437 protein-coding genes, 9 tRNA genes, 5 pseudogenes and 3 riboswitches (1 of these 454 running past the window's edge) are annotated in these 454214 nt (G+C 60.1%); of the genes and pseudogenes, 270 read left to right on the top strand and 181 right to left on the bottom strand.

Features of this window, described 5'->3' with window-relative positions; all coding sequences use genetic code 11:
- Nucleotides 1–155 precede the first annotated feature (155 nt).
- The 4 genes from KQ933_RS06215 (at nucleotide 156) to tig (ending at nucleotide 3768) form a co-directional block, all read left to right on the top strand.
- Nucleotides 156–1259 carry a DUF2157 domain-containing protein gene (locus KQ933_RS06215; protein ID WP_216757840.1) on the top strand — a complete coding sequence of 368 codons (1104 nt, stop codon included), beginning with the start codon at nucleotides 156–158 and terminating at the stop codon, nucleotides 1257–1259.
- Complete coding sequence (locus KQ933_RS06220; protein ID WP_216757841.1) at nucleotides 1256–1846, top strand: GDYXXLXY domain-containing protein; 591 nt, start codon at nucleotides 1256–1258, stop codon at nucleotides 1844–1846. Before KQ933_RS06215 ends, KQ933_RS06220 begins: the two co-directional genes overlap by 4 nt.
- Nucleotides 1847–1999: 153 nt before the next feature.
- A tRNA-Leu gene (locus KQ933_RS06225) sits at nucleotides 2000–2084 on the top strand.
- Between the two features lie 187 nt (nucleotides 2085–2271).
- Nucleotides 2272–3768, top strand: coding sequence for a trigger factor (tig, locus tag KQ933_RS06230; RefSeq protein WP_216757842.1), 1497 nt, complete (start codon nucleotides 2272–2274; stop codon nucleotides 3766–3768).
- Nucleotides 3769–3870: 102 nt separating this feature from the next.
- Here tig and KQ933_RS06235 read toward each other — a convergent pair whose 3' ends face one another.
- From KQ933_RS06235 to map, 5 genes are all read right to left on the bottom strand, one after another.
- Complete coding sequence (locus KQ933_RS06235; RefSeq protein ID WP_216757843.1) at nucleotides 3871–5652, bottom strand: radical SAM protein; 1782 nt, start codon at nucleotides 5650–5652, stop codon at nucleotides 3871–3873.
- Nucleotides 5653–5965: 313 nt separating this feature from the next.
- Nucleotides 5966–7372: a Si-specific NAD(P)(+) transhydrogenase gene (gene sthA / locus KQ933_RS06240; RefSeq protein ID WP_216757844.1), complete on the bottom strand. Its 1407-nt coding sequence runs from the start codon at nucleotides 7370–7372 to the stop codon at nucleotides 5966–5968.
- A gap of 96 nt (nucleotides 7373–7468) precedes the next feature.
- Nucleotides 7469–8059, bottom strand: a complete 591-nt coding sequence (locus KQ933_RS06245) for a dual specificity protein phosphatase family protein (protein WP_216757845.1) — start codon at nucleotides 8057–8059, stop codon at nucleotides 7469–7471.
- A 72-nt stretch (nucleotides 8060–8131) separates the two neighbouring features.
- Nucleotides 8132–8947 carry a DNA repair protein RadC gene (gene radC / locus KQ933_RS06250; protein WP_216757846.1) on the bottom strand — a complete coding sequence of 272 codons (816 nt, stop codon included), beginning with the start codon at nucleotides 8945–8947 and terminating at the stop codon, nucleotides 8132–8134.
- An 8-nt stretch (nucleotides 8948–8955) separates the two neighbouring features.
- The gene (gene map / locus KQ933_RS06255; protein WP_216757847.1) at nucleotides 8956–9792 is read right to left on the bottom strand and encodes a type I methionyl aminopeptidase; all 837 of its coding nucleotides are present in this window, start codon (nucleotides 9790–9792) and stop codon (nucleotides 8956–8958) included.
- Nucleotides 9793–10040: 248 nt separating this feature from the next.
- On the opposite strand from map, the gene KQ933_RS06260 reads away from it, so the two are divergent.
- The 3 genes from KQ933_RS06260 (at nucleotide 10041) to KQ933_RS06270 (ending at nucleotide 11320) form a co-directional block, all read left to right on the top strand.
- Nucleotides 10041–10700 (top strand): TetR/AcrR family transcriptional regulator, encoded by a 660-nt coding sequence (locus KQ933_RS06260; RefSeq protein ID WP_216757848.1) that lies wholly within the window; start codon nucleotides 10041–10043, stop codon nucleotides 10698–10700.
- 120 nt (nucleotides 10701–10820) lie between these two features.
- Entirely contained in the window at nucleotides 10821–10994 is a 174-nt protein-coding gene (locus KQ933_RS06265) for a hypothetical protein (RefSeq protein WP_216757849.1), read from the top strand.
- Nucleotides 10991–11320, top strand: a complete 330-nt coding sequence (locus KQ933_RS06270) for a DUF6105 family protein (RefSeq protein ID WP_216757850.1) — start codon at nucleotides 10991–10993, stop codon at nucleotides 11318–11320. The genes KQ933_RS06265 and KQ933_RS06270 overlap by 4 nt, the downstream gene beginning before the upstream one ends.
- Here KQ933_RS06270 and ruvX read toward each other — a convergent pair.
- A complete protein-coding gene (ruvX, locus tag KQ933_RS06275; protein WP_216757851.1) occupies nucleotides 11260–11751 on the bottom strand; it encodes a Holliday junction resolvase RuvX in 492 nt (163 codons plus the stop codon). The genes KQ933_RS06270 and ruvX overlap by 61 nt on opposite strands.
- Nucleotides 11752–11918: 167 nt before the next feature.
- Here ruvX and KQ933_RS06280 point away from each other — a divergent pair, with 167 nt between their 5' ends.
- From KQ933_RS06280 to KQ933_RS06295, 4 genes are all read left to right on the top strand, one after another.
- Nucleotides 11919–12623 (top strand): metal-dependent hydrolase, encoded by a 705-nt coding sequence (locus tag KQ933_RS06280; RefSeq protein WP_216757852.1) that lies wholly within the window; start codon nucleotides 11919–11921, stop codon nucleotides 12621–12623.
- Between the two features lie 125 nt (nucleotides 12624–12748).
- The gene (gene gatC, locus KQ933_RS06285) at nucleotides 12749–13036 is read left to right on the top strand and encodes an Asp-tRNA(Asn)/Glu-tRNA(Gln) amidotransferase subunit GatC (protein ID WP_216757853.1); all 288 of its coding nucleotides are present in this window, start codon (nucleotides 12749–12751) and stop codon (nucleotides 13034–13036) included.
- A 58-nt stretch (nucleotides 13037–13094) separates the two neighbouring features.
- Nucleotides 13095–14576 carry an Asp-tRNA(Asn)/Glu-tRNA(Gln) amidotransferase subunit GatA gene (gatA, locus tag KQ933_RS06290; protein ID WP_216757854.1) on the top strand — a complete coding sequence of 494 codons (1482 nt, stop codon included), beginning with the start codon at nucleotides 13095–13097 and terminating at the stop codon, nucleotides 14574–14576.
- A 157-nt stretch (nucleotides 14577–14733) separates the two neighbouring features.
- The gene (locus KQ933_RS06295) at nucleotides 14734–15009 is read left to right on the top strand and encodes a hypothetical protein (protein ID WP_216757855.1); all 276 of its coding nucleotides are present in this window, start codon (nucleotides 14734–14736) and stop codon (nucleotides 15007–15009) included.
- 51 nt (nucleotides 15010–15060) lie between these two features.
- Here KQ933_RS06295 and KQ933_RS06300 read toward each other — a convergent pair whose 3' ends face one another.
- Entirely contained in the window at nucleotides 15061–15318 is a 258-nt protein-coding gene (locus KQ933_RS06300; RefSeq protein ID WP_216757856.1) for a YjhX family toxin, read from the bottom strand.
- Between the two features lie 320 nt (nucleotides 15319–15638).
- On the opposite strand from KQ933_RS06300, the gene KQ933_RS06305 reads away from it, so the two are divergent.
- From KQ933_RS06305 to KQ933_RS06330, 6 genes are all read left to right on the top strand, one after another.
- Complete coding sequence (locus KQ933_RS06305) at nucleotides 15639–16148, top strand: GNAT family N-acetyltransferase (protein ID WP_216757857.1); 510 nt, start codon at nucleotides 15639–15641, stop codon at nucleotides 16146–16148.
- 76 nt (nucleotides 16149–16224) lie between these two features.
- Nucleotides 16225–17727, top strand: coding sequence for an Asp-tRNA(Asn)/Glu-tRNA(Gln) amidotransferase subunit GatB (gene gatB / locus KQ933_RS06310; protein ID WP_216757858.1), 1503 nt, complete (start codon nucleotides 16225–16227; stop codon nucleotides 17725–17727).
- A 65-nt stretch (nucleotides 17728–17792) separates the two neighbouring features.
- On the top strand, nucleotides 17793–18299 hold the full coding sequence (locus tag KQ933_RS06315) for a GNAT family N-acetyltransferase (RefSeq protein WP_216757859.1): 507 nt from the start codon (nucleotides 17793–17795) through the stop codon (nucleotides 18297–18299).
- Nucleotide 18300: 1 nt separating this feature from the next.
- Nucleotides 18301–18768 carry a GNAT family N-acetyltransferase gene (locus tag KQ933_RS06320; RefSeq protein ID WP_216757860.1) on the top strand — a complete coding sequence of 156 codons (468 nt, stop codon included), beginning with the start codon at nucleotides 18301–18303 and terminating at the stop codon, nucleotides 18766–18768.
- A 102-nt stretch (nucleotides 18769–18870) separates the two neighbouring features.
- Nucleotides 18871–19266, top strand: a complete 396-nt coding sequence (locus KQ933_RS06325) for an NADH:ubiquinone oxidoreductase subunit NDUFA12 (protein ID WP_183804871.1) — start codon at nucleotides 18871–18873, stop codon at nucleotides 19264–19266.
- Nucleotides 19267–19382: 116 nt separating this feature from the next.
- Nucleotides 19383–19823: a DUF2155 domain-containing protein gene (locus KQ933_RS06330; RefSeq protein WP_216757861.1), complete on the top strand. Its 441-nt coding sequence runs from the start codon at nucleotides 19383–19385 to the stop codon at nucleotides 19821–19823.
- A gap of 28 nt (nucleotides 19824–19851) precedes the next feature.
- On the opposite strand, the gene aat is transcribed toward KQ933_RS06330, so the two are convergent.
- The 5 genes from aat to KQ933_RS06355 form a co-directional block, all read right to left on the bottom strand.
- Nucleotides 19852–20469, bottom strand: a complete 618-nt coding sequence (gene aat, locus KQ933_RS06335) for a leucyl/phenylalanyl-tRNA--protein transferase (protein ID WP_216757862.1) — start codon at nucleotides 20467–20469, stop codon at nucleotides 19852–19854.
- 7 nt (nucleotides 20470–20476) lie between these two features.
- The gene (gene accC / locus KQ933_RS06340) at nucleotides 20477–21829 is read right to left on the bottom strand and encodes an acetyl-CoA carboxylase biotin carboxylase subunit (protein WP_216757863.1); all 1353 of its coding nucleotides are present in this window, start codon (nucleotides 21827–21829) and stop codon (nucleotides 20477–20479) included.
- 10 nt (nucleotides 21830–21839) lie between these two features.
- Nucleotides 21840–22316, bottom strand: a complete 477-nt coding sequence (gene accB / locus KQ933_RS06345) for an acetyl-CoA carboxylase biotin carboxyl carrier protein (protein WP_216757864.1) — start codon at nucleotides 22314–22316, stop codon at nucleotides 21840–21842.
- A gap of 21 nt (nucleotides 22317–22337) precedes the next feature.
- Complete coding sequence (gene aroQ / locus KQ933_RS06350) at nucleotides 22338–22775, bottom strand: type II 3-dehydroquinate dehydratase (RefSeq protein WP_216757865.1); 438 nt, start codon at nucleotides 22773–22775, stop codon at nucleotides 22338–22340.
- Between the two features lie 244 nt (nucleotides 22776–23019).
- On the bottom strand, nucleotides 23020–23778 hold the full coding sequence (locus KQ933_RS06355; protein WP_216757866.1) for a DsbA family protein: 759 nt from the start codon (nucleotides 23776–23778) through the stop codon (nucleotides 23020–23022).
- Nucleotides 23779–23984: 206 nt separating this feature from the next.
- Here KQ933_RS06355 and KQ933_RS06360 point away from each other — a divergent pair, with 206 nt between their 5' ends.
- Complete coding sequence (locus KQ933_RS06360; RefSeq protein ID WP_216757867.1) at nucleotides 23985–25142, top strand: pyridoxal phosphate-dependent aminotransferase; 1158 nt, start codon at nucleotides 23985–23987, stop codon at nucleotides 25140–25142.
- A 7-nt stretch (nucleotides 25143–25149) separates the two neighbouring features.
- On the opposite strand, the gene KQ933_RS06365 is transcribed toward KQ933_RS06360, so the two are convergent.
- Entirely contained in the window at nucleotides 25150–25941 is a 792-nt protein-coding gene (locus tag KQ933_RS06365) for an aldolase (protein WP_216757868.1), read from the bottom strand.
- A 23-nt stretch (nucleotides 25942–25964) separates the two neighbouring features.
- Nucleotides 25965–26666: a haloacid dehalogenase type II gene (locus KQ933_RS06370; protein ID WP_216757869.1), complete on the bottom strand. Its 702-nt coding sequence runs from the start codon at nucleotides 26664–26666 to the stop codon at nucleotides 25965–25967.
- A gap of 87 nt (nucleotides 26667–26753) precedes the next feature.
- Between KQ933_RS06370 and KQ933_RS06375 the strand changes: the two genes are divergently transcribed.
- On the top strand, nucleotides 26754–27608 hold the full coding sequence (locus KQ933_RS06375; protein WP_216757870.1) for a LysR family transcriptional regulator: 855 nt from the start codon (nucleotides 26754–26756) through the stop codon (nucleotides 27606–27608).
- Here the strand turns inward: KQ933_RS06375 and KQ933_RS06380 are convergent.
- Nucleotides 27605–28945, bottom strand: a complete 1341-nt coding sequence (locus KQ933_RS06380) for a tlde1 domain-containing protein (protein WP_216757871.1) — start codon at nucleotides 28943–28945, stop codon at nucleotides 27605–27607. The genes KQ933_RS06375 and KQ933_RS06380 overlap by 4 nt on opposite strands.
- 279 nt (nucleotides 28946–29224) lie before the next feature.
- On the bottom strand, nucleotides 29225–31054 hold the full coding sequence (phaC, locus tag KQ933_RS06385; RefSeq protein WP_216757872.1) for a class I poly(R)-hydroxyalkanoic acid synthase: 1830 nt from the start codon (nucleotides 31052–31054) through the stop codon (nucleotides 29225–29227).
- Between the two features lie 148 nt (nucleotides 31055–31202).
- Here phaC and KQ933_RS06390 point away from each other — a divergent pair, with 148 nt between their 5' ends.
- The 4 genes from KQ933_RS06390 (at nucleotide 31203) to recJ (ending at nucleotide 36702) form a co-directional block, all read left to right on the top strand.
- The gene (locus tag KQ933_RS06390; protein ID WP_216757873.1) at nucleotides 31203–31625 is read left to right on the top strand and encodes a hypothetical protein; all 423 of its coding nucleotides are present in this window, start codon (nucleotides 31203–31205) and stop codon (nucleotides 31623–31625) included.
- 224 nt (nucleotides 31626–31849) lie between these two features.
- Nucleotides 31850–33067, top strand: a complete 1218-nt coding sequence (locus tag KQ933_RS06395; protein WP_216757874.1) for an LL-diaminopimelate aminotransferase — start codon at nucleotides 31850–31852, stop codon at nucleotides 33065–33067.
- A gap of 66 nt (nucleotides 33068–33133) precedes the next feature.
- Entirely contained in the window at nucleotides 33134–34459 is a 1326-nt protein-coding gene (locus KQ933_RS06400) for a homoserine dehydrogenase (protein WP_216757875.1), read from the top strand.
- 440 nt (nucleotides 34460–34899) lie between these two features.
- Nucleotides 34900–36702 carry a single-stranded-DNA-specific exonuclease RecJ gene (gene recJ, locus KQ933_RS06405; protein ID WP_216757876.1) on the top strand — a complete coding sequence of 601 codons (1803 nt, stop codon included), beginning with the start codon at nucleotides 34900–34902 and terminating at the stop codon, nucleotides 36700–36702.
- A 181-nt stretch (nucleotides 36703–36883) separates the two neighbouring features.
- Here recJ and KQ933_RS06410 read toward each other — a convergent pair.
- From KQ933_RS06410 to gloA, 5 genes are all read right to left on the bottom strand, one after another.
- Nucleotides 36884–36958: transfer RNA gene (locus KQ933_RS06410), tRNA-Glu, on the bottom strand.
- Nucleotides 36959–37115: 157 nt separating this feature from the next.
- Nucleotides 37116–37190, bottom strand: a tRNA-Glu gene (locus KQ933_RS06415).
- Between the two features lie 74 nt (nucleotides 37191–37264).
- A tRNA-Glu gene (locus tag KQ933_RS06420) sits at nucleotides 37265–37339 on the bottom strand.
- Nucleotides 37340–37533: 194 nt separating this feature from the next.
- Entirely contained in the window at nucleotides 37534–38637 is a 1104-nt protein-coding gene (locus KQ933_RS06425) for a D-Ala-D-Ala carboxypeptidase family metallohydrolase (protein WP_216757877.1), read from the bottom strand.
- Nucleotides 38638–38733: 96 nt separating this feature from the next.
- Complete coding sequence (gloA, locus tag KQ933_RS06430; RefSeq protein WP_216757878.1) at nucleotides 38734–39174, bottom strand: lactoylglutathione lyase; 441 nt, start codon at nucleotides 39172–39174, stop codon at nucleotides 38734–38736.
- 193 nt (nucleotides 39175–39367) lie between these two features.
- On the opposite strand from gloA, the gene KQ933_RS06435 reads away from it, so the two are divergent.
- From KQ933_RS06435 to KQ933_RS06565, 27 genes are all read left to right on the top strand, one after another.
- Nucleotides 39368–39946 carry a cold-shock protein gene (locus KQ933_RS06435; protein WP_183729593.1) on the top strand — a complete coding sequence of 193 codons (579 nt, stop codon included), beginning with the start codon at nucleotides 39368–39370 and terminating at the stop codon, nucleotides 39944–39946.
- Entirely contained in the window at nucleotides 39946–40434 is a 489-nt protein-coding gene (locus KQ933_RS06440) for a DUF192 domain-containing protein (protein ID WP_216757879.1), read from the top strand. The genes KQ933_RS06435 and KQ933_RS06440 overlap by 1 nt, the downstream gene beginning before the upstream one ends.
- Nucleotides 40435–40517: 83 nt before the next feature.
- Nucleotides 40518–40594, top strand: a tRNA-Pro gene (locus tag KQ933_RS06445).
- A gap of 89 nt (nucleotides 40595–40683) precedes the next feature.
- Complete coding sequence (locus KQ933_RS06450; RefSeq protein ID WP_216757880.1) at nucleotides 40684–42258, top strand: DUF6538 domain-containing protein; 1575 nt, start codon at nucleotides 40684–40686, stop codon at nucleotides 42256–42258.
- A gap of 2 nt (nucleotides 42259–42260) precedes the next feature.
- The gene (locus KQ933_RS06455) at nucleotides 42261–42857 is read left to right on the top strand and encodes a hypothetical protein (protein ID WP_216757881.1); all 597 of its coding nucleotides are present in this window, start codon (nucleotides 42261–42263) and stop codon (nucleotides 42855–42857) included.
- Between the two features lie 91 nt (nucleotides 42858–42948).
- The gene (locus tag KQ933_RS06460; RefSeq protein ID WP_216757882.1) at nucleotides 42949–44166 is read left to right on the top strand and encodes a phage portal protein; all 1218 of its coding nucleotides are present in this window, start codon (nucleotides 42949–42951) and stop codon (nucleotides 44164–44166) included.
- Complete coding sequence (locus KQ933_RS06465) at nucleotides 44163–44501, top strand: gene transfer agent family protein (RefSeq protein ID WP_216757883.1); 339 nt, start codon at nucleotides 44163–44165, stop codon at nucleotides 44499–44501. The genes KQ933_RS06460 and KQ933_RS06465 overlap by 4 nt, the downstream gene beginning before the upstream one ends.
- Entirely contained in the window at nucleotides 44498–46081 is a 1584-nt protein-coding gene (locus KQ933_RS06470; RefSeq protein WP_216757884.1) for a phage major capsid protein, read from the top strand. The genes KQ933_RS06465 and KQ933_RS06470 overlap by 4 nt, the downstream gene beginning before the upstream one ends.
- 12 nt (nucleotides 46082–46093) lie before the next feature.
- Nucleotides 46094–46489, top strand: coding sequence for a hypothetical protein (locus KQ933_RS06475; RefSeq protein ID WP_216757885.1), 396 nt, complete (start codon nucleotides 46094–46096; stop codon nucleotides 46487–46489).
- 3 nt (nucleotides 46490–46492) lie between these two features.
- Nucleotides 46493–47086, top strand: coding sequence for a hypothetical protein (locus KQ933_RS06480; RefSeq protein ID WP_216757886.1), 594 nt, complete (start codon nucleotides 46493–46495; stop codon nucleotides 47084–47086).
- Between the two features lie 173 nt (nucleotides 47087–47259).
- Nucleotides 47260–47439 (top strand): HNH endonuclease, encoded by a 180-nt coding sequence (locus KQ933_RS33800; RefSeq protein ID WP_367882519.1) that lies wholly within the window; start codon nucleotides 47260–47262, stop codon nucleotides 47437–47439.
- The gene (locus tag KQ933_RS06490; RefSeq protein WP_216757888.1) at nucleotides 47436–48056 is read left to right on the top strand and encodes a hypothetical protein; all 621 of its coding nucleotides are present in this window, start codon (nucleotides 47436–47438) and stop codon (nucleotides 48054–48056) included. Before KQ933_RS33800 ends, KQ933_RS06490 begins: the two co-directional genes overlap by 4 nt.
- A gap of 357 nt (nucleotides 48057–48413) precedes the next feature.
- Nucleotides 48414–48716 (top strand): head-tail connector protein, encoded by a 303-nt coding sequence (locus KQ933_RS06495; RefSeq protein ID WP_216757889.1) that lies wholly within the window; start codon nucleotides 48414–48416, stop codon nucleotides 48714–48716.
- A complete protein-coding gene (locus KQ933_RS06500) occupies nucleotides 48706–49131 on the top strand; it encodes an HK97-gp10 family putative phage morphogenesis protein (RefSeq protein ID WP_216757890.1) in 426 nt (141 codons plus the stop codon). Before KQ933_RS06495 ends, KQ933_RS06500 begins: the two co-directional genes overlap by 11 nt.
- Nucleotides 49124–49540 (top strand): DUF3168 domain-containing protein, encoded by a 417-nt coding sequence (locus KQ933_RS06505; protein ID WP_216757891.1) that lies wholly within the window; start codon nucleotides 49124–49126, stop codon nucleotides 49538–49540. Before KQ933_RS06500 ends, KQ933_RS06505 begins: the two co-directional genes overlap by 8 nt.
- A complete protein-coding gene (locus KQ933_RS06510) occupies nucleotides 49540–49857 on the top strand; it encodes a phage head closure protein (RefSeq protein WP_216757892.1) in 318 nt (105 codons plus the stop codon). The genes KQ933_RS06505 and KQ933_RS06510 overlap by 1 nt, the downstream gene beginning before the upstream one ends.
- Nucleotides 49854–50243, top strand: a complete 390-nt coding sequence (locus KQ933_RS06515; RefSeq protein WP_216757893.1) for a phage terminase small subunit P27 family — start codon at nucleotides 49854–49856, stop codon at nucleotides 50241–50243. The genes KQ933_RS06510 and KQ933_RS06515 overlap by 4 nt, the downstream gene beginning before the upstream one ends.
- Nucleotides 50243–51883, top strand: a complete 1641-nt coding sequence (locus KQ933_RS06520; RefSeq protein ID WP_216757894.1) for a terminase large subunit — start codon at nucleotides 50243–50245, stop codon at nucleotides 51881–51883. Before KQ933_RS06515 ends, KQ933_RS06520 begins: the two co-directional genes overlap by 1 nt.
- A gap of 11 nt (nucleotides 51884–51894) precedes the next feature.
- Nucleotides 51895–54636: a D-alanyl-D-alanine carboxypeptidase family protein gene (locus KQ933_RS06525; RefSeq protein WP_216757895.1), complete on the top strand. Its 2742-nt coding sequence runs from the start codon at nucleotides 51895–51897 to the stop codon at nucleotides 54634–54636.
- A 359-nt stretch (nucleotides 54637–54995) separates the two neighbouring features.
- A complete protein-coding gene (locus KQ933_RS06530; RefSeq protein WP_216757896.1) occupies nucleotides 54996–55796 on the top strand; it encodes a hypothetical protein in 801 nt (266 codons plus the stop codon).
- A gap of 118 nt (nucleotides 55797–55914) precedes the next feature.
- The gene (locus KQ933_RS06535) at nucleotides 55915–56103 is read left to right on the top strand and encodes a hypothetical protein (RefSeq protein ID WP_216757897.1); all 189 of its coding nucleotides are present in this window, start codon (nucleotides 55915–55917) and stop codon (nucleotides 56101–56103) included.
- Nucleotides 56072–56638: a hypothetical protein gene (locus KQ933_RS06540; RefSeq protein ID WP_216757898.1), complete on the top strand. Its 567-nt coding sequence runs from the start codon at nucleotides 56072–56074 to the stop codon at nucleotides 56636–56638. The genes KQ933_RS06535 and KQ933_RS06540 overlap by 32 nt, the downstream gene beginning before the upstream one ends.
- Nucleotides 56639–56730: 92 nt before the next feature.
- The gene (locus tag KQ933_RS06545) at nucleotides 56731–57051 is read left to right on the top strand and encodes a hypothetical protein (RefSeq protein WP_216757899.1); all 321 of its coding nucleotides are present in this window, start codon (nucleotides 56731–56733) and stop codon (nucleotides 57049–57051) included.
- A 49-nt stretch (nucleotides 57052–57100) separates the two neighbouring features.
- Nucleotides 57101–57382, top strand: a complete 282-nt coding sequence (locus tag KQ933_RS06550; RefSeq protein WP_216757900.1) for a DUF2293 domain-containing protein — start codon at nucleotides 57101–57103, stop codon at nucleotides 57380–57382.
- 90 nt (nucleotides 57383–57472) lie between these two features.
- Nucleotides 57473–60091, top strand: coding sequence for an N-6 DNA methylase (locus KQ933_RS06555; protein ID WP_216757901.1), 2619 nt, complete (start codon nucleotides 57473–57475; stop codon nucleotides 60089–60091).
- A 757-nt stretch (nucleotides 60092–60848) separates the two neighbouring features.
- Entirely contained in the window at nucleotides 60849–61154 is a 306-nt protein-coding gene (locus KQ933_RS06560) for an ETC complex I subunit (RefSeq protein ID WP_112568114.1), read from the top strand.
- 54 nt (nucleotides 61155–61208) lie between these two features.
- A tRNA-Arg gene (locus KQ933_RS06565) sits at nucleotides 61209–61285 on the top strand.
- A 109-nt stretch (nucleotides 61286–61394) separates the two neighbouring features.
- Here the strand turns inward: KQ933_RS06565 and KQ933_RS06570 are convergent.
- Together KQ933_RS06570 and KQ933_RS06575 are read right to left on the bottom strand one after the other, a co-directional pair.
- Complete coding sequence (locus KQ933_RS06570) at nucleotides 61395–62699, bottom strand: DUF5623 domain-containing protein (protein ID WP_216757902.1); 1305 nt, start codon at nucleotides 62697–62699, stop codon at nucleotides 61395–61397.
- 709 nt (nucleotides 62700–63408) lie between these two features.
- Nucleotides 63409–63933: a DUF992 domain-containing protein gene (locus KQ933_RS06575; protein WP_216757903.1), complete on the bottom strand. Its 525-nt coding sequence runs from the start codon at nucleotides 63931–63933 to the stop codon at nucleotides 63409–63411.
- 186 nt (nucleotides 63934–64119) lie between these two features.
- On the opposite strand from KQ933_RS06575, the gene KQ933_RS06580 reads away from it, so the two are divergent.
- Nucleotides 64120–64293 (top strand): hypothetical protein, encoded by a 174-nt coding sequence (locus tag KQ933_RS06580; protein WP_216757904.1) that lies wholly within the window; start codon nucleotides 64120–64122, stop codon nucleotides 64291–64293.
- 151 nt (nucleotides 64294–64444) lie between these two features.
- Here the strand turns inward: KQ933_RS06580 and KQ933_RS06585 are convergent, their stop codons facing one another.
- The 4 genes from KQ933_RS06585 to KQ933_RS06600 form a co-directional block, all read right to left on the bottom strand.
- On the bottom strand, nucleotides 64445–65221 hold the full coding sequence (locus tag KQ933_RS06585) for an amino acid ABC transporter ATP-binding protein (protein ID WP_216757905.1): 777 nt from the start codon (nucleotides 65219–65221) through the stop codon (nucleotides 64445–64447).
- A gap of 15 nt (nucleotides 65222–65236) precedes the next feature.
- The gene (locus KQ933_RS06590) at nucleotides 65237–66382 is read right to left on the bottom strand and encodes an amino acid ABC transporter permease (protein ID WP_216757906.1); all 1146 of its coding nucleotides are present in this window, start codon (nucleotides 66380–66382) and stop codon (nucleotides 65237–65239) included.
- A 1-nt stretch (nucleotide 66383) separates the two neighbouring features.
- Nucleotides 66384–67586 (bottom strand): amino acid ABC transporter permease, encoded by a 1203-nt coding sequence (locus KQ933_RS06595; protein ID WP_216757907.1) that lies wholly within the window; start codon nucleotides 67584–67586, stop codon nucleotides 66384–66386.
- 91 nt (nucleotides 67587–67677) lie between these two features.
- The gene (locus KQ933_RS06600) at nucleotides 67678–68703 is read right to left on the bottom strand and encodes an amino acid ABC transporter substrate-binding protein (RefSeq protein WP_216757908.1); all 1026 of its coding nucleotides are present in this window, start codon (nucleotides 68701–68703) and stop codon (nucleotides 67678–67680) included.
- Between the two features lie 380 nt (nucleotides 68704–69083).
- Between KQ933_RS06600 and KQ933_RS06605 the strand changes: the two genes are divergently transcribed.
- Nucleotides 69084–70274, top strand: a complete 1191-nt coding sequence (locus tag KQ933_RS06605) for a cystathionine beta-lyase (protein ID WP_216757909.1) — start codon at nucleotides 69084–69086, stop codon at nucleotides 70272–70274.
- Here the strand turns inward: KQ933_RS06605 and KQ933_RS06610 are convergent, their stop codons facing one another.
- Nucleotides 70275–71423 carry an FAD-dependent monooxygenase gene (locus KQ933_RS06610; RefSeq protein WP_216757910.1) on the bottom strand — a complete coding sequence of 383 codons (1149 nt, stop codon included), beginning with the start codon at nucleotides 71421–71423 and terminating at the stop codon, nucleotides 70275–70277.
- A gap of 28 nt (nucleotides 71424–71451) precedes the next feature.
- Nucleotides 71452–71697: a zinc-finger domain-containing protein gene (locus tag KQ933_RS06615; RefSeq protein ID WP_007827409.1), complete on the bottom strand. Its 246-nt coding sequence runs from the start codon at nucleotides 71695–71697 to the stop codon at nucleotides 71452–71454.
- Nucleotides 71698–71844: 147 nt separating this feature from the next.
- Here KQ933_RS06615 and KQ933_RS06620 point away from each other — a divergent pair, with 147 nt between their 5' ends.
- From KQ933_RS06620 to clpA, 6 genes are all read left to right on the top strand, one after another.
- Complete coding sequence (locus KQ933_RS06620) at nucleotides 71845–72630, top strand: alpha/beta fold hydrolase (protein ID WP_216757911.1); 786 nt, start codon at nucleotides 71845–71847, stop codon at nucleotides 72628–72630.
- 131 nt (nucleotides 72631–72761) lie between these two features.
- Nucleotides 72762–73595 (top strand): serine O-acetyltransferase, encoded by an 834-nt coding sequence (gene cysE, locus KQ933_RS06625; RefSeq protein ID WP_216757912.1) that lies wholly within the window; start codon nucleotides 72762–72764, stop codon nucleotides 73593–73595.
- A 136-nt stretch (nucleotides 73596–73731) separates the two neighbouring features.
- The gene (locus KQ933_RS06630; protein ID WP_216757913.1) at nucleotides 73732–73935 is read left to right on the top strand and encodes a DUF3126 family protein; all 204 of its coding nucleotides are present in this window, start codon (nucleotides 73732–73734) and stop codon (nucleotides 73933–73935) included.
- A gap of 286 nt (nucleotides 73936–74221) precedes the next feature.
- Nucleotides 74222–74590: a phasin family protein gene (locus tag KQ933_RS06635; RefSeq protein ID WP_216757914.1), complete on the top strand. Its 369-nt coding sequence runs from the start codon at nucleotides 74222–74224 to the stop codon at nucleotides 74588–74590.
- Between the two features lie 264 nt (nucleotides 74591–74854).
- The gene (gene clpS, locus KQ933_RS06640; protein WP_216758832.1) at nucleotides 74855–75205 is read left to right on the top strand and encodes an ATP-dependent Clp protease adapter ClpS; all 351 of its coding nucleotides are present in this window, start codon (nucleotides 74855–74857) and stop codon (nucleotides 75203–75205) included.
- 10 nt (nucleotides 75206–75215) lie between these two features.
- On the top strand, nucleotides 75216–77705 hold the full coding sequence (gene clpA, locus KQ933_RS06645; RefSeq protein WP_216757915.1) for an ATP-dependent Clp protease ATP-binding subunit ClpA: 2490 nt from the start codon (nucleotides 75216–75218) through the stop codon (nucleotides 77703–77705).
- 76 nt (nucleotides 77706–77781) lie between these two features.
- Here clpA and KQ933_RS06650 read toward each other — a convergent pair whose 3' ends face one another.
- The 4 genes from KQ933_RS06650 to KQ933_RS06665 all read right to left on the bottom strand — a co-directional run bounded on the left by KQ933_RS06650 (nucleotide 77782) and on the right by KQ933_RS06665 (nucleotide 80730).
- Nucleotides 77782–78210 (bottom strand): HIT family protein, encoded by a 429-nt coding sequence (locus KQ933_RS06650; protein ID WP_216757916.1) that lies wholly within the window; start codon nucleotides 78208–78210, stop codon nucleotides 77782–77784.
- 54 nt (nucleotides 78211–78264) lie between these two features.
- The gene (locus KQ933_RS06655; RefSeq protein WP_216757917.1) at nucleotides 78265–79467 is read right to left on the bottom strand and encodes a GNAT family N-acetyltransferase; all 1203 of its coding nucleotides are present in this window, start codon (nucleotides 79465–79467) and stop codon (nucleotides 78265–78267) included.
- Between the two features lie 76 nt (nucleotides 79468–79543).
- On the bottom strand, nucleotides 79544–80263 hold the full coding sequence (locus KQ933_RS06660) for a glycerophosphodiester phosphodiesterase (RefSeq protein WP_216757918.1): 720 nt from the start codon (nucleotides 80261–80263) through the stop codon (nucleotides 79544–79546).
- Nucleotides 80263–80730, bottom strand: a complete 468-nt coding sequence (locus KQ933_RS06665) for a RidA family protein (RefSeq protein ID WP_216757919.1) — start codon at nucleotides 80728–80730, stop codon at nucleotides 80263–80265. Before KQ933_RS06665 ends, KQ933_RS06660 begins: the two co-directional genes overlap by 1 nt.
- A gap of 150 nt (nucleotides 80731–80880) precedes the next feature.
- On the opposite strand from KQ933_RS06665, the gene KQ933_RS06670 reads away from it, so the two are divergent.
- The 14 genes from KQ933_RS06670 to lpxB all read left to right on the top strand — a co-directional run bounded on the left by KQ933_RS06670 (nucleotide 80881) and on the right by lpxB (nucleotide 95081).
- Entirely contained in the window at nucleotides 80881–81720 is an 840-nt protein-coding gene (locus KQ933_RS06670; RefSeq protein WP_216757920.1) for a cell envelope integrity EipB family protein, read from the top strand.
- Between the two features lie 245 nt (nucleotides 81721–81965).
- Entirely contained in the window at nucleotides 81966–82733 is a 768-nt protein-coding gene (gene rpsB, locus KQ933_RS06675; protein ID WP_183729538.1) for a 30S ribosomal protein S2, read from the top strand.
- A gap of 238 nt (nucleotides 82734–82971) precedes the next feature.
- A complete protein-coding gene (gene tsf, locus KQ933_RS06680) occupies nucleotides 82972–83898 on the top strand; it encodes a translation elongation factor Ts (protein WP_183729535.1) in 927 nt (308 codons plus the stop codon).
- Between the two features lie 95 nt (nucleotides 83899–83993).
- Entirely contained in the window at nucleotides 83994–84716 is a 723-nt protein-coding gene (gene pyrH / locus KQ933_RS06685; RefSeq protein ID WP_183729532.1) for a UMP kinase, read from the top strand.
- Between the two features lie 51 nt (nucleotides 84717–84767).
- Nucleotides 84768–85328, top strand: a complete 561-nt coding sequence (gene frr / locus KQ933_RS06690; RefSeq protein ID WP_216757921.1) for a ribosome recycling factor — start codon at nucleotides 84768–84770, stop codon at nucleotides 85326–85328.
- A gap of 37 nt (nucleotides 85329–85365) precedes the next feature.
- Nucleotides 85366–86109, top strand: a complete 744-nt coding sequence (locus KQ933_RS06695) for an isoprenyl transferase (protein ID WP_183729527.1) — start codon at nucleotides 85366–85368, stop codon at nucleotides 86107–86109.
- Nucleotides 86109–86939: a phosphatidate cytidylyltransferase gene (locus tag KQ933_RS06700; protein WP_216757922.1), complete on the top strand. Its 831-nt coding sequence runs from the start codon at nucleotides 86109–86111 to the stop codon at nucleotides 86937–86939. Before KQ933_RS06695 ends, KQ933_RS06700 begins: the two co-directional genes overlap by 1 nt.
- 29 nt (nucleotides 86940–86968) lie before the next feature.
- Nucleotides 86969–88102, top strand: a complete 1134-nt coding sequence (rseP, locus tag KQ933_RS06705; RefSeq protein ID WP_216757923.1) for an RIP metalloprotease RseP — start codon at nucleotides 86969–86971, stop codon at nucleotides 88100–88102.
- Between the two features lie 201 nt (nucleotides 88103–88303).
- Complete coding sequence (bamA, locus tag KQ933_RS06710) at nucleotides 88304–90643, top strand: outer membrane protein assembly factor BamA (protein ID WP_216758833.1); 2340 nt, start codon at nucleotides 88304–88306, stop codon at nucleotides 90641–90643.
- A gap of 50 nt (nucleotides 90644–90693) precedes the next feature.
- Nucleotides 90694–91755, top strand: a complete 1062-nt coding sequence (lpxD, locus tag KQ933_RS06715) for a UDP-3-O-(3-hydroxymyristoyl)glucosamine N-acyltransferase (protein ID WP_216757924.1) — start codon at nucleotides 90694–90696, stop codon at nucleotides 91753–91755.
- Complete coding sequence (gene fabZ, locus KQ933_RS06720; RefSeq protein WP_183729515.1) at nucleotides 91748–92215, top strand: 3-hydroxyacyl-ACP dehydratase FabZ; 468 nt, start codon at nucleotides 91748–91750, stop codon at nucleotides 92213–92215. The genes lpxD and fabZ overlap by 8 nt, the downstream gene beginning before the upstream one ends.
- Nucleotides 92212–93030 (top strand): acyl-ACP--UDP-N-acetylglucosamine O-acyltransferase, encoded by an 819-nt coding sequence (gene lpxA, locus KQ933_RS06725; protein WP_216757925.1) that lies wholly within the window; start codon nucleotides 92212–92214, stop codon nucleotides 93028–93030. The genes fabZ and lpxA overlap by 4 nt, the downstream gene beginning before the upstream one ends.
- Nucleotides 93031–93033: 3 nt before the next feature.
- Nucleotides 93034–93915, top strand: a complete 882-nt coding sequence (locus KQ933_RS06730) for an LpxI family protein (protein ID WP_216757926.1) — start codon at nucleotides 93034–93036, stop codon at nucleotides 93913–93915.
- Nucleotides 93912–95081, top strand: a complete 1170-nt coding sequence (gene lpxB, locus KQ933_RS06735) for a lipid-A-disaccharide synthase (RefSeq protein ID WP_216757927.1) — start codon at nucleotides 93912–93914, stop codon at nucleotides 95079–95081. The genes KQ933_RS06730 and lpxB overlap by 4 nt, the downstream gene beginning before the upstream one ends.
- Before the next feature lie 33 nt (nucleotides 95082–95114).
- On the opposite strand, the gene gltA is transcribed toward lpxB, so the two are convergent.
- The gene (gene gltA / locus KQ933_RS06740) at nucleotides 95115–96404 is read right to left on the bottom strand and encodes a citrate synthase (protein WP_183729503.1); all 1290 of its coding nucleotides are present in this window, start codon (nucleotides 96402–96404) and stop codon (nucleotides 95115–95117) included.
- A 341-nt stretch (nucleotides 96405–96745) separates the two neighbouring features.
- Between gltA and KQ933_RS06745 the strand changes: the two genes are divergently transcribed.
- The gene (locus tag KQ933_RS06745) at nucleotides 96746–99118 is read left to right on the top strand and encodes a ComEC/Rec2 family competence protein (RefSeq protein WP_253958341.1); all 2373 of its coding nucleotides are present in this window, start codon (nucleotides 96746–96748) and stop codon (nucleotides 99116–99118) included.
- Here the strand turns inward: KQ933_RS06745 and lexA are convergent.
- On the bottom strand, nucleotides 99099–99821 hold the full coding sequence (lexA, locus tag KQ933_RS06750; protein ID WP_216757929.1) for a transcriptional repressor LexA: 723 nt from the start codon (nucleotides 99819–99821) through the stop codon (nucleotides 99099–99101). The two genes, KQ933_RS06745 and lexA, sit on opposite strands and share 20 nt — an antisense overlap.
- Nucleotides 99822–100016: 195 nt before the next feature.
- Here lexA and KQ933_RS06755 point away from each other — a divergent pair, with 195 nt between their 5' ends.
- The 16 genes from KQ933_RS06755 to KQ933_RS06830 all read left to right on the top strand — a co-directional run bounded on the left by KQ933_RS06755 (nucleotide 100017) and on the right by KQ933_RS06830 (nucleotide 113494).
- On the top strand, nucleotides 100017–100904 hold the full coding sequence (locus tag KQ933_RS06755) for a VOC family protein (protein ID WP_216757930.1): 888 nt from the start codon (nucleotides 100017–100019) through the stop codon (nucleotides 100902–100904).
- Nucleotides 100901–101746, top strand: a complete 846-nt coding sequence (kdsA, locus tag KQ933_RS06760; RefSeq protein ID WP_216757931.1) for a 3-deoxy-8-phosphooctulonate synthase — start codon at nucleotides 100901–100903, stop codon at nucleotides 101744–101746. Before KQ933_RS06755 ends, kdsA begins: the two co-directional genes overlap by 4 nt.
- A gap of 140 nt (nucleotides 101747–101886) precedes the next feature.
- Nucleotides 101887–103161: a phosphopyruvate hydratase gene (gene eno, locus KQ933_RS06765; RefSeq protein WP_216757932.1), complete on the top strand. Its 1275-nt coding sequence runs from the start codon at nucleotides 101887–101889 to the stop codon at nucleotides 103159–103161.
- Nucleotides 103162–103305: 144 nt separating this feature from the next.
- Nucleotides 103306–103626 carry a septum formation initiator family protein gene (locus KQ933_RS06770; protein ID WP_216757933.1) on the top strand — a complete coding sequence of 107 codons (321 nt, stop codon included), beginning with the start codon at nucleotides 103306–103308 and terminating at the stop codon, nucleotides 103624–103626.
- 146 nt (nucleotides 103627–103772) lie between these two features.
- On the top strand, nucleotides 103773–104819 hold the full coding sequence (pdhA, locus tag KQ933_RS06775; RefSeq protein WP_216757934.1) for a pyruvate dehydrogenase (acetyl-transferring) E1 component subunit alpha: 1047 nt from the start codon (nucleotides 103773–103775) through the stop codon (nucleotides 104817–104819).
- Between the two features lie 15 nt (nucleotides 104820–104834).
- On the top strand, nucleotides 104835–106232 hold the full coding sequence (locus KQ933_RS06780) for a pyruvate dehydrogenase complex E1 component subunit beta (protein WP_216757935.1): 1398 nt from the start codon (nucleotides 104835–104837) through the stop codon (nucleotides 106230–106232).
- A gap of 19 nt (nucleotides 106233–106251) precedes the next feature.
- Entirely contained in the window at nucleotides 106252–106545 is a 294-nt protein-coding gene (locus tag KQ933_RS06785; protein WP_253958342.1) for a hypothetical protein, read from the top strand.
- Entirely contained in the window at nucleotides 106545–107894 is a 1350-nt protein-coding gene (locus KQ933_RS06790; protein ID WP_216757937.1) for a pyruvate dehydrogenase complex dihydrolipoamide acetyltransferase, read from the top strand. Before KQ933_RS06785 ends, KQ933_RS06790 begins: the two co-directional genes overlap by 1 nt.
- Nucleotides 107895–107913: 19 nt before the next feature.
- Nucleotides 107914–108555 (top strand): SGNH/GDSL hydrolase family protein, encoded by a 642-nt coding sequence (locus KQ933_RS06795; RefSeq protein ID WP_216757938.1) that lies wholly within the window; start codon nucleotides 107914–107916, stop codon nucleotides 108553–108555.
- A 2-nt stretch (nucleotides 108556–108557) separates the two neighbouring features.
- Nucleotides 108558–109136, top strand: a complete 579-nt coding sequence (locus KQ933_RS06800; RefSeq protein WP_216757939.1) for an N-acetyltransferase — start codon at nucleotides 108558–108560, stop codon at nucleotides 109134–109136.
- Between the two features lie 16 nt (nucleotides 109137–109152).
- Nucleotides 109153–110598 carry a dihydrolipoyl dehydrogenase gene (gene lpdA / locus KQ933_RS06805; protein WP_216757940.1) on the top strand — a complete coding sequence of 482 codons (1446 nt, stop codon included), beginning with the start codon at nucleotides 109153–109155 and terminating at the stop codon, nucleotides 110596–110598.
- A gap of 100 nt (nucleotides 110599–110698) precedes the next feature.
- Nucleotides 110699–110953, top strand: coding sequence for a GlsB/YeaQ/YmgE family stress response membrane protein (locus KQ933_RS06810; RefSeq protein WP_007822459.1), 255 nt, complete (start codon nucleotides 110699–110701; stop codon nucleotides 110951–110953).
- A 13-nt stretch (nucleotides 110954–110966) separates the two neighbouring features.
- Nucleotides 110967–111215, top strand: a complete 249-nt coding sequence (locus tag KQ933_RS06815; protein WP_183729462.1) for a GlsB/YeaQ/YmgE family stress response membrane protein — start codon at nucleotides 110967–110969, stop codon at nucleotides 111213–111215.
- 94 nt (nucleotides 111216–111309) lie between these two features.
- Entirely contained in the window at nucleotides 111310–112281 is a 972-nt protein-coding gene (lipA, locus tag KQ933_RS06820) for a lipoyl synthase (protein ID WP_216757941.1), read from the top strand.
- A gap of 160 nt (nucleotides 112282–112441) precedes the next feature.
- Nucleotides 112442–113035, top strand: coding sequence for an AAA family ATPase (locus KQ933_RS06825; RefSeq protein WP_216757942.1), 594 nt, complete (start codon nucleotides 112442–112444; stop codon nucleotides 113033–113035).
- 9 nt (nucleotides 113036–113044) lie between these two features.
- Nucleotides 113045–113494, top strand: a complete 450-nt coding sequence (locus KQ933_RS06830; protein ID WP_216757943.1) for a type II toxin-antitoxin system RatA family toxin — start codon at nucleotides 113045–113047, stop codon at nucleotides 113492–113494.
- An 8-nt stretch (nucleotides 113495–113502) separates the two neighbouring features.
- Here KQ933_RS06830 and KQ933_RS06835 read toward each other — a convergent pair whose 3' ends face one another.
- The 3 genes from KQ933_RS06835 to KQ933_RS06845 all read right to left on the bottom strand — a co-directional run bounded on the left by KQ933_RS06835 (nucleotide 113503) and on the right by KQ933_RS06845 (nucleotide 115599).
- On the bottom strand, nucleotides 113503–113808 hold the full coding sequence (locus KQ933_RS06835; RefSeq protein WP_216757944.1) for a hypothetical protein: 306 nt from the start codon (nucleotides 113806–113808) through the stop codon (nucleotides 113503–113505).
- A gap of 79 nt (nucleotides 113809–113887) precedes the next feature.
- Nucleotides 113888–114382, bottom strand: a complete 495-nt coding sequence (locus KQ933_RS06840; protein ID WP_216757945.1) for a CinA family protein — start codon at nucleotides 114380–114382, stop codon at nucleotides 113888–113890.
- A complete protein-coding gene (locus KQ933_RS06845; RefSeq protein WP_216757946.1) occupies nucleotides 114379–115599 on the bottom strand; it encodes a bifunctional 2-C-methyl-D-erythritol 4-phosphate cytidylyltransferase/2-C-methyl-D-erythritol 2,4-cyclodiphosphate synthase in 1221 nt (406 codons plus the stop codon). The genes KQ933_RS06840 and KQ933_RS06845 overlap by 4 nt, the downstream gene beginning before the upstream one ends.
- A 141-nt stretch (nucleotides 115600–115740) precedes the next feature.
- On the opposite strand from KQ933_RS06845, the gene dusB reads away from it, so the two are divergent.
- From dusB to hflX, 8 genes are all read left to right on the top strand, one after another.
- Entirely contained in the window at nucleotides 115741–116760 is a 1020-nt protein-coding gene (gene dusB / locus KQ933_RS06850; protein ID WP_216757947.1) for a tRNA dihydrouridine synthase DusB, read from the top strand.
- Nucleotides 116757–117911: a nitrogen regulation protein NR(II) gene (locus KQ933_RS06855; protein ID WP_216757948.1), complete on the top strand. Its 1155-nt coding sequence runs from the start codon at nucleotides 116757–116759 to the stop codon at nucleotides 117909–117911. Before dusB ends, KQ933_RS06855 begins: the two co-directional genes overlap by 4 nt.
- A complete protein-coding gene (gene ntrC / locus KQ933_RS06860) occupies nucleotides 117908–119359 on the top strand; it encodes a nitrogen regulation protein NR(I) (RefSeq protein ID WP_183729437.1) in 1452 nt (483 codons plus the stop codon). Before KQ933_RS06855 ends, ntrC begins: the two co-directional genes overlap by 4 nt.
- Nucleotides 119360–119540: 181 nt before the next feature.
- Nucleotides 119541–121811: a PAS domain-containing sensor histidine kinase gene (locus KQ933_RS06865; protein WP_216757949.1), complete on the top strand. Its 2271-nt coding sequence runs from the start codon at nucleotides 119541–119543 to the stop codon at nucleotides 121809–121811.
- Nucleotides 121801–123165, top strand: coding sequence for a sigma-54 dependent transcriptional regulator (locus tag KQ933_RS06870; RefSeq protein ID WP_216757950.1), 1365 nt, complete (start codon nucleotides 121801–121803; stop codon nucleotides 123163–123165). Before KQ933_RS06865 ends, KQ933_RS06870 begins: the two co-directional genes overlap by 11 nt.
- Before the next feature lie 61 nt (nucleotides 123166–123226).
- Nucleotides 123227–124090: a D-amino-acid transaminase gene (locus KQ933_RS06875; RefSeq protein ID WP_216757951.1), complete on the top strand. Its 864-nt coding sequence runs from the start codon at nucleotides 123227–123229 to the stop codon at nucleotides 124088–124090.
- Between the two features lie 110 nt (nucleotides 124091–124200).
- Entirely contained in the window at nucleotides 124201–124443 is a 243-nt protein-coding gene (gene hfq / locus KQ933_RS06880; RefSeq protein ID WP_003539403.1) for an RNA chaperone Hfq, read from the top strand.
- A gap of 79 nt (nucleotides 124444–124522) precedes the next feature.
- Nucleotides 124523–125848 (top strand): GTPase HflX, encoded by a 1326-nt coding sequence (gene hflX, locus KQ933_RS06885; protein WP_216757952.1) that lies wholly within the window; start codon nucleotides 124523–124525, stop codon nucleotides 125846–125848.
- 19 nt (nucleotides 125849–125867) lie between these two features.
- Here hflX and mazG read toward each other — a convergent pair whose 3' ends face one another.
- Together mazG and KQ933_RS06895 are read right to left on the bottom strand one after the other, a co-directional pair.
- The gene (gene mazG, locus KQ933_RS06890; RefSeq protein ID WP_216757953.1) at nucleotides 125868–126713 is read right to left on the bottom strand and encodes a nucleoside triphosphate pyrophosphohydrolase; all 846 of its coding nucleotides are present in this window, start codon (nucleotides 126711–126713) and stop codon (nucleotides 125868–125870) included.
- Nucleotides 126714–126718: 5 nt separating this feature from the next.
- Nucleotides 126719–127306: a nucleoside deaminase gene (locus KQ933_RS06895; protein WP_216757954.1), complete on the bottom strand. Its 588-nt coding sequence runs from the start codon at nucleotides 127304–127306 to the stop codon at nucleotides 126719–126721.
- A 48-nt stretch (nucleotides 127307–127354) separates the two neighbouring features.
- Between KQ933_RS06895 and KQ933_RS06900 the strand changes: the two genes are divergently transcribed.
- Genes KQ933_RS06900 through KQ933_RS06925 form a run of 6 tightly spaced genes read left to right on the top strand, consistent with a single transcriptional unit; the run spans nucleotide 127355 to nucleotide 132799 of the window.
- Nucleotides 127355–127609 carry a hypothetical protein gene (locus KQ933_RS06900; RefSeq protein WP_216757955.1) on the top strand — a complete coding sequence of 85 codons (255 nt, stop codon included), beginning with the start codon at nucleotides 127355–127357 and terminating at the stop codon, nucleotides 127607–127609.
- The gene (cysG, locus tag KQ933_RS06905) at nucleotides 127593–129029 is read left to right on the top strand and encodes a siroheme synthase CysG (RefSeq protein ID WP_216757956.1); all 1437 of its coding nucleotides are present in this window, start codon (nucleotides 127593–127595) and stop codon (nucleotides 129027–129029) included. The genes KQ933_RS06900 and cysG overlap by 17 nt, the downstream gene beginning before the upstream one ends.
- Nucleotide 129030: 1 nt before the next feature.
- A complete protein-coding gene (locus tag KQ933_RS06910) occupies nucleotides 129031–129345 on the top strand; it encodes a DUF2849 domain-containing protein (RefSeq protein WP_183729415.1) in 315 nt (104 codons plus the stop codon).
- A gap of 8 nt (nucleotides 129346–129353) precedes the next feature.
- The gene (locus tag KQ933_RS06915) at nucleotides 129354–131024 is read left to right on the top strand and encodes a nitrite/sulfite reductase (RefSeq protein WP_183729413.1); all 1671 of its coding nucleotides are present in this window, start codon (nucleotides 129354–129356) and stop codon (nucleotides 131022–131024) included.
- Nucleotides 131025–131034: 10 nt separating this feature from the next.
- Nucleotides 131035–131547 (top strand): DUF934 domain-containing protein, encoded by a 513-nt coding sequence (locus KQ933_RS06920; RefSeq protein ID WP_112704833.1) that lies wholly within the window; start codon nucleotides 131035–131037, stop codon nucleotides 131545–131547.
- Nucleotides 131548–131587: 40 nt separating this feature from the next.
- Complete coding sequence (locus tag KQ933_RS06925) at nucleotides 131588–132799, top strand: UbiH/UbiF family hydroxylase (RefSeq protein ID WP_216757957.1); 1212 nt, start codon at nucleotides 131588–131590, stop codon at nucleotides 132797–132799.
- Here the strand turns inward: KQ933_RS06925 and KQ933_RS33345 are convergent.
- The 3 genes and pseudogenes from KQ933_RS33345 to KQ933_RS06935 form a co-directional block, all read right to left on the bottom strand.
- Nucleotides 132779–132880: pseudogene (locus KQ933_RS33345) on the bottom strand (AEC family transporter); the annotation flags it as partial. The gene KQ933_RS06925 and the pseudogene KQ933_RS33345 overlap by 21 nt on opposite strands.
- 89 nt (nucleotides 132881–132969) lie before the next feature.
- Nucleotides 132970–133719 (bottom strand): cytochrome c biogenesis CcdA family protein, encoded by a 750-nt coding sequence (locus KQ933_RS06930; RefSeq protein WP_183804827.1) that lies wholly within the window; start codon nucleotides 133717–133719, stop codon nucleotides 132970–132972.
- Between the two features lie 239 nt (nucleotides 133720–133958).
- Nucleotides 133959–134162, bottom strand: a complete 204-nt coding sequence (locus tag KQ933_RS06935; protein WP_216757958.1) for a hypothetical protein — start codon at nucleotides 134160–134162, stop codon at nucleotides 133959–133961.
- A gap of 141 nt (nucleotides 134163–134303) precedes the next feature.
- Here KQ933_RS06935 and KQ933_RS33350 point away from each other — a divergent pair, with 141 nt between their 5' ends.
- Nucleotides 134304–134483: a hypothetical protein gene (locus KQ933_RS33350; protein ID WP_253958279.1), complete on the top strand. Its 180-nt coding sequence runs from the start codon at nucleotides 134304–134306 to the stop codon at nucleotides 134481–134483.
- 87 nt (nucleotides 134484–134570) lie between these two features.
- Here KQ933_RS33350 and KQ933_RS06940 read toward each other — a convergent pair whose 3' ends face one another.
- From KQ933_RS06940 to KQ933_RS06960, 5 genes are all read right to left on the bottom strand, one after another.
- Nucleotides 134571–134846 (bottom strand): hypothetical protein, encoded by a 276-nt coding sequence (locus KQ933_RS06940; RefSeq protein ID WP_183729405.1) that lies wholly within the window; start codon nucleotides 134844–134846, stop codon nucleotides 134571–134573.
- 180 nt (nucleotides 134847–135026) lie between these two features.
- Nucleotides 135027–135102, bottom strand: a tRNA-Lys gene (locus tag KQ933_RS06945).
- Nucleotides 135103–135308: 206 nt separating this feature from the next.
- On the bottom strand, nucleotides 135309–136175 hold the full coding sequence (locus tag KQ933_RS06950; RefSeq protein WP_216757959.1) for a DMT family transporter: 867 nt from the start codon (nucleotides 136173–136175) through the stop codon (nucleotides 135309–135311).
- 10 nt (nucleotides 136176–136185) lie between these two features.
- Entirely contained in the window at nucleotides 136186–138582 is a 2397-nt protein-coding gene (locus tag KQ933_RS06955; protein WP_216757960.1) for a PIG-L family deacetylase, read from the bottom strand.
- A gap of 34 nt (nucleotides 138583–138616) precedes the next feature.
- A complete protein-coding gene (locus tag KQ933_RS06960; protein ID WP_216757961.1) occupies nucleotides 138617–139837 on the bottom strand; it encodes an ROK family protein in 1221 nt (406 codons plus the stop codon).
- 260 nt (nucleotides 139838–140097) lie between these two features.
- Between KQ933_RS06960 and KQ933_RS06965 the strand changes: the two genes are divergently transcribed.
- The 10 genes from KQ933_RS06965 (at nucleotide 140098) to KQ933_RS07010 (ending at nucleotide 150836) form a co-directional block, all read left to right on the top strand.
- Nucleotides 140098–141354, top strand: coding sequence for an extracellular solute-binding protein (locus KQ933_RS06965; protein WP_216757962.1), 1257 nt, complete (start codon nucleotides 140098–140100; stop codon nucleotides 141352–141354).
- Nucleotides 141355–141438: 84 nt separating this feature from the next.
- Nucleotides 141439–142311, top strand: a complete 873-nt coding sequence (locus tag KQ933_RS06970; protein WP_367882520.1) for a carbohydrate ABC transporter permease — start codon at nucleotides 141439–141441, stop codon at nucleotides 142309–142311.
- Nucleotides 142308–143165 carry a carbohydrate ABC transporter permease gene (locus KQ933_RS06975; protein ID WP_216757964.1) on the top strand — a complete coding sequence of 286 codons (858 nt, stop codon included), beginning with the start codon at nucleotides 142308–142310 and terminating at the stop codon, nucleotides 143163–143165. The genes KQ933_RS06970 and KQ933_RS06975 overlap by 4 nt, the downstream gene beginning before the upstream one ends.
- Nucleotides 143166–143168: 3 nt before the next feature.
- A complete protein-coding gene (gene argH, locus KQ933_RS06980; protein ID WP_216757965.1) occupies nucleotides 143169–144683 on the top strand; it encodes an argininosuccinate lyase in 1515 nt (504 codons plus the stop codon).
- Complete coding sequence (locus KQ933_RS06985) at nucleotides 144683–145714, top strand: ABC transporter ATP-binding protein (RefSeq protein ID WP_216757966.1); 1032 nt, start codon at nucleotides 144683–144685, stop codon at nucleotides 145712–145714. The genes argH and KQ933_RS06985 overlap by 1 nt, the downstream gene beginning before the upstream one ends.
- Nucleotides 145711–146607 carry a carbohydrate kinase family protein gene (locus KQ933_RS06990; RefSeq protein WP_216757967.1) on the top strand — a complete coding sequence of 299 codons (897 nt, stop codon included), beginning with the start codon at nucleotides 145711–145713 and terminating at the stop codon, nucleotides 146605–146607. The genes KQ933_RS06985 and KQ933_RS06990 overlap by 4 nt, the downstream gene beginning before the upstream one ends.
- 294 nt (nucleotides 146608–146901) lie before the next feature.
- On the top strand, nucleotides 146902–148200 hold the full coding sequence (locus tag KQ933_RS06995) for an efflux RND transporter periplasmic adaptor subunit (RefSeq protein WP_216757968.1): 1299 nt from the start codon (nucleotides 146902–146904) through the stop codon (nucleotides 148198–148200).
- Between the two features lie 12 nt (nucleotides 148201–148212).
- Entirely contained in the window at nucleotides 148213–148929 is a 717-nt protein-coding gene (locus KQ933_RS07000) for an ABC transporter ATP-binding protein (protein ID WP_216757969.1), read from the top strand.
- Nucleotides 148919–150121 (top strand): ABC transporter permease, encoded by a 1203-nt coding sequence (locus KQ933_RS07005; protein ID WP_216757970.1) that lies wholly within the window; start codon nucleotides 148919–148921, stop codon nucleotides 150119–150121. Before KQ933_RS07000 ends, KQ933_RS07005 begins: the two co-directional genes overlap by 11 nt.
- Before the next feature lie 100 nt (nucleotides 150122–150221).
- Nucleotides 150222–150836 carry a GntR family transcriptional regulator gene (locus tag KQ933_RS07010; RefSeq protein WP_216757971.1) on the top strand — a complete coding sequence of 205 codons (615 nt, stop codon included), beginning with the start codon at nucleotides 150222–150224 and terminating at the stop codon, nucleotides 150834–150836.
- Between the two features lie 49 nt (nucleotides 150837–150885).
- Here KQ933_RS07010 and KQ933_RS07015 read toward each other — a convergent pair whose 3' ends face one another.
- Nucleotides 150886–151698 (bottom strand): ferredoxin--NADP reductase, encoded by an 813-nt coding sequence (locus KQ933_RS07015; protein ID WP_216757972.1) that lies wholly within the window; start codon nucleotides 151696–151698, stop codon nucleotides 150886–150888.
- A gap of 351 nt (nucleotides 151699–152049) precedes the next feature.
- Between KQ933_RS07015 and pcsA the strand changes: the two genes are divergently transcribed.
- The 14 genes from pcsA (at nucleotide 152050) to KQ933_RS07085 (ending at nucleotide 168282) form a co-directional block, all read left to right on the top strand.
- Nucleotides 152050–152775 (top strand): phosphatidylcholine synthase, encoded by a 726-nt coding sequence (gene pcsA, locus KQ933_RS07020; RefSeq protein ID WP_216757973.1) that lies wholly within the window; start codon nucleotides 152050–152052, stop codon nucleotides 152773–152775.
- A gap of 11 nt (nucleotides 152776–152786) precedes the next feature.
- Nucleotides 152787–153767 (top strand): quinone oxidoreductase, encoded by a 981-nt coding sequence (locus KQ933_RS07025; RefSeq protein ID WP_216757974.1) that lies wholly within the window; start codon nucleotides 152787–152789, stop codon nucleotides 153765–153767.
- A gap of 39 nt (nucleotides 153768–153806) precedes the next feature.
- Nucleotides 153807–155375: an ABC transporter ATP-binding protein gene (locus tag KQ933_RS07030; RefSeq protein ID WP_216757975.1), complete on the top strand. Its 1569-nt coding sequence runs from the start codon at nucleotides 153807–153809 to the stop codon at nucleotides 155373–155375.
- A complete protein-coding gene (locus tag KQ933_RS07035; RefSeq protein ID WP_216757976.1) occupies nucleotides 155365–156450 on the top strand; it encodes an ABC transporter permease in 1086 nt (361 codons plus the stop codon). Before KQ933_RS07030 ends, KQ933_RS07035 begins: the two co-directional genes overlap by 11 nt.
- Complete coding sequence (locus KQ933_RS07040) at nucleotides 156447–157367, top strand: ABC transporter permease (protein ID WP_216757977.1); 921 nt, start codon at nucleotides 156447–156449, stop codon at nucleotides 157365–157367. The genes KQ933_RS07035 and KQ933_RS07040 overlap by 4 nt, the downstream gene beginning before the upstream one ends.
- A gap of 54 nt (nucleotides 157368–157421) precedes the next feature.
- Nucleotides 157422–158498, top strand: a complete 1077-nt coding sequence (locus KQ933_RS07045; RefSeq protein ID WP_216757978.1) for a BMP family ABC transporter substrate-binding protein — start codon at nucleotides 157422–157424, stop codon at nucleotides 158496–158498.
- Nucleotides 158499–158646: 148 nt separating this feature from the next.
- Nucleotides 158647–159609, top strand: a complete 963-nt coding sequence (gene ytfQ / locus KQ933_RS07050) for a galactofuranose ABC transporter, galactofuranose-binding protein YtfQ (RefSeq protein WP_216757979.1) — start codon at nucleotides 158647–158649, stop codon at nucleotides 159607–159609.
- 119 nt (nucleotides 159610–159728) lie between these two features.
- On the top strand, nucleotides 159729–161252 hold the full coding sequence (gene ytfR, locus KQ933_RS07055; RefSeq protein ID WP_216757980.1) for a galactofuranose ABC transporter, ATP-binding protein YtfR: 1524 nt from the start codon (nucleotides 159729–159731) through the stop codon (nucleotides 161250–161252).
- Complete coding sequence (locus tag KQ933_RS07060; protein WP_216757981.1) at nucleotides 161249–162259, top strand: ABC transporter permease; 1011 nt, start codon at nucleotides 161249–161251, stop codon at nucleotides 162257–162259. The genes ytfR and KQ933_RS07060 overlap by 4 nt, the downstream gene beginning before the upstream one ends.
- Nucleotides 162256–163224, top strand: a complete 969-nt coding sequence (gene yjfF / locus KQ933_RS07065; protein WP_216757982.1) for a galactofuranose ABC transporter, permease protein YjfF — start codon at nucleotides 162256–162258, stop codon at nucleotides 163222–163224. Before KQ933_RS07060 ends, yjfF begins: the two co-directional genes overlap by 4 nt.
- A 13-nt stretch (nucleotides 163225–163237) precedes the next feature.
- Complete coding sequence (locus tag KQ933_RS07070; RefSeq protein WP_216757983.1) at nucleotides 163238–164011, top strand: FadR/GntR family transcriptional regulator; 774 nt, start codon at nucleotides 163238–163240, stop codon at nucleotides 164009–164011.
- A 166-nt stretch (nucleotides 164012–164177) separates the two neighbouring features.
- A complete protein-coding gene (glmU, locus tag KQ933_RS07075; protein ID WP_216757984.1) occupies nucleotides 164178–165539 on the top strand; it encodes a bifunctional UDP-N-acetylglucosamine diphosphorylase/glucosamine-1-phosphate N-acetyltransferase GlmU in 1362 nt (453 codons plus the stop codon).
- 107 nt (nucleotides 165540–165646) lie between these two features.
- On the top strand, nucleotides 165647–167473 hold the full coding sequence (glmS, locus tag KQ933_RS07080) for a glutamine--fructose-6-phosphate transaminase (isomerizing) (RefSeq protein WP_216757985.1): 1827 nt from the start codon (nucleotides 165647–165649) through the stop codon (nucleotides 167471–167473).
- Nucleotides 167474–167595: 122 nt separating this feature from the next.
- Entirely contained in the window at nucleotides 167596–168282 is a 687-nt protein-coding gene (locus tag KQ933_RS07085; protein WP_216757986.1) for a DUF502 domain-containing protein, read from the top strand.
- Here KQ933_RS07085 and recG read toward each other — a convergent pair.
- The gene (recG, locus tag KQ933_RS07090; RefSeq protein WP_216757987.1) at nucleotides 168279–170384 is read right to left on the bottom strand and encodes an ATP-dependent DNA helicase RecG; all 2106 of its coding nucleotides are present in this window, start codon (nucleotides 170382–170384) and stop codon (nucleotides 168279–168281) included. The two genes, KQ933_RS07085 and recG, sit on opposite strands and share 4 nt — an antisense overlap.
- A 94-nt stretch (nucleotides 170385–170478) precedes the next feature.
- Here recG and KQ933_RS07095 point away from each other — a divergent pair, with 94 nt between their 5' ends.
- Both KQ933_RS07095 and mfd read left to right on the top strand, forming a co-directional pair.
- The gene (locus KQ933_RS07095; RefSeq protein WP_216757988.1) at nucleotides 170479–170781 is read left to right on the top strand and encodes a succinate dehydrogenase assembly factor 2; all 303 of its coding nucleotides are present in this window, start codon (nucleotides 170479–170481) and stop codon (nucleotides 170779–170781) included.
- Nucleotides 170778–174284: a transcription-repair coupling factor gene (mfd, locus tag KQ933_RS07100; protein ID WP_216757989.1), complete on the top strand. Its 3507-nt coding sequence runs from the start codon at nucleotides 170778–170780 to the stop codon at nucleotides 174282–174284. Before KQ933_RS07095 ends, mfd begins: the two co-directional genes overlap by 4 nt.
- A 63-nt stretch (nucleotides 174285–174347) precedes the next feature.
- Here the strand turns inward: mfd and KQ933_RS07105 are convergent, their stop codons facing one another.
- Together KQ933_RS07105 and KQ933_RS07110 are read right to left on the bottom strand one after the other, a co-directional pair.
- Nucleotides 174348–175019, bottom strand: a complete 672-nt coding sequence (locus tag KQ933_RS07105) for a DsbA family oxidoreductase (RefSeq protein WP_216757990.1) — start codon at nucleotides 175017–175019, stop codon at nucleotides 174348–174350.
- Nucleotides 175020–175145: 126 nt separating this feature from the next.
- Nucleotides 175146–176948, bottom strand: a complete 1803-nt coding sequence (locus KQ933_RS07110; RefSeq protein WP_216757991.1) for an extracellular solute-binding protein — start codon at nucleotides 176946–176948, stop codon at nucleotides 175146–175148.
- A 285-nt stretch (nucleotides 176949–177233) separates the two neighbouring features.
- Here KQ933_RS07110 and KQ933_RS07115 point away from each other — a divergent pair, with 285 nt between their 5' ends.
- The gene (locus KQ933_RS07115) at nucleotides 177234–177905 is read left to right on the top strand and encodes an invasion associated locus B family protein (RefSeq protein WP_183804797.1); all 672 of its coding nucleotides are present in this window, start codon (nucleotides 177234–177236) and stop codon (nucleotides 177903–177905) included.
- A 159-nt stretch (nucleotides 177906–178064) separates the two neighbouring features.
- Here KQ933_RS07115 and hspQ read toward each other — a convergent pair whose 3' ends face one another.
- From hspQ to KQ933_RS07130, 3 genes are all read right to left on the bottom strand, one after another.
- Nucleotides 178065–178394, bottom strand: a complete 330-nt coding sequence (gene hspQ, locus KQ933_RS07120) for a heat shock protein HspQ (RefSeq protein WP_216757992.1) — start codon at nucleotides 178392–178394, stop codon at nucleotides 178065–178067.
- A gap of 155 nt (nucleotides 178395–178549) precedes the next feature.
- Complete coding sequence (glnA, locus tag KQ933_RS07125) at nucleotides 178550–179959, bottom strand: type I glutamate--ammonia ligase (RefSeq protein ID WP_183729318.1); 1410 nt, start codon at nucleotides 179957–179959, stop codon at nucleotides 178550–178552.
- An 80-nt stretch (nucleotides 179960–180039) separates the two neighbouring features.
- Entirely contained in the window at nucleotides 180040–180378 is a 339-nt protein-coding gene (locus KQ933_RS07130) for a P-II family nitrogen regulator (RefSeq protein WP_003539626.1), read from the bottom strand.
- 345 nt (nucleotides 180379–180723) lie between these two features.
- On the opposite strand from KQ933_RS07130, the gene KQ933_RS07135 reads away from it, so the two are divergent.
- Nucleotides 180724–182196: an NAD(P)H-hydrate dehydratase gene (locus KQ933_RS07135; RefSeq protein WP_216757993.1), complete on the top strand. Its 1473-nt coding sequence runs from the start codon at nucleotides 180724–180726 to the stop codon at nucleotides 182194–182196.
- Nucleotides 182197–182200: 4 nt separating this feature from the next.
- On the opposite strand, the gene KQ933_RS07140 is transcribed toward KQ933_RS07135, so the two are convergent.
- Genes KQ933_RS07140 through uvrA form a run of 3 tightly spaced genes read right to left on the bottom strand, consistent with a single transcriptional unit; the run spans nucleotide 182201 to nucleotide 186414 of the window.
- The gene (locus tag KQ933_RS07140; protein WP_216757994.1) at nucleotides 182201–183007 is read right to left on the bottom strand and encodes a DUF72 domain-containing protein; all 807 of its coding nucleotides are present in this window, start codon (nucleotides 183005–183007) and stop codon (nucleotides 182201–182203) included.
- A gap of 24 nt (nucleotides 183008–183031) precedes the next feature.
- A complete protein-coding gene (locus KQ933_RS07145) occupies nucleotides 183032–183493 on the bottom strand; it encodes a GNAT family N-acetyltransferase (protein ID WP_216757995.1) in 462 nt (153 codons plus the stop codon).
- Nucleotides 183490–186414, bottom strand: a complete 2925-nt coding sequence (uvrA, locus tag KQ933_RS07150) for an excinuclease ABC subunit UvrA (RefSeq protein WP_216757996.1) — start codon at nucleotides 186412–186414, stop codon at nucleotides 183490–183492. The genes KQ933_RS07145 and uvrA overlap by 4 nt, the downstream gene beginning before the upstream one ends.
- 256 nt (nucleotides 186415–186670) lie before the next feature.
- Between uvrA and KQ933_RS07155 the strand changes: the two genes are divergently transcribed.
- Nucleotides 186671–187213: a single-stranded DNA-binding protein gene (locus KQ933_RS07155; protein WP_216757997.1), complete on the top strand. Its 543-nt coding sequence runs from the start codon at nucleotides 186671–186673 to the stop codon at nucleotides 187211–187213.
- A gap of 47 nt (nucleotides 187214–187260) precedes the next feature.
- Here KQ933_RS07155 and KQ933_RS07160 read toward each other — a convergent pair whose 3' ends face one another.
- Nucleotides 187261–187908: a MarC family protein gene (locus KQ933_RS07160; RefSeq protein ID WP_183729299.1), complete on the bottom strand. Its 648-nt coding sequence runs from the start codon at nucleotides 187906–187908 to the stop codon at nucleotides 187261–187263.
- Between the two features lie 225 nt (nucleotides 187909–188133).
- Here KQ933_RS07160 and gyrA point away from each other — a divergent pair, with 225 nt between their 5' ends.
- The 5 genes from gyrA (at nucleotide 188134) to KQ933_RS07185 (ending at nucleotide 194338) form a co-directional block, all read left to right on the top strand.
- Nucleotides 188134–190935, top strand: coding sequence for a DNA gyrase subunit A (gyrA, locus tag KQ933_RS07165; RefSeq protein ID WP_216757998.1), 2802 nt, complete (start codon nucleotides 188134–188136; stop codon nucleotides 190933–190935).
- 92 nt (nucleotides 190936–191027) lie between these two features.
- Nucleotides 191028–192521 (top strand): FAD-binding oxidoreductase, encoded by a 1494-nt coding sequence (locus tag KQ933_RS07170; RefSeq protein ID WP_216757999.1) that lies wholly within the window; start codon nucleotides 191028–191030, stop codon nucleotides 192519–192521.
- A gap of 10 nt (nucleotides 192522–192531) precedes the next feature.
- Nucleotides 192532–192939 carry a hypothetical protein gene (locus tag KQ933_RS07175; RefSeq protein ID WP_216758000.1) on the top strand — a complete coding sequence of 136 codons (408 nt, stop codon included), beginning with the start codon at nucleotides 192532–192534 and terminating at the stop codon, nucleotides 192937–192939.
- Nucleotides 192939–194012, top strand: a complete 1074-nt coding sequence (locus tag KQ933_RS07180) for a hypothetical protein (protein WP_216758834.1) — start codon at nucleotides 192939–192941, stop codon at nucleotides 194010–194012. The genes KQ933_RS07175 and KQ933_RS07180 overlap by 1 nt, the downstream gene beginning before the upstream one ends.
- A 32-nt stretch (nucleotides 194013–194044) precedes the next feature.
- Nucleotides 194045–194338: a hypothetical protein gene (locus KQ933_RS07185; RefSeq protein WP_253958280.1), complete on the top strand. Its 294-nt coding sequence runs from the start codon at nucleotides 194045–194047 to the stop codon at nucleotides 194336–194338.
- Between the two features lie 59 nt (nucleotides 194339–194397).
- Here the strand turns inward: KQ933_RS07185 and KQ933_RS33735 are convergent, their stop codons facing one another.
- The 3 genes from KQ933_RS33735 to KQ933_RS07195 form a co-directional block, all read right to left on the bottom strand.
- On the bottom strand, nucleotides 194398–194532 hold the full coding sequence (locus tag KQ933_RS33735; protein WP_301925031.1) for a hypothetical protein: 135 nt from the start codon (nucleotides 194530–194532) through the stop codon (nucleotides 194398–194400).
- Between the two features lie 39 nt (nucleotides 194533–194571).
- Nucleotides 194572–194733, bottom strand: a complete 162-nt coding sequence (locus KQ933_RS07190) for a hypothetical protein (protein WP_216758002.1) — start codon at nucleotides 194731–194733, stop codon at nucleotides 194572–194574.
- A 146-nt stretch (nucleotides 194734–194879) separates the two neighbouring features.
- A complete protein-coding gene (locus KQ933_RS07195) occupies nucleotides 194880–195152 on the bottom strand; it encodes a hypothetical protein (RefSeq protein WP_216758003.1) in 273 nt (90 codons plus the stop codon).
- Nucleotides 195153–195243: 91 nt separating this feature from the next.
- On the opposite strand from KQ933_RS07195, the gene coaD reads away from it, so the two are divergent.
- From coaD to tgt, 5 genes are all read left to right on the top strand, one after another.
- Nucleotides 195244–195738, top strand: a complete 495-nt coding sequence (gene coaD / locus KQ933_RS07200) for a pantetheine-phosphate adenylyltransferase (RefSeq protein WP_183729286.1) — start codon at nucleotides 195244–195246, stop codon at nucleotides 195736–195738.
- 25 nt (nucleotides 195739–195763) lie between these two features.
- Entirely contained in the window at nucleotides 195764–196336 is a 573-nt protein-coding gene (locus KQ933_RS07205) for a peptidylprolyl isomerase (RefSeq protein ID WP_216758004.1), read from the top strand.
- 25 nt (nucleotides 196337–196361) lie between these two features.
- Nucleotides 196362–196871 carry a peptidylprolyl isomerase gene (locus KQ933_RS07210; RefSeq protein ID WP_216758005.1) on the top strand — a complete coding sequence of 170 codons (510 nt, stop codon included), beginning with the start codon at nucleotides 196362–196364 and terminating at the stop codon, nucleotides 196869–196871.
- Between the two features lie 72 nt (nucleotides 196872–196943).
- Nucleotides 196944–198029 carry a tRNA preQ1(34) S-adenosylmethionine ribosyltransferase-isomerase QueA gene (queA, locus tag KQ933_RS07215; RefSeq protein ID WP_216758006.1) on the top strand — a complete coding sequence of 362 codons (1086 nt, stop codon included), beginning with the start codon at nucleotides 196944–196946 and terminating at the stop codon, nucleotides 198027–198029.
- Nucleotides 198026–199156, top strand: coding sequence for a tRNA guanosine(34) transglycosylase Tgt (gene tgt, locus KQ933_RS07220; RefSeq protein ID WP_216758007.1), 1131 nt, complete (start codon nucleotides 198026–198028; stop codon nucleotides 199154–199156). The genes queA and tgt overlap by 4 nt, the downstream gene beginning before the upstream one ends.
- Here tgt and KQ933_RS07225 read toward each other — a convergent pair whose 3' ends face one another.
- The 5 genes and pseudogenes from KQ933_RS07225 to KQ933_RS07245 form a co-directional block, all read right to left on the bottom strand.
- Complete coding sequence (locus KQ933_RS07225; RefSeq protein WP_216758008.1) at nucleotides 199157–199585, bottom strand: DUF4864 domain-containing protein; 429 nt, start codon at nucleotides 199583–199585, stop codon at nucleotides 199157–199159.
- Between the two features lie 63 nt (nucleotides 199586–199648).
- Nucleotides 199649–200914 (bottom strand): beta-ketoacyl-ACP synthase II, encoded by a 1266-nt coding sequence (gene fabF, locus KQ933_RS07230; protein ID WP_216758009.1) that lies wholly within the window; start codon nucleotides 200912–200914, stop codon nucleotides 199649–199651.
- A 13-nt stretch (nucleotides 200915–200927) separates the two neighbouring features.
- Complete coding sequence (locus KQ933_RS07235; RefSeq protein WP_216758010.1) at nucleotides 200928–201434, bottom strand: helix-turn-helix domain-containing protein; 507 nt, start codon at nucleotides 201432–201434, stop codon at nucleotides 200928–200930.
- A gap of 40 nt (nucleotides 201435–201474) precedes the next feature.
- Nucleotides 201475–201784, bottom strand: a pseudogene (locus KQ933_RS33355) (hypothetical protein).
- Between the two features lie 123 nt (nucleotides 201785–201907).
- Complete coding sequence (locus KQ933_RS07245; RefSeq protein ID WP_216758012.1) at nucleotides 201908–204256, bottom strand: calcium-binding protein; 2349 nt, start codon at nucleotides 204254–204256, stop codon at nucleotides 201908–201910.
- 257 nt (nucleotides 204257–204513) lie between these two features.
- Here KQ933_RS07245 and KQ933_RS07250 point away from each other — a divergent pair, with 257 nt between their 5' ends.
- The gene (locus tag KQ933_RS07250; protein ID WP_216758835.1) at nucleotides 204514–206229 is read left to right on the top strand and encodes a type I secretion system permease/ATPase; all 1716 of its coding nucleotides are present in this window, start codon (nucleotides 204514–204516) and stop codon (nucleotides 206227–206229) included.
- Nucleotides 206226–207524: an HlyD family type I secretion periplasmic adaptor subunit gene (locus KQ933_RS07255; protein ID WP_216758013.1), complete on the top strand. Its 1299-nt coding sequence runs from the start codon at nucleotides 206226–206228 to the stop codon at nucleotides 207522–207524. The genes KQ933_RS07250 and KQ933_RS07255 overlap by 4 nt, the downstream gene beginning before the upstream one ends.
- A 79-nt stretch (nucleotides 207525–207603) precedes the next feature.
- Here KQ933_RS07255 and fdhA read toward each other — a convergent pair whose 3' ends face one another.
- From fdhA to KQ933_RS07270, 3 genes are all read right to left on the bottom strand, one after another.
- Nucleotides 207604–208794 (bottom strand): formaldehyde dehydrogenase, glutathione-independent, encoded by a 1191-nt coding sequence (fdhA, locus tag KQ933_RS07260; protein ID WP_183804768.1) that lies wholly within the window; start codon nucleotides 208792–208794, stop codon nucleotides 207604–207606.
- A gap of 269 nt (nucleotides 208795–209063) precedes the next feature.
- Nucleotides 209064–211901, bottom strand: coding sequence for a pitrilysin family protein (locus tag KQ933_RS07265; RefSeq protein ID WP_216758014.1), 2838 nt, complete (start codon nucleotides 211899–211901; stop codon nucleotides 209064–209066).
- Between the two features lie 331 nt (nucleotides 211902–212232).
- Nucleotides 212233–212901 (bottom strand): DUF2161 domain-containing phosphodiesterase, encoded by a 669-nt coding sequence (locus KQ933_RS07270; RefSeq protein ID WP_216758015.1) that lies wholly within the window; start codon nucleotides 212899–212901, stop codon nucleotides 212233–212235.
- Nucleotides 212902–213108: 207 nt separating this feature from the next.
- Between KQ933_RS07270 and KQ933_RS07275 the strand changes: the two genes are divergently transcribed.
- On the top strand, nucleotides 213109–213720 hold the full coding sequence (locus tag KQ933_RS07275) for a TerC family protein (RefSeq protein ID WP_216758016.1): 612 nt from the start codon (nucleotides 213109–213111) through the stop codon (nucleotides 213718–213720).
- Here the strand turns inward: KQ933_RS07275 and KQ933_RS07280 are convergent.
- The 3 genes from KQ933_RS07280 to metG are packed head-to-tail and all read right to left on the bottom strand — an operon-like array spanning nucleotide 213717 to nucleotide 216871.
- Nucleotides 213717–214529, bottom strand: a complete 813-nt coding sequence (locus KQ933_RS07280) for an MBL fold metallo-hydrolase (RefSeq protein ID WP_216758017.1) — start codon at nucleotides 214527–214529, stop codon at nucleotides 213717–213719. The genes KQ933_RS07275 and KQ933_RS07280 overlap by 4 nt on opposite strands.
- Nucleotides 214530–214533: 4 nt before the next feature.
- Entirely contained in the window at nucleotides 214534–215316 is a 783-nt protein-coding gene (locus tag KQ933_RS07285; RefSeq protein ID WP_216758018.1) for a TatD family hydrolase, read from the bottom strand.
- A 4-nt stretch (nucleotides 215317–215320) separates the two neighbouring features.
- Nucleotides 215321–216871 (bottom strand): methionine--tRNA ligase, encoded by a 1551-nt coding sequence (metG, locus tag KQ933_RS07290; protein ID WP_216758019.1) that lies wholly within the window; start codon nucleotides 216869–216871, stop codon nucleotides 215321–215323.
- Nucleotides 216872–217105: 234 nt separating this feature from the next.
- Between metG and KQ933_RS07295 the strand changes: the two genes are divergently transcribed.
- Nucleotides 217106–217894, top strand: a complete 789-nt coding sequence (locus KQ933_RS07295; RefSeq protein WP_216758020.1) for a sulfite exporter TauE/SafE family protein — start codon at nucleotides 217106–217108, stop codon at nucleotides 217892–217894.
- A gap of 103 nt (nucleotides 217895–217997) precedes the next feature.
- On the opposite strand, the gene KQ933_RS07300 is transcribed toward KQ933_RS07295, so the two are convergent.
- The 4 genes from KQ933_RS07300 to KQ933_RS07315 form a co-directional block, all read right to left on the bottom strand.
- Entirely contained in the window at nucleotides 217998–219035 is a 1038-nt protein-coding gene (locus KQ933_RS07300) for a DNA polymerase III subunit delta' (protein ID WP_216758021.1), read from the bottom strand.
- Nucleotides 219028–219708 (bottom strand): dTMP kinase, encoded by a 681-nt coding sequence (gene tmk / locus KQ933_RS07305; protein WP_216758022.1) that lies wholly within the window; start codon nucleotides 219706–219708, stop codon nucleotides 219028–219030. The genes KQ933_RS07300 and tmk overlap by 8 nt, the downstream gene beginning before the upstream one ends.
- A 135-nt stretch (nucleotides 219709–219843) precedes the next feature.
- Nucleotides 219844–221037, bottom strand: a complete 1194-nt coding sequence (locus KQ933_RS07310; RefSeq protein ID WP_216758023.1) for a D-alanyl-D-alanine carboxypeptidase family protein — start codon at nucleotides 221035–221037, stop codon at nucleotides 219844–219846.
- An 83-nt stretch (nucleotides 221038–221120) separates the two neighbouring features.
- Nucleotides 221121–222296 carry a septal ring lytic transglycosylase RlpA family protein gene (locus KQ933_RS07315; protein WP_216758024.1) on the bottom strand — a complete coding sequence of 392 codons (1176 nt, stop codon included), beginning with the start codon at nucleotides 222294–222296 and terminating at the stop codon, nucleotides 221121–221123.
- Between the two features lie 441 nt (nucleotides 222297–222737).
- Here KQ933_RS07315 and KQ933_RS07320 point away from each other — a divergent pair.
- The 5 genes from KQ933_RS07320 to KQ933_RS07340 all read left to right on the top strand — a co-directional run bounded on the left by KQ933_RS07320 (nucleotide 222738) and on the right by KQ933_RS07340 (nucleotide 227240).
- A tRNA-Ser gene (locus tag KQ933_RS07320) sits at nucleotides 222738–222827 on the top strand.
- 306 nt (nucleotides 222828–223133) lie between these two features.
- On the top strand, nucleotides 223134–223562 hold the full coding sequence (locus KQ933_RS07325) for a VOC family protein (RefSeq protein WP_216758025.1): 429 nt from the start codon (nucleotides 223134–223136) through the stop codon (nucleotides 223560–223562).
- 63 nt (nucleotides 223563–223625) lie between these two features.
- Nucleotides 223626–224081 carry a DUF3788 domain-containing protein gene (locus tag KQ933_RS07330; RefSeq protein WP_216758026.1) on the top strand — a complete coding sequence of 152 codons (456 nt, stop codon included), beginning with the start codon at nucleotides 223626–223628 and terminating at the stop codon, nucleotides 224079–224081.
- A gap of 143 nt (nucleotides 224082–224224) precedes the next feature.
- Entirely contained in the window at nucleotides 224225–225316 is a 1092-nt protein-coding gene (locus KQ933_RS07335) for a nitroreductase family protein (protein WP_216758027.1), read from the top strand.
- Nucleotides 225317–226127: 811 nt separating this feature from the next.
- Nucleotides 226128–227240 (top strand): NAD(P)/FAD-dependent oxidoreductase, encoded by a 1113-nt coding sequence (locus KQ933_RS07340; protein WP_216758028.1) that lies wholly within the window; start codon nucleotides 226128–226130, stop codon nucleotides 227238–227240.
- Nucleotides 227241–227593: 353 nt separating this feature from the next.
- Here KQ933_RS07340 and KQ933_RS07345 read toward each other — a convergent pair whose 3' ends face one another.
- Entirely contained in the window at nucleotides 227594–229279 is a 1686-nt protein-coding gene (locus tag KQ933_RS07345) for a flagellin (RefSeq protein ID WP_216758029.1), read from the bottom strand.
- 502 nt (nucleotides 229280–229781) lie between these two features.
- Here KQ933_RS07345 and KQ933_RS07350 point away from each other — a divergent pair.
- The gene (locus KQ933_RS07350) at nucleotides 229782–230036 is read left to right on the top strand and encodes a GlsB/YeaQ/YmgE family stress response membrane protein (RefSeq protein ID WP_216758030.1); all 255 of its coding nucleotides are present in this window, start codon (nucleotides 229782–229784) and stop codon (nucleotides 230034–230036) included.
- Nucleotides 230037–230104: 68 nt separating this feature from the next.
- On the opposite strand, the gene KQ933_RS07355 is transcribed toward KQ933_RS07350, so the two are convergent.
- Nucleotides 230105–230386, bottom strand: a complete 282-nt coding sequence (locus tag KQ933_RS07355; RefSeq protein ID WP_216758031.1) for a hypothetical protein — start codon at nucleotides 230384–230386, stop codon at nucleotides 230105–230107.
- 217 nt (nucleotides 230387–230603) lie between these two features.
- On the opposite strand from KQ933_RS07355, the gene KQ933_RS07360 reads away from it, so the two are divergent.
- From KQ933_RS07360 to glp, 5 genes are read left to right on the top strand one after another with little or no spacing between them, the layout of a single operon-like run.
- A complete protein-coding gene (locus tag KQ933_RS07360; RefSeq protein WP_216758032.1) occupies nucleotides 230604–232496 on the top strand; it encodes a SurA N-terminal domain-containing protein in 1893 nt (630 codons plus the stop codon).
- A gap of 13 nt (nucleotides 232497–232509) precedes the next feature.
- The gene (gene trpD, locus KQ933_RS07365) at nucleotides 232510–233526 is read left to right on the top strand and encodes an anthranilate phosphoribosyltransferase (RefSeq protein WP_216758033.1); all 1017 of its coding nucleotides are present in this window, start codon (nucleotides 232510–232512) and stop codon (nucleotides 233524–233526) included.
- 9 nt (nucleotides 233527–233535) lie between these two features.
- Nucleotides 233536–234348 carry an indole-3-glycerol phosphate synthase TrpC gene (gene trpC, locus KQ933_RS07370; RefSeq protein WP_216758034.1) on the top strand — a complete coding sequence of 271 codons (813 nt, stop codon included), beginning with the start codon at nucleotides 233536–233538 and terminating at the stop codon, nucleotides 234346–234348.
- A 1-nt stretch (nucleotide 234349) separates the two neighbouring features.
- Complete coding sequence (moaC, locus tag KQ933_RS07375) at nucleotides 234350–234847, top strand: cyclic pyranopterin monophosphate synthase MoaC (RefSeq protein ID WP_216758035.1); 498 nt, start codon at nucleotides 234350–234352, stop codon at nucleotides 234845–234847.
- Entirely contained in the window at nucleotides 234844–236067 is a 1224-nt protein-coding gene (gene glp, locus KQ933_RS07380) for a gephyrin-like molybdotransferase Glp (RefSeq protein ID WP_216758036.1), read from the top strand. The genes moaC and glp overlap by 4 nt, the downstream gene beginning before the upstream one ends.
- Nucleotides 236068–236191: 124 nt before the next feature.
- Here glp and KQ933_RS07385 read toward each other — a convergent pair whose 3' ends face one another.
- Nucleotides 236192–236854, bottom strand: coding sequence for a methyltransferase (locus KQ933_RS07385; protein WP_216758037.1), 663 nt, complete (start codon nucleotides 236852–236854; stop codon nucleotides 236192–236194).
- A gap of 167 nt (nucleotides 236855–237021) precedes the next feature.
- Between KQ933_RS07385 and KQ933_RS07390 the strand changes: the two genes are divergently transcribed.
- On the top strand, nucleotides 237022–237804 hold the full coding sequence (locus KQ933_RS07390) for an alpha/beta fold hydrolase (RefSeq protein ID WP_216758038.1): 783 nt from the start codon (nucleotides 237022–237024) through the stop codon (nucleotides 237802–237804).
- Nucleotides 237805–237857: 53 nt separating this feature from the next.
- Here the strand turns inward: KQ933_RS07390 and KQ933_RS07395 are convergent, their stop codons facing one another.
- Nucleotides 237858–239768, bottom strand: a complete 1911-nt coding sequence (locus KQ933_RS07395; RefSeq protein ID WP_216758039.1) for a DEAD/DEAH box helicase — start codon at nucleotides 239766–239768, stop codon at nucleotides 237858–237860.
- Nucleotides 239769–239867: 99 nt separating this feature from the next.
- A complete protein-coding gene (locus KQ933_RS33360; protein ID WP_253958281.1) occupies nucleotides 239868–240929 on the bottom strand; it encodes an adenylate/guanylate cyclase domain-containing protein in 1062 nt (353 codons plus the stop codon).
- Nucleotides 240930–240932: 3 nt separating this feature from the next.
- A riboswitch (Fluoride riboswitch) is annotated at nucleotides 240933–241016 on the top strand.
- Nucleotides 241017–241331: 315 nt separating this feature from the next.
- Between KQ933_RS33360 and KQ933_RS33365 the strand changes: the two genes are divergently transcribed.
- Complete coding sequence (locus KQ933_RS33365; protein WP_253958282.1) at nucleotides 241332–241739, top strand: hypothetical protein; 408 nt, start codon at nucleotides 241332–241334, stop codon at nucleotides 241737–241739.
- Here the strand turns inward: KQ933_RS33365 and KQ933_RS07405 are convergent.
- Nucleotides 241733–242251: a FecR domain-containing protein gene (locus KQ933_RS07405; RefSeq protein WP_216758836.1), complete on the bottom strand. Its 519-nt coding sequence runs from the start codon at nucleotides 242249–242251 to the stop codon at nucleotides 241733–241735. The genes KQ933_RS33365 and KQ933_RS07405 overlap by 7 nt on opposite strands.
- Nucleotides 242252–242377: 126 nt before the next feature.
- Nucleotides 242378–243517: a citrate synthase family protein gene (locus KQ933_RS07410; protein WP_216758041.1), complete on the bottom strand. Its 1140-nt coding sequence runs from the start codon at nucleotides 243515–243517 to the stop codon at nucleotides 242378–242380.
- A gap of 84 nt (nucleotides 243518–243601) precedes the next feature.
- On the opposite strand from KQ933_RS07410, the gene KQ933_RS07415 reads away from it, so the two are divergent.
- Nucleotides 243602–244690 carry a citrate synthase/methylcitrate synthase gene (locus tag KQ933_RS07415; protein WP_216758042.1) on the top strand — a complete coding sequence of 363 codons (1089 nt, stop codon included), beginning with the start codon at nucleotides 243602–243604 and terminating at the stop codon, nucleotides 244688–244690.
- A gap of 46 nt (nucleotides 244691–244736) precedes the next feature.
- Here the strand turns inward: KQ933_RS07415 and KQ933_RS07420 are convergent, their stop codons facing one another.
- The 4 genes from KQ933_RS07420 to KQ933_RS07435 all read right to left on the bottom strand — a co-directional run bounded on the left by KQ933_RS07420 (nucleotide 244737) and on the right by KQ933_RS07435 (nucleotide 248922).
- Complete coding sequence (locus KQ933_RS07420; RefSeq protein ID WP_007816571.1) at nucleotides 244737–246365, bottom strand: CTP synthase; 1629 nt, start codon at nucleotides 246363–246365, stop codon at nucleotides 244737–244739.
- Nucleotides 246366–246508: 143 nt separating this feature from the next.
- Complete coding sequence (gene secG, locus KQ933_RS07425; RefSeq protein ID WP_216758043.1) at nucleotides 246509–247042, bottom strand: preprotein translocase subunit SecG; 534 nt, start codon at nucleotides 247040–247042, stop codon at nucleotides 246509–246511.
- A 108-nt stretch (nucleotides 247043–247150) separates the two neighbouring features.
- Nucleotides 247151–247921: a triose-phosphate isomerase gene (gene tpiA, locus KQ933_RS07430; protein ID WP_216758045.1), complete on the bottom strand. Its 771-nt coding sequence runs from the start codon at nucleotides 247919–247921 to the stop codon at nucleotides 247151–247153.
- A gap of 116 nt (nucleotides 247922–248037) precedes the next feature.
- Nucleotides 248038–248922: an alpha/beta hydrolase gene (locus tag KQ933_RS07435; RefSeq protein WP_216758047.1), complete on the bottom strand. Its 885-nt coding sequence runs from the start codon at nucleotides 248920–248922 to the stop codon at nucleotides 248038–248040.
- 205 nt (nucleotides 248923–249127) lie between these two features.
- Here KQ933_RS07435 and parE point away from each other — a divergent pair, with 205 nt between their 5' ends.
- From parE to KQ933_RS07450, 3 genes are all read left to right on the top strand, one after another.
- Nucleotides 249128–251215: a DNA topoisomerase IV subunit B gene (parE, locus tag KQ933_RS07440; protein ID WP_216758049.1), complete on the top strand. Its 2088-nt coding sequence runs from the start codon at nucleotides 249128–249130 to the stop codon at nucleotides 251213–251215.
- 142 nt (nucleotides 251216–251357) lie between these two features.
- A complete protein-coding gene (locus KQ933_RS07445) occupies nucleotides 251358–252494 on the top strand; it encodes an esterase-like activity of phytase family protein (protein ID WP_216758050.1) in 1137 nt (378 codons plus the stop codon).
- A 116-nt stretch (nucleotides 252495–252610) separates the two neighbouring features.
- On the top strand, nucleotides 252611–253795 hold the full coding sequence (locus KQ933_RS07450) for an AI-2E family transporter (protein ID WP_216758051.1): 1185 nt from the start codon (nucleotides 252611–252613) through the stop codon (nucleotides 253793–253795).
- A gap of 24 nt (nucleotides 253796–253819) precedes the next feature.
- On the opposite strand, the gene KQ933_RS07455 is transcribed toward KQ933_RS07450, so the two are convergent.
- Nucleotides 253820–254278 (bottom strand): GNAT family N-acetyltransferase, encoded by a 459-nt coding sequence (locus tag KQ933_RS07455; protein ID WP_216758053.1) that lies wholly within the window; start codon nucleotides 254276–254278, stop codon nucleotides 253820–253822.
- Between the two features lie 127 nt (nucleotides 254279–254405).
- On the opposite strand from KQ933_RS07455, the gene KQ933_RS07460 reads away from it, so the two are divergent.
- Nucleotides 254406–254813 (top strand): hypothetical protein, encoded by a 408-nt coding sequence (locus tag KQ933_RS07460; protein WP_216758055.1) that lies wholly within the window; start codon nucleotides 254406–254408, stop codon nucleotides 254811–254813.
- Here KQ933_RS07460 and KQ933_RS07465 read toward each other — a convergent pair.
- The 3 genes from KQ933_RS07465 to KQ933_RS07475 form a co-directional block, all read right to left on the bottom strand.
- Complete coding sequence (locus KQ933_RS07465; protein ID WP_216758056.1) at nucleotides 254810–255940, bottom strand: DUF2336 domain-containing protein; 1131 nt, start codon at nucleotides 255938–255940, stop codon at nucleotides 254810–254812. The two genes, KQ933_RS07460 and KQ933_RS07465, sit on opposite strands and share 4 nt — an antisense overlap.
- Nucleotides 255941–256064: 124 nt before the next feature.
- On the bottom strand, nucleotides 256065–256667 hold the full coding sequence (locus tag KQ933_RS07470) for a flavin reductase family protein (protein ID WP_216758058.1): 603 nt from the start codon (nucleotides 256665–256667) through the stop codon (nucleotides 256065–256067).
- Complete coding sequence (locus KQ933_RS07475; RefSeq protein ID WP_216758060.1) at nucleotides 256667–257251, bottom strand: nitroreductase; 585 nt, start codon at nucleotides 257249–257251, stop codon at nucleotides 256667–256669. The genes KQ933_RS07470 and KQ933_RS07475 overlap by 1 nt, the downstream gene beginning before the upstream one ends.
- A gap of 113 nt (nucleotides 257252–257364) precedes the next feature.
- On the opposite strand from KQ933_RS07475, the gene KQ933_RS07480 reads away from it, so the two are divergent.
- On the top strand, nucleotides 257365–258474 hold the full coding sequence (locus tag KQ933_RS07480; RefSeq protein ID WP_216758061.1) for a hypothetical protein: 1110 nt from the start codon (nucleotides 257365–257367) through the stop codon (nucleotides 258472–258474).
- Between the two features lie 28 nt (nucleotides 258475–258502).
- Here KQ933_RS07480 and KQ933_RS07485 read toward each other — a convergent pair whose 3' ends face one another.
- The 3 genes from KQ933_RS07485 to KQ933_RS07495 form a co-directional block, all read right to left on the bottom strand.
- Complete coding sequence (locus tag KQ933_RS07485; protein ID WP_216758068.1) at nucleotides 258503–259342, bottom strand: lysophospholipid acyltransferase family protein; 840 nt, start codon at nucleotides 259340–259342, stop codon at nucleotides 258503–258505.
- A gap of 126 nt (nucleotides 259343–259468) precedes the next feature.
- Complete coding sequence (gene thrS, locus KQ933_RS07490; protein ID WP_216758070.1) at nucleotides 259469–261475, bottom strand: threonine--tRNA ligase; 2007 nt, start codon at nucleotides 261473–261475, stop codon at nucleotides 259469–259471.
- A 150-nt stretch (nucleotides 261476–261625) separates the two neighbouring features.
- Nucleotides 261626–263998: a hypothetical protein gene (locus KQ933_RS07495; RefSeq protein ID WP_253958283.1), complete on the bottom strand. Its 2373-nt coding sequence runs from the start codon at nucleotides 263996–263998 to the stop codon at nucleotides 261626–261628.
- Nucleotides 263999–264409: 411 nt separating this feature from the next.
- Between KQ933_RS07495 and KQ933_RS07500 the strand changes: the two genes are divergently transcribed.
- On the top strand, nucleotides 264410–265597 hold the full coding sequence (locus KQ933_RS07500) for an IS701 family transposase (protein WP_216755009.1): 1188 nt from the start codon (nucleotides 264410–264412) through the stop codon (nucleotides 265595–265597).
- A 178-nt stretch (nucleotides 265598–265775) separates the two neighbouring features.
- Here KQ933_RS07500 and KQ933_RS07505 read toward each other — a convergent pair whose 3' ends face one another.
- Genes KQ933_RS07505 through KQ933_RS07515 form a run of 3 tightly spaced genes read right to left on the bottom strand, consistent with a single transcriptional unit; the run spans nucleotide 265776 to nucleotide 267156 of the window.
- Nucleotides 265776–266303, bottom strand: coding sequence for a DUF1697 domain-containing protein (locus tag KQ933_RS07505; protein WP_216758073.1), 528 nt, complete (start codon nucleotides 266301–266303; stop codon nucleotides 265776–265778).
- A 1-nt stretch (nucleotide 266304) separates the two neighbouring features.
- Entirely contained in the window at nucleotides 266305–266706 is a 402-nt protein-coding gene (gene yidD, locus KQ933_RS07510) for a membrane protein insertion efficiency factor YidD (protein WP_216758075.1), read from the bottom strand.
- Nucleotides 266707–266709: 3 nt separating this feature from the next.
- Nucleotides 266710–267156 carry an iron-sulfur cluster assembly scaffold protein gene (locus tag KQ933_RS07515; protein ID WP_216758076.1) on the bottom strand — a complete coding sequence of 149 codons (447 nt, stop codon included), beginning with the start codon at nucleotides 267154–267156 and terminating at the stop codon, nucleotides 266710–266712.
- 307 nt (nucleotides 267157–267463) lie between these two features.
- Between KQ933_RS07515 and folE the strand changes: the two genes are divergently transcribed.
- The 3 genes from folE to KQ933_RS07530 all read left to right on the top strand — a co-directional run bounded on the left by folE (nucleotide 267464) and on the right by KQ933_RS07530 (nucleotide 269641).
- Nucleotides 267464–268078 carry a GTP cyclohydrolase I FolE gene (gene folE, locus KQ933_RS07520; protein WP_216758078.1) on the top strand — a complete coding sequence of 205 codons (615 nt, stop codon included), beginning with the start codon at nucleotides 267464–267466 and terminating at the stop codon, nucleotides 268076–268078.
- Between the two features lie 25 nt (nucleotides 268079–268103).
- Complete coding sequence (gene hisI, locus KQ933_RS07525) at nucleotides 268104–268556, top strand: phosphoribosyl-AMP cyclohydrolase (protein WP_216758079.1); 453 nt, start codon at nucleotides 268104–268106, stop codon at nucleotides 268554–268556.
- Between the two features lie 116 nt (nucleotides 268557–268672).
- The gene (locus KQ933_RS07530; protein ID WP_216758081.1) at nucleotides 268673–269641 is read left to right on the top strand and encodes a patatin-like phospholipase family protein; all 969 of its coding nucleotides are present in this window, start codon (nucleotides 268673–268675) and stop codon (nucleotides 269639–269641) included.
- A 15-nt stretch (nucleotides 269642–269656) separates the two neighbouring features.
- Here the strand turns inward: KQ933_RS07530 and KQ933_RS07535 are convergent, their stop codons facing one another.
- Together KQ933_RS07535 and KQ933_RS07540 are read right to left on the bottom strand one after the other, a co-directional pair.
- Nucleotides 269657–270091 (bottom strand): CBS domain-containing protein, encoded by a 435-nt coding sequence (locus tag KQ933_RS07535; RefSeq protein WP_216758082.1) that lies wholly within the window; start codon nucleotides 270089–270091, stop codon nucleotides 269657–269659.
- Between the two features lie 99 nt (nucleotides 270092–270190).
- On the bottom strand, nucleotides 270191–270970 hold the full coding sequence (locus tag KQ933_RS07540; RefSeq protein ID WP_216758083.1) for a rhomboid family intramembrane serine protease: 780 nt from the start codon (nucleotides 270968–270970) through the stop codon (nucleotides 270191–270193).
- A gap of 138 nt (nucleotides 270971–271108) precedes the next feature.
- Between KQ933_RS07540 and KQ933_RS07545 the strand changes: the two genes are divergently transcribed.
- The 8 genes from KQ933_RS07545 to KQ933_RS07580 all read left to right on the top strand — a co-directional run bounded on the left by KQ933_RS07545 (nucleotide 271109) and on the right by KQ933_RS07580 (nucleotide 277944).
- A complete protein-coding gene (locus tag KQ933_RS07545) occupies nucleotides 271109–271342 on the top strand; it encodes a hypothetical protein (RefSeq protein WP_216758084.1) in 234 nt (77 codons plus the stop codon).
- A 19-nt stretch (nucleotides 271343–271361) separates the two neighbouring features.
- The gene (locus KQ933_RS07550; RefSeq protein ID WP_216758085.1) at nucleotides 271362–271979 is read left to right on the top strand and encodes a PAS domain-containing protein; all 618 of its coding nucleotides are present in this window, start codon (nucleotides 271362–271364) and stop codon (nucleotides 271977–271979) included.
- Nucleotides 271980–272101: 122 nt separating this feature from the next.
- The gene (locus KQ933_RS07555) at nucleotides 272102–272713 is read left to right on the top strand and encodes a PilZ domain-containing protein (RefSeq protein ID WP_216758086.1); all 612 of its coding nucleotides are present in this window, start codon (nucleotides 272102–272104) and stop codon (nucleotides 272711–272713) included.
- A gap of 138 nt (nucleotides 272714–272851) precedes the next feature.
- Nucleotides 272852–273811: a prolyl aminopeptidase gene (gene pip, locus KQ933_RS07560; RefSeq protein ID WP_216758087.1), complete on the top strand. Its 960-nt coding sequence runs from the start codon at nucleotides 272852–272854 to the stop codon at nucleotides 273809–273811.
- A gap of 381 nt (nucleotides 273812–274192) precedes the next feature.
- Nucleotides 274193–274798, top strand: a complete 606-nt coding sequence (locus KQ933_RS07565) for a transglutaminase-like cysteine peptidase (protein ID WP_216758088.1) — start codon at nucleotides 274193–274195, stop codon at nucleotides 274796–274798.
- Nucleotides 274799–275016: 218 nt separating this feature from the next.
- Nucleotides 275017–275763 (top strand): hypothetical protein, encoded by a 747-nt coding sequence (locus KQ933_RS07570; RefSeq protein ID WP_216758090.1) that lies wholly within the window; start codon nucleotides 275017–275019, stop codon nucleotides 275761–275763.
- A gap of 119 nt (nucleotides 275764–275882) precedes the next feature.
- On the top strand, nucleotides 275883–277454 hold the full coding sequence (locus tag KQ933_RS07575; protein WP_216758091.1) for a serine hydrolase: 1572 nt from the start codon (nucleotides 275883–275885) through the stop codon (nucleotides 277452–277454).
- A gap of 214 nt (nucleotides 277455–277668) precedes the next feature.
- A complete protein-coding gene (locus tag KQ933_RS07580; protein ID WP_216758093.1) occupies nucleotides 277669–277944 on the top strand; it encodes a hypothetical protein in 276 nt (91 codons plus the stop codon).
- A 6-nt stretch (nucleotides 277945–277950) separates the two neighbouring features.
- Here KQ933_RS07580 and KQ933_RS07585 read toward each other — a convergent pair whose 3' ends face one another.
- Together KQ933_RS07585 and KQ933_RS07590 are read right to left on the bottom strand one after the other, a co-directional pair.
- Nucleotides 277951–278388, bottom strand: a complete 438-nt coding sequence (locus KQ933_RS07585) for a DUF1489 family protein (protein WP_216758095.1) — start codon at nucleotides 278386–278388, stop codon at nucleotides 277951–277953.
- A 61-nt stretch (nucleotides 278389–278449) separates the two neighbouring features.
- Complete coding sequence (locus KQ933_RS07590) at nucleotides 278450–279856, bottom strand: L-serine ammonia-lyase (RefSeq protein ID WP_216758096.1); 1407 nt, start codon at nucleotides 279854–279856, stop codon at nucleotides 278450–278452.
- Between the two features lie 212 nt (nucleotides 279857–280068).
- Between KQ933_RS07590 and KQ933_RS07595 the strand changes: the two genes are divergently transcribed.
- Together KQ933_RS07595 and KQ933_RS07600 are read left to right on the top strand one after the other, a co-directional pair.
- A complete protein-coding gene (locus KQ933_RS07595; RefSeq protein ID WP_183735108.1) occupies nucleotides 280069–280836 on the top strand; it encodes a DUF599 domain-containing protein in 768 nt (255 codons plus the stop codon).
- On the top strand, nucleotides 280837–281838 hold the full coding sequence (locus tag KQ933_RS07600) for a heparan-alpha-glucosaminide N-acetyltransferase (protein WP_216758098.1): 1002 nt from the start codon (nucleotides 280837–280839) through the stop codon (nucleotides 281836–281838).
- Between the two features lie 22 nt (nucleotides 281839–281860).
- Here the strand turns inward: KQ933_RS07600 and KQ933_RS07605 are convergent, their stop codons facing one another.
- Nucleotides 281861–282253 (bottom strand): MerR family DNA-binding transcriptional regulator, encoded by a 393-nt coding sequence (locus KQ933_RS07605; RefSeq protein WP_183735014.1) that lies wholly within the window; start codon nucleotides 282251–282253, stop codon nucleotides 281861–281863.
- A gap of 61 nt (nucleotides 282254–282314) precedes the next feature.
- Nucleotides 282315–283730, bottom strand: a complete 1416-nt coding sequence (mgtE, locus tag KQ933_RS07610; RefSeq protein WP_216758099.1) for a magnesium transporter — start codon at nucleotides 283728–283730, stop codon at nucleotides 282315–282317.
- A gap of 341 nt (nucleotides 283731–284071) precedes the next feature.
- Here mgtE and KQ933_RS07615 point away from each other — a divergent pair, with 341 nt between their 5' ends.
- From KQ933_RS07615 to sugE, 14 genes are all read left to right on the top strand, one after another.
- The gene (locus KQ933_RS07615; RefSeq protein ID WP_216758101.1) at nucleotides 284072–284566 is read left to right on the top strand and encodes a peptide deformylase; all 495 of its coding nucleotides are present in this window, start codon (nucleotides 284072–284074) and stop codon (nucleotides 284564–284566) included.
- Nucleotides 284567–284644: 78 nt separating this feature from the next.
- Nucleotides 284645–285142, top strand: coding sequence for a BON domain-containing protein (locus KQ933_RS07620; RefSeq protein ID WP_216758103.1), 498 nt, complete (start codon nucleotides 284645–284647; stop codon nucleotides 285140–285142).
- A gap of 330 nt (nucleotides 285143–285472) precedes the next feature.
- Nucleotides 285473–285844: a hypothetical protein gene (locus tag KQ933_RS07625; protein ID WP_216758105.1), complete on the top strand. Its 372-nt coding sequence runs from the start codon at nucleotides 285473–285475 to the stop codon at nucleotides 285842–285844.
- 173 nt (nucleotides 285845–286017) lie between these two features.
- Nucleotides 286018–286102 (top strand) — tRNA-Leu (locus KQ933_RS07630).
- 433 nt (nucleotides 286103–286535) lie between these two features.
- Nucleotides 286536–287108: a DUF1190 domain-containing protein gene (locus KQ933_RS07635; RefSeq protein WP_216758106.1), complete on the top strand. Its 573-nt coding sequence runs from the start codon at nucleotides 286536–286538 to the stop codon at nucleotides 287106–287108.
- Nucleotides 287109–287118: 10 nt separating this feature from the next.
- Entirely contained in the window at nucleotides 287119–288282 is a 1164-nt protein-coding gene (locus KQ933_RS07640) for a glutathionylspermidine synthase family protein (protein WP_216758111.1), read from the top strand.
- Between the two features lie 125 nt (nucleotides 288283–288407).
- Nucleotides 288408–289133 carry a lipoyl(octanoyl) transferase LipB gene (gene lipB / locus KQ933_RS07645; RefSeq protein ID WP_216758113.1) on the top strand — a complete coding sequence of 242 codons (726 nt, stop codon included), beginning with the start codon at nucleotides 288408–288410 and terminating at the stop codon, nucleotides 289131–289133.
- Nucleotides 289134–289196: 63 nt separating this feature from the next.
- Nucleotides 289197–290123, top strand: coding sequence for a DMT family transporter (locus KQ933_RS07650; RefSeq protein WP_216758114.1), 927 nt, complete (start codon nucleotides 289197–289199; stop codon nucleotides 290121–290123).
- 97 nt (nucleotides 290124–290220) lie between these two features.
- On the top strand, nucleotides 290221–290925 hold the full coding sequence (locus KQ933_RS07655) for a hypothetical protein (protein WP_216758115.1): 705 nt from the start codon (nucleotides 290221–290223) through the stop codon (nucleotides 290923–290925).
- An 83-nt stretch (nucleotides 290926–291008) separates the two neighbouring features.
- Nucleotides 291009–293018, top strand: coding sequence for an acetyl/propionyl/methylcrotonyl-CoA carboxylase subunit alpha (locus KQ933_RS07660; protein ID WP_216758116.1), 2010 nt, complete (start codon nucleotides 291009–291011; stop codon nucleotides 293016–293018).
- Nucleotides 293019–293119: 101 nt separating this feature from the next.
- A complete protein-coding gene (locus KQ933_RS07665) occupies nucleotides 293120–294247 on the top strand; it encodes an S-(hydroxymethyl)glutathione dehydrogenase/class III alcohol dehydrogenase (protein ID WP_216758118.1) in 1128 nt (375 codons plus the stop codon).
- Nucleotides 294247–294720, top strand: coding sequence for a GNAT family N-acetyltransferase (locus KQ933_RS07670; RefSeq protein ID WP_216758120.1), 474 nt, complete (start codon nucleotides 294247–294249; stop codon nucleotides 294718–294720). The genes KQ933_RS07665 and KQ933_RS07670 overlap by 1 nt, the downstream gene beginning before the upstream one ends.
- Nucleotides 294721–294730: 10 nt before the next feature.
- The gene (locus KQ933_RS07675; RefSeq protein ID WP_183804710.1) at nucleotides 294731–295174 is read left to right on the top strand and encodes a YaiI/YqxD family protein; all 444 of its coding nucleotides are present in this window, start codon (nucleotides 294731–294733) and stop codon (nucleotides 295172–295174) included.
- A 163-nt stretch (nucleotides 295175–295337) separates the two neighbouring features.
- Nucleotides 295338–295652 carry a quaternary ammonium compound efflux SMR transporter SugE gene (sugE, locus tag KQ933_RS07680; protein ID WP_216758121.1) on the top strand — a complete coding sequence of 105 codons (315 nt, stop codon included), beginning with the start codon at nucleotides 295338–295340 and terminating at the stop codon, nucleotides 295650–295652.
- A 111-nt stretch (nucleotides 295653–295763) separates the two neighbouring features.
- Here sugE and KQ933_RS07685 read toward each other — a convergent pair whose 3' ends face one another.
- From KQ933_RS07685 to KQ933_RS07710, 6 genes are all read right to left on the bottom strand, one after another.
- On the bottom strand, nucleotides 295764–296159 hold the full coding sequence (locus KQ933_RS07685) for a DoxX family protein (protein WP_216758123.1): 396 nt from the start codon (nucleotides 296157–296159) through the stop codon (nucleotides 295764–295766).
- Nucleotides 296160–296286: 127 nt separating this feature from the next.
- Nucleotides 296287–297819 carry an acyl-CoA carboxylase subunit beta gene (locus tag KQ933_RS07690; protein ID WP_216758124.1) on the bottom strand — a complete coding sequence of 511 codons (1533 nt, stop codon included), beginning with the start codon at nucleotides 297817–297819 and terminating at the stop codon, nucleotides 296287–296289.
- A gap of 38 nt (nucleotides 297820–297857) precedes the next feature.
- On the bottom strand, nucleotides 297858–298310 hold the full coding sequence (locus tag KQ933_RS07695) for a hypothetical protein (RefSeq protein ID WP_216758126.1): 453 nt from the start codon (nucleotides 298308–298310) through the stop codon (nucleotides 297858–297860).
- 69 nt (nucleotides 298311–298379) lie between these two features.
- A complete protein-coding gene (locus tag KQ933_RS07700) occupies nucleotides 298380–299165 on the bottom strand; it encodes an ATP12 family chaperone protein (protein ID WP_216758127.1) in 786 nt (261 codons plus the stop codon).
- A gap of 9 nt (nucleotides 299166–299174) precedes the next feature.
- A complete protein-coding gene (locus KQ933_RS07705; RefSeq protein WP_216758128.1) occupies nucleotides 299175–299828 on the bottom strand; it encodes an HAD-IA family hydrolase in 654 nt (217 codons plus the stop codon).
- A complete protein-coding gene (locus KQ933_RS07710) occupies nucleotides 299825–300817 on the bottom strand; it encodes an RluA family pseudouridine synthase (RefSeq protein ID WP_216758129.1) in 993 nt (330 codons plus the stop codon). The genes KQ933_RS07705 and KQ933_RS07710 overlap by 4 nt, the downstream gene beginning before the upstream one ends.
- 279 nt (nucleotides 300818–301096) lie before the next feature.
- Here KQ933_RS07710 and KQ933_RS07715 point away from each other — a divergent pair, with 279 nt between their 5' ends.
- The gene (locus KQ933_RS07715) at nucleotides 301097–301360 is read left to right on the top strand and encodes a hypothetical protein (RefSeq protein WP_216758130.1); all 264 of its coding nucleotides are present in this window, start codon (nucleotides 301097–301099) and stop codon (nucleotides 301358–301360) included.
- A 112-nt stretch (nucleotides 301361–301472) separates the two neighbouring features.
- Here the strand turns inward: KQ933_RS07715 and KQ933_RS07720 are convergent.
- Nucleotides 301473–301928: pseudogene (locus KQ933_RS07720) on the bottom strand (copper chaperone PCu(A)C); the annotation flags it as partial.
- A 231-nt stretch (nucleotides 301929–302159) separates the two neighbouring features.
- Nucleotides 302160–302251: riboswitch (glycine riboswitch) on the top strand.
- A 155-nt stretch (nucleotides 302252–302406) separates the two neighbouring features.
- On the opposite strand from KQ933_RS07720, the gene gcvT reads away from it, so the two are divergent.
- From gcvT to KQ933_RS07750, 6 genes and pseudogenes are all read left to right on the top strand, one after another.
- Nucleotides 302407–303543 (top strand): glycine cleavage system aminomethyltransferase GcvT, encoded by a 1137-nt coding sequence (gene gcvT / locus KQ933_RS07725; protein ID WP_216758134.1) that lies wholly within the window; start codon nucleotides 302407–302409, stop codon nucleotides 303541–303543.
- Between the two features lie 24 nt (nucleotides 303544–303567).
- Nucleotides 303568–303930: a glycine cleavage system protein GcvH gene (gene gcvH, locus KQ933_RS07730; RefSeq protein WP_216758135.1), complete on the top strand. Its 363-nt coding sequence runs from the start codon at nucleotides 303568–303570 to the stop codon at nucleotides 303928–303930.
- Complete coding sequence (gene gcvP, locus KQ933_RS07735) at nucleotides 303930–306794, top strand: aminomethyl-transferring glycine dehydrogenase (protein ID WP_216758137.1); 2865 nt, start codon at nucleotides 303930–303932, stop codon at nucleotides 306792–306794. The genes gcvH and gcvP overlap by 1 nt, the downstream gene beginning before the upstream one ends.
- Before the next feature lie 128 nt (nucleotides 306795–306922).
- Nucleotides 306923–307168, top strand: coding sequence for a DUF982 domain-containing protein (locus tag KQ933_RS07740; protein WP_216758837.1), 246 nt, complete (start codon nucleotides 306923–306925; stop codon nucleotides 307166–307168).
- A gap of 221 nt (nucleotides 307169–307389) precedes the next feature.
- A pseudogene (locus KQ933_RS33805) lies at nucleotides 307390–307533 on the top strand (TetR family transcriptional regulator); the annotation flags it as partial.
- A gap of 124 nt (nucleotides 307534–307657) precedes the next feature.
- Nucleotides 307658–307963 (top strand): flagellar basal body protein, encoded by a 306-nt coding sequence (locus KQ933_RS07750; RefSeq protein WP_216758139.1) that lies wholly within the window; start codon nucleotides 307658–307660, stop codon nucleotides 307961–307963.
- 33 nt (nucleotides 307964–307996) lie between these two features.
- Here KQ933_RS07750 and KQ933_RS07755 read toward each other — a convergent pair whose 3' ends face one another.
- From KQ933_RS07755 to KQ933_RS07795, 9 genes are all read right to left on the bottom strand, one after another.
- Nucleotides 307997–308617, bottom strand: a complete 621-nt coding sequence (locus KQ933_RS07755; protein WP_183804703.1) for a LysE family translocator — start codon at nucleotides 308615–308617, stop codon at nucleotides 307997–307999.
- 103 nt (nucleotides 308618–308720) lie between these two features.
- Nucleotides 308721–309116, bottom strand: a complete 396-nt coding sequence (gene sufA, locus KQ933_RS07760; RefSeq protein WP_183804701.1) for a Fe-S cluster assembly scaffold SufA — start codon at nucleotides 309114–309116, stop codon at nucleotides 308721–308723.
- A 77-nt stretch (nucleotides 309117–309193) separates the two neighbouring features.
- Nucleotides 309194–309568: an SUF system Fe-S cluster assembly protein gene (locus KQ933_RS07765; protein ID WP_216758140.1), complete on the bottom strand. Its 375-nt coding sequence runs from the start codon at nucleotides 309566–309568 to the stop codon at nucleotides 309194–309196.
- Between the two features lie 10 nt (nucleotides 309569–309578).
- On the bottom strand, nucleotides 309579–310820 hold the full coding sequence (locus KQ933_RS07770) for a cysteine desulfurase (protein ID WP_216758142.1): 1242 nt from the start codon (nucleotides 310818–310820) through the stop codon (nucleotides 309579–309581).
- Nucleotides 310821–310832: 12 nt separating this feature from the next.
- On the bottom strand, nucleotides 310833–312107 hold the full coding sequence (gene sufD / locus KQ933_RS07775; RefSeq protein ID WP_216758144.1) for a Fe-S cluster assembly protein SufD: 1275 nt from the start codon (nucleotides 312105–312107) through the stop codon (nucleotides 310833–310835).
- Between the two features lie 23 nt (nucleotides 312108–312130).
- Nucleotides 312131–312886 (bottom strand): Fe-S cluster assembly ATPase SufC, encoded by a 756-nt coding sequence (sufC, locus tag KQ933_RS07780; RefSeq protein ID WP_216758146.1) that lies wholly within the window; start codon nucleotides 312884–312886, stop codon nucleotides 312131–312133.
- A 117-nt stretch (nucleotides 312887–313003) separates the two neighbouring features.
- A complete protein-coding gene (locus KQ933_RS07785; protein WP_216758147.1) occupies nucleotides 313004–313207 on the bottom strand; it encodes a hypothetical protein in 204 nt (67 codons plus the stop codon).
- Nucleotide 313208: 1 nt separating this feature from the next.
- The gene (gene sufB, locus KQ933_RS07790) at nucleotides 313209–314678 is read right to left on the bottom strand and encodes a Fe-S cluster assembly protein SufB (protein ID WP_216758148.1); all 1470 of its coding nucleotides are present in this window, start codon (nucleotides 314676–314678) and stop codon (nucleotides 313209–313211) included.
- A 144-nt stretch (nucleotides 314679–314822) separates the two neighbouring features.
- Nucleotides 314823–315989: a cysteine desulfurase family protein gene (locus KQ933_RS07795; protein ID WP_216758149.1), complete on the bottom strand. Its 1167-nt coding sequence runs from the start codon at nucleotides 315987–315989 to the stop codon at nucleotides 314823–314825.
- 216 nt (nucleotides 315990–316205) lie between these two features.
- Here KQ933_RS07795 and KQ933_RS07800 point away from each other — a divergent pair, with 216 nt between their 5' ends.
- From KQ933_RS07800 to KQ933_RS07810, 3 genes are read left to right on the top strand one after another with little or no spacing between them, the layout of a single operon-like run.
- Nucleotides 316206–316883, top strand: coding sequence for an alpha/beta hydrolase (locus KQ933_RS07800; RefSeq protein ID WP_025668882.1), 678 nt, complete (start codon nucleotides 316206–316208; stop codon nucleotides 316881–316883).
- A 16-nt stretch (nucleotides 316884–316899) separates the two neighbouring features.
- Complete coding sequence (locus tag KQ933_RS07805; RefSeq protein WP_253958285.1) at nucleotides 316900–317313, top strand: putative toxin-antitoxin system toxin component, PIN family; 414 nt, start codon at nucleotides 316900–316902, stop codon at nucleotides 317311–317313.
- On the top strand, nucleotides 317310–317516 hold the full coding sequence (locus KQ933_RS07810) for a hypothetical protein (RefSeq protein WP_216758153.1): 207 nt from the start codon (nucleotides 317310–317312) through the stop codon (nucleotides 317514–317516). Before KQ933_RS07805 ends, KQ933_RS07810 begins: the two co-directional genes overlap by 4 nt.
- A 19-nt stretch (nucleotides 317517–317535) precedes the next feature.
- Here the strand turns inward: KQ933_RS07810 and KQ933_RS07815 are convergent, their stop codons facing one another.
- Complete coding sequence (locus tag KQ933_RS07815) at nucleotides 317536–318654, bottom strand: anhydro-N-acetylmuramic acid kinase (RefSeq protein ID WP_216758154.1); 1119 nt, start codon at nucleotides 318652–318654, stop codon at nucleotides 317536–317538.
- 121 nt (nucleotides 318655–318775) lie between these two features.
- On the opposite strand from KQ933_RS07815, the gene tyrS (KQ933_RS07820) reads away from it, so the two are divergent.
- Complete coding sequence (tyrS, locus tag KQ933_RS07820; RefSeq protein ID WP_216758156.1) at nucleotides 318776–320032, top strand: tyrosine--tRNA ligase; 1257 nt, start codon at nucleotides 318776–318778, stop codon at nucleotides 320030–320032.
- A 106-nt stretch (nucleotides 320033–320138) separates the two neighbouring features.
- Here tyrS (KQ933_RS07820) and KQ933_RS07825 read toward each other — a convergent pair whose 3' ends face one another.
- Nucleotides 320139–323531: an AsmA-like C-terminal region-containing protein gene (locus KQ933_RS07825; protein WP_216758157.1), complete on the bottom strand. Its 3393-nt coding sequence runs from the start codon at nucleotides 323529–323531 to the stop codon at nucleotides 320139–320141.
- A gap of 119 nt (nucleotides 323532–323650) precedes the next feature.
- Here KQ933_RS07825 and KQ933_RS07830 point away from each other — a divergent pair, with 119 nt between their 5' ends.
- The 5 genes from KQ933_RS07830 to KQ933_RS07850 all read left to right on the top strand — a co-directional run bounded on the left by KQ933_RS07830 (nucleotide 323651) and on the right by KQ933_RS07850 (nucleotide 328448).
- Nucleotides 323651–324124 (top strand): peroxiredoxin, encoded by a 474-nt coding sequence (locus tag KQ933_RS07830; RefSeq protein ID WP_216758158.1) that lies wholly within the window; start codon nucleotides 323651–323653, stop codon nucleotides 324122–324124.
- Nucleotides 324124–324939 (top strand): ferritin-like domain-containing protein, encoded by an 816-nt coding sequence (locus KQ933_RS07835; RefSeq protein ID WP_216758160.1) that lies wholly within the window; start codon nucleotides 324124–324126, stop codon nucleotides 324937–324939. Before KQ933_RS07830 ends, KQ933_RS07835 begins: the two co-directional genes overlap by 1 nt.
- Before the next feature lie 106 nt (nucleotides 324940–325045).
- Nucleotides 325046–326368, top strand: coding sequence for a M23 family metallopeptidase (locus KQ933_RS07840; protein ID WP_216758162.1), 1323 nt, complete (start codon nucleotides 325046–325048; stop codon nucleotides 326366–326368).
- A 98-nt stretch (nucleotides 326369–326466) separates the two neighbouring features.
- The gene (locus KQ933_RS07845) at nucleotides 326467–328017 is read left to right on the top strand and encodes a DEAD/DEAH box helicase (protein WP_216758838.1); all 1551 of its coding nucleotides are present in this window, start codon (nucleotides 326467–326469) and stop codon (nucleotides 328015–328017) included.
- 8 nt (nucleotides 328018–328025) lie between these two features.
- Nucleotides 328026–328448: an NUDIX domain-containing protein gene (locus KQ933_RS07850; protein ID WP_216758163.1), complete on the top strand. Its 423-nt coding sequence runs from the start codon at nucleotides 328026–328028 to the stop codon at nucleotides 328446–328448.
- On the opposite strand, the gene KQ933_RS07855 is transcribed toward KQ933_RS07850, so the two are convergent.
- Nucleotides 328449–328766: a TfoX/Sxy family protein gene (locus KQ933_RS07855; protein ID WP_132651605.1), complete on the bottom strand. Its 318-nt coding sequence runs from the start codon at nucleotides 328764–328766 to the stop codon at nucleotides 328449–328451.
- 10 nt (nucleotides 328767–328776) lie between these two features.
- Nucleotides 328777–329271 carry a flavin reductase gene (locus tag KQ933_RS07860; RefSeq protein ID WP_216758165.1) on the bottom strand — a complete coding sequence of 165 codons (495 nt, stop codon included), beginning with the start codon at nucleotides 329269–329271 and terminating at the stop codon, nucleotides 328777–328779.
- Nucleotides 329272–329443: 172 nt separating this feature from the next.
- Between KQ933_RS07860 and KQ933_RS07865 the strand changes: the two genes are divergently transcribed.
- The 5 genes from KQ933_RS07865 (at nucleotide 329444) to purB (ending at nucleotide 333850) form a co-directional block, all read left to right on the top strand.
- Nucleotides 329444–330526: a branched-chain amino acid ABC transporter substrate-binding protein gene (locus KQ933_RS07865; RefSeq protein WP_216758166.1), complete on the top strand. Its 1083-nt coding sequence runs from the start codon at nucleotides 329444–329446 to the stop codon at nucleotides 330524–330526.
- A gap of 60 nt (nucleotides 330527–330586) precedes the next feature.
- Nucleotides 330587–331264 carry a ribulose-phosphate 3-epimerase gene (rpe, locus tag KQ933_RS07870; RefSeq protein ID WP_216758167.1) on the top strand — a complete coding sequence of 226 codons (678 nt, stop codon included), beginning with the start codon at nucleotides 330587–330589 and terminating at the stop codon, nucleotides 331262–331264.
- Nucleotides 331264–331992: a DUF2259 domain-containing protein gene (locus KQ933_RS07875; RefSeq protein ID WP_216758168.1), complete on the top strand. Its 729-nt coding sequence runs from the start codon at nucleotides 331264–331266 to the stop codon at nucleotides 331990–331992. Before rpe ends, KQ933_RS07875 begins: the two co-directional genes overlap by 1 nt.
- Before the next feature lie 2 nt (nucleotides 331993–331994).
- Nucleotides 331995–332480, top strand: coding sequence for a hypothetical protein (locus KQ933_RS07880; protein WP_216758169.1), 486 nt, complete (start codon nucleotides 331995–331997; stop codon nucleotides 332478–332480).
- 62 nt (nucleotides 332481–332542) lie between these two features.
- Complete coding sequence (gene purB / locus KQ933_RS07885; protein ID WP_216758175.1) at nucleotides 332543–333850, top strand: adenylosuccinate lyase; 1308 nt, start codon at nucleotides 332543–332545, stop codon at nucleotides 333848–333850.
- A 45-nt stretch (nucleotides 333851–333895) separates the two neighbouring features.
- Here purB and KQ933_RS07890 read toward each other — a convergent pair whose 3' ends face one another.
- Nucleotides 333896–334366, bottom strand: coding sequence for a low affinity iron permease family protein (locus KQ933_RS07890; RefSeq protein ID WP_216758177.1), 471 nt, complete (start codon nucleotides 334364–334366; stop codon nucleotides 333896–333898).
- A gap of 119 nt (nucleotides 334367–334485) precedes the next feature.
- On the bottom strand, nucleotides 334486–335289 hold the full coding sequence (locus KQ933_RS07895; protein WP_216758179.1) for a DUF2189 domain-containing protein: 804 nt from the start codon (nucleotides 335287–335289) through the stop codon (nucleotides 334486–334488).
- 161 nt (nucleotides 335290–335450) lie between these two features.
- Here KQ933_RS07895 and KQ933_RS07900 point away from each other — a divergent pair, with 161 nt between their 5' ends.
- The 7 genes from KQ933_RS07900 to KQ933_RS07930 all read left to right on the top strand — a co-directional run bounded on the left by KQ933_RS07900 (nucleotide 335451) and on the right by KQ933_RS07930 (nucleotide 341071).
- Nucleotides 335451–336005: an alpha/beta hydrolase gene (locus tag KQ933_RS07900; protein WP_216758180.1), complete on the top strand. Its 555-nt coding sequence runs from the start codon at nucleotides 335451–335453 to the stop codon at nucleotides 336003–336005.
- Between the two features lie 108 nt (nucleotides 336006–336113).
- On the top strand, nucleotides 336114–338402 hold the full coding sequence (locus KQ933_RS07905) for a bifunctional diguanylate cyclase/phosphodiesterase (RefSeq protein ID WP_216758182.1): 2289 nt from the start codon (nucleotides 336114–336116) through the stop codon (nucleotides 338400–338402).
- A 230-nt stretch (nucleotides 338403–338632) separates the two neighbouring features.
- On the top strand, nucleotides 338633–339397 hold the full coding sequence (gene purC, locus KQ933_RS07910) for a phosphoribosylaminoimidazolesuccinocarboxamide synthase (protein ID WP_183734953.1): 765 nt from the start codon (nucleotides 338633–338635) through the stop codon (nucleotides 339395–339397).
- 35 nt (nucleotides 339398–339432) lie between these two features.
- A complete protein-coding gene (gene purS / locus KQ933_RS07915) occupies nucleotides 339433–339675 on the top strand; it encodes a phosphoribosylformylglycinamidine synthase subunit PurS (RefSeq protein WP_183734952.1) in 243 nt (80 codons plus the stop codon).
- An 18-nt stretch (nucleotides 339676–339693) separates the two neighbouring features.
- Nucleotides 339694–339951 carry a hypothetical protein gene (locus KQ933_RS07920; protein ID WP_216758183.1) on the top strand — a complete coding sequence of 86 codons (258 nt, stop codon included), beginning with the start codon at nucleotides 339694–339696 and terminating at the stop codon, nucleotides 339949–339951.
- Nucleotides 339948–340619 carry a phosphoribosylformylglycinamidine synthase subunit PurQ gene (purQ, locus tag KQ933_RS07925; protein ID WP_216758185.1) on the top strand — a complete coding sequence of 224 codons (672 nt, stop codon included), beginning with the start codon at nucleotides 339948–339950 and terminating at the stop codon, nucleotides 340617–340619. Before KQ933_RS07920 ends, purQ begins: the two co-directional genes overlap by 4 nt.
- 47 nt (nucleotides 340620–340666) lie before the next feature.
- Nucleotides 340667–341071 (top strand): hypothetical protein, encoded by a 405-nt coding sequence (locus KQ933_RS07930; protein ID WP_216758186.1) that lies wholly within the window; start codon nucleotides 340667–340669, stop codon nucleotides 341069–341071.
- A 9-nt stretch (nucleotides 341072–341080) separates the two neighbouring features.
- Here KQ933_RS07930 and KQ933_RS07935 read toward each other — a convergent pair whose 3' ends face one another.
- Complete coding sequence (locus tag KQ933_RS07935) at nucleotides 341081–341335, bottom strand: DUF1127 domain-containing protein (RefSeq protein WP_216758188.1); 255 nt, start codon at nucleotides 341333–341335, stop codon at nucleotides 341081–341083.
- Nucleotides 341336–341415: 80 nt separating this feature from the next.
- On the opposite strand from KQ933_RS07935, the gene KQ933_RS07940 reads away from it, so the two are divergent.
- Together KQ933_RS07940 and KQ933_RS07945 are read left to right on the top strand one after the other, a co-directional pair.
- Nucleotides 341416–342834, top strand: a complete 1419-nt coding sequence (locus KQ933_RS07940) for a PLP-dependent aminotransferase family protein (protein ID WP_216758190.1) — start codon at nucleotides 341416–341418, stop codon at nucleotides 342832–342834.
- Nucleotides 342835–342959: 125 nt separating this feature from the next.
- Nucleotides 342960–343541 carry an acyloxyacyl hydrolase gene (locus KQ933_RS07945; protein ID WP_216758192.1) on the top strand — a complete coding sequence of 194 codons (582 nt, stop codon included), beginning with the start codon at nucleotides 342960–342962 and terminating at the stop codon, nucleotides 343539–343541.
- 174 nt (nucleotides 343542–343715) lie between these two features.
- On the opposite strand, the gene KQ933_RS07950 is transcribed toward KQ933_RS07945, so the two are convergent.
- Nucleotides 343716–344795, bottom strand: a complete 1080-nt coding sequence (locus KQ933_RS07950) for a D-TA family PLP-dependent enzyme (protein WP_216758194.1) — start codon at nucleotides 344793–344795, stop codon at nucleotides 343716–343718.
- 186 nt (nucleotides 344796–344981) lie between these two features.
- Between KQ933_RS07950 and KQ933_RS07955 the strand changes: the two genes are divergently transcribed.
- The 8 genes from KQ933_RS07955 (at nucleotide 344982) to KQ933_RS07990 (ending at nucleotide 351959) form a co-directional block, all read left to right on the top strand.
- Nucleotides 344982–345821, top strand: a complete 840-nt coding sequence (locus tag KQ933_RS07955; RefSeq protein ID WP_183804676.1) for a transporter substrate-binding domain-containing protein — start codon at nucleotides 344982–344984, stop codon at nucleotides 345819–345821.
- 54 nt (nucleotides 345822–345875) lie between these two features.
- Nucleotides 345876–346538: an amino acid ABC transporter permease gene (locus tag KQ933_RS07960; RefSeq protein ID WP_216758195.1), complete on the top strand. Its 663-nt coding sequence runs from the start codon at nucleotides 345876–345878 to the stop codon at nucleotides 346536–346538.
- A gap of 4 nt (nucleotides 346539–346542) precedes the next feature.
- Complete coding sequence (locus KQ933_RS07965; RefSeq protein ID WP_183746898.1) at nucleotides 346543–347202, top strand: amino acid ABC transporter permease; 660 nt, start codon at nucleotides 346543–346545, stop codon at nucleotides 347200–347202.
- An 11-nt stretch (nucleotides 347203–347213) separates the two neighbouring features.
- Nucleotides 347214–347984 (top strand): amino acid ABC transporter ATP-binding protein, encoded by a 771-nt coding sequence (locus KQ933_RS07970; protein WP_301925035.1) that lies wholly within the window; start codon nucleotides 347214–347216, stop codon nucleotides 347982–347984.
- Nucleotides 347985–347998: 14 nt separating this feature from the next.
- On the top strand, nucleotides 347999–348388 hold the full coding sequence (locus KQ933_RS07975; protein ID WP_183734941.1) for a RidA family protein: 390 nt from the start codon (nucleotides 347999–348001) through the stop codon (nucleotides 348386–348388).
- A 13-nt stretch (nucleotides 348389–348401) separates the two neighbouring features.
- Nucleotides 348402–349238: an IclR family transcriptional regulator gene (locus tag KQ933_RS07980; protein ID WP_216758199.1), complete on the top strand. Its 837-nt coding sequence runs from the start codon at nucleotides 348402–348404 to the stop codon at nucleotides 349236–349238.
- Between the two features lie 236 nt (nucleotides 349239–349474).
- Complete coding sequence (purL, locus tag KQ933_RS07985) at nucleotides 349475–351706, top strand: phosphoribosylformylglycinamidine synthase subunit PurL (RefSeq protein WP_216758201.1); 2232 nt, start codon at nucleotides 349475–349477, stop codon at nucleotides 351704–351706.
- A gap of 19 nt (nucleotides 351707–351725) precedes the next feature.
- Complete coding sequence (locus tag KQ933_RS07990; protein WP_007826248.1) at nucleotides 351726–351959, top strand: BolA/IbaG family iron-sulfur metabolism protein; 234 nt, start codon at nucleotides 351726–351728, stop codon at nucleotides 351957–351959.
- Between the two features lie 138 nt (nucleotides 351960–352097).
- Here KQ933_RS07990 and KQ933_RS07995 read toward each other — a convergent pair whose 3' ends face one another.
- Nucleotides 352098–353243, bottom strand: coding sequence for a hypothetical protein (locus KQ933_RS07995; RefSeq protein ID WP_216758202.1), 1146 nt, complete (start codon nucleotides 353241–353243; stop codon nucleotides 352098–352100).
- 165 nt (nucleotides 353244–353408) lie between these two features.
- On the opposite strand from KQ933_RS07995, the gene KQ933_RS08000 reads away from it, so the two are divergent.
- The 5 genes from KQ933_RS08000 (at nucleotide 353409) to hisC (ending at nucleotide 358080) form a co-directional block, all read left to right on the top strand.
- Nucleotides 353409–353639: a hypothetical protein gene (locus KQ933_RS08000; protein WP_216758204.1), complete on the top strand. Its 231-nt coding sequence runs from the start codon at nucleotides 353409–353411 to the stop codon at nucleotides 353637–353639.
- Nucleotides 353640–353867: 228 nt separating this feature from the next.
- Nucleotides 353868–354206 (top strand): Grx4 family monothiol glutaredoxin, encoded by a 339-nt coding sequence (gene grxD / locus KQ933_RS08005; RefSeq protein WP_216758206.1) that lies wholly within the window; start codon nucleotides 353868–353870, stop codon nucleotides 354204–354206.
- A 137-nt stretch (nucleotides 354207–354343) separates the two neighbouring features.
- Nucleotides 354344–355591 carry a multidrug effflux MFS transporter gene (locus KQ933_RS08010; RefSeq protein ID WP_216758207.1) on the top strand — a complete coding sequence of 416 codons (1248 nt, stop codon included), beginning with the start codon at nucleotides 354344–354346 and terminating at the stop codon, nucleotides 355589–355591.
- 118 nt (nucleotides 355592–355709) lie between these two features.
- Complete coding sequence (locus tag KQ933_RS08015; protein ID WP_216758209.1) at nucleotides 355710–356990, top strand: multidrug effflux MFS transporter; 1281 nt, start codon at nucleotides 355710–355712, stop codon at nucleotides 356988–356990.
- 31 nt (nucleotides 356991–357021) lie between these two features.
- Complete coding sequence (gene hisC, locus KQ933_RS08020; protein ID WP_216758211.1) at nucleotides 357022–358080, top strand: histidinol-phosphate transaminase; 1059 nt, start codon at nucleotides 357022–357024, stop codon at nucleotides 358078–358080.
- A gap of 4 nt (nucleotides 358081–358084) precedes the next feature.
- Here the strand turns inward: hisC and KQ933_RS08025 are convergent, their stop codons facing one another.
- The 11 genes from KQ933_RS08025 to KQ933_RS08075 all read right to left on the bottom strand — a co-directional run bounded on the left by KQ933_RS08025 (nucleotide 358085) and on the right by KQ933_RS08075 (nucleotide 369800).
- Nucleotides 358085–358909 carry an inositol monophosphatase family protein gene (locus tag KQ933_RS08025; protein ID WP_216758212.1) on the bottom strand — a complete coding sequence of 275 codons (825 nt, stop codon included), beginning with the start codon at nucleotides 358907–358909 and terminating at the stop codon, nucleotides 358085–358087.
- A gap of 17 nt (nucleotides 358910–358926) precedes the next feature.
- A complete protein-coding gene (locus KQ933_RS08030; protein WP_216758214.1) occupies nucleotides 358927–359757 on the bottom strand; it encodes an inositol monophosphatase family protein in 831 nt (276 codons plus the stop codon).
- Nucleotides 359758–359801: 44 nt separating this feature from the next.
- A complete protein-coding gene (gene ttcA, locus KQ933_RS08035) occupies nucleotides 359802–360668 on the bottom strand; it encodes a tRNA 2-thiocytidine(32) synthetase TtcA (RefSeq protein ID WP_216758216.1) in 867 nt (288 codons plus the stop codon).
- A 60-nt stretch (nucleotides 360669–360728) separates the two neighbouring features.
- Nucleotides 360729–361658, bottom strand: coding sequence for a glutaminase (locus tag KQ933_RS08040; RefSeq protein ID WP_183735102.1), 930 nt, complete (start codon nucleotides 361656–361658; stop codon nucleotides 360729–360731).
- A 70-nt stretch (nucleotides 361659–361728) separates the two neighbouring features.
- Entirely contained in the window at nucleotides 361729–362346 is a 618-nt protein-coding gene (gene rpsD / locus KQ933_RS08045) for a 30S ribosomal protein S4 (RefSeq protein WP_216758224.1), read from the bottom strand.
- Nucleotides 362347–362571: 225 nt separating this feature from the next.
- Nucleotides 362572–364086, bottom strand: a complete 1515-nt coding sequence (locus KQ933_RS08050) for an ATP-binding protein (protein ID WP_216758226.1) — start codon at nucleotides 364084–364086, stop codon at nucleotides 362572–362574.
- Between the two features lie 109 nt (nucleotides 364087–364195).
- Nucleotides 364196–365371: an MFS transporter gene (locus KQ933_RS08055; RefSeq protein WP_216758228.1), complete on the bottom strand. Its 1176-nt coding sequence runs from the start codon at nucleotides 365369–365371 to the stop codon at nucleotides 364196–364198.
- A gap of 100 nt (nucleotides 365372–365471) precedes the next feature.
- Nucleotides 365472–366272, bottom strand: a complete 801-nt coding sequence (gene murI / locus KQ933_RS08060; protein WP_216758236.1) for a glutamate racemase — start codon at nucleotides 366270–366272, stop codon at nucleotides 365472–365474.
- Complete coding sequence (locus tag KQ933_RS08065) at nucleotides 366253–367083, bottom strand: RNA methyltransferase (RefSeq protein WP_216758238.1); 831 nt, start codon at nucleotides 367081–367083, stop codon at nucleotides 366253–366255. Before KQ933_RS08065 ends, murI begins: the two co-directional genes overlap by 20 nt.
- A gap of 7 nt (nucleotides 367084–367090) precedes the next feature.
- Nucleotides 367091–369127, bottom strand: coding sequence for an FUSC family protein (locus tag KQ933_RS08070; RefSeq protein WP_216758240.1), 2037 nt, complete (start codon nucleotides 369125–369127; stop codon nucleotides 367091–367093).
- Between the two features lie 130 nt (nucleotides 369128–369257).
- On the bottom strand, nucleotides 369258–369800 hold the full coding sequence (locus KQ933_RS08075) for a hypothetical protein (protein WP_216758242.1): 543 nt from the start codon (nucleotides 369798–369800) through the stop codon (nucleotides 369258–369260).
- A gap of 192 nt (nucleotides 369801–369992) precedes the next feature.
- Between KQ933_RS08075 and KQ933_RS08080 the strand changes: the two genes are divergently transcribed.
- On the top strand, nucleotides 369993–371204 hold the full coding sequence (locus tag KQ933_RS08080) for an NADP-dependent isocitrate dehydrogenase (protein WP_183734921.1): 1212 nt from the start codon (nucleotides 369993–369995) through the stop codon (nucleotides 371202–371204).
- Between the two features lie 442 nt (nucleotides 371205–371646).
- Nucleotides 371647–372276, top strand: a complete 630-nt coding sequence (locus KQ933_RS08085; RefSeq protein WP_216758244.1) for a glutathione S-transferase family protein — start codon at nucleotides 371647–371649, stop codon at nucleotides 372274–372276.
- Nucleotides 372277–372285: 9 nt separating this feature from the next.
- Here the strand turns inward: KQ933_RS08085 and KQ933_RS08090 are convergent, their stop codons facing one another.
- Nucleotides 372286–373137 (bottom strand): GyrI-like domain-containing protein, encoded by an 852-nt coding sequence (locus tag KQ933_RS08090; protein WP_216758246.1) that lies wholly within the window; start codon nucleotides 373135–373137, stop codon nucleotides 372286–372288.
- Nucleotides 373138–373264: 127 nt separating this feature from the next.
- On the opposite strand from KQ933_RS08090, the gene KQ933_RS08095 reads away from it, so the two are divergent.
- On the top strand, nucleotides 373265–373897 hold the full coding sequence (locus KQ933_RS08095; RefSeq protein WP_216758247.1) for a LysE family translocator: 633 nt from the start codon (nucleotides 373265–373267) through the stop codon (nucleotides 373895–373897).
- Nucleotides 373898–373986: 89 nt separating this feature from the next.
- Here the strand turns inward: KQ933_RS08095 and alaS are convergent, their stop codons facing one another.
- Both alaS and recA read right to left on the bottom strand, forming a co-directional pair.
- Nucleotides 373987–376641 (bottom strand): alanine--tRNA ligase, encoded by a 2655-nt coding sequence (gene alaS / locus KQ933_RS08100; RefSeq protein ID WP_216758248.1) that lies wholly within the window; start codon nucleotides 376639–376641, stop codon nucleotides 373987–373989.
- Between the two features lie 156 nt (nucleotides 376642–376797).
- Nucleotides 376798–377886: a recombinase RecA gene (gene recA, locus KQ933_RS08105; protein WP_216758250.1), complete on the bottom strand. Its 1089-nt coding sequence runs from the start codon at nucleotides 377884–377886 to the stop codon at nucleotides 376798–376800.
- A 229-nt stretch (nucleotides 377887–378115) separates the two neighbouring features.
- Here recA and KQ933_RS08110 point away from each other — a divergent pair, with 229 nt between their 5' ends.
- The gene (locus KQ933_RS08110; RefSeq protein ID WP_216758251.1) at nucleotides 378116–379060 is read left to right on the top strand and encodes a carbohydrate kinase family protein; all 945 of its coding nucleotides are present in this window, start codon (nucleotides 378116–378118) and stop codon (nucleotides 379058–379060) included.
- Nucleotides 379061–379090: 30 nt separating this feature from the next.
- Entirely contained in the window at nucleotides 379091–380017 is a 927-nt protein-coding gene (locus KQ933_RS08115; RefSeq protein ID WP_216758253.1) for a pseudouridine-5'-phosphate glycosidase, read from the top strand.
- 115 nt (nucleotides 380018–380132) lie between these two features.
- On the opposite strand, the gene cckA is transcribed toward KQ933_RS08115, so the two are convergent.
- Nucleotides 380133–382736, bottom strand: coding sequence for a cell cycle histidine kinase CckA (gene cckA, locus KQ933_RS08120; RefSeq protein ID WP_216758255.1), 2604 nt, complete (start codon nucleotides 382734–382736; stop codon nucleotides 380133–380135).
- A 304-nt stretch (nucleotides 382737–383040) separates the two neighbouring features.
- Here cckA and KQ933_RS08125 point away from each other — a divergent pair, with 304 nt between their 5' ends.
- Nucleotides 383041–384165, top strand: coding sequence for a flagellar biosynthetic protein FliO (locus KQ933_RS08125; RefSeq protein ID WP_216758257.1), 1125 nt, complete (start codon nucleotides 383041–383043; stop codon nucleotides 384163–384165).
- A gap of 116 nt (nucleotides 384166–384281) precedes the next feature.
- Here KQ933_RS08125 and dksA read toward each other — a convergent pair whose 3' ends face one another.
- Nucleotides 384282–384701: an RNA polymerase-binding protein DksA gene (gene dksA / locus KQ933_RS08130; RefSeq protein WP_007826301.1), complete on the bottom strand. Its 420-nt coding sequence runs from the start codon at nucleotides 384699–384701 to the stop codon at nucleotides 384282–384284.
- A 277-nt stretch (nucleotides 384702–384978) separates the two neighbouring features.
- On the opposite strand from dksA, the gene KQ933_RS08135 reads away from it, so the two are divergent.
- The 4 genes from KQ933_RS08135 (at nucleotide 384979) to KQ933_RS08150 (ending at nucleotide 388859) form a co-directional block, all read left to right on the top strand.
- The gene (locus KQ933_RS08135) at nucleotides 384979–385473 is read left to right on the top strand and encodes a histidine phosphatase family protein (RefSeq protein ID WP_183734913.1); all 495 of its coding nucleotides are present in this window, start codon (nucleotides 384979–384981) and stop codon (nucleotides 385471–385473) included.
- 73 nt (nucleotides 385474–385546) lie between these two features.
- On the top strand, nucleotides 385547–387022 hold the full coding sequence (locus KQ933_RS08140) for a YcjX family protein (protein WP_216758259.1): 1476 nt from the start codon (nucleotides 385547–385549) through the stop codon (nucleotides 387020–387022).
- Nucleotides 387019–388098, top strand: coding sequence for a YcjF family protein (locus tag KQ933_RS08145; RefSeq protein ID WP_216758261.1), 1080 nt, complete (start codon nucleotides 387019–387021; stop codon nucleotides 388096–388098). Before KQ933_RS08140 ends, KQ933_RS08145 begins: the two co-directional genes overlap by 4 nt.
- Nucleotides 388099–388307: 209 nt before the next feature.
- Nucleotides 388308–388859: a hypothetical protein gene (locus tag KQ933_RS08150; RefSeq protein WP_183734910.1), complete on the top strand. Its 552-nt coding sequence runs from the start codon at nucleotides 388308–388310 to the stop codon at nucleotides 388857–388859.
- A 218-nt stretch (nucleotides 388860–389077) separates the two neighbouring features.
- Here KQ933_RS08150 and KQ933_RS08155 read toward each other — a convergent pair whose 3' ends face one another.
- Entirely contained in the window at nucleotides 389078–389254 is a 177-nt protein-coding gene (locus KQ933_RS08155) for a hypothetical protein (RefSeq protein ID WP_216758263.1), read from the bottom strand.
- Between the two features lie 197 nt (nucleotides 389255–389451).
- On the opposite strand from KQ933_RS08155, the pseudogene KQ933_RS08160 reads away from it, so the two are divergent.
- Together KQ933_RS08160 and KQ933_RS08165 are read left to right on the top strand one after the other, a co-directional pair.
- Nucleotides 389452–389667 (top strand): annotated as a pseudogene (locus KQ933_RS08160) (hypothetical protein); the annotation flags it as partial.
- Nucleotides 389668–389688: 21 nt separating this feature from the next.
- Nucleotides 389689–390264, top strand: a complete 576-nt coding sequence (locus KQ933_RS08165; protein ID WP_216758267.1) for a cysteine hydrolase family protein — start codon at nucleotides 389689–389691, stop codon at nucleotides 390262–390264.
- A gap of 18 nt (nucleotides 390265–390282) precedes the next feature.
- On the opposite strand, the gene KQ933_RS08170 is transcribed toward KQ933_RS08165, so the two are convergent.
- From KQ933_RS08170 to folP, 6 genes are all read right to left on the bottom strand, one after another.
- Nucleotides 390283–390726, bottom strand: a complete 444-nt coding sequence (locus KQ933_RS08170; RefSeq protein WP_216758269.1) for a DUF421 domain-containing protein — start codon at nucleotides 390724–390726, stop codon at nucleotides 390283–390285.
- A 7-nt stretch (nucleotides 390727–390733) separates the two neighbouring features.
- Entirely contained in the window at nucleotides 390734–391228 is a 495-nt protein-coding gene (locus KQ933_RS08175) for a hypothetical protein (protein WP_216758271.1), read from the bottom strand.
- A gap of 175 nt (nucleotides 391229–391403) precedes the next feature.
- On the bottom strand, nucleotides 391404–391748 hold the full coding sequence (locus KQ933_RS08180) for an oxidoreductase (RefSeq protein WP_216758273.1): 345 nt from the start codon (nucleotides 391746–391748) through the stop codon (nucleotides 391404–391406).
- An 85-nt stretch (nucleotides 391749–391833) separates the two neighbouring features.
- On the bottom strand, nucleotides 391834–392283 hold the full coding sequence (gene folK / locus KQ933_RS08185; RefSeq protein WP_253958320.1) for a 2-amino-4-hydroxy-6-hydroxymethyldihydropteridine diphosphokinase: 450 nt from the start codon (nucleotides 392281–392283) through the stop codon (nucleotides 391834–391836).
- A 61-nt stretch (nucleotides 392284–392344) separates the two neighbouring features.
- Nucleotides 392345–392710: a dihydroneopterin aldolase gene (gene folB / locus KQ933_RS08190; RefSeq protein WP_216758276.1), complete on the bottom strand. Its 366-nt coding sequence runs from the start codon at nucleotides 392708–392710 to the stop codon at nucleotides 392345–392347.
- Nucleotides 392711–392785: 75 nt separating this feature from the next.
- On the bottom strand, nucleotides 392786–393679 hold the full coding sequence (gene folP / locus KQ933_RS08195) for a dihydropteroate synthase (RefSeq protein WP_216758278.1): 894 nt from the start codon (nucleotides 393677–393679) through the stop codon (nucleotides 392786–392788).
- A 102-nt stretch (nucleotides 393680–393781) separates the two neighbouring features.
- Between folP and KQ933_RS08200 the strand changes: the two genes are divergently transcribed.
- The gene (locus KQ933_RS08200; protein WP_216758280.1) at nucleotides 393782–394411 is read left to right on the top strand and encodes a DUF922 domain-containing Zn-dependent protease; all 630 of its coding nucleotides are present in this window, start codon (nucleotides 393782–393784) and stop codon (nucleotides 394409–394411) included.
- A 324-nt stretch (nucleotides 394412–394735) separates the two neighbouring features.
- Here the strand turns inward: KQ933_RS08200 and KQ933_RS08205 are convergent, their stop codons facing one another.
- Together KQ933_RS08205 and KQ933_RS08210 are read right to left on the bottom strand one after the other, a co-directional pair.
- Nucleotides 394736–395056, bottom strand: a complete 321-nt coding sequence (locus tag KQ933_RS08205; protein ID WP_112547779.1) for a 2Fe-2S iron-sulfur cluster-binding protein — start codon at nucleotides 395054–395056, stop codon at nucleotides 394736–394738.
- A gap of 201 nt (nucleotides 395057–395257) precedes the next feature.
- Nucleotides 395258–395629, bottom strand: coding sequence for an Hpt domain-containing protein (locus tag KQ933_RS08210; RefSeq protein ID WP_216758282.1), 372 nt, complete (start codon nucleotides 395627–395629; stop codon nucleotides 395258–395260).
- A gap of 464 nt (nucleotides 395630–396093) precedes the next feature.
- Between KQ933_RS08210 and KQ933_RS08215 the strand changes: the two genes are divergently transcribed.
- Together KQ933_RS08215 and KQ933_RS08220 are read left to right on the top strand one after the other, a co-directional pair.
- Nucleotides 396094–403023, top strand: coding sequence for a hypothetical protein (locus KQ933_RS08215; protein ID WP_216758284.1), 6930 nt, complete (start codon nucleotides 396094–396096; stop codon nucleotides 403021–403023).
- A 207-nt stretch (nucleotides 403024–403230) separates the two neighbouring features.
- The gene (locus tag KQ933_RS08220; RefSeq protein ID WP_216758286.1) at nucleotides 403231–404097 is read left to right on the top strand and encodes a D-alanyl-D-alanine carboxypeptidase family protein; all 867 of its coding nucleotides are present in this window, start codon (nucleotides 403231–403233) and stop codon (nucleotides 404095–404097) included.
- 63 nt (nucleotides 404098–404160) lie between these two features.
- Here the strand turns inward: KQ933_RS08220 and KQ933_RS08225 are convergent, their stop codons facing one another.
- The 5 genes from KQ933_RS08225 to KQ933_RS08245 are packed head-to-tail and all read right to left on the bottom strand — an operon-like array spanning nucleotide 404161 to nucleotide 408707.
- On the bottom strand, nucleotides 404161–404601 hold the full coding sequence (locus KQ933_RS08225) for a hypothetical protein (RefSeq protein WP_216758288.1): 441 nt from the start codon (nucleotides 404599–404601) through the stop codon (nucleotides 404161–404163).
- 34 nt (nucleotides 404602–404635) lie between these two features.
- The gene (locus KQ933_RS08230; protein WP_216758290.1) at nucleotides 404636–405250 is read right to left on the bottom strand and encodes an ABC-type transport auxiliary lipoprotein family protein; all 615 of its coding nucleotides are present in this window, start codon (nucleotides 405248–405250) and stop codon (nucleotides 404636–404638) included.
- A gap of 54 nt (nucleotides 405251–405304) precedes the next feature.
- Nucleotides 405305–406675, bottom strand: a complete 1371-nt coding sequence (locus tag KQ933_RS08235) for an MlaD family protein (RefSeq protein ID WP_216758294.1) — start codon at nucleotides 406673–406675, stop codon at nucleotides 405305–405307.
- Nucleotides 406676–406684: 9 nt separating this feature from the next.
- Entirely contained in the window at nucleotides 406685–407536 is an 852-nt protein-coding gene (locus tag KQ933_RS08240; RefSeq protein WP_216758297.1) for an ABC transporter ATP-binding protein, read from the bottom strand.
- 1 nt (nucleotide 407537) lies between these two features.
- Entirely contained in the window at nucleotides 407538–408707 is a 1170-nt protein-coding gene (locus KQ933_RS08245; RefSeq protein WP_216758839.1) for an ABC transporter permease, read from the bottom strand.
- 101 nt (nucleotides 408708–408808) lie between these two features.
- On the opposite strand from KQ933_RS08245, the gene dgcA reads away from it, so the two are divergent.
- The gene (gene dgcA / locus KQ933_RS08250) at nucleotides 408809–409792 is read left to right on the top strand and encodes an N-acetyl-D-Glu racemase DgcA (protein WP_216758298.1); all 984 of its coding nucleotides are present in this window, start codon (nucleotides 408809–408811) and stop codon (nucleotides 409790–409792) included.
- Here the strand turns inward: dgcA and KQ933_RS08255 are convergent.
- The 3 genes from KQ933_RS08255 to KQ933_RS08265 form a co-directional block, all read right to left on the bottom strand.
- On the bottom strand, nucleotides 409744–410964 hold the full coding sequence (locus KQ933_RS08255; protein WP_216758300.1) for an MFS transporter: 1221 nt from the start codon (nucleotides 410962–410964) through the stop codon (nucleotides 409744–409746). The genes dgcA and KQ933_RS08255 overlap by 49 nt on opposite strands.
- A 189-nt stretch (nucleotides 410965–411153) precedes the next feature.
- Complete coding sequence (locus KQ933_RS08260) at nucleotides 411154–411966, bottom strand: UDP-2,3-diacylglucosamine diphosphatase (RefSeq protein ID WP_216758840.1); 813 nt, start codon at nucleotides 411964–411966, stop codon at nucleotides 411154–411156.
- A 208-nt stretch (nucleotides 411967–412174) separates the two neighbouring features.
- The gene (locus tag KQ933_RS08265; protein ID WP_216758302.1) at nucleotides 412175–413614 is read right to left on the bottom strand and encodes an FAD-binding oxidoreductase; all 1440 of its coding nucleotides are present in this window, start codon (nucleotides 413612–413614) and stop codon (nucleotides 412175–412177) included.
- 237 nt (nucleotides 413615–413851) lie between these two features.
- Here KQ933_RS08265 and KQ933_RS08270 point away from each other — a divergent pair, with 237 nt between their 5' ends.
- On the top strand, nucleotides 413852–416164 hold the full coding sequence (locus tag KQ933_RS08270) for an NADP-dependent malic enzyme (protein ID WP_216758304.1): 2313 nt from the start codon (nucleotides 413852–413854) through the stop codon (nucleotides 416162–416164).
- Nucleotides 416165–416293: 129 nt separating this feature from the next.
- Here KQ933_RS08270 and KQ933_RS08275 read toward each other — a convergent pair whose 3' ends face one another.
- The gene (locus KQ933_RS08275) at nucleotides 416294–416827 is read right to left on the bottom strand and encodes a ribonuclease H (protein ID WP_216758305.1); all 534 of its coding nucleotides are present in this window, start codon (nucleotides 416825–416827) and stop codon (nucleotides 416294–416296) included.
- A 198-nt stretch (nucleotides 416828–417025) separates the two neighbouring features.
- Here KQ933_RS08275 and KQ933_RS08280 point away from each other — a divergent pair, with 198 nt between their 5' ends.
- Complete coding sequence (locus KQ933_RS08280) at nucleotides 417026–418105, top strand: DUF2865 domain-containing protein (RefSeq protein ID WP_216758307.1); 1080 nt, start codon at nucleotides 417026–417028, stop codon at nucleotides 418103–418105.
- Here the strand turns inward: KQ933_RS08280 and bluB are convergent.
- On the bottom strand, nucleotides 418065–418799 hold the full coding sequence (gene bluB, locus KQ933_RS08285; protein WP_216758309.1) for a 5,6-dimethylbenzimidazole synthase: 735 nt from the start codon (nucleotides 418797–418799) through the stop codon (nucleotides 418065–418067). The two genes, KQ933_RS08280 and bluB, sit on opposite strands and share 41 nt — an antisense overlap.
- Nucleotides 418800–418840: 41 nt before the next feature.
- A riboswitch (cobalamin riboswitch) is annotated at nucleotides 418841–419032 on the bottom strand.
- Nucleotides 419033–419335: 303 nt separating this feature from the next.
- On the opposite strand from bluB, the gene KQ933_RS08290 reads away from it, so the two are divergent.
- Nucleotides 419336–420403 carry a 3-deoxy-7-phosphoheptulonate synthase gene (locus tag KQ933_RS08290; RefSeq protein ID WP_216758310.1) on the top strand — a complete coding sequence of 356 codons (1068 nt, stop codon included), beginning with the start codon at nucleotides 419336–419338 and terminating at the stop codon, nucleotides 420401–420403.
- A gap of 537 nt (nucleotides 420404–420940) precedes the next feature.
- Here KQ933_RS08290 and KQ933_RS08295 read toward each other — a convergent pair.
- From KQ933_RS08295 to KQ933_RS08310, 4 genes are all read right to left on the bottom strand, one after another.
- On the bottom strand, nucleotides 420941–421240 hold the full coding sequence (locus KQ933_RS08295; RefSeq protein WP_216758312.1) for a hypothetical protein: 300 nt from the start codon (nucleotides 421238–421240) through the stop codon (nucleotides 420941–420943).
- Between the two features lie 95 nt (nucleotides 421241–421335).
- On the bottom strand, nucleotides 421336–422169 hold the full coding sequence (locus KQ933_RS08300; protein WP_216758314.1) for a hypothetical protein: 834 nt from the start codon (nucleotides 422167–422169) through the stop codon (nucleotides 421336–421338).
- 27 nt (nucleotides 422170–422196) lie between these two features.
- Nucleotides 422197–423876 (bottom strand): NAD+ synthase, encoded by a 1680-nt coding sequence (locus KQ933_RS08305; protein ID WP_216758841.1) that lies wholly within the window; start codon nucleotides 423874–423876, stop codon nucleotides 422197–422199.
- Nucleotide 423877: 1 nt separating this feature from the next.
- The gene (locus KQ933_RS08310) at nucleotides 423878–424066 is read right to left on the bottom strand and encodes a hypothetical protein (protein WP_216758315.1); all 189 of its coding nucleotides are present in this window, start codon (nucleotides 424064–424066) and stop codon (nucleotides 423878–423880) included.
- Between KQ933_RS08310 and KQ933_RS08315 the strand changes: the two genes are divergently transcribed.
- From KQ933_RS08315 to KQ933_RS08330, 4 genes are all read left to right on the top strand, one after another.
- Nucleotides 424065–424601 (top strand): DUF1003 domain-containing protein, encoded by a 537-nt coding sequence (locus KQ933_RS08315; protein WP_216758317.1) that lies wholly within the window; start codon nucleotides 424065–424067, stop codon nucleotides 424599–424601. The two genes, KQ933_RS08310 and KQ933_RS08315, sit on opposite strands and share 2 nt — an antisense overlap.
- Nucleotides 424602–424709: 108 nt before the next feature.
- On the top strand, nucleotides 424710–425348 hold the full coding sequence (locus tag KQ933_RS08320) for a helix-turn-helix transcriptional regulator (RefSeq protein ID WP_216758319.1): 639 nt from the start codon (nucleotides 424710–424712) through the stop codon (nucleotides 425346–425348).
- Complete coding sequence (locus tag KQ933_RS08325) at nucleotides 425345–426583, top strand: MFS transporter (RefSeq protein ID WP_216758321.1); 1239 nt, start codon at nucleotides 425345–425347, stop codon at nucleotides 426581–426583. The genes KQ933_RS08320 and KQ933_RS08325 overlap by 4 nt, the downstream gene beginning before the upstream one ends.
- A gap of 232 nt (nucleotides 426584–426815) precedes the next feature.
- Nucleotides 426816–427646 (top strand): alpha/beta fold hydrolase, encoded by an 831-nt coding sequence (locus KQ933_RS08330; RefSeq protein ID WP_216758322.1) that lies wholly within the window; start codon nucleotides 426816–426818, stop codon nucleotides 427644–427646.
- Between the two features lie 107 nt (nucleotides 427647–427753).
- Here KQ933_RS08330 and KQ933_RS08335 read toward each other — a convergent pair whose 3' ends face one another.
- Together KQ933_RS08335 and KQ933_RS08340 are read right to left on the bottom strand one after the other, a co-directional pair.
- The gene (locus tag KQ933_RS08335) at nucleotides 427754–428149 is read right to left on the bottom strand and encodes a GFA family protein (RefSeq protein ID WP_216758324.1); all 396 of its coding nucleotides are present in this window, start codon (nucleotides 428147–428149) and stop codon (nucleotides 427754–427756) included.
- 229 nt (nucleotides 428150–428378) lie between these two features.
- Complete coding sequence (locus KQ933_RS08340; protein ID WP_253958286.1) at nucleotides 428379–428738, bottom strand: DUF4440 domain-containing protein; 360 nt, start codon at nucleotides 428736–428738, stop codon at nucleotides 428379–428381.
- 282 nt (nucleotides 428739–429020) lie between these two features.
- Between KQ933_RS08340 and KQ933_RS08345 the strand changes: the two genes are divergently transcribed.
- Nucleotides 429021–429770: an aminoacyl--tRNA ligase-related protein gene (locus KQ933_RS08345; protein ID WP_216758328.1), complete on the top strand. Its 750-nt coding sequence runs from the start codon at nucleotides 429021–429023 to the stop codon at nucleotides 429768–429770.
- A gap of 114 nt (nucleotides 429771–429884) precedes the next feature.
- Here KQ933_RS08345 and KQ933_RS08350 read toward each other — a convergent pair whose 3' ends face one another.
- Nucleotides 429885–430268, bottom strand: a complete 384-nt coding sequence (locus KQ933_RS08350; protein ID WP_216758330.1) for an NUDIX hydrolase — start codon at nucleotides 430266–430268, stop codon at nucleotides 429885–429887.
- A 140-nt stretch (nucleotides 430269–430408) separates the two neighbouring features.
- Between KQ933_RS08350 and KQ933_RS08355 the strand changes: the two genes are divergently transcribed.
- A complete protein-coding gene (locus KQ933_RS08355; protein WP_216758332.1) occupies nucleotides 430409–430888 on the top strand; it encodes an HIT family protein in 480 nt (159 codons plus the stop codon).
- Nucleotides 430888–431646, top strand: a complete 759-nt coding sequence (locus KQ933_RS08360) for an NUDIX domain-containing protein (RefSeq protein WP_216758334.1) — start codon at nucleotides 430888–430890, stop codon at nucleotides 431644–431646. The genes KQ933_RS08355 and KQ933_RS08360 overlap by 1 nt, the downstream gene beginning before the upstream one ends.
- 66 nt (nucleotides 431647–431712) lie before the next feature.
- Here the strand turns inward: KQ933_RS08360 and tyrS (KQ933_RS08365) are convergent, their stop codons facing one another.
- Together tyrS (KQ933_RS08365) and KQ933_RS08370 are read right to left on the bottom strand one after the other, a co-directional pair.
- On the bottom strand, nucleotides 431713–432987 hold the full coding sequence (tyrS, locus tag KQ933_RS08365) for a tyrosine--tRNA ligase (RefSeq protein ID WP_253958287.1): 1275 nt from the start codon (nucleotides 432985–432987) through the stop codon (nucleotides 431713–431715).
- 292 nt (nucleotides 432988–433279) lie between these two features.
- On the bottom strand, nucleotides 433280–434653 hold the full coding sequence (locus tag KQ933_RS08370) for a class II 3-deoxy-7-phosphoheptulonate synthase (RefSeq protein ID WP_216758842.1): 1374 nt from the start codon (nucleotides 434651–434653) through the stop codon (nucleotides 433280–433282).
- Between the two features lie 193 nt (nucleotides 434654–434846).
- Between KQ933_RS08370 and KQ933_RS08375 the strand changes: the two genes are divergently transcribed.
- Nucleotides 434847–436190 carry a pilus assembly protein TadG-related protein gene (locus KQ933_RS08375; protein WP_216758337.1) on the top strand — a complete coding sequence of 448 codons (1344 nt, stop codon included), beginning with the start codon at nucleotides 434847–434849 and terminating at the stop codon, nucleotides 436188–436190.
- 30 nt (nucleotides 436191–436220) lie between these two features.
- On the opposite strand, the gene gor is transcribed toward KQ933_RS08375, so the two are convergent.
- The 3 genes from gor to rpiA form a co-directional block, all read right to left on the bottom strand.
- Nucleotides 436221–437606 carry a glutathione-disulfide reductase gene (gor, locus tag KQ933_RS08380; RefSeq protein ID WP_216758339.1) on the bottom strand — a complete coding sequence of 462 codons (1386 nt, stop codon included), beginning with the start codon at nucleotides 437604–437606 and terminating at the stop codon, nucleotides 436221–436223.
- 170 nt (nucleotides 437607–437776) lie between these two features.
- Nucleotides 437777–438358, bottom strand: a complete 582-nt coding sequence (locus KQ933_RS08385) for a DUF2059 domain-containing protein (protein ID WP_216758341.1) — start codon at nucleotides 438356–438358, stop codon at nucleotides 437777–437779.
- Between the two features lie 17 nt (nucleotides 438359–438375).
- Complete coding sequence (rpiA, locus tag KQ933_RS08390) at nucleotides 438376–439074, bottom strand: ribose-5-phosphate isomerase RpiA (protein WP_216758343.1); 699 nt, start codon at nucleotides 439072–439074, stop codon at nucleotides 438376–438378.
- A 194-nt stretch (nucleotides 439075–439268) separates the two neighbouring features.
- On the opposite strand from rpiA, the gene KQ933_RS08395 reads away from it, so the two are divergent.
- Nucleotides 439269–440003: an HAD family hydrolase gene (locus tag KQ933_RS08395; RefSeq protein ID WP_253958288.1), complete on the top strand. Its 735-nt coding sequence runs from the start codon at nucleotides 439269–439271 to the stop codon at nucleotides 440001–440003.
- A 112-nt stretch (nucleotides 440004–440115) separates the two neighbouring features.
- Here the strand turns inward: KQ933_RS08395 and KQ933_RS08400 are convergent, their stop codons facing one another.
- Nucleotides 440116–442008, bottom strand: a complete 1893-nt coding sequence (locus KQ933_RS08400) for a murein L,D-transpeptidase (protein ID WP_216758345.1) — start codon at nucleotides 442006–442008, stop codon at nucleotides 440116–440118.
- A gap of 417 nt (nucleotides 442009–442425) precedes the next feature.
- On the opposite strand from KQ933_RS08400, the gene fumC reads away from it, so the two are divergent.
- The gene (gene fumC / locus KQ933_RS08405) at nucleotides 442426–443817 is read left to right on the top strand and encodes a class II fumarate hydratase (protein ID WP_216758346.1); all 1392 of its coding nucleotides are present in this window, start codon (nucleotides 442426–442428) and stop codon (nucleotides 443815–443817) included.
- Between the two features lie 190 nt (nucleotides 443818–444007).
- The gene (locus KQ933_RS08410) at nucleotides 444008–445639 is read left to right on the top strand and encodes a fumarate hydratase (RefSeq protein WP_367882516.1); all 1632 of its coding nucleotides are present in this window, start codon (nucleotides 444008–444010) and stop codon (nucleotides 445637–445639) included.
- 58 nt (nucleotides 445640–445697) lie between these two features.
- Here the strand turns inward: KQ933_RS08410 and KQ933_RS08415 are convergent, their stop codons facing one another.
- On the bottom strand, nucleotides 445698–445919 hold the full coding sequence (locus KQ933_RS08415; protein ID WP_183734861.1) for a hypothetical protein: 222 nt from the start codon (nucleotides 445917–445919) through the stop codon (nucleotides 445698–445700).
- A gap of 364 nt (nucleotides 445920–446283) precedes the next feature.
- Here KQ933_RS08415 and KQ933_RS08420 point away from each other — a divergent pair, with 364 nt between their 5' ends.
- Nucleotides 446284–447354, top strand: a complete 1071-nt coding sequence (locus KQ933_RS08420; RefSeq protein ID WP_216758348.1) for a GGDEF domain-containing protein — start codon at nucleotides 446284–446286, stop codon at nucleotides 447352–447354.
- A 109-nt stretch (nucleotides 447355–447463) separates the two neighbouring features.
- Here the strand turns inward: KQ933_RS08420 and KQ933_RS08425 are convergent, their stop codons facing one another.
- The gene (locus tag KQ933_RS08425) at nucleotides 447464–449887 is read right to left on the bottom strand and encodes a glucan 1,4-alpha-glucosidase (RefSeq protein WP_216758349.1); all 2424 of its coding nucleotides are present in this window, start codon (nucleotides 449885–449887) and stop codon (nucleotides 447464–447466) included.
- 162 nt (nucleotides 449888–450049) lie between these two features.
- Between KQ933_RS08425 and KQ933_RS08430 the strand changes: the two genes are divergently transcribed.
- On the top strand, nucleotides 450050–450790 hold the full coding sequence (locus KQ933_RS08430; protein ID WP_216758350.1) for an ROK family protein: 741 nt from the start codon (nucleotides 450050–450052) through the stop codon (nucleotides 450788–450790).
- Between the two features lie 55 nt (nucleotides 450791–450845).
- Nucleotides 450846–451658, top strand: coding sequence for a class I SAM-dependent methyltransferase (locus tag KQ933_RS08435; protein ID WP_216758351.1), 813 nt, complete (start codon nucleotides 450846–450848; stop codon nucleotides 451656–451658).
- 119 nt (nucleotides 451659–451777) lie between these two features.
- On the opposite strand, the gene chrA is transcribed toward KQ933_RS08435, so the two are convergent.
- Both chrA and KQ933_RS08445 read right to left on the bottom strand, forming a co-directional pair.
- Nucleotides 451778–453004, bottom strand: a complete 1227-nt coding sequence (gene chrA / locus KQ933_RS08440) for a chromate efflux transporter (protein ID WP_216758352.1) — start codon at nucleotides 453002–453004, stop codon at nucleotides 451778–451780.
- Nucleotides 453005–453268: 264 nt separating this feature from the next.
- Nucleotides 453269–454214: the 3' portion of a DUF1254 domain-containing protein gene (locus tag KQ933_RS08445; RefSeq protein WP_216758353.1), read on the bottom strand. It continues 539 nt past the right edge of the window; 946 of the gene's 1485 nt are visible here — the last part of the coding sequence; its start codon lies beyond the right edge, outside the window; its stop codon occupies nucleotides 453269–453271.

Consider the following 454214-nt stretch of genomic DNA (forward strand, 5'->3'; position numbering starts at 1 on the left):
CATATATTAGCAATGCCGCGGTTAGTGTTTCGTTAACGGCCGCCCCAATTTAGACCAGTGAGGAATTTGCATATTTCAAATGTCGACGTTTCCGTGCGCCGATCCTGCGCTATAAATGCGTCAGCCGAATATGGCGGATCATTGCGGGGTAGGGCATGTATCGCGGCAGATTGGAGCGGGATCTCTCGCTCTGGGTGGAGAAGGGACTGCTCGAGGAAAAGACGGCGGAGACGCTGCTGGGCGAATATGACGCGCGCCCGGCGAGTTTCAGCCTCGGCCGCGTGCTGATGGGGCTGGCGGCGATATTGCTTGGCGCGGCCCTGCTGCTGCTCGTCGCCTCGAACTGGGAGTATATTCCGCGCCTCGTGCGCGTAGGTCTCATGCTGGCGCTCATCTGGGCGGTTCATATCGGTGCCGCACTTCTTTTTGTACGTGGTGCGCTGGCGACCGCTAACGCTTTGCTTATCATCGGTGCCCTCAGCTTCGGCGGCGCCATCTCCCTTATCGGCCAGATGTATCATCTCTCAGGCGACGAGCAGACGGTCATGTATCTCTGGTTTGCGGTTGCAGCTGTTTCGGCGATCCTTTTCCGCTCGGCTGCGGTGACAGTTGTCGCCGGCTTCCTCTCCTGGGCCTCCTTTGTCGTATACCTTGAAAATTACGATACGCGTTGGGTCGGCTTCGGCCCCTACGCGCCGCTGGTGATGGCGGCTGTTATTCTCGGGCTGGTGCGCTTTACGGGCGCCGATCGCGCCCGCCATCTCGCCTATCTGTTGGTAATCGGCTGGCTCGCATGGCTTTATGTACTTTTTGACGAGATTTCCGTGGCGATCGCCTTCGCAGTTCTCGGCATGGCGACGTTCCTGCTGACAGCCTTGCCCCTCCGCCCGATTTCCACACTCGTGAGAACGGCGGGTGCCGCTCCGGCATTCTATAGCTTCCTCGTCGCTATTATGGGGCTGTTCTTGCTGCATATGGAAATGGACGAAGGCGGGCGCATGGTTCTGCTTGGCCTGCTGACGCTGGGTGCTGCGGTTGTGGCGATTGTGCTGCATGGCCGCAACAATGGCGCTGTACGCTACCTGGCCTACGGCGCTTTCGCCGCAGAGATGCTCTATCTGGCCTCGGTGACGGTTGGCACGATCCTCGGCACATCGAGCCTCTTCCTGTTTTCCGGCCTGGTGGTGGCAGCCGTTGCTTGGGTCGTCATCCGCCTTGAAAAACGCTTCTCGGCAGGTCGAGTGGAGGAACGCGCATGAGCTCTGCCTTTGCAAGACCGCAATCCACCCGCTTCTACATTATCGCTGCGATTCTGGCCGCTGGCCTGCAGACGCTAATCCTTGGCTATATCATCCAGAGCCGCGCTTCGATTCTGGCCGGAGGCACCGAGGTATTGCTCAAGACGGCTCCGGTCGACCCGCGTGACTTCCTGCGTGGCGACTATGTGGTGCTGAATTACGACATATCTTCCGTCCCGGTCTCGACAGTGACAGGCGGCATTCCGGCAGGAGCAGGCGAGCAGACGCTCTGGGTGCGTCTCAGGCGCCAGCCGGACGGCTTCTGGGGTATTGTCGAATCGTCGTTTAAGCAATTGCCGGCAGCGTCAGACACAGTCGTGATGCGCAGCCTGCCTTTCTACAGCTATGGTCCCGATAGCGGCGAAACCATCCGGGTCGAATATGGGATCGAGCGCTATTACGTGCCGGAAGGCAAAGGCAAGCCGCTCGAGGAGGCCCGCAACGAGGGTGTCGTTTCGATTGCCGCCAGCGTTTCGTCCTCGGGTGCCGCGCAGATCCGCAGCCTCGTCGTCGACGGTAAGCCGGCCTACGAGGAGCCGCTCTACTGAGAGGCGAGACGAGTGATGGTAGGGGCGCGCTTTTACCCGAAAATCCCTGTCATTTGCCGTTCATTTTTCCTTTGCCTGTTCTAAATCGGGTGATATAGAGACGCGCGCTCCGGAAGGCCTCATGCGCAGGCATATGCATGCGGTTTTGCGAACGCGGGTATGGTGAAATTGGTAGACACGCCAGATTTAGGTTCTGGTGCCGCAAGGCGTGGGAGTTCAAGTCTCTCTACCCGCACCAAGCTGCCTTGCAGGGCGGGAGGACTGGAACTTGGTTGTCCCGGATACCCGGAAAGCGAGTGCTGTTCCGCTTCGAACGGAACGAACAGGAATTGAGAAAAAGCCACGCGCGGCAGTTGGCCGGCGTCGTGCTCACCGAAACGAACGGCGTCTGGGCACGGCCGCCACTGAAATGAAGGTAGGAAGACATGCAGGTTATCGAAACGCTCGCTGAAGGGCTGAAGCGCGAAATCAAGGTCGTTATCCCGGCCAAGGACATGGAAAACAAGCTGAACGAGCGCCTTGCCGACGTGAAGGACAAGGTTCGCATCAACGGCTTCCGTCCGGGCAAGGTTCCGGCCGGTCATCTCAAGAAGCTTTACGGCAAGTCCGTCATGGTCGACCTCGTCAACGAGATCGTCCGCGACCAGCCGACCCAGATCCTGTCCAGCCGCGGTGAAAAGTCGGCCACCCAGCCGGAAATCGACATGACGGAAGACCAGGCCGAAGTGGAAAAGATCCTCGCCGCCCAGCAGGATTTCGAATTCACATTGTCTTACGAAGTTCTTCCGCCGATCGAACTGAAGTCCAACACGGGCATCAAGGTCACGCGCGAAGTCGTCGACATCTCCGACGACGAAGTCAACGAGCAGGTTCTGAAGGTCGCTGAAAGCGCCCGCGACTACGCTGAAAAGAAGGGCAAGGCTGCCAACGGCGACCGCGTCAAGATGGACTATGTCGGCAAGGTCGACGGCGTTGCCTTCGATGGCGGCACCGATCAGGACGCTGAACTGGTTCTCGGCTCCGGCCGCTTCATCCCGGGCTTCGAAGACCAGCTCGTCGGCCTCAAGGCTGGCGACGAGAAGACCATCACCGTAACCTTCCCGGCCGATTATCCGGCGAAGAACCTCGCTGGTGCGGAAGCCACCTTCGACGTCACCGTCAAGGAAGTTGCCGCTCCGGCCGATGTCGAGATCAACGACGAACTCGCCAAGAAGCTCGGCCTCGAATCTGCCGATCGTCTGAAGGAAATCGTCCGTGGCCAGATCGAATCCCAGTACGGTTCGCTGACGCGCCAGAAGCTGAAGCGCCAGATTCTCGATCAGCTCGACGAACTGTACAAGTTCGAAACCCCGTCCAAGCTCGTCGAAGCCGAATATAACGGCATCTGGAACCAGGTCAGCAATGACCTCGCCCAGTCCGGCAAGACCTTTGAAGACGAAGACACGACCGAAGAGAAGGCCCGCGAAGAATATCAGAAGCTCGCCGAGCGCCGCGTCCGCCTCGGTCTCGTTCTCTCCGAGATCGGCGAAAAGGCCGGCGTCGAAGTCAGCGAAGACGAAATGCAGCGCGCGATCTATGAACAGCTGCGTCAGTATCCGGGCCAGGAAAAGCAGATCCTCGAGTTCTTCCGCAGCCAGCCGGGTGCCGCCGCTTCGATCCGCGCTCCGATCTTCGAAGAGAAGGTCATCGACCACCTGCTGACCGAAATCGACGTCACCGACAAGAAGGTGACCAAGGAAGAGCTGCTCGCCGACGAAGAAAGCGAAGCTTCCGACAAGGCCGACGCCAAGAAGGCCGCACCGAAGAAGAAGGCTGCTGCCAAGGCCGAGGCTTCTGCCGAAGCCGCTGAAGGCGAAGAAGCCGCTGCTCCGAAGAAGAAGGCAGCTCCGAAGAAGAAGGCTTCTGAAGACAGCGCCGAGTAATCGGCCCTTTCCTGCCGAAATTCAAAAGCCCTGCCGCATGCGGCAGGGCTTTTTTATTGGGCTCTGAAACCAGGCAGGCTGTGCGCAGGCCCGACGGCCCTGTCAGACGGCTTTGCGTGTGTGGGTCAGCTCGGCAACCTTCTTGATGTGGCTGACGGCAGCCGTGCCGCCCGCCGTCTTGGTGAAGAGATCGAGAACGTCTTCGTCATCGTCACCGACGGGAGTCAGAGCCTTGTCCATGTAGGTCTTGGCGTCGGCGCCACGCGCAATCAGGAAAGCCGAAACGCTGAGGCCGATGATTGTGCCGGCAAGCGAGAGATGCTTGCGGGCGGTATCGAAGGCAAAACGCGGCCAGAACAGCAGCGGATGTTCGCGCTTCAGGCCAGGGCGCCGCTCCGAGGGATGTTTCAGGCGCAGAAGGCCGCTCTGCAACGGATGGACATTCTCCAGCGGTACGGTGGTCGCAAACGAGACCAGGACCTTGACGAGACTGCTCAGCTTGATGTCGGTCGCCACAGCGCGGCGCAGCAAGGTCTTCATATGGTCAGGCGAGTAGTAGAGCGACCAGGCCTCCTGGTAGATATCTTCCCACTCCTGCTTGCTCATCTTCGGATGCGCTGTGCAGACATGCTCGACATCATAGATATTGAGATCGGCATCCATCTCGACGCCCTTCTTCCAGAGAACCTGATGGTCCTCGGAGCCGGGGAGCGGCGTCAGAACGAAGAATTCGATGACGTCGAGCGGAAGCTCTTCCTGAATGATCTTGATGTCGCGGCGGATCGAATCCGGCGTGTCTGCCGGAAAGCCCAGAATATAGCCGGCGAGCGTCATGATGCCCTGCGCCTTCCAGGCAAGCAGCATCTTGCGATATTCCGTGATCTTGTTCTGGTTCTTCTTGGCGGCGGTCAGATTGTCCGGATTGACATTTTCCAGACCGATGAAGACGCGGGTGACGCCGGCGCGCTTCGATTTTTCGATGAAGTTCGGGATCTTGTGGCAGAGCGTGTCCACCTGGATCATCAGGCCGAGCGGAATGCCGTCTTTTTCTCTCAGCTCGATCAGCCGGTCGAAGATCGCTTCCCAATCCTTGTTACGGGCAAAATTGTCGTCGGTAATGAAGAATTTATGGATACCCTGCGCCCAGTTCATGCGCACTAGCTTCTCGACATCGTCGGCGGAGCGGAAACGGGACTTGCGGCCCTGCACGTTGATGATCGTGCAGAAAGAACATTGATAGGGGCAGCCGCGGCCTGCATCGAAACTGGTGCTGAGGCCAAGCGTGCGCTGGATATTGTCTTTCGGCAGGAAAGGCACCGGAGTGCCGCCGATGCCGGGAAGGTCATTCATGAAATTGTAGAGCGGCTTCAGTTCACCGGCGGCCGCATCACGCAGCACCAGCTCCAGCCGTCCTTCGGCTTCGCCGGCAAACATCGAAACGCCCATCTTGCGGCATTCCTCAAGGCCGATCGCATCGCCGTCGAGCATCGACAGGCATCCCGATATATGGAAGCCACCCATCGAAACCGGCAGTCCGGCATCGCGGAACGGACGGGCGATATCAAGCGCGCGGGGATACTGGTTGGATTGCACGCCGATAAGCGCGATCATCCCGAAGTTGTCGTTGCGCTTGAACTGCGACAGCAGCGCCGCAAAATCGATCCGTGTATTGGTCTCGTCTATGACTGTAATGTCGATTGCGGTATCGGCGCCAAGAATTTGCCGCTCGGCACAATCCGCGGCAATCCCGTAGATGGCTGCCAGCGAATTGGAGGGGATCATTGCCCGCCACCAACGGATCACATAGCCGTCGTCGTCATAGTGCGACGGCTTTATCAGGATGAGCTGAAACCGTCTGCGAGCAGCCTCTGAAGTATCGGACAAAATATCTATCTTTCGTTGTGGTCTGCATTGCTGGACTTACTGGTACCGCAGGCCGGTCTAAGACATGGATTTCAGGCTGTCGAAAGGCGCACCCCATACTTGGGAAGGCGATAAGCAAAACGCAACAGAACAATGTAAGGTGCGAACACGCTGACTTTACCAATATCTTTTGACGTAGGATATAGGTAGTTGGCGCGGGGCACAGGCAATCACCAGTAGCGTGCAACGAGACGCCCCGCGGAAAAATGAAAATTAAATATCAGCGGCTTACGTTCTGCCGCCTGGAAAGGCGAGGGTCCTTCCCCGCGTTTCTTTAAAGTTCGGACTTTATATCGCCCATGCGGTTCCACGCATCGAGGCCGGCGATTTTGTAAGCTTCGGCAAGCGTCGGATAGTTGAAGGTATTTTCGACGAAATATTCGACTGTACCCTTCAGGTTCAGCACGGCCTGGCCGATATGCACCAGTTCGGTCGCACCTTCGCCGACGATGTGCACGCCGAGCAGCCGGCGCGTCTTCAACGAGAAGATCAGCTTCAGCAAGCCGGTATCGAGGCCCATGATGTGGCCGCGCGAGGTCTCGCGGAAGCGGGCGATGCCGCATTCATAGGGAATGCCGCGCTCCTTCATTTCCTCTTCCGTCAGGCCGCAGGTGGAGATTTCCGGCACGGCATAAATGCCGTAGGGGAAGTATTTCTGCGGCTCCTTGGCGACGGCGCCGATCGCCACGCGCGCTGCAATACGGCCCTGTTCCATCGAAGTCGAGGCAAGGCTCGGGAAACCGACGACGTCGCCGGCGGCGTAGATGTTCGGTACCGAGGTCTGGAAAGTCTCGGGATTGACCTTCAGACGGCCGCGGCTGTCGGCTTCGATACCAACGGCCTGTAGGTTCAGCGTATCGGTGGCGCCCATGCGCCCGGCGGCAAACAGCGCCATGTCGGTCACGAGATGCCGGCCGCTGTCGAGCGTCAACTGCACCTTGCCGGTATCAAGCCGCTCGACCTTCTCTGCCTTCGTGCCGAGCAGCAGCTTCATGTTGCGGTCGCGCAGTTGATAGGTGAAGTCCTCGACGATTTCCTTGTCGATGAAGTCGAGCATGGTCGACTTCGGATCGATGACGGTTACGGCCGTATCCAGCGCCGAAAAGATTGTCGCATATTCGATGCCGATAACACCGGCGCCGATGACGACCATCGTGCGCGGCAATTCTTCGATATCGAGCAGTTCGTCGCTGTCGAGCACGGTCTTGTTGTCGAACGGTATGTAGTCAGGCCGGAAGGGCTTGGTGCCGACGGCGAGCAGAATGCTGGCGCCGGTCACCGTCATCGTGTCGCCGTCGTCCTTGATGACCTGCAGGGTATTGGTATCGACGAAGCTTGCCTTGCCGCGGATGTGCTGGACGCGATTGCGGGCGAACTGGTGTTCGAGCACTTCGACTTCATGATCGAGCGTAATCAGCAGGCGGCGGCGCAGATCTTCGGCACTGATCTCCTGCTTCACGCGGTAACTGCGGCCGTAGAACCCGCGCTCACGCCAGCCGGAAAGATTGAGTGCGGTCTCGCGCAGCGTCTTGGAAGGGATCGTGCCGGTGTGGACGGAGACACCGCCGACACGCTTTCCTTGCTCGATGACCAGCACTTTCTTGCCGAGTTTTGCAGCCTGTATCGCGCCACGGCGCCCTGCCGGACCGCTGCCGACTACCACGAGATCGTACTGGAACATCTTTAGCCCCGAACTGGAATTGGAATCATATTGCGACGCGAAATGTCGCGCGTTCATCGGTAGCCGGTCAATGTTACAGTTTGTATTCTGGTGCAGTTAGGAGTTCAAAAAGCCGAACATTGGCTCAAGCCGCTCGAATGTGCGGTCCATAGCATAGGCGCCGATGAAGAAAAGCGACAGATGGCCGTATGTCAGCGAGATCTGCGACTCCGCCGCCATCTCTCCTTCCTTGGCGACGCCTGCGACGTAGATGGCCGAAGCCAGCCCCGTACGGTCGGCGCCGGCCTTGCAGTGGATGAGCATCGGCTTGGGCGCGGCTGCCATGATCGCCATCAGCTGGCGCCCTTCCTCGACGGAGAGTTCCTTCGTTGCTGACATGCGGAAATCGATATGCTGGACATTGAGGCCCTTTGCCGCGGCAATCTCATTGTCGTACCAGCCCTCGCCGCTGCTGTCGCCGCGCAGGTTAAGCACCGATTTGATGCCGTACTCCTTGACGAGTTCGCCAAGCTTTGCAGGGGAGGGCTGAGCGGAGCGGTAGACCTGGCCATCGATGACCGCATGAACATTGGTCGAAAGCTGCAGGTAGCCGAGGTAGAGACCGGTTACGATCAGCAGCAGAAGCGTTAGTCGTATCAGCGATCGAAGGCTCGGCGGCGCGTACAAGCGACCAGGAAAAATGCTCATAATTCCCATCCTGTTGTCAGTCATTCAGCTTGGAGAACGCCAAGATGGCTTTTTCATGCCTTAGCCGCAGTCTTATATCAAGCGCAGGCCTTTGAGGCTTGCTTGTCCGTCTTTGCCGATGATGATGTGATCGTGGATGGCAATACCGAGCGGCTTTGCAGCATCGATGATCATCTTCGTCATGTCGATATCGGCGCGCGATGGAGTGGGGTCGCCCGAAGGGTGATTGTGCACCAGAATCAGCGCCGTTGCCGAAAGCTCGAGCGCTCGCCTCACTACCTCACGCGGATAGACAGGCGTGTGGTCCACCGTGCCATGCCCCTGCACCTCGTCGGCGATCAGCGCATTGCGCTTGTCGAGGAAGAGAATGCGGAACTGTTCGCGCGTCTCATGCGCCATGGCCGCATGACAATATTGGATGACCGACGACCACGAGGAAAGCACCTGCTTGCCCCTGAGTTCGCTCTTCAGTGCGCGATGGCCAATGGCGGATATCAGCTTCAGATCCAGCGCCACCGTCTCTCCGACGCCTTTGATTTCCTGCAGCAGTGCTGCCGGTGCACCGAAGACGCCGGCAAGTGATCCGAAGCGATCGATCAGCGCCTTGGCGATCGGTTTCGTGTCGCGGCGCGGGATCAGCCGGAAGAGCAGGAGTTCGAGGATCTCATAGTCGGCGAGCGCCGTATCGCCATTCTCACGGAAGCGGTTGCGCAGCCTCTCGCGATGGCCGTGATAATGCTCTTCCCTGACGGGCAGGGCGGCTTTTTTTGCAGGAACCACCGCCTTTGCCGGCTGTCCGAAAAACGCCCGTTCGTCCACGGCGATATCCTCGTCCATGTCGAAAGGCAATTCGTCATCGCCAGCCTGCGGAACGGGGTCTTTCGCCATGGAGACCGTCATCCGTTCAGCGGCGGCAGGCCCGGCCGGTCGAGACCGGCGGGCGAAAGCGTAAAGATCTCGCAGCCATTCGCGGTCACGCCGATCGTATGTTCGTACTGCGCTGACAGCGAGCGGTCACGCGTCACGGCGGTCCAGCCGTCCGCCAGCACCTTCACATGCGGGCGTCCGAGATTGATCATCGGTTCGATGGTGAAGATCATGCCCTCACGCAATTCCGGTCCTTCATTGGCGCGACCATAATGCAGGATGTTCGGCGAATCGTGGAAGAGACGGCCGACACCGTGGCCGCAAAAATCGCGCACGACGGAGCAGCGCTCCGCTTCGGCATAGATCTGGATCGCTTCACCGATCGCGCCGGTGCGCGCGCCGGGATGAACAGCGGCGATGCCGCGCATCAGCGACTCATAGGTCACTTCGAGCAGCCGCTCGGCAGCGCGTTTGATTTGGCCGACCGGATACATGCGGCTCGAATCCCCATGCCAGCCGTCGACGACAAAGGTCACGTCGATATTGACGATATCGCCTTCGCGAAGCGCTTTGTCATCGGGAATGCCGTGGCACACCACATGATTGATCGAAGTGCAGGTGGATTTCGTATAGCCGCGGTAGTTCAGCGTCGCTGGATAAGCGCCGTGATCCATGCCGAATTCAAAAACGAAGCGGTCGATTTCATTGGTTGCGAGACCCGGCTTGACGATATCGGCAAGCGCATCGAGACAGCGCGCGGTCAGCTGGCACGCATTGCGCATTCCCTCGAATGCTTCCGGACCATAAAGCCTGATGGCGCCGGTATTTTTCGGCGGCGCGGAGGAGGCTTCGATATAATTCACCATTGCAAGGCCTTAGCAGAAATTGTCGTCTCTTTTCATAATGCAGCTATGCCGGGTTCGTCCATCGCGATCAACCGCATGGGCAAGATTTATCGAGCGCGTCATACCGGGTGAAAAGATGTCGCCGGGCCGCCCACCAGCGTCAGCAGAGCTGCAGACCATCAATATCCACAGTCTTGTCAATTAGATAGGATTGTAGGCGTAAAATTCCACTGTTACTCACCGATTGGTGACAGACCGGGGTTGACCGAATGCTGAATGAAACTGCCGTGGCCGCGCTCGAACAGACGGGTGCCACTGAGCCTGAAAAGCGTATCCGCGACAGAGGCGCCACCGAGCGCGCTATTCTGAAGGCGGCCAAGAGCCTGCTGGCGGAAGAGGGTTTCCAGAATTTCGGCATCAATGCCGTCGCCCGCCGCGCCGGCTGCGACAAGCAGCTCATCTACCGCTATTATGGTGGCCTCGAAGGCCTCATCGAGGCGATCGGCGCCGATCTCGGCAACTGGGTCAAGGACCGCATCCCCGAAGATACCGGCGGCATGTTCCTGCTGACCTATGGCGACCTGATGGAGCGGTTGTCGCTGCTTTTCCTGGAAGCGTTGCGCGACGATCCGCTGATGCGCCGCATCGTCGCCTGGGAGGTGTCCGAAAATACCGAACAGGTGAGGCGCCTTTCCGAAGCGCGCTCCAAGGCGCTTGGCCAGTGGCTCGATCGCATGCGCGGTTCGCTGACGCCGCCGAAGGGTGTTGACGTCGCTTCCGTCAATGCCCTGATCTTCGCCTCCATCCAGCATCTTGTGCTTGCCGCCGCCGCCGGCGGGCAATGCGCGGGTCTGGTTTTGAAGAACGGCAAGGACTGGGAGAAGGCGGCAGGTGCGTTGAAGCGGCTGGTGCGCGGCGTCTACGGCTGAATAATCCACAGCCGGCGCCCAGACATTAACCTTAACAATTGGTTTACGTTGCGTGATGCTGGTTAACCCGCCAGTGTGGTGTCAGGTAGAAATGCAACGAGTGTGGACCCGAGTTCAGCCATGGAAACCAGTATCGCCAGAACCGCGTTGCTTGTCGCGGCGATGATGTTTTTTGCCGTGCTGGCGCTGGATATCGCCGTGCCCACGCTCGTACTCTGCATCATGGCATCGTCGGTCTGGCTCGTTTCTCTTGATATGCCGGTCCTGCGCAATCACGAAGGAGAGGCCGCATGAAGTGGTTTCTGATCTTCTGGGCCGGTCCGATCGTCTTCCTGGCGGGATGGTACTGGCTTTCCTATTACGATCTGAACTTCGGCATCTTCATGCTGACGCGGCAGGTCCATGACCTGACATTCCAGGTTTACGGCAAGGTGCTCGGCCTGCCGCCGGAGGAAATTCCGCCGCTGGTCGCTCGCGCCATCGCCATCGACAGCCTCGTCGTCTTTGCCATCATGGGCTTCCGTAAGCGCCGTCAGATTGCGGCATGGTGGAGGGCGCGTCACGCCTCCATATCGTCTGCCGATCTCGCCAGCAAGGAAAGCCTGTCAAGGGCTCCCTGAAGGATGAAGCTTGCCGCAGCCGAATCGATCCGTTCGGCGCGTTTTGCCCGCGAAACATCCATTTCCAGCAAGGCCCGTTCTGCCGCCACCGTCGATAGCCGCTCATCCCAATAGACAAAGGGAAGGGCGGTTTTCTGCTCCATGTTGCGCACGAAGGCCCGCGTCGCCTGAACGCGCGGCCCTGCCGATCCATCCATATTCATCGGCAGGCCGATGACGAAGGCTGAGACCTTTTCTTTCGTTGCGAAGGCCAGCAGGGTCTCGGCATCGATGGTGAATTTCTCGCGCTTGATGACCGGACGCGGCGTCGCAAAGCGGCGTCCGAGATCGGACATGGCAAGACCGATCGTCTTCGTGCCGAGATCGAGGCCGGCGATTGCCTGTCCGGGACCGAGCGCTTCGGCCAGTTCCTCGATCGTCAGCACCGTCATTGTCGTGTCATCCTGTCAAAAGAAATTGAAGCGCCCACCGCTTTTCTTTGCGGCCATATCGGCTATGTCCTTAGAGCAATTCCAGAAAAAGTGCGAAACGGTTTTCCGGCCGGAATTGCTTTGGCTCCAAAATCGTCTTTTGCATCACGTAATAAAGGAGACTTTTCATGAAGATCACCTGGCTTGGCCATGCTGCTTTCCGCATCGAGACGAAAGCCGCCAAAATCCTGATCGATCCCTTCCTGACTTATAACCCATCCTTCACTGGCCAGGATATCAAGGACGTAACCAAAGGCATCACCCACATCCTGCTGACCCACGGCCATGCCGACCATGTCGGTGATACGATCCAGATTGCCAAGGACACCGGCGCCGTCGTTCTTGCCAATGCCGACCTTGCTTCTTGGCTCGGCTCCAGGGGTGTCGAGAAGCTCGAAATGGGCAATACCGGAGGCACCGTCTCGCTCGGCAGTTTCAGTGCGACCTTCACCAATGCACTGCACTCCTCCGCCCAGATCACCGAAGATGGCGTTTCCCATTCGCTCGGCAACCCGAACGGCCTCGTGCTGCATTTCGAGGACGAGCCCAGCCTCTTCCATATGGGCGACACCGATATCTTCTCCGACATGGGGCTGATCAACGAATTGCATCAGCCGGATATCGGCATCGTCCCGATCGGCGACCGCTTCACCATGGGCGGTGCTGTCGCAGCGCTTGCCTGCCAGCGCTACTTCAACTTCAAGACGGCCATTCCCGGCCACTACGGAACCTTCCCGATCATCGACCAGACGCCGGAGAAATTCATTGCCGGCATGGAGGCCTCCAAAACCGAAGTGAAGGCGCCGAAGCCCGGCGAGAGCTTCTCGCTCTGATGCATAACTCCTCGAATCCAGGTGGATTTGGGGAGAGGAATTCTGCCTTGCCGAAAAGGCAAACCCGTTGCACAGGACGGACATGGTCTTTATAGCGATAGGAAAATTCCTATCCGGAGAATGCCATGTCCGTCGATCTCGCCACCGTTAAGCGCGTTGCGCGCCTTGCCCGTATTGCTGTCTCGGAAGAAGAGGCAAATCGCATGGTCGGTGAGCTGAATGGCATCCTCGGCTTCGTCGAGCAGCTTTCCGAAGTCGACGTCGAAGGTGTCGAGGCTATGACCTCGGTAACGCCGATGGACATGAAGAAGCGGCCCGATGTCGTCAATGACGGCAACAAGGCCGCCGATGTCGTTGCTAATGCGCCTATCACCGACCACAATTTCTTCCTGGTGCCTAAAGTCGTCGAATAGGGCTCTCAACGCCTCTTTCCGACCCTGTTGCCATTTTCAGATCTGAAGCGAAAACACGATGAGCGAACTCACCAGCCTGACCATTGCCGAAGCCCGCCAGAAGCTGCGCGCCAGAGAGATCACCGCAACCGAACTGACCGAAGCCTATATTTCGGCGATCGATGCGGCCAATGGCCAGCTCAACGCCTATATCAAGGTCACGCCGGATCTCGCACGCGTCATGGCGAAGAATTCTGACGAGCGAATTGCCGCCGGCAAGGCAGGTGATCTTGAAGGCATCCCGCTCGGCATCAAGGACCTGTTCGCCACCGTTGGCGTGCACACCCAGGCCTGCAGCCACATTCTCGATGGTTTCGAGCCCCGTTATGAATCGACGGTGACCCAGAACCTCTGGGATGACGGCGCTGTCATGCTCGGCAAGCTGAATATGGACGAGTTCGCGATGGGCTCTTCCAACGAGACCTCGTATTATGGCGCTGTCATCAACCCTTGGCGTGCCGCAGGCTCCAACCAGCAGCTCGTTCCTGGCGGCTCGTCCGGCGGTTCGGCCGCAGCCGTTGCCGCCCATCTCTGCGCCGGTGCGACCGCCACTGATACCGGCGGCTCTATTCGCCAGCCGGCAGCCTTCACCGGCACCGTCGGCATCAAGCCGACCTATGGCCGCTGCTCGCGCTGGGGTACGGTTGCCTTCGCCTCTTCGCTCGATCAGGCCGGCCCGATCGCCCGCGACGTTCGCGATGCCGCAATCCTCTTGAAGTCGATGGCAAGCGTCGATGCCAAGGATACGACCTCGGTCGATCTGCCGGTTCCGGATTATGAGGCCGCCATCGGTAAATCGCTCAAGGGCATGAAGATCGGCATTCCGAACGAATATCGCGTCGACGGAATGCCGGACGAGATCGAAGCTATCTGGCAGCAGGGTATCGCTTGGCTGAAGGATGCCGGTGCCGAGATCGTCAACATCTCTCTGCCCCACACGAAATACGCCCTGCCGGCCTATTACATCGTGGCCCCTGCCGAAGCCTCTTCGAACCTCGCCCGTTACGACGGTGTGCGCTACGGTCTGCGTGTCGACGGCAAGGATATCGTCGACATGTACGAAAAGACGCGCGCCGCCGGCTTCGGCCAGGAAGTCAAGCGCCGCATCATGATCGGCACCTATGTTCTGTCGGCCGGTTACTACGACGCCTATTACCTGCGCGCCCAGAAGGTCCGCACGCTCATCAAGCGCGATTTCGAACTCGCCTTCGATGCCGGAGTCGATGCCATTCTGACGCCCGCAACCCCGTCATCGGCCTTCGGCGTTGCCGACGAGGACCTCGCATCCGATCCGGTGAAGATGTACCTGAACGACATCTTTACGGTGACGGTCAACATGGCCGGTCTGCCGGGCATTGCCGTTCCCGCCGGTCTGGACCATAGGGGCCTGCCCCTCGGCCTGCAGCTCATCGGCAAGGCCTTCGACGAGGAAACCCTCTTCAAGACCGCCCATGTCATCGAACAGGCCGCCGGCAAGTTCACGCCGGCCAAATGGTGGTAACCGGCTTAACGATCCGAAAGCTTACCTGACCATCCACAACGGTACGGGCGGGTTGATGAACGACATCATCAATCTCCGCGATTGAAGAAAAGCAGGTGCCGTCTCGGATTTCGAGGCGGCGCCTGTTATAGAGGGAGGACTTTGCGGGGAGGGCCTCATGCCGAAACGGGATCTTGCACGGTTGATCGAGGCCTTTGATCGCCTCGCTGCCAGCGGCTTTAAGATGGGCGCGGAATGGGAGGCGGTTCACGAAATCTGCCAGAACCATGAAGGCGAACAGCCCTTCGACTGGGGCCACGCGTTTTGTCATCGCGTCGAAGGCGACGACTGGAACGCCGGCTACTGGTATCGCCGCGCCGGCAAGACCGTCGGCGCGGGCACGATTGCCGAGGAGTGGGCGGCGATGCGTCCGGAGCTTTCCGAAAAGCTCTGAAACTCTGCCGGCCGCACAGCAACTTTGCTGCGCGGCCAGGCTCTTGTCAGCCTATCTGTTATCGAGCTGCGATCTGACCAGTTGCAGCCCTCTGTTCGTGATCCGATAAGGCTGTCCGGACGAAGACTTGATCGCCTTCAGCCGTTTCAGCTTACGGAAAAGCTCCAGACCGAAGCCAGGATAGACCCAGCCGTCGCGGGTGAAGCAGTTCACCGTTTCGATCTTCTTATTGTCGTCGCGGGTAATTTCGATACGGCCGCCCTGGGCCATAAGGTGCAGGATGCGCTGTTCTGCGCGCGAGATGTCCATTGCTGTCGATCCGGAAACACGCCTTCATGAAGGCGCACGAAAACGATTTGGCGTTCGGGTTTGGCCGATACGCCGCGGCTTCGTTTTTCGGGTCCATGCGCGCGAGCCTGTGCTTGCGGGCAGGGACCTTTACCGGGTCTCAGACAGGTTAGACATAAAACACCTCTGGCGCGTCTTTTATCAGCAACTACAATCCGGTCAAGCCGGACGAGGGTTGCGGACAAAAGTCGATCGAAATGCTTTCCCCTTTTATCTCATTGGAGGCACTGGAAAATTGCCCGACTCAATGGTCTACTCTCTATTGTAGAGCGGAGGTGCCATTGATCCACATTCGCAATGCCCGCGAAGGCGAAACGGAACTCTTGAGCGAGATCGGCTTACGAGCCTGGCAAAGAGCAATGGCATTGATCGGCGAATCGGACGCCATGACGGATGGAGCCCGCAGCGCCTTCCGGACTTTTGTGGATAATAGCTGGCTGACCATCACTGTCGTCGAGCAGAACGGACAGGTTGCCGGTTGGGCGGCGCGCGAGGGGCTGGACGAGACGATTTCCGACTTCTGGATCGACCCGAGCTTCAACCGGCAGGGGCTGGGTACCGCTCTGCTGGAGCGTATCGAGGCCGATATCTTTGAGCGAGGCTTCGAGGAGGCGGCAATGCAGACCCACTCGGGAAATTCCGAGGCAATCGCCTTCTTTCAGAAGCACGGCTACTCGATCCACTGGCTCTCGGTCGCCTATAATCCGAAGCTTGATCGTGACGTACCGTCCGTCGGGCTCACCAAGCATCTCGGCCCGCAGGAGCCGGAAGGTTACGGCCCCGGTTTCTAACCGCTGAAAGCCTTGCACCGGCAGGCCATTTCCTTTACCTCACCAGTTGAAAAGAACAGCCTTCGAAGAGCATCTCATGACCATTGTCGACGTTCGCACGCCTGATCCGAAACGCTATATCCCCGGCGCCACCGGCGATTGGGAAGTCATCATCGGCATGGAAGTCCATGCCCAGGTGCTCTCCAATTCCAAGCTTTTCTCCGGCGCCTCGACGGAATTCGGCAAGCCGCAGAATTCGAACGTGTCGCTCGTCGATGCCGCCATGCCCGGCATGCTGCCCGTCATCAACGAGGAATGCGTCAAGCAGGCCGTTCGCACCGGCCTCGGCCTGAAGGCTCTGATCAACAAGCGCTCGGTCTTCGACCGCAAGAACTATTTCTACCCGGACCTGCCGCAGGGCTACCAGATCTCCCAGTACAAGGACCCGATCGTCGGCGAGGGCAAGATCGTCATCTCGCTCGGCCCGGATCGTCAAGGTCAGTTCGAGGATATCGAGATCGGTATCGAGCGCCTGCACCTGGAGCAGGATGCTGGCAAGTCGATGCACGACCAGCATCCGACCATGTCCTATGTGGACCTCAACCGTTCCGGCGTGGCGCTGATGGAAATCGTCTCCAAGCCGGATATGCGCACCTCCGATGAGGCCAAGGCCTACATGACGAAGCTGCGCTCGATCGTGCGCTACCTCGGCACTTGCGACGGCAACATGGATGAAGGCTCCATGCGCGCCGACGTCAACGTCTCCGTGCGTCGTCCGGGCGAGCCTTTCGGCACGCGCTGCGAAATCAAGAACGTCAACTCCATCCGCTTCATCGGCCAGGCGATCGAATTCGAAGCCCGCCGGCAGATCGGTATTCTCGAGGATGGCGGCACGATCGATCAGGAAACCCGCCTGTTCGACGCGAACAAGGGTGAGACGCGGTCCATGCGCACTAAGGAAGATGCGCATGACTATCGCTATTTCCCCGATCCGGACCTGCTGCCGCTTCAATTCGACGACGCCTTCATCAGCGATCTGGCCCAGCATCTGCCGGAACTGCCCGACGACAAGAAGGAGCGTTTCGTTCGCGAGCTCGGTCTCTCGATCTACGACGCTTCCGTGCTCGTCTCGGAAAAGGCGATTGCCGACTATTTCGAAGCCGTTGCCGAGGGCCGCGACGGCAAGACGGCCGCCAACTGGGTCATCAACGATTTGCTCGGCGCACTGAACCGTACCGGCAAGAGCATAGAGGAAACCTCGGTTTCTCCGGCTCAGCTCGGTGCCATCATCGACCTCATCAAGGCTGAGACCATCTCCGGCAAGATCGCCAAGGACGTCTTCGAAATCATCCTCAACGAGGGTGGCGATCCCAACGAGATCGTTGAAAGCCGCGGCCTGAAGCAGGTGACGGATACAGGCGCGATCGAAAAGGCCGTCGATGAAATCATCGCCGCCAACCCGGATCAGGTTGCCAAGGTCAAGGCAAAGCCGACGCTTGCAGGCTGGTTCGTCGGTCAGGTGATGAAGGCGACCGGCGGCAAGGCCAACCCGCAGGCCGTGCAGGCTCTCGTCAAGGCAAAGCTCGGCATCGAGGAATAAGCCAACGGCATCCGCCGAAACGTGCGAAGCGGTTTTCGGTAGGCCGATACCGCAAGGAGAAAGTTTTGGTTTATTTCGTCCGAACGGCCAGCGAACGTGATCTGGAAAAGGTCCGCACTCTGCTCGACGAGAGCTTCCATGCGGCCTACGATGCGAGCCACGGCGTCGCAAAGGTCAACGAACTCGTTGCCCATCTCTTTTCGCCGACTGCGCTGAAGGCGCGCCTGGCGAAGAAAAATGCCGAATTCCTGGTCGCCGATGACGGCCGGGATATCGGTGGAGTCGGTTATGCGGCGATGTCATCCGAGATGACAAAGACCGTCATGCTGCATCTTCTCTACGTGAAACCGGATCTGCAACGCCAGGGCATCGGCCGCGATATATTCGCCGAACTCGAAACCTGCTTCCCGGATGCAGAAATCATGCGGCTGGAAGTCGAGGTGCAGAACCACGAGGCTGCCCATTTCTATGAGCGGCTTGGTTTCGTCGAGGCCGGCCGTAACGAGAACAGCGGTCCCGACCAGTCCGGCATTCCAACGCTGGTCTTCGAAAAGGCGCTCGAGCTCCACTGATATGCAATCTGGCGACATCATCATTCGTGAAGCGCGTAAAAGTGATCTGCCGGCCTTGATTGCGATGTTTGCCGCCGATCCTCTCGGCGGTCATGGTGATACGACCGATCCCGAGGCCTATCCGGATTATGCCGGCGCTTTCGCGACGATCACGGCGTCTTCCAACCAGACGCTTCACGTTGCAGAGCGGGACGGTGACGTCGTCGGCACCTTCCAGACGGTGATCACCACCTCACTCAATGGACGCGGCTCGTCCGCCATGATCATCGAGGCGGTGCACACGCGTGCCGATCTGCGCGGGCAGGGCATCGGTGCTCGGATGATCGAATTCGCCATTGCCGAGGCGAAAAGTCGCGGCGTGCGGCGCGTCCAGCTGACATCGAATGCAGTGCGCAAGGATGCCCATCGTTTCTATGAAAGGCTGGGTTTCAAGCCCTCGCATATCGGTTTCAAGATGGCTCTGAAATGACCGTCGTTTCGGCGGGAATCACTGGACAATTCGGCTTGGCGGCGGCATAAGCGAAAAAGCCTATCTGCTTTCGTCCGCGTCCTGCGGCCACGAGGAAAAGACATGATCAAGTTCCTGCTGCACACCTTCACCTGGTGGAACAACTATACGTTCGGCACGCTATTTGCCCTTCGCGGCTTCAAGCGCGTTGGTGAGGACGAGTTGGGCAATGTCTATTACGAGGGCGGGCTTTCCTCATACGGCCTGCCGAAGCGCTGGGTGATCTACAAGGGTTACGCCGAAGCTTCCGCCATTCCTCCAGGCTGGCATGGCTGGATGCATCACCGCACCGACGTTCCCCCGTCCAAGGAAAACTACGTTGCCAAGGAATGGCAGAAGCCGCACCGCGCCAATCCCACGGGCTCGCCGCAGGCCTATCGCCCGCCGGGCTCGCTCTCGGTTGCCGGCGAACGTCCGCGCGTGACCGGCGACTACGACGCATGGACGCCGGGCAACTGAGCGTCAAGCATCTGAGGACGGGTTCTGCCCCGCGCTTTGGCCACAATTGACCTTTACCCGCAGGTTGGCCGCAATCGCGCGGCCATGAACCTGATATGTGCTGGAGACGGGTAGATATGGAGCTTTCCCTGCGAAACATGGTCCTGCCGGCTGCGGGAGCTGTATCGCTGTTGGCGCTTTCCGCTGCGCTTCTTTCCACTCCCGCGCAGGCTGCCCGTATCGATAATCCGGTCGCCGTCTTCTCCGGCCTCGACAAGATCACCGGCCGCATCACCACGTTCGACGTTTATGTCAACGAAACGGTCCAGTTCGGCGCTCTGCAGGTCACGCCGAAGGCGTGCTATTCGCGCGACCAGTCGGAAGCCCAGAAGATCGACGGTTTCGTCGAAGTCGACGAGATCACGCTGGACCGCAAGATCCGCCGTATCTTCACCGGCTGGATGTTTGCCGACAGCCCCGGCCTCAACGCCGTCGAGCATCCGATCTATGACGTCTGGCTGAAGGACTGCAAGCAGAACTCCGACGTCCCGCCGCCGGATAGCGCCGGCGCGAAGTAAACGTCTTCTCTGGCAAAAAGAGAGTTCCCTAGAACTCCAGATGTGGCGATTCCATTGCTGCGGCGAGCAACAGCGCATAATCCGCCTTCGGTACGTCGATCGCCCCGAATGTCTTTAGATGTTCCGTCGTGAATTGTGTATCGAGAAGCGTGAAGTGCTTCTGCTTCAAACGTTCCACCAGATGCACGAGACAGATTTTCGAAGCGTCGGCCCGCCGAGAGAACATGCTTTCCCCGAAGAAGGCCGATCCGAGCGACACGCCGTAGAGCCCGCCGACGAGTTCATCGCCATCCCAGGCTTCGACGGAATGCGCGTGACCCATGCGGTGCAGGGCGGAATAGAGAGTCTTGATGGTTTCGTTGATCCAGGTGCTCGGGCGATCGGATGTCTCGCTGGCACAGGCAGTAATCACGGCATCGAAGTCACTGTTGAAGCGAATGTCGAAGGGCTTCTGGCGGATTGTCTTTCGAAGGCTTTTGGAGATGTGGAAACGATTGTCCAGCGGCAGGACGCCGCGGATATCCGGCTCGACCCAGAAGATTTCGGGATCGTCGGCTGATTCGGCCATGGGAAACAGGCCGATAGAATAGGCACGCAGGAGAATCTCCGGGGTAATACCTGGTGACTTCCTGCGCGCTCCTGCCATTCTTGTCCTATGCTGCCGGCTTGCTGTTGGCGAGATACTTTTCCAGCCAATGAATATCGTAGTCGCCGTTGGCGATATCCTGGTTGGAAACGAGATCCTGGAACAGTGGCAGCGTCGTCTTGATTCCGTCAACGACAAATTCATCGAGCGCGCGACGCAGGCGCATCATGCATTCGACGCGTGTCCGACCGTGCACGATCAGCTTGCCGATGAGGCTGTCGTAATAGGGCGGGATCTTGTAGCCCTGATAGGCACCGGAATCGATGCGCACGCCAAGTCCACCCGGTGCATGGAAATGCGTGATCGTGCCGGGCGAGGGCACGAAAGTGCGTGCGTCTTCGGCATTGATGCGGCATTCGATGGCGTGGCCGTGGAAGTGCACTTCGTCCTGCGTGACCGAGAGACCGCCGCCGGAGGCAACGCGGATCTGCTCATGCACGAGGTCGATGCCGGTAATGGCTTCGGTGACCGGATGCTCCACCTGCAGGCGGGTGTTCATTTCGATGAAATAGAACTCGCCATTTTCATAGAGGAACTCGATCGTGCCGGCGCCGCGGTATTTCAGCTTCTTCATGGCGTCGGCGCAGATCTGGCCGATCTTCTTGCGCTGCTCGACATTGAGGGCAGGCGAGTTTGCCTCTTCCCAGACCTTCTGGTGACGGCGCTGCAGCGAGCAGTCGCGTTCGCCGAGATGGATGGCATTGCCTTCGCCGTCGCCGAACACCTGGATTTCGATGTGGCGTGGCTTTTCGAGGTATTTTTCCATGTAGACGGCGTCATTGCCGAAAGCGGCGGACGCTTCGGTGCGGGCCGTCGACCAGGCTTCAATCAGGTCGGCTTCGGTCTTGGCGACCTTCATGCCGCGTCCGCCGCCGCCGGCCGTTGCCTTGATCAGCACCGGATAGCCTATATAGGCTGCCGTCCTCAGCGCATCCTCTTCGGTCTTCACTTCGCCATCGGAGCCGGGAACGACGGGGATGCCGAGTTCCTGCGCCGTCGTCTTGGCGGTGATCTTGTCGCCCATGATGCGGATGTGTTCCGCCGTCGGGCCGATGAAGGTAATGCCGTGGGCTTCGAGAATATCGGCGAACTTGGCATTTTCCGACAGGAAGCCGTAACCCGGATGTACGGCATCAGCGCCGGTGATTTCGCAGGCTGCGACGATCTGGTGGATGTTGAGATAGCTTTCGCGCGAAGGCGGCGGCCCGATGCACACACTTTCGTCGGCAAGGCGCACATGCATGGCGTCGGCATCAGCCGTCGAATGCACGGCAACGCTCGCAATTCCGAGTTCCTTGCAGGCGCGCAGCACGCGAAGGGCGATCTCGCCGCGGTTGGCTATGAGGATCTTCGAGATCATTGGCAAAGCCTTATTCGATGACGACGAGCGCCTGGCCGTATTCGACGGGCGAGCCGTCTTCGACGAGGATTTCCGTAACCTTGCCCGACTTCGGCGAGGGGATCTGGTTCATCGTCTTCATCGCTTCGATGATGAGGAGCGTCTGGCCTTCCTTGACCGTAGCGCCGAGTTCGATAAACGCGCGCGCGCCCGGGGCCGGGGCCATATAGGCGGTGCCGACCATCGGCGCGTTCACCGTGTTCGCCGGGTTGCGGCCTGCCGCTGCGGGAGCAGCGGCAGCAGCTACCGGGGCTGCTGCAGCTGCAGCCGGTGCTGCATAGGCGGGGGCCGCAATCGGCGCCTGGATGTACTGGGTCGTGCCTGCGCGGGAAACGCGGATACGCAGATCTTCCTGTTCGACTTCGATCTCGGTCAGATCCGTGTCCTTGAGGATATTGGCGAGATCGCGGATCAGTGCCTGATCGATACCGGATTTCTTTTCAGCCATGAGTGTTGCCCTGTCTTCTTCTTATGCCGTGATGTTCTTCAGCGCGTGGAGCGCCAGGATGTAGCTGTGAGGCCCGAAGCCGCAGATCACGCCTTTGCATGCCGGCGCGATCATCGACTTGTGACGGAATTCTTCCCGTGCATGCACATTGGATATGTGGAGTTCGATGACGGGAATGGAAATAGCACGGATCGCATCATGCAGCGCGACGGATGTGTGCGTATAGGCGCCTGCATTGATGGCAACGCCGACAGCCTTTTCATCCGCTTCGTGGAGCCAGTCCACCAGCGTGCCTTCGTGATTGCTTTGGCGGAAATCGATGTCGAATCCGAGCTCGCGGCCCGCAGCCTTGCAGTCCGCCTCTATGTCCTTGAGCGTCTTGCCGCCATAAATGCCAGGTTCTCGCTTGCCCAGCATATTCAGGTTGGGGCCGTTCAGGACGAAAATCGTTTGCGTCATCGAATGTTCCGTTTGGCGCACCGGCTCTTGATCCTCTCTGGATCAGGCGACCGTTACGCGGTTCATTGTATTCATCGCGTCCTGTGTCAGCCTTTCGGCGGCAAAGGCACGGGAATGCGCGAGCGCCACCTATAGACTCCGCGCGGGCTTATTGAAAGCCCTTACAGAATCGGCAGAGGAGGTCGCGCCATGTTTGTCCACATGGCTGAAACGCTTCGATTTAGGCGATTTGATGGGCGCGGGTTCAGCAGCTTGTCTTGCCGCAGGCCCGCATGTTCTTCACCTTGGCTTCGAGGTCGTCGATGCCGACGGCACCGGGCACCATTTCGTTGCCGATCACATAGGACGGTGTACCGCTGATACCGAGATTGGCTGCAAGCTGATAAGTCGCCTGCACGATGCCATCGTTCGGGCTCTTTTTCATCTCCGCGCGGATCTTGTCTTCGCTGACGCCGAGAGAAGAGGCGACCTGGATTGCGGTGTCCTCGGAGGCACGGCCATCGCTGCCGAGCAACGCGACGTGGAAATCGCCGTATTTTTCCGGCGCAAGGCGGCGGAAGGCATCCGCCACGCGGTGCGCCGCGACCGAATCCGGCCCGAGGATCGGGAATTCCTTCAGCACGAAGCGGACATTCTTGTCCTTCTTCAACAAGGCCTGCATGTCGGGCAGGGCGTGACGGCAATAGGTGCAATTATAATCGAAGAACTCGACGACGGTGACATCGCCTTTGGGGTTGCCGAGCGTCACGTCGTTCTTGGAATCGAAGATGCCGTCGGTGTTGTTCTCGATCGCCATCGTGGCCTTCACCTGCTGGGCCATCTGCTGCTTTTTCTGCAGCGCGTCCTGCACCTCGAGCATGATCTCCGGATTTTCGATCAGGTACTGCTTGATGAATTCACCGAGCTCCTTCTTCTGCTGATCGTCGAATGCAAACGCCTGAGCCGGAAGGGCGATGGAGGCTGCAAGCGCCAGCGCGGTGAGCGTTTTGGAGAAGAAGGCCATGGTATCCTCGTCGTCGGCTGATGGTTTTCGAAGCGGAAAATACCATTGCCGGGTTAATGGGCTTGGATGCGTCCGCATCAAATTACGGCGCGTCGGGCCGCCATCAAACAGGAATTTTCCTCCGATCCAAGCCCTCGCGGGATTGTGATGAGCCGATTATTGCGGCAATTGTCTGGCCTCTATCTGAAGCCAGGCAGGAAGTGATCGTGTTTTCCATCTCGAAACGCAGCGAAGTCGAACCATTCCACGCCATGGATGTTCTGGCCGAAGCCACGAAGAGACGCGCGAGCGGCCACCCCGTCATTTCCATGGCCGTCGGCCAGCCCTCGCATCCCGCACCCCAGGCAGCCCTTGAAGCCGCCCGCACAGCGCTCACCGAAGGGCGCATCGGCTATACGGACGCGCTTGGCACGGCGCGGCTGAAACATGCGCTTGCCTGGCACTATCGCGACCGCCATGGCCTGGAGATCGATCCTGCGCGCATCGCGGTAACCACGGGCTCGTCAGCCGCCTTCAATCTTGCCTTCCTGTCGCTTTTTGATGCCGGCGATGCCGTTGCCATTGCCCGGCCGGGTTATCCCGCCTATCGCAACATCCTCGGCGCCCTCGGCCTCAATGTGGTCGAAGTGCCCGTCACAGCAGAAACGCATTTCACGCTAATGCCCGAAAGCCTTGAAGCGATCCAGCTGGAAAAGGGCGTGAAACTGAAGGGCGTGCTGCTGGCAAGTCCTGCTAATCCAACCGGCACAGTGACTGGCCGCGAAGGCCTGAAGGCGCTTGCCGCCTATTGCGATGCCAATAACATCGCCTTCATCTCCGACGAGATCTATCACGGCCTGACCTTTGCCGGCGAAGAGACGAGCGCGCTGGAACTGACTGCCGAGGCAATCGTCATCAACTCGTTCTCTAAATATTACTGCATGACCGGATGGCGTATCGGCTGGATGGTGCTGCCCGAACAGCTGGTGCGCCCGATCGAACGCGTCGCCCAAAGTCTCTATATTTCGCCGCCGGAGCTTTCGCAGATCGCCGCCACCGCAGCGCTCGGCGCCAGCGAGGAACTGGATCGCGTCAAGGCAAGTTATGCCGCCAATCGCGAACTGCTGCTCGATCGCCTGCCGAAGATCGGTCTTGCGCCGGCGTCACCGATGGACGGCGCCTTTTACGCTTATGTGGATGTTTCGCGCTTCACCAATGACAGCATGGATTTCGCGCGGCGCATGCTGGCCGAGATCAATGTCGCCACCACTCCCGGCCTCGATTTCGACCCGGTCGAAGGACCGCGCACCCTGCGCATGTCCTATGCCGGTTCGGAGGCCGAGATCGCCGAGGCTCTGGAGCGCATCGGCGCCTGGCTGAAATGAGCGGGATTTAGCTCCGGTATTCCGGCGCTTGCCGGTCGAGAACACGCCTGACGCTTTCAAGATGCAGGCGCGCACTTTCCGGATCGCTTTCCCGCATCTGCTTTGCGGCCTGTTCGGCGATATCGGTCGGCACAGCAATCAATTGCCGCCCGGTGCTCATCGCCTTGAGCTGAACCTCTGCAGCGCGCTCAAGATAATAGAGATCGTCCCAGGCTTCGGCGATGTTTGGCGCGCAGACCATGACGCCATGGTTTTTCATGAACAGGATGTCCTTGTTGCCAAGCACGGTTGCGATCCTGTCGCCCTCGCGCTCATCGAGCGCGAGCCCGTTATAGTTTTCATCGACCGCGACGCGGCCATAGAATTTTAGTGCCGTCTGACCGGCCCAGACGAAGGGATCGCCCTCGACCATGCTGAGCGCGGTCGCGTTCGGCATATGCGTATGGAAGGCGGCACCCACGCGCGGCGACATCTTGTGCAGGCGGGCATGGATGAAGAAGGCGGTCGCTTCGGGCACACCGTCGCCGGCGATGACATTGCCATCGAAATCGCAGATCAGCAGAGACGAGGCGGTGGCCTCCTGAAAGGCCCAGCCAAGCCTGTTGACGAGAAAGAGATCGGGATGGCCGGGCACGACGGCGGAGAAATGGTTGCAGATGCCTTCCTCAAGCCCGAGGCGCGCCGCCATTCGAAGGCAGGCCGCCAAATCGACGCGCGACTGCCAGATCTCGTCCGTATCGAGCGGCAGGTTGCGCAGTATCGCCGGCTGTCCTTTCGCAAGGTTCAGTTCATGAGCCATGTCTTGTCTCCAATCGCGTCAAATTACATCCAGCCGTTTGCGGCAAATAGGCCGGGCACCTTGTCGAGCGTCGGCACGATCTCGTTGGGACGGTAATCGCTGAGCGGCTTCCGTCCCGTGCCGCGATCCACCCAGATCGCACGAAAACCGAGTTCGCGCGCGGCGGCAAGGTCAAGATGCGGGCTGGCGCAGATATGCACGAGATCATCCATGCCGATGCCGAGCGTTTTCCAGGCATGCCGGAAGATCTGTGGCGACGGCTTATAGGCTTCCGCCTGTTCAGCGGTGATCACTCGGTCAATGAGGCCGCCGAGCTGCGCGACATTGCCGGCAATGATCGCGTCGTCGGTATTCGAGATAATGGCGAGCCGGAACCCGGCAGTCTTCAGCTTGTCGAGCGTTTCGACGACTTCGGGGAAGGGCGGCATCCGGCCGATCGATGACGTCAGCAGATCGGCATCGGCGGTGTTGAACGGCAGGCCAAACTCGTTCATCGCCAGTTCCAATGCAAGGGCGGTGACTTGGCCGAAGGATCGGTGCGGCTTCTGCTGTTCCAGTTCATGCTCGTATCGGTCGTAGACAGCAATGAAGGCCGATTGGTTGATATCGCCGCCCTTTGCCGACAGGATCGCATCCATCGCGGCAAGCAGCCCTTCATCCCATTGGATCAGCGTGCCGTAACAATCGAATGTCAGCCAGGTCGGCCGGTTTCCGGGAAGTGTCATCTGTCGTCTCCTTGATTTTCGCCATGTTGACAAAGAACGGAGTCATTGAGAAATTAAATGTTGTAATTACGCATAGTGAAAAATCGAATGAGCTTCGCTTTCGACCTTGATCTTCTTCGCACCTTTGCAGCCGTGGTCGATACCGGCGGCTTCACGCGTGCGGCAGAGCGCGTTCACCTCACCCAGTCCACTGTCAGCCAACAGATCAAAAAGCTTGAGGCCAATATCGGTCGCACCCTGCTGCTGCGCGACAAGTCGACGGGTGGCATCCAGACGACGGAAGAGGGCGAAGTGCTCCTGAGCTATGCGCGACGTCTGCTGGCGACGGCAGAAGAGGCAATGGACGTCATGCGCAAGCCCACTGCGCCCAAGACCGTCAGGCTCGGTGTTCCCGAGGATTTTGCCGGCCGCAGGCTCATCGATCTTCTCTCGGGTTTTTCTGCTGCCTCGTCGCATATAAGGCTCGACACCGTCAGCGGATGGAGCGTCGAGCTTCGCCGCCTTCTCGACGCCGGCGAAATCGATCTGGCGCTGATCAAACGCGAGCCCGGCGACGGCGCCTGTCTGGCCAGTTGGGAGGAAGAGCTGGTCTGGGTCGAGAGCATGAACCGGCCGGTGAAGGACGATGAGACGGTGCCGCTCGCGGTTTTTCCTGTTGGATGCATCTATCGCGAACGGGCGATCCGCTTCATCGAGCGCAGCGGGCGGCGTTGGCGCATTGCCTATACGAGCCAGGGTTTGATGGGAGTTCAGGCCGCAGTCGCTTCCGGCCTCGGCATCAGCTTGCTGCCATCGGATGCCGTCCTGCCTGAACATCGCCGGCTTGCAGCGGCAGATGGGTTCGATCCGCAGCCGGCATCCGAACTTGCGCTCGTCAGGGGAAAGCTGCGCCTCTCGGTAGAGAGCCGGTCGCTCGCCGATTTCCTCGCGGCCAATCTTTAGGTCCGCGAGGAGAAGAGCGAAGCAAGCGTCGAAGCAGGCTTGTTGTTCATCCGCGGCACGACGACGATCTGCCTGATATCACCGCGCTTGTAAGCGGCGAGGAAGCGCTTGTAATCCTTGAAGGAAATGCAGCCGTTGGAATCGCCGTTCTTGCCAAGCATGTAGGTGTGTGCCAGCAGACCGACGCGGTTGAAGATCGCGTCCGAACCCTGCACCGGTGTCAGGCGAATGGCCGCTACGCCATGGAACAGAGCTTCACGCATCGTCAGATTATAGGTGTGCGGCGGCGTCGGTCCGCGCATCTTCTGATCAATGTAGCGTGGGTTGTCGCGCATCTTTCCGAGGCCGGAATGGGCCTCCAGCCGCTCGCCGTTCGGCAGGTAGACCGTAGCGTTTTCGATGTCGTAGATCGCCACACCGGCGCGCAGGCGCGGCGAGAAGACCGGCTTATCGTAGCGCGGCACTGCATCGTCTTGGTCATCCTCGATCGGCGAGCTCGGCTTGGCATAAGCAAGCACAGGCTCGGCAGCACGTGGCGAACCCTTGGAGGCCGGAGCCGGCTTGCCGACGAGGCCATCGGGCCGCGCCATCGGCAGCGGTATGGAATCCTCACCGGGCGCAAGAACCAGATCGAAAGGCCGCGGGCCGCCGTCTGTCTCGGCGACTTCCACCTCTGCCGGCTTGCCGGCAGCAGGAGCGGCAGCGCGATTGACCGGCGCCGGCTCGACCGGAACAGGCATCACGCGAGGCCCCGCTTCGGTAAGCGCGAGCATGGCCGGCATTTCGGCAGCAGCAACGGCTTCCTTCGACGGAATGATGATCCTGTCATCGTCGTCAGACGCAGCGGAAGCGGTTTCGACGACGGTTGCCGACGCCTTGAGCGTGTCGTCCTTGTTGAAGCGCGGATTGTCGGAGACGGCAACCGGCTGAAGTTGCGCGACGGCAACGGGAAGGCGGTTGGTCTTCGCAAGCGCTAGGACCGCATTCGAGGCAGCCGATGTCTTCTCAGCATGAGACCGGATCAATTGTGCCGTCAAAGGCACAACCGGCTTGGCGTCGAATGCCGCAAGCCGCGAAGCCTTGTTCACATGAATGAGCCGCTCATGCGCAACGGCAACAGGTGTTGCCTTCGGCGCAACCGTGACCCGAGCAATCTCCTTTTTGGAGGAGAACGGCATCGGCACGGATTGCATTGTTGCAACAGCGCCGATGAGCCATGTGGAGGTCAAAAATCCGGCCATTGCGATGCCGGTGAGAAAACCGCGAGATCTGCCCGAACGAACAGGGGATCCGCCAAAAGGGGCGACGTTATTGAACGTCCCTACTGCAAACGCCATACTCTACTCGTCTTCCAAAACTCGCTACGCAGGCCGGCAACACTGACTACTGATCTATGCCGGAGCCGCTAACTGCCCAAAAAGGCCGAATTTTGGCCCGTCCGCGGCATGCGACCGTTTCTTAAGGATGACGAACTATGGTTTCCAATTGGTTTACAGACACGGCACTCTGCTTCGATTGTCGCGAAAAGAGACGCAATATTTTAGGGAAAGCTATTTTTCAAAAGTTTGCAGTCACCGCCCGGTGAGGGCGATTCGATGGCGGAAGATTTTCCGACGTCAGCTTCGCGCCATCACATAGCTGCCGGGTGCTTCCTCGATGGCGTTGAGTGCCGCGCCGCCCGGCTTGCGGGCCGCAACGCGCTCGCCGTCTTGCGCCTCGATCCACTCATGCCAGTGCGGCCACCAGGAGCCCGCCGTTTCCTTTGCCTTGGTCAGCCAGGCGTCATAGTCACCCTTGGCCGGGCCACCGGTCCAGAACTGGTATTTGTGCTTGTCGGGCGGGTTGACGACGCCGGCAATATGGCCGGAGCCGGTCACGACGAACTGCACTTTGCCGCCGAAGAACCGGCTGCCAAGGAAGACGGACTTCGCCGGCGCGATATGATCCTCGCGCGTCGCGAGATTGTAGATCGGAATCTTGACGTCTTTCAGCGAGACGGTTTTGCCGTCGAGGACCATCTCACCCTTTGTCAGCGCATTCCTCAGGTAGCAGTTGCGCAGGTAGAAGGCATGGTTGGCCGCCGCCATGCGGGTCGAATCGGCATTCCAGAACAACAGGTCGAAGGGGAGTGGCTCCTGGCCCTTGAGGTAGTTGCTGACGAAATAGGGCCAGATGAGCTCGCTTGCTCTCAGCATATTGAACGCCGTCGACATGCGCGAACCGTCGAGATAGCCGAGTTCCTGCATATGCGCTTCCAATGCCTGAAGCTGCTCCTCGTCGACGAAGACCTTGAGGTCGCCGGCATGGGTGAAATCGACCTGCGTGGTAAAGAGCGTCGCAGTCTTGATGCGCTTGTTCTTCTCCTTGGCATGCAAGGCAAGGGTTGCGGCAAGCAGTGTGCCGCCGACGCAATAGCCGATGGCGTTGACCTCTTTCTCGCCGGTCGCCTTCTCCACCGTCTCCAGCGCGAAGTCGATGCCTTCCCTTGCGTAAGCCGTCCAGTCCTTCAGCGCATGGCGGCTATCCGGATTGACCCAGGAGATGACGAAGACCGTATGCCCCTGGTCCACGCACCATTTGATGAATGATTTCTGCGGGTTGAGATCGAGAATGTAGAACTTGTTGATCCATGGCGGGCAGATCAGCAGGGGCCGCTTCAATACGGTTTCCGTCGAAGGCTCGTACTGGATGATCTGGCAGATTTCATTCTGGGCGATCACCTTGCCCGGCGTCAGCGCCATATCGCGGCCGACGGCGAATTTGGTCATATCGGTCTGGCGCAGGCGTAGTTCGCCGCGGCCGGCGATGATATCCTCGGTCAGCATCTTCATGCCGCGCACGAGGTTCTCGCCGCTGGTCGCGATCGTTTCCCGATAGACCTGCGGGTTGGTGACGACGAAATTGGTGGGCGATAGTGCCGCCGTGATCTGCTTCACATAGAAGCCGGCCTTGTGCTTCGTATGCTCATCCAACCCTTCGGTCTCGGCCACGAGCTTTTCAGCCCAGTCGGCGGTCACGAAATAGACCTGCTTCAAAAATTCGAAGAAGGGGTTCTTCTGCCAGTCCTCGTCTGCGAAGCGCTTGTCCTTGCGCTCGATCTCCTGTTCGACCGTCTCGCCCTGCATGCGCTGCATCGACCGCATCCAGATGCCGAAGAACGAGGTCATGAGCTGCGTCTGGGCTTCGAAGGTGCGGCGCGGATCGGAAATCCAGTATTCCGTAACCTTGGAGAGCGTCTTCACCATATCGGTGACGGGTTCGACGACCGTGTCGGAGATTTCGCCACGCTCACGCGGGGCTAGCCACGCTGAGGCTGCCTTGCCGAGGTTTTCGAGCGCACGGGCAAAGTTCATCGCCATGGCCTCGGGATCCTTCAGGAGATAGGGATCGAGATTCTTGGCGTCGAAATCCCGCTTGGCACCATTCTCCCGCTTGCTGTCGGTCACGCACTTCCTCCGGCGGCAGCATCCACTATCCGTTCGTTGTACATCTGCGACGATGAAGAAAACAAGTTCCGCACACTCGCTCTCGTGCTATTGCTTTGTCGCTGCGACGAATTTAACAGTCGAAGCAGGCAGGATTGGATCATCAGGCATGACGACGACAGGCATTGGGCATTTCGCGACCTTCACCCGCACCGCAGCAATCTGCGCGGCGGCCGCGGCGATTGCCTTCGCGCTTGTCGGATGCAACAAGACCGCCGAGGAGAAGAAGGCCTTCGCCCAGCGTATGGCAGCGCCGACCGCAGTCGTGATGCCGGCGTCCAAGGGAGAGCCTGTCGAAGGCGGCCTGACCAAAAGCAGTGATGGTTATCCCTCATTCGGTGCGCCACTGACCGCCGCCAACGTGCAAATGAGCGACGAGCAGGCAGCCGAGCTGCAGCACCAGCTGACAGCGCTGACAGGCAAGCGCAATTCAGGCGCGATTTCGGAGGCGGAGTATCAGCGTCGCGTCGCCGAGATGCGCGCGCTTGCCGCCGACCACGGGGCCTCGACGCTCTCCGAAATCACCAAATAAGCCTTGCCTTTAAGGCGATTTGGACGCAAAGCCTTCCGGATGGATCGGAAGATGCAATTTTCCCGATAATGCGCTTCATGCGCGGCCTCTCCGTCAAAGATTTGCCGCGCAGTTTGAGTTGAAGAGGAATACGGCGCTGCGAGTCTGAAGCTCGTATCGCAGATGCCGGGAGACGGAACGAGCTTCGACAGCGGTCAGTTGGCCGCATTTCCATGGGGAAAGAGATGGAAGAGTTTCACAAAGTCCGGCGTTTGCCGCCCTACGTTTTCGAACAGGTCAACCGTTTGAAAGCGAGCGCGCGAGCGGGCGGAGCCGATATCATCGATCTCGGCATGGGAAATCCTGATCTTCCGACCCCTCAGGCAATCGTCGATAAGCTCTGCGAAGTCGTCCAGGACCCGCGCACACACCGTTATTCGTCCTCCAAGGGCATTCCCGGTCTGCGCCGCGCCCAGGCTGCTTATTACGCGCGCCGATTCGGCGTGAAGCTGAACCCTGACACGCAGGTGGTCGCCACCCTCGGCTCGAAGGAAGGCTTCGCCAACATGGCGCAGGCGATCACGGCGCCGGGTGATGTCATCCTTTGCCCGAACCCGACCTATCCGATCCATGCTTTCGGCTTCCTGATGGCCGGCGGCGTGATCCGCTCGATGTCGGTCGAGCCGGATGAAAGCTTCTTCCCGCCGCTGGAACGCGCCGTGCGTCACTCGATCCCGAAGCCGCTGGCGCTGGTCCTGAACTATCCGTCGAACCCGACGGCCTTCGTTGCCAGCCTCGACTTCTACAAGGACGTCATTGCCTTCGCGAAGAAGCACGACATCATCGTACTGTCGGACCTCGCTTACTCGGAAATCTATTTCGATGGCGAGCCGCCACCGTCGGTTCTGCAGGTTCCGGGCGCAATGGACGTGACGGTCGAATTCACCTCCATGTCCAAGACCTTCTCCATGCCTGGCTGGCGCATGGGCTTTGCCGTCGGTAATGAGCGGCTGATCGCGGCTCTGACGCGTGTGAAGTCCTATCTCGATTACGGCGCCTTTACGCCGATCCAGGTTGCGGCCAGCCATGCCCTGAACGGCGACGGCTCCGACATTGCGGAAGTCCGCAACGTCTACAAGCGTCGCCGCGACGTCATGGTCGAAAGCTTCGGCAAGGCCGGCTTTGAAGTGCCGCCGCCGGCGGCCACCATGTTCGCCTGGGCAAAGATCCCGGAAAAGTTCCGTCATCTCGGCTCGCTGGAATTCTCCAAGCTGCTGGTCGAGAAGGCCGACGTCGCCGTTGCCCCGGGCATCGGCTTTGGCGAACAGGGCGACGACTACGTCCGTTTGGCGCTCGTAGAGAACGAACACCGCATCCGCCAGGCTGCGCGCAACATCAAGAAGTTCATGTCGACGGCCGACGAGACGATGCACAACGTCATCTCGCTCAACGCCCACCGTTAATTCCAACCTTGAAGACAGCCGCGAAACTGCGGCTGTCTTTCATCAGAGACATTTCAGGATCGATCCATGGCAGATGCCCTCAAAATCGGCATTGCGGGCTTGGGTACCGTTGGTGCCGCGCTTGTTCGCATCATCAAGCAGAAAAGCAACGAACTTGCAGTCACCTGCGGTCGCCCGATCACGATTACGGCAGTTTCGGCCCGTGACCAAACGAAGGACCGCGGCATCGATCTGACCGGCATCACCTGGTATGAGCGCCCGGAAGAGCTGGCCGAAAGGGCCGACATCGATGTTTTCGTCGAACTGATCGGTGGCGCAGAAGGCGCGGCAAACACAGCCGTTCGTGCCGCCCTCGCTCGAGGTCTCCATGTGGTGACAGCCAACAAGGCGCTGCTTGCCTATCGTGGCGTCGAGCTTGCGACGATTGCCGAAGAAAAGGGCTCGCTCCTGAACTTCGAAGCTGCGGTCGCCGGCGGCATTCCGGTTATCAAGGCGCTGCGTGAGTCGCTGACGGGAAATACGATCTCGCGCGTCTATGGCATCATGAACGGCACCTGCAACTACATCCTCACGAAGATGGAGAAGGAAGGTCTGTCCTTTGCCGCTTGCCTGAAGGAGGCTCAGCGTCTCGGCTATGCCGAGGCCGATCCGGCTTTCGACATCGAAGGCAATGACACTGCTCACAAGCTGTCGATCCTTACGACGCTTGCCTTCGGCAACAGGATTGCCGCTGATGATATCTATCTTGAAGGCATCACCAATATCTCGATCGAGGATATCCGCGCTGCCGCCGATCTTGGCTACCGTATCAAGCTGCTCGGAGTTGCCCAGCGCACGGATACCGGCATCGAGCAGCGCGTGCATCCGACCATGGTGCCGGTTGATTCCGTCATCGCCCAGGTCGATGGCGTTACCAACGCGGTCGCAATCGAATCCGATATCCTCGGCGAATTGCTGATGGTCGGCCCCGGTGCCGGTGGCAACGCCACAGCATCTTCTGTGCTTGGCGATATCGCCGACATCGCCAAAAGCCAGCCGGGCGCCCAGCGCGTTCCCGTTCTCGGTCATCCGGCAAAGTCACTGGAGCCTTACCGCAAGGCGCAGATCCAGAGCCACGAAGGCGGTTATTTCATTCGCCTGACCGTTCTCGACCGCACCGGCGTCTTCGCCAGCGTCGCCACCCGCATGGCCGAGAACCAGATTTCGCTGGAATCGATCGTCCAACGCTCCAAGCAGCATCTGGCGCCCTCGCATCATCAGACGATCGTCCTCGTCACTCATGCGACGATGGAGGATTCCGTGCGCAAGGCAGTCGCGGCGATCAAGGAGGAGGGCTACCTCGTAGGAGAGCCGCAGGTGATCCGCATCGAACGTCCGAAGGAAGAATCCTGACGCTTTGTTCCAGTTTGGAACGGTTCAACCCGTCCGAGGTCACTCGGACGGGTTTTCTGTTATTAATCAAAGCACTTCGCCAAAATTTATATTAACAGATATTGAGATATAGATATAATCAATCCGCGAGATGTTGGAGTCGTGGGTTGAGGAATATCGAGCAGCATACGGATGATCATGCTCCCACGGAGCTTGAGAGTCCTCGGGCGGATTTACAGAGATATGATCAGGCGACCCTTGGAGTGGCCCTCGAATGCGAGGGGCGGCAAGGGCGAAATTGGGCTACGCTCCTGATCCTGCTTTCGATCGTGTTCGTCCAGGCTCTGGGTATCGGCTTGGTTATCTGGACACTTTTCTGGTAATCCACAGCCTTCAAATCACCGCTTTGCTATCCGTTCCGCATCTGTAAAAAGAGGCAGATGATGAAAGCGGAGTTTGGCATGGCAGATATGGTCGATCCGGTGCCGCGCGCCTTCCTGGGCGTCGAAAGGTCCGTTCTCGACAATCGCTGGGTTTCACGTCTCGACCAGGCGGGGCAAAACCGCGCGCTCGCCATGTCGCAGATGCATGGCCTGCCTGACCTGATCGCCCGCGTGCTTGCCGGGCGCGGCGTTGCGGTGGATGAGGCGGTCGAATTCCTCGATCCGACGATCCGCAGCCTCATGCCTGATCCCTACAAGCTGACCGACTGCGAGAAGGCCGCCAAACGCCTTGCCGCGGCGATCCGTAATAGTGAGCCCGTTGCGATCTTCGGCGATTACGATGTCGACGGTGCGGCCTCTTCCGCGCTCATGTATCGCTTCCTCACCCATTTCGGCGTCAAGGCGCATATCTACATTCCCGACCGCATCTTCGAAGGCTACGGTCCCAACCCGACCGCGATCAACCAGTTGATCGACAACGGTGCGAGCCTGATCGTCACGGTCGATTGCGGCTCCACCAGTCATGAGGCGTTGGCGGCTGCCGCGAGCCGTAACATCGATGTCGTTGTCATCGATCACCATCAGGTGACACACGAGCTGCCGCCGTGCCATTCCCTCGTCAATCCAAACCGCGAAGACGATCTTTCCGGGCTCGGGCATCTTTGTGCGGCCGGCGTCGTCTTCATGGTGCTTGTAGCAACGCTGCGCCTGCTGCGCGAGGCAGGAGATAAGCGCATTCTCGCGATCGATCTCCTGCAGTGGCTTGATATCGTGGCACTCGCCACCGTCTGCGATGTCGTGCCTCTCAAGGGGCTCAACCGCGCCTATGTGGTCAAGGGGCTGGTCGCCGCGCGCCACCAGAGCAATGCCGGTCTTGCAGCACTTTTCCGCAAGGCGGGGCTGGCCGGACCGGTGACGCCCTACCATTTTGGCTTCCTAATCGGCCCGCGCATCAATGCCGGCGGACGAATCGGCGATGCCGCACTTGGCAGTCGTTTGCTGACGCTGGACGATGCCGTAGAGGCCGAAATCATCGCTCAACGTCTGGACGAGCTCAACCGCGAGCGGCAGGCCATGGAAGCGATCATGCTGCAGGAGGCCGAGGCCGAAGCGCTTGCCGAATATGGAGACGGCGAGGGGGCTTCCGTCATCGTTACGGCGCATGAGAAATGGCACCCGGGCATTGTCGGCCTCATTGCCGCGCGCCTGAAGGAGAAGTTCAAGCGTCCCGCCTTCGCCATTGCCTTCGATCCCTCAGGCAGGGGCACTGGCTCAGGCCGCTCGATCAATGGCTTCGACATGGGCAGGATGGTGCGTGCCGCGGTCGATGAAGGATTACTCGTGAAAGGCGGCGGCCACGCCATGGCGGCCGGTTTGACCGTGGAGCGCGGCAAGCTCGGTCTGCTGCGTGCCTTCTTCACCGAGAAGGCGCAGAAGACGGTGGCGGCCCTTGTCGCCAACGAGACGCTGAAGATCGATGGCGCCATCGCTGCAAGCGGCGCGACGATCGAGCTCATCGATCGCCTGGAAACAGCCGGCCCCTATGGCTCGGGACATTCCCAACCGGTCTTTGCCGTGCCGGCGCATCGTGTGCGTGATTCGCGTCTCGTCGGCGAGCGGCATGTGAAGGTGACGCTGGAAGCCATGGATGGCGCACGCCTCGACGGCATCGCCTTCAGGGCTGCCGAGACCCCGCTCGGCAATCTGCTTCTTAACTCTCGCGGCGCCAACGTGCATGTCGCTGGCTCGCTCGGTGCCGAACACTATCAGGGCTCGCGCAGAATCCAGCTGCGGATCAGCGACGGCGCGCCGGCCAAGTGACCGGCTGAAGGGCAAGAGGTCAGGAGGAGAGCAGGTCGGCTGCGGCCGGAAAAAAGGTTGCTTTTCCGCGAGGACGAGTGACGGGCATAACAAGCGGCACGCCACCGTCAATTCGCACATCGCGACTGAGCGAGCGTACCGAGGTAACTCTATAAAAATAAAAGGAAACAATGGAGGAGAGTGGCACGCCCTAGGGGAGTCGAACCCCTCTTTACAGAATGAAAATCTGTCGTCCTAACCGATAGACGAAGGGCGCGTGCTCTGTGGTGGCGCCCTTATAGTCAGCACCTTTGTGCGCCGCAAGCGGCAAAACGAGAAATTTTTATAGGATTATGCAGTTTTTTTCCGAGCTTGTGGAAAAGCTGAAGAGAGCCGCCTTATTGCCCTTACACGGTGCCGTCATCTGCTGACGTTGGTACGCCCTAGGGGAATCGAACCCCTCTTTACAGAATGAGAATCTGTCGTCCTAACCGATAGACGAAGGGCGCAGGCTTTCAGCTCAAATAGGAAGGCGTAGAGCGTTCCGCAAGCGGTAGATATGGCACCGGATGGAAAGAAAAGGTGGCACGCCCTAGGGGAGTCGAACCCCTCTTTACAGAATGAAAATCTGTCGTCCTAACCGATAGACGAAGGGCGCGTGCTGTGGTGGCGCCCTTATAGTCAGGCACTTCCGATCCCGCAAGCCGCAAATTCGAAATTTTTCAAAAAAATGACAGGCAATTTCCGACTGGGTAAATTGGAGATTATTGCAACCGAATCAAAGGGCTGCAGCGGCCACCGGAAACCAGCTGCCGGCCGCCTCCCTAACGTCAGGCTGCTGAGGGGTGAAGGTCAGATGGCCCTTGCCGAAGCAATCGGCGCGCTCTTGCGGCCGCAGCCCCAGTTCCAGTCGCGGGCGTTGCCGGTGTCCAGATGGACCGAATCCGTATGGCAATAGGTGCCGACGCCACCACGGTTCGGCAGCGAGCGAATATATGCGGCGATATCCCATTTGCTGATGCCGTCGATCTGGATATCGGCCGCTTCGCAGCTCTTATGCATCGATTCCTCGGCACCGCCGACTTCACGGTTATGCTGCGGATCGCGGTAGCCCGATGTTACGACGACTGGCTTGCCGAAATGGGTCTCGACCGTCTTGATGACCCGCATGAGATCGGGTTTGAAGCAGCCGACCTGTACGCTGTCGTTCTGCACATGCAGGCCATTCGGCGCGACGCGCGTCATGCCAGGCAGCGATGCCTTCTGCAGAAGCCCGGAAAGGCTGCTGAGCAGGTTCTGTTTCGGCGCACTGTAGAGCGCATTCGTCGTCGATCCCGGAATGCTGCCGCCGGCAAGCGAGGCGGTCTGTACGGGCGCAATCCTGGTGCTGGTATTCTGCGACGATTGCTGCGGCAGCATCTCGCCTTGCTGTGGCTCTGGCGGCGCGCTGAACACGCTCGATCTTGGGCCGGCATTCTCAGGTGCGTAAGCGTTCACGCCCTGCGGCTGGATGACCGTGGAGGTCGAGTTGTTCTGTGGCAGCGGCTGATGATCGGAAAAGATGCTCATCGCCTGCGCATTGATTCGCGTCGACTGCATGACGAGACCGCCGATATTGGCAGGCTGCTGCGGCTGAATGGCCGGATCGACGGGTGGAGCGGACGGTGCCGCATTCGGATCCTGCACCGCAACCTGCGGATCGACGCCGGAAACATTCGTCAGCATCGGATCGCGATAGAGCTGCTTTGGTGCCGTGGACGTCGATGCTGCCGGCATTGCCGCCGCCAGTCGCGGCACAGGCTGTCCCGCTGCTGCAGCCGGCGCGGCGACGGCGGCCGAATCAAGTGCCTTCTTGTCGGAAACGCAGCCGGAAAGCGCCAGGACGGAACTGGCGATCAGCAAAGCACCGACAGCCTGCCGGCTCGGAGGGGCAATCCGCTTGTTATTTCTGGTCAACCGAGAAATCTCCGGTGAATGCGGAAGGCGCAAGAATGCGCGCTTCCGTTACGATAGAGCCGGAGAGTGCCCTGCGAAGCTTGCCCGCAGCTTGGCTTACCAGGTGCCGGTATTGCCCATGGACAGCCAGGGTTCGGCCGGAGCCAGTTTTTCGCCCTTCTGCAGGATCTCGATAGAGATGCCGTCGGGCGAACGCACGAAGGCCATGTTGCCGTCGCGCGGCGGGCGGTTGATGATTATGCCGTTGTCCATCAACTTCTGGCAGAGCGCGTAGATATCATCCACCTCATAGGCGAGGTGACCGAAATTGCGTCCTCCAGTATAATCTTCCGTGTCCCAGTTGTAGGTGAGTTCGAGGCAGGGAGTCTTTTCGCTACGGGCACGGTCGATATCGTCCCTAGCAGCCAGGAAAACGAGCGTAAAGCGGCCCTTTTCGTTATCATGGCGGCGGATTTCCTCGAGACCGAACAGGGTGGAGTAAAAATGGAGGGAGGCGTCGAGATCTTTGACGCGAACCATGGTGTGGAGATAACGCATTTTGTTTCCTCTCTCTTTTTGGGCTAGCCCGTCTGGGTAACAGACACCAGTTTCGGGCAAGTCATCGCTATAAAATGTACAGTTGGGAATAACCGAAAACTAGGACTTGCGCTTATCCGTTACCAAGATGTTAATCTTGATTTCAAGAATCAGTTAACCGTAACAGTGTGACGCGTATTGAGGGGCTGGCGACATGGCTGACAGGATTTCATCGAATGGCTTTACCGACCTTGAAGAATTGTCGGCGGAACCGGTCGATCTCGTTGAAATCACCGGCGTGGTGAAATGGTTCGACGTGGCCAAGGGCTTTGGCTTCATCGTTCCTGACAACGGCATGCAGGACGTCTTGCTGCACGTAACGTGCCTTCGCCGCGATGGCTACCAGACCATTCTCGAAGGCACCCGCATCGTCGCTCTCGTCCAGCGCCGCGAGCGTGGCTACCAGGCCTTCAAGATTCTCTCCATGGACCAGTCGACTGCGGTTCATCCGTCGCAGATGCCGCCGGTTCGCACCCATGTTCAGGTCACGGCAACCAGCGGCCTCGAGCGCGCCCTCGTAAAGTGGTTCAACCGCACCAAGGGCTTCGGCTTCTTGACGCGCGGCGAGGGCACGGAAGATATCTTCGTGCACATGGAGACGCTCCGCCGTTTCGGCCTTACCGAATTGCGCCCCGGACAGGTGGTGCTGGTGCGCTTCGGCGACGGCGAGAAGGGCCTGATGGCCGCCGAGATCCATCCGGATGTTCCGAGCCCGGTGGGCCGGTCTCACTGATGCGCGGCCTGTTCCCGGTCGAAATGATAAGAAGCGCCTTCATGGCGCTTTTTTTCATGGTCGCCCTGCCGGCATTTGCGCAGCAGGACATGCGATTCGAAAAAGAGCCGCTGATCATCCAGACGGCTGCCGGCAAGATGCTGCACTTCACAGTGGAGATCGCGGCCACCGGCGATCAGCGCGCCTACGGCCTGATGTTTCGCAAGGCGATGGCCGAAGACGCCGGCATGATCTTCGATTTCGGCATATCGCGGCGTGTCACCATGTGGATGGAAAACACCGTCCTGCCGCTCGATATGCTCTTTGCCGACGATCGCGGCGTTATCACCCATATCAAGGAAGACGCCACGCCCTATTCCCGCGACATCATCGATTCGATGGGTGCCGTTCGCTATGTGGTCGAGGTGAATGCCGGCACAGCCCGCAAGCTCGATATTCGCCCCGGCGATCGCATCGTCAGCGCCACGACAACGAAAAAGGTGAAGTAAGCCTGTGAAAACTGCCTAGAAAGGCAGATTTATGGGGTTGCTAGGGCAGGGGGAAGCGTGTATTCCCGCTGCCATCAAAGGCTCGGAGTGTAGCGCAGTCTGGTAGCGCATCTGGTTTGGGACCAGAGGGTCGGGAGTTCGAATCTCTCCACTCCGACCATTTCTTTTGCCTGAAAACGCTGAAGATACTGGTTTTTATGGGCTTCCGGTCGTTCTTCTGTTACAAAAACCGTAACAAAAGAGACCGACATGGCAGGCAAAACAAAATATCTTCTCAATCGCGACGGTCGATATTTCGCCCGTATCGTCATTCCCAAAGACCTACGCTCCTTTCTCGATAACAAGACTGAACTTCGCACTCCGCTTGGACCTGACAAGCGCACGGCGCACGCTCGCCTTGCCACGGAAGTTGCGGCGCTTCAGCAGCAAATCGCAATCGCCGAACGCAAGGCCCAGGTATCGAAGGGCGAGGCGATCAAGCCAGGGCGCTACCCGCTCCCGGTCGATCAGATCGCGCTCCGCAATTACAACGAACGCCTAGCCTTTGATGATGAGTTACGAAATTCCGGGCCAAGATGGGCGAGCGTTGGAATCGATGATTTGCATGTTGCATTGCTGCGCGACGGCATTGCCGGAAAACTCAATGATGCCGCCCTTGAGAGGCTTGTTGGCGACAGGATTGAACGATATCGCCGTCTCGGCAACACGACCGTAGTCGCCGAGAGTGGCGAATGGCGCACATTGGCGAGAGCACTATGCATGTCGGAATTGGAAGCGCTCGCCCGTGTGGCCGAACGTGACGAAGGGGATTTCACTGGCAAGCCTGAAAGCCCAATGCTCGCAAAGGCTGTTGAGATTGACGAAGTCGCAGCTGACGTTTCCGCTTCTGACTTCAATAGCTTGACATTTGAGCAGGTCATTCAGGAGAAAGAGCGGCTTACGGCTTTGGGCTTAGGCGGGCGAAAGAAATCCGCTTCAACGCTCGACAAGTATCGGAACACTGTCCACGATTTCGAGCACCATCGCCGCAGCAAGAAAGTTGCAACTGTCACGCTCGAGGAAGGCGAGGCATGGCGCAATGCCATGCTCGAGGAAGCTAGGCTTTCCCGTAAGACCATCAGCGACAAGCTCGCAACGATCCGGGCAATTCTCGGGTGGGGCCAGGATCAATGCAGGGGCAAGCTTTATCCTGCGACACCCAAAGGAACACCATTCGACTTCCTCGAAATGCCGACTGTCATTAAAGGTGACAGCGCAGACCGCACTTATACACTCAAAGACGCTCGGCACCTACTAACCTCTGCCCGGACAGCCACCCGCGCAAGCAACCGCTGGATACCTTGGATTATCGCCCATACCGGCGCGCGGGTGAATGAAATCACTGTTCTTGAGAAAACCGACATATTTGAACTTGAGGAACATTGGTTCATCAATATTCGTGCCGATGGCGAACGCACGACAAAGACGCATACAGGCCGCAAGGTTCCCGTTCACCGTGCTCTTGTCAAAGAAGGCTTCGTTGATTGGGTAAATGCCCAGCCGGACGGCAAGCTTTTTCCGGGTGGTAAGAACGAAGACCAGCGCATTCGCGAGTGGATCAAAGAGAAGGTCTTCCCGGATAGGGAGGATATGCCACCGCCAAATCACGGATTCCGGCATCTGTTTGAGGATGCGCTCTTTGCGGGCGTAAGTGAAAAAGCGGCTCTTTACATCACCGGTCGTTCGTCCGGCTCATCCGCCGATGACTACGGTGGTAGCGATTTGCGTCTTCTCGAAATCGCAGCACAAATGGACAAAGTTCGCAGCATCATTGATGGGAGGTAAGCTTGAAAAACCCCTACTGGCATCAATACTACAAACCTCACGCTATCGACTTTGATGAAGTGCGCGACCTTTGCTTTGACGCCTATTCGATAATTTCAGCAAGCCACGCGATGGCAGGCCTACCCGGCGATGAGGTAGGGGGCACGCTCCACCAATATTTTTGGCGCACCGCCGAAGCTCGACTATCGCACTGCTTTTTGACGATCGCGGTTCGAATGCGAACTTTTGAAGATATGTTGTCGGGAGAGGAAAAGGATAAATACGACGCAATTGTCGCGGAGCACACTGGGGACGGCGAACTAGGGTCTCTCGGATGGAGCGACAGATCCGAGCGTGTCGATCTAACGTTTAGAGAAGCCTGCAATAAGATAATCCACGCAGAAGACTTTCGACCGACATATGACAATGATTCAAATGATCGGGACGAAGACTTTGCATGGGGTATGAACTGGATCGTTGAGTTGATGGGGAGGCTAGGCAAGCGCGAATGGGATGTTTGGCTTACTGCCGACGAATTCCTGTCATCTTGCCTCGAAGTTGCAAATTCGGTCGACCCTCTGCCGAATGACGAGGACGAAAGCGCCCCCGTAAAGGAATAAAAGCCTATTCTAGGATTTTTGTCATTTAAGGGATTCACATAGGATTCCGAGCATGAGACAATAGTTCCCAGATTGAATTTGGGAACAAAGAATGAAAATCGCCTCTGCTATTTCGAAGGCTCTTGGCTTCCGCCAAGAACAGAAGGCGTATTCGCTCAATAGTTCTGAGTTTGCAGACCTGATCGGTTTCCGTCCGACATATTCAGGCGTCAATATCGGTGGGCAGTCGGCGCTTTATGTTCCCGCTGTTCTTCAGGCCGTCCGATTAATCACCGAAACCATCGGTTCTCTTCCTTGCAAGGTCTATCGAGAGACATCGACCGGTAAGCTTCCGGCCAAGGATCATTCCACCTATCGCATCGTCCATAAGCGGGCGAATGAATGGACCGGTGCGGGCGAGCTTCGCACGGTCCTAACGGCGGACGCCCTTATTCATGGCAATGGCTACGCTCGCGTAGTGCGCTTCGAAGATGGCCGTCCATTCGAGCTGCATCGCCTGAAGCCGGGTAAAACTACGATCCTTGAGGCACCACTTACTGGCGCGCCGGTCTATCGCGTGTCAGAGGACGGCGGAACCCGCGACTATTCCCACACCGAAATCCTGCACGTTCCTTCCTTTCTTGGCGTCTCGCCGATTTCTTTCGGTAAGGAAGGCATTGGCCTTTCATCGATCCTTGAGCGCCACGGCGCTCAGTTCTTTGGCTCCGGCGCTCGCCCCACAGCCGTGCTTAAGGCGGACAACCTGCCGGACAACGACAACGGAGCGAATAAGCTCAAGAACGTCCGCAACGACTACCGGCGTTGGAAAGACGACCCCAATGCCCCGTTGATCTTGCCGCCCGGCTGGAACCTTGAGCAGCCGGCGATGACCTCGACCGATGCGCAGTTCCTTGAGAACCGTGTTTTTCAGCTTGATGAAATCGCCCGCATCTTCGGTGTCCCGCCGCATCTGATTTTCAATCTCGCCCGCGCGACGTGGGGCAATGCTGAAACGATGGGCGCAAGCTTTCTTCAGCTTTGCCTTCGGCCTTGGCTGGACCGCTGGACCGACGCCCTGACGACCGTCCTTCTCAGCGACGACGAACAGGACGACCATTATTTTGAGTTTGTCGTGGATGACCTGTTGCGGGCCGATGCAGCCGCCCGCACCGCGAATATGACCGCTCTCGTGACAAACCGCATCATGACGCCGAACGAGGTTCGGGCGATCCTCAACATGCCACCACTTCCCGGTGGCGACGATCTCACCAATCCTCACACTACCAGTAACGCCCTGCCGACCACGGCACCGGCCAAGGATGCCGCATGATCGAACACCGCGCCTTTTTCGGAGATGGCGAAAAATCCTTCGCCTTCCCAACCCGCGAACTCATCGAAGAGCTTGAGCGTAAGACCGACGTCGGCATAGGCGCCTTGTTCCGGCGCTTCCGCGCTTCTGACTATTCCCTGTCCGATGTTCTTCAGACTATCCGGCTTGGCCTCATCGGCGGGGGTGTTTCGCCGGTCGAAGCTGACCAGCTTGTAACCGTCTACGGTGTCGGGCGTCCGCTCGCCGAAATCTTCGCCGTCGCCGATGGCGTCATTACCGCGCTGTTCTTCGGCAACAAAGATGACCAGGGCGAAAACGGACAGGTGGTCGAATGACCGATCGCCTCGAAATCAAAGCAGAAGTCTCGATTGACGACACTGGCACCGTGACGGGCATCGCATGGCCGTTTGGCAAGCCCGACAGCTATGGCGACTTAATCGAACCGACTGCGTTCAAGTTCGCTCCTGAAGTGCCGATGATCGTTGAACACGAACAGCGGCAGGTTGTCGGTATCTGGAATCAACATACCGTCACCGACAAGGGCCTTGAGGTAAAGGGCCGCTTGTTTGTGGAAGGCATTGGCCCCGCCCGTGAGGCACGCCGTCACGTCGTCGCCGGTAGCATGTCCGGATTGTCCATTGGCTACGAGCTTCACGAACACAAGGCCCGCCCGGAAGGTGGGCGTGTCCTGACTGATCTCACCATCACCGAAATTAGCCTTTGCCGTCGCCCGGTCCACCCGGACGCCCGCACCACGGAAATCAAGTCCATCACCCAAGGAATTAATATGGAAAACGAACTGAAGAATGAACCGGAAGCGAAGTCCGATCCGGTTGTGAGTGCCGAAGAAATGAAGGCTCTGAAGGCCGATATCGCGACGATCAAGGCGAAGCTGAACCGCCCGAGCGCGTCGAACAATAATCATCCGAATGGTAACAACGACAACACCGAGAAGAAGGCGCTGGAATCTCTTATGCGCACCGGCTCGGTTGCCGAAGTGAAGGCTATCGCGTCCGACAACAATCTGGACGGCGGCTATTTCGTCCTGCCGACCACAGACCTCACCATTCGCAACCTGCTCACCGATCTTTCGCCGATGCGCGGCCTTGCCGAAGTCGTCAGCATTGCCGGCAGCACCTATGAGCGTTTCTATTCGCTCGGCAAGCGTGGCGCACGGAAGGTTTCGGAGCGTTCCGACCGCCCGCAGGACACAGCTACGCCGGAACTCATCAAGCATTCCTATGGCGTCTGCGAATACTACGCCGCACCGACCACCACGCGCACCATTCTTGAAGATGCAGCAATCGACCTGTCCAGTTGGCTCATTAACAACGCTATTCAGGACTTCGCTGAAAGCGAAGGTGAAGACTTCCTGTCCGGAGACGGTAGCGACAACTCGCCCAAGGGCTTGCTGACCTATCCAACGGCCCCTGAAAAGGACTTTGCCCGCAAGTGGGGAAACTATCAGTATGTTGCGGTTGGTGTGACCACGCCGAACGATACGCAGATTTCCGACGCGCTTATTAAGCTCGTTGCTTCGTTGCGACGCCCCTACAAGGGCAACGCCGCATTCCTCATGAATAGTAGCACGGCTCTTCGCCTTCGCCAGATCAAGGACGCTAACGGACGCTACCTTTGGGCGCCGACCGGCAATCTAATTGAAGGTATCGAGCATCCGCTGTTCGGCTTCCGCGTCGAGATTGACGAAGGAATGTCGGACATTGGCGCCGGCAATTCCCCTATCGCCTTTGGCGACTTTAAGCAGGGTTACGTGATCGTTGACCGCCAGGGCATCCGCGTCGAGCAGGATAGCACGACCCGGAAGGGTTGGATCACCTTTGATTGCTACAAGCGCCTCGGTGGTGGCGCAGGCGATTTCAACGCCGTCAAGTTCCTGAAGATCAGCGCCAACTAGGGAGAACCGGCCATGAAAGACACCTATCACGATAATAAGGCCGTTCAGGCGCTGGCGCCTGCCGTTGTCTCAACAGCGGTTGTCGGTTCTGCCATTGATCTCGCTGGTTTCGACAGCGCACTATTCGTCGTCAATACCGGCGCAGTTTCCGGTTCCGGTGACTTCGGCCTGAAGCTTCAAGAAAGCGACACGGCGACGGAAGCCGACTTCGCCGACGTGGTCCCAGCTGATCAGCTTGGCACCGTCCCGGCCACCCTCATCGCGAACAGCGTTTACCGCCTTGGTTATATCGGTTCGAAGCGCAAGCGCTATGTCCGCGTTGTGGTCACGAAGGCAGGTGGCACGTCCATCGCACTCGGCATCATCACAGTGCTCGGCCATCCGAACATCGCGCCGGTCGCGGCTTAACCCATGACCTATCAGAGGCCCGCATACGAACAGGTGACGATTGCGCATGGTGGCAATACCTTGACGCTTCGCCCATCATTGCGGGCGGCTGTTACCCTTGAAGCCCGCTATGGCTTCCCGGCGCTCATTCAAGCGCTGGACGATCTCAACCTCACAATTATTTCCGAAATCATCCTTACCGCTTGTTCCCGGCGCGAGGATGCAGCGGCCTTCCTTCTGCCAATCGTGGGAAGGCCGCTATTCCCGTTCCTCATTGCCGTGCGCCAGCCGCTCACCGCGCTTGTTACGATGCTCACACCGGCGCCCGATCCAAAGGCGAAAGCATCGTCGGGGAAATCGGTCACATGGGCCGAAGCCTATGCTGCCCTTTACGGCTATGCGACCGGCTGGCTTGGTTGGACGCCTGAAGCAGCTTGGAGTGCAACGCCGACCGAGATCGATCGGGCTTATGCCGCGCACTTCGACATGCTCAAGGCCATCCACGGCAGCGCCGAAAAAGAGCAGTCGACCTTTGATCCGCGTGAACAAATCACCGAAGAGGGTGCCCGCAACGGCCTCGCCAAGCTGAAGGCTAACGCCAAGCGAGGCAAACAATGAGCAAGCCGCCCCGCATCTGCTCGTGTGGCCGCGTCGTGCCACAAAGTGAAATCTGCGAATGTAGCCGTTCGGTAACGCGCGAGCGCAACCGTCGTCACGATGCTCGCCGACCTTCAGCCCGTGCCCGTGGCTATGACCACGAATGGCGCAAAGCCCGCCTCGATTACCTTGCCATGCACCCGCATTGCCGTGAGTGCAGCAAACACCGCGTTACGCGCCTCGCTTCGGTCGTGGACCACATCATCCCGCACCGTGGCGACAAGAATCTGTTTTGGCATCGGGCCAATTGGCAACCGCTTTGCGCACCTTGCCACAACTCCATTAAGCAACGCGAAGAAAGGACCACGAAGTGAGCGCTGCACCGCTTTATGAGGCCGCAAACCTCACCGAAACTGTAGCTATCGATTGCCCAGCCGACATTTGGACACTGATCGCTGAAGATCACCAGAATGTGTTTATTCAAAATCAGCAAGGCAAAGCTCTGAAGATCCATATTAGCTCTCTTGCGGAGCCCGCTTTGGACACCGAAGCTTTCATCGTCTCGCAGGACTACAATCCCCTCGAAAAGGTCTTTCGCTTTCACGAGCAAACCCAAGCGAAAATCTGGGTGATGCCTGCGAAGCGCGAGGCCGTCACAACGATTGTCGTCCGGCAGCTCTCCCCGGTTATGGGCGAACCACTGCGAATGGTGACATACGATGTCCCTGCCTACACCGTCCGGCCAATCGACCGGGCGCAGATGCTCAACTTTCCGCAGGGATGCATCATCACCGTTCCTGAGGACTTGCCGCTCGATTTCTATTGCACTCTGCGTCAAGGCGGTGACGACCAGATAACTATCACCCAGGGTGCCGGCGCGACTGTCGAAGAGATCGATGGGAAATTTCGCTCGGAGAAACGCCTCGCGATCCTCACATTGTTGCGATTCCCAAATGGTAGCTTTCAGCTCGTCGGGAGGACCGCAGTTTGAGGGAAAATATCGTCCTGCAGCCCGGCATTACGATCTAGTTGTTATGACGCCGGCCACAATCTTAAGCCACGACGACACCGAGCAACCCATTGTTGAGTGGGCATTGGACTTCGGGCTTACGCCATCCATCATCATCGCTCGTCTAGAGCGCGGCGCAACGATCCGTGAGGCCATCACAACGCCAATGGCTGTCATGCATCAACGCCAGAGGCTGCCAGTCTTTCACGCAAAACAGAAGCCTCGGAAAAGGCCGGGGCGAAGGCCGGGGGTGGCTCGAAACATTCCACCTTCGAAGGGGACCGGCGCGGGGAGCACCGCGCAAGAGACGCCGAATATAACTTTTTCAGGGGAAGATGCATGAGCGCGGTGACGATCGACCTCGCCAAGGCTCATATGAAGGTGGATGGAACCGCCGAAGATGAGCTTATTTCGCTGTATCTTGAGGCCGCGGAGACATGGTGCGGCAACTACATCGGCAAGCCTATCGCCGATCTCAACCCAGTTCCGGCAGACGTGAAAATCGCGATTTTGCGCCTCGTTTCCTTCTATTTCGAGTGCAGGAACATCGCGGCTTTTGGGCTTTCGATGCAGCTTGCGCCGCACGGCGTCACCTCGATTCTCGATAGCTACCGCGAAAAGTGGTTCACCGATGGCGAGTAGCGACGGCCTCGACGGTCTTATGAGCGCGTTTGATCGCGTCAAGAAGGCACCGCGCCAGCAAATCACGAAAGCTCTTGAGGCGTCGGCGAACGAACTTGCGGATGCACAACAGCACCTCGCGCCAAAGGACACGCACGCGCTCGCGGACAGCATAACCGTGACCGGCCCCGGCGAGACGACGCCGGCATATAGTCAACCGGGTGGCTCCCGTGTAGCTGGCGAGACGGAAGTTATCGTGACAGCCGGCGACGCCGATGTTCGCTACGCGCACCTTGTCGAATACGGCACGAGCACGACAGAAGCCCAACCGTTCTTTTGGCCGGCTCTTCGGCTTCTCCGCAAAAGCCTCCAGCAACGAATTGACCGCGCCGGCAGGAAGGCCGTGCGTGACGCATGGAATGGAAAGAATGTTTGAACCGACGCTTGCCCTTCAGACCGCAATCCGTGCGGCACTCTTGGCTTCGCCAGAGGTGACGGCGTTCGTGCCGGCTGATCATATCCGAGCCGGCAGCACGCGCCCTGACAAGGCGCCTTGCATTATCATGAGCGATGGCAATACCTCATTGCACGGCCATGACTATACCAGCCAGCGCGTCGCGTGGGTTTATCTCGACCTTCATGTTTGGACGCTAGACGCAGGGCAGGACGCGGCAAAGGAGATTGCCGGTGCGGCTATGGCCGCACTCGACAAGCGTAATGTTGTGGTTGAAGGCGGCTTTTGTGACCATTTCCGTGTCACCGCATCCCGGTTCCCGCGCGACCCTGACCCCGCCTATGGTCACGGCGTTCTGTCCGTCGAAGCTCTTATCCGGTGGTTCGTCTGATGCTGAATTTCGGCAGCATGGATCGCCGTATCACCATCGAGCGCGAGACGGAAACTGTGAAGCCGTCCGGCAGCGTCGTGAAGGCGTGGACACCTATCGCCACGGTATGGGCTGAAGTCCTTCAACAAACGGCGAGCGAATTCTTCACCGGCTACGGCGAGGCAGAGACCGGCACCGTGATCTTCCGTGTCCGTTTTCAGGCTGGCATTACCACAGCCGACCGCGTGACCTATGACGGCACGGCCTACGGCCTGAAGGAAATCAAGGAATTGGGCCGGCGCGATGCGTTGGAACTTCGCGGCGAGGCCTCGAAGTGACGCATACCCGTGGGGTGAAGCCGGCCATTTCCCGCGACAGCAACGCACTGACGAAAGCACCGGCAGCGCCAAAGCAGCTTTCCGCCTATGCGCGCGCCGAATGGAAGCGGATCATGCCCGGCCTTATCGAACGGGGCATCATCACCCGTGCCGATCTCGGTGGCGTCGAAGACTATTGCCGCGCCCGTGGTCTTGTCCGCGAGATTGAAGACACCCTTCGCGCGTCCGGCGAAATCGATTTGAAGCTTTGCCGCCTTCAGGACAAGGCCATGCAGACGGCGCGGCAGCTTGCCGCCGAATATGGCTTGTCGCCGGTATCGCGCGCCCGTGTCGGCAGTGCAGCCGCAGACGATGACGACAGCGACAACCCGCTTATGGTGCGCTGATGAGCAAGAGTGCCTTTCCGGCATGGGTTTTCGACAACAGCCCGATTGATGATCCGCTTGGCTACGGCGACCGCGCCGTGCGCTTTCTCCGCGCCTTGCGCCACCCGGCCAGCACCGCACCAAAGCACGCTTTCCAGCTTTACACGCCGTTCGAGCGGATGACGAAGCGCATCTATGGGCCGCGCAACGCGGATGGCACCCGCGTCGTGAAGAAGGCATTCGTCATGCTCGGCCGTGGCAATCGCAAGACTAGCCACGCCGCCGCGTGGTCGCTCTTGCATCTGCTTGGTCCCGAAGCCGTGCCGGCCGGACAGGTGATCTTTGCTGCTTGCGACCGCGAGCAGGCCGGCATCGGTTTCCGTGAGGCGGCGAACATTGTCCGCATGGATCGCCGGCTTGTTGGCGCGACGAAGATCAACGACGCTTTCAATTCTGCCAAGCAGATCCTGAACCGGCGTAATGGTGCGACGCTGAAGGCGATTTCCAGCGACGGCAGGGCGCAACATGGCACCACTCCGAATTTCATCCTTATGGACGAGATTCACCAGTGGCCGAACCGCGACTTGTTCGAGGCGTTGGACTCCGGCACGACGAAGGTGGCCGACCCGCTCACCATCATCTGCACCACGGCAGGACGCGGGCAAGATAATCTCGGCTTTGAACAATACGATTACGCCTACAAGGTAGCTACCGGCGAGATTGATGACCCGACCGTATTGCCGATCCTTTTCCAGCTTGAACCCGGCGATGACTGGCGAGACGAAGCGACTTGGACGAAGGCGAACCCTGGCCTGCCTTATGGATTCCCTAACATCGTCGGCTTGCGCAACAAGTCGAAGGAAGCGGAGAATAGCCCGCCGGCCCGCTACCAGTTCCAGCAGTTAAACCTGAATATCTGGCAGGCCGCTTCCCGCGATCCGCTCTTCGATATGGGCGTGTATGATGCGGGCCGTGATCCGAACTTCGACCTTGGCGAGCTTGAGGGCTTGCCGTGCTGGCTAGGCGTGGACCTGTCCCGTTCCGGCGACCTTACGGCTATTGTCGCCGCGTTCCGACACGAGGATGGGCGCATTTCGGTTCACCCGTGGTTCTTCCTGCCGTCCGAAGGCTTGGAGGATAAGGCCAAGCTTGAGCAGGTTCCTTATCCCAGATGGCGCGACGACGGCCTGTTGACCGTGATCGACGGCCCGGTGATCGAGCCCGATGCGATCGCCGACAAGATCGTTGATCTCTGCGGCACCTTTGACGTGCAGGAAGTCGTCTTCGATCCGTCGCTTGCCGGCCCGCTCATGGCGAAGCTCATGGATCACGGCATCACCGTGCTTCAGCTTCCCCAGACGGCGAAGCACATGCACGGCCCGATCTGTGACCTTGAGCGCATCGTGAACGGTCGCCGCATCCGGCACGGTGCTCACCCGATCCTTCGCAATCACTTTGAGAGCGTCGTCGTGAAGCGCGCGACCAGCGCCAGCGAATTGACCACGATGCACAAGGGCACTCGCCACAGCAACCATATCGATGGCGCGATTGCTTCCGCCTTGTCCGTTTTCCGGGCAGCGGCAAACGACAATCAGCGCTCAATTTTCGACCGTGATCCCGATGAATTCGACCAGCTTCACGATGAAGCCGCAGCCGCATAAGGAATAGTAGAATGAGCGATGAGCAGCGCCTTTTGGTGACATTCGAAGCCCGCTTGAACAAGTATGAGCGCGATCTTGAGCGCTCAAAGGGAAAGAGCCGCACCAATTTCCGCGCGATCCAGAAGGAAGCCGAAACAGCCGGTTCCGGTATCGAGAAGGCTATGGACGGCGCGCTTGGAACGCTCGGCAGCTTCGGCAAGGGCTTGCTAGGCGGTATCGCGGGCGGGCTTGCCGTGGGTGGCCTGGACGAAATCATTGGACGCGTCGGCGAGCTTGCGAAGGGAGTTGCGGAAATCGGTGACAGCGCCAAGATGGCCGGCTTGTCGTCCAAGTCCTTTCAGGAACTCGGTTTCGTTGCCGATCAAAACCGCATCCCGATCGATGCGCTAACCGACGCCATGAAGGAGCTTTCCCTTCGCGCTGATGAGTGGGTCCAGACCGGCAGCGGCAGCGGCGCGGAGTCCTTCCGGCGCATGGGTTATAGCGCCGAAGAGCTTGCCCGGAAGCTCCAAGATCCGAAGGAACTCTTGCTGGATATAATCGACCGTATGCAGCAATTCGATAGCGCGGCCCGCATCCGCGTTTCCGATGAGGTGTTCGGCGGACAGGGCGGCGAAAAGTTCGTGCAGCTTATCGACCGTGGCGCTGACAGCATCCGCGCGACGATTAAGGAAGCCAATGATCTCGGCATCGTTATTGATGACCAGCTTATTCAGCGCGCCGATGAATTTGATCGAAAGTGGTCAAAAGCTGCAAGCTCATTCGGCACCTATTGGAAGGAAGCCTTTCTAAGCGCGGCGTATCTCGCCGACGACTTCCTGGACCGTTTCAACAAGATCGATGAGCAGACGACCCGCAACGTGCAGACCGCGCTTGTGTCAGCTTACCAGAAGCTTGAGACGGCCAAGACACGCCTCGCCGAACTCAACGAAGAGAAAGCAGCGTTTCCCGACGATCCGACCATTGATCTGAATATTGAACGTCAAAAGCAGCTTGTAGAAGAACTCACCGGCGAAGCCATGAAGCTTCGCGATGTTCTCGACCGACGCAACGGCTATAGCGACAATTTCGTTTATAAGACCGGCGAGGATGCCAAAGGCGCGACCCCTCTCGTGAACAACCTCAACAACGCCCTGTCCGGCAGCGGCAGCGCGGCAGCGAAGGCCGTCGCCGGCATCAAAAGCTATTCCGACGCTATCCGCGCCCTGAAAGAAGAAGTGCCGGATTTGGCGAAGTCGCTCGCCGATCTGGATGCCAAGAGCAAGATTGACGCAATCTATCAGAAGGCTATTGCCGGCGCTTCCGGTCAGCGCGAAATCGCCCTGGCTAATGAGATGCGCGGCAAGGCGCTTTCCTCGCTCAACCTCAAGAGCGCGACGGACGACCCGACGACCTACCTTTCCGCGATCCTCGCAAACGGCAAGGGCAAGGATAGCCTCACCGGAATGCAGACAGCGTTTCGTGAGAAGCTAGCGAAAATGATCGCATCTATGCCGGATGATCTGAAGGGCACCGTCACCATTAATTCCGGCTTCCGCGATATCGCACGGCAGCGACAGCTTTGGTTTGATGCCCTCAAAAAGTATGGTTCCCCGGAAGAGGCGCGCAAGTGGGTGGCACCTCCCGGCAATAGCCAGCACAACAAGGGTAATGCTGCTGATCTTGGCTATTCGAACGACCGCGCCCGTGATTGGGTTCATTCGAACGCCGGCAACTTCGGCCTGTCTTTCCCACTCTCGAATGAGAACTGGCATATCGAAGACGCCGATGCGCGCGGGAAGCAAACTGCCGACGAGATCGAACGGCTGACGCAGGCAGCACAGAAGCAGGCCGATGCGTATAGCCAGATCACCGGTGGCGCGCGTGAATACACGGCACAGCAGGGTATTGAACAGCAGGCGCTGAGTATGACCGCACGGCAAGCGGCAGCGCTGCGTTACGAGCAGGAAATGCTCAATGAAGCGCAGCGGGCCGGTATCGCGCTCACGCCACAGCAGCGGCAGGAAATCGCCAGCCTCGCGCAGGGGATGGCAGCGGCAGAAACCAGCGTGGACGACTTCCGCCAGAAGCAAGAGCAAGCGCAGGAGACAGCCCACTTCTTCGGGCAGTCCATGACCGATGCTCTCACCGGCATCATTGACGGCACGATGACGGCACAAGAGGCATTGCAGCAGTTCCTGAAAACCCTTCTTCAAGCGAGCCTTCAGGCCCTGCTTATGGGCGAGGGTCCGTTGGCAAATCTGTTTGGCACAGCGCCCAAAACCGACAAGCAGAAGGAGGGCGGTGGCGTTGGCTTCGGTGGCCTGTTCGGTTCGCTGCTTGGTGGCTTGTTTGGATTTTCCGAAGGTGGCTTTACCGGACATGGTGGAAAGTATGAGCCGGCAGGCGTCGTGCATCGTGGCGAGTTTGTCATGAGCAAGGAGGCAACGCGCCGGATTGGTGTTGCGAACCTTGAAGCTATGCACCGTGGCGCACTTCGCGGCGGGTTCGCCGAAGGCGGCTACGTTGGTGATGCCCCGGCACTCCGCAAGCCGAATCTTCAGGCCGCGAATAGCAACAGCGCGCCGGTGCAGCAGATTAGCATTTCGGCACCGGTTACAGTGACAGGTAGCTCTGGAACGCCCGAGCAAAACGCCGAACTTGCCAAGCAGATTAGCGCCGAATTGGAAACGACAATGCGCGGCGTTGTTATTCGAGAATTGCAGCAGCAGATGAGGCCGGGCAACATGCTTTCAGCAGGCCGGGGCCGATAACGCAAAACGCCGGAAGGGAGTTAGGCTTCCGGCGCTCGCAATCAATCTTGATCAACATATACGGCGGCCCAGCGCCCCGCGTTTGATCGCTATGATTCTCCCATTTGCTCCGCATGCCGTCAATACGACAAAGTATAAAATCGCTGTCTAACGACCATCTTTAAATGATTTTTAGACAAAACTGCCGTATTGAGCAGTAATTCCAACCTTGCTAGAATGTTCTTTGATCACAAAAGAAAAGGGCCGGTCAGCTTTTCGACTGATGACCGGACCCTCGAAGGTTTGGAATGGATTTATATTACCATCGCACGCGCGAAGGTCAAGATTCTCATGCGTTTTTTCTTCGAGAGGCTCGTTAAATGGCCTCGTTCGAAAACGTGGATTTTGCAACATTTGCGACGTCTCAAAATCAGGCTGAAATCCCTACGCCGCAAGGCCTTCGCGCCGCGCTTGGGGATGCAGATCTAGTATATGCAAACAACACCCTAACCACCTCCCAACCTCTCTATCTCACCCTCGTAGCCAATGAGCTTCGGAAGTATGAGGCCTATCAGGAAGTCCACAAGCCTAGAGGCAGGAACGCCAAGCTTTCCATCAAGGCAACCCGTGCCGCTCACAAGAAGACGAAGGGATGGGAACGCCTGTCACCTGACGATCGCCAGCGCCGTGTTCTCGACTTCGCGTTCCGCAGCGAGTCCGTTGCCTGGACATTGAACCTCACGGCGAAGCAGGCAACTAGGCTTAGGCAATCTGATCGTCCGCCGGCTAAGATGCTGGCCGACGCGATCAACCGCGCTTCCAAGCGCCTTCTGGGTCGTGCCGTGCCAATCTCTCTTGCTTTAGAGGTGTCACCGACCGGGAGGCTTCACGCTCACGGTATCGCCACCCTAGAGCGCGGCGAGTGGAAAGCCTTCCGCGAAGCTCTCAAAAGCGCGGGCGGCAAGGTCGAAGGTTCCGGTGCGGGCCGGCAGACGGACACACGCAAGCTGTGGAATGCAATCGGATGGGCAAGCTACATCGCCAAGGATTTCGCCCTGACGGCTGAATCGCTCGGCAACGACAAGATTTTCTACCAGTGCAACGCGACCCGCGCCGGTGCGCGTGATGAGTATGAGGCGAGCTTGGCGCGGCAGAAGATCGCCCGGAGAGGCAGGCGGTAAGTCAATATTTACTGACTAAGTATTTGATATTATTCGTTATTATCACTTTTAACGCTTTACATCTGATGTTAGATCGGGGATATCGGTAGGCGTTAAATCGAACCGAAGGGCTTTTGAAATGCAGACTGTAGCCAATGAAATCTATCTCCCCGACGATCTCTATGAAGAGGTCGTGAACCGGCTCGTTGAAGTCATTCCGCTGCTCGGTGGCCGTGATGAGCTTGTCGCCCGCCTTGGCGAAGTGACCGGGATTTGGCCGGAACACACGCGCGCCGATGCAGAGTTCTTATACGCTCTTGCATCTTAACGCTAACGTGTTAAAAGTTAGATCATCAATGAAGGGGTTAGTGATGGTCAAGACGGCGGCAGAGTATCAGCGCGCGTATCGTGAACGGTTGAAGGAGCAGCAAAAGCGATCGGTCGGCGTGGCCGATGAAGCTTTCAAAGAGCCTTTTCATGAGTTCATGGCCGACCATTGGGAGGACGTAAACGCCTATCTCGAATGGGCCGGCGTCAAAGACTCGCCAGACTACGAGGCTGACGGCGACACTGATCCGGAATGGATCCCCGATTTTGATGGTCCTAACCGCGGGGCGCTCGGCAGGGCGGAAAGGATCGTCGGGCTTTATCTCGACGCCGCAAACACGCTTGCCGGCTACATCAACCGCTACAAGGTGCGGGAGATCAGCAACCGGATCGCCGAACTTGAGGCCGCAGACCTCAGCGACCCGGAAGCACGGAAACAGGCTTTGGCGGATATCGTCAGGCTTACGAAATACCGCGACCAACTTGCAAAGCAGGTCCGGTGGACCCTTCCGCAATGGAAGGTCAAAGGCGAGTGATCGCCGTCGAAAATGGGAACGGCGAAGCTCCATCGCCAAACTTCGCTTTGCCGTCCCTCAGTTTGAACATCGCAATAACAGAGGAAATCACGATGACAGATTTGAATAGCACGGGGGGTAAATCGCCCGCAACGCCCCCCATGCCTCTCAGCAAGATCGCAGAGCACTTGCGGACCCGCTCCGGCCTGTCGCCAATCCTGCAACAGCTTATTGAGAAGAGCCATCAGCATCCGGAGCCTGCGGATGATGATTTCAATATTCAGCAGGTGGCAATCATTCTGAAAGCTACCGAGATCGCAAAAGCGAATTCGGATAATTCGGCCAACTTCGATTTCGCTGCTGGCTACGTCGCCGGTCTTCTCCTTACGGATTCCGAATACGTGAAGGCCAAGACCATGGCAGCCACGCTCTAGAATCTAATCGGCCCGCTTCTCAGCGGGCCTTTTTAATCTGGAAAACCTAATGGCAAAATTCTCACCCGAAACAATCGAAAAGCACTTGCGGCGCAAGCACCCCGGTTGCCCGGATTTCGCGGTCGCGTTCTTTGTCGCCGAGATCACTGCAAAGGATTGGAAAGGCGCATCAATCGGCAAAGCAGTCGGCATCACGATGCAGAACGTGCTTCGCCATACTATGACTGACTATGATCAAATGCTTCTAGCCGGCGTGGAGCGCGATGAGGCGCGACGGCGTGTGCAGCCAAAAGTAAACGCAATAATATCCGCGTGGAACAAACGTCTCTGATCGCGCGACTGATCGAGCGGCCCTTGTGTTTCGACTTTGCCGGATCGCAGTTAGCCGCTATACCGCCCTCCGCATGAGAGGGGAATCGGCATGGCATCAGATCAAATACATTTCGATGTTGAATACAACGTTGACGGGAAAATTGTCGATTTTCTTACTGAAATGCCACTTGATGTAACTCCCGAAGAGCGAGTTCGGCAACGTTACCTCAGGATATTGCACTATGAATACGGTTATCCCAAAAATCTTATGAAGCGAGAGGTCGCGGTGCAGCATGGTAGCACTCAACTGACCGATGTTCATGGCAAGATTGTTCGAGCAGACATTGTAATTTACCGAGATGCATCTGCATGCGCTGCGAACAACCAGGGCCGCATCTTCCTTGTTGTCGAATGCAAAGCGCCGTCGATCAAAGACGGCTACAACCAACTTGTTTCCTATGTTTTCAATACCAGCGCCGAGGGTGGGGTTTGGTTCAACGGCTCTGGCGAGGATGATGAGGTTGCTTATTTTCGCCGATTCTCGTCGCCCTCTAGTGAGTTTCGCGAGTGGATCGGCATTCCTTGCTATCAAGAAGCGTGGGATGCTTTAGGTAGACGGAAAAAGGTTGATTTAAAGAAGCCGAAAGATATTAAGGGCCTGCTGAGAAGATGCCACAATCGCTTACACGGTCGAGGCAATGATAGCGAGGAAGAAGACCTAACCATGGATATGGTGAGGCTCATGCTCGCCAAGGCAATGGATGAAGAGGGCACTGATCCACTCCCAAAATTCTATTGCACGCCTGAAGAATACGCGAGCGAGACAGGCATTGCCGCGGTTAAGGCCCGAATAGGTGAACTGTTCGAGGACGTCAAACGCTCCAATCGAGATGTATTTAGTGAGCATGAGCGCGTAACGGTAGGCGCCCGCGCCATCGCAGACGTGGTTGTGGAATTGCAGGACTACAGCCTTCTTTCTGGATCCGGTGCTGCTCATGAGTGGGACCTAATGGGCCACGCTTACGAGCAATACGCATCTGTCTATCTAAAAAGAGAAAAAGGTCAGTTCTTCACCAACCGATTGGTCGTTGATCTAATGGTTTCGATGATCAACCCGGATTACATGGATGTTATACTCGATCCGGCAGGCGGATCGGGAGGGTTTCTCACCGGTGCGATGAGATATGTTCGTAATAAGATTGTCGAAAGCGAGGGAAGCGAAATCGCTAAACAACGACAATTGGAACGACATCGAAAGAATCTCTTTCTTGTCGAGGCGAGCCGGAGATTGGTCAAGGTCGCCAAAACCGCGATGATTCTCAATGGCGATGGCCATGCTGGCATGACCGCCGGCGATAGCCTTGGTGCTTATGAGGGCTTTGACAAGACGATTGTAAGTCAAGCAGGCGAAGGTCTTCCTACAGTAATCTTAACCAATCCTCCGTTTGCGGGCGTAGGTGAGGGCCGCATCACACATGAGGATGTTCTTCGGCGATTCGAAGCTGGTAAACGATGGACCGATATTGATGGAGCTTATCAGCGGACAGACGAACTTGCGCCTGAGGGCGTGCCCCCTGAGCTGCTTTTCTTTGAAAGGTGTGTCGATTGGCTTAAACCGGGCGGAAGGCTCGGAATCGTCCTGCCGAAAAGCTTTCTTGACACTCAGACCTACCGGCCAGGGCGGACGATACTCTTCGATCGTTGCCGTCTGTTAGCGGTTATCAACTGCCACAAGAACACTTTCCAGCCTTTCACGGGCGTCAGGACCTGCATCATCATTCTTCAAAAACTGAAGCCATCCGAAAAATCGAACGCGAATTATCCAATTTTCATGGCAATCTCTCGGAAGGTTGGCCAGGACAGTGAAGGTATCCCAATTTACAAGAAGGATGCTCAAAACAATGTGACCGAAGAGGTAGATCACGACCTTGCCGAAATCGGAAGGGCATTTGAAGAGTTCCAGCACGGAAAGCTCAAGAGCTCCGGCTATACGTTTTCTGTAGATCGCAGCAAAATAGACAAAAATCTTAACATCAATCCACAAATGTTTCTCCCGCATCTCAATGAGACGTTGGAATCCGTTCAAGCAATTGATGGAAAAGAGGGGTGGTCGGTTTCGACGATAGGCGACATCGCCGCCGGCGTGAAGATATTTAAGGGGCCGCGGTTTAAGAGCGAATCGATCATTGTTGACGAACCCGGCCCAACCGTTGAGCCTTACCTTACGCCCACAGCGGTTCTTCAGGAAAAAAGTGATAGCGCTAAGCTGCTCGATGTCGGCAGGGCGTCAGCTGCTCAGCTTCGCGCCATTAATGCAATACGCGTTCGGCGCGGCGACATCGTTATAACCCGTTCCGGGACTATTGGACGGGTCGCCTATATCACCCAGCGAAACCACAACGCGATTGTGAGCGATGACCTCATCCGAGTTCGCGTTGAGGATGAAAGTCTTCGATTTTATATTTTTGCATATTTGCAATCTAAATTCGCCCAGGATCAAATGCTAAGGAACGAATATGGGGCCGTTCAACAGCACCTTGAGCCTGAGCATGTGCGAAACATTCTAATCCCTGTCGCAGAAGACCGGTCGCGCTTAAACGAGACAATTGACAGCGTGAGGCGCGCGATTCAAGTCCGCGAGCAGCTGGAAGCGCGTAATGCAGGAGTTTCTCAGGCGATTGAAGGCTTGATGAATGACGCCATCGCGAAAAAAGAAGACGAAAGCTAGTGGCGAAATTAGCCACTTGATGTTAGGTTTGGAACAAAGGAACGACCGTTACGCCGTTACAAAAATTCAAAATCGTGCTTGTTTTTCAATGGCGGATGCGATTTCGAATCTCTCCACTCCGACCATTATTCTCCCAATATCTTCCGCAATTTGAGATGGCTTCGCAGCGTGTCGTCGCCTGTGGCTGTAGAGATATTTTTGTCCGGGACGTGTTTCGCACAGAAAAATGGCGACGATACTATTCACGTCGCAAGACACACCTGCTCAAGCGTGCTGTGACTCAGCCTTGAGCAAGCAAGCCGACATATTGAGCATAGCTGATCGCTGCGTAGAAAAACGCAGTGATGCTTGCTCCAATCATGATGGCATGGAATTCTGCAGAAGTTCTCATAGCTCTCACCCGTATCACAACGGTTGGTAGACATCGTAGTCCCCTATGCCGGCCATAACAATTAGAAAGCGATCAAAACATGCAACAATCCGAAACATTTCGGATTGTGTGACAGGATTGCCCGCTTATCCACACCCGGCTACGAGGGCTACGCCTTAAGCGCTCCGTATAAGAAACGCGCTATGCGGCAATCGGTTTCATCGATCCACCGGTGCTGTGGCAGCAGCGCTTTTCCCTTGAAAAAACGGGGATTCGCGGCTAAGCAAAATTCACTTCTTCCTGCGATGTTCGGTATGGAAGCAAAGCCTGATCCCAGGCTGAATTATGAAAGGCGGGCGTTGCCCGCATATCGGAGGCGCCGCAGTCATGTCTGCTAAGATCTATCGTCCGGCCAAGACCGCAATGCAGTCCGGCAAGGCCAAGACGCATCTCTGGGTGCTGGAGTTCGATCAGGAGCAGCCACGCAAGATCGACCCGATCATGGGCTACACGTCTTCGGGCGATATGCGCCAGCAGCTGAAGCTGACCTTCGAAACGCAGGAACTTGCCGAAGCCTATGCCAAGCGCAACGGCATCGAATACCGCGTGATCGCGCCCAAGGATCCCGCACGCCAGGTCGTCGCTTACCCGGATAATTTCCGCTATACCCGTACCCAGCCCTGGACGCATTGATCCGTCCGCTGCTTGAGACAGAATTCTGGTGTCGCGGGCTCGCGACATGCAGACGGCCCCTTAGCTCAACTGGATAGAGCAGCTGCCTTCTAAGCAGCAGGTCGCAGGTTCGAGTCCTGCAGGGGTCGCCATCTTTATCTTTGTCCGACCCGGAGACATAGGTAACAGTCCGTACCTAAGACATGAGTGACAATCTGGTGCGAGCGCGCCTCGAGGTCATGCCCTGAGGCGTGCTGAAGTTCACTTCCAACTCGTTAGAGACTGAAGCGCAAGATCAAGCTTTCGAAGCAGACCGCGAACTGGCTTGCAATCGGGATAGCAGGAGGCGATCAGCGCCTTCGCTTCCTGCAAGCGTTCGATGTGAAGACTGCGGCCGGCGATGCCATACTCATCATCAGGCACAATGTTGCGCTCGTGATAGTAGAGTTCGAAGAATACATCGTCAGGCAGAGTGTTGCTGTCATACTCAAGCTGGACCCAATCATCCAGTTCCGAACGAACGGAAGCGAGCCTGTTGACGATCCCCGCTCGTTGCCGGGTCGCACTTATAACATCCTTCAACAGTTGGCCGACACGCTGATGCGTCGCGATAGCCATTTTTACATTCGGCCGCCGGCCAGAGGCCATCACCATTCGGTACGGCACGCTATTGCCCGTCGTACGGGGACCGCGCTTCTGTTTCGCCTTCTGAGCTTTTTCTTCTGCGTCCCGTACCTCTCCAGGGGACCGGAAAAACTCACCGTCACTCGTGGTCACCCGTTTGCAATTTTCGGGTACAACAGGGGCGGGCATGCGTGACAGCACCAAAAGAACTGGTCCAAGTGGCAAGCCTTTCTGCCCGTCAGAAATCAGATAAAGCTCACTCCCGCCTTCCGGATAGTACATGCCAGCCCAAAGCGGCTTGGCAATTTCCCAGCGATTGCGAAGAGACCATGCACTGCGCTCCTGCTGCCGATCCTTTACCGCTGCCGCGTAGGGTTCATCGACGAAGAGATAACGCTTTTCGATTGGATCGTACCAGCTGCTGCCATGATCTTTTCCAGGGAGGTCGCGTCCAAAATCACCCCTGATGGGCATGCTTTTTGAGGAGGGCCTAAGTCCGGTAGAAGCCATGAACTGCAACGTACGCGCCGCTTTACAGGCGAGGGCAAGAGCTGAATCCGCGCCCTCTATGTTCATCTGGCAGTGGATCAGGTCGGACGCCCAGCGCGTGAAGTATCCCAGTCCGCGAGCCTGCTTGTATTGGCGAGCTGCGATGATCTCGTCGAGGGGCTTCGACAGCGAAACCTCGATGATCTCGTTGCCACTCGCTTTTGTCTTCGGATTCCGCCAATGAACGCTGATAAACGTGGAGAAAATGGGCGACGACGGAACGAACGTTGAGGTTTGTAGTATCCGCAGAGCGTTGGTGTAGTTTGAAAAACCGGCTCGAACCGAAGCGCGATCAAGACCCACGGAATGGGCGACGTCGTCCTGCTTGGAGATGCTTTTCGCGAGGCGCTTGATGCCCTCGATTGTGGTAGGCCTAATGTCGTTGACGGACATGTTCTTTTCTCCCGGACTCTTTTTGAAGCGTCACCCGTCAACCGCTTCTCGAGCCCGATCAAAAAAACATGAACGGGTTCGACTTTCCACCAAGGCAGTGCTGTCAACAGCTTCGCAACTGACGGGCGGCATGCTCCTGCCGGGAGCGGGAAAAATATAGGAGCGATTCGGTTAGGCACGCAAGGTGCTAGCCGCAACGGTGGTCCGTCGACATGATCCGCCCATCTCGGTGCACGGTCGGTGATCGGGAATAGAGCATCCCTCCGCATCAACGAGGAAGCTAAGCTTACTGTCATCTTCGACAATCCGACGTGCGATACGACCAGGTTTTGGGTCCGCTGGAAACACCCTAAAATTCGAGAGGCAGTCGTTGGCTATCGAAGTGCCATGCAGCTCCGCATAAGGCTTTCGAACTACCTTTCAGCGCACTTCCGTAGTGAGGGCAAAATGACTCTCAATAGTTGTGTCTAGAAGTCCGACGAATCTCACAGGAAACGTCGGCCATTCTCAATCGTGGCTATGGAGTTGGCAGAAATTGCGTGATTTCACAGCGGCTTTGAATTCGACAAAACGTACCAGAATATAAGTTTTTCCGAGAATTTGCAGATATCGCGGCTTGGCCGCGAACCTGTGTTCGCGGCCAAGTACTGCATTGCAATCGGTAGTAAAAACGAAGCGGCTGGCCCCTGTTTTCTGGGTTCTCGCCGCCTTAGCCCTCGGGCGACAGCGTCATGGACGTGCCGGTGGCGGCAACGTTGAGGCCGAGCTGGCCGGTGACACTGATCGTCTGCAGATGGATCGAGCCGGAAGTGCCGCCGAAGAGAACGTTGGTGCCGAGGCCGCCGACGAGTGTGGCTTCCGCGGTGGCGCCCTGGTAGAGGCCAGCCAGCGAGCCGCGGTGATAGCCGGCTGTCGGCGCGAAGACGGCCCAAAGCAGGCGACCACGCGTGGTGAACCCGAGATCCACGCCGAACTTGCGCAAAGCACCGCTGTAGTGCTCAGGCGATTCGCTACGGCTCGTCGGCTGGAAGACGCAATCGATCTGTTTGGAGGAACCGAGCACATAGCCGACGCCGCCGCCGATATTGCAATCGAGGTAGCCGATCTTCACGCCCCCACTTGCATCGGGAGCTACCGGCGGCTCCGTCCGTACCAGGTCCGCCGCGGTCGCGCTCATGGCCAAAGCCTGGAACAACGAGGCTGCGGCGATAGTGGTCGCGAGTATCTTTTTCATTTCCGTCTCCTGTGGATATCGCAAGAAGGATATAGCGTCGGCTTTGTCAGAACCAAGGCAGGAAAGTCTTCGCCGTCATTTTGGTTCCGAGATCCGCTGTGCCAATCTGCCGCGGCCATCTTTTATGGAACCCTATCGTCCTGCATCGGTTGTCCAAATGTCCATTTTCAGACAATGGAGATCAGAATGAGCAAGACCAATGCAGATGACATCCGCAAGCGAACGGAACGGCAGGTAGAAAACACCAGTGCCGGAGGACATCTTGGCGGGACTTATTTCGGCCAGCAACCGGATGGAAAAACAGCCTCTTCCAGCAATGCCGAGGCGCGGAAGTCCCGTTCGAACGATGGAAGCAACTGATGCAGTGGATGGTTTAGACCATCCTCGCCGGCCGGGGAAGCCTATCGCGCTCATCCTAAGGGACTCTACTGCCGCGCTCTGCGGCTTCCCGCCAAATGCGCAAAACCCGCCTGCTGTCAGCCGACGGGTTTTTCATTCCATACGTGTCCGATCAGTGCAGGATCTGGCTGAGGAAGAGTTTGGTGCGTTCGTGCTGAGGATTGTCGAAGAATTCGGCCGGTGAATTCTGCTCGACGATCTGGCCTTGGTCCATGAAGATCACGCGGTTTGCAACCTGACGGGCAAAGCCCATTTCGTGGGTGACGCAGAGCATGGTCATGCCTTCTTCGGCAAGGCCTACCATCGTATCCAGCACCTCCTTGATCATTTCCGGATCGAGCGCCGAGGTCGGCTCATCGAACAGCATGATCTTCGGGTTCATGCAGAGTGAGCGGGCAATCGCCACGCGCTGCTGCTGGCCACCCGAAAGCTGGCCCGGATATTTGTTGGCCTGTTCGGGGATCTTGACGCGCTTCAGGAAGTGCATGGCGATGTCTTCCGCCTGCTTCTTCGGCATCTTACGCACCCAGATCGGCGCCAGCGTGCAGTTTTCCAGGATCGTCAGATGCGGGAAGAGGTTGAAGTGCTGGAACACCATGCCGACTTCGCGGCGCACTTCATCGATCTTCTTCAGGTCGTTGGTCAGCTCCGTGCCGTCAACGATGATCTTGCCCTTCTGATGCTCTTCCAGACGGTTGATGCAGCGGATCATCGTCGACTTGCCGGAACCCGAAGGGCCGGCAATGACGATACGCTCGCCGCGCATGACCTTCAGGTTGATGTCGCGAAGAACGTGGAAGTCACCGTACCACTTGTTCATGTTGATGATCTCGACGGCAACGTCGGTCGTCGACACGGTCAATTTCTTAGTTAGGGCTTCTGCTGCCATTGCTTGTTCCTCTTTTTATCGTTTGTGGCCGGTGTCGAGATGACGTTCCATGAATGCTGAATAGCGCGACATGCCGAAGCAGAAAAGCCAGAAGGCGAAGCCGGCGAATATCAGCCCTGTCAGCGGCGTTACCGCGGTTGCCCAGTTCGGATCGACGAAGTTGAGGCGAACGATGCCGAGCAGATCGAACATGCTGATGATTGACACCAGCGAGGTATCCTTGAACATGCCGATGAAAGTGTTGACGATACCCGGGATCACCAGCTTGATCGCCTGCGGCATGATGATCAGCCGCATCTTCTGCCAGTAGCCGAGGCCGAGTGAATCGGCCCCCTCGAACTGGCCCTTCGGAATTGCCTGCAGGCCGCCGCGGATGACCTCGGCCATATAGGCGGAGGCAAAGATCGATACACCCACGATCGCGCGCAAGAGCTTGTCCACCGTCCAGCCGGCCGGCAGGAAAAGCGGCAGCATGACGCTCGCCATGAAGAGAACCGTGATCAGCGGCACGCCGCGCACGACCTCGATGAAGATGATGCAGACCGTGCGGATGACCGGCATCTGCGAGCGTCTTCCGAGTGCCAGAATAATACCGACCGGGAAGGAGACGGCGATGCCAACGAAGGAAAGCACCAGCGTCACCAGCAGCCCGCCCCAGAGCGGCGTCTCGACGATTTCCAGTCCAAAGCCGCCGTAAAGCAGAATGAAGGAGACGATCGGCAGCGCGATGAAGAGCAGGATGGCGTTCAGGCCCTTGCGAGGCGCCGAGGGGATGAGCATCGGGACCAGCAGGAGGACGAAGAGAATGCCGACCAATGTTGGCCGCCAGCGCTCGTCGAGCGGATAACGTCCAAAAATGAACTGGTCGAATTTGGCATTGACGAAGGCCCAGCACGCGCCACTCCAGCCGTCCGGCTGGATGCCGCCCTGGACAGCAGTGGCGCAGAAGGTGCGGTCCGGGCCAGTCCAGACCGCCTGTACGAACAGCCAGTTGATGGCATGCGGCAAGGCCCAGGCGAGGAAGGTCACTGCCAGAAGGGTGAGGACGATATCCTTGGGTGTTGCAAGCAGGTTGCGGCGTATCCAGGCGCCAGCGCCCTTCTCCCCAGATGGCGGCGGCTCCTGCGCCAGCATGGTGGTTCTGACAAAACTATTGCTCATCTTACCTCTCCACCAGGGCCATCTTGGCATTGAACCAGTTCATCAGCAGCGAGGTCACGATGCTGATGGCGAGATAGATGACCATCCAGATGAGAATAACCTCTACCGACTGACCGGTCTGATTCAGCGTCGTGCTGCCGACGGCGACGAGATCGGCAAAACCGATAGCGATTGCCAGTGACGAGTTCTTGGTGAGGTTCAGATACTGACTGCTTAGCGGCGGAATGATGATGCGAAACGCCTGCGGAATGACGACCAGTCGGGTAATTGCCGAAGGATGCAGGCCGAGTGCAGCTGCCGCCTCCGTCTGTCCTTTGGGCACGCCGCGGATACCTGAGCGCACGATCTCGGCTATGAAGGCGGCCGTATAGAAGGAAAGCGCCAGGAAAAGCGACATGAATTCCGGGCCGACCACGGAACCGCCGGTCAGATTAAACTTGCCGGCGACCGGGAAATCAAAAGACAGCGGTGCGCCTGCGAGCAGGAAGGCAACGAGCGGCAGCCCTACGATGAGGCCGATCGAAACCCAGATCGTGTGGAACGGCTGACCTGTCGCTGCCTGACGGCAATGCGCCCACCGTGCGGTGATAACAGTGGCAATGATCGCGACAGCGAAGGCAACGCCGACCAGCCAGAAACCGTCGCCGAAGATCGGCTTGGGGAAGGCGAGGCCGCGATTGTTCAGATATGATCCGAGGGGGAGATGCAAAGAATCACGGGCATTGGGCAGAATGGCCAGAACGCCAGAATACCAGAAGAAGATCACGAGCAACGGCGGAATGTTACGGAAGACTTCCACATAGACCGTGCAGAGCTTGGCAATCAGCCAGTTCCGCGACAGGCGGCCGATGCCGATGACGAAGCCGATTATTGTTGAAGTGATGATGCCGGTGACGGCGATCAGCAGCGTGTTCAGAAGGCCGACGAGAAGTGCACGGCCGTAGGTCGAATCACTCGAATATTGGATCAGCGACTGGCCGACTTCGAAACCAGCGCGGCCGTTCAGAAAGCCGAAACCCGATGCGATGTTGGCGCGTGCAAGGTTGACTGCTGTATTGTGAGCAATCGACCAGACCAACGCGACCAGCAATATAATGGTAAGAGCTTGGAAGAAGATGCCCCGAATTGTCGGGTCATAGAGGGCAGACTGGAAGCTCCAGCCGCTCCTGGTCAAAGAGGATGAATCCGCAACCTGATGCGTCATGCCTGGCCAATTCCCCACGTTATGCGCCCCTTTTCGGAGCTTTTTATAGGAGGATGAGGAAAGGCGGTTTCCCGCCTTTCCGGCTTTTCGGTTAGCGAACCGGCGGAGCGTACTGAATGCCGCCCTTGTTCCAGAGAGCGTTAAGGCCGCGTGCGATCTTCAGCTGGCTGCCTTGGCCGATGTTCTTTTCGAAGACTTCACCGTAGTTGCCGACGGTCTTGACGATGTTGTAGGCCCAGTCGTTGGTCAGGCCGAGGTCGGTACCGATCTTGGTGTCGGCTTCCACGCCGAGGAAGCGCTTGATATCCGGGTTCGGCGAGTTCTTCATCTCGTCGACATTGGCCTGCGTGATGCCGAATTCTTCGGCATTGACCATCGCATAGCCGACCCAGCTGACGATATCGAGCCACTGGTCGTCACCCTGGCGGACGGCTGGACCGAGCGGCTCCTTGGATATGATTTCCGGCAGGATCATGTGTTCGTCGGGATTCTTCAGCGTCAGACGCAGCGAGTAGAGGCCGGACTGGTCGGTCGTGTAGACGTCGCAACGGCCGGAGTCATAGGCGGCGTTGACTTCGTCGAGCTTCTCGAAGACCACTGGATTGTACTGGAGATTGTTGGCCTTGAAATAGTCGGCGAGGTTGAGTTCGGTCGTGGTGCCCGACTGAACGCAGACGGATGCGCCGGAGAGTTCCAGAGCCGACTTCACGTTGAGGCTCTTGCGAACCATGAAGCCCTGGCCGTCATAGTAGTTTACGAAGCGGAAGTTCAGGCCGAGAGCCGTATCACGGTTGATCGTCCAGGTCGTATTGCGGGCGAGCACGTCGACTTCACCGGACTGCAGGGCAGGGAAACGGTTGGCGGCGCTGAGAGGGGTGAACTTCACCTTGTTGGGATCGCCGAAGATCGCAGCGGAAACCGCACGGCAAAAATCGACGTCGAAGCCCGACCAGTTGCCGGAAGCGTCAGGGGCAGCAAAGCCGGCAAGACCGGTGTTGACGCCGCACTGGACAAAACCTTTTGCCTTTACGTCTCCGAGAGTTGTGGCCGAAGCGGCCGAAGCGCCAAGAGCGAAAACTGCTGCGCCGACAGCTGCGGACAGGAGCTTGTACTTCATTTTTCCCAACCTTTTTTCCGTTGTCTTATATTTTATCGTTTTGGGGAGTGGCCGGATTGAATTTGCCCGTGTGCCTCCCCGTTTCCCGCAACCCTCCCGGCGCGAGTGGGTCTATCACAGTCGTAAATGTCACTATGGTCAAGTCTCGCGGTCAATAATTGCGGCAAAATTCAGCATTTTGGTAGATTGCGCTGCGTCTCTAGGCACTTGGCTAGAAATTGGGCTTTAGCCTGAGGAAAAAATAGCGCTAAAATCGCGAAATAGAGGCCAATGGCTTTGCAGGGCGAGGCTATCACGTCAAGTTGCAGGGGTTGACCCTGATGACGACGGGGTTCAAGAGTTCGGCCTTTGCATACCCTCGCCAGAAGGCCATTTTCCGCATGAAAGATCTAGACAGTCTCCTGCCGGGTGCCGGCATCAATACCCGTCTTTCCCATATCGGCTATGATCCCAGCGATTATCACGGCTTCGTTAACCCGCCGGTGGTGCGCGCGTCTACGGTGCTCTTTCCCGATGCCAAGTCCATGGAAACGCGCAACAAGAAATACACTTACGGGACCCGCGGCACGCCGACGACCGACGCTCTGGCCGAAGCGATCAATGCGCTCGAAGGCTCGGCCGGCACTGTGCTGGTGCCGTCCGGCCTCGCTGCCGTCACGGTCGCGATCCTCGCCTATGTCGCGGCGGGCGATCACGTTCTGGTCGTCGATTCCGTCTACGGTCCGACGCGCCATTTCTGTGACACGATCCTGAAACGCATAGGGGTCGGGGTCGACTATTTCGATCCGGCGATCGGCGCGGCCATCGAAACGCTCTTCAAGCCGAACACCACGGTCGTGCTGACCGAAGCTCCTGGCTCCAATACTTTTGAGATGCAGGATATCCCGGCAATCGCAGCGGTGGCACACAAGCACGGTGCCGTCGTGCTGATGGACAATACCTGGGCCACACCTCTTTATTTCCGGCCGTTGGATTTCGGCGTCGACGTGTCCATCCATGCCTCGACCAAATATCCATCGGGACATTCCGACATTCTGATGGGAACCATTTCCGCCAATGCGGAGCACTGGCCGAGACTGATCGAGACGCATGGCACGCTTGGCCTTTGCGGTGCGCCTGACGATTCCTACCAGATCCTGCGTGGCCTGCGCACGATGGGCATCCGGCTGGAGCGCCACTATGAAAGCGCATTGGCGATCGCCACATGGCTCGAAAGCCGGGAAGAGGTTGCTCGCGTCCTGCATCCAGCCCTGCCGAGCTTCCCGTCGCACCATATCTGGAAGCGTGACTTCAAGGGTGCCAGCGGCATCTTCTCCTTCGTGTTGAAGGCCAGCGATCCGCAGAAGGTCAAGCCGAAGGCGCATGCCTTCCTCGATGCTCTCACTTATTTCGGGCTCGGCTATTCCTGGGGCGGTTATGAAAGCCTGGCTGTGCTGGTCAATCTTTCCGATCGCAAGATCGCCAAGGCGCCGGCTGAAGGTCCGGTCATTCGCCTACAGATCGGCCTCGAAGATATCGGTGACCTCAAGGCCGATATCGAACGCGGTTTTGCTGCGGCAAACGCCATATGATCAGTCGATGGGGCAGTAGCCGTAAATCCAGTCAAGATCCGCCGCGAGGCTTTGCGGCGGTTTCAGCGACAGCACGATGTCGCGGCCGAGGCGGATCGGTCCGCTTGCATGATAGGCGAAGCGGTTGAAGGCACCGCGCTGGCGAAGCTTGGCGATGCGCGGCGTGCGATGCCGCTCGAAAAGCGAGATGGCTTCGGAAACCGGACGGGTGGCGAGAAAGGCCGCAAGCTCGAAGGCATCCTCGATCGCCATTGCCGCGCCCTGCGCCGCAAAAGGCATCATCGCATGTGCTGCATCGCCGATCAGCACGGTCTTGTTTCCATCCTGCCACTTGCCCGGCGTCGCTTCGAAGAGCGGCCAGAAGGTGATGTCGCTGCGCCCGCGAAGCAGGCCGGCAATAACAGGATGCCAGCGACGGAAGCGCGACTGCAGAAGCTCCTGCTGGGCCTGTGTCGGCGCGCCCTGCCAAGCCTGAGGCGCAATATTGCCGGCGGTGATCGCCACCATGTTGAAGCCGCCGGTCTCCTTCAGCGGATAGCAGACCATATGCGCCGAGGAGCCGAGCAGGGCCGAGACGCTGGCGCGGTCGAGAAAGCCCGGCGCCTCGGCTTGTGCGATGGTAAAACGGAAGGCAATATTTCCGGAGAATTGCGGGGCAGGGGCGCCCGGTATTGCCTGCCGCAGTTTGGACCAGACGCCGTCGGCGCCGATGATGACGTCGGCCGAACGTCGGCCCTGCGGGAGATCCGATTCGAAACGCGTTCCGAGATGAAGCGTGCAAAGCGGATTGGCGATCACCGCATCCAGAAGAGCCTTTTGAAGCGTCTTGCGATGCAGGACACCATAGGGCGCTCCCCAGCGATGCCTGGCGAAACTCCCGGCAGGAACGGCAGCGAGCTCGCGCAGCGAACTGCCCGAGATCAGCCGGATGGATTGCGGCTCGAGCCAGAGGTTGGCCAGCCCGTCGAGCACACCGAGTTCGGCAAGCACGCGCGATGCATTGGGAGAGATCTGCAGGCCGGCACCTACCTCTGCAAGCTCGGACGCCTGTTCGAAAATATCGGAGCTGATGCCACGCCTTGCGAGCGCCAGTGCGGCTGTCAGGCCCGCAATTCCGGCGCCGATGATGGCGGCATGTTCGACCGGCATGGGGTGTCCGATCTAATGAAGAGGAAAATTACGCTGCCTTCACGTGGAAGACGCAGCCGGGCGGGTTGGTCTGGTTGGACTTCAACGAAGCATTGTAGCGATAGAGGGTCGAGCAGTAGGAGCAGACCTTCTCGTTGTCGTCGCCCATATCGATGAAGATATGCGGATGGTCGAAGGGAGCGGAGGCACCAGTGCACATGAATTCCTTGACGCCGACTTCGATAACGCGGTGACCGCCGTCGTTCTGGAAGTGGGGAATGCTGTGGCCGGCCATGTCTGTCTCCGAATGCTTTGAAATTCTGCGCGGACCTTATAGGCCTTCGAAAGAAAAGTGTAGTGCCAAAGCAAAGCCCCAATGCGAGTTTTTGGCTTCACGCTCAAAGGCCGCTGGACTATGGTCGCGCCAAACAAGGACGGCCCGATGAACCTGAATACGCCTGCATTTTCAAGCTTCACCCATGATGGACTGAAACTCGCTTTCTTCGACGAGGGGGATCACTCCGGCCCGCCGGTGCTGCTGATTCACGGCTTTGCCTCGTCGGCGAGCGTCAACTGGGTTCATCCGGGCTGGCTGAAGACCCTGGGCGATGCCGGCTATCGTGTCATTGCCATCGACAACAGGGGGCATGGCGCCAGCGACAAGCCGCGTGATGCCGAAGCTTACAGGCCATGGTTCATGGCTGGCGACGCGATCGCGCTGCTTGATCATCTGGGTATTTCCGAGGCCAATCTGATGGGCTACTCCATGGGTGCCCGCATCTCCGTCTTTGCGGCACTTGCCCATCCGCACCGCGTCCGCTCGCTGGTGCTCGGTGGCCTCGGTATCGGCATGACCGATGGGGTGGGCGATTGGGACCCGATCGCCGATGCGTTGCTTGCGCCCTCGCTTGCCGACGTCACCCATCAGCGCGGCCAGATGTTCCGTGCTTTTGCCGAGCAGACGAAGAGTGATCGTGAGGCGCTTGCCGCCTGTATCAAGGGTTCGCGTGATCTGGTTGCACGCGAGGACATGGGCAAGATCGATGCGCCCACCTTGATCGGGGTTGGAACGAAAGACGATATTGCCGGTTCTCCCCAGGAGCTTGCGGCGCTGATGCCTGACGCCGAAGCACTGGATATCCCCGGCCGCGACCACATGCTCGCCGTGGGTGACCGGGTGTTCAAGAAGGCCGTGCTGGAATTCTACGCAAAGGTCGCCGCTGGTTGATGTCGCCGGCAGGTGACATAACGTGATTTCCAAGAAAAACGCACTGCACCGGTGTGCCGCGGGCACCCATTTATGTTATCGGCGTTTTCCTCTATATAATCGCATTCCAACGGGAAATGAGGAGGCCGGAAATGGTCGCTAAGACGGATATTCGCACGCTGGACGCAGCCCATCCGCTGAAGGTGATGGACCCTATCTGGGACAGTCTGCGAGAAGAAGCGCGCCTTGCTGCGGAAAGCGATCCGGTGCTGGCAGCCTTCCTCTATTCGACTGTTATCAACCATCGCTCGCTCGAGGAATGCGTCATCCATCGCATCTGTGAGCGCCTCGACCATCCCGACATGCAGGCAAACCTGCTACGCCAGACCTTTGAGGAAATGCTCGAGGACTGGCCGGAATGGAGTTCGATCCTGCGCGTGGATATCCAGGCAGTCTATGATCGCGACCCTGCTTGCCTGCGCTTTATGGAAGCTGTTCTGTACTTCAAGGGCTTCCACGCGCTGCAGACGCATCGGCTGGCGCATTGGCTGCTGAACCGCGGCCGGCGCGACTTCGCGCTGTACCTGCAGAGCCGCTCCTCCAGCGTCTTCCAGACGGACATTAATCCGGCCGCCCGCATCGGCAAGGGCATCTTCCTCGACCATGCGACCGGCCTGGTCGTCGGCGAAACGGCTGTTATCGGCGACAATGTCTCCATCCTCCATGGTGTAACGCTCGGCGGCACTGGCAAGGAAGGGGCTGATCGTCACCCGAAGATCGGTACGGGCGTAATGATCGGCGCCGGCGCCAAGATCCTCGGCAATATCGAGATCGGCTTCTGCTCGCGCGTCGCCGCCGGTTCCGTCGTCCTGAAGCCGGTGCCGCCAAAGACCACGGTGGCGGGCGTGCCTGCTAAGGTCGTCGGTGAAGCCGGTTGCTCCGAGCCTGCACGCGTGATGGATCAGGTTATCGGCGCCGATATCTGAGCCTTCATTGGAAAAATGCGGAAAACTGCCTAAATGCAGGCAGGGGCAGTTTTTGCTACCCGATCTCGCGACCTTTACAGCGCGGCTTTACCTGTGCAAGAAGCGGCCAACCGGGATTGCTTACGGAGATGGAAGAGTGAAGCCTGAAGAAATCAAGAAACTCGACGCCTATTTCAAACGCACGCTGAATCCGCAGATGGTGGTGAAGGCGCGCCCGCGCAAGAACGACTCCGCGGAAGTCTACATTGGCGAAGAATTTCTGGGTGTCATCTACATCGATGACGAGGATGGCGACCGTTCCTACAATTTCTCGATGGCGATTCTCGACGTCGATCTCTGATCGGCCGTCACATCGATCGAAAGCCATGCATCGCCAGCCGATGCATGGCTTTTTTGTTTACGCCGATCGCCAAATACGCTGGGTCGCCAAAATTTCTTATAACCCTGTGGTTGTGGTCGCCTGATATATTTTAGCAAAATCAATAAAAGACGAACGTGCCCAAAAATCCGGCTTTTAGCACGGGCAGTGGATGCAACCATTGGATGTTTTGCAACGCACAAGACTACTTGACTCTTTGTGCATTGCAGCTACCCTCTGCTTGCAACAGCCAATTGGAGGATGGGTCATGTTCAATTTCGACGATGCAAACCGGAAGAGCAAGGAAGCTGTGGATTCGATGCTTAAGAGCTATTCCGATACTGCCAAGGGTTTTCAGGCGATCGCCTCCGAGGCGGCCGAATATTCCAAGAAGTCCTTCCAGGATGCCGTCACCCATTTCGAGACGCTGTCGGGCTTAAAGAGTTTCGAGGCGGCTTTCGAATTGCAGACCAATTATGCGAAGTCTTCCTATGAGGCTTTCGTCACCGAGGCGACCAAACTCGGCGAAATGTATGCCGACCTCGCCAAAAATGCTTACAAGCCCTACGAAGCACCGATGTCCGCCGCTGTCGCCAAGGTCTCGAAAGCGACCCCGGTAGCCCCCGCCGCCGCATAAATCTTGTGGCGCATTGCGCGCCACCTATTGAAAATCAAAGACCGGCACCGCACCTGCGGCCGGTCTTTTTTGTTTCCCGAAGCCTGCCCTGGTTTTTACGCAGACTTTTTTGGCCTTTGCGTCAAGTCCTGCGGAATTGTGATTGCAGTCGGAAACAAGGGGCTTAAAATCGCTCTATTATGAACTACCTTAGGGTTTCAGATATTCGTCGGGAAAGCACCCCTCCCATGCTCCCCTGCCGGATTGATTGAGGAATGAATGACAATGATCGCCACACCGATCCGGATGCAAAACGACAGCGAAAGGAACGGGGACAACGGAAATCGAACCTCGGTCATCACGCGCACCAAGCCGAAGACCAAGAAGCCTAATCTCTATCGCGTACTGCTTTTGAATGACGACTACACCCCAATGGAATTCGTCATCCATATCCTGGAGCGTTTTTTTCAGAAGGATCGGGAAAGTGCCACCCGCATCATGCTGCATGTCCATAACCACGGCGTCGGCGAATGCGGAATATTCACATACGAGGTAGCGGAGACCAAGGTGAGCCAGGTGATGGATTTTGCCCGGCAGCATCAGCATCCGCTGCAATGCGTCATGGAAAAGAAGTGAGGAACTGAACGTGCCAACATTTTCGCCTAGTCTTGAGAAGGCGCTCCATCAGGCACTGACCTTTGCCAACGAGCGGCACCATGAATATGCGACGCTCGAGCATCTGCTGCTCGCCCTGATCGACGATGCCGATGCGGCTGCGGTCATGGGTGCCTGCAATGTCGACCTCGACGCGCTCCGCAAAACGCTTCTGGAATATGTCGATAACGAACTCTCCAACCTGGTCACCGGTTATGACGAGGACTCCAAGCCGACGTCAGGCTTCCAGCGAGTCATTCAGCGCGCGGTGATCCATGTCCAGTCTTCCGGCCGCGAGGAAGTGACCGGCGCCAACGTGCTCGTCGCGATCTTCGCCGAGCGCGAGAGCCATGCTGCCTATTTCCTGCAGGAGCAGGAAATGACCCGCTACGACGCCGTCAACTACATCTCCCACGGCATCGGCAAGCGTCCCGGCGTATCCGAAAGCCGTCCACCGCGCGGCGCTGAGGACGAGTCCGAGTCCAAGCCAACCGCACGCGGTAACGAGGAAGAAAGCGGGCCGAAGAAGCAGCAGGATGCACTGAAGGCCTACTGCGTGAACCTCAACGAGAAGGCCAAGGGCGGCAAGATCGACCCGTTGATAGGCCGTAACGCCGAGGTGAACCGGACCATCCAGATCCTGTGCCGTCGCTCCAAGAACAACCCGCTCTATGTCGGTGACCCAGGCGTCGGTAAAACGGCGATTGCCGAAGGTCTTGCCAAGCGCATCGTCGAAGGCAAGGTTCCGGAAGCTCTGGCCGATGCCACGATCTTTTCGCTGGATATGGGCACGCTGCTCGCCGGCACGCGATATCGCGGTGACTTCGAAGAGCGCCTTAAGCAGGTCGTCAAGGAACTGGAAGAATATCCGGGTGCCGTTCTCTTCATCGACGAAATCCACACCGTCATCGGTGCAGGTGCGACGTCGGGTGGGGCCATGGATGCCTCGAACCTCTTGAAGCCGGCCCTGTCTTCGGGTGCGATCCGCTGCATCGGTTCGACCACCTACAAGGAATACCGCCAATTCTTCGAAAAGGATCGGGCTCTGGTCCGCCGCTTCCAGAAGATCGATGTCAATGAGCCGTCGATCGATGATGCGATCGAGATCATGAAGGGCCTGAAGCCCTATTTCGAAGAATACCACCACTTGCGCTATTCGAACGAGGCGATCAAGACCGCTGTCGAGCTCTCGGCTCGCTACATCTCGGACCGCAAGCTGCCGGACAAGGCGATCGATGTCATCGACGAGACGGGTGCGGCCCAGATGTTGCTGCCACCGTCCAGGCGCCGCAAGCTGATCACCGAAAAGGAGATCGAAGCGACGATTGCGACGATGGCCCGCATCCCTGCAAAGACGGTGTCGAAGGACGACGAAGCCGTTCTCGCCAATCTCGAGCAGGAACTGCGCTCGGTCGTCTATGGTCAGGATGTGGCGATCGAAGCCCTGTCCACCTCGATCAAGCTGGCCCGGGCCGGCCTGCGTGAACCGAACAAGCCGATCGGCGCCTATGTCTTCTCTGGTCCCACGGGCGTCGGCAAGACGGAAGTTGCCAAGCAGCTTGCCGCCTCTCTGGGTGTCGAGATGCTGCGCTTCGATATGTCGGAATACATGGAGCGCCATACGGTTTCCCGTCTGCTCGGTGCACCTCCCGGCTATGTCGGCTTCGACCAGGGCGGCCTGTTGACCGATGGCGTTGACCAGCATCCGCATTGCGTGGTGCTGCTGGACGAAATCGAGAAGGCGCATCCGGATATCTACAATATCCTGCTGCAGGTCATGGACCACGGCACGCTGACCGACCATAACGGCAAGAAGATCGACTTCCGCAACGTCATCCTGATCATGACGACCAATGCGGGTGCTTCGGAAATGGCCAAGGCCGCCATTGGCTTCGGTTCGTCCAAGCGCACCGGTGAAGATGAAGAGGCGCTGACCCGCCTGTTCACGCCGGAATTCCGCAACCGTCTCGACGCGATCATCCCGTTCGCGGCGCTGCCGACGGCCGTTATCCATAAGGTCGTACAGAAGTTCATCATGCAGCTGGAAGCTCAGCTCTCCGAACGTAACGTCACGTTCGACCTGCACGAGGATGCGATCGCCTGGCTGTCCGAAAAGGGTTACGACGAGAAGATGGGTGCCCGCCCACTGTCCCGCGTGATCCAGGAAAACATCAAGAAGCCGCTGGCGAACGAGATCCTATTCGGCAAGCTGAAGAAGGGCGGCGTCGTCAACGTCACCGTCGGTCCCAAGGAAGACGGCAAGCCAGGTCTTATTCTGGAAGCCATTCCGGAAACGGCGCCGATCAAGCCGAAGCCGGAGGCCGAGCTGGTTCATCCGGAAGCGGCTCACGAGGATGATGGCGAGCTGAAGACCAAGCCGGTCAAGAAGACGAAGGCCAAGACCGTGCCGCGGCCTGAACCGGAAGTCCGCGACGCGCCTAAGAAGGGCTCGACCGTTCCGAAAGTTCCTCGAAAGAAATAGGCTTCGGGTGAAATACGCGAAAAGGCCGCTGCGAAGCGGCCTTTTTGCTTGCTGTATATGTCAAGGTTTTGCGTCGTTACGCAAGTTCCGCCTTGATCTTCTCCGCATTGGCTGCGAGCACCGCACCGTCCTCCATCTTGCCGGAATGCGGCTTCAGCGCCACGCCCTCATGCCGCGGGATGACATGGAAATGCAGGTGGAAAACCGTCTGGCCTGCGGCCGGCTCGTTGAACTGGGCGATGAAGACGCCGTCGGCATCGAAGGCTTCTTTCACCGCATTGGCGACCTTCTGGACGACGGTGATTGTATGAGAGAGCGAAGCCGGATCGGCGTCGAAGATATTGCGGGAAGGTGCCTTCGGCAGGACCAGAACATGGCCCGGCGCTTGCGGCATCACATCCATGAAGACGACCGTCTCGTCGTCCTCGTAGACGCGATGCGACGGGATCTCGCCGCGCAGGATCTTGGCGAAGATGTTGTTGTCGTCATAGGCGGCGCTGGTCATGGCGAAATCTCCTCGTGCTTTCCTTGATCGCGTAGCGCGGCGGAGCCAAGCGCGTCAATCCTCCTGCAGCCGTTCGCCCTTGCGGAAGGGAGTGTGTTCACTCAGCATCTCATTCATGTACTCGACATCCTCCCGCTCGCGCTCGAGATAGTCGGCAACCGCACGGCGCAGTCCCGCATGGGCGATATAGTGGGCCGAATGTGTCGTCACCGGCAGATAGCCGCGCGCAAGCTTATGTTCGCCCTGAGCGCCGGCCTCCACTTTCTTGAGGCCTTTTTCCAGCGCGAAATCGATGGCCTGATGATAGCAGACCTCGAAATGCAGGTAGGGATGATCTTCGATGCAGCCCCAGTGCCGCCCGTAGAGCGTATCGCCGCCGACGAAATTGATGGCGCCTGCCACATAGCGGCCGTCGCGCTTCGCCATGACGAGCAGGATATCGTCGGCCATGCGCTCGCCGATCAGCGAGTAGAATTTGCGCGTCAGATAGGGGCGGCCCCATTTGCGGCCGCCGGTGTCCATGTAGAAGGCGAAGAACTGATCCCAGATGTCTTCGGTCAGGTCTTTTCCGGTCAGCCAGTCGATGGTGATGCCATTTTCAACCGCCGTCCGACGCTCCTTGCGCAATGCCTTGCGCTTGCGGGAGGCAAGCGTTTCCAGGAACTCATCGTGGTCGGCATAGCCTTCATTGATGAAATGGAACTGCTTGTCTGTGCGATGGAGATAGCCATCGGTCTCGAAGACCGGCATCTCGTCCTCTGGCACGAAGGTGATATGGGCCGAGGAAATATCGAGACGGCGCACGACCTCCTTGAGGCTTTCCGCCATGGCATTCTGAACTGGCAGTCTTGTAAATCCTTCGGCCACGAGCAGGCGAGGGCCGGTTGCGGGCGTGAAAGGGATCGAGCATTGCAGCTTCGGGTAATAGCTGCCACCGGCCCGTTCGAAAGCGTCGGCCCAGCCGTGGTCGAAGACATATTCGCCCTGGCTGTGGTTCTTGAGATAGCCGGGCAGGGCACCGACCAGTTCACCCTTGTCCGTTTCCAGAAGCATGTGATGGCCGAGCCAGCCGGTCTGTGCCGTGGCCGAGCCGGATTCTTCCAGCGACGAGAGAAAGGCATGCGAAACGAAGGGGTTATAGGCGATGATATCGCACGCCTTCGATGCTCCCGAAAGCCTGGACCAGCGCTCTGGGGAAATCGCAGTGAATGATCGCTCGATGCGAATGGAAAGTTCGTCTGACGATTCGTCTGTCATGAAGCAAATGCGAAGCCGTTGGGGAGGGAGTGGGCTCCCTCCCAGTCTGCGCACGATCTTGTCGAAAAAGCGAGCGTCAAACCGCCGCGCGTGGATCGAAGCCCTCAAAAGTCATCTGGTCGGCGTTCTCGAAAGTCTGCTTGCGAGCCTCACTGTCGCGCACCGTCCAGGTGATGACCGGAACGCCCTTTTCGCGCTGAGCCGTGATGAACGGGTTCGGCAGGTCCGCATAATAATAGGAGACGAAATCGAGGCCGATTTCCATCGCCTTCTCGTGCTCGGCATATTCTTCCTCCGTGTTGCCGTTGGCCGTTAGCCCGAGCGGGTAGGGGGTATCAAGCTGTTTCAGGTCCTTCAGCAGCCAATGGTCGAAGCTCATCAGCGCAACCTTGCCTTCATAGCCCTCGAGGACTTCGAGAACGGCTTCGGCAAAGCCCTCGTCGTCGGCTTCGCGGCCCTTGAGTTCCAGCACCAGTGGCACTTTGCCCTGCACGAGCGCGAGAAGCTGCTTCAGCGTCGGTATTTTGTCCTTCGTGCCGCCGACGGCAATCAGACCGAGTTCTTGGGAGGTCCGTTCCCGCACGTCGCCCTTGAGGTTGCAGAGGCGTTCCAGATCTTCATCATGGAAGATGACCGGCACACCATCCGAGGCGTAATGCAGGTCGCATTCGATGGCAAAGCCTGCTTCGACGGCACGCGAGAAGGCCGACAGCGTATTTTCCCAGACGACATTGTTGAGGTCATGATAGCCGCGGTGCGCAACCGGCAGCTCTTTGATCCATGAGGCATTCGTCATTATGCGATTTCCATGATAGCATCGATCTCGACTGCGGCATTGAGCGGCAGAGCAGCCATGCCGACGGCAGCGCGGGCATGTTTGCCGGCTTCGCCGAGCACGCCGGCGATCAGGTTCGATGCGCCGTTGATGACGAGGTGCTGCTCGACGAAATCAGGTGCAGAGGCAACGAAACCGTTGAGCTTGATGACGCGGCGGATACGGCCGAGATCGCCCCCAAGCGCTGCTTTTGCCTGAGCGAGGATGTTGATGGCGCAAAGTTCTGCAGCACGCTGACCGGCGGCGACGTCGACGGTCTTGCCGAGGTGGCCGGAGATCGCGACTTTGCCGCCTTCCAGCGGCAACTGGCCGGAAATAGTGAGAAGATTGCCGCTGATGACATAGGGGACATAATTGGCGGCAGGTGCGGCAGCTTCGGGCAGGGTTATCCCCATTTCCGACAGGCGCGTGGCGATTTGATCGGACATTTTCGTCTCCGCTTTTGTTGTCAATTCTTCAAAAATTATGCATCAAGACTAGAATCTTTAATGTGACAGTTTCGAGCCTCGACTTGGCTGCCTCTATTTGGCCGAAACGGTTCTTATAACATCGCGGACGAGTCCAACAGGAGTTAATGAATGTTCCGATCGTCACTTGCCGCTCTTCTTCTCGCAAGCGTTTCCGCCAATGTTTCGGCGGCCGCGCCGGCGACGAGCGCTGCGATCGCGACCGGGCTCGTCGCTCACCGCGCCGTCTACGACCTGGAACTGAAGGACGCCTCGGACCGTTCCGGCATCTCCTCCATGTACGGCCGCATGGTCTATGAGTTCGATGGCAATTACTGTGAAGGCTTCACCACGAATTTCCGCTTCGTCACCCAGATCGACACCGGCGACAGCGTGCGTGTCAGCGACCAGCAGACCAAGACCTTCGAAAGCCTGAAGGACGGCAAGTTCACCTTCGATACCAAGTCTTTCACCGACGATCAGCTCGACAAGGAAGTCAACGGCGCGGCTCAGGATAAGCCGGAAGGCGTGAAGGTCGACCTGACGCAGCCAGCCAGCCGTGAACTGCAGCTCGAGGAAAGCCGTTTTCCGACCGAGCACATGCTCGACGTCATCCAGAACGCCAAAGATGGCAAGCGCTTCTTCGAGGCTCGCGTTTTCGACGGCTCCGACGACGGCGACAAATCCCTTGTCACTACGACCATTGTCGGCAAGCAGGAGACCCCTGTCACAGATGAGGCCGATGCCGGCAATGCCGGCCAGTTCGCCAAGTCGTCCTTCTGGCCGGTGACGATCTCTTATTTCAACGAGAACGCCAAATCGGACACGCTGCCGGTCTACCGCATGTCGTTCAAGCTCTATGAGAACGGCATCACGCGCGACTTGACGATGGACTACGGTGATTTCGTCCTGACCGGCAAGCTCGCCAAGCTTGAGCTTCTCGACAAGAAGGCTGCGCCGGCCTGCCACTGAGGCGGCCTTCGCCGCAGGCCTGACCGGTACTGGCAGGCTGAGCCGATCGTCTCGATAATCGCACGCGGATCCAGATTTTTTGGCATAAGCCTTGCTTTTATGGCAAATCAAATGTAAGGCCACGCGCATTCCACACGTAAGGCATGGGATCGTCCGGGAGAAATCCGGCTTTTCCGCCCGGTGGCATCTTCAAAGAGGATGCTGTTCGCCTTGCGGAGGTTCAACCGGAAAAGGAGTAACAAGGCATGGCATTGCCTGATTTTTCTATGCGCCAGCTGCTCGAAGCAGGCGTCCACTTCGGTCACCAGACGCATCGCTGGAACCCGAAGATGAAGCCGTACATTTTCGGCGATCGTAATAACATCCACATCATCGACCTGGCCCAGACCGTTCCGATGCTGTCGCGCGCCCTGCAGGTCGTGTCCGACACCGTTGCTCGTGGCGGCCGCGTTCTCTTCGTCGGCACCAAGCGCCAGGCATCCGAGTTGATCGCTGACTCGGCGAAGCGTTCTGCCCAGTACTACGTCAACTCGCGTTGGCTCGGCGGCATGATGACGAACTGGAAGACGATCTCCAACTCGATCCAGCGCCTGCGCAAGCTCGACGAAATCCTCAGTGCCGAGCAGTCCGGCTACTCCAAGAAGGAGCGCCTGAACCTCGAGCGCGAGCGCGAAAAGCTCGACAAGGCCCTCGGCGGTATCAAGGACATGGGCGGCACGCCGGATCTGATGTTCATCATCGACACCAACAAGGAAAAGATCGCGATCGACGAAGCCAAGCGCCTCGGCATCCCGGTCGTCGCCATCATCGACTCGAACTGCGATCCGGACCTGATCGACTATCCGATCCCGGGCAACGACGACGCCTCGCGCGCCATCGCTCTCTACTGCGACCTGATCGCCCGCGCTGCCATCGACGGTATTGCCCGGCAGCAGAGCGCATCGGGCCGCGACCTCGGCGCCTCGACCGAAGTTCCGGTCGAGCCGGCGCTCGATGAGGCAGCCGACGCCTGATAAAGCGGGCGGAGCAATTCTCCGCTGAAGCTTGTGAAGATTGGGAAAGGCCGCTCGCGACTCTCTGAAGTTCGGCGGCCTTGCTCGTTTCCGGCGGAAGCGCACGCTGCTTTCGCCCCAAGAGTTTTGTTATGATGCGTCTTCATAACGCTGTCATACATACAGGTACATTTCGTGCCTCAATCCGGTGCCGCACCGCGTTCAACGGGCCACCGTATAAACCGACAAGAGGAAGCTTATGACCGAGATTACGGCTGCACTGGTGAAAGAACTGCGCGAAAAGTCTGGCGCAGGCATGATGGACTGCAAGAAGGCGCTGACCGAGACCAACGGCGATATCGAAGCCGCGATCGACTGGCTGCGCGCCAAGGGCATCTCCAAGGCCGACAAGAAGTCCGGCCGTGCCGCCGCTGAAGGCCTGGTCGCTATCGCTGGCGCCGGTCACAAGGCTGTCGTCATCGAGCTCAATTCCGAAACCGACTTCGTTGCCCGTAACGATGCCTTCCAGGACCTCGCACGCGGCGTCGCCGAAGTTGCGCTGTCCACCGACGGCACGGTCGAAGCCATTTCGGCTGCTACCTATCCCGCATCCGGCAAGCCGGTCGCCGACACCATCAAGGAAGCGATCGCAACCATTGGCGAAAACATGACGCTCCGTCGTGCCGCCAAGCTGGAAGTCGAGCACGGTGTGGTGGCAACCTACATCCACAACGCTGCCGGCGACGGCATTGGCAAGCTCGGCGTTCTCGTCGCGCTGAAGTCCGTCGGCGACAAGGCCGTTCTGACCTCGATCGGCCGCCAGGTTGCCATGCATATCGCGGCTACCAACCCGCTGGCGATCCGCGCCGAAGAAGTCGATGCTGCTGTGGCCGAGCGCGAACGCAACGTCTTCATCGAGCAGTCCCGCGAATCCGGCAAGCCGGAAGCCATCATCGAAAAGATGGTGGAAGGCCGCATGCGTAAGTTCTTCGAGGAAGTCGCTCTTCTCTCGCAGTCTTTCGTCATCAACCCGGACTTGACGGTCGGCGCTGCGATCAAGGCAGCCGAGAAGGAAGCCGGCGCGCCGATCGAAATCACCGGCATGGCTCGCCTGCTCCTCGGCGAAGGCGTCGAGAAGGAAGAGACCGACTTCGCAGCCGAAGTTGCTGCTGTCGCCAAGGGCTGATCTTGCTGCCATATTTGGGAAAACCGAAGGGCATCGCGTGACAACGCGATGCCCTTCGTGTATCGGGCAATTGCGGCAATATACGAGGAGCCAACATGACGTCGGAGCCAATCTATAAACGTGTTCTACTCAAGGCTTCCGGAGAAGCCATGATGGGTGCCCAGGGGTTCGGCATCGACGTTGCGGTGGCAGATCGCATCGCGTCCGACATTGCCGAGGCGAGGCACATGGGTGTCGAAGTCGGCGTCGTTATCGGCGGCGGTAACATCTTTCGCGGCGTGGCTGTTGCATCCAAGGGTGGTGATCGTGTCACCGGCGATCACATGGGCATGCTCGGCACCGTTATCAACGCGCTGGCGCTGGCAACGTCGCTGCGCAAGCTGAACATCGATACGGTGGTTCTCTCGGCAATCTCCATGCCGGAAATCTGCGAAAGCTTCTCGCAGCGCGCGACCCTCTATCATCTGTCGCTTGGCAGAGTTGTGATTTTCGCCGGCGGCACTGGAAATCCCTTCTTCACGACCGATTCCGCTGCCGCGCTTCGCGCCGCCGAAATGGGCGCTGAGGCAATCTTCAAGGGCACGCAGGTGGACGGCATCTATACAGCCGATCCGAAGAAGGATCCGGACGCGACCCGTTTCGACCATCTGAGCCATAAGGAGGTTTTGGACAGGGGCCTTGCCGTGATGGATGTCGCAGCCGTTGCGCTGGCGCGAGAAAATTCCATTCCGATCATCGTTTTCTCGATCCACGAGAAGGGGCGTTTCGGTGAAATCTTGACGGGCGGTGGTCTCAAGACCATCGTATCCGACAACTGATAGGGAGCTGCGCCGCTGACGGCGCAAAACTTCTGAGACGGGAGCATAGACATGAGTGAAGGTATCGACATCAAGGAATTGAAGCGCCGTATGGACGGTGCCATTTCCTCGTTCAAGAGCGACATTGCATCGCTGCGCACCGGCCGTGCTTCGGCCAACATTCTCGATCCGGTGACGATTGAAGCCTATGGTTCGCGCATGCCGCTGAACCAGGTTGCGAATATTACGGTGCCCGAGCCGCGCATGCTGACGGTATCCGTCTGGGACAAGAGCATGGTCGGCGCCGTGGATCGTTCGATTCGCGAATCGAATCTCGGCCTGAACCCGATCGTCGATGGTCAGAACCTTCGTATCCCGCTGCCGGAGCTCAACGAAGAGCGCCGCAAGTCGCTCGTCAAGGTGGCGCACGACTATGCCGAAAAGAGCAAGGTCGCGATTCGCCATGTTCGTCGCGATGGCATGGACGGCCTTAAGAAAGCCGAAAAGGATGGCGTAATCGGCCAGGACGAAAGCCGGGCACAGGCGGAACGCGTTCAGAAAATGACGGACGAGACGATTTTGGAAATCGACCGCTTGCTTGGCGAGAAAGAAAAGGAAATCATGCAAGTCTAGTATACTTGCGTCCTCGCCAAGAAAGACCGGACGGAAAATGTCGGAAACCTCATTTTTGACTGCGCCAGAACACGTTGCGATCATCATGGATGGCAACGGCCGTTGGGCAAAGCAGCGCGGCCTGCCGCGGACGATGGGACACCGCAGGGCGGTCGAGACCGTTCGCCAGACCGTGCGCACCGCAGGCGATCTGGGCATCAAGTACCTGACGCTCTTTGCCTTCTCCTCGGAGAACTGGCGCCGCCCGGAGGCCGAGGTCACTGATCTCCTCGGCCTGCTGAAGGCTTTCATTCGCAGCGATCTCGCGGAACTCCATCGGCAGAATGTACGCATCAGGGTGATTGGCGACCGTGTCAATCTGCGCAGCGACATCCTCAAGCTGTTGCTGGAAGCCGAGGAGACGACCAAGGCCAATACGGCACTCACCCTCGTCATCGCCTTCAACTACGGCTCTCGCGACGAGATCGCCCGCGCCATGATGAGCCTTGCCAAGGATGTGGAGGAGGGGCATCTCCGGTCGCAGGATATCACGCCCGCGTTGATCAACGCCCGGCTCGATACGGCCGGTATCCCCGACCCTGATCTCATCATCCGCACCAGCGGCGAGGAGCGGCTTTCCAACTTCCTTTTGTGGCAGGCTGCCTATTCGGAATTCGTTTTCCTGCCGGAATACTGGCCGGATTTTAGCCGTGAGCTCTTTCTTTCAGCGCTCGAGAAATTCGCCTCGCGTGATCGCCGCTTCGGCGGACTGTCCGCGCAGGCTGCAGCAGTGAACACCTGATGAAGCAGGAACTGAAGCTCCGCATCGTTTCAGGCCTGATTCTCGCAATCGTCGTTCTTGCCGCAACCTGGTATGGCGGCCTTATCTTCCGCGTCGTGGCGGCAGCGATCGCTCTTCTGATCTATTACGAATGGTCGACGATAACAGGCATTGCCCGTGACCCGGTCACCAACGTGCTCGGCTGGGTGGGTGAGGGGCTGGTTGCCCTTCTCGTTCTGGCCGGCGCGTTCGAATATGCCCTGGGAATGCTGATTGCCCTGACTGCGGTTGGCATTGCCATGATCTTTCTGCATCGTGCCAGCCGCTGGTTCGCGCCAGGGCTTTTATACGCCGGCGGGACCGGACTGACGCTCGCTGCGATCCGCGGTGATGAGACACTAGGTCTCTATGCGATGCTCTTCATCTTCGCCGTGGTCTGGGCGACCGATATTCTCGCCTATTTCGTCGGCCGCGCGCTCGGTGGCCCAAAGCTTGCGCCGCGCATATCGCCCGGCAAGACCTGGTCGGGGGCGGTCGGCGGGGCCATTTCCGCCGTCATTGCCGGAGCTGTCATTGTCCATTTCCTGATTCCGCAAGCCCAGGATCAAGCAGCGGTAATTGCGCTTGTCCTGTCCGTTTTCAGCCAGTCAGGCGATCTTTTCGAGAGCTTCATCAAGCGAAAATTCGGCGTGAAGGACTCAAGCCGTCTCATTCCGGGGCATGGCGGTGTCATGGACCGTGTCGATGGACTGATTTTCGCCTGTTTTTCAGCGTTCTTGCTTGCTGGTCTTTTTTCGCTGATAAAGGGCGGCGGAACGACGTCGCTCGGTGCGGCGTTGTTCGGCCTTTGATCATTACGGCCAGATAGAAGAAGGAACTCATGGAAGCGGTGACCGGCATATTTGGTTTTTTGACGGGCTATATCGTCCCCTTCGTCATCGTGCTGTCGCTGCTCGTCTTCGTGCATGAGATGGGCCACTATCTCGTCGGACGCTGGAGCGGTATCCGTATCCTTGCCTTCTCCGTCGGCTTCGGCCCGGAGATTGCCGGTTTCACCGATCGCCACGGAACGCGCTGGAAGATCTCGGCGATCCCGCTCGGCGGCTATGTACGCTTTTTCGGTGATGAGGATGCCTCCAGCAAGCCGGATACGGACAGGCTTGCCGCTATGACGGACGAAGAGCGCGAGCGTTCTTTCGCCGGTGCAAAGCTGTGGAAGCGTGCTGCAACGGTCGCCGCCGGTCCGATTGCCAATTTCATCCTGGCCATTGCCATCTTTACGGTCCTTTTTTCGATCTATGGCCGGACGGTGTCCGATCCAGTCGTCGCTGAAGTAAAGCCGGATAGTGCTGCCGCGGCAGCCGGCGTACTGCCCGGCGACCTGCTCTTCTCCATCGACGGCACTAAGGTCCAGACCTTCGACGACGTGCGCCGTTATGTCAGCATCCGTCCGAACCAGAGCATCGTCGTGACCGTCGAGCGTAACGGCGAAAAGATTGACCTGCCGATGGTGCCGCAGCGCACCGATATCACCGACCAGTTCGGCAACAAGATCGAGATCGGCCTGATTGGAATCGTCACGAACGAAGAAGTCGGCCACTTCCGCCTGCAGACCTTCACGCCGCTGGAAGCGCTGCATGAAGGCGTGATCCAGACCTGGCATATCGTGACTGGCACCTTCAAATATATCGGCAACCTGCTCAATGGATCGATGAAAGCTGACCAATTGGGTGGTCCGATCCGCGTGGCGCAAGCTTCGGGCCAGATGGCTACGCTTGGAATAGGTGCGTTGCTGCAGCTTGCTGCGGTTTTGTCGGTTTCGATTGGATTGCTGAATTTGATGCCGGTCCCGGTACTTGATGGCGGCCACCTGATGTTCTATGCGGTGGAAGCGGTTAGGGGAAGGCCGCTCGGTTCTTCGGCTCAGGAAATTGCGTTTCGCATTGGCCTGGCCATGGTTCTTACATTAATGGTTTTTGCCACCTGGAATGACATTAGCGCGCTCATCGGCTAGCGCGTAAAAGATAGGGAAAATTACTGTTTATTTACGATGTTTCAAAGCTGTAGTGGCGAATGGGTCACGCTTCGAAATGAAGTAAACAGAAATTAACGAGCTCCCTTGCTTGTATGTCAAAAGCGGGTAAAACGACACACGTGGCCGGAATCGGGGGGCTTCCCTGGGGCCGGAGACGAGGGAAAAAAGGTAATGGGTGAAATGAAGGCTGGTTCAAGGTTTTTGAACGCAGTATCGGCGATTGCGCTGTCTGCTGGTGTTGTTGCTTCTGGCGCAGGTGCTTTGACTTTCGTTTCGGCTACGGCTGCGGAGGCTGCTGTCGTTCAGCGGATAGATGTCCACGGTGCAAGCCGCGTCGGTGCTGAGGCCGTCCGGTCGAACCTCACCATTACTCCCGGCAAGAGTTTCTCCAACACCGATATCGACGACTCGGTGAAGCAGCTTTACGGCACCGGCTACTTCTCCGACGTCAAGATCTCGGTTTCGGGCGGCACCCTCGTCGTCAACGTTCAGGAAGCACAGCTCGTCAACCAGGTGGTCTTCAACGGCAACCGCAAGGTCAAGGACGACAAGCTGGCAGCTGTCGTCAAGACGCATGCCGCTGGTCCCTATAGCGATGCACAGATTCAGTCCGATATCGCCGCGATCAAGGAAGCCTATGCTGCTACCGGACGCAGCGAAGTCGAAGTGACGACGCAGGTCGTTCCGCTCGGCGAAGGCCGCGTCAATCTTGCTTTCGTTATCAATGAAGGCGACCGCACGAAGATCGACGCCATCAATTTCGTTGGTAACCAGGCCTACAGCGCCGGCCGTCTCGCTGCCGTCATTCAGACCAAGCGTTCGAATTTCCTCTCGTTCCTGACCCGCAAGGACGTCTACAACGAAGACAAGCTGCACGCCGACGAAGATGCGCTGCGCCAGTTCTACTACAACCGCGGTTATGCCGACATGCGCATCGTTTCTTCCGATGCTGCTTTCGACGAATCGACGAACAAGTACACGCTGACCTTCAATATCGAGGAAGGCCCGCGCTACGACTTCGGTGCGGTTACCGTCCAGTCGACCGTTGAAGGCGTCGATGCCCAGCAGCTGCAGGGGCTGGTCAGAACCCGCGAAGGTCAGGTCTACAACGCCAAGGAAGTTCAGAAGTCCATCGAAGCGATTTCTGATCAGGTTGCTTCGGCCGGTTATCCCTTCGCTCGCGTTACCCCACGCGGCAACCGCGACCTGAACAATAATACGATCGGCGTCGAATACCTCGTCGATCAGGGCGAGCGCGCCTATGTCGAGCGTATCGAAATCCGTGGCAACAGCCGCACGCGCGATTACGTTATCCGCCGCGAGTTCGATCTCAGCGAAGGCGACGCCTTCAATCAGCAGATGATCACCCGCGCGAAGCGCCGTCTCGAAGCGCTCGGCTACTTCTCCTCGGTCAATATTTCGACCCAGCCGGGCAGTTCGCCTGACCGCGTCGTCATCGTTGTCGACGTGCAGGATCAGTCGACGGGTTCGTTCGGTATCGGTGCCGGTTACGCGGCCGGCGGCGACGGCCTGCTGCTCGAAGCCTCGATCGAAGAAAAGAACTTCCTCGGCCGCGGTCAGTACATCCGCGTTTCGGCCGGTGGCGGTCAGGAAGGCTCGCGCGCTTACGGCATCAACTTCACCGAGCCCTACTTCCTCGGCTATCGCCTTGCCGCTGGTTTCGACGTCAATCACAGCGAGACGTCGAGCAACGACAACTACGATTACGAAGAAACCAGCGGTGTTCTGCGCGTAACGGCCCCGATCACCGAAGATCTGGCGACGACGTTCCGCTATAACTACAAGCAGATGAAGTACGATTCCAGCGGAAGCAGTCTGGACGATTTGTCCGCGACCTATCAAAACCTGGTCAACGACAGCCCGTGGACGCGGTCTTCCATATCGCAGACGCTGACCTACAATACGCTGGATGACACCGTCCTGCCGCGTGAAGGTATCTACGCTACTGCGACACAGGAAATCGCTGGCCTCGGCGGCGACTCGCAGTATTATAAGATCTACGGTAAGGCTCGTTACTACCATCTGCTTGCTGACGACGCCGATATCATCGGTTCGCTCTCGGCTTCGGCTGGTTATGTTGTCGGCTTCGGCGATCACCTGAACGTCTTCGACCAGTTCACATTGACCAATTCCGATATTCGCGGCTTCGAAAACAAGGGTATCGGCCCGCGCATCACCAACCCGGACGATCCGCTCGGTGGTACCACCTACTTCACCGCTTCTGCCGAAGCAACGTTCCCGATGCCGGGCTTCCCGCGCGACTTCAACCTGCGCGGCGCAGTCTTCGCAGACGCCGGCACGCTGTTCGGCAATGATGTCGAACTCCTTGGTTCGGATACTGCACAGGGTACGGACGCGCAGTTGCGTGCTTCGGTCGGTCTCGGCCTGATCTGGCAGTCGCCTTTCGGCGCGCTCCGCGTCGACTATGCGATCCCGGTCGTAAAGGAAGACTTCGACAAGACCCAGCGCTTCAAGTTTGGCATTAACAACCAATTCTGATATCGGCAGTCCGGAACTGTAAATTTCAATTCCGTTCTGGAGTTTTGCCGATGGAGCAAAATACTTTTTTTCCGCCCCATGAAGGCGTGCGGCTCTTTGAGTTGGCGCAATTTCTTGGGGCGGAACTTGGCAATTCCGCTCATGGCGATGTCATCATCCGTTCTGTCTCGCCGATAGCGAGAGCGCAGGCGGGGGATATCTGTTATATCCTCTCTCGCCGTAACCGCGACGAGCTTCTGAGTTGCGAGGCTTCGGCCGTGATTTGTGATAAGGCCTTGGCTGAGCTGGTGCCGCCGCATATCCCTGTGGTGATTTCCTCCAATCCACATGCTGCCTTCGCGATGGCTGGCGGGTTTCTCTATCCTGCAGCTCTCAAGCCGGTGACGTTTTCGTCCGGCGAGACGGAGATTGCGCCGAGCGCCATCGTCGATCCGACCGCCAGGCTTGAGAAGGGCGTGATTGTCGAGCCGATGGCAATCATCGGCCCCGGCGCGGAGATCGGCGAGGGCACGCGCATCGGCGCTCAGTCGATCATCGGTCCCCACGTCAAGATCGGCCGCAACGGTTCGATCGGAACGGGCGTGAGCATTCTCTGCGCGCTCATCGGCAACGGCGTCATCATCCATAACGGCGTCCGTATCGGCCAGGATGGATTCGGTTACGCGCCGGGTCCACGCGGCATGATCAAGATCGTGCAGATCGGTCGCGTCATCATCCAGGATAATGTCGAGATTGGCGCCAATACGACGATCGATCGCGGCGCCATGGACGATACCGTCATCGGCGAAGGAACCAAGATCGACAACCAGGTCCAGGTCGGCCACAACGTCCGCATCGGACGCCATTGCGCCATCGTTTCGCAGGTTGGTCTTGCCGGCAGCACAATCGTCGGCGATGGCGTACAGATCGGTGGACAGGTCGGCCTCAAGGGACATATCACCATAGGCGATGGCGTACAGATCGCCGCAAAAAGCGGTGTGATGACCGATCTTGCCGCCGGCGGTCGCTATGGCGGAATACCTGCCCGTCCTCTAAATGACTATCTGAAAGACGTTGCCCAGCTCATGGCAAAATCCGGAGCGCGCGGAAAAAAGGGAGGCAAGAATGACTGAGGAAACTGCCGCCACGCTCTCTTCGGCGGATATCATGGAAATCATGAAGCTGCTGCCGCATCGCTATCCGTTTCTGATGGTCGACAAGATCGTCGATATCGATGGTGACAACGCCGCCGTGGGCATCAAGAATGTGACGGTCAACGAGCCGCATTTTACCGGCCACTTCCCTGATGCGCCGATTATGCCAGGCGTTCTGCTGGTCGAAGGCATGGCGCAGACTGCGGGCGCGATCTGCGCCAAGAAAGAGGGCCAGACCGGCAACCTCGTCTATTTCATGACGATCGACAATGCCCGCTTCCGCAAGCCGGTCGTGCCGGGCGATCGCGTTGAATTTCACGTGCAGAAAATAAAGCAACGCGGCAATATCTGGAAATTCCATTGCGACGCAAAGGTCGACGGCGCGCTCGTCGCCGAGGCCGATATCGGCGCGATGATCGTACGTAAGGACAACGCATGAGCATGATCGCCGCAAGCGCCAGAATTCATCCGATGGCCGTAGTCGAGGACGGTGCCACGGTCGGTGAAGGCGTGGTGGTCGGCCCGTTTTGTCATGTTGGCCCCAAGGTCACGCTTCAAGACAATGTCGAACTGATCAGTCACGTGGTTGTTCTCGGCCTGACGACCGTAGGCGCCGGTACGCGTATATTTCCTTCGGCCGTTATTGGTGGCGACTCGCAAAGCGCCCGTCACAGCGCTGTCGACACGTCGCTGATCATCGGTCGCAATTGCACGATTCGCGAAGGCGTTACGATGAACACCGGTACCGTCGAGCATGGCGGTTCGACTGTCATTGGTGACAACTGCCTTTTCCTTGCCTATTCGCATGTCGCCCATGATTGCCGGGTCGGCAACCATGTCATCATGTCGAACAATGTCATGCTGGCTGGCCATGTCTCTGTTGGCGATCACGCGATCATCAGCGGCGGCGCGGCAGTGCATCAGTTCACCCGAGTTGGTAAATATGCCTTTGTCGGTGGTCTCTCGGCCGTCAGCTACGATGTCATTCCCTACGGCATGCTGAACGGCAATCCCGGCATTCTGAGCGGTCTAAACGTCGTCGGCATGACGCGCGCCGGCATTGATCGTGCTGTCATTCATACGGTTCGCCGCGCCTATAAGGCGATCTTTGAGGGTGCCGGTTCGATCCGCGAGAATGCTGCCCAGCTTCGCGACGAATATGCCGATTGCGAGCAGGTGATCGAGATCCTCGATTTCATCGCCGCCGAGAGCGATCGCGCGCTGTCTTCGCCAAGCCGGGGGCAGAAGGGCTGATCTGTGGCTTCCGCTGGCGACACTGCTGAAGGCCGGCTGGCGATCATTGCCGGCGGCGGCCTTCTGCCGTCCTATGTCGCCGAGGCTGCGCGTTCGGCTGGCGAAAATCCTGTTATCGTCATTCTGAAGGATGAGGGCGACCGTCGCTGGGATGGTTTCGACCACGCCACGATCGGTATCGGTGATTTCGCTGCCCTGGATGGGCTCTTCAAAAAATATCGCATCGGCCGTGTCGTCATGTCGGGCAGCGTGCGTCGCCGGCCGGAGTGGCGTGAGGTGCGGCCGACGCTGCGCATCCTGACCAAGGTGCCCGCCGCCATTCGCACGCTGCTTTCTGGTGGCGACGATACTGTTCTGCAGATGGTGATCAAGCTGATAGAAGGGCGAGGCCTGCGCGTCGTTGGCGCCCATGAGATTGCACCGGACCTGCTTGCGACTGCAGGTCCGCTGGGCGTGGTTTCGCCCAATGAAGAGGATCGTCGTGATATAGCGCGCGCAGGCAAGGCGGCGGAGGTGCTCGGCGGTCTGGATATCGGGCAGGGCGCGGTTTCGATCGGCGGACGCGTCGTTGCTGTCGAGGGCGTCGAGGGTACGGACGGCATGCTTGACCGTGTGGCGACCCTGAGAGCAGCGGGCCGTATTTCATCGCGCCGGCGCGGCGTGCTGGTCAAGCTTTGCAAGCCACAGCAGGATATCCGCGCCGATTTGCCGGCTATTGGTGTGTCCACCGTGCTCAATGCCAAAGCTGCCGGACTTGCGGGAGTGGCTATCGAAGCCGGCCGATCGTTGGTGCTTGATCGCGACGCGCTCATCAAGGCGGCAGACGAGAACGGTCTTTTTGTCTGCGGTATAGACAAGGGCTTGCCGGGATGGGGGCTTGCATGAGTGACAGGCCGTTGAAAATTGCTGTCGTAGCCGGCGAAGTATCCGGCGATCTGCTTGGCGCCGATCTCGTTGCAGGGCTGCGGAAGATCCATTCCGGCCCCATCGAACTCGTCGGCGTCGGCGGCGAGGGGCTGCAGGCCGAAGGATTGAAATCTCTCTTTGATTTCTCCGAGCTCTCCGTCATGGGTATCACGCAGGTCCTGGCCAAGCTGCCGACGCTGTTTTCCCGCATTCGGCAAACGGCAGCGGCGATCATTGCGGCAAAGCCCGATATCTTGCTCATCATTGACAGCCCGGATTTCACCCACCGTGTCGCCAAGCGTGTGCGCACAGCGCTGCCTGATCTGCCTGTCGTCAATTATGTCTGTCCGAGCGTCTGGGCATGGAAGGAATATCGTGCCCAGCGCATGCTCGCCTATGTCGACCATGTGCTGGCTGTACTTCCTTTCGAACCGGCGGTGATGCAGCGTCTCAACGGGCCGGCTACCACCTATGTGGGCCATCGTCTGGTTGCCGACGCGGCGCTTCTGGAGACCAGGCGTCTGCGCGCTGGCCGGCACCCCGGCGCCGGTGCGATCCTGCTTCTTCCCGGCTCGCGTTCCTCCGAGATCAAGAAGCTCCTGCCTTATTTCGAGGCCGCCGCCAATGATCTCGTCGCCCGCAATGGACCGATGCGCTTCATCCTGCCGACCGTGGCGCATAGGGAAGCGTTTGTGCGGGAAGTGACGGCGGGATGGGCGGTGAAGCCGGAAATCGTTGTGGGCGCCGAAGCGAAATGGAAGGCTTTCGCCGAAGCCGATGCCGCCATGGCGGCGTCCGGGACCGTAATCCTGGAACTGGCGCTCGCCAATGTCCCCGTCGTTTCCGCTTACAAGGTCGATTGGATCATGCGCATGCTGACATCAGGCATCAAGACCTGGACTGGCGCTCTGCCCAATCTGATCGCAGACTATGCGGTCGTACCGGAATATCTGAACGACATCGTTCGTGGTGCAAGCCTCGCACGCTGGATGGAAAGGTTGTCGGCCGACACCTATCAGCTCAAGGCGATGAAGGAAGGTTACGAGCTCATCTGGCAGCGTATGCAGACGGAAAGTCCCCCGGGGGAGCACGCGGCGAAGATATTGCTCGATGTTCTCGCCAACAAAAAACCCGGTCATTCCTGACCGGGTTTTCTTTTCTTGTCTCGAAGTCAGCGCTTAGCGCTTGGAAACCGGCACGTAATCGCGCTTCGGCTCGCCAATATAGAGCTGGCGCGGACGGCCGATGCGCTGTTCCGGATCTTCGATCATTTCGTTCCATTGTGCGATCCAGCCGACGGTACGGGCGAGAGCGAAGAGCACGGTGAACATCGTGGTGGGGAAGCCCAGAGCCTTCAGAGTGATGCCCGAATAGAAGTCGATGTTCGGATAGAGCTTCTTCTCGATGAAATAGGAGTCGGTCAGAGCGATACGCTCCAGTTCCATCGCGACTTCGAGAAGCGGATCGTCCTTGATGCCGAGTTCGCCGAGAACTTCATGCGTCGTCTTCTGCATGATCTTGGCACGCGGATCGTAGTTCTTGTAGACGCGATGACCGAAGCCCATCAGGCGGAACGGGTCGTTCTTGTCCTTGGCGCGGGCGATATATTCGGGAATACGGTCAACCGTGCCGATCTCCGTCAGCATGTTGAGGGCTGCTTCGTTGGCGCCACCGTGAGCGGGACCCCAGAGGCAGGCGATGCCGGCTGCGATGCAGGCGAACGGGTTCGCGCCGGAAGAACCGGCGAGGCGGACCGTCGAGGTCGAGGCGTTCTGCTCGTGATCGGCATGCAGAATGAAGATGCGGTCCATGGCGCGCGAAAGCACCGGGTTGACCACATATTCTTCGCAGGGAACGGCAAAGCACATGCGCAGGAAATTCGACGCGTAATCGAGGTCGTTCTTCGGGTAAACGAAGGGCTGGCCGATATGGTACTTGTAGGCCATGGCAGCGAGCGTCGGCATCTTGGCGATCATGCGCAGGCTGGCGACCATGCGCTGGTGCGGATCGGTGATGTCGGTGGAGTCGTGATAGAAGGCCGAAAGCGCGCCGACGCAGCCGCACATGACGGCCATCGGGTGGGCGTCGCGTCGGAAGCCGGTGAAGAAGCGGCTCATCTGCTCGTGCACCATCGTGTGGTGCGTGACGCGATAGTCGAAGTCTTTCTTCTGGGCGGCGGTCGGCAGTTCGCCGTAGAGCAGCAGGTAGCAGACTTCCAGGAAGTCGCCGTGCTCGGCAAGCTGCTCGATCGGGTAACCGCGATGCAGCAGAACACCTTCGTCGCCGTCGATATAAGTGATCTTCGATTCACAGGATGCGGTCGACGTAAACCCGGGATCGTAGGTGAAGGAGGCCGTATTTTTATAAAGTGCACCGATATCGATGACGTCAGGTCCGACCGTGCCTTTTCGGACGGCGAGGTCGACTGATTTGTCACCGATTTTGATTGTAGCGCTTTGATCCGTCATGCTGATCCTCCGGAGTGGCGGTGGCGCCGCAAAAGCGCCATAAGAGTTAAGCGTCCTAAGCGATAGCTATATGATCGCGAAGCTAATGCCAAGTTACCGTGATGCCATTTTGTGCATCGCGGCATCATCTTTTAGGCAGTGCAGCGATGAGCCCCATGCATATCAGAACACCATGATTTGACTGGATTTTTCGTTCGCGTGAATTTTCCTCGTATTTCAATCGATTATTGTTTGCGCGTTTTGAACACAGGTTGCATTCTGCCGATATCCGGGGGCGGGTCCAAGCGATTATGACGGGGTTCGAGACAAGAGAACGGCAGGCGCAATCCGTTGATGCCAAGATGGATTTTGCCGATGTCGCACCGCGCGCCATTGTGACGCAACCGGTAAGGACGCAAGCTGCTGTTCCGCTGCAGTGGCGGCTGATTGGCATTGCGAAACAACACGCCGAATCGTCTATTCGCATGGCCGGGGAAGAGGCTGGCCACGGTCGCCTCATTCTCTTCTCGCCGGTCTTTCTCGGTGCGGGTGCCGCGACCTGGTTTCTGGCAGTTTCGGATTTTCCGGCCATCTCGCTTGGTCTCTGCCTGTTTGTCCTCCTCCTTGCCGTTGCGCTCTGCGGATATGGCCGGACGAAATTGCGGGCGACGCTGCTTGCTCTGCTTCTCTTTGCCGGTGGAATGCTTTCGGCACAGGTCGAAACATGGCGGGCGCGGACCTTGATCCTGGATTCCGCCGTAACGACAACGGTGACCGGCCGCATCGAGCGTCGCGAAGGCGATGGAAGAGGGCGCTGGCGCTATATTCTTGCTGTTACCGGAACGGATGCTCCCGAGATCAAGCGTCCACCCAAGCGCATTTCCGTCCTGGTCCGGGGCGCCACGCAGCCCTTTGAGCTTGGTGACGTCATCGAGGGCAGGGCACGTCTCACGCCTCCGGCGGGACCGGCACTTCCCCACCTCAACGATTTTGCCTTCAGCGCCTATTTCGATGGCATTGGTGCCAACGGCTTTTTCTATGGTGCGCCGAAAAAGACTGCCTCGCAGCCGCAGCAGGCGGGCTCGTTCGGTGAGGCGACCCTGGAATGGCTCTATCGGCTCAGGAGCGGCATCGGCGATCGAATCCGCTCCGTCCTGCCGGGTGATACCGGCGCCTTTGCTGCTTCACTTGTCACCGATGAGAGACGGGCGATCTCGGATGAAACGACCGAGGCGCTGCGGCAATCCGGCCTTGCCCACATCATCGCGATCTCCGGTCTCAATATGGCGCTCTCCGCCGGCATCTTCTTTGTCGGCCTGCGGGTCATCCTCAGTCTTTTTCCCGCCATTGCCCAAGCATGGCCGACCAAGAAAATCGCGGCGGCCGGCGCGCTCGCTGCGGTGACGGCTTATTATCTGATCTCGGGTTTTGCCGTCTCCGCCGAACGCGCTTTCATCATGATGGCGATCATGCTGGTTGCCGTCTTCTTTGACCGGCCGTCGATCAGCCTTAGAAACGTGGCGCTGTCCGCGCTCGTGATCCTTGCAGTCTCGCCATCGGAGGTGCTGGGGCCGAGTTTCCAGATGTCCTTTGCCGCAACGCTTGCCCTGGTCGCCGGTTACGACCTCTGGAAAGTGCGTCCGATGCGGGAGAATGCCTTTGCCAAGCTGCCGATCCTCAAACCTGTCCTCATGATTGGCGGCTTCTTCGGCGGCATTTTCCTGACGTCGCTCATTGGCGGTTTCTCGACCGCGCTGTTTTCGATCGATCATTTTCACCGGCTGACTGCCTACGGCCTGCCGGCAAATCTCGCGGCCATGCCTGTCATTTCCTTCATCGTCATGCCTGCCGGGATGCTGGCGATGCTGCTGATGCCTTTTGGCCTCGATGGCCCGATGTGGCAGATCGCAGGATTCGGGCTCGATCTGGTGATAAAAATCGCAAAGACGGTATCGAGCTGGGGCGGCAATATCGATGTGGGCCGTTTGCCCGGCTGGTACTTCCCGACAGCCGTCTTCGGGTTTCTGCTGCTAACCTTGCTCAGAACCAGACTGCGGCACGCCGGAACAGCAATCGTTGCGGTTTCCACGCTTGCCGTCGCGTTGCTTCCGGTCGAGGCGATGCCCGACATCACCATCGCCGAAGATGGCGGCCTGGTTGCTGTTGTCGATGGAGAGGCGATAGCTTCGAATCGCGAAAAGCCTCCTGCCTTCATCTTCGAACAATGGCAGCGGGCGCTTACCATGGAAGAGCATCGAAAGCCGTTCATGCTCCAGGCTGTCAATGTCCCCGCTGCGCCTGAAGGCAAACAGCTGCAGCTGTCACGGGATCAGCAGGACGAAGCCAGAGCAGCAATGAGACATGCCGCCGCAAGCTCGCCATCGCGCTTCTCCTGCCAGAAGGGCGCCTGGTGCACTGCCTTGCTCGGGAATGGAAAGAAACTGACGATCATCGACAATGCAGCCTATCTCGGGCCGGCCTGCGATACGGCCGATATCGTCGTTACCCCTGTCCGTTTGCGGTTTGACCATTGTCGCTCCGGCGCATTGCTCTTTACTGGCGAGACACTACGCAGAACAGGCTCGATCGAACTTCGTTTTACCGATAAGGGAACTGAGATCACAACTGCATTCGACACGTTGCGACGGCCCTGGATGCGCCACCGTGCCTATGATTGGCGCAGCGACAGTTTCGCAGACGCCAGTACGTCACCAGTCAGTGATAGCGGCGAATGAGGCCGACGAGCTTGCCCTGGACCTTGACGCGATCCGGCGGGAAGATGCGCGTCTCATAAGCGGGGTTTGCTGCTTCGAGTGCAATCGATGCACCCTTGCGGCGAAAACGCTTGAGCGTCGCTTCCTCCTCGTCGACGAGTGCCACGACAATATCACCGGGATTGGCGGTGCTGCCGTTGCGGATGATGACCGTGTCGCCATCGAAGATGCCGGCTTCGATCATCGAGTCGCCACGAACCTCGAGCGCATAATGCTCACCCGAGCCCAGCATGTCGGCGGGAACATTGATGTCGTGCGTATTGTTCTGGATTGCCGAGATCGGCACGCCGGCGGCGATGCGCCCCATGACCGGCACAGAAATCGAATTGCCGTTGTCGGCAGCAGGTGCAGGCTTTGCCGGAGCGGGAGCCAACGGCTGAGGCTTTCCGAGGCTGCCCTCGATGACGCTCGGCGAAAAGCCGCGCCGAGGCTGCAGGCTTGGGCTGTAGGCTTCCGGCAACTTGATGACTTCGAGCGCGCGTGCCCGGTTCGGAAGCCGGCGAATGAAGCCGCGTTCCTCAAGCGCCGTGATCAGCCGGTGAATACCGGATTTAGAGGCAAGATCCAGCGCATCCTTCATCTCGTCGAAAGACGGCGGAACGCCTGACTCCTTCATCCTTTCGTGAATGAAAAGAAGGAGTTCCTGTTGTTTGCGTGTGAGCATGGCGTGTACCCCAGTCTTGAAACAAATCCAGAACGGACACTATATGTTCCATATGTGTTCTGCAAGTAGCTAAATTTTCGTAAAACTTCTGTTCATTCTGCAGAGAATTTTATTTTTATCGGCGGAAAGCCTGCCTGGCCTTGCTTCGTAGCGTCTGCTGAAGCACATCTCCTGGTGATTGCTAGAGAGTAGCCGATGACCCAGGACATGCTTCCGATTGATCATCTCGTTTTGCCGGTTACCGATATCGACCTTGCCCGCGAAAGGCTGGGCAAGCTTGGTTTCACCGTCGCGCCCGATGCCCGCCATCCCTTCGGCACGGAAAATGCCTGCGTTTTCTTTACCGACAAAACCTACCTTGAGCCATTGGGTGTCGCGAGTGTGGAGGAGAGCGAGGAGACGGCGCGTGAGGGCAATGTCTTCACTGCCCGCAATCAGGCTTTCCGTTTCCGCTGCGGCAGCGAAGGATTGTCCGCCATCGCCTTTGCGACAGGGGATGCAAAGCAAGAACATTCTCGTTTCGTGAAGGGCAGCATCAGTGCCGGTCCTGTGCTGCAGTTCGAACGTCCAGTGAAAATGCCCGATGGTGCAGAAAGTGTTGCCGGCTTCCGGCTCGCCTTCGCTGGCGACCTACGGGCACCGGATTTCTTTCTCTTCGCTGTCGAGCGCATCAACCCGCTTCCGGCCAGCCGCAGCGCGCTGGAGATCCATGCCAATGGCGTGACAGGCATTGCCGAGATCGCGCTCGCGGCGCCCGAGCCGACAGCTTTCGGCGAGTTCGTTCGCGCGGCGGCAAAAGCCGCTTCTGCCGATGTCACGAGTTTCGGGCTGGAGGTGCCGACCGGAAACGCAAAGATCAGCCTGATGACCCCAGAGGGGCTGGAGGCCTATTTCGATCTGGCGACGCCGGATAGCGATCGCGGCCTGCGCGGCCGGGCGATCCTCTTTGCGGTTGCCGATCTGGCCGTGACAGAAGCGCATTTGGCTGCTAACGGGGTGACCTATACACGCAAGGCCAACCGTATTCTTGTGAAGCCCGCGCCCGGTCAGGGCACGCTCTTCGCCTTCGAGGAAACACCATGAGCTCCAATACCAATGCAGAGGTCCGGATCGGCGAAGGCGCTGGCCAGGTTCTGTTTTCCAATTCTGCCAAGCTTTCGCTCATCGCTGGTCCGTGCCAGATGGAAAGCCGCGAGCATGCCTTCATGGTCGGCGGCACGCTGAAGGAGCTGTGCGACAAGCTCGGTATCGGCCTCGTCTACAAGACCTCCTATGACAAGGCAAACCGCACCTCGATTTCCGCCAAGCGCGGTATCGGCCTCGAAAAGGCGATGGAGGTTTTCGACGACCTCAAGAAGGAATTCGGTTTTCCTGTCCTGACGGATGTTCATACGGCAGAACAATGCGCCATTGTCGCTGAAACCGTCGACGTGCTGCAGATCCCGGCCTTCCTCTGCCGCCAGACGGATCTTCTCGTTGCCGCCGCCAAGACCGGCCGCGTCGTCAACGTCAAGAAAGGCCAGTTCCTCGCGCCCTGGGACATGAAGAATGTGCTCGGCAAGCTGAATGCCAGCGGCAATCCGAATATATTGCTTTGCGAACGCGGTGTTTCCTTCGGCTACAACACGCTGGTCTCCGACATGCGTTCCCTGCCGATCATGGCGGCGATGGGCGCTCCTGTTATCTTCGACGCCACGCATTCCGTCGCCCAGCCGGGCGGGCAGGGCGATTCCTCCGGCGGCCAGCGCGAATTCGTTGAAACGCTGGCGCGTGCTGCCGTAGCCGCCGGCGTTGCGGGTGTCTTCATCGAAACCCATGAGGATCCGGACAATGCCCCTTCCGACGGCCCGAACATGGTCTATCTCAAGGATATGCCGCGGCTTCTGGAAAAGCTGCTCGCCTTTGATGCGGTTGCCAAGGGCTGACAGTCAAAAGCCTGACATGATCGTGTTATAGCGACGATCAGACAGGCAGGCCGGAGGTGTCGCAAAGCGCCATTGTAATTTGCGTACCTTCGATTAAGACGGTTTCAAACGATTTATCCACCCACGAGCAGGAAAAAACCATGACTGCAATTACCGATATCATCGCCCGCGAGATTCTCGATAGCCGTGGTAACCCCACCGTCGAAGTCGATGTCTATCTCGAAGACGGCAGCATGGGCCGTGCAGCTGTTCCCTCGGGTGCTTCGACCGGCGCGCATGAAGCTGTCGAAGTGCGCGATGGCGGCAAGCGCTATCTCGGCAAGGGTGTCGAAAAGGCCGTCGAGGCCGCCAACACGGAAATCTTTGACGCGATCGGCGGCATCGACGCCGAAAACCAGATCCAGATCGACAAGATCATGATCGAACTCGACGGCACGCCGAACAAGTCGCGTCTCGGCGCCAACGCCATCCTCGGCGTTTCGCTCGCCGTCGCCAAGGCTGCCGCAGAGGCTTCCGGCCTGCCGCTCTACCGTTACGTTGGCGGCGCTGCCGCAAACCTGCTGCCGGTTCCGATGATGAACATCATCAACGGCGGCGCACATGCCGACAACCCGATCGATTTCCAGGAATTCATGATCCTACCGGTTGGCGCAGATTCGATCCGTGAAGCTGTTCGCATGGGCTCGGAAGTCTTCCATACGCTGCGTAAGGAACTCGCCGCCCAGGGACACAATACCAATGTCGGCGACGAAGGCGGTTTTGCCCCGGGTCTGAAGAGCGCTCCGGAAGCCCTCGACTTCATCATGAAGTCGGTCGAGAAAGCCGGCTACAAGCCGGGCGAGGACATCTACCTCGGCCTCGATTGCGCCTCGACGGAATTCTTCAAGGATGGCAAGTATGTGATGGAAGGTGAAGGCCGCACGCTCGAGCCGGGCGCCATGGCTGAATACCTTGCCGAACTCGCTGCCAAGTATCCGATCATCTCCATCGAAGACGGCATGGCCGAAGACGACTGGGAAGGCTGGAAGACGCTGACCGATCTCGCCGGCAAGAAGTGCCAGCTCGTCGGCGACGACCTCTTCGTCACCAATTCGGCTCGCCTGCGCGACGGTATCCGCATGGGCGTCGCCAACTCCATTCTCGTCAAGGTCAACCAGATCGGCTCGCTGACGGAAACGCTCGACGCCGTCAATACCGCGCACAAGGCAGCCTACACCGCCGTCATGTCGCACCGTTCGGGTGAGACGGAAGACTCCACGATCGCCGATCTTGCGGTTGCCACCAACTGCGGTCAGATCAAGACCGGTTCGCTGTCGCGCTCGGATCGCCTTGCCAAGTACAATCAGCTCATCCGCATCGAAGAAGGTCTCGGCCCGCAGGCTGAGTATGCCGGTCGTTCCATCATTCGTGGCTAATACGGCTTTATAAATCAGGCATTTGGAACCCGCGCTTCGGCGCGGGTTTTTTGTTGCGCTTGCCTGGGAGGGGCTCAGAGTCAACGAACGGTTAATCTCTGCGCGTTAAATTGAAACGATTGGTAATGCGTAGAGCATGCGTATATGTGGACAAAGCATCACAAGAAGAGAAAGACCGGTCGCTTCGTCATTCCGGCCATGACGGTCGCCTTTCTCTCCTATTTCGGCTATCATTGCATCCATGGCGATTATGGTCTGCGTGCGACGGAGGCGTTCGAGCGCCAGCGTCTCGCGCGCGAGAGGGAATTGGCGGTGCTCAAGGCCAAGCGCGAGCATCTAGAGGCGCAGGTAGCGCTCCTCAGCGACGGCTCGCTGGACAGGGATATGCTCGACGAAAAGGCGCGGTATCAGCTCAACATGTCGCGCGCGGACGAGATTGTCATTTACAATCATTACCGCAATTAACCGAATTTAGGTTAATTGCGCTTTCTTGTTTTTTATCAATAATTTACCGGCGAATATGAGCCATGCAATTATGGCATTGCTGTGGTCATTTTTCTTCCCTATGGTACGCGCCACCTGAGAACCGATAAACCCATAGGGAGGGTTGAATGGCGTTGCGCAAAACCGCGACCGTTTCCAGCCGCAAAACCAGTGCGAAATCCGCAGCCAAGGCATCGAATGGCGGTCCCATCGCCGATTTCGATCGCGATGAGGAGCTGAAGGCCTATCGCGAGATGCTGCTCATCCGCCGTTTCGAGGAAAAGGCGGGCCAGCTTTACGGCATGGGCTTCATCGGTGGTTTCTGTCACCTTTACATCGGCCAGGAAGCTGTCGTCGTCGGCATGCAGATGGCGCAGAAGGAAGGCGATCAGGTCATCACGGCCTATCGCGACCATGGTCATATGCTGGCTACCGGCATGGAAGCCCGCGGCGTCATGGCTGAACTGACCGGCCGTCGCAGCGGTTATTCACGCGGTAAAGGCGGCTCCATGCACATGTTCTCCAAGGAGAAGCATTTCTACGGCGGTCACGGCATCGTCGGTGCGCAGGTGTCGCTCGGCACCGGTCTCGCCTTCGCCAACAAGTACCGCAGCAACAATTCGGTTGCTGTTGCCTATTTCGGCGATGGAGCTGCCAACCAGGGTCAGGTCTACGAGAGCTTCAACATGGCTGCTCTCTGGAAGCTGCCGATCATCTATATCGTCGAAAATAACCGTTACGCCATGGGCACCTCGACAGCCCGCGCGACGGCGCAGTCGAACTATTCGCTCCGCGGTTCCGGCTTCGGCATTCCCGGCATGCAGGTCGACGGGATGGACGTTCGCGCCGTCAAGGCTGCTGCCGATGAGGCGCTCGAACACTGCCGCTCCGGCAAGGGGCCGATCATCCTGGAAATGCTGACCTATCGCTATCGTGGTCACTCCATGTCTGACCCGGCGAAATACCGCACCAAGGAAGAAGTGCAGAAGATGCGCTCCGAGCAGGACCCGATCGAGCAGGTTCGCCTGCGCGTGATGGAAAAGGGCTGGGCGACCGAGGACGATCTGAAGGCGATCGACAAGGAAGTCCGCGATATCGTCGCCGACAGTGCCGATTTTGCGCAGGCTGATCCGGAGCCGGATGCATCCGAGCTTTACACCGACATTCTGCTCTAATCGGGGAGGGAACCCATGCCTATCGATATCCTCATGCCCGCCCTTTCTCCGACGATGGAAGAAGGCACGCTGTCCAAGTGGCTCAAGAACGAAGGTGACAAGGTCACGTCCGGCGACGTGATTGCCGAAATCGAAACCGACAAGGCGACGATGGAAGTCGAAGCCGTCGATGAAGGCGTCATCGGCAAGCTGCTGGTTCCGGCCGGCACTGAAAACGTCAAGGTAAACGCCAAGATCGCGGTCCTGCTGCAGGAAGGCGAATCGGCCGACGCGATCTCCGCCGCTCCTGCCGCCGCTCAGCCGGCTCCGGTCGCTGCCCCGCAGGTTGCCCAGGAAGAGAAGCCGACGAATACCGGGTCGGCTGCTGCCCCTGTTCCGGCCGAGCCCAAGGCTTTCGTGCCGAACGACCCGGAAATTCCGGCTGGTACCGAAATGGTGTCGATGACGGTGCGCGAAGCGCTGCGCGACGCCATGGCCGAAGAAATGCGCGCTGACGACAGCGTCTTCGTCATGGGCGAGGAAGTTGCCGAATACCAGGGTGCCTACAAAGTCACCCAGGGCCTTCTGCAGGAATTCGGCGCTCGCCGCGTCATCGACACGCCGATCACCGAACACGGCTTTGCCGGCGTCGGCGTCGGTGCCGCCATGGCCGGCCTGAAGCCGATCGTCGAGTTCATGACCTTCAACTTCGCCATGCAGGCGATCGACCAGATCATCAACTCGGCTGCCAAAACGCTCTACATGTCCGGTGGCCAGATGGGCGCTCCGATCGTCTTCCGCGGCCCGAACGGTGCTGCTGCTCGCGTCGGCGCCCAGCACAGCCAGGATTATGCAGCCTGGTACAGCGCGATCCCAGGCCTGAAGGTCGTCATGCCCTACACGGCATCCGATGCCAAGGGGCTGCTGAAGGCCGCGATCCGCGATCCGAACCCGGTCGTCTTCCTCGAAAACGAAATTCTCTACGGCCAGCATTTCGATGTGCCGAAGCTCGATAATTTCGTTCTGCCGATCGGCAAGGCCCGCATCCACCGTCCGGGCAAGGATGCCACCGTCGTCTCCTTCGGCATCGGCATGACCTATGCGACGAAGGCGGTTGCTGAGCTCGAAAAGATCGGCATCGATGTCGAACTGATCGACCTGCGCACCCTTCGTCCGATGGATCTTCCGACCGTCATCGAATCCGTGAAGAAGACCGGCCGTCTGGTCACCGTCGAAGAAGGCTATCCGCAGAACTCCGTCGGCACCGAAATCGCCACGCGCGTCATGCAGCAGGCCTTCGATTATCTCGATGCGCCGATCCTGACGATCGCCGGCAAGGACGTTCCGATGCCCTACGCCGCCAACCTCGAGAAGCTCGCGCTTCCGAATGTCGGTGAAGTGGTCGATGCGGTGAAAGCTGTTTGCTACAAATAAGGGGCTGGCTGTGACCGCGATGAAAGATGTCAGGCGCATTGCTTGGTCGATCTACTGGAAGTCGGTTTTACTCGGTGCCATCTGCGGTTTTGTTGCCGGTGCAGTTTTTGGGTTCGTTTTCGGATTCGCCGGCGCATTTGCCAGCATACAGCGAGACACTATGGTTCCATTTATTCAATGGGGTGGTGCTATTAGCGGTCTGATTGCAGGTTTTTTGGCGTTCAATTTCATTTTGGCACGCACAATTGGAAAGTCGATTGGTGGGCGGCAGCTTGAACTCGCCGTTGCCACTTCGCTCAGGGAGGGCCACTGATGCCGATCAATATAACGATGCCTGCCCTCTCTCCGACCATGGAAGAAGGCAATCTGGCCAAGTGGCTGGTCAAGGAAGGCGATAAAGTCAAGTCCGGCGATGTGATCGCCGAGATCGAGACCGACAAGGCGACGATGGAAGTCGAAGCCGTCGACGAAGGCACGGTTGCCAAGATCGTCGTTGCGGCCGGCACCGAAGGCGTCAAGGTCAACGCCCTGATCGCCGTTCTCGCTGCCGATGGCGAAGATGTCGGCGCTGCTGCAAGCGGCGCCGGCTCTGCCGCTCCGACACCGAAAGCTGCTGCTGCTCCGGCTGAAGCACCAAAGACTGAGGCCGCATCTGCTCCGGCGCCGTCGGCTCCGGCTGCTGCACCGGCACCCGCTGCGGTCTCCTCTGGCGGTGCGCGTGCCTTCTCTTCACCGCTTGCTCGTCGTCTGGCCAAGGAAGCCGGTATCGATATTTCCGCCGTTGCCGGCACCGGTCCACATGGCCGCGTCGTCAAGAGCGATATCGAAGCTGCTGCTGCAGGTGGCGGCGCCAAGCCCGCTCCGGCCGCCGCTGCTGCCACGCAGGCTGCTGCATCGGCTCCGGCCGCTGCCGCTCCGAAGGGCGCATCCGACGAAGCCGTGCTCAAGCTCTTCGAACCGGGCTCTTACGAACTCGTGCCGCATGACGGCATGCGCAAGACGATTGCCCGTCGCCTCGTCGAATCCAAGCAGACCGTTCCGCATTTCTACGTGTCGGTCGATTGCGAGCTCGATGCGCTGATGGCGCTGCGTGCCCAGCTGAACGATGCCGCTCCCCGCAAGGACGGCGCTCCGGCCTACAAGCTGTCGGTCAACGACATGGTCATCAAGGCCATGGCTTTGGCGCTGCGCGACGTTCCGGATGCCAACGTTTCCTGGACCGAAAACGCCATGGTCAAACACAAGCATGCCGATGTTGGTGTAGCTGTCTCGATCCCCGGCGGCCTGATCACCCCGATCGTCCGCAAGGCCGAAGAGAAGACGCTCTCTGTCATCTCCAATGAAATGCGCGACCTTGGCAAGCGCGCCAAGGACCGCAAGCTGAAGCCCGAGGAATATCAGGGCGGCACGACTTCGGTCTCCAACATGGGCATGATGGGCGTGAAGAACTTTGCAGCCGTCATCAACCCGCCGCATGCGACTATCCTCGCAGTCGGCGCGGGCGAGCAGCGTGTCATCGTCAAGAACGGCGAAATGGCGATTGCGACGGTCATGACCGTGACGCTCTCGACCGATCATCGCTGCGTTGACGGTGCTCTCGGCGCAGAGCTGCTGCAGGCCCTCAAGGGTTACATCGAAAACCCGATGGGCATGCTGGTCTGAGCACGGAACGGAGGCGGAGATGACGAAGACCGTTCTTTGCTATGGTGACTCGCTGACCTGGGGCTATGACGCCGACACGATCGGTCGTCATGCTTATGAGACCCGCTGGCCGAGCGTGCTTCAGGCAACGCTCGGAAGCGAGGCTCGCATCATCGCGGAAGGCCTGAATGGCCGCACCACCGCCTTCGATGACCATCTCGCCGATTGCGATCGCAACGGTGCGCGTGTTCTGCCGACGATCCTACAGACGCATGCGCCGCTCGATCTCGTTATCCTGCTTCTTGGCACCAATGACATGAAGCCGGTTGTTGCCGGCTCGGCTTTTGCTGCATGCCAGGGCATCGCCCGCCTCGTGCGGCTGATCCGCAATCATGCCTGGCCCTTCGAATTCGACGGGCCGGAAATCCTGATCGTGGCGCCGCCGGCGATCTGCGCGACGGGCAATGTGCCTTTCGCGGCATCGTTCCCCGGCGGTATCGAGGAATCGGCAAAGCTTCCGACGCTTTACCGTGACCTTGCCGATGAGCTCGGCTGTGGCTTCTTTGACGGCAATTCCGTCGCCAAGACCACGCCGATCGATGGCATCCACCTCGATGCGGAAAATACACGCGCGCTCGGTCGCGGCCTTGAGCCCATCGTGCGGATGATGCTGGGCCTCTGACGATGACTGCCTTTCTCGCTCTCCGACAGGCTTCCCGCCGGGATGCTTCGGAACTGGCGATCCTGGCAGATATTGCCTCTCACGGCTTTGCCTCATGGCTCTGGTTTGCCGACGTCGCAAGCGGCATGAGCGATACGCCGCTGGAGCGGGGCCGGCTGAAGATGAGCGACGAGGCGCTCGGCGGCTGGAAGAACGCCGTCATCGGCGAGGCCTATGACGAGATCGCCGGAATGACGATCGGTTACGAAGTGGATGAAGGCATACGCGATCTCGAAGCGCGGCATCCGGCCATAGAGCCGATGCTGGCGATGCAGAGATCGGTGATCGGGCATTGGTTCATTGGCAGTCTCGCTGTCTATCGCCATATGCGCGGTATCGGCATCGGTAAGAGGTTGCTGGAAGATCAGCTCGCAAGAGCAGACGGGCTGCCGGTCAGCCTGATCACGTCGGATAGTAACGAAGCGGCTCTGTCGCTTTACGGAAGAAACGGATTTTCGGAGGCGGCGCGCATGAATGCCGTACCGCTCTTCGACAACAGCAAGAAGCACGCATGGGTTCTGATGACCCGCGCGGGAGCGTAACAAAGGCAGGAAAGCAATGGCTCAATCCTACGACGTCATCGTCATCGGTTCCGGTCCCGGCGGCTATATCGCCGCCATCCGCGCCGCGCAGCTCGGCCTCAAGGTCGCCTGCGTCGAGCGCGAACATTTGGCCGGCATCTGCTCCAACTGGGGCTGCATTCCGACCAAGGCGCTGCTGCGCTCCGCAGACGTCCTGCATACCGCCCAGCACGGCAAGGATTACGGCCTGGTGTTGGAAGGCACGATCAAGCCCGACATCAAGGCGATCGTCACCCGTTCGCGCGGTATAGCGCATCGCATGAACAACGGTGTCGGCTTCCTGTTCAAGAAGAACAAGGTCGATGTCATCTGGGGCGAAGCCAAGATCACCAAACCCGGCGAGATCGTCGTTTCCAAGACGGCGAAGAAGCCGATGGAGCCGATGGGTCCGGTGCCGAAGAACGCGCTGGGTGAGGGCACCTATACTGCCAAGCACATCATCGTTGCGACCGGCGCCCGTCCGCGTGCGCTGCCGGGCATCGAGCCGGATGGCAAGCTGATCTGGACCTATTTCGAAGCGATGAAGGCTGACGAGCTGCCGAAGTCCCTGCTCGTCATGGGTTCGGGCGCGATCGGCATCGAATTCGCAAGCTTCTACCGCACCATGGGCGTCGACGTAACCGTCGTCGAAATCCTGAGCCAGGTCATGCCGGTCGAGGATGCGGAAATCTCTGCGCTCGCCAAGAAGCAGTTCGAGCGTCAGGGCATGAAGATCCATCTGGAAGCCAAGGTCGCCAAGGTGGAAAAGGGCGCCAACTCGATCACCGCCACCATCGAGAAGAAGGACGGCACGACTGAGACAATCACGGCTGACCGCATGATTTCGGCTGTCGGCGTGCAGGCCAATGTCGAGGGCATCGGCCTTGAGGCTGTCGGTGTGAAGACCGACCGCGGCTTCATCGTCATCGATGGCTACGGCAAGACCAACGTGCCCGGCATCTACGCGATCGGCGATGTCGCCGGCCCGCCGCTTCTGGCACACAAGGCCGAGCATGAAGGGGTCGTCTGCGTCGAGAAGATCGCGGGCCTTCCTAATGTCCATCCGATGGACAAGCTGAAGATCCCGGGCTGCACCTATTGCAACCCTCAGGTCGCTTCCGTTGGCCTGACCGAAGCCAAGGCCAAGGAGCTGGGCCGCGATATCCGCGTCGGCCGCTTCCCCTTCAGCGCCAACGGCAAGGCTGTCGCGCTCGGCGAGGACCAGGGCCTCGTCAAGACGATCTTCGACAAGAAGACCGGTGAACTGCTTGGCGCCCACATGGGCGGTGCAGAAGTTACCGAACTCATCCAGGGCTTCGTCGTCGCCATGAACCTGGAGACGACCGAGGAAGAACTGATGCACACCATCTTCCCGCATCCGACCATTTCGGAAACGATGAAGGAAAGCGTGCTGGATGCTTACGGCCGCGTTCTGAACGCTTGATAATTTCCTGAGCTGCCCTCTATCCCGGCGTGGCGGAACGCCACCACCGGGATGGAAAATCCATCCCATCCCGGGCTGGAAAAAACGAAAGGAAATCATCATGTCTATGGGCACGCAGTCGCTTCTCATCTTTCTGCTGATCGGCCTGGTCGCTGGCTTCCTCGCAAGCCTGGTCGTCGGTGGTGGTGGGTTGATACGATGCCTCCTGAGCGGCATCATCGGCGCGTTCGTGGGCGGGTTTCTGTTCAATGCGCTGGGTATATCGCTGGGCATTGAGAATGCATTGGTGGTTCAGATCATCCACGCCACTGTCGGCGCCATTGTCGTGGTGCTGATCGCAAGGGCGATAGCGTAGGGCAAGAGATAGCATGGAAGGTGTGGGCTGGATTTCGGCAATCATCATCGGCGGACTTGCGGGCTGGCTCGCAGGCAAGCTGATGGAAGCGCGCTACGGCATTTTACTGAACATCGTGCTCGGCATTGTCGGCTCGGTTGTCGCCACTGCCGTCCTGGCGCAGTTCCATATCGAGGTTGCCGGCGGAAGGTTCGGCTATTTCGTGACGGGTTTCATTGGCGCCTGTCTGCTGATATTCCTCGCGCGCCTGGTGCGAAGATAGAGCGCATAACCGTCTAGATCGGAAGATTCAGGCAAAGGAATGATGCGCAATACGAGAGTCTGGGCCGCATGGGGCGGCGGAAAGTTGAACTGACATGGTCACCATTCTCGACACGATCAATCCAGACGCAAAGCGCGTGCGGCATCCGGAAAAGGCGCATCGCCCGGATACGGAAGTCCTGCGCAAGCCGGACTGGATTCGTGTGAAGGCGCCTACCTCGAAAGGCTATGCCGAAACCCGCTCGATCGTGAAGGAGCACAAGCTCGTCACCGTCTGCGAAGAGGCGGGCTGCCCGAATATCGGCGAGTGCTGGGACAAGAAGCACGCGACTTTCATGATCATGGGCGAGATCTGTACGCGCGCCTGCGCCTTCTGCAACGTGGCGACAGGCAAGCCGAACGCGCTCGACATGGCCGAGCCTGAGAATGTCGCCAAGGCGGTCAAGGAAATGGGCCTGTCGCATGTCGTCATCACGTCGGTCGACCGTGACGATCTGGAAGACGGAGGCGCCGAGCACTTTGAAAAGGTGATCTGGGCGATCCGCGCCGCTTCGCCGATGACGACGATCGAAATCCTGACGCCAGACTTCCTGAAGAAGCCTGGAGCGCTGGAACGTGTCGTCGCCGCCAAGCCCGACGTTTTCAACCACAATATGGAAACCGTTGCCGGAAACTACCTGACGGTTCGCCCCGGCGCCCGCTACTTCCACTCCATCCGCCTGCTGCAGCGCGTGAAGGAACTCGACCCCACCATGTTCACCAAATCCGGCATTATGGTCGGCCTCGGTGAAGAACGGAACGAGGTTCTTCAGCTCATGGATGACCTACGCACCGCTGATGTCGATTTCCTGACGATCGGCCAGTATCTGCAGCCGACCCGCAAGCACCACAAGGTCGAAAGCTTCGTCACGCCGGAAGAGTTCAAGTCCTACGAGACGGTCGCTTACACCAAGGGCTTCCTGATGGTCGCTTCCAGCCCGTTGACCCGCTCCTCGCACCATGCCGGCGATGACTTCGCCCGCCTGAAGGCTGCGCGCGAGAAGAAGCTGCTGATGGCTGCCGAGTAAGAGCTTACCCTTGTTTTGATGAGAACCGCGGCGATTTTGCCGCGGTTTTTCTTTGTGTGTTACGCTGTCATCATCGGGTCATGCGAAGCAGCTAGCCAGCACGCCGCTCTTCGCAGTTAAGTCTGTCCGCGAAGGCAATCCTGTCGAAAGCGAGCCTGCCATGCATCAAGTGACGATGTCGCCTGAACCCATTCGTGCAGTCTCTATTGCAGAGGCAGCCGACATGATCCTTCGTGCCGAGCGAATCGTGGTCATCGGCGGTTCGGGCGGCGGCAAATCGACTCTGGCCCAGAAACTGGCAAGTCATTTCGACCTGACCTACCTGTCCATCGACCGTGACATCCGCTGGCTGCCGGGCTGGGTGGAACGCGGCAAGGAGGAGCAGCGCCAGCGTATCATCGAGAGGATCGCCGGCGAACGTTGGATCATGGACGGCACCAATACCTCCACTTTCGATATCCGCCTGCCGCGCACGGATATCGTCATCTGGGTGCGCATGCCGCGCCTGCTCTGCGTCTGGGGCGTGCTGACACGCTGGCTGAAGCATCTCGGCCGCACACGTCCGGAAATGGCGCCGGGCTGCATCGAAAAGGTGGACTGGGAGTTTCTGGAGTTCATCTGGACCTTCGAGAAGAAATTTACGCCACGTGTCACAGCCGCGATCGCTGCTCACGGGCCGCATGTACCGGTTTTGCAGGTGAAATCCCGCCGCCAGATGCGCGCGCTTCTTGATCTTCTCGGTGTGCCGGCTTAACTGCGCTTCATGCCGCAATTCGAAACGCATCGCCCCGTCCCGCACACGCCCGACCAGATGTTCGACCTCGTGTCTGATGTCGAACGCTATCCGGAATTTCTGCCGCTCTGCGAAGCCCTTGTTGTGAAGAACCGCAAGGAACGCGATGGCAAGTTGCTGCTGATCGCCGATATGACCGTCGGCTACAAGGCGGTCCGCGAAACCTTTACCACACAGGTCCTGCTGAATAGGGCCGAGCGCGTCATCGACGTCAAATATATCGATGGCCCCTTTCGCTACCTCGACAACCGCTGGCGATTTGTCGAGGCGGACGGGGGAGGCTGCACGGTCGATTTTTTCATCGACTACGAGTTCAAGAGCCGCATTCTCGGCGCCCTGATGGGGGCAATGTTCGACCGGGCTTTCCGTATGTTTACGGAAGCCTTCGAAAAGCGGGCGGGCACGATCTACAGCCGATAGAGCCTTGGTCAGCGATCGAAGAAATGGTCGAAGATGCGCGTCGCCGGATAGGCGTAGGCACCGCGATCGGTGAAGCTGTAGCGATAGAGGCAGCCTCTGAGCGTAGCGTTGTAGAGCAGGCTGGTGGTATCGGGCGATCCGCGATAGCCCAGTGCTTCCGGCTGGCAGCGACGGAGCGCGTGGTCGTATTTGCGCAGCAGAACGGGATCGGAATCCACCCGCACGCCGCCATAAACCTGATAGTTGGATGGTGCTTCAGCCGCCGAAACGCAGGCGAGGCTCAAGACGACACCGATGCATGCCAAGTATCTCATTTGACCGTTCCTTCAAAACCGGCTCTTGCCTGGGCGCGGCAGAAACTGAAATTCCCGCCTTTTGTTCCCTCACTCAAAGTCACGCAATTTCAATAAGCATTTGAAGTGCCGTCCGGATTGTTGCCAGCCGGATTTCCGTGCGGCCAATGTCGCCGTAAAGCACCTTACGATGGATAAGCTTACCTGAACGTGATTTTGCGGCAAGATGCACCAGCCCGACAGGCTTTTCCGGCGATCCACCACTGGGGCCGGCAATACCCGTCACGGCGACAGCAAGGTCGGCGCGTGAGCGGAAGAGGGCTCCATGCACCATCTGCCGCGCCGTCTCCTCCGAAACTGCGCCGAAACGGGCGAGCGTCTCCTCCTGCACGCCGAGCATCTGCATTTTGGCGGTGTTCGTATAGGTTACGAAACCGCGGTCGATGACGGCTGACGAACCGGAAATCTCTGTCAGCGCGCCGGCAATCAGCCCACCGGTGCAGGATTCCGCCGTCGAGACCATCAGACCTGCGGCCGTGAAATCGCGAATGATGCTTTCCGTCATCGCGGTGATATCTGCGGGAAACAGGCTCAACGCTTCGTGCCTCCATAGACGACGGTTGCGGTCGCAATCGCCGCGATCCCTTCGCGGCGGCCGACGAAACCGATCTTCTCGTTGGTGGTGGCTTTCACCGAGCAACGCTCGATGTCGATGCCGAGGAACTCCGAGAGATTGGCGCGCATGGCCTCGCGGTGCGGGCCGACCTTCGGCGCCTCCGCGATCAGGGAAACGTCGGCATTGGTGATCGTGCCGCCATGATCGCGCACGATCTTCGCCGCATGTTCGATGAAAATGCGGGAAGCAGCACCTTTCCATTGCGGATCGGACGGCGGGAAATGGTCGCCAATATCGCCGGCGCCGCAGGTGGCTAGCAGCGCATCCGTTAGCGCATGCAGCGCGACGTCGGCATCGGAGTGGCCCTTCAGCTTTTGGTCATGTGGAATGAAAACACCGCAGAGCGTCACGCCGTCACCGGGCTCGAGTTGATGCACGTCATAGCCGTTGCCGGTTCGCACATCGGGAATGCGCGCGCCCGAGAGCCTGTCGTCGGCCATGGTGATATCGCTCCTGACTGTCAGCTTCACGTTGGTCGATGCGCCCTCGATGATCGTTACGGGGATATCGAGCCATTCGGCGATCGACGCATCGTCGGTGAAATCTGTTTTGCTGATTGCGGCTGCCTTCTCATGGGCTTCGAGAATAGTGGCGAAATCGAAGGATTGCGGCGTCTGGGCCGCATAGAGCTGGTCGCGCGGGATGGTTCTGACCACGATTCCGTCGCTCCCTGCCTGCTTCAGCGTATCGGCGACCGGTGTTGCAGGAAGGACTGCGGGGGCGCCGGTCGAAAGCGCATCGCCAATCCTGTCGAGAAGCTGGTGATCGAAGAAGGGGCGCACCGCATCGTGGATCAGCACATGGCTGATGCCCTTATCCTTGAGGTATCGCAGGCCGGCAAGCACCGATTGTTGCCGCGTGGGGCCGCCATGGACGGTGTCGATCGGGGTTGCCGAGATGATGTGCCGAGACGCTCTGGCAAAGAGCGCTTCATCATCCGGGTGGATGACGACGACGATATGCTTTGCCGGTTCCCATGTCATGAAGTTTTCAAGCGTATGGACGATAACCGGCTTGCCGCCGACCATCCGGTATTGCTTGGGGCCTTCCTCTGACGATCCGGCGCGTTCGCCGCGGCCCGCCGCAACGACGACAATTCCAGCCGATATCGGTTGCTTACTATGCATTTGCAGCATAAATCCCTGAAATATCCGGAATGGATGTCAGTTGCTCTATCGTCTTGCTCGGACCTTTTCCAGCATTTGCCCAAAAAATATCAATTCGGGCTCGACCCTCTTGGCAAGCCAAAGATCTATGGCTAAAAATAATGCAGATACATGGTGTGCCTGAAAGATAATCATTTGATTTCCAAGGACCTCGCAACGCCTTTTCGAATCGGATCTGTGTCCGTGCGGAACCGCGTTGTGCTTGCCCCGATGTCCGGCGTCACGGACATGCCGTTCCGTGAGCTTGCCTGGCGCTATGGCGCCGGCCTCGTGGTGACGGAGATGGTGGCAAGCCGGGAGCTGGTGAGCGATACCGCCGAATCTTGGGCGCGCCTGCGGGTAGCCGGTTTCCGTCCGCATATGGTGCAGCTTGCCGGCCGCGAGGCGCACTGGATGGCTGAAGCCGCGAAGATCGCGGCCGATCACGGCGCCGATATCATCGACATCAACATGGGCTGCCCAGCCAAGAAGGTCATCGGCGGTTATTCCGGTTCGGCGCTGATGCGCGATCCCGATCATGCGCTTGAACTCATCGAGGCGACCGTCAGGGCGGTCAATATCCCCGTGACGCTGAAGATGCGCCTCGGCTGGGACGAAAATTCCATCAACGCTCCGCACATTGCCAAACGCGCTGAAGAAGCGGGTGTCCAGCTCGTCACCATCCATGGCCGCACCCGCATGCAATTCTATGAGGGCAGGGCGGACTGGGATGCGATCCGCCCTGTGCGCGATGTCATTTCCGTACCGCTGATCGCCAATGGCGATGTCGAGACGGCCGCAGATGCCCAGGAGATTCTGCGCCGGTCCGGTGCTGACGCCGTCATGATCGGCCGCGGCTGCCAGGGCAGGCCTTGGCATGCCGGTGTTCTTGCCGGCGCAAACGAGCCGTCGCGCGAGGAGATCGCCGCAATTGCCGTCGAGCACTATCGCATGATGCTGGAATTCTATGGCGAGGCCGTTGCCGTCAGGCACGCCCGCAAACATCTCGGCTGGTATCTGGAGCGCTTTGCGCCGGACCTTCCGGGCGAACATAAGGCTGCGATCATGACATCGCGCAATCCTGATGATGTCATTGCCCGCTTTGGCGATGCAATGGCGATAGGTGCAGTAGAACAGCGGGAGGCGGCATGAGCACGGACGGCACACCTTCTTCCGAAAACGTCGGTAATGCCGTCGCAATGTCGGTGCTGAACGCCATCCAGAACCCTGTTGTCATGGTGGATGAGGGCGGCTTCATCGCCTTTGCGAACTGGGAAGCCGAAGCCTTTTTCGGCGCCAGCGCCGCGCATCTGTCGCGCTACCGCATCTCGACCTTCATTCCCTTCGGCAGCCCGCTTCTGGCGCTCATCGATCAGGTGCGCGAACGCAAGGCGCCGGTCAACGAATATCGCGTGGACCTCAGCTCGCCGCGTCTCGGCCAGGACAAACTCGTCGATATCTATGTCGCGCCTGTCATTGCCGAACCCGGCTCGGTCGTCGTCGTTTTCCAGGAACGGTCGATGGCCGACAAGATCGACCGGCAGTTGACGCACCGGGCGGCGGCGCGCTCTGTCACGGGGCTCGCCTCGATGCTGGCGCATGAGATCAAGAACCCGCTTTCCGGCATCCGCGGCGCCGCCCAGCTCCTCGAGCAATCTGTGATCGACGATGACCGCGCCCTGACGCGGTTGATCTGCGACGAGACGGACCGTATCGTCTCGCTGGTCGATCGCATGGAGGTCTTTTCCGACGAGCGCCCGGTGGACCGCGTGCCCGTCAACATCCATTCCGTGCTCGACCATGTGAAGGCGGTCGCCAAGGCAGGCTTTGCCCGCAATATCCGTATGACGGAGAATTACGACCCGTCGTTGCCCGCCGTTTACGCCAATCGCGATCAGCTCGTGCAGGTCTTCCTCAATCTGGTGAAGAACGCTGCCGAAGCCGTCGGCGACCGGTCGGACGGTGAAATCATCCTGACGACGGCCTATCGCCCCGGTATCCGCCTGTCTGTCGCCGGCACGCGCGAGAAAATCTCGCTGCCGCTGGAATTCTGCGTTATCGATAACGGCCCAGGCGTGCCGACGGACCTGCTGCCGCATCTTTTCGACCCCTTCATCACCACCAAGACGAATGGCAGCGGTCTTGGCCTCGCCCTCGTTGCCAAGATCATCGGCGATCATGGCGGCATCATCGAATGCGACAGCCAGAACAACCGCACGATTTTTCGCGTCCTCATGCCGGCGTCCAAGGATGCTTCGCTTGATGACGCCGGTATTGCAAGCTCGACAGGACCCAATAGATGACAGCCACGATCCTCGTTGCAGATGACGATGCGGCCATCCGCACGGTGCTCAATCAGGCCTTGAGCCGCGCCGGTTATGATGTGCGCATTACTTCCAATGCCGCAACGCTGTGGCGCTGGGTTTCAGCCGGCGAAGGCGATCTCGTCGTGACTGACGTCGTGATGCCCGATGAAAATGCTTTCGACCTTCTGCCTCGTATCAAGAAGGCGCGGCCGGAACTGCCGGTTCTCGTCATGAGCGCGCAGAACACCTTCATGACGGCGATCAAGGCTTCCGAAAAGGGCGCTTATGATTACCTGCCGAAGCCTTTCGACCTGACGGAGCTCATCGGCATCATCGGCCGGGCGCTTGCCGAGCCGAAGAGGAAGCCGGCCAAGCTCGACGAGGACACCCAGGACGGCATGCCGCTCGTTGGCCGATCGGCGGCGATGCAGGAAATCTACCGCGTTCTCGCCCGCCTCATGCAAACGGACCTGACGCTGATGATCACCGGCGAGTCCGGCACCGGCAAGGAGCTTGTCGCCCGCGCGCTGCATGATTACGGCAAGCGCCGCAACGGCCCCTTCGTCGCCATCAACATGGCTGCTATCCCGCGCGATCTCATCGAGTCCGAGCTCTTTGGCCACGAGAAGGGCGCCTTCACCGGCGCACAGACCCGTTCCACCGGTCGCTTCGAACAGGCCGAAGGCGGCACGCTTTTCCTCGACGAAATCGGCGACATGCCGATGGATGCCCAGACGCGTCTTCTCCGTGTGCTGCAGCAGGGCGAATATACGACTGTCGGCGGTCGCACACCGATCCGCACGGACGTGCGCATCGTGGCGGCGACCAACAAGGATCTGAAGCAGGCGATCAATCAGGGGCTCTTCCGCGAGGACCTTTATTATCGCCTCAACGTCGTGCCGTTGCGCCTGCCGCCGCTTCGCGACCGCGCCGAAGATATTCCGGATCTCGTCCGCCATTTCGTCCAGCAGGCCGAAAAGGAAGGCCTAGGCTCCAAGCGCTTCGATCAGGAGGCGCTGGAACTGATGAAGGCCTATGCCTGGCCGGGCAACGTGCGCGAGCTGGAGAACCTCATCCGCCGCCTGATGGCGCTTTATCCACAGGATGTCATCACCCGCGAAATCATCGATGCCGAGCTTCGCTCCGATGTTCCCGACAGCCCGATCGAGAAGGGGCCGATCCGCAGCGGCACGATGACGATCGCCCAGGCGGTCGAAGAGAATATGCGCACCTATTTCGCAAGTTTCGGCGAAAACCTGCCGCCGCCCGGCCTCTATGATCGTGTGCTGACAGAAATGGAATATCCGTTAATTCTTGCGGCATTGACGGCCACCCGTGGCAATCAGATCAAGGCGGCCGATTTGTTGGGGCTGAACCGCAATACGCTGCGGAAAAAGATCCGCGAACTCGGCGTTTCCGTCTATCGAAGTTCGCGTACGGCCTGACCTTCGACCTTGACATTGTGGCGAAGTGCGTTGCATTTTCGCCACAATGCGTTGCTTAAAGGTCACGCATAGGGTTTGGACATTCGCCCACGATCGAGTCGTTTGAACGCCGGTTTTTTCGTAAACCGGCGCCATTTGGTTTCGTTGGGCGTGGCGGCAATGCCGTCCGAAGAGAGGCTGAATGGACGAAGAAGGGGTATCGCCGGAAACGGCGAACGAGGCGGTGACAACGGTGACCGACCGTCGTGCCCTGTTTGCCGTACCCGGTCTGGTGCTTGCCGGCGGCGCGTTGGTCTGCGCGACCGTCACGCTCTTCGTACTGCTCGGCGTGACGCCGATTGCCCCGACCTCGCACGTGGTCATCGGCTCCGTTGTCATCAACTCCTTTTTCGTGCTCGGTCTGATCGCGCTGATCGGCCGTGAGGTTGCCCGGCTTTTCAAGGCCCGCACACGCGGCCGCGCCGCGGCTCGCCTGCACATCCGTATCGTCGTGCTCTTTTCGATCGTCGCGATCACGCCGGCGATCCTGGTGGCGATATTCGCCAGTATCACGCTGAATGCCGGCCTCGATCGCTGGTTTGCGCTGAGAACCCAGGCGATCGTCAGCTCGTCCCGCAACATCGGTCAGGCCTACATGCTGGAAAACGCCAGCTATTTGCAGGGCCAGACGGTGTCGATGGCAAACGATCTGGAGCGCAACCGCGCGCTCTACAGCCTGGACAAGACCGGCTTCGGCGAGTTGATGACCCGTCAGGCAAGGGGTCGTGGCCTGCTCGGCGCCTTCCTCGTCGAGCGCGATGGCTCCGTTATCGTCCAGGCCGACATCAGCACGGAAAAGCCGCTGCCCGCCATCCCGCAAGATGCGCTGGAAAAGGCGGCTGCCGGCCAGCCGACGCTGATTCCGCCCGGCGTGACCAATCTTGTTGGCGCCATCATCAGGCTCGAGTCGATACCCGGAACCTTTCTCTATACGGTGCGCGCCGTCGACCCCAAGGTCATGAACGCCATGCGCATGATGGAGGAGAACGCCACCGAATACCGCTCGATGGAAGCCGGCCGCGTTTCGCTGCAGATCGCTTTTGCGGTGCTCTATATCGGCTTTGCGCTGATCGTGCTGCTGGCGGCGATCTGGACCGCGATCGCGGTGGCCGACCGTATCGTTCGGCCGATCCGCCTGCTGATTACCGCTGCCGACAGCGTCGCATCCGGCAATATGGACATTGTCGTGCCTGTCCACGCTGTTGATGGCGACGTCGCCAGTCTTTCGCGCACCTTCAACAAGATGATTTCGGAAATCCGCACCCAACGCGACGAGATCCTTGAGGCCAAGGACGAGGTGGACGACCGTCGCCGCTTCATCGAGGCCGTGCTTTCGGGCGTCACCGCTGCTGTCATCGGCGTCGAACAGGACCGGCGCATCACCATCGTCAACAGTTCGGCCGAAACGCTGATGGCGCTGCACGCCGATGAATTGCTCGGCAAGCAGCTGTCGGAGGTCGCGCCCGAAGTGGATCAGGTTCTGACGGAAGCTGCCTCACGCTATCGCGGCGATTTCCGCAAGCAGATCGCGCTGGTGCGCGGCGGTACTGTGCGCACGCTCAGCGTCCAGGTGACCCGCGAGGAAGTGCGCGATCTCAGCGAATCCTATGTGATTACGCTCGATGACATCACTGATCTCGTCATCGCTCAGCGTTCTACCGCCTGGGGCGACGTTGCGCGCCGCATCGCCCATGAGATCAAGAACCCGCTGACGCCGATCCAGCTTTCGGCCGAGCGCATCCGCCGCCGTTACGGCAAGCAGATCGACGAGAGCGATCGCGCCGTCTTCGACCAGTGCACCGATACGATCATCCGCCAGGTCGGCGATATCGGCCGCATGGTCGACGAATTCTCGGCCTTTGCCCGCATGCCGAAGCCGACGAAGGAGCCAAGCGATCTGCGCGCCATCCTTCACGATGCAATCTTCCTGCGCGAGATGGGCAACAATCACATTACCTTCCTGCAGGAACTTGGCGAAGAGCGGCTGGAAGGTTTGTTCGACAGCCGCATGTTGGGGCAAGCCTTCGGCAATCTCATCAAGAACGCAGTGGAGGCGATCGAGGCCGTACCGAGCGAGGAACGCGAAGAGCGCAAGATCCTCGTCCGTACGTCCAAGGACGAAGCGCGCGACCGCTTCACCGTCGATATAATCGACAATGGCCGCGGCCTGCCGGTCGAGAACCGCCACAGCATTCTGGAACCCTATATGACGATGCGCGAGAAGGGCACCGGCCTCGGCCTAGCCATCGTCAAGAAAATCATCGAGGAACATGGCGGGCAGCTCGAACTGCATGATGCGCCCGCAGATTTTGACCAGGGAAGGGGAGCCATGATCCGCGTGCATCTGCCGCGCCGGGATGTGACTTCCGCAACCCCGTCAGCCAGTGACAAGGAAAGCGTTTATGGCCTCTGATATTCTCGTCGTTGATGATGAGCATGACATTCGTGAGATCGTTGCCGGTATCCTGTCGGATGAGGGCCACGAAACCCGCATGGCGCATGATAGCGACAGCGCGCTCGCGGCAATTTCCGATCGCGTGCCGCGCCTTGTCTTCCTCGATATCTGGATGCAGGGCAGCAAGCTCGACGGTCTCTCGCTGCTGGACGAGATCAGGACGCGCCATCCCGAGCTCCCGGTCGTGATGATATCAGGCCACGGCAATATCGAGACGGCGGTCTCCGCCATCAAGCGCGGGGCCTTCGACTTCATCGAAAAGCCGTTCAAGGCCGACCGCCTGATCCTGATCGCTGAGAGGGCATTGGAAAATTCCAAGCTGAAGCGTGAAAACATCGAGCTGAAGCGCCGCGCCGGCGATGCGCTGGAACTGATCGGCACCTCGGTCGCCGTTTCCCAGCTGCGCCAGACGATCGAAAAGATCGCGCCCACCAACAGCCGCATCATGATCTTCGGCGCATCCGGCTCCGGCAAGGAGCTTGTAGCGCGCATGATCCACAAGAAGTCGACGCGCGCCAACGGCCCCTTCGTCGCGCTGAACGCCGCCAACATCACGCCCGACCGCATGGAAGTGGCGCTGTTCGGCACGGAGGGTGCACCGGGGCAGGCGCGCAAGATCGGCGCGTTGGAGGAGGCTCATCGCGGCATCCTCTATCTCGACGAAGTCGGCGAAATGCCGCGCGAGACGCAAAACAAGATCTTGCGCGTGCTGGTCGATCAGCAGTTCGAGCGTGTCGGCGGCTCCAAGCGCGTGAAGGTCGATGTGCGCATCATCTCCTCGACCGCCTACAATCTGGAAAGCCGCATCGCCGAAGGCTGGTTCCGCGAGGATCTCTATCATCGCCTTGCTGTCGTGCCGGTGCGCGTACCGCAGCTTGCCGAGCGCCGCGAGGATATTCCGTTCCTCGTTGACCAACTCATGCGCCAGATTTCCGAACAGGCGGGCATCCGGCCGCGCCGTATCGGTGATGACGCCATGGCCGTGCTGCAGGCTCACGACTGGCCGGGCAATATCCGCCAGCTCCGCAACAATATCGAGCGCTTGATGATCCTTGCACGCACCGACGGTCCGGATACGCCGATCACCGCCGACATGCTGCCGACCGATCTTGGCGACATGCTGCCGAAGGTTTCGGCCAAGAACGACTACCACATCATGACGCTGCCGCTGCGCGAAGCCCGCGAAATGTTCGAGAAGGATTACCTGATCGCCCAGATCAACCGCTTCGGCGGCAATATTTCTCGCACAGCCGAATTCGTCGGCATGGAGCGCTCGGCGTTGCACCGCAAGCTGAAGTCGCTTGGCGTCTGACTTTTTTACGGCGCGGCTTATGTCGCGCCGGCTCTCTCCTTTTGCCTGGAGCAGGTTTTCCATGCCAAGAATTGCCTATGTGAATGGACGTTACGTGCGGCATTCCGATGCCATGGTGCATGTCGAGGATCGCGGCTACCAGTTTGCCGATGGTGTCTATGAGGTTTGCGAGGTCCGTCACGGCCTGATCGTCGATCTGACCCGGCACCTGAACAGACTCGACCGTTCTCTGGGCGAATTGCGTATCGCCTGGCCGATGAGCCGCGCGGCGCTGACGCAAGTGATTCGCGAGACGCTGCGCCGCAACCACGTCCGCAACGGCCTCTTCTATCTGCAAGTGACGCGCGGCGTTGCCCGTCGCGACCATGTCTTCCCGGCTGAAGGCACGCCGCCATCGATCGTCGTGACTGCCAAGAGCACCGATCCGTCAATCATCGCCAAGAAGAATGCCACTGGCATCAAGGCGATCACCGTTCCCGACAATCGCTGGGACCGCGTCGACATCAAGTCGGTCGGGCTGCTGTCGAATGTGCTTGCGCGCCAGCAGGCGAAGGAAGCCGGCGCACAGGAGGCGATCTATATCGATGCCGACGGCATGGTGAAGGAGGGGGCAGCGACCAATGTCTGGATCGTCGATGCCGATGGTACGCTGGTAACGCGGCCTGCCGACCATGGCATCCTGCGTGGCATCACCCGCACGACGCTGATCGATGTCGCGGCAAAACTGGGGGTGAAAATCGTCGAGCGAAGGTTCTCCGTTTCGGAGATGATGGCCGCCCGCGAGGTCTTCATCACGGCGGCTACAAGCGTTTGTTTTCCGGTGGTTTCCATTGACGGACAGGCGATTGCGAACGGCCATCCGGGAAGCCTGTCACAGAATATTCGGGAAGGCTTTTTCGACGTTGCGGAAAAGATTACGATTTGATACCAAGATTTGCTGGGCTGGAGGAATGAGGGTGCCACCTGCCTTGCTGGAGAGGTTGATTGATATTCTACCGGCTTGATCAGGCCGGCAATAAAGAAAGAAGCGGCGCGATGGCGGAACGTTCTCAGAATCTGCAGGACTTATTTCTCAATACTGTACGCAAGCAAAAGATTTCCCTGACAATCTTTCTGATTAACGGCGTGAAACTCACGGGTGTTGTCACTTCTTTTGACAATTTCTGTGTTCTGCTTCGCCGTGACGGCCATTCGCAGCTCGTGTATAAACACGCGATCTCGACTATCATGCCTGGGCAGCCAATGCAGATGTTCGAGAGCGAAGAAGCAGCGTCCTAAACCAAGGCCAGCCGTCATTTCGACACGCGATACAAAGAATGATTCCATCATCCCTGAGGCCGCCAAGCACAGGGATGATATGCGCGCGACTGTCGTCGTGCCGGTGCTGAAGTCGCGCTCGCGCGGCGGTCAGACTGAGTCGGCCTCGACCCGCACTCCCGAAAGCCGTCTCGACGAAGCGACGGGTCTTGCCCAGGCGATCGACCTCGATGTCGTCAACGCATCGATCGTCTCCGTCAACGATCCGCGTCCGGCGACGCTTCTCGGCACGGGCAAGATCGAGGAAATCAAGCACCTGCTGGACGAGCGTGATTCCGGCTTGGTCATTGTCGATCATCCGCTGACGCCTGTGCAGCAGCGTAATCTGGAAAAGGAATGGAACGCCAAGGTCATCGACCGGACGGGCCTGATCCTCGAAATCTTTGGCCGCCGCGCCTCCACCAAGGAAGGCACGCTGCAGGTCGATCTTGCGCATCTGAACTACCAGAAGGGCCGGCTGGTTCGAAGCTGGACCCACCTTGAGCGCCAGCGCGGCGGTGGCGGTTTCATGGGTGGTCCGGGTGAAACCCAGATCGAAGCCGACCGCCGTCTGCTGCAGGATCGCATCATCAAGCTCGAACGTGAACTGGAGCAGGTCGTCCGCACCCGTCAGTTGCACCGGGCCAAGCGTAGGAAGGTGCCGCATCCGATCGTGGCGCTCGTCGGTTATACTAACGCCGGCAAATCGACGCTCTTCAATCGTATCACCGGGGCAGGGGTTCTCGCCGAAGACATGCTCTTCGCGACGCTCGACCCGACGTTGCGCCGCATGAAGCTGCCGCATGGCCGCACCGTCATCCTCTCCGATACCGTCGGTTTCATCTCCGATCTGCCGACCCATTTGGTCGCCGCCTTCCGCGCAACGCTGGAAGAGGTGTTGGAAGCCGATCTCGTCCTGCATGTGCGCGACATGTCCGATGTGGACAATCAGGCCCAGAGCGCCGACGTACTGCGTATCCTGAACGACCTCGGCATCGATGAGGCCGAAGGCCAGCGCCGCATTCTCGAGGTCTGGAACAAGATCGACCGGCTGGAGCCGGAAGCCCACGACGCCATCGTGCAGAAGGCTTCGACCATGCAGAATGTCATTGCCGTTTCCGCCATCAGCGGCGAGGGCGTCGACAGGCTCATGGATGACATCAGCCGTCGTCTGTCCGGTGTCATGACGGAAACGACGATCACGCTGCCGGTGGACAAGCTGGCGCTGCTGCCCTGGCTCTACGACCATGCCGTCGTCGATAGCCGCGAAGACAATGAGGATGGTTCGGTGACGCTGGAGTTGCGTCTGTCTGAAACCGAGGCTGCCGAGCTTGAGCGTCGCATCGGCCATGGCCAGAGGCCTGCAAAGGAAGACTGGGAGCGATAAGCCTGTTGGTGGGCGGAGCTCACTCCGCGCCAGCAATGACAGCCCGCTCGATCGCCTTCGCCGCTTGCCAGATCTCTTCCATCCGCTCCAGGCTGGCTGCCTCCAGGCTCTCGCCTTCTGCATCAAGAACCGTCTCGATATGATTGAATCGGCGTCTGAATTTCGTATTCGTTCCACGGAGCGCCTGTTCCGGATCGGCCTTCACGTGTCGCCCGATATTGACCATCGCGAAGATCAGGTCGCCGAGTTCATCGCTGACCTTTGATTTATCGCCCTCGCGCAGTGCGACGCGCAACTCGTCAACCTCTTCCTCGATCTTGTCGAGGATCGGTTCAGGCGCCGACCAGTCGAAGCCGACCTTGGCGGCGCGCTCCTGAAGTTTGAGCGCTTCGGTCAGCGCCGGAAAGCTGCGCTGCACGGAGCCAAGGAAGCCTGCCTTGAAATCTTCAGTGATGCCGCGGCGCGCCCGACGTTCCGCACGCTCGCGTTTTTCAGCCTGCTTGATCTCGTCCCACTGCTTCTTCACGGCATCGGGTGTATCCGCATCCGAGCGAGCAAAGACATGAGGGTGCCGACGGATCATCTTGCGAGTGATGGCTTCCACGACATCGCCGAAGGAGAACTCGCCGGCTTCTTCGGCCATGCGCGCATGAAAGACCACCTGCAGCAGCAGGTCACCAAGCTCGTCGCAAAGGTCGTCCATATCCTTGCGCTCGATCGCATCTGCAACCTCATAGGCTTCTTCGAGCGTATAGGGCTTGATGCTCTCGAAATCCTGCTCGACGTCCCAAGGGCAACCGGTCTCAGGATTGCGAAGTGCCGCCATGATCTCGATCAGGCGCGAAATGTCTTTCGAAGGTTCCATGGTCCTCAGCTCAGCGGAATGTCGTTGGCGCTCTTGGTGGCCTGATAGGTGTCGGAGAGGGCGGCGTAGCGTGATTTGATCCGCGCTGTCTGCGCCTTGAGGTCAGCCTTCAGCTGATCATCCTCGGTCTCGACAAGATCTGCGATCGCAAAGCTCTTCCAGAAGGCATTCTGCCGCCTGTAGCCGCCAGGCTCGAGCCCGAAGACTTCCTTCAGGATCTTCAGATCGTGCGGAATCGCAAAGCTGTCGCGCGAATCCTCGTGGCTGAAGAAATAATAGAAATTATCGAAGCCGGCCCAGGTGATAGCCGACATGCACATGGTGCAGGGTTCGTGCGTGGAGAGAAAGATCAGGTCCTTCGTCGCCGGCTTGTCGTTGAGCTCGTAGAAGCGTTTCAGCGTGTGCACTTCGCCGTGCCAAAGCGGATTTTCCAGCTCGTTATTGGTTTCGGCGAGGATGAGCGACAGATCGGATTTGCGCAGGATCGCTGCCCCGAACACCTTGTTGCCGGAGGCGACGCCGAGCTCCGTCATCGGTAGGATATTCTCTTCCATGACCTGCAGGAGGCGGTTGGCGATTGTCTTTTCCGGCATGAAATTCTCCTGTTTCACCCATCCTATCGCCCCGCGGAATGAAGCGGAATGCATAAGTCCGGCACCGGGGACTTTGCCACAGGCTTTATCGCTTCGTCCTTTGGCATCGGACAAAAAGCTGCGACAACCGCTCAAGATATGTGCTTTTTGCGCCGCACGGGTGAGTTTTCTCAAATCATTGATCAACCGGGTAAAAGAATACGCGACCGGCTGGCCTTTGGAATTCTGTTTCTTCATTCGCCTGTCCGGAGAATGCATATTCGGGCAACTTCGAAGTGGATTGAGAATGCTTCCCAGGACTGAACAGCTTTCGGTATTTCCCGCCTTCTTTCGCGTGCAAGGTCGGACTGTGGCCGTTTTCGGCAATGGCGACGAAGCTTTCGCCAAGGTTCGCCTGCTCTTGAACACGCAGGTGCGCATCATTGCATATGCCGATCGCCCGGAAGCCGATTACCACGCCTTTCTGATTGCCAACCGCATAGAAACCGTCCGCGCTCCTTTTGTGCCCGAACAGATAGAGGGTGCCGCACTGGTGTTTGCCGCAACCGGCGACGCTGAGCAGGACCGCCTGATCGTTGAAGCGGCCCGCGCCGCGAAGATCCCGGTCAATGCCGTCGACCAGCCCGATTATTGCGATTTCTATACACCGGCTCTCGTCAATCGCGCGCCTGTCGCTGTCGCGATCGGCACGGAAGGCGCTGGTCCGGTGCTCGCCCAGATGATCCGCGCCCAGATCGATCAGATGCTGTCTCCATCCCTGGGTCGTCTCGCAGCGCTTTCAACCAGTTATCGCAAGGCGGTCGAACATCTGGTTCCGCGCGGCGTCTCGCGTCGCATCTTCTGGCGTCGTTTCTTCTCCGGAGCGGTCGCGGATGCTGTCGCCAATGGCAATCTTCCGCAGGCCCGCCGCGCTGCCAATGGCCTGCTGCGGTCGCTTGATCGCGTCGAAGGCCATGTCTGGCTTGTCGGCGCCGGCCCCGGTGCTGAGGACCTTCTCACCTTGCGCGCCCAGCGCGTGATGATGGAGGCCGATGTGATTGTCTATGACGCACTCGTGCCGCAGGCGATCGTCGATATGGGACGCCGCGATGCCGAGCGTCTTTCGGTCGGCAAGCGCAAGGGCTGCCATTCGAAGTCCCAGGAAGAGATCAACGATCTCCTGGTCGATCTCGGCCGTCAGGGCAAGCGCGTCGTGCGCCTGAAAAGCGGCGATCCGTTGGTCTATGGCCGGGCCGGGGAAGAGATGGCCGCCTTGCGCGCCGCCGGCATCTCCTACGAGATCGTCCCGGGTATCACCTCCGCCTTTGCCGCTGCTGCCGATTTCGAACTGCCGCTGACGCTGCGCGGTGTTGCCTCTTCGCTGGTCTTCACGACCGGGCATGATCTGACCGGCGACGTTCTGCCGGATTGGGCAAGCCTTGCTGTGTCCGGTGCCACGATCGCCGTCTATATGGGCCGCACGGTCGCAGCCTCCGTTGCCGAGCGGCTAATGCAGGCCGGTATCCCCGAAGAGACCACCGTTGCCGTGATTGAGAATGCCAGCCGCGCGGACCGCCGGCTGCTGCACGGAACCTTGCGTGATCTTCCGGACCTGCAGCACCGCGACGAGTTGACGGGACCAGTCATGGTCATTATCGGCGATGCGGTCGCAGGCGCCAATTTCGAACTGTCCGAACCGTTGGTGCGTGAGCGCATCCGGTTCGATGAACTTGCAAGGAGCTGACATGGTAGACAAGGTTCTGACCGCCAACCGCCTGACGGACGGCATCGCCGTCTGGCTGAACGCCAATGGCGAGTGGGTGACCTCGTTGCAGGAAGCGCTTGTCGCTCGCCATGCCGAAGCCGTCGCGGCCCTCGAGGAGATCGGCAAGAAATCCTATGCTGACAACCTCGTCGTCGACGTTGCCGTTGTCGAGGTTCAGGAGACCAACGGCCAGCTCTGGCCGCTGCGTCTGCGCGAGCGCATTCGCGCCCAGGGGCCGACCATGGAATATGCGCCGGGCTACAAGCCGGCTGATCCAGAATTCATTGCAGTCTGAGGAAGACGATGTACCGTTACGACGAATTTGACCATGCCTTTGTCGCCGAGCGCGTCGAGCAGTTTCGCGATCAGGTCCAGCGCCGCCTTTCCGGCGAACTGGCCGAGGACGCATTCAAGCCGCTGCGCCTGATGAACGGTGTCTACCTGCAGCTTCACGCCTATATGCTGCGCATCGCCATTCCTTATGGCACCCTGAGCTCGCGCCAGATGCGCATGCTCGCCCATATCGCCCGCACCTATGACCGCGGCTATGGCCACTTCACCACACGCCAGAACCTGCAGTTCAACTGGCCGAAGCTATCCGAAATACCTGATGCGCTTGCCGACCTTGCGAGCGTCGAGATGCACGCCCTCCAGACCTCGGGCAACTGCATCAGAAACGTGACAGCCGATCACTTCGCCGGCGCCGCCGCCGATGAGATCGCCGATCCGCGCCCTTACGCCGAAATCCTGCGCCAATGGTCGTCGGTCCACCCGGAATTCTCCTTCCTGCCGCGCAAGTTCAAGATTGCTGTGACCGGTGCCGAGCGCGACCGCGCCGCCATTCAGGTCCATGATATCGGCCTGCACCTGAAGAAGAATGACAAGGGCGAGATCGGTTTCGCCGTCTATGTCGGCGGGGGGCAGGGCCGCACGCCGATGGTCGCCAAGCTGATCCGTGACTTCCTGCCGGAAGAAGATCTTCTGTCCTACACGACCGCCGTCATGCGCGTTTATAACCTGCATGGCCGCCGCGACAACAAGTACAAGGCCCGCATCAAGATCCTCGTCCACGAGACCGGTGCCGAAGAACTCGCCCGTCAGGTCGAGGTCGAATTCGCGCAGTTGAAGGACAGCGAACTGAAACTGCCGGAAAAGGACGTGCAGGCAATCACCGCCTACTTCGCACCGCCGGCCCTGCCGGAACGTGCCGAGGGCTGGGAAAACCTTGCCCGCTGGAAGAAGGCCGATCCGGCTTTCGCCCGCTGGGTCCAGCAGAATGTCCAGCCGCACAAGAACCCCGACTACGGCATGGTGACGATTTCGCTGAAGCCGATCGGGGGTATTCCGGGTGATGCTTCGGACTCGCAGATGGATGCGATCGCCGATATTGCCGAGGAATATGCCTTCGACGAAATTCGCGTCAGCCATGAACAGAACCTCATCCTGCCGCATGTCGCGCTCGCCGACCTCGAAGCCGTCTATCGCGGTCTCGTCGCGATCAATCTGGCTGAAGCCAATGCCGGACTGATTACCGATATCATTGCCTGTCCGGGGCTGGACTATTGCGCACTCGCCAATGCGCGCTCCATTCCGCTCGCCCAGGAAATTTCCCGCCGCTTCGGCGACGCGGCCCGTCAGGCCGAGATCGGCGAGTTGAAGATCAAGATCTCCGGCTGCATCAATGCCTGCGGCCATCACCATGTCGGCCATATCGGCCTGCTGGGCGTCGAGAAGAAGGGGGCCGAGCTCTACCAGATCACGCTCGGCGGTTCCGGTGACGAACATACGTCGATCGGCGAAATCATCGGCCGCGGCTTCGAGCCGGACAAGGTGACGGATGCGATCGAGACGATCGTCGATACCTATCTCGGCCTGCGCCTCGATCCATCAGAGATATTCCTTGCCACCTATCGCCGTGTTGGTCCGCAGCCCTTCAAGGACGCGCTCTACGGCTCGGCTGCGGAAGCGGCATAAGGACGAGATGATGACGAAGATCTGGAGAGAAACCGGTTTTGTCGAAAACGATCCCTGGGTGATCGAGACCGACGAGGTGAAGGCAACGGGTGATCAGAAGCCGCTTCTGACGCTCGATGAGCTGATTGCCAAGGCCGATGAGAGCAACGATGTCGGCTTCGGCGTGCTGATCAAGCCGGCAGACGATGTTCTAAAGCTAGAGCCTTATCTCTATCGCCTGGAGATCGTGGCTGTCGCATTTCCGGCCTTCAACGATGGCCGCGCCTTCAGCCACGCTTCGCTTCTACGCCAGCGCCTCGGCTACACCAACGAGCTGCGCGCGGTCGGCGATGTGCTGATCGACCAGGTGCCGCTGATGCTGCGCGTCGGCATCGACAGTTTCGCCGTCACCAACGAGACGGCGATCCGCCGTCTGTCGGAAAAGCGCCTGCCGTCCATTCCGCATCATTATCAGCCGGCGGTGCGTGACGCCGAAGCCGGCAAGGGCTATAGTTGGCGCCGTCAGGCAAAGCCGGCCGCCTGAGGCTGCCGGTTTGCCGTCTTTTTGATGACGGAACGATAGCATGAGCAAATTCGAAGTGGCGGTGATCGGCGGCGGTCTCGCCGGCATGATCGCCGTGATCGCCCTGGCACGCGGCGGTCGCAATGTGGCACTGGTCGCCCCTCCATCTCCCAAGGAAGATCGCCGCACCACGGCATTGATGGATCAGTCGATTCGCTTCCTGGATCGGCTCACCCTCTGGGAAAAACTTCGCCCGGCAGCGGCTCCGCTCACCAGCATGCGCATCATCGACGGCACGAATCGCCTGCTGCGTGCCCCGACCACGAGTTTCCGTTCCGCCGAGGTAGGGCTCGAAGCTTTCGGCTACAATTTTCCGAACAAGGCATTGATGGATGTGCTCGAGGCTGCGGTCGCGACCGAGGGCAATATCAAGCGTTTCACTGTCATGGCCGAAACGATCAGCATCGCTTCGGAAGCGGTGACGATCAAGCTTTCGGACGGCGAAGAGATCAGTGCCGATTTCGCCATTGGCGCCGATGGCCGCAAGTCGAAGCTGCGGGAAACCGCCGGCATCGATGTCCGCACCTGGTCCTATCCGCAATCGGCCATGGTGCTGAATTTCGCCCATACGCTGCCGCACCAGAATATCTCCACGGAGTTCCACACGGAGCACGGTCCCTTCACGCAGGTTCCGCTGCCGGGCAACCGCTCCAGCCTTGTCTGGGTTCAGAACCCTTCCGATGCCACAGCCCGCATTGAGCTGTCGCTGGCCGAACTCGGCAATGTCGTGGAAGAGCGTATGCAGTCCATCCTCGGCAAGGTCACTGTGGAGGAGGGCGTGCAGATCTGGCCGCTGTCTGGCATGATGGCGCATCGCTTCGGCAAGGGCCGCATCGCGCTGATCGGCGAGGCCGCCCATGTTTTTCCGCCCATTGGCGCGCAGGGCCTCAACCTCAGCCTGCGCGATATCATGGCATTGACCGATCTTCTGTGTACGCGCGCCGAATTGCCTATTCCCTCGGATGCCGGCAGCAGCTTTGATCGTAAGCGTCGTGTCGATATCATGACGCGAACGGCAAGTGTCGATCTCCTCAATCGTTCGCTGCTGTCCGACTTCCTGCCGGTGCAGGTTCTGCGGGCCGCCGGCTTGCACATTCTGTCGGCCATCCCGCCGCTGCGTAATATCGTCATGCGCGAAGGCATCGAGCCGGGCCGCGGCCTTCGCGATATTCCCGAGGCGATCAAGGAGCGCCTAAAGCGGAAGAAAGCCTGATCTTATTGCAATCAGGCCGAACGATGCCATCACCACTGATGGCATCGTGGTGATCAGGATTGTCGCCGAGGCTCGTTCCTGCCGGCCAACTATCGCCGGTCGATGACGGGTGATAGCTGCCGACGGCTTTTTCCAGTTGGGCATTTTGCGGGGCAGGGCGAGATCTCCGCTTAGCCGATTTGCATCAGGATCGGAAAGGTCTGCTGGAACCAGATCGCCACATTGCTGACCCAGCCGAGGAGGAAGGCGAGACCGGTCAGCACCAGGAAGACGCCCATGATCTTCTCCACCGTGCCGAGGTACCGGCGGAAACGCGACAGGAAGCGCATGAACGCCCCGGAAAAGCCGGCCGCGATCCAGAAGGGTACGGCAAGGCCGAGCGAATAGACGGCAAGCAGCCCGGCGCCGGAACCGACCGTATCACGCGACGCGGCGACACCGAGGATCGCCCCGAGCACCGGCCCGATGCAGGGCGTCCAGCCGAACGCGAAGGCAAGTCCCATGATGTAAGCGCCCGTCAGCGTCGCCGGCTTGCCGCTGCTCTGGAAGCGGGCTTCCCGCGACAGGAGGCCGATTCGGAAAAGCCCGAGAAAATTCAGCCCCATGACGATGATGATGAGGCCACCGATCTTGGCGAGCAGATCGAGGTGCTGGCGCAGCACCATTCCGATCGTCGAGGCGCCGGCGCCGAGCGCCACGAAGACAGTCGCAAAGCCAAGCGTGAAGAAAAGTGCCGAAAACAGCACACCGCGCCGCACATCCGGGGCTGCGGCAACCGTACCGCCGCCGCGGAACTGCTCGACGGAAATGCCCGCCATATAACAAAGATAGGGTGGTACGAGTGGAAGCACGCAGGGCGACAGGAAGGAAAGCGCTCCGGCAAGCAGTGCGCTCCAAAGGGAAATATCGGCAATCGACACGCATTCTCTCCGGCAGCAATTGAGCGATGTTCCTACCGCCGCAGACGGGAGATTGCCAATCACCTTTTTGCGCTGATCGGAGCTGGCCAGCGGACCCGTGCGTTCCGAAGCGGGACAGAGCATGTGGATATTAACTGCGCATAAACCACCACAGGCACTGTGAATGGATCGACTCACGCGCTCTCGTTGGTATGGCCGGGCATTTGCGGACACCCCACTGCAAGTGCCGGGAGGTCCGGCTAGGTATGCGAGAGGCCGATGCCGGGTCTCCCGCTGCTCGTCCGGAAATCGACGAGACAGCCGATGCCGGATTGGATCGAATCGCGGAGATCGCTGACGAAGGTCTGCTGGATGTTTATACGCTTCTGCATCGCCACGATGGCTGACAGACTGCTGATAATCCGAAGCTGGAAGTTGCGGATCTGATGTGGCTCCGATGCCAAGCCGTGCGATTCCAAGTAAATAATAGCCACAGGGGCCAGCGCCGTGGAAATGGGCTGTAAGCCTTTTCCGGTATAAAGCCCATTCAGTTGCGGTGACTGCGTGATAGATTGCCGCCAGAGAATCCACGAGGAGAAGCATTGATGAGCAGATTTCGGGCATGTGTGGCAGTCGGAGCGCTGATTGGCATTTCGGTGTTGACGGCATGCGCAACTCCCCCGAATTCATACGGTTCCGCATCAGGCTACGTGCCGGGAGATTCGTTGAACAGAGCATGCCAGGATGGTTTCAGGCCGAGAGACGGGCGCTCCTGCAGCTACTGATGGTGATCGGACGAGACATCGAGCTGCCAGGATTACAGCGAACCGCTTGAAACATCGTGTTGCTCATCTGCGCCTGGCAGCATCCCGTCAATGCAACTGCGGCTCGTCCTCATCCTCATCGAGAAAGCTCTGCACGCCATCTCGTTCTGCGGTGGCCAGGAATTCTTCCCAGGCGTCCAGGTCCGTGGCGAATTTATCTTCCCAGCTGGTCACGACTTCGGTTTGGGAGATGACTTCGAGGGTCCAGTCTCCGTTGGTGCCTGCCGGCCGAAATATATCGACGAGGACGGTTACTCCACCGTCTTCGAACTCGCCGGAAAAATCAGAGTGCTCAAGCTTCGGTTCTCTAGTCTTTTTCGCCATTTCAATCTCCAGCACTGGAAGGCGCATCATTCTCACAAAGGCAACGGTACTGAACGCCTCGCATTCTCGGACGTCGATCGTCGGACTAGCGGATCAGGCTGACGCCTGAGTCTTCCGCGTGCCAACCTTACGTCGATTCGCAAATCGTTATCTCTACTTCGGTGAAAAGAAAGGCAGTTATGGTGAGAGCGATGGGGCTCGAACCCATGACCTACTGATTAAAAGTCAGTTGCTCTACCAGCTGAGCTACGCTCTCCCTCTCCGCGGGTGCGAAGCACCCCGGCTGGAAGTGCGCGGAACATAGGCAGGTGACCTATCGCGGTCAACTGAAAAATCTTCCTATTCATTGTATTGCGCACATTTCTTGCCCGCCACCATTTTCAAAACCGGCATTGCCCGGCCATCACAATCGAGCGCGGGGGATATGGGACCCGTTGATCAGTAAATGTGGTCGACGCTGTGTTAACGCTTCCGTCGCTCCAGAAAGGTGATTGCCTGCAGTGTGGCGATGATGACGACGATGCCGATAAGCGTGCGAAGATCGGGCACCTCATTGAAGAAGAAGTACCCGCTCGCAGTCGCAAAGACGATCGACAGATAACCGAATGGGGCAAGCAGGCTGGCGCTGGCGATCTGATAGGCTCGCAGGAAGCAGAATTGCCCGAGTTGTGCCAGAAGACCGATGCCGAGCAGGGCGGGCCAGTCTTCGCTGCGTACCGGTTGCCAGACGAAGAGCGCGGGAATGAAGGTGATGACGGTGAGACCGGCCGTGTAGAAGACCATCATCACGGTGGTATTCTCGTAATGCAGCATGCGCGTCTGGATCGTCGCGAATGCTCCGAAGACGATCGAGAGCAGCACGGCCACCAACCCGATATTCCAGGCGAATGTATCCGGCGCCAGCATGATCAGCACGCCGACAAAGGCGAACACCGCGCCGATCCACCGCCAGCGGCTCACTCTTTCGCCCAGCATGGCGACGGCCATCAACATCGAGACCAGCGGCCGCGTGAAGCCGAGCGCATTGACCAGTACCAGCGGCAGCATGGTGAGCGCTACGAAATTGCTGGTCAGCGCCACAGCGTTGCAGCTGATACGCATGACGTTGCGCAACGGATCTCTGGAATTGGCAAGCTGCCGGCGATGGCGCCAGATCAACGGCAGGATGAGCACGAGCCCGATCAGCGCACGAATGAAGACGAGCTGGATAGCCGGATAGGATGCGCCCTGCATCTTCACGAGCACCGTCATGCCCGTCACCAGCGTCGTATCGGAAAGCAGCCAGATGATGCCGAAACGGCTGTCCCTGGCTGCTGTAAAGCCATCCATTTCGCTCGCCTCAGGCGGGCTGGACGAGGTTGGCGATCAGCCGGAAGGCGCCGGGCACCAGCTTGTCGAGCTGATGATTCAGCACGAGGCTCGTATGCGTATGCCGCCCCTTGCCGATTTCGGCTGATATCAGCGCGCCCTTGAGGGGCTGCTCTTCGGGGTCGTGCATCGCAACGAGCGGCACATAGGCATCGTCCCAGCGGGAAGCGAAATAGAGGCCGCGTTCCTTGTCCCAGCCCTCCCAGTCGGCAGAGGCGATCTTGTTCGGCCCCTGCAGCAACGGGTGCGCGGGTCCCAGCACGGTGACGTCAGCGGTTGGATCGGTCACGCGCCAGCGAAGGGAAGGAGAGCCGACCTCGATCCGCTTTGGCGGCGTGGTATCAGGCTGCCAGCCGTCGCTTGGACGATGATAGAGCGTCAGCAGATGTCCGCCCTCTTCGACAAAGCGATGCAGGCGGGTCGTTGCAGCCGCCAGATCCTTGCGGATGCCGAAGGCGAAGATGCCGATGACGATGGTTGTGAAGCGGGAGAGATCGCCTGACAGAGCCTGTGCGTCAAGTTCCGTGACATCGAGTCCCATGCGATCAAGCCAGGGGCCAACGCGATCCGCGCCGCCGCCGACATAGCCGATTTTCGCGCCATCAGGCAGTTTAAGATCGAGCGCCAGAACCCGCAGCAGCTCCGGCTCACGGAAGCTCATGCGGCCGATATGCGGATAGGCGATCGGCGAGATGCGCATGGCCGGCTGACCATCCACAAGCGGCGCGATGGCGAGGAGGCCGGGTGTTATAGCGGCAGGAGGCGAAAGCTTGAGGGCGCCGTTGTCTTCCTTGACAGTCCAGCCGGCCGGAGCGGAAAAGCCGATACGCCCCGCAGAGGCAGCCTTGATCGTCAGTTCCTGCCTGTTGCCGTCAACGGGAAGGATGAACGCGTTGGGCTGGAGGCTCAGCGAATGTTGCGGCGCGACGGTAAGCGGCTCCTCGAGATCGACAGTCACTTTTACCGAGCGGCCGCCGATCCGAGCCCTGATATCGACGGAAGCATTGCCGTTGCCGCCAAGGCTCGACCATGCCGGCAGGTATTGCCGGGTGAGAGGGGCATCGGCCGTCGATCTCAGTTCGTAGACGATCGATAGCGGCGAGGTTTCCTTCAGACTGGCCGAAATGCCCTCGGGCAATCTTGGATCCGCATCGGATACCGCAGTGCCGGCATTGCCGCTGAGATGGAGCGTCAGTTTGCCGGTTGCACCAGGCGAAAGCTCGGCGGGCTCGGCAACGGCCCGGACGAAGACCTGCTCGGCCTCGCACAATGCCGCATCGATTTCTACAAGCTTGCGCCGCAGACGATGGCCGTGCGCATCCAGGAATGCTTCGGGCGCATCGGCAAGCGCTCTTTCAACTTCGGCTGCCGCTTTCAGCAGCGCATCCACAATGGCGGATCTCTCAGGGAAGCGCTCGATCGCCTTGCCGATCGCGCCATCTGCCCGCATCAGCGCATCGACGACTGTTTGCGGCAGGTCCGTCTCTCGCGCCAGATCGGCAAGCGTCGAGGGAAGCGAATCGAGAACGGAGGTTTCGGCAACGGAACCTTCGGCGCTGAGTTTCAGATGCAGCGGCCATTCATTGTCGCCGGTATCATACCAGCGGCCCATGCCCTGCGAGGCATGGTAACAACGGGACCATTCGCCAATGTGGGCGTAGCTGACGCCGCTGACAGGTTCGAGGCCCGTGGCTTCGAGTGGCAGTGTCGTGGCCGGCGGCGGCACTTCGTCGTCATAGGTATCGCCGCCACCTGACCATGCGGGTAGGTAGAATTTTGCCACCTGCCAGGGCGTCAGCCCTTCGTCGAGATGTTCCGGAAAGGCGGAGGCGTCGGCCGCAAGGCTTATTGCGGTCTCCGCCGCACGCGTCATGGCGCGGTGGTGTCCATGCTGCCCCGGTACGTCGAGGAAGGTCGGAAGTACGATATCCGGACGCTCTGTGCGGTAGGCACGCACCAGCCGCTCGACAATGCGCTTCTCGCCCCAGCGGTCGAACGTCCGGTCGCCATTCTTGGAGAAGCCGAAATCATGGATCGGATCTTCGGGACCATGGCCGAGCCAGTGGATATCGGCGTCGAGTTCGCGCGCCGCTTCCTCCATCTCGCGGCTGCGCACGATGCCGAGCGCGCCGAGCCGTTCAGGCCCCAGCGCATTCTGACCGCCTTCACCGCGCGTCGAGCAGGCGACGATGACGCGCATGCCGAGGCCGAGACGCAGATAGGCGAGCAGGCCGTTGTGCTCGTCGTCGGGATGCGCACCGGTATTCATCATGGTGACGGTCGAGGTCAGGCGCGAGAGCGCCCGATGCAGACGCGTGAGCGAAAGGCTCCGCTTCTGTCTTTCAATACGGTCTCGATCGGTCAGCATGGTTCCTCCGTTGGGGGACCGGCGGCGCGCTTTCTTAGGCTGCGTTATCGGCGGCGGCGGTCGGTGAAATATCGAGTTTGGGGGTGACGGCTTCGAAGAGCGGTAGGGCGGCAGCGCCGAGTGCTGCCGTCAGCTGTCCCGTCTGGCCGCGGATGACGCGCGGAAGCGCGCGCGTGCGCCGGCTGGCAACGGAGACGGGAAGCGTCTGCATCGCCGCGACGATCTCGTCGATGACCACATCGGGCAGTGCACCGCCAAGGATCACGGTCTCCGGATCGAGAACGTTTTCCAGCATCGCCACCATCGGCGAAAGATAGTCCGCAGTCTCAGCGATCCATTCCTTCACGACGGGATTGCCTTCGCGGTGCAGCACCTCGATCGCCGCAAAATCGGCGTTATCATAGCCGGCCTCGGCAAGCTTCTCCTTCAGCGCATGCAGCGAGGCGTAGCGCTCCAGGCAGCCGCGCTGGCCGCAGGGGCAGGGTTTTCCACGCGGGGCGACGACGACATGGCCGATTTCGCCGGCATTGCCGAAGGCGCCGCGGAAGGGCGCGCCGTCATGGATGAGGCCGAGGCCGACGCCGACGCCGAAATAGATCATGCAGAAATTGGAGATGGCGCTGCCCGCACCGAACAGCCGCTCGCCCACGGCCGCAGCATTTGCATCGTTTTCGACAATGACGGTTTCGCCACTGGCTTCGCTCAGGACGGCGGCCGGATTGATGCTGCTCCAGCCGGGCAGGGTGGTCGGGCCGACCGAACTCATGCCTTCAATCTCGAAGGGGCCGGGCATGACCACGCCGATGCCGAGAAGTTTTGAAGGGAAACGCTTGCGAACTTTCCTCACCTGGTCGGCAAAGAGCGGAATGATATGTTCCGGGCTGGTATTCTCCACCGGCATGATGGTCTCGGAGCGCACCTTGCCGGAGAGATCCAGCACCGTCGTCACCATATGGTCGGCGGCGATTTCGACGCCGATGGTGACGGCACCATCAGGATTGACGGCAAACTGGATCGGCGGCTGCCCACGGCCGGAGCGCAGCCGGCCGATTTCCATCAGCAACTTCTCACTGACGAGCTCATCGACGATATTGGCGACGGCCTGCGCAGTCAGATGCGTGAGCTTGGCGATATGCATGCGGCCGAGCGAGCCATGCATACGTACGACATCGAGCACGACACGGCGATTGTGGTCGCGGCTGCGCTCGGGGTTCTTGCCCATCGCGATCTGCTGCTTGCCGGATTGCCGTATCATCTCTCCGCCCTCGTCTGCCGATATGGATAGCGCCGATATCATGAGAGGAGCAATAGAATAATTAAACTAAATTATCTTATTGACAAAACCTTCCGTCCGAACCAGCCTGAAAAGGTCGCACTGCGATGCCGAGGAAGGAGGAGCCTCAGTTCCATCTTCCCGAGCCAATCAAATCGGGGCGCCGGCGAAATCGCGGGATGCCCTGGGGAACCAGATGAGCGCGAGCGGCATGAAGGCCGGCTCGGCAATGGAGGGATAACATGCGTCGCGGAATCTTATTTGCCGGCCTGTTTGCCGGCATCAGTATGGTTGCGGTCAACAGCGCCCAGGCGGTCGAAATCGAATATTGGCAGTATGTCTACGACACGCGCGTCAAGGCGATGGACCAGCTGATCGCCAATTTCCAAAAGGCCAATCCCGACATCACCGTCAAGCAGACGACCTTCCCCTATGCCGACTACCAGACTCGCGTCGTTGCCGCCAATCTCGCCGGCAACGGTCCCGATGTCATGCAGCTCTTCTACGGCTGGCTCGACCAGTTCATCGCCGGCGGCCTTTTGCAGCCGCTGCCATCAGACGCTTTCCCGCATGACCAGATCGAGAAGGATTTCTTTCCGATCGTGAGCGCCATGAAGCGCGGCGACGATTATTACGGCCTGCCGACCGCGGTCCGCTCGCTGGCACTCTTCTACAACAAGAAGCTCTTCCAGGAAGCTGGCCTCGACCCGAGCAAGCCGCCGCAGACCATCGATGAATTCGTGGCTGCCGCCGAAAAGACGGTCAAGCGCGATGCCGCCGGCAACATTGCCGTCGAAGGCACGACGCTCGATATGGGCGGCCAGGATCACCAGTGGTGGCGCGAAGTGCTGATCCGCCAGTTCGGCGGCGAGCCTTATACGGCGGACTATTCCAAGGTCACCTACAATAGCGATGCCGGCCTGAAGGCGCTGAAATTCTACACCAGCCTGCAGACCGAAAAGAAGGTCGGCCAGGCCGGCTTCATGGATGAAGGCCAGGCAGCCTTCCGCGGCGGCAAGGCGGCAATGACGATCGACGGCACCTTCCGTCTCGGCTCCTTCGGCAGCATCAAGGATTTCGAATGGGGCGTCACCGAGCTTCCGGCCAATGCCGACGGCCTGCGTTCCAACTATGCGAGCTATTTCGCCAACGGCATCGGCGCCAAGGTCTCCGGCGAAAAGCTTGAGGCCTCCAAGAAGTTCCTCGCCTACGTGACCTCGCCGGAAGCCATGAAGATCTGGCTCGGTACTGTCGGCGAACTGCCGGCTCGCCGCGAAGCCGCGCTGACCGACGAAAACCTCAACAACCCGATCTATGCGCCGTTCCTGAAGGCGCTTGCCTATTCGCACACCTCGCTCTTCGTGGATGAGGCCGGCCAGCGCCAGAATGCCATCGATATGGTCAACCGCGTTCTCCTCGAGGGTCAGTCGCCCGAGGATTCCCTTGCTCAGGCCGCAACCGCCGAGCAGGAAATCATCGACAACGCCAAGAGCAAATAAGGGACGGCCATGAGCTCCGCACCCGCGAATACGGAAGGGGCGGCGATCAGCCGTCCCGCCGGATCGTTCTGGGATCGGCTGACGATGCGCCAGAAGCGCCTCGTCTGGGTCTGGACGTTCCTGGCCCTTCCGATCCTGTTTTACTGCGTGATCCGCTTTTATCCGACACTGCAGGCCTTCTACCTGTCCTTCACCAATTGGAACCTGATGAAGCCGCCGAAATTCATAGGCGTCGCCAATTATGTGAAGCTCTATAACGACCCGCAGTTCTGGAAGGTTTTTCGCAACACCTTCACCTATCTGATCATCGGCACGCCGATCAGTCTCGTGGTCGCTTTCGTCGTGGCCTTTTTCCTGGATCGTGTGCGCTTTCTGCACGGGCTGATCCGCGCGCTCTATTTCCTGCCGTTCCTGACGACGGCCGCCGCCATGGCCTGGGTGTGGCGCTGGTTCTACCAGCCGGCCCCGATCGGCGTCATCAATGATGTGCTCGGCATGGTCGGCCTGCCGCAGCAGCAGTTCATCCGCTCCGTCGATCAGGCGTTGCCATCGATCATGGTCACGGCCATCTGGGCCGGGCTCGGCTTCCAGATCATCATCTTCATGGCCGGTTTGCGCGCCATTCCGAACACCTTCTATGAGGCTGCGAAGATCGATGGTCTCGGCGAATGGCCGATCCTGTGGAAGATCACGCTGCCGCTCCTGAAACCGACGACCGTCTTTCTCGTCGTTTTCTCGTCGATCGGCTTCCTCCGCATCTTCGACCAGGTCTACAACATGACGACGAACGATCCCGGCGGCCCGCTCGGATCGACCAAGCCTCTGGTTCTCATGATCTATCAGACGGCCTTTTCATCCTACAACATGGGGTATGCGGCGGCGCAGACCGTGGTGCTTTTCGCCATCCTCCTCTGCGTCTCCCTGCTGCAGCTCTGGATCCTGAGGGAACGTAAATGAGCGCCGTGACGACCGCTACTGCGGCACCGCTGCCGAAAGCCAATATCCGCCCCGGCGCGATCATCACCTGGACGCTGCTGTTCATTGGCGGTCTCATCATGGTCTCGCCGCTGCTGTTCATGTTCTCGACCTCGCTGAAAACGGCAGACCAGATCTACGACCTACGCCTCATCCCGGCCGATCCGACGCTGCAGAACTATATCACTGTTCTCTCCGACGGCCGCTTCATGCGCTGGTTCCTGAACTCGACGATCGTCGCCTGCACGGTGACGCTCTCGAATGTCTTCTTCGATAGTCTCGTCGGCTACACGCTTGCCAAGTTCGAATTCCGCGGCCGCTACCTGATCTTCCTGGCGATCCTCTCGACGCTGATGATCCCGACGGAAATGCTGGTCATCCCCTGGTATCTGATGTCGGCCCAGCTCGGCTGGCTGGACAGCTATTGGGGCATCATGTTCCCGGGCATGATGACGGCCTTCGGCACCTTCCTGATGAAGCAGTTCTTCGAGACGGTCCCGAATGACTTCCTCGAAGCCGCGCGCATCGATGGCCTGAACGAGTTCCAGATCTGGTGGAAAGTGGCGATGCCGCTTGTCACCCCGGCGCTCTCGGCACTTGCCATCTTCACCTTCCTCGGCAACTGGACGGCCTTCTTCTGGCCGCTGATCGTCACCACCAGCCGCGAACTCTATACGCTGCCGGTCGGCCTATCGAGCTTTGCCGTCGAACAATCCATCCAATGGGAAATGATCATGACCGGTGCGGCACTCGCGACATTGCCGACGCTCATCGTCTTCCTGGTGCTGCAGCGCTACATCGTGCGCGGCGTCATGCTGGCCGGCCTGAAGGGATAGAACATGACCGAAACCAATCCACGCGTGGCCGACAGGACCGTTTTTCCTGATCCGGTCTATAAGGAAACGGTGCTGAAGCCGCTTTTCGACGGCGCCAAGACCCATCATGTCGACGGCTTCCGCCGCATCGACCGCGCTCATCTGGTGATGCTCGTCGAAACCGGCATTCTGGAGCGAGAACAGGCCGGCAAGATCGCCGTTGCACTCGAAGCGATCGATCGCGACATCGACCCGGAAAAGCTCGTCTATACCGGCGAGGTAGAGGACTTCTTCTTCCTGATCGAAAAGGAACTGAAGGCCCGTATCGGCGTCGATATTGCTGGCCGCCTGCATACGGCGCGTTCGCGTAACGATATCGACCACACGCTTTTCAAGCTCGGCCTGAAGGAGCGCATCGACGCGCTTATGGTCAAGGCGCGAAAACTGCTCGATGCGATGATTGCCACCGCCGATTGGGAAAAGGAGACGCTGATCGTCGCCTATACCCACGGTCAACCGGCACAACCGACCACCTTCGGCCATTATCTTTCGGCGGCGATCGAGGTGCTGATCCGCGATATCGAGCGCTTTGCGGAAGCCCGTGAGATCGTCAACCTCAGCCCCATGGGTGCTGCGGCGATCACCACGTCGGGCTTCCCGATCGATCGCGCCCGCGTTGCCGAACTGCTTGGCTTTGCCGCGCCGCTGCGCAATTCCTACAGCTGCATCGCAGCCGTCGATTACACGACCTCGACCTTTAGCGCGATCGAGCTGATGTTCCTGCATCTCGGCCGGCTTATTCAGGACGTGCAGTTCTGGACGAGCTTCGAGGTCGGCCAGATCTATGTGCCGAACGCGCTGGTGCAGATCTCCTCGATCATGCCGCAGAAGCGCAATCCGGTGCCGATCGAGCATATGCGTCATCTGGCGAGCCAGACCTTCGGACGCGCCCGCACCGTGCTCGACGTCATGCACAATACGCCTTTCACCGACATGAATGACAGCGAGGGCGAGACGCAGGGCATGGGCTATGAAGCCTTCCATTCGGCAGGCCGCGTGCTTGACCTGCTCGCCGCCTTCGTCGCCCAGATCAGCATTGATCCGCAGCGGGTAGCGGAGAACATCCGCCGCTCCTGCATCACAATCACCGAGCTTGCGGATTCGCTGGTCCGCCGCGAAGGGCTGTCCTTCCGGCAGGCGCATGAGATTGCCGCGACCGTCGCTCGCGAGGTGGTCGCCAAGGGTGGTGGTCTCTCGGATGACGGCTACGAGCCTTTCCTCGCAGCTTTCCAAGAATTGGCTGGCCGTAAACCCGGTATCGACAAGGCACAATTTGCCGCGATCGTCTCGCCGGAACATTTCGTTGCCGTCCGTGCCCGTTTCGGCGGTCCTGCGCCGGCACCGATGGCGGATGCGCTTGCAGCCTATCAGGAAAAGGCCGCCGCATTCGCCAGACAGGCACAGGAGAATGCAGCGCGCGAAGCCGCCGCTGCTGAAGAACTTCAAACCAGATTCACGGCATTGATGGGGGCCGCCTGATGGCAAATATCGAACTGCAGGGGCTCGTCAAACGCTATGGCAAGCTCGATGTCGTGCACGGCATAGATCTCGCGATCGCCGATGGTGAATTCGTCGTCTTCGTTGGCCCGTCCGGCTGCGGCAAGTCGACGACGCTGCGCATGATCGCCGGCCTCGAAGATATCTCGGGCGGCACGCTGAAGATCGGCGGCGAGGTGGTGAACGAACGCGAGCCGAAACAGCGCAACATCGCCATGGTGTTTCAGAACTACGCCATCTATCCGCACATGAGCGTGCGCCAGAATATCGGCTTCGGCCTGTACACTTCGAAGCTCTCGCAGGCGGAAAAGGACAAGCGCATCGATGAGACCGCGCAGATCCTGGGGTTGACGGATTATCTCGCCCGCCGCCCGGCGGCCCTCTCTGGCGGTCAGCGCCAGCGTGTCGCGATCGGCCGCGCAATGGTGCGCAACCCCTCGGCCTTCCTCTTCGACGAGCCGCTATCGAACCTCGATGCACAGCTTCGCACCCAGATGCGCATCGAGATCAAGCGCCTGCACCAGCGGCTCGGCACGACGATCGTCTATGTCACCCACGATCAGGTTGAGGCCATGACCATGGCCGACCGGATCGTCGTCATGAAGGACGGCCATATTCTGCAGGCGGGAACGCCGATGGATATCTACGAAAACCCCGCCGACGTCTTTACGGCGCGCTTCATCGGCAGCCCCTCGATGAACCTTCTGCCAAGCACCGCTGCGGCCGATGGCATCCGCATCGGGCAGGGCGGTCCGCACCTGATCGGCGTGCGGCCGCATGATCTTGTTATCGGCGAGGGGGCCGGCGTGCTGTCGCTCTCAGGCACAGTCACCGCAGTCGAGCCGCTTGGAGCCGAGACGCTGGTGCATTTCGATGTCGCGGGCACATCGGTGATTGCAACCGCCCCCGGTAAGGTGATACCGGCCGTCGGCGGCGTCGTGAATGCCCATGCGGCCTCCGGTGCTCTCTATGTTTTCGATGCAAGAACGGAAAAGGCCCTCGGGCGCCAATGACATCTGATAATGACATGCGATCGGCGGTGCTTAGCATCGGCCGGATCTATTGCGACCTGATCTTCACAGGACTGGAGACCATGCCCGTTCTCGGGCGTGAGATATTCGCCGATGACTTGCGTATCGCGGCAGGCGGCGGCGCTTTCATTATGGCCGCTTATTCGGCCCATATCGGTCGCAAGACCGCCCTGCTCTCCCGTCTCGGGACTGATGGGCTTTCGAGCGGCCTGACCACGGAACTGCAGGCAAGCGGCGTCGATTTACGCTTTCTCGATCGGGCCGCCGATGCCGGTCCGCAGGTCACCGTCGCAATCAACAATGGTGGGGAGCGGGCCTTCCTCTCCCGGCGCGCCGGCGGCGCGAAACCGGCAACGCTTGGCGAAGCGCTTGCCTGGAACGAGGCGCGTCATCTCCACATAGCGGAATTTGCGACACTCGCAGAAATTCCCGGCCTGGTCGGAAAGGCCAGGGAGAACGGCCTTACCGTATCGCTCGATCCGAGCTGGGACGAGACCCTGATCTATAAGCGTGATTTTCTCGATTGCTGCGCCGGCGTCGATCTCTTCCTGCCGAATGTCGAGGAAGCCGTTGCCATCACCGGATGCTCCGATCCAGCTGAAGCTCTGGACAGGCTTGCGACGCGCTTCCCGATGGTGGCGCTGAAGGCAGGCGCTGGCGGTGCTTATTATGCGGCCGGTGATATGCGCCTCCATCAGAATGCCCCGACCGTCAAGGTCGTGGATACGACGGGCGCGGGCGATGCCTTCAATGCCGGGCTCATCCACGCGTGGCTTGGCGACGCGAGCCCTGATATCTGCCTGCGCGAAGGTATTGCCATGGGCAGTCTCGCGGTTCAGGCTGCGGGCGGCGCTGCAATCCTGCCTGCACGTTAGAGCTTGAACGATACCGCGGCCTTTCCAGAGTCGCGGATCGCTCTAGGTTGACCGAAAGCGGCGCAGAAATCGCTGTGCCGGATGCAACCTGAATATTCGCATAGAGCCCGCGGAGCTTGTTGCCGAACGGCTTTCGCTGACTGCGCCATCCAGCTGTTTCCTTACGAATATTTCATGTTTTTCAGCCGCATTTCCGTGCCATCGTCAGGGCATCGGTAATGTTGGGTTCATCTTCGGCATGATTATCTCGGCCTGAATAAGGGCTGATATGGCGAAGCATATATCGAGGATTAGATGGACAATTTGGAGGCTGGTAAAGATACCGGTTCCGTAACAGGCGCAAACGCCGACCTGGCTGCCGTGCTTGCTGCCGGTCGGCAGCGCAGGGGGCGTCGCTGGCGTGGCCGGATGATCGTCCTGGTGCTTTTGATCCTTGCCGCTGCGGCTGCTGCCTTCTTCTACATGGGCCGAAGCCGCGCCGAGTTCAGCTACGCGACCCAGCCGGTCAAGCGCGGCGACCTGACGGTGCTCGTCACTGCCACGGGTTCGGTCCAGCCGACCCAGCAAGTGGATATATCGAGCGAACTGTCGGGCACGATGCGCGACGTCAATGTCGACTATAACAGCACGGTTAAGGCAGGTGATGTTCTGGCCGTACTCGATACGAACAAGCTGGAAGCCGACGTGAAGAGTTCCCGCGCCAAGCTCAATTCGGCAAAAGCCAATGTGGTCAAGGCGAATGCCGATCTGCAATCGGCCGCGACCTCGCTCGACCGTCTGAAGAGCCTCGTCAAAAGCAATGTCTCCACTCAACAGAGCCTTGACGACGCGACCTACAAATATGACTCCGCTGTGGCCGCCAAGGATATCAACGAGGCCGACGTGCTGGCCTCCGAGGCTAACTTGCAGCTTGCCGAGGTCAATCTCGGCAAGGCGAAGATCGTCTCGCCGATCGATGGCGTGATCCTGACCCGCTCGGTCGATCCCGGCGCAACGGTCGCTGCCTCACTCTCGGCGCCCGTGCTTTTTACCATCGCCGGCGATCTCAAGAAGATGGAACTGCAGGTGGATGTCGATGAAGCCGATGTCGGCCAGATCGCCGTCGGCCAGAAGGCGACCTTTACGGTCGATGCCTATCCGGATCGCACTTTCCCTGCCGTCATCGAGCAGATCCGCTTTGCCTCCGAGGTGGTCAACAATGTCGTCACCTACAAAGCGGTCCTTTCGGTCGATAATGCCGACCTGCTGCTGCGCCCCGGCATGACTGCGACTTCAGACATCACTGTCGATGCCGTCAAGGATACGCTGATGGTCCCGAATGCGGCCCTCCGCTACACCCCGCCGCAGACGGAAACGCGTGACGGCCGCAGCATCTTCAGCCTGTTCCGCCCGCCTCGCCTGTCCCGCAGCGGTGGTGGTGGCGATTCCAAGCTGACCGGCACCCAACGCCGCGTCTGGGTGCTTCGTAACGGCCAGCCTGCGCCGGTGGTGATCCAGGTGGGATCTTCCGATGGCCAGTTCACGCAGGTTACCTCCGGCGAGCTTGCCGAAAATGACGCAATCATCACCGATACCGCGGCGCGGACGAACTGACGGGAGGCGATGATGGAACGCCCGCCGCTTCTGGAATTCAGACACGTCTCGAAAATTTACGGCGAGGGTGCTGCGGCCATCCGCGCGCTCGATGATGTTGACCTTTCGATCCGCACGCATGAATTCGTCGCGATCATGGGGCCGTCCGGCTCCGGCAAGTCGACGGCGATGAATATCCTCGGCTGCCTCGATGTGCCGACTTCGGGCGAGTATGTTTTTCAGGGAATTTCGACAGGCGGCTTCGATCGCAGCCAGCTGACGCTTCTGCGCCGCCATATGTTGGGTTTCGTCTTTCAGGGCTTCAATCTCTTGTCGCGGACTTCGGCGGTCGAGAATGTCGAGCTGCCGCTGATCTATCGCGGCATGGCGGTCGGCGAGCGACGCAAACGGGCGAGGGAAGCGCTCGGCCTCGTCGGTCTGTCTGGCCGGGAGAACCACAAGACGCAGGAGCTCTCCGGTGGTCAGCAGCAGCGCGTGGCGATCGCCCGCGCCATCGTCACCGAGCCTGCTGTGCTGCTCGCCGATGAGCCGACCGGCAATCTCGACACCAAGACCAGCATGGAGATCATGGATCTGATGACGCGGCTGAACCGCGAACAGGGCATCACCATCGTCATGGTCACGCATGAGTCCGATATCGCCGCATATGCGGGGCGCTTGCTGCGTTTCGTCGATGGCAAGCTGGAAACCGAGGTGGAGCAACGGCAGAGGGCGGAACATGTTCTTTGAAACCTTGAAGCTGGCCCTGCGCGCTATCAACCGTAATCTACTGCGTTCCTTTCTCACCGTACTCGGCGTCGTCATCGGCGTTGCCGCCGTCATCGCGCTCGTTACCATCGGCAATGGCACGACGGCGCAGGTTTCGACCGAGCTTTCCCGGCTCGGTACCAATATGCTCTTCGTGCGCCCCGGCCAGTTCGGTCCGGGCCGCGCCAGCTCCGAGGCTCGGCGCTTCACGCTGAAGGATGTCGAGGCGATCCGCGATCAGGTCCCAGGCCTGCGGGCTGTAGCGCCATCCAACCAGTCGACGGCGACCGTTATTTTCGGCGGCCAGAACCATTCCACCACCGTTTACGGCACGACCAACGACTATTTCATCGCGCAGGACTGGGATCTGGCGCTCGGCCGCAATTTCACGCCGGCCGAAGAGCGCGGCCAGTCGCGCTGCATCATCGGTGAGACTGTACGCGAGCAGCTTTTCGGCGCTGCCGATCCGACCGGCCTGCAGATCCGCGTCGGCAGGGTTTCCTGCCCTGTTATAGGCGTGTTGGCGAAGCGTGGCCAGTCCGGCATGGGCAACGACCAGGACGATGCCGTTATTATGCCGGTCAAGGTTTTCCAGCGGCGCATCAGCGGCAGCTCCAATGTGCCGACGATCCTCATCTCGGCGCGCGACGGTGTCTCGACATCGAAGGTGCAGACCGACGTCGAGAACCTGTTGCGCGAGCGCCGCAAGATCATCCCTGGCCGTCAGGACGATTTCAATGTCAACGACATGACGCAGATCGCCGAAGCGATGACCGGCACGACGACGCTGCTGACCGGCCTGCTCGGCGCAGTCGCTGCCGTCAGCCTACTCGTCGGCGGCATCGGTATCATGAACATAATGCTGGTGTCGGTGACGGAACGCACGCGCGAGATCGGCATTCGCCTTGCGATCGGCGCGCTTGAAAATCAGGTGCTGACGCAGTTCCTCGTCGAGGCTGTTGCCCTGTCGCTCTTCGGCGGCATAGCTGGCATCATGCTCGGCCTGACACTTGCCTACGCTACGGTCAGCTTCCTCAACGTGCCCTTCGTGGTCAGCCCGCTCATCATCTTCATCGCCTTCGTCTTTTCGGCAGCGATCGGCATGATCTTCGGCTTTTTTCCGGCGAGGCGGGCGGCTCAGCTCAATCCGATCGAGGCATTGCGCCACGAGTAGGGGGTGCTTTCGCGTTCTGCATGACTTTGATATATCAGGATAACTTGTCTTCGCCGTCTAACCGTGCCAGTATTGATATATCAGTCTCGGATTCGCCCGCATGCACGAATCGCTAAGCCATCTCGCCTATCTGGCGCTGGAGCACGCTATTGTGACGCTGGCTTTGACGCCTGGTGCGTTGGTGACGGAAAAACAGCTCATCGATCTTGCAGGCCATGGCCGCACACCGGTGCGCGAGGCAATCCAGAAGCTTGCCTGGCAGGGCCTGATCGTGGTGAAGCCGCGCGTCGGCCTGCAGATTGCCGAAATCAATGCCGAAGACCATGTCAATGTCATGCAGGTGCGCCGCAAGCTGGAGCCGGTGGCAGCAGCGCTCGTTGCCGACGCGGCCAACGAGGAGCAGAGATCCAGCCTCGTCGCCTGTGCCCGCGCGATGGAAGAATGCGCTGCCGGCGGCGATTTAGCGGGCTTCTTTGCCGCCGACAAGGCCTTTGATGAAATCCTTGAAGATGCCTGTCCTAACCGCTTCATCACGGCGGCGCTGGGGCCGGTCCAGACCCATTCTCGCCGTCTGTGGTATTCGACCGCCAATCCTGAACGAATGGATCGGTCCATCTTTCTCCACGTCGCAGTGATCAAGGCTATTTATCAGGGTGAGGTCGCGCAGGCGCGCGAGACCATGGCCGATCTCATCGATTATCTGAGCCAAAAATAGAAACGGCCCCGTTTCCGGAGCCGTTGTCTAGAAAATCTGTGTCGCAGCCTCAGCCGACGAAGGCGCGCTCGATCACGAATTCTGCGGGCTTGCTGTTGGCGCCTTCTTCGAGCCCGGCCTTTTCCAGAAGCTCCTTCGTGTCCTTCAGCATGGCCGAAGAGCCGCAAATCATGCCGCGGTCAACAGCCGGATCGATCGGCGGAACGCCGAGATCGGTGAAGAGCTTGCCGGACGAGATCAGGTCTGTGATGCGGCCGCAATATTCGAAATCTTCGCGCGTCACAGTCGCATAGTGGCGCAGCTTATCGCCGACCACTTCCTGGAGGAGCTCGTCATTCCGGATCTCTTGGATGAGATCGAAGCCGTACTTCAGCTCGGAAATTTCGCGCGTCGTATGCGTGAGAATGACTTCGTCGAACTTCTCATATGTTTCCGGATCGCGGATGAGGCTCGCAAAAGGCGCAATGCCCGTGCCGGTGGAGAACATGTAAAGACGCTTGCCGGGTGTCAGGGCATCGAGAACCAGCGTGCCTGTCGGCTTCTTGCGCATCAGAACCTGGTCGCCCGGCTTGATGAGCTGCAGATGCGAGGTCAGCGGACCATCCGGCACCTTGATCGAGAAGAACTCGAGCTCTTCGGCCCAAGCCGGGCTTGCGATCGAATAGGCGCGGAAGACGGGCTTGCCGTCGACCATGAGGCCGATCATCGCGAATTCGCCCGAGCGGAAACGGAAGCCATCCGGCCGAGTCATCGTGAAGCGGAAGAGCCGGTCGGTATAATGCGTCACACTCAGCACTGTCTCGGCATAGACGCCGGCAGGGATAGCGGAAGCGAATTCTTCGGTCTTTGCAGGAGCGTTCATTTCGATATCGGGCTCGTCGTTCGCAGGATAATCATCGGCATGCGAGGCAGATATTACAAAACCCCGCTAAATTAAAGGCAATCCATTCCATCGCATGGCTGAGGAGCGAAATATGCATGTCACGGTCAGGATTCAGTGGCCTGTGGCAAACTGTCGCTTTTGCGCTGGCTAAGCTATTCAAAGGATGCATATTAAAGCATGTCGCGCAAAAGTGTTCATGCGGTTTTGCGACAACGACATGCGTCAAACAAAGACCTGAAGCGTGGCGAGCGATCTGAAAGATCGTGGCGCGTTTCAAGAAAAAAACGACGCCCGCCGCGGCGCGGGGCGCGACAGGTTGTACGGGGGAACATGAAAATCTTCAATTACAAGCGCGTTCCTTACGCGGAAATGCGTGCATTCTCCGTCCATATTCTGACGGCCTCCGGTTCTTTTCTCGCATTTCTTGGCGTGGTTGCCGCTGCCGAGCACCGTTTCATCGACATGTTCTGGTGGCTGGGCCTTGCGCTTCTGGTCGATGGCATCGATGGACCGATCGCCCGCAAGGTGCGTGTCAAGGAAGTACTGCCGAATTGGTCGGGTGATACGCTCGATAACATCATCGATTACGTCACCTATGTGCTGCTGCCGGCCTTCGCGCTCTATCAGAGCGGCATGATCGGCGAGCCCTGGTCTTTCGCCGCCGCCGGCATGATCGTCGTGTCGAGCGCCATCTATTATGCCGATATGGGCATGAAGACGGAGGAGTATTTCTTTTCCGGTTTCCCCGTCGTCTGGAACATGGTGGTCTTCACGCTCTTCGTCATGCACGCGGGCGAGATGACGGCCTTTATCGTCGTCACCGTCTCCGTGGTCCTGACCTTTTTGCCGATCAACTTCCTGCATCCCGTGCGCGTCCAGCGCCTGCGACCGCTGAACCTCGGCATCTTTCTGCTGTGGTCGGCGCTCGGTGCCTATTCGCTGTTGATGCATTTCGACATGCCGCAATGGGCCATCGTTCTCTTCATCGTCAGCGGCGTCTATCTTTACGTCATCGGTGTGGTGCTCCAATTCTTCCCGGCGCTCGGACGCAAGTGAGGCAGACACAGATGGCAAAGACGAAGGCAGTTTCTTTCTCCAGAAACGGTGGACCCGAGGTTTTCGAATATGTCGATATCGATCTGCCACCACCCTCGGAGGGTCAGGTGCAGATCCGTCAGGAAGCGATCGGCCTGAATTTCATCGATGTCTATTTCCGGGATGGCACCTATAAGGCGCCGCATCTGCCCTTCGTAACCGGCAAGGAAGCCGCCGGCGTCATCACGTCGGTCGGCCCCGGTGTGACCGATTTTGCCGCGGGCGACCGCGTTGCCTATGCCAGCGCCGACGGCGCCTATAGCGCCGAACGCAATATCGAGACGAAACATCTGGTGAAGGTACCAGAGGGCATCAGCCTGAAAACTGCGGCCGCCATGATGCTGAAGGGCATGACGGCCGAATACCTCCTGAACCGCACCTTCAAGGTCGGTCCCGAGACGGTGTTGCTGTTCCATGCTGCAGCCGGCGGCGTCGGCCTCATCGCCGGCCAGTGGGCGAAGGCGCTCGGTGCAACCGTCATCGGCACGGCAGGCTCCGCGGACAAGGTCCAACTGGCGCTGGACCATGGCTACGACCATGTCATCAATTACAGGACTGAAAATTTCGCCGAACGCGTGCGGGAAATCACCGCCGGCAAGGGCGTCGACGTGGTCTATGACTCGATCGGCCGCGATACTTTCCCGCAATCGCTGGATTGCCTGAAGCCGCGCGGTCTCTTCGCCTCCTTCGGCCAATCCTCTGGCGCCATTGAGAATTTCACCATGGCGCACCTCGCCCAACGGGGTTCGCTCTATGCCACGCGCCCGACGCTCTATACTTATATTGCTTCGCGTCAGGAACTGACCGATTGTGCAAACAATCTATTTGATGTTGTGCGTAGCAACAAAGTGCGTATCAATATCAATCAAACCTATCCGCTGCGTGAGGTTGGGCGGGCTCACACGGATCTGGAAACAAGAAAAACAACCGGAACGACGCTGCTGATTCCATGAGATCCAAACGGACCGGTCGGCAGAAGAAATGAGGGGAACGTGTCGCCATTGAATGTGCCGGCTTCCGGCGCGTTGTTATCGGTGCAGAAGCTGACCAAATTCTTCGGTAGCTTTGCCGCCTGCAATGAAATCGATCTCGATATAGCGCCGGGCGAAATTCATGCGCTTCTCGGTGAAAATGGCGCAGGCAAATCCACACTGGTCAAGATGCTGTTCGGCGTTCTGGAGCCGACGGACGGACAGATCCTGTGGGAGGGCAGTCCGGCCACGATCACGTCGCCGGGCGAGGCCCGCAAGCTCGGCGTCGGCATGGTCTTCCAGCATTTCTCGCTCTTCGAAGCGCTGACCGTTGCCGAGAATATCGCGCTTTCCCTCGATGACAGCATCCCGATCGGCAAGATCGCAGAGGAGGCGAGGGCACTGTCGCAGGCCTATGGCCTGCCGCTCGACCCGCATGCCCATGTCGCCGATCTCTCGGTCGGAGAACGTCAGCGCATCGAAATCGTCCGCGCCCTGTTGCAGAACCCGAAGCTCATCATCCTTGACGAGCCGACCTCGGTGCTGACGCCGCAGGAAGCTGACAGGCTCTTCGAAACCCTCTTCAAGCTGCGTGCAGAGGGTCGCTCCGTCCTCTATATCAGCCACCGCCTGGAAGAGGTGCAGCGTATCTGCGATCGCGCCACGGTCATTCGCCACGGCCGCGTGACCGGCGCCTGCGATCCCAAACAGGAGACGCCCGCTTCTCTCGCCCGCATGATGGTGGGCAGTGAGGTTGCAGCCGTTACCCATCCCGAGCGCAACGACAAGGGCGAGGTGCAGCTTGCCGTCTCGAACCTCTCCGTCTCCGCGCGCACACCCTTTGCCATGCCGCTGCGCGACGTTTCCCTGACGGTGTGCTCGGGAGAAATCCTCGCAATCGCCGGTGTGGCCGGCAACGGACAGAGTGAACTTTTCGATGCTCTGTCCGGCGAATATCCGGTGTCGTCTGCCGAAGCGATCATTATCAGAAAGAAACCGGTCGGTACGCAGGGCATCACCGCCCGACGCCTGCTCGGTGCCGGCTTCGTGCCGGAGGAGCGGCATGGCCATGCGGCCGTCTCCGCCATGAAACTCTCCGACAATCTGGTACTGGCCCGCAGCCAGTCGGACCGAAAGGCCTTTCTCGGCGTCCTCGGCATTATCAGGCAGGGCGCGGTGAAATCCGCCGCACGACGCATTTCAGAGGCGATGGACGTGCGCAAGAGCGGCGATGATCCCGCCGCGGGTTCGCTCTCCGGCGGCAACCTGCAGAAATTCATCGTCGGTCGCGAACTCGACCGCCAGCCGGCGGTTCTCGTCGTCAATCAGCCGACCTGGGGCGTCGACGCCGGTGCCGCAAGCCGCATCCGCCAGGCCCTTGTCGATCTTGCAAAAGCCGGTTCGGCCGTCGTCGTCATCAGCCAGGATCTCGACGAGATCTTCGAAGTGGCGACCGATATCGCCGTCATTTCCGAAGGACGGCTTTCCAGGCCCTATCCGGCTGACGAATTGACGCGCGAAAAGATCGGTCTGCTGATGGGTGGCCTGCATGAAGGCAAGCATGCCGCGGAGGCTGTTCATGCGCATTGAGCTTGAAAAGCGCCCGCAGGTCTCGAAACTCTACGCCTTCATTTCACCACTTCTTGCTCTCGTCCTGACGCTGATCGCAGGCGCGATCATGTTCGCCATGCTCGGCAAAGATCCGGTCGAGGCGCTCGACGCCTTCTTCGTCGAGCCGCTTCTGGAAGTCTGGTCGCTGCATGAGCTGGCGATCAAGGCAGCCCCGCTGATCCTGATCGGCGTTGGTCTCGCCGTCTGTTATCGCTCCAACAACTGGAATATCGGCGCTGAAGGCCAGTTCACCATCGGCGCGATCACCGGTTCCTATATCCCGATCATATTCTACGACTGGCATTCGCCGCTGGTGCTGCCGCTGATGCTTATCCTGGGCGCGCTTGGCGGCGCGCTGTTTGCCGCCATTCCGGCGCTCTTGAAGGCGCATTTCAACACCAACGAGATCCTGACGTCGCTGATGCTGGTCTATATCGCCCAGCTCTATCTCGACTGGCTGATACGCGGTGCATGGCGCGATCCGAAGGGCTTCAATTTCCCGGTCTCGCGCGATTTTGCGCCGGAGGCGATCGTGCCGGCGATCTGGGAAGAATCGGGCCGTGCCCACTGGGGTTTCATCTTCGCCATCGTCGCGGCTGTTCTCGTCTGGTTCATGATGCGCTTCACGCTGAAGGGCTTCGAGGTCATCGTGCTCGGCCAGTCGGAACGGGCAGGGCGCTTTGCGGGCTTTTCATCCAAGAGGATGATCTGGTTCAGCTTTCTCTTCTCCGGCGCGCTGGCCGGCCTTGCCGGCATTTGCGAAGTCTCGGGCTCGATCGGTCATCTGCAGCCGGCGATCTCGCCGGGTTACGGCTTCACCGCCATCATCGTTGCCTTCCTCGGTCGTCTCAATCCGCTCGGCATCATCGCTTCGGGTCTGGTGCTGGCGCTGACTTATCTCGGCGGTGAGGCCGCACAGCTTTCGATCGGTGTTTCCGACAAGGTCACACGCGTCTTCCAGGGGTTGATCCTCTTCTTCGTGCTCTCTTGCGACACGCTGATCTATTACAAAATCCGCATCCTCTGGTCGCGGGCAAGGGGTGGCGCGGCATGAGCATCTTCGAAGCCATTCTTTTGACGGTTATCACCGCCTCCACGCCGCTCGTCATCGCAGCACTCGGCGAACTCGTAACGGAGCGCTCCGGCGTTCTCAATCTCGGCGTCGAGGGCATGATGATCATGGGTGCGGTCGCCGCTTTTGCCGGCGCGCAGATATCGGGTTCGCCCTATGTCGGCATCATATGCGGCATCGTCGTCGGTGCGCTTTTCTCATCGCTCTTTGCCTTCCTGACGCTGACGCTGGTTGCAAACCAGGTGGCGACCGGCCTGGCGCTGACCCTTCTCGGTCTCGGTCTGTCCGGCCAGTTGGGCGAGGCCTATGTCAGCGTGCCCGGCATCCGGCTGGAGGAGATCGTCATTCCGTTCCTCTCCGATATTCCTGTTGTCGGCCCGGTTCTCTTCAAGCAGGATTTCATCTTCTACCTGTCGATCGCGCTCGTCTTCGGCGTGAGCTGGTTCCTGTTCCGCAGCCGTGCCGGGCTGAAGCTCAGAGCGATTGGCGACAGTCACGGCTCCGCTCATGCGCTTGGCATCCATGTCATCCGCACGCGATATCTGGCTGTCATGTTCGGCGGCGCCTGTGCCGGTCTTGCCGGCGCACAGCTCTCGCTCGTCTATACGCCGCAATGGGCGGAAAACATGTCTGCCGGCCGCGGATGGATCACGCTGGCGCTTGTCGTCTTCGCCTCCTGGCGCCCATGGCGGGTCTTTGCCGGCGGTTATCTCTTTGGGGCGGTCACGATCCTGCAGCTCCACGCTCAGGCTTTCGGTCTCGGCATTCCCTCGCAGTTCCTCTCGATGCTGCCCTACGCCGCGACTATTGTGGTTCTCATCATCATTTCTCATAATCGGCGCACGACGTTGATCAATACGCCCGCGTCGCTTGGAAAAGCCTTCGTACCGGAGCGATAGAACAAGAACTGAGAGATGGGTTTCCGGAAAATCTTCAAACCAACAGGGGTCATCATGAAGAAGTTCGCACTCACACTTGCCGCATCGGCTGCAGCCGTGATCGGCATCTCCTCCGCCGCCGAGGCAGCGGACAAGACTAAGGTCTGCTTCGTCTATGTCGGTTCTCACACCGACGGCGGTTATTCGCAGGCACACGATCTGGGTCGCCAACAGGTCCAGGCCGAATTCGGAGACAAGATCGAAACGCCTTATCTCGAAAACGTTCCGGAAGGTCCGGATGCCGAACGCGCCATCGAGCGCCTTGCCCGCTCCGGCTGCAAGCTGATCTTCACGACGTCTTTTGGCTTCATGGACGCGACGGTCAAGGTTGCTGCCAAGTTCCCGGACGTCAAGTTCGAGCACGGCACCGGTTACAAGACCGGCCCGAATCTTGCCACCTACAACTCGCGTTTCTATGAAGGCCGTTACATCCTCGGCCAGATCGCCGCCAAGACCTCGAAGAACCACGGCGCTGCCTACATTGCCTCCTTCCCCATTCCGGAAGTCGTGATGGGCATCAACTCCTTCGAGCAGGGCGCCAAGTCGATCGACCCGAGCTTCAAGCTGAAGGTCATTTGGGTCAACACCTGGTTCGACCCGGGCAAGGAAGCCGACGCCGCCAAGGCCATGATCGACCAGGGCGTCGACGTGCTGACCCAGCACACCGACACGACCGCGCCGATGCAGGTTGCCGAAGAGCGCGGCATCCACGCCTTCGGCCAGGCATCCGACATGATCGCAGCTGGCCCCAAGGCGCAGCTCACGGCAATCGTGGACACCTGGGGCACCTACTACTCCAAGCGCGTCCACGCGCTGCTGGATGGCACCTGGAAGTCCGAGCAGAGCTGGGACGGTTTGAAGGACGGCATTCTCAAGATGGCGCCATACACGAACATGCCCGACGACGTGAAGAAGATGGCTGAGGAAACCGAAGCCAAGATCAAGTCCGGCGAACTGCATCCCTTCACCGGTCCGATCAACAAGCAGGACGGCACGCCCTGGCTGAAAGCCGGCGAAAAGGCTGATGACGGCACGCTTCTCGGCATGAACTTCTACGTCGAAGGCGTGGACGATAAGCTGCCGGCGCAGTAAGAAGAGTTTGTAACTCGCAGTTGCGAAAAGGCGCTCTGAAAGGAGCGCCTTTTTTGCTGCAGTGCATACCAAAATGCTCATTTACAAAAGTATTACTATATGATTTTTTGACCCTGCGCCGCGAGACGCGGCATTGGGAGAGGAAATCATGAAATTAAAGACTGCACTTTTGAGTGCCACGATTCTGGCTGCCTGCATGTTTGGTTCAGCTTCGGCTGCTGGCCTGACCGTCGGTTTCTCGCAGATCGGCTCAGAATCGGGCTGGCGTGCGGCTGAGACGACCGTGACCAAGGAGCAGGCCAAGAAGCGCGGTATCGATCTGAAGTTTGCCGATGCGCAGCAGAAGCAGGAAAATCAGATCAAGGCTCTGCGCTCCTTCATTGCTCAGGGCGTTGACGCCATTCTCATTGCTCCTGTTGTCGAAACCGGCTGGGACGACGTTCTGAAGGAAGCCAAGGAAGCCAACATTCCGGTCATCCTTCTCGACCGTACCATCAAGGCTCCTGACGATCTCTATCTGACGGCTGTTACCTCCGACCTGGTCCATGAAGGCAAGGTCGCCGGCGACTTCCTGGTCAAGACCGTCGGCGACAAGAAGTGCAATGTCGTCGAGCTGCAGGGCACGACCGGTTCGTCGCCGGCCATCGCTCGCAAGAAGGGCTTCGAAGAGGCCCTTGCCGGCCACGATAACCTGAAGATCGTCCGCAGCCAGACCGGTGATTTCACCCGCACCAAGGGCAAGGAAGTCATGGAAAGCTTCCTGAAGGCCGAGAACGGCGGCAAGGATATCTGCGCTCTTTATGCCCATAACGACGACATGGCGGTTGGCGCCATCCAGGCGATCAAGGAAGCTGGCCTGAAGCCGGGCAAAGATATCCTCGTCGTCTCTATCGACGCCGTGCCCGATATTTTCATGGCCATGTCCGAAGGCGAGGCCAATGCAACGGTCGAGCTGACGCCGAACATGGCAGGCCCGGCCTTCGATGCGCTCGAAGCATACCTGAAGGACAAGAAGGCTCCGCCGAAGTGGATCCAGACCGAGTCCAAGCTCTATACGCCGGCTGACGACCCGATGAAGGTCTATGAAGAGAAGAAGGGTCAGGGCTACTGATTTGAACCTGGAGCCGCACCGGTCCATCATGGACCGGTGCGGAACTGCCGGTGCCGGGCGGGCGTCATGCCTGGTTTTGGCGCAGGCGCAAGGCGCAATATCAGGAAACAGCAGCCCTCATGGTTCACAATTTCGAGAATATTCTCGCAGCCTCGGCCATATCGAAATTCTTTCCCGGCGCTATCGCCCTGGACAAGGTGGATTTCACGCTGCGCCGTGGCGAGGTTCATGCCTTGCTCGGCGAAAACGGCGCCGGCAAATCGACGCTCATCAAATGTATGACCGGCGCCTATCGCCGCGATGCCGGAAGCCTGACGCTGGAAGGTCACGAGATCGATCCGGCCGATACTCTGGCCGCCCAGAAGCTGGGCATCGGCACCGTCTACCAGGAGGTCAACCTCCTCGCCAATCTCAGCGTTGCGGAAAACCTCTTCCTCGGCCGCCAGCCGAAGCGCTTCGGCATGATCGATGCCCGGACCATGAACAGGAATGCTCGTGAGCTTCTGGCAGGCTATGGCCTGGACATTGATGTCACAGCGCAGCTCGATCGCTTTTCGGTCGCTGTCCAGCAGATCGTGGCGATCGCGCGTGCCGTCGATCTCTCCGGCAAGGTTCTCATCCTCGACGAACCAACGGCAAGTCTCGATACGCATGAAGTCGAGATGCTGTTCGGTATCATAAATGACTTGAAGAAGCGCGGATTAGGTATTGTCTTCATTACGCATTTCCTCGAACAAGTCTACGCAGTCAGCGACCGCATCACCGTGCTGCGCAATGGCCGGCTTGTCGGTACGCATGAGGCAGCCGAACTGCCGCGCCAGAACCTGATCGCCATGATGCTCGGGCGCGAGCTCGCCCAGACAGAGCATGCCGCCAGGGAACACACCATTGCCGCCGGCGAGGTCAGATATTCTTTCGAGGGTTTCGGAAAGCGGGGAAAGGTGAAGCCCTTCGATCTCGACGTCCGTGTCGGCGAGGTCGTCGGTGTCGCAGGGCTTCTTGGCTCGGGGCGTACGGAAACAGCCGAGCTTCTCTTCGGCATCGAAAGCGCCGATAGCGGTGTCGCAAGGATCGATGGAAAGCCTGTGACGCTTTCCAGTCCTCGTACGGCGATCGGCAAGGGCTTTGGCTTCTGCCCGGAAGACCGCAAGACGGACGGCATTATCGGCGACCTGTCGATCCGAGAGAATATTGCGCTTGCGCTGCAGGCCCGCCGCGGCTGGGCGCGACCGCTTTCACGCGCCGAACAGAATGCGATTGCCGACGAATATATCAAGGCGCTCGATATCCGCACGACCGACCGTGAAAAGCCTATTCGGCTGCTGTCCGGCGGCAATCAGCAGAAGGCGATCCTTGCCCGCTGGCTCGCCACGAATCCGGATTTCCTGATCCTGGACGAACCGACCCGCGGCATCGATGTCGGCGCCCATGCCGAGATCATCAAGCTGATCGAGCAGCTTTGCGCCAGGGGCATGTCGCTGATCGTCATTTCCTCGGAGCTGGAGGAACTGGTTGCCTACAGCTCGCGCGTCATCGTGCTGCGCGACCGCGAACATATCGCTGAATTGACCGGTGAGCGCATTACCGCTGCCGGTATCGTCGACGCCATTGCTGCGGGCGACAAACGAACGGAGGATGCATGACTGCCTCGCTGAAGGTGCTGGGCTTTCGTCTTGCGCCGCAATTGATTGCGCTTTTGGTTGTTCTTCTTTTGAATTTCAGCTTCTTCCCGCAATTTCTTGATGTAATTGTTCAAAATGGCCGGCTCTACGGAAGCATCATCGATGTGCTCAATCGCGGCGCACCCGTGGCGTTGCTCGCCGTCGGCATGACGCTTGTAATCGCCACCAAAGGCATCGACCTCTCAGTCGGCGCGATCATCGCGATTTGCGGCGCCGTTGCAGCCTCGTCGATCGTCGAAGGCAATTCGCTTGCCTATACCCTGGCACTCACTGTTGTCATCGGTCTGCTCTGTGGCTTCTGGAACGGCTTTCTTGTTGCCATCCTCAATATCCAGCCGATCATCGCGACCCTCGTTCTGATGGTCGCCGGCCGTGGGATTGCCCAGCTCATCACCGAAGGTGCCATCATGACCTTCAACGATGACGGATTGATCTTTCTCGGCAGCGGTTCCTTCGCCTTCCTGCCTATGCCCGTCGTCATCTGGCTGGTCGTCGCCCTGCTGGTCATCCTGCTGGTCCGCCGCACCGCGCTCGGCATGCTGATTGAAGCCATCGGCATCAACAGACGCGCGAGCACGCTCTCAGGCGTACAGACGCCGGTGCTGCTGATGGCGGTCTATATGCTGAGCGGCCTCTGCGCTTCCATCGCAGGCATCATCGTCGCCGCCGACATCAAGGGCGCTGACGCCAACAATGCCGGCCTCTGGCTGGAACTCGATGCCATCCTCGCGGTGGTCGTCGGTGGTAACTCGCTGCTCGGTGGCCGCTTCAGCATCATCGGCTCGCTGATCGGTGCAATGATCATCCAGGCGGTCAACACCGGTATTCTGCTTTCCGGCTTTCCGCCGGAGTTCAATCTCATCATCAAGGCGATCATCATCATCGTCATTCTGGTCATCCAGTCGCCGGCCATGCAATCGCTGACCAGCTTCCTGACCCGCCGGACGGACGCAGGGGGGCGCAAATGAATACCAAATACTTGCCGCTCCTTGCGACGATCGTCATCTTCGTGCTCGCCTATGCGGTTTGCACGCTGCAATATCCGAACATCCTGTCGACGCGCGTCATCGGCAACCTGCTGACGGATAACGCCTTTCTCGGCATCGCCGCCGTCGGCATGACGTTCGTCATCATCTCCGGCGGTATCGATCTGTCGATCGGGTCCGTCATCGCCTTCACAGGCGTCTTCTTGGCCGTGATCCTGCAGAACACCAGCATTCATCCGCTGGCCGCCTTCGCAATCGTTCTCATCATCACCACGGCCTTCGGCGCGGTCATGGGCATGATCATCCATTTCCTGCAGATGCCGCCGTTCATCGTGACGCTTGCCGGCATGTTCCTTGCCCGCGGCATGGCCTATGTCCTGTCGATCGACAGCATTCCGATCAATCACGAATATTATTCGACGCTGACCAGCCTTTACTACCGTCTGCCTGGCGGCGGACGGCTGACGCTGATCGGCGGTATCATGCTGATTGTCTTCGCAGCGGGCATATTCATCGCGCATCGCACCCGCTTCGGGACGAATGTCTATGCGCTGGGCGGTGGCGTGCAGACGGCGCAGTTGATGGGCGTTCCGATAGCGCGCACGACGATCCAGATCTACGCCCTGTCGGGTTTCCTGGCGGGTCTATCCGGAATCGTTTTTTCCCTATACACCTCAGCAGGATATTCTCTTGCGGCGGTGGGCGTCGAATTGGATGCCATTGCGGCAGTCGTCATCGGAGGGACGCTGCTGACAGGAGGAGCAGGATTCGTGGCAGGGACCTTCATCGGTCTGCTGATCCAGGGGCTCATTCAGACTTACATCACTTTCGACGGTACGCTGTCGAGCTGGTGGACAAAAATCCTGATTGGCTTGCTGCTTTTTGCATTCATGGTAATGCAGAAGGCCATCCTTTTCCTTTCCAGTCTGAACAGGAGATATGGCTAGGAGGAGTATCGTATTGCGCAACAGACCGCTTGAAACCCGTAAGGCAGGGCGAAGAACCCGAACAAGCCACGCGCATGTCGTCGATGAACTCGGAAAGGGAATCGTCGCCGGCACCTATCCCGTCGGCACGATCCTGCCTGGAGACGGGGAACTGGCGCAGCGCTTCAAGGTCTCCCGCACGGTGTTGCGTGAAACGATGAAGACGCTCGCCGCCAAGGGCATGGTCGTTGCAAAGGCGCGCGTCGGTACGCGTGTGACGGAAAAGAACTTCTGGAACATGTTCGATACCGAAATCATATCCTGGCATTTCGCCAATGGTGTGAGTGAAGAATTCCTCCTGCAGCTTTACGATATCCGCCTCGCTTTCGAACCCTTCGCCGCCGGCCTCGTGGCAGAGCGCGCAAATCCGGCCGAGATCGAATTGCTACGCGGCCTGGCGCTCGATATGGCTGCAAGCGGCCACACGTCCGAAAGCCTCGCGCTTGCCGACCTGCGTTTCCACCTCGCCGTGTCCGAAGCTTCCCACAACCCGTTCATGCGTACACTCGGCGGGCTGATCGAGGCAGCACTCGTCGGCATGTTCCGCATGAGCACTCCGCCATCCCAGAGCGGTTTCGCCAACATCGCCGAGACCCATATGCGCATCGTCGATGCCATCGCCGCAGGCAATGCCGCTGCCGCACGCAAGGCGATGGAAGACGTCATCGTCGAGGGCAGGGAGCACGTCCACGAAGCCTTCTCAGCGCTTGCCGAGCCCATCGTTTCCCTGCCGATTTCGTCTTTTTGAAGCCTCGCCTTACTGCTATGAGCGGCAGAACAGCCGATTACAGCGCCGCGCGTCTTTTGAGACGCGCAAAGGACGCTGTAACACTTTAAATTGCTGCGTAATTTTATCCTTAAATCGATTCTGATTTAAGGAATTATGCAGTAGCAATGGATTCTCGGAGTCTGCCATGGAACGCACCTGCCTTGCCGTCATTCTCGCCGCCGGTGACAGCACGCGAATGAAATCCACAAAGTCCAAGGTGCTGCATCAGGTGGCCGGTCGGCCGATGATCGCCCATGTCGTCGATGCGGTAGCAGCAACCGGAATTTCCTCCGTAGCCCTCGTCGTCGGCCGCGATGCCGAGAGGGTGGCGAAGGCTGCCGATATCGGCGGTGTGAAGATCCAATCCTATTTACAGGAGCAGCGCCTCGGCACCGGCCATGCCGTTCTCGCCGCCTGTGAGGCGATTGCCGAGGGTTACGACGATATCCTCGTCACCTATGGCGATGTGCCGCTGCAGACCGCCGGCCCGCTGCTCGAAGCGCGCAAGGCGCTGGCCGAAGGCAGCGACATCGTCGTCATCGGTTTCCACACGGACCGCCCGACCGGCTATGGGCGCCTGCTCGTCAAGGACGGCGAGTTGATCGCCATCCGCGAGGAAAAGGATGCGACGGATGCCGAGCGCACCGTCAAGTGGTGCAATAGCGGCCTGATGGCGATCAATGGCCGCAAGGCCCTCGACCTTTTGTCGCGGATTGGCAACAGCAATGCCAAGGGCGAATATTATCTGACCGATCTCGTGGAGATCGCCCGTTCGCTTGGTGGCCGCGTCACTGCTGTCGATGCGCCGGAAATCGAAATGACCGGCTGCAACAATCGCGCTGAACTTGCCGGTATCGAGCGCTTCTGGCAGGAGCGTCGCCGCCGTGAATTGATGCTCTCGGGTGTGACGATGATCGCCCCGGAAACGGTCTTCCTCTCTTATGATACCGTTATCGGCCAGGATGCGCTGATCGAGCCGAATGTCGTCTTCGGCCCAGGTGCTGTCATCGATAGCGGCGCGGTGATCCATGCTTTCTCGCATATCGAAGGCGCGCATGTGAGCGAAGGTGCAATGGTCGGTCCGTTTGCACGGCTGCGCCCGGGCGCTGATCTCTCGGCCGGTTCTAAGGTCGGCAATTTCTGCGAGGTCAAGAACGGCAAGATCGGCGAGGGCGCCAAGGTCAACCATCTGACCTATATCGGCGACGCCGTTATCGGATCAGGCACCAATATCGGCGCCGGTACGATCACCTGCAATTATGACGGGGTGAACAAGTTCGAGACGATCATCGGCAAGGATGCCTTCATCGGCTCGAATAGCTCGCTGGTCGCCCCGGTGTCGATCGGCGATGGCGCCTATATCGCCTCGGGCAGCGTCATCACGTCAGATGTGCCAGCCGAGGCGCTCGCCTTCGGCCGCGCTCGGCAGGAAATCAAGCCCGAGCGGGCCAGACTTCTGCGCGAACGGGCGCTCGCCATCAAGGCGGCGAAGAAGGCCAAGGCCTGAGCCTCCTTCCGTAACCGGCGGAAACCGAAAGTGACCGCCGTACCAATTGAGAAATAAGCGAGAATCGCTAGGAGTGGCCTCAGGATTGAAGGCCGAGGGACGTTTGCATGTGCGGAATTGTGGGGATCGTTGGAAATGCGCCGGTTGCGGGCCGTCTCGTTGATGCGCTGAAGCGGCTGGAATATCGCGGTTACGATTCCGCCGGTGTCGCCACGATCCATGAGGGCGTGATGGATCGCCGCCGCGCCGAGGGCAAGCTCTTCAATCTGGAGAAGCGCCTCGACAGCGAGCCGCTTCCGGGAACGACCGGCATTGCCCACACGCGTTGGGCAACCCATGGCGTGCCGAACGAGACCAACGCTCACCCGCATTTCGTCGAGGGTGTTGCGGTGGTCCATAACGGCATCATCGAAAACTTCTCCGAACTGCGCGATGAACTGAGCCACGAAGGCGCTGCCTTTCAAAGTCAGACCGATACGGAAGTCGTCGCCCACCTCATGGCGAAATATCTGCGCGAAGGCCTGTCGCCGCGCGAAGCGATGCTGAAGATGCTGAACCGCGTCACCGGCGCCTACGCGCTTGCCGTCATGCTGAAGAGCGACCCCGACACGATCATGGCCGCCCGCTCCGGCCCGCCGCTTGCCATCGGTTATGGCAGGGGCGAGATGTTCCTGGGATCGGATGCCATCGCGCTGTCGCCCTTCACCAATGAGATCACCTATCTTGTCGACGGTGATTGGGCCATAATCACCCGCGATAGCGCGACCGTGCTCGATTTCTCCGGCAAGGTGGTCAAGCGCCCGCGGCAGATCTCTCAGGCGACCGCCTATGTCGTAGACAAGGGCAATCACCGCCACTTCATGGAAAAGGAAATCTACGAGCAGCCGGAGGTCATCTCCCACGCGCTTAGTCACTATGTGGATTTCGCTGCCAATACGATCAGTCCGAATGCATCCGCCATCGATTTCAAGGCAGTGACCGGTCTTGCCATTTCGGCCTGCGGCACTGCATATCTTGCCGGCTTGATCGGCAAATACTGGTTCGAACGATATGCGCGCCTGCCGGTCGAAATCGACGTCGCCTCGGAGTTCCGCTACCGCGAAATGCCGCTGCAGCCTTCGCAGGCAGCTCTCTTCATCTCGCAGTCGGGTGAAACCGCCGATACGCTGGCCTCGCTGCGCTATTGCAAGGAAAACGGCCTGAAGATCGGCGCCGTCGTTAACGTCCGGGAATCGACCATTGCCCGCGAAGCCGATGCCGTCTTCCCGATCATGGCCGGCCCGGAAATCGGCGTTGCCTCCACCAAGGCCTTCACCTGCCAGCTTGCCGTGCTTGCCTCGCTGGCGATCGGTGCCGGCCGTGCGCGCGGCACCATCAGCGCCGACGACGAGAAGGCGATGGTACGCCATCTTGCGGAAATGCCGCGCATCATGAGCCGCGTCCTCAATCTCATCCAGCCGCAAATGGAAGGCCTGTCGCGCGAACTCTCCAAGTGCAAGGACGTGCTCTATCTCGGCCGCGGCACCAGCTTCCCGCTCGCCATGGAAGGCGCGCTGAAGCTCAAGGAAATCTCCTATATTCACGCCGAAGGTTATGCTGCCGGTGAGTTGAAGCACGGACCGATCGCATTGATCGACGAAAATATGCCCGTCATCGTCATCGCGCCCTATGACCGTTTCTTCGAAAAGACCGTGTCCAACATGCAGGAAGTCGCAGCTCGTGGCGGCCGCATCGTCTTCATCACCGACGAGAATGGTACAGCCGCCTCGAAGCTGCCCACGATGGCGACGATCACGCTTCCGAACGTCGATGAGATCATCTCGCCAATGATCTTTTCGCTGCCGATCCAGCTGCTTGCCTATCACACGGCAGTCTTCATGGGCACGGACGTGGACCAGCCGCGCAATCTCGCGAAATCGGTGACTGTGGAGTAAGCTTTCAGGGTTGAAACATGTTGTGCGATAAGGCGAATTCTGGCAGTTTTGAGCCTGCGGACACAGGGGGAAGGCTGGTTCGTCGGCCTGTCTGAAGACTGAAACGGAGTTCATCAGAAAAGATGACCGAGAAGGCTCCCCGAGTGCCGGTCGCGATGCGGCTGAGGAATAATTTTCTCGCCGGACTTATCATCTGCGCACCGATCGCGATCACCATTTGGCTGACCTGGACCTTCATCCATTGGTCGGATAGCTGGGTGCGGCCCTATATCCCGGCGCGCTGGAATCCCGAGAGCTACATAAACTTCGCCATTCCTGGTTTCGGTCTGTTGATTGCCGTGGTGCTGATCACCATCGTTGGATTCCTCGGCAAGAACCTTATCGGCCAGAGCATTGTCCGCTTCGGCGAATCCATCGTGCATCGCATGCCGCTGGTGCGTACCGTCTATAGGAGCGTCAAGCAGATCTTCGAAACGGTGCTGAAGGAACAGTCGAACTCCTTCAAGAAGGTTGGCCTCATTGAATATCCGGGACCGGGCCTCTGGGCGCTGGTCTTTGTCGCCACCGATGCCAAGGGCGAGATCGGTTCGAAGTTCAATGCAATGGGACAGGATATGGTCGCCGTCTTCCTGCCGCCGACGCCGGTGCCGACGGCGGGCTTCCTCATCTTCGTGCCGCGCGAGAAGATCGTCATGCTCGATATGAGCCCGGAAGATGCCGCCAAGTTCCTGATATCGGGCGGCCTCGTTGCCCCGGAACATCTGCCGGTCGTGCGTCCCAAGCCGAAAGCGATCTCCAAGGTCGACTAGCCAGCTCGCAGGAAGCGGATCGCTTCGTCGCGGCGGAAGAGGTAGAGCAGGGTGCGCACTGCCTCGCCGCGTTCGCTCGTCAGGTCCGGATCGCGCTCGATCAGATAGGCGGCGTCCTTGCGGGCGATTTCCAAGAGATCGGCATGCGCCTCGATACTGGCGATACGAAACCCCGGCGTGCCTGACTGACGTGTGCCGAGAAGCTCGCCTTCGCCTCTGAGCTTCAGATCCTCCTCGGCAATCCGGAAGCCGTCCTCGGTCTCGCGCATGATCGAAAGCCGCGCATGGCCTGTTTCACCGAGCGGCCCCTTATAAAGCAGGATGCAGGTGGAAGCCTCGTCGCCACGGCCGACACGACCGCGAAGCTGATGCAGCTGCGCCAGGCCAAAACGCTCGGCATGTTCGATCACCATGATCGTCGCATCCGGCACGTCGACGCCGACTTCGACGACGGTCGTCGCCACCAGCAACCGTAATTCGCCGCTCTTGAAGGCGAGCATGACCGCATCTTTCTCCGGTCCGCTCATCCGCCCGTGAATGAGGCCGATGCCGGGACCGAGTGCCGAAACGAGCGTCGCATGCCGCTCCTCAACCGACATCAGATCCAGCTCTTCGGATTCCTCGACCAACGGGCAGATCCAGTAGGCCTTCTTGCCTTCCGCCAGCGCGCTCTTGAGGCGGCCGACGATCTCACCGGTCCGCTCGGTCGGAACTGTGATCGTCTGGATCGGCTTTCGACCCGCCGGCTTCTCCATCAGCTTGGAGACATCCATGTCGCCGAAGGCTGCCAGCACCAGCGTGCGTGGGATCGGTGTTGCCGTCATGACCAGCATATGCGGCGAGATGCCCTTTGCCGTCAGCCGCAGGCGTTGGTGCACGCCGAAACGGTGCTGCTCGTCGACGACAGCCAGCATCAGGTTCTTATAGTTGACGCTATCCTGGAAGAGCGCATGCGTGCCGATGATGATCTGCGCTTCGCCCGACGCAATGCGCTCGAGAATATCCTCTCGCTCACGGCCCTTGGTTCGGCCCGTCAGCACTTCGACGCCAAGGCCCGCCGTATCAGCAAATTTCGAGATCGTTGCATGATGCTGGCGCGCGAGGATTTCGGTCGGCGCCATCAGCACGGCCTGTCCGCCGCTCTCGATGACAGCAGCCATCGACAGCAGCGCAACCAGCGTCTTGCCGGAACCGACATCGCCCTGGAGAAGCCGCAGCATGCGTTCATCGCCAGCCATGTCCCTCAGGACGTCGGCAACAGCCTCGGTCTGGCTGCACGTCGGAGAAAAAGGAAGGCTTTGCAATATCTTGCCGCTGACTTCTCCAGTAGCGTGTACGGGTTGTCCAGCCACTTTGCGCAGCCGTTGGCGCACCAGCGCAAGCGATAGCTGGCCGGCCAGAAATTCGTCATAGGCAAGCCTGCGACGGGCAGGGGTCTGCGGATCTATGTCAGAAGTGTCTCGCGGCTCGTGCAGCATATGGAAACTGTCGCGGATAGAGGGCAACCCCTGCTTCTGCGCCAGCGAAAGATCGATCCATTCCGGCAATTCCGGCATGCGCGGCAGCGCCGCCTCGATGATCTTGCGCAGCGTCTTCGGCGAAAGCCCCGCCGTCAGCGGATAGATCGGCTCGACCAGCGGTAGGTTCTCACCCTCGCTTGCCTTCACGATATAGTCGGGGTGAACCATCGAAGCGCGGCCGTTGAACCAGTCGACCTTGCCGCTGACCGTTACGTCCTCGTCGATCGGAAGCTGTTTCTCCAGCCAGGCGGCCTGTCCGCGGAAGAAGACGAGCGATAGCTCGCCGGTCTCGTCATGCAGGAAGACCCGGTAGGGAACGTTGCGATTGCCGCGCGGTGGCGCCTGATGCCTGTCCACACGCGCCGTAATCGTCACGATCGCGCCTTGCGGCGCGCGGGCGATCCCCGGCTGGTTGCGCCGGTCGATCAGCGAATGGGGCGCATGGAACAGCAGGTCGATGACTCGGCAATCCTCGGGCGTCTCGCGTCCGAGCAGCTTGACGAAGAGCTCCGAGATCTTCGGGCCGACGCCTGGAAGGCCCGAGACGGGAGAAAACAGCGGATCGAGAATGGCGGGGCGCATGGGCGCCAAAATGCGATGAACAATAGGGCCTTGGCAAGGCTGACAAGCCGCTTTCGAGGGTCTATAGAGGCGCATCAACAAGGAAGGTGATGCCATGACAGGTGTAACGCTCACGAGCGCCGGTCTCGACCCCCGCCGCCGCCGGATTCTGTTCCGCTGCTGGCACCGCGGTATCAGAGAGATGGACCTTGTCTTCGGTCAGTTTGCTGAAAACGAACTTCCCACCATGAGCGAAGCCGAACTCGACGAGTTCGAGGCGATCATGGGCGAAGAGGATAACGACCTCGTGCGCTGGATCATGGGAACCTGGCCGACCCCCGAGCATTTACGGACACCCATGTTTGCCCGCATCGCCGCCTACAAACCCGATTTCGACCTGCCCAGGAAACCGGAATGATCCCTGGTTTTGATGCCAAAAAGCTCGCAGCTGCCGCCGAGCCGCTGACGATCGGCAACGTGCCTGCGGGCATGGAGCCGCTGCTGCTTGCCGAACTCGCCCGCAATGGTGAGCCGGTCGCCTATGTCCTGTCGGACGGTCAGCGCATGGCCGATCTGGAGCAGATGCTGGGCTTCGTTGCCCCCGATATTCCCGTCCTGACGCTGCCCGCCTGGGACTGTCTTCCCTATGACCGCGTCTCGCCGAGCGCCGATACATCGGCACGGCGTCTCGCTGCCCTTTCGGGTCTGATCGCACATCACAAGAAGCCGCATGCGGCAATCGTGCTCGTGACCGTCAATGCCCTGCTGCAGAAAGTAGCGCCGCAGGACATCATCGAAAGCCTGGCTTTCTCGGCTCGCCCCGGCAATCAGGTGCGGATGGATGATATTGCCGGCCGGCTGGAGCGCAACGGCTTCGAGCGCGTCGCAACCGTGCGCGAGGTCGGCGAATATGCCGTGCGCGGCGGCATTCTCGATGTCTTTGTCCCTGGCTCGGAAGAGCCCGTCCGTCTCGATTTCTTCGGCGACACGCTGGAGAGTATCCGCAGCTTCGACCCGGCCAGCCAGCGCACGATCGGACAGGTCCGCTCCCTTCATCTCAACCCGATGAGCGAGGTAACGCTGACGCCGGATACGATCAGCCGTTTCCGCAAGAATTACCTCTCCACCTTCGGCGCCGCCACGCGCGACGATGCGCTTTACCTCGCCGTCTCAGAGGGTCGCCGCTATCCCGGCATGGAGCACTGGCTGCCGCTGTTCTACGAGAAGCTGGATACGGTGTTTGATTACCTCTCCGGTTTCCGCGTCGTCACCGATCATACGGTGCGCGAAGCGGCCGAAGAGCGCTCCAAACTCATCTACGACTATTACGATGCCCGCTTGAACTCCGGCCAGCCGGGCAAGAGCCAGATGGCGCAGGGCACACCCTATAAGCCGGTTTCGCCCGGTCAGCTTTATCTCGACAGCAAGACCTTTGTCCGCACGCTCGATGCGATCAACGCGATCCGTGTTTCGCCCTTCAACGAACATGAAGGTGAGGCGCGCCGCGTCGTCAATCTCGATGCACGCCAGGGACCGCGCTGGGCGCGCTCCAATGCCGAAGGCGGCGGCGATGCGGAGCGCGTCAACGTCTTCGACGTCGTCGTCAAACATATCGCCGATAAGCGCGCCGGCGGCGCGAAGGTCGTCATCACGGCCTGGACCGAGGGTTCGCTCGAGCGCCTGCTGCAGGTGCTGAACGAACACGGCCTGGAACGCATCAAGCCGATCGCCGCGTTGAAGGATGTCGCGGGCCTCGCAAAGGGTGAGGCGGCGGCGGCCGTGCTCAGCTTGGAATCCGGTTTCGAGACCGGTGATCTGATTGTCGTCGGCGAACAGGATATTCTCGGCGATCGCATGGTGCGCCGCTCCCGACGGCGCAAGCGCGCGGCCGATTTCATCTCCGAAGTCGCCGGCCTAGACGAAGGATCGATCGTCGTCCACGCCGAACACGGCATCGGCCGGTTTGTCGGCCTGCGCACCATCGAGGCGGCCGGTGCGCCGCATGCCTGCCTCGAACTGCAATACGCCGACGATGCCAAGCTCTTCCTGCCGGTCGAAAACATCGATCTCCTGTCGCGGTTCGGCGGCGAGGGCACAGAGGTGCAGCTCGACAAGCTCGGCGGCGGCGCATGGCAGATGCGCAAGGCCAAGCTCAAGAAGCGGCTGCTGGATATGGCCGATGCGCTGATCCGCATCGCTGCCGAGCGCCTGACGCGCCACGCGCCGGTACTGACGACCCCGGAAGGACTCTACGACGAATTCGCCGCCCGTTTCCCCTATGACGAAACGGAAGATCAGGAAAACGCCATCGAAGCCGTGCGCGGCGATCTCGGCGCCGGTCGTCCGATGGACCGCCTCGTCTGCGGTGACGTCGGTTTCGGCAAGACCGAAGTTGCACTGCGCGCCGCCTTCGTCGCTGCCATGAACGGTGTGCAGGTCGCCGTCGTCGTTCCGACCACGCTGCTCTCCCGCCAGCATTTCAAGACCTTCTCAGAGCGCTTCCGTGGTCTGCCGATCCGCATCCAGCAGGCCTCGCGCCTCGTTGGCTCCAAGGAGTTGGCGCTCACGAAAAAGGAAGTGGCCGACGGCAAGACGGATATCGTCGTCGGCACCCATGCGCTGCTCGGCGCCGGCATCAACTTCGCCAATCTCGGCCTGTTGATTATCGACGAAGAACAGCATTTCGGCGTCAAACACAAGGAGCGCCTGAAGGAGCTGAAGAGCGACGTGCATGTGCTGACGCTCTCGGCAACGCCAATCCCGCGCACGCTGCAGCTTGCCATGACCGGGGTGCGCGAACTGTCGCTCATCACCACGCCACCGGTAGACCGCATGGCGGTGCGCACCTTCATTTCGCCCTTCGACAGCCTCGTGATCCGCGAAACGCTGATGCGCGAGCATTATCGTGGTGGCCAGAGCTTCTACGTTTGCCCGCGTCTTGCCGATCTTGCGGATGTGCACGCCTTCCTGCAGTCCGATGTGCCGGAGCTGAAGGTCGCCGTCGCCCACGGCCAGATGCCGGCCGGCGAGCTGGAAGACATCATGAATGCCTTTTATGAAGGTCGCTACGACGTATTGCTCTCGACCACCATCGTCGAATCCGGCCTCGATGTGCCGACCGCAAACACGCTGATCGTCCACCGCGCCGACATGTTCGGCCTTGCCCAGCTCTACCAGCTGCGCGGCCGCGTCGGCCGCTCGAAGGTGCGCGCCTTCGCGCTCTTCACGCTGCCGGTCAACAAGGTGCTGACGGCAACTGCCGAGCGCCGCCTCAAGGTGCTGCAGTCGCTGGACACGCTCGGCGCCGGCTTCCAGCTGGCAAGCCACGACCTCGATATCAGAGGTGCCGGCAACCTGCTTGGCGAGGAGCAGTCCGGCCACATCAAGGAAGTCGGCTTCGAGCTGTATCAGCAGATGCTGGAAGAGGCGGTCGCCGAGGTGAAGGGTGTCGACGAGATCCAGGATACCGGCTGGTCGCCGCAGATATCCGTCGGCACGACCGTGATGATCCCGGAAGGTTACGTGCCCGACCTGCATCTGCGCATGGCGCTCTACCGCCGGCTCGGCGAACTCACCGATCTCAAGGAGATCGATGGCTTCGGTGCCGAGATGATCGACCGCTTTGGCCCGATGCCGGTAGAGGTCCAGCACCTGCTGAAGATCGTCTATATCAAGTCGCTTTGCCGCACGGCCAATGTCGAGAAGCTCGATGCCGGCCCGAAGGGCGTCGTCGTGCAGTTCCGCAACAAGGAATTCCCCAACCCCGCCAATCTGGTCGGCTATATCGGCAAGCAGGGCGCGATGGCGAAGATCCGCCCCGACCACAGCCTGTTCCTGACGCGTGACCTGCCGACCCCCGAAAAGCGCCTGCAGGGTGCGGCCGTCGTCATGACGCAGCTTGCGGAGTTGGCCAAAAGCTAAGGGCAGCCCGGCCAAATCGGACCGCCCCCAACGGTACGTTCAGTTGGTCGATGGTGACGGGCGTCAGTTCATGCCGACGCGTGCTTCGGCCTTCGCCTTGGCGATCTCGCGCAGCGCTCCTGCCAGCACATCCGGCGTCTGCGCGCCGCTGACGGCATATTGCTGGTCGAAGATGAAGAACGGCACGCCGTTGACGCCCATGCGCTGCGCCGCGTCGATTTCCGAGAGAATGACGCCGCGGTCGGCGTCCGAAGCGAGCAAGGCGGCAATGACGGAGCGCTGCAGGCCAGCCTTCTCGGCGATATCGAGCAGCACTTCGTGATCGCCGACATTGCGGCCTTCCTCGAAATTGGCCTTGAAGAGCGCCGAGACGACGGCCTCCTGCTTCTGCCGGTCCTCGACAACAGCCCAATGGATCAGGCGATGCGCATCGAGCGTGTTCGGGCCGATTTTGATCGCTTCAAAATTGAAGTTGATGCCGACCTCGCGGCCGTACTTGGTCAGCATCTTATGTGCCTCAGCCACGCGTTCGGCCCCGCCGAGCTTCTGTTCCAGCATCTTCTTCTGGTCGACGCCTTCGGGCGGATAATCCGGATTGAGGCGATAGGGGCGCCAGTTGATATCGACGCCGACCTCATCCTGCACCTCGGCGACCGCCAGCTCCAGCCGCGCCTTGCCGAGATAGCACCAGGGGCAGACGACATCAGAGACAACGTCGATGGTGATGCGTTCCATTGTGATTCCTTATTCTGCCATCCCTGAGTGACGGTTGGCTCGATCGCATAAAAGGTGTTTTCGACGATCTTTAGAGGAAGGTCGAGGCAAGAGAAAGGAAATAGAACGACGCGTCTGCTGATGTGATTATTGCGCGCTCGTATCCCACCAGGTTTGTAGCTGATAGCCATAGAGTGGCACCGCATCGGGGTGCCCGATGCGCTTGTTGCGCGCCACCCATTGCTGGTCGATATGGTAGAGCGGCAGCACATAATGGTTGGACAGCAGCAACCGGTCGTAGGAGCGCACGGAAGCTGTGAAATCCTCTGTCGAGCGCGCCCGCAAGAGATGGTCGATCAGCGTATCGAGATTGGGATCGTTGGCCCCGGCGAAACTGTCCGTCCCTTCACGCGTGCGAGCAGCGGACGACCAGCGGCCAAGCTGCTCGTTGCCGGGTGACAGCGATGAGGTGTAGGCCTTCATGATCATGTCATAGTCGAAACTGTTCGTGCGGCTCTGATACTGTGAATCGTCGACGGTGCGGATCGACGCGGCGACGCCGATCGTCTGCAGCGATCGCTGGTAGGCGACGGCCAGCTTCTCCTGGTCAGCATTCTGGGTCATGATCTCGAAGGCGAGCTGCTTGCCACTCTGATCGGCCATCTTGCCGTTCTGGATCGTGTAGCCCCCTTGTTTCAGAAGGTCGACAGCTTGCCTCAGCACGTTGCGGTCGCGTCCCGAGCCATCGGTCACTGGCAGCTTGTAGCTGCCGTCAAGTATGGCGGGGTCGATCTGGTCCTTGATCGGTCCGAGCAGCGCGAGCTCACGCGCGTCCGCCGGTACCCCGAAACTTGAGAGATCGGAATTCTGCCAGAAGCTCTGCGTGCGCTTGTAGGCGCCGGAATAGAGGTTCTTGTTGGCCCACTCGAAGTCGAAGACCAGTGACAGACCCTCGCGTACCTTGATATCGCTAAAGATCGGCCGCCGCGTGTTGAAGACGAAGCCCAGCATGCCGCTCGGCAGTTTCGGTTTGAACACGTCCTTCACGACCGCACCCGACGTTGCCGCTGGGAAATCATAGGCATTGGCCCAGTGCCCCGGATTGCCCTCCAGATAGATATCGATGTCGCCCTTCTTGAAGGCCTCGAACAGCGTCGTGTCCTGCAGGAAATACTGCACGGTAAGCTGGTCGTAATTGTCCATGCCGACCTTGGCCGGAATGTCCTTGCCCCAGTAGTTCGGGTCTCGCTCGTAGGTGATGCTTTCGCCTGGTTTCAGGCTCTTGATCTTGTAAGGTCCCGAGCCGATGGGCGGCGTGAGCGAGCTGCGATCGAAGCTATCAGGGTCGATCGCATGTTTCGGCAGGATCGGAAACAGGCCAAAGATCATCGGCGTCTCGCGATCGGCCTTCTCATTGAAGGTGAAGCGCACGCCGTGATCGCCGACCTTCTCCATTTTGGATACGAGATTGAGGCGGCTGGAGAATGGCACACGGCCCTTGTCGCGCAGCAGCTCGAAGGAAAAGATCACGTCTTCGGGCGTAACGGATTGTCCGTCGGACCACTTGGCCTTCGGATTGAGATTGAACTGGATGAAGCTGCGGTCTTCATCCCATTCCACCGTTTCGGCTAGCAGCCCATAGAGCGTGAAGGGCTCGTCACTCGAACGCTGCAGCATGGATTCGTAGATCAGATTGCCGAATTGCGGATCCCACATGCCGCGTGCCGTCGTACGCATGCTTTTGAGGATAAAGGGATTGAGGCTGTCGAAGGTGCCGACCACGCCATAGGTGATTTTCCCGCCCTTTTTCACGTCGGGATTGACGTAAGGGAAGTTCTTGTAATCGGCGGGCAGCGCCGGTGCGCCATGCATGGCGATACCATGCACGGGTTCCGCGGCGGCAGCGCCGGCAACAAGCGTGAAAGCGGTGAGAAGGGCGATCCGGAGCATTGCTGAAATTCCTTGATGCGCGGCAATGGGCACGATTCGCCGGAAGGGTAGCATGAGAGCGCTCAATTCCAACCGCGGCCGCCGCATTCTTTACCTATGTGCCAAAATGCCCGCGAAATTGCCAAAGAAATGCTGGATATCTTCAACAGTGCGATGTAACACGTGACCCGAAGTTTCGGGGTCATGCATTTGCCTTAATGTTTTAAGAGGTGGAGTGCCGAACGACCCGGTGGTTGGGGCGGCCGAACGTAGCCCCGCAACGGATATCAGGAGACGGAATTCGTTATGATGTTCAAGTCTGAAAAGAAAATGCGGGCAGCACTGTCCGTTATGGCAGTGGTCTTCGGCGCTTCGGCTCCGGTCTCGTCCTTTGCACAGGATGCAGCGGCTCAGGCTCCGGCAGCGTCGGCTGACGCTCCCGCACAGGCCGCCGGCGCACCTCGCCTCGGCTGGTACAAGACCTGCAGCAAGCAGGAAGACAACGACATCTGCGTTGTTCAGAACCTCGTTCTCGCCAACGGCGGTCAGCTCGTTACGGCTGTCGGCCTGATCTCGGTCTCCGGCAAGATCAACCGCAAGATCCTTCAGGTTTCGGTTCCGGCCGCGCGCCTGATCCCCCCGGGCATCGCGATGCAGATCGATGGCGGTAAGGGCCAGAAGCTCGACTACGCTGTCTGCCTGCCGGACAAGTGCACGGCTGAAATCCCGCTGACGGATGCCATGATCGCAAGCCTCAAGAAGGGCAGTGACGTGGTCTTCACCTCGATCAACTTCCGCCGCGCTCCGAACCCGATCAAGGTTTCGCTCGAAGGCTTCACCGGCGCTTATGACGGCGAACCGGTTTCCGAATCGAAGCTCGCCGAAAGCCAGCGCAGCCTGCAGGACAGCATGCAGAAGAAGGCCGAAGAAGCTCGCAAGAAGCTGGAAGACGCCCAAAAGGCAGCAAAGGCCCAGTAATCAGTGCTTTCAGGAATTCACGAAAACCCGGCTTCAGGCCGGGTTTTTTGTTGCTAAAGCATGTCGAGCAAAAGTGTGCAGCGGTTTTGCGATAACGATATGAGAAAAAGAAAAGGCCCCGACATGCGGGGCCTTGTCATCGAAGTCTTGCGTTCCGACTTAATGGGCGAAGCTCATCTTGGGTTTGAACTGGCCTGTCGGGCTGCGGTCGAAAATCTGCTCAACCTGCGGATTGCGAAGCGGCGTATCGCTTTCGTCACTCATCAGGTTCTGCTCGGAAACGTAGGCAACATATTCGCTGTCGTCGTTTTCCGCGAGCAGGTGGTAGAACGGCTGGTCTTTGCTGGGGCGGACTTCCGCTGGAATGGAATTCCACCATTCTTCCGTATTCGCGAACTCCGGATCAACGTCGAAGATGACGCCGCGAAACGGAAAAACCTTGTGCCGAACCACTTCGCCTATACTGAATTTTGCTATTCTTTCTTTCATGGTACGACTTCCTTTCTCACCTGATTTGGTGATCGGTCCCCCACAAATCAAGATTTTTGCGGGATTTCGTCACATGACTGTCATCTCTGCCCATCGGTCTTCATGACCTCCGGATCAAAGAAAGCCCCGGCGAACCGGGGCTTTCATGTCTTGTCTTATGCCGAGTAGTACATGTCGTATTCGACCGGATGCGGCGTCATTTCGAAGCGCATCACCTCGGCCATCTTCAGTTCGATAAAGGCGTCGATCTGGTCGTCGTCGAACACGCCACCGGCCGTCAGGAACTTGCGGTCCTTGTCGAGGCTTTCGAGTGCTTCGCGCAAGCTACCGCACACGGTCGGGATCTTCTTCAATTCCTTCGGCGGCAGGTCGTAGAGGTCCTTGTCCATGGCCTTGCCGGGATGGATCTTGTTCTTGATGCCGTCGAGGCCGGCCATCAGCATGGCGGCAAAGGCAAGGTAAGGGTTGGCGGTCGGGTCCGGGAAGCGGACTTCGACGCGCTTGGCCTTCGGGTTGGAGCCGAACGGGATGCGGCAGGAAGCCGAGCGGTTGCGAGCGGAATAGGCCAACAACACCGGAGCTTCATAACCCGGGACGAGACGCTTATAGGAGTTCGTCGACGGATTGGTGAAGGCGTTGATCGCTTTGGCATGCTTGATGATACCGCCGATATAGTAGAGGCAGGTTTCGGAGAGGCCTGCATATTCGTCGCCGGCGAAGGTTGGCTTGCCGCCCTTCCAGATCGACTGGTGTACGTGCATGCCCGAGCCGTTGTCGCCGAAGATCGGCTTCGGCATGAAGGTTGCCGTCTTGCCGTAGGCATTGGCGACCTGATGGACCACATACTTGTAGATCTGCATCTTGTCAGCGTTGCGGACGAGCGTGTCGAACTTGATGCCGAGTTCGTGCTGGGCGGCAGCCACTTCGTGGTGATGCTTTTCGACGACGACGCCCATTTCTGAGAGGACCGTCAGCATTTCCGAACGCATGTCCTGGGCGCTATCGACAGGGGGAACCGGGAAGTAGCCGCCCTTGACGCGCGGACGATGGCCGAGGTTACCGGTCTCATAGTCGGTGTCGTCGTTCGACGGCAGTTCGGTGGAATCGAGCTTGAAGCCGGTATTGTAGGGGTCAGCCTTGTATTTGACGTCGTCGAAGACGAAGAACTCGGCTTCCGGGCCGACGAAGACCGTGTCGCCGATACCGGATGCCTTCAGATAGGCTTCGGCCTTCTTGGCGGTGCCGCGCGGGTCGCGGTTGTAGGCCTCGCCGGAAACCGGGTCGAGGATGTCGCAGACGATGACCATGGTCGACTGGGCGAAGAACGGGTCCATATGCACCGTTTCCGGGTCGGGCATCAGCACCATATCGGACTCGTTGATGGCCTTCCAGCCGCCGATCGAGGAACCGTCGAACATGACGCCGTCGGCGAACATGTCTTCATCGACGCAGACGACGTCCATCGTAACGTGCTGCAGCTTGCCCTTGGGGTCAGTGAAGCGCAGGTCGACGAACTTCACGTCGTTGTCCTTGATCTGCTTCAGGATTTCGCTTGCACTCGCCATGAAATGCTTCCTCTGTTTTTGTGATGACGTTACATTATGTGCGATGAGGATGATCAAGCTTTGCCGAGAGGCAAAGCCGGTCAGATGGCATCGATACCGGTTTCACCGGTGCGGATGCGGATGACCTCTTCGACGTTGGAAACGAAAATCTTTCCGTCGCCGATGCGCCCCGTCTGCGCGGCCTTGCGGATCGCGTCGATGACGGCTTCCGCGTTTTCATCTGCGAGCACGACCTCAACCTTCACCTTCGGCAGGAAATCGACGACATATTCGGCGCCGCGGTAGAGTTCGGTATGGCCCTTCTGGCGACCGAAGCCCTTCGCTTCCGTGACGGTGATACCCTGCAGGCCGACTTCCTGAAGGGCTTCCTTCACCTCGTCCAGCTTGAAAGGCTTAATGATCGCTTCGATCTTTTTCATGAGAAAATGTCTCTCCGCTTCTCCCGTTAAAGCAGGAACTTTCCCGCTCGCGGGATATGATGCAGATATCGTGCCAGTTTGAAATCCGTCTCAGGCAAAAAATCGTGGAATTTTATGCACAAAGCCCGGTTTGCCCGCGTTTCCGTGTCCCTTTGATCAAAAAACGAGGTGAACAATAGTGCGTTTTGATCAAAAATGACGCAAAACCTGAAAATATCCCTCGACTCATGGTTTCTTTTGGCTTGTCGCAGAGAGTCGTAAAAATAGGCAAATGCACAATATTTGCTCTTTCGTTATGATAATCATTCGGTTGTTTTTTAGGCGCTTTTTGAATTGAATAGGGGCATGAGCAAACCCCTCGCCGATCTTCTTCTCACCCCTGTCGAAATGGCTGCGGCCGATAAGGCTGCAGCCGAATCCGGAATCGATTCTTATGGCCTAATGGAAAAGGCAGGTGCCGCGGTCGCCGCTGCAGCATTGCGTCTTTATCCCGGCGCACAACGTTTCGCGGTGTTCTGCGGCCCCGGCAACAATGGCGGTGACGGCTATATCGTCGCCCGGCTCCTGCAGGAGAGTGGTGGACGAGTGGAGATCTTCCATCTTGGCAACCCGGAAAAACTGAAGGGCGATGCAGGCCGCGCCAGGGCGGCCTGTGCACTGAAGGGGCAGGATATTGCGCGCTACGACCAGCAGCAGGGTGATGTCATCATCGACGGCCTTTTCGGAGCCGGCCTTGCACGCGATGTGCCATCCGAGGTCGCGGATCTGATCCATAAGGTCGGCAAGGCAGGAACTCCCGTCATCGCCGTCGATCTGCCCTCCGGCCTCGACGGCCGCACTGGCGCCGTGCTCGGAGCTGCCTTCCGTGCGGCACATACGGTGACCTTTATGACCCGTAAGCCCGGCCATCTGCTGATGCCGGGCAGGGAGCTTTGCGGCGAATTGGAAGTCTTCGACATCGGCATTCCCGGCCGCATCATCAGGGCGCAGACGAGCGGCCTCGTGGCTGAGAACACGCCCGCCGCCTGGCGCGCTGCCATGCCGGCCGAGCAAGTGGAAACCCATAAATACAAGCGCGGCCATCTGGTCGTGTTTTCGGGAGAGGCAAGCAAGACGGGGGCGGCCCGCATGTCGGCGACGGCAGGCCTCAAGTCTGGGGCCGGGCTGGTCACCATCGCCGCGCCGGTGGAAGCTCTCGCCGCCAACAGCGCCCATCTGACAGCCGTCATGCTGCACGCCATCGACGATGCAGCCGCATTGGAGGACTGGCTGAAGGACGCACGCCTTCAGAGCTTCGTTCTCGGCCCCGGTTTCGGCATTGGAAAGAGGGCCCGCGATTTCGTGTCGCTGCTGCGCGAGCGCCATCTCGTTCTCGACGCGGACGGCATCAGCTCCTTCAAGGACGATCCGCAGGAGCTTTTCGAGTTGTTCAAGGGAGAGCCTCGGCTCGTCCTGACGCCGCATGACGGTGAATTCGCCCGCCTCTTTCCCGATATTGCTGCCGACAAGAAGGCAGGCAAGGTGGACAAGGCTCTCGCCGCTGCCAGTCGCTCCAACGCCGCTGTCATCTATAAGGGTGCCGATACGGTCATCGCCTCACCGGACGGTCGGGCGCTGATCAACGCCAATGCCCCGGTATGGCTCGCCACCGCCGGTTCCGGCGATGTGCTGGCCGGCATCATCGGCGGCTTGCTCGCCCAGGGCCTGCCTGCCTTCGAGGCGGCGGCAGCCGGCGTCTGGTTGCATGGAGAGGCGGGACATCGTGCCGGCAAGGGCCTGACGGCCGAAGACCTCGCCGCGCACGTGCTGCCCTTCTAAAGGATTATTGATCGATCCGCTTCTGCAGGGCGATTGCCCCATGCGGCGCATTGACCTTGCCTTCGTGGATCATGAAGGCGAAGACGTCGCGCGGCTCGGCCTTGACCTTCCTATCCTTGTCGATCAGTGGCAGGTCGTCAGGCACCTTGCCCTCGGCCCAGGTCTGGAGCCGCTTGCTCCAGTCCTTCAACTCCGGTTCCGGATAGCAGGTCGGAATATCGTCCGATCCTTTCTGCAGCCGCGTATAGACGAAGTCCGCCGTCACATCGGCAATCATCGGATAGTCGAAATGTTCGGCGCAGACAGGCGCCACGCCGTATTTCTCGAGCAACGCGACGAATTCCGGCACCTTGAAGGAATCGTGCCGGACTTCCACGACATGGCGCAGCTTCAGCCCGTCCTGCTTTTCCGGCAGCAGTTTCAGGAAGGCCTCGAAATCAGCGGGATCGAATTTCTTCGTCGGCGCGAACTGCCAGAGCAGAGGGCCGAGATGATCGCCAAGTTCGCTGATGCCGGACGAGAGAAATTTCTCCATCGATTCACCAGCCTCGGCAAGTACCCGTCGATTGGTGGTAAAGCGCGTCGCCTTCAGCGAAAAGATGAAGCCTTCAGGCACATCGGCCGCCCACTTTGCGAAAACCGCAGGCTTCTGCGTGCTGTAGTAGGTACCGTTGACCTCGATGACCTTCAGTTGGCGGCTGGCATAATGCAACTCATCCTTCTGTTTGAGATCGGCGGGAAAGAAATGGCCGCGCCAAGGTTCGAACGTCCAGCCGCCGATACCCACGCGGATCGTGCCCGATTTGCTCATCTGTTCCTCCTCACTTGCGATCCCTCAGATCGCGCCGATCTTTTTGGCCATATCGACGATAGTCCATCCTGGCCGATAGGGATTGGGCCGGCGACCCGTTTCCTGAAAACCGAAGGCGGAATAGAGGGTGATGTTCCGCTCCATCCGCGCATTGGTGTAAAGACGGATCTCCGGCACGGCCCATTCCCGCGCCCTGTCCTCCAGCCAGCGAAGCATGGCCATGCCATGTCCCTCACCTTGAAAGTCTGGCGATACCGCGATGCTGAAAAGCATCAGGTGATCGGTATGGCGCTCGACCACTGAGAGCCCCGCCACCGCGCCATCCGCCTCCTGCAGCCAGACTTCGCCTCGTTCGATCCGTGGCTCATAGTCTTCCGTCACCGGGATCGGCGGATAGCCGAAAAGATCGGTATAGGGCTGATAGGCGGCGGTCGTCAGCGCCACGACGGCAGGCAACTCCGCAATCGTGGCAAGCCGCATCGTCATTCTGCTGCCGCGACCGCCTTCTTGACCGGCCGCCGCTCCAGCAATTCCCTGAGGAACTGGCCCGTATAGGAGCGCTTCTCCTTGACGATCGCCTCCGGCGTGCCAACGGCCACGATCTCGCCGCCGCCATCGCCGCCCTCGGGTCCAAAGTCGAGGATCCAGTCGGCGGTCTTGATGACCTCGAGATTATGCTCGATGACAACGACCGAATTGCCCTGGTTCACCAGCTCATGCAGCATTTCCAGAAGTTTGGCGACGTCATGGAAATGCAGGCCAGTGGTCGGCTCATCGAGAATATAGAGCGTGCGGCCCGTCGAGCGCTTCGACAATTCCTTGGCGAGCTTGACGCGTTGGGCTTCCCCGCCCGAAAGCGTATTGGCCTGCTGGCCGACCTTGATGTAACCGAGGCCGACGTCGAAGAGCGATTGCAGCTTGTCACGCACGGCCGGGACCGCAGTGAAGAATTCGACGCCTTCTTCCACCGTCATATCCAGCACGTCGGAAATCGACTTGCCCTTGAAGGTGACGTCGAGCGTTTCGCGATTGTAGCGCTTGCCATGGCAGACGTCGCAGGTGACATAGACGTCGGGCAGGAAGTGCATCTCGATCTTGATGACGCCGTCGCCTTGGCAAGCCTCGCAGCGGCCGCCCTTGACGTTGAAGGAGAAGCGGCCTGGCTGGTAGCCGCGCGCTTTGGCTTCCGGTAGGCCGGCAAACCAGTCGCGGATCGGCGTGAAGGCGCCGGTATAGGTGGCCGGGTTCGAACGCGGCGTGCGGCCGATCGGTGACTGATCGATGTCGATGACCTTGTCGATATGCTCGAAACCGTCGATACGATCGTGATCGGCGGGGATCTCGCGCGCGCCCATGACACGCCGCGCCGCCGACTTGTAAAGCGTTTCGATCAGGAAGGTGGATTTGCCGCCGCCGGACACTCCCGTCACCGCAGTGAAGACGCCGAGCGGGATGGCCGCCGTGACGTTTTTCAGATTGTTGCCGCGAGCGCCGACGACCTTGATCTCCTTGCCCTTCTTTGGCTTGCGGCGTTCATCCGGCAGGGCCACGCCGAGTTCGCCGGAGAGATATTTGCCGGTCAGCGACTTGGGATTGGCCATGATTTCCTGCGGCGTGCCATGCGCCACCACCTGGCCGCCATGGACGCCGGCCGCAGGGCCGATATCGACCACGTCGTCGGCCGTCAGGATCGCATCCTCGTCGTGTTCGACCACGATGACCGTATTGCCGATATCGCGCAGATGCTTCAGCGTATCCAGCAGACGGGCATTGTCGCGCTGGTGCAGGCCGATCGACGGTTCGTCGAGCACGTAAAGAACGCCGGTCAGGCCCGATCCGATCTGCGAGGCAAGGCGAATACGTTGGCTTTCGCCGCCGGACAGCGTGCCGGAATTGCGCGACAGGCTCAGATATTCCAGGCCGACGTCGTTCAGGAAGCGCAGGCGGTCACGGATTTCCTTGAGAATGCGCACGGCAATCTCGTTTTGTTTAGCATTGAAAGTTGCCGGCAGCGCTTCGAACCAGTCGCGTGCGATGCGGATCGACATTTGGGTGACTTCGCCGATATGCAGCTTGTTGATCTTGACCGCCAGGGCTTCCGGCTTCAGGCGAAAACCGTTACAGGCCGGGCAGGGGGCCGCCGACATGAAGCGCTCGATATCCTCGCGCGCCCAGGCCGAATCCGTCTCTTTCCAGCGCCGTTCGAGATTGGGCACGATGCCCTCGAAATTCTTCGAGGTCGTATAGGAGCGCGCGCCGTCGGCATAGTGGAACTCGATCTTCTCCTCAGTGCCGTTCAGGATCACATCCTTGGCCTTTTCAGGAAGGTCGTTCCAGCGGCTGCCGAGCTTGAAGCCGAAATGTTTGCCGAGCGCTTCGAGCGTCTGGTTGTAGTAGGGCGAGGTCGACTTGGCCCAGGGCGCAATCGCACCGTCGCGCAGCGTACGTTCCGGCTCGGGCACGATCAGATCGGGGTCGATCTTCTGCTGCGAGCCGAGACCGTCGCAGGTTGGGCAGGCGCCGAAGGGATTGTTGAACGAAAAGAGCCGCGGTTCGATCTCCGGAATGGTGAAGCCGGAGACGGGGCAGGCAAATTTTTCCGAAAACAGCACGCGCTCGTGCGTCTCGTTAAGCGACTTGTTGGCCGAGCCACCGGCCGAGGTTTCCTCCGGCGGCAGCGGCTTGTCGGCAAATTCGGCAACGGCAAGGCCGTCTGCGAGCTTCAGCGCCGTCTCGAAACTGTCGGCAAGGCGCGAGGCCATATCGGGCCGCACGACGATACGGTCGATGACCACGTCGATATCATGCTTGTATTTCTTGTCGAGCGTTGGCGCGTCGGCGATTTCGTAGAACTGCCCATCCACCTTGACGCGCTGGAAGCCTTTTTTCATGAGCTCCGCCAGCTCTTTCTTATATTCGCCCTTACGACCGCGGATCATCGGAGCCAATATATAGAGACGCGTGCCTTCCTCGAAGGCGAGCACCCGGTCGACCATCTGGCTCACGGTCTGGCTCTCGATCGGCAGGCCGGTCGCAGGCGAATAGGGGACGCCGACACGGGCAAAGAGCAGGCGCATATAGTCGTAGATTTCGGTGACGGTACCAACCGTCGAGCGCGGGTTGCGCGAGGTCGTCTTCTGCTCGATCGAGATCGCCGGCGAAAGCCCGTCGATCTGGTCGACATCGGGCTTCTGCATCATTTCTAGGAACTGGCGCGCATAGGCCGAAAGGCTTTCGACGTAGCGGCGCTGGCCTTCGGCATAGATTGTGTCGAAGGCGAGCGAGGATTTGCCGGAGCCGGAAAGGCCGGTCATGACGATCAGCTTGTTGCGTGGCAGATCGAGGTCGATGCCCTTCAGATTATGCTCGCGCGCGCCACGGATGGAGATCGTCTTCAGTTCGCTCATCGTCTCTGCTTCAAGTCGTTTGGGGAATGACAGCCCTTATTTAGTGATGCCAGCGGGCGAGTCGAGGCTGAATGTCCGGTACAACAAAGGTTTTCGATTCTGTTGACAGGATCATAGCGAATAATTAGAACAAATAAAGAACAAAATTCCTTGTGGATTAAGAGGGCCTGGATGCGCATCGCTTGTCCTCTATGGTTTAAGGTGCGCCGATGATTTTTTGAACGCCGCCGGTCAGGGCGGCAGTAAGGTGAACAATATGGCTGGCAGTGTAAACAAGGTAATTCTGGTCGGAAACGTGGGTGCAGACCCAGAAATCCGCCGCACGCAGGATGGCCGGCCGATCGCCAACCTCCGCATCGCGACCTCGGAAACCTGGCGCGACCGCAATTCCGGCGAGCGCCGCGAGAAGACCGAATGGCACACTGTCGTGGTATTCAACGAAGGCCTCTGCAAGGTCGTCGAACAATATGTGAAGAAGGGTGCCAAGCTTTATATCGAAGGCGCTCTCCAGACACGCAAGTGGCAGGACCAGAACGGCAACGATCGTTACTCGACGGAAGTCGTGCTGCAGGGCTTCAATTCGACCCTGACTATGCTCGATGGCCGCGGTGAAGGTGGCGGTGCTGGCTCCGGCTTCGGCGGCGGTCGTGGCGGTGATGATTTCGGCGGCGACGACTATGGCTCCGGCTCGTCCTCCGGCGGTGGCCGCAGCAGCGGCGGTAATCGTGGTGGCAGCGCCAACAGCGGCGGTAGCGGCGGAAACTTCTCGCGCGATCTCGACGACGATATCCCGTTTTGATCGACGCTATCCCGACGTTGTGATGACGGCGCCTTCTGGCGCCGTTTTCATGTCGGCGTGGCGCTGATCAGATTGAGTGCGGATTTGGCGCCATCCACGACGAATTGAGCGGCAAGGGCTGCTAGGATAACGCCGAGCAGGCGGGTCAGGATCGCCCGACCGGTGACGCCGAGGAAGCGGTCGAGCCGGTCGGCAAGGAAGAGCACCAGCAGGGTGATCAGCAGGCAGCCGGCGATGACGCCGATTAGTTGCGCGCGCTCGACCGTGGAGGGCAGGGTGCCGCCAAGCAGGATCGTCGCCGAGATCGCACCCGGCCCGGCAATCAGCGGCAGCGCCAGCGGGAAGACGGCGATATTCTCGATATGATCCTTGGTGATCGCCACTTCCGTAGTCTTTTCCTTGCGGTCCTGACGTCGTTCGAAGACCATCTCGAAGGCGATCCAGAAAAGCAGCAATCCGCCGGCCAGCCGGAAGGCGCCGATCGAGATGCCGAGCACGCCGAGCACGCTGGAACCGAAGAGCGCGAAAACGGCAAGGATGATGAAGGCGATCGTCGTGCCGCGCAGCGCCACCTGTTTTCGCTCCGGCCGGCTCATGCCGACAGTGAGGCCGAGAAAGAGCGGCGCGAGGCCCGGCGGATCGATGGTAACGAGCAGCGTCGTGAACGCGTTGATCAGTTGGTCGGCGCTTGCCATCGCTTCTTCAAAACCCCATATAGATGTTTGTTTTTGATGATTGTGCTGTGCGGCTTCCGATTTGGCAAATGCATGATCGCTGATTGTTTCCTACCCATGGGCAAATGCCGTGATTTGCCCTCTTTCGACCGCAAAAGCCTGTTCAAAACCCCTGGCCAAATTGGCGCGGGAACAGGCTTTCCGCTATAAATCTTCAAGTGATTCTAGAAGAGAACGTGAACCGTTTTGACTGAGCAAACACCCCCCGGCGGCGGGAAGCTCCCGCCAGGCATTGAGCCGATCTCTATTATGGAGGAAATGCAGCGGTCGTATCTCGATTACGCGATGAGCGTGATCGTGTCCCGAGCGCTGCCCGACGTGCGCGATGGCCTGAAGCCCGTGCATCGGCGCATCCTATACGGCATGTCCGAGCTCGGCATCGACTGGAACAAGAAATACGTCAAATGCGCTCGTGTTACCGGGGACGTGATGGGTAAATACCATCCGCACGGCAATGCCGCGATTTATGACGCTTTGGCCCGTATGGCGCAGGACTGGTCTTTGCGACTGCCGCTCATCGACGGTCAGGGCAATTTCGGCTCCGTCGATGGCGATCCGCCGGCGGCTGAACGTTACACCGAATGCCGCCTGCAGAAGGCCGCGCATTCGCTGCTCGACGACCTCGACAAGGAAACGGTCGACTTCCGCGACAACTATGACGGCACGCTGTCCGAGCCGGTCGTCGTTCCCGCTAAGTTCCCGAACCTACTGGTCAACGGCGCAGGCGGCATTGCCGTCGGCATGGCGACCAACATTCCGCCGCATAACCTCTCCGAGGTGATCGACGGCTGTATCGCGCTGATCAACGATCCGGCAATCGAACTGCCGGAGCTGATGCAGATCATTCCGGGTCCCGACTTCCCGACCGGTGCCAAGATCCTCGGCCGTTCCGGCATCCGTTCAGCCTACGAAACCGGCCGCGGTTCCGTCGTTATGCGTGGTGTTGCCACCATCGAGCCGATGCGCGGTGATCGCGAACAGATCATCATCACCGAAATTCCCTATCAGGTGAACAAGGCGACGATGATCGAGAAGATGGCCGAACTGGTGCGCGAGAAGCGCATCGAAGGCATCTCCGATCTGCGTGACGAATCCGACCGCCAGGGCTATCGCGTCGTCGTCGAGCTGAAGCGTGACGCAAACGCCGACGTCATCCTAAACCAGCTCTATCGTTACACACCGCTGCAGACCTCCTTCGGCTGCAACATGGTGGCGCTGAACGGCGGCAAGCCGGAACAGCTGACGCTGCTCGACATGCTTCGTGCCTTCGTCTCCTTCCGTGAGGAGGTCGTTAGCCGGAGAACGAAATTCCTGCTTCGCAAGGCGCGTGAACGTGCGCACGTCTTGGTCGGCCTGGCAATTGCGGTCGCCAATATCGATGAAGTCATCCGCGTCATCCGTCAGGCGCCGGACCCGCAGTCCGCCCGCGAAGAACTGATGACCCGCCGCTGGCCGGCGGAAGATGTCGAAAGCCTCATCCGCCTCATCGATGATCCGCGCCATCGCATCAACGAGGACCTTACTTATAACCTCTCGGAAGAGCAGGCTCGGGCGATCCTCGAGCTGCGCCTTGCCCGCCTGACGGCCCTCGGCCGCGACGAAATTGGCGATGAACTCAATAAGATAGGTGAGGAGATCAAGGATTATCTCGATATCCTGTCGTCGCGTGTCCGCATCCAGACGATCGTCAAGGACGAGCTGATTGCCGTTCGCGACGAGTTCGGCACACCGCGCCGCACCGAGATCATTGATGGCGGTCTCGAAATGGACGATGAGGATCTCATAGCCCGCGAAGACATGGTCGTCACGGTATCGCATCTCGGCTATATCAAGCGCGTACCGCTGACGACCTATCGTGCGCAGCGCCGCGGCGGCAAGGGTCGCTCGGGCATGACTACCCGTGACGAGGATTTTGTTAGTCGGCTATTCGTTGTCAATACCCATACGCCGGTTCTGTTCTTCTCATCGCGCGGCATCGTCTACAAGGAAAAGGTCTGGCGTCTGCCGATCGGCACGCCGACCTCGCGCGGCAAAGCGCTGATCAATATGCTGCCGCTGGAGTCAGGAGAACGCATCACCACCATCCTGCCGTTGCCTGAGGATGAGGACAGCTGGGATAACCTCGACGTCATGTTCTCGACGACGCGTGGCACAGTCCGCCGCAACAAGTTGTCGGACTTCGTCCAGGTGAACCGCAACGGCAAGATCGCCATGAAGCTGGACGAAGAGGGCGATGAAATCCTCTCCGTCGAGACCTGCACGGATCGGGACGACGTTCTGCTGACGACGGCGCTCGGCCAGTGCATCCGCTTCCCGGTCGATGACGTCCGCGTTTTTGCCGGCCGCAACTCGATCGGCGTGCGCGGCATCAATCTCGGCGATGGCGACCGCATCATTTCGATGACGATTGTCGGCCATGTCGATGCCGAGCCGTGGGAGCGCGCCGCTTATCTCAAGCGCTCTGCCGCCGAACGTCGTGCGACGGGCGTGGACGAAGAGGATATCGCTCTGGTCGGTGAGGAAGTCACCGAAGAGGGACAGCTCTCCGATGAGCGTTATGAAGAGCTGAAGGCACGCGAGCAATTCGTGCTGACGGTTTCGGAAAAGGGCTTCGGCAAGCGCTCGTCTTCCTACGATTTCCGCATCTCCGGCCGCGGCGGCAAGGGTATCCGTGCCACTGACACGTCGAAAACAGGCGAAATCGGCGAACTTGTCGCCGCCTTCCCGATCGACGACGGCGACCAGATCATGCTCGTCTCGGATGGCGGCCAGCTGATCCGCGTTCCGGTGGGCGGTATCCGCATCGCCAGCCGCGCGACCAAGGGCGTCACGATCTTCTCCACCGCCAAGGATGAGAAGGTCGTTTCGGTCGAGCGCATCAGCGAGCCGGAAGAGGAAGAGACGGCGGAAAACGGTGAGGAAGCCGTGGTTTCCGAAGGCGAAGCTGCCGCGGCGGGCGAAGCTGACGAAACCCCATCGGGCGAATAATTCACCACTTTCTCATTGCAGACCGGGCGGCCCCTGCCGCCCGGTTTTTTATTGCGCTATGAAGGACTTGCCGATTCATCCGGGGGAATACTGTGGGCAGGTGGACAAGGCGAGGGGTGCTGGCCGGCATTTCGGCAACAGCGGGTGTCGTGGCGGGACGTTTCCTGCTTCAGCCGCAAAGCGATCCCGGACCAGCCTTTCCAACAGAACTTCCCGTAGACGACGGCACGACCATTCTCAATGACGCCGGAGAGCTGACGCCGACCCGGGTCGCGGCCCATCTGACCGTCAAGGAGCCGCCGCAGGATGCCATGATTGGCCAGTTGCGTGCGGCGCTCGCTGAAGCCGTCAAGGCAAACAGGCCCTTCATCGCCAGCGCCGCGCGCCATTCGATGGGCGGCCAGAGCCTTGCCGAAAATGGCACGGCGCTGACGCTCGATCAGGACTGGCTGGAGGCAGATACGGCCGCCAAGACCTACCGTGTCGCCGCCGGCACTCGCTGGTCGACGATCATTTCCAAGCTCGATGCGATCGGCTTTTCGCCCGCCGTCATGCAGTCCAACAACGATTTCGGCGTCGCCAGCACCTTTTCGGTCAATGCGCATGGCTGGCCGGTTCCTTTCAGCGCCTGCGGCAGCACCGTCCGTTCCATCAGGCTGATGACGGCGGACGGCAGCCTTTTGACCTGCTCGCGGACGGAAAATACCGAGCTTTTCAATCACGCCATGGGCGGATACGGGCTTTTCGGCGTCATCACCGAACTCGAGCTCGACATGGTGCCGAACGTGCTTCTGCAGCCGACCTTCGAGCATCTGGCAGGCGAAGATCTGGGCCGGCGCTTTGCCGAGGTGCTCGCAGGCGACAGCTCGATCAACATGGCCTATGGGCGCATGGATATTTCGCGCGATCGTTTCTTTGAAGATGCGCTGCTGATCACTTACCGGGCCGCGCCGGACCAGACGAAGATACCGCCCGCCTCCGGCTCCGGTTTCGTCAGCCACGTCTCGCGCGAAATCTTCCGGGCGCAGCTCGGTTCCGACACGGCCAAGCATTTCCGCTGGTGGACCGAGGCCGTTGTCAATCCGTCGCTCGCCGGCCAGGCGACGCGCAACAGTCTGATGAACGAACCCGTCATCACCCTCGATGACCGTGATCCGTCCCGAACGGATATCCTGCACGAATATTTCGTCTCACCCTCGCGCTTCGCCGATTTCGTTGCAGCCTGCCAGGATGTCATTCCCGCCTCCTACCAGCAGCTTCTCAACATCACGCTGCGTTATGTCGATACCGACCGCGACAGCGTATTGGCTTACGCGACGGAACCTCGGATTGCCGCGGTCATGCTTTTCTCGCAGGAAAAGACGGTGAGGGGCGAGGCCGACATGCGGCGTATGACGGAAGCGCTGATCGAGCGCGTGCTCGCAATCGGCGGCAGCTATTATCTGCCATATCGCCCGCATGCCCGGCTGGATCAGTTCACCCGCGCCTATCCTCGCGCTGGGGAATTTGGAGCGGCCAAGCGTCGGCTCGATCCCGGCCTTACCTTCCGCAATCATTTCTGGGATCGCTATCTCGGAAGCCTCTAGGAGGATTTGCATGTCCAGGCTTCGGCTGATTGCTGTGCTTTATACCGTGGCTCTGCTTTTTGCGGCGGCGTTGAATTACATTCCGGGACTGACAGACGCGGAGGGGCGCGCCTTCGGCATTTTCGCGCTCGATATCTATGACGACAGCCTGCATCTGGCCTCGGCCGCCTGGGCAGGCATCGCGGCCTTCCTGTCGGCCCGTGCGTCCCGCAACTTCCTTTTCTATTTTGGCCTGCTCTATTTCAGCGATGGTCTGCTTGGGCTGATCACCGGGTCGGGTTATCTTGATCTCGGCATCGTCAATTACGGCATTCAGGATCTTCCCTTTACGTTCAAGATCCTTGCTAATCTGCCGCATCTCTTCCTTGGTGGAGTGGGGATTGCGTCGAGCTACATCTTCCGTCGCGAGGCCCCGTGATGCGGCGCCTCCTGAAGATTGTCGGCTGGATTCTCGCGGCGCTTGTTGTTGCGATCCTGCTGCTGCTCAGCCCGGTTGCCTATGTCGAGACCTTCTGCCATGCCGACCCAGAGCCTGATAGCTATAAGCCGCTGATTTCGGACCTGGAATTCCACAGGCAGGAAGCCAATACCTACCTGACCTATCCGGAGTGGCATATCGTCTATGCCTATGACGGGCTCGCCGAGGCCCTGAAAACTGGCGACGAATATCGCTTCGGCTATTTTTCCAACGTGAAGGATTTCTGGGTGGCCGACTGCGCGCTGACCCGCATCGCCGATCGGCATGGCGGCGCCGATCGCGAAACCCGAATGATGATCGCCACCATCGGCGTCAGCTTCACGCTCGAAATGGGCTTGAAAGCGGCCTATGAGGAAACGATCGGCCGAGTTTTTGCGCTATGGCGAGGCAGTGAAAAGACCCCGCAGGATCTCATCGCCCGCGACATGGCGATCGATTACGCCGCCTTCCTGCGCCAGACTCCATGGTACAAATACCCCTTCCAGCCCTGGATCGACAGGCTTTGGGCCGCACCGGTGGAAGAGCCGCCGCGCGGCTGGGAACGCCGTCTGGCGCTCGGCGGCGAATGGCGCGCCAAGATCGCTTATGCCGGCGTGATCGCCAGCGCTGTCGCTGCAACCGGCGAGGCGAAGCGGACGATCCGCTCGGTCATATCGGGTCTGCCTGCCACCGCGCTTTCGGCAATTCCCGATGTATCGGTCATTGCGGAAAGTACCGATGGCGTGCTGATCGAGACGCCGCGCTACGACCGCTTCACCCATATCCTCGCCGAGATCGCCAAGGCGGGCGGTACAATCCGCGAGATTGCCGGCAATGACGAGATCATGGTGTCGCTGACCCTGCCGCAGGGTACGGAGCAGGGCAATCTGCCCGGCGAGGTAATCACGCGGCTTACGCGATCAGGTTTTGACAGCGACCGCGTGCTTTTGTCCGTCAAGGTGGCTGATCTTGCCTCGTTGCTTAGAGACTGGCCGATTGCGGATCCCGGCCTTGAGCATATATTCGATTTCTGAAGCATCGAACGGGTGGCCCTGTGATAAGACGCTTGGCACGCAAGGCAGGCGCCGCGATTGCGGTCATTGCCGCAGTCTTCGCACTGGCTGCTGTCGTCTTTGCCGCAACAGGCGAGGCGCCAGCAGCCATGGTCTTTCCGGCCGGCAGCATTGAACCTGCCGCATTGCCCGAAGGTGTCTCCATCCTGCGATGGGGCAGGGGCTTTACCGTCGTCACGAGTGAACGCAGCGACTATGTGCGTGCGCTTTATGGCAGAGGTGCGCTTCTTGTCCTGCCGCTGCGAAAAAGCGGCTGCCTCTCGCTGCGGCCTGCATCGTCGACATGAAAAAAAGCCGGACGCAGAACATCCGGCTTTTATTCGTGTTTTCCGCTGCGGAAGCGGCTTTAGAAAACGCTGTGCTTCTCTTTCAGCGACTTCCCTTCCGTGCTCTCACGGCGCAGCGCGGAAATTGTCGAAGTCACGGACACGATGAACATGATACTGATGAGTGCTGTGAGGACTGTCAGGATCGTGAACATGGTGGCGTTCCTTTCTGTGGAGAGTTGCGTTCAAGCCCCTCAGTACTGGCCAAGAACGCTTACGGAGCGAGCCGAAGCGTAGGGGCCATATACCTTGGAAGTATCGATCTTCTCGTTGTCATAGAGAGCGACTGTAGCAGTCAGCATACCTGTAATCATTGCCATCCAAAGCACGTTAATCATGGTGATCTTACCAGGCATGTTCATTCCCTTCCTGCCGCGCTTCCGCATCTCATATGTGTCGATCAAGTGAACGCATCCGTCTTAAAATGGTTCCCGCCGGATGTTGACGGGGTGTTTACCAACCGTGTTCTGAAGCGACCTTGAATGCCTTGTTCATCTGCCGTTCAGAATTCAAATCGATTAGAACGCATGCGGCCAAGCTGACGCATAATGGCCGCATGTTCGTTAACTTCCGGTCGTACCCAAAGCTGGCGTCGATTAGCGACATAACCGTAGAAAAGCTCCGCAAGCAGCGAGAAAATAACGGCTATTGCAATCAGGATGATCAGCATGATCAAGGTCTTTCCGGGGATAACGCTACCTGGACCGGCAGCGTCTGCGTTGATGGTCCGAGTAAAACAGATCGCATCTGAGCGGGCCTTGAACACCGCGTTCATTCATCGTTCAGCCGCGCCAGGCGGCATGGCTAAATGACTTGCGAGAAACGGGCTTCCATGACAAAAGGCGTGAAACAAACGGCCGGGCCAGATGACGACAGCTTTCTATCCGGGGTCCTTCGACCCGATCACCAACGGACACGTTGATGTGCTGGTGCAGGCGCTAAACGTCGCCGAGAAAGTGATCGTTGCGATCGGCATCCACCCTGGCAAGGCACCGCTCTTCTCCTTCGAGGAAAAGGCAGCGTTGATCCGCGCGTCGCTGGCCGAGGTCTTGCCGGAAAAGAGCGCGCATATCGACGTCGTTTCCTTCGACAATCTCGTCGTCGACGCCGCACGCGCGCATCGCGCAAGCCTGCTGATCCGCGGCCTGCGCGACGGCACCGATCTTGATTACGAAATGCAGATGGCCGGCATGAACCGGCAGATGGCGCCCGATATCCAGACCATCTTTCTGCCGGCAGGCACGGCCTCGCGGCCTATTACCGCCACATTGGTACGACAGATCGCAGCCATGGGCGGCGACGTCAGCGCCTTCGTGCCGGCGGCCGTCTTGCAAGCCCTGAAATCCAAGCGCAAAGCCTAGGCGGCATCGCCTCAACGGAGCTCACATGAAACTCTTCTATCTTGCATTTGCCGGCGTGCTCTATCTCGCCTCCTTCGCGGGCGACGCTTTTGCGCAGGCTGCCGATCACTACGTCACCATCCAGTTGAAGAGTGGCCCGGTCGTTATTCAACTGATGCCCGATGTCGCGCCGAAGCACGTTGCGCAGATCGAGGCGCTGGTGAAGAAGGGCGAGTATGACAATGTTGCCTTCCACCGCGTCATTCCCGGCTTCATGGCCCAGACTGGCGATGTGAAATACGGCAACATGGAAAAGAACTTTGATGCGGGCCAGGCTGGGACCGGCGGTTCCGATCTGCCCGACCTCCCGGCTGAGTTTTCCAAGACGCCCTTCGTCCGTGGTACGGTCGGCATGGCACGCTCACAGGATCCGAATTCCGCCAACTCGCAGTTCTTCATCATGTTTGCTGACGGTTCCTTCCTGAATGGTCAGTACACGGTCGTCGGCAAGGTTGTTTCGGGCATGGAAAACGTCGACAAGATCAAGAAGGGCGAAGGCCAGAACGGCGAAGTCAGCAATCCTGACCGCATGATCAAGGTCACGCTGGGCAAGAAGTAAGTTCAAGACGAGAAGGAGAACGACAATGGCCGAGATCAAGGATCCGGAAAACACCATCATTCTGGAAACCACCAAGGGCAAGGTTGTCATCCAGCTTCTGCCGCAGGTCGCGCCCGAGCATGTCAAGCGCATTAAGGAACTCGCCCGCGAGAAGGCCTATGACGGCGTTGTCTTCCACCGCGTCATCGCCGATTTCATGGCGCAGACCGGCGACGTGCAGTATGGAAAGAAGGGCGGCGAGAGCTTCAACCCGGGCCGGGCCGGCATGGGCGGTTCTTCCAAGGACGATCTCAAGGCGGAATTCTCTGCAACGCCGCACGTTCGCGGCACCTGCTCTATGGCTCGCTCGCAGAGCCCGAACTCGGCAAACTCCCAGTTCTTCATCTGCTTCACTGACGCTCCGTGGCTGAACAAGCAGTATTCCGTCTGGGGTCAGGTCATCGAAGGCATGGAAAACATCGACAAGATCAAGAAGGGCGAGCCCGTCTCCGATCCGGATTCGATCGTCTCCATGCGGGTTGCCGCCGACGTCTGATTGTGATTTCTGCTGAAACCCGCCCTTGCGCGAGAGCGCGGGGCGGGTTTCGCTTTGCCTGGAAGTGCCCCAATGCGCGTAGACCTCTTCGATTTCGACCTGCCGGATGAACGCATTGCGCTGCGGCCCGCCGAGCCGCGCGACAGCGCACGCCTGCTCGTTGTCGATCCGAATGCGCAGACGGTGCTGTCTGATCATCACGTCTTCGACCTTCCTTCTTTCCTGAAGGCTGGCGACGCACTGGTCTTCAACGATACCAAGGTCATTCCGGCTCAGCTTGAAGGCATCCGCCATCGCGAGGGTGCTGGTGGTCAGCAGGTGTCGGCCACACTCCACATGCGCATAGGCGCCAACAAGTGGAAGGCTTTCGCCAAGCCCGGTAAGCGCCTCAAGGAGGGCGACCGTATTGCCTTCGGCCACAGCGGCGAAAGCTGCATGATCGGCTCTCTCGATGCCACCGTCGAGGAAAAGGGTGAGGCGGGTGAAGTGACGCTCGCCTTCGATCTCTCCGGCCCTGTGCTGGACGAAGCGATTGCCAGCGTCGGCCACATTCCGCTGCCGCCCTATATCGCCGCCAAGCGTCCGGAGGACGAACGCGACCGCGCCGATTACCAGACCATCTATGCGCGGGAGGAGGGCGCCGTCGCCGCCCCCACCGCCGGATTGCATTTCACGCCCGGTCTATTCGAGGCGCTCGACAAGGCCGGTATCGAGCGCCATTTCGTGACGCTGCATGTCGGTGCCGGCACCTTCCTGCCGGTCAAGGCTGACGATACCGACGATCACAAGATGCATCTCGAAAGCGGCTATGTCAGCGCTGAGATCGCCGCGAGGCTGAATGCCGTGCGGGAACGGGGCGGGCGCATCATCTGCGTCGGCACGACCTCGCTTCGGCTGATCGAAAGTGCTGCCGACGAGAGCGGTAAGATCCAGCCTTGGGCAGGCGCCACCGGCATCTTCATCACGCCCGGCTACCGCTTCAAGGCGGTCGATATTCTCATGACGAACTTCCATCTGCCGCGTTCGACGCTCTTCATGCTGGTCTCGGCCTTCGCTGGCTTCGAAACCATGCACGCGGCCTACGAACATGCCATCTCGACAGGCTACCGCTTCTACTCCTACGGCGACGCGAGCCTTCTTTTCCGGAAAGACAAATGACCGAGAACTTCCAGTTCACCCTGAAGAAGACCGATGGTGGCGCACGCCTAGGCGAGATTTCCATGCCGCGCGGCACGATCCGCACCCCGGCTTTCATGCCTGTCGGTACGGTCGGCACGGTCAAGGCCATGTATCTCGACCAGGTGCGTGAGACCGGCGCCGATATCATTCTCGGCAATACCTATCACTTGATGCTGCGCCCGACGGCCGAGCGTGTCGCTCGCCTCGGTGGCTTGCACAAGCTCATCCGCTGGGAGCATCCGATCCTGACGGATTCCGGCGGCTTTCAGGTCATGTCGCTGTCTGGTCTGCGCAAGCTCGATGAGCAGGGCGTCACCTTCAAGTCGCATGTCGACGGCAGCCTGCATCACATGTCGCCGGAGCGCTCCATCGAAATCCAGGGGCTGCTCGGCTCGGATATCCAGATGCAGCTCGATGAATGCGTGGCTCTGCCGGCCGAGCCCAAGGAAATCGAGCGCGCCATGGAACTGTCGCTGCGCTGGGCCGAGCGCTGCAAGGTCGCTTTCGGCAACCAGCCGGGCAAGGCGATGTTCGGCATCGTGCAGGGCGGTGACGTGCCGGCTTTGCGCGTCCGCTCGGCCGAAGAACTGGCGAAGCTCGACCTGAAGGGTTACGCCGTCGGCGGCCTTGCGGTCGGCGAGCCGCAGGACGTGATGCTGAAGATGCTGGAAACGACGCTTCCGGTCCTGCCGGGCGAAAAGCCGCGATATCTGATGGGCGTCGGCACGCCCGACGATATCTTGAAGTCCGTTGCCCGCGGCATCGACATGTTCGACTGCGTGATGCCGACCCGTTCGGGTCGTCACGGTCTGGCCTTTACCCGCCGCGGCAAGGTCAATATCCGCAACGCCCGTCATGCCGAAGACATGCGCCCGCTCGACGAACAGTCCAACTGCCCGGCGACGCGTGATTATTCGCGCGCCTATCTCCACCATCTCGTCCGCGCCAACGAGGCGCTCGGCGGCATGCTGCTCTCGTGGCACAATCTGAACTATTATCAGGAACTGATGCAGGGCATCCGCAAGGCAATCGCTGAAGATCGCTTCGCTGATTTCATGGCGGAAACGATCGAGGAGTGGGCGAGAGGCGATATCGAACCCGTCTGATCAGATGCCCTTGCTGTCGGCGTTCGGCACAATCTGCACGCCATTAATCTTGTAGCTGCCGTCGGGCTGGCGGGCGACCTGATAGATCGCCGTCCAGTCCTTGCCGTCGCGGCTTGAGATCAACACTTCCTGATAGATGACAGCGCCGTCGTCGATCGATCTGCTGCGCCCGAACGCGTAGTTGCCGGGATGATAAACTGGCTCGTAACTCTTCTTCACCATGGCGAAGAAGACGTCCTTGTCCGGATACATCGCCTTGATACCCGGTGCAGCAAAGGAATAGGCCGTATCGGCGTCATCCTTGAGGAATGCCCTTATCTGCTCCTCGATCATCGTCTGTGTCGTCTGCACTGGATCTTCGGCATGGACTACCATGCCTGACGTCAAGGATGCGGCACACAGAACCAGCACTGCAAAGAAAGCGCGCATGGGATCATCTCCGGCAGTATCCGGAGAAGTGTAGGCTATTTTGCGCGCTTGAAAAGAGGCTGCTCAGGACCAGCGGCGGAAGAGGGCGCTGGCATTCACCCCGCCGAAACCGAAGCCATTGGTGATCGCATATTCCATCGCGACTTTGCGGACCATTTTGCCCACGAGATCGATGCCCTCGGCTGCCGGATCGGCCGTCTCCAGATTGCGCGTCGGCGGAGCGATCTGGTCGCGCAGCGCAAGGATCGTGAAGATGGCTTCGAGCCCGCCGGCAGCCCCCAGGAGATGGCCGGTCGCCGATTTCGTGGCGCTGACGGCAATGCCGCCATCGCGGCCGAAGACCGTGCCGATTGCCGCGATTTCACCCTTGTCGCCGACCGGTGTCGAGGTCGCATGTGCATTGAGGTGCTTGACCTCGGAGGCTGGAATTCTGGCCTGCCGCAGAGCCGTCTCCATTGCCCGGCGGGCGCCATCGCCATCCTCCGGTCCCGCGGTCATGTGATAGGCATCGGCGGCCGTGCCGTAGCCGACGAGCTCGGCAAGCGGTGTCGCGCCGCGTGCCAGCGCATGCTCCAGCGTCTCGATGACGAGAATGCCCGCCCCTTCGCCCATCACGAAGCCGTCACGGGCCGTATCGAAGGGACGTGAGGCAAGTTCGGGCCTGTCGTTGAAACCACTCGAGAGTGCGCGGGCTGCAGCAAAACCGCCAAGGCTCACCTTGTCGATGCAGGCTTCCGAGCCGCCGCAGATCGCCACATCAGCCTCGCCGGACCGGATAAGCCGCGCCGCATCGCCGATGGCCTGGACACTTGCCGCGCAGGCCGTCACGGGTGCGCCGAGCGGCCCCTTGAAGCCGTAGCGGATGCTGACCTGACCAGCCGCCAGGTTGACGAGGAAGGAAGGTACGGTGAAGGGCGAGAGCCGCCGCACACCACGCGTCTCGGTCGTGCGCACCGCATCGGTGATCGCAGGAAAGCCACCGACGCCGGACGCGATGATCGTTGCCGTCCGTTCGCGTGCATCCACATTCTCGGGCATCCAACCAGCCTGGCGCACGGCCTCATCTGTCGCCATCATCGCGAACTGGATGAAGCGGTCCATCTTCTTCTGGTCCTTGGGCGGAACGGCTCGGTCGAGATCAAACCCGGCTTCGGCATCCTCCTCGATGGAGGGCACGACCCCGCCGACTTTGGCAGCAAGATCGCCGACCACGTCCTCTGGCAGCACGCGCAGGCCGGAACCGGCAGCGACAAGCCGTTTCCACGCCGTCTCGACACCCACACCGAGCGGCGAAACAAGTCCCATGCCGGTGACAACGATGCGTTCCATGGCTTCTTCCTTTCTAGGCGTCGATGCCGAGGTAATAGGCGCGCATGCGTGCGATCCGTTCGCGGTCGCTATCGTCAGCGGCCGGTCCCGGCAGCAGGCAGGTATTCTCGGGTTTCAGTTCTTCGCCGCTGGCTGCATCCACCAGCACGGGCCGGCGTTCCTCGCCGGAGGCGGCATTGCCGAGCAGGAAGGCGAGATCCTCTTGCGGAGCGTGCCGGCGTCCCCAGGAAAACAGGGCCATCAGAACCGGAAAGAAATCGCGTCCCTTCTCGGTCAGCACATATTCGTAGCGGGCAGGGCGCTCACTATAGAGGCGCTTCTCGAACAGCCCTTCATCGATCAGATGCGCGAGCCGTCGCGTCAGGATATTCGGCGCAACGCCGAGGCTCTTCTGGAATTCGTCGAAGCGCGTCAGCCCGTGAAAGGCATCGCGGAGGATCATCATGCTCCACCAGTCGCCGACGCTATCGAGCGCGCGCGCCGCCGGGCATTTGAAATTGGCGAAACTTGTTCGTTGCATAATGCAAGTCACTACAGAAGTCACTTGCATCATGCAAGTCTCAAGTTCGAGCGTTGCCCCGCTCGAAGATCCGCGCCAGAAGAACGCCCGTCACGAGAATGCCTGCCGCAACAAAAATCGTGTCGCCTGGCGTGCCGATATAGAGCGGCCCATTGGCGAAGAGCAGAAAGGCGATGAGGAAATTGTACCAGCCCAGATGACATTGGTCAGAGGTGAACTGAGCTTCGCTCCCTGCAGGCAGACGAAAGGTGTGCGAAACGGTCGGCCGCTGCGCCGCTGACGAAATGCGGTACGCCGTTGGTGAGGAATGCGCCCGCGATGAAGTGAACGGTATAGACGATCGAGGGCAATAGTCTCTCAGCTTAGTTGGTTGAAGCGCATCGACAATCTGGCGCAGATCACCCCTGCGGCAAGCAGAAAAGGGCTCCGGAAAGGAGCCCCAGCAAGGTCCGTCGCTCGAAGACTTTCACTCGTCAGATGAATTGGAAGTCGTCGTGATGAAGCGTCGCCAGATTGGTAAGCGTAGCTATCTGCACGGCCGCGCCGCGTCCATTCCCATCGGCATCATAGAGAAGCGCGCCGCTGGACTGGTTGTAGATAAGTCTGTCATTCGCATCCATTGCCTTGATCCCGACAACGAAATTAGCTGACGAGAAACTGGATGGGTCTATTTCCGTGAAGATGTCATGGTCGAGCACGATCTTGTCCCCGGAAGCTGAGGAGAAATCTTGTATCTTGTCGACATTGCTTGTCTTGCTCGGTTTCACGTTGAATACAAAATAATCGCCCCCGGCCCCGCCGTTCAGGGTGTCGATACCACCGCCACCAATCAGGCGGTCATTTCCAAGGCCACCGGAAATGATGTTGCCGGCAGTATTGCCGGTCAGGACATTGTCTGCATCATTGCCAGTTGCGTTGAGCGCCGCCGAGGTCGTCAGCGTGAGATTCTCGACGGTTCCGAGTGTATTTGCGAGATTGTAGGATATGGACGTGGAGACCGTATCGGTGCCGTTGCCGCCGGTTTCGTCGACGACGTCGCTTGTCGAACCCACTTTGTATGTGTCATTGCCAAGGCCGCCCATCATCCGGTCGTTACCCTTGCCACCATCGATAGTGTTGTCCCCGGAATTGCCGATCAGGACATTATCCGACGCGTTGCCCGTCGCATTAATATCCGAGGTGCCGAGCAGTGTGAGGTTCTCCACAGTCCCGGTGACATGATACGTATCGGCCAGACTGATTGAAACATAGGATTTGATGGCGTCTTTGCCTGAGCCGCCAGCCTCGACCACGACGTCATCAGCATTGTCGACGATATAGGTATCGTTTCCGGCACCACCCTGCATACGATCCGCGCCTGCACTGCCATCGAGCACGTTCGCCCCGGAATTGCCGATGAGGATATTGGCGAGACTATTGCCAGTGGCGTTGATGTTGGCGTTGCCGGTCAGAGTCAGATTCTCGATGGCGCCGATCGCATGCGCCGTATCCGCCAGGCTGAAGCTGATCGACGACATGACGGTATCGGTTCCGCCGCCGCCGCTTTCGTCGACGATTTCGGTCGGGGAGGTGGCGGTGAAGACATCGTCTCCGGTGCCGCCGTAGATGTGGCCGGGTTCCGGCAACGCACCAGCTCCCGCTGCTATGTTGATGATGATTGGATGGTCGACCACATCCACATTGAGTGAGGATATGTTGCTGAAGCTCTTGATCGGTGTGTTGCCCGTCAGCGGATCGTAGACCTGCACCGTCCCGAAAGCCCCGCCCAGATTGACGCTGACACTGGTCTTCGCCGCCTGGATCGCCGTGTCCGATGTCTGGTTCCAGATATCGGGCTCGTTCCAGATGATGATCTGGTAGCTGCCATCAGATTTTTCCGTCAGGTAGCTGCGCGCCGTCGATGGCAGCCCACTGATCGAATAATTGAGTGACCCCGGATTGAAGGTTGCCTGTGTTGCGCCGTCATCATCGAGAATTTCTGTCAGATTATGGATCGCCGTTGCGGCTGGTTTGGGGGAATAATCCAGGCGGAAGAGCCCGAAGTGTTTTTCCTGATCGGAACCCTGCGAATCCGCATAGGCATCGAGAAGCTGGTAGATGAAGGTCCCCTTCGATCCGAGAAAGGCGCCGTCCATCAGCGTGTTGAGAAGCAGTTTGGCCTGCGTCGTCTCGTCTACGCCTTCCCATCCGCCGTTGGTATCAGCCGTCAGCGATGTGTGGTACCCGATCTCGGTGATGGTAAGCGGTTTGCCGGGATCGGCGTTCATCTGGTCGCCCGATTCACGCTGGAGCCAGGAGAAAGGCTGGTCGCCCTCCTTCGCATAGGTGTGGATCGTCGTGTAATCGTTGGACGAGGCGACCGTGTAGCCGGTAAAGCCGAGAACGGGAATGTCCTTCAACAGCGGATCGGCATTCACCGCGTTGAACAGATCCTTTTGATAGGCAAGGGCCGCGGCCTCTCCTGACAGTCCCTTATAGCCAACCGGCCAATTATTGACCTCGTTCGGACCTTCGATGCCGACGATCGAACCGGGATGCGCCTCCACGAAGGCATGCAGCCGCTGGACGACGGTAGCAGGGGTGTCATCGCGCCCCGAGACGAAAACGAATTTCACGCCGGCGTCAGCCGCGTCCCCAAGATGGCCTTGACCGTAAGGGTCGGAGACGGGGGTGGGGGCATGATCGCGAACCGTGTCGAGGCCGAGGTATCCCAAGGCTTTAACAACTTCTGCGATATTTGAGTATTTGCCGTCCGTATAATCGATGTGTGTATCAATTCCGAAGGAGTCGATAACATCATTAATTCTAATAGCTTGGGCCATTATCGTGCTCCTCGCCTGGAAGTAGAATTTATTGCTTTGATGGTATAGTGATTCCCTCCAAAAGCAATTTGTCTTTATACAGTTGAATCCGCCAAAGTTATGATGCATTTACCATATTGTATTGCTGGCAACATGTTTGCGAAGCCTTGACTGATTTGCCTGTACAATCAGTCCACACGTTCCACGGAGATTCGATATTGAACGGACTTGCCATCTCGCCATTTCAGAAGGGCGGGAAAGACCTCGCGGCAGAAGCGATGCGACGCAGCAGCGGAGGCTTGATCGCCGTTGGCGTCGCAAGCGCGCTGGTCAATGTGCTCTATCTTACCAGCTCCTTCTTCATGCTGCAGGTCTATGACCGCATCATCCCGAGCCGAAGCATCCCGTCGCTGATTGCGCTCGCCCTTCTGGCACTGTTGCTCTATGCCTTTCATGGGGGCTTCGATCTCGTGCGCGGGCGCATTCTCGTCCGGATATCGGGTGTTTTCGACGAGGTGATGAGCCGTCGTGTGTTCAAGGCGACGCTAAAAGCGCCGCTCAAGGGCAGGGTGGCCGGTGACGGCCTTTCCCTGCTACGGGACTTCGATCAGGTTCGCAGCTTCCTTTCTAGCCCCGGCCCGTCAGCCTTTTTCGATTTGCCCTGGGTACCGCTCTATGTTGGCATCTGTTTTCTGTTCCATCCGATCATCGGCATCATTGCTATCTGCGGCGCGCTGATCCTGATGGCGCTGACCTATCTGACGAATAGAAGCTCGCAGGCTTCGGCTAAAAAAGCCTATGAACTTGCGACCGAGAGAAATGCACTTGCAAGTGCGGCGCAGCGCAATGCAGAAGTGGTCCAGGCCATGGGCATGGCCGACGAACTAGCCGATAGCTGGTCCGCACGCAACGATGCCTACCGCGATGTTCAATCCGGCAACGCCGATACGGTCAATGGCTACTCGATTGTATCCAAGATCTTCCGCATGGCGCTGCAGTCGGGCGTACTTGCCGCCGGTGCCGTGTTGGTCATCGAAAACCTGGCCTCGGGTGGCGTCATCATTGCTGCTTCGATCCTGACATCTCGGGCACTCGCACCTGTCGAGCAGGTGATCGCCAGCTGGAAGGGCTTTGTCTCAGCCCAGCAATCCTGGAAGCGGCTGCGCCAGACACTGGCCCTGCTGCCCGAGACAGTTTCCCCGCTCGAGCTGCCTGCGCCATCCCGCGAGCTTGCCATCGAGGAGATGTCGAGTGGCGCCCCCGGCAAGCAAGAGCTCATCGTGCAGGGCGTCAGTTTCACGCTGCGGGCAGGGAACGCACTCGGCGTCATCGGCCCGAGCGCCTCGGGCAAATCCTCGCTGGTGCGTGCTATCGTCGGCCTTTGGCCAGCATATCGCGGGTCGGTGCGCCTCGATGGCGCAGCACTCGATCAATGGGATGATATCTCGATCGGACGTCATATCGGCTATCTGCCGCAGGATGTGGAACTCTTTGCCGGCACCGTCGCCCAGAATATTGCCCGCTTTCGGAGCGATGCGCAGGCAGCAGAGATCATCGCGGCAGCCCGCAAGGCCGGGGTCCATGAGCTGATCCTGCGGCTACCGAAGGGTTACGAGACGGAAATAGGGGCGGGCGGCTCCATGCTTTCGGCCGGCCAGCGTCAACGCATCGCCCTTGCTCGGGCGCTCTATTGCGATCCCTTCCTCGTCGTGCTCGACGAGCCGAATTCCAATCTAGACATTGACGGAGAGTCGGCGCTCGCCGGCGCGATCTTGAGCGTTCGCCAGCGCGGCGGCATCGTCATTGTCGTTGCTCACCGGCCAAGCACACTCTCCAGCGTCGATCTCGTGCTGGCAATGCGCGAGGGGCAGGCGCTCGCGTTCGGGCCGAAGGATCAGGTGCTCGCCAAGGTGCTCCGCGCCGAAAATCTGACGGAGCAACCGAGACATGGATCGCTGAAGGTCGTCGGCGATAGTCAGGAGCAGGGCCGATGATGAAGAAATCGCAGCACTCGCTGAACCGTCACATCTTGTCCGTCTGGGTCCTGTCTGTCGCCCTTGTCGGCGGCATGGGAGGCTGGGCCGCCTCGACGTCGCTTTCCAACGCCGTGGTCGGGCACGGCACCGTAATTATCGACCAGAACGTGAAGAAGATTCAGCACCTTACGGGCGGTATCGTGTCGGAACTAATGGCAATGGAAGGGGGGCACGTCCAGGCCGGCGACGTCCTTCTGCGGCTCGACAGCACCTCTGTGAAAGCCAATCTCGCCATCATCGACAGCAATCTTGCCCAGCTCTATGTCCGTCGCGCTCGCCTGCAGGCTGAACGCATCGGCGCAACGGAATTCTCCGCCGACGATATTCCCGCAAATGAGCTGGATATCGACGTCAGCAAGAACCTGATCGACGGTGAGGTCCAGCTTTTCAATGCCCGCCGGTCGTCACTGGTCGGGATGCGCAAGCAGCTGGAAGAGCGCAAGGCGCAGCTCGCCGAGGAGATACAGGGCGATACGCTGCAACTCGCATCGATCGATGAGGCGACCAAGCTCGTCGATCAGGAATATGATGCCGCCGCCAAGCTTTACAACCAGAAGATCGTTACGATGCAGAAGGTCAACGGCCTCAAGCGCCAGCGCGTCGAACTCGACGGCAATCGCGGCGAGCGGCTGTCTTCACGGGCGCAGGCGGAGGGCAAGATCGCCGAGATCAACCTGCAGATATTGCAGCTCGACGAAGATCGCAGGACCGAGAATTCGAAGGATCTGACGGATGTCGAGGCCAAGACTGCCGAAATGCAGGAGCGTCGCATCGCGGCCGTCGACCAGATGAATCGGCTGGAGCTGCGCGCACCGATGAGCGGTCGCATCTATCAACTGACAGTCCATACCGTTGGCGGCGTCGTCAATCCCGGCGAGGTGTTGATGCTGCTGGCGCCGGATCAGCGTGACTTGACCCTCGAAGCGAAGATTGCCACACGCGATATTGACCAACTCACGCTCGGTCAGAAAGTCGATATCCGTTTCAGCGCCTTCGATCAAAAAACGACACCGGAGGTGCAGGGCGACGTCGTATCGATTTCGCCCGATGTCGTGACCGAGCAGCGCAGCGGCACCGACTACTACCCCGTGCGCATCAAGCCGGAACCGGCGAGCTTGCAAAAACTCAGCAACATGAAGCTCTACCCCGGCATGCCGGCAGAGGTCTTCATCAAGGTCGCCGATCGTTCCGTCCTTTCATACATGACCAAGCCGCTGATGGATCAGATCAGCCACACGTTCCGCGAGGAGTGAATTTCCCTGCGAGAGCAGGGCGCGGATCATCTTTGCAATGGCTGCACCGGGGCGTTACCGCCCCGGCACATGATGCCGATCAGGCCGCCTTGGCGACCTCGCCATGCGGGTCGAGAACGAATTTCGTTGCGGCACCCTGGTCGAAGCTCTCATAGCCCTGGGCAGCATCTTCAAGCGAAATCACCTTCGCATTGACGATGTCGGCGATCGGCAGCCGGTCATGCAGGATCGCCTGCATCAACTGGCGGTTATATTTGATAACAGGCGTCTGACCGGTATGGAACGACTGCGCCTTCGCCCAGCCAAGGCCGAAACGCAGAGAGAGGCTGCCATGTTTTGCCGCATTGTCCACCGCGCCCGGATCTTCTGTAACGTAGAGGCCGGGAATGCCAATGGAGCCGGCGGCACGGGTGATCTCCATCATCTGGTTCAGCACGATCGCCGGCTGTTCGCCGCCCGAATGTCCACGCGCTTCGAAGCCGACGGCATCGATCGCGCTGTCCACTTCATTGGTGCCGACCACCTGCGCGATCATGTCTCCGAGCCGGTCGCTCTTCGAGAGGTCGATGGCTTCGAAGCCGACACGGCTGGCATGGGCGAGGCGGTCCTTGTTGAAATCGCCGATCATCACCACGGCCGCGCCGAGGATACGGGCGGACGCTGCCGCCGCAAGGCCGACCGGGCCGGCGCCTGCAACGTAAACGGTCGATCCGACGCCGACCCCGGCTCTGACGGCACCGTGAAAGCCCGTTGGAAGGATATCGGAGAGCATGGTGAGATCGCGGATCTTAGCCATCGCCTTGTCGCGGTCGGGTAATTTCAAGAGGTTGAAATCGGCATAGGGGATTGTGACATAGCGGGCCTGACCGCCGATCCAGCCACCCATGTCGACATAGCCGTAGGCGCCGCCGGCACGCGACGGATTGACCGTCAGGCAGACGCCGGTGTCCTGCGATTTGCAGCAGCGGCAGCGCCCACATGCCACATTGAAGGGCACGGACACGATGTCGCCGACATCGAGCATTTCCACATCGATGCCCTTTTCGATGATCTCGCCGGTGATTTCGTGCCCAAGCACGAGGCCGGGCATTGCTGTGGTACGGCCACGGACCATGTGCTGGTCCGAACCGCAGATATTGGTGGAGATGACTTTCAGGATGACGCCATGTTCGATACGGCGGCCATCCGGCGCCTCGAGTTTCGGATCGTCGATGTCGCGGACTTCCACCTTGCCGGGCCGCAAATAGACGACGCCACGGTTCTTGCTCATTTCCGTCTCCTCCGTTGAAATCAAGGCAATGCGCCAGCAGCTCCTCCCGCGGCGTTTGCCTGTTACAGAGTAGACCAGAAAGATTGGAACGCCGTCCCGAAAGCGACGCCTTGCAGGCGGAAACCAGCAAAACAGGACCAAAGTGCATTCGCGCCGATGCGGTCCGGCGCTCACCTTGGCGGACCCGGGGCAGGTGGCCTTTCCCCGCCAGGTGGGGTGTCTCCTGCCCACGCGGCCGCCTTCGGGATCCCGCCTGAAGCGCGCTGGGCCTATCGTACCGCTGCGGGCAGCACCTCGAATTTCCAGAACTTGTCCGGCTGGAAGTAGGTCGTAGCAAACTGGCGGATATCCTCGGCGGTGACCTTGTCGTAGCCACTGAGATTGTCGCGTATCCGCTCTAGGCGGCGAGGGTCCGTTTGAGCGCCGTTCAGATATTGCACCCAATATTCGTTACTTTGCTGCTGGTGCTTCAATGTTTCGATAATCGGCGCTCGGGCACGAACAAGTTCGTCCGGCGAGACATCGTTCGATCTGAGATCGGCAGCGATTCTGTCCACGAGCGCATGAAAATTCTCGACCTTGGCTGGCGTCGTTTCGACATAGAAATAAGCGTAGCCATACCCGGGAATGTCCCATGACAGGTCCATGGCGCCCCGCGGACTGTAGGTTGCGCCTTCGGCAATGCGGAACTGATCTATCAGCCTGTTTTCGTAGATCTGGGCAGCGACGTTTGCGACCAAGCCCCGCTGCATATCTGAAAGCATGTCGCCGATCGGAGCGGCCACGATGGCCGCCGCATTATCGGCTCTGCCGCTATGTGTCCGCACGACCGGTTTTTCAGTACGCGCGGGGAAATGCACTTCGTCTGCCACATTGGCCGGTGTCGTATCCGCGCGGGCCGGCAACGTGCCGAAGGTTTCCGCCGTCCGGCGGACTGCCTCGTCCGCCGTTATATCGCCGACAATGGTGATATCGATCGGCGCCGTGGAGATATGGGGCCGGAACAGTGCTTCGAAATCTTCCAGCTTCGTGGCGGACAATTGCGCTCGGTCCGGGAAGGTCCAGCGCGGATCGCCGGAATGCACGAGGCCGGCAAAATCGCGACTGATGACGGCGCCCGGCGTCGCCTCATACTGATCGAGGTTGTTCAAATAGGCTTGCTGGACGCGCTTGAAAACTTCAGGCCGGTAAGCCGGATCGGATGTGTAGGCTGTCATGATCTGCAATTGCGTTGCAAGATCCGCCGTTTGCGTCTGACCGGTGAACTGGAAGGAGCTGTCGCCCACGGAGAAATCGATACCCGCGATATTGGCCGCCAGCGCTTTCTGCAAATCCGGATAATCCATCGCCTTGGTGCCAGAAAGGACGACGGCTGGCGATGTCCAGATCGGCAGAGGGCGGTCGCTCGGCAGATCCAGCCGGCCGCGACCGAGATCCTCGCGCACCAGCACTTCGTTGGCGCGCAGCTTGGTCGGTTTGACGGTGAGCCGCACGCCGTTGGCAAAGCGCACCATGGTCAGGCCGAGATCTTCGACAACGCGTCGTTCGACGACCGTGCCGGGCTCGCCAAAATGCGTGTAGGGCCAGACAACGGCCGCCGCGCTTGCCGGGGCCGTAACCGGAACGGCGAGGGAGGCGTCATAGGCCTGCCTGATATTCCCGGCACCGCCCTGCGGCGCTTGCGCTGTCTGCAGCACGAGCTGCGGACCGTTGCCGGAGAAGACATGCGCGAGGGTCTGGTTGACCTCGGCTGCTGTGAGGCCCTTCGTCATGGCCTCGAACATTGACAGATCTTCCTCAGGTGAGGTGAAGACCTGATTGTCATCGACGCTGCTCGCCAGCATGGAAGCGATATCGGGGCTCGTGCGTGTCGCAGCCCCGGCCGCAGCGGCCTGCAGAAGCGAGCGATATTCGATGATTTCGCGATCGATCTCAGCCTGCTCGGCGCCGAATTGCTGGAAGCGGCGTTGCTCCTGGTCAATGGCCGCCAGGGCCGCCTGCCATTTACCCGGCTCGGAATTCGCCATGACGGCAACGAGACGGGCGGAGTCGAAAAGATCCTGAGAGCCAGCGGTGGCGCTGATGAAGGGTGCATCAGCTCTGTTTGCCATGGCGCTCAGCCGGCGCTTGAGCGCCAGGAGACCGAGATCCTCGATCAGTTCGGCCCGGCGTTTGGCAAAAGTGTCAGGTGAAGCGTCGTAGGGGCGCGTCCAGGCGATCTGTACGCTCGTTGTGCCGCCCGGAACCGCGATGACCTCGGCGCTTTCGCCTTTCGCCTTCAGTGTGCCGAGATCGGGTTTTTGCGGCTCAGGACGGGCGGCCTTCCAATCGCTGAAGCGTTGCCTGATCTCGGTCTCGATTGCGGCCGGATCGATGTCGCCCACTACGATCAGCGTGGCGCGATCGGGCCGGTAGTTGGTGTGGTAATAGTCACGAAGCAGATCGACTGGCGCATGGCTGATGATATCGACCTTGCCGATCGGCGGGCGCAGGGTCGCACGCCGGCCGGCGAGCAGGGAGTTCGTGACGCCGATTGCGGCGCGATATTGCGGCGTGTCACGCAGCCGCTCTTCCGACAGGATGACGCCGCGCTCACGATCGAAGGCGCCGGCATCGAGTGTCAACTCGCTTGCCGTCTCGCGCATCAGCATCAGGCCGGTAGAAAGCGTATCGGCATCGACCTCGGGAAGATCGAGCGAATAAACGGTCTCGTCATATGAAGTGTTGGCGTTGGTGTCCGGCCCGAAAGCCAGCCCCTTGCGCTGCAAGATGCGGATCATCTCTCCTTCAGCGACATGGGTCGAGCCCTTGAAGGCCATATGTTCGAGGAAATGCGCCAGCCCTTGCTGATTGTCGTTCTCGTCCAGCGAGCCTGCGCCGATGCGGAAGCGGATTGCAGCCTGTCCCGGCGGCGTAGCGTTGCGCATGATCGCAAACCGCATGCCGTTTTCGAGCGTACCGAAGTGGATGCCGGGCTCCGCCGGCAGATCGCTCCGCGTCTGTGGCCAGGGCGCGGACGGGCTTTCAGCATGGGCCGGCAGCCCCGACGTAAAGATCGCGGCAAGCGCCACCGCTGTCAGGAATCGCGGAAAAATAGGGAATATCATGTGTTTAAAGCATTCTGTTCAGATGGTGGGAAAGAGGGTGTGTGACGTTGATCGAACTATCAGGCAGGTTGCATCTCACATCAACGTCTATTTTCCGGGACGGATGCATCGCCATAAATATCGTCGTGCACGTGCCGACCATCTTCGACAAAACCTCGATCCGCTGCAGGTCGCGCTCGCTCATCGCTATCAGTCCCATCCGCAATCTCCCACGTCATCAAACCCGGGGAGAGTGACATTCCAACTTTGCAGAAACAGGACACTTCAACTTTGCGGCTACAAACAAAGATCACATAAGATAGATTATGGAACTAAAGTCTATGCCAAACCGCTATTCAGCCGCCTGCATCTCCGGCTGCGGCCATCGCAGCAGCGCTTCCCGTCCGGCATCCGTCAAGCCATAGACGCCTCTGTCGAGCCGCTCGAACCAGCCGTAGACATTGGACTGCAGGATCTTGCCTGCCTCCGGCACGCCGGCCCTTATATCGCGCATGCGCAGCGGTCCCGACATCAGCGCTGCCGCGCAGCCGAGCGCCTGCTGGCGATACGCGGTCATGACCGGCGCACGCGTGCTGCCGCCCAGCGCCGGATCGCCGCGCCGTTTCTGGTGCTCGCGCATAAGCCTCGAACGTCGCTTCGGATTGGTCCGCGGCATTGGCGATACGGAGCCGACGATGATGCTGACGTCGCCGGCGTCGGAAATGCCGAGCATGCCGATGCCGAGCCTGCGGCAGAGATCGCGATAGCGCTTGTCGGCTTCGCGGCCTTTGCCCTTGGCCGAGATCCGTGCCGCGATCCAGACCTCATCTGAAACGGCCGCACGGTCAACGGCCTGCAGGATCAATTCGAGATTGAAGCTCATCTTCAGTTCGCAGACCACGACCACAGGCGGATCATCATCGCTCAAGCCGACCAGATCGCAGCCGCCGACTTCACCCTTGACGACGTAACCTGCCGTTTCGAGGAAGCCTTTGACGGGCAGATAAAGCGAAGTTTCCATGGGCCTGCAGATCGAAGAAACGAATCGTTCCATAATCTACATCGATCCGTCGATGCGTGACACTGCATCGAGTGCAACTGGCCGGATTACGCGGCCGAGATTACACATGCCATGGCCGTGGATGCGGCCGCCAGCGCACCTTCGCCGGTTGACGGAAAAGCCTCAAGACGCTAGCACGCTCGAAGCATTTTTTGGGGGTAATTGAATATGGATATTTTCACAGCGGCCGGTCTGACGGCTCTGCTGCAGGTCATTGCTATTGACCTAGTTCTCGCCGGTGACAATGCCGTCGTCATCGGTCTTGCGGCCGCAGGCCTTGAAGCGACGCAGCGTCGCAAGGCGATCATTGTCGGAATTCTGGCGGCAACCATCCTCCGCATCCTGTTTGCCAGTGTCGCCGTCTATCTTCTGGCGATCGTCGGCCTGCTGCTGGCCGGCGGCCTGTTGCTTCTCTGGGTCTGCTGGAAAATGTGGCGCGAGCTGCGCGCCGGCCATGGCGGGGAACATGCCGCCGAAGCCAACGTATCGGCGCCGAGGAAGACCTTCTTCCAGGCTGCGACGCAGATCGTCATCGCCGATGTTTCCATGTCGCTCGACAACGTGCTGGCTGTTGCGGGGGCGGCGCGCGAACATCCGAGCGTGCTGGTCCTCGGCCTTGGCCTCTCCATCGCGCTGATGGGCATCGCTGCGAACCTCATCGCCCGGCTGCTCAATAAACATCGCTGGATCGCCTATGTCGGTCTGCTGATCATCCTCTATGTCTCGCTGGACATGATCCATCGTGGATACGTCGAGATTGCGCCTTATATCGGCAGCTAAACCTCGACTTCGAAGCTCATCTGATCGAACGCCGGCACCACGTGATCCGGCGTTTCCGCCATGACGACATCATAATCGAGCGGCGTATGCATATGCGTCAGGACCGCCCGCCTGGGCTTCAGCCGCTCGATCCAGTCCAGCGACTGTTCCAGCGAAAGATGGCTCGGATGGTAGACATATTGCAGAGCATCGATGATCAGCATGTCGAGGTTCTGCAGCTTCTCCACCGTCTGTGGCGGGAAATCGCTGACGTCGCTGCAATAGGCCACATCCCCGATACGGAAGCCGAGCGAATGGATGTCGCCGTGCTGTTGCAGAAGCGGCATGCAAGCGATCGTTCCGCCCCGCCCATGGATTTCGACGGGTTTTTCCAGATCCTGGATCACGATTGGCAGTGCAATTGGCGGATAGTTGCTGCCCGGCGGCGTCTCCAGGCAATAGCCGAAGGCCTCTCGCAGCCTGCCCATGGTGAACGGTTCGGCAAAGATCGGCACGCGCCGGCGGGTGTTGTGGAAATAGCCGCGCAGATCGTCGATGCCGTGAATATGGTCGGCATGCGGATGGGTATAGAGGACCGCATCGACATGGCCGACGCCTGCCCTGATCATCTGTTCGCGGAAATCCGGGCCGGTATCGACCACGACGGTCGTTGCAGCACCATCAGCGGCGAACTGCTGGATCATGAACGATGCGCGCGTCCGGCGGTTCTTCGGATTGGCTGGATTGCAGGCGCCCCAGTCACCGGTGATGCGCGGCACGCCTGGCGACGACGAACAGCCGAGAATGGTGAACCGCTGCCGCCGTGACACGCCGCTAGATCCTCGGCATCTTCGAAAACAGCCGGAAAGCGTTATCTGTGGTGATCCGAGCCATATCTTCGTAAGGAAGGCCGATCGTATCGGCCAGTACCTCGGCCGTATTCACCACGTAGGACGGCTCGTTGCGCTTGCCGCGCCAGCGCTTCGGCGCCAGATATGGCGCATCGGTTTCGACGAGCAGCCGCTCATGCGGAATGGTCTTGGCGATTTCGCGCAACTCTTCCGATTTCGGGAAGGTCAGGATGCCCGAAAAGGAAATATAACCACCGAGTTCCACACCGGTCTTTGCAAGCTCGGGACCGGCCGAGAAGCAATGCAGAATGAAGGGAAAGGCCCCCTTCCCCGTCTCTTCGGTCAGGATCGCAGCCATGTCGGCATCGGCGCTGCGGCTGTGGATGACGAGCGGAAGCTGCGTCTCCCGAGCGGCTGCAATATGGCGCCGAAAACCGGTCTGCTGGTCCTCAGGCTTCTGCGTGTCGTAGAAATAGTCGAGACCAACCTCACCGATCGCCACGACCTTCTGATGGGTATTGGCAAGTCGAACCAAATCTTCCGTCTGGATATCCAGTTCGTCACCCGCATTGTTGGGATGCGTGCCGACCGAGCAGAAGACGGAAGGGTATGTTTCGGTGATAGCAAGCAGCCCGTCGAGCTTGCGCACGCGGGTGCAGATCGTCACCATCTGCGCAACGCCGGCTGCATGGGCGCGTGCCACGATCTCGTCGCGCTCCGCTTCGAAATCGGCAAAGTCCAGATGGCAATGCGTATCGACCAGCACAGCTTTAAGCCTCCGGAGCCACGTAACGCGGGAAGACCGGCTTGGGTGCTTCCAGCGGCGTTCCCGGCACCAGACGGCCGGCTTCGCCGAGCGCTGCGAAGTCTCTGCCGCCAGCAGGCGCGGCGACGAGATCGAGCAGCTTGCCAGCCGATTCCGGCACGAAAGGCTGCAGCAGAATGGCGATCTGGCGCACGACTTCGGCCGTTACATAGAGCACGGTGCCCATGCGCGCCGGATCGGTCTTCTTCAGCGCCCAGGGCTCCTGGCCGGCGAAATAGCGGTCGGTTTCGGAGACGACGGCAATGATCGATGCCAGCGCGCGGTGGATGAGCTGCTTGCCCATGTCCTCGCGCGTCGAGGCATGCAACGCGTCGGCCTGCGCCAACATCGCCTTGTCCTCATCCGTCAGCGGTCCGCATTCCGGGATCTTGCCGTCGCAGTTCTTGACGATCATCGACAGCGAGCGGCTGGCAAGGTTGCCGATGCCGTTGGCGAGGTCGGAATTGATACGCGTGCCGATCGCCTCTTCGCTGTAGCTGCCATCCTGGCCGAAGGAGACTTCGCGCAAGAAGAAGTAGCGTACCTGATCCAGGCCGAAATGGTTCACCAGATTGACGGGATCGACGACATTGCCGAGCGACTTCGACATCTTCTCGCCCTTGTTGAGCAGGAAGCCATGGGCAAAGACGCGCTTCGGCAGCGGCAGCTTCGCCGACATCAGGAAGGCCGGCCAGTAGACGGCGTGGAAGCGGATGATGTCCTTGCCGATGATATGCACATCGGCCGGCCAGTATTTCGCCCGCGGTCCGTTGCGGTCCTCGATATAGCCGGTCGCGGTGATATAATTGGTCAGCGCGTCGACCCATACATACATAACATGCGAGGGATCGTTCGGCACCTTGATGCCCCAGTCGAAGGTGGTGCGCGAAATCGACAGGTCCTTGAGGCCGGACTTGACGAAGGAGATCACCTCGTTGCGGCGCTCGGCCGGGCCGATGAAATCGGGGTTTTCCTCGTAGTGCTTCAGCAGCCGGTCCTGGTATTCGGAGAGCTTGAAGAAGTAGCTTGCCTCTTCCACCCATTCGACCGGCGTACCCTGCGGCCCGTAGCGCACGCCATCGGAGCGCAGCTCGGTTTCGTTTTCCTGGTAATAGGCCTCGTCGCGCACGGAGTACCAGCCGGCATAGGAATCCTTGTAGACATCGCCGTTCTCGGCCATCAGGTTCCAGATGTTCCGCGAGGTCTCGTGGTGACGCTCCTGCGTGGTGCGGATGAAGTCGTCGTTCGAAGCGTTGAGCAGCTTCGCCATCGCCTGGAATTCGCCGGAATTGCGGTCGGCAAGCGCCTGAGCCGTGATACCTTCTGCGCGTGCCGTTTGCTGCATCTTTTGGCCGTGTTCGTCCGTCCCCGTCAGGAAAAAGACATCCTTGCCATCGAGGCGCTGGTAGCGCGCCATGGCGTCGGTCGCGATCAACTCATAGGCATGGCCGATATGCGGCTTGCCGTTGGGATAGGAAATCGCGGTCGTGATGTAGAAGGGGGTCTTGTCTGTCATGGCGGCCAATTCCGGCTTACTCTATAAAAATCGTCAGCCGCTATTAGCGCATGTCTCGCACAAGCGAAACATCAAGTTTCGCAGCCGCCGACGATTTCAAAGACGCGTGGCGGTGAACTTGACTCGCGTTCTGGCGCAATCTACCCCTTCTCCCACAAGAGGGCGGGACGGAAGCAAAGTGCGATTTTTCATCGATCGAAATAGTCATGGCCGTGCGCCCTCGGAGGCGCGCATTTGACGTTCGAGCCTCTCTATTCCCTGTCCGGTCTCGTGGTGGGAGCGCTGGTCGGCATCACCGGCGTCGGCGGCGGATCGCTGATGACGCCCCTGCTCGTGCTCCTCTTCGGCGTCCATCCGGCGACGGCCGTCGGAACCGATCTTCTCTATGCTGCCATTACCAAGACCGCCGGCACGGCCGTCCACGGCATGCATGGGCGCGTCAACTGGAAGATCGTCGGCAGTCTTGCAGCCGGCAGCGTTCCTGCTGCACTTCTGATGCTCTGGCTGATGGCCGGCGTCGACCGCAAGAGCATCGGCGTGACCAGCACCATCACAACGGCGCTCGGCTGGCTTCTGGTCATGACCGCGATCATGCTTGTTTTCCGCAGCCAGATTCTCGGATTCGCCCGCCGCGCCATCGGCGATCGCATGCCGCCCAAGCCGGCAACAATCGCAGTCTTTACCATTGTTCTGGGCTTTGTGCTCGGCGTGCTCGTCACCCTGACCTCCGTCGGCGCCGGCGCCCTCGGCGTCACGATCCTGCTCATCCTCTATCCGCGGCTCGATGTGCGTGAGATCGTCGGTTCCGACATCGTCCATGCGGTGCCACTGACGCTGATCGGCGGCACGGGTTACTGGATCATCGGAGAGATCGACTGGGCGATGCTGCTTGCCCTGCTTGCGGGCTCCATTCCCGGCATCATCGCCGGCAGCCTTCTTGCGCCGAAACTGCACGAGCGCACCATCCGTATCGTGCTGGCCGTCACGCTTGCGATCGTCGCCTGGAAGTTGCTGGCCGGCTGACCAGAGCAATTCCAACAAGAGTGTGCAGCGGCTTTGGGTTCAGAATTGCATAAAAATAAAGAGGCAGAACGTCCTTGGTGCGTCCGAATGGACACACGACGCTCTACGCGCGGGGCTGCTTGATGTCGGAAAGAACTTCCATGATCGTCTGCTTGCGATCGAGATTATAGGCGTCGGAGACGGTCAGCTTCTCGGTGATTTCGGAATAGAGCCGCGCCAGGCGTTCGGCCGCCGCGATCCGTCCCTCGCCTGCTGCAATGCGCGCGCGGTTCATCACATCATCACCCACATGGCTCACGAAGAAATCGAAGATCGTGTCGCTTTCCTTGCCCGAAAGCGCATCCGCAAGTCGGTGCATGGCCTTGCGCGCCGCAGGCCCTTCGGAGGACAGAACCGCGTTATAGGCTTCGATAATATCCCCGCCGCCATAGTTCAGCAATTTCAGCGCCTCGCCGACGCTGCCCTTGGCGGCGGAAAGCAGGGCCTGTCCCTCCCCCTGCCCCACACTCTGAATCCCGAGATGGGCAAGTGCTGATACCAGCGCTTGATCGTCGAGCGTAGCAAGCTTCAGAGGCAGGCAGCGCGAGCGGATTGTCGGCAGCAGCTTTCCCGGCGCATGCGACAGAACGAGAAACATCGCTCGCTTCGGCGGCTCTTCGAGGATCTTCAGGATGGCGTTTGCGGCGTTGCGGTTCATGTCGTCGGCGGGGTCGATGATGACGATACGCCAGTTGCCGGTGCCCGAGGTCTGCGAGAAGAACTTGCCGGCCCGGCGCACCTCGTCGACGGTGATCGCCGATTTCACTTTCCCGCTCTTCTCGTCGACCGGCCGCGACAGATGCAGGAGATTGTGCGACGCGCCCGCGGTAATCTGCCGGCTGACAGCTGAGTTGAGATCCGGATCGCCAATCCGCAGCGGGGCGCTCGCCGGATCGGGATGCGACAGCACGTGGTTGGCGAAGCGGAAGGCGAGCGTCGCCTTGCCGATGCCCTCGGGTCCTTCGATCAGGATCGCATGATGTCCCTTGCCGGAGCGATAGAACTGCGCCAGGAAATCCTCGGCCTCTTCATGGCCGAAGAGCTTCGTGTTCTCGGCCGGCCATATGGCGCCGTCGAGCAGTCCGGGCCTGTCTTCACTCATGATGCGCAGCTTCCGGCATCCGTTGCCCTTCGGCGGCAGGTCTCAGCAGCTGTCTGACGATTGTGAGGATCTCTGCAGCGATTGCTTCCTCGGGCTGCGTCGCGTTGACGACATGGCAGCGCTCCGGTTCGCGCGCGGCGATATCGAGATAGGCTTCGCGTCGCTTCTCGTGTGTTTCGAGTGTTTCCTTCTCGAAACGGTCAGGACCGCCAGCGTTTCGCTTGCTAACGCGCTCGAGCCCCAGCTTGGCGGGAATATCGAGGATCAGTGTACAGTCGGGCGTGACACCGTTGATGGCGATGCGCTGCAGCGTCTCGATGAATTCAGGCTCCAGATTGCCGGTGACGCCCTGATAGACGCGTGAGGAATCCATGAAGCGGTCGCAAAGCACGATCTTGCCCTTGTAAAGCGCCGGCCGGATGACTTCTTCCACGTGATCATTGCGGGCGGCGGCAAAGAGGATCGCCTCCATGCGGGTGCCGAAGGCTTCCGCAGCGCCCGAAAGCAGCACATGGCGCACCGCTTCGGCTCCCGGTGAGCCGCCGGGTTCACGGGTCAGCAACACGTCATGGCCTTCTGCCTTCAGGGCTTCGGCAAGGCGGCGGATCTGCGTGGACTTCCCAGCGCCCTCTCCGCCTTCAAACGTAACGAACAATCCCGTACCGGACGACAATGATAATTTCCCGCATTCTGAGCGCCGCGCTCTTGCTCTATCTATCCGAAGATAGTGCGGAACGAAACCTTTTGCCGCGGCGACATATTCACCTTCCCCGGCAAATTGCGGGAGAATTCGCCCGCAACACGGGTTTCAGCTCTGCTCGGAGGTGTCCCAGAGCCAGGAGAAGAACAGCGATTCGCCAAGCTCGAGGAGCGCGTCTATCGCCCGACTGCTGAGTGATCCCACCTCGACGGACTGCACCGTATAGAGCGGCACTTCGCGCAGCATCCTGTTGCCGGAAACGATGCGAAGCGTACCGACCTCCGTGTCGGCCTTCACAGGCGCCATCAACGGCCAGCGATAGACGATGCGGGCCGCAAGTCGATCCGGATTGTTGATAGGAACATAGACGCTGACCGGGGCCTTGGCGACGAGATCGACCGTGCGTGCCGTGCCGCCATAGACGCTTGCAGCACCAATCACTTCCTTGTCGGCAAAGACCTGGTGGCTCTCGAAGGCCGTCAGCCCCCACTCCAGGACCCGCTTGGCTTCTTCCGTGCGCTCCTTATCGGAGGCGATGCCGGCAAGTGCCACGAAGAGCCGCCGTCCGTCGCGCTGCACCGAGGCGACGATCGAATAGCCCTCGCCTTCCGTAAAGCCCGTCGCCAGCCCGTCAGCGCCGAGATCCATGCCGAGCAGCGGATTGCGGTTACGCTGGAAGATCTTGTTCCACTCGAAATCCGGCTGGGCAAAATAGGGATAGAGATTGGGATAGGAAGCCTGCAGGTCGACGGCGAGCGTCACCAATTCCCTAGCCGTCACCTTGCTCCTGCCGTCGGGAATCCCGGTGGAATTGCCGAAGATGGCCTTTTCCATGCCGAGTTCGCGGGCGCGCCGGGTCATCGATGCCGCAAACTGGTCCTCGCTGCCGGCCATGCCTTCGGCAAGGATGATGCAGCCGTCATTGGCGCCCTGGATCGCAACGCCCTTGATCAGATCTTCGACTCGGACCTTCGATTTCAGCGCCGCAAACATCGTGGCCGCCCGCGAAGGCGCGCCGCCCGTGCGCCAGGCATATTCGGAGACGGGGTATTCGGTATCGAGTGAAATCTGCCCCTTGCTGACGGCACTGAAAACGAGGTCCATCGTCATCAGCTTGGCAAGCGAAGCGGGCGCGAAGACCTGGTTCTCGTTCTTGGCCAGAAGCACCGTTCCGGTCGAAGCTTCGATCATATAGGCCTGAGCGGCCTTGGTGATGAAACCGGCCTCGGTGCCTTCTGCGGCAACGGCTGCGGACGCAGGCAAAAGCAGGCATGCAAGGAGGCGAAGCAGCGGCTTCAACATCGCTAATCCCATTGATCGTGCGGGTTGATTCAGGAAGGTAAAGCGAGCTGGAAGCCGATGCAATTACACTTTATTGTGCGTTTTTATCGCGCCTTTGCAGCGCCGCCATTCTGTCGCTTGAAGGACGCGAGGATCGATTCCTGCGTCAGCCCGTCGTTGCGCACCATCACGGCGTCGAAGGCAAGCGGAACGTTCACGACGACGGCCTCCTGATAGTTCATGGCAAGCGACGTGCCCTTCGACCAGCCATTCGGGCGCTCATAGGGAATGGGGCCGATATCCGGCAAAACCACCATCTGGTCCATCGCCTGTCCGCCATTGGAGAAGGCTGGCGGCGTCAGGAAATGACCGCCTGCCGGGGCCTGCATCGGCACGGGGGCCATTTGCGGAGCCGGAGCTGCATTATACTTCGCGCTCTGCGTAGAGCCCGGATACTTGGCGCCTGGATATTTGGCGCTCGGCGTGGAGCCTGCATAGGCTGTCGAGGAGAATGGAACCGGTACGCTGGCAGGCGAAGGACTGGAATAGTCGCCAAGGCTCTGCAACTGGTCGCCGGTGATTTTCTTGCTGTTGGAGGCAACCATCACGCCCGTCGAGATCTGGCCCCCGCCCGGATAGACGCCCGGAATACGGCTGCCCTTCGGAATATAGGATGCCATAAGATATGGCATATCGTGGCCGTCGAGCGGCGCTCTACCGACATATTGCACGCGAACATTGCCTGTGCCGCTGTGCTGCAGGTCGAGCATGGACGCCGTCTTGTTGGAAAGGTCGATGATGCGGCCTTCATGGTACGGGCCGCGGTCGTTGACGCGCACGATCACCGACGAACCGTTTTCTATATTGGTCACACGTGCGTAGCTCGGCAGCGGAAAGGTCGGATGCGCGGCGGAAAGATGCATCTGGTCGTAGACTTCGCCATTCGCCGTCAGGCGTCCGTGGAAAGCTGACCCATACCAGGAAGCGATACCCACCTTGTTATAGGAGTAATCCTCCTTGGGGTAGTACATCTTGCCCTTCACCACATAGGGATTGCCCACCATGTAGCGGCCGCCGCCCTTCGGGATATTGTTGCCGTTTGCAACGCGCGGGCTGGCCTTGACGCCATATTCGCTTTCGGAGAAATATTCCTTGCCGTGGGATTTTTTCTTGGGAACCGCCTGTGTCGTGCCGCAGGCCGCCACTGTTGCGCACATGGCCGATATTGCCAGCCACCGTGCCGTCGTTGCGAAAGACGCCGCCCCGTAATTCAGTTTCATATGCCCCACGCCACTCAAGACCGTTTTATGGTTAAGGAACTCACTCGTGAATGAGTTGGAGCTGCCTTATTCCCCGCCTGCCTAACGAGACTTTAATCTTGTGGATATCGTGGCGAATTTGCGAACGATTTCGCGGCGATAGGCCAAATTCTAATGGTTATGGTTAATGTTTGGTTGATTTTAACCTGTGCGGGAATGGAATAGTGGTATTTATCCCCCGCACCGGATGGTTTCGCTTCATGACAGGACCGTTTCGGGTGGAGCTGTCACCCGCCCCGCAAGGGGGCATTTCTTCCTGATTGCTGCTCGATATGCCAGAGTAAGTTGACGCTGAAGTTCGAACCGCTATAAAGCCTGCCAAACCGCGATTTGGTTGTCGGCGGAAGCAGTCTTCATCAAGAACGATTTCTTTCCGGCAAAGACCAGCCAGATCAATTGGATGGAAGAGTGTCCGAGTGGTTTAAGGAACCGGTCTTGAAAACCGGCGTGCGGGAAACCGTACCGTGGGTTCGAATCCCACCTCTTCCGCCACCCCGCCGATTCCCCTCCACAGCGCGATATTCCCGCATGTTGCCGCATGAAGCCATGTGGACTGGCGAACCGGCGATTCTACTCTATAGCCCGATGTATCTTGGTCGGGGCCGCAAACTGATTTAGCGTGATAAAGGAAGTTTGCGGCCTCGTTCTATCATTATACCGCAATGAAGTGCCGGCTAAGTCGTGATTCAGTGTAGTAAGGCGTATTCGTCACAGGCTGAGGAATGACCTCACCAGTCATCGACTGGATTGATGCTCAACAATGAACTTTATCAGCCAGATTTCACAAGGAGAGCGACAATGGAAATTCATCAATTGCATCGAGGTCGGCTTATCGACCACATCCAGCTCGTGGTGCAGGATCTCAAGGCCAGCCGGGATTTTTACACTGCCATTCTGGCTGTACTGGAGATTCCTGTTGTCGACACCGCCGATGGATATTTCTGGGCTGACGAACTTGTCGTATCTTCGGCAGAAAGTCCGGCGGCGCTGGGTGTTCTGACAGGACGACACCACCTTGCCTTCCAGGCGAGGGACCGCGCGACAGTGGATGCCTTCCACAACGCGGCGCTGACCCACGGCGGGCGCGACAACGGTGCGCCCGGCGAGAGAGCTTATCATCCCGGATATTATGCGGCTTTCGTGCTCGACCCTGATGGTAACAACATCGAGGCCGTTTTCCACGGCGAGGCGAACCGCAGTGCGCCGTCGGTGGTGGTGGATTTTTAGGTTTCAGCCCGACGGTCGATCGCGCATTTGCGATTCTGGCCCTCTATCAAGGAAAGAAGCGGCATGAATCAGTCGCCCCAGATCGGAGATCGTCTCACGAACAAGTCCGCTCCGCCGAGTGACGAGACCGTTCGCGATTGGACCGGGCTGGACGCTTTTGCGCACTGGAAGGCTCTTCAAGACTGGATCGAGAACTCATACCCCGGGACCTTCATTCCTGAGTGGATTTATGGCGGAAAGAAGCATGGGTGGTCTCTGCGATACAAGAAATCGCGGGCCTTCTGCACTTTCCTGCCCGAATATAGGCTGTTCTCTGTCGTGGTCGTTCTGGGGCGCGCTGAAAGAGATAAACTCGAGGCGCGGCGCGAAAGCCTGAGCTCGCAGCTAGCCGATCTTTATGATTCGACCCCGACATACCGCGATGGGAAATGGTTGAAGATCGGCGTATCGTCCGCTGATGATCTGCGGGATCTGACGGAGTTGCTGACTATCAAGCGGCCGCCCCGGTCACGCCATTGAAGGGCATATTCCTGCGCGGGGATCGTCATCTGTGTACGGCCGATGAGGACCTCGATGGCAGCGTACCCCGCGCGTCGGTCTTTTGACCGAGGTCAACCGCTTGTCGCGCCATCTCGCGCAGAGTAGCAATGAAGGGAGTGGGCGTGAGAAGGCGAGACATACTCATCGGCGCAGGCGGTGCACTCGTGCTGGCTGGCGGCGCCGCCGCCGGTTGGCGGTCGGCCGTGGGGTCGATGGGCGACTTCGATTCCTACACAGGCGGCCTTCGCGCCCCGATGCCCGCCGACCCGAACATCGCCGACATCATCCGATACGCGACGCTTGCCGCCAACGGCCATAACACCCAGCCTTGGCGGTTTCGCGTGGGAGAAAGCGCGATCGACATTCTGCCCGACCTCTCCCGCGCAACACCGGTCGTCGATCCCGACAATCATCACCTCTTCGTCAGTCTCGGATGCGCAGCCGAGAATCTGCTGATCGCCGCCACCGCGACCGGACGGCCCGGGCAGTTGGAAACGGACGCTGGAGGCGAGCGCATCCGCTATTCGTTCTCCAGGGCTGAAGCCCGTTCGCATCCGCTGCTTGCCGCCATCCCCAGACGGCAATCCACCCGAGCCGAATATGACGAGCGCCCGGTGCCTGCAGCGGATATCGAAGCGCTTCGGCAGTACACGGAAGCGCCGGGTGTGCGTCTCTTCCTGCTTACCGACCGCGCGCGGATCAACCAGGTGCGGGACCTGATCGTTGCCGGCAACGATGCGCAGATGGCTGACGTGGCCTTCATGGCCGAGTTGAAGCGTTGGCTGCGGTTCAATCCGCGCAGCGCCATGGCGTCGGGTGACGGACTGTTCTCGGCCGCAAGCGGCAATCCCGTGCTTCCCGAATTTCTCGGTGGTCTCGCCTTTGACACGTTCTTCACAAAAGGCGCCGAAAACGACAAATATGCGCGCGAGATCGACTCCTCCGCGGGTGTCGCGATCTTTCTGGCGGAGCGCGAGGACAAGGCGCACTGGATCGCGGTCGGTCGCGCCTGCCAGCGTTTCGCGCTTGCCGCGACCGCTTCCGGCCTCAAACACGCCTTCGTCAACCAGCCTGTCGAGGTCGCACGGCTGCGGCCTGAATTGGCGGCGCTGATCGGGGAACGCGGAATGCGGCCCGATATCATCATGCGCTTCGGCTACGGCCCGACGTTGCCTTTCTCGCCCCGCCGCCCCGTGAACGCTGTTCTGGTCTAGCGACGGCAAGCGACGCTCCCCCAGATGAGCATAAGCAAGCGGTCTGCGACCCTGTCGGGCAAGCAACTTAGAGGGCTATGGCGTAGACGTAGTTCTCCGCTTCATCGTTCTAGGCCCGCCATAAGGCGCCGATTGCCCTCCATGGCGCGATATCGCCGCCGATTGCCGCTTCGGGGAGAATACTTACATCACCATCATAGACTTATCACCATCTCCTAGTTCTCATCTTCATCGGGCGCTCCTCGTCATTGCCATTACAAGCTGCTGTTTTCACTTGATGTTATGTTGGCATCGGGCCTTCGTACGAGGTGATGCACAAGGACGAAATGGCTGCCACCCAGGCGAGCTTCCCATTGCCTTTTATGTCTGCAAAATGCTTTGATCCCAAATCTGATCCCGGCAGCCCAATCGCTTTGCCTCTGTGTAGGGTCCACTTCGCGCCTAGCCCTTTTGGATGAATTGCGAATCGGCGGCTACGCTACGAAAGTGGGTATGCGGCGGTAGTAGGATTACTATGACCGAACCCGATGCGGGGGGCTCGCCGAGTATTGAGTGGGAGCCCCTCATTTGATTCAGTAGCATGGACTGCTCTTCAGCTTGGTGTCGAACCGCCTCTTCGCTTCCGGCACGAGCACTACATCAACCAACCATCGCCAATCGGATAGCCTTACATCCAAAGAGCATTGGCCCTCATGACAACGCATGAAGTGCTGGTCCTTGAATCCTTATTTCATCATACTTCCGTTTTTGGGATAGCAAAATTCGATCGGAGAGGCCGCCTCACCGCAGTCGGACGATGAGAGGGAATTTCATGGTAGAGATACTGGATCTCGACTGCGTCGTCGTGGGTGGAGGCGTCGTGGGGCTCGCGGTGGCGCGTCAACTTGCCATGTCTGGCCGCGAGGTGGTTCTTCTCGAAGCGGAGCCAATGACCGGCAGCATCACGTCGGCCCGTAACAGCGAGGTCATCCATGCCGGGCTCTACTACGCCACCGGCAGTTTGAAGGCAGAGCTGTGCGTCGCCGGAAAGCACAAGCTCTACGACTATTGCCGGGAGCGAAGCGTCCCGCACAAGGCTTGTGGCAAACTCGTCGTCGCCTCGAGCGAGGAGGAACTCGGCTACCTCGAAAAGCTATCCAGGCAGGCTCATGCAAATGGAGTGGAGGACTGCTATCTGATCGATGCAGCGGAACTCTTCCGCAGGGAACCCCGGATCAGAGGTTTTGCGGCGCTTGTCTCGCCATCGACCGGCATCATCGATAGTCACAGCCTGATGCAGGCATACATCACGGACATAGAGTCCAATGGCGGAGCCATCGTCTGCAATTCGCCCGTCATCGAAGGCGAATTGGCTGTGAATAAAATTCGCTTGTCGGTCGGCGGTCGCGATCCGGTCAGAATTGAAGCGCGCCTCGTGGTGAATGCGGCAGGTCTGAATGCCTGGACGCTTTCTGAAAGGTTGCTGGGCCTGGACGCAAGCACCATCCCGCCACGTCATTACGCCAAGGGATGCTATTTCGCGCTGACAGGCCGCGCGCCTGCAAAGCAGCTGATTTATCCGGTTCCCGAACCCGGCGGTCTCGGTGTGCACCTGACGCTCGACCTTGCGGGCCAGGCCCGCTTCGGTCCCGACGTCGAGTGGGTCGAGGCAATCGACTATGATGTCGATCCGCGCCGCGCGGATAAATTCTATTCCGCAATCCGCCGCTATTGGCCCGATCTGGTGGACGGTGCGCTGCAGCCCGCCTATTCGGGCATCCGCCCGAAAATCGCCGGCCCGGCTGCGGGTGGCGGTGGTGACTTCGTAATCCAGGGTCCGGAAAAAACCGGTCACCCCGCTTATATAGCGCTCTATGGAATTGAAAGCCCCGGCCTGACCGCCTCGCTGGCCATCGGGCAGAAGGTGGCGCGATTTGCCGGGTGAGACAAAGCGCTTTGCAGAACCCGCCGGATCGGCAGCCACTCAGCCATCCGGTATAGTTGTCTCAGCAGGCCGCACGCTTCTTTCGGTCGAACTCTCCATGGCGCTCCCAGGCGAGCGAGCGCTATGCCTGCCAGCGGCCTTGCTTCTACTGTTTCGGAATAAATGCAAACCTTATCGCACCCGATTTTGCGATAGGAGTCTCCATCGCGAGGCCCACGGTGGAATGTCTCTTATCCGCTGGCCGGCAGCAAACTACGGTCACCGATGCGAGGTCGTGACGCATCCCCGACGAGCCGTTCCGGCAGCTTCCGGAGATTCACCCGGCCGCGGCAATGTTGGTGCTGAACGTCGCGCTACTGGAAGAGCTCGAGCACGTTCTGCGGCGCGCTGTTGGCGATCCAGAGAGATTGAAGGGCGAGCTGCTGTTGGCTCTGCAGGGCCGTCAGTCGTGAGGATTCCTCTTCCATATCGGCATCGACGAGCCGCCCGATGCCACTTGCGACTGCGTCCTGCAGCGAATTGACGAAATTGTCCTGCATGTTGAGGCGCTTGCCGATGTCACCCATATAGGCCGCGGCCTTGGTGACCTTCTGCTCCATCATGTTGATGCCGCCGATATAGTTCTGCAGGTCGTTGGCGGGGTTCGTGATGTCGATGTCGGTAATATCGAAATTCGGGGCGAAGCCGATATTGTCGCTGACGCCGAAAAGACGGACACTCGATCGCGTTGCGCCCTTTTCGGGATACATGGCGGCATCTGCCTGAAGAATGACACTGGCGCCTGCGGAGGAAACCTGCATCCCGGTTCCTGCGAGCGCAGCGTTCAACATGCGCGCATAGTCGCCGGCGGTATTGATTTTTCCATCGCTCGTGCCGAGGACGCTGTCGACCAGATTGCGGTCGATGGTGACGGCTTTCGCCGCGCTATTATTGACCTGTACGCTGAAGGAAAACTTGACGTCACGATGGACGAAGAAAGGGCCAGAAAACGCGAACTGAGCGGCCGCGACAGTGCCGTCCTGTCGATTCAATGCTACAGCATCAAGCCAGAAAGCATAACCGGCTGAGAGTGTCGACGTCACGTTCGAAACGACCATGCTTGATTCACTGGCGCCGGGGATCTCGCCGCTGAAGAAGACAAGATTTCCCGCCAACGAACTGACCGTGCCTGGTGACCAGCCCATATTGGATATGGCCGTGCCGATGACCCTGGCGAAATCATCGGCGCTGTTGATCATGCCATTGCTCGTTCCCAATGCGGAATCGATGGTATTCTTGTCGATCGTCACCATGCGTGTTTCGGTGCCGTCGACGGTGAGATCGAACGTTAGCCTGTCCGTTGCCGTGAAGGCGGCAAGGCTTGGGTCCGGCAGCGTGCTGGGGCCGGAGAAGCGATAAGCGCTGTAACCTGCTTGTCCGCTCCCGGTGAAGTCGGCATTCCGCAATCCGCCGATCATGCCGAGCGATTTCGCATCGGCCTGCAGCAACCCTCCCCCCGTCGAGTTGAAAAGCACCAGCTGTGTCAGATCGACATCTGTCGTGCCGACACTGACGCTATTGTCGGCTCCGCGAATGAAGGCAGAAACGATGCTTTTGTCATACTTGGTAAGCGTGTCGAGACCAGGAACATCAGTGTTCAGCCAGTTCTCACCGGAAAAGGAGGTCGAGGCGGCGGTGGCCAGAAGCCTGCCGCCCAGTGCACTGATTTCATCCTGGATCTTCGCCTTGTCAATGCTCTTCTCTGTCGCGGCGATCAGCTTGGCTTTCATGTCGCCTATGATGTCGATGATCGAGGCGAGAGCTGTAGAGCTGGTGTCGACCAGCGCTTCTCCCAGACCCAATGCGTCGGACACGGCCGAAAGCGCCCTGTTATCCGTGCGCATCGCCGTTGCGACAGACCAATAGGCCGCATTGTCGGACGCCTTCTCGATGCGCAGGCCGCTTGAAACCTTATTCTGTGTCGCATGGAGACCTGCAGTCGCAGACCGGAGGGTTTGTAACGCCGCGATGCTGGAGTAGTTTGTGTTAATAGGAGACATATGCGGCCCGAAATACGAGAAACGGCAGGGTCGATGAATCGTGCTTCTTGAGATTCTGTTAGCTATGAATTGACGTCAGGTTGGGTTAATCCTGCGTAAAAAGAAGCATGAAAACTCGAATTGTTTTTAAGGTTGCTGTACCCTATTGGGTATTTCTTAGATCGACGCTCTTCAATTGAGATGCAATCTTGCCGTGCTGCAGTCAGAGACGGTATTCCGCGCAAATTTGGGCGTCGGGCGCCAGTCGGGTTGCTTCCACATGCTCGACGCGGCGGGAGGGGGCATATCAGTCTCCTCCAGTTGGCGTTGAATGAATGTTGCTAATGCAAATCGAGAAAGCCCGATTCCAAATGATTTTATATTAGATGTAACGCATATTTCGCCGCGACAATTTTACTTAAACTCATACCTAACTACTTATAGCGCTAAGCCGTTGCCACGGCGGAACTTTTTTCGATTGTGCGCGTTTTATCTCACGTTTTACCCAGGAGGGGAGATTGCCATGGAAAACGAAAGTGTAGGTTGGATTGCAGCTATCATCATCGGGGGCTTCGCCGGATGGCTGGCGGAGAAGTTCATGAACAGCAATATGGGCGTGTTCATGAACATATTGCTCGGTATCATAGGCGCGATTGTCGCCAACTGGATTCTCGGTATCCTTCACATCCCGCTACTCAGCGGCTGGCTCGGATACCTGATTACGGGCTTTGTCGGCGCATGCATTCTGATTGCGATCGGACGCGTCATCCGCCGCTGAGCTGACACGGAAAAGATTGCCAGAAAAAGGTTGAAAGCCGGACGTCGTGCGCGTCCGGCTTTTTTCGTCTATCGACGGCTGAGGAGACCGAAGAGGTAGGCGACGCCTGCCGTAATGGCGATTGCGGTCAGCGGCTCTTCACGCACCTTGTCGCGGACGCGCTCGGTCATGACCGAGGCTTCGTCGGTCACTGCGGTCTTTGCGCCCTGCCCCAGCGCGATCACGCTCTCCGAAAGGCGGGCCAGATCCTCGCGTAACGCAGCAACCTGCGCGGACAGATCGTCGGCGGCAACTTCGGCCTTGACGCGCGCAGCGGTGGATTCGGCGGAAGCGGTTTTCAATTCGGCCATGGTCTGCTCCTGTTTGATGGAATGCCGCTTCAACGAAATGAAGACTGTAAAGGTTCCGCAATCAAGCATCTTTTGTCGCTCGCCGCGGGTTAGCGAGAGCGTGTGCAAGCCCCGCAAGCTTTTCGTGCGACAAGCCTTCATTTCCTCGCAGCTTTGTTTTATGGAACGACGAATGTCTGCCCTTCTGGGCCAATGATAATGCGAGGTTTGCGTTTCCATGTTCCATCTTCTGAGAAGAGCTGCTCAGACCTGGGTTGCCAAACTGCTCCTGCTCCTGCTCGTCGCGTCCTTCGGCATCTGGGGCGTGTCGCGTGAGCTGATAAGCGGCGGCAACAGCACGACGGTGGTCACCGTCGGCGACCAGCATGTGGATGTCAATAAATTCCGCCTCGCCTACCAGCGCCAGGTTGCCCAACTCGGCCAGCAATACGGTGTGCGGCTGACGCCGGAGCAGGCCCGTGCTTTCGGCGTTGAAGAGCAGGTGCTTGCCCAACTCGTGGCCGGCGCCTCGCTGGACCAGCTTGCCGATGACATGGGCCTCGGCCTTTCCGAAGACCGCCTCGCCCAGCTGATCGGCGACGATCCGGCCTTCAAGGCAATCAACGGCCAGTTCGACCGCTCGCTTTTCACCTCTCGTCTGCGCAATGCCGGCATTCGGGAAGACGACTATATCAAGGATCGCAGCAAGCAGGCTATCCGCAGCCAGATCATCGAAGCCGTCTCCAACGGCTTCCAGGCGCCTGCGACTCTCGTCAACGCGCTGAAACTCTACGGCAACGAGAGCCGCAGCGTCGATTACCTGCTGCTCACCAACGCCAATATCGAACCGATCAAGGCGCCGGCCGATGACGTGCTCGCCAAGTGGTTCGAAGACGTCAAGCAGCGCTATCGCGCGCCGGAATATCGCAAGATCGCCTATCTGAAGCTTCAGCCTGATGACATCGCCGATCCCACGACCGTCACCGACGATCAGATCAAGGAAGCCTTCGACAAGGCGAAGGCCGCCTACACGACGCCGGAAAGCCGCACGCTCGAGCAGCTCACCTTCGCCAGCAAGGATCTCGCCAATGCGGCTGAAACCGCGCTGAAGAGCGGCACAAGCTTCGATCAGCTTGTCACCGACCAGGGCAAGACTGCAAGCGATGTGCTGCTCGGCGAATTCGCCAAGGACAAGGTTCCGGACCAAGCCGTGGCCGAAGCCGCTTTCGCGGTGAAGACGGATGGCGGCACCACACCTGTCGTCGACGGCACCTTCGGTCCTGTCATCCTGCGTGTGACCAATATCAAGCCGGAGACCACCAAGAGCTTCGATGAGGTCAAGGAAGAGCTCCGCAAACAGCTTTCGGTTGCCAATGCCTCGCAGGAGGTCATCAACGTTCACGACCGCATTGAGGATATGCGCGCCGGCGGCACGTCCCTCGAAGAGATCGCCAACCAGCTCAAGCTGAAGGCTGTCGTCATTGATGCCATCGACATGACGGGTGCAGACAAGGACGGCAATCCGGTCAAGGATATTCCGGCCCAGCAGCAGCTTCTGCCGGAAGCCTTCAAGACCGATGTCGGCGCTGATGCGGCCGCCATTTCCGTCGGCAATGACGGCTATGTCTGGTTCGACGTGCGCGACGTCATGCCGGAACGTGACCGCCCGCTTGCCGAAGTGCGTGACAAGGCCGTTCAGGACTGGACCGCCGAGCAGCAGAAGGCCGAACTTGCCAAAAAGGCCGGCGAGCTGAAGGCCGAGGCGCAGAAGGGCACCGCGCTTGCCGATATCGCCGCCCCGCTTGGTATCGCTGTCGAAAGCAAGAGCGGCTTTACCCGCTCGACCGACGATCCGGTTCTCGGCCGCGCCGGCATCAACGCCGCCTTCTCCGGTCCTGTAGATACCGTCGCAACGGCCGTCGGCGCGGATCCGAGCACGCAGATCCTGCTGAAGGTGACCGACGTCAACGAAGAGCCGACGACCGATGCCTTGAACAACCGCGACCAGCAGATCGCCGCCATCGCAAATCAGGCCGGTGACGACATTCTCGATCAGATGGTCAACCTGTTGCAGAGCCAGTATGGTACAGAGGTCAACCGGACCCTCGCCGAACAGGCAACCGTCCGCTAGGGAGAAGCGACGCATGACCGATCTGAAGCCGCTTCTGGCCAAGGCAGCTAGCCGTGAGCCACTGACCCGTGACGAGGCTCGCCAGGCCTTCGATATCCTGATGTCCGGTCAGGCAACGCCTTCGCAGATCGGCGGTTTCCTGATGGCGCTCCGCGTCCGCGGCGAGACGGTTGACGAGATCGTCGGCGCCGTCACCACGATGCGCTCCAAGATGCTGCGGGTGAAAGCACCCGCCGACGCGATCGATATCGTCGGCACCGGCGGCGACGCCAGCGGCACCTACAACATCTCGACGCTGGCGGCGCTCATCGTCGCCGGCGCCGGCGTTCCGGTCGCCAAGCATGGTAATAGGGCGTTGAGCTCGAAATCCGGTGCCGCTGACAGTCTTGCGGCGCTTGGCGTCAATCTCGAGGTCACCCCGGAGATGATCTCCCGCTGCATCGCCGAAGCCGGAGTCGGTTTCATGTTCGCGCAGCAGCATCATTCCGCCATGCGTCACGTCGGCCCGACGCGCGTCGAGCTCGGCACGCGCACGATCTTCAACCTGCTTGGTCCCCTCTCCAATCCGGCTGGCGTCAAGCGTCAGCTTCTCGGCGTCTTCGCGCCGCAATGGGTCGTGCCGCTTGCCGAGGTCATGCGCGACCTCGGCGCCGAAAGTGTGTGGGTCGTCCACGGCGACGGCCTCGATGAAATCACGACGACCGGCACGACCAGCGTCGCGGCCCTCGAAAACGGCAAGATCCGCACTTTCGAGCTGTCGCCCGCCGATTTCGGTGTGGCGCCTCGCATGCTCGCCGAGATCAAGGGCGGCGACGGCACCGTCAATGCAGCAGCCCTGCGCGAGGTGCTGGGCGGCGCCAAGAACGCTTACCGCGATATCGCGCTCGCCAATGCCGCCGCGTCGCTCGTCATCGCGGGCAAGGCAGAGACGATCCGTGACGGCATGAAGCTTGCAACGGAATCGCTCAACAGCGGCGCAACCGCATCTGCGCTCGACAAACTGATCGCCGTTTCCAACGATATCGACTAGGATTGTCTCATGACTGATATCCTGAAGAAAATCGAAGCCTATAAGCGTGAGGAAATCTCTGCGGCCAAGGCGAAGACCTCGCTTGCCGATCTCAAGGCTATGCAGGCCGGGCAGTCCGCGCCGCGTGGTTTCCACAAGGCGCTCGTCGCCAAGCGCGATGCCGGCCAGATCGGCCTGATTGCCGAGATCAAGAAGGCAAGCCCCTCCAAGGGCCTCATCCGTCCGGATTTCGATCCGCCGGCACTCGCTAGGGCATACGAAGCCGGTGGCGCTGCCTGCCTGTCGGTGCTGACGGATACGCCGAGTTTTCAGGGAGCGCCGGAATTCCTGACGGCAGCGCGCGCCGCTTGCGCCCTGCCCGCGCTGCGCAAGGATTTCATGTTCGAGACCTATCAGGTCCATGAGGCCCGCGCCTGGGGTGCCGACTGCATTCTGCTCATCATGGCCTCGCTGACGGATGACGACGCGCAGCGCCTGCAGGACGAGGCCTTCTCGCTCGGCATGGACGTGCTGGTCGAGGTTCATGATGCCCCGGAAATGGAACGCGCTTTGAAGCTGTCTTCGCCGCTCGTCGGTATCAACAACCGCAATCTCCGCACCTTCGAAGTCAGTCTCACGGTCAGCGAGACGCTGGCATCAATGGTTCCTGATGACCGGCTTCTGGTCGGCGAAAGCGGCATCTTCACCAATGAGGATTGCAAGCGCCTGCAGGCCGTTGACATCAATACCTTCCTCGTCGGCGAAAGCCTGATGCGCAAGGAGGACGTGACGGCAGCCACCCGCGCCCTGCTGTTTGGTGAAGCCGCCATCGCGGCTGAATGACATGAGCGGCGAAAAGCTCGGCCTGACCCATATCGGCGCCTCCGGCGAGGCGCATATGGTCGATGTCTCCGACAAGGCCGAGACCGTGCGCATCGCCACGGCCGAAGGCCATGTGAAGATGGCGCCGGAAACGCTTGCGCTCATTCGAGAAGGCAATGCCAAGAAGGGTGACGTCATCGGCACCGCCCGCCTTGCCGGCATCATGGCTGCCAAACGCACCGCCGATCTCATCCCGCTCTGCCATCCGCTGATGCTGACAAAGGTCACGGTCGAGATAGAGGAAGACGCCGCCCTGCCTGGTCTGCGCGTCACTGCAACCGCCAAGCTCACCGGCAGGACCGGTGTGGAGATGGAGGCGCTGACCGCCGTCTCGGTCGCTTGTCTCACGATCTACGACATGGCCAAGGCGGCCGACAAGGCAATGGAAATCGGCGGCATCAGGCTGCTCGAAAAATCCGGCGGCAAATCCGGCGATTTTCGCCATCCGGAGGCAAGATGAACCTTCTACCCGTCGCCGAGGCCCAGAACCGCCTACTCTCCCGCGCAAAGCCCGTCACGGCCTCCGAAACTCTGTCGCTCGCTGAGGCTGAAGGGCGCGTGCTTGCCGTCGATCTGACGGCAGGTCTGACCCAGCCGCCCTTCAATGCATCTGCCATGGATGGTTACGCGTTGCGCCGCGAAGATGCGCCGGAGCCAGGCGCCGTGCTGAAAGTCATCGGCACGTCTTCCGCCGGCCACGGCTTCGAGGGAAGCATCGGCCGCGGCGAGGCCGTCCGCATCTTCACCGGCGCGCCCATCCCCGCGGGCGCCGATAGCGTGCTGCTGCAGGAGGACGCCGAAAGGATCGAAGGCGGCATCCGAACCAAATTCGCAGTCCGTCAGGGCCAGCATGTGCGCCCCCGCGGCCAGGATTTTGCCGAAGGCGAAGCCGTGCTTACCGCCGGCACCGCTCTCGATTTCTCGCGGTTGACGGTCGCTGCCGGCATGAACCGGCCTGACGTCGAGGTGCTGCGCCGTCCGCTGGTCGCAATCCTCGCAACCGGCGATGAATTATTGCCGCCTGGAAGCACGCCCGGCCCTTCGCAGATCATCGCGTCAAATACGTTTGGTGTTGCCGCCCTCGCCCACAGAGCCGGCGCCGATGTGCTTGATCTCGGCATCGTGTCTGACGACAAGGCCAGGATCACCGCGGCGATCGACAGGGCGCGGGGCGCCAAAGTCGACGTCATCGTCACGCTTGGCGGCGCTTCGGTCGGCGACCACGATCTGGTGCAGGCCACCTTGATCGAGGCCGGCATGCAGCTCGATTTCTGGCGCATCGCCATGCGCCCCGGTAAGCCGCTGATGGTCGGCAGTTTCGGCGGGACCCACGTGCTCGGCCTGCCCGGCAATCCGGTCTCGAGCCTCGTCTGCTCGTTGCTGTTCCTCGAGCCGCTGATCCGCAAGCTCGCCTCCCTGCCCCCGGTGCAGCGCGAGGCAACGGTGGAAGCCGCGGTTACCCTGCGTGCCAATGACCAGCGGCAGGACTATGTCCGCGCTAGGCTTTCGAAATCCGCTGCCGGCAATTGGCTGGCCGAACCCTTCGACAAGCAGGATTCATCGATGATGAAGACCTTTGCCCGTTCGGACTGCCTCATCATCCGCCCGCCGCATGCGCCGGAACTGCCGGCAGGGGCCACCTGCCCGGTCATGCTTCTGCGGCCAGATCTCCTCGCCTGACATTTCCGGAAGCGACGACAATCCAGAAGCAGAGCTGCGCCAGCACGCTCGCTCCGAGAATGACGGTTGCCGTCGCAAGGCCTGGATCGCCGCCGCTGCCCGAGCGCGCGCCACGCGATCGCGCTTATCTCAAGCGGAAGACCATGCTATCGGCGGCCGTACCTTGCGCATTCCCGCCGAAATCCGGCACCGGATATTCTGCAATTTTTTCCAGCGAACCTGCGGGCAGAGGCGCCCTCCCCGGATCGCCGATGAGCACGTCGATGCCGGCTGCGCGGCAACGTTCAAGGAAAGGCAGCATACGCTCCGCCAGGACATCGTCATAGAAGACATCACCGGCCAGAATCATGTCGGCGTGAGGTGGTGCGTCGCTGATAATGTCGCCGAGCCGCGTCTCGATCACGACATCGTTCGCCTCGGCATTCAGCCGCGCCGCAACGATCGCCTTTGCATCGATATCGATAGCCAGAACATGGGCCGCACCACATTTCATGGCCGCGATGGCAACAAGGCCAGAGCCGGTGCCGAGATCGACGACATGCTTGCCCGCCATCTCTTCGGGATGGTCGAAAAGATAGCGAGCGAGCACCGCCCCACCCGCCCAAGGGTAGGCCCAATAAGGCGGTTCCATATCGGAATCGTCAGCCATTCCAAGGCGATAGAGGCCGCTCCTCGGTGTCGCAATATGCAGCCTTACGTCAGGTATCGACGGCACGCCCGCAAGCGGCAGATTTGTCTTGATGAAGGTCGTCAGCTCAGGACGATCATCTGCGGAAGCCGGTCTCATCTGGTGTCGATTGCCCTCGTTGCGACAGGCCACCTGGCCTTGAGCCGGGGCATAATACCTCGCTGGACCTTTGTATAGTTATGGAGCTTCACGTCTCGGCGTAACTTTCCTCCAGCGATCCCTTGGGGACATCGCCCCCCTTTTCCTAGAAGCCGGAGGACTCCATTATGCAACCGATCACCAGACGCTCATTCTCGGCCGCGCTTGTTGCAGGGGCCGCACTCAGCATGTTTCCGGCTGCCGGCCGGGCCGCCACCGTCGTCAAGGCGAAGAATGTCGTTCTCGTCCATGGCGCCTATGCCGATGCATCCTGCTGGCTGGATGTCATCCCTCATCTCCAGGCCGCTGGCCTCAATGTCATGGCCGTGCAGAACCCCCTCACTTCCTTTGCTGACGATGTCGAAGCCACCAAGCGTATCCTGGCGCTGATGGACGGCCCGACTGTGCTCGCCGGCCACTCCTATTCCGGCATGCTCGTCACCGAAGCCGGTGTCGATCCGAAGGTGACGGCACTCGTCTATATCGCTGCCCGCGCGCCTGACGCCGGCGAGGATTATACCGCGCTCGCCAAGCAGTATCCAACGCCGCCTGCCAGCGCCGGCCTCGTTCACGCCGCCGGTTATGCCCAGTTGAGTGAGGAGGCTTTCGTAAGGGATTTCGCCGGCGATCTGCCGGTTGCCCGCGCCAAGGCGCTCTATGCCGTGCAGGGCCGCATTTCAGATACGCTGTTCACTGCCAAGACAACAGTCGCTGCCTGGCGCTCCAAGCCATCCTGGTACGCGGTTTCGAAGAATGACCGCACCATCAATCCCGATCTCGAACGCTTCATGGCGAAGCGCATGAACGCGACGACGATCGAACTCGACGCCAGCCACGTTTCGCTGATTTCCCAGCCGCGCGCCGTCGCCGATCTCATCCTCGCAGCAGCCGGTTCCAGCGAACATAGCTGAGACTTTCGCTGCCTACCGGCCGCATCGCCTTACCGGTGCGGTCGGCGACCGCCTCAGCGGTCTTTCTTCTTGGCGAATTTGCCCCTGCCGCCATCGAATTTGGCGCCGTCGGACCTGTTGCCGCCTTCGAACTTGTTCTTGCCGCCTTCGAATTTCGGTTTGGCCGGTTTCTTCGTCCAGGGCTTGTCGTCCTGACGTTCCGCACCTGCGGGCCTGTCCTTGCCGAACTTGCCCTTCGGCTTGTCGCCACGGAACCGATCATCGCCCTGCTCTTCGAAGGACTTCTTCGCATAGGCAGGCTTGGCCGGCTTGCTGAAGTCGGGCGTACCGTTCAGCCTGACGACGCGGATGCCGCGCTCCATCGTCTTGTTCGGGCCGAGAGTGCCGAGGAAACTGTCGGCGCTGTCGGCGGCGATTTCCACGAAGGTCTCGTCCGGCTGCATCTTGATCGCACCGATCTCGCGCTTGGTGAGATTGCCGTTGCGGCAGAGCATCGGGATCAGCCAGCGCGGTTCGGCATTCTGCTTGCGGCCGACGGAGACGGAGAACCAGACACTCGGGCCGAAATCGTCACGCGGTCCCTTCTGCGCCGGCGCGAATTCGCGCGGTTCGCCATTGTCGCGGCGCTTGCGGGCGCGGTCGTCCTGTACTGAAACCTCGATCAGGTCTTCCGGTGCCGACTGGTTGGCGCGATAAAGGCGCACGAAAGCGGCAGCAAGTGCCTCGGCGCCGTGGCTTTCGATGAGCTTCTGCACCAGCCCCTGCTCTTCGTCCTGCGGCTTGTCGGCAAAGATCGGATCGGCGAGCAACCGCTCGTCGTCACGCTCCGTTACTTCCTCGACGGAGGGCGGCCGTGCCCAGGTGGCGGCGATACCGGCATTGTCGAGCAGCCGTTCGGCCTTGCGGCGCACGTTGAGCGGCACGATGAGCGCGCTGACGCCCTTGCGTCCTGCGCGACCCGTTCGGCCGCTGCGATGCAGCAGCGTTTCCGGATTGGTCGGCAGATCGGCATGCACGACGAGGTCGAGGCCCGGCAGGTCGATGCCGCGGGCTGCAACGTCGGTCGCGATGCAGACGCGCGCACGTCCGTCGCGCATCGCCTGCAGCGCATGGCTGCGCTCGTTCTGCGTCAGTTCGCCGGAGAGAGCGACGACATTGAAATTGCGGTTGTGGAACCGGGCCGTCAGGTGATTGACGGCCGCGCGCGTCGAACAAAAGACGATCGCATTGCGCGCCTCGTAGTAGCGCAGCACGTTTATAATAGCGTTTTCGCGGTCAGCAGGTGAAACGACGAGCGCGCGATATTCAATATCGATATGTTGCTTTTCTTCCGCCTGCGTGCTGATGCGCACCGCATTGCGCTGATAGCTCTTCGCGAGCTTGGCGATGGCAGCAGGCACGGTCGCGGAGAACATCAGCGTGCGGCGCTCGTCCGGTGCCGATTCAAGGATGAATTCCAGATCTTCGCGGAAGCCGAGATCGAGCATCTCGTCCGCCTCATCCAGCACCGCCGCCTTGAGTTCGCTCATATCCAGAGCGTTGCGGCGGATGTGGTCGCAGAGACGTCCCGGCGTGCCGACGACGATATGTGCGCCACGCTCCAGCGCACGACGCTCGCTACGGATATCCATGCCGCCGACACAGCTCGCGATGACGGCGCCTGTCATTTCGTAAAGCCATTCCAGCTCGCGCTTCACTTGCAGCGCCAGTTCGCGCGTCGGCGCGATGACGAGGGCAACCGGAGCAGCGGCGGGGCCAAACCGCTCCGCGCTTCCAAGAAGTGTAGGGGCGAGTGCAAGCCCGAATGCGACGGTCTTGCCCGAGCCGGTCTGTGCGGAAACGAGGGCGTCCGATGTAACGAGCGCCGGATCGAGCATCGCCTTCTGGACGGGGGTGAGCTCGGTATAGCCGCGCTTCTGCAACGCCTTGGCGATCGCCGGAGAGACGCCGTTATAGTCAGTCATTTTATTCGATCTTTCGGAGCTGTCAGGCGCGTAACGCACCGTAGCCGGAATCGTCCGGCCGAAGAGTTGGGCCGTTCCTACTCGCTCCGGCTGCGAATGTCAAAGTGTCTCGCCGCGCCATGTGTAGATGGCGATGCTGCCGGAGCGCCCGCGAAGCTTCGTCTCGACCGGTCCGGTCAACCGCCCCGCCTGCGACGGAACGGCATCCGGACCGGCGGCGTCGAGCAGGCTGGCACTGAGTGCAAGCTCTGCCCCGCGGCTCGCCGCCACCTCCATGAGCCGTTGGGCGACATTAACGGTATCGCCCGTTGCGGTGATCTGCTGGCGGTCGCCGCTGCCGAGACGAGATGCGACGATCGGGCCGCAATGGGCACCGAGCTTGAAGCCTATCTTCCTGCGGCGAAGCTCCGGATGGCCTGCAAGGAAGAGGCGCGTGCGGTCGGCAAGCCTAACGGCGCAGGCTGCTGCCCGCGCCGCATCGTCGGCCGCCGGTTCCGGCAGCCCGAAGAGGATCATGGCGCCGTCGCCCATGAAGCTGGTGATCGCCCCGCCAAGCAGCCGCACTTCCTCGTCGATGAGTTCGAAGAAGCTGCTGAGGATTTCCCGCACTGCGGCCGGTCCGACGGCTTCGCTGAGACCGGTGAAACCCGAAAGGTCGATGAAGACGACGGAAGCATTCTGACGCACCGGCTCGGCCAGAAACGCCGGGTCGCGCGCCAGCCACTCGCCCAGGCCCGGCGCTTCGATGCGTTGCAGCCGCTCGGACTGATCGGCGAAGTGCCGCGCACGGCCGCGGTCGCGCCAGAGTTCTGCGGCACCGAAAATAACTGCGGGTGGGAGGGCGGCCGCAATCGGCAATGCAGCACTCAGCCAGTAGCCGTTCGCGAAGGCTGCAAGGTTGAGCATCGCCCACACAATGACCGCTAGGCTGATGATGACGAAGCCGAGGGCACTGCGGCTCCATGCGACCAGTGCGACGAGAAGAACAGGCAAGGCTATCGCAATGCCGGCATCTGCCTGCCGTGTCCTGCTGTCGCGCACCATGCCATCGCCTGCTATCAGATGCGTGATTGCCGTCGACATGACTTCGACACCCGGCAGGATGGGATCGAACGGCGTGGGGAAGACATCGCCGCCGCCGGTCACGGTCGCGCCGATCACCACTACCTTGCCGGTGATGGCATCCGCCGGCAGCTTGCCATCAAGCGCATCGGCAGCGCTGAAGGTGCTGATGCTGCCTGCGGGACCATAGAAAGTCAGCGGCAGGCGCTGGCCCGTATCCGTTGGAATGCGGCGGGCGCCGAGCCGGATGCCATCCTTTTCGATCAATGGTTCCGCACCGAGCGCAATCGAGGCGACCCGGAGTGGAAAGGCCGCATCCAGACGATCGGCGGCGCGAGAAAACAGCGGAACGAATCGCGGCACGCCGCTCTGGTCCGTCGCCACATTGACGATGCCAAGCGTTGCAGCCTCTGCGAAGCGTGGCTGCGGCAGCAGAAGCTGCTGCGCTTCGGGGACCGCGGCAAGCGGATCTTCCGCGTTTCTCGTCACCGCCTGGAGACTTTGCGGAAAGGTCGCAGCACCGGCGATGATGCTCGGCGTTGCCTTGAGGGCCGTTTCAAGCGCGGCATCGCCCTCCTGCGTACCGGGATCGACAAGCAGGATATCGAGCGCCAGTGCCCTCGGCTTCAATGCTCCGATGGACGTCACGAGCTGCGCAAGCATCTCCCGCTTGAGCGGATAGCCATGCGCTGCGGCTGTACGGTCATCGATTGCGATAATGGAAACGAGACCGGGCGGAGGCCGGACGCCAACGATCGTGCTGCGCAGATCGGCAAGCGTGGCCTCCATCCGCTCCATGAGGCCGGAGTCCGACTGCAGATGAAAATAGCCGAGTACCGCGCCCCACAGACCGGCGAGCAGCAGCGCGAACACGGTCTGGAGGCGATGGTTCATGAGACGACTTATTGACCGAGGCGTGAAAGAAGGGCCGCGACGCGCGGCGCCGGCCACGTGCGGACGGTGAGCGTGGCGGTTCCGCGCGTGACATCCACACCTTCACCCGGTCCAAGTGTGACCGCCGGCCCGGCCGGACGGCGCACGCCGACACGGCCGCGTGTAACCAGCACGGAGGTGGTGCCGTCTTTGACATCAACGGCCCATTGCGTACCGCGGACGGCCGCGATCGCCTGAGGCGTCACGACCTGGAAGCCGCCACGGTGCTGGCTGCTGTCCACGTCGATAAGGGCAGACTTGCTGCGCAGCGACAAGGAATCCGGGCTGCCGTCGCGATTGCGATCGGTGAGTCTGAAGGATGCCCCGCGTTCGGCGGTGATATTGACGCCGCCCGGACAACGGAAGATCTGGTTGCCGTTTGAAGCGCGCGAAATCGCACAGCCGGCAGACTGGGCATAAGCTGCGCCATCAGGCAGGAGGCAGATGATCAGCACAGCGGAAAACAGGCTGCGGGAGATTGCTGACATGGCTTTCATGATCCGCCCCTCGTCACTCGCCGGCACATTCGCGAACGCGCCGGTCGGCCCATACTAGCTGAATTCGTCGGTTTCCCTATGCAAAAACGTGAACCTGCGCAAGCCATTCGGAAACACTCAGCGTTCGCCCGGCGAAGGCCCTACATAGCGGGCACGCGGGCGGATCAGATGGCCGCTTTCGATCTGCTCCGTCGCATGCGCCAGCCAGCCGGCCGTGCGCGCCAGCGCAAAGATGATGATTGGTGCCTCCTCAGGCAGGTTGAAGGCTGCTGTCATGGCGGTAAGCGCGAAATCGACATTGACCTTCTCGCCCACCATTTCTTCGCCGGCCATCTGCACATCGCGAAAGACCGGCGGCACGTCGAAAGAGGAGAGCAGCACGCCCGCCCGCACATCGCCATCGGGGTAAAGCGGGTGCCCGAAGGCGACAGGCTTACCTCCCCGTAGCAGCAGGTGGCGGATCGCATGCTCCGCCCCAGCGCCGGATGCTGCCTTGGCAAGGGCATCGACGCTTCGCCATGCCGAACCATGCAATGGTCCTGTCAGCGTTGCGAGACCCGAGAGCACTGCGGCAGAAAGTGCTGCCCCCGTCGAAACCGTGACGCGGACGGCGAAAGCAGAGGCATTGAGCTCATGATCGGCGAGCATGACAAGCGCTCGCCTGAGGCAATCGGCAGCCTCCGGCCTGCCCCAGCATGCAGCAAGACGGTGATGCAGCGGATGATCCGCCGATCCCGGCGCTAGCGCATCGGCGACGGTTGAAAGCACGCTGCATGCTTCCATCTGCAAGGCCGGGCGTGCACGTCCGAGAGACGGTAGATCGGCGCTTACCCGCCCCGCCAGCGCCAGCAGCGCGGCTTGAATGGAGGGCGATGCCGGCCCAGGGGCAGAGGCCGGTACGCAGGCGAAACTCTCCGCATTACACAGTAGCAGCGCCGTCTCCTCCAACGTCGCATGGGCTGAAAGCTCTGCCGCATCCTGCCCCCGATAGAGCAATCGTCCTGCGGCGATGGTCGAGATTGACGATGTCAGTACCGGATCGCCCCAGCGGATTGCTTCGGCGGCGACCGTCTCGCTCTTGCGCCTGCCGGCGTGGCGCTCGGCAAGCCGTTTGACATCGCTTTCCCGATAGAGGCTGCGGCGTGGATCGGTGGGGTCGGCCTTGGCGCGGATTCGCCCACGGCTGACATTGGCATAAAGCGTCTGCGGCTTGGTGCCGAGTTCGGCCAGCGCTTCCTCCGCTGTCAGCCAGCTCATGTCAGCCTCACATTGATCAATTGCATCAAGATTGACGTCAACTAAAGTAGATTCGATCTTTCATCCGGTAAAGGAGAAACACCTATGAAAAATGGTTTGGAAGATGTCATCGCCGCTGAAACCCAACTCTCGGATGTCGACGGCGAAGCCGGTCGGCTGATCATCCGCGGCGTATCGCTGGATCATCTGGCAGGAAGCAGCACCTATGAGGATGTCGCCGCCCTGCTGCTGGACGGCCTGATCGAGCCGCATCTCGACGCAAGCGAACTGCGCTGCCGGCTCGGCAAGGCGCGAAGGGAGGTTTTCGCGGAAGTCGAGACTGTCGATACTCGCCTACTGGCGCTGCCGCCGGTCGATGCCATGCGTGCTCTCGTTGCCCGCCTGCCCGACGGCGAGGATATCGATACCGCGCTTCGTCTGCTTGCCGCACCCGCCGTGTTCCTGCCGGCGGTTCTGCGCCTGCAGCGAGGCGAAAAGCCGCTAAAGCCCGATGCGGGCCTCCCACAGTCGGCCGACATCCTGCGCATGCTCTCGGGCGCGGTGCCGAGCGCCGAGCAGACCGCAGCCCTCGACACCTATCTCGTGACGATCTCCGATCATGGCTTGAACGCCTCGACTTTCGCGTCGCGTGTCATCGCCTCAACCCGCGCCGGCCTTACCTCCTCGGTGCTGGCGGCGATCAGCGCGCTGAAGGGACCACTGCATGGCGGCGCGCCCGGACCGGTGCTCGATATGCTCGATGGGATCGGCAACGAGGCCAATGCCGGCCCCTGGCTGCGCTCCGCACTCGATCGCGGTGAGCGGCTGATGGGCTTTGGCCACCGTGTCTACCGGGTGCGCGATCCGCGTGCCGATGCCCTGAAAAACGCGCTGAAGCCGCTCGGTGCCACCGGCCAGGTCAATACCAGCAGAATCGCGCTTGCCGAAGCCGTGGAGCAGGCAGCGCTTGCCATCCTGAAGGAGCGCAAGCCGGGTCGGTCGCTGGATGTGAATGTGGAGTTTTATACCGCGCTGCTGTTGGAAAGCCTTGGCTTCCCCCGCGAAGCCTTCACTGGCGTCTTCGCCATCGGCCGCACCGTTGGCTGGATCGCCCATGCTTGTGAACAGGCGCTGGAAGGCCGTCTCATCCGCCCGCGCTCGGTCTATGTCGGACCTCTGCCGGAAGCGGCGTGACATCAAGAAAAGACCGCTCCCTCGCCTTGGAGGGAGCGGCGGAATCTTAGACCAATCGGCTCTGCTCGGTTGCCGCTTCGATGAAGCTTGCAAAAAGCGGATGCGGGTCAAGCGGGCGGGACTTCAGTTCCGGGTGGTACTGAACGCCAATGAACCAGGGATGATCAGGATATTCGATCGTTTCCGGCAACACGCCATCCGGCGACATGCCTGAGAAGACCAGGCCGCAATTCTCCAGCCGATCCTTGTAGTCGATATTGACTTCGTAGCGGTGGCGATGACGCTCGGAAATGTCGGTCGAGCCGTAGATATCCGAAATCTTCGTGCCTTTCTTCAGCGCCGCCTTGTAGGCGCCGAGACGCATCGTGCCGCCGAGATCGCCGGCCGCGGTGCGCTTCTGCAACTCGTTGCCCTTCACCCACTCGGTCATCAGACCGACGACCGGTTCCGGCGTCGGGCCGAATTCGGTCGATGAGGCGTTTGGAACATCGGCGAGATTGCGGGCAGCTTCGATAACGGCCATCTGCATACCGAAGCAGATGCCGAAATACGGCACTTTGCGCTCGCGGGCAAACCGTGCCGCATGGATCTTGCCTTCTGAACCGCGCTCGCCGAAGCCGCCCGGTACCAGAATACCGTGGACCTTTTCGAGATACGGCGCCGGATCTTCCTTTTCGAAGACTTCCGACTCGATCCACTCGAGCTTGACTTTGACGCGGTTGGCGATCCCTCCGTGATGCAGCGCTTCGATCAGCGACTTATAGGCATCCTTGAGACCGGTATACTTGCCGACGATCGCAATCGTGACCTCGCCTTCCGGCGTGCGGATACGGTTGCAGACCTCTTCCCACTGGTCGAGACGCGGCTTCGGCGCCGGCTCGATGCCGAAGGCGGCGAGCACTTCGTCGTCGAGGCCTTCCTTGTGATAGGCCATCGGCACGTCGTAGATGTTGGCAACGTCGAGCGCCTGGATGACGGCGGACGGACGCACGTTGCAGAACAGCGACAGCTTACGGCGTTCGGCTTCCGGGATTTCCCGGTCGGCGCGCACCAGAAGGATGTCGGGATGGATGCCGAGCGCCTGCAGTTCCTTGACCGAATGCTGCGTCGGTTTGGTCTTCAGTTCGCCCGCTGCAGGAATGTACGGCATCAGCGTCAGGTGGACGTAAACAGCGGTGCCGCGCGGCAGATCGTTGCCGAGCTGGCGGATCGCTTCCATGAAGGGCATCGCCTCGATATCGCCGACCGTGCCGCCGATTTCGCAGATGACGAAATCGTAGTCGTCATTGCCCTCGATGACGAAATCCTTGATCTCGTTGGTGACGTGGGGAATGACCTGAACGGTCGCGCCGAGATAGTCGCCGCGGCGTTCCTTGTCGATGATGTTCTTGTAGATGCGGCCGGTGGTGATGTTGTCGGTCTTGGTCGCCGAACGTCCCGTGAAACGTTCATAGTGGCCGAGATCGAGGTCGGTTTCCGCGCCGTCGTCAGTGACGAAGACTTCGCCGTGCTGGGTCGGGCTCATAGTGCCCGGATCCACATTCAGATAGGGGTCGAGTTTGCGAAGCCGCACCCGATAACCACGGGCCTGCAACAACGCTCCGAGAGCCGCGGCCGCAATTCCTTTTCCGAGGGAAGAAACCACGCCGCCAGTGATGAATACGTATCGCGCCATGGGAGTCACCGGATACCTTTTCAAAAACGATTCCACCAGCCCAAAAATTCTTTTCCGGAACTTTTGGTGCGTGGCGCAGGAATCTGAACAAAAGAAAACCGGCAGACCCGAGGGTCTGCCGGCGGTTTATTTTCAGGACCGGCTTATTGTCCCGTGGGGACGCCGGAAGGCTGTGCCGGCGCAGTAGCGGCCGGAGTCCCAGGCTGGGCCGGAGCCGTCGTCGTCGGAGCTGCCGGAGCGGTCGTCGCAGGGGCGCTTGCATCCGGAGCCGGATTTGCGGGTGCTTGCGCTGCAGGAACTGCCGGTGCCGGTGCCGGAGCGGCAGCGCCGCTGTTCGGAATGCCGCTGTTATCGGCAGGCTGAGCCGGAGCCGGGGCATTGCCGCCGAGCGAATCAAGAATGCCGTTGCCCTGGCCGCTCGTTGCCGGAATGCGGTTGAGAATGTCGGTCGGTCGGCCTTCGTAACGGGTCAGGATTCCGAGGCCGAGCGAGGTGAGGAAAAACAGCGTCGCCAGGATCGCCGTCGTGCGTGTCAGCGCATTGGCCGTGCCGCGGGCCGACATGAAGCCCGATCCGCCGCCAATGCCGAGACCGCCGCCTTCGGAGCGCTGGATGAGCACGACGCCGACGAGCGCGAGCACGATCATGAGATGGATGACAATCAATACTGTCTGCATGGGTCCAGTCCTGCCCGTCTGAGGACGGACATAAAGTAAAAATCTGGCGGCTCTTTACATGAGGTCATCAGCTATTCCAAGCCCTTCGGCCAGGAATATGCAATCGCCTCAGGCAAGCAGCGTTTCATATGCGCCGTAGATGGCGAGGAAATCAGTGGCTTTCAAGCTCGCGCCGCCGATGAGCGCGCCGTCCACATTGTCGACGGCGAGCAGTTCGCTGGCATTCGAGGGCTTGACCGAACCGCCATAGAGGATGCGCATGCCCCTGCCCTCTTTGCCGAACCGCAAGACGAGTTCGTCACGGATGAAGGCATGGACGATTTCCACATCCTGTGCGGTCGGCGTCAGCCCGGTACCGATCGCCCAGACCGGCTCATAGGCGATGACGGTATTTTCGGCCGTCGCCTCGTCCGGCAGCGATCCCGAAAGCTGGCGCTTGAGGATATCGAGCGTCTGGTAGGCGTCGCGCTCATCGGCGGTTTCACCGACACAGATGATCGCGGTGATATCGGCCTGATAGGCAGCCTGGGCCTTGGCCCGCACCAGATGATCGGTTTCGGCATGGTTGATGCGTCGTTCCGAATGGCCGACGATCACATAAGTGCCGTAGCAATCCGCAATCATTTCCGCAGATACATCGCCAGTATGGGCGCCGCTCTGCGTCTGGTGGCAATCCTGTGCGCCGATCGCAAGCGGGCTGTCGGTGGCGAGCGCCGTCGCCACGTAGAGCAGCGTTGCCGGCGGGCAGATCAGGGCTTCGACTTTCTCCGACAAGGGAGTCCTGACGCCTTGAGCAATCGCCTTGATCTGGTCCAATGAGGCACGCGTGCCGTTCATCTTCCAGTTCCCCGCCACGAGCGGGCGTACGTCAGGTGTCATGTTGCTCCTCCCAAAATCCGCCTATTCGGCGGCCTTAGCAAAAGCCCGCAGCAAAGGAAAGCGCTCCGGGTGACGTTGGGGCGATATCAGTCTTCCGTAGGGTGAAATCCGCCTTTTCAGGACGCCAGTATCCAGTTCAGCACCCTGCGCCAGTCGATCATGCGGATCGGCGTGCCGTGATTGCCGCTCTCAAACAATGTGAAATGCGTCGGGTATTTTGCCTTGTCGAGCTTTTCGAACAGCGCCTGCTGGTCGGCCGCAGCATAGACGGGATCGCGGCTGCCATGGGCAAACCAGAGCGGCAGCTTCGCCTTGTAGAAAGGGCTCTTTGCAAAATCCGGGTCCGAGACGCCGCTCATGATCAGCATTCCCTTCAGCCGTTTGACACTTTCGGCATCGCGCGCGATCCCCCAGCAGATCTGGCTGCCCATCGAGGCGCAGCTCAGGATGATTGGTCGGCCTGGAGACTGTGCGTTCGCATAGCGGATCAGGCCGGCGATCGCCGTCACCCCATTGGCGTCGAACGTCCGTACGGTCGGCGAATAATAGACGCCGCCATTGCCGGCAGCGAGGTTCTTCAGCCGGTTGAAATTGCCGCCGAAGGAATAGTCGTTGGCACCGAGCCGCCGGTCGCCATCGCGGCCGTGGATGAAGATGACCGTGAAAGCGGCATTCTGTGCTTGTCCCACTCTGGTGACATCCAGCCTGATGCCGTCGAGCGACAGCGTTTCATCCGCCTGCAGCTTCTTCACCCCGAGCGAGACATATTTCTGCTGCACGCGCTTTTCAGGGATCTGGTCACGCCCGTTGATATCGCGCATCTCATCGTATTCGATCACCTCGAACGCGCCATCATCGCCTGTCTGAAGCACGGTCTGCTTCGAAAACAGGTCGTCCTTGTAGGGTGGCAGGGCATGGGCTGCGGCGGTCCCGACGGCGGCGGACAGGAAAAAGGCCGCAATTGCGGTGATTGTAGTGCAATGACTTGTGGACATCGGCATGCAGATGGTTCCCAAAGAGCTGCCGCGACTTGCCATTCGACGCCCGGCAACGCAAATCACATCTTGAAAAGCTCCGCAAATCCGGGGCGCGTCGCGTATCGGGGCGCTTTCTGTCAGAATTCCCCTGATTCGCAAACGCGATGCCGAACGCGACTATTGTGGGCCAGCGGCGGCCCGTCACGAGAATTAAGATCTGAACGGTTCCATGGAAGACAGCAACGACCTTTTTTCCGGAATGCCCCTGTCGTCAAAGCAGGACCCGCAGAAGCAGGAGGAGGCTGCAAAGTCTGCCGCGCCGGCTGCAAAGCCCGCTGCGGCTGCAGCACCCGCCGCCACCCGCCCTGCCCCGGCGACGTCGAACGGCGACGATTACGGCGCATCCTCGATCCGCGTTCTGGAAGGCCTGGAACCGGTGCGCATGCGTCCGGGCATGTATATCGGCGGCACCGACGAGAAGGCGCTGCACCATCTCTTTGCCGAAGTCATCGACAACTCGATGGACGAAGCGGTGGCCGGCCATGCCGATTTCATCGACGTCCACCTCGATGTTGAGGGCTATCTCACCGTTACCGACAACGGTCGCGGTATTCCGGTCGAGAACCATCCGCAGGTTCCCGGCAAGTCGACACTTGAGGTCATCATGACCAAGCTGCATGCCGGCGGTAAATTCGACGGCAAGGCCTATGAAACCTCCGGCGGTCTGCACGGCGTCGGTGTGTCCGTCGTCAACGCTCTGTCAGACGTTCTCGAAGTCGAGGTTGCTCGTAACCGCAAGCTCTATCGTCAGCGCTTCTCGCGCGGCCTGCCGCAGGGCGGGCTCGAGGAGCTCGGCGATGTGCATAACCGCCGCGGCACCAAGGTTCGCTTCCACCCCGACCCGCAGATTTTCGGGGATCACGCGAAGTTCGATGCAGCGCGTGTTTTCCGTATGGCCCGCTCCAAGGCGTATCTCTTCGGCGGCGTCGAAATCCGCTGGAGCTGCGATCCGGGCGTTTTGCCTGAAGGTTCCGACGTGCCCGACAAGGCCGTCTTCCACTTCCCCGGCGGCCTGAAGGATTATCTGCAGGCGACGATGGGCAAGGAGTTCACCGTCACCCGCGAAATCTTCGCCGGCAAGACTGAGAAGGCAAGCGGCCATGGTTCGCTGGAATGGGCGATCACCTGGTATGGCGGCGATCCGCAGGTCCACTCCTATTGCAACACCATCCCGACGCCTGAGGGTGGCACGCATGAGGCCGGTCTGCGCATTGCGCTGACCAAGGGCCTGAAAAGTTATGCCGAGCTGACGCAGAACAAGCGCGCCGCACAGATCACCACCGATGACGTGATGATCTCGGCCGTCGGCATGCTGTCGATTTTCGTCCGCGAGCCGGAATTCGTCGGCCAGACCAAGGATCGCCTGGCGACCGTCGAAGCCCAGCGACTCGTCGAAAACGCGCTGCGCGATCCTTTCGACCACTATCTCGCCGACAATCCGAACGAGGCCGAGAAGCTTCTCGACTGGGTGATCGAGCGCGCCGAAGAGCGCCTGCGTCGCCGCAAAGAGAAGGAAGTCAACCGGAAGACCGCGGTTCGCAAGCTGCGCCTGCCGGGCAAGCTCGCCGACTGCTCGCAGAACACCGCCGAAGGAGCCGAACTCTTCCTGGTCGAGGGTGACTCGGCAGGTGGCTCCGCCAAGCAGGCGCGCAATCGCGCCAATCAGGCGATCCTGCCGCTGCGCGGCAAGATCCTCAACGTCGCCAGCGCCGGCCGCGAAAAGCTCGGCGCCAACCAGCAGATCTCCGATCTCGTCCAGGCGCTCGGCTGCGGCACACGCTCGAAATACCGCGAAGAGGATCTGCGCTACGAACGCGTCATCGTCATGACAGATGCCGACGTGGACGGTGCACACATTGCCTCGCTGCTCATCACCTTCTTCTATCAGGAAATGCCGGAGCTGGTCCGGGGCGGCCACCTCTTCCTCGCCGTGCCGCCGCTCTACAAGATCACCCAAGGGGCAAAATCCGCCTATGCCCGCGACGACGATCACCGCGCCGAGCTGATGGAGACGGAGTTCAAAGGCAAGGCCAAGATCGAGATCAGCCGCTTCAAGGGGCTTGGCGAAATGCTGCCCGCCCAGCTCAAGGAAACCACCATGGATCCGTCCAAGCGCACGCTGCTGCGGGTGCTGATCGACGAGGTGGATTTCGAGGGAACGCGCAATGCCGTCGACGACCTGATGGGAACCAAGGCCGAAGCCCGCTTCCGCTTCATTCAGGAGCGTGCGGCTTTCGCCGAAGACCTGGATATTTAAGCCGCAGCGAATTCATCGAACTGACGAAGAACCGTTACGCTTCCGTCAAATTACCGGCGCAATAGAACGGCCGGCGCTCTGTCCTCCCGCGAGGGCACTGCAGCGCCGGCCGTTTGTCTCAACCCTTTGCCGGATATTTGCCATGACCAAGCGTTTTCTTGCGACTGCCGCTTTCGTTCTCCTGTCCAGCACCGCCTCCGTCTATGCCACTGATATCGGCGCGACCGTCGAGACCGCCTGCCCCTTCGGCGATTGCGCGGCAGCCATTTCGCTGTCCTATCTCGGCGAATTCGTCATCCCGACCGGTCAGATGGAAAACGGCGTTGAATTCGGCGGCATTTCCGGCCTCGATTTCGATGCCGCCACCGGCCACTATATCGCCATCAGCGACGACCGCTCCGAAAAGGCGCCGACCCGCTTCTACGATCTCGATATCGATGTCAGCGCGAGCGGCCTGAAGAGCGTCACCATCGTCAAGCACACCACTTTCCAGGACAAGAACGGCCAGCCCTTCGCGATCCGCACCGTCGATCCGGAATCCATCCGCTTCGGCAAGGACGGGATTTACTGGGGCAGCGAGGGCGATGCCAAGGCGCTGATCGCACCCTTCGTCCGCGTCACCTCGCCGGACGGCGCCTTCGTTCGCGAGTTCAAGCTGCCGGACGGTTTTGCCCCGACCGCCGACAAATCGACCGGTATTCGCGACAATCTCGCTTTCGAGGATCTGGCTGTGTCTCCGTCCGGTGATGTATTCGTCGGCGTCGAAGCAGCCCTCTATCAGGACGGTCCGAACCCCAGTCTGACAACCGGCAGCCTGTCGCGCATCATCCGCTACGATGGCGCAACCGGCGAACCAAAGGCTCAGTACGTCTACACCGTTTCACCGATCCCGCAGGCTGCCACCAAACCTGATGGCGGCAATGATAACGGCATGTCGGAAATGGTCGCCCTTGACGATCATCGCCTGCTCGCTGTCGAGCGCAGCTATGCCCAGGGCTTCGGCAACAACATCAAGCTTTTCATGATGGATCTCGATGGCGCGACCGACGTTTCCGGCATCGCTTCGCTCGCCAAGAATGACCAGCGCGTCGTACCTGTGCGCAAGAACCAGGTGCTCGACCTGCGTGCCATCGGCCTGACGCCCGACAATATCGAGGCCATGGCAATCGGCAAGGCGAAGGATGGCACCGATGTCCTGATCCTCGGTTCGGACAATAATTTCTCGACCGGCCAGAAGACGCAGTTCTACGCCTTCAAGATCAACCGCCGCCCGCAATAATAGTTCAGGGACTCAGCGACCAAATAACCACGCTTTGTATACGCTTTATCCGGGCGGACCTTGAAACCGCCCGGTTCATGGCCCATAAACTAGTGCAACAATAAAAAGAGGCGCGCGTGGGTGTGTTTGATCGTCAGAAAACCAATACGGAGCCGCGATGGCTGGGGCCGTCGGCGACGATACGTACGCCGCTGATACCCTCCATTTCGGCTGCGCGCTGGCTGCTCGTACTCGTTGCCGCAGCCGGCGTTTATTTCTTCTACGGCTTCGTGGTGCCGGTGCTGGCAGCCCTCGTCATCGGCTTTGCGAGCTGGCCGCTTTACCGCAAACTGGTTGCCCGCGTCGGCGGCAATACGACGATCGCCGCGACGATCGCGATCGTCCTCATTGTCACGTTCCTCGTCATTCCGATCGGCCTTGCGGTCACCTATACGACCGGTGAAGTGCGTACATGGGTCGCATGGGCAATCCACGCCAACCGCTTTGGCGCGGAAACGCCGCAATGGATTGTCGCCCTGCCGCTCGCCGGCCCCTATCTCGACGAACTCTGGACGAAATATATCGGCAGCCCCGGTGCCATGGGTGAGCTCATCCAGGCCGTCAGCGGCGCCAATATCGGCAATATCTATCGCGCGGTCCTGGCGGCCGGCGGCGGCGCCTTCCATTTGTTGCTGACGCTGCTCTTCATGCTGATCGCGCTGTTTTTCGTCTATCGCGACGGCTTCTCCTTCTCCAAGCAGATCGACATGCTCGGCGAGCGTATCCTGCCGAACCGCTGGGAGCGCATTTCCCGCGTCGTGCCCGCCACCATCAGCTCGACCGTCATGGGCATGACGCTGATCGCGATCGGCGAAGGCATCGTACTCGGCGTGGCCTATTGGATCGCCGGCGTCCCATCGCCTGTCACTCTCGGTGTGCTGACGGGTGTCATGGCGCTGGTCCCCGGCGGAGCGCCGCTCTCCTTCACGCTGGTATCCGTCTATCTGCTGGCCAGCGGCTCGCATGTCGCCGGCATCGGCCTCTTCGTCTGGGGCACGGTCGAACTCTTCATCGTCGACAAGACGCTGCGTCCGAAACTCGTCGGCGGACCGATCAAGCTGCCCTTCCTGCCGACCTTTTTCGGCCTTGTCGGTGGCGTGAAGACGATGGGCTTCCTCGGCCTCTTCATCGGCCCGGTGCTGATGGCGCTGCTGGTCGCGATCTGGCGAGAGTGGATACACGAAGTCCGTAGCGCCGATACGAGTCCACAGATCATCCTCGATGAACAGGCACCGCCGGTGCAGCGTGTTGCCGAGGGCTAAGTCCCGCGAGACGCTTTGCCTAAATCAGGCCAGTCGTTTTTCCATGAAAAGGCTGAGTGGGTCCGGCAGGTAGGAGCCGAAAGGCTCGATTTCGAGGAATCCATATTTCCTGTAAAGGCCGATCGCCTCCGGCTGGTAGATGCCCGTCTCCAGACGGATCGCAGCGAGCCCCTTGTCCCTGCCGAGTTCTTCAAGCCTGTCCATTAGTTGGCTCGCGACCTTCAGGCCCCTCGCCTCGGGATCGACGAACATGCGCTTGATCTCGGCCGTGCCGTCGCCCGCCTCGACCAGTGCGCAGCAGCCCACGATCTCGCCGCCATTGCGCGCCACGAGGAAGCTCACCGACGGCTTTTCCAGTGTTGAAATATCGACGAGGTGGTTGCTCTCGGGCGGATAAAGCGACTGGGCATAGGCGTCGGAGAGTTCCAGAAGACGGATCACGTCATCCTGACGCGGCGGTTCCAGAGCGATGGTGACGGGCATTTTCTTTCCTATTGCGACCAACGGCGCGAATTTTCCCGGATGACGGGGAGTTAATATCGCTGCCTTCATTCCGTTGGAATTGTGTTGTCGAAGATTGTGACACGCTCAATAGCCATGGAGGCAAAATATGCAAGCCGTCCTCATCGCCATGACGATCCTCGGTTGCGACGATTCGGTCAGCCAATGCAATTACGTGGCTACGGTCGACAAGCACTGGGAAACCGTCGTCGCCTGCGATGCCGAGGCAGAACAGCGGCTGAAAAATTATGCCAATGCGAGCTATCCGACGGTCATTGCCGTCTGCGAGGCGCCGAAATCGCTTGCTGCTGCCGAACCGGCCAAGCCGGCGCCTGCTCCACCAGCGACACCTGAGGTGGTCGAACAGCGGGATGGTCTTGGCGGTTTTGTGGATGATATTGCCGGGCGCGTTCGCGCCAGCCTGCCCTCGGGCCAGGAGGTGAAACACACCCTGGCAAAGCCATTGCATTTCGTCTCCGCGAGCTATTCCTGGGCGGCGGCGCGATTTGCGGATTAAGCGGCAGCAAGCGACGCATAGACGCGAGCCGAGCGGCGCTGTTCGGCCACATGCAGCTTCTCCACCATGTCGAGCAACTCGCCGACGGCGTCATGCTGCCCGATCCGAGTGTGGAACTTTTGAAGCAGGCGTCCGCAAATGCTGCTGAGCAACGATGCCGACGTCTTGCGCGAAGCCTCACGCCACAAGAAAGTCGCTTCAACGAAGATGATGCTGATATCGCGCGGCAGGCCCGCGGATTCATAAAGTGCACGCACGGCATGCATGCGGCCGGTGGCCAGAATTGCCCGCACACGCCGGTCGCTGCAATCAGACAGGTTGACGATGGCACAGCAGAAGAATTCCACCTTGCCGCAGCAGAGCGCATGTATGAGGAAAGACGGCGTCAGCCGCTCGTTCAGGCGAAGATGCTCGACGAGGTCAGGAACTTCGGTCGGCGCGATATCGCCGGCGATGGAAACGATTGCCGCTTCCGTCGCCTCGCGGCTGATGCGCTGCAGCCTCTGCAGGCCGATTGCTGCCTGCGCAAGCGGCAGGCCGACCAGCGCATTGCTGACATGCTGGGTCAGAAGCTGGCGGGCATCGGCCGGCAGGTCGCTGCGATCGAGTAGCAGGTTCCTGATGTCGCTGATATCACCGAGCCGTTCGGCAATCCGCTTCAGGGATTGGGCGGAAATCGAGGCGCCGTCATTTTCCAGGAGGCAGAGAACTTCGTCCTCGTCGCCGACCTCGGCGAGCGCTGCGGAAACCGGGCGGGTCACATGGGTACGTGCGGCAATCAGCATCCGCGTTGTGCCGCTGCCGCGTGCTGCGAGATCGACGAGATCTGCATCCGTCAACAGCGGCGAGCAGGTCACGGCGTGGCAGGCAATTTCCGGCTGGTCCTCGGCGAGCGAAAGAATGATGTTGCGCGGCGCATGGGGCGCCCAGGCGATCGCTTCGGCGAGCGCAAGCCGCACACGCGGCGACGGATCGTCGAGCAGATAGGTCATCGCCTTTTCAGCAGCGTCGCGCCGTTCGACCGACATTTCGGATCTCAGATAGACGCGTCCGAGGGCACTTGCAGCGGCCGCCCTGTCAGCCGTCTTGGCCGTTTCGACCCAACGAAGAAATGCCTCAATGATCACGAGCACGCCCCAGCACTGAACGCGATTCCTTCGCGCCTCATTCAATACAGGGACGGTAGCCGAAAAAAGTTTATGATTGGTTCACCATATTCGTTAGGATTTGTCCGGCCTTACGCGGCAGCCGTCAGACCTTCGGCCTGAACATTTCGAAGACTTCACTGCCCTCGCAATAATCCATATAGCCCATCCGCGCGACCGGCCGCGCCAGCGCCATATCGAGCCGCCCGTCGCTGACGATGGCCTCATCGATATGGATGCCGACAACCTCTCCGAAGACGAAGACATTCTCGGTCGGCTCGCCGGACAGTGTCTTCGGCTCGATGATCTCGGTCACCTTGCATTCCAGCACGGCAAAAGCCTCGGCCACATAGGGTGCATCGATCAACTCGGCCTGCTTCGGCGTCAATCCTGCATATTCGAATTCGCTCGTTCCGTAAGGCACCGCTGCCGAAGTGAGGTTCATCTTCTCCGCAAGATTGCGGCTGACGAAATTGCAGGTGAAGACACCGGCCTCCCTGGCATTTCGCTGGCTGTGTTTGTGCCCGCTCGACGAAAACATCACCAGCTTCGGCCTGTCGGCAACCGCGTTGAAGAAGGAATAGGGCGCGAGATTGATCGACCCATCCCTGCCCTTGCTGCCGATCCAGCCGATCGGGCGCGGCGCGACGATAGCCTTGAAGGGATCGTGCGCCAGCCCGTGCCGGTTGGTATCCGTCGTATAGAACATCAGCCTTCCCCGCCGACCCAGGTGACGGTCTCGGTGAGTTCAGGGCGCGGACGCTCGACGGCCGGGAACGTGGTCGAGCCGATATGGATGAAGCCGGCAATTTTCTCGCCCGGCTGGACGCCAAGCAGCGGATAGGCACGCTCGTCGAAGGCGAACCATTCCGTCAGCCAGTTGGCGACATAGCCATGCGCATTGGCAGCCAGAATGACATTGAAGCATAGCGCGCCCACCGACATGATCTGCTCCCATTCCGGGATCTTGAAATGCGGAGCGGCCTTGCTGACCACGCCGATGACGACGGGTGCGCGGGTAAAGCGGGTGCGCTCGACCTGGATCATCTCGTCCGAAAGGTCGGGCTTGGCTTCCAGCGCGAGCTTCAGCAGCTCTTCGCCAAGCCGCACGCGCTCCTCGCCGCGATAGACGATGAAGCGCCAGGGCGCGATCTTGCCGTGGTCGGGAACGCGCGACGCGAGACGCAGGATCTCCTCGATCTCGGCCTTTTCCGGTCCCGGTTCGCACATCTGGAACGCAGGGATGGAGCGGCGCACGGCGAGATAATCGATCAGCTTGATATCGGATTTCATGCGGGAGAAACTCTCATTTGTATGCAGAGGGTGGCCGGAGGTCTTGAATTTGCCATGGCATTGGTCTTGAAGTGGACTCTGCGATTTCAGAAGTCAATCGGTTCACGAACAGGATGTTTGGCATTTTGCCTTTTGCACGGATCGGCCTTGCTCTTGCCCTTGTCTTGCTGACGCCGTTTGGCGCTGCCGCCCAGGATGCCTTCAAGGAATTCAAGCAGCTCGAATCGACGCCGAAAATGCCGAAGCTCAACGCGTTCATTGCGCCGGGAACGGCACAGGAAGGTGCGCACCTGCGTGACGTTTCGCTGGAAGCGAAGCTTACGGCCGATGGGGCGCCTGTGGAAGATGGTCTTTCCTGGTATGTATTCAGCCCGGTTACCGGAACCGACGGCAAGCTGCCGCTGATCGCAAGCTCACGGGGCGGCAGCGCGGCATTCCAGCTCGCTGCCGGCGATTATTTCGTCAACGTCTCCTTCGGCCGCGCCGGCGTCACCAAGAAGCTGACGGTGCCGGATGAGGGCGAAGTCGACAAGCAGGTCATGGTGCTCGATGCCGGCGGCCTGTTGCTCAATGCCGTCTCCGGCTCCGATGTCCGCATCCGTCCCGACCAGCTGAGCTTTTCGATCTACTCCGCGGAGGTTCGCGACGACGGCGAGCGCGGCCTTGTCATGGCCGACGTGCCACCGAATACGGTCGTGCGCCTCAATGCCGGCACCTATCACATCGTTTCAGAATACGGCAACGTCAACGCCAGCATCCGCGCCGATATCCAGGTCGAGGCCGGCAAGCTCACCGAAGCAACGATCCAGCACAGAGCGGCCCAGATCAATTTCAAGCTAGTGTCGGAAACCGGCGGCGAAGCGATCGCCGATACTGCTTGGTCGATCCTGACGGCGGCTGGCGACAGTGTCGGTGAAAGCGTCAGCGCTTTCCCGACCATGGTTCTGTCGGAAGGTGAATACACCGCGGTCGCCCGCAACAAGGACAGGATCTTCCAGCGCGACTTCACTGTCGTCGCGGGCGTCAACACCGATGTCGAAGTCCTGATGAAGGACCAGCAGGCCCAGCAGCCGATCGCACCGGCCGCCACGGCCGTAGCGCCGGGCGGCCAGGCCGCGGCCGGGCCAAAGGGCGTGCCTCAGCCGGGCGGTGAGATCCCGCCGCAGCCGCCCTTGCCGTCCTATGAAGATCTTCAAAGCGGCGACGGCGCCAGCCTCGACTGAGGCCGCATCCCGAGGTGTCAGGAAATTTTCAGCTTGCGCGCTTGAGGAAGGCCTTCTTCTTCGGCGCCATCGAGAAGACGGCCTCAAAGAGACGAGCAAGCAGATCCTTCCGGTCGCTGCCGCTGCTCAATTCTTCGAAGGACAGGACCCTGCCCACATGCGCTGTTATCGTGCTGCCTGAAAGGCGGCGGAACTCGCGGATCAGCAGCGACAGCCGCAGCGTCATCGAAACCCTGCTGGCAAGATGGAAGAGCCGGCCGTTCTGGCCCTCGAAATAGATCGGCAGCACGCTGGCGCGCGCTGCCTGGATGAGCTTGGCCGGGAACATCTTCCACGGCAGGTCCTCGGCGCGACCGAAGCCTTTCTTGGCGGTGGCCACGCCGCCAGCCGGGAAAACCACGATCGTCGTGCCTTCCTTCAGCAGGCGAACTGCCTCGTGACGGCTCTTCATGTTCATCGCCATCGCTTCCTTGGTCTCCTCAAAAGAGATCGGCAACGAATAGGGCGCCATCTCCGGCACCTTGAGAAGGTCGTTATGGATCAGCACCCGGAACGGACGGCCGAGCTGTTCGGCAAGCGCCAGCACCGCAATGCCGTCGCCGATGCCGAAGGGATGGTTGGCAACGATGACGATCGGGTCTTCCGGCACCGGTTCGAGCGGCCAGTTGCCCTTCACATCGACCTCCACATCGATGAGATCGAGCATCTTGCCGAAAACGCGGTCGCTCTTGCCGACGATATCGCTGCGCCAGATGTCATAGAGCCGGACATAACGGTCGCGGCCCGAAAGCCCCTCGATGGAGCGGATGAGCCAGCGCTTGAAGCGCGGGTCTCTTTCGTTCGCGTAGGAAAGCTCTTTGAAGCGCACTGAAATGCCTTGCCGGGATGAGACCCGTCCCCTGTTTGTGGCGGCTATATTACTGCTGCATGTCAGATTTCTGACAGCGCCAAGCAGAGCAATGCCGGGCGCTGTCATTATCCATAAGGCAATTTATCAGGCCGCTTTGGCCTTCTTTGCCTCGAGCTTGCGACGGATATCGGGCGCAGTCGCCTCCAGGGCAAGGCTTTCGATCGCCGAATCCAGTGACATCGACGTCTGCTCCTGGCTGCCGAGGCGACGGATATTGACCGTGCGCTCTTCCGCTTCCTTCTTGCCGCAGACGATGATGACGGGAACTTTCGTAACGGAATGTTCGCGGATCTTGTAATTGATCTTCTCGTTACGGAAGTCGGTCTCGACATGCAAACCGGCGTCGCGCAGCGCATCGGCTACTTCCTGGCCGTAGCCGTCGGCTTCCGAGGTGATCGTCGCGACGACGACCTGCAGCGGCGAAACCCACAGCGGCAGATGGCCGGCGAAGTTTTCGATGAGGATGCCGAGGAAGCGTTCCATCGAGCCGCAGATGGCGCGATGGATCATCACCGGCTGCGTCTTCTCCGAATTGCTGTCGATATAGAAGGCGCCGAAGCGTTCCGGCAGGTTGAAGTCCACCTGCGTCGTGCCGCACTGCCATTCGCGGCCGATCGCGTCCTTCAGCGTATATTCGAACTTCGGCCCGTAGAAAGCGCCCTCGCCCGGCAGGATGCCGGTCTTGATGCGGCCCTCGGACTGCGCCTCGATCGTCTTCAAGACATCGGTCATGACGGCTTCCGCACGATCCCAGAGCGCATCGGTGCCGACACGCTTATCCGGACGTGTGGAAAGCTTGACGACGATTTCCTTGAAGCCGAAGTCTTCATAGACCGACAGGATCAGATCGTTGATCTTCAGGCATTCGGCAGCCATCTGCTCGTCGGTGCAGAAGATGTGCGCGTCGTCCTGCGTGAAGCCACGCACGCGCATCAGCCCATGCAGCGCGCCCGAAGGCTCGTAGCGATGCACCAGCCCGAATTCGGCGAGACGGATTGGCAGCTCGCGATAGGACTTGAGCCCATGCTTGAAGATCTGCACATGGCCGGGGCAGTTCATCGGCTTCAGCGCAAAGACGCGGTTATCCGCTTCCTTGTCTTCAGGATGCGTCATCGCATGCGCCGATTTCACGGCGAACATGTTTTCCTGGTACCAGCCCCAGTGCCCCGAGGTTTCCCAGAGCGCAGTGTCGAGCACCTGCGGCGCATTGACTTCCTGATAGTCGATTTCAAGCCGCCGGCGCATATAGGCGACCAGCGACTGGAAGATGCGCCAGCCCTTGCCATGCCAGAACACGACGCCCGGACCCTCCTCCTGGAAATGGAACAGGTCCATTTCGCGGCCGAGCTTGCGGTGGTCGCGCTTTTCGGCTTCCGCCAGCATGTGCAGGTAATTGTCGAGATCGGCCTGCTCAGCCCACGCCGTGCCGTAGATGCGTGACAGCATCGCGTTGTTGCTGTCGCCCCGCCAATAGGCGCCGGCGACCTTCATCAGCTTGAAGGCTGAGCCGATCTGGCCGGTAGAAGCCATGTGGGGGCCGCGGCAAAGGTCGAACCATTCGCCCTGATTATAGATCTTCAGATCCTGCCCTTCGGGAATCGCATCGACGAGCTCGACCTTGTACTGTTCGCCCTTGGCAGCAAAAACTTCCTTCGCCTTCTCGCGCGACCAGATCTGCTTGGTGAAGGGCGCATTGCGGGCAATGATCTCCTTCATCTTCTTTTCGATCCTGGGCAGATCGTCGGGCGTGAAAGGCTCGTTCTTGGCGAAGTCGTAATAAAAGCCGTTCTCGATCACGGGACCGATCGTCACCTGCGTTCCGGGCCACAATTCCTGCACGGCTTCGGCCATCACGTGTGCGGCGTCATGCCGGATAAGCTCCAGCGCGCGCGGGTCTTTCCGCGTAATGATCTCGATCTTGCCGTCGGTCACGGCATCGGAAAGGTCTTGTACGGTACCGTCGATCGCAATGGCGACGGCGCTCTTGGCAAGCGACTTGGAAATGGATTCGGCGACATCCTTGCCGGTCGCGCCAGCGGGGAAGCTGCGCACCGAACCATCGGGAAATGTCAGGGAAACGGATTGGGACATCGAAATTCTCCTTGTCCAGTCCCGCCAACGAATGCGGGTGGTTGAAACGGAAGCGTCATCTACTCGCGATGCGCTGCCGCCTGATACTGATATTTGCCGTCTGAGTAAAGGAAAAGCGAGGCGATCCAGTGGCGAAACGGGATACTGCGCCTATCCGCCATAGGTCCTTATGTAGTTCGCGAGCGCCGATTTCAGGGGCCGATCGATCTCATCGTCCAGCGGCCCATCGTAAAGACCGCGTCGCGAAAGACTTCTTTTCAGGGCCGTGCGCGTGAAGGGCGAAAATACCTTCAGTTCGTCGGCAATCTGTCGATCGCCCTGCCTGATTGCCAGGAGGATGTTCTCAGCCGCATTATCCGAGATGAAGGTCGCGTCATAGGCATAGGCCAGCCGATAGGCGGCCCTTGCGAAGCCCGCGTCCGTCGCCCGCAAATACCATTTGATGGCTTCTGGGCGGTTGACGGCAGTTCCCCGACCGTCATCGTAGAGACGCCCGAGCGCGAACATGCCTGCAGCCGAATTGAGCTCGGCGGATTTCTTGTAATATTTGAAAGCGATCGCCTGATCCTGATCCTTGCCGTTTTCGTAATACCACGCAAGATTGAGGGCGCCGGCAGCAGAGCCGGCGTCGGCCGCCTTCTGATACCAGTTGCGGGCGATGGTCTGGTCTTCGTGCGTGCCGATGCCATTCTGGTAGTAATAGCCGACGGCATTCATCGCCTCGGGATATTGCTTGAAGGCCGCCATCATGAACCAGCTGAGCGCCTTGGAACGGTCGATCGGCACGCCCTGTCCATACTCGTACATATCGCCTAGAGAATATTGTGCTTTCACATTGCCGTTGGCTCCGGCTTTCGTCAGCCATTCCAAGGCCTTGTCATAGTCTTTCTGGTTTCCATCCGCCAGGCGATATAACATCCCGAGCCTGTACATCGCCTCGGCAGATTTCTTATTGGCCGCAGCTTGGTACCATTCGATCGCCTTGGTATAGTCGCGGGTGACCCCGTCGCCATCTTCATATTTGATCCCGAGCAGGATCAACGCCGAGGTGTCGCCGGCCGCCGCACCCTTCTCGAGATAGTCGGTCGACTTCCCATCATCGCGCGGCAAATTGGCGTCATTGGCATACATTGGACCAAGCTCGGCGAAGGCCTCGGTATATCCATTCTCCGCAGCAGCTTTGAACCAGTGCACCGCTTCTCTCGAATCCCGGGCTGTCCCCTCGCCTCTTTCGTATAGCAGCGCGACGGAGTACTGAGCCCTGGCCGAACCGCCTTCGGCAGCCTTGAGATACCACGCAAAAGATTTTTGGGCATCGGTACTGGTGCCGGAACCATCATAAATGCGGTCGGCAACTTCGAGGAAAGCCTTGGAATCCCCAGCATCGGCCGCCTTTCGGAACCATTCGAAAGCTTTCACCGCGTCCTTCGGAAGGCCGTCGCCCTTTTCATAACCATAGGCAAGCACCCGCATGGCGTACGTATTGCTAGCTGCCGACGCCTTCTGGAGCCATTTTAGGCCGTTTTCGATGTCTCGAGGGCCGCCCACCCCGAAATAAAGGGACTCGCCGAAATGACTGGCGCCGGTAGGACTTCCGAGTTTGGCAGATCTTTCATACCAGATACGCGCTTCGCCTTCGTCTACCGGCACACCTTTGCCTTGCTCATAAAAGGCGCCGACGTCTGACATGGCATAAGCATCCCCACGGGAGGCGGCCTCTTTCATCCAGTACATGGCTTGGCCGTAACGCGGATCAGGCATCTTAAAGAAAAGCAAAGCCCTCCCTCGGTAGCCAAGCACACTTCCTTGCGCAATTGCTCGATCCAGCAGGCCCTCAGCCTTTGCGAAGTCGCGTGTCCTTTCCTTGCCCGCGATATAGACATCTGCCAGCGTCTTCATGGCATCGCCGTCGCCAAGTTCCACTGCTTTCTCAAGTAGGTCGAGAGCCGTCTTTTTCTGAGCTTTGTCACCCTCCCTCAAATAGTGTCGCCCAAGAGCCCGCATCGCATCGGTGGAACCTCTACGCGCCATGTCGTCCAGCAGGGCAACGGCACGGACTGGGTCTTTATCCGTTCCGATGCCTTCCATGTGAAGATACGCGACGTCTATAGCCGCGGTTTCGTCGCCCTGCTCCGCTGCAACTGAAAGCAGCCCAAAACCTCTGCTGGCATCGACAGGAACGCCAATCCCATCCAGATACATCCACGCAAGGGATCTCTTGGCGGGAATGTAGCCCAGCCGGTCTGCAAGCTCGAAATAGGTTCGCGCGGCATCAAAATCCTGTGCGACACCCCACCCAAACTTATACATCTCTCCGAGATATTCGGCGGAGCGTGGATCCCCTGCTTCTCTCGCCTTTTTCAGCCACGACAAGGCTGTCTTGAAGTCACGTCCGCGCCCGAAACCGTAGGCATACGTCGTCGCCAAGTAGTCCATGGAAGCAGCATGCCCGTGAGCGGCCAATGCCTCAAAGCCGCTAAGCGCTGATTCATATTGCTGGAGGTTGAACTGGCTTGCGAGCACAAAATAGCGGGCGTCGATAGAGCCTGGATCCCCCTTCAGATAGGTTTCGCAGGCGGAAAGCGCATCTCGCCAATAAGCGAGATTGTCAATGTCTACGCCATCACGCGCCAGATGGCGGCACTTGGTTTCCGACGCGGCTGGGGCTGCGCTTGCTGCAGTTGCCAGGAAATTAACGGTGGAAAGGGCGAGAAAAAACGACCCGGTGGCAAAATACCGAAAGAGATTCATGAGTACAGCATCTGAAAAATCGTGTGGGAGCTACAGTGATATCTCCAACTTATTCAACTGCAAGTGTAATTTCCTGCCGCCGATGAAAAGCAACGAAACCGTGTTCTTCGTGCATCTAGTACTACAGTTGCGTTTTACTGGAAATCATGATTCACTTCCCGCATTTGGCGGGAGGGAAGTTCAATGTCGGTTGCGGGTTGGTCCGGGTCGGTTCTGGCGTGGCATCGTGAGCTCGATGCCTTGAAGGTGCGGTTGGGCTCGGTCTTTGGTCGCCGAGAATTGCGCGCATCGTGCGGTGCCTTTCTGGATGGGTTGTTGTCGGGAGTAGAGCGCAAGACTGGCTGGCTGATGGCGGAACAGGCAGGACTGGAGCGCCCTTATCGGATGCAATCGCTGCTGGGGCGCAGCCATTGGGATGCTGACGCATTGCGCGATACGGTTCGCGCTTATGCAATAGAGTCTCTCGGTGACGCGGACGGCGTTCTTGTGGTCGATGAGACCGGCTTCCTGAAGAAAGGCGCCCATTCAGTCGGTGTCGCACGACAATATTCCGGCACGGCCGGCCGGATCGAGAACTGTCAGATCGGTGTTTTCCTTGCCTATGCAAGCCGCTACGGTCAGACCCTGATCGATCGGCAACTTTATCTACCGAAGGAGTGGGCCGAGGATGAAGCCCGCCGTGCTTCGGCTCACGTCCCCCAGTCCCAAGCCTTCGCGACCAAACCGGCCATTGCAGCCAAGCTCATTGCCGATGCGCTGGATGCCGGCGTGCCTTGTGCCTGGGTATTGGCGGATGCGCTTTATGGTTCGGATTCCAAGCTGCGCCGGATGCTGGAAAGCCGTGGCCAGCCTTATGTTCTGGCAGTGCGCTCCAATCAATGCCTGCGCTTTGTGCGTGAGCAAGGGATCGAGCAGACCGATCCCGAAACGATGGCTGATGAGTTGAAACCGGAGGTTTGGCAGAGCCATGCAGCAGGCGAAGGTGCCAAGGGTCTTCGGCTTTATGATTGGGCCCGTATTCCTCTCAGCTCTCGCCCGGATCCACAATGGGAGCGCTGGCTTCTGATCCGGCGCAGCCGACGCGAACCCGATGCGCGCGCCTATTACTTTGTCTTTGCGCCCGCCGGTACCGAATTGAGCGAATTGGCGGGCGCTGCCGGGCTGCGTTGGACCGTGGAAGAATGCTTCCAGCGTGCGAAGGACGATCTCGGCCTGGATCATTGCGAAGCGCGATCCTGGCATGCTTGGAAGCGGCACATGACGCTCGTCATGGCAGCCGCTGCATTCCTCGCCAAACTCGGCGCCGATCTACGCCGCACCGCTGCTGGCAAACCGAACGAAACGAGTCCAAACCCGCCAATCGCCGCCTGACCAACACCATGGCCTTCGTGCCCAGCGTCGCAGAGATCCGCTATCTGATCAAACGCCTCCTGCTACAGCCCCCGATTAGAGTTCGCCTCATCTTGGCATGGTCACTCTGGCGACGCAGGCATCAAGCATCCGCAATGCTTTCTCACTACAAAGCAAGGCATCAAACGCAACTGTAGTATTAGAGGACCATCTCGAAAAGGCCGCGTACGGTGTTCCAGTTGCGCATCGTTCCCACACCCATGCGCTTTGTCGTCAGCGCCGAGAGCAGCTTGGATTGACTCGGCTTGCCGTGGAAATCGATCCAGAGATCGCAGCCGACCAGTTTCATTCGTTGCCCTTCGGCAAGAAGCGGTTTCAGCGCCTCCACCTTTTCCGGGTCGATCGGCAGGCGGTTGACGCGCACGATCACCTGATCGCCGACGCCGTCCTTGAAGGGATTGGCGCTGCAGAGTGCCATCCAGGTGCAGTCGCTGCGCACGATGATATCGACATGCTTGCCGAACTTTTCTTCAAAAGCCTCCTCCAGCTGCTCTTCGACTTCATGAGGCCGCATGTCGTCCGCCTCGAAAACGAGGTTGCCGGTGGAAACCAATGTGCGGGGATCGCGATAGCCGAGCTCTCTAGCAAGCGTGCGCAGATCCTCCATGATGACGCGTCGCTCGGAGGTCAGGACGATGCTGTGCAGAAGTGCGATGAAGGTACACACCCTATGCCTCCCTCCGCCCAAGCATGAAATAGCGCCAGGGCGTGAACCAGCGGAAACGGGATTCGAGATTATCAGGCACCGGGTCGAGCCCGCTGGTGCCGCCGGGTCCGCACCGGCCGACGCGGAAGAGCGTCATCCAGCCACCGGCCCAGAGCCCGTGGCGGGCGATCGCCTCATAGCCATATTCGGAACAGGTCGGGATATGCCGGCACGAATTGCCGACGAAGCCTGAGAGCGTCAGCTGATAGAGGCGGATCAGTCCCATGCCGAAAAGGCGGTCCGGCGTCTTGCGGAATGGCCCCTGGTAATTGCGGGAGAATTTCTGTTGTTGCTGGGCGCGCGGCTTCGGGGCAGCGGCGCGGCCCTCATCTTCCTCCTCACGCAGCAAGCAGAATTCGCACATAGCTCATGCCCCGACGGGTTCCGCGCGCTTCGCCTCGATCTGGCCGATGGCGTCAACGACGGCATCGAAGGTCAGCATGGTGGAAGCGTGGCGCGCCTTGTAATCACGCACGGGAAGAAGATAGCGCATGTCGGCAAACCGTCCATCCGGCCCTTCTCCATCCGCTTTCAGCATCACAAGCATATCCTCGCGCGCCTTGCGCACTTCGCCGGCCGTAGCGCCGACGACATGGCGCGCCATGATCGAGGAGGAAGCCTGGCCGAGCGCGCAGGCCTTCACGTCATGCGAAAACGCGCTTATCGTGTCGCCGTCCATTTTCAGCCAGATGCGCACTTTCGAACCGCAGAGCCGGGAGTGTGCCTGGGCGCTCGCATCTGCGTCTTCAATCGTTCCAGTCAGCGGAATATTGCCGGCAAATTCGAGGATTTTGCTGTTGTAGATATCATCCATGACGGATTTGGCTCCCAAAACGCCTGAAACCGACGCTAATTCCTATGTGATTGTCGTGTAAACAAAAAACACACAGTCTCACGACAGCATACTTACATAGCCGGGTCGTCTTCCTATATGTATGTCGTTCGAGGGCCATCGAAATGCAATGGCCTCGAAGAAGTTTGATTGGGAAACCGTGCCGGAAGGGTTCGAGAAAGCGAGCCCGGAAAGCCTCGGAGCCTGCCAAAGGTGCAAGAATTCCCGCTTGGGGTACCAGTGGCTAGTCCGAATACGGTCCGCATTGCGGGCCAGGAGACCATTGAATATGGACGCCATCGTCAAGAATTTTCCGCAGACCGCCCGTGAATCCGACCGCCCCTCCCAGCAGGAGGCAGAAGACGCCGTTCGCGTCCTGCTGCGCTGGGCTGGCGACGATCCTTCGCGCGAGGGTCTGCTGGATACGCCTGCCCGTGTCGCCAAGGCCTATCGCGAGCTCTTCGCTGGCTATGAGATGAGCCCGGAGGATGTGCTCGGCCGGACCTTCGAAGAGGTTGCCGGCTATGATGACATGGTGTTGGTGAAGGACATACCCTTCTTCTCCCATTGCGAACATCACATGGTGCCGATCATCGGCAAGGCGCATGTCGCCTATATGCCGGACGGGCGGGTTCTCGGCCTCTCAAAGATCGCCCGCGTCGTCGAAATCTACGGTCGCCGCCTGCAGACGCAGGAGACGATGACCTCGCAGATCGCCAAGGCCATTGACGAAACGCTGCGTCCGCGCGGCGTCGCCGTCATGATCGAGGCCGAACACATGTGCATGGCCATGCGCGGCGTTCAGAAGCAGGGCTCGACCACATTGACGACAACCTTTACAGGAACGTTCAAGACCGAACCGGCCGATCAGGTCCGATTCATGACGATGGTAAGGGGCCGCTGATACCGGCTCCCTCAGGAGGGCCGCGATGCGTGAGATGATTTTCAATCAGCCGTCGGACGATAAATCCGAGCTGGAGGATGCTGGCGATTTCACGCCGCGCTTCGACGATCGCGGCTTGATCACGGCCATCGTCACTGATGCCGGTGACGGCGAACTCCTGATGGTTGCCCATATGAATGCGCAGGCCCTGGCGCTGACCATCCAGACCGGAATCGCCCACTATTTCAGCCGCTCGCGCGGCAAGATCTGGAAGAAGGGCGAAACCTCCGGCAATCTCCAGACCGTCAAGGAAATCCGCACAGATTGCGATCAGGACGCCATCTGGCTGAAGGTCCAGGTTGCCGGCCATGACGCTACCTGTCACACGGGCCGCCGCTCCTGCTTCTACCGTACCGTCACTCTCGAAGATGGAAAGCCTGTTCTGACCATCGTCGATGACGATCTGCACTTCGATCCGAAGGATATTTACGGGAAATAGCCCAAATCCCGGTCGCCTGCCCCTTATTGCGACGCAAATCGCCTCCATATACACTTTGGAAAGGGTTCGGGGCGGCTAATGGAAATCCAAGTGTTCTGCCGGGAGAGAGGAACGCCATGCTGGGCTGGAATATGCATCGTCAAAGCGCCGAGGGCGGCAGTTCAGGCACGGCAGCGCTTCAGGATATGGCAGTTCCCCCCGTTCAACCCGCATCCGAAGAAAAAGCAAAGCTTGCTCTCGCGCTCGGCGGCGGAGCCGCTCGCGGCTGGGCGCATATCGGCGTGCTGCGCGCGCTCGATGAGGCCGGCATCGAGATCGGCATGATCGCCGGCACCTCGATCGGCGCGCTCGTCGGCGGCTGCTATCTGGCCGGCAAGCTGGACGAGTTGGAAAACTTCGCTCGCTCGCTCACCATGCGCCGCATCGCAAGCCTTCTCGATCTGACGATCGGCGGTTCCGGCCTCTTCGGCGGCATGCGGCTGACCAAGCGGATGCAGGAACATCTGGAAGGTCTGACGATCGAAGATCTCGACCGGCCCTTCGTCGCAGTCGCGGCCGAGGTCAATACGGGGCACGAGGTCTGGATCGCCAACGGCTCGCTGATCACGGCCATCCGTGCATCCTATGCCCTGCCCGGCATTTTCGAGCCGGTGCGCAGCAATAATCGCACATTGGTCGATGGCGCGCTCGTCAATCCCGTGCCGGTTTCCGTCTGCCGCAGCTATGAGCAGCCGCTCGTCGTCGCCGTCAACCTCAACTACGATCTCTACGGCCGTTCCGCCGTTGTCCGCCACAATGCCAGCCTCTCGCCAGCTGAAGTTCAGCAGCAGAAGAATGCGCCCTATGCCGCGCGGCTCGGCATGACCGGCGTCATGGTGCAGGCCTTCAACATCATTCAGGATCGTATCGCCCGCGCCCGCCTTGCCGGCGATCCGCCCGACATTTCATTGCAGCCGCGCCTGTCGGATGTCGGCCTGTCGGAATTCCATCGCGCAGGGGAAGCCATCGAACGTGGCTATGAGGAAGCCCGGGCAAGGCTGCCCGAGCTGCAGCGTATGCAGGAACTCTACGCCAGGCACCCCTGACTCACCGATCTCCAATCAGCTCGCAATATAGGCCTTGATCTCTTCGGCCTCGCGCTCGACCTCGGCGATACGCGACTTCACGACGTCGCCGATCGAGATGATGCCGGCGAGCTTGCCGTTGGCCTCGACCGGAATGTGGCGGAAACGCTTGCTGGTCATCAACTCCATGAGCTCGTTGACCGAGGTCTGCTCGTTGCAGCGGAAGACCTTCGAGGTCATGACGGAAGAAAGCGTCTGGTCGAGCCCGTCCTTGCCGGACTTGGCGACGACATGCACGAGATCGCGCTCGGTGAACATGCCGGAAATCTTGTTCTCCATGCCGACGACGACGATCGCACCGATCTTCTTCTTGCTGAGTATCGCAGCCGCCTCCGAAACCGTGGTGTCTGGCCCGGTTGTGACGACGTCACGACCCTTCAGATCGAGTATTGCTTTGACGGAACTGGCCATTCGGACCTCCTATGGCGAAAGTGAAACCCTTGTCGGGAACACAGGCTCCGCGGTGGTCTCTCCTCCAATCGCGGATCGGTCAATGGTGCACTGCTTGGGTCAGGATTGCAACTCGTCGTCAGGTTCCGGCACGGGTTCCGGCGGCAGTTTTCGGTCGAACAGCGCAAAGAGGAAAAAGCCGAAGACGAAACCGCCGATATGCGCATCCCAGGCTATCTCCTGGCTGCCGTCGCCGACAAGCGGGATGCCGACCGCGATCAGCGCGTTGCCGACCAACCAGAAAAGCATGAACATGATCACGGTGCGGCTCTGAACCGCCTGCGTGACGGACAGGCGCGGATTGAGATGCGCCGGGCCGAACATTTGCCGCCCGGAGGGGAAGGCAAAGCGGCAGGCCGAGCCCATCAGTCCCGAGACAACGCCGGACGCGCCGATAAGCAGCGCTTCGCTGCCCCAGTTCAGCGCCGTGTGCAGCGCAGCCGAGGCGACAGAAGAAAGAACCCAAAAGGCGATATATCGGGCCGTGCCGATGCGGCGCACGACCGGCGCGCCGAAGGCCATCAGCCATAGCCCGTTGAAGACGATATGCTCGACGCTACCATGCAGCAGCGAATAGGTGACGGGCGTCCAATAGAGCTGCGGCCCCTGCTCGGCGAGCGAAACGGCATAACGCAGTGGAATGAAGCCGAAGTTGAACAGGAACCAGTTGAACCCATCGACTGGCAGAAGCGATTGCACGGCATAGATCAGGATCAGCAGCAGCAGCGTGGCGAGCAATGCCGGCGGAAGATTGAAAACCGGCTGGCGCGGCGGCCGGGCGGGCGGCTCGGGCTGTGAAGGCTGGAATGCCTGGTTAGGCCCGGACGTCTGTTCATTCATGCTTTTGTCGCCTCGTCTTGAGGCCTCAGCCATACAGGAGCCGGCTTCAAAAAAAAAGCCGTCCGGTATGGCCGGACGGCTTGCCTGAGCATTCCCAAGCATCGGCCCGAACATCGAAATCGATTTTCGGAAAGCCTGATGCGTACTCAAAGAGTAGAGCGTCCCTTGTTCGCCCGAATCGGCGAACGGCGCTCTATGGATGACCTCTGCCCTGGCAGTATCGTGCAGAACTTCACTGTTCAAAGTGATGAAGAAACGGTCTCACGACAGTCCCCAGCACTCAAGCAAAACTCTTTTTTAACCTTAACTCCCCGGATTTGGCATGAAATCCGCAAGGTAGAAGGTGAAGGGGCGAAAACCGCCCGCCACTGAACCGAAATGAGACAGCGTCATGCGCCTTCAGATCACAACCGACATCTTCGACTACTGGAATGCTCTGCGCGGTGAGCAGGATGCTCCGCTGAAATCGCAGATCGAGCCTGGCGCGATCCCTCACCTCCTGTCGAGCCTCTTCATTCTGGAGACCGAGGCAGACCGGCAGATCCGCTTCCGCCTTGCCGGCACGAAGATCTGCGATCTCTTCGGCCACGACCTGCGCGGCGAACGCTTTTCCTCTCTCTGGGCCAATGGTCATAACGAAGATATCGAAAGAACCGCCAAAGGCGTCATGGATCACACCATCCCGACGCTTTTCAATGCAACGGGCTACAGCACCGCCGGCCATCACGCAGCCTTCGAGATCATCGTGATGCCGCTGCGTTCGCACGAAGGTGGCTGTGACCGCCTGCTTGGCGCCATTGCGCCTGCCGTTGCCGCAAGCTGGCTGGAGATCGTGCCGTTGGAGCTTCTTGCCCTCGACCGCAGCCGCCTGCTGCACGATAAGTTCGGTCGCGCAGCCCAGGTCGAGCCCCGTCGTCCCGTCGAAGTGGCGGCCGAAAAGCACCCCACGTTCGGCCAGGCCGTGCTGCGCGTCATGTCGCATTTCCTGCATGGGGCAACTGCTCGCTGACTGTCCGATTTTGGGTCACCGCCCATAGTACTTTAGGGTTATAGGTCGCCTGCTCCCACAACCTTCTGTTAATGGATTGGGGGTAAGGATTGGGCCTAGCAATTTCATGAAGAAGCCCTTTGATGCACTCGTTCCAGTCCGCTCAGACGCACAGACCTGCGCCGCGCCCTGAACAGGGAGTATTCCAGCGCGTGCCCATCAATATGCAGGGCCGCCTGATGCTTGCGAATTACGAGGAATTCGAGTGCGTGGTGATCGATATGTCGCCCGGCGACATGTATGTCACCTGCGCCGGCCGCCCGCGCGCCAATGAACGTGTCGTCGCCTACATCGACCATCTCGGCCGCGTCGAAGGCCATGTGCAGACGGTCGATATGCGCGGTTTCACCATGTCGATCAACGCCACCGATCGCAAGCGCGAGAAGCTCGCGGCCCAGCTCACCTGGCTTGCCAACAAACACGAGCTCGGCCTGCCGGAAGATCGCCGTCATGATCGTCTGACCCCGCGCGAGACCAAGACCGAACTCACCCTCGATGACGGCACGCTCTATATCTGCCGCATCATGGACCTTTCGCTCTCGGGCGCCGCCGTCGATTGCGAAGTGCGTCCGCCGCTCGGCACGCCTGTTCGTCTCGGCAACATGCGCGGCCGCGTCGTTCGCCACTTCTCAGAAGGTGTTGCGATCGAGTTCCTGTCGGTCCAGTCGCGCGAGACGCTGCGCGAATTCCTCTAATTCTGGCAAAGTGCGCCGCCGTTCTGCGTTCGGTTTTCGAGCTGTCAGCCTATACGGCCGATGCCGTGGAATTCCACATCCGTCATCTATCCGTTACAGACTTGAAGGATACAGCGCGCCTCAACGAAGGGCACCGTCATGTCAGTCCTGTTTCCCGAAATCGAACCTTACGAACATGGCTTGCTCGACACGGGCGACGGCAACCTCGTCTACTGGGAAGCTTGCGGTAATCCGTCTGGCAAGCCTGCGCTCGCCCTGCATGGCGGACCGGGTTCCGGTTGCTCGACAACTGCACGGCGCTATTTCGATCCTTCGGTCTACCGCATCATCCTCTTCGATCAGCGCAATTGCGGACGCAGCCTGCCGAATGCCGCCGACGCCGCAGCCGACCTCTCCCGAAACACGACCGCGCATCTCATCGAGGACATAGAGAGACTGCGCACCCTCTTCGGCGTGGAAAAGTGGACGATCTTCGGCAATTCCTGGGGCTCGACGCTGGCACTTGCCTATGCGCAAACCCATCCGGATCATGTCAGCGCTATCGTGATTGCTGGCGTTACCACGACGCGACGCTCCGAGATCGACTGGCTCTATCGCGGCATGGCGCCGCTCTTTCCGGAGGAATGGCACCGTTTCGGCGAGGCGCTGCCGCCGGCTCTTCGCAGCATCGACCGGGTAAGCGCCTACCATGGCCTCCTCAACGATCCCGAAGAGCAGGTGCGACTGAAGGCGGCGCGCGACTGGCATGAATGGGAAGCGGCCACGATTCTGCTTGCCGATCCCGCCGGCCTGCCCCGGCGCTGGTCCGATTCACACTATCTCCTGACGCGCGCCCGTATCATCACCCATTATTTCCGCGAGGGTGCATGGCTGGAAGACGGCATACTCTTGAAGAATGCCGGTCGCCTTGCGGGCATTCCCGGAATCCTCATCCACGGACGTTTCGATATCGAAGCGCCGCTTGTCACCGCCTGGGAACTTGCCCGCGCATGGCCCGGCGCGGAACTCATCGTGTTGCCGAAGGCCGCCCATTCCACTGCAAATGCAGATATTGCCGTCGCGATTGTCGGTGCGATGAACAGATTTCGCGATCTCTGACGAAATTATTTTTTTGCTGAAATTTGGGACGTGAGGCGAAATCGGCTCTTGGAGCCGCGATTCCGGCGGTTTGTGGGCTTCGATCAGGCGTCCGCCGGCTGCCGTCCCGCCGCGGCCCATTGCAGAAATTTACCCGGCATATCGAAAATCGTTAACGGCCTGTCCGGTTTCCTGCCATTTCCGGCTCGGAAACCTTTTTCCCAATCCTTCAATTTTAATCGAATTCGACACGAATACGCTCTTAATTTTAGGCGTATTCGATATGGATTTGAATCAAGTTCGTTGCGTGTTTAAATCAAGTAAGCTATTAATTTTACTGCGTAATTTTGCGTGAGATAAAAACGTCCGTGTCATTGTCATCCTCATAACGGGGAGACGATGATGGCAATTGGAAATCTTCTGAAAGGCGGCCTTCTGGCCGTTGTTATGGCAGTGGCAATGGCGGGCGCAGGACAGGCATCACCCGCCGGCATGACGCTTGCAGGCAATGCGAGCCCGCCGATCGGGCACTATGAATTCTGTCAGGCCAATCCGAGCGAATGTGCCTATGCCGGCGGCGATGCCGGCCCGGCGATCCTGACCGAGGATCGCTGGAAGGAAATTCTCAAGGTCAACTACACGGTCAACTCCACCATCCAGCCGATGACGGACAAGGAAATCTACGGTGTCGAGGAGCGCTGGGCCTATCCGCGCACCGTCGGCGACTGCGAGGATTTCGCGTTGCTGAAGCGCAAGATGCTGATCGATGCCGGCTTTTCTCCGTCAGACACGCTGATGACCGTCGTGCTGCAGCCGAATGGCGAAGGCCATGCCGTGCTGACGGTCCGCACCGACCATGGTGATTTCGTTCTCGACAACATGCGCAACAAGGTGCTGCTGTGGTCGGATACCGAATACACCTACCTCAAGCGCCAGTCCGCTGACGATCCGGCCCGCTGGACGAAGCTGCAGGACGGTCGCGCCGTGGCTGTTGGTAGCGTGAAGTAACAGGCATACCGGCCCCGGTCAGTCCCCGCATCCCCGTCCCGACCGGCGCCCAGAGCCGTTCCCGCTGTCCCGGGAACGGCTCGCTTCTTTTGTAGCGCTCCCACAAAACAGAGTTAACGGCCCATTAACTCCGCCATCTCATCATCCCCAACAGAGATTCTACACCGGCACCGACGACTCGCGTTTTTCCTGCGGCGGCCCGATATCCGAGGACGACGATGAGCCATTCCGCCACGGGCCATCTTGCCGAGCAGCCCCTTCTTTCGACCCGCTTTCTGGTTCGTGTCACTGTAACGATTGCGGTCCTGGCGCTTCTGACGGTTGCGATCAGCGTTGCCGGTCGATGGTTCGGCCGTCACATTTCACTTGCTGGCAATACGGAAAGCACCACCACGATCACGCTCGCCATCGGCCGCGATACGGTCGGCCTGCCCGCCAACACGATTCGCTTCCCGAGTGAACGTCATGACGGTGCGGCTGAACGGGTCGATCTCTACCTCACTTGGCCGGAAATGCAGGGTTACAGCAAGGACACACGCCAGCGTTTCGACGATACCGCTCAATCGTCGGGCCTGATTTTCCTGCAAATCACCCAGGGCACGATGTCGCGGGACATGTCGGGCCGGCTGGAGCCGATCTATTCGCATCTCATGGACGGTGCACCGGAGGCCTTTGCGCATGGCCTGACGTTGCATCGCTTGCGTGCCGATGCCGGCTACAGCGGCGAGGTTCTGCTGGCCGCGCCGCGTGCAGGTGCCGACGATTATGTCGTACGCTGCGTTCTGCCCCCATCTGTGGAAACGGCGACCAGCGGAGATTGCCAGCGCGATATCAAGGTCGGCAAGGACTTGAGTGTGCTCTACCGGTTCTCAAGCCGTCATTTGGCCGACTGGGGCCATATTGATGCCGCGATCAGGACCTTTGTGCAAACTCGGCTGGTGAGCCAGTCTGCAACAGTTCGCTAAAATCCCCACCAATGTCTGAAGAAACGATTCATCATAAACGGATTGGTAACGCTGAGCCGGTAGTTTTCAAAGACAGCCGGTTACGCAACAGGGGGTGTGTGGCCCGCCGAACATCAGAAATGCAAGCGAAGAGTCGAATAGTGTCAAGGTCAATTTCCTCCGTATCATCGCCGCGGTCTGCCGGTTTCCTCGCAAAGGTGCTGACGATCCTTTCGATGGCGATCGCGATCGTCGCGGTCGACTCGGTCAATGCCGAAGCGGAAGCTGCAAATCCGAAATATGCCGGCATCGTTGTCGATGCCCGGACCGGGAATGTTCTCTACAGTGAGAATGCCGACCGTCTGCAATATCCGGCGTCGCTCACGAAGATGATGACGCTCTACATGACTTTCGAGGCCCTCGAGCAGGGCCGCATTCGCCTTGATACGCCTGTCCCCTTCTCCGCTCACGCCGCAGCCCAGGCGCCGACCAAGCTCGGCGTTCGCGCCGGCGGCACGATAACAGTCGAACAGGGCATCCTCGGCCTCGTGACGCTTTCGGCGAATGATGCGGCGACGGCGCTTGGCGAAATGCTCGGCGGTTCGGAAGATCGCTTCGCCCAGATGATGACCGCCAAAGCGCATGCGCTCGGCATGACGCGCACCACCTATCGCAACGCCAACGGCCTGCCGAACACCGCGCAGATGACGACGGCCCGCGACCAAGCCCGCCTCGGTATCGCCCTTCGCCAGCATTTCCCGCAATATTATGGTTATTTCAGTACGCGCGCCTTCAAGTTCGGCAATCGCGTGATCCGCAGCCATAACCGCCTCGTCGGTTCCGTCCGCGGTGTCGATGGCATCAAGACCGGTTACACCCGCGCTGCCGGCTTCAATCTGGTCAGTTCGCTGCAGGTCGATGGCAGGTCGATTGTCGGTGTGGTTCTTGGCGGGGCGTCCACCCCTGCCCGCGACGCGCAGATGCGCAAGCTGCTCGCAACCTATATGCCGAAGGCTTCCACCAGCGGCGGCACGCTCGTCGCCCAGTCGAAGCCGATGCCCGAGATGATCGAAACGCCTGCTCCGGTTTCTCCTGCCAAGGTTGCTCAGGTCGCGGAAAAGAAAACGATCGCCGCCAATCAGCTGCCAGTCGCAGCCGATCTTGGTCTGCCGCACAAGGGTCCGCTTCCGGACGCACGTTATCAGGCGGCAAGCACAGAGGTCGCCTACGCAGAGACATCGACACGCAAGACCGACAATCCGCTGGTAACGCAGCAGATGCCGTCTCCGACCAAGGTCAAGACCGTCGCGATCAAGCAGCAGGAACAGGCTTCCGTCGCCGTGCCGACACCTGCGCCCGCCTATATGCCGCCGGAACAGGGTGATACGTCAGTCGATGAACTGACGACAGCCTCTACAAAGCCTGCTCCTGCCAAAGAGATTGCCACCAGGGAAGTGCCGCAGCCATCGGGCTGGGTTGTCCAGATCGGCGTTTCCGCGAGCCGTGAATCGGCGATGGATCTTCTGCGGAGCGCAAAGGCCAAGGGCGGCAAGGCGCTGAGTTCCGCAAAGCCGTTCGCTATCGCCTATGCCAATGATGGCGATCAGGTCTTTCGCGCCCGCTTCGGCGGATTCGACGGCCAGCGTGATGCGGTCAACGCCTGCAAGGCTCTCAAGAAGGCCGGCGTCAAGTGCTGGGCGGCGGCTCAATGAGATATCGAGAGCAATTCCAGCAAAAGTGCTTGAACGTTTTGCGTCCGGAATTGCGTGAAAGCAAAGAGATAGAGCATTTTAGGGATTCGAGGAAAAACGGAAATGCTCTGGCGCTGCTTATGACTGATTTGGCGGCGCCCCTGCCTGCCGGCTGCGGTGTTCGCGCTGCCGGCAGTCGGTCCTAGTTCGGTTTGTATTGCGTACGAGGAAGATGATGTCGATCAACGAGAATGTTCCAAATGCGCCTGCAGGGCGCCGGGCGGTCAATAAGGGGCGCTCCGGCCTGCATCCGCTGCACGAAGCAGCACTCCGCCTCGCCGAAATCGGCCTGCAGCGCCCGAAGGCGAAATCGCCGAAGACGCGTGATCTTATCAACCTGCTGCTTTGTCACGGCGCGCGGGCCTGGCGCTATTCGCAGCCGGAAGCGCATATCCATTTGCACATCACTTCGCCCGATGGCACCTCGCCCGTCGTGCTGCGCCTGCGCTGAAGTGCTTTAGAGTAGGCCGAGTTCCAAAAGCTCGCGGCGAAGATCCGCGGGCAGTTCCGCAATGCCGGCGCCGAAACTGTCGAGATCGCGCGGCACATCCTCATCAGGATAATAACGCCAGCCCTGGAAGGCGCGCTTCGGCTGAACCGCAGTTTCGATTACCTCGGGGCCGAGCATCAGGTGGCAGCGCCCGATCCCCTCTCCGTCTGTAAACGTCTGGACGTCGAGAATCTTCTGCCGGGCCTGCACCTGCCCCTTGATCACCCAATAGAGAGAACCGCCGTCGAGCAGCTCTTCCACGCGTTTGGGCACCATGCGAGTCGTATGGACAGAATGTGGCTCTTGACCGGCGGCAATGGCGCGCAGCGAGCGCTCGGCCACCCATTCACGCAGATCTTCTATCGAGTCGCAGCCGACGCAGAGTTTGATGAGATTCAGTGCCATGCTGCCGTTGAAATCCTTTTGACCGGCAGCGTCAAGTAACAAGCGGGAAACGTCCACAAACTCAGCATTCGACGACGTTGACGGCAAGGCCGCCGGTCGAGGTTTCCTTGTATTTCTCGCTCATGTCGTAGCCGGTCTGGCGCATCGTCTCAATACAGGCATCGAGCGGCACGAAATGCTGGCCATCGCCCTTCACTGCGAGGGATGCGGCCGTGACCGCCTTCACGGCGCCGAGCGCATTGCGCTCGATGCAGGGAACCTGCACCAGGCCGGCGATCGGATCGCAGGTCATGCCGAGATGATGTTCGAGGGCGATTTCCGCGGCATTCTCGATCTGGGCCGGCGTGGCGCCCATGACCGCTGCGAGGCCGGCAGCTGCCATGGCGGCAGCCGAGCCGACCTCGCCCTGACAGCCGACTTCGGCGCCAGAGATCGACGCATTGTGCTTGATGATGCCACCGATCGCTGCTGCGGTCAGCAGATAGTCGTGAATGCCCTTCTGGTCCCAGTCTTCATGGAAATGCTCGTAATAACGGATTGTCGCGGGAATGACGCCGGCCGCGCCATTGGTCGGCGCGGTTACGACGCGCCCGCCCGCGGCATTCTCCTCGTTGACCGCCATCGCGTAGACGCTCAGCCAGTCATTGGCGAGCAGCGGGTTGACGCGGTTGCTGCGCCATTCCTCCTGCAGCTTGTCGTGAATATGCTTGGCGCGGCGCCTGACATGGAGGCCGCCGGGCATTATGCCCTCGACCTTCAGCCCGCGTTCGATGCAGGAGCGCATCGCTTCCCAGATGCGGTCGAGACCGGAATCAAGCTCCTCGCGGCTGCGCTGGCTTTCCTCGTTGGCGCGCTTCATCTGCGCGATCGACAGGCCGGCACGTTCGGCCATTTCCAACATCTGCTTGGCGCTGGCGAAGGGGTAAGGCACCTTGTAAGTGCCTTGCGACGCCTTCTTGCGCGCCCGCATCTGCTCCAGCTCCGTATCGGTGACGACGAAGCCACCGCCGACGGAATAATAGATGCGCTTGACGAGCAGCCGGCCGTCCTTGTCATAGGCGGAGAAGGTCATGCCATTGGCGTGGCCCGGCAGTGGCTGCTTCTTGTCGAAGATCAGGTCTGTTTTCGGCTGGAACTGATAGGTCTGATGTCCCTCAGGTTTGATCCGTCCGGCCTTCTCCACCTCGTCGATGATGACATCCATGCGATCAGGGTCGACCTTGTCGGGCGCTTCGCCCATCAGGCCGAGGATGACCGCCCTGCCCGTGCCGTGTCCGATACCCGTATGGGCGAGCGACCCGTGCAGGCTCACCTTGATGGCGGCCACCTGCGCGCCGGTGGAAGGGCGCGGCCATTCGTTGGACAGGATAAGCTCAAGGAACCGGTTGGCAGCCGTCATCGGCCCCATCGTATGCGAGCTCGACGGCCCGACACCGATCTTGAACACATCGAATACCGAAAGAAACATGGAGGCGCCTTCTAAACTTGACGATGCAGACTATACGAACCCGGTTCGGCATCCGCGTGGCGGACCGACATCGCCTAGAACCGGTGCGACATCCGGCTGGACACTAATTCGAAGCTGCCCGTCTTGCCAGTGATTCTCATCTTGCCGGTCATTGCAGCATTCGAATGCATCTGTAGAGTGGCCGCATTTCTACGGGAACTGACTCGCTGATGATGACGACGGCGGACTACATCGCGCTTGCCTTCTTTATCTTTATCTGGATGGGCTACTCCTGGCTGCTGCGCGGCCAGACCTTCTTCGGGCGCACGAGCCTGACCCATGCCATGGTGGAGCGGCGCCGTGAATGGATATATAATTCCCTGCGCCGCGACTTGAAGATGATCGACACCCAGATCATGGCCGGGCTGCAGAATGGCACGGCCTTTTTCGCCTCGACGTCCATCTTCGCGGTCGGCAGCTGTTTTGCGCTGCTCGGGGCGACGGAAAAGGTGGATGCGGTTTTCGCCGACCTTCCCTTTGTCTTCCATAGCGGGCATGCGGTCTTTGAGATGAAGGTCGGCGGCCTTGCCGCTTTGTTCGGCTACGCCTTCTTCAAGTTCGGCTGGGCTTATCGCCTCTTCAACTATTGCACCATCCTCTTCGGCGGCATTCCGATGGTGCATGACTCGGAGAAGGACATGATCGCTGCCGAGCGAGCGGCAGAGCGGGTCATCCGCATGAACGTCATCGCCGGCGGCCATTTCAACGAGGGGCTCAGGGCGATCTTCCTGTCGATCGGCTATCTCGGCTGGTTCATCAATCCCTATGTTTTTATGGGTACGACGGCGATCGTCGTCTTCGTTCTGACCCGTCGGCAGTTCTTCTCGGAAGCGCGCCTCGCCATCATGGACGCGAACCCGCCACCAAATCTCCACCTTTCTGCTGTTCAGCGCGACAGGCCGTCAGCGAGTGACGGTGATGAGCTGTCCGGGGGACTGTGAATGATAGTGTCGGCAACGGAAGCGGCGGCTCACGCAAAACCACCGCGTATCGGCCTCGTGGATACGGCGCGTGGTGCAGCACTGCTTGCTATGGCCTCCTACCACTTTAGTTGGGATCTGGAGTTCATGGGCTATCTTACGCCCGGAACGGCTGAAACTGGCTGGTTGAAGATCTATGCGCGGGCGATCGCCACAACGTTCCTCTTCATCGTCGGCGTCAGCCTTGTACTATCAAGCCGGCCGGAGATCCGCTGGCCGTCCTTCTGGAAGCGTTTCGGGATGATTGCCGCTGCCGCCGGGGTGATCTCAGCGGCCACGCTGTATCTGGTGCCCGGCGGATGGATCTATTTCGGCATCTTGCATTCCATCGCAGTCCTGAGCCTCATAGGCGTGGTCTTCCTGCGCCTGCCGTTGCCGGTGACGCTGCTCGTCACGCTGGCACTGTTCGTCGCTTGGATCACCGACACTTTCGTCATGCCCGGTATACTGGGTTCGCACCTGTTCGATCCGAGATATCTTGCCTGGCTCGGCTTTGCGGCCACGCCCGACCGGTCGAACGACTATGTGCCGCTCTTCCCCTGGGCGACGCCCTTCTTCTTGGGAATGAGCCTTGCGCGCCTCGCCTTCCGGACGAATCTGCCGCAGCGACTTGCCGCTCTTGGCACTGGCGGAACGTGGCTTGCGCGCCTCGGCCGCCACAGCCTTGCCTTCTATCTGATCCACCAGCCCGTGCTGATCGCCATCGCCTATGGCCTGACCTTCATCGTCGCGCCGCCGAAGCCTGATCCCGTCGTGACCTATCTGCGCCAGTGCAATACGTCCTGCTCGGTCGAACAGGGCGAAGCGCTTTGCCGCAGTTTCTGCCAGTGCACGCTCGATCAACTGCAGGCACAGCAGCTCTTCACGCCATTCCAGGCAGGCGAGGTCAAAGCGGATGATGAGCGGATTATGGCGCTCGCCAGCCAGTGCAGCGCCCAGATCGAACCGGCGCCGCAGCAATGATCAGCCAGTGATCAGACAATAATCAGGTGGTGACGCCGATCTCGGCGAGGCGGCCGAGGCAGGCCTCCTCGATATTGTCGAGCTCTGTGATCGTTTCGTCGATGTCCTTGCGCTTCTGGCGCAGCTCTTCCCGCTTTTCGTCCACACGCTTCATCAAAAGCTTGAGCTGGCCGAGTTCGCCCGGCGGCTCTTTGTAGACCTGAATGATTTCCCGGATTTCGGCGATGGTGAAGCCGATGCGCCGGCCACGCAGGATTTCCTGAATGAGGCGCCGGTCGGCAGGACGGAACAGCCGGGTGCGGCCGCGGCGCTCCGGATGAATCAAGCCCTCATCTTCATAGAAGCGAAGCGTACGCGTCGACACCCCGAATTCGCGCGTCAACTCCGTTATAGTATAGTATTTGTTCACTAGCATCTCATCCCCGTCGTCGATCTGACATAATATTGACTTTTACGTAATAGTCAATTTCTGCGCTTCAGATGCCGAACCACCATGTCGCTAGGCCGAGGAAGGCGAAAAAGCCGGTACAGTCGGTGACGGTCGTGACGAACACGGACGAAGCGATCGCCGGGTCCGCCCCCATCTTGTCGAGCAGCAGCGGCAGCAGGATACCGGCAAGAGCCGCCGCGATCAGATTGATGATCATGGCCGCGCCGATGACGGCGCCAAGCTGGTAATTGTGGAACCAGGTGCCGGCGATCATGCCCAGCAGCAAGGCGAAGAGCATTCCGTTCAGGATGCCGACACCGGCCTCCCTTCGGATGATCCGGCCGGCATTGTAGATATCGAGGTCGCGGGTCGCGAGCGCACGCACCGTCACCGTCATGGTCTGCGTGCCGGCATTGCCGCCCATGGAGGCAACGATCGGCATCAGCACCGCAAGCGCGATCATCTTTTCGATCGAACCGTCGAACAGCCCGATCACGCTGGCTGACAGCATCGCCGTGCCGAGATTGATCAAGAGCCAGAGGAAGCGCGAGCGCACGGTCGAAATGATGTTGTCGGACAGCTCTTCGTCGCCGACACCGCCGAGGCGCTTGATGTCCTCGTCCGCTTCTTCATGAATCACGTCGACCACGTCATCGATGGTGAGCACGCCGACGAGGCGTTCGTTCTCATCGACGACGGCCGCGGAGAGAAGGTCGTATTGTTCGAAGAGCTGGGCGGCCTCTTCCTGGTCCATCTCTGCGGGGATCGGATGATTGGTTTCCCGCATGATGGCTTCGATCTTCGTCTGCCGCTTGGTGCGCAGGATCTGGTCGAGATCGACGGCCCCGAGCAGTTTGAAGGTCGGATCGATGACGAAGATCTGCGAGAAGGAGTAAGGCAGGTCCTCTTCGTCGCGCATGTAGTCGATGGTCTGTCCGACTGTCCAGAATGGCGGCACGGCGACGAATTCCGTCTGCATGCGCCGGCCGGCCGAGCTTTCGGGATAATCGAGCGCGCGCCGAAGACGGACCCGCTCCGTAAACGGCAGCTGCGCGAGAATTTCTTCCCGGTCTTCCTGGTCGAGGTCTTCGAGAATGTAGACGGCATCGTCGGAATCCAGTTCGCCGATGGCTGCGGCAATCTGCTCGTTCGGCAGCTGATCGACGATCTCGCGGCGGATCGTCTCGTCCACCTCGGTCAGCGCCGTCATGTCGAAATCGTCGCCGAGCAGACGCACCATCGCCAGGCGCTGATCCGGCTGGATCGATTCCAGGAGGTCGCCTATTTCCGATTCGTGCAGGCGCGCGACGTTCTGGCGAAGAAACAGCGCGTCACGGTCGGCGATGGCTGCACCCAGCCGCGCCAGGAAATCGCTGCGCACATTGCCGTCTTCGTTATAAATATCGACGTCTTCGTCGGTCGGACGCTTGCGAATGCGGTCTTCGGTATCGGTCGTCGTCATATGCCGCCCTCGCATTTCTATCTGATTTCAAAGACTATCGAGCCGCATTCGAAAATGTCGGCTGAAAATGCATTGTCAACAAGCGGATAAGCGAATTCCGCCTTGGCCTTGCCGCTGCCGGAATCCTTGATCGACCAGCTAGCCGAAAGCATTTCTGCCGTAAAGCGCAAACCCGTGCTTTCTGATGACAATGCCTGTGGTCGGCTTTAAGCAATGCCAGCAAAAGTGTGTAGCGGTTTTGCGTCCGGCACCGCGTGACGAAAAACGGAGCATTTTCGCGCTTCGAAGAAAAGCGGAGATGCACCTGTTTCCGCCGCCATTTATCGAAAGGAAGCTTAGCCGTGCCGATCCGCCCGATTCTCCGCTATCCGCATCCCGGCCTGAAGACGGTCTGCACACCGGTAACCTCGTTCGATTCGGCCCTGTCAGAGCTCGCCGACGATTTGCTGCAGACGATGCGCGCAGCACCCGGTGTCGGCATTACCGCTGCCCATATCGGCGTCTTCCAGCGCCTGACCGTGCTGGAACTCGACAAGGCTTATGGCGTGCGCATTTGCGTCAATCCCGACATTATCTGGTTCTCGAACGAGACGATGGTTCATATGGAGGGCAGCGTGTCCATGCCCGGCGCCACGGATGAGGTCGTGCGCTCAAAGGCGATTCGCTTCCGCTATCAGGATCTCGAAGGCCAGCAGCACGAAGAAGAGGCATCGGACTTCCTCGCTGTCTGCATCCAGCATGAGGTCGATCAGCTCGACGGCATTTTCTGGCTGCAGCGCCTGTCGCGGCTGAAGCGTGACCGGCTGATCAGGAAATGGGAAAAGATGAAAGGCTGAGGCCTCGCCGCTGTCGGCCGAACCAATAGCAGCCTTCCGGCGTTTGCCCTGCAGACGGAAACCCGGAAGGAGACGGCAATGCCTGGAAAGAATGACAAGACCTCGCTTTCCCGCGAAGAGGATTACCGCGATTTCGAGGCACGCAACTTGGATGATGGCTGGCCCTACGCCGATGGCAACGGCGCCAAGGCCGCCGGCAGTCAAAACCGCCCCTATGGGGAAACCTCGGCCAATTTCGACAGCGACCGCAATAGCGGCTTCCGCATCGATGGCACGGACGAGGAAGGCAACGAAAACCGGCTCAAGGATTCGCTTGAGCCTGATACGATCGACCGAGATGAGAGCGACGAGCTCGAAGCCCGCGTCACCGAGAATCTGGAGAATATCCCCGACGTGGATGTCGACAGTGTCGAAGTTCACGCCGATGGCCATACCGTGACGCTGGAAGGTTCAGTTGAAACCATCGGCATCGCCCGCAAGGTCGAGCTGGGTGCCCTCTCCGTGGATGGTGTCCGTCGGGTGAGAAACCACCTGCGGATGACCGGCGTCGATGCCCACATCCCGAACGAGGATTAAGGCCAAAAGACACGAAATCGCCACATTTGAAAGCCGGAAAGCACTCCGCTTTCCGGCTTTCATGTCTCTAAGATTACAAATAGGTAATCAATTAGAGATTGTAGGATTATCATCCGGGTGAAAGCGCTGGAATCTCAGGCGATTAAGTGCGCCGGCTAAGGTAGCGCGCTACTCAAGAGCGTTGACAAACATGTGATTTCATTTGGACAAAACGTCGCAAGAGGGCTGTCATCTTTCTCACAAAATTGCCCGAATTGAGGAGCGGACTTGATCTCGCCGAGGGTTGGTTTTGCGTTGTTAAATTCAACAACAGATTGAGGAGATAGACCCATGCGCATGAAGTTCGCCGTCGCCGCCACCCTGTTTGCCGTCAGCATGGCAAGTGCCGCTTTTGCACAGCCGAAATATATGGACGACTATTCCAATGATGGTGACGGTCTCTATCCAACGCCGGTCGCGCCGGCAAAGCCCGTCCACTACCCAACGCATGCGACCCCCCCGGCCTATTCCAGCGACTATACGAATGACAGCGACGGTTTCGCACCCGTCGCGATGGCCAAGCCCGCGAAAGTCGACAACACGGCAACGGCGAGCATCAAGCCGCTTCCGGATTGCCACAGCATGATCGGCCCGAAGGGGTCGCACCAGAAGGGTGCCGATAGCGGCGCAAGCCGGACCGAAGCATGCCGCGCGATGCACTGACATGATCCGAGAAAGGGCCGGTTTCCGGCCCTTTTCTTTTGTAAATTCAATGTCCCACGCGGCGTAATCCACATCTCCCGCAAGCTTTTAAAAAAAACTGTCACATCGCGCTTGTGTCCGTCAGAGGCTTTTGCTACATGCTGCCTCGCCGACGCAAATCGGCCTACCACGATGCGGTCGTGGCGGAATTGGTAGACGCGCAGCGTTGAGGTCGCTGTGGGGCAACCCGTGGAAGTTCGAGTCTTCTCGACCGCACCAAAGAAACCCGCTTCGGCGGGTTTTTTCTTTTTGGCCAAGGGTTTAGTTCTCTGGTCTTAATCCGCCTGCCATAAGTCGCAATACCTTCGGCACACCTTCCTGCAGATCCCGCCCGTGCAGAGAGTGTAGCAGCCTGACTGTTCGGACTGCAATTCTGATGCGCAATCTCCTGCTTGACTTCCATCTTGAATTGAGAACATAAATGGAACGGTTAAGAGTCCAGGGGTGTTCATTCATGAAGATCATTTCGATCAGCAATTTTTGACGAGTCGCAAGACGGGTGACCGGTCGCCAGGTCGGTCACCGTAGGGGATAGAGCCGGCTCGAGGCAATCCAGCTTTTACACACCTTTGAACTCAAGCCGGATATTTCGGCTTAGCGCTTTCTGCTGTGATTGCGCGAGCGCACAGCTATCTGACGATTGGGGAATCGCATGACACCGGAAGATCGCGAGCGATACGTCAAAAGAGGCGTGAAGCTTGCCATTCTTGGAACGTTCATTTTCGCGATCTATCTCGTGGAGCGTTCCATCGGCGAGACTGAGACGGCGGCCTATAAGACGCTTGACGATTGTCTCAAGGATAGCAAGTTTGGTCCGGACGACTGCAAGAGCAGCTTCGAGACTGCCCGTGCCGAGCATCTGAAAAATGCGCCTTCCTATCAGAACCGCGAGGATTGCGAGGAGGAATTCGGCAACGGCCGCTGTGAACAGACAAGTTCAGCGCATGGTGGCGGTGCAGGACATTACAGCCCCTATCAATGGGGCTATCTCATCGGTCGAGCCGAAAAGAGCGTCAATGGCGTCTATTATCCGGCCGTACCGGCATCGGCGCTTTATGAAAGCAGCCATATCCCGGGCTTCGTGAATGCTGACGGCTGGTTGGTCACCAACAAAGTGGGGGGCTTCAAAATGACTTATGGCAATGGAGCGCTCATCAGTCCCGATGTCCGTACGACCACGCTTGCCCGCTCCGGTTTCGGTACGCGCCACGTTTCCGCTTCTTGAGGGGCTGAATATGAAGCGCATTGCAACAGGCGAAAGGCCGGACTGGACCCGCAAGGTGGAAGCGCTCGATTTCACCATTCACCATATGTATGGCGAGCCCTATTGGGATGAGCGTAACGCCTACCAGTTCACACTCGCTCAGATCGAAGACGATCTCGAAGACCCGACCAACGAGATCCTGCAGCTCTGCTATAAGGCGGTCGATTGCATCTGCGCCGATCCCGCATTGATGACGCGCATGGCGATCCCGGCCGAATTCCATGAGGCAATCCAGCGGTCGTGGAAATGGTCCGATCGCGATATCTACGGCCGCTTCGACCTGCGTTACGATGGCAAGGGTCCGGCAAAGCTGTTCGAATTCAATGCCGATACGCCGACTTCGCTTTTCGAAAGCGCCGTCATCCAGTGGGAATGGCTTGAGGACATGAAGCGACTTGGCCGGCTGAATGCCGATGCCGATCAGTTCAATTCGATCCACGAGCAGCTGATCGGCGCTTTCCAGTATTTCAAGAACTCCAGCGACAGCGGCGTCTTCCATTTCGGCTGCATCACCGACAATGAAGAAGATTATCTCACCACGAAATATTTGGCGGATGTCGCGTTTCAGGCGGGCTTCGAAGTCGTGCTGCTCGACATGAAGGAGATCGGTATCGATCCCGAAAACTGGTTCACCGATCTGGAGGACCGTCGAATGGAAAACCTCTTCAAGCTCTATCCGCTGGAATTTATGGTCCACGAGGATTTTGGCGCGCACCTCAGCTCCACGCTCACGAAGATCCACGAGCCCCTGTGGAAGATGACCCTGTCGAACAAGGGCCTCCTGCCCGTCCTCTGGGAAATGGCGCCCAACCATCCGAATCTTCTGCCGGCCTATTTTGCCGATGATCCGCGCGCCCAGCGGCTTGAAGATTCGGTTCGTAAGCCGTTGCTGTCGCGCGAAGGTGCAAATGTCACGCTGACATCGGAGGGAAAGACGATCGCGGTGGACGGCGAATATGGCGAAGAAGGCTATGTCGTGCAGGAGGCCTGCCTGCTTCCGCAATTCGGCGACGACTATGCCGTTATCGGTTCCTGGGTCGTAGCGGGCGAAGCCTGCGGCATCTGCATCCGCGAAGACAAATCGCCGATCACCCAGAACCTCTCCCGCTTCGTCCCGCATTTCATCATGGATTGATTGCGCGCGGGCTGCGTCTCCGAGACGGCTGCTCGCCGCAAAGAGCGATTGAATCCCTCTTCGCCCAAGTCCATATAGAAGCCCGCGCCCGCCCTCTCCTTTTGCGGATAGCGCCAAGGACTGCCATGCTACGCACCGATCTCGATTTCTCCATGCTCCCGAAACTTGGTTCGCGCCCCGTGCGCTGGCGCATTTCCGATGGGCTCGTTCCCTATGCGGAGGCGGTGGAGACGATGGAGCGGGAAGTGGCAGCGATTTCCGAAGGCGGCGACGAGCTCGTCTGGCTGCTGGAGCATCCGCCGCTTTATACGGCGGGTACCAGCGCCGATGCGAAAGATCTCGTCCAGCCCGATCGTTTCCCGGTCTTCGCGACGGGCCGCGGCGGCGAATATACCTATCACGGCCCCGGCCAACGCGTCGCCTATGTCATGCTCGATCTCAAGCGCCGCAGGCAGGATGTGCGCGCCTTCGTCGCGGCACTCGAAGAAGTCATCATCCGTACGCTCGATTCGATGAATGTGCGCGGCGAACGCCGCGAGGATCGCGTCGGCGTCTGGGTCCGCCGGCCGGAAAGGCCGCTGCTACCTGACGGCACCATGGCGGAAGACAAGATTGCCGCGCTCGGCATCCGCCTGCGCAAATGGGTGACCTTCCACGGCCTGTCGCTGAACGTCGATCCCGATCTCGATCATTTCAACGGCATCGTGCCCTGTGGCATCTCGGCCTATGGCGTCACCAGCCTCGTCGATCTCGGCTTGCTCGTAACGATGATCGATGCCGATATCCGCCTGCGCGCCGCGTTCGAAGAGATCTTCGGCGAAACCATCAACGATAGCGCACTCTGTCCCTGATTGCCGTTCTTGATTGCCCGGGCTTCCTGTGGTTGATGACATCATCCGCAAGAAGCTGCCATCATGTCCGAATCTCCCTCCACCCAGAATCCGCTCCAGGGCATGGCCATCATGGCCGGCGCCATGGCCATCCTGCCGACGATGGATGCGATCGCCAAATATATGGCGACCTTCGAGGGGATGTCGCCCGGACAGGTAACTTTCTACCGCTTCTTCTTCCAGCTCGTCTGCATCCTGCCGATCCTGTTTGCCATGTTCGGCATACAGGCGCTGTCGGCCAAGCGCCCATGGATGAACCTGCTGCGCGGCGCGCTGCATGGCGCGGCCAGCCTGCTCTTCTTCGTCGCGGTCAAATACATGCCGCTCGCCGACGTCTTCGCCATTTATTTCGTTGAGCCTTTCATGCTGACTGCACTTTCGGCGCTGTTCCTGGGAGACAAGGTCGGCTGGCGTCGTTGGATGGCGATCGTCGTTGGTTTTGGCGGTGCCATGATCGTTATTCAGCCGAGCTACGAGATCTTCGGCCTGAAGGCGCTGCTGCCGGTCTTCTGCGCCTTCCTCTTCTCGCTTTATCTTTTCCTTAATCGCGCCATCGGCGAGGCGGATTCGCCGCTGACGATGCAAACCATGTCCGGCATCGGCGGCACGATCTTCATGGCGGGCGCAATGTTTGTCGGAAGTGGCCTCGGCAGTGCCGACTTCACGCCCTCCCTGCCCGCCTCCTGGCTTGGCCTCGTCCTGCTGCTGATCCTCGGCACGATCTCAGGCTATGCACATATGCTGGTTGTTAAGGCTTTTCGCCTGGCGCCGCTGTCGCTGCTGGCGCCGTTCCAATATTTCGAGATCATTTCGGCGACCGTGCTCGGCTATGCCCTCTTCGGCGATTTTCCGAATGTTTCCAAATGGATCGGGATCGCCATCATCGTCGCATCGGGGCTTTTCATCATCTGGCGCGAGCGTTTGCAGGCGCGATCATTAAAATCCGCATGAAATGCCGCATCGAGGGTTAACCGTCCTTCTTGAGGGATCTTCAATTCGGCATCGATAAAACCACTTCCGACTTCATGATGAAGTCTGGAGATAAAACATGAGTGAGTTCCGTCTCGCTTTTCCGGCGTGCGTCGTCGCCGGGAAGCATCGGCTGACGGCCGAAGACATTGTCCTGCTGCGCAAACACACCTTTCCGGAGGGAATCCGGACATCCGATCATGTCGTGGTGATGTTGGCGCTCAATAGTTCCTGCCCCGAAAAATGCTCCGAATGGAATACGTTCTTCGTCGAGCAGCTGGCAGGCTTCATCGTCGATTACACTTATCCGCAGGGCTCACTGGACGAGATCAATGTCGCATGGATCATGCGCATGTTCACGACCGACGGCGTCGTCAATTCCGCGCTCGAGCTCGAGCTCATCCTGCATGTCATGGAACTCAGCGCCTATGTTCCCGATGAGCTGCGGGCGCTGGCGCTCGACCAGCTTCGCCTGGCGCTGTCAGAGGATATTGGTGGCTACAGGCTGACCCGCGCCACCGACCGTAGAAGCATCGCGCGCCAGGATGTCGACTATGTCATGCGGATTCTGAGAAGCGTCAGCGAAGGCGGTATCATCGGCGTTTCTCCGGTGGAATACGGAGTCCTGCAGCGTATCGAGGCAGCAACCCAGCCCGGCGCCAATCACCAGCGCTGGGGCGAGATCATGGCTGCCGTCGAGCTCAGGGACTATGCCGAACCCAGACGGAGCCGTTGGCTGCGCATCATCGATGAAGAGCCGGTCGTCGAAGCTGTCGTTGCCTGATCTGCCGTGATCCGTCAGCCCGATTGTGCGTTCCGGCTTTTTATGCGTAAAACTCCGGAACGCATTTCCTGGGTGGAGTCTCGATGTTCAAGAAAATCCTGATCGCGAATCGCGGCGAGATTGCCTGCCGCGTGATCAAAACTGCGCGCCGTATGGGCATTGCCACCGTTGCGGTCTATTCGGATGCCGATCGGGATGCCCTGCATGTCGAAATGGCCGATGAGGCCGTCCATATAGGCCCTGCCCCGGCTGCCGAAAGCTATCTCGTCGCCGAGAAGATCATTGCTGCCTGCAAGGAGACCGGTGCTGAAGCCGTGCACCCCGGTTATGGCTTCCTGTCGGAACGCGCCTCCTTCTGCGAGGCGCTGGAAAAGCAAGGCATCATCTTCATCGGCCCGAAGCCCAAAGCCATCATGGCGATGGGCGACAAGATCGAATCGAAGAAATTCGCCAATGCCGCCAAGGTCTCGACGGTGCCGGGATACCTCGGTGTGATCGAAGACGCCGCACATGCCGAAAAGATTGCAGCCGAAATCGGCTATCCCGTGATGATCAAGGCATCGGCCGGCGGTGGCGGCAAGGGCATGCGCATTGCCTGGACGCAAGCGGAAGTGCGCGACGGTTTCGACCGCGCCCGCTCGGAAGCCAAAAGCTCCTTCGGTGACGACCGCGTGTTTATCGAAAAATATGTGGTCGATCCGCGTCATATCGAAATCCAGGTGCTGGCGGACGCCCACGGCAGTGTCGTTTATCTCGGCGAGCGCGAATGCTCGATCCAGCGCCGGAACCAGAAGGTTGTCGAAGAGGCACCCTCGCCTTTCCTCGACGAGAAGACTCGGGCCGCCATGGGCGAACAGTCGGTGGCGTTGGCAAAGGCTGTCGACTATCAGAGCGCCGGCACGGTGGAGTTCATCGTGGATCGTGATCGCAATTTCTATTTCCTCGAAATGAACACCCGCCTGCAGGTCGAGCATCCTGTGACGGAACTCGTGACCGGCATCGACCTCGTCGAGCAGATGATCCGTGTCGCCGCCGGTGAAAAGCTGCCCTTCGCCCAGAAGGACATCAAGCTGAACGGCTGGGCGGTCGAAAGCCGCCTCTATGCCGAAGATCCCTACCGCAACTTCCTGCCCTCGATCGGCCGCCTGACGCGCTATCGGCCGCCGGCAGAGGGCCGCACTGGCGACGTGATCATCCGCAACGATACCGGCGTCTTCGAAGGTGCCGAAATCTCCATGTATTACGACCCGATGATCGCCAAGCTTTGCACCTGGGCGCCGAGCCGTCTGCAGGCGGTGGAGGCCATGGGACAGGCGCTCGACGCTTTCGTCGTCGATGGCATCGAGCACAACGTTCCCTTTCTCTCGGCGCTCATGAAACATCCGCGCTGGCGCGAAGGGCGTCTCTCCACCGGCTTCATATCAGAGGAATATCCCGAGGGCTTTGCGCCGATGGCGCCGGACGCCTCCGAGGAGGCAGCCCTTGCTGCCATCGCGCTGTCGGCGTCCCTGGTCGATGCTATCAGGCGCGAAGGCTTCGCAGATCGCCTGCGCCACCCGAGCGGCCCGCTGCGCGAAGAATGGGTCGTCAAGCTCGGCGGCAATTACGTGCCAGTGAAACTGGTCGATGGCCTCGTCACCATTCCCTTTGAAATGGAAATGGAAGTCGGCGGCCGCATGGAAACCGTTGTCACCGATTGGAGACCAGGCGATCCGGTCTGGCGCGGCAGGATCGCCAGTCGGCAGGTGACGGCGCAGATCCGCCCTGTTCTCAACGGCCTGCGCATCGACTGGCAGGGTCTATCGGTCAGGGCGCGCGTCTTTACGCCCCGCCATGCCGAGCTCGATCGCCTGATGCCCGTCAAGCTGCCGCCCGATACCTCCAAGCTGCTGCTCTGCCCCATGCCGGGCCTTGTCGTCTCGATTGCCGTATCTGAGGGCCAGGAGGTCAAGGCGGGCGAAACGCTTGCCGTCGTTGAAGCGATGAAGATGGAAAACGTGCTGCGCGCCGAGCGTGATCTCGTCGTCGGCAGGATCAAGGCCGCTCCCGGCGAGAGCCTGGCGGTCGATGCCGTCATCATGGAATTCGCCTGAGGCGAAGCCGATTTTCAGGAGGCGCTCAAGGTCTTTTTCCGCTTGAGCCATCCTCGCTGAGCGTGCAAGAGTCCGCCACGCAAATCACGAGGAGATCGAAGATGGATGTTCGCGCCGCCGTTGCCGTTCAGGCAGGAAAACCGCTTGAGGTCATGACCGTTCAGCTGGAAGGCCCCAAGGCCGGCGAAGTGCTGGTCGAGGTCAAGGCGACGGGCATCTGCCACACCGATGATTTCACCCTTTCCGGCGCCGACCCGGAAGGCCTCTTCCCGGCGATCCTCGGCCATGAGGGTGCCGGCATCGTCATCGATGTAGGTCCCGGCGTCACCTCGTTGAAAAAGGGCGACCACGTCATTCCGCTCTACACGCCGGAATGCCGCGAGTGCTATTCCTGTACCTCGCGCAAGACCAATCTCTGCACCTCGATCCGCGCGACCCAGGGCCAGGGCGTGATGCCCGATGGTACCTCGCGCTTCTCGATCGGCAAGGACAAGATCCACCATTACATGGGCTGCTCGACTTTCGCCAACTTCACCGTTCTGCCGGAAATCGCGCTGGCCAAGATCAATCCCGACGCCCCCTTCGACAAGGTCTGCTATATCGGCTGCGGCGTGACGACCGGCATCGGCGCCGTCATCAATACCGCCAAGGTCGAGATCGGCTCGACTGCCATCGTCTTCGGTCTCGGCGGCATTGGCCTGAACGTTCTACAGGGCTTGCGTCTTGCCGGTGCCGACATGATCATCGGTGTCGATATCAACCCCGACCGCAAGGCATGGGGCGAAAAATTCGGCATGACGCATTTCGTCAACCCGAAGGAGGTTGGCGACGACATTGTGCCCTATCTCGTCAATATGACGAAGCGCCATGGCGACCTGATCGGCGGCGCCGATTACACCTTCGACTGCACCGGCAATACCAAGGTCATGCGCCAGGCGCTGGAATCCAGCCACCGCGGCTGGGGCAAGTCCATCATCATCGGCGTTGCCGGCGCCGGCCAGGAGATTTCGACGCGTCCCTTCCAGCTGGTCACCGGCCGTAACTGGATGGGCACGGCCTTCGGCGGCGCTCGTGGCCGCACCGACGTGCCGAAGATCGTCGACTGGTACATGGAGGGCAAGATCCAGATCGACCCGATGATCACCCACACGATGCCGCTCGAAGACATCAACAAGGGCTTCGATCTCATGCATAAGGGTGAAAGCATCCGCGGCGTCGTGGTCTACTGATGGCCGCAATTGCCTACAAGGTTGACCTCAAGGGTCTCGATGAGCTCTCCGCGCGGGAGCTCTACGACCTCTTGAGGATGCGTGTCGACGTCTTCGTCGTCGAGCAGAACTGCCCTTACCCCGAACTGGACGGCAAGGACATCGACGCCCTGCATCTGCGACTGCTGGATGACGGCGAACTGCTCGGCTCTACGCGGCTCCTGAAGCCATACAGGGCGCAGGATCCGGTAAAGATCGGCCGCGTCGTCGTCTCGCCCACCCACCGGGGCAAGCGGCTCGGCGATGCGCTGATGACTGAATCGATCGCCGTCTGCGAGCGGCTTTGTCCGGGAAATCCTATTGCCCTGTCGGCGCAGGCGCATCTGCGCCGCTTCTACGAATCCTTCGGTTTCGTGAAAACCTCGGAGGAATATCTGGAAGACGGTATTCCCCATATCGACATGGTCCGCCAGCCAGCCACCCAGCCGGCGTGAGGATATCGCCATGATCTATGTCGATGCGGATGCCTGCCCCGTCAAACCCGAAATCCTGAAAGTCGCTGAACGCCTCGGCATGGAAGTGACCTTCGTCGCCAATTCCGGCCTTCGCCCATCGCGCGATCCGATGGTGCGCAACGTCATCGTCTCCAACGCCTTCGACGCTGCCGACAATTGGATTGCCGATAATACCGGCCCGACAGATGTGGTCGTCACCGCCGATGTGCCGCTTGCAGTCCGCTGCGTCGCCAAGGGCTCCTTCGTGACAGGTCCGACAGGTCGCGTCTTTGACGAGACCAATATCGGCATGGCGAGCGCCATGCGCGATCTCGGCGCCCATCTGCGAGAGACCGGCGAGAGCAAGGGCTACAATGCGGCTTTCAGCCCCAAGGATCGTTCGCGTTTCCTCGAAACCTTCGATCGTCTCTGCCGCCGCGCGAAGAACGCCTGATTGCCGCTCCGGAATCGGGTGGCATGGCAGCTATGCCAATTCCTAACTTGAAGTCAGCCGTTCCCTCGTCCATATCGAATGTGACGCAGACGACTGCGGCGCTCGGGTCTGCCCGGGTCGCAAAAGTCGCGGGGACGGCCTCGCTCTTGATATGGAGAGTATGATGGCCTGGTTTCTGCTTTTTCTCGCTGGCCTTTTTGAATGCGGTTGGGCAATCGGTCTGAAATATACCGATGGCTTCACCCGTCCGATGCCGACGATCCTCACGGTCATTTCCATGGTGGTGAGCGTCATCCTGCTCGGTCTCGCCGTCAAGACTTTGCCGATCGGCACGGCTTACGCGATCTGGACCGGCATCGGCACGGTCGGCACGGTGCTGCTCGGCGTCTGGCTTCTGGGGGACGCGGCAAGCGCCTCGCGCCTGATCTGCATAACGCTGATCGTCGCCGGCATTGCCGGCCTCAAGCTGACGGTCTGAAATAGAAATATCTCAAATGAAGAAGAGGCTGCGGGCGATAAACCCGCAGCCTTTTTGCTAGAGCGCCGTGCGTCCATTTGGACGCACAAAGGACGCTCTACCTCTTTGAATCTACGTGGTCGCGTTTCTGTTGTCGACGGACAACGCGCCGGCGCCGGCAAAGAACAGGTACAGGAAGATGAAGCAGAACAGGATTGCGGCATCGCCCTGGTTGAGAGCCGGGAAGAAGCTGTGCGGCATATGCGCCATGAAATAGGCGATCGCCATTTCACCCGCCAGCAGGAAGGCCACCGGCCGTGTCGCAAAGCCGATGAGGATGAGGATGCCGCCGAAGGTTTCCAGCAGTGCCGCAATCAGGAACAGAGTGGAAAGCGGGCCATCGCCCTGCGCGGCCGGGAAGCCGAAAAGCTTCATCGTGCCGTGTTCGATGAACAGAAGCGCAGTCATGATTCTGAGAGCGGCCAAACCATAGGGGCGGTAGGCGGATAGACGCTCGAAAGTTGACATAAAGACTCTCCTTAAGGGTGTGCTGCCGAGCGTTACCGCGTCTCTAACAGGGATTGAAGACACGTTTGCTGACAGGTGTTCACAACTTCGACAGTGGATAAACACCTGAAGAGCCTCTTTTATTCGATCATAGCGGGATGTTGTCGTGCTTCTTCCAGGGATTGCTGAGATCCTTGTTCTTCAGCATCCTGAGCCCTCGCGCCAGCCGCCGCCGCGTCGAATGCGGCATGATCACCTCATCAATATAGCCGCGCTCGGCCGCGACGAAGGGCGACAGGAAGCGATCCTCATACATCTTCGTATGCGCCGCAATCTTTTCGGGATCGGCGATGTCCTTGCGGAAGATGATCTCCACCGCCCCCTTGGCGCCCATGACGGCGATCTGCGCCGTCGGCCAGGCATAGTTGAGATCGCCGCGCAGATGTTTCGACGCCATCACGTCATAGGCGCCGCCGAAGGCTTTACGGGTGATGACCGTCAGCTTCGGCACCGTCGCCTCGGCATAGGCAAAGAGCAGCTTCGCCCCGTGCTTGATCAGCCCGCCATATTCCTGCGCAGTACCAGGCAGGAAGCCCGGCACATCGACGAAGGTGACGATCGGAATATTGAAGCAGTCGCAGAAGCGCACGAAACGCGCCGCCTTGCGCGAAGCATCGCTGTCGAGCACGCCGGCAAGCACCATCGGCTGATTGGCAACGAAGCCGACCGTCGAGCCCTCGATACGCCCGAAACCGCAGACGATATTCTTGGCAAAGCTCGCCTGGATCTCGAAGAAATCCCCCTCGTCCGCCACCTTCTGGATCAGTTCCTTGATGTCGTAGGGCTTGTTCGCATTGGCGGGGATCAGCGTGTCCAGCGAATTGTCCGCGTCGGTCACCGACTGGTAACATTCGATTTCCGGTACCGGCGACGTGTTCGACTGCGGCAGAAAATCGATGAGCCGGCGCACTTGCAACAGCGTATCGACATCGTTGTCATAGGCGCCGTCGGCGATCGAGGAGCGCGTGGTATGCACGCTCGCGCCACCAAGCTCCTCGGCAGTAACCGTCTCGTTGGTGACGGTCTTCACTACATCGGGACCGGTCACGAACATGTAGGACGTATCGCGCACCATGAAGATGAAATCGGTCATGGCGGGCGAATAGACGTCGCCGCCGGCGCACGGCCCCATGATGACCGAGATCTGCGGAATGACGCCGGAGGCCAGCACATTGCGCTGGAAGACCTCGGCATAACCGCCGAGTGCTGCAACACCCTCCTGAATACGCGCGCCGCCCGCATCATAGATGCCAATGATCGGCGCGCGGTTCTTCAGCGCCATGTCCTGCACCTTGATGATCTTCTCGGCATGGGCTTCCGAGAGCGAACCGCCGAAGACGGTAAAATCCTTGGCGAAGACGAAGACCGTGCGGCCGTTGACCGTGCCCCAGCCCGTCACCACGCCGTCGCCGGCAATGCGGCTCTTGTCCATGCCGAAATCGGTGGAGCGGTGCTCGACGAACATGTCGAACTCCTCGAAGGAGCCTTCGTCGAGGAAGAGATCGATGCGTTCGCGCGCCGTCAGCTTACCGCGCTGGTGCTGCGCGTCGATGCGCATCTGTCCGCCGCCCAGGCGAGCAATACCGCGGCGGCGTTCGAGCTCTTCCAGAATATCCTTCATGATCTCCCCTCGCCGCATTCTGCGGTCTTTCGTAAAAGCTACCGTCCGCTGAGTGCGAAGGCGGAGCGTACGCGCGCCGCGATATCTTCCGCCAGAATGTCGTCGGCCAGGTTCGGGTCGGCGGTCATGCTTGTGACTTCGAAGGAGGTGACGGCGATGACCGATCCATCCTCCACGGATGCGGCATCGACGCTGACCTTTGCGACATTGCGGTCTTTCTGAAAGCCGAGACCCTTCGTGACGGAAACAATGCGAATCGTCAGCACCACGCGTGGCAATTCCGTTGTGCGAACCGTCGCGCGAATGGCGGCGTTGACGCGATCGCTGATGCCGGAAAGCAGTTCCCCCGACATGGTCGTGCTTGACAGCACGACGGCACTGCGCACGTCATAGACAGGCTTTTCCTGCTTCTTCGGCATGAGACTGGCGCAGGCCGTCAGCGCCGCGCAAACAAGCGCTATCAGGCAAAATCTCGACCTCAGCCAGTTCATTCCAAATTCCCGCAAAAACCCCGTCCAGAGTCGCAGATTTCGTCATAAAGCCCATGAAGGCAATATGATTCAGGCCCTTAGCGCGAAAAAAACATCGGTCGCCGCCTTGAAATCTTCAAAACGCTTGGCGCGGCGCTGTTCGGCTTCCTCGTCGCTCCCCCAGTGTTCGATGGTCCAGTCTTCGTCGAGATGGGCGAGCGACCAGGCTTCTTCAGGCGTGGTCTGTCCTTCAGCGATCGCGAGCGCCAGGAGCGCCGAACCGGTCAGCGTTGTCACCGTATGGAGAGCTGCAAGTTCGAGTGCGCTATCGTGCCGGCGCAGCGCCGAACCGAAGGCGGCGATCGCCTCGCGTGGCTGCTCGTGATGCATGACGCCTTCGACGAGGATGAAGCGCGCACCGAAATCGGCTGCGGCCCAGTCGAGTACCGGATCCCAGCGCTCGGTCTGCCGCTCTACCAGTTCTTGCGGACTATCGGCGCGATAGCAGAGCAGGTCGCTCGAGGAGAAGCGCAGGATGTCTTCGAAGACGGCCTGCGTGTCAGTCGCCACGCCATCGATTGCCGTATTAACGAGGCGCGTGACCGGCATCAGCGAGGGGTCGATCACCTCTGCCTGTGCATCCCATTCGGTCGCGACAAGCTTTGCCAGCGCCTCATTCGGCACGGCCAGCACTTGCCTTGCCGGTGTGCGTACGGCCTTGCCATCGAGCGCAATGGCGAAGCCTTCCTCATGCGGAGCGACGGAAACCGTCTGATAGAAACGCTTCGGCAGCGGTTTCTTCATCTGGATCTGCGCGCGGCGGACTGGATCGGGATGGCTCAGATCTTCGGAAAGGTCGTTCAGCAGGTCGCGCATGGGCTCACCTCAGGAAAAATGGCGCAATATCTCGTTCGGATGATAGGCGATCGCATCGGCGCCGTTGGCGATCAACTCATCCACGCTGGCATAGCCCCAAGCAACGCCGATCGCCTTGGCACCGGCAGCCTTTGCCATCTGCATATCGTAGATCGCGTCACCAATGACAATGGCGTCAGCGGCATTCATGCCGGTTTCGTCGCAGCACTCGCTTACCATGGCGGGGTGCGGCTTGGAGGGGCAATCGTCGGCGGTACGTGCGACGACGAAATGTTTGTCGAAGCCGTGCGTCTCCATTACGAGCTTCAGCCCGCGCCGGGACTTGCCGGTGACGGCGCCAATCAGCAGATCCTGGCGCCCACTGATCGCATCGATCATCTCACGAATGCCGGCAAACAGCGGCTCCCGGTAATCGAGATCCTGCCGCACGATCGAAAACAGCGATTTGTAATGCGCCGTCATGTCGATGTCTTCCTGTTCGACATGCGGCTTGCCCTGCATGCGGGCGATGGCGATATCGAGGGTCAGGCCGATGATGGCCTTTGTGTCTTCAAATCGAGGTTCCGGCTTGCCGAATGTCTCGAAGGTGCGGCGCATGGTTTCGTGGATCAGCCCGGCGCTGTCGACCAGCGTGCCGTCGCAATCAAAAAGCGCGAGTTTCATTCACTGTCCCTTTCAGCGCCGGCAAGGTCGAGACCGAGAAGGTTCCAGGTCTGCACCATATGCGGTGGCAGTGGCGCGCTGATGCGCAGGCGCCCGCCCGAGGGGTGCGGGATGTCGATGTGGCGCGCGTGCAGATGCAGCCGCTTCTGGATGCCGCCGGGAAAATCCCAATTCAGATCCTCGTCGAAATATTTCGGATCGCCGATGATCGGGTGGCCGATATGCAGCGCATGAACGCGCAGCTGGTGGGTACGCCCGGTATAGGGCTCCATCTCCAGCCATGCGAGGTTCTGCGCCGCCGTCTCCAGCACGCGATAGTAGGAAATCGCATGATCGGCGCCATCCTCGCCGTGTTTGGCGATGCGCATGCGGTCGCCATCGGCCGTCGGCTCCTTGACGAGCCAGGTCGAGATCTTGTCTTCATGCTTGCGCGGGACGCCTTTGACCAGCGCCCAGTAGGTCTTCTTGGTGTCGCGCTCGCGGAAGGCGGCCGTCAGCTTCTGGGCGGCGCCACGCGTGCGGGCGATGACGAGCACGCCCGACGTATCGCGGTCCAGGCGATGCACGAGGCGAGGCTTCTCGCCCTTCGGGCTGGTCCAGGCTTCGAGCATCTGGTCGATATGCCTGGCGACGCCAGAGCCGCCCTGCACCGCAAGTCCGGGCGGCTTGTTGAGGACGATGACCTTCTCGTCCTCATGCAGCACCATGCGCGAGAGAAGCTCGAAATCGGTCGAATGCTTGAGGTCCTTGCCGGCGATCGGCCCGGACTTCACCTTGGCATCCACGTCGAGCGGCGGTATGCGCACCATCTGGCCGGGCTGCACACGGGCATCCGACTTGACGCGGCCGCCATCGACACGCACCTGGCCGGAACGCAGCAGCTTTTGCAGTGGACCGAAGCCGAGCCCCGGATAGTGGATCTTGAACCAGCGGTCGAGCCGCATGCCCGCTTCATCGGGCTCCACCTTGATGTGTTCTATGCCTGCCATGGAATTCTTTCGGAAAATGTGGGCGCGATCAAAGGCGGCGCCTCTCTTGCCGCTGCCTTTAGAGCATTTTTCAGAAAACGGAAATCGGAATCGAAATCAGAGCAGCACGCGCATCTGGCCGAGGTCGACATAATATCTCAGAAGCGAACCGAGAGCGGCCTGGACCATGCGCTCCCGTCTGTTGCGATTCCAGCCGGCTCTGTACATTTCTTACCATCCGGTAAAATGCGAATGATTTTTTTAATCCGAACGCGAAGGTCGGACCGGTATGACGGGCGCATGACTCAGCTTGTTTCCATATCCGCGAACACCGCTGCCCTTGCCTTCGACACTCTGCGCATTCCGCAGCGCGTGGCGACCGGCACGGCCATACGCGAGGCCCGCAAGATTGCGGAACGCCAGCTCAATCAGAGCGGTGAAGATCCGGAAGAAACCACCAACATCATCCAGAATACGGAAGTCGCGCTTGATCTCATGACCAAGGGCTTTCGCCAGCCGCAGGCCGGCTTGAAGCAGGCCCTGCAGTCTTACGAGGATGTCTGAGATCCAGGTTTTTGCTGGGAGGAGCAAAGCCAACGCATGAGACTGACCCCCGAAAGTTGGACAACAACTTTCGGGGGTCAGTTCGATGTCGCGGGCTTCTGTTTTTCAGCGTTTATTTGCCCTGTGCCGACAGAACATTCAGCACCAGATCGACCTTGCCGGCCTTTTCGAAGGTCAGCGTGACCGGCACCTTGTCCCCCTGCTTGAACGGCGTCTTCACCTTCTGGAACATCAGATGCAGATTGCCGGGCGCAAGCTCGACGGTCTGGCCGGCGGGAATGGCGATCCCGTCCTTGAGTTGGCGCATCTTCATGACGTTGCCCTGCATGGCCATTTCGTGGATCTGCACTTCGCCCGATGTCGGCGAGGTAGCCGAAACTAGGCGGTCGTCGGCTGAACCCGTGTTCTTGACGATAAAGAAGCCGCCACCCACGGGCTGGCCGGGCAGCATCGCCTTGGCGAATCCGCCGGAAATTTCGAGATCGCCGGCCTTCACCACCTCGCTGCCGGCGGCCATGTTCATGGAGCTCATGCCGTTCATGTCCATGCCCTGCATGTTATGATGGTTCTGGGCGAGTGCTGATCCGGCAAAGCCGCAAGCACAAAGAAGGGCTGTCAAACCAAACGTCCTGACAATGTTCATCGATTATCTCCTCGCTTTGCGTCGCGTTAGCCAATTTCGTCCGCAAATGCAAAAGCCCATTTGCCACGCATCGCAACCGGCTTCTTTGAGCCGCGACAAAAATTTGTGCGTCACCGACATTTCGCTTGCCAAGCCCTGCCGCCCCCGGATAATTGCCGCAACCTTGTTGGGAGAAGCCGGTACGCGATACCGGTGCCGAAGGAGCAACCGCCCCGGAAACTCTCAGGCAAAAGGACCACAAGGGGCAGACGGAACTCTGGAGAGAGGCGTTCTCGAAACGTCCGCCGAAGGGATAACAATCTCAGGCACAGGGACAGAGGGGGCTCAAGGAGACAAGGCGCAACCGCGCCTTCAGTTTTGAGCCCGCGCCCGGACTATCCGGCGCAAACCCCGGAGGCGTCGTTTGGACGATACTGCTGCCCTCAAGAAAACCCCGCTTCACGCGCTTCACCTGTCGCTCGGCGCCCGCATGGTGCCCTTCGCAGGTTATGACATGCCGGTGCAATATCCAGCCGGCGTCATGAAGGAGCATCTTCAGACCCGTGCCGCCGCCGGCCTGTTCGATGTCTCCCATATGGGCCAGGTCGTCATCAAGGCGAAGTCCGGCAGGTATGAGGATGTGGCTCTGGCGCTCGAAAGCCTCGTGCCGGTCGATATCCTGGGGCTTGCCGAAGGCCGCCAGCGCTACGGTTATTTCACGGATGAGAATGGCGGTATCCTCGACGACCTGATGATCACCCATCTCGACGACCACCTCTTCGTTGTCGTCAACGCTGCCTGCAAGGAGCAAGATCTCGCGCACTTGCAAAAGCATCTCTCCGATACCTGCGACATCACCCTCCTCGATCGCGCCCTGATCGCGCTCCAAGGCCCGCGCGCCGTGGAAGCGCTTGCCGAACTCTGGGCCGATGTCGCCGCCATGAAATTCATGGACGTGCGCCACTGCCGCCTGCACGATGTTTCCTGTCTCGTCTCGCGTTCGGGTTATTCCGGCGAAGACGGTTTCGAAATCTCCGTTCCCGCCGACAAGGCCGTTGACGTCGCCAACCGGTTGCTCGAGCATCCCGATGTCGAGCCGATCGGCCTTGGCGCCCGTGACTCGCTGCGCCTCGAAGCCGGTCTCTGCCTCTATGGCAACGATATCGACACGACGACCTCGCCGGTCGAAGCCGCCATCGAATGGGGCATGCAGAAGGCTCGCCGCACCGGTGGCGCCCGCGCTGGCGGTTTCCCGGGTGCCGCGCGCATTCTCGGCGAATTGGATAATGGCGTTTCCCGCAAGCGCGTCGGCCTGAAGCCCGAAGGCAAGGCGCCGGTGCGCGGCCATGCCAAGCTCTATGCCGATGCGGAAGGCAAGACCGAGATCGGCGAAGTCACCTCCGGTGGCTTCGGCCCCTCCGTCGAAGGCCCCGTCGCCATGGGCTACGTGCCGGTCTCCCATGCGGGAATAGGCACGCAGATCTATGCCGAGGTGCGCGGCAAGTACCTGCCCGTCACTGTCTCTGCCCTTCCCTTCATTAAGCCGACCTACAAACGCTGACCCCTATTGCGAGAGGATTTTTCCATGCTGAAGTTTACCCAGGAACACGAATGGCTGAAGCTCGAAGGCGATGTCGCGACCGTCGGCATCACCACCTACGCTGTCGAGCAGCTCGGCGACCTCGTTTTCGTGGAACTGCCTGAAGTTGGCGCCACCTTCTCCAAGAACGACGATGCGGCCACCGTCGAATCCGTCAAGGCGGCCTCGGAAGTCTACTGCCCGCTCGATGGCGAGATCGTCGAAGTCAATCCGGCGATCGTTGCCGATCCCTCGCTCGTCAATTCGGATCCTCAAGGGTCTGGCTGGTTCTTCAAGCTCAAGCTGAAGACCCTCTCCGATGTCGACGGCCTGCTCGATGAAGCGGCCTATAAGGAGCTGACTGCGTAATGACGACGCCTACCGAATTCCAGTTCACCGACTATCAGCCCTATGACTTCGCCAATCGCCGTCATATCGGCCCCTCGCCGTCTGAAATGTCGGATATGCTCGGCGTGATCGGCTACAAGAGCCTGGATGCGCTGATCGACGCGACCGTGCCGCCTGCCATCCGCCAGAGGGCGCCGCTCCTCTGGGGCGCACCGATGACGGAGCGCGAAGCGCTCGACAAGCTGCGCGAAACCGCCAACAAGAACAAGGTTCTGACCTCGCTGATCGGCCAGGGCTATTACGGCACGATCACCCCGCCTGTCATCCAGCGCAACATCCTGGAAAACCCGGCCTGGTATACGGCCTATACGCCCTACCAGCCGGAAATTTCGCAGGGCCGCCTCGAAGCGCTGCTGAATTATCAGACGATGATCTGCGACCTCACCGGCCTCGATGTCGCCAACGCCTCGCTGCTCGATGAGGCGACGGCTGCTGCCGAAGCCATGGCCATGGCAGAACGCGTCGCCAAGTCGAAGGCCAAGTCCTTCTTCGTCGATGCCGATTGCCACCCGCAGACGATCGCGCTGATCCGCACCCGCGCCGAACCGCTCGGCTGGAGCGTCATCGTCGGCAATCCCTTCACCGATCTCGATCCGGTCGATGTCTTCGGCGCGATCTTCCAGTATCCGGGCACGCACGGCCATGTGCATGACTATACCGGCCTGATTTCCCGCCTGCACCAGACGGGCGCCATCGCCGTCGTCGCCGCTGATATCCTCTCCCTCACGCTGCTGAAGTCGCCGGGTGAAATGGGTGCCGATATCGCCATCGGTTCCTCGCAGCGTTTCGGCGTTCCGGTTGGTTATGGCGGTCCGCACGCGGCCTACATGTCGGTCAAGGACGTCATCAAGCGCTCCATGCCCGGCCGTCTCGTCGGTGTTTCCGTCGATTCCCGCGGCAACCGCGCCTACCGCCTGTCGCTGCAGACGCGCGAACAGCACATTCGTCGCGAAAAGGCGACGTCGAACATCTGCACCGCGCAGGTCCTGCTCGCCGTCATGGCCTCCATGTACGCCGTCTTCCACGGCCCGAAGGGCATCAAGGCGATTGCCCAGCAGGTCCACCAGAAGGCCGTGCTCATGGCCAAGGGCCTGGAAAAGCTCGGCTACAAGGTCGAGCCGGACACCTTTTTCGACACGATCACCGTCGATGTCGGCCATATGCAGGGCCTCATCCTGCGCGCAGCCGTTGCCGAAGGTGTGAACCTGCGCAAGGTCGGCGAGACGAAGATCGGCATGTCGCTCGACGAGCGCACCCGTCCGGCAACGCTGGAAGCCGTATGGCGCGCCTTCGGCGGCAATTTCCAGATCGCCGATTTCGAGCCCTCCTATCGCCTGCCGAAAGATCTGCTGCGCACCAGCGAATACCTGACGCATCCGATCTTCCACATGAACCGCGCCGAAAGCGAAATGACCCGCTACATCCGCCGGCTCTCCGACCGCGATCTGGCTCTCGACCGCTCGATGATCCCGCTCGGCTCCTGCACGATGAAGCTGAACGCGACGGCAGAAATGCTGCCGATCACCTGGCCGGAATTTTCCGATATCCATCCTTTCGTGCCGGACGACCAGGCGCTCGGCTATCGCGAAATGATCGATGACCTGACGGAAAAGCTCTGCGCCGTCACCGGCTACGACGCCTTCTCCATGCAGCCGAATTCCGGTGCGCAGGGCGAATATGCCGGCCTCTTGACCATCCGCAACTACCACATGGCCGACGGCCAGGGTCACCGCGACGTCTGCCTCATCCCGACCTCCGCGCACGGCACCAATCCGGCCTCGGCCCAGATGGCCGGCATGAAGGTCGTCGTCGTCAAGGTCCGTGAAAATGGCGATATCGACCTCGACGATTTCCGCGCCAAGGCGGAAGAACATGCGGCAAACCTGTCCTGCTGCATGATCACCTATCCGTCGACGCATGGCGTCTTCGAGGAAACCGTCAAGGAAATCTGCGACCTCGTGCATCAGCACGGCGGCCAGGTCTATCTCGACGGCGCCAACATGAACGCCATGGTCGGCCTGTCCCGCCCCGGTGACATCGGCTCTGATGTCTCGCACCTCAACCTGCACAAGACCTTCTGCATCCCGCATGGCGGCGGCGGTCCGGGCATGGGTCCGATCGGCGTCAAGTCGCATCTGGCACCCCACCTGCCCGGCCATCCGGAAACCGATGGCCGTTCGGGCGCGGTTTCGGCAGCAGCTTTCGGTTCGGCCTCCATCCTGCCGATCTCCTGGAGCTACTGCCTGATGATGGGCGGCGAAGGCCTGACGCAGGCAACGAAGGTGGCGATCCTCAACGCCAACTACATCGCTGCCCGCCTCAAGGGCGCTTACGACGTGCTCTACAAGTCGGCTGCCGGTCGTGTGGCGCATGAATGCATCATCGACACGCGGCCGCTGGTCGACAGCGCCGGCGTCACCGTCGATGACGTCGCCAAGCGCCTGATCGACTGCGGCTTCCACGCACCGACCATGAGCTGGCCGGTTGCCGGCACGCTGATGATCGAGCCGACCGAGTCCGAAACCAAAGCCGAACTCGATCGCTTCTGCGAAGCCATGCTGGCGATCCGTCAGGAAGCCCGCGACATAGAGGAAGGCCGTTCGGACAAGCTGAACAACCCGCTGAAGAATGCCCCGCACACGGTGGAAGACCTCGTCGGCGAATGGGATCGCCCCTATTCGCGCGAACAGGCCTGCTTCCCGCCCGGCGCTTTCCGCGTGGACAAGTACTGGTCGCCGGTCAACCGCGTCGACAACGTCTATGGCGACCGCAACCTGATCTGCACCTGCCCGCCTGTCGAGGCGTACGCGGAGGCAGCCGAATAGCAGTCGGCCAGACGTCCAACCCAGAGCAATCCAAGCCCCTTCCATCATGGGAGGGGCTTTCCTAATTCTGATAGAGAATACGCGAAGAAAGGTCACACCAAATGCCCCAGGATCAAAGCGAAGCAAGAATGCAGGCGCCCTGGTCGAAGCCTGTGCTCATCGCCCTCGAAGAGCCCGGCAAATATATGAGCATCGATACCACTCAGTCCGCGTCCTGGGCGATGATCGAGGACTGGCCGACGGAGGATGGAGCCGCACTCGACCAGGCGCTGCTGATCTGCGCCGACGTCATCAAGGGCAAGCGCAACGGTGAGGACGCGCGCAAGGCGTTCATCGCCGCCGCAGTCGAAGCGGGTCTCGATATCAAGAGCTGAATGGAGCCAGTCGGTAAAGAGCCGCATGGATGGATGATGCGCGGCTATGCATTCCAGACGATGAAAGAACGCCGGCAGACTTTTTCGGGGTCGTCATTGGGATCGGTGAACCATTTTCGGTTTGCTGCGTAATTATCGTTGCTGGCTATTGCAAAACCAGCAGGGAGAAGGGTTGCCTGCCCCTGTACCGGGCGCTCTTCTCCTCTATCACCACGGTAGCCGGCGAGATCCGCCTGAAGATGGACACGCTCGACCTTTTGCGTGCGCTTGCCGGCGACGCGAGCATCAGCACCGGCCCCGCTTGGCGGGTAGCGGCACGGCAGCTCATCGATATCCTGATTGCAGGTATGGGAGCCGGTCCCTGAAGCCTGCGTGCCATCTCGATACAGTCGTCTCAGATTCCCTCGCCTTTCGCTAACCGAAGCCGTTCAGTATTCCCTAAACCCTTGCCGGTAAAACGCTTGTTGTCCGGAAACAGGGAAACGGTCGATGAGCATTTCTGCAATCACGCATACGGCTCTTTCGGGAATGCTGGCGCAGACGACGCGCGCTGGCGCAATCGCCGACAACGTCGCCAATGCGAGCACACCGGGCTACGGCCGGCTGAACACCAGTTTCCAGTCCGTCGAACCTTCGGGCGTTACGGCAAGCGTTGCCGAGACGGATCAGGGTGTGGATTTTGCGACTGAGCTCACCGATCTCATCGAGACTGAACAGAGCTACAAGGCGAATGCTGCGGTCTTCGAGACCGGTGCCGATCTATGGGACGTGCTGATGAGCATCAAGCGTGACTAAAGCGCACTTGCCCCTTTTCAGGCAGACAATTCTTTAAACGATCGAATAGGCTACCGAACCCAGCGCTACGGCACCGAAGGCGAGCAGCATATAGCTCGTCGCGCGGCCGACTTTGGCCGTGAAATCGGCCGAGAGCCGGTCCCTTGCAAGGCTGACGGCACCGCTGAGGCAGAACCACCACAATAGCGATCCGAGGAAGACGCCCGAGACGATGGCAGCCGAACTGAAGCGGCGTGTTTCCTCGGTCAGGCCCAGGCCGGCAAACAGCGCGCCGAAGGAAAGGATCGTCGCCGGATTGGAAATGGTCAGCAGGAAGGTCGAAATGGTCGTGTGCAGGAAGTCGGCCGCGTCGATCTTCGCCGCCTTTACCTTCCCTCTGTTCTCCAGTCCCCGAAAGCCGAGCCAGAGCAGCATCAGCCCGCCGCCGAGCGCCAAGGGAATGGTGGCCATCGACATGGTCTCGGAGAAGACCGCAAGCCCGGCGACAGCGACCAGCGCGTAGCTCGCGTCACCGAGGGCAGTCCCGAGCCCGCCGGAAAAGCCGTACCAGAAACCTTTCTCGATGCTTCTGTTGATGCAGAGCGTTCCGATCGGCCCGAGCGGCGCGGTGATGATGACACCCAGGAGGGCGCCTTTCAGGAACAGAAAGAGCATTGTCCGCTTTTCTTCTTGGTCGCTTGTCGGTCTCGGACAGGCTCGTCTAAATCAAAAGGCCGCCAATTATGGCGGCCATCAGGCAAATTCAACGGAAAAATGCTTAATGCTGTGCGGGAACTACTGCATCGCCGCGTGCGGCAAGAGCTGCGAGATCAGCGGGTTTCAGTTCGACGGATTCGCCGCAGCCGCAGGCCGATGTCTGGTTCGGATTGGTGAAGGTAAAACCAGAGCGCAGCGTGGTGGTTTCAAAGCCGAGTTCGGTGCCGAGCAGATAGAGAACGGCCGACGGCTCGATCCAGACTTTAGCACCATCGCGCTCGATCAGGTCGTCCTTGGCATTGGGCTCGGTCACCATGTCGATGGTATATTCCATCCCGGCGCAGCCGCCCTTCTTGATGCCGACGCGAATGCCCTTGGCATCCGGTCCGCCATTTTCGACGATCGCCTTCACGCGGTCCGCGGCAGCTGTCGTCATGCTCATCACTGCAAAGCCCATGGGCTCTTTCTCCTTCCACAACCGGGGTCAAGATCCGGTGCTTCGTGATTCAAATGTAAGGCGATCACCTTAATGGATCAATACCAGCCAACCGCGACCTGCGCCTCTTCGGACATCCGGTCCGGCGTCCACGGCGGATCGAAGGTCATGGAAACCTCGACACCCGAAACGCCTTCGACGGCGCCGACAGCGTTTTCCACCCAGCCCGGCATCTCGCCGGCAACTGGGCAGCCAGGCGCGGTTAGCGTCATGACGATCTTGACCATGCGGTCGTCTTCGATATCGATCTTGTAAACGAGGCCGAGCTCGAAGATATCAGCCGGAATTTCCGGGTCGTAGACGGTCTTGAGAGCGCCGATCACGTCGTCGCTGAGCCGCGCCAGTTCCGCCTCGGGAATGCTGGAATGCACGATGCCTTCGCGCACGTCGATCTTCTCTTCATCCAGACTCATGGCTTCTTCCTCAAGCAAAGAACTTGCGCGCATAGTCGAGCGCATCGGCCAGCGCATCCACTTCGGCGCGGGTATTATACATGCCGAAGGATGCCCGGCATGTGGAGGTCACGCCGAAGCGTTTCAAGAGCGGCATGGCGCAATGCGTGCCGGCGCGAACGGCAACACCCTGGCGGTCGATCACCATCGAGACGTCATGGGCATGGATGCCCGCAAGCTCGAAGGAGAAGATCGCGCCCTTGCCTGGCGCATTGCCGAAGATGCGTAGCGAATTAATCGCCTTGAGCCGCTCTTCGGCATAAACAGTCAGATCTGCCTCATGGGCTGCGATATTCTCGCGGCCGATCTTTTCCATATAGTCGAGCGCATAGCCGAGCCCGATCGCCTGCACGATCGGCGGCGTACCGGCCTCGAAACGGTGCGGCGGATCGTTGTAGGTGACGATGTCCTCGCTCACCTCGAAGATCATCTCGCCGCCCCCCTGGAACGGCCGCATCTCCTTCAGCCGGTCCTTCTTGCCGTAGAGCACGCCGATGCCAGAGGGGCCATAGAGCTTGTGGCCCGTCATGACATACCAGTCGCAATCGATATCCCGCACGTCGACCGGCAGATGCACGGCGCCCTGCGAACCGTCGATCAGCACGGGAATGCCGCGCTCATGAGCGATGCGGCAGACTTCCTTGACCGGAACGATCGTGCCGAGCGCATTCGACATATGGGTGATCGCGACGAGCTTGGTCCTGTCGGTCAGGCTCTTTTCGAAATCCTCGATATGGAAAGCGCCCTCGTCATCGACAGGCACCCAGAGGAGCTTGGCGCCCTGCCTCTCCCGAATGAAATGCCATGGCACGATGTTGGAGTGGTGCTCCATGATCGTCAGCACGATCTCGTCGCCCTCGCCAATGTTCGGCATGCCCCAGCCGTAGGCGACGGTGTTGATCGCCTCGGTCGAGTTCTTGGTGAAGACGATCTCGTTTACCGAAGGCGCGTTCAGGAAGCGGCGCACCTTTTCGCGCGACGCTTCATAGGCTTCCGTCGCCGCATTGGAGAGGTAGTGAAGGCCGCGATGCACATTGGCATATTCATGGCTGTAGGCATGCGAGATAGAGTCGATCACCGCCTGCGGCTTCTGGGCGGAAGCACCGTTGTCCAGATAGACCAGCGGCTTGCCATGCACCTTCTCCGCAAGGATCGGGAAATCCCTGCGGATGGCTTCGACATCATAGGCGGTTGCCGGTACGATCTTGTCCATGGCGCTTTCCGATCAGGCGTGCTTTTCCAGCCAGGCCGAGATGACGCCTTCCAGCGCCTCGACCAAGGCTTCGTCTTCCAGTTCCTCGACGATCTCGGCAACGAAGGCATTGACGAGCATGGCGCGTGCCTTGTTCTCCGGAATACCGCGAGCCATCAGGTAGTAGAGATGGTTGTGGTCGATATCGGCAACCGTGGCACCATGGCCGCACTGCACGTCGTCGGCGAAGATCTCGAGCTCGGGCTTGACCGAAAACTCGGCATCGTCGGACATCAGCAGCGTGTTGCAGGCCATCTTGGCATCGGTCTTCTGGGCATCGGGCGCAACCCGGATCATGCCCTGGAAGACGCCCTTGGCGCGGTCGAAGACCACGTTGCGGATCACCTCCGTCGAGCCGGTGTGCGGCACATCGTGGCCAAGCACCATCGTCACGTCGGTATGCGTGTCCGCGCCGAGCAGATTGATGCCGCGCAGCGTCAGATCGGCGCCCTCGCCCGTCACCTTGATATTCAGCTCTTGGCGCACCAGCTTGCCGCCGGCATTGATGACGAAGAGCTTCAGTTTGGTGTCAGCGCCGAGATCGATGCGGATCTGGCCGAGATGCGTGTCCTCTGTGCCCTGCTGCTGCACGATGATCCAGGTCAGCTCCGTGCCCTGTCCGACCGTGATGTCGCTGACATGCGACACGAGTGCGGCATCGTCAGTCACCGAGCGGTGACGCTCGATCACGACGCCCTTCACGTTTGCGCCGAAGCTGACCGGCAGGCGGGTATGAATATCGCCGCCGGCATGCACGAACTGGATTTCCAGCGGCTCTTCGAGCTCGGTACCATCAAGCACATCGATCACATAGCCGTCCTTGACGAAGCTGCCATTGATGCGGCCGATTGCATCGTCACGGCCAAGCGCGTCGAGTCCTTCGACAGCCGAACCATCGGTCAGCTTTTCGGAATAAACGGAAACCGCGAGATCGCCGACTGAGGCCTTGTTGGCGGCCTTGCCCTGGATAACGGCAAGAACCGGAGAGCCGTCGACCAGCGGCTCCAGCGCTTCAGAGCCGGCATCGCCTGCCTGAGCCGGAACGCTGCGCAGCAGGTTCTTCAGGTCCGTATAGTGCCAGGCCTCGATGCGGCGCGTCGGCAGACCTTCCTTCTTGAGGTCGTCGAGCAGCCGGTCGCGCAGCGCAGTCACTGCACCATTGCCTGGCAGTTCGCCGATCTGCTGATTGAACGCTTCGATCAGCGCCGATTCGGCCGCAGTCAGGCGGCTCGTCGTTTGCATGTTCATGGACGTCGTCCTTTCCGCCACGCTCAGGCTGCGGCGCCGATGATGTCGGCGTAACCGTTGGCTTCCAGCTCATGGGCCAGCGTCTTGTCGCCGGACTTGATCACCTGGCCCTTATAGAGAACGTGGACAGTGTCCGGCACGATGTAATCGAGCAGGCGCTGGTAGTGGGTGATGACGATGACGGCGCGGTCAGGCGAACGCAGCGCGTTGACGCCGTCGGCAACGATCTTCAGCGCGTCGATGTCGAGGCCGGAGTCGGTTTCGTCGAGCACGCAAAGCTTCGGCTCAAGCAGCGCCATCTGCAGGATCTCGGCGCGCTTCTTCTCACCACCGGAGAAGCCGACGTTCAGCGGGCGCTTCAGCATCTCGGTATTGATCTGCAGCTTGCCGGCAGCGTCCTTGACCCGGCGCATGAAATCCGGCGTCGTCAGCTCATCTTCGCCGCGCGCCTTGCGCTGCTCGTTCATCGCTACCTTCAGGAACTGCATGGTGGCAACTCCCGGAATTTCGACCGGGTACTGGAAGGCGAGGAAGACGCCCTTGGCGGCGCGCTCAGCCGGATCGAGCTCAAGAATGCTCTCGCCATTATAGAGGATGTCGCCCTCGGTCACTTCATAGTCTTCACGACCGGACAGCACATAGGAGAGCGTCGACTTGCCAGAGCCGTTCGGCCCCATGATGGCGGCAACTTCCCCGGCTTTCACCGTCAGGTTCAAACCACGGATAATCTCGGTGCCATCTTCGGCGATGCGGGCATGAAGGTTCTTGATTTCAAGCATCTTTGGTTCCTGCGTTTCTCTGCGCAGCTCACTCAGAGCCTCGCGTAATTCGTAAGGGCGTTACCTGTGGCGCTCGGCGCTATCGCCAGAAGCAAATTGCGGCGAAAACCGCGCTCGCTACGAGCCGAAGCCATTCGACATAACCGGGATAGCCAGAATGGCCTCTCCCGGTTTTTCCACGCGCTGCCGGAGAAACACATAGGGCTGCTCCGGCGGCTTTTCTGTCTTGTATTCCTGTTCGCGGGGGCGAATTTTCGCCAATACCTCCCCGCGCATGTCAGCCAGACGTTCAAGAATTCGCTTCTTGTCCGCCTCGCTCATATCAGCCGACCGAGCCTTCGAGCGAGATGCTGATCAGCTTCTGCGCCTCGACGGCGAATTCCATCGGCAGCTCCTGCAGGACCTCCTTGACGAAGCCGTTGACGATCAGCGCGATCGCCGCCTCGGTCGGGATGCCGCGTTGCAGGCAGTAGAACAACTGGTCTTCCGAGATCTTCGAGGTGGTTGCCTCGTGTTCGAACTGCGCCGTCGAATTCTTTGCCTCGATGTAGGGCACCGTATGGGCGCCGCACTTGTCGCCGATCAGCAGCGAGTCGCACTGCGTGAAGTTGCGCGCGTTCGACGCCTTGCGGTGGGCCGAAACCTGGCCGCGATAGGTGTTGTTGGAAACACCGGCGGCAATACCCTTGGAGACGATGCGGCTCGACGTGTTCTTGCCAAGATGGATCATCTTGGTGCCGCTGTCGATCTGCTGATGGCCGTTGGAAACGGCGATCGAGTAGAACTCGCCTCTGGAGTCATCGCCGCGCAGGATGCAGGACGGATACTTCCAGGTAATCGCCGAACCGGTCTCGACCTGCGTCCAGGAGATCTTCGAACGGTCGCCGCGGCAATCGCCACGCTTGGTGACGAAGTTGTAGATGCCGCCCTTGCCGTCCTTGTCGCCCGGATACCAGTTCTGGACCGTCGAATACTTGATCTCGGCATCGTCGAGCGCGACGAGCTCGACCACGGCCGCGTGCAACTGGTTTTCATCGCGCTGCGGTGCGGTGCAGCCCTCGAGATAGGAGACATAAGCGCCTTCCTCGGCGATGATCAGCGTGCGCTCGAACTGGCCGGTATTCTTCTCGTTGATGCGGAAATAGGTGGAAAGCTCCATCGGGCACCGCACACCCTTCGGCACGAAGACGAAGGAGCCGTCGGTGAAGACAGCCGAGTTCAGCGTCGCATAATAGTTGTCGGTCGTCGGAACGACGGAGCCGAGATACTTGCGCACGAGATCGGGATGCTCGCGGATGGCTTCCGAGATCGACATGAAGATCACGCCGGCCTTCTTCAGCTCTTCCTTGAAGGTCGTCACGACGGAAACCGAATCGAACACCGCATCGACGGCAATCTTCGGCTTCTCGACGCCGGCGAGGATCTCCTGTTCCTTCAGCGGAATGCCGAGCTTCTCATAGACCTTGAGGATTTCAGGGTCGACCTCATCAAGCGATTTCGGACCCGGCGTGCTCTTCGGCGCCGCGTAATAGTGGATCGCGTTGAAATCGATCTTCGGATAGTCGACGCGCGCCCATGTGGGCTCGTCCAACGTCTGCCAGCGCTTGTAGGCTTCCAGGCGCCATTCGAGCATCCATTCCGGCTCCTGCTTCTTGGCAGAGATCAGGCGGATGATGTCTTCGGAAAGGCCCTTGGGTGCCTTGTCCATTTCGATGACGGTTTCAAAACCGTATTTATACTGGTCCACGTCGATCTGACGGACGCGATCGACTGTTTCCTGGACTGCAGCCATGTCGTTCTCCAATCTCGCCGGAGAAAAGGTCCGGCAGCTTGTCGTGCGGGCAATTTTCTTTTGCCCCTGATATAAGTGGCCAAAAGGGACTTTTCAGCCCTGATGGCAAGTGGAAATTTGCGTTTCCGCAAGTTTGTGAGGCGTTCAGGCCGCCTCGCCCGCCAGCTTTCGGCGGGCGGCAATTTTCGTAAATGCGGCAATCGCCCGATCCACGTCTTCTTCCGTCGTCGAAAAGCCGAGCGACATGCGCAGCGCCCCGAGCTTGGGATCGCGACCCATTGCCGTCAGTACATGGCTTTCGCCGACCCTGCCGGAAGAGCAGGCCGAACCCGCCGAAAGGGCCACGCCTTCGAGATCGAAGGCGATCTGCCCGGTCTCCGCCTTCAGGCAGGGAAGCGTGAAGAAGATGGTGTTGGCGACGCGCGGGCCGCCTGCCCCATGAATGATGACATCGGGCGCCGCAGCGCGCATGCCGGCTTCCAGCCGATCGCGCAGGACCGCAATCGCAGCATTGCGCTCCTCAAGATTCTGCAGCACGGCTTCAGCAGCTGCCCCGAAGCCGATCAGCGCCAGCGAATTCTGTGTCCCCGAGCGGTGACCCTTCTCCTGCCCGCCACCGCGGATCAGCGCTTTCGGCATCAAAGCCTCGCCTCGGGCGATCAACGCGCCCGCTCCTTTCGGTCCACCGATCTTGTGGGAGGAAATGATCATGAAATCGGCGCCGATCCGCCCGATATCGATCGGCAGCCGGCCGGCCGCCTGCACGGCATCGACCACGAAGAGTCCGCCATGAGCACGCACGATCCTGCCGGCCTCTTCGACCGGCTGGACGATGCCGGTCTCGTTGTTGACGAACATGATCGCCACCATCGGCAGGCCCGTCGACTTGTCGTGGGCGTCGAGAAGTGCTGAGAGCGCGGTGAGGTCGACAATGCCGGCATCGGTCACCGGGATCTCGGTCGTCCTGTCCTTCGGGAAACGTCCACCCTCGCGCACTGCCAGATGCTCGACGGCGGAATGGTAGAGGCGGCCGAGCTTCAGCGGCGTGCGACCCATACTGAAATCAGGCGTCAACATCATATTGGCCGCTTCGGTCGCGCCGCTCGTAAAGATCACATTGGCCGGATCGGTGCCCGTCAGCAACGCGACTTTGCGGCGCGCGCCCTCGATGGCGGCACGGGCGGCGCGGCCCTCGCCGTGCACGGAATTGGGATTGCCGAAGACGTCCACGGCGCGCATGACCGCGTCACGCGCGGCAGGGTGCATCGGCGATGTTGCGTTCCAATCGAGATAAAGGCGTGGCGGCGCCATTGTCTTCGGTCCTGCGCTTGACGAGCTTGCTTTGGCGTGGCGGCGCATTTTTCTTGAAATTTCCGCCGGGCTTGCCTTATGACACGTTCCACGCTGCGTGGATTGCCATGCAAGTTTCGAATTGTTCTAAACTGCGTTTTAGAAAAGCTGACAACCGTCGTCAAGTCATGTTGTCGCCAAACGTGGCGTGAACGCGAAATAAAACCCGGAGTACCGATGCCCGAAGTCATTTTCAACGGCCCTGCCGGCCGTCTTGAAGGCCGCTACCAGCCCTCCAAGGAAAAGAGCGCACCGATCGCCGTCATTCTGCACCCGCATCCGCAGTTTGGTGGCACGATGAACAACCAGATCGTCTACCAGCTCTTCTACATGTTCCAGAAGCGCGGTTTTACAACACTGCGCTTCAATTTCCGGGGCATCGGCCGCAGTCAGGGCGAATTCGACCATGGTGCGGGCGAGCTTTCGGACGCGGCTTCTGCGCTCGACTGGGTGCAGAGCCTGCATCCCGATTCGAAGACCTGTTGGGTCGCCGGTTACTCCTTCGGCTCCTGGATCGGCATGCAGCTTCTGATGCGCCGCCCGGAAATCGAAGGCTTCATGTCGATTGCCCCGCAGCCGAACACCTATGACTTCTCGTTCCTGGCGCCTTGCCCCTCTTCCGGCCTGATCATCAACGGCGAGGCAGACAAGGTGGCGCCCGAAAAGGACGTTAACGGCCTCGTCGAGAAGCTGAAGACACAGAAGGGCATCCTCATCACCCATCGCACGGTGCCGGGCGCCAACCACTTCTTCAACGGTCAGGTCGACACGCTGATGGCCGAGTGCGAGGATTACCTTGATCGCCGCCTCAATGGCGAACTCGTGCCGGAACCGGCAGCCAAGCGCATCAGGTGATTTCTTGATACGTCTCGTGGTGGATACGAACGTTTTGATAAGCGCTTGTATCGGCCGCGGGGCGGCCTCACGCGTTATAGAAGCTTGTCTCGAAGATCGCGTTGTTCCCTACATTTCCGGGCCGCTGCTGCTGGAATATCGCGATGTTATCGGCCGCGATGAGATTTTCCGTGCGGCCCGGTTGAACGCAAATGAGCGAATGTTTCTGCTCGATGTGTTTGTTTCCAAGTGCAGGTTGAGCATTCTGCATTTCAAATGGCGGCCGAACCTTGTCGATGAAGGCGACAATCACCTTGTCGAATTGGCAATCGCGGCGAACGCGCATATTATAGTCACATCGAACATACGGGACTTTTCCAGGTCGGAACTCAAGTTTCCGCATTTGGTCGTGGAGACGCCCGAGCGTTTTATGGAAAGGTTGCAGCAATGAGCGCAATAACAATCGAACTTTCCGAAAGCATTCGCGAGAAGATTGAATTTATCGCAACCGAAAAAGGGCTGCGAAGCGAAACATTGCTGGAGAACATGGCCAAAGATCTGGTTCAGCAATTCGAAGCGATCAAACTCTATCAGGAAATGGCTGAGCGTGGTCGCGGCCGAGAAAAGGAAGCTCTTGAGCTTCTAAAGCGTTAAATAAAAGATTCTCAGCATTTCATGGTCTCGCCAGAATGCCACCGGTCATCGGCTGGCTGACACCCGTCGTGCCGGGATAGGTCAGCGGCAGGCCCTCCAGCGAGCGTACGGCGAGATAAGCCCAGGCCTCCGCCTCCATCGCATCGCCATCGAAGCCCGCCTGTTCGGCACTCATCACGCTGGAAGCGCTCTTCCCGGCCATATCGGCAAACTCCGCCATGATCGCCCCGTTCAGCCGCCCGCCACCGCAGACGATGTAGACTGAGGGGCTCTCGGGCAGATAGCCGGCCGATTTGAGGATCGAGGCCGCAGCGACATGCGCAAGCGTGCGCGCCCCATCCTCAAGGCTCGCTTCACCATTCGCAAGCGGCTTGAAATCGCCGCGGTCGAGCGAACGGCGGATATTGCCTTGGAAGAACGGGCTGCCGAGATAGCGGGCGGCGATGTCAGGCACCACCTGCCCGTGCCCGGCGATCTCGCCCCCCGGATCATAGGTCTTGCCGGTCTGCATCTCCACCCACTGATCGATCAGCGTATTGCCGGGGCCGCTGTCGAAGGCGGCGATGCGGCCTTCCGCGCCGATATAGGTGAGGTTCGAAATGCCGCCGATATTGACGAAGCAGACTGTCTGCCCGTCCTTCTGGAAGCGACCAGCAAGCGCAGCGTGATAGGCCGGCACCAGCGGCGCGCCCTGCCCGCCATGCGCCATGTCGTTGGCGCGCATATCATAGACGACAGGAATGCCTGTGCGTTCGGCCAGAAGCTGCCCGTCACCGATCTGGATCGTCAGCGCATCGTCCGGCCGGTGCAGCACGGTTTGGCCGTGAAAGCCGAGCACGTCGATTTCGTCCTTATCCAGGCCGAATTTAACGAGAAATGCCGCAACGGCATCTGCATGACGCTCAGTGAGTTCTATCTCGATGTCGCGCAATTCGTCCGGTCGTGCACTGCGATCGGTCAGCGGCCGCGCCAGGTCCAGCGCGCGCTTCAGCCTCTCGCGAAAACCGCGGTCATAGGCCGCGCCCAGGAACGGTCCGCGCTCGATGAAGCCTCGCCCGTCTGTCCTGAGCAACGCCACATCGATGCCGTCCATCGAGGTGCCGCTCATCAAGCCGATCGCAGTCCTGACGATATCCATTGCGCCGCGCGCCTTTCATGCGATTCCCGGATGCACTTTTGGAAAAACAGTGCTAAACGCGCCGCGACGGTTCAACAAGCGTCAATCCCAATTCACGTTCGACGTTCAAGAGACGAAGCCCATGCCCGAGTTCAAGTCCGATTTCCTCCGCACGCTGCAAGAGCGCGGCTTCATTCATCAGATTTCCGATGAAAGCGGCCTCGACCATCTCTTCGCCAAGGAAACCGTGACGGCCTATATCGGCTTCGATCCGACCGCGCCCAGCCTTCACGCCGGGTCGCTCATCCAGATCATGATGCTGCACTGGATGCAGAAGACCGGCCATCGCGCCATCTCGCTGATGGGCGGCGGCACCGGCATGGTCGGCGACCCCTCCTTCAAGGAGGAGGCCCGCCAACTGATGACCGTCGATACGATCGAAGGCAACATTGCCTCGATCAAGCGCGTCTTTTCCAACTACCTGAACTACGGCGACGGCCCGAAGGACGCGCTGATGATCAACAATGCCGAATGGCTGCGCTCGCTGAACTATCTCGAGTTCCTGCGCGATGTCGGCAAGCATTTCTCGGTCAACCGCATGCTGTCCTTCGACAGCGTAAAGACGCGTCTTGACCGCGAACAGTCGCTGTCCTTCCTGGAATTCAACTACATGATCCTCCAGGCTTACGATTTCGTCGAGCTCGCCAAGCGCTACGACTGCCGCCTGCAGATGGGCGGCTCGGACCAGTGGGGCAACATCGTCAACGGCATCGACCTCGGTCACCGCATGGGGACGAAGCAGCTCTATGCGCTGACCTCGCCGCTGCTGACGACTTCGTCCGGCGCCAAAATGGGCAAGTCGGCGACCGGTGCGGTGTGGCTGAATGCCGACATGCTCTCGGCCTATGACTTCTGGCAGTACTGGCGCAATACGGAAGACGCCGATGTCTCGCGCTTCCTGAAGCTCTACACCACGCTGCCGATGGACGAGATCGCCCGCCTTTCCGCGCTCGCAGGTTCCGAGATCAACGAAGTCAAGAAGATCCTGGCAACCGAGGTCACCGCGATCCTGCACAGCCGCGAGGCCGCAGAACAGGCAGCCGAGACGGCCCGCAAGACCTTCGAAGAAGGCGGCCTCTCCGACAACCTGCCATCGGTCGAGGTTCCGGCCTCCGAACTCGACGCCGGCATCGGTCTGCTCTCCCTGATCGTCCGCGCCGGTCTTGCCGCCTCGAATGGCGAAGCCCGCCGTCACGTCCAGGGCGGCGCCGTGCGCATCAACGACCAGGCCGTCAGCGACGAGCGCAAGATGATCGGCAGCGGCGAAATCACCGCCGATGGCGTCATCAAGCTGTCGCTCGGCAAGAAGAAGCACATCCTGATCCGCCGTGCTGCGTAAGCAGTGCCGCAGAACCAAGACAAAAGCCGGCCCTTGCGCCGGCTTTTGTATGTCTGCGGTAAAGTGAAGCTCAGGATCGAAGCCAGTAGCGCTTCGAATCCGGCGATCACTGGAATTCGAAAATCTGCCGGAAAACGCCGGGCGCGATCACCGAGAGCGGATTGATCTGCAGGTTCGGCTGGTCGAACTTGCCTGTCAGCTTGAAAGTAATGCCGATCAGACCGCGGTCCGAGCCGTTGCCGAGGATGACACCGATCAGCGGCAGTTCGGCAAACAGCCGGTTGAGGCCATAGGCCGGCATGAAGGTGCCGGTCATGTCCATATTGCCCTTCGCATTGCGCACCACACCCTGGAAGGTGGCGCCAATCTGATCACCGCGCAGCACGCCGTTTTCGATGGAGATCGCCCCGCCGCGCGAAACGATACGGGCGAAGCCGCGCTGGAAACGCTGCGAGGAGGTATCGATATCGCGTTTGACGGCTTCGTTCAATGTGCGCTGGTCAGAGCCGACAGGTGTGGAAACGATCGAGCGCAGGCGTTGCTCGTTGACGATCGAGAAGCGACGCACGTCGAGTGAGCCGTCCCAGCCGTTGCCCGCATTGAGGCGGATCGACAGGTTGAGAAGCCCGCCCTGCATATGCTGATAGAGATCGGCAAAACGTGAGACGGAGCCGGCATCGCCGCTGGTGATATTGATGACGCCGCCGCCCTGCATCTGGCTGACGACCGCCTCGCCGCTATCGGTGATGCCGGAGAAATTCAGCGATTGCAGCCGGCTGCCGCTCATGGCGATCTGCGCCTGGAAATTGCCGATCTTCTCGTCATTGAAGCCGATGATGTTCTGCAGCTTCGCCCGCACGGTCACGCTGCTGTTGTCACTGCCATCGCCATCGCTGTCCGAATCCGATTTCAGCCGGGCGATGATCGGTCGCGCGTCGGCGCTGGCGCCGGATACGGAAATATCGAAGCCGCCTTTGCTGCGTTTCAGCGACAACCCGAAATCATCGACCGAAGACAGTTTCACGCTATCGAAATCAGCCGATATCAGGCCGCTTTTGCCGATCACAAGCGCCCCGGTTGCCCCGAAGCCATCCCCCTTCAAACGGAAATTCTTGACCTGCGTATTGTCAGGCGGGCCGGAAACCTCGAATTCGGCATTGGCCGGAATACCGCTGCCCTTCGACCAGCCGATCCAGGGCAGATCGAGCGATGCCTTGCCGAGATCGAGTTGCACGTCCTGCCGGTCCTCGTCAAGGCGCGTCAGTACCAGCTTGATGCTGCCGCCGAGGATGCCGGAAAGGCCAGGCAGCAGCCTGTCACGCTGGTCGCCGTTCAGCGTTGCCGTGATCACGCGCTGCGGCTCGATGCCGGAAGATTTGTCGACAGGCTCCAGCATATCGATATCGGCGGATACGCCGTCGATGTCGGCCTTGCCCTTGACCTTCACCTGCCGCGGATCGGCATCGAGCATGCCGTCGAGATTGGTGATGACGCGCCCCGAGAACGGCTTGGCAAGCGCGACATCGGTAAGCTTCATCTGCGCCTCCCATTCGGGTGGCGGCGGGTTCTGCGAGGACAGAAGTCCGAAATGCGCCTGCACATGCGCGTCGATAGTGCCCTTGAGGTCGTCGGGCACAAAGCCTGCGCGTTGCAGCACCTTGATCGGCTTGTAGGTCAGAAGCTCGCCCACCGCATCCGCCGAGCCTGAAACGGAAATGTCCGCATCGGCCATCAGCGGCTTGTCATAGACTGACGGCATCACGAAGGTGCCCGGGAGCACTGCCACTGAACGCCCGGATGGGAAATAGGAGGTGCCGCTCTTGAGCGAGATCATCGCCTTTCCGCCCGTCAGGTCGAAATGCGCCGCGGTATCGCGCACCGGCGGGATCTCACCGGCGACATTCAGGCGCGTCCCGTCGATGTCGAAGGCGATGCGGAGCTGGTTCTCATCGAGCCGCAGGCCGCGTCCTCCCGCCGCCTCGTCCAGCCGGCCTGCCGGAATGAAGACGGAAATGGAAGCATTGCTCACCGTGCCGCCGAACAGGTTTGCAAGCACCCAGACCCGTGCCTTGGACGCCATCCAGAAGGGCCAAAGCTGCTTGACTGCCGTCGTCTGCATCTGCTGCGACTGACCGGCAAAACTGATCTCCGGTGACTTCTCGTTCAGTCGGATGTGAAGAGCCCCGTAGAGCGAGCCGAGCGGCGAGGAAGCCACCATATTGGTGAACTGAAATTCGCGGCCGGCAACGAGATAGCGCCCGGTCGCCTGCAGATCGAAGGATAGCGGCTGCTCGCCGGAATTGGGTGCGGCAGTGCCGCCGCTGATCAGCGCGTCGATGCCGAACCCCTTGCCCGCATTCGGATCGAGCTTGTCGAGATCGATGATCGCGCCGTTGAACGGCAGAATGGTCGCGCCGAGATGCAGCTGCGACTTGGCGATCTCCAGCGTCTGCTTGTCGAAGTCATAAGCCAGATTGAGTTGCCCGTCCGTCAGCTCCTGAGAATCGCCGTCGACATAAAGAACGCCCGGATCGAGTTTCAGAGCCGCATTGAGTGACGGTTTGACTCCGTCGGCAGTTCTGACCGCAGAAATGGTGAGATTGCCGAAGGTATTGAGGCCCTGGCGGATCTCGCCCTGCTCGTTCCGTTTCAGCGCAAATGGCGTGAGATCGGCGTGCGACAATGTGGCAACGAGCCGGGATGCCCGCCCGCCGGTCTGCTCGGTGATTACATTGAGATCAGCCGCTTCGCCGTTGATGGAAATCTGGCCGCTCAATTGCAGCGAGTTCGGCCCGGCATGCTCGAAGGCGAGATTGTCGACGACGAGCGAAAGCGGCCCGTTTGCCGTATCCGCAAGCTTGATGTCGATGCCGGAGATGCGCACGGAATCGGTCGCGCCGCGTTCGACGAAGTTTTCGAACAGATCGAGATGCGAGAATATCGTCTCCATTGCCGCCGGAACGGCATCGACGCGCAGATCGTCGAGCTTGACGGGAGCGCCTGACGGAAGCAGCGACGTGTCGAGGGCAATATCGTCGGCTTCCACCGATGTCACAGCGATCCGGCCGCGGAAGAGCTGCAACGGGTCGAGCGCCATACGCATCGAGGACGTCGTGGAAAGATGCTGGCCGCTTTGCTGGTCGATCATGTTTACGTCGCGCGCTTCGAGCGCCAGCCGCAGGCCGGATGTGAAGCGGATGACGGTGGACCCGACTTCGGCCCGGTAGCGTGGTCCGAGCGCACTGTTCAGTGCCGACTGCGCCTGCTGCGACAGCGGTGCGTCGACAATTCCGCTTTCGATGGTGAAAACGATCGCCGCCAGGATGAACAGGATGACCGCGCAGAAGCCGCCGGTGGCTTTTGCGGTGCCGCGCATGCGCGAGCGTGGCGGCGGGCAATGCACGATGAGAGGATCCTCCACTTGCGCGGAAGGCAGGTTATGCAACGCGACGATATCCTTCTTGCGAAACGTGACTTTTTCGCCGCGGATGGCTGACATGCGCCTTGGGAAACTCCTGAATCTGATTTGAACGGCTCTGGGCGGGACGCCGTTTCATCCACTATATAACCCGTCTGATATAGTATCCCTCCTAAACCCGGCAAAAGAAAGTTTTGAGAATGTCTGCACCCGGTATCGGCTCTCCTGCTCCCGATTTCAGCCTCCCGCGCGATGGCGGCGGGCGCATTTCACTCTCGGATTTCCATGGAAAGCCGGTGGTTCTGTTCTTCTATCCCAAGGATGACACGACGGGCTGCACGACCGAATCGCTGGATTTCACGGCACTTGCTGGTGAGTTCGCAGCCGCCGGGGCCGCCGTCGTCGGCATGTCGCCCGATTCGGCGACCTGCCACGATCGCTTCATCAAGAAACACAAGCTGACGGTGGCGCTTGCCTCCGACGAGGAGAAGACGGTGCTGCAGGCCTATGGCGTATGGAAGGAGAAAAAGATGTATGGCCGCACCTTCATGGGCGTCGAGCGCACCACTTTCCTGATCCGCCAGGACGGCACCATTGCCACCATCTGGCAGAAGGTAAAGGTCGCAGGCCATGCCGAAACGGTACTGGCAGCCGTCAGGAACCTTGCTGCGTGATGAGCATCACCTCGCTGCGCGGCGGCGCGATCGATGCGATCCGTTCCGCCGATCTCGACCGCAAGACGGAACTCGCGCAGGAAAGTGCCGCAAGATGGTTTGCGCGGCGCATCTCGCTGCGCTCGCCGCTGGACGCGCCCCTGCCCGAGCGTCCCGGCCGGCCGGAAAAGCCGCTGCTGGTGCCGCCGACCCAGGTCGAGAAGCGCTCGCTGCATACCGTGCCTGGCCGCATCGCCCTGTTGCATGCGATTGCCCATATCGAACTCAATGCCGTCGATCTGGCGCTCGACATCGTGGCGCGATTCGCTTCCGCCCATGTGCCGAATTCTTTCTTCGATGGCTGGATGCAGGTGGCCTACGAAGAGGCCAAGCACTTCCGCATGGTGCGGAAGCGCCTCAGTGATCTCGGCGCCGATTATGGTGATCTGCCGGCCCATGATGGCCTCTGGCAGGCGGCGCATTCGACCCGCAACGATCTGACGGCACGCCTAGCCGTCGTGCCGCTCATTCTCGAAGCGCGTGGTCTCGATGTCACACCTGCGCTGCAGGTCAAGATGCGCGAGACAGGTGACCTCGAAAGCGCCGCGGTGCTCGACGTCATCTACAATGACGAGAAGGGCCATGTCGCCGTCGGCGCCAAATGGTTCCGCTTCCTCTGCGCACGCGAAAAGCGTGATCCGGCAAGGACATTTCAGGAATTGGTGCGGGCCAATTTCCGCGGTCCGCTGAAGGCACCGTTCAACGATGTGGCCCGAGCCGAAGCCGGGCTGACGCCCTCCTTCTACAGGGCACTGACCTCGACCAGCCAGAGCTGATTGGTAAGCTCTGGCTTGCTGACGTAAACCGACTATTAACCATAAAAGTATGTAATCATTTCCCAATGAGGCGGCGCTGAAACGGCGAATCTTTGGGAGACCCTCCGTGACGAACGGGCATCACAGTCGGGTATTCGGCAAGAGGGCGCAGGAGCACGTCCTCATCCTCGCCAGTGGCGACAAGGTGCGTCACATGACGGTGAAGCCCTGGATGGCGGCGCTGGCCTTCTGCTTCGTCGGTGTCTTTTCCATCGGCTATCTGCTTGCCACCTCTTACCTCGTGCTGCGCGACGATCTGATCGGTGCGACCATGGCCCGCCAGGCCCGTATGCAGCATGACTACGAGGATCGCATCGCGGCACTGCGCGCCCAGGTCGACCGCATCACCTCCCGCCAGCTTCTTGATCAGCAGGTCGTCGAGGACAAGGTCGACAAGCTGATGGAGCAGCAGATGGCGTTGACCTCGCGCCACGGCAAGCTCGATAACCTGCTCGACCGCGCCCAAAGCTCCGGCCTGACGGGCAAGGATGTGCCTGCCGCGAATGTTCCGGCGCAATCCTATGCGCCCGACATGAAGGACAAGCGCGCTTCGCTGACCGGCGGTGCGCAGGCGATTGAAAATATGCTGGCAGGCGACGGCAAACCGGCCGACGCCGAAACGCCCGATAATTCCACTCTCGCCTATGTTCCATCACAAGAAACTGTTGGCGACCGCGCTGACCGCATCTTTTCCAAGGTCACGCTTTCGCTGAAGAGCGTCGAGCAGGATCAGAAGAGCCGTATCGAGCTGCTGACGAGCGACGCCGGCAATGCCGCCGATACGATCCAAGGCGTACTCGACCGCTTCCATATTGCGGTCCCGGCTGAGGCTGTTGCCGCCAAGGAAGATGAGGACGAAGCCGTCGGTGGTCCTTATGTGGAGCCTGAAAGCAACGACGACTTCAACAATTCGCTGATCCAGCTCGACGGTGCGCTGACGCGTCTGGAGGCCGTGCGCAGCACCGCCGAAGCAATGCCCTTCCGAAATCCGGCCATCGGCAAGGAAGTCACCAGCCCCTTCGGCAACCGGCGCGATCCCTTCCTCGGCCGGCTTGCCCTTCATTCCGGCATCGATTTCCGCTTCTCTCCTGGCGAAAGGATCCGACCCACCGCGCCCGGCAAAGTGATCGCGGCCGGCTGGACCGGCGGCTACGGCAACATGGTCGAGGTCGATCACGGCAATGGGATTTCGACGCGCTACGGCCATATGTCGGAAATTCTGGTCAAGGTCGGCGACACGGTCGACTGCAATGATGTCATCGGCCTGGCCGGCAGCACGGGCCGCTCCACCGGCACGCACCTGCATTATGAGGTGCGCCAGGATGGACATGCCGTCGACCCGATCTATTTCATGAATGCCGGCCTTAAACTTGCCACTTATATAAAATAGCCGGTCGCGGTAACGAATGCTTCACCTCGCTACCTGGGGTGGAGGCGCTCTTCCTTGACTTGCCGGCCGTTTCGGATTATGTCGCCCAGCATTGCGGCATGCAATCCTGCCGACTCGCCAGAGACCGGCCGAACGAAACGGAAACAGTTTTCCCTTTGACGACATTTGCTGAACTTGGTTTGAGCCCCAAAGTGCTCTCCGCTGTGACCGATGCGGGCTACACGATCCCCACTCCCATTCAGGCCGGGGCGATCCCCTTCGCGCTTGAACGCCGTGACATCTGCGGCATCGCGCAGACCGGCACCGGCAAGACGGCATCCTTCGTTCTTCCCATGCTGTCGCTTCTGGAAAAGGGTCGCGCCCGTGCCCGCATGCCCCGCACGCTGATCCTGGAACCGACCCGCGAGCTGGCCGCCCAGGTTGCTGAGAATTTTGAAAAATACGGCAAGAACCATCGTCTCAACGTCGCCCTCCTCATCGGCGGCGTTTCCTTTGAGGATCAGGACCGCAAGCTTGAGCGCGGCGCCGACGTGCTGATCTGCACGCCCGGCCGCCTTCTCGACCATTTCGAACGCGGCAAGCTCCTGATGAGCGGCGTCGAGATCCTCGTCATCGACGAAGCCGACCGCATGCTCGACATGGGTTTCATCCCCGATATCGAGCGAATCGCCAAGTTGATCCCCTTCACCCGCCAGACGCTGTTCTTCTCGGCCACGATGCCGCCGGAGATCCAGAAGCTCGCGGATCGCTTCCTGCAGAACCCCGAGCGTATCGAGGTTGCCAAGCCCGCATCAGCTTCCAAGACCATCACGCAGCGTTTCGTCGCCTCTCACGACAAGGATTACGAGAAGCGCGCCGTGCTGCGTGATCTCATCCGCTCCCAGGAGGATCTCAAGAATGCGATCATCTTCTGCAATCGCAAGAAGGATGTTGCAGATCTCTTCCGTTCGCTGGAGCGTCACGGCTTCTCGGTCGGCGCCCTGCACGGCGACATGGACCAGCGCTCGCGCATGACGATGCTTGCCAACTTCAAGGACGGCAACATCCAGCTGCTCGTTGCCTCCGACGTCGCGGCCCGCGGGCTCGATATTCCCGATGTCAGCCACGTCTTCAATTTCGACGTGCCGATCCATTCGGAAGACTATGTTCACCGTATCGGCCGCACCGGCCGTGCAGGTCGCTCCGGTGCTTCTTTCACCATCGTCACCCGCCGCGACCAGAAACATGCCGACGCGATCGAAAAGCTGATCGGCGAAAAGGTGGAATGGCAGAGTGGCGATCTCTCCGCCCTCCCGCCGGCAGAAGAAAGCCGCGACAGCGAGCGTTCTCCGCGTCGCGGAAAGGGTCGCGAGAGGGATAAGGATCGTGGCCGCGACCAACGGCCTTCGAGTCATAAATCTGATATCAACGCCGAAGATAATGGCAGCGAAGTCGTGGAAGCAGCACCAGCAAGGGCCGAAAGCGTGAAGAACGAGCGCAAAGCAGAACAGAAGCCACAGAACAACGCGCGCGGCGGTCGGCAGTATCCGGCAAACGATGACAATCGCGATCGTCGCCGCCATCGCGACCATGACGATGGCCCGACGCCGGTTGGATTCGGTGATGACATCCCTGCCTTCATGCTGATCGCGGGCAACGCCAAAGCCTGAGCGGTTCCATGGGTAAGCCCGGCATCGATTTCCCCGGCCTCGGCGTAGGCCTGGTGATTTTGCGTGACGGCAAAATCCTTCTCTACAAGCGCATGCGCCCACCTGAAGCCGGCTACTGGAATATCGTCGGCGGCAAGGTGGACCATATGGAGCCGGCTGAGGAAGCCGCGCGCCGCGAGGCTGAAGAAGAAACGGGACTGACCATCGGTCGCATCGAGCAGATCGGCTCTACCGAACAGATCATCGAAGCTGACCGCCAGCACTGGATTTCCCTTCTTTATATCGCCCGTGAGGTGACGGGTGAGCCACGGCTCACGGAACCGGACAAGCTCTCGGATTTCGGCTGGTTCGGCCTTGCCGACCTGCCCGAGCCGCTGTCGGCTTTCACCAGGGTTGCGATATCAGCCCTTCCGGCCGGGCAATTGTGCTGATCATTCCGCGCGCAATGCTGCCTCATAGGCAAGCCGCACCCAGCGCGCCATGATATCGGGGTCGTCATAGGCCTCTTCGGGGATGCTCCAGTAAGGCATTTTCACCGGAGCGCCCTTCTTGCCCTCATAGAACCATTGGCTGGCGCCTGCCGCGGCAAATTCCGGCGCGCTTTTTTCATCGGCCTTCAGCAGAATTTCGTCGCGCACTTCGAGTGCCAGGATGCGGCCGAGATGATAGATGCCCTTGCCGCCGAACATGCGCTTGATGGTGACGGGTCCAAGCGACTGAAACATCTCCTCGATGCCGGCATTGTCCATGATTTGAAGCCTATACCGAATGATAGCCGCGGTTCAGATAGAGAAGCGCCGGATGCATTTCGGTAAAGCGCACGGCAGCGACCTCGCCGAAAATGACATTGTGGGTCGGCATTTCCTTGATGTCGGTCACCCGGCAGTCGAAGACGGCGAGTGCATCGGCTAGGACCGGCGCGCCCGTTGCCAGCGTTTCGAAGCGGGCGCTCAAGAAACGATCCCCGTTTTCCAGATGCGTGCGGCCTGAAAAAGCATCGGCAACACCCTGATGGTGCGCGCCGAGCGAGTTCAGCGCAAAGATGCCGCTGCGCCAGAAGATCTCGTTCTTCTCATTGGTGTTGTTGAGGCAGACGAGAACGGAAGCCGGATTGTCGGATACCGAGCAGGCAGCCGTGATGGTGACGCCGCGGCGGGCTTCCCCGAGCGCCGTCGTCACGAGCTGCACATGGCCGGCATAGCGGCTCATGGCATCGCGATAGAGGCCGGGATCGATATGCTGCCTGTTCAACACATGCTTCTCCACAATCCGTGTCTTGTTCTTGTTATTTCACCAATATGGCGGGCATCGGTTACCTTTTCTACAATGGCACCCGCTAAAAGCTGCAGAACCTGCTTGTTTTTCTTTGACGATTGCCGCCGTGCGGATAAAAGGGCATGGACAAGACGAGAGACCTGCACCTTTCATGATGACCTTGCGTGTCATAGCCGCCCTTCTGTCGCTCCTGGCGTTGACGGCCGAAAGCCGTGCAGCCGGCGTGACGATCGGTGTCGTGGCGCCCCAGGACGGTACTTTCGCCTCGCTCGGCGCACAGGTTCGCGCTGGCGCGGTTTTCCAGATTGGGCAGGCTGGCGATACGATCGTTCCGATCAGCGAGACCTGCCAGGACAATAGCGGCCAGGCGATCGCCGATGCGCTGATTGCCGCCAAGGTTCAGATCGCCATCGGTTTCCTCTGCAGCGAAACGCTGGAAGGCGCGCTTCCGAAGCTCAAGGATGCCAATATCCCTGCCATTACCGTGTCGGTGCGCTCGCACATCCTGATGGAGGATTCGCTGAAGAACGGCTGGCCTTTCTTCCGCCTCGGCCCTCAGGACGGCGACGAAGCCGCCAAGATCATCCAGGTCATCTTACAGCAATGGGCGGCGTCTCCGATCGCCCTTGTCGAGGATGGCACGATCCACGGCCGTGAGCTGACGGAAGCCGTGCGCAACGCTCTGGAGGAAAACGGCCTGAAGGCCGTCTTTACCGACACATACAGGCCGGGACAGGAACAGCAGATCGGACTTGTGCGCCGCTTGAAACGGGCGGGCGCCACCAAGGTCTTTATCGGCGGCGATAGGAACGATGCCGCCGTTATCGCGCGTGACGCCAAGGCTGAAAACATTCCGTTGGATATCCTGAGCGGCGATGCGATGCGCGCTGCCAACCAGCCGCTTGCGCTTGCGGACGGCGTACGCGCCGTTGCGATTCCGGAATACGCTCTTCTGCCGGAGGCAGATTCAACCGTCCACGCGATGCGGGCAGCAGGAGTCGAGCCTGAAGGTTATGCCCTGCCTGCGGCAGCTGCGGCACTCATTGCCAGTCAGGCCGTGCAGGCGGCGTTAAGCGAAGGCAAGCCAGTCGCAGAAAAGTTGGTCGGAACGCAATTCAAGACGCCGATCGGCGCCATTATCTTCACACCGGCTCATGAGCTTTCGCAAAATCCCTATCGTCTCCTCGAATGGCGCGGCGACGCTTTCGTCCTGTCCGCCGATGGGACGGACTGACCTATTGACTATGCCGTAAGGCGGCCCTGCCCGCTTCCGGTTGAGATGGAGACCGAGACCATGACGAAATTGCCCATCCGCATCGCCCCATCGATCCTGGCGGCAGATTTTGCAAAGCTCGGCGAGGAAGTGCGCAACGTCACCGCGGCCGGCGCCGACTGGATCCATCTCGACGTCATGGATGGGCATTTCGTGCCGAACATCTCCTTCGGCCCCGATGTCATCAAGTCGCTGCGTTCCTATACGGATGCGACCTTCGACTGCCACCTGATGATCTCGCCCGCCGATCCCTATCTGGAGGCTTTCGCCAAGGCCGGCTGCGACCGCATCACCGTACATGCAGAGGCCGGACCTCACCTGCACCGTTCGCTGCAGACGATCCGTCATCTCGGCAAGAAGGTCGGCGTCACCCTCAATCCGGCAACGCCGCTCTCGGTGGTCGAGAACGTGCTTGACGATGTCGACCTCATTCTCATTATGTCCGTCAACCCCGGTTTCGGCGGCCAGAAATTCATTCCGGCAATGGCAGACAAGGTCGCAGCGGCCAAGTCACTCATCGGTGACCGCCCGATCGAGCTTGAAGTGGACGGCGGTGTGACGGTCGATACCGCGCCTGCCGTGGCAAAGGCCGGCGGCAATGTGCTCGTCGCCGGATCGGCAATTTTCAAGGGCGGCTCGGCCGAGGCCTATCGCCAGGCGATATCAGCCCTTCGCAACGCGGCTGAGGGAGCTCGCTGATGACGAAGCGCATGTTCATGGGCGGGCTTTTCGCTGCCTTGCTGACCGGCATGGTCGCCACGGCCTCTGCTGGCGATATCGCCAATATGCAGCCTGTCGGCTTCTCCGCCGACGGCAAGGTCTTTGCCTTCCAGGAATTCGGCATGAAGGATGGCAATGTCCCCTATTCGGAGACCTATTTCATCGATACCGAAACGGGTGCCGATCTCGAGGGCACGCCCTTTCATCTGGAACTGACGGACAAGGACGCCAATCTGTCCAAGGCGCGCCGCCAGAATCTGACGGCAGCCCGCCAGCAGATGGACAAGTACGACCTTCTGACCAATCCCGGCCTGATCGCAGCCTTCAACCCACCGACCGAGCTCGGCTCGCCGATGAAGACGATCCGCTACACAACGATTGCCAGCGACGGCCCGGCACGCGGCGCCTTTTCGCTGTTGCTTGGCGATGCCGAGGTTGCCAAGCCGGAAAGCTGCAAGGACGTCAAGCGCGTCATCGGCTTCACCCTGCAGCTTATCGAGAAGGACGGTGCGCCGAACCGCCAACTCGTCCACGAGGATAAGGCAATCCCTGATGACCGTGGCTGCCCGGTGGAATATCGTATGGGCGGTGCCCTCGTCTATCAGCCGGAATCGGGCAAGCCTGTCCATATCGCCCTCATCCTGGCGCTGAGCGCTACCCCTGACGGCCGCAACGGCCGCTGGATCGCCGTTCCGGTTCACCCCTGAGAATGAACCGTTTGCGGGCGGCATGGCCGTCCTTTTCAGAACTGTTCATCGGCGCCCCGCTCTGGGGCGTCCAGATGCTGATCTCGGCGATGGCCGGGCTCTATCTGCGCAATGGCATGGAGACGAGCCATGTGCTCGATCTCGCCCTCCTCTATTTCGGCGGCGGGATGCTTTCCTGGCCCTTCAACCTGATTGCCGGACGATACCTTGCGCTCGGCCATCGGGTCGAGACGCGTTTCGCCGCCTTCTTCCTGGCGCTGACGGCGGGCACGGTTCTGATGACGGCCTTTCTCTTCGCCATGGATTATCGGATTTTCTATTCCCGCTGGCACGCGCCGTTCGGGTCGGTCATCTGGGTGTTCCAGTTCGTCTTTACCGGCGCGAGCGCCGTTTATCAGTTCCTCGTAATCGGTCTGGGGCTGTTTTTGCCCATCGGACTCGTCTGTCTGCTCGCTACCAGCCTGGCTCTTGCCAAACGCATGCGTTGAGATTACCGGCCGTCTTTGCTACAGGGGCGGCAGCTACTGTCACGAAATGAAGGCGCTCGCCCATGATCCCTCGTTATTCCCGACCCGAGATGGTCGCCATCTGGTCTCCCGAAACCAAGTTCCGCATCTGGTTCGAGATTGAGGCCCATGCCTGTGACGCACTCGCAGACCTCGGCGTGATCCCGAAGTCGGCGGCCGCCACCATCTGGGAAAAGGGCGGTAAGGCGACCTTCGACGTTGCCCGCATCGATGAGATTGAAGCCGTCACCAAGCATGACGTCATCGCCTTCCTGACGCATCTCGCAGAAATCGTCGGCCCCGACGCCCGCTTCGTCCATCAGGGCATGACCTCCTCCGACGTGCTCGACACCACGTTCAACATCCAGCTCGTGCGTGCCGCCGATGTCCTGCTTGCCGACATGGACCGCGTTCTCGCAGCGCTGAAGACGCGCGCCTTCGAGCACAAGGATACGATCCGCATCGGTCGCAGCCACGGGATCCATGCCGAGCCGACGACGATGGGCCTGACCTTCGCCCGTTTCTATGCGGAGATGAGCCGCAACCGCGCCCGCCTCGTGGCCGCCCGCGCCGAAATCGCCACGGGTGCCATTTCCGGCGCGGTCGGCACTTTCGCCAATATCGATCCCGTTGTCGAAGAGCATGTCTGCGCCGCCCTCGGCCTCGTGCCGGAGCCGGTCTCCACACAGGTCATCCCGCGTGACCGCCATGCGATGTTCTTCGCCACGCTCGGGGTTATCGGCTCTTCGATCGAAAACGTCGCGATCGAAATCCGCCACATGCAGCGCACCGAAGTGCTGGAAGCGGAAGAATTCTTTTCGCCGGGCCAGAAGGGCTCCTCGGCCATGCCGCACAAGCGCAACCCGGTTCTGACCGAAAACCTGACGGGCCTTGCCCGCCTTGTACGCATGTCGGTCGTACCATCAATGGAAAACGTGGCGCTCTGGCATGAGCGTGACATCAGCCATTCGAGCGTCGAGCGTGCTATCGGCCCGGATACGACGATTACCCTCGATTTCGCGCTGAACCGCCTTGCCGGCGTCATCGAAAAGCTCGTGGTCTATCCCGAGAACATGATGAAGAACCTCGACAAGTTCCGCGGCCTCGTCCATTCGCAGCGCGTTCTCCTGGCGCTTACCCAGGCCGGCACGTCGCGCGAGGATGCCTATCGCCTCGTCCAGCGTAACGCCATGAAGGTCTGGGAACAGGGCAAGGACTTCCTTGAGGAACTGCTGGCGGACGCCGAAGTGCGCGCCGCGCTCTCCGAGGCGGATCTTCGCGAAAAGTTCGATCTCGGTTATCATACGAAGCATGTGGATACGATCTTCCGCCGCGTCTTCGGCGAAGCTTGATCGGCACAAAATATGTCATCGGACGGCGCCCACGAGGCGCCGTTTTCATTTCCGCTTGCGTGGCGTGGCAGTCGCCGACGTCTTGCGTTTTCTTGACCCGCTTTTTGCAGGCGATGTATCGGCTTGCTCATCCGATATCCTGCAGGCCTCGGTCTCTCCCCGCCCTTTAGCCGCCTTGGCTACCAGCCGGTCGAGATGTTTGAGATCCTCTTCGTCCAGATTTTCGATGCCGATGAAGCGGTTTTCGGCATGGCTCGTCAGGATGATCTCATTGAGCTTGGCCTGAATGGCCCGTGTATCGCGCGTTTGTGCGTTCTGAAGCAGGAAGACCATCAGGAAGGTGATGATCGTCGTGCCGGTATTGATCACGAGCTGCCAGGTTTCGGAGTAGTCGAAGACAGGACCGAGAGCGGCCCAGATAATGACGGCGATAAGCGCCAGTATGAAGGTCACCGGCTTGCCCGCCAACTCCGATATCTTGGTCGCGAAACGCGCAAACAAATGGCGTAAAGTCACCTTGAAATCCTCCGCAGAAGTCGGCGCAAGACAAACTCCAAGGAAGGTTCCGAGGTTCCCGAGTACGGTGAAATTCCGGGGCGTCGCGCGAAATTCGCGACACCCCGGGAATGTTGCCGTCACGTGGCTTCGGGGGCAATCAGCTTCCTGTAGAGATGCCAGGTCGCATGGCCGAGGATCGGGATGACGAGTGCGAGGCCGGCAAAGAGCGGGATCGTGCCGACGACCAGCAGCGCGGCAACGATCAGGCCCCAGAGCAGCACCGGTACCGGATTGGCAAAGGTTGCCCGGATCGAGGCGACCATCGCGGCCACCGCCCCGCAATCCCTGTCGAGCAGCATCGGAAAGGTCACGACCGTGATCGCCAGAACGACGAACGCAAAGCCGAGGCCGACCAGATTGCCCCACAGGATGAGCTGCATGCCTTCGGGCGTGCCGAATACCTGCTGCAGGAAGAGCGACGTGGAACGCGGGAAAACCTCGCCGAGAAGGTTCGTATAGATGGTCTGCGCTGTGACCAGCCAGACGGTGAAAATCCCAAACAGCAGGAGCCCGACGGCGATGATCGACGGCAGCGCCGGCGAATGGCGCACGTCGAGTGCATGTGTCCAGGAGGAATCGAGCCCGGCCTCGCGCCGACGGCTGATTTCGTAGAGGCCGATTGCGGCTATCGGCCCGATCAGCACGAAGCCCGACATCAGCGGAAAGATCATCGGTGCGAGATTGGCGCCCGAACTCAGCATCGTCAGGAAGATGCCGGCGATCGGATACATGAGACACAAGAAAACGTAATGCGAAGGCTTCTCGCGGAAATCCTCGAAACCGAGCCTGAGCGCGTCGAAGACGTCTGCTATGCTGATGCGATTAATCGTGGGCCGTACGAAGCTTTCGCTAGCGCCTGTCATGATATGGAATGCCGCCATGGCTTTCTCCTCCTCAGCCAAGATGAGCCGGAGGCGAACGTGTCAGCAACGACGAGCCGACACGAAAACGCAACCGGCAGGCGGCGACTATAGCAAATTTCTCGAGCCAAGTCGCTCTCTCCCTTGACATCGCCTTCAAGCTTTCTCACATCGGCGGCACTATGAAAGCTTCAGAAGCAGATATTCTCATCGTTCCCGGCTACACCAACTCCGGTCCCGATCATTGGCAGACTCGTTGGGAAGCAAAACTCTCCACCGCACGCCGCGTCGAGCAGGCGGAATGGTCAAAGCCTGTGCGCGAGGACTGGATCGCCCGCATTGCCGAGGAGGTGAACGCCTCCACACGCCCCGTTGTGATCGTCGCCCATTCCCTTGGCGTACCCTCGGTGATCCATGCGATCCCGCTGTTCGAAAAGCGGGTTGCCGGCGCTTTTTTCGTCGCGCCGCCCGATGTCGCAAATCCGGATATCCGCCCGAAGCATCTGATGACCTTCGGCCCCTACCCGCGCGATCCGCTGCCGTTCCCGTCGATCACGGTGGCAAGCCGCAACGATCCCTTCGGCACTTATGAACATGCTGACGATATCGCCAACAGCTGGGGTTCCTTCCTGGTGGATGCCGGTGAATCCGGCCACATCAATGCGGATTCCGGTCATGGCCCCTGGCCCGAGGGCACGATGGTCTTTGCCCAATTTCTGAGCCGCCTGCCCGGCTGAGACACGGAAAATTCCGGCGTTTCCAGCGGATTAAGCGATCGCTTTCTAAGCATTTCTTAATGGAAAGACCGCAGAGTGTGCTGACGCCAGAATAGCGAGAGCGCGCCCGTGAAGCAGAGCCATCCGCAAGACGCCGCCGACCCGGGTCGTGTCGCACCGACCGGGGACGGATCGGTGAACGTTACGGATGATTCCGATCTTTCCGAACGTGAAAGCCGCTGGAACTATGCGCTCGTCGGCTCCGGTCTTGGCGTCTGGGATCACAACTACCGTCTCGATAAGCGATATTACTCACAGACCTGGAAATCCATTCGTGGCATGGCGGCCAATGAGACGGCCGATGGTGATTACGAGGCTTGGCTGCAGCTCGTCCATCCCGGCGATCGGGATTTCGTCGTCAATGCCATCGAACGACAGAATGCCGGCGACCCGGATTATCATGTCTTCCAGTATCGCGAGCGCCACAAGGATGGCCATTGGGTCTGGATCGAATGCCGCGGCGCGCCCGTCGAATGGGACGAAACTGGCAAGGCCCAGCGCGTTGTCGGTACGGATACGGACATTACCGCGCGCAAGGCGACAGAGGAGATGCTGGCGCAGCTCTCCCGTCGCCTCGACCTTGCCCTGCAGATCAGTGACATCGGCGTTTTCGAAGCGGATATCGACCACGGAACGGTCGAATGGGACGATCGTCTCATTGCCATTTACAAGCTGCAGGGCGTCGACCGCCTGACAGCTGGCGCGGCCTGGCCGGGAAGGATCCATCCTGACGACCGCGAACGGGTGCTCGCCACAGTCAAGAGCACTGTCAACAGCGAGACCGGTTTTCACCACGAATTCCGCATCATCAGGGGCGATGGCGTCGAGCGCATTATCCGTGCCCGTGCGGCCTTCTTCATCGACGGAAACGGTTGCCGCAAGCTGATTGGCGCCAATTGGGACGTGACGGAGGAAGTGGGGCTCCGCAACGAGCTGCAACGCGCCAAGGATCTTGCCGAAGCCCGCAACCGCGAACTTGAAGCAGCCAAGGAGAGCATCGAGCATTTGGCTCTTCATGACTATCTGACCGGCCTGCCGAACCGCCGCTATCTCGACAAGATGCTGGAGGAACGTTCCGCCCTGTGTCGCGAAGGAGGCCTGGCGCTTGCCATCCTTCACATCGATCTCGACCGTTTCAAGCAGATCAACGATACGCTCGGCCACCGCGCCGGCGACCACATGCTGAAACATGCCGCTCGGGTGTTGCGCGACTCCATTCGCGGTACTGATTTCGTCGCGCGCATCGGCGGCGATGAATTCGTCGTCCTCTGCATCGTCGACACAGCCTCGAAGAAGATCGCCACCGTCGCCGAGCGCATTATCCGCGAGCTGAGGAAGCCCATCAAATATGAGGGGCACGACTGCCGCTTCGGCGCCAGCATCGGCATCGCCATCGACAGCGGTCCGAATCTCGACGAAAAGCAGCTTCTCCTCAATGCCGATATCGCGCTCTACCGCGCCAAGGCCTCCGGCCGCAACCGCCACGAATTCTTCTCCAATGCCGTACGACGCACGATCCTGACGGCCAAGCGCCTTGCCGATCAGATCCTGATCGGCCTGGAACGCGACGAGTTCGTGCCTTTCTACCAGCCGCAGTTCGATGCCCGTACGCTCGATATCGCCGGCATCGAGACGCTCGCCCGCTGGCAGCATCCGGAACACGGGCTGCTTTCCCCGGATAGCTTTCTCGACATCGGTGAAGACCTCGACGTCGTCTCGACTATCGATGCGTTGATCCTGGAGCGGGCGATTGCCGACCGGAAAGCCTGGGTTCGCCAAGGCTTCGCCATCCCTCGCATTTCGGTCAATGTCTCCGGCCGGAGACTATCCGATCCGCAGCTTGGCAAGAAGCTGCGTTCGCTGAAGATCGAGCCCGGCACGGTCTCTTTCGAGCTGCTGGAATCGATCTCGCTCGACGATTGCGACGAGGCGGTCACCGCCAATCTCAAGAAGCTGAAGAAGCTCGGCATCGACATCGAGGTCGATGATTTCGGCACCGGCCACGCCTCGATCGTCAGCTTGCTGCGGCTGAGCCCGAAGACGCTGAAGATCGACCGCGAACTGATCAGCCACCTGCCGCAATCGGCAGAGCAGCGCAAGCTCGTGCGATCGATCATCGACATTGGCAACTCGCTGAACGTTCTCGTTACTGCCGAAGGTGTGGAGACCGCCGATCACGTCCGCATCCTGCAGGAGCTTGGCTGCGACATGCTGCAGGGCTATGCACTCGCCCGGCCGATGCCTGCCATGCAGATCCCCGCCTTCATCCGCAGCGAAAGCTGGCGGCAGCCGGAGGGTGCGGCCCGCGCGCTGCAGGCGGATCTGCGCCGTTCCGTCTCCAAAACGGCTTCCAGATAAAGACCTGTATAACCGCTCCGAGATTTCGCCTTCATTTCACCGTAAAGAAAAAGGCGGTAGTCTCCTCTTGCGAAGACATTCGATTCTCTTTGCGGATTTCCCGCTGCAGCCGGAAACCGGGGAAGGAGTGACAGGCGGATTGTGAAACTCTCTCTTTTCCTTTAAGGGGACGCCACGAGATCGATCCACGCGCGCTATCCCAAGAGCGCCAACAGCAGAGAATAACTAAAATGAACCGTCGCCGCCGTATCTACGAGGGCAAGGCAAAGATTCTGTACGAAGGGCCTGAACCGGGTACACTGATCCAGTTCTTCAAGGACGATGCTACCGCTTTCAACAAAAAGAAACACGAAGTCATTGATGGCAAGGGCGTCCTCAACAACCGCATCTCTGAATATATCTTCAGCCATCTGAACAAGATCGGCATTCCTACCCACTTCATCCGCCGGCTCAACATGCGCGAGCAGCTGATCCGGGAAGTGGAGATGATCCCGCTTGAGATCGTCGTACGCAACGTCGCCGCCGGCTCGCTCGCCAAGCGCCTCGGCATCGAGGAAGGCGTGGTCCTGCCGCGCTCGATCATCGAATTCTATTACAAGTCCGACGCGCTCGAGGACCCGATGGTCTCCGAAGAGCATATCACGGCCTTCGGCTGGGCCAATCCGGCTGAGTTGGACGACATCATGGCGCTCGCCATCCGTGTCAACGACTTCATGACCGGCCTTTTCCTCGGCGTCGGCATCCAACTCGTCGATTTCAAGATCGAGTGCGGCCGCCTCTTCGAAGGCGACATGATGCGCATCATCCTGGCTGACGAAATCTCGCCGGATAGCTGCCGCCTCTGGGATATCGAGACCCACAAGAAGATGGACAAGGACCTGTTCCGCCGCGATATGGGCGGTCTGCTGGAAGCCTATTCCGAAGTTGCGCGCCGTCTCGGCATCATCAATGAAAACGAGCCCGTGCGCGGCACCGGCCCGGTTTTGGTCAAGTAAAGACCGTTTGGTCAAGTAAAGGCAGGGAAGAACAAGTGATCAAGGCTCGCGTCACCGTCACGCTGAAAAACGGCGTTCTCGATCCTCAGGGCAAGGCCATCGAAGGCGCGCTCGGCGCCCTCGGCTTCGGCGGCGTGGGCCATGTCCGCCAGGGCAAGGTCTTCGATCTGGAATTGGAAGGCACCGACAAGGCTAAGGCCGAGACGGATCTCAAAGCCATGTGCGAAAAGCTGCTCGCCAACACGGTGATTGAGAACTATACTATTTCCCTCGACTAAGGGTTGTGGAGGGGGTCGATGACTGAAGTAACCCAAGAGTTGATGTATGAGCTGCTGAAGCGCATGCATACGGATATTTCAGGCATTAAGGACGGTCAGAACGAGATCAAATCTGAGCTCAACGCAATGCGCGGCACAATGATTTCGATGCAGCAAGACATCCAAAATATCTACGCTGTCCTGGTACGTCATGAGCAGCGCCTCGATCGTATTGAAAATCGTCTCGAACTTCGAGAACTGGCAGAAGCACAAGCAAGGTTTGAACCGCAACCATGAAATCAGCCGTCGTTCAACTTCCGGGCCTCAATCGCGATCGCGACATGATCGCCGCGCTCACCAAGATCTCCGGTCATCAGCCGGTGACGATCTGGCAGACGGAGACGGAAATCCCTGACGTCGACCTCATCGTCATTCCCGGCGGTTTCTCCTACGGCGATTACCTGCGCTGCGGCGCGATTGCCGCCCGCATGCCGGTCATGCAGGCGATCATCGAAAAGGCGAACAAGGGCGTGAAGGTTCTGGGCGTCTGCAACGGCTTCCAGATCCTCGTCGAGGCTGGCCTGCTGCCGGGCGCGTTGATGCGCAACGCGTCGCTGAAATTCGTCTGCCGCGAGATCAAGCTTGAAGTCGTCAATGCCGAGACGGATTTCTCCCGCGCCTATGAAAAGGGCCAGATCATTCGTTGCCCGGTCGCCCACCACGACGGCAACTATTTTGCCGATGCCGAAACGCTGGCTGCCATCGAAGGCAACGGCCAGGTCGTCTTTCGCTATGCCGAAGGAACCAATCCGAACGGCTCGGTCAACGACATTGCCGGCATCATGAACGCCAAGGGCAATGTGCTCGGCATGATGCCGCATCCGGAAAATCTCATCGAAGCCGCCCATGGCGGTTCGGACGGCCGTGGCCTCTTCGCCTCGGCGCTTGACGTGATCGCTGCCTGATTTCTTCTGTCAGGCCGATCGTTCGCCGGACCACTGGAGCAAGATAGATGCGCCCCCGCCTTTTAGCCGCCATCGCCAATGCCGCTGCCTTTGCCGGCCTCGCAGCGCTGGTTGCCGCTTGCCAGTCCTCGGCACCCGCAAAGGGGCCGGACCGCAGTGCGCTGTCGACAATGGAGCGCGTGGCGCTCGGCGCCAACAGCTGCTGGTTCAAGTCGGGCGATCCGGCTTTTGGCGCCTACAAGCTGGCGCCGGAGCTCAATTCCTTCTCCGGACGGCCGCGCATTCTCGTCGTGCACAAGGGAAGCCCGGAAAGCCGGCCGCTGCTCGTCGTGCAGGCCGAAGGCAATCCGGCCAAGATGCAGGCCTTCGGCCCGATGATGTCCGAGCCGGTCTCGGGCCGCATCGCTGCTGATGTCACCCGCTGGTCGGGCGGCAGCAAATCCTGCAGCTAAGCTTCAGCTTCAATCCCAAAAGAACGACTTGCCGACTTCGCGTGCGGCATCGGATTGCGACAGGCCGATATCCTTGAGCTGGTCTGCCGTCAGTTCGCGCAGCGACCGGCGGCCTGCCCGCTTCTGCTGCCACAAAAGAAGGGCTGCCCACAACCGCCCGAGCCGCGTCGCGGCCGGCGCCTGTCTGGGCATGATAATCTCATGCCGGCCATCGATAGAGACAATCGATACAATCTGACCCTTGATGTGAGGTGAAGCGGACATTTCTGACTCCTGTAGTTTCCGCTAATGGAATTGTCTCATAGTCTTGACAGGATTAGGGTGACAATCTATTCATTGTCACCATGACAAATTGGCTCCCCGATCTCTCGCAGGGCTCAGGCCCGGTCTATATGCGGCTTGCGGACAATATCGAATCCGCCATTGCTTCCGGCGCCTTGCCGGCGGGAACCAAGCTGCCGCCACAGCGAAATCTCGCCTATGATATCGGGGTGACAATCGGAACAATCGGCCGCGCCTATGCGCTGGTGCACGAGCGCGGGCTTGTCGCCGGCGAAGTCGGCCGCGGCACCTATGTGCTCGACCGTGCCGATACGCCCCCCAGCGAGCAGGTGGACCCTGTGACCCTTTCGCTGAGTGGCACGCGTGTCGCAGATGCCCCGCCGAACAAGCTTCGCTTCGATACGACTGCCGCGCCCGATCTCGGTCAGGGCAAGATCATCGCCGGCATCATGGCCGAGATCGGCGAACAGCATCTGGCCGAAATCTCCTCCTATTCCCGCAGCTTCCCTTCGAACTGGTTCGAGGCCGGCCGTCTGTGGCTGGCGCGCAATGGTTGGTCGCCGGAGGTCGAAAACGTCGTGCCCACGCTCGGCGCGCATGCGGCAGCCATCTCCGTCATCGCCGCCGTGTCTGCGCCCGGTGACAAGATCGTTTTCGAAAATCTCACCTACACGCAGGTAAGCCGCAGCGTGCGCCTGCTCGGCCGGCGCACGTTGACCGTCGAGTCCGATGAAAACGGCATCATCCCCGAGGATTTCGAGCGGCTCTGTCAGCAGCAGCATCCGAAGCTCGTCTTCACGATGCCGACGCTTCACAATCCGACACTTGCCATCATGCCCTATGAGCGGCGGGTCGCCATTGCCGACATTGCCAGACGGCATGGGGTCTGGATCATCGAGGACGATCTCTATGGCGGCATGGCCAATGACGCTACGCCGCTGCTTGCCGCAATCGCGCCCGACCGCACCTTCCTCGTCAACGGCCTGTCTAAGTCGGTTGCGGCCGGCGTGCGCGGTGGCTGGGTCGCGTGCCCGCCGCATTTCGCTCAGCGCATCAAGGTTACGCATAAAATGGTGACGGGCGGCCTGCCCTTCATTCTGGCCGAAACCTGCGCGCGGCTCGTCCAGAGCGGCAAGGCGCATGAGATACGCAATGCAAGTGTCGTGGAACTGTCGGCCCGCGTGAGCCTCGCCCGCGAGGTAATGCAGGGATTCGATTTCGAATCCCACCCGCATGCGCCCTTCCTGTGGCTGAAACTGCCGGAACCCTGGCTGTCCGGTACCTTCAAGAATGCCGCCTTCCGCGATGGCGTGCTTGTCGACGACGAGGATGAGTTCAAGGCGGCACGGGGCGAGAAAGCCTATCACCGCGTGCGCATCGGCTTCTCCTCACCGAAGGATAGAAACGAGCTGGTCGCAGGCCTTATGGTATTGAAACGCCTGTTGGAAAATGGCGGCTCCGCCTACGACGGTGAAATCTGAACTGTTGCAGATCGGTGTCAGCATTGTGGAAAAGGCCACGATCGAAACACAGGCGCTTTACCGAGATCATCCGCATGTTACCTCTGTATCATCCTGCCGTTTAAGTGGGAATCAAGGGACAGCAGATGAAATCCGATTTCCGTTCACTACTGTTGCGCCTGTCGAGTATCGCGTCGGTCGCAGTCATTGCAAGCAGCCTGGGCATGTCGTCGGCGGCGCAAGCCGGAGACAAGGTTTTCGATGAGTTGCGCTTCGGCGCTTCGGCCTCCATCCAAGGGGGACATTCGCATGAAGATGGCGTTTTCCCGGAAATAACGGCTCTTTTTGATCCCTTTGGCTTTGAGCAGGCAGCCGGCTGGAAACAGCAGCTCTTGCATCCGCGCGTTCATCTAGGCACTTCGATCGGTACGGCTGGCGAAGCGACGCAGTTCTTCGCCGGTTTCACCTGGACTGTCGACCTCAGCGACAAGATTTTCGCGGAAGCCGGTTTCGGCGGCGTCATCCATACGGGTGACATCGATGACAATGACGATGGACCTGATCTCGGCTGTCGTGTGCTGTTCCACGAATATTTCGGTGCCGGCTACCGCTTCAACAGCAAGTGGAATGTCATGGCGCAGCTCGCTCATTCCTCGAATGCCAACCTTTGCGACGGTCCGAACGACGGCATGACCCGCGCCGGACTGATGGTCGGCTATAAATTCTAGTCTTTCGTTGCTGAGCCGGTCCTCACTCAACGGGATCCGTGCAGACGGCCGTTAAACAACCCAGAAGGCGGCATTAGATGTGTCGCCCTTTGGGCTTTCCGCAACGGAACCTTGTTCAGTCCACCGCAGTCCCCTCATAGGCTTGGACAGACGGATAACGACCGAACCGGCCTGTCAGACGATCTTTCCGCGGGCCACGACCGGCCAAGACTCGACTGACGCCATGCCTTTTCCTGCGACGAAAACCGAGTCGACCATGTTGGTGACCACGCAAGCGTGGTTCGGCACGATTTGCAGTTTATCTCCTACAGATAATCCGATAGGACCGTTGCTAATCAGCCGGCCATGTTCCTCGGATAGCTGGTCCACGACGATGTCGTCGCGCCCCCGCACATGACCGTAACCTGTGAGACCCAAAAGATCCGATGTCAGGATTTTTGAACCTGCATCAACGATCGCTCGGTTCGCGGCGGGCACTGAGACCACAGTTGTTAGGACGCTGAGTGCGCAATCTTCCCAGCCGCATGCGCCGCGCGATACGAGAGAGCGGTCATTGTAGACGTAGGTTCCGGGGCGATATTCAGTCGTAACCGGTGCGTCTGCTGCGTGCATCATCGAAGGCGTCCCGCCTGATGTGATGACGGGCACTGCGATGCCGAGCGCTTCGATGCGAGCCTTGGCCGCCATCATGAAAGCCTCGACAGCAGCCTCCCCGCCTGCAGGAGGATAGGTCATAAGGCCACCGAAGACGACACCAGGCATCGAGTGGATAAGAGCCGAGAGAGCCTCTGCCGCCTCGGGAGTGAGCACACCGCAGCGGTTCGCGCCGGTGTCGCATTCCACCAGGACTGTCAGCGGCTGAACTTCGTTTCGGAAGGCGTCTGAGAGGCTGTTCACGACAGCCGCACTATCGGCAACGACCGACAATTTCACCTTCTCTGCGAGCGCCTTCAGACGTTCAAGCTTCTCAGCGCCGACGATGTTGTAGGTAATCAGCACATCGGTGATTGCACTACTGGCGGCAACCATCGCTTCCGCCTCCGACACCTTTTGACAGGTGATACCGACCGCGCCGGCCGCAATCTGCAAATTGGCGATTGCCGGCAGCTTGTGCGTCTTGACGTGCGGGCGAACACGCAAGCCGTGAGCATCAGCGTAACGTTGAAAACGGCCGATATTGGCGGCGGCGATATCGAGATCGATCAGAACGGCAGGAGTCTGAATGGCTGCGATATCCGCGGGCGAAAAAGTCATGGCAAACCTCGTATGGAACGAACCTGCGGTGCGGACAAATGTGCCGCTCATTAGCGCCGCATCAAATATCAACCATCGCTATTGACAATTCATCAACCAGGGGACTTGATATGTCAATCCGATAATACGGACACATGTCCACTATATTGGATTAATCAGAAACACTCAGTTCTTAGGGGAACAATCATGACCATATCCTTCCGCGCCGGCCTGATTGCGCTGGCCGCAACTGCAGTTCTTTCAAGCCCGGTCTTCGCCGCCGGAAGTAAGCTCGATGAGGTTCTTGCTCGCGGTCATCTCGTTATGGGCACCGGCAGTACGAATGCGCCTTGGCACTTCAAGAGCGCCGACGATAAACTTCAGGGTTTCGATGTGGATATGGGCCACATCATCGCAAAGGCTCTCTTTGGCGATCCTGATAAGATCGAATACGTCAACCAGTCGTCCGACGCTCGTATTCCCAACATCACGACGGACAAGGTCGACATCACCTGCCAGTTCATGACGGTCACCGGCGAGCGCGCCCAGCAGATCGCCTTCACGATTCCCTACTATCGGGAAGGCGTCGGCCTGATGCTGAAGGCCGATGGCAAATATGCTGACTACGCAGCGCTTAAAGCTGCCGGCTCATCGGTGACAATCTCGGTCTTGCAGAACGTCTACGCGGAGGCGATGGTTCACGCGGCGCTCCCGGAAGCTACGGTCGACCAGTACGATTCCGTCGATCTCATCTACCAGGCACTGGAATCCGGTCGCGCGGACGCGGTCGCAACCGACCAGTCGTCGCTCGCCTGGTATATGGCTCAGAACCCAGGCAAATATCGGGATGCCGGCTACGGTTGGAACCCGCAGACTTACGCTTGCGGCGTAAAACGCGGCGATCAGGATTGGCTGAATTTCGTCAACACCGCTCTTCATGAGGCCATGACCGGCGTTGAATTCGATGCTTACGCCAAGTCGTACAAGACGTGGTTCGGCAAGGAACTGACGCCTCCGCAAATCGGCTTCCCGGTCGAATACAAGTAACTGGCCCGAGGGAGCGGGTCTTTCCCGCTCCCTTCCTGAAAGGGGCGGTCTGCCATGGGTTATACGCTGAATTTTGCTGCTGTCTGGCGCAACTTCGATTTTCTTCTTAGCGGCTTGATGTTGAGCCTCGGTCTCGCGGTCATTTCGATCTTGATCGGGGCTGTCATCGGTCTGTTCGTTGCATTCGCGCTGCTCTCCAAGAGCCGTGCCGCGGTCGCGCCGGCAAGAATCTACGTTACCGTCATTCGAAATCTTCCTATTCTCGTGCTCGTCCTCTTCGCGTTCTTCGCGCTGCCTCAGATGGGCTTCCGGCTGGACAAGATCAAAAGCTTCGTCTTGGTTCTCTCACTCTATTCAGGAGCATACCTCGCGGAAGTTTTCCGCGCCGGACTTCTCTCGATTCCCAAGGGATTGACCGAGGCCGGAATGGCGATTGGCTTGACGTCGATGCAGATACGCACATCGATCATAGCGCCGCTGATGTTCCGCAACGTTCTGCCTTCGCTGTCCTCGACAATCATCTCTCTCTTCAAGGACACATCGCTTGCCGCAACGATCGCCGTGCCCGAGCTGACGTTTGCAGCGCGCAAGATCAATGTCGAGAGCTTCCGTATCGTCGAGACCTGGATGGTCACATCGGCTCTCTATGTCGTCACCTGTTTCCTCATTGCCGCTCTGATGCGTTTCGTCGAGCGGCGTCTGGCATTGCCGAGGTAAGCCGATGTCTCAGACCTTTCTCGATCAACTTTGGATCGCCCGTCATGTCATCCTGAATGGCATGGCGATGACCGTATCGATCTCCCTTCTGGCCATTCTCGCAGGCTCCGTGCTCGGCCTCTTCGTAGGCCTGGCGCTGGTCTATGGAAACAGTGTGCTGCGCCTGATCGTGCGGGCCTATACTGATGTGATCCGAGGCACGCCCGTTTTGGTACTCGTCCTCGCGAGCTATTACGTCTCCAGTGCCGTGGGCCTGGAATTGGGAGCATTCGCGGCGGGCGTTCTGGCACTGGCGGTATTTTGTTCGTCCCACGTCGGTGAGATCGTTCGCGGTGCTCTTCAAGCCATCCCGAAGGGGCAAACCGAAGCCGCAAAAGCGATCGGGCTGACGTTTACCCAGACATTCACCTCCGTCCTATGGCCTCAGGCGCTGCGCCAGTGCTTGCCGGCCTGGGTCAACACGGCGGCGGAAATGGTGAAAGCGTCGACGCTGCTGTCGGTGATCGGTGTAGCGGAACTGTTGCTGCGAACGCAGGAGATCATCTCCCGCAACTTCATGAGCCTGCAGTTCTATTTCCTGGCAGGGGCTCTCTATTTCGTCGTCAACTTCGGTATCGAGCGCTTCGGCAGATTCATCGAGCGCAAGACTGCCCTTCCATCCTGAGGAGCCGATCGATGTCCAAAACAATGCTTGAAATCAAGAGCCTGCGCAAAAGCTACGGCCAACACGAAGTGCTCAAAGGGGTCGACTGCTCCGTACAGGAAGGCGAGGTTATTTCGATTATCGGCTCGTCCGGCTCGGGCAAGACCACGATGCTGCGCTGCGTGAACATGCTGGAGGAATTCCAGGGCGGCACGATCAGCCTGGACGGTGAAGAGATCGGGTACCACGTGGAGGGAGCGACCCGTCGGCGCAAGAGCGAGAAAGAGATCGCCCGCCAGCGCGCGCTCACCGGGATGGCCTTCCAGCAGTTCAACCTGTTCCCGCACATGACAGCGGCCCAAAATGTCATGCTCGGCCTCGTCAAGGTCAAGAAGATGCCGAAGAGCGAAGCGAGGTCGATCGCGGAGCGTTGGCTCGACCGTGTCGGGCTGTCGGCGCGGGCCGATCATTACCCAGGCCAGCTCTCCGGCGGTCAGCAGCAGCGCGTGGCGATCGCCCGTGCGATCGCGATGTCGCCGCGTCTTATGCTGTTTGATGAAGTGACCTCGGCTCTCGATCCCGAACTGGTGGGCGAAGTGCTGCAGGTCATCAAAGGGCTTGCGGCAGATGGAATGACCATGCTGCTGGTCACCCACGAAATGCGCTTTGCCTACGAGGTATCCTCGCGGGTCATCTTCATGAACCAGGGGGTGATCTGCGAGGAAGGCAATCCAAGAGAAATGTTCGTGAATCCCAGGACCGAACGCCTGGCCGAATTCCTGAAGACCTCCAGCTTCAACTAAAGGAAAGTGAAAGAATGACTATCAAGCGTTATGGGGCTGGCGAGACTGGCGCAGGCGGACAACCACTTCCCTTCGCCCGAGCCACCGAAGCAGGCGGCTGGCTATATGTTTCCGGCCAGGTGCCCATGGAGAACGGCGAGATCGTTCCTGGCGGAATCGTTGTCCAGAGCCGAAAGGCTATCGAAAACCTGATTGCCATTCTCAATGAGGCGGGCTACAGCCTTGAAGACGTCGTGCGTGTGGGCGTGTGGCTTGACGATCCGCGTGATTTTTGGAGCTTTAACGGCGTGTACGCTGAATATTTCGGAGGAAACCCTCCGGCCCGCGCTTGTGTCCAATCCAGCATGATGGTCGACTGCAAGGTCGAAGTTGATTGCGTGGCCTACCGCGCGGATCGCGCCTAATATCGGAGAAAGCATGGCTGAGGCTGGTATCGACACAGTATCGCGGCGCACCCGAGGACTGGATCGTGCCTTTGAGATCCTCGAATTCCTGCGGGTGAAGCGACAGCCGATGCGGCCGAACGAAATCGCGGCCGAAATTGGCGCGCCTCGATCTTCGGTCTACGAGCTGGTCAATCTCCTGCTCAGCCATGGCATGCTTGACTACCATGGCGGAGACGGCCGCGTTAACCTTGGCCGCCGCCTGTATTTCCTCGGGACGGCCTACGCCGAACAATTCGACCTGATGCGGGAATGCGACCGCATGCTGGTGCGGCTGGCCGAAGAAACCCGTGAGACGGCACAGATGTGTCTGCTCGAGGGACGCAAATACACCGTCGCCATGATGCGCGAGGGCATCCGGCCGTTTCGCATCTCCTCGAATGTCGGCGAGCTCGTTTCCATCCCCTGGACGGCGTCCGGCCGGTTGCTGGTTTCGCACCTGAGCGATCAGGAGATTGTCGATCTGATTCCGCCGGAGGACTTCGTTCTCCCAAACGGTCGGCAGATGAAGCCGGCGGAATTTATCGCCCAGGTGCGTCAGGCGGCCCGCGACGGATTCTTCACCTTCAACAGTGAGGTGGAGAATTTCACGCATTGCTTCGCCGTGCCGGTTCATCAGGCCGACGGTGCCTGTATCGCCACCCTGTGTCTTGTAACTCCGCGCGAGGACGGCGTACGAAATCGGAGCAAGTACCTGGAGAGCTTGCTTAGTGCAGCCAACGAGATTTCCGAGAAGCTTGGATACCAGCGAGCCCAAAGGCCGGCCGCATTCGAAGACGCTGGGAAGGTCTCTGCCGGTATCGGGCAGTAGACGTAAGGGTCCCTGATTACCGGTACGGAACCTATCAGGCCTGCCTCTGTTGACGGCAGGCATTTTCCTGTCGCGCATAGTTCTTACATAGGCTAAAGACACGGCAAACGCGCTAGAGCATGTCCGTTTTGCCTTGAACCACAGACATGCTCTATCTCTTTGTTTTCACGCATTCCGAATGCAAAACCGCTGCGCACGTTTGCTGGATTGCTCTAGGCAGGGATTTTCGAGAGCTCATGACCATTCCCAACACTATCAAGATCACGCCGGAACTCATCGCTTCACACGGCCTCAAGCCGGATGAATACCAGCGCATTCTGGATCTGATCGGCCGCGAACCGAGCTTTACCGAGCTCGGCATCTTCTCGGCCATGTGGAATGAGCACTGCTCCTATAAATCCTCCAAGAAGTGGCTGCGCACGCTGCCGACCAAGGGTCCGCGTGTTATCCAGGGACCGGGCGAAAATGCCGGTGTGGTCGATATCGATGACGGCGATTGCGTCGTCTTCAAGATGGAGAGCCATAACCATCCCTCCTATATCGAGCCCTATCAGGGTGCCGCGACCGGTGTCGGCGGCATCCTGCGCGACGTCTTCACCATGGGTGCGCGCCCGATTGCGGCCATGAACGCGCTGCGCTTCGGCGAACCGGATCATCCGAAGACCCGCCACCTCGTCTCCGGCGTGGTCTCCGGCGTGGGCGGCTACGGCAATTCCTTCGGCGTGCCGACGGTCGGCGGCGAGGTTGAGTTCGATGCCCGCTATAACGGCAATATCCTCGTCAACGCATTTGCTGCCGGCATTGCCAAATCCAACGCCATCTTCCTGTCGGAAGCAAAGGGCGTCGGCCTTCCGGTCGTCTATCTCGGTGCCAAGACCGGCCGCGACGGTGTCGGTGGCGCGACGATGGCATCGGCCGAATTCGACGAATCGATCGAGGAGAAGCGTCCGACGGTTCAGGTCGGCGACCCCTTCACCGAAAAGTGCCTGCTCGAAGCCTGCCTGGAATTGATGCAGACCGGTGCGGTCATCGCCATCCAGGACATGGGGGCGGCCGGCCTAACCTGCTCGGCTGTCGAAATGGGCGCCAAGGGCGATCTCGGCATCCTGCTCGAACTTGACAAGGTGCCGGTGCGCGAGGAGCGGATGACCGCCTACGAGATGATGCTGTCGGAAAGCCAGGAGCGCATGCTCATGGTACTGCAGCCGGAGAAGGAAGAGGAAGCCAAGGCGATCTTCGTCAAGTGGGGCCTCGATTTCGCTGTTGTCGGCAAGACCACGGACGACCTTCGCTTCCGCGTCATGCATCAGGGCGAGGAAGTCGCCAACCTGCCGATCAAGGATCTCGGCGACCAGGCTCCGGAATATGATCGCCCCTGGCGCGAATCCGCCAAGCGCGCGCCCCTGCCCGCCAATCTCGTGGCAGCACCGCAAAATTATAACGAAGCGCTGCTGCAACTCGTCGGCTCTGCCAATCAGTCCAGCCGCCGCTGGGTCTATGAACAGTATGACACGCTGATCCAGGGCAACTCCTTGCAGCTTCCGGGCGGCGACGCCGGCGTCGTGCGTGTCGAAGGCCATCCGCTGAAGGCGCTTGCTTTCTCCTCCGACGTCACCCCGCGCTATGTCGAGGCCGATCCCTTCGAAGGCGGCAAGCAGGCTGTGGCCGAATGCTGGCGCAACATCACCGCGACCGGCGCCGAGCCGCTGGCGGCGACCGACAATCTGAACTTCGGCAATCCCGAAAAGCCCGAGATCATGGGCCAGTTTGTCGAGGCCGTGAAGGGCATCGGCGAAGCCTGCCGCGCGCTCGACTTCCCGATCGTATCCGGCAACGTCTCGCTCTATAACGAGACCAATGGCGTTGCGATCCTGCCGACGCCCACCATTGCCGGCGTTGGCCTGATGCCCGACTGGCGCAAGATGGCCCGCATCGGCAGCGCTGCCGAAGGCGACAGGGTTCTGCTCATCGGCATCGACGGCAGCCATCTCGGCCAGTCCGTCTATCTGCGCGATGTCGTCGGCAGCACCGAAGGCCCGGCACCGGAAGTCGATCTCTTCGCTGAACGCCGCAACGGCGATTTTGTCCGCTCCGTCATCCGCAACGGTCAGGCGACCGCCTGCCACGACATTTCCTCCGGCGGCCTCGTACTGGCGCTCGCTGAGATGGCAATGGCGTCAGGGAAGGGTCTCAAGGTCAGCCTCAGCGAAGGCAAGGGTGCTGCGCATGCGCAGCTCTTCGGCGAGGATCAGGCGCGTTACGTGCTGACGGTTCCAAAGGATGTCGCGGATTTCGTCTGCGCCAATGCCGAAGGCGCCGGCGTACCCTTCCGCCGCCTTGGCACAGTCCAGGGCGACAGCCTCGTCGTCGACGATCTGATTGTGCTGCCAATTCAGCAATTGCGCGATGCCCATGAATCGTGGTTCCCTGATTATATGGAAGGCCGCGGCGAGCTTGCCGCGGAATGATGTGCAAGGAGTAACGATCATGGCCATGAAACCCGGCGATATCGAAGACATGATCAAGGCTGGGATTCCCGGTGCCAAGGTGACGATCCGCGATCTGGCAGGTGACGGCGACCACTACGCCGCCGAAGTTGTCGCGGAAGCCTTCCGCGGCAAGAGCCGCGTGCAGCAGCACCAGATGGTCTATGAGGCGCTGAAAGGAAATATGGGCGGCATCCTGCACGCCCTTGCCCTGCAGACCTCGGCACCGGATTGAAATTAGAGCTTCGTCCGACTGAAAATCTCAGATGAACAGGCCCGGCTGGAAGGCTTTCTGCCGGGTTGTTTTGTTTTGAAACGGAAGCGATCGGCTCGAAACTGTTCGACGCCTCCTCGCCTCTTTTTTGCTGAGCTCTCAGGCCGGCAGCTTGTCCTGCTCAGGATAGGCAAAGACCGAGGCCGGCATCGGGCCGGCCGTCAGCAGCGTGAAATCGAAGGCAGATTTCATGTCCGGCCCCAGCACATACTGGCGATGCACACGCAACTGATCCCCGCGGATCTTCTTATAGTGCTCCGGCGTCAGCATCTGCCGCACGCGGATATGGATCATGCTCGCCTGCGGCGCATCCGGATGGCCGGACACGCTGACGACTGGCACCTTGTAGAAATTGATCGAGTCCGTCAGGCACTGCACATCCAGCCAGAAAATATCCGGACAACGCGCAATCAGGCCGACGCGCGAGCGCAGCAGGGTGGCAGATGACATCAGCGCACATTGCAGGATGGCGCCGCCGAGTGTTGCAAAGACCACGCGCTTGCCGTTGAAAACATCCGGCTCCCGCTCCAGCAGGATGCCGACGACATGGGCCGCGACGCTGGAGCCCATGCTGTGTGAGGAGATGACATATTCATCGGCCTCCTCGTTGAGAGCTTCGCGCATCGACGTCGCGCATCGCTCCAGCCACTCGTTGAAATCAGGCCTGTCCATGCGTGCCAGCGCCACGGCCATTTCCCAATCGGCAAAAAGATGCAGCGTGTGGAAGCGCTCCGAGAACGGCAGGAAACCGAAGATGAAGAAGATGGCCGCCAGCGGCGCGCTCCAGCCGACATGCCAGCCGGGAAGCCCAAGCCAGTAGTGCAGCGTCAGGATCTGCAGCGTGATCAGGATTGCAAATGCCGTCAGCAGGAAGGGAAAGATGAAGAACAGGCCGAAGCGCCAGGCGTGGCGGAAATAGCCGGCCATGCCGCCTTCCCGCACGACCTGCCAGAGGTTTAGAAATCCTGTCGCGATCCGGCTTGCCGTATTGCCGGTGCGCAACCGCTGAACTAATTCGTTGTGGTCGAAGACATGGACGCGCGTCTGCGTCTGCCAGCCATCGGCGCTGGTGCCGACATCGAAGGAGACGTAGTGCCCATCGGCCGCAGCACCTGTGTCGACATTATAGCCCCAGACGGATGCGCTTTGCCTTGCGGTACGCTCGTACCGCGCCCGGTGCGCTGCGCCATCGAGCGGTTCGAATCCGGGGAAATGCAAGACAACCCGCCTGTCGATCAGTTTCATAGTCTTTTTCTTCTTTCAGTCGGGTTGGTGACGCCGTTGCCAGGATGACGGGTTCGCTTGAAAATACGGCGAAAAACCGGATAAAACCTTCGAGCCGTCTTGCTAAGCGAACTCTTACGGAATTCAATAGCGCAGGTGCGTTTCGATAGGATTGAGGGGGATTTTGTGGCCAATCTCGTGAATGAACTGGTATCAGGCGTCGTCAACAGCGTGCTGAAGGAAATCCTGAAGAAGACGACGGGCCGCACCACGACCAAGCGCAAGCGCCGCAAGGCAGCGTCTGCAACGACAAGTCGCACCACCCGCAAGGCAACGTCGACGAGCCGTAAGCCTGCTCGCAAGCAGCTCAGCAAGCGCCGGACGGCGGCAGGCCGCAGCCGGCAGCGCCGCGCTTAGAGGCTTTCTCCACTGCAAGCTGCAAGGCCACTTCACCGATACCGAGATTGAACGGATCAAGGTGTTTCGCCGAGGGACGTATCGCAGAGGCAACAATCTGCGCCGCTAAGTGTCACGGATTGGTCTTTTTTTGGTTTTGGCGGGTGGAATTCCGGCCCCCACATGCTATCTAAAGAAAACGATTGAAACGGCGGGCCTTTAACCCGCCTGTTGAAAGGATTAGAGCCTATGAGCGGTATCAACGAATTCATCGGAAACGAGATCAAGAGCAACGACGTCGTCCTCTTCATGAAGGGCACGCCGCAGTTTCCGCAGTGCGGTTTCTCCGGCCAGGTCGTCCAGATCCTCGATTACCTCGGTGTCGACTATAAGGGCATCAATGTGCTCGCCGATTCGGAAATCCGCCAGGGCATCAAGGATTATTCCAACTGGCCGACGATCCCCCAGCTCTACGTCAAGGGTGAGTTCATCGGCGGCTGCGACATCGTCCGGGAAATGTTCCAAGCCGGTGAGCTCCAGCAGCATCTCCAGGAAAACGGCGTCACCGTTAAGACCGCCGTCGCCTGATCGGTCACCGGGCGTCCGTCCGGTTTCCAATTCTGTATCTTGAGTTCGAGGCGCTGCGCCAAGCAGCGCCTTGACCTGTTTATGGGAATTTCATTGTGACAGATTCATCACAAGCCATGTCCGCGGGTCGGCTGCCCATGGGCAAGCTTGAATTTATCGCGCTTGCGGCTTTCCTGATGGCCGTCAACTCGCTGGCAATCGACATCATGTTGCCAGCGCTGCAGCAGATCGGGGCCAGCCTCGGTGTCGAGAACGAAAACCATCGCCAGTATGTCGTTTCCGCCTATCTCTTCGGCTTCGGCCTTGCCCAGCTTTTCTACGGTCCGCTGTCCGACCGCTTCGGTCGCCGTGTTCCGCTGCTGATCGGCCTCGTCGTCTATATCGTCTCCGCCTTCGGCATTGCCATCGTTCCGACCTTCGCCGGCCTTCTCGCGCTCCGCTTCGTCCAGGGGCTCGGTTCGGCCGCCACCCGCGTCATTACCATCTCCATCGTCCGCGACGTCTACGGCGGCCGGCAGATGGCGGAAGTCATGTCGCTCATCATGATGGTCTTCATGATCGTGCCGGTCATTGCACCCGGCAGCGGCCAGATCATCATGCTGATCAGCACCTGGCACATGATCTTCGTCTTCATCGGCACCATGGCGACGGCCGTCGGCACGTGGATGTATCTGCGCCTGCCGGAAACGCTTGATCCCGCCAATGTCCGTCCGTTCACGGTCCGCTCGGTGGCGCAGGGCTTTGCGATCTTCTTTTCCAACCGCATCGCCCTCTGTTACACCATTGCCAGCACGATCCTCTTCGGCGCGTTGTTCGGCTTCATCAACTCCGCTCAGCAGATCTATGTCGGCATCTACGGGCTCGGCGCCTATATGCCCGTCGCCTTTGCCGGAGTGGCGCTGTTCATGGCCTTCTCGTCCTTCATCAATTCGCAGCTGGTCGGCCGCTTCGGCATGCGCCGCCTGTCGCACGCCTCGATCCTCGGTTTCTGCGGCTTGAGCTTCATCTGGCTGATGGTGCAGATATCGGGGCCGCAGCCGATGCCTTTCCCGATCTTCATCGTGTTCTTCGCACTGGTCATGTTCCAGTTCGGCTGGATCGGCTCCAACTTCAACTCGCTCGCCATGGAGCCGCTGGGTCACCTTGCCGGCACCGCCTCCTCGGTGATCGGCTTCATGAGCACGATCGGCGGCGCATTGATCGGAGCCCTGATCGGGCAAGCCTTTGACGGCACGGCGACGCCGATGATCGCTGGCTACTTCGCGGTCTCGCTTGTCGGCATCGTCTTCGTGCTGATCGCCGAAAAGGGCCGGCTGTTCAGACCGCAGCATGCGCCGCTGTCGAAGGACGCATCGCTTTCCAGCTTCACTGATATCGGCCACTGATATCAGGCTGAGGCTTTCAGACACATCAGGCGGCGGGGCATCTTGGTAGGAGCCTGCCGCATCCTGCATCAATTCGGCCGCTTTTGCGTCCGTTCTTCTGTCATTCAGGGGGATTCGAATGACTCCGACGCACAAACCTCACACGGAAAATCAGGGTTCTGCCCGCATCGGCATGGGCTTTGTCGAGTTCGTGGTGACGATCGCCATCATGACCGCCAGCATCGCCATGGCGATTGACAGCATGTTGCCGGCGTTGCCCAATATCGGCCATTCGCTGGGTGTCACCAGCAACAATGACGCACAGCTCGTTATTGGCGTCTTCTTCTTGGGGTTTGGCGCCTCGCAGATCGTCTTCGGCAGCCTCTCGGATGCCTTCGGCCGCCGCAACATCCTGCTCGGCGGTCTGGTCTGCTACGTGGTTGGCATGTTTGCGGCAGCTGCGACCGGCAGCTTCGAAATGCTGCTGATCATGCGCTTCGTTCAGGGCATCGGCGGTGCGGCCGTGCGCATCACCACCATGGCGATCGTCCGTGACTGCTTCGGCGGCCGTGAGATGGCTCGTGTCATGTCCTATGTCATGATCGTCTTCATGATCGTGCCGATCGTCGCCCCCTCGGTCGGCCAGCTCATCATCACCTATGCCCACTGGAACTGGATCTTCATCCTGCTGGGCATCGTTGCGACGATCCTTTTCGTCTGGGCGCTGCTGCGCCTGAAGGAATCCCTGCCGCCGGAGGAGCGCATCCCGCTGTCTTTCGGCGCCGTTGTTGATGGCTTCAAGACGGTGCTGACCAACCGCATCACCTGCGGCTACATGATCGGGTTGACCATGTTCACCGGCGTCATCAGCGCCTATGTGATCTCCGTGCAGCAGGTCTTCGGCGAGGTTTACGGTCTCGGCGACTGGCTGCCGATTGCCTTTGCGGCAACAGCGGGCGGCATCGCTGTCGCCAACTTCCTGAACGGCATGTTGGTGCGCACTTTCGGCATGCGCCGGATCTCGCATGCAGCCATGCTGCTCTTCACCATCATCTCGGCGATCGGCTTCGTGGCGGCGCTCGGCGGCAAGCCGTCCTTCGCCTTCTCATATGCGCTCTTCTCGATCCTCTTGATGATGTTTGCGGTGATCGCCACCAACTTTACGGCGATCAGCCTGGAACCGATGGGCAATCTCGCCGGCACGGCAACGGCCGTCACAGGCTTCGTGTCGACGACCTTCGGCGCTATCATCGGCGGCGGCGTCGGCCAGCTCTTCAACGGCACCGTCCAGCCGCTCTTCGGCGGCTTTGCGCTCTTCGGCGCCGTTACCGTCGTCATGGTGCTTTGGGCGGAAAAGGGCAAGCTTTTCACCCATCCCGGCGACAGCCCGCAGATCGACCCCGGTGCCGTTCACATGTAATGCTGCAGCAGGCATAAATTGGAAAATCGCGATGAGCCGTTTCTGGAGCCCCATTGTCCATTCCTTGACGCCCTACGTGGCGGGCGAACAGCCTGTCATCGACGGCCTGGTCAAGCTCAACACCAATGAGAACCCATACGGCCCATCGCCCCGTGCGCTGGCGGCGATTTCGGAAGCGGTCAACGACACGCTGCGGCTTTATCCCGAGCCGACGGGCTTGAAGCTGCGCAGAGCGATTGCCGCAAGCCACGATCTCGATCCCGGTGAAGTTTTCGTCGGCAATGGCTCGGACGAGGTTCTGGCACACACGTTCCAGGCGCTGCTGAAGCACGAACTGCCCCTGCTCTACCCCGACATCACCTACAGCTTCTACCCGACCTATTGCGGCCTCTACGGCATCGATTTCCGCGAGATTCCGCTGGACGAAAAGATGCAGGTTCGCATCGAGGATTACCGCCAGCCCTGCGGCGCGATCATCCTGCCCAATCCGAACGCGCCGACGGGGACGGCACTGCCGCTGGCTGCGATCGAGGCGCTGTTACAGGAGCACCCGGATCAAGTCGTCGTCATCGATGAAGCCTATGTGGATTTCGGCGGCGAAAGCGCCATCCCGCTGGTGCGGAAATACCCGAACCTGCTCGTTATCCAGACTTTCTCGAAATCGCGCGGCCTTGCGGGTCTGCGTGTCGGTTTCGCCGTCGGCCAGCGGCCGCTGATCGATGCGCTGGTAAGGGTCAAGGACAGCTTCAATTCCTATCCGCTGGACAGGCTGACCCAGGCGGGCGCCGTGGCTGCCTGGGAAGATCGGGAGTGGTTCGGGAAACATTGCGACCTGATCGTCGCAAGCCGCGAGCGCCTGATCGTCGCGCTTGGCGGGCTCGGCTTCGAAGTCCTGCCCTCATCCGCCAATTTCGTCTTCGCCCGCCATGGTACGCGCGGTGGCGCGGAACTTGCTGCGGAACTGCGCAAACGCGCGGTCCTCGTGCGGCATTTCCGTAAGGAACGCATCCAGAACTTCCTGCGCATCACCATCGGCACCGATGCCGAATGCGACAAGCTTCTGGACGCGCTGAAGCAGATCCTCGCCTGATGGCTCAGATGGTAACGACCTCGCGACGCAGGACGTCCCAGCTTTCCTTATCGGGCGTGATCAGCAGCCCGCCGCTGACATGATGCGGCAGATAGGCTGAGCCGTCGAAGCGGGCGGCATAGGCACCGGCCTCCTGGCAGATCAGCGTGCCGGCCAGATGATCCCAGGGCATCAGCTTGTTGTACATCAGGTAATGCACATGCCCGCCGGCAAAGGTGCGGTATTCATGGGCCGCACAGCGATAGTTGGTCAGGAAACGCACCTTCGCGAGATTGCCAAGAATTTCGGCGCGTTTGTCTTGCGGCAGGTAGCCGGTCGAGGCCATGCCCACCATCTGGTCGAGCGCCACAGGCTCGGCCACCCGCAGCCGCTGCGCCTCGCCATCCGGCCGCCGCAGCCAGGCGCCACCGCCCTTTTCCGCCATGACCCAGTCGTCGCCCATCGGATCATAGATGATGCCGGCAACCGTCTCGCCCTTGGAGACGACCGAGGCCATGACGCCGAAGGCCGGAATACCGGCAGCAAAGTTGAAAGTGCCGTCGACGGGATCGACGATGATGGCGAGATCCGCACCTTCGATCTTGTCGAGAAGGGCTGCATCGGCGGCGACCGATTCTTCGCCGATGAAGAGCGCTTCTGGCCAGAAGCGCGCGGCCTCCGCCTTCATCATTCTTTCGGTCTGCTCGTCCGCCTCGGTCACGAGGTCGGTCGCTTCCGTCTTGGCGCGCACATCACTGCTGCCCAGCCGGCGAAAGCGCGGCAGGATCTCGGCTTTCGCTGCCTGCCTCAAGAGATCGGCAAGCTTCATCGTATCTATGGCAGTCGTCATGGCGGTCTCCTTTCGGTTTATCGGTAGCCGACGATCTCGTTGCGGATCATTTGCCAACTTTCCTTATCGGGAGCCGAGATGATGCCGCCGGAAATTTCGCCGGGTCTGTAAGGCGTTCCGTCGAATTTCGCCGTGTGGCCGCCGGCTTCCTGATGCGTCAGCACGCCGGCCAGATGATCCCACGGCATCAGTTTAGGATGGCCGATGAAATGCAGCTTGCCCGAGGAAACCATCCAATATTCATAGGCCGAGCAATTGAAAGCGAAGGTCATGCGGGTCTTGGCCATATTGCCGGCAATGCGCGAACGGTCAGGCTCGTCCATATGGCTGAAGGACATGGCGCCGACCATGCGGCAAAGCTCGATCGGCTCTGCGACCTTTAAACGGACAGGCTCGCAATTGCGCTTGTGCTGGAAAGCGCCGGCGCCCTTGATGGAAACGACGGTATCGCCGAGTGCAGGATCGTGAATGAGGCCGGCAACCGTCTCGCCCTTGACCGTCACGGCGAGGATCGTGCCGAAGACCGGCAGGCCGGCTGCGAAATTGAAGGTGCCGTCGACGGGATCGATGACGAAGGCAAGATCGGCATCGGCAAGCGCCGGCACGACCGAACGATCCGCCTCATAGGCTTCCTCGCCGACGATGAGCGCGGCAGGAAAACGCTCGCGGATGGCGGCCGTCAGATAGGCTTCGGAGCGCAGGTCGGCCTGCGTGACGAGATCGACGGAAGATGTCTTTTCGGAAACATTGGCCGCGGCCGCATTGCGGAAGCGCGGCATGATCTCTTCTTCGGCGACGTGCCGGAGGCAATCGCCGAGAAACTCTATGTCATTGTCTGAGAAATTCATTTTGAACTCGTTGCATGGATCTGCAGAGGCTCATAGCAAGTCCATTATGACGTTTGGGTGACGGTCAGTGCAGAAAAGTCGAAAAGTTTCGGATCGAGCAGGTGCGACGGGTTCACATGCGCGAGAGCACGCAGCATCGTGTCCTTGCGGCCCGGCATGCGGCGCTCGATATCGGCGAGCATGTCCTTCATCGCATTGCGCTGCAGCCCGTCCTGCGAGCCGCAGAGATCGCAGGGAATGATCGGAAACTGCATAGCGGCCGCGAACTTCGCCATGTCGTCTTCGGCGCAATAGGCGAGCGGCCGCAGCACCATCACATTGCCTTCGTCATTCAGAAGCTTCGCCGGCATGGCGGCAAGCCGCCCGCCGTGGAAGAAGTTCATGAAGAAGGTTTCGAGAATATCCTCGCGGTGATGGCCAAGCACCAGCGCATCGCAGCCTTCTTCCTGGGCGATCCGGTAGAGATTGCCGCGGCGCAGACGCGAACAGAGCGAACAATAAGTCGCGCCCTCAGGCACCTTTTCCTTCACGATCGAATAGGTGTCGCGATACTCGATGCGATGTTTGACGCCGATCCTGGCGAGGTATTCCGGCAGTACATTCTTCGGAAAATTCGGCTGGCCCTGATCCAGATTGCAGGCAATCAGCTCCACCGGCAGCAGGCCGCGCCATTGCAGGTCGAGCAGCAGCGCCAGCAGCCCATAGGAATCCTTGCCGCCGGAAATGCCGATCAGCCAGCGCTTTTGGTCCTTCAACATGTCGAAATCGTCGAAGGCCTGTCGCACCTGCCGTAGGAGACGTTTGCGCAGCTTATTGAAGGAGACCGAATGCGGCGCATCGGCAAACAGCGTATGGCCGATGCCGGTTTCAGCCGTTTCCAGATCGTCGACAATATTGGCTGCGATGTTCATCTTCTCGTCCAGTCTGATGTGCGCGCTCTGCTTAGCAGAAAGCCACCGCCCAACCCAGTCTCAATCGCCGAAAACGGACCAGCCGGTGCGCGCCGCCAGCATCTCCAGCGCCACCGCGCCGAGCTGCGAATTGCCGACCTTGTTCAGCCCCGGCGACCAGACGGCGATCGAGGCAATGCCCGGGGCCACCGCAAAGATACCACCACCAACGCCGCTCTTGCCCGGCAGGCCGACATGATAGGCGAAATCGCCGGAACCGTCGTAATGGCCACAGGTCAGCATCAGCGCATTGATGCGCCGCGCCCGCTTCGGCGACACGACCGAATGACCGGTCAGCGGATTGCTGCCCCGCGCCGCCAGGAACAGGCCGGCGCGAGCCAGCTGCTCGCAGGTCATGGACAGTGCGCACTGGTGGAAATAGACGCCAAGCACATGGTCGACGGGATGGTCGAGATTGCGGTAGGAGCGCATGAAGTTGGCAAGCGCAAAATTGCGATAGCCCGTCGCCGTCTCCGAACGCGCCACCTTGTCGTCGATGGTGATGGATTCATCGTCTGCGAGGTAGCGCACGAAGCGCAAAAATTCACCGATCGCCTCGCGCGGTGCATGGCCGGCCATGACGACGTCGCTGACGGCGATCGCGCCGGCATTGATGAAGGGATTGCGCGGAATGCCATGCTCATGCTCGAGCTGGACGATGGAATTGAAAGCCGAGCCCGAGGGCTCGCGGCCGACCCGCTTCCACAACCCCTCGCCCACCTTGCCAAGCGCCAACGTCAGCATGAAGACCTTGGAAATGCTCTGGATGGAGAAGGCGACATCGGCATGGCCGACGCTGTAGACCTTGCCGTCGACGGTGATGATCGACATGCCGAACTGCTGCGGATCGACCTTGGCAAGCTCGGGAATATAGTCCGCCACCTTGCCCTCGCCGATGCGCGGCTGGATCTCTTTGTGAATGCTGTCGAGGACTGCCTGTAAATCCATGATGGCTTCTCTCCAGGTACGAAAAAGCCGCCCCGAGAGGCGGCTTTTCCAGAATGCGAAAACGCCTCGCGTATTAACGCGAATAGAATTCGACGACCAGATGCGGTTCCATGACGACCGGGTACGGAACGTCGGACAGCGTCGGAACGCGTGCGAAAGTGGCAACCATCTTGTGATGGTCGACTTCGATGTATTCCGGAACGTCACGCTCTGCGAGCGAAACAGATTCCAGAACGGTCACGAGCTGCTTGGACTTTTCACGAACTTCGATGACGTCGCCGGCCTTGCAACGGTAAGAACCGATATTGACGCGCACACCGTTGACCGTGACGTGGCCATGGTTGACGAACTGACGAGCAGCAAAGACCGTCGGAACGAACTTGGCGCGGTAGACAATCGCATCAAGGCGGGATTCCAGAAGACCGATCAGGTTTTCCGAGGTGTCGCCCTTGCGGCGGTCAGCTTCAGCGAAGATCGCGCGGAACTGCTTCTCGCGCAGGTCACCGTAGTAACCCTTCAGCTTCTGCTTGGCGCGCAGCTGCACACCGAAGTCGGAAAGCTTGCCCTTGCGGCGCTGGCCGTGCTGGCCCGGGCCGTATTCGCGGCGGTTCACCGGGGACTTCGGACGGCCCCAGATGTTTTCGCCCATACGGCGGTCGATCTTGTACTTGGACGATTCGCGCTTGCTCATCGTATTTCCTTTCAAAGTGTTATGACGGTTTGTTACCAAACCGCGCGAAGGAAACACGCCCTCCTTTGATCCCGTTTCCAGGACCCGACAGAATCTTTCCATTCGCGAACGGACAAGATCCACGGGACATGTCAAATGAAACACCGGACATTGCTGCCCGGTGCTGGCGCGGTGTTTAGTCGGGCGTCATGAAAATGTCAACAGCGGCAAGGCGCTGAAAGCCTTTTATTCCGCGGCTTCCCGGCCATTGCTGTCATCGGGGGCATTGGCATCACCGGGTGCCGTCTGACAGCCGATGTCGGGGAAAGCCACGATGCGCTTGCCGGAGAAATCCGTATGCACGACGATGCTTCCCTGTTCCTCGAAATAACCGAGAAGCCGGCGGGCACGCCGGGCCGAATGTGTGCCGTAGGCGCGTGCGATCCGCGCATCCGACGGGCACGCGTCACCGCAGACGGCGGCCTTGGCAAGCATGAGGAACACGCCTTGCAGATCGTCGGTGACTGAGCCCGAGAGCGATAGCGCCGTCGCCCAGTTTTCCGAAGCTGCTGTCTCCGCATCGACGCCCGACCGGGAAACCGCAACACGCCGCCGGAATTCCGGCAGCGACATCGGCGGTCCGGGAACGCGCCGCATGCGCAGCCGGACAAGAAATTCCTGATAGAGAACCGCATCCGTGCGGAAGCCGGAGCCTGGATCGTCGAGGATTTCGGCGAGCACGCCGGCCAGCCGCTCCTCGCGCTCTTCGGCTGACAGTTCCGGTTGCGCCACCCGTGGCTCGGCAGCCTGCATCGGGCTGGCGGCCGGCGTCGAGCGTGAAAGCTCGGCGAGAATATCGGTGGTCGGGCGTGGCGCCGGCGGCGCGCGCCGCACGATCGGCCGCTGGAATTCTTCCGGATCCGGCGTGAAGATCAGGTCTTCCACATCCTGAGGCGCATCCGGCAGCGGCATCAGCTTTGGGCTCGACGAGCGCGCCGAGGTCTCGACATTGCCGATCTGGATCGGCAGCGGCCGGCGCGACAAGGCCGGGCCGAGCGCCACGAAATGCCCACGCTTGAGATCTCGGAACATTTCCGCCTGGCGGCGGTCCATGCCGAGCAGATCTGCGGCGCGCGCCATGTCGATATCGAGAAAGGTGCGGCCCATCAGGAAGTTGGAGGCTTCGGCCGCGACGTTCTTCGCAAGCTTTGCCAGACGCTGCGTGGCAATGACGCCCGCAAGCCCGCGTTTACGTCCGCGGCACATCAGATTGGTCATGGCGCCAAGCGAAGCCTTGCGCGCATCTTCCGACACGTCGCCGCCGACCGAAGGCGCAAACATCTGCGCTTCGTCGACCACGACGAGAACAGGATACCAATATTCGCGATCTGCATCGAACATGCCGTTGAGGAAGGCGGCGGCGGCCCGCATCTGCTGCTCGATATCGAGACCTTCCAGCGTCAGCACGCAGGAAACGCGGTGCTGGCGGATACGGTTGGCAATGCCGGCAAGCTCGGCTTCGGTGCGCTCACCGTCGACGACGACATGGCCGTAGCGGTCGGAGAGCGTGACGAAATCACCTTCGGGATCGATGATGACCTGCTGCACCCATTGGGCGGATTGTTCCAGCAGACGACGGAGAAGATGCGATTTGCCGGAGCCGGAATTGCCCTGCACGAGCAGACGCGTCGCCAGCAGCTCCTCGATATCGAGCGTCGCCGGAGCGCCGGACGCCAGTCCCATATCGATGCCAACCTGCACGTCCAATTCCCCTTACAAATTCCCGGTCCGTCTCTAGCAGATTCGCAGGCACTGTTGTCGTCAAACCGTCAAGAACCCACAGGGAAAGTCAACCCTGGGAAATAGGGCTTCACACTGCCTCGCGCTCGATAAGCTCGCCCGCCATGTCCGTCTGCGTCGGGATCAGCAAACGGGTGCAGAGCAGGCTGACGAAAAGCGGTACCAGCAGGACCGCAAGCCCCACACGCAAGCCCAGAAGTTCGCCGAGAAAGCCTATGATCGGCGGCCCGATGAGAAAGCCGCTCAGGGCTGCGAAGGAAAGTGTCGCAACGCTTGACGCAGGCGGGCGGTCGGTGAGCGAAGCAACGGCCGTCACCGCGAGCGGAAAACCGACCGAGACGCCGACCCCGACGGCTGCAAAGCCGATAAGAGCAAGTAGTGTCACCGGTGCAAGAAGAACGATGAGCATGCCGGCAAGCGAGGCGATGCCGCAGCCGCGGGCAATCGCAACCGCGCCGAAACGGCCTTTCATGTAGTCACCGCTGAAGCGTCCCGCGGCAACCATGAAAGCGAAAACCGAATAACCAAGGCCGGTTTGCGCGCCCTCCGCATTCATCACATCGCGGAGGTAGACCGCAGACCAATCGGCGATCGCACCTTCGGTCATCGTCACGCCGAAGACGAAGGCGCAGATCCCGAGCAGGGCGAGACTGGGCGGCTTGAAGCCGGTCTTTGCCTGCGAATTCTCTGCATGGTGACTTTCCGGCAGTTTCGGCAGACGCAGGCTGGCAAGCAGCGCGGCCGGCAGGATGCCGATCGCCGTGATCAGGATCGACCAATGCGGCGAAAGCCCGATGGCGATGGCACCGACGCCGATGAGGCTGCCGGCCATGATGCCCAAGCTCCAGAAGCCATGGCAGCGGCTCATGATGATCAGCCCCGTCGCCTTCTCCGTCACGTCGGCCTCGACATTCATGCCCAGTTCGACCGTCGAAAGCGCGACCCCGACGATCATCAAGGCAAAGAACAGAAGCACGGCGCTGGGCGCGAAGGCCGGCAGCGGGACCACGGCAAGAAAGAAGATGAAACCATAGACGATCGCCATGCGCCCGCCGATGCGCGAGACGAGGCGGCCGGCAAACGGCAGCGTGATCAGCGTACCAACAGGCAATCCCAGAAGGGCTACCGCGAGATCGGCAGTGCCGAGTTCGAGCTTCGCCCGGATATCTGGAATGCGCGGCAGCCAAGCGCCAAAGGCTATCGGTTGCAGAAAGAAGATCAGCATGACAAGTCTTTGCAGCGGCACAGCGCATCCCTTTGCATCTTGAACGGCAAACACCCGCTCGCGATTCCCCGCGGCGGATCTTGCGTGATGAGACAGGGGAAATAAAGTGCGCAGTGCCTTCTCAGGCGCTCAGCCCGAAACCTTGCATCAGCCGCCGCGTGGCGAAATCCGGATTGCCTGATGTAAAGACGGCAAAGTCGAAATTATCCGGGTGAACCGAATCGGCCACCTGCGGCACCAGCGTGCGTGCGCGCCGCGCGATGGCTTCGGCCGGATCCAGCCAGTCCACCGGCCAAGGTGCCAGCCTGCGGAATAGATTGGCCATGAACGGATAATGCGTGCAGGCAAGCACGACGATATCTGTCTTGCGACTGTCCTTCTCGACGAAACACTGCTCGATCTCGGTCAGCACGGCATCGTCGGAAACGGCATCGCCGCGAATATAGGCCTCCGCCATGCGCGCCAGGTTTTCCGAGCCGACCAGCCGCACATGACACTGCTGCGCGAAGGACTGGATGAGATCACGCGTATAGGCGCGCTTGACCGTGCCGGGCGTGGCGAGCACCGAGACGAGGCCGGAACGCGTGCGCTCGGCGGCAGGCTTGATGGCGGGTACCGTGCCGACGAAGGTCATCTGTGGAAAGGCAGCGCGCAGATCCGCACCCACAAGCGTGAAGGCCGTGTTGCAGGCGATGACGCAGACTTCCGGATCATAGTCTTCGAGCAGCTTGGCGAAGAGGCCGATGATGCGCTCCTTCAGCGCCCGCTCTTCCCAGCCGCCATAGGGAAAGCCGGCATCATCAGCGATATAGATGAACCCGCGCTCCGGCATCAGCACGCGCGCCTCGCGCAGCACGGTCAGCCCGCCTATGCCTGAATCGAAGACGAGGACGGGTTTCAGCTCATTCGTCGGCGCTGTCATCGGTCGGGGCACCCTTGCCGGATCTGGTGAAACCGCCTTTGCGCGGACTGTTGCGCGAAAAGCGGTCGAGGGAAGAGATGACGCCGCGCAGCACGCTGATTTCCTGTTCCGTGAATGCCCGGCGGGAGAGGACAGCGCGCAGGTTGTCGACCATTTTCGGCTTTTTCGAGGGCGGGTGGAAATAGTTGCGCGAATCCAGCGCTTCCTCGAGTTGGTCGAACAGTCCGAAAAGCTGCTCCTTTGTGGACGGGCGCTGCTCAAGCGCCTGGAACGGCACGGCTTCCAGATCCTCCATGCTCGATTTCATCCATTCATAGGACATGAGCAGCACGGCCTGGGCGATATTGAGAGAGGCAAAGGCGGGATTGACCGGGAAGGTGACGATCTCGTCGGCAAGCGCCACTTCTTCGTTGGTCAGCCCCCAGCGCTCGCGGCCGAACAGAATGCCGGTTGCCTCGCCTGCCCGGAACCGGGTGCGCAGCGTTTGCGCGGCAAAGACCGGCGAGCGCACCGGCTTGTAGTTGTCGCGGCTGCGCGCCGTCGTCGCATAGACGAAATTGAGATCGGCAATCGCCTCTTCCAGCGTGGCGAAGACCTGCGTCCCCTCGATCACGTGATCGGCCTTGGAGGCCGCAGCCTGCGCCTTTTCATTCGGCCAGCCGTCACGCGGATTGACGAGGCGCAGATCGGCAAGGCCGAAATTCGCCATGGCGCGCGCCACCATGCCGATATTCTCACCCATCTGTGGCTCGACCAGAATGATAACCGGCCCTTCGGCCAGAAGTTGACGCTCGCTGTTCGTACCCGCCATGTGCTTCCTATTCCTGATTTACGGGCGCAATAGCTTTGCCGGCCGCAAACGGCAAGTCCTGCGTCTCCGCGGGGTAGAGCCGTTCCAGCGTCGAGCCGATCATTTCCACGGCCAGCCGCGCACCTTCCCGCCACAGCGGCAGATGGCGGCCGGTCGGCCGCATCTGCTTGCGGGTAACGAGGAAACATTCCGAGCCGCGCAGTGCAACCGCATCCAGAAGGCCGATATCGGCAGCGATCCTGCGCTTCAGGTCGTCGTCGACAACGTCAGCCGCGTTGTTCCGTGCCAGAATACGCGACCAGTAGGTGATCGAAAGGAAGATCGCCAGCGTCTGGCGTATTTGTCCCGGCCTGGTGACAATAGACCAGGTGGAGCCGAGCGGGCGTGCGGCAAGCGTGATGTCACGGTAACAGGCGTCGACCTTCTGCGACAGGACGATCAGCTCCGGCTGGCTCTTGGCGGCTGATACGGCTGAGAGCAGCTCCTTCAGCGCCTCGAACCATTTGGCGACCGCCGTGTCGAGCGCGCTGCGCGTGCGGGCTGGTAGCACGAGGAAGGCAACCAGCGTTCCCGCAGCCGCGCCAATCAAGGTTTCCTCCAGCCGCAGCTTCAGGAGATCGAAGGTCAGGACACCCATCATGCCATAGACGAGGCAGAGCACGATCGAGATGAAGAAGGTCATCGTCGCATAGGAAATCTGCAGGAAGTAGAAGGCGAGGAAGACGCAGACGAATGCAACCATCAGCGCAATCGCCAAATGCCCCGTGAGCAGTGTCGCGAGCACCAGGCCGAAGGCAATGCCGAACAGCGTGCCGATTGACCGCTGCAACGCTTTGATCGCGGTGTCACCGCGCGAATTGGTATTGGTGAAGACGAGGAAGGACGCGAGCACGGCCCAGAACCAGCGTTCGCGCGACAGGGCGAGCCCCAGCGTCATAGCAATCGCCGCTGCCAGCGTGATCTGCAGCGCCGAGCGCATCAGTGGGTTGGTCAACGAAAAATCGATGGTGGCAGGTGTGCTGGCCTCTTCAACCGAGGCGATCTCGGCAAAATCCGTCCTGCGCCCGGTATCGATCGTTTCGACGAGCTGCCGGCGTGCCGCTCCGAGCCAGAGGAGCGCCCGCGCCGTCTCGCCCTGCGGCTGGCCTTCCATATCGGCGACCGCCCTTTCCTGCGCAGACAGCACGGCCTTGTCATCCTCGATGACGGCACGGACGAGCATAAAGGACGGTGCGCTTTGATAGCTGAGCACGATGGCGCTTTCGGTCGCCAGATGCGCATCGAACAGCCGGATTGCCAGTTCCGCGGCCGGTGCGGAAGCGCCATCGAAAACGCCGCCCGGTGGGCGCGGAATGAAGCTCTCGGCCATCAGCACCACTTCCTTCAGCCGGTCTTCCAGTTGGCGCAGTTCCTGCCGGTCAGCCTCGTCGATCTTTCCATCTGCTGCAAGGGCACCGAGCTTAAAGAGGATCTGGTTGATGCGGCCCCGCACGCTCTCCAGTGACCGCAGCAGGTCGCGCCGCCAATTGTCGGGCAGAAGCACCGCCCTCACCCAATGGCTGACGAGCGCCGAGACAACAGGCCCTATCAAGACGACAGGCAATTCCCCGATCGTCGGGTGGAAGTAGGAGCCCATGAAATAGGAGGTGAAAGCGAACATGCCGATCGCAAAGCCGCGCGGGCCGTAGACGCGCGCGGATGAGGCGAGGAAGATCACCACGAGGAAGACGAAATCCGAGAGAACGCGTTGCGACTCCAAGGCCGCCGCAATACCGACGACGACAAGGCTTGCAAGACAGCCGAGCAGCCTGGTGATGAGCTGGCTCGCCGAGCCCTTATCGCGCACCGCGACTCCGCCTTCGATCGACAGCACGATGCCGAGACCATAGGACGCGGTCGGCAGCGGCACGATAAGCATATGGATCAAAAGCAGGATCGCGAAGGAGAACAGGATCGACAGCGTAACCCGCGTGCCCATGCGCAGGCGCGACAGCGCCGGGTCGTTGGCAAGCAGCCAGTCTCGGAACTCAAAGCCGGAAATCACCCTTGCCAGTCCTCATGCCCGCCGGATGCGGCAAACCAGAGAGCGAGATACCGCCGCCCCGGTAAAAATCAAATCAACCCGGTGTCACCAGAATGGTGATCACGGTGTCACCGTATGGCGTCACCAGGTGTCACTCGCCGTTGGCGATCTGCACCATGGCTTCCTTGAGCGAGATCGGTCCCTGGTCCTCTTCGCCCTGGACCATGATATCGTCGATGACGGATTTGCCGTTCTCCTCAATCACCTCGAAACGAACGGTTGTGAAGGCATCTCTGTTGGGTGCGCCTTCCATGCAGGTCGCCGCCTTGAACTTCGCCGTCACCTCTGTCGTGCCGTTGACCGGCTGGCCGCTTCCGATGGAGAGATCCTGCAGCGGGCAGGCATCCTGGCCATTGACGATCACATCATAGTCGAAGGGTGAAATGCCATCCTCGTCGGCCGCCGGATTCTTGGCGGCTGCTCTGTATTTGTCGCCGAAGTCCTTGCTGTAGAGACGGACGAGCCTGCTCTCTTCGAAAATATCGATCCAGTCGCTGGTGTCGCTCGCCCAGTTCTTCTTCGTATCATCAATGATTTCGTTGACCGGCGCAGTGGCATCGGCCGCAAGCGAAAGGCCAGGTGCCACAGACAGGGTGACAACGAGGCCGGCAAACAGAACGGCGATCTTCTTCATGGCAAAATGTCCGGGACTCGGGGGGCTTATGCCGGCGAGACTAGCCATTTTCCGGCACTTGGCAATGGCGGCAAAAACGCTACGTCCCTGCCCGTTCTGCTTTGCGTTCCCGGCTCACAATGCTATAGCGCTCCGGACCCACATCACCCACCCGGGACAACTGTCCCTCTCTTAAGCTTACGAGGCAGATACATGAAGAAGATCAAGGTCGCCAATCCCGTCGCCGATCTCGACGGCGATGAAATGACTCGCATCATTTGGCAGCTCATCAAGGATAAGCTGATCCATCCGTATCTCGACCTCGATATCGACTATTACGACCTCTCGGTCGAAAACCGCGATGCCACCAACGACCAGGTGACGGTCGATGCCGCCAACGCCATCAAGAAGTACGGCGTCGGCATCAAGTGCGCGACGATCACCCCGGACGAAGCCCGCGTGAAAGAATTCAACCTCAAGGAAATGTGGAAAAGCCCGAACGGCACGATCCGCAACATCCTCGGTGGCGTCATCTTCCGCGAGCCGATCATCTGCCGCAACGTTCCCCGCCTCGTTCCCGGCTGGACGCAGCCGATCGTCGTCGGTCGCCACGCTTTCGGCGACCAGTACCGCGCAACCGATTTCAAGTTCCCCGGCAAAGGCAAGCTGACGATCAAGTTCGTCGGCGAAGACGGTACGGTCATCGAGAAGGAAGTCTTCAACGCACCGGGCGCCGGCGTTGCCATGGCCATGTACAACCTCGATGAATCGATCCGCGAATTCGCCCGCGCCTCGATGATGTACGGCCTGATGCGCAAGTGGCCGGTCTACCTGTCCACCAAGAACACCATCCTCAAGGCCTATGACGGCCGCTTCAAGGACATCTTCGAAGAAGTCTACGAGACCGAATTCAAGGATCAGTTCAAGGAAGCCGGCATCACCTACGAACACCGCCTGATCGACGACATGGTCGCTTCCGCTCTCAAGTGGTCCGGCGGCTACGTCTGGGCCTGCAAGAACTATGACGGCGACGTCCAGTCCGACACGGTTGCCCAGGGCTTCGGCTCGCTCGGCCTGATGACCTCGGTTCTCCTGACGCCGGATGGCAAGACGGTTGAAGCCGAAGCCGCTCACGGCACGGTTACCCGCCACTACCGCCAGCACCAGAAGGGCCAGGAAACCTCGACGAACTCGATCGCTTCGATCTTCGCCTGGACCCGTGGCCTCGCGCACCGCGCCAAGCTCGACGACAATGCCGAGCTCGCCCGCTTCGCTTCCACACTGGAAAAGGTCTGCGTCGACACCGTCGAATCCGGCTTCATGACCAAGGATCTGGCCCTGCTCATCGGCCCGGATCAGCCGTGGCTTTCCACCACCGCTTTCCTCGACAAGATCGACCAGAACCTGCAGGCTGCAATGGCCTGAGCCCTATCAGGATAGAGATCGAAAGACCCGGCCATCGAGCCGGGTTTTTTGTTGTCGGTCAGTGCTTTTGGATACTAAATTAGCAACATCTTTAAAAAGTAAGCCTCGCGTAAGTTGCAAGGCCTATCAGAAACTCGCCTAGGCATGGAGGTTCTGATGGCCAAGAAGAGTTTTGTCCCCGAATTTCTGCAACTTGTAAGGCTGCTCGCGCGCCGCGAGGGTCAGGATATGATCGTCTTCTATCTCGATCTCGCGCTACTTGAGACCCAGACCCAGCACTATAATCAGCGTTTTCGCTCGCCTGCCGGTCTTGCGGCAACTGTAGAGGCGCCACCCTCGACCGAGGTCATTCCCCGCGCAGCCGTGAAGCCGCCGCCGGCGCCAAAGGTTGAAATCTCCCGCGCCAATGCTACGAAAAGAGCATGGGAGAGAGGAGTGCACGATGACCGAGGAAATCACCTTCTACACCAACCCGATGTCGCGCGGCCGGATAGCACGGTGGATGCTGGAAGAAACCGGCGTCCCATATCATACCGAAATCCTGACTTTCGGCGGAACGATGAAGGAGCCGGACTACCTGTCCGTCAACCCGATGGGCAAGGTGCCGGCGATCCGTCATGGGAAGACGATCGTGACGGAATGCGCGGCGATCTGTGCGTATCTTGCGGACACGTTTCCGCAGGCAAGGCTCGGCCCGCAGCCCGATGAACGCGCCGATTATTACCGCTGGATGTTCTTCGCCGCCGGGCCGCTGGAAGCGTCCGTTACGCTGAAGGCACTCGGCTTCGAAATCCCGCAGGAGCGACTGCGCATGGCAGGCTGCGGCTCTTTCGGCGATGTCATGGGCACGCTGGAAAAGGCGGTCTCGGCTGCCTCTCCCTATATCGCCGGCAAACGCTTCACCGCGGCTGACGTCTACGTCGGCTCGCATGTCGGCTGGGGTCTCGCCTTCGGCAGTATCGAAAAGCGCCAGGCCTTCGTCGATTATTTCGGCCGCCTTGCCGAGCGCGATGCCTATAAGCGGGCAACCGCGCTGGATGACGAGGCGGCGAAGGCCATGCAAGCCGCTTGAGCGTTGCGCTTAGACAAGCGGCATATAGATATCCGTCCGCAATTCGGTCGGCGCGACCTCGCACGGATTGTTGAGATATTCCTCGAACATGACGCGATCCCGGATCTGCCGGCCGGATGCCGGCAGCCATTGGGCGTAGAGCCATTGATAAGCCCTATACATATCGGCATAGGGACCTTTGTGGTGCAGCACGGCATAGTCGCCGCCTTCCACCATGCGCCGCTCCAGCGGTGCGCTGGCGGTCGTCTCTTCGCCGGCCGAGACACAGGCGACGGAGCGCAGATTTTCGGGCTGTACGAGATCGGGATCGTCGAGATAGACGCCGATCATCCGCATATCGGCTTTTGCGAGGCCGCGGGCATAGAGCGTGCCGAACAGCGTCTCGAAGGCCCTGCCGATCTCCATATAGGAGCCTGTATGGGGAACGCCGACCAGTTCGAGCGGCGGGACGGTTTTCAGGGTGACATCAAACATGGCTGTCGCCTTTCCGGAGGTTGAGGGTTCGAACTGCGTGTGGCTTCCCTCTTTCCGGTAGCGTGCCGGCGGCATGCCATAGACCGATTTGAAGATGCGGTTGAAGGATTGGAGATTGGGATAGCCTGATCGCTTCGCAATCTCGCTGACATCAAGATCCGTGCGAACGATATCGCCCGCCGCGCGATGCAGCCGCAACCGCTTGACGGTTGCCGCCAGCGTCTCGCCGTAAATCGCCCGATAGATCCGGTGCCAGTGGTAGCTCGACAGGCAGGCAATGTCGGCAAGCCGCTCCATATCCAGATCCTCATCCAGATGATCGTGGATATAAGCCGAGACCCGCCTCAGACGGTTCTCATAGAGCGCCCATGCCGTTTCACCCACCACGTCAAACCTCATGCAAAATCGATCGGCTACAGCAAAGCATAGCTCGATTTGACAAATCCTGCGCACTTGAACTGGCGGCGAATCCTGCGTAGACCGGAATTCCGGCTCGAACCCAAGAGGAAGACTGATGCCGGACTTTTCTACATTGATACTCTTTGCCGCCGCAGCGCTGGTGCTCACTGCGACGCCCGGTCCCGATATGCTGCTGATTGCCTCACGCAGCATCAGCCAGGGACGCGCCGCCGGATTTTTGACCTATGCCGGCATTGCTCTCGGCACCTATTGCCACGCGCTTGCCGCAGCTTTCGGGCTCTCGCAGCTCGTGGTGGCCGTGCCCGTCGCCTATGAAGCCGTACGCTGGGCCGGCTGCTGCTATCTGCTTTATCTTGCCTACAAGACGATCCGTTCGGAAAGCACCGCCTTTGCGCCCGCAGCCACGCTGAAGAAGCTGTCGGGTCGGCGCATCTTCTTTGCCGGTCTTGCCACCAATCTGCTCAATCCGAAAATGGCGCTCTTCGTCATGGCGCTCTTTCCGCAATTCGTGAATGCGGAGAGCGGCGTGATGACCGTACAGATGCTGGTGCTTGCAACTGTGCTGAACGGCGTCGGCCTCGTCGTGAATGGCGCCGTTATCCTGCTCGGCAGCCAGATCCGCTCACGCTTCGGCTCGATGCGCCGTTTCCCGAAACTGCCGCAATATATGCTGGCGACGGTCTTCACCGGGCTCGCCTGCCGTCTCGCGCTGCAGACCAGAAACTGACCGCCGCAGGCGCGCCGAAAACAAAACCGGCTGCGAAATCCATGATCTCGCAGCCGGTTTTCATTTCAAACAGTTCTCGGGTTCGGCGATTAGCCTGCGAGTGCCGCTGCAACAGCCTCAAGCGCCTCGTCGGCCTTGGCTCCGTCAGGGCCACCGGCTTGCGCCATGTCGGGACGGCCGCCGCCGCCCTTGCCGCCGAGCGCTGCAGAAGCGACACGCACCAGATCGACGGCGCTGAAACGATCCACGAGATCGGGCGTGACGGCAACGACAGCACTTGCCTTGCCATCCTCTGAAACGCCGATCAACGTCACGATGCCGGAGCCGATGCTGGACTTGCCGTCATCGGCGAGACCCTTCAAATCCTTCGGGTCGACGCCAGTCACGGCCTTGCCGAGGAACTTGACGCCGGCAACGTCGCGCACGGCATCGGCAGAACCGCCCTGCCCGCCGCCCATGGCGAGCTTGCGCTTGGCATCCGCCAGTTCCTTTTCGAGTTTGCGACGCTCGTCCATCAGCGCCTCGACACGGCCAAGAACTTCCGACGGCTGCACCTTCAGCGAGGCAGCGAGCGTCTTTACGCGATCGTCCTGCTCGGCCAGATATTCACGCGCCGATTCACCGGTAACCGCTTCGATACGGCGAACGCCGGCACCGACGGCGCTTTCGCCGAGGATGCGCACGAGGCCGATCTGGCCCGTCGCCGACACATGCGTGCCGCCACAGAGTTCGACCGAATAAGGCCTGTTGGCTTTGGCGCCATGCAGACCCGTTCCCATCGAAACGACACGCACTTCATCGCCGTATTTTTCGCCGAAGAGCGCCATGGCGCCTTCCGCAATGGCGTCGTCGACGCTCATCAGGCGGGTGGTGACAGGTGCATTCTGCAGAATGATCTCATTGGCCATCTCTTCGACGACTTTCAGTTCTTCTGCCGTCATCGGCTTCGGATGCGAAACGTCGAAGCGCAGGCGCTCGGGCGCGACCAGCGAGCCCTTTTGGGCAACATGGGTGCCGAGCACTTCGCGCAGCGCTTCATGCAGCAGGTGGGTTGCCGAGTGGTTGGCGCGCAGGCGCGAACGGCGGGCATGATCAACCGTCAGCACGACCGCATCGCCGTCCTTGAACGCGCCTTCGATGACAGTACCCAGATGCACGAACAGGCCCTCGCCCCTCTTCTGCGTATCTGAAATCTCGATCTTGCCGTGGTCGGACGAGATCACGCCGGTATCGCCCATCTGGCCGCCGGACTCACCGTAGAACGGCGTCTGGTTGACGACGATTTGAACCTTGTCGCCGGCCTTGGCTGCAGTCGAAATCGCGCCATCCTTGACGATCGCCTGCACCACGCCTTCAGCCGTTTCCGTGTCATAACCCAGGAATTCGGTCGCTCCGTGCTTTTCCTTGAGCTCGAACCAGACGGTTTCGGTTGCCTTCTCGCCGGAGCCGGCCCAGTGCGAGCGGGCTTCGGCTTTCTGGCGCTGCATCGCATCGGTGAAGCCGGAGATGTCGACGCCGATCTCGCGGGCGCGCAGCGCGTCCTGTGTCAGATCGAGCGGGAAGCCGTAGGTGTCGTAGAGCTTGAAGGCAGTCTCGCCGTCCAGCATGTCGCCCTTGCCGAGGTCCGTCGTCGCATCCGACAGCAGCGACAGGCCACGCTCCAGCGTCTTGCGGAAGCGGTTTTCCTCGAGCTTCAGCGTTTCGGAGATCAGCGCCTCGGCGCGCACCAGTTCCGGATAGGCGCGACCCATCTGCTGCACCAGAGTCGGCAGCAGCTTGTAGATCAGCGGTTCCGTGGCGCCGAGAAGCTGCGCATGGCGCATGGCGCGGCGCATGATACGGCGCAGCACGTAGCCGCGGCCCTCATTCGACGGCAGCACGCCATCGGCGATCAGGAAGGCCGACGAGCGAAGGTGGTCGGCGATGACGCGATGGCTTGCGGAACCTTCAGCCTTTACGCCCATCGTATCTTCGATGGCGCCGATCAGGGTGCGGAACAGGTCGGTGTCGAAGACGCTCTGGACGCCCTGCAGAACGGCGGCCATGCGCTCCAGACCCATGCCGGTATCGATAGACGGACGCGGCAGCGGGTTGCGCACGCCGGGCTCGGTCTGTTCGAACTGCATGAAGACGAGGTTCCAGAATTCCAGGAACCGGTCGCCATCTTCTTCCGGCGAGCCGGGAGGGCCGCCCCAGATATTCTCGCCCTGGTCGATGAAGATTTCCGAGCACGGACCGCAGGGGCCGGTATCGCCCATCTGCCAGAAATTGTCCGACGTCGGGATGCGGATGATCTTGTCGTCGGAGAAACCGGCGATCTTCTTCCAGAGCGTCGCAGCCTCTTCATCTTCGGAATAGACGGTTACCAGCAGGCGATTCTTCGGCAGGTCGAAACCTTCGGTGACGAGCTTCCAGGCAAGCTCGATCGCATTCTCCTTGAAATAGTCGCCGAAGGAGAAGTTGCCGAGCATTTCGAAGAAGGTCAGGTGGCGTGCGGTATAGCCGACATTGTCGAGGTCGTTATGCTTGCCGCCGGCGCGCACGCACTTCTGCGAGGTGGTCGCCGTCGAATAGGGACGCTTTTCGAGACCGGTGAAAACGTTCTTGAACTGCACCATGCCGGCATTGGTGAACATCAGCGTCGGATCGTTGCGCGGCACGAGCGGGCTCGATGGAACGATCTCGTGGCCGTTCTTCTTGAAGTAGTCGAGGAAGGTCGACCGGATATCGTTTACACCGCTCATTTCATGCCCTTCGATGCTGCCTGCAGGCAGGTAAAATTAAATCCATCGGCTTTTATCGTTCGACCTAGCCACTGTCCAGCAAACAAACAAAACCGGCCGCATTCTCGTTGGGGAATGCGGCCGGCAGGAAATCTGCTTCAACAGTAGAGGCGAAAATTACATATCGCCATCACCTGCATCGTCACCGGCGTCAGGTCCGCCATTCTGCAGGAAGCGGTCGGCGATCAGGCCGGCATTCTGGCGAAGCGCCGTTTCGATCTCGCGGGCGAGATCCGGATTGTCGCGCAGAAAAGTCTTGGCGTTTTCGCGGCCCTGGCCGAGGCGCTGGCTGTTGTAGGAGAACCAGGCGCCCGATTTCTCGACGATGCCGGCCTTGACGCCGAGATCGACGAGTTCGCCGGTCTTGGAGACGCCTTCGCCATACATGATGTCGAATTCGACCTGCTTGAAGGGAGGCGCCATCTTGTTCTTGACGACCTTGACGCGCGTCTGGTTGCCGATCACCTCTTCGCGTTCCTTGACCTGGCCGATGCGGCGGATGTCGAGACGGACGGAGGCGTAGAACTTGAGCGCGTTACCGCCGGTCGTCGTTTCCGGCGAACCGAACATGACGCCGATCTTCATGCGGATCTGGTTGATGAAGATCACCATCGTATTCGATTTGGAGATCGAAGCCGTCAGCTTGCGCAGCGCCTGGCTCATCAAACGGGCCTGCATGCCCGGCAGGTTGTCGCCCATTTCGCCTTCGATTTCGGCGCGCGGCGTCAGCGCTGCAACCGAGTCGACGACGAGCACGTCGATGGCGCCGGAGCGCACCAGCGTATCGGTGATTTCAAGCGCCTGTTCGCCGGTGTCCGGCTGGGAGATCAAAAGGTTCTGCAGGTCGACGCCGAGCTTGCGGGCATAGACCGGATCGAGCGCATGTTCGGCATCGACGAAGGCGCAGATGCCGCCCTTCTTCTGCGCTTCGGCAATGGTCTGCAGCGCGAGCGTCGTCTTACCGGAGCTTTCCGGACCGTAGATCTCGATGATACGACCCTTCGGCAGACCGCCGATGCCGAGAGCGATATCGAGGCTGAGCGAACCCGTGGAAACCGTTTCGATCTCGACGATGTTCTCGTTCGAGCCGAGTTTCATGATCGAGCCCTTGCCGAACGACCGCTCGATCTGTGAGAGTGCCGCTTCGAGCGCCTTGCTTTTGTCCACCGATTTGTCCTCTACGAGCCGCAATGAATTCTGAGACATTCGATCCACCTTTAGGTTATTGACGCTGCTCTAGCAATGTCGCCGCTGATGCGAAGTTTGTACCCGATTTGTTCTTATTTCGCAATGGGGTTGCAAATAATTGAAAGAAAAAGGTAAAACGGCCTGTGTTCTATTTTTGTTTTATCGATGCAAAGCAACGGCTTAATGCGTTTCGGCAAGTGAACGCGGCAGCTTTGCCCACCATTCGATTCGCCTGGGGAGTGCAGAAATGAGCCGCAAGATTCTCGTCCTCGGCGGCGCCCATATCGATCGCCGCGGCCGTATTGCCGGAGAGACGGCGCCTGGTGCCAGCAACCCCGGAACATGGTTCGAGGAACCGGGCGGCGGCGGCTTCAATGCGGCGCGTAATCTCGCCCGGCTCGGTTTCGACGTAACGATGATTTCGCCACGCGGCGGTGACCCGATCGGCGAGATGGTGAGCGAGGCGGCCGACTTTGCCGGCATCAACGACCGCCCCTTCGTGTTCCTCGATCGCAAGACGCCGAGCTATACGGCGATCATCGAGAGGGACGGCAACCTCGTCATCGCGCTGGCGGATATGGACCTCTACCGCTTCTTCGCGCCGCGGCGGCTCTCGATCCGCTGGGTGCGCGACGCCTTCGCCGCCACCGATTTCATCCTCTTCGATGCCAACCTGCCGGAGGAAACGGCAGTGGCGATCGTCGCAAAGGCAAAGGCACTCGGCAAGCCGGTCGCGGCAATCGCCATTTCGCCGGCCAAGGTCGTGCGCCTCCTGCCCTGCCTCGATGGCATCGACTATCTCTTCCTCAATGAGGCCGAGGCTGCGGCCCTTGTCGGTGACCGTCCGGAAGACGCGACCGCCTGGCCGTCCCTGCTCGGTGACATCGGCATTGGTGGTGCGGTCGTCACCCGCGGTCAGCGCGAACTCGTCGCCTTCAAGGATGGACGTGCGTTTGTCCTTCAGCCACCGATTTCGGACATTGTCGCCGATGTCACCGGCGCGGGAGATTCGCTGGCAGCCGGCACGCTCTCTGCGCTCATGCGTGGCCTGCCGCTCGAAGAGGCGGTCCGTCATGGCGCGGCGGCGGCAGCATTGACCGTGCAATCATCGCATGCCGTGAACGAAAATCTTTCGCCGGAACTGCTCCGAGACATGCTTTCGCTTGTCCCGGCGGCGAGAATTCTGCATTGAAGCCGCTAAATCGATAAACGGATACGGATCATGACCAAACCCATCTCGCCCCTGCTGCCGATCTCCTACTCGAAGGAAGTGGCCGCAGCCAAGCAGCGCGGCGCCCCGATCGTAGCGCTCGAATCGACCATCATCACCCATGGCATGCCCTATCCCGGCAATATCGAAATGGCGCGCAGCGTCGAAGCGATCATCCGCGACCAGGGTGCCGTTCCCGCGACCATCGCCGTTATCCACGGCACGCTGCATATCGGCCTCGAAGCTGCAGAGCTGGAGCAGCTCGCCCAGGCCAAGGACGTGATGAAGGTCTCGCGCGCCGATATCGCCTTCGCGATCGCCGAACGCCGCACCGGTGCGACCACCGTTGCCGCTACGATGATCGCGGCAGCTCGCGCCGGCATCAGGGTCTTCGCGACCGGCGGTATTGGCGGCGTGCATCGTGGCGCCGAAGAAACATTCGATATCTCCGCCGACCTCGAAGAGCTCGCCCGCACCGGCGTCATCGTCGTCTGCGCCGGCGCCAAGGCGATCCTCGATATTCCGAAGACGCTGGAAGTGCTGGAAACCCGCGGCGTGCCCGTCGTCACCTATGAAAGCGATGAATTCCCGGCCTTCTGGTCGCGCTCCTCAGGCATCCGCAGCCCTCTGACCCTGAACAGCCCGGCCGCGATCGCCAATTTCCAGACAACCCGCGAGCAGCTTGGCATCGAAGGCGGCATGCTGATCGCCAATCCTGTCCCGGAAGCCGACGAAATCGCCCGCGAGGAAATGGAGATCTATATCGAGCGCGCGCTCGACAGCGCCGAGCGCGACGAAATCACCGGCAAGGCGGTAACGCCTTACCTGCTGAGCACGATCTTCGACCTGACGGACGGCCAGAGCCTGAAGACCAATATTGCGCTTGTGGAGAACAATGCGCGGCTGGCGGCAGAGATTGCCGTGGCGCTTGGCGAGTGATTTTTGATGGGGCGGGCTGGTCCCGCCCTATTTTTGGGCTGTGCGTTTGGCCACTGCCTGCCGATAGGGTGTGCCCCACGGCACGGTCTCTCCGGTAACCGCCAGACGGTAATCTTCAGCTATCCAGCGTCTCTTTCACCACCACGGCCAGCTGCTTCAGCGAAAACGGCTTCGGCAGGAAGCCGAATTTGGCTTCCGGCGGCAGGTTGCGGGCGAATGCATCCTCGGCATAGCCTGACACGAAAATGAACTTCAGATCCGGATAGTTCTTGCGCAATTCGCGCAGCAGTGAAGGTCCGTCCATCTCCGGCATCACCACGTCGGAGACGACGATGTCCACCTTGCCTTCCAGCTCCTCCATGATCTCGAGGGCTTCGACGCCGGACCCCGCTTCATGGACCGTATAGCCGCGCGTCTCCAGCATGCGCTTGCCGCCGCGCCGCACGGCCTCTTCGTCCTCCACCAGCAGGATGACGGCCGAGCCGGTCAGGTCTTCCGGCTGCTGCGGCTGGACCAGTTCCACAACCTGCGCGCCGCCGGCCGCAACGGCTCGATCGGCGGCTTCGGCCTCAGCGGCAACTGCGGGCTCGACGATATGGCGCGGCAGGAAGATGCGGAAGGTCGTGCCCTTGCCGACCTCCGATTCCGGCTGGATATAACCGCCGGATTGCTTGACGATGCCATAGACCATGGCAAGGCCGAGACCGGTACCCTTGCCCACATCCTTGGTCGTGAAGAAGGGCTCGAAGATCTTGTCCATGATCTCGGGCGCAATGCCGGTGCCGGTATCGGTCACCTCGACCAGCACCATGTCTTCATGCGGCATGTAGGAATAGTTGAAGGCCGCAACTTCGGCTGCCGGCAGATTACGGGTGCGCAGCGTCAGCGTGCCGCCATCCGGCATGGCGTCGCGCGCATTGACGCAGAGATTGATCAGCACCTGCTCGAATTGCGAAAGATCGGTTTTGACCGGCCAGAGATCGCGGCCATATTCCACGTCGAGCTTGACATTGGTACCCGAAAGCAGCCGGTCGACCAGCATGCGCAGGTCGCCCACGACATCGGTCAGGTTCAACACCGTCGGCCGCATCGTCTGCTTGCGCGAGAAGGCGAGAAGCTGGCGCACGAGCACCGCAGCGCGATTGGCGTTGCGCTTGATCTCGATCAGATCGGCGAAGCTCGCATCGGCAGGCCGCGCCTGCAAGAGCAGGTGGTCGGAAGACAGCAGGATTGCCGTCAGCACGTTGTTGAAATCGTGTGCGATGCCGCCGGCAAGCGTGCCGACCGCGTTCATCTTCTGCGTCTGCGCCATCTGCGCTTCCAGCGCCTTCTGCTCGGTCACTTCGACCGCGTAGACAATGGCCGCCTCCTCGGGCGCCTCGTCGCTCTGGTCGATGACGGCATTCACATAGAAGCGGAAGAAACGCGCATCGTCCGTCGGCGTGCGGGAATCGATCGGCGCGATATCGCCCTGCCGGTCCTTGGCGGCGGCGAGTGCCGCGGCAAGCTGCGGCCGGTCGCTTTCCTGCACGATCGTTTCCAGAAGCGCGCCGCGCTCCAGATCGTCACGCGAGACGATATTGGAGAAGAGTTTCAGGAAAGGCGCGTTGGTGCGCAGGATCTTGCCGTTGCCATCGACGGAGGCAATCGCCATCGGCGTGTTGTTGAAAAAACGCGTGAAGCGCATGGCGGCTGCAGAAGCAGATTGCCCGTTCTCGCCGTCCTTGTCGCGCGTCAGCACGATCGTCCGGCTTTCGCCCGGCGCCCCGTCGCGCATGGAGGTGACACGGTGGATGATCTGCACCGGCAGGCTCTGGCCGTTGGATTTACGCAGGTCTAGGTCGAGCGTCACGGTCTTTTTCAGACCCGGCTCGGCCTGTACGGATTGGATCAGCGCCAGCCCCTCGCCCGCCACCAGATCGCCGATGTTCATCGAGCCCGGGATGAATTTAGTGAGATCGAGACCCAGCCATTCGGCAAGCGTCGCGTTCAGATAAAAGATCTCGCCCTTGCGCCCGGCTGAGAAGAAGCCTGATGGAGCATGGTCGAGATAGTCAATCGCGTTCTGCAGCTCCTTGAAGAACCGCTCCTGGTCCTCGCGCTCGGCGGTGATATCGGTGATCTGCCAGATCTGCAGAGGCTTGCCGTCGCCCTCTTCCGGCTTCAGTTGCCGGGCTTTCAGGCGGTACCAATGGGCGCCGGCGCTGCTCCCCGGTCCGACGGCGCGCAGCAGGCGGAATTCCTCGTGGCCTTCCCGGCCCTCGCGCAGGCCGTTTACCAGCCGGTAGAGCGCCTCGTTCGATTCGCGGTGGCGCGACAGCAGCGTTTCCAGCGTCTGCACCTCGGTCGCCTTGCGTGCGCCCGTCAGCGCCCCATAGGCGGCATTGGCGTAGACGATGCGGCCCTTGTCGTCAGTGATCAGCGTCCCGTCCGGATGGCTGTTCAGGAAAGCGCGCGCCAGGCCGTCGGACTGGCGCTGCGGCATCACCTCGATGAAGCCGATGACCGAGGATACCAGGAAGAAGATGCCGACCATGGCGAGAACGCCGAGACAGCCAAGCACCAACTCGTTGCCGAGCGAATCCTTGAAGAAGACGAAGGCTGCCGCCGCCGCAATCAGCACGATCGCCAGCAGGATGATGCGTATTGCCGTGCCAGAACGCCCCCCACGATCCACGAGCGGGGCGTTATAGTCGTCGACCTGACGCGATTTCGTCATCTATTCCTCGCATAAGCCCTTCCTGCCGCGCTCGTAACACCGCTACGAAGCAGGAATCAGGCAGTCTTTTCCTTCTTATCAACTTGCTGCGCCGGCAAAAACAGCAGGTTTCATCAGACTGCTTGAATTCACAGGCAAACGCGCCAATTTGCCCATAATCCCGCCGGTGCCGCAGCGAGCGTCGGGCCAAATAGCTGCACAACACGAAATCGCGTTCGCCGGTGACTGGACAGACCTGCCGGCTCTTGCCTAAGGAGCGGAAAAGTCGTCTGTTGTGCCATAATGCGAAATGGAGTGAGTGCCTATGTTCGATGATGTTGTAGGAGCTTACGGCAGCCGCTTCCTGCTTGCCGCCGGCGGCGTCGGTATTGCGCTCATCCTGCTCATCGCCATCCTGTGGTTTCTTCGCAACCGCGCGCCCTCGCCCTTCGTCCGCGGTGGCCGCAACCGCCAGCCGCGTCTGCAGGTGCTCGATGCCGCCGCCGTCGATGCCCGCCGTCGCCTGGTGCTCGTGCGGCGCGATAATGTCGAACATCTCGTCATGATCGGCGGACCCACTGATATAGTCATCGAAAGCCGCATCCTGCCGGAATCGGAAGCCGAAACGGCCGCTGAGTTCCGCCCGCAGCCGGTCGTGGAGCGCCCAGTCGTCCAGGAACCGTCTCTCGTCCAGCCGCGCCGCGAGCCGCCGCCGGCCCCGCAGCCGCGACCGGTTGCCGCTTCCGTCGCGCCGCCAGTAACGGCAAGCTCCGAACCTGATTTCGAAACCTATATGCCGACGCCGACACCCGCCCCTGTCATCGCCCCGCCTGCCGAGCCTATCCGCCAGCGTGCCGAGCCCCCGGTCGCTCCGGCTGTGGCCCCGCCCATGACTGCTCAGCAAATGTCTGCTCAGCAAATGCCGAGCCAGCCGGAACGTTCCGCTCCGCAGATGTCGGCTCCGCTCACAGCCGAGCGTGACGGCCTGCAGCGCGCGCCGCAGGTTCAGCCGCGCCAGTCCGAACGCCCGGCTCCGCAGCCGGTGCCGGATGCGGCCAACGCCGCCGATATCCTCGATGCAGCCCGCCAGCGGGTGTTGCCGCAGCAACGCATCGAACCGGAAGTTTCCACGCCCCCTGCTCAAGGCATCCCCACCGTTTCGCGCGGCGCACCAGTGGCGACGGAAGATGGCGGCGTGCAATCGGCTGCCATCCGCCGGGACTTCCAGCGCATCCTGGATGAGGAAATAACCGGTAATGTCGCCGCAGACCGCGTGGTTCCCGCGCCCAATGCCCAGCAGCCGCGCCCTGCCCCGCAGCCCGCCTCTTCTCAGCCTGGATCAATGCCGCGCCGCGACCCCGAAATGGCGCCGATCACAGGTGCGGATGCAGCACTTCAGAAGGAAGTCGCCCGCATCTTCGGCGAAATGAGCGTCAACCGCGACAAGTGAGCGGGAGCGCCAGATAAAAGCCGGGGCCATATGGCCCCAGAGCAAAGGGCACTAAAACAAAAAAAGGCACCGCGGTCGTCTCGCGGCGCCTTTTTTCATTGTCGGTCCGGAACCGATTATTCGTCCCGGTAAACCTTTTCGCGCCGCTCGTGGCGTTCCTGCGCTTCGATCGACAGCGTAGCGATTGGCCGGGCGTCGAGACGCTTGAGACCGATCGGTTCGCCGGTTTCCTCGCAGTAGCCGTAGGTGCCATCTTCAATGCGTTGCAGGGCTGCGTCGATCTTGGAGATCAGCTTTCTCTGACGGTCACGGGCGCGAAGTTCGATCGCCCGATCGGTTTCGGAGGATGCACGATCTGCGAGATCAGGGTGGTTTGCGCTTTCCTCAGCCAGATGGTCGAGCGTTTCGCGCGCTTCTCTAAGGATATCGTTTTTCCAGGCAACCAGCTTGGCTCTGAAATAAGCGCGCTGGTTCGTATTCATGAACTCCTCGTCTTCCGAGGGAACATAATTGCTAAGATCGATCTTCTCACTCAACGCGATTCTCCTGAAGAACATCTCATCTGGCGGGCTGTATATCCCAAGCGCTATCAGCGATTCAAGCCAAATAAGACACGTAAACAGATTTTTAAATCTGTCATAAATTTGAGCTAACAGTCTATTTTCTCACCATTATTCCGAGCGGTGATTCTCACCTCGCATTCAAAATGCCGTGTTGCGACCGCCCTTTTGCGCTCACGAAAGCCTTTCGACAGTTGACGTCGCCGGACCGCAGCCGCTACTTAAAAGGCTCCGCTCGAAGCTGGATTTGCCCATGGTCGCCCTCCTGCCTCCACCGCACCGGATCTACCTCCTCCGTCATGCCCAAGCTGCCCAGGCCGAGCCCGGACAGCGCGATTTCGACCGCCCGCTGAGCGAGAAGGGGTTTGGGGATGCCGAGATCGTCGCCGACCGTGCTGCCGACAAGGGCTACCGTCCGGATATCCTCATCAGTTCGACGGCGCTCCGCTGCCGTGACACCGCGGAGGCCGTGCATCGCGCCATGGGCGAAACGCTGGATATGCGTTTTGTCGACACGCTCTATAATGCCTCCGTCGATACCTATCTCGAAATCCTCGACACACAGGATGTGGGGAGCGTCATGCTCGTCGGCCATAACCCGACCATGGAACAGGCCCTATCGGCACTGATCGGCCACAAGGCGATGGCGGCCTCTTTGCCGAAGGGCTTCCCAACGGGCGGTCTCGCCGTCATCGACTACGTCACGACGACTGCGGCGTGGCGTCTCGTCGATTTCGTCACCGACTGAGCTTTTCGCGCCGCTTCTTTTTCGGGCAGCGGCCCTTTCCTATATTGCAGGCAGTGCCATCAGGGATTCCGATTTGCCGCCACGCCTGACCTCCTTTGCCGACGATGCGCTGATCGCGCTGGATAATCTTGCAGACCGCGCCAGCGGTCTGGTCAATCCGACCATCCGGCTCGGCGTCACCGGCCTTTCCCGCTCCGGCAAGACCGTCTTCATTTCCTCGCTCGTCCATAATCTCCTGCATGGCGGCCGCCTGCCGCTGTTCGAGGCGGTGCAGTCCGGCCGCGTGTCGGCCGCGCGCCTTGAGCCGCAGCCGGACGATGCCGTGCCGCGCTTCCAATATGAGGATCACATCCGAGCGCTGGTGAAGGAGCGCAGCTGGCCGGATTCCACCCGCGCGATCTCCGAACTGCGCATCACGCTCGATTATCAGAGCGCCAGCTCCTGGGCACGCATGTTCTCGCCCGGTCGCCTCTCGATCGATATCGTCGATTATCCCGGCGAATGGCTGCTTGACTTGCCGCTGCTCGGCAAGGATTTCCGAACTTTCTGCGAGGAAACCATCGCGCTTGCCACCACCGGCATCCGCGCCGAGCTGTCGAGCGCCTGGCTGACGTTGACGAAAGCCACTGACATCACCGCTTCCGCCGATGAAATGGTGGCCCGCGACCTCGCCACCAGCTTCGCCGACTATCTGAAAGCCTGCAAGGCCGATGAGCGCTCGCTCTCCACCCTGCCGCCCGGCCGCTTCCTGCTGCCCGGCGATCTCGACGGTTCGCCTGCATTGACCTTCGCGCCGCTTGCCTTGCCCCCCGAGGGCCGGCCGGAGCGTGGCTCGCTCTGGGCGATGATGGAGCGCCGCTACGAGGCCTACAAGTCCGTCGTCGTCAAACCCTTCTTCCGTGAGCACTTCGCTCGCCTCGACCGGCAGATCGTGCTGGTCGATGCGCTGCAGGCCATGAACCGCGGGCCGGAAGCCGTGCAGGATCTGGAGCGCGCGCTGACCGATGTGCTTGCCTGTTTCCGCCCCGGCAGCAATTCCATCCTGTCGTCGATGCTCGGCCGGCGCATCGACCGCGTGCTGGTCGCCGCCACCAAGGCCGATCATCTGCATCATGAAAGCCATGACCGGCTGGACCGGCTGACGCGCCGCCTCGTCGATCGCGCGATCGACCGTATCGGCATGGCCGGCGCCGGCATCGATGTCATGGCGCTTGCCTCAGTGCGCGCCACGCGGGAGGCCACTGTACGTCAGGATGGCCACGACCTGCCCGTCATCGTCGGCACGCCGATGGCAGGCGAGAAGATCGCCAAGGAGACCTTCGACGGCGAACGCAAGACGGCGATCTTCCCCGGCGACCTGCCGGAAAATCCCGAATCCCTGTTCGAGCGCATCGAGGCCGGCGACACCTCTGTCGAACTGCCCGACGTCAATGTCGTGCGCTTCCGCCCGCCGCAGCTCGAGGAAACCGGTGGCGGCATAAAACTTTCCGTGCCGCATATCCGCCTCGACCGTGCCATGCAGTTCCTGTTCGGAGACCGCCTCGCATGAGCAAGCCGCCGATCGACCAGCCCAATCCGCCACGCCGCGCGCCCGCCGCCTTCACTTATGAAGACGAGGATACGACGGCCGAAGTCCCGCGCGCCGCGCGCCGCAAGCCGGCAAGTTTCTCCGGCGAAGTGGTGCTGACATCAGATGAGGAAGATCCCTTCCTCAATCCGGAACAGGATCTGAGCCCGTTGCCGGTCGCTGCCTCGCGCAAGCGCCGCACCTCCTTTGCCAGCATCGCCGCCGGCGCCTTCGGCATTCTGTTGTCCCTCGCCTTCGGCCTCTGGACCGACCGGCTGATCCGCGATCTCTTCAGCCGCGCCGACTGGCTGGGTTACGCCGCGCTCGCCGCGCTCGCAATCGGCATCCTCGCCGTCATCGCCATCGTCATCAGGGAGGCGGCGGGCATGATGCGGCTTGCCGCGGTGCAGGCCATCAAGGCCGAGGCCGATGCCGCGATCCTCGAAACTCGCCCGGCCAAAGCCCGCGCGGTTGTCGCCCGCCTGACTGGCCTTGTCGACGCCAAGCCGGAAACAGCAAAGGGCCGCACCACGCTGAAGGCGACTGAAGGTGAGGTCATCGACCCCCCGCATCTGATTGCGCTTGCCGAGCGCGAGCTTCTCGGCCCGTTGGACTGGCAGGCGCGCGCGCTGATCGTCAACTCTTCAAAGCGCGTCTCGATCGTCACGGCGGTCAGTCCGCGCGCCATCGTCGATCTTCTCTACGTGCTCTATGAGGCCGCTCGCCTGATCCGTGCCATGGCCGAACTCTATGGCGGTCGGCCGGGCACGCTCGGCATGATCAGATTGATGCGCGACGTGCTCGCCCATCTTGCGGTGACCGGCTCGATTGCCGTCGGCGACAGCCTCGTGCAGCAAGTGCTGGGCCACGGCCTCGCCTCAAAACTTTCCGCCCGACTCGGCGAAGGTGTCATCAACGGGCTGATGACGGCGCGGATCGGCATTGCCGCCATGGATCTCTGCCGTCCGCTGGCCTTCCGGGCACTGAAGCGGCCGGGAATCGGCGACTTCATTGGCGACCTGACGCCCTCGATGACGGCGCGCAACGGCAATCCGTGAAGAAGACGCCGGATTCGACACATTTGTGCCTTCTTGCGCAGGGCGGAGAATTTCCAGCGGATTCAATGCGCTAAAAGCATATCCTGAGAATCCTTACCTTGCGAAAGCCCTGTGTTTCCACGCATTTCAGTGCCCCGGAAAGAAAGCATTAACCATTCTCCGGCAAAACTTCCTGCCAGTTCCCGAGTGGTGTTTGCCAAGGAAAATCCATGTACTCGCGCAAGTTTCTTTTTGTATGCGGCCTGGCCGCCGCGGCATTGTCTCCGGTAGCAGACGTCGCTTCCAACGCCACTGCGGCGACCCGCGACAAGGCCTTCTTCGAATCCGTCGCCGGCACCTGGAAGGGTCCGGGTGAAATCGTCGCCGGCAAGTACAAAGGCACGAAATTCACCTGCAATCTCGTCGGTTCGCCAGCCGATGATTCCTCCGCCGGCATCAAGCTAGACGGCACCTGCCGCGTTGGCGTGTTCAAGCAGCCGATGACCGCCGTGATTTCCCAGTCCGGCTCTACCTACAAGGGCAAGTTCCTTGACGGAGCCGAAGGCAAGGGTCTCGACGTCGTCTCCGGCGCCGTCACGGAAGATACCGTCGTCGTCGGCATCAACCGCGCCAAGCTGAACGGTGCGATGATTGCCCGTGTGCGCGACGACAAGACCATGAACGTCACCGTTTCGGTCAAGGTCGAAAGCCAAATGGTCCCGGTCATCGGTCTGACGCTCACCCGTCAGGTCGACGAAATGGCCGTTGGTTCGATCCAGTAAGCCACTCATTGCAGACGGATTTTCCTGAAGCGGCGGTTTTCCGCCGCTTCAGCTTTTGGACGTGGGAGACCAGGTTCTGTCCGGATCGTGCGAGCAGGCAACCCGTTCGGCTGCTCTAGAAGCCGCCGCTCACATGGCGCCATAGAGGCCTGAGATACTGAAACGAAGACATGAAAAAAGCCCGCTTCTGCGGGCTTCTTTCCAGATTGGTCGGATTTTTAGCGAGTGTTTTTATGGCTTTGATGACCGGCCTTCACATGCTGTTCATGCGTGCCGCCGCGGGTACCCGAACTGGGTTGATTGTTGGCAGACGAAGCCTGTTGTGAACTGGCATTCTTGTGGCTCTGCTGGCCTGACTTGACGTGCTGTTCGTGTGAACCGCCTTGGTTTGCCATGATCAATTCTCCTTTCTCATGATTGCGAGATCGGCTCATCGCCGCCTCGGTAGGGAGAACTATGCCGGCCTGCCCCTGTTCCGCATTTTAATATTTCGTGATGGTCTCGGATCATTTCCCGTCACGCACCGTTCTCCGTAATAGCGGGGGCTGGTCCCTGCGCATCCCCGGAGGCAAAAGACATGAACACGATCAACACGGATACGGAAACCAGGAGCCTGAAGCTCGCCAAGGAATATCTGCGCCTCGGCGGACACCGCCGCTCCAAGATCGACGATAACATCACCACCGTGCGCCAGTGGGAGAAGGATCCGCCGGAGGCCGAACGCTTCTGGCAGGAGCAGGTGCAGCCGCTTTCTGCAGCTGACCGCAAGCAGGTCGAGGATTTCCTACCCAGCATCAATTCGCCCTGATTGCAGGAAGCTTAAGGTCCGATGCCCGGCAATTGGATCCATCTCTGCATCGACATGCAGAGGATGTTCGCGGAACAGACAGCATGGCATGTGCCGTGGATGGCGACGGTATCGCCGCAGATTGTTGAACTCTCAGGGCGGTATGCGGAGCGAACGGTTTTCACGCGCTTCGTCCCGCCGCCGACCGCTGATGCCATGCCGGGCATGTGGAGGAACTATTACGAAAAATGGCCGATGATGACCGGCGAACACTTGCTGCCGGAACTCGTGGATATCGTTGCCGATCTGAAACGTTTCGCACCGCCTGCGCGCATCCTCGACAAGCGAACCTATTCTCCCTGGGTCGACGGGCGGCTCCACAAAACGCTCGCTCAGGAAAAGATCGAGGCCATCGTCATTACCGGCGGCGAAACGGATATCTGCGTGCTCGCGGCAGCACTCGGCGCAATCGATCTCGGCTATCGCGTCATCCTGTTGAAGGACGCCGTCTGCAGCAGCGCTGACGAAACGCATGACGCTACGCTCGAACTGCTGGGCGGCCGATTTTCAGTACAGGTGGAGATTACCGAAACGGATGCATTCCTCTCGGCTCTCTGATCCGCCGTTCCCCCTCCCTCACTCCTTCGGAATGATGCTTATATTTCCGCTCACCTCGAGAATTGCAAACCGGATATCTTTGACACTCTCGATGCCCTGCTGCGTTCTTGCGGCTTCCATCACATCGTCTGGCTGAAGTCTCGATCCCCTCAGTGCGGCCTCATCGTAGACCCCGTTGGTAACGAGGACGGTCGGAACGCCGTCGATCAATCTGGCTGTGCGGCGCGACCAGCGCTTCAGATAGGAAAGGGCGATGTCGGTCGTAAACAACGTGAGGATCAGGAGCACGGCGTTGGTGATCGAATAGTCGTCGCCCAGCATGGCCTGCTGGGTCGTCTCCGAAATCACCAGCACGATGACCAGATCGAACGGTGTCATTTGAGCGAGCGTACGCCGCCCCGACAGCCTGATGATCATCAGCAGGATGAAATAGATGGCGATACCGCGAACGACTGCATCCATCAGCACCTCACGGCAAGACGATGACCGAACGTTCGACGACGTCCTGGCCAATACCGATGCGGAAGGAGCGCAGCCCCGGCTTCTGCGTCTGAAGCCTCAGAATCACCTTGCTCGCCGCGATGGCGTCGGCAGGAAAGACATAGCCGATACGCCCGTTCTCGTAGTCCGTCGCTTCCTGCGGCGGTTCGATGCTTTCGATGGAGAAGATCGTCAGGAAATCGGGATCGACAACGAACCTGCGGTCCGAAGAGGATGGTAGGAAAAAGACGCGCAGCTCGTCGGGCGCATTCCACCGCGTGATGATCGGAAGTTCGAGGCTGCCGCCGGCAAGCTTCGTTTCCTGTTGGGAGAGAGGCCCGCCGCGCCCGAGCGCTCCGAAAAGCGCGGCGATGAGAATGGCGGCAAAGCCGACCCATGCCCAGCGCTGCGCACGCCAGATGCGCTCCTGGAAGCGAGTGTGATCTTCGATGCCTTCGGGAAGGCTGCGGCTCGTGTTCGGCATGTCGGCACCTGAAGAAGCGGCCTTTCCGGCTCCCGTTGAATTGCCTCATGATATTTCCAGCTTGGTCGCCACTCTGAGTTAGAGCAGCCGGCGCAGGCGACAAGGCGTTGCTAACGCAAGGAAAAGCCCCGCATGGCGGGGCCTTTGAGAATTGTTCAAGTCTTGCAGCCTGCTCTCAATGGCAATCCTGCTGACTGTCGGGGCTGGGATGCGCCGTGTTGTCGTTCTGTGTGGAGGCGCCGCCGCTCTGCGGCCGGCAATTGTCGCCGTTTGCATCGCTGTTGCCGAGCGAGTTGTTGCCCGCATTGTTGCTGCTATTCACCGAAGCGGTCGAATTATCGTCGGTCCCGCTGCCGTTCTGCGAACCGCTGCCGCTTTGGCTATTCGTATTGCCGGACATGCCCGTACCGTTGCCGCCGGAATTGCTGCCGGCGCCGCCGGTACCGCCACTCGACTGTGCAAAGGCCGACGTAGCCATGCCGAGCGTCAGCAACGATACTGCAATGATTTTCATGCCCATGATTTTCTCCTTGGGTTTGCTTACCAAGGGTCAACCGGAGCGCTTCCAGAATGTTCCGATCACAGAATTCAAAAGCTTCAGCCGTTCAAGGCTTGCGCCACCAATCACGGCTGTCGTTTGCGATCTCGATTCCCGTGATATCTGCGCTGGCCAGCCAATCGGCCACCACCCTACCCCGAACCACAAGCTCTGGCGCGATATCGGCAAGCGGCATCAGCACGAAGCCCCGCTCCGTCATGCGCGGATGCGGCAGTTCCAGCCGCGGCGCATCCTGCTCGATGCCCTCATAAGTCAGCACATCGATGTCGAGCGTGCGCGGCCCCCAGCGCTCGATACGCTCGCGCTTCATCTGCCGCTCGATCGACAGGCAGAGATCGAGCAGCGCTTCCGGAGCAAGCCGTGTTTCCACAGCCGCGCAGGAGTTGAAGAAATGGGACTGGTCGGTCTTGCCCCAGGGCGGCGTGCGGTAAAGCCGCGACACTGCCGCCACCCGGCAATCCGCGTCGGCATCGAGCCGCGTGAGTGCCGCGGCCATGGACTTGACCGGATCGCCGATATTGCCGCCGAGGCCGAGCGTTGCGAGAGGGAATCCGGGATCAGACACGATGCTCAACGGTCACCTGCACGAAGTCGAGCACGCCGGGGATAGGCGCATTCGGCTTGCGCACCGTGATCTTGGCCCTGATGATCTGCGGGAATTTCTTGCAGAGCCCCTTGGCGATATCGAACGCCAGCGCTTCAATCAGGTAACGCCGCTGGCCGACGACGATTTCTTCGATGATGGTGAAGGCGGTGCCGTAGTGGACGGTCTCATCGATGGAATCGTTTTCCAGTGCACTGCCCGCTTCCACCTCCAGTTCGGCATCCACGAAAAAGCGCTGGCCGAGGAATTCCTCTTCGGCATGCACGCCGTGGCGGGCGAAGAAGGCGCAGTTCTGCATCAGGATCGTATAGGTACTCATGACGGCCTCCCCCTAAAGAATGTCCCGCAAAAGTGCGTAGCGGTTTTGCGACAACGACATGCGTAGAACACAGACTTAAAGCGTGGCATGCGGATCTGACAGATCGTGACACGCTTTAGAAGTGTCGTTCCGGGCGGCCAGCATAGCATCGGCTACGGCAAGCGCATCCCTGTTGATTGCGACATTGTGTACCCGGAAAACAGCCGCGCCTTGAACCCGCAAGAGCGCGCTGGTCGCGGCCGTCGCCGCATCGCGCTCCGCCGGCTCCCGGCCCGTGACGGCACCGAGGAATCGCTTGCGCGAGGTGCCGGCAAGGAGCGGCAGGCCGAAGCGGTGCAGCTCTTCGAAACGCGCCATCAGTTCCATATTTTCTCCCGGCGTCTCCTTGGCAAAACCGAAGCCGGGATCGAGTACGATACGGTCACGCAGGACGCCGGCAGCCGAAGCGATCTCCAGCGAACGATCGAGAAAGAAAATCTGGTCATCGATGATATCGGCAAGCTTCTGCCGGTTGCGGCCCGTATGCATGATGCAGAGCCCCGCCCCGGTCTCGGCCGACAGCGCGGCGATTTCAGGCTCCTTCTGCAAGCCAAAGACGTCGTTGACGATATGGGCGCCGGCACTGATGGCAAGTCGCGCCGTTTCCGCGCGATAGGTATCAACGGAAATCAAGGCTTGCGTGCGTCCGCTGAGCGCCTCGATGACGGGCAGTACCCGCGCCTGTTCCTCCGCCGCGCTGACGGAAGCCGCATCCGGCCGCGTCGACTCGCCGCCGATATCGAGGATTTCGGCGCCGTCCGCGACCGCCTGCAGCGCGTGCTCGACGGCGCTGTCGACCGTCTGATAACGCCCGCCGTCGGAGAAGGAATCCGGCGTCACGTTGACGATCGCCATGATTACTGAGCGCTTGCCGAGCTTGATCTCGCGACCATGGGCCACACGCCAGAAACTGCTATCGAGCTGATTCACCAGTCTAATCCCGTCACTAACGAAAAAAGCCGCTATCCGATATTGCGCTTACCGTGGCTATGCCCCAAGCTCCGCCAAACTTCAACACAGGTTCAGTTCAGAATGCCGCTTGCGTTGCGTTATATGCGCCTTCCCATCGCCTTTTCCATGATTGCCCTTTTCCTCTGCAGCCCCGCGGCAGCCGAAGTCATTGCAACGAAAAGCTATTCCTACTTCGATATCAAAGGAAAGACAGCCGACGAGCTTGACGATGAGCTGAGCCGCCGTGGCCCGACAGCGAACGGCTCCTCTGCCCGCCATCCCGGCGCCACCAAGATCCGTTTCGGCGGTGAAGCGACCTATATCCAGGAAAACGGACGTTGCCGCGTCGGCAACGTCAAGGTCACCGTCCACACGCAGATCATCATGCCGCGCTGGGGCAACCGCAAGGGCACGAGCCGCGAGCTGTCGATGATATGGGATGCCTTGTCGAGCGATATCAGGCGCCACGAGGAGCGCCATGCCGAGATCGCCCGCACTCAGGCCCGCGTCATGGAGCGCGAACTCAAGGCGCTCCCGTCGCAGCGCAATTGCGAGGCCATGCAGGAACTCGTCTCGAATGTGTCGGCTCGCGGAATAGAGGAGCATGACAAGCTGCAGGCCCGATTCGATCGCGTCGAAGCCGTCAATTTCCAGAATCGCATGTTGAGACTGCTCAACAATAGACTCAAGGGCAAAGGCGGCGAAAGATAAGCTCTTTTCAGCCTCAAGGCGAGTAGGGATCGTTAGCTGCACAATGAAACTTGTGCGAAACTTGTGCGCTTCCCAGCCTTTTACCGATCATTTTTCATTCTGGTGGACTCAACCGGAAAGCGGTAATATGACTATATTCGAAAGTGCAGTAAGGCAGCTGGCTTTCGTGACTGTGTTCTCCTGGCGCGTTCCGAAGCCGCGGGTGTTCCTCCCTCATCCGTAGGTAATGCGCCCGCCTCGCCTCGCTCGCCTCCGGCGTGCGAGGCTCTCTTTTTGGGAAAGCTCCCCCATTCTCTCAAGAAAGTTCTTCAAAACAGTGAGAAATCAGGCCTGCCGTTCCGGCACATGCACGGTAAGTCCGTCATAGGCAGCCTTCATCCTGATCTGACAGGAAAGGCGTGAAGTTGGACGCACGTCAAAGGCGAAGTCCAGCATATCCTCTTCCATCGCTTCCGGCGGACCGACGACTTCCGTCCACTGTTCGTCGACATAGACATGACAGGTTGCACAGGCGCAGGCGCCGCCGCATTCGGCCTCGATGCCGGGCACGGAATTGCGGACCGCATTCTCCATTACGGTGGAGCCTTGATCGACATCGAGATCGAAGCGCGTTCCGTCAAAGGCGACGATGGTAAGTTTGGGCATCAGGATTATTTCCGGTCTTTGGTCGTAGATGGGCGGATTTTCTTCCGACAATTCGGCGCGTCAGTCAACATTGCCGGATGCCCCGAGCCTCGCAGATACGCAAAGGCTGCGCCATTCCCGATGCGTCATGGAGAACGTCGCAAAAAGACCCGCCGTTCCCTAATGGAACAGCGGGCCTAGGTCGTTCACAACCTTCCTGCCTTATCCTCGGCAGAGTTTCAGGATGAAATTCTCGGCATCGACGACGGCTGCACCGAGGGCTGCCATGGCGGTCGCGTCGCCATTGTTCACTTCCACGGCTTCCGCCGACTGCGAAACCCGGAAGGCGCCGATGGAGCTTGCTGCCCCTTTCAGGCGGTGCGCGGCTGCGCCCACCTTGGCGGACTCACCGCTTGCAATGTCTTGCAGGCAGGCGCGCGCCTGGCGCGCAAACATCTGGAGGACTTCAATTTCCACCGTCTTGTCGCCCATCGTCTGGCGCGCAAGATGGACAAGGTCGATCGGCCGTACCTTGGAAGGCGAAGGCCCGCTGGAATTGTCAGGTGCTTCGAACGCAATGCTTACTGCTGCCATTTGCCAATTCTCCCGTCTCGCATCGCCTGCGGTTGCATAAGTTGTGCGGTCGGAGAATGGCGATCCTGTTAAATTCCGGCACATCAGAGGCGGAAATCTGACCGTATGGTTAACATCCCTTAAACATCGCTAAAATATCGGCTTTTAGGCGGGATTCAAAATTTAAAGGTGTTAACAACAGGTTAAGAAGGGCGCAAACGCAAGGGTTCATTAATTGTCTAAGGCACCCAGATGTGTCACTACGATACTGTTGAGGCGGGCTCATGCCGCGCGCCTTTGCCGTCAGAGTGGATAATGGTAGTGTTTTGATACCTTTCGTTTGAAAAATCGGCTATCTACTCTGAAATAACATGCTTATCCGTCCGTCTTGGGATGGAAGGCTGGAACGGCGAAGGTTCTTTCCGGGCAAAGGCGGTGGCCCGGATGCGCTGCCGGACTTGCCGGGAATTGTGAGGCGTATCGGAATGGCAAATAACAAGTACAATGAATCGATCGAGGACAAAGCGTTCAAGGCATTGGACGAGGCGCTTCAGATCGATTTCGGCCAGGAAAACGTGCCGCCCCGCCGCGGTAACGCGCCCCACGCCCCGGAGGCTAATGTGACTGACCCATCCAATGCCCGTAATCAGGCCCAGGAAGAAGCACAACGCCGCCGCGGTCGCGCTGGCCGCACAGGCGATCAGCAGGCACCGCGGGCGCCGGCCTTCGCCCCCGCCAACGACGCCAGCCGCAATTCACCTGCCTCGCTTCTGAAGTCGCTGGAAAACGGCTCCAGCCGCCCTGCCCTGCGCACGGCCACTCTCGTCTCCATTCTGTGGGTGGTCATCGGCCTCGGCCTGATGTTCATGCTCTATGCGCCGCAGATCGCGCAGATCCGCTCGCTGACCGATCTCGCTGCCCTACCGGGCGTGATCGCCGGTATCGTCGGCATCATCGTGCCGGTCATGATGTTCTATGCCTTTGCCATCATGATCTCGCGTGCCCAGGACATGCGCAACGCCGCCCGCTCCATGGCCGAGGTTGCACTGCGCCTTTCCGAGCCGGAAACCATTGCGTCTGAACGTATCATGACGGTCGGCCAGGCCGTGCGCCGCGAAGTATCGGCCATGAACGAAGGCATCGAGCGCACCATTGCGCGTGCTTCCGAACTCGAAACGCTCGTGCATTCCGAAGTGAATGCGCTGGAGCGCTCCTACGCAGATAACGAACTGCGCGTTCGCGGGCTTGTCCACGAGCTCGGCTCCGAGCGCGAGGCGATCGTCAACCATGCCGACCGCATCCGCTCTTCCATCGCCGGCGTCCACGACCAGCTCAAGGAAGAACTGTCGCTCGCCACCGAAGAGATCGCCATCCGTCTTGCGACCTCGGGCGAAGCCTTCGCCTCGCTGATCGATACGCGCGCTGCCGCGATCATGGAGAAGTCGGACAGCGCCATGCAGTCGCTCGGCACGCTGCTGGCCGCCAAGACGGATACGCTGCTCCATACGCTGACTGCCTCAGGTCTTGCGATCGGCAATGAATTCGACAACCGCCTGGACGCGCTGACCAATACGATCAACGAACATGGCGAGCGCCTGCTCACCCAGTTCGAGACGCGCGCCTCGACGATGGACGCCAGCACCGAGCGCCTGAATGCGGCGCTGCAGGAGCGCACCCAGCAGCTCAACGAGATTCTGATCTCCCGCACCCGAGATATAAATCAGAGCCTGACATCGGGCGAGCGCACGATCGGCGGCACGCTCGATGACGTGCTGACCAGGCTGAACGCGGCTCTCGACGAAAAAGGCGCCAGCTTCCGCCAGAGCCTGCAATCGACGGCCGACGATGCCGTCATGGATCTCGACGTCCGCTCGGGCTTCTTCGAGGAGCGTCTGCAGACGACTGTCGCCCAGCTTTCGACTGCCTTCGACGAACGAGTCGCCGAATTTACCGACGCCTTCGACAAGCGCGCCGGTTCGCTCGACACCAAGCTCATCGAGAGCCTTACCCGCATCAACGAGACGCTGTCGGGCAGCGCCGATTCCATCGATAACATCCTCAATTCCAATATCGATCGTCTCGGCACCTCCATGACCGAGCAGTCGCTGGCGCTGGCGACCGCCTTTGCAACCGGCCAGGAAGTGCTGGAAGGCACGCTTGCCAGCCGTGCGAAAGAGATTACCTCGGCGCTGACGACCCGCACCGGCGAGCTTAGCTCCGCTCTCGGCAACGCCACCTCGGAAATCTCGCTGGCGCTCGCGACCGGGACCTCCGAACTGCAGAACAACCTCGCCGCCCGGGCAGCCGAATTCCGGGATACGCTACAGACGACCACGACCGAACTCGCCACTGCCGTCGACAGCGGCACCGAAAAGGTCACGGGCGCATTCGGCGGTCGCGCCGAAGAGCTGAGCAGCGTTCTCGCCGCCCGCGCCGCTGAAATCACCGATGCTCTGAAGACTGCCCATACCGGCCTTGACAGCGTGATGGCCGAACGCGGCGGCGCCCTGATCGGCGCACTCGCCGACCACCACACCCGCTTCGACGAAGCGCTCACGAGCCGTTCCGAAGCCATCATCAATACTGTCTCGGGCACGCATGACCGTCTCGCCGAAACCCTCGACGAAAAGGCCATGGCGCTGGCGATTTCGCTGAACGAGACGCAGTCGCGCATCGAAGACACGCTGTCGACCCATTCGGAATCGCTCATATCAGCCGTTTCCGGCACACATGACCGCCTCTCCGATACGCTCGATGAAAAGGCGATGGCGCTTGCCATCTCGCTGAACGAGGGCCAGGCCCGTATCGACGATACGCTTGCGAGCCACTCGAAAGCCATCGTTGATGCCGTTTCCGGCACGCATGACCGCCTTTCCGACACGCTCGATGAAAAGGCGATGGCGCTTGCGATTTCGCTGAGCGAAGGTCAGGCCCGTATCGACGATACGCTTGCGAGCCACTCGAAAGCCATCGTCGATGCCGTTTCCGGCACGCATGACCGCCTCTCGGACACGCTCGATGAAAAGGCGATGGCACTTGCGATTTCGCTGAACGAAGGTCAGGCTCGCATCGACGACACGCTGGCGACCCGTTCTGAGGCGCTACTCGGCGCCGTTTCCAGCACGCATGACCGTCTCGCCGAGACACTGGATGAACGGGCGATGGCGCTCGGCATTTCGCTGAACGAAACGCAGGCGCGCATCGAAGACACGCTGTCGACGCATTCGGAAGCGTTCATCAATGCCGTATCGGGCACGCATGACCGCCTCGCCGAAACGCTCGACGAGAAGGCGATGGCGCTCGGCATTTCGCTGAACGAAACGCAGGCGCGCATCGAAGATACGCTGTCGACCCATTCGGAAGCGCTGATCAATGCCGTCTCCGGCACGCATGACCGCCTCGCCGAAACGCTCGACGAAAAGGCAATGGCGCTTGCCATCTCGCTGAACGAGAGCCAGAACCGCCTGGAAGACACGCTGACGGCGGGTGCTGACGCTCTCGTCAATGCCGCCGCCGGCACCCATGACCGGATCGCCGCATCGCTCGGCGAAAGCCAGCTCCGCATCGAGGAAGCGCTCACCAGTCGCGCCGAATCCATCGTCCATGCCGTGACCAACAGCGCTGACCGCCTGTCCGATACGCTCGACGAAAAGACCATGGCGCTCGCCATTTCGCTCGACGACGGCCAGAGCCGCTTCGAATCCGCGCTCGAAAACCGCAGTACCGCCATCATGGACACTGTTGCCAGTGCCGAAGAGCGTGTTGCCGGCGCCTTTGCCGACCGCACGGAAGCGATCCGCACCGCCTATACGGACAATCAGGCTCGTCTCGAAACCGCGCTTGCCGAGCACAGCGCTACGCTTTCGGAAGCTCTGGATGCCGGTGGCGCTCGCATGGAAGGCATCATCGGCAGCATGACGGGCCGCATCGAGGATAGCCTCATCGATGCGCAGCAGCGTCTGGGCAGCGTTGCGAACGATGCCGCAAACAACATCGAAGGCGGTCTCGAAGCCGCACATGACCGCATCCGCGCCACGCTCGACGATCGCACCAATGCTATCACCCTGTCGCTGACCGAGGCACATAACCTGATCAACGACACGCTTTCCGAACAGGCGACCTCGATCGGTACATCGGTTGCGACGAGCATCGGCATGCTCGAAATGTCGCTGGAAGATCGCGAGGCCGCGATCCGTCAGGCGATCGACAACAGCGCCCAGACACTCGAGAACCGCATGCGCGAAAGCGCGGGTCAAATCGCCGGCCGCTTCCAGGAAGCCGCCAACACGATCTCGCGTTCCGCCGCCGATTTCTCCGGCCATCTCGACCATTCCGTCGACAATCTCACCGGTCGGTTCACTGAAACCGGCGCTCGCGTAGAAGCCGGACTTGCCGCCATCGAGGCTCGCATCGCCGATGGCGTAGGCGGCGTGGCCGATAAGGTCGACGCGGCAGGCAATCATCTCTCCGGGGTGCTGAACGAAGGTATCTCCCGCCTCGGCGCGATCGGCGACGACACAGCCGAGCGCATCGCCACAACGCTCGGCAACAGCGCCGCAAATCTGACGCATGCGCTCGACAGCCGCAGCACCAGCCTGACGGAAGCATTGCATGCCGGCACTGCCAACCTCACTCAGGCCCTCGACAACAGCAGTGCAAACCTCACGCAGGCTCTGGACAGCCGCCGGGCACATCTTGCTGAAACGCTCGACAGCAGCAGCGCGACCATGGCGCAATCGATCGATGGCCGCACCGCGGCACTGAGCGACATGATGGATCGCGGCAACGCGCGCATCGAAGAACGTCTCTCCACCATGGACCGCGCTCTGACCGTCGGTCTGGATGCCGTCAACCGCACGATCGAAGGCAAGGCCGCGGGTCTCGCCGCAAGCCTGCGCAGCGCCGTTGCCGAAGCTGCCGAAGGCATGGATGGCGAAGCCGCGAAGTCCTCGGAACTGCTCAGCCGTACCGGCCAGCAGTTCGCCGAAGCCATGGACGAGCGCTCGTCGCAGATCGTCAACCGCGTCGCCGAGGCGCAGAGCCGCCTCGCCGGCCAGGCTGCTGCCGTTGCCCAGACCTTCTCCGAGGCCGGCAACGTCATCGTCAGCAAGGTGGCGGAAGCAGAAAGTATCGTCAGCAGCCAGGTCAGCGCCATCAATCACGCGCTTGCCGATGCCGGCCAGACGCTGGAAGCGCACGGTAATTCGATCCGCTCGACCCTGACGGATGCCAGCAGTCAGATCACATCGAGCATGGCTGATGTCGACCGCGCGCTCGAAGCCCGCACCAGCATCATCCGCTCCAGCCTGGAGCAGCGTGCCCGCGAGATCGATACGACACTCACCGATATCGACAAGGCGCTGGAAGCACGCGGCAGCTCGATCCGCGCAACGCTCGACGAACGCACACGCGAATTGAACTCCATGCTGGCTGGCCGCTCCACCGAGCTGACGCGCATCCTCGACGAGACGGCGCGCCCGATTATCGACCGCTACACCGATGCTGGCCAGGAAGCCGCAGCCCGCATCACCGCGGCCGCAAGCCTCAGCGCCGAGCGCCTCCGTGCGGAAAATGACGCAATCACCCAGGCCGTCGAAGCGCGTGCCGAAAACGTCGCCAATGCCGTCGCCGCCATCGAGAACAGCCTGACGAACAACGTCAATGGCCTCGTCCAGCGACTGTCGGAAAGCAGTGCCGCCATGGCCATGATGATGACGCGCGCCGCCGACCAGCTGACCGGCGTCGACGGCCGTCTCAGCGACACGACCTCGCGCTTCACGGACTCTGCCGCCAAGGCCGCCGAAATGGTGTCTGCCTCTACCCGCCTTCTCGAAGGCAAGGTCGACCGCCTGTCGGATATTTCCGGCCAGACGCTCGCCCAGGTCGGCAGCATCATCGGTCGCTTCGACGATCACTCGAAGGTTCTGGGCCAGGCCTCGCATCTTCTTGCCGCCGCCCAGTCGGGCCTCGTCTCCACGCTGGAAGAGCGCGAAGACGCCTTGCAGACGCTGGCGGCCGGCCTCGTCCAGCGCTCGGGCGAGATCGAAAAGACCATGCGCGGCCTCGGCGGCATGATCGAGACGGTCTTCGAGCGCGCCGAACAGCGCTCCAATCAGGTCACCGGCACGTTGCGCCAGAGCGTCCAGGCCTCGTTTGCCGATATCGGCCGGGTGCTTTCGGACACCGAGAAGCGCGCCGAAGAGGCAGCTTCCACCATGCGCGAAGCAATCAACCGCGCCGGCGAGGAAGCCAATGCGACGATCGACAGCAGCTTTGCCAATGTCGAGCGCCGCTCCGGCGACCTCACGAACCGCCTGCGCGGCGGCCTGACGGCCTCGCTCTCGGAAGTCGAGCGCATGCTCGGTGAAGCCGGCCGCGCCTCCGACAATGCAGCGCAGAACCTGCGCGAATCGCTCCGCGATGCGATCGAGGAGGCGGTCGGCCGATTCTCGGGCGCAACAGAGGATATCCGCCGCTCGGCAGCCGATATCCGCAACGAACTCGACGCCACCCGCGCCGAGCTGAAGCGCGGCGCCTTCGACCTGCCGGAAGAAGCCAAGGAGAGCGCGTCTGCCATGCGCCGGGCCGTCGCCGAGCAGATCAAGGCCCTGCAGGATATTTCGCAGATCGTCGGCCGCTCCAGCCAGCGGCTGGAGCTCTCCGAGCCGGTCGCCCGCACGCTTGCCCAGGCCGAGCCTGCTCCCCGCGTTACCCAGCCGGTGATCCCGACGGCGCCTGCCCCGCAGCCGCCACCGACGGCGCGCCAGTCGATCGAATCCATGGGCCTGCGCGGCACTATTTCGCCAGCCCCGACTGCAGCGCCCGCTCCGGCTCCTGCACCCGCTCAGCAGCGTCCGGTCGCCCAGGCTCCGCAGCCGGCCCCTGCTCCAGTTCGCCAGGAAGCTCCGCGCACGGAAGGCGCCGGCGGCGGCTGGATCAGCGATCTCCTGCGCGGCGCCTCGCGTGAAGAGGCCGAAGAGGCTTCGCGTGCTCCGGCCCGCCCCGCTGCCGAAGCGGCCGCTCCGGCCCCTGCTCCCGCCCAGCGCGCCAATGACAGCCGCAACCCGCGCCATGTCGTTGAATCGCTGAATTCGCTTTCGGTCGATATCGCCCGCGCCATCGATCATGACGCCTCTGTCGACCTGTGGCGCCGCTATCAGCGCGGCGAGCGCGACGTGTTCACCCGTCGCCTCTACACGCTGAAGGGCCAGCAGACCTTCGACGAGATCAAGCGCAAATATGATCGCGAGCCCGAATTCCGTACCGCGGTCGACCGCTACATCGGCGATTTCGAAAAGCTGCTCGCCGATGTCGCCCGCACCGATCCGAACCGTACGGTGACGCAGTCCTACCTGACCTCCGACACCGGCAAGGTCTACACGATGCTTGCCCATGCGGCGGGCCGGTTGAACTGAGTTGCTGCGCCGGACGATCAAAACCTGAGAGTGTGAGACAAAAGGGGTCATCTGTGGATGGCCCTTTTTTATTGCCGCGGCTCCCTCATTCCGTCACAAACATCCCTGATCCGCATGGGCCGAACGGGGCGGCAGACCCCGGCCAGGCCAATCACCAAGCCAGCTGCCAAGAACAATTGCTTGTCACGACAGAGACCGTAGATATTGATGACCAAGACGACCTCCCGGCTGATAGTCGCCGCCTTCTCGTCCCTATTTCTTTTGGGCGCGTTCATCCAGGCCGAAGCCGGCCAGGCAAGCTTCCTCGTGGACGCGCAGTCCGGCCAGGTTCTGGAAGCCTCCAATCAGGACGATCTGAATTATCCGGCGTCGCTCACCAAGATGATGACGCTCTATCTCACCTTCCAGGCCCTGCATGAGGGACACCTGACTTGGGATCAGAAGCTCACCATGTCGGAAAATGCCGAGAGCAAGGAGCCCTTCAAGCTTGCCGTCGGCGCCGGCCGCAAGGTGACGGTCAAGGAAGCCGTCGAAGGTATCGTGGTGCTGTCGGCCAATGACGCCGCTGTTGCGCTCGCCGAACAGCTTGGCGGCTCCGAGCAGGCCTTCGGCACGCTGATGACGGCAAAGGCGCATGAGCTCGGCATGAAGGACACTGTCTTCAAAAACCCGTCGGGTCTGCCTGATCCGGAGCAGGTCACCACGGCGCGTGACATGGCGACATTAGGCGTTTCGCTGATGCGCGACTTCCCCGAGGAGTTCAAGCTCTTCTCCATGCGCGGCTTCCAATTCCGCGGCATGAAGCTGCGCGGCCACAACAATCTCATGTATCGCTACAATGGCGTCGACGGCATCAAGACCGGCTTCACCGATGCGTCGGGCTACAACGTCGTGACCTCGGCTGCCAAGGATGGCCGCCGCGTCGTCGGCGTCGTCATGGGCGAAAAGACCGCCAGCCTGCGTGACGACAAGATGGCCGGCCTGCTCGACAGCTACCTGCCCTCCGCTTCGACCGCTACTGCTTCGGCAACGGGCGGCACCCCGACGATGACGGATGCGCAGCCCACGAAATGACGTGGTAGGCAAAGGCTGCTCAGCAGTTTTGCCTACCACTGGGATGCCAGTGCATCATTGCGTTCAGTGGCTGGAAAGAAATCGTTGCTGGGCCTGCTCCCTGTCTTTCTCCGGAATGCAACGAGCCCAGCCAGAATAATTGATGGCCCCGCCCGAGAAGGCGAGCTCCGGCGATTCAACGTTCCCTCTCTGTACCGTCCATTCAAGAAGCGAACCCCACCAGAAGTTTCGCTTCTGGCAGCCAAATCGCACGCATGTAAATTGAATGGATTTGGAGACTTGTGTGCAGCTGAATCCCAATGCTCGGAGCTTTGTGGCCATGGCGGCCTCGTCTCCTTTCATTTCGGTAGCGAGTTGTTGGACGAAGGCTTTGTAAGCATCGAGGTTAAGAGGCAGCGGAGTGAGCGTATTGCTGCGAACATCCTGAGCTTGCGCACTGCTCCAGGCTTCAAAAATGAGCAAGAGCGCGAATGCTAAACTGCACGCTGTTCTCAGTTGCGACATCCTACCCCCAGCATTCCTCAGGGCTCTGAATGACCTAGATAGATTTCAGCGTCCAGCCGACGATCTGATCGGTCACTTCGGTAAAGGCGCGGCCTAACCCCTTGACGAAACTCACGTTGTCACCGCCGGCCGGAGCCGTGGCCCGGAAGACCTGCTGGGCACGCACTGTGCCGTTTCGATCGTTGAGGATCTTGGCGGAAATCTCCACCACAGCCTTGTTGCCGGACGCTGCGTCGATCTCGAAGGAGCGGATGTCCGTCACGAGCTGATAATCGATCGCCAGTCCCTGCCCCGGCTTTCCGACGCCGCCGAGCTTTCCGGAATTCTCGAAGGCCTGGACGAGCTTCGATTGCACCATGCGCGGCAGCGTATCGCTCCACTGCGAGCGCGACAGATACTGGATTTCCGAGGATGAAACGCGGATGACGATCTGGTCGCTGTTCAGCGCCTTCAGCGCCGTTGGATCGGCAATCAGGATCTGCTTGTTCTTGGCCGACGGACCGGTGCCATCGACCGTGGCTGCCGAGAGATCGTAGGTGTCGTTCTTCGCCGCCGTTCCGCAACCTGCGAGAAGTGCTGCCGTCAGCGGCAAAATAATCGCCGTTCCACGGATCCAGGAACGGCGCGACATCACATGCGATAGACCCATATTACGCTACCCCTGACCTCTGTTTTTATTCCCGCAATTCCTGACTGAAGCTGCTCAGCGCCGCGTGCGCCCGTCATATTGCTTGACCGTCGGCCCGCCGAAGATGATCCGCTGCGGGTTCTGGTCGAAATTGCTGATGGCATTGTTGAGATTGTTCGCCGTGCCGCGCAGCTCATTGACCAGTGTCTGGACGTCACTCAGCCCGCTGCCCGAGAACCGCTGCAGATTGTCGGCAATCGGCCCGATGCGCGCATTGACGTTGTCGGCGACCTTCTTGAAGGATTCGAGCGTCGCGCGCGCCTCGGTGAAGAGTGAATTGGTATTGTCGGAGCCAAGCAGCGCATCCACCTTGATGAGGATGCCGTCGACGCGGGTCGAAGCCGAGTTCAGCTTGTTCGCCATCTGCTGGACGTCCTGGATCGTCTGGTCGATGTCTTTCTTGCGGTCTCTGACGGTATCGGTGACATCGCGGATCGAGGCGACAGCGGTGCGCGCATCCTTGGTCGCCTGGGCGATATCGTCCACCGAACCCTTCACCTTGTTGGTGTCGATGGCGGCGACCAGTGTATCGACACGATCGAGTGTGACCTGTGCCTTCTTGCCGAATTCGTTGTAGGTCGTCACCGTCTGGTCGACCTTGTCGACGAGCCCCTTCAGATCGCCGGAGGCGTCGGCTATGTCGCGGCTCACCTTCTCTGCATTGCTCAGGATCGTGTTGATCTTCTTGGCATCGACCGCCTTCACCAGATCTTCGACGGCCGCAAGCGTCGAATCGACACGGCCCGAGACATTGCGCACCGTGTTGGAGAGGTCGCCCACACTCTGCAGGAAGCTGTCGATATTGCCGGAATTCTTGGCGAGCGCATCCGAGAAGGTTTCGGCATTCTGCAAGGTCTTGGTCAGTGGCCCGCGCGCGTCGCGCACGAAGCCCTGCACATCGCCGACGGCGTCATTGGCGCGGTCGAGGATCTTGTCGGCGGTTGCGAGAAGGTTGGTAACGCTCGACTGGTCGGCGACGATCACGGCGCGCTTGCCGCTTTCCATCGCCTGCTGGAGGATGTTCTTGTCTTCCTTGCGGCCGCCCGAAAGCTCGATATAGGCCGCACCCGTCAGGCCCTGGATTTCAAGGGCCGCCTTGGTGGACGGATAGATCGGCGCGTCCGAGCGTACTTCGGTAAAGGCCAGTGAATATTGCGGGTCGTCGGCATCGATCGAGAGCGTCTGCACCGAACCGACCTGGATGCCGTTGAAACGCACCGGCGAGCCGACGCTCAACCCGTTGGCGGAGCCCGGAATACGCACGATCAGCTCGGCCATCGGCCCGCTGCGGCCATACTCCGCCATCCAATAGACGAAGCCGAATGCGGCAGCGATCACCAGAACGGTGAAAAAACCGACGATCGTGTAATTGGCTTTGGTTTCCATCGTCTCCGGTCACTTCCCGCTGTCATGCCGCGCCCGGGCCGCCGGCGCATCGTCCTGCGGCACGATCGAACGCGCGCGCTTGCCCTTGAAGTAGGCCTGAACCCACGGATCGTCGTAGGCCAGCATGTCGTCGATCGTTCCTTCCACCATTACCCGCTTCTTTCCAAGCACGGCAATACGGTCGCAGACCGAGAACAGGCTGTCGAGGTCGTGGGTCACCATATAAACGGTTAACCCCAGGCTATCGCGCAGATTGGCGATCAGTTCGTCGAATTCTGCCGCGCCAATCGGATCGAGGCCCGATGTCGGCTCGTCAAGGAAGACGAGCTCGGGATCGAGCGCCAGCGCGCGGGCAAGCGCTGCGCGCTTGATCATACCGCCCGAAAGCTCGGAAGGATATTTGTCGGCAGCGTCAGCGGCGAGGCCCACCATGCGGATCTTCAGATGCGCGAGCTCATCCATCAGTGTAACGGGCAGGTCGAGATATTCGCGCATCGGCACCTGGATATTCTCCTTCACCGTCAGCGAGGAGAAAAGCGCGCCCTGCTGGAAGAGGACGCCGAGACGCATGTCGAGCGCATTGCGTTCCGGCTCGTCCAGCTCGTCGAAATCCTGGCCCAGGATCTTGATGGTGCCGGAGCGGCGCGGCAGCAGGCGAAGCACGGTGCGCATCAGCACCGATTTGCCGGTGCCCGAAGCACCGACGAAGCCGAGGATTTCACCGCGGTAGATATCGAGATTGAGCTTGTCGAGCACGATCTTAGGCCCGAAACCGACCGTGACGTCGCGCGCCGACAGCACGACATCCCGGTTCCCGTTTTTGGTCGTCTCGATCGGTTGCTGATCCACGTCGCCCGCCATTTCAGAAATCGATCGCTGCATAGAACATCGCAAAAAGCCCGTCCATCAGGATGACGACGAAAATCGCCTTCACGACGGAAGCCGTCACATGCTGGCCGAGCGATTCGGCGCTGCCGCCGACTTTCAGGCCCTCGACGGCTGCAACGATGCCGATGACGAGCGCCATGAAGGGCGCCTTGATCATGCCGGCCAATACGGTCGAAAGCGTCACGGCCTCATGCAGGCGCGACAGGAAGGTGGCAAAAGTAATGCCCGAATACAGATAGGCGACTGCAGCCGCACCCGCCAGCGAGGCGAAGTTGGCAATGATGGTCAGGAGCGGCAGCGCAACCGTCAATGCCACCAGCCGCGGGAAGATCAGCACGCCGATCGGGTTGAGGCCCATCACCTTCAGCGCATCGACTTCCTCGCGCATCTTCATGGAGCCGATTTCGGCGGTGATCGCGCTGCCCGAACGGCCGGCAATCATGATCGCGGTCAGAAGCACGCCGATCTCACGCAGCTGCAGGATGCCGACGAGATCGACGACGAAGATCTCGGCACCGAAATAGCGAAGCTGGAAGGCGCCCTGCTGCGCGATGATCGCACCGATCAGGAAGGACATCAGCAGGATGATCGGAACGGCCCGCACACCCATATGATCGATCTGGTTGACGATCGAGGCTGGCGAAACGCCGCTGCCGCGGCCAAATTTCATCTGTGCGCCGCGCACGGCCGAGCCGAGGATATACATGGAGGCGGCGACATTGTCCCAGACATCGAGGGTCATCCTCCCGATCGGTGCGAGGATGCGCTCGGCGATCGATGGCTTCTCCTTCTGCTCGGGCTCCTGCTTTTCAGGCTCCTTGGAGAAGGTGGCGATCAGCTCGTCGATATGCTGGTTCGTGCCCTCGAAATGAACCGTTCGCCCCGCCTCTTCGTGCTTTTTCTTTAGCCGGCAAAGAAGCCAGATGCCGGCGGTGTCGATATCGGTGACATTGGCAAGATCGAGTGTCAGGTCACCGCTGTTGTTGCGTGAAAGCTTCTCGAAATCCTGCAGGACGAGATGGATGTTGGCGCTGCGCCAATTGCCTTCAAGATGCACATGCTGACCCGAGCCCCCGGCTCGGTCGTCCACATGCAGCGAGGCGGCATTGCGTTTCTCGGACTTCAAAATACTTGTGTCTTTCAATGCTTGCAGCGACAGTCCCGACTCGCGAACATGGTATTCGCCGCCCGGCGCGTTAATATACAGAAGCAACGCGCAATTTCCATGCTCGCAGGAGAGCAAATATGCCGCGCCATCTTGATATCCAGATGAATTCATTCCCGATTGCGGGCTCTTTCACCATTTCCAGAGGGAAAAAAACCTCTGCGGACGTGATCACCTGCACGTTGACGGAATCGGGGGCCAGGGGGCTCGGCGAATGTGTGCCCTATCGTCGCTACGGCGAGACAATGGAAAGCGTCTTGGCGCAGATCGAATCGGCTCGCCCGCTGATCGAGGAAGGCATTTCGCGCGAAGAACTGCTGCATGCCATGCCGCCGGGCGCTGCCCGCAACGCCGTCGATTGCGCGCTCTGGGATCTGGAAGCCAAGCTCTCGGGCAAGAGCGTCGCCTCCCGCCTTGATCTGCGCAAGCTGAAACCGCTGACCACGGCCTATACGATCTCGCTCGGCGAGCCCGATGTGATGGCAGCGCAGGCGCGCGAACATGCGCAACGCCCCCTCCTCAAGGTCAAGGTCGGCACCGGCGATGACGAAAGCCGCATCCGTGCCGTGCGCGCGGCGGCCCCCGATGCCGCCATCATTCTCGATGCCAATGAAGGCTGGCCGGAAGACAGGTTGGAACACCACCTGCGCATCGCTGCCGAAGCCAATATCGCCCTCGTGGAACAGCCGCTGCCGGCCGGCCGCGACGACATGCTGGCGGAGATCGCCCGCCATGTTCTCGTCTGTGCCGATGAGAGCGTCCATCATACCGGCGATCTCGCAAGCCTTGCCGACCGCTATGACGCTGTCAACATCAAGCTCGACAAGACGGGCGGCCTGACGGAGGCGCTGGAAATGAAGGCCGAGGGGCAGCGGTTGGGCTTTTCGATCATGATCGGCTGCATGGTCGGCACCTCGCTTGCCATGGCGCCGGCCGTATTGCTGGCGCAGGACGCCGATTTCGTCGATCTCGACGGCCCGCTGCTGCTTGCCCGCGACCGCGAACCCGGCCTGAATTATGCCGGCTCTCTCGTATTCCCGCCCGAAGCCAGCCTCTGGGGCTGAAGGTAATAGGCGATGATGACGACGGCGAGCCCGAAGGCGGCGACACAGGCCATGACGTAATAGCTGTTCAGCCCGAGCGCCGAGTAGATATAGCCTGACGCGATGGTCATCAGGCCTGAAGCCATGCCGATATAGAAGAAATAGGCGCCCTGAGCCGAGGCTTCCTGCGTTTCCTGCACGGTGGCAACGATGCGCCGCTGCACGCCCGTATGCACGAAGGCATAAGTAAAGCCGTGCAGGCACTGCAGCGCGAAGAAGCCGATGAAACTCGTCTCTGTCGGGAAGAACACCCAGCGGCAGACGCTGACGGCACAACCGAAACGGATCAGCGTCCAGGCATTGAAGCGGCGGTTGAGGCGCCGTGACAGGAAGAACACCGTTACCTCGGAGGCAACCCCGGCGCTCCAGAGGATGCCGACCTCCGTCCCGGAGAAGCCGAGTTGGTGCCAGTAGATCGAGGAAAAGGCGTTGAGTAGCGCATGGCTCGCCTGCTGGATTGAAACGCCGAGCAGCAACAGGAGCAGATGCGGCTCGCGAAGCCCGCTGCCCGTCGTCGCCGGAAGATTGATCGGCTGACCGCGCCGCCGCGTCGGCCCGATGCGCGGACAGAATATCGCCATGGTGATGGTCAACACGAAGCCGAAGATCATCACGGGCAGCACCATTTCGCCACCCCAGCGCCCGACCAGCTCACCGCCCACGAGCGTTGAAATGATGAAAGCGATCGAGCCCCAGACGCGCATGGAACCATAATCGAGCCCCCAGCGGCGCACACCCGAAATCACGATCGATTCGACGACCGGCACATAGGGCGCGAAGGTCGCGCCCTGCAGCGCAAAGACGATCAGCACCGGCCAGAAATTGCTCGTCCAGTAGAGCGCGATCGCCGTCAGGAGCGACAGGATGCCCGACCACAAAAGCACATGCGCCCGCTCCTGCATGCGGTCGGCAAAGACCGCCACGATCGGCGCGACGAGAACGCGCACCACCATCGGCACGGCGAGGATGGTGCCGATCTGATGATCGTTGAACTGGTGAGTCGAAAGCCAGACGGGGAAGAAGGGCAGGACGATACCGTTGACCAGCAGCGGCGCGCTGTAGCAAAGCGCGCTGAGCAGCCGGAAGCGCGGCGGCGCTCCCTCACCCGTCGAGGGATTTTGTGCGGGAATCATGATGGACCTGAAGGAAACTCTGCGTTGCCTAACACATCCAATCAAACACGACTATGGCGAGAAATAGCCGAATTGTAACGTTTCGGAGGTAAGTCGAAACGATTTAAAAAATAAATGGGGCCTGTCGCCTGACGGCAACGGCTAAATTCATGATGCACCGGCCAGGCCGGTGCTGTACGCACACATTATTCAGGCAGCCTGCGGGGCGAGATCGCCCTCTTCCAGCAATTCGAGAGAGGTCAGCGCCGGCACGTTGCTGGTCAGCGCACGCCAGGTGATGAGTTCGAATCTGCCGTCCTCATGCTCGACGATCGCCGTGCAGCTTTCGACCCAGTCGCCGGTATTGATGTAGCGGATGCCGTCCATATCCTCGATCACGGCGTGATGGATATGGCCGCAGATGACGCCATCGGCGCCGTTCTTGCGGGCTTCCTCGGCAACCACGCGCTGGAACTCGCCGATGAAATTGACGGCATGTTTGACCTGCAGCTTTGCCCAGGCCGAAAACGACCAGTAGGGCATGCCGAGGCGCCGGCGCACGGCGGCGAGAACGATATTGATGCGGATGGCCGTGTCATAGGCCCAGTCGCCGAGATAGGCGAGCAGGCGAGCATTGCGCACGACGACGTCGAATTCGTCCCCATGCAGGATCAGGTATTTCTTGCCGTCCGCGCCGTCATGGATGATGCGGTCGACAACTTCGATGCCGCCGAAATGCGTGCCCGGAAAAGCGCGCAGGAATTCGTCGTGATTGCCGGGAATATAGACGACGCGCGTACCCTTGCGCGCCTTGCGCAAGAGCTTCTGAACCACGTCGTTGCAGACCTGCGGCCAGTACCAGCTGCGCTTCAGGCGCCAGCCGTCGACGATATCGCCGACGAGATAGATCGTATCGGCTTCGTGGTAGCGCAGGAAATCCAGCAGGAAATCTGCCTTGGCCGCCTTGGAGCCGAGATGCAAATCGGAAATGAAGAGGGTGCGGAAGCGCCGGGGTTCCATCATGTCTGTCACAAGCCTTTCCGCTCGTGTCCCATCGTTCTTCGTCTGGTCTTCCAAAATCAGACTCGTGTTTCAGGAAGATGACAAGGCTGTGGGAAAGCCCTGCAACCTGTTCATACAGGCTGGACGTGGGGCGCTGGGTGACCGACGTCACGCCAACACCTTCACATTCCGGCGCTGGCGCGAAACTCCTTCCCTAAAACATCAATCCTCAGGCAGTCCGCACCGTCGCCATCGGTTTCACGTTCTGGTTCATCCGGAACAGATTGTTCGGATCGTAACGCCGCTTGATCTCAGCAAGGCGGGCGTAGTTGGTACCATAGGCGGCTTCGACCCGGTCGGTTTCGTCGTCAGGCATGAAGTTGATATAGGCGGTTCCGACAGCATGCGGCTTGGTGGCCTCGAAAAGCTCGCGCGCCCAGCCGACGCAGCTTCCATCCATCCCGGTTTCCCGCCAGCGGGCATGCACGTTCATGACGAAATGCGAGCTGCGCTGCGGAAACGCGGTGGCCTCGTTGGCCACGCGACCGGCGGCACCCCCGACATGGCCAATGAAGATCTCGCATTCCGGGCCGGGCAGCCTGCGCACCGCCTTGAGCAGCACCTCGATCGCCGCATCGGACAGAGACGCGAAATCCTGGCTCTTCCAGTAATTGCGCGCACCTGGTGTGAGCAGCGGATCGAAGGCCTGCTGCCAGCCGGTGAACGGCATCGGGCCGACGATATCGGCAATCGGCTTTCCGATAGCGCGCAACCTGGCCGCGGCCTTTTCACCCGCCGCGACATCTCCGCAATAGCACATCGCCAGTACTACGATCTCCTTGCCATGCCATTCGGCCGGCAGGAAGGGCAGCGGCGGCGCCTGGCGCATCACCACCCAGCAGGTCAGTTCGTCGGGCGCCGCCTCCAGCGCCTGCCGGTATTCCTTCAGCACCTTTTCCGCATCGGCGAAGGGATGCACGACGAGCCCGGCGAGAACCTCGGTGTCGAGCGGGTTGAGCTTGAACTCGAAGGAGGTCACGACGCCGAAATTTCCGCCGCCGCCGCGCAGCGCCCAGAAGAGATCGGGCTTATCCGTCTCGCTCGCCTTGACCAGTTCGCCATCCGCCGTCACCATGTCGACCGAGAGCAGATTGTCGAGGGTCAGTCCGAATTTGCGGGTCAGCCAGCCGAAGCCGCCGCCGAGCGTCAGGCCGGCGATGCCTGTCGTGGAATTGATGCCGGTCGGCAGCACCAGCCCGAAGGCCAGCGTTTCCTTGTCGACATCGGCAAGCGTTGCGCCCGGCTCGATCCTGGCACGCCGCGTCTGCGGATCGACCCGCACCGATTTCATCGCTGACAGGTCGATGACGACGCCGCCGTCGCAGACGGCGTTGCCGGCAATGCCGTGCCCGCCGCCGCGCACCGAAAGGAGAAGATTGTTGTCGCGCGCGAACCGCACCGCCCGAACGACATCAGCAGCGCCCGCGCAGCGCGCGATGAGCCCGGGCCGCCGGTCGATCATCGCATTCCAGATCGCCCGCGCCTCGTTGTAATTCATATCCTTGCTGGTCAGGAGAGTGCCGCGAAATCCGGCGGCAAATGCATCGATGGCCACGTCATTGACCATCGTCTGACCCCTTTGCAAGGTCGTGAGGTTCAAGTTGTCCATGATTTCCTCCATGCGAACGGCGCCCCGCACCGTCGCGCAGGGCATTCTGCGCTTGCCGCCCTCGCCAGACAAGTTTCCCCAAAAGGATTAGCTGGTGGCAACCGCTCGGCACCAAGGGCCGCCGCCCCCGCCCCCCGCACGAAAACTTTCTCCACGCCGCATTTCCATACTGTCGCCCGTATCCGATTGATGTATGGAGAAGTCCTCAAAAGACTTCGAACAACGCTGGAGGCGGCGATGGATCACCAGGAAAAATCCAAAACGGAAAAGAATTTGACGGGCGGCAGCCTCGACGACCAGGCGCTTTTCTTCCACCGCTATCCGCGCCCCGGCAAGCTGGAAATCCAGGCGACCAAGCCGCTCGGCAACCAGCGCGACCTGGCGCTCGCCTATTCTCCTGGTGTCGCCGCCCCCTGCCTCGCCATCCGTGACAATCCTGAAACTGCGGCCGACTATACGTCGCGCGCTAACCTCGTTGCCGTGATCTCCAACGGCACCGCCGTGCTCGGCCTCGGCAATATCGGTCCGCTCGCTTCCAAGCCGGTCATGGAAGGCAAGGCCGTCCTCTTCAAGAAATTCGCCAACATCGACGTTTTCGATATCGAAGTGGATGCAACGGACGTCGAGCAGATGGTTTCGACCGTCGCCTCGCTGGAGCCGACCTTCGGTGGCATCAACCTCGAGGACATCAAGGCGCCGGAGTGCTTCCGGATCGAGAAGCAGCTGCGCGAGAAGATGAAGATCCCGGTCTTCCACGACGACCAGCACGGCACCGCGATCATCGTCGCCGCCGCCATCCTCAACGGCCTGGAACTGGCCGGCAAGAAGATCGACGAGGTCAAGATCGTTGCGTCAGGCGCCGGTGCTGCCGCCCTTGCCTGTCTCAACCTGCTCGTGACGCTTGGCGCCAAACGCGAAAACATCTGGGTCCACGATCTCGAAGGCCTCGTCTATGAAGGCCGCGTCGAACTGATGGACGAGTGGAAGGCCATCTACGCCCAGAAGAGCGACACGCGCACGCTCGCCGAGAATATCGGCGGCGCCGATGTCTTCCTCGGTCTCTCGGCCGCCGGCGTGCTGAAGCCGGAACTGCTGGCGCAGATGGCCGACAAGCCACTGATCATGGCGCTTGCCAACCCGACGCCCGAGATCATGCCGGATCTCGCCCGCGCCGCCCGCCCGGACGCGATGATCTGCACGGGTCGCTCCGACTTCCCGAACCAGGTCAACAACGTTCTCTGCTTTCCCTATATTTTCAGGGGCGCGCTGGACTGCGGCGCTGAGACGATCAACGAGGAAATGAAGATGGCCGCTGTGCGCGCCATCGCGGCCCTCGCCCGCGAAGAGCCTTCGGACGTTGCCGCGCGTGCCTATTCAGGCGAAACCCCGGTTTTCGGTCCTGATTATCTCATCCCCTCGCCCTTCGATCCGCGCCTCATCCTGCGCATCGCCCCTGAAGTCGCCAAGGCTGCTGCCGAAAGCGGTGTCGCGCGTCGTCCGATCGCCGATTTCGACGCTTATCTCGACCAGCTGAACCGCTTCGTCTTCCGCTCCGGCTTCATCATGAAGCCGATCTTCACGGCCGCCAAGGTAGCAGAGCGCAAGCGCGTCATCTTCTCCGAAGGCGAAGACGAGCGCGTGCTGCGGGCCGCCCAGGTGCTGCTCGAAGAAGGCATCGCCGAGCCGATCATCATCGGCCGTCCGCAGGTCATCGAAACGCGCCTGAAGCGTTACGGCCTTCGCATTCGCCCGTTACAGGATTTCGACGTGATCAACCCCGAGGACGATCCGCGCTTCCGCGAATATGTCGATCTCTATCTGCAGTTGGTTGGACGCCGCGGCGTCATCCCGGAAGCGGCCCGCACCATCGTACGCACCAACACGACCGTCATCGGCGCGCTGGCGCTGAAGCGCGGCGAAGCTGACGCGCTGATCTGCGGCCTCGAAGGCCGTTACGAGAAGCACCTGCGCGATGTGCGCCAGATCATCGGCAAGCGCCCGAACGTGCGCGATTTCTCGGCTCTCAGCCTGATGATCTCGCAGCGCGGCGCGACGTTTTTCGCCGACACCTATGTGACCTTAAATCCGACGGCAGAAGACATCGCCGAGGCAACGGTTCTCGCTGCCGAAGAGATCAAGCGCTTCGGCATCACCCCGCGCGCCGCCCTCGTCTCGCATTCGAATTTCGGCTCGCGCGAATCCGAAAGCGCCACCAAGATGCGCAATGCGCTGCAGCTCGTGCGCGAGGCGGCACCCGACCTCGAAGTCGATGGCGAAATGCATGGCGAAAGCGCCATCTCCGAGGAACTGCGCCGCCGCGTCATGCCGCACACCACGCTGAATGACGAAGCCAACCTGCTGATCTTCCCGAACCTCGATGCCGCCAACATCACGCTCGGCGTCGTCAAGTCGATGACGGACGGCCTGCATGTCGGCCCGATCCTGCTCGGCACGGCGATGCCGGCGCATATCCTGGCGCCGTCGGTCACCTCGCGCGGCGTGGTCAATATGGCGGCGCTCGCTGTCGTCGAGGCATCGCAGCCAGCTTAAAGCATGTCGCGCAAAAGTGTGCAGCGGTTTTGCGGTAACGACATGCGTAAAACAAAGACTTAAAGCGTGGCAAGCGAATCTGAAAGATCGCGACACGCTTTAGCCGGTCGCGCGTCAGCATCCGGATAATCAGGCACGCCGTATCGATCGGCGTCCCTGATCTGCCAGCGCATCGGCCCGTTCGTTACCATCGGCGCCGGAATGGCCCTTGCACCAGGCAATGCTTATCAGGGAATTCTCGGATAGCTGGATATCGATGGCTTTCCAGATTTTCGCATCTGATATCGCTCGGTTTCTGGCCTTGCCGGTCGGGTTGCTTTTCTTCCAGCCATTGTTTCTCCAGATCGGACGCCAGCTGTTGCAGCCTTCGACGGCATAGGCGGAATCGGACCAGATGACTGCCGCTACATCAGCTGCTGAGCCGTTGATCCAGATTGCCGCCTCAAGCACGGCCGTCACTTCCATCGCGTTATTGGAGGAATCCTTTGCACCGCCAAAGCCGGAGGCGATCTCGACGCCATCGCGATAGGCGACGAAGGCCCATCCCCCATGCCTTGCGCCGGGTTCAAAACAACCGTCTACGAAAACGTGAAGGCCCCGCCGGGTGTGCGGTATTTCTGCGGACGTTTCGCGAGCGTGGGATTCGTCGAAAATATCTGTCATATCAACTGTCTGGATATCAACGGTCTCCCGCGTGATTGCAGGAGACAGGAAAGTGGAAGTATCTGGCTTGCTGGATAAGATCGCAAAAATACGCTAGGAATTACTGCGAGCTTATTAAGGGAAACACGTTAAGACAACGCGCGGTGGGTTGAAGTCGCAACTCGCTGATAGATGCCTTTCTCTTTTCGGAACGACGTCGTGAAACGCCGAAACCTGTATCTCGTTTTCTTTCTGGCATTCGCGGCTCCTGCGGCGGCGCAGACCAATGCGATCTGTGAGGATCTGCGCGGGCGCCTTGCCGACCTGCCGCAAACCTTCGGCAACAGCAGCAGCGAGATGCGCCAATATGCCGGCGCGCTTGCCGAACAGAATCTCGAATTGCGCAAGGTGCGCAGCGATCTGCGCCGGTATGGCTGTACCTCCGGCAGCATGGTCGTCGTTGGCGGCGACAATGCCGGCTTCTGCGCCGAGCTCGAGCATGCTGAAGCCAGGATGGTCGACAATATCCGCTTCCTTCAGGATCGCCGCAACGAGTTGCGCCAGTCCGGCCCCGATGCGGCCCGCGCGGAACTGATGGCCGCGCTCGAAGACAATGACTGCAACAGCGACAGTTTCAGCGGGCCTGCCGCAGGCGACGCCTACGCGCCGGCTCCGAGCATCGAAGAGCAGGCCATGCGCAGCGACACGTTCATCCCGCTCGGCGGCGGCGAGCGCTATGGCCTGCCGCGCGCCGAAATGCTCTCGCCCGTCAGCACCATCTGCGTGCGCACCTGCGATGGCGGCTTCTTCCCGATCAGCAACAATGCCACCTCGGTCGATTTCGACCGTGATGCCGCGACCTGCTCGAAGATGTGCCCTGGCGTCGAGACGGAACTCTTCTATCGCGACGTTTCCAGTACCGAGACCTCGAACATGATTTCGACGGCAACCGGAGCGCCCTACAGCGCGATGAAGAACGCCTTCGCCTACAAGACCCGTGCACCTGGCGAAAAATCCGCCTGCTCCTGCAATCTGTCTGCCTATTACGAGCAGATGCGAAAGAGCCAGGCCGCCTATGCGCCGGCGCCCGAGCCGAAGGGCTCGATCACCACGATCCAGACGGAAGCGCCGAAGGCGGCCAGCACCCCGCCCGCTCCCCAGTCGCAGGTGGCGGATCGCCCCTATGATCCCTCTGCCAGCAAGGTCCGGCAGATCGGCCCGCAATTCCTTGCCGGCGATCAGGGCAAGATCGATCTCGCTAATCCGGCGATGTCAGGCCCCCAACCTCAACAGCAGTAGTGACCGGCTCACGGTCCGATCGTCCCCAGCCGTCATGGAAGACGAGATCTTCCAGCGGCATGCGCTGCCGCCAGCCTTTGACCGCCAGTTCCGGCTCCTCATAGAGCCGGTCGACGAAGCCGGCGCAGAGCCAGGCCACCACCTCGATATGATCGGGGATGCCGAGGATTTCCTTCAGGTCGCCCTCGCGAAAAATGCTGACCCAGCCGATGCCGACACCTTCCGCTCGCGCCGCAAGCCACAGGTTTTGGATGGCGCAGACGGTGGAATAGCTGTCCATGCGCGGATTATGCGTGCGCCCCAGCACCACGCTGCCGCTGCGGGTAGGATCACAAGTCACGCAGATGCCGAGCGGCGCCTCGACGATGCCTTCGAGCTTCAGCGAGCGATAGGCCTGCCGCCGCTCGGCGGTAAACATCAGGGCCGCTTCCTCATTCGCCTTCGCGAAGGCATCGCGCACCTGCGCCCTCACCTCGGCACTTTTCACCAGAATGAAATTCCACGGCTGCATGAAACCGACCGAAGGCGCGTGATGGGCCGCCATCAGCAATCGCGTGACGAGATCATCCGGCAGGGGATCGGGCAGGAACTGGCTGCGCACATCGCGCCGCGTCGTGATCGCATGATAGACGGCCTCACGTTCGGCCGCAGAAAAGCTGGATGCCGGGCAAACGGCATCGTCAATGGGTCGCATCGTCAAATCCCCAACAACGCAACCGCCCGCCGTCCGCGCGGGTTGGGTCTATCTTGCCAGGCCGGTCTTCTGACTTGGCGTCATCCACTTGGCCGCAGCCTTCCCGGCCTTTAGGCCAGTGGCGTGATTGAGCGGCAAGCGTCGGCCTTACAGCGTTGGGCACGTTCCGGTCTTGCACCGGATTCCCGATTCTCCCGCTTGTGACGGCGGGCACCTGACGGGCGATCTATGGCGTGGAAACGGCATGGCAGCAAGTCAATTCGGCGAATAGGCCTGGAACGGAACTGCATCTCCGCCCCTGCCCGGTAAGGGGCTCTCACCTGTAAAATTCTGCGTGACAATTGGTTTCCGCATCGCTACATAGCCTGCATGTCGATCTCGTCCGTCTACGCATCGCGATTTTATTCGTACCGCTGCTTCCAGCGGATGCGGGTCTGCGCGTAACCAAAACCAACGCGACGACAACCCGAACAGCCGCTAGTCTACCTGGCGGCTTTTTTCGTTCCGCACGGTATGACCAAACAGGAGAGCATACCGTGACTGATACTATTGATGATCTGCGCATCGTCGAGATCACCCCGCTGACCAGGCCGGCCGATATCATCTCGGAAATCCCGCGTGACCGCGAGATTACCAGGACCGTGACCGGCACGCGCGACACGATCCACGACATCCTCACCGGCAAGGACGACCGCCAATTGGTCATCATCGGCCCCTGCTCGATCCATGATCCGGCGGCCGCCCGTGAATATGCGTCCCGGCTCGTTGAGCAGCGACGACGCCTGTCCGGCGATCTCGAAATCGTCATGCGCGTCTATTTCGAAAAGCCCCGCACCACCATCGGCTGGAAAGGCCTGATCAACGACCCGCATCTCGACGGCACCTACCGTATCGAGGAAGGCCTGCGCCTTGCGCGCCGCCTGCTGCTCGACATCAACGCCATGGGCCTGCCGGCCGGCTGCGAATTCCTCGACACGATCACGCCGCAATATATCGCCGATCTCGTCAGCTACGGCGCCATCGGCGCGCGCACGACCGAAAGCCAGATCCATCGTCAGCTCGCCTCGGGTCTCTCCTGCCCGATCGGCTTCAAGAACGGCACGGATGGCGGCGCGCGTGTCGCGCTCGACGCGATCATGGCCGCTTCCCAGCCGCACCATTTCCCGGCCGTCACCAAGGACGGACAGGCAGCGATTGCCTCCACCCGCGGCAACGAGGACTGCCACATCATCCTGCGCGGCGGCAAGCGGCCCAACTATGAAGCGGCCGATGTCCAGGCCGTGATCGCCGAAGCGACCAAGCTCAGTGTCGACCCGCGCATGCTGATCGATGCCAGCCACGCCAACAGCGGCAAGGACCCGATGAACCAGCCGAAGGTCGTCCGAGACGTCGCCGGCCAGATCGTCGCGGGCAACCACCACATCAAGGGCATGATGATCGAGAGCAACCTCGTCGCCGGCCGCCAGGACCTCGTGCCCGGCAAGCCGCTGGTTTACGGCCAGTCCATCACTGACGGCTGTATCGGCTGGGACATGTCGGTGGATGTGCTCGAGGATCTCGCCAAGGCCGTCCGCGACCGCCGCAAGGCCGCCGTCGCGGCTTAGGTGGTCGCATTCAGCGCGGCGGGCTAACCCCGCCGCCCATTCACAGGACGGTGGGGTATCCCGCACCCCCAAATTCTCAAATCATCGCAAACGACACCGGCATCGCAAGGGTGAGTAAGCGATTTCCCCACATTGCAAAGACCCCACCGCCCCAACCTCATAAGGGAGCTTGCCTGATATTCGCCCATGTGAAATCTTCCGCGGACGGCGTCTAGAAGGAAGCACTATGCGAACGTTGGGATTGCTCATGATGCTGTCTGGCGTGAGCGGAGTTGCGCTCGGCTATCTGGGTTCGATGTCGCCATGGGCAGTAGATATAAACCTTTGGCTGAACCCAGACTTTCTAGACGAAGGTGCGTATCCTGAGCTGCTATTTCTTCTCTTGTTTGCCTTTTCAATCGTCGTGTGGATCTTCGGAACCATGTTCCGGCACTGGCCTAGACCGAGACGCGGATAGGGCGATCGCTCACGTGCTCTCGCAGCAATGTACAACCTCTCAAACGCGTTGCAATGAGAAGGCTAGCCACCACCCAGTCATCAACTGGTGCCGAATGCTCGTTGCAGCCTTCGAAATAGTCTCAGGGTAAACCAGCCGGCAACGACCATGACGATCAGCCCAATGATCGAACACAATGCTGGATAGATCATCATGTACCGTGCATCGTCGCATTGCTGGCCAGGAGCCTCAAAACAGCCTCGATCGGAATAATCTGCCCATGCAACGAGGCCCAACAGCCCGAAACCAAGAAATGATATCAGGCCAACAGTGGCGGCCAATGCGGATCCCACCAATACTGCCATCTGCACGAAATTGTTAGGAGAACCGTCGTCGATCATCGGGCCATTCGGATGTTGTGAGCGCATGGCAGTTATAGCGACTTTCGCATTTATACAAAGCCCACCGCCCCCTCATCAATCGCGGTGCGCCGCTCCTAAGATTTTACCGGGAAATACCGCACATAGGCGAATTCCTCTCCATCCGGCGACCAGTTCGGCACATTGATCGTGCCCTGCCCGCCGAAGAGATCGAACAGCGTCGTCAGGTTGCCGCCATCCATGTCCATCATGCGCAGGCGCACGTTGAGATCGCGCGGATGGTCGAAGACGTCGGGGTCGTAGGAGAGGATCAGCACCTTGTCGTTGTTCGGCGACGGATGGGCGAACCAGTTGCCGTAATTATCCGATGTCACCTGCTGGAGACCCGTACCATCGGGATGGATGCGCCAGATCTGCATCAGCCCGGTACGGCTGGAATTGAAATAGATCCACTGCCCGTCCGCCGACCAGTCCGGCCCGTCATTGCGGCCCTCGCCATGCGTCAGCCGCTTCTCCTCGCCGCCATCGACCGAGATCGTGTAGATGTCGAAGACATCGTTGCGGATGCCGCAATAGGCAAGCTCGCGGCCGTCGGGCGACCAGCCGTGCCAGTAGGACGGCAGGTTCCTGGTGATCAGCCGCGGCTTGCCGCCCTCGATCGGCAGGATGTAGATCGCCGACTTGCCGAATTCGGTCTTGTCGGAAATGACGATCTCTTCGCCATCGGGCGAAATGCCGTGGTCATTGTTGCAATGGACGGCAAAGCCGGTATCGACCTTCTCGACAAGATCGCTGCCGTCGAGCCGCAGCCGGTAGAGCAGCCCGTCGCCATTGATCAGCAGATAGGCGCCGTCGCGCGAGAAATTCGGCGCCTCCACCAGCGCTTCCGTCTGCCAGATGACACGGCTTTCGCCCCGCCGCACATTGTAGATTTCAACTGAGCTGCGCATTCATCCCTCCCAGATTTTTGAAGCGTCTCAGCGATCCCGGAACCGGTTGGTGATCGGGTAGCGCCGGTCGCGGCCAAAATTCTTCTTGGTGATCTTCACACCGGGCGCCGACTGGCGGCGCTTGTATTCGGCGAGATAGAGCAGATGCTCGATGCGGTGTACCGTCTCGACATCATGGCCGCGCGCCACGATCTCCTCGACCCCCATTTCCCGCTCGACCAGGCATTCGAGAATGTCGTCGAGGACAGGATAAGGCGGCAGCGAATCCTGGTCTTTCTGGTCAGGGCGAAGCTCGGCCGAGGGCGCCTTGTCAATGATACTCTGCGGAATGACCACGCCCGAGGGGCCGAGCGCATCCGGCGGCACATTCCCGTTGCGCCAGCGGGCCAACGCATAGACCTGCATCTTGTAGAGGTCCTTGATCGGATTGAAGCCGCCGTTCATGTCGCCATAGAGCGTCGCGTAACCGACCGACATTTCCGACTTGTTGCCGGTCGTGACGACCATCGAGCCGAACTTGTTGGAGATCGCCATCAGGATCGTGCCGCGCGCGCGGCTCTGCAGGTTCTCCTCGGTGATGCCGCTGTTCGTGCCCTCGAAGAGGTTCGAGAGCGCCGAGGAAAAGCCCGTTACAGGTGCCTCGATCGGCACGATGTCGTAGCGGCAGCCAAGCGCCTTGGCGCAATCGGCCGCATCCTTCAGCGAGTCCTCGGAGGTATAGTGGTACGGCAGCATGACCGTGCGCACCCGCTCTGCACCGAGCGCATCGACGGCGATTGCAGCGCAGATCGCCGAATCGATGCCACCAGAAAGGCCGAGCACGACATTCCTGAAGCCGTTCTTGTTCACATAGTCGCGGAAGCCGAGCAGGCAGGCGCGGTAATCGGCCTCTTCGCTTTCCGGAATGCGCGCCATCGGCCCTTCGGCGCAGCGCCAGCCATTTTCGGTGCGTTTCCAGGTAGTCACCGCAAGCGCCGTTTCGAACTGGCTGAGCTGGAAGGCGAGCGACTTGTCGGCATTGAAGGCAAAGCTTGCGCCGTCGAAGACGAGCTCGTCCTGGCCGCCGAGCTGGGCGGCGTAGACCATGGGAAGGCCGGTCTCGATGACCTGCTTCAGCACCACCTGATGGCGGATATCGACCTTGCCGCGATAGTAAGGCGAGCCGTTCGGCACGAGCAGGATTTCCGCGCCGCTTTCGGCCAGCGTCTCGCAGACGCCGAGGTCGCCCCAGATATCCTCGCAGATCGGAATGCCGATGCGTACGCCGCGGAAATTCACCGGTCCGGGCATGGCGCCCTGGTCGAAGACGCGCTTCTCGTCGAATTCGCCGTAATTCGGCAGGTCGATCTTGTCTCTGATGGCAATGACCTTGCCGCCGTCGAGCACGGCGATGGAATTGTAGCGCCCCGTCTCGTCCTGGCGCGGAAAACCGATGACGATACCCGGCCCGCCATCTGCGGTATCGGCCGCAAGGCTTTCCACCGCCCTCCAGCAAGCCTGGATGAAGGCCGGCTTCAGCACCAGGTCTTCCGGTGGGTAACCGGAGATGAAAAGCTCGGTCATCATGAGGATATGCGCGCCCTGCCGCGCCGCATCGGCGCGCGCCTCGCGCACCTTGGCAAGGTTTCCGGCGACATCGCCCACCGTGGGGTTCAGCTGGGCGATGGCGATGTTGAACGTATGGGAGAGAGCGTTTTCCTGTGTCATGTCATTCATTTAATCCGCCCCTGCGTGCACCGCAATAAGCCGCTTCAAAAGCCGTAGCTATCTGCGGCAAAAATTTGATGAAGGGCAGCCCCATCCTCTGTTTGCCTTGCGCGACGCCGATACGCATTGCAATTTGCGGCGACGGCGGAATACTGCGCGCCAATTCGATCCATTCCCGGGACAATGCCATGTCTAACTTTCCAAATTTCGTCCACCTGCATTTCGGCAAACCGGCCGAGGAGCTGGGTGCCATCGAAAAGCGCGTGCTGGCCAAGGCACATGAGCGCAAGATCATCTCCACCGACGTCAACGCTGCCTTTTCCGCCGAAGCCTCTTTCGGCGAGCGGCTGGCCGACGGCATCGCCCGCGTGGGCGGCTCCTGGTCCTTCATCCTGGCCTTTCTCGCCTTCCTCCTCTTCTGGACGGTCATCAACACGGTCATCCTGCTGACGCGCGCTTTCGATCCCTACCCCTTCATCTTCCTGAACCTCATCCTCTCCATGCTCGCCGCCATCCAGGCGCCGATCATCATGATGTCGCAGAACCGCCAGGCCGAGCGCGACCGTTTCGAAGCCGCCAAGGATTATGAGGTGAACCTGAAGGCCGAGCTGGAGGTTCTGTCGCTGCATCAGAAGATCGATATGCGGGTGCTGACGGAACTGACAGCGTTGCGCGAGGACGTCTCCCGGCTGAACGCCCTCCTTTCAGAGCGAGGTCAAGCTTGAGTCTGTTAAAACAGGAATCTTTAGGCATCTGAAATAGCGGGCCAATTCTGGTTCTTATATTTACAAACAAGTCTTTGCAAAGATGTGTTTGTAAATTAAGCTGCCGCCATGAAAACACCTGCCCCTACATCGACGTCAGCAACATTCCGCAACGTCAGCCGCGTCGTCCCCGATGTCACCGCCCTCAAGGCGCTCGCCCATCCAGTGCGCCTGCGCATTCTCGGCATGCTCCGGATCGACGGCCCGGCCACGGCGACGCAGCTTGCGGCACGCCTCGGCCTCAATAGCGGCGCGACGAGCTATCATCTCCGCCAACTCGCCCAGTACGGTTTCATCGAGGATGCGCCGGGACCATCCCGCCGCGATCGCTGGTGGCGCGCAAGCCACGAAGTCACCTCGGTGCCGGCGGCCGAGAGTGGTGGCGCGGCTTTCGACATGGATGTCGCCTTCACGCAGGCGATCCTTTCCCTGCAGGTCGACCAGATGCAGAAGGCGGTCGAGGAATATGCCGAGCTGCCGCTCGAATGGCGCAAGGCCAGCACCGCAAGTGACATCATCATTCCGCTGACATCGGGACAGGCCGAAGCGCTGACGAAACGCCTGAACGATATCGTCATGGAGGCGATGAGCGAGGCCCCGCCTCTTGGCGAGCCCCTGCCGCCCGATGTCGTGCCCTTCATGGTCATGCTGCACGCCTTCCCCTATCCGGGCCGCGTGCCGCACGGCGACGAAGAGAGCGAGCCATGAGCCGCAGCCCCTTCATCGCGCTCGCCATTGCCGAAACGCTCTCCATTTCAGGCACGCGGTTATCGGGCGTCGCCATTCCCTGGCTGGTGCTGAGCACGACCGGCAGCCCGGTGCTGACCGGCCTCGTCGCCATGATGGAGATGCTGCCCTATGTCGTCGCCAAGGCGCTCGGCGGCCCCCTGATCGACCGCCTCGGCCCCAAACGCATCGCCGTCGTCTGCGACAGCGCCTCGGTGATAACAGTCGGCCTCGTGCCGGTCCTGCATCTCCTCGACCTGCTTACCATTCCGATCCTGCTGCCGATCGTCTTCGCCATGGGCGTGCTGCGCGGCCCATCGGATGCCGCCAAGCAATCCATGGTTCCTGACATCGCCGAACTGGCCGCCGTGCCGCTGGAGCGCGTGACCGGCGTCGTCGGCGCCATCGAGCGCCTGGCATCGACCGCGGGGGCGGCAGGCGCCGGTGCTCTCATTGCCCTTGTCGGGCCGAGCCAGGCGCTTGCCGTCAACGCCCTTACCTTCGCCGGCGCCGCCGTAACCGTCGCGGCCGGAATCCCCGTATTGCGGCGTGCGTCGAAAGCCGAAGCGACCGGCATCGCCGCCTATGGCCGGGAGCTGGCGGAAGGCTGGCGCTTTCTGCGTCGCGATGCGGTGCTGGTCGCGATCGTGCTGATGGTGGCGACCACCAATCTGCTCGATCAGGCTTTCTTCTCTGTCCTGATTCCTGTCTGGACCCAAGATTCAGGCCACGGCCCCGCTCTGCTCGGAACCCTGTTCGCCGTCTTCTCCGGCGCGTCGATCATCGGCGCGGCCATTGCCGCCATGATCGGTGAGCGGATGCCGCGCCTTCTCGTCTATACGGTCGCCTTCCTGCTGACGGGCTTTCCGCGCTTTCTGGTCTTCGCGGTGGAATCGCCGCTCACCCTCATCTTCGCAACGCTCGCGGTCGGCGGTTTTGCTTCCGGCTTCCTCAATCCCATCCTCTCGGCGGTGCTCTTCGAGCGCATACCAAAGCCACTGATGGGCCGCGTCACATCGCTCAATGCGGCGCTCTGCTGGGCGCTCATCCCCTTCGGCGGGCTTGCCGGCGGCGCGTTGATCGATGGCTGGGGCCTTTCCGCCGCACTGCTGCTGACCGGTCTCGCCTATCTGGCGGTGACGCTCGCTCCGCTGGCGCATGGCAGCTTCCGCGGCTTCGAAAAGAAAAAATTTGCGGATAACATACTGTCTTCATGAGGTTGGTACGTCTTATGGCGCATTGCCGTCATTCTTGCTTTGCATCAATTTACGACTGTTAACTCGCGTCACTGCCGGAACTGAGCCAGCTTCTCCGCGTCGAAAAGGCGCGGAGAAGCCCGCAGGGAGGCAATATAATTGAACGCAGCATTGCACTGACGGCGGATGCCACACGGCAAAGGCCGCGTTCGCCGCAACCAATCCAGTATCATCAGAAAATCGGAGCCAGACCATGCCTTTCATCAAGACCACGGACGGAACTGAAATCTTCTACAAGGATTGGGGTCCGAAGGATGCCCAGCCGATCGTCTTCCATCATGGCTGGCCACTCAGCGCGGACGACTGGGACAATCAGATGATGTTCTTCCTCGATAAGGGCTTTCGCGTCATCGCCCATGACCGCCGCGGCCACGGCCGTTCCAGCCAGACCTTCGACGGCAACGAGATGGACACCTATGCGGCCGACGTTGCCGCACTGACGGATGCGCTCGATCTCAAGAATGCCGTCCATGTCGGCCACTCGACCGGCGGCGGCGAAGTCGTCCACTATGTCGCCCGCGCCAAGGAAGGCCGGGTCGCCAAGGCCGTGATCATCGGCGCCGTGCCGCCTGTCATGGTCAAGTCGGACAAGAACCCCGGCGGCCTGCCGCTCGAAGTCTTCGATGGTTTCCGTGCGGCGCTCGTGGCCAACCGCGCCCAATTCTTCCTGGATATCCCGACCGGCCCCTTCTACGGCTTCAACCGTCCGGGCGCCAAGGTCAGCCAGGGTGTCATCGAAAACTGGTGGCGCCAGGGCATGATGGGCGGCGCCAAGGCCCATTACGATTGCATCAAGGCCTTCTCGGAAACCGACTTCACCGAAGACCTCAAGACGATCACCGTACCTGTTCTCGTCATGCATGGCGACGACGACCAGATCGTCCCCTATGCAGACTCCGCGCCGCTTTCGGCCAAGCTGCTGAAGAACGGCACGCTGAAAACCTATCCTGGCTTCCCGCACGGCATGTGCACCACGCATCCGGACGTTATCAACCCGGATCTGCTGGCCTTCATCAAGGGCTGAGTTATCCTGCGGAAGACGATGGAAGGCGCGCCCTTGCGGCGCGCCTGGTCCTATCCGGGCTTTGGTCATGCCGAACGCAAGGACAGCGCCTACCGCTTCGTAAAGCCTTAAGCGCGTCCCGCATATTGCGACAGGCCGTCGGTGATCTCATAGAAATCGCCCTTGTCGGCGCAGAAGATATGATAGCCGAAGCTCAAGCCGCTCGGCTCATCGAAGGCCCCGGCCATGATGGAAATGGCAGGGCCGCCGAGCCGCTGCCAGAACAGCGCCGAGCCGCATTGCGAGCAGAACCCCCGCCTCACCTCATCGCTCGACTGAAACCAGCGCAGGTTTTCCTCGCCGGTTATCGAGACAGCTGAAACCGGCACGTCGGCCGAAGCATAATAGAGCCCCGTCTGCCGCCGGCACTGCGAACAATGGCAGCCGACCACGACATCGGGCTTCTCGCTTGCTGTAAACCGCACAGCGCCGCACAGGCATCCACCCACATGATCTTCGCGCATTTCCTCATCCCCTTGAAGCGATCGGAGAGTGACCTTGGTACAGCCGCCCAGTCAAATCCAAAACGCTGATCAAAGGCTTCAGGAAAACTGATGCTTTGGAAGAGGTGCAACACCATCGGGCGGAGGTCAGATCAAGCAAACTTTCCCGGCTCATATCAACGCGCGCGGGTTACGGATGTGCGCTGCCAGCGGTCGGTATTGGTGCAATAATGACCGACGCTCAGTCGGCTCATCCTATTGGTGTGCCCTGATGGAAGACGATCTTCCAGTCTTCTTCCGCCCGGCGCCAGATGGTCGAATGGCGCGTTAGGCGTTGCGGCTCTTCGAGTATGTAGGAGAGAAGGAAGAGCCCGTCTGCGAGCACCGTAATGGTGAAATCCCGGCAGGGCCACTCATGCGGCTCCGGCCCGTTCTCGTAGCGCGCAAGCGATGTTTCGATGGCGTAGCCGCGCTGATAGACTCTCCCGCTCGCACCGATTTCCCAAAAAATGTCATCGGTCATCCGCTCGAGGTCGGCCCGCGACGTGCCGAATTCCCGCCGGTGGAAGATCGGCTCGCGGGCTGCAAGTTCTCTAACAATATGGTCCAAATCCAGGTCGCTCATGCTGCCAGGATACATGGACCGACGACTGACGCAACGTGATAGCCTGTTTGACAAGCGTCCGCCCTGCGTTTACGAAATCTGCCATGAGCTCCAATAGCGCGCCCATCTCCCGTCATGACCGCACCTGCCTGCAGGTTGCCGTTCTGCGCGCTTTCGGCGGACGAGGTCTCCGCGTCCAGTCGTAACGTCCGGATGCCTGATGCGTCCGGCGAACTGCTGGACGTAAAGCGCCCACCATAATCTTAGGGCTGCCAGGAGACAGGCACCGTGCTCAATCTTTTCAATGTCAATTCGCTCGTCCACTGGGAAGAGCGCGAAATCAACATGCGCGACCATATGGTCCGCTTCTTCTCAGAGGAAGTGCGCAGCTTCCTCCGCTCCACAAACCCGGCATGGGATATCAGAAGGGTCGAGGCTCCGGCGCTGACGCCGCGTGCTCTCGTCTCGGACGCCTATACACACGCCGATATCTGGGTTCAGGAGCAACTGACCGACAGCGACGCGCCGCTGGTGCTGCGGCCGGAAACGACACCTTCAACCTACGTCTACATGCGGCATATGCTCAGCAATCATTCGAGAACGCGTCTGCCGCTCTGCGTCTGGCAGGCAGGCCGCTCCTATCGCCGCGAGCAGGAGCAGCCGACCAAGCACATGCGCCTGAAGGAGTTCTGGCAGCTGGAATTCCAGTGCGCCTATACGGCCGATAGCGGCAACGACTATCACGCCGCTTCGCTGGAGCCGGTGCGCCGCATGATCGCCGCGCTCATCCCGCTGCCGACCCGCATCGTGCCTTCCGACCGGCTGCCGGCCTATTCCGAGACGACGGTCGATGTGGAGGTGGATAACGGCGACAAGTGGATGGAAGTCTGCTCGATCTCGCGCCGCACGGATTTTCCCGAGCGCTGCAGGACACAGCCGAGAAAGGGGCCGGCGGTGGAGCAAGACGTCCTCGTACTGGAGATCGCCATCGGCCTCGATCGCTGCGTCTATAACTGGAACCTCGCAACGAGTATGTAAGGAAATGCGGACCGGGTTCATGGGCGGATCCGGTTCGCGTTTTAAACATAGGTATATTAATATGTGTTGTGTCCCGTCGACGGCTGGGTGTCGATGCGTATCACCAAGCAGAGACTATTCCTGAAGCTCGCCAAATATCGCACACCATTGCGGGTGCCCCATATCGTCCAGTGATGCGGCCTCATCACGCGTGACCCACTGCATCGCCGTATGTTCGTCGCCAAGCAGAACGGGCTCTCCGCCCTGCCATTCGCTCACCAGAAAGAGATGAAAGACGGTATCCTGCTCAGGGTGTTCAGCGACTTTGCGAAACCGCAATGGCGTCAGCCCGATCTCCTCTTTTGCCTCGCGCAGCATGGCCGCCTCCGCACTTTCGCCCGGCTCGACATGGCCGCCGACGAGATCCCAGCAATCGGGAAAGCGCTCTTTGTGGCCTGCCCGCCTGACCAGCAGAACGCGGCCTTCCCGCCAGAAGATGGCGCATGCAATATCAGTCAATAACATTTCCCTTTGATACGCCCGCAATCTGCCCCGACAACAGATCAATGTCACCTCCCCTTGCCCTTGCCGAAGCACCTCATCTTCAGCCACTGTGCGAATCCGCGCGGCTGCCCCCGCGTGCGATGGAGACGCAGTCCTTGGAAATTCCCGAGCAATTCCATGTATGCGAAACGACCGACTGGCTTGTGAACCATCGCATCAATTCCGCCCTGCCCGGCTATCTCATGGTCAGTTCCCGAAGCTTTACCAATGACCTCTCCGAATTATCACCCGAAGCGCTCGGCGAACTCGGCCCGCTATTGGCGAAAGCGCAGAAAGCTCTTGGCGCGGTCCTCGGCGCAAAACGCGTCTATATCGGCCGATACGGTCACATGCCGGGTTACCCGATCCATTTTCATATCATCCCCGTCTATGACTGGGTGGAAGCGCTGTTCTGGCAGGACGAACGCTACCGTCTGCTCCGGACCTTTGCCGAAGGCCCCGGCGAAACCCCGACCGATGGCGCGGAAATGACCTTCTTCATCTGGCGGGAATTCTGCGAGCGGGCCGAGCCGCCGCCGATCCAGGGACCATCCGTGAGCGAGACCATCGAATTGCTGAGAAAGGCAATGCACTGATGATGCCGGCAGATGAAGCATTCAGCATCCCCGTCGACCAGATTCATTGCCGCCTTGCGGGAGAATTTGCGCTTTCCGAAATAGTCGAGGCAGAACGGAAATCCGGCTGGGATCGCTTCCTTGCCAGACATCCCGCCGCCTTTGACGGCCGGCTCCTGCGCATGGCTGCCTATGGCATCGAGAATGGCCGGCTGACCATCACCGCAAACGGCACATGCTTTTCCGCTTACGTGGTGACCCGCCATGCTGGCTTTGCCGAGGAGCACCCGCAGGCCGAGCGCGCCGACCCGCTTGGGCTCACGGTCGTCCTGATCACTGCGGACCAGCAGGTGATCCTCACCAGACGAAGCCTCACCGCCGAACAGAACCCCGGCGCCCTCTATCTCGTCGGCGGTTATGCCGAGCCCGCGGCAGGCGAAGAGACCGATCTCTTCGAAGAAGCCGCCCGTGAACTCGCCGAGGAAATCGCCGTCACTGATCTCGACCGGTCGGAGTCCTTCGCAATTGGCCTCGCCTATGATCCGGTCTTCTGCCATCCGGAACTCTTCCTGCTGACCGAAAGCCGCTCTAGCGCCGCCGAGATCCTCGACGGCGCCCATCACGCGCCAGATCGCAACGAGGCCGCCGAACTCTTCGCGTCACCGCTGAGCGACATCCTGAATGACGACGATTTTCTGCCAGGTGCCCCGCGCACATGGAGCTTCCTCAAGGCCCAATCCTTCCTGCAGCACCATTTCCGTCAGCGTCATTCCCTGTAGCATCGGTGAGCGGGTTCCGTTCATCACGCTGTCGGCGATGACGAATGGAGCCCGCCCCTGCCGGCATCACGGTTCCGGCTGCAACAGGACATGCTTCTTCCTGCCGACCGACAGGCGGATGACGCCGTTCTCCATATCCGCACGACCGAGCTGCATGGTCTCGTCGGGGACAGCGCGGCTGTTGATCCGCACGCCGCCGCCAAGGATCAGCCGGCGTGCTTCGCTCTTCGACCTGGCGAGTCCGGCCATGACAAGTGCATCCGGTAGCGCAAGTCCGCCGCGCAAGAGCGCGCTGCTCACCGCGACGGTCGGCAGACCGGCCGCCGCCTCGCCCTCTTCGAACATGCGACGCGAGGTCTCGGAGGCGTCCTCTGCCGCTTCCTCGCCATGGCAGAGCCGTGTCACCTCATCCGCAAGCACTTTCTTCGCGACATTGATCTCGGAGCCGCGCAACGCTTCCAGACGCGCGATCTCGTCGAGCGGCAACTCGGTGAAGAGCCGCATGAAGCGACCGACATCGGCATCCCAGCTATTGCGCCAGAACTGCCAGAATTCATAGGGCGACAGCCGATCGGCATTCAGCCACACGGCACCCGCTGCAGTCTTGCCCATCTTCGCGCCCGAGGCGGTCGTGAGCAACGGCGCCGTCAATCCGAAGAGCGTTCGCCCGCCGGCACGCCGCCCGAATTCCACGCCGCTGAGGATATTGCCCCATTGGTCCGAACCGCCGAGCTGCAGCAGGCAGCCATGCGTTTCGGCAAGCACGTGAAAGTCATAGCCCTGCATGACCACGTAGTTGAATTCGAGCAGCGAGAGCGACTGCTCCCGCTCCAGCCGCTGGCGCACGCTTTCGGATGTCAGCATGCGGTTGACTGAGAAATGCGAGCCGACATCGCGCAGGAAATCCAGGTATTTGAGTCTACCAAGCCAATCGGCATTGTTGACCATGAGCGCATCTGTCGGCCCGTCACCGAAGCTCAGGAACCGTTCGAAAATGCGCCGGATGCCGACCAGATTGCCAGCGATCTGCTCTTCGCTGAGCAAGGGACGCGACATATCGCGAAAGCTCGGATCACCGAGCCGCGTCGTGGCGCCGCCCATCAGTGCGATCGGTCGGTTACCGGTCTTCTGGAACCAGCGCAGCATCATGATGGGGATGAGATGCCCGACATGCAGACTGTCGGCCGTCAGGTCGAAGCCGTTATAGGCGGTGCCGATCCCGGCGCTGAGCCAGCTATCGAGCGCTTCGATATCGGTGCATTGCTGGATGAAGCCACGCTCCGAGAGAACGCGCAGGAAGTCCGATCGAAGCCGGGTGGATGATTGAAAATTGATGCTCATAAAGGTCTCCATGGGGGCCGATCAGGCCGGAGACCTTTTGCTGAAACACGACGCCGCCGACCATGCGGCGTTTCGGGTGTCAAATAAATGACCGTCGCCGCTCTATGTGAGCAGCGCGTAATACAGGCCGGAAAGGGTCGATACACGGGTCATGCGTCTTGCATACAGCGCGTGCGGTGTGGCCACAAGAGGCTTATGCGTACCGAATATGAGAACGGGCGAGTGGTGATCCTTGAAAAAAAAGAAGCCCGGTACGCGCCGGGCTTCTCAATCTATTCGCTACTCACCCGCCTTACGCGCTGGCAGCCATCCGCTTCTCGTCGCGGCCGCCCTTCATGCGCTCAGCCAGCAGGAAGGCCAGCTCCAGCGCCTGGTCGGCGTTGAGGCGCGGGTCGCAATGGGTGTGGTAGCGGTCCTGCAGGTCTTCGGCGGTGACGGCGCGGGCGCCGCCGGTGCATTCGGTGACGTCCTTGCCGGTCATCTCGATATGGATGCCGCCCGGATGCGTGCCTTCGGCGCGATGGATCTGGAAGAAGCTTTCGACTTCCGAGAGGATCCGCTCGAAGGGGCGCGTCTTGTAGCTGTTGAGCGTGATCGTGTTGCCGTGCATCGGATCGCAGGACCAGACAACCTTCTTGCCCTCGCGCTCGACGGCGCGGATGAGCTTCGGCAGGCTGTCGGCCACCTTGTCATGGCCGAAACGGCAGATCAGCGTCAGGCGGCCGGCTTCGTTGGCCGGGTTCAGCACGTCGATCAGCTCGATCAGGTTGTCAGGCTGCAGCGACGGGCCGCACTTCAAGCCGATCGGATTCTTGATGCCGCGGAAATATTCGACATGCGCGTGGTCGAGCTGGCGCGTGCGGTCGCCGATCCACAGCATGTGGCCCGAGGTCGCGTACCAGTCGCCGGATGTGGAGTCGACACGCGTCATCGCCTCTTCATAGCCGAGCAGCAGCGCTTCGTGGCTGGTGAAGAAATCGGTCTCGCGCAGGCTCGGATTATTGTCCGAGGTGATGCCGATCGCCTTCATGAAATCCATGGTTTCGCTGATGCGGTCGGCAAGCTTGCGGTAGCGCTCGCCCTGCGGGCTGTCCTTGACGAAGCCGAGCATCCACTTGTGCACGTTGTCGAGGTTGGCATAGCCGCCCATCGCGAAGGCGCGCAAAAGGTTCAGCGTTGCGGCCGACTGCCGGTAGGCGTCGAGCTGGCGTTCTGGGCTCGGAATGCGGGATTCCGGCGTAAATTCGATACCGTTGACGATATCGCCGCGATAGCTTGGCAGCGACACACCGTTCTGCGTTTCCATCGGTGCGGAGCGCGGTTTGGCGAACTGGCCGGCGATGCGCCCGACCTTCACGACCGGAAGCTGCGCGCCGAAGGTCAGCACGACGGCCATCTGCAGGAAGGCGCGGAAGAAGTCGCGGATATTGTCGGCGCCATGCTCGAGGAAGCTCTCGGCGCAGTCGCCGCCCTGCAGCAGGAAGGCGTTGCCCTCGGCCACATTGGCAAGTGCACTCTTCAGGCGGCGGGCTTCACCGGCAAAAACGAGCGGCGGATAGCTGGCAAGCGTGGCTTCCGTTGCCGCCAGAGCGGCCGCATCGGGATATTCCGGAACCTGCTGGATTGGCTTGCTCCGCCAGCTGCTCGGGGTCCAATTCTGTGCCATGTCACTCATCTGCTTCCCCATCCGGCTTACCCCGAATGCCTGCCCGTTAAAGAATGCGGCGGCTTATAAACCTTTCGGCTTCCCTTGCCTAGTCGTGCATCGAAACTGGCGTTAAGGTGATATATACCATGCTATTTTTCAGCTAATTTAGATTTCTTATGTACAGGATACCCTAATAAATTAGGGCTTCAGCATGAGTATCCTTTCGTCCGCATTCCTTTCGGACCGGTCTGGGAATTTCGGTATCATGACGGCACTGCTGGTCGTGCCGCTGGTCGGAGCGGCGGGCCTTGCAATCGATTTTTCCCATGCCTTGAGTCTCCGCAGTGAGCTTTACGCGGCTGCCGACGCCGCGGCGGTCGGCGCCGTCTCTCAGAAATCGAGCGCCGCCGCGGCCGCGACAAGCATGCTGCAGGACGGCACCATCGCCGTCGGCCAGACCGAGGCGCACGACATCTTCTTCGGGCAGATGTCCCCGGAGCTTGCCGAACTCAACGTCGACACCAGGATAGACGTCACCAAGACCGCCAACAAACTGCATTCGCAGGTTACCTTCAAGGCAACGATGCCGACCTCGTTCATGCGGATCTTCGGCAAGGACAGCGTCGATATCAGCGGCACCGCGACGGCGGAATACCAGACCGCCTCCTTCATGGACTTCTACATCCTGCTCGACAACACGCCTTCGATGGGCGTCGGCGCCACGCCCGCCGATGTCACCAAAATGGTCAATCTCACCGCGAACAACAAATCGAACCCCTCATGCGCCTTCGCCTGCCACGAAAGCGGCGCCAACAAGGGCAAGGACTACTATACGCTTGCCAAGAAGAACAACGTCACCATGCGCATCGACGTGGTGCGCCAGGCGACGCAGGCGCTGACCAAGACGGCCAAGGCCGATACGGACAACCAGTTCCGCATGGCCGTCTATACTTTCGGCGTGGCGGCGGAAACGGCGGGACTGACCGAGGTGGTGTCGTTGACGAGCGATCTCGACAAGGTGGGCAACAAGGTTTCCGAAAAGACGCTGAACCCGCAGCCCGGCGACAGCGAATATGTACTGGACCTGATGACCATCCCCCAGCAGGGCTATAACAACGACACCCAGACGAGCTTCGACAACGCACTGACCCTGCTCAACAACAAGATCACCTCCGTCGGCTCGGGAACGAGTTCCGCCGACGCGCAGAAAATCGTCTTCTTCGTCTCCGACGGTGTCGGCGACAGCTACAAGGCGACGACCTGTACCGAACCAGTTACTGGCCAGCGCTGCCAGGAACCGATCGACGTCACCTTCTGCCAGAAGCTCAAGGACCGCGGCATCAAGATCGCCGTGCTTTACACCACCTACCTGCCGCTGCCGACCAACAGTTGGTACAATACGTGGATCAAGCCCTTCCAGGCCAAGATCCCGACCCGCATGGCGGCCTGCGCCTCGCCCGGCCTTTATTTCGAGGTGTCGCCGACCGAAGGTATTACCGATGCCATGAAGGCGCTGTTCCTGAAAGTCATCCGCACGCCGCGCCTGACGAGCTGAGCAACTGCGACGGGAGCCCTCTATTCTGGATCAGACGCGCTGACCGTCGCGGATGCGGTAGCTCGGCGCATACATGGTCACCAGCTCTTCGGCGGCCGTTGGGTGGAGCGCCATGGTGCGGTCGAAATCGTCCTTGGTGCAGCCAGCCTTCAGCGTGATGCCGAGGATCTGCGCCATCTCGCCGGCGTCATGGCCGAGGATATGGGCGCCGACCACCTTGCGGCTTGCGGCATCGACGATCAGCTTCATCATCATCTTTTCGGCCCGGCCCGAGAGCGTCGCCTTCAGCGGCCGGAACTGGGCGCGGTAGACTTCGAGCTCCTGGTAGCGCTTGCCCGCCTCTTCCTCGGAAAGGCCGACCGTGCCTATCTCCGGCTGTGAGAACACGGCGGTCGGAATCAGGTCGTAATCCGGCTTGGTCGGATTGTTCTTGTACTCGGTCTCGATGAAACACATGGCCTCGTGGATCGCCACCGGCGTCAGCTGTACCCGGTCGGTGACATCCCCGAGTGCATAGATGTTTTCAACATTTGTACGCGAGTAATTGTCGACGATGACGGCACCGCGCTCGTTCACCGCAACACCTGCCTTTTCCAGCCCCAACCCTTTCGTATTCGGATCGCGGCCGAGTGCCAGCATAACGACACCGGCATTGAGCGTCTCGCCTTTCATCGTCTCGATGACGAGGCCATTTTCGCCCTTTGTCACCTTCTCCATTATATCCTGGCAGAGGATGCGGATGCCCTTGGCAACCATGGCTTCGTGCAGGCCGCGACGCAGATCTTCGTCGAAGCGCGAGAGGATTTCGGTGCCGCGATAGATCAGTGTCGTCTCGACACCGAGCCCGTGAAAGATATTGGCGAATTCGACGGCGATATAGCCGCCGCCGGCAATTAGGATCGATTTCGGCAGCTCTTCCAGATGGAAGGCCTCATTGGAGGAGATGCAGAGTTCGTGGCCGGGCAGTGCCTGATGCGGGTTCGGCCTGCCGCCGGTCGCAATCACGATGGTTTTGGCGGTCACCGTCTCGCCGGTCTTCAGAAGCTTGATCGTATGGGCATCGACAAGTTCGGCGCGGGTTTCCAGGATCCCGGCATTGGCGCCGGCAAGCCCCTTCTTGTAGAGCCCTTCGAGCCGCGCGATCTCATTGTCCTTGGCGGCCACCAGCTTCTTCCAGTCGAACGAGCTTTCGCCGACCGCCCAGCCGAAGCCCGCTGCATCCTCGAAATGTTCGTGGAACTGCGAGGCATAGACGAAGAGCTTCTTCGGTACGCAGCCGCGGATCACGCAGGTGCCGCCGTAGCGATATTCCTCGGCGATTGCCACCTTCTTGCCGAGCGAGGCCGCAACGCGCGCGCCGCGCACTCCCCCCGAACCGCCGCCGATGACGAAGAGGTCGTAGTCGAAGGATGGCATGATGATCTCCGGAAGGAATCGCTGGACGGGTCGTTCACATATAGAGCAATTCCAGCAGAAGTGCGCAGCGGTTCTGCGTCCGGAATTGCGTGAGAACAAATAGATAAGGGCAGCGCCATAAAAACAAAAGCCCGGACGAAGCCGGGCTTTTGTCGAAATGAAGGCTAGCCTTACTTCTTGGCAGGTGCCGGGGCGGCCGGTGCTGCAGCCGGAGCCGGTGCGACAGGGCTGTCGGTTGCCGGCGGCGGTGCCTTGATGACCTTGGAGAGTTCGGCATTGCTCTGCTTTTCCAGATCGCGGGAGATGCCCTGCGCCCAGATATCGGCAGCCTTGGCGGTTTCGCGCGAGGCGACCGGGCCGTCACGCAGCAGCTTCTTGCCGACGTCGGAATTGTAGAAATCGGCGATCGCCTTCAGCTCGTCGACCGTAAAAGCCTTGGCATAGGTCAGAGCCGCTTCCTTTTCGAGGTCGGCGCGGCGGGGAGCCAGGGCCAGCGCCTGCTTGTCGACGGTTGCAGTGATGACATCCTGATAGTTCGGGGAATCCTGGATGAGGCCGGCCTTCAGACGTTCGGCCAAACCCGGCAGGATGTTGTCGTATTGGGTGGTTGCGCCGATCGCGTCCATGGCTGCGCGGGCAGCCTTCAACTGCTCCTCGGAAACTTCCTGCGCTCTTGCGGCAGAGCCGAAGGCAAGCCCGGAAAGAACGATGGTCGCAGCGGCAAGACGGCCAAGGCCTGCAATGTTCATCATGAGTTTCTATGCTCCTGTTATCTGTTTGCCTGCAGCGTACGGGCGCCTGCAGGACCGGCAATGATCGCAAGCGCCGCCATGTTGATGAAAAGCCCGTGCTCCACGACACCGGGTATGGAATTCAGTTCCCTCGAAAGCGCCTCTGCATCAGGAATGCGGCCAAAAGATGCATCGATGATGTGATGGCCTCCGTCAGTGGTAAACTCTCCGTCGCCGGACTGACGCAGCGTCAGTTCGCCCGAGAGACCAAGGCGCGAGGCGGTCCTTTCGATCGCGATGCGCGTCGAAACGAGGCCGAATGGATTGACCTCGATCGGCAGCGCGAAGGCGCCGAGCGTATCGACCAGCTTGCTCTCGTCGGCAATGACGATCATCCGCGTCGAGGCCGCAGCGACGATCTTTTCACGCAGCAGCGCACCGCCGCCGCCCTTGATGAGCCTGAGGCCCGGATCAACCTCGTCGGCGCCGTCGATGGTGAGATCGAGCTGCGGCAGTTCGTCCAGCGATTTCAGGGGAACGCCGAGTTCGACGCAGAGCCGCGCCGTGCGCTCGGACGTCGGAACGCCCTCGACCTTGAAACCGGCTGCCACCTTTTCGGCGAGCAGACGGACGAATTCCTCCGCCGTGCTTCCCGTCCCGATTCCGAGGCGCATGCCGTATTCGACGTGGACAAGTGCTGCCTCGGCGGCCTTGATCTTCATTTCGCGGGCATCCATGCTCCGCCAGCTCCTGATATTGCGTTGGATGTGCTGTTTACACGGCTCGTATTGCAAACGAAAGCCAAAATCATCGCCCTGCGATTGAAAGCCACGCGTTTCGGCTGCGGCTTTTCTGCCTGATGTTCTGGCGTTGCTTTTCGCCTGTTCATCGCCTACTCCCTGAAAATCTTACCCCGCAAAGAGGCGCTACCGTGACCCCCGCTCCCGAAAATGCCGGCCAAGCTCCTTCCGAGAACAAGGTACTCGTTGTCTTCGATCTCGACGGCACGCTGCTCGACACCCATGTCGATCTGGTCGAAAGCTTGAACTATACGATATCAGCGCTGAACCTCGAGCCCGTTACCTATGACGACCTCACCCATCTCGTCGGCCAGGGTGCCCGTGTGATGATCGAACGCGCCTGCAGACTGCAGGGCCACCCGCTGACATCAGAGGAGGTTCCTGATCTCGTCGAGCGTTTCGTCGCCCATTATAATGCGAACATGCCCGGCCATACCGAGCCCTATCCCGGCCTCATCGCCGCCATGGACCGGCTGAAGACATCGGGCTACCGCCTCGCCGTCTGCACGAACAAGCTGGAAGGCCTTGCCGTCAGCCTGCTGGAGAAGCTCGGCTTGAGGCATTATTTCGAGGCCATTACCGGCGGCGATACATTCGAACACCGCAAGCCCGATGCCCGGCATCTGACCGGCACCATCGAACGCGCCGGCGGCGATGTCGAGTGCTCGGTGATGGTCGGCGACAGCATCAACGATATCGCCGTCGCGAAAAATGCCGGCGTGCCGGCGATTGCGGTCCCATTCGGCTATTCGGATGTGCCGGTAGCGAGCCTCGATCCGGATGTGATCATCACGCATTTCGATGAGCTGACGGTGGAATTGGTGGAAGGTTTGCTGAAGGGATCTGCGGCGAAGGTTGCTGTTTGAGGGCTGATAATCTGGCCGAGGCGTTTGCGGGCGTGGCCCCCTCATATCTCTCGTGAAACGAAAACGAGCGGCCCGAAGACCGCCCGCTTGAACTCTCATCAAACGCCAGGCGTCAGATCTGCGCCTCACGCGACTTTGTCGTCGCCTCAAACGCCTTCTCCACGTACGCATCGCGGCCATACACATCGTCGAAATATTCGATCACGCCGTCCTTGTTCGGCCAGGCGGTGAAATAGGATACATAGACCGGGATCTTCTGAGGCACCTTCACGGCATGGTTCTGACCGGTGGCGATCTGCTTGGCGACATCGTCGACCGTCGTGCCGAGAACGGCGGCCGCCATGGCGCGCGGATCGGAAAGGCGCACGCAGCCGTGGCTCAGCGCACGCATGTCACGCTTGAAGAAGCTCTTCGAGGGCGTGTCGTGCATATAGATGGCGTGGCTGTTCGGGAACAGGATTTTCAGTTCACCCAGAGCATTGTCGCTGCTCGGCGGCTGGCGCACCGAGATGTTCTGCGTCGAGCCGTACCAGTCGACGCTGGAGGACGGAACGGCACGGCCGCCGACTTCGACCTGATAACCCATCTGGTCCAGATAGTTCGGATCGGAGCGCAGCTTCGGCAGCATCTCGTTGATGATGATCGACTGCGGCACGCCCCAGAACGGGTTGAACTCGACCGTTTCGATCTCGTCGTCGAAGAAATAGGTCTGGTTGTTCTTGCCGCCGACGACGGTGCGCATCGCAAGCTGCTGCTTGGAGTCGTTGTAATAGTAAGCCATGAAGGCCGGCTGGTTGATCATCACGTAGCGCGGGCCGAGATCGGCGGGCAGCCAGCGCAACTGCTCCATCGCTACGACGAGCTTGTCGATCTTGGAGGCATTGGAATCGCCGCCGGTCATGGTGCGCACGGTTGCCTGGCCGATGATGCCGTCAGGCTTCAAGCCGCGCTCCTTCTGGAAGTCCTCGACCAGTGACACAATCTCGGGCGAATAGTCGCTGCTGCCGGTATAGGCCGAGAAGGTAGCCGCATGCGCTGTCCTCAGCTCTTCCGAACCGTGCTTCTGGATCGCCTTGACGATGTTGGCCACTTCCGGTGAGCTGTCGCCCGGACGCAGCAGGGACGTGAGCGAAATGGTGATCCGCTCTTCATTGCCGCCGTCGGCTGCGCGCAGCTTGGCAAGCTCGGCCTTCAGCGCCAGGAACTGCGTGCTGTCGGGATTGCGGCTCGAGAGATAGGCCGCAACGTCAGGGCTCAGGCGGGAAAGCTTCAGCACGGGATCGAGCTTCACGACCTTGCGCTGGAAATCATGGTAGCCCGACAGCTTGTTGGGATCGACGCGGCCGCGCGTGGTGTCCTGCACATAAGCCAGGACCTTGGAGGAAAGCGCCAGTTCGAACTGCGTCAGCGCCCGGTCGCGAGCATCCGGGTCCGGATTGGCCGGATCGAGCGTCGGCTCGGAGACGGCATAATCGGCCGGGTCGAGGCCGACGCTTGCGGCATCGGCAAGCACGCTGAGGGCCGCCTTGCCGCGTTCGTTGACGCCCTCGCCGGACACCCAGACCAGCGGATTCTTGCCGTCGCCGTAATAGGCCTGCAGGGCCTTGGCGACATCGGCATTGGCACGAACCTTGGCTTCCGTCAGGAAATGGCGCTGCGGAGCGCCGTCGGTCGTCGCAGCACCCGAGACGTCGGCGACCGCACCGGTCACGACAGGATCGGCAAATTTCGTCGTATCGACGAGCAGCAAGGCTTCAGTCTTGTAGGTGTAATAGCGCGGGCTGGAAACCTTCGGCAGTGCGGCTTCCGGATCGATATCGCCGCCAAGACCACCATTGCGATTGCCGCGGATGGGCGCCGAAGGGTCCATGATGATCGTGCTCTGGCCACTTCTTGCCCTGTCGCCGCGTAGCATGTCCATCAGCGTATAGGCATGCGCAGGAACCGCGCCAATCACGCAGGAAAGTGCCAATGCGGAAACCGCGCTTTTCAAAACGAACTTCATCTTGTTTTCCAGTTCCAGTATCATGCTGTTGTCGAGCAAAAAGGCTCAGATCAATTCTTCCAGAATTCCCGGCGGCCGCGGCCCATTCATCAGAAACCGGCCCGCAATGCCAGCACTTTCAGGCTCAACTTCGTGTGACGGAGTCGAACGCAGCGCCGCGCAGCAGTTCACACAAAATTATGAAATTATTAGTTAATTTTTTACCGAATTTTCCTGTCCGAGAAAGGGCGCTTTCTGTCGCTTTTCGCATTAATTTCCCGGCGTGGCCGAAAAAACACGCTGACTGGCGATGCAAAACATGAGAGCTGCCTTCAATATTTCGTGTTGCGTCCGGTTTTCTTGTCAAGCGTTCCACCCTATAAGTCCCTCATCTCCAAAGACTGCCCTCAACAGCATGTGACAGGAAGGCACGAAGCCATGAGTTCCACCCGCACCGAAACCGACACATTTGGCCCGATCGAAGTCGCCAGCGATCGTTATTGGGGCGCGCAGGCGCAGCGTTCTCTCGGCAATTTCAAGATCGGCTGGGAAAAGCAGCCGCTCTCGATCGTGCGCGCGCTCGGCATCGTCAAGCAGGCGGCGGCGCGGGCCAACATGGCGCTCGGCCAGCTCGATTCCAACATCGGCAAATCTATCGTGGATGCGGCCCAGGAAGTGATCGACGGCAAGCTGAACGACCATTTCCCGCTGGTCGTCTGGCAGACCGGTTCCGGCACGCAGTCCAACATGAACGCCAACGAGGTGATCTCCAATCGCGCCATAGAAATGCTGGGCGGCGTCATGGGTTCCAAGAAACCGGTGCACCCGAACGATCACGTCAATATGAGCCAGTCGTCGAACGACACCTACCCGACGGCCATGCATATCGCCTGCGCCGAACAGATCGCTCATCACCTCCTGCCGTCGCTGAAGCATCTGCATGCGGCCCTCGACATGAAGGTCACGGAATTCAGCCACATCATCAAGATCGGCCGCACACATACGCAGGATGCGACGCCGCTTACTCTCGGCCAGGAATTCTCGGGCTATGCAGCACAAGTTGGCTCGGCCATCAAGCGCATCGAAATGACCCTACCCGGCCTCTGCGAACTCGCCCAGGGCGGCACCGCCGTCGGCACCGGGCTGAATGCGCCCGTCGGTTTTGCCGAAAAGGTCGCCGAAGAGATCGCCGCCATCACCGGCATGCCCTTCGTGACCGCGCCGAACAAGTTCGAGGCGCTCGCCTCGCATGATTCCATGGTCTTCGCCCATGGCGCGATCAATGCGGCAGCCGCTGCCCTCTTCAAGATCGCCAACGACATCCGCCTGCTCGGCTCCGGCCCGCGCGCCGGCCTCGGCGAACTGGCGCTGCCGGAAAACGAGCCCGGCTCGTCGATCATGCCCGGCAAGGTGAACCCGACCCAGTGCGAAGCCCTGACGCAGGTCTGCATCCACGTCTTCGGCAATAATGCCGCGCTGACCTTCGCCGACAGCCAGGGCCATTTCGAGCTCAACGTCTACAATCCGATGATGGCTTACAACTTCCTGCAGTCGGTCCAACTCCTCGGCGACGCTGCCGTCTCCTTCACCGACAATTGCGTCGTCGGCATCGAGGCCCGCGAAGACAATATCAAGGCCGGCCTCGAACGCTCGCTGATGCTGGTGACCGCGCTTGCGCCCAAGATCGGCTACGACGCCGCCGCCAAGATCGCCAAGACGGCGCACAAGAACGGCACGACGCTGAAGGAAGAGGCCTTAGCGAGCGGGCTGGTGACGTCGGAAGAATATGACACGATCGTGCGGCCGGAGACGATGATCAGCCCGAAGTGAGCTGATAAGGCGTGACTGTCGAAGGCTGGCTGTGTGCCGGCCTTTTTGCTTTTCACGGCACAAGCGGCCGCAGAGATTTGGCGCATCACCTTTCTTGATCAGGAGCGGAAGCGCCTCGGCATTTCGCCGCCAATCCCCCATCCTTCCCGATTGATTTTGCCCCCAGCCAGATTTAGACCGGTTCCAAACTATCCCACCTAGAAAGGTCACTTCATTGGCTGACGATCTCTTCCCCCTCGGCGCCGACACCACTCCTTACCGCAAGATCAGCAGCGACTATGTTTCGGTCGACAGCTTCAAGGGTCAGGAGATTCTGAGCGTCGATCCCGAGGGCATCCGCCTTCTCGCAGAAACCGCCTTTGCCGACGCCAATCATCTGCTCCGCCCCGGCCATCTGAAGCAGCTCGCTTCGATCCTCGACGACCCGGAAGCGACCGACAACGACCGTTTCGTCGCCTATGACCTGCTGAAGAACGCCAATATCGCCGCCGGCGGCGTGCTGCCCATGTGCCAGGATACGGGTACCGCGATCATCATGGGCAAGAAGGGCCGTCGCGTCTGGACCGAGGGCGGTGACACGGCTGCCCTTTCGAAGGGTGTGCTCGACGCCTATGAAAAGAAGAACCTGCGCTACTCGCAGCTCGCGCCCATCAAGATGTTCGAGGAAAAGAACACCAAGAACAATCTGCCGGCGCAGATCGATATCTATGAGGAAGGTACCGACAGCTACGACTTCCTCTTTGTCGCCAAGGGCGGTGGCTCGGCCAACAAGACCTTCCTCTTCCAGGGCACGCCCTCACTCCTGTCGCATGACCGCATGCTGGACTTCCTTAAGGAGAAGATCCTTACGCTGGGTACGGCAGCCTGTCCCCCCTACCATCTGGCGATCGTCATCGGCGGGACATCGGCCGAGATGAACCTCAAGACCGTCAAGCTCGCCTCCACCCGCTATCTTGACGAATTGCCGACCGAAGGCTCCGAAAACGGCCACGCCTTCCGCGATATCGAGATGGAAAAGGAAATCCACAAGCTGACCCAGAGCCTCGGCGTCGGCGCCCAGTTCGGCGGCAAGTATTTCTGTCATGACGTGCGCGTCATCCGCCTGCCCCGCCACGGCGCCTCGCTGCCGATCGGCCTCGGCGTTTCCTGTTCCGCCGACCGCCAGGCCAAGGGCAAGATCACCCGGGACGGTATCTTCATCGAGCAGCTCGAGACCGATCCGTCCAAGTACATGCCTGATATCGACGAGGCGAAGCTTTCCGAATCCGTCGTGCGCATCGATCTGAACAAGCCGATGGCCGATATCCTCGCCGAGCTTTCCAAGCACCCGGTCAAGACGCGCCTGTCGCTGTCAGGCACGATTATCGTCGCCCGCGACCTTGCGCATGCCAAGATCCGCGAGCGTCTGGAAAAGGGCGAAGGCATGCCCGACTATATGAAGAACCACCCGGTCTATTATGCCGGCCCGGCCAAGACCCCTGCCGGTTACGCCTCCGGCTCGTTCGGCCCGACGACCGCTGGTCGCATGGATAGCTATGTCGACCAGTTCCAGTCTTTCGGCGGTTCCATGGTGATGCTTGCCAAGGGCAACCGCTCGCGCGCCGTGCGCGAGGCCTGCAAGAAGCATCAGGGCTTCTATCTCGGCTCGATCGGCGGCCCGGCCGCCCGTCTGGCGCAGGACTGCATCCGCAAGGTCGATGTGCTGGAATATCCCGAACTCGGCATGGAAGCCGTCTGGAAGATCGAAGTGGAAGACTTCCCGGCCTTCATCGTCATCGACGACAAGGGCAACGACTTCTTCCAGGAACTGAACCTGGGGTGACGAATGCCGGCGTGGGCTGATTGAGGGGCCACACGGCAAGCCCTCAAAAGCGAACGCTCTACCGCACCGAAGCTGTCTCAGACGTATCGATATTGGCCGCTGCCGGTTTCTCCATGGCGGCGATATCGGATGCGTTGAGAATATCCCCCGCCTTCACGCTGGCGAGAATATCGGTGCTGAAGATGCCGTTGAAGAAGCCGCTCTGCTGCAGGAGGAAAGCACCGCCGGCGAGAATGGCGAGTGCGAGAATGGTGGGCGAAGTATGACGAGACGATTGCATGATCTCATGCCTTCAACGATGGACCGCGATCCGGTCCCCGCAAATCAGGTTTCTTGAGATAGAATCTGTCGTTTCGCCCTGCCCGCCAGTAGATTAGAGAACAGACACCGACCGTCAACAAAACAAAAACAATCCCTAAAAAGAGAAAACGACTGAACTTTTTTGGGGCACCTCGCGCATAGGAGGTGTCTCTTTCGCAGTTGAACTTACAAAATCCTGAGAAAAATCATAGGGCTGATCATAGTATTGATGCCCATCAAACTTATCGTATGTAATCTTTGGTATATGTGGCTTTAATCTTTTCCCAAGAAATCTAAGCTAACAAGTAGAAGATTGCTTAGGAATTGGATGAGGAGTTGCCGGAATGAATACGGCCGTTGCGCCCAAGGTGCAAGTTCCCGATGTGGCGGGTCAGATCACCTATGCCATGCGTTCCATGGGCGTTGCACCAATTCCCCGCAACTACGAACTCTTCTATGAGGCCTATATTGGCTCCAACCCGGCGCTCACCCGCGACCTTGCCGCCCTCGGCAGCCAGGCGACGCAGGCCGAGATCGATGCGCTCGGCGCCCAGCATTGCGCCCACACGGCACCTGCCAAGATCTTCGATGATGCGCATAGCCGCATCGCCAGCGAACTGGAAGGCCTGCTGAGGGTGCTTCGCCAGGAGCAGACCTCGCTCGAAAGCTACAACAGGCTGCTCAACGAGACTTGCAAGCGCATCAATTCCAAGAGCACGAGCAGCGCCGACCTTATCGAAAACGCCATCGACCTGCTCACCCAGGCAACCGGCGATACGATCACCCACGGGGAAAAGACCGTTGAAGACATGGTCCAGCGCTCGCAGGAGATGGATGAGGTCCGCAAGGAACTCGACGAATACAAGCGCATCGCCAATACGGACTCGCTGACGCGCCTGTCCAACCGCCGCGCCTTCGACGACCGGCTGGCCGCCGTCTTCAACAATCCGGCGTTGCGCCCGGTCACGGCGCTGCTGCTTGCCGACATCGACAATTTCAAGAAGATCAACGACACCTACGGCCACCCGGTCGGCGACAAGGTTCTGGCGACGGTTGCCTCCGTCATTCGCGCCAATGTCCGCCGCGACGTCTTCGTCGCCCGCACCGGCGGCGAGGAATTCGCGCTCATCATCGACGGCAATACGCTCGAGGAAGTAACGGCAATTGCCGGGCGCATCCGCCGCACGCTGGAATCCACCCCTTTCAAGAATTCCCGCACGCGCGTCAATTACGGCCCGGTCACTGTCTCGATCGGCATCTGCATGGCCTCGCACGCCGGCGATGCCGGTGAGCTCTATTCCAAGAGCGATATCGCCCTTTACAGCGCCAAGAACGCCGGCCGCAACTGCACCGTCGTCTATGAGGACGGCATGCAGAAGGAATTCACCAAGAGCTGGCTGATCTACAAGTCCTGATCACGGGGCGGTAATAGAGAGAAAACGAAATACATGCATCTGGTGGCCGGAAACGGCCGCTTTCTTTTTGAGTGAAGGCATGTCGCGCAAGAGTGCGCCGCTGCTTCTCTCAAACCACCTCGATCCGGAAATCCGTGCCCTCCCAGCGCTGTACATCCGTCCAGAAGATCGTGAAGTCGATCATTCCGGGGCCGAGCGTCCGCGTCGGCAGGTCGAAGACATGCATGCCGAAGCCGGTGTCGCGGCACGGGCTGTCGGTGGCGCTCGTCCAGCCGTCGGTGGACCAGCGCACCCGCGCGGGTGATGGCAGTTCGATGCGCAGCTCACGGCCGGCCGGCATCTGGTCGCGCCGGGCGGTCAGCCGCCAGGAGAATGGTGCCGGCGCCGGTTTTGCCGCGACATAGCGGGCAAAAGTCTGTGGCGGCCTGTCGAAGATCACGCCATCGCGCAGCGACCGCAGCAGCTTGATATGTTCCGCGTGCGCCCAGACCAGCGGCATGGCGCTGCCCGAGGGCCGGCCGAGGAAAAGCTCGCGTTCCGGCACGTCCTCGCTGTCCCAGATCTGCTCGGGCAAGAGCCCGCCTTGGCTCGCCGAGGCTTCGAGCGCGGCGAGCATGCGCCGTGCTTCGTCCGCTCGCCCGGCAGCGAGTTCGTAATGAGCGCGCTCGCCTGTCAGCAGCGGCCAGAGCCTGCCGACACCGCTGCCGGCAAAGGGCGCGCCGCCAATGCGCTCGCCGTAGCCGTCGTCATTGTAGCGATACCAGTAGGGACCGGCTGGAAGATCGCGCCGTAGCTCCGCATCGATCGCCGCGACCGTGCCGGTGATGCGCGGATCGTCGGCGGCCCTCAGGCCAAAGCGCACCAGCGCCAGCGCATCCGGGCTGATCAGCAGGTCCGCTTCCAGCACTTCTCCGCCATTGTCACGATTGCGGATCGGAATGAAGTCACGCCTCAGTGACAGGCTACCGTCCGCGGCCGAGGCGATGCGCACGTAATAGCCCTCGATGCCGAGGCTGCGCGACAGTTCCGTATCGCTTGCGTAGGTCCATTCCTCGATACGCTCGTTCCAGCCATCGGCCACCTCGCGCAGATAGCGCGCCGCATCCAGCCGCCCGGCCGCTTCCACCGCGTCGGCCGCCGCAAGCAGCCCGGCGATCTCGACGGCGAGCGTGAACGGCGAATAGCCGGCATCCTCCTCCCATCGATCCTCCTCGGTGGCGGGACCGTTTCTGACGATGTAGCCCGCTGCCGCCTCGATCATGGGCAGATAGCGGCCGGCCTCCGAGGCACCGACCGCGCCCGATCGCAGCAGCATGTCGTAGAGCAGGATGGGAAATGCCGTCTCGTCCATCTGGATGCCGTACCAGTAGGGCCTTCCATCGAGCCAGGCATTCTGCACCCAATGGCCGTCCGCCTCCTGGATGACAGCGAGATAGTCGAGCACGGAGCGCGCGTCAGCGGTAGCGCCCGCGGCAAGCAGGCCGCCCGCCGTCTCCACCAGGTCGCGCGTCCAGACCAGGTGATAGCCGCCAAGGTCGTCATCGCTCTTGCTGAAACCCCAGGGGATGGATAGGCTGGCGATGATGGCGCCCGAGGCATCGTCGCGATGGGTGGCGAGCACGCCGGTACTGACGCGGTAGCGGTTCAACTTATCAGGATCATGCGGCTCGTCCAACCCAAGCAGCCCGGCCTGCCACTCCCGCCAGCCGCTGCAATAGTGCTTCAGCGCCGGCTCGGCGCCGTGCTCCAGGCTGAGAAGGGTGCGCAGGGCTGCCTCCTCAGGCTGGGTGCCGAAGCCAATGGCAATCAGCGCCCTTCCCTGTTCAGCTCGCCCCTCGCCTGCCTGGATGTCGAGCGTGCCCGACAGCGCGACATTGCCCGAGGTGGCGCGGCAATATTCCTGCTTCAGCCCCTCGCCGCGTGACAATGTCTGCCAGCCGTCGGAAAAGCCGACATAGCCCACTGAGCGGGCAAGCCAGGGCACCGACGCAGCAACCGCAAGCGCCCGCCCGGAACCTTCGGCAAACAGCATCGGCCTGCGTTTGAAATCGGCATACCAGCCGGTGTTGTCGCCGCCGCCATTGACGAGATGCGGGGCGATCAGCGCGTACAGCCGGTAGTCGGAGAGATTGCCCGTCAATGCCTCGAAGCGGATGTCCTGCAGCACCACCTCGCGCTCCGGGTCCGAAAAGATGGTCTTGGTGATGCGATAGCGTCCATCGCGCGCGGTATTGACGATGCGGAAGGCAGGAACGCCGTCCTCGATCGCCTGCACACTGTGATCGGCATCGCGCTTCTCCTCGGAGAAATAGTTCTTCGCCGTGACGATGAAGCCGAAATCGCGCACGCAGGCCATATCGAGCCGTGGCGCGTAGATCTCGTTGAGGATGCCATGGCTGGCCGTGAACCAGACGCAGCTCGCCGAATTGACTGATGTACCGACCGCGCTCTTGTCGCTCGAGGTCCAGCGGGGTTCGATGCCCGGCGCACCCGGCGGCACGACGGAACCGGGTGGCAATGTTGGAAAGGCCAAGTGCAGTTCCTCCGCTCAGGCTGTGTTCCTCATAGAGCGCCACATCCTGAGACGAAATTCAGTGATCCGCAATATACCGCCCTTGACAGTTGCTGCCGATCTTGTGCCGGATAGGATCGCGCGGGGAGCTGAAGCGGGCATTGCCCGGGAGGAGCGTCAGGCATGGCTGACATGACGGAAGCATCTGAAGCAAAACAGACAAGCGAGCGCAGCAAGCCGAAGGCGGCAGCATCTGCCGGCCGCATCGTGCTCGCCGTCGATATCGGCGGCTCGCACGTGAAAGCGGAACTCAGCAGCGGCAGTGAGCGACGCTCGGTCGTTTCAGGGTCGAAGATGACGGCGGCCAGGATGGTGGACGCGCTCAGCGATCTCACCGCCGACTGGCAATATGACCTCGTCGCCATGGGCTATCCCGGCCCTGTCGCCGCTCATCGCCCGGCAGCCGATCCGTTCAACCTCGGGCCGGGATGGAAGGGTTTCGATTTCGAGACAGCCCTCGGCAAGCCCGTGCGCATGGTCAACGACGCGCTGATGCAGGCGATCGGCAGCTACGAGGCGGGCCGCATGCTCTTCCTCGGCCTCGGCACCGGTCTCGGCTCGGCCATGATCGCCGAAAACGTCTGCATGCCGCTCGAACTGGCGCACATGCCCTACAAGAAGGCGACATTCGAAGATTATGTCGGCGAACGCGGCCTGGAAGGCCGCGGTAAAGGCAAATGGAGAAAGTCGGTCTTCGACGTCGCCGATCGCCTGAATGCTGCCCTGCTGCCCGATTACATCGTCATCGGCGGCGGCAATGTCGAACGGCTCAAGGAATTACCGCCGAAGTGCCGGCGCGGCAACAATGACAACGCCTTCCGCGGCGGTTTCCGGATCTGGCTCGACGAGAGCCTGCGGCTGTGAGCGGCAGTGAAACTGATGTGTTTGAAGCCCCCTTGGGCGGCGGAAGGTGATGACAATGCTGGACAAGGACAAGCTGTTCGTCGGCTCGATTCCGGAAAACTACGACCGTTACATGGTGCCGCTGATTTTCGAGCCCTTCGCCGCGGACCTTGCGCAGAGGGCGGCATCCCTGTCGCCCGGCGCCGTTCTGGAAAGCGCAGCTGGCTCCGGGGTTGTGACCCGCGCATTGGCGCCGAAACTGTCGTCGGGCGCACGCTATGTCGTCACCGATCTCAACCAGCCGATGCTTGACTACGCCGCTTCGCAACAGGGCCTCGATGATCGCCTGGAATGGCGCCAGGCGGATGCTCTGGCGCTGCCGTTTGAAAATGCCGCCTTCGATCTCGTCTGCTGTCAGTTTGGCGCGATGTTCTTCCCGAACCGCATATCGGGCTACCGCGAAGCAAAACGTGTCCTGAAGCCCGGCGGACATTTCCTGTTCAACGTATGGGACCGTATCGAGGAGAATGTTTTTGCCGACGATGTGACAAATGCCCTCGCAACAATGTTTCCGGACGATCCGCCGCGCTTCCTTGCCCGCACGCCGCATGGCTATCATGACAAGGCGCTGATCCGCGCCGAGCTGGAAGAGGCGGGTTTCTCTAATGTGATGATCGAAACGAGAGCCGAGCAGAGCCGCGCCTCCTCACCCCGGATTCCTGCGCTCGCCTATTGCCACGGGACCGTCCTTCGCAGCGAAATCGAAGCCAGAGCTCCGGGAAAACTGGACGTTGCGACCGACTGTGCCGCATCCGCGATTGCCGACCGGCATGGCGACAGTGAGGTTGCTGCCAAAATTCAGGCCCACGTCATCATGGCAGTCGCGTAGACTGGCTGGATTGCGCTTTCCGATGGCGGCAACGATTCGGGGGATGCAAGGCTTGGCCTGATGGCAGGGGCGGCGATAGGGGCCGCTTTGCTCGCGAAGGATTGACCGGCCGATACGGCTCAGGCGGAAAGCTGCAGCAGGATCCCACTTGCTGCCATCAGCAGCACGACGATCCATGGCGGCGCCTTCCAGACGGCCAGCAGGAGGAAGCCGGAGAGCGCAAGGGCAAAATCGGCCGATGTGAGGACCGCGCTTGTCCATACCGGATTGTAGAGGGCTGCACCCAGCACGCCGACCACGGCTGCATTTGCGCCACGCATGGCCGCCTGCGCCAGCGGATAGGTGCTGAGCCTGTCCCAGAAAGGCAGGGTGCCGAGCAGCAGCAGAAGGCCGGGCAGAAAGATGGCGACGAGAGCGATGGCCGCGCCAGCGATACCGTTTGGAGCCGGCCCCATCACCGCCCCGAGATAGGCCGAAAACGTGAAAAGCGGACCAGGTACCGCCTGCGCAACGCCGTAACCGGCGAGAAACGCGTTTTCCGAAACCCAGCCCGACCGCACGACCTCCGTTTCGAGCAGCGGCAGGACGACATGCCCGCCGCCGAACACCAGCGCACCCGAGCGATAGAAGGCATCGAAAAGGCGCAGCCCCTGCGAATCCATGACGGAAGCGATGAGCGGCAATCCGAACAGCAGGAGCAGGAACGCCAGCAGACAGGTGAGGCCTGCAGATCTCGATATTCCGAACGAAAAACCTGTCCGTTGCTCGACTGCTGCCCCGCGGCAAAGGACGAGCCCTGAAACGGCACCCAGCACGATGGCTGCGAGCTGGCCCAATGTCCCTCCTGCTGTCACCATGAAAATCGCGGCCAGCGCGATGCCGGCGCGCGGCCGGTCAGGCGTCAGCGATCGTGCCATGCCCCAGACGGCCTGCGCCACGACCGCCACGGCGACGAGCTTCAATCCGTGCAGCAGGCCTTGCCCGGCAGGATTGTCGAGCGCGGTGGCGGCGGTCGCGAAGATGAGGAGGATCAGGGCAGACGGAAGCGTGAATGCGCTCCACGCCGCAAGCGCCCCAAGCGGTCCGCCGCGCAAGAGGCCCATCGCAAAGCCGACCTGGCTCGATGCGGGACCGGGAAGAAACTGACAGAGGGCAACGAGATCGGCATAGCCCTTCTCGTCGATCCATTTGCGCCGCGTCACGAGTTCGTCACGGAAATAGCCGAGATGCGCGATCGGTCCGCCGAATGACGTGAGGCCAAGCTTCAGGAAGGCGCCGAAGACCTCCGCAGGCGTACCTGCCGATGGAGCCGCCGTCTTCTCCTCAGTTATTTCCTTTGCATCCACGCCAATATTCCCCGTTGCTCCGCCCCCGTATCCTCATCATCAATGACAGCACAATGACAACAGGTGATTTCGATGTCGGTCGAATAAGCCGTTGCAGATCTTGTGGCGGCACGGATCAGTCAGCCTGACGGATCCGCGTTCGTGGGGGCAGCCGATCGCGGCGAATGCTTCGATGCGGGACGAATTATCGATGGAAAAGAAAGGCTTGACGGGACGCGCTTGGGTCATCGCGCGCCCGCAAAGCCTCGGATGCAATTGGCCTTGTTACTGAGCAGCGAGCGGAGCCGCTGTAGCCGCACGCGTCACCGGCGGCGGGTTCCACTTGCCGATCAGCGCGCTGCCCTTCGGCGCATAGAGCCTCATCGTCAGATTATACGGGCCGTTCGGCGCCGGCAGCCAGTTCCATTCCCTATCCTTCCCGGGGCTTTCGGTCTGGAAATAAAGGTCGAGCGAGCCGTCGGCGTTATACTGGAACGGCATCCAGCTGCTGACCGCGAAACGGTTAAGCGGGTTGGCGACCTGGAAGCCGTCGCTGTCATAGAGGGTGACCGACCAGAAAGCGTTGACCGGCGGAATCGCCTCCTTTTCGAAATGGATGGTGTAATTGCTTCGTCCGTCCAGCGGGTTGCCGGTTTCATCCGCAAGGTTCAGCGGATAGATGGCGTCTTCAGGCAGATTGGCGCCAAGTCCCTGTTGCGCCACGATCGCCCGTTTCAGGTAGTAATTGCCATAGACGCCCATCGTGTCGGTGTTCATCGACCAGCCATTGACCACGCGTGCCAATGTCTTCAGCTTCCAGCCCATGAGCGCCTGCGCATCCTGCGGTGCCGTCTTCAACGCTTTCTGAACGATGGGATCGGCCTTGGACAGGTCAAAGCTCTTGCCGGGCTCGATACCGATCTGCTTCATGCGGGCAATGATCGGTTGATCGGTGCTGTGCGGCGGATGAAGTTTCAGGAGTTCGGCAGCGTAAGCGAAATAGTCTTCCGCCGAAGCCGTATCGGCCTGCATCTTAGGCGGCGTCTTCATGTCGACGGAAGGGTCTATCTTGACCTCGGCCGGCTTGGCGTCTTTGCCCCACTGCGACAGCGGCGTGATCTTGTAGCCGTCCTGGATCTTGTGAACGGCATCGTAGTCATCGGGGCCATCGGTCTTGGTGCGCCCGATGATCCAGACATAGGGCGTCGGAGCGTCGATCCGTTCGGTCCCA

The organism is Rhizobium sp. WYJ-E13, assembly GCF_018987265.1.
Lineage (GTDB): Bacteria > Pseudomonadota > Alphaproteobacteria > Rhizobiales > Rhizobiaceae > Rhizobium.

Coding starts and splice junctions, on each gene's coding strand:
- KQ933_RS07155 (WP_216757997.1), top strand. CDS start 186,671: ATGGCTGGCAGTGTAAACAAGGTAATTCTGGTCGGAAACGTGGGTGCA.
- fumC (WP_216758346.1), top strand. CDS start 442,426: ATGAGTTCCACCCGCACCGAAACCGACACATTTGGCCCGATCGAAGTC.
- KQ933_RS06865 (WP_216757949.1), top strand. CDS start 119,541: ATGGACGAAGAAGGGGTATCGCCGGAAACGGCGAACGAGGCGGTGACA.
- cysE (WP_216757912.1), top strand. CDS start 72,762: ATGGTCGCTAAGACGGATATTCGCACGCTGGACGCAGCCCATCCGCTG.
- KQ933_RS07815 (WP_216758154.1), bottom strand. CDS start 318,654: ATGGATATCGTCAGGACTGCGATCGGCTTGATGAGCGGCACCTCGATG.
- KQ933_RS06655 (WP_216757917.1), bottom strand. CDS start 79,467: ATGACAGACGAATCGTCAGACGAACTTTCCATTCGCATCGAGCGATCA.
- aat (WP_216757862.1), bottom strand. CDS start 20,469: ATGGCAGGAGCGCGCAGGAAGTCACCAGGTATTACCCCGGAGATTCTC.
- KQ933_RS07000 (WP_216757969.1), top strand. CDS start 148,213: ATGGAACGCCCGCCGCTTCTGGAATTCAGACACGTCTCGAAAATTTAC.
- KQ933_RS33350 (WP_253958279.1), top strand. CDS start 134,304: ATGAGCAGATTTCGGGCATGTGTGGCAGTCGGAGCGCTGATTGGCATT.
- ntrC (WP_183729437.1), top strand. CDS start 117,908: ATGACAGCCACGATCCTCGTTGCAGATGACGATGCGGCCATCCGCACG.
- KQ933_RS07940 (WP_216758190.1), top strand. CDS start 341,416: ATGACAAATTGGCTCCCCGATCTCTCGCAGGGCTCAGGCCCGGTCTAT.
- KQ933_RS07595 (WP_183735108.1), top strand. CDS start 280,069: ATGACGACGGCGGACTACATCGCGCTTGCCTTCTTTATCTTTATCTGG.
- KQ933_RS06220 (WP_216757841.1), top strand. CDS start 1,256: ATGAGCTCTGCCTTTGCAAGACCGCAATCCACCCGCTTCTACATTATC.
- KQ933_RS07330 (WP_216758026.1), top strand. CDS start 223,626: ATGAATCAGTCGCCCCAGATCGGAGATCGTCTCACGAACAAGTCCGCT.
- KQ933_RS07740 (WP_216758837.1), top strand. CDS start 306,923: ATGCAGGCGCCCTGGTCGAAGCCTGTGCTCATCGCCCTCGAAGAGCCC.
- trpC (WP_216758034.1), top strand. CDS start 233,536: ATGACTGATATCCTGAAGAAAATCGAAGCCTATAAGCGTGAGGAAATC.
- KQ933_RS07540 (WP_216758083.1), bottom strand. CDS start 270,970: ATGAATGAACAGACGTCCGGGCCTAACCAGGCATTCCAGCCTTCACAG.
- hflX (WP_216757952.1), top strand. CDS start 124,523: ATGCGCGCGACTGTCGTCGTGCCGGTGCTGAAGTCGCGCTCGCGCGGC.
- KQ933_RS07210 (WP_216758005.1), top strand. CDS start 196,362: ATGGCCGAGATCAAGGATCCGGAAAACACCATCATTCTGGAAACCACC.
- KQ933_RS07580 (WP_216758093.1), top strand. CDS start 277,669: ATGTCGATCAACGAGAATGTTCCAAATGCGCCTGCAGGGCGCCGGGCG.
- ytfR (WP_216757980.1), top strand. CDS start 159,729: ATGGTTCACAATTTCGAGAATATTCTCGCAGCCTCGGCCATATCGAAA.
- queA (WP_216758006.1), top strand. CDS start 196,944: ATGCGCGTAGACCTCTTCGATTTCGACCTGCCGGATGAACGCATTGCG.
- KQ933_RS07990 (WP_007826248.1), top strand. CDS start 351,726: ATGGCCATGAAACCCGGCGATATCGAAGACATGATCAAGGCTGGGATT.
- tgt (WP_216758007.1), top strand. CDS start 198,026: ATGACCGAGAACTTCCAGTTCACCCTGAAGAAGACCGATGGTGGCGCA.
- KQ933_RS08145 (WP_216758261.1), top strand. CDS start 387,019: ATGAGCAAGCCGCCGATCGACCAGCCCAATCCGCCACGCCGCGCGCCC.
- KQ933_RS07190 (WP_216758002.1), bottom strand. CDS start 194,733: ATGCCTGGTAAGATCACCATGATTAACGTGCTTTGGATGGCAATGATT.
- KQ933_RS08270 (WP_216758304.1), top strand. CDS start 413,852: ATGGATCACCAGGAAAAATCCAAAACGGAAAAGAATTTGACGGGCGGC.
- KQ933_RS07920 (WP_216758183.1), top strand. CDS start 339,694: ATGACTGAAGTAACCCAAGAGTTGATGTATGAGCTGCTGAAGCGCATG.
- KQ933_RS06920 (WP_112704833.1), top strand. CDS start 131,035: ATGACGAAGATCTGGAGAGAAACCGGTTTTGTCGAAAACGATCCCTGG.
- KQ933_RS07180 (WP_216758834.1), top strand. CDS start 192,939: ATGCGGCGCCTCCTGAAGATTGTCGGCTGGATTCTCGCGGCGCTTGTT.
- KQ933_RS06570 (WP_216757902.1), bottom strand. CDS start 62,699: ATGTCCGTCAACGACATTAGGCCTACCACAATCGAGGGCATCAAGCGC.
- pcsA (WP_216757973.1), top strand. CDS start 152,050: ATGAAAATCTTCAATTACAAGCGCGTTCCTTACGCGGAAATGCGTGCA.
- KQ933_RS07515 (WP_216758076.1), bottom strand. CDS start 267,156: ATGGATGATATCTACAACAGCAAAATCCTCGAATTTGCCGGCAATATT.
- KQ933_RS07470 (WP_216758058.1), bottom strand. CDS start 256,667: ATGTTCTATACGACGGATACCAACCGGCACGGGCTGGCGCACGATCCC.
- fabF (WP_216758009.1), bottom strand. CDS start 200,914: ATGGAACGCATCGTTGTCACCGGCATGGGACTTGTTTCGCCGCTCGGT.
- ttcA (WP_216758216.1), bottom strand. CDS start 360,668: ATGAACATCGCAGCCAATATTGTCGACGATCTGGAAACGGCTGAAACC.
- KQ933_RS08415 (WP_183734861.1), bottom strand. CDS start 445,919: ATGCAATCGTCTCGTCATACTTCGCCCACCATTCTCGCACTCGCCATT.
- KQ933_RS08205 (WP_112547779.1), bottom strand. CDS start 395,056: ATGCCCAAACTTACCATCGTCGCCTTTGACGGAACGCGCTTCGATCTC.
- KQ933_RS07655 (WP_216758115.1), top strand. CDS start 290,221: ATGAGTGAGTTCCGTCTCGCTTTTCCGGCGTGCGTCGTCGCCGGGAAG.
- KQ933_RS07635 (WP_216758106.1), top strand. CDS start 286,536: ATGACACCGGAAGATCGCGAGCGATACGTCAAAAGAGGCGTGAAGCTT.
- KQ933_RS07965 (WP_183746898.1), top strand. CDS start 346,543: ATGTCTCAGACCTTTCTCGATCAACTTTGGATCGCCCGTCATGTCATC.
- KQ933_RS08170 (WP_216758269.1), bottom strand. CDS start 390,726: ATGGATGCAGTCGTTCGCGGTATCGCCATCTATTTCATCCTGCTGATG.
- clpS (WP_216758832.1), top strand. CDS start 74,855: ATGATCGCCACACCGATCCGGATGCAAAACGACAGCGAAAGGAACGGG.
- KQ933_RS06450 (WP_216757880.1), top strand. CDS start 40,684: ATGGCAGGCAAAACAAAATATCTTCTCAATCGCGACGGTCGATATTTC.
- KQ933_RS06875 (WP_216757951.1), top strand. CDS start 123,227: ATGCCAAGAATTGCCTATGTGAATGGACGTTACGTGCGGCATTCCGAT.
- KQ933_RS07675 (WP_183804710.1), top strand. CDS start 294,731: ATGATCTATGTCGATGCGGATGCCTGCCCCGTCAAACCCGAAATCCTG.
- coaD (WP_183729286.1), top strand. CDS start 195,244: ATGACGACAGCTTTCTATCCGGGGTCCTTCGACCCGATCACCAACGGA.
- KQ933_RS06665 (WP_216757919.1), bottom strand. CDS start 80,730: ATGTCCGATCAAATCGCCACGCGCCTGTCGGAAATGGGGATAACCCTG.
- KQ933_RS06970 (WP_367882520.1), top strand. CDS start 141,439: ATGCGCCAGAAGCGCCTCGTCTGGGTCTGGACGTTCCTGGCCCTTCCG.
- KQ933_RS06790 (WP_216757937.1), top strand. CDS start 106,545: ATGCCGATCAATATAACGATGCCTGCCCTCTCTCCGACCATGGAAGAA.
- KQ933_RS07710 (WP_216758129.1), bottom strand. CDS start 300,817: ATGGCAGGCATAGAACACATCAAGGTGGAGCCCGATGAAGCGGGCATG.
- moaC (WP_216758035.1), top strand. CDS start 234,350: ATGAGCGGCGAAAAGCTCGGCCTGACCCATATCGGCGCCTCCGGCGAG.
- KQ933_RS06440 (WP_216757879.1), top strand. CDS start 39,946: ATGCGCGGCCTGTTCCCGGTCGAAATGATAAGAAGCGCCTTCATGGCG.
- lpxD (WP_216757924.1), top strand. CDS start 90,694: ATGGAGCAAAATACTTTTTTTCCGCCCCATGAAGGCGTGCGGCTCTTT.
- KQ933_RS06635 (WP_216757914.1), top strand. CDS start 74,222: ATGTTCAATTTCGACGATGCAAACCGGAAGAGCAAGGAAGCTGTGGAT.
- KQ933_RS06950 (WP_216757959.1), bottom strand. CDS start 136,175: ATGGATGGCTTTACAGCAGCCAGGGACAGCCGTTTCGGCATCATCTGG.
- rpiA (WP_216758343.1), bottom strand. CDS start 439,074: ATGGATGCCCGCGAAATGAAGATCAAGGCCGCCGAGGCAGCACTTGTC.
- KQ933_RS08110 (WP_216758251.1), top strand. CDS start 378,116: ATGAGCCGCAAGATTCTCGTCCTCGGCGGCGCCCATATCGATCGCCGC.
- hisI (WP_216758079.1), top strand. CDS start 268,104: ATGCGTGAGATGATTTTCAATCAGCCGTCGGACGATAAATCCGAGCTG.
- KQ933_RS07315 (WP_216758024.1), bottom strand. CDS start 222,296: ATGAAACTGAATTACGGGGCGGCGTCTTTCGCAACGACGGCACGGTGG.
- lipA (WP_216757941.1), top strand. CDS start 111,310: ATGGTCACCATTCTCGACACGATCAATCCAGACGCAAAGCGCGTGCGG.
- KQ933_RS07830 (WP_216758158.1), top strand. CDS start 323,651: ATGTCTGCACCCGGTATCGGCTCTCCTGCTCCCGATTTCAGCCTCCCG.
- KQ933_RS06545 (WP_216757899.1), top strand. CDS start 56,731: ATGACAGATTTGAATAGCACGGGGGGTAAATCGCCCGCAACGCCCCCC.
- kdsA (WP_216757931.1), top strand. CDS start 100,901: ATGAGCTCCAATACCAATGCAGAGGTCCGGATCGGCGAAGGCGCTGGC.
- KQ933_RS06795 (WP_216757938.1), top strand. CDS start 107,914: ATGACGAAGACCGTTCTTTGCTATGGTGACTCGCTGACCTGGGGCTAT.
- KQ933_RS06985 (WP_216757966.1), top strand. CDS start 144,683: ATGGCAAATATCGAACTGCAGGGGCTCGTCAAACGCTATGGCAAGCTC.
- KQ933_RS07455 (WP_216758053.1), bottom strand. CDS start 254,278: ATGCCCGTCACCATCGCTCTGGAACCGCCGCGTCAGGATGACGTGATC.
- sthA (WP_216757844.1), bottom strand. CDS start 7,372: ATGTTCCAGTACGATCTCGTGGTAGTCGGCAGCGGTCCGGCAGGGCGC.
- KQ933_RS07405 (WP_216758836.1), bottom strand. CDS start 242,251: ATGTCAGCAATCTCCCGCAGCCTGTTTTCCGCTGTGCTGATCATCTGC.
- lipB (WP_216758113.1), top strand. CDS start 288,408: ATGCTACGCACCGATCTCGATTTCTCCATGCTCCCGAAACTTGGTTCG.
- KQ933_RS07015 (WP_216757972.1), bottom strand. CDS start 151,698: ATGAACGCTCCTGCAAAGACCGAAGAATTCGCTTCCGCTATCCCTGCC.
- KQ933_RS08080 (WP_183734921.1), top strand. CDS start 369,993: ATGAAGAAGATCAAGGTCGCCAATCCCGTCGCCGATCTCGACGGCGAT.
- KQ933_RS07115 (WP_183804797.1), top strand. CDS start 177,234: ATGATGTTCAAGTCTGAAAAGAAAATGCGGGCAGCACTGTCCGTTATG.
- grxD (WP_216758206.1), top strand. CDS start 353,868: ATGAGCGGTATCAACGAATTCATCGGAAACGAGATCAAGAGCAACGAC.
- KQ933_RS06495 (WP_216757889.1), top strand. CDS start 48,414: ATGAGCGCGGTGACGATCGACCTCGCCAAGGCTCATATGAAGGTGGAT.
- KQ933_RS07005 (WP_216757970.1), top strand. CDS start 148,919: ATGTTCTTTGAAACCTTGAAGCTGGCCCTGCGCGCTATCAACCGTAAT.
- KQ933_RS06620 (WP_216757911.1), top strand. CDS start 71,845: ATGAACCTGAATACGCCTGCATTTTCAAGCTTCACCCATGATGGACTG.
- KQ933_RS07270 (WP_216758015.1), bottom strand. CDS start 212,901: ATGGAAACTTCGCTTTATCTGCCCGTCAAAGGCTTCCTCGAAACGGCA.
- purL (WP_216758201.1), top strand. CDS start 349,475: ATGACCATTCCCAACACTATCAAGATCACGCCGGAACTCATCGCTTCA.
- accC (WP_216757863.1), bottom strand. CDS start 21,829: ATGATCTCGAAGATCCTCATAGCCAACCGCGGCGAGATCGCCCTTCGC.
- map (WP_216757847.1), bottom strand. CDS start 9,792: ATGGTGAATTATATCGAAGCCTCCTCCGCGCCGCCGAAAAATACCGGC.
- KQ933_RS07625 (WP_216758105.1), top strand. CDS start 285,473: ATGCGCATGAAGTTCGCCGTCGCCGCCACCCTGTTTGCCGTCAGCATG.
- pyrH (WP_183729532.1), top strand. CDS start 83,994: ATGACGTCGGAGCCAATCTATAAACGTGTTCTACTCAAGGCTTCCGGA.
- KQ933_RS06960 (WP_216757961.1), bottom strand. CDS start 139,837: ATGATACGGCAATCCGGCAAGCAGCAGATCGCGATGGGCAAGAACCCC.
- KQ933_RS07095 (WP_216757988.1), top strand. CDS start 170,479: ATGACAGGTGTAACGCTCACGAGCGCCGGTCTCGACCCCCGCCGCCGC.
- KQ933_RS07390 (WP_216758038.1), top strand. CDS start 237,022: ATGCAACCGATCACCAGACGCTCATTCTCGGCCGCGCTTGTTGCAGGG.
- glmU (WP_216757984.1), top strand. CDS start 164,178: ATGGAACGCACCTGCCTTGCCGTCATTCTCGCCGCCGGTGACAGCACG.
- KQ933_RS07205 (WP_216758004.1), top strand. CDS start 195,764: ATGAAACTCTTCTATCTTGCATTTGCCGGCGTGCTCTATCTCGCCTCC.
- KQ933_RS07795 (WP_216758149.1), bottom strand. CDS start 315,989: ATGGCGCCGCCACGCCTTTATCTCGATTGGAACGCAACATCGCCGATG.
- purQ (WP_216758185.1), top strand. CDS start 339,948: ATGAAATCAGCCGTCGTTCAACTTCCGGGCCTCAATCGCGATCGCGAC.
- yjfF (WP_216757982.1), top strand. CDS start 162,256: ATGAATACCAAATACTTGCCGCTCCTTGCGACGATCGTCATCTTCGTG.
- rpsD (WP_216758224.1), bottom strand. CDS start 362,346: ATGAGCAAGCGCGAATCGTCCAAGTACAAGATCGACCGCCGTATGGGC.
- KQ933_RS07600 (WP_216758098.1), top strand. CDS start 280,837: ATGATAGTGTCGGCAACGGAAGCGGCGGCTCACGCAAAACCACCGCGT.
- KQ933_RS06375 (WP_216757870.1), top strand. CDS start 26,754: ATGAGCTTCGCTTTCGACCTTGATCTTCTTCGCACCTTTGCAGCCGTG.
- KQ933_RS06995 (WP_216757968.1), top strand. CDS start 146,902: ATGGACAATTTGGAGGCTGGTAAAGATACCGGTTCCGTAACAGGCGCA.
- KQ933_RS07145 (WP_216757995.1), bottom strand. CDS start 183,493: ATGACGATGCGGCTTGCCACGATTGCGGAGTTGCCTGCCGTCGTGGCG.
- KQ933_RS07435 (WP_216758047.1), bottom strand. CDS start 248,922: ATGCCGATGTCCACAAGTCATTGCACTACAATCACCGCAATTGCGGCC.
- KQ933_RS06510 (WP_216757892.1), top strand. CDS start 49,540: ATGCTGAATTTCGGCAGCATGGATCGCCGTATCACCATCGAGCGCGAG.
- rpe (WP_216758167.1), top strand. CDS start 330,587: ATGACGAAATTGCCCATCCGCATCGCCCCATCGATCCTGGCGGCAGAT.
- KQ933_RS08300 (WP_216758314.1), bottom strand. CDS start 422,169: ATGCGCAGCTCAGTTGAAATCTACAATGTGCGGCGGGGCGAAAGCCGT.
- recG (WP_216757987.1), bottom strand. CDS start 170,384: ATGCGCCCCGCCATTCTCGATCCGCTGTTTTCTCCCGTCTCGGGCCTT.
- KQ933_RS07715 (WP_216758130.1), top strand. CDS start 301,097: ATGACTCAGCTTGTTTCCATATCCGCGAACACCGCTGCCCTTGCCTTC.
- KQ933_RS08115 (WP_216758253.1), top strand. CDS start 379,091: ATGACCAAACCCATCTCGCCCCTGCTGCCGATCTCCTACTCGAAGGAA.
- uvrA (WP_216757996.1), bottom strand. CDS start 186,414: ATGAGCGAACTGAAGACGATCTCCATCCGTGGCGCGCGCGAGCATAAT.
- KQ933_RS08240 (WP_216758297.1), bottom strand. CDS start 407,536: ATGGCGGGCGACGTGGATCAGCAACCGATCGAGACGACCAAAAACGGG.
- glp (WP_216758036.1), top strand. CDS start 234,844: ATGAACCTTCTACCCGTCGCCGAGGCCCAGAACCGCCTACTCTCCCGC.
- KQ933_RS06800 (WP_216757939.1), top strand. CDS start 108,558: ATGACTGCCTTTCTCGCTCTCCGACAGGCTTCCCGCCGGGATGCTTCG.
- purB (WP_216758175.1), top strand. CDS start 332,543: ATGATCCCTCGTTATTCCCGACCCGAGATGGTCGCCATCTGGTCTCCC.
- KQ933_RS08310 (WP_216758315.1), bottom strand. CDS start 424,066: ATGGCATTGTCCCGGGAATGGATCGAATTGGCGCGCAGTATTCCGCCG.
- KQ933_RS07550 (WP_216758085.1), top strand. CDS start 271,362: ATGCGCCTTCAGATCACAACCGACATCTTCGACTACTGGAATGCTCTG.
- KQ933_RS07575 (WP_216758091.1), top strand. CDS start 275,883: ATGCAAGCGAAGAGTCGAATAGTGTCAAGGTCAATTTCCTCCGTATCA.
- KQ933_RS07175 (WP_216758000.1), top strand. CDS start 192,532: ATGTCCAGGCTTCGGCTGATTGCTGTGCTTTATACCGTGGCTCTGCTT.
- KQ933_RS06330 (WP_216757861.1), top strand. CDS start 19,383: ATGGAGCTTTCCCTGCGAAACATGGTCCTGCCGGCTGCGGGAGCTGTA.
- KQ933_RS07085 (WP_216757986.1), top strand. CDS start 167,596: ATGACCGAGAAGGCTCCCCGAGTGCCGGTCGCGATGCGGCTGAGGAAT.
- KQ933_RS06400 (WP_216757875.1), top strand. CDS start 33,134: ATGGCAGATGCCCTCAAAATCGGCATTGCGGGCTTGGGTACCGTTGGT.
- KQ933_RS07360 (WP_216758032.1), top strand. CDS start 230,604: ATGTTCCATCTTCTGAGAAGAGCTGCTCAGACCTGGGTTGCCAAACTG.
- KQ933_RS08180 (WP_216758273.1), bottom strand. CDS start 391,748: ATGGGCATGAAAATCATTGCAGTATCGTTGCTGACGCTCGGCATGGCT.
- cckA (WP_216758255.1), bottom strand. CDS start 382,736: ATGACGAAATCGCGTCAGGTCGACGACTATAACGCCCCGCTCGTGGAT.
- KQ933_RS07460 (WP_216758055.1), top strand. CDS start 254,406: ATGCAAGCCGTCCTCATCGCCATGACGATCCTCGGTTGCGACGATTCG.
- lpxA (WP_216757925.1), top strand. CDS start 92,212: ATGAGCATGATCGCCGCAAGCGCCAGAATTCATCCGATGGCCGTAGTC.
- KQ933_RS06500 (WP_216757890.1), top strand. CDS start 48,706: ATGGCGAGTAGCGACGGCCTCGACGGTCTTATGAGCGCGTTTGATCGC.
- KQ933_RS06365 (WP_216757868.1), bottom strand. CDS start 25,941: ATGGCTCATGAACTGAACCTTGCGAAAGGACAGCCGGCGATACTGCGC.
- KQ933_RS07785 (WP_216758147.1), bottom strand. CDS start 313,207: ATGAGCGAGGCGGACAAGAAGCGAATTCTTGAACGTCTGGCTGACATG.
- KQ933_RS07670 (WP_216758120.1), top strand. CDS start 294,247: ATGGCCGCAATTGCCTACAAGGTTGACCTCAAGGGTCTCGATGAGCTC.
- KQ933_RS06540 (WP_216757898.1), top strand. CDS start 56,072: ATGCAGAGTTCTTATACGCTCTTGCATCTTAACGCTAACGTGTTAAAA.
- purC (WP_183734953.1), top strand. CDS start 338,633: ATGAACCGTCGCCGCCGTATCTACGAGGGCAAGGCAAAGATTCTGTAC.
- gatC (WP_216757853.1), top strand. CDS start 12,749: ATGTCCGTCGATCTCGCCACCGTTAAGCGCGTTGCGCGCCTTGCCCGT.
- KQ933_RS06550 (WP_216757900.1), top strand. CDS start 57,101: ATGGCAAAATTCTCACCCGAAACAATCGAAAAGCACTTGCGGCGCAAG.
- KQ933_RS06670 (WP_216757920.1), top strand. CDS start 80,881: ATGTTCCGATCGTCACTTGCCGCTCTTCTTCTCGCAAGCGTTTCCGCC.
- KQ933_RS07105 (WP_216757990.1), bottom strand. CDS start 175,019: ATGGAACGCATCACCATCGACGTTGTCTCTGATGTCGTCTGCCCCTGG.
- folK (WP_253958320.1), bottom strand. CDS start 392,283: ATGGCCGCGGCACTCACGCGGCTCGATGCCGACGCGGATTGCCGGGTG.
- KQ933_RS08135 (WP_183734913.1), top strand. CDS start 384,979: ATGGTCGCCCTCCTGCCTCCACCGCACCGGATCTACCTCCTCCGTCAT.
- KQ933_RS07620 (WP_216758103.1), top strand. CDS start 284,645: ATGCCTGGAAAGAATGACAAGACCTCGCTTTCCCGCGAAGAGGATTAC.
- KQ933_RS06380 (WP_216757871.1), bottom strand. CDS start 28,945: ATGGCGTTTGCAGTAGGGACGTTCAATAACGTCGCCCCTTTTGGCGGA.
- KQ933_RS07195 (WP_216758003.1), bottom strand. CDS start 195,152: ATGAACGCGGTGTTCAAGGCCCGCTCAGATGCGATCTGTTTTACTCGG.
- KQ933_RS06780 (WP_216757935.1), top strand. CDS start 104,835: ATGCCTATCGATATCCTCATGCCCGCCCTTTCTCCGACGATGGAAGAA.
- KQ933_RS06870 (WP_216757950.1), top strand. CDS start 121,801: ATGGCCTCTGATATTCTCGTCGTTGATGATGAGCATGACATTCGTGAG.
- KQ933_RS07810 (WP_216758153.1), top strand. CDS start 317,310: ATGAGCGCAATAACAATCGAACTTTCCGAAAGCATTCGCGAGAAGATT.
- KQ933_RS07275 (WP_216758016.1), top strand. CDS start 213,109: ATGGATATTTTCACAGCGGCCGGTCTGACGGCTCTGCTGCAGGTCATT.
- KQ933_RS06975 (WP_216757964.1), top strand. CDS start 142,308: ATGAGCGCCGTGACGACCGCTACTGCGGCACCGCTGCCGAAAGCCAAT.
- KQ933_RS08265 (WP_216758302.1), bottom strand. CDS start 413,614: ATGGACAACTTGAACCTCACGACCTTGCAAAGGGGTCAGACGATGGTC.
- KQ933_RS08295 (WP_216758312.1), bottom strand. CDS start 421,240: ATGATCGACGACGGTTCTCCTAACAATTTCGTGCAGATGGCAGTATTG.
- gltA (WP_183729503.1), bottom strand. CDS start 96,404: ATGACGGATCAAAGCGCTACAATCAAAATCGGTGACAAATCAGTCGAC.
- KQ933_RS06525 (WP_216757895.1), top strand. CDS start 51,895: ATGAGCGATGAGCAGCGCCTTTTGGTGACATTCGAAGCCCGCTTGAAC.
- KQ933_RS07695 (WP_216758126.1), bottom strand. CDS start 298,310: ATGAACTGGCTGAGGTCGAGATTTTGCCTGATAGCGCTTGTTTGCGCG.
- KQ933_RS07665 (WP_216758118.1), top strand. CDS start 293,120: ATGGATGTTCGCGCCGCCGTTGCCGTTCAGGCAGGAAAACCGCTTGAG.
- fdhA (WP_183804768.1), bottom strand. CDS start 208,794: ATGAGCAAGAACCGTGGCGTCGTCTATTTGCGGCCCGGCAAGGTGGAA.
- KQ933_RS07300 (WP_216758021.1), bottom strand. CDS start 219,035: ATGAGTGAAGACAGGCCCGGACTGCTCGACGGCGCCATATGGCCGGCC.
- dgcA (WP_216758298.1), top strand. CDS start 408,809: ATGCCGCGCCATCTTGATATCCAGATGAATTCATTCCCGATTGCGGGC.
- KQ933_RS07850 (WP_216758163.1), top strand. CDS start 328,026: ATGGGTAAGCCCGGCATCGATTTCCCCGGCCTCGGCGTAGGCCTGGTG.
- sufA (WP_183804701.1), bottom strand. CDS start 309,116: ATGGGCTTTGCAGTGATGAGCATGACGACAGCTGCCGCGGACCGCGTG.
- KQ933_RS07500 (WP_216755009.1), top strand. CDS start 264,410: ATGTCGGTTGCGGGTTGGTCCGGGTCGGTTCTGGCGTGGCATCGTGAG.
- KQ933_RS06270 (WP_216757850.1), top strand. CDS start 10,991: ATGAAGTGGTTTCTGATCTTCTGGGCCGGTCCGATCGTCTTCCTGGCG.
- KQ933_RS06600 (WP_216757908.1), bottom strand. CDS start 68,703: ATGAAGTACAAGCTCCTGTCCGCAGCTGTCGGCGCAGCAGTTTTCGCT.
- KQ933_RS08235 (WP_216758294.1), bottom strand. CDS start 406,675: ATGGAAACCAAAGCCAATTACACGATCGTCGGTTTTTTCACCGTTCTG.
- KQ933_RS06520 (WP_216757894.1), top strand. CDS start 50,243: ATGAGCAAGAGTGCCTTTCCGGCATGGGTTTTCGACAACAGCCCGATT.
- accB (WP_216757864.1), bottom strand. CDS start 22,316: ATGGCTGAAAAGAAATCCGGTATCGATCAGGCACTGATCCGCGATCTC.
- KQ933_RS07975 (WP_183734941.1), top strand. CDS start 347,999: ATGACTATCAAGCGTTATGGGGCTGGCGAGACTGGCGCAGGCGGACAA.
- KQ933_RS07060 (WP_216757981.1), top strand. CDS start 161,249: ATGACTGCCTCGCTGAAGGTGCTGGGCTTTCGTCTTGCGCCGCAATTG.
- KQ933_RS08155 (WP_216758263.1), bottom strand. CDS start 389,254: ATGGCAAACCAAGGCGGTTCACACGAACAGCACGTCAAGTCAGGCCAG.
- KQ933_RS06575 (WP_216757903.1), bottom strand. CDS start 63,933: ATGAAAAAGATACTCGCGACCACTATCGCCGCAGCCTCGTTGTTCCAG.
- gcvH (WP_216758135.1), top strand. CDS start 303,568: ATGCTGAAGTTTACCCAGGAACACGAATGGCTGAAGCTCGAAGGCGAT.
- KQ933_RS07640 (WP_216758111.1), top strand. CDS start 287,119: ATGAAGCGCATTGCAACAGGCGAAAGGCCGGACTGGACCCGCAAGGTG.
- radC (WP_216757846.1), bottom strand. CDS start 8,947: ATGGCGAAAGACCCCGTTCCGCAGGCTGGCGATGACGAATTGCCTTTC.
- KQ933_RS06475 (WP_216757885.1), top strand. CDS start 46,094: ATGAAAGACACCTATCACGATAATAAGGCCGTTCAGGCGCTGGCGCCT.
- tpiA (WP_216758045.1), bottom strand. CDS start 247,921: ATGACACCTGACGTACGCCCGCTCGTGGCGGGGAACTGGAAGATGAAC.
- KQ933_RS08230 (WP_216758290.1), bottom strand. CDS start 405,250: ATGGGTCTATCGCATGTGATGTCGCGCCGTTCCTGGATCCGTGGAACG.
- KQ933_RS07340 (WP_216758028.1), top strand. CDS start 226,128: ATGGTAGAGATACTGGATCTCGACTGCGTCGTCGTGGGTGGAGGCGTC.
- KQ933_RS06395 (WP_216757874.1), top strand. CDS start 31,850: ATGGAAGAGTTTCACAAAGTCCGGCGTTTGCCGCCCTACGTTTTCGAA.
- KQ933_RS07650 (WP_216758114.1), top strand. CDS start 289,197: ATGTCCGAATCTCCCTCCACCCAGAATCCGCTCCAGGGCATGGCCATC.
- KQ933_RS07255 (WP_216758013.1), top strand. CDS start 206,226: ATGATGAAGAAATCGCAGCACTCGCTGAACCGTCACATCTTGTCCGTC.
- folE (WP_216758078.1), top strand. CDS start 267,464: ATGGACGCCATCGTCAAGAATTTTCCGCAGACCGCCCGTGAATCCGAC.
- KQ933_RS08085 (WP_216758244.1), top strand. CDS start 371,647: ATGACCGAGGAAATCACCTTCTACACCAACCCGATGTCGCGCGGCCGG.
- KQ933_RS07130 (WP_003539626.1), bottom strand. CDS start 180,378: ATGAAAAAGATCGAAGCGATCATTAAGCCTTTCAAGCTGGACGAGGTG.
- KQ933_RS06660 (WP_216757918.1), bottom strand. CDS start 80,263: ATGACGAATGCCTCATGGATCAAAGAGCTGCCGGTTGCGCACCGCGGC.
- KQ933_RS06940 (WP_183729405.1), bottom strand. CDS start 134,846: ATGGCGAAAAAGACTAGAGAACCGAAGCTTGAGCACTCTGATTTTTCC.
- KQ933_RS06595 (WP_216757907.1), bottom strand. CDS start 67,586: ATGACGCATCAGGTTGCGGATTCATCCTCTTTGACCAGGAGCGGCTGG.
- eno (WP_216757932.1), top strand. CDS start 101,887: ATGACTGCAATTACCGATATCATCGCCCGCGAGATTCTCGATAGCCGT.
- KQ933_RS07900 (WP_216758180.1), top strand. CDS start 335,451: ATGAAAGCTTCAGAAGCAGATATTCTCATCGTTCCCGGCTACACCAAC.
- pip (WP_216758087.1), top strand. CDS start 272,852: ATGTCAGTCCTGTTTCCCGAAATCGAACCTTACGAACATGGCTTGCTC.
- KQ933_RS08370 (WP_216758842.1), bottom strand. CDS start 434,653: ATGGCACAGAATTGGACCCCGAGCAGCTGGCGGAGCAAGCCAATCCAG.
- KQ933_RS08175 (WP_216758271.1), bottom strand. CDS start 391,228: ATGCCGAACACGAGCCGCAGCCTTCCCGAAGGCATCGAAGATCACACT.
- KQ933_RS07545 (WP_216758084.1), top strand. CDS start 271,109: ATGCGTACTCAAAGAGTAGAGCGTCCCTTGTTCGCCCGAATCGGCGAA.
- KQ933_RS07960 (WP_216758195.1), top strand. CDS start 345,876: ATGGGTTATACGCTGAATTTTGCTGCTGTCTGGCGCAACTTCGATTTT.
- KQ933_RS07895 (WP_216758179.1), bottom strand. CDS start 335,289: ATGGCGGCATTCCATATCATGACAGGCGCTAGCGAAAGCTTCGTACGG.
- KQ933_RS07350 (WP_216758030.1), top strand. CDS start 229,782: ATGGAAAACGAAAGTGTAGGTTGGATTGCAGCTATCATCATCGGGGGC.
- KQ933_RS08030 (WP_216758214.1), bottom strand. CDS start 359,757: ATGAATTTCTCAGACAATGACATAGAGTTTCTCGGCGATTGCCTCCGG.
- recA (WP_216758250.1), bottom strand. CDS start 377,886: ATGTCTCAGAATTCATTGCGGCTCGTAGAGGACAAATCGGTGGACAAA.
- recJ (WP_216757876.1), top strand. CDS start 34,900: ATGGCAGATATGGTCGATCCGGTGCCGCGCGCCTTCCTGGGCGTCGAA.
- KQ933_RS08305 (WP_216758841.1), bottom strand. CDS start 423,876: ATGACACAGGAAAACGCTCTCTCCCATACGTTCAACATCGCCATCGCC.
- KQ933_RS06605 (WP_216757909.1), top strand. CDS start 69,084: ATGAAAGATCTAGACAGTCTCCTGCCGGGTGCCGGCATCAATACCCGT.
- KQ933_RS07420 (WP_007816571.1), bottom strand. CDS start 246,365: ATGGCGCGATACGTATTCATCACTGGCGGCGTGGTTTCTTCCCTCGGA.
- KQ933_RS07605 (WP_183735014.1), bottom strand. CDS start 282,253: ATGCTAGTGAACAAATACTATACTATAACGGAGTTGACGCGCGAATTC.
- mazG (WP_216757953.1), bottom strand. CDS start 126,713: ATGGAACCTTCGAAAGACATTTCGCGCCTGATCGAGATCATGGCGGCA.
- KQ933_RS06895 (WP_216757954.1), bottom strand. CDS start 127,306: ATGCCGGAAAAGACAATCGCCAACCGCCTCCTGCAGGTCATGGAAGAG.
- KQ933_RS07660 (WP_216758116.1), top strand. CDS start 291,009: ATGTTCAAGAAAATCCTGATCGCGAATCGCGGCGAGATTGCCTGCCGC.
- KQ933_RS06390 (WP_216757873.1), top strand. CDS start 31,203: ATGACGACGACAGGCATTGGGCATTTCGCGACCTTCACCCGCACCGCA.
- KQ933_RS06295 (WP_216757855.1), top strand. CDS start 14,734: ATGCCGAAACGGGATCTTGCACGGTTGATCGAGGCCTTTGATCGCCTC.
- KQ933_RS06590 (WP_216757906.1), bottom strand. CDS start 66,382: ATGAGCAATAGTTTTGTCAGAACCACCATGCTGGCGCAGGAGCCGCCG.
- KQ933_RS06990 (WP_216757967.1), top strand. CDS start 145,711: ATGACATCTGATAATGACATGCGATCGGCGGTGCTTAGCATCGGCCGG.
- KQ933_RS06580 (WP_216757904.1), top strand. CDS start 64,120: ATGAGCAAGACCAATGCAGATGACATCCGCAAGCGAACGGAACGGCAG.
- KQ933_RS06745 (WP_253958341.1), top strand. CDS start 96,746: ATGGATTTTGCCGATGTCGCACCGCGCGCCATTGTGACGCAACCGGTA.
- KQ933_RS07845 (WP_216758838.1), top strand. CDS start 326,467: ATGCAATCCTGCCGACTCGCCAGAGACCGGCCGAACGAAACGGAAACA.
- KQ933_RS06245 (WP_216757845.1), bottom strand. CDS start 8,059: ATGAGCATTTTTCCTGGTCGCTTGTACGCGCCGCCGAGCCTTCGATCG.
- KQ933_RS08220 (WP_216758286.1), top strand. CDS start 403,231: ATGACCAAGACGACCTCCCGGCTGATAGTCGCCGCCTTCTCGTCCCTA.
- KQ933_RS33735 (WP_301925031.1), bottom strand. CDS start 194,532: ATGTTCACGATCCTGACAGTCCTCACAGCACTCATCAGTATCATGTTC.
- tyrS (WP_253958287.1), bottom strand. CDS start 432,987: ATGAGCATCAATTTTCAATCATCCACCCGGCTTCGATCGGACTTCCTG.
- yidD (WP_216758075.1), bottom strand. CDS start 266,706: ATGTGCGAATTCTGCTTGCTGCGTGAGGAGGAAGATGAGGGCCGCGCC.
- KQ933_RS07395 (WP_216758039.1), bottom strand. CDS start 239,768: ATGACTGACTATAACGGCGTCTCTCCGGCGATCGCCAAGGCGTTGCAG.
- glnA (WP_183729318.1), bottom strand. CDS start 179,959: ATGGCGAGTGCAAGCGAAATCCTGAAGCAGATCAAGGACAACGACGTG.
- KQ933_RS06785 (WP_253958342.1), top strand. CDS start 106,252: ATGAAAGATGTCAGGCGCATTGCTTGGTCGATCTACTGGAAGTCGGTT.
- KQ933_RS06810 (WP_007822459.1), top strand. CDS start 110,699: ATGTCTATGGGCACGCAGTCGCTTCTCATCTTTCTGCTGATCGGCCTG.
- KQ933_RS07045 (WP_216757978.1), top strand. CDS start 157,422: ATGAAGAAGTTCGCACTCACACTTGCCGCATCGGCTGCAGCCGTGATC.
- KQ933_RS06480 (WP_216757886.1), top strand. CDS start 46,493: ATGACCTATCAGAGGCCCGCATACGAACAGGTGACGATTGCGCATGGT.
- alaS (WP_216758248.1), bottom strand. CDS start 376,641: ATGAGCGGTGTAAACGATATCCGGTCGACCTTCCTCGACTACTTCAAG.
- KQ933_RS06915 (WP_183729413.1), top strand. CDS start 129,354: ATGTACCGTTACGACGAATTTGACCATGCCTTTGTCGCCGAGCGCGTC.
- tig (WP_216757842.1), top strand. CDS start 2,272: ATGCAGGTTATCGAAACGCTCGCTGAAGGGCTGAAGCGCGAAATCAAG.
- KQ933_RS06435 (WP_183729593.1), top strand. CDS start 39,368: ATGGCTGACAGGATTTCATCGAATGGCTTTACCGACCTTGAAGAATTG.
- KQ933_RS06835 (WP_216757944.1), bottom strand. CDS start 113,808: ATGAGATACTTGGCATGCATCGGTGTCGTCTTGAGCCTCGCCTGCGTT.
- KQ933_RS08210 (WP_216758282.1), bottom strand. CDS start 395,629: ATGGCAGCAGTAAGCATTGCGTTCGAAGCACCTGACAATTCCAGCGGG.
- KQ933_RS06325 (WP_183804871.1), top strand. CDS start 18,871: ATGATCAAGTTCCTGCTGCACACCTTCACCTGGTGGAACAACTATACG.
- KQ933_RS06695 (WP_183729527.1), top strand. CDS start 85,366: ATGTCGGAAACCTCATTTTTGACTGCGCCAGAACACGTTGCGATCATC.
- KQ933_RS07535 (WP_216758082.1), bottom strand. CDS start 270,091: ATGGCCAGTTCCGTCAAAGCAATACTCGATCTGAAGGGTCGTGACGTC.
- KQ933_RS07265 (WP_216758014.1), bottom strand. CDS start 211,901: ATGATATTCCCTATTTTTCCGCGATTCCTGACAGCGGTGGCGCTTGCC.
- dusB (WP_216757947.1), top strand. CDS start 115,741: ATGGTGTGCCTGAAAGATAATCATTTGATTTCCAAGGACCTCGCAACG.
- KQ933_RS07475 (WP_216758060.1), bottom strand. CDS start 257,251: ATGAAATCCGATATCAAGCTGATCGATTATCTCGCCGTGCGCCGCTCC.
- KQ933_RS08385 (WP_216758341.1), bottom strand. CDS start 438,358: ATGATGAACATTGCAGGCCTTGGCCGTCTTGCCGCTGCGACCATCGTT.
- tsf (WP_183729535.1), top strand. CDS start 82,972: ATGACCGAGATTACGGCTGCACTGGTGAAAGAACTGCGCGAAAAGTCT.
- KQ933_RS06585 (WP_216757905.1), bottom strand. CDS start 65,221: ATGGCAGCAGAAGCCCTAACTAAGAAATTGACCGTGTCGACGACCGAC.
- KQ933_RS07700 (WP_216758127.1), bottom strand. CDS start 299,165: ATGCGCGACCTGCTGAACGACCTTTCCGAAGATCTGAGCCATCCCGAT.
- argH (WP_216757965.1), top strand. CDS start 143,169: ATGACCGAAACCAATCCACGCGTGGCCGACAGGACCGTTTTTCCTGAT.
- KQ933_RS07865 (WP_216758166.1), top strand. CDS start 329,444: ATGATGACCTTGCGTGTCATAGCCGCCCTTCTGTCGCTCCTGGCGTTG.
- KQ933_RS07950 (WP_216758194.1), bottom strand. CDS start 344,795: ATGACTTTTTCGCCCGCGGATATCGCAGCCATTCAGACTCCTGCCGTT.
- KQ933_RS06615 (WP_007827409.1), bottom strand. CDS start 71,697: ATGGCCGGCCACAGCATTCCCCACTTCCAGAACGACGGCGGTCACCGC.
- KQ933_RS08430 (WP_216758350.1), top strand. CDS start 450,050: ATGGCTGACATGACGGAAGCATCTGAAGCAAAACAGACAAGCGAGCGC.
- KQ933_RS08095 (WP_216758247.1), top strand. CDS start 373,265: ATGCCGGACTTTTCTACATTGATACTCTTTGCCGCCGCAGCGCTGGTG.
- KQ933_RS08435 (WP_216758351.1), top strand. CDS start 450,846: ATGCTGGACAAGGACAAGCTGTTCGTCGGCTCGATTCCGGAAAACTAC.
- KQ933_RS07955 (WP_183804676.1), top strand. CDS start 344,982: ATGACCATATCCTTCCGCGCCGGCCTGATTGCGCTGGCCGCAACTGCA.
- KQ933_RS07025 (WP_216757974.1), top strand. CDS start 152,787: ATGGCAAAGACGAAGGCAGTTTCTTTCTCCAGAAACGGTGGACCCGAG.
- thrS (WP_216758070.1), bottom strand. CDS start 261,475: ATGTCCCAATCCGTTTCCCTGACATTTCCCGATGGTTCGGTGCGCAGC.
- KQ933_RS06320 (WP_216757860.1), top strand. CDS start 18,301: ATGCAATCTGGCGACATCATCATTCGTGAAGCGCGTAAAAGTGATCTG.
- KQ933_RS07685 (WP_216758123.1), bottom strand. CDS start 296,159: ATGTCAACTTTCGAGCGTCTATCCGCCTACCGCCCCTATGGTTTGGCC.
- metG (WP_216758019.1), bottom strand. CDS start 216,871: ATGACAGACAAGACCCCCTTCTACATCACGACCGCGATTTCCTATCCC.
- lpdA (WP_216757940.1), top strand. CDS start 109,153: ATGGCTCAATCCTACGACGTCATCGTCATCGGTTCCGGTCCCGGCGGC.
- KQ933_RS06955 (WP_216757960.1), bottom strand. CDS start 138,582: ATGCTGACCGATCGAGACCGTATTGAAAGACAGAAGCGGAGCCTTTCG.
- tyrS (WP_216758156.1), top strand. CDS start 318,776: ATGCCCGAGTTCAAGTCCGATTTCCTCCGCACGCTGCAAGAGCGCGGC.
- KQ933_RS07040 (WP_216757977.1), top strand. CDS start 156,447: ATGAGCATCTTCGAAGCCATTCTTTTGACGGTTATCACCGCCTCCACG.
- KQ933_RS07160 (WP_183729299.1), bottom strand. CDS start 187,908: ATGGCAAGCGCCGACCAACTGATCAACGCGTTCACGACGCTGCTCGTT.
- KQ933_RS08360 (WP_216758334.1), top strand. CDS start 430,888: ATGATGCCGGCAGATGAAGCATTCAGCATCCCCGTCGACCAGATTCAT.
- gloA (WP_216757878.1), bottom strand. CDS start 39,174: ATGCGTTATCTCCACACCATGGTTCGCGTCAAAGATCTCGACGCCTCC.
- KQ933_RS07755 (WP_183804703.1), bottom strand. CDS start 308,617: ATGCTCTTTCTGTTCCTGAAAGGCGCCCTCCTGGGTGTCATCATCACC.
- KQ933_RS06535 (WP_216757897.1), top strand. CDS start 55,915: ATGCAGACTGTAGCCAATGAAATCTATCTCCCCGACGATCTCTATGAA.
- KQ933_RS08315 (WP_216758317.1), top strand. CDS start 424,065: ATGTCTAACTTTCCAAATTTCGTCCACCTGCATTTCGGCAAACCGGCC.
- aroQ (WP_216757865.1), bottom strand. CDS start 22,775: ATGACGCAAACGATTTTCGTCCTGAACGGCCCCAACCTGAATATGCTG.
- fabZ (WP_183729515.1), top strand. CDS start 91,748: ATGACTGAGGAAACTGCCGCCACGCTCTCTTCGGCGGATATCATGGAA.
- KQ933_RS06755 (WP_216757930.1), top strand. CDS start 100,017: ATGACCCAGGACATGCTTCCGATTGATCATCTCGTTTTGCCGGTTACC.
- KQ933_RS08400 (WP_216758345.1), bottom strand. CDS start 442,008: ATGAAGTTCGTTTTGAAAAGCGCGGTTTCCGCATTGGCACTTTCCTGC.
- KQ933_RS07765 (WP_216758140.1), bottom strand. CDS start 309,568: ATGAGTCTGGATGAAGAGAAGATCGACGTGCGCGAAGGCATCGTGCAT.
- KQ933_RS08320 (WP_216758319.1), top strand. CDS start 424,710: ATGAAAACACCTGCCCCTACATCGACGTCAGCAACATTCCGCAACGTC.
- KQ933_RS08125 (WP_216758257.1), top strand. CDS start 383,041: ATGTTCGATGATGTTGTAGGAGCTTACGGCAGCCGCTTCCTGCTTGCC.
- KQ933_RS07750 (WP_216758139.1), top strand. CDS start 307,658: ATGAGCATTTCTGCAATCACGCATACGGCTCTTTCGGGAATGCTGGCG.
- gatA (WP_216757854.1), top strand. CDS start 13,095: ATGAGCGAACTCACCAGCCTGACCATTGCCGAAGCCCGCCAGAAGCTG.
- rseP (WP_216757923.1), top strand. CDS start 86,969: ATGGAAGCGGTGACCGGCATATTTGGTTTTTTGACGGGCTATATCGTC.
- mfd (WP_216757989.1), top strand. CDS start 170,778: ATGATCCCTGGTTTTGATGCCAAAAAGCTCGCAGCTGCCGCCGAGCCG.
- KQ933_RS07800 (WP_025668882.1), top strand. CDS start 316,206: ATGCCCGAAGTCATTTTCAACGGCCCTGCCGGCCGTCTTGAAGGCCGC.
- KQ933_RS06560 (WP_112568114.1), top strand. CDS start 60,849: ATGTCTGCTAAGATCTATCGTCCGGCCAAGACCGCAATGCAGTCCGGC.
- KQ933_RS07345 (WP_216758029.1), bottom strand. CDS start 229,279: ATGTCTCCTATTAACACAAACTACTCCAGCATCGCGGCGTTACAAACC.
- KQ933_RS08375 (WP_216758337.1), top strand. CDS start 434,847: ATGAGTATCCTTTCGTCCGCATTCCTTTCGGACCGGTCTGGGAATTTC.
- KQ933_RS06845 (WP_216757946.1), bottom strand. CDS start 115,599: ATGCTGCAAATGCATAGTAAGCAACCGATATCGGCTGGAATTGTCGTC.
- KQ933_RS08015 (WP_216758209.1), top strand. CDS start 355,710: ATGACTCCGACGCACAAACCTCACACGGAAAATCAGGGTTCTGCCCGC.
- KQ933_RS06610 (WP_216757910.1), bottom strand. CDS start 71,423: ATGCCGGTCGAACATGCCGCCATCATCGGCGCCGGAATTGCGGGCCTG.
- KQ933_RS07245 (WP_216758012.1), bottom strand. CDS start 204,256: ATGGCCCAAGCTATTAGAATTAATGATGTTATCGACTCCTTCGGAATT.
- KQ933_RS07415 (WP_216758042.1), top strand. CDS start 243,602: ATGAAAAATGGTTTGGAAGATGTCATCGCCGCTGAAACCCAACTCTCG.
- gor (WP_216758339.1), bottom strand. CDS start 437,606: ATGCCATCCTTCGACTACGACCTCTTCGTCATCGGCGGCGGTTCGGGG.
- KQ933_RS07565 (WP_216758088.1), top strand. CDS start 274,193: ATGGCAATTGGAAATCTTCTGAAAGGCGGCCTTCTGGCCGTTGTTATG.
- KQ933_RS07110 (WP_216757991.1), bottom strand. CDS start 176,948: ATGCTCCGGATCGCCCTTCTCACCGCTTTCACGCTTGTTGCCGGCGCT.
- KQ933_RS06505 (WP_216757891.1), top strand. CDS start 49,124: ATGTTTGAACCGACGCTTGCCCTTCAGACCGCAATCCGTGCGGCACTC.
- KQ933_RS08325 (WP_216758321.1), top strand. CDS start 425,345: ATGAGCCGCAGCCCCTTCATCGCGCTCGCCATTGCCGAAACGCTCTCC.
- gcvP (WP_216758137.1), top strand. CDS start 303,930: ATGACGACGCCTACCGAATTCCAGTTCACCGACTATCAGCCCTATGAC.
- hisC (WP_216758211.1), top strand. CDS start 357,022: ATGAGCCGTTTCTGGAGCCCCATTGTCCATTCCTTGACGCCCTACGTG.
- mgtE (WP_216758099.1), bottom strand. CDS start 283,730: ATGACGACGACCGATACCGAAGACCGCATTCGCAAGCGTCCGACCGAC.
- KQ933_RS07445 (WP_216758050.1), top strand. CDS start 251,358: ATGACCAAGCGTTTTCTTGCGACTGCCGCTTTCGTTCTCCTGTCCAGC.
- KQ933_RS07530 (WP_216758081.1), top strand. CDS start 268,673: ATGCTGGGCTGGAATATGCATCGTCAAAGCGCCGAGGGCGGCAGTTCA.
- KQ933_RS07980 (WP_216758199.1), top strand. CDS start 348,402: ATGGCTGAGGCTGGTATCGACACAGTATCGCGGCGCACCCGAGGACTG.
- KQ933_RS06825 (WP_216757942.1), top strand. CDS start 112,442: ATGCATCAAGTGACGATGTCGCCTGAACCCATTCGTGCAGTCTCTATT.
- KQ933_RS06965 (WP_216757962.1), top strand. CDS start 140,098: ATGCGTCGCGGAATCTTATTTGCCGGCCTGTTTGCCGGCATCAGTATG.
- ytfQ (WP_216757979.1), top strand. CDS start 158,647: ATGAAATTAAAGACTGCACTTTTGAGTGCCACGATTCTGGCTGCCTGC.
- bluB (WP_216758309.1), bottom strand. CDS start 418,799: ATGCGACCCATTGACGATGCCGTTTGCCCGGCATCCAGCTTTTCTGCG.
- KQ933_RS07690 (WP_216758124.1), bottom strand. CDS start 297,819: ATGAAGGATATTCTGGAAGAGCTCGAACGCCGCCGCGGTATTGCTCGC.
- KQ933_RS06355 (WP_216757866.1), bottom strand. CDS start 23,778: ATGGCCTTCTTCTCCAAAACGCTCACCGCGCTGGCGCTTGCAGCCTCC.
- KQ933_RS06460 (WP_216757882.1), top strand. CDS start 42,949: ATGAAAATCGCCTCTGCTATTTCGAAGGCTCTTGGCTTCCGCCAAGAA.
- secG (WP_216758043.1), bottom strand. CDS start 247,042: ATGCAGACAGTATTGATTGTCATCCATCTCATGATCGTGCTCGCGCTC.
- KQ933_RS06910 (WP_183729415.1), top strand. CDS start 129,031: ATGGTAGACAAGGTTCTGACCGCCAACCGCCTGACGGACGGCATCGCC.
- ruvX (WP_216757851.1), bottom strand. CDS start 11,751: ATGACGGTGCTGACGATCGAGGAACTGGCCGAAGCGCTCGGTCCCGGA.
- KQ933_RS07835 (WP_216758160.1), top strand. CDS start 324,124: ATGAGCATCACCTCGCTGCGCGGCGGCGCGATCGATGCGATCCGTTCC.
- KQ933_RS07250 (WP_216758835.1), top strand. CDS start 204,514: ATGCGACGCAGCAGCGGAGGCTTGATCGCCGTTGGCGTCGCAAGCGCG.
- KQ933_RS08420 (WP_216758348.1), top strand. CDS start 446,284: ATGAATACGGCCGTTGCGCCCAAGGTGCAAGTTCCCGATGTGGCGGGT.
- KQ933_RS07770 (WP_216758142.1), bottom strand. CDS start 310,820: ATGGACAAGATCGTACCGGCAACCGCCTATGATGTCGAAGCCATCCGC.
- KQ933_RS06215 (WP_216757840.1), top strand. CDS start 156: ATGTATCGCGGCAGATTGGAGCGGGATCTCTCGCTCTGGGTGGAGAAG.
- gatB (WP_216757858.1), top strand. CDS start 16,225: ATGACCATTGTCGACGTTCGCACGCCTGATCCGAAACGCTATATCCCC.
- KQ933_RS07945 (WP_216758192.1), top strand. CDS start 342,960: ATGAAATCCGATTTCCGTTCACTACTGTTGCGCCTGTCGAGTATCGCG.
- KQ933_RS08215 (WP_216758284.1), top strand. CDS start 396,094: ATGGCAAATAACAAGTACAATGAATCGATCGAGGACAAAGCGTTCAAG.
- KQ933_RS08200 (WP_216758280.1), top strand. CDS start 393,782: ATGCCGCTTGCGTTGCGTTATATGCGCCTTCCCATCGCCTTTTCCATG.
- KQ933_RS06815 (WP_183729462.1), top strand. CDS start 110,967: ATGGAAGGTGTGGGCTGGATTTCGGCAATCATCATCGGCGGACTTGCG.
- sufC (WP_216758146.1), bottom strand. CDS start 312,886: ATGCTTGAAATCAAGAACCTTCATGCCCGCATCGCCGAAGATGGCACC.
- folB (WP_216758276.1), bottom strand. CDS start 392,710: ATGAGTACCTATACGATCCTGATGCAGAACTGCGCCTTCTTCGCCCGC.
- KQ933_RS07325 (WP_216758025.1), top strand. CDS start 223,134: ATGGAAATTCATCAATTGCATCGAGGTCGGCTTATCGACCACATCCAG.
- KQ933_RS08065 (WP_216758238.1), bottom strand. CDS start 367,083: ATGGCGGGTACGAACAGCGAGCGTCAACTTCTGGCCGAAGGGCCGGTT.
- KQ933_RS07310 (WP_216758023.1), bottom strand. CDS start 221,037: ATGTTGAAGCCGCTGCTTCGCCTCCTTGCATGCCTGCTTTTGCCTGCG.
- sugE (WP_216758121.1), top strand. CDS start 295,338: ATGGCCTGGTTTCTGCTTTTTCTCGCTGGCCTTTTTGAATGCGGTTGG.
- hspQ (WP_216757992.1), bottom strand. CDS start 178,394: ATGAAAGAAAGAATAGCAAAATTCAGTATAGGCGAAGTGGTTCGGCAC.
- KQ933_RS07825 (WP_216758157.1), bottom strand. CDS start 323,531: ATGTCAGCCATCCGCGGCGAAAAAGTCACGTTTCGCAAGAAGGATATC.
- KQ933_RS07705 (WP_216758128.1), bottom strand. CDS start 299,828: ATGAAACTCGCGCTTTTTGATTGCGACGGCACGCTGGTCGACAGCGCC.
- trpD (WP_216758033.1), top strand. CDS start 232,510: ATGACCGATCTGAAGCCGCTTCTGGCCAAGGCAGCTAGCCGTGAGCCA.
- KQ933_RS07235 (WP_216758010.1), bottom strand. CDS start 201,434: ATGCAACGAACAAGTTTCGCCAATTTCAAATGCCCGGCGGCGCGCGCG.
- KQ933_RS07385 (WP_216758037.1), bottom strand. CDS start 236,854: ATGAGACCGGCTTCCGCAGATGATCGTCCTGAGCTGACGACCTTCATC.
- KQ933_RS08275 (WP_216758305.1), bottom strand. CDS start 416,827: ATGACAGATATTTTCGACGAATCCCACGCTCGCGAAACGTCCGCAGAA.
- KQ933_RS08010 (WP_216758207.1), top strand. CDS start 354,344: ATGGGCAAGCTTGAATTTATCGCGCTTGCGGCTTTCCTGATGGCCGTC.
- KQ933_RS08225 (WP_216758288.1), bottom strand. CDS start 404,601: ATGTCGCAACTGAGAACAGCGTGCAGTTTAGCATTCGCGCTCTTGCTC.
- KQ933_RS07880 (WP_216758169.1), top strand. CDS start 331,995: ATGAACCGTTTGCGGGCGGCATGGCCGTCCTTTTCAGAACTGTTCATC.
- KQ933_RS07135 (WP_216757993.1), top strand. CDS start 180,724: ATGAGCAAACCCCTCGCCGATCTTCTTCTCACCCCTGTCGAAATGGCT.
- KQ933_RS08165 (WP_216758267.1), top strand. CDS start 389,689: ATGCCCGGCAATTGGATCCATCTCTGCATCGACATGCAGAGGATGTTC.
- KQ933_RS07140 (WP_216757994.1), bottom strand. CDS start 183,007: ATGAGCAAATCGGGCACGATCCGCGTGGGTATCGGCGGCTGGACGTTC.
- KQ933_RS08075 (WP_216758242.1), bottom strand. CDS start 369,800: ATGAAGAAGATCGCCGTTCTGTTTGCCGGCCTCGTTGTCACCCTGTCT.
- KQ933_RS07590 (WP_216758096.1), bottom strand. CDS start 279,856: ATGTTTCTTTCGGTATTCGATGTGTTCAAGATCGGTGTCGGGCCGTCG.
- KQ933_RS06700 (WP_216757922.1), top strand. CDS start 86,109: ATGAAGCAGGAACTGAAGCTCCGCATCGTTTCAGGCCTGATTCTCGCA.
- KQ933_RS06900 (WP_216757955.1), top strand. CDS start 127,355: ATGCATAAGTCCGGCACCGGGGACTTTGCCACAGGCTTTATCGCTTCG.
- KQ933_RS08260 (WP_216758840.1), bottom strand. CDS start 411,966: ATGATGGAACCCCGGCGCTTCCGCACCCTCTTCATTTCCGATTTGCAT.
- KQ933_RS06470 (WP_216757884.1), top strand. CDS start 44,498: ATGACCGATCGCCTCGAAATCAAAGCAGAAGTCTCGATTGACGACACT.
- bamA (WP_216758833.1), top strand. CDS start 88,304: ATGAAGGCTGGTTCAAGGTTTTTGAACGCAGTATCGGCGATTGCGCTG.
- KQ933_RS07995 (WP_216758202.1), bottom strand. CDS start 353,243: ATGAAACTGATCGACAGGCGGGTTGTCTTGCATTTCCCCGGATTCGAA.
- sufB (WP_216758148.1), bottom strand. CDS start 314,678: ATGGCTGCAGTCCAGGAAACAGTCGATCGCGTCCGTCAGATCGACGTG.
- KQ933_RS08025 (WP_216758212.1), bottom strand. CDS start 358,909: ATGACGACTGCCATAGATACGATGAAGCTTGCCGATCTCTTGAGGCAG.
- KQ933_RS06555 (WP_216757901.1), top strand. CDS start 57,473: ATGGCATCAGATCAAATACATTTCGATGTTGAATACAACGTTGACGGG.
- KQ933_RS07930 (WP_216758186.1), top strand. CDS start 340,667: ATGCGCCCCCGCCTTTTAGCCGCCATCGCCAATGCCGCTGCCTTTGCC.
- KQ933_RS33800 (WP_367882519.1), top strand. CDS start 47,260: ATGCACCCGCATTGCCGTGAGTGCAGCAAACACCGCGTTACGCGCCTC.
- pdhA (WP_216757934.1), top strand. CDS start 103,773: ATGGCGTTGCGCAAAACCGCGACCGTTTCCAGCCGCAAAACCAGTGCG.
- KQ933_RS08330 (WP_216758322.1), top strand. CDS start 426,816: ATGCCTTTCATCAAGACCACGGACGGAACTGAAATCTTCTACAAGGAT.
- sufD (WP_216758144.1), bottom strand. CDS start 312,107: ATGAACATGCAAACGACGAGCCGCCTGACTGCGGCCGAATCGGCGCTG.
- KQ933_RS07585 (WP_216758095.1), bottom strand. CDS start 278,388: ATGGCACTGAATCTCATCAAACTCTGCGTCGGCTGCGACTCGATAGAA.
- KQ933_RS06300 (WP_216757856.1), bottom strand. CDS start 15,318: ATGGACATCTCGCGCGCAGAACAGCGCATCCTGCACCTTATGGCCCAG.
- KQ933_RS08255 (WP_216758300.1), bottom strand. CDS start 410,964: ATGATTCCCGCACAAAATCCCTCGACGGGTGAGGGAGCGCCGCCGCGC.
- cysG (WP_216757956.1), top strand. CDS start 127,593: ATGCTTCCCAGGACTGAACAGCTTTCGGTATTTCCCGCCTTCTTTCGC.
- KQ933_RS06280 (WP_216757852.1), top strand. CDS start 11,919: ATGAAGATCACCTGGCTTGGCCATGCTGCTTTCCGCATCGAGACGAAA.
- KQ933_RS06265 (WP_216757849.1), top strand. CDS start 10,821: ATGGAAACCAGTATCGCCAGAACCGCGTTGCTTGTCGCGGCGATGATG.
- KQ933_RS06830 (WP_216757943.1), top strand. CDS start 113,045: ATGCCGCAATTCGAAACGCATCGCCCCGTCCCGCACACGCCCGACCAG.
- KQ933_RS07970 (WP_301925035.1), top strand. CDS start 347,214: ATGTCCAAAACAATGCTTGAAATCAAGAGCCTGCGCAAAAGCTACGGC.
- murI (WP_216758236.1), bottom strand. CDS start 366,272: ATGACAGCGCCGACGAATGAGCTGAAACCCGTCCTCGTCTTCGATTCA.
- KQ933_RS06465 (WP_216757883.1), top strand. CDS start 44,163: ATGATCGAACACCGCGCCTTTTTCGGAGATGGCGAAAAATCCTTCGCC.
- KQ933_RS07570 (WP_216758090.1), top strand. CDS start 275,017: ATGAGCCATTCCGCCACGGGCCATCTTGCCGAGCAGCCCCTTCTTTCG.
- lpxB (WP_216757927.1), top strand. CDS start 93,912: ATGAGTGACAGGCCGTTGAAAATTGCTGTCGTAGCCGGCGAAGTATCC.
- KQ933_RS06530 (WP_216757896.1), top strand. CDS start 54,996: ATGGCCTCGTTCGAAAACGTGGATTTTGCAACATTTGCGACGTCTCAA.
- KQ933_RS08335 (WP_216758324.1), bottom strand. CDS start 428,149: ATGCGCGAAGATCATGTGGGTGGATGCCTGTGCGGCGCTGTGCGGTTT.
- KQ933_RS07480 (WP_216758061.1), top strand. CDS start 257,365: ATGTTTGGCATTTTGCCTTTTGCACGGATCGGCCTTGCTCTTGCCCTT.
- KQ933_RS07935 (WP_216758188.1), bottom strand. CDS start 341,335: ATGTCCGCTTCACCTCACATCAAGGGTCAGATTGTATCGATTGTCTCT.
- hfq (WP_003539403.1), top strand. CDS start 124,201: ATGGCGGAACGTTCTCAGAATCTGCAGGACTTATTTCTCAATACTGTA.
- frr (WP_216757921.1), top strand. CDS start 84,768: ATGAGTGAAGGTATCGACATCAAGGAATTGAAGCGCCGTATGGACGGT.
- KQ933_RS06650 (WP_216757916.1), bottom strand. CDS start 78,210: ATGACCAGCGCCGCCTATGACGACAACAACATCTTCGCCAAGATCCTG.
- KQ933_RS07555 (WP_216758086.1), top strand. CDS start 272,102: ATGCACTCGTTCCAGTCCGCTCAGACGCACAGACCTGCGCCGCGCCCT.
- KQ933_RS07225 (WP_216758008.1), bottom strand. CDS start 199,585: ATGCGCGCTTTCTTTGCAGTGCTGGTTCTGTGTGCCGCATCCTTGACG.
- KQ933_RS07410 (WP_216758041.1), bottom strand. CDS start 243,517: ATGAGCTGGCTGACAGCGGAGGAAGCGCTGGCCGAACTCGGCACCAAG.
- KQ933_RS06260 (WP_216757848.1), top strand. CDS start 10,041: ATGCTGAATGAAACTGCCGTGGCCGCGCTCGAACAGACGGGTGCCACT.
- parE (WP_216758049.1), top strand. CDS start 249,128: ATGGAAGACAGCAACGACCTTTTTTCCGGAATGCCCCTGTCGTCAAAG.
- KQ933_RS07855 (WP_132651605.1), bottom strand. CDS start 328,766: ATGGACAATGCCGGCATCGAGGAGATGTTTCAGTCGCTTGGACCCGTC.
- KQ933_RS06370 (WP_216757869.1), bottom strand. CDS start 26,666: ATGACACTTCCCGGAAACCGGCCGACCTGGCTGACATTCGATTGTTAC.
- lexA (WP_216757929.1), bottom strand. CDS start 99,821: ATGCTCACACGCAAACAACAGGAACTCCTTCTTTTCATTCACGAAAGG.
- KQ933_RS07010 (WP_216757971.1), top strand. CDS start 150,222: ATGCACGAATCGCTAAGCCATCTCGCCTATCTGGCGCTGGAGCACGCT.
- KQ933_RS06925 (WP_216757957.1), top strand. CDS start 131,588: ATGAGCAAATTCGAAGTGGCGGTGATCGGCGGCGGTCTCGCCGGCATG.
- KQ933_RS06770 (WP_216757933.1), top strand. CDS start 103,306: ATGTGGACAAAGCATCACAAGAAGAGAAAGACCGGTCGCTTCGTCATT.
- KQ933_RS08150 (WP_183734910.1), top strand. CDS start 388,308: ATGTACTCGCGCAAGTTTCTTTTTGTATGCGGCCTGGCCGCCGCGGCA.
- KQ933_RS07875 (WP_216758168.1), top strand. CDS start 331,264: ATGACGAAGCGCATGTTCATGGGCGGGCTTTTCGCTGCCTTGCTGACC.
- KQ933_RS07035 (WP_216757976.1), top strand. CDS start 155,365: ATGCGCATTGAGCTTGAAAAGCGCCCGCAGGTCTCGAAACTCTACGCC.
- KQ933_RS07355 (WP_216758031.1), bottom strand. CDS start 230,386: ATGGCCGAATTGAAAACCGCTTCCGCCGAATCCACCGCTGCGCGCGTC.
- rpsB (WP_183729538.1), top strand. CDS start 81,966: ATGGCATTGCCTGATTTTTCTATGCGCCAGCTGCTCGAAGCAGGCGTC.
- glmS (WP_216757985.1), top strand. CDS start 165,647: ATGTGCGGAATTGTGGGGATCGTTGGAAATGCGCCGGTTGCGGGCCGT.
- KQ933_RS06855 (WP_216757948.1), top strand. CDS start 116,757: ATGAGCACGGACGGCACACCTTCTTCCGAAAACGTCGGTAATGCCGTC.